Below are 460,286 nucleotides of genomic sequence, written 5' to 3' on the forward strand. Positions count from 1 at the left end.
CGCAACCCATCTCGCCCGCAACGGCCACATCGCCATCGTCGCCGCCGTCTCACCGGCCCGCGAGGACCGCGCCACCGCACGTCGCATCGCCGATGCCGCGTTCCGCGAGATCCATGTGGCAACGCCCGCGGACATCTGCGAGGAGCGCGATCCCAAGGGCCATTACAAGAAGGCCCGCGCCGGCGCGCTTGCCTCCTTTACGGGCATCGGCAACGACTACGAGCGGCCCGAGGCCGCCGAGCTCGTGATCGACACCTCGACACGGACGGTTGCCGAGGCCGCCGATGAGATCGAACAGATGCTGAAGACGACCGGCGTGCTGTTCGACGAAGTCGTGGACCTCGCCGCGAATATTTGAGCTGGTCGTCTTTCCAAACCTGTCGTTGCCCGGCTTGCCGTCTTCGCTAAAGCTTCGCCGGCCCAACACCGAAGGGCCCGGCGAAGCTTTGGCGTAGCCGGGACCGGGCGACCCAATATTCCAGAGACAGCGTTGGGATACGGAGAAGCTGCCGCGTACTGGATTCCCCGCCTTCGCGGGGAATGACGACGACGCGCGGAGCGGCCCCCACCTCGTATTGACATTTTGACAGACGTCGGGGGTCTTCTCACCGCCCCGATTTTGGGGCTAATAGGACCCCGAAAGCCGCCCTTTATGGGCGCATTTTGCTGCTGTCGGGTCAAAAGCAGCCAAAAACAGCCATTTCCAACAAGAAAGACCATCATGAAACGCGTCGACGCTCACGGATTGAAGATCGCCCCCGTCCTTTTCGATTTCATCGCCAAGGAAGCCGCTCCGAAAACGGGGATCGCGCCGGATGCGTTCTGGGCAGGCGTGGCCGCCATCATCAAGGAGCTGGGGCCGAAGAATGGGTCGCTGCTCGCCTTCCGTGACTCGCTGCAGGGCAAGATCGACGACTGGCACCGCGCGGGCAAGGGCAAGGCGTTCGACCTCGACGCCTACACCGCCTTCCTGAAGGAGATCGGCTATCTCGTCCCCGAGCCCGCGACGCAGAAGGTCGAGACCGACAATGTGGACGAAGAGATCGGCAAGATCTGCGGCCCGCAGCTGGTCGTGCCGCTCACCAATGCGCGCTACGCGCTGAACGCGGCGAATGCACGCTGGGGCTCGCTCTATGACGCCTTCTACGGCACCGACGCGATTCCGCACGACCCGTCCGAGAGCGGCAAGGGTTACAACAAGGCACGCGGCGACAAGGTGATCGCCAAGGCCAAGGCGTTCCTTGACGCCGCCGTGCCACTGGCGACCGGCAGTCACACCGACGTCACCGCCTATAGCGTCGTCGCAGGGCAGCTCGCGGTCAAGCTCAAGAGCGGCAACGCCACCGCGCTGAAGAATGCCGCACAGTTCGCCGGCTTCCAGGGCGATGCGGCCGCGCCGAGCGCGGTGCTGCTCGCCAACAACGGCCTCCATGTCGAGGTCAAGATCGACCGCAGCAGCGTGATCGGCAAGGACGATCCGGCCGGCGTCGCCGACATGATCATGGAATCGGCAGTGTCGACCATCCTCGACATGGAGGACTCGGTCGCCGCCGTCGATGCCGAGGACAAGGTGCTGGTCTATCGCAACACGCTCGGCCTGATGAACGGCACACTGTCAGCCGACTTCGAGAAAGGCGGCAAGACGCTGACGCGTTCGCTCAACGCCGACCGCTCCTACAAGACGCCGGACGGCAAGGGCGAAGTGAAGCTGCATGGCCGCAGCCTGCTGTTGATGCGCAATTGCGGTCACCACATGTTCACCGACGCGGTGCTGGACGAGACCGGCGAGGAAGTGCCGGAAGGTCTGCTCGATGCCGCCGTCTCGGGACTGCTTGCCATTCACGACCTCAAGGGCAACTCCAAGGTCAAGAACAGCCGCACCGGATCTGCCTATATCGTCAAGCCGAAGATGCACGGCCCGGACGAGGTCTCGTTCACTTGCGAGATCTTCGACCGCGTCGAGAAGATGCTGGGCCTGTCTGAGAACACGCTCAAGGTCGGCATCATGGACGAGGAGCGGCGCACCACCGTCAACCTCAAGGCCTGCATTCAGCGCGCCTCCAAGCGCATCATGTTCATCAACACCGGCTTCCTCGACCGCACCGGCGACGAGATCCACACCTCGATGGAAGCGGGTCCGATGATCCGCAAGAACGAGATGAAGGCGCAGGCCTGGATCAAGGCCTATGAGGACTGGAACGTCGACATGGGCCTGATCGACGGCCTGCCCGGCCACGCCCAGATCGGCAAGGGCATGTGGGCCGCGCCGGACAAGATGGCGGACATGCTGCAACAGAAGCTGGCGCATCCGCAGGCCGGCGCCACCACGGCGTGGGTGCCCTCGCCGACCGCGGCGACGCTGCACGCCCTGCACTATCACCAGGTCAACGTCATCGCGCGCCAGCAGGAGCTGACCAAGGGCGGCCCGCGCGCCAAGCTCTCGGACATCCTCACCATTCCGGTGTCGAAGTCGAACTGGGCGCCCGACGACGTCAAGCAGGAGATCGACAACAACTGCCAGGGTATTCTGGGTTACGTCGTGCGCTGGATCGATCAGGGCGTCGGCTGCTCCAAGGTGCCTGATATCCACGATGTCGGCCTGATGGAAGACCGCGCCACCTTGCGCATCTCCAGCCAGCATCTCGCCAACTGGCTGCACCAGGGCGTCATCACCGAAGCGCAGGTGATGGAATCGCTCAAGCGCATGGCCGTCGTCGTCGACAAGCAGAACGCGGGCGATGCCATCTACAAGCCGATGGCGCCGGCCTTCGACGGCACAGCCTTCAAGGCCGCCTGCGACCTGATCTTCAAGGGCCGCGAGCAGCCGAACGGCTACACCGAATACATCCTCACCGCGCGCCGCCGCGAGGCCAAGGCGGCTAGCTGAGCTAATTCAGTCGAACCTCAAAAGCCCCGGCACGAGCCGGGGCTTTTTTTGTTGGAAGCCCAGTAGCCCGGATGGAGCGCAGCGCAATCCGGGACAGACATAGCTTGGAGCAAGATCCCGGATTGCGCTGCGCTCCATCCGGGCTACGACACCCGCGAAAACACCGCGAGATATTTCAGCAAAGACGAGAAAGGTGACGAGTACGCCGACCAACATTGCAAGGCCGCCCTCAGGCAAATTGCTAACGAGGTCCTAACGCCTGCCTCGCGCCGGTTCCATCCGCGTAACCCCTTACAACTTCTAGTAAATGCGTAATTCTACCGGCAGGCTGCCTGCCTAAAACTTTACCCTTTTCGTTTCAGATGCAGAAACCGTACGGCCTGCGTGCCGCGAACGGTATGTGATTGCAGATCCGACCGCCCCCCGTTTTCTCGATTCTGCCGGGGCGCCTTTGCCGAACTTTTGAAATGGGAATTTGGGGGAGACTTCGATGCTCAATCGTCTGACCGTGTCCGCACTGTTGAAGGCGGTGATCGCGATCACGTCGATCTGCGTGGTGATCGCACTCTCGCTCACCGCCTACGAGTCCTGGGATCGCCTCAAGACTGCCAACCGGATCTCGGCGATCGCCGACGCCTCCGCCGATCTGTTCAAGGCGATGCACAATCTGCGCACCGATCGCTCGACCACGTCGCGGCTGCTAAACGCCACCGAGCCGATGGACTCCGAGATCGAGAAGTACCTGCGCAACTTGCGCGATGCTCAGATGCCGGCAATGGCACGTGCGCTCGAGTTGCTGCCGAGCATGGACTTCCCGCGATCCGGCACACTGGTACCGGAGCTCGCGCGCCTCAACAAACTGCTGATCGAGGAGCAGAAGGAGTTCTGGGAGAACGTCGCCAAGCCGAAGGACCAGCGCCGCGCGGGCCTGACCAAGGAATACATGGAGACGACGCAGAGCCTGCTCGACGTGCTCGATAATCTCGGGAACACGCTGGCCGCCACCGTCAACCATCAGGACGCCGAGATCGACCAGCTGCTGTCGATCAAGCAGAACGCCTGGCTGCTGCGCAACACCGCCGGCGAAGGCTCTCTGATCGTCTCGATGGGGCTTGCCGCCGGCAAGATCACGCCGGAAGCGCGCTACAACTATACCCAATATGTCGGCGGCACGAGCGCGATGTGGAAGGCGCTGGAATTGTCGACCTCGGGCATGCAGCTGCCGCCCGCGCTCGCCTCCGCCATGGCCGGAGCCAAGACCGCGTATTTCGATCCGCAATATCTGGCCTTGCGCGACCGCCTCGCCGACGCGATGGTCAAGGGCGAGAAGGCCGAGATGACGGCCAACCAGTGGAGCCCGATCACGGTCGGCCGCATGGCGAGCGCGGTCGCGGTCGCCGAAGCCGCCCTCGACGCCGCCAGGGCGCACACCCTCGATCAGCGTGGCGCCGCGCAGCGCGCGCTGATCGTGCAGCTCGTGCTGCTGGCGCTTGCCATTGGGCTTGCCGTCGGCGCGGTCATGCTGGTCAGCCGCCGGGTGATCAACCCGCTCAACACCATCCGCGATGCCATGCTCAAGGTTGCGGGCGGCGATCTCGCCGTCGACAGCGGCTATCTCGATCGCCAGGACGAGATTGGCGCCCTTGCCGGCGCGCTGGAAACCTTCAAGCAACAGGCCACCGAAAAGCTCAAGATCGAGGAGCACGAGCGCGAACGCAACGTCGGAGCTGCCGCGCGCCAGCGCGCTGTGGAAGCCTATGTCGGAGAATTCGAGGGCGCGGTGCGCAAGACGTTGGGCGAGCTGAACGATGCATCGGGGCGGATGCGCAAGACTTCGGGCGACCTCTCCGCCGTCTCGCGCCAGACCAACGACCGCGTCCAGATCGCGGGCAAGGCCTCCAACGACGCCTCCATGAGCGTCGACAGCGTCGCGGCCGCTGCCGAAGAGCTCTCGGCCTCGATCAACGACATCAGCCAGCAGGCCGCGCATGCCGCCGGGATCGCCGGTCGCGCCGTCACGCAGGCGCGCGAGACCGACGGCACCGTGCAGGGCTTGCAGAAGTCCGCAGGACGCATCGGCGAGGTCGTCGGCCTGATCAACACCATCGCGCAGCAGACCAATTTGCTCGCCCTCAACGCCACGATCGAGGCCGCGCGCGCCGGCGAAGCGGGGCGCGGCTTTGCCGTCGTCGCCTCGGAGGTCAAGTCGCTGGCGAGCCAGACGGCGAAGGCGACGGAAGAGATCTCCGAGCAGATCGCCGACATCCAGAAGGTCGCGGGCGATGCCATCAACGCGATCCAGACCATCGGCGGCATCATCGGCGAGGTCAACGAGGTCGCGACCGCGATTGCGGCTGCCGTGCAGGAACAGGGCGCGGCGACGCAGGAGATCACGCGCAGCACCCAATATGCCGCGCAGGGCACCAAGAATGTCTCGGACAACATCACCGGCGTGAAGGCGGACGCGGATGCCGCAGCCGCGGCCGCCGACAACGTGAAGAGCGCCTCCGAGATGCTCGAGACCCAGAGCAACCAGCTTGGTCACGAGGTCAGCGACTTCCTCGGCAAGATCCGCGCGGCGTAAGGCGCGCTGGCGCGACGCTCTCGGTGTCGTCCCGGCGCAGGGATTGGAGCGCCAGCGTCACTCACGAGAGACCGCTGGCCTACTCCTTTGCCACCACCGGCACCTGTCGGAATTTTGCGCGGATCTTTTCCGGCAACGGGGAGAAGTTCATCGCAACACCGCGGCGATCGTTGGCGTTGCGGTTGGCGACGACCAGGCCGTCGCTACCTGCAACGATATCGCCCTTGCGCATGGTCGGATCGTCCTCGGCCTTGAGCGAAGCGAGGCCGGCTGGGTCCTTGCCGTTGCAGGTACACCCGGACATGATCTCGTTGCGATAGCGGAAGGCGTTCGGCAGGTCGGAATACGACTTGCCGCTGTCGGTCGTGGCGTCGTCGATATTGCTGCCATAGACCAGCGAGGTTTCCGACGCCGGGCAGAAGCTCTTGCAGGATTGCGCCTTGCTCTCGGCGTCGTTGCCTTGCGCCGGGAAATAGCGCCCGTCACAGCCGCGCACGCAATAGGCGGTCTCGCCGCCATAGGACGCGCGCTGGCGCGGGGCGTCGTAGCGCGGCATGTCGTCGCTCGGAAACGGCATCCGGATCTCAGGTGCCGGCCGGGCGCGGAAGCCGCCGAACAGCGCGGAGAAGAAGTCCTCCGCATGCGCCGAAGGCGCCACCGCAAGGCCGAGCGAAGCGATCGTGACGAACGCGGCCGTTCCGCCAGCGAGCCTGCTGATCGAAGGTCTCATCATATGACCTCACTCAACTCTTTAATCCACCGACGACGCTGAGATGTTCAGCGCCTGGTGCCCCGAGGGCAGCGTCGTTACCGCCGGCCGCTGCTTGCGCACGGGGTCACCGCCTCGCGCCATCAGCGGTGCGTTCTTCGGCAGCACCACGACCTTAGCGCCGACATTGACGCGGCTGAAGAGGTCGCTGACATCTTCATTGGTCAGACGGATGCAGCCGGACGAGACGAACTTGCCGATCGTGGTTGGATCATTGGTGCCGTGGATGCGGTATTCGCTGGAGCCGAGATACATCGCGCGCGCACCCAGCGGATTGCCTGGGCCGCCGGCGACGAAGCGCGGCAGATAGGGCTGGCGCGCGATCATTTCTGCCGGCGGATGCCAATCCGGCCATTCAGCCTTGCGGCTGATGCTCTGCACGCCGGACCAGGTGAAACCTTCGCGGCCGACGCCGACGCCGTAGCGCATGGCGCGGCCGTTGCCGAGCACATAATAGAGGTAGGTGTTGGCGGTATCGATGACGATGGTGCCGGCCGGCTCGTTGCGATCGAAGCTCACGATCTGCCGGCGCAGGCGGTCCGGCAGCACCGCATCCTCATCGGCGGCCTGCGGCGACCCGCTCGCATAGCCCTGCGAAGAGTAGGTCTGGTCCTGCGGATAGGCCTGCGGCTGCATCGGCGCGAAGCCAAGGGTTTGGGCTTGTGCTGCGAAGGGTACCGTCAGCAACGCTGTCGCAAAGGCAAAAGCGGTGACGACGCGCGGCGAGAAGCTGCGACCGACGACTGAGAACTTTGTCATGTGCTGCCCCGTGTGATGTCTGCATCTTGAGTGATGCCGCTTCCAAACAAACGCAGCAGAACCTGTTCAAGTTCCACCCGCTCATGCAGCAACGACGTCACAGTCAAGCGAGCGCAACTTCACGAAGCCGCGATGGAACCGTAGCGGGCGTCGGGCGTTTCCTGATGACCAACGGGCGCCCGGACACCTCCGTGCGGGAGAGAAATTGTGCGCGTCCTTCCCAGTGAACGGCTGATTTCCGGCAGCGACGAAGGCACTCCGCTTCCCGATAGTCATATCGAGCTGCCGCCGGTGATCCGGCGCACCGAGTTCGTTGCCTTTGCGCTTGCCGGCCTGCTCCTGATCGCCATCGTCGCGGTGCTCTATGTCGCCAAAGCGTTCTTCCTGCCGGTCGTGATGGCCGTCGTCGCCGGTACCATGCTGTCGCCGGCTGCGACCTTCCTGGAAAAGCGACGGATACCCCGCGCCCCCGGAGCTGTGCTGATCGTGATCGCGGTGACGACGGTGGTCGCCTTCGTTGTCGCACTGATCGCGGTGCCCGCCATGGAATGGAGCTCACGCCTCCCGGAGCTGGCTGCGCAGTTGAAGGAGAAGGCGCATGTGTTCGACCGGCCGCTGGCGCTGTGGAAGGAGCTGCAGACCATGGTCGGCGGCTCCGATGGCCTGCCGAGCGTCCCCCTGCCGAAGGTGGAATGGGTGCAGCCGACGCTGGAATTCGTGTCGCCGACCTTCGCTGAATTCCTGCTGTTCTTCGCCACCCTGATCCTGTTCATCGCGAGCTGGCGCGATCTGCGGCGCGCCATGATCATGAATTTCACCGACCGCGACGCGCGGCTGCGCACGCTCCGGATCCTCAACGAGATCGAGGTTCATCTCGGCAACTATCTGCTGACGGTCACGGTCATCAATATTGGCGTCGGCATCGCCACCGGCATCGTCTGCGCGGTCACCGGCATGCCGAATCCGGCCGGGCTCGGCGCGCTTGCGGCTGCGCTCAACTTCATTCCGATCATCGGACCGGTCGCCATGTTCGTCGTGCTGGCCGTGGTCGGGCTGGTCGCATTTCCCACCATCGGCGGCGGCCTGATGGCGGCACTCGCCTTCGGCGGCATCACCTTCATGGAGGGGCACTTCGTCACGCCGACCATCATCGGCCGAAGGCTGTCGCTGAACGCGCTCGCCGTCTTTATCGCGCTGGCGTTCTGGACCTGGTTGTGGGGACCGATGGGCGCATTCCTGTCGTCTCCGCTCCTGATCGTGGGGCTGATTCTCAAGGAGCATCTGTTGCCGGAGAATTCGCCGCAATTGCCGCAGGGATGACGGGCTCCGCAAACGGAACTTCCGCCACAACCAAACGTTTTCCGCCCATCTCACCGCGAACAGTCCGGAGCCCGTGATGTCAATAGCCGATGGCGAAGCCAGAATGAGAGATTGGACCGACAGAGCCACCGCAGAACGCCTCGAGAAGGATGTAGCAGCCGTGAAAAGCGATATCGCCGCCCTCACCGACCAGATCACCGACGCGCTCAACAATTTTGCCAACGCCACGGGCAAGCAGGCCCGGCGCGGCTACAAGCAGGCGCGCGAGAACATGGATTCGACGCTCGATGACGTCTCGGAGCGCGGCAGCGCGATGATGGGCGCGGCGCAGGATGCCTATGGCTCGATCGAGGAGACGCTGGAAGATGCGATCACGCAACGGCCGCTCGCGACCGTCGGCATCGCGCTCGGCATCGGCTTCCTGATCGGCTTCGCCTGGCGTCGCTAGGCCACACGAAGGATTTTGCGGTCACGACGGGATCTGAGGAGCAAGATCGTGTTTCAGCGCATCATCGACGGCATCAGCGCATCGACGGGCACGACTGTGCGGCTGACCTCGCTGGCGGCGGGTGCGGCGTTCGCGCTGTTCATCACCACGTGCTTCCTCTGCGCGGCGGTCTTCATCTCGGTGCTGGAAAAATACGGCCCCGTGCAGGCCTGCCTCGCGGGCGCCGGCATCTTCTTCCTGCTGACGCTTGCAGCGGCGGGAAGCTATTGGGGCTACAAGCGGGAGATGCGGACACGCGCCCGCATCGCCGCCGAGCTCGCCGCGAAGGCGGCTCCGAGCATGCTCGCCGATCCCGTGCTGATCGCGACGGGCCTGCAGATCGTCCGCGCCATCGGCGTCAAGCGGCTGTTGCCGATCCTGGCCATCGGCGGCGTAGCACTTGGAATCATGGCAAGCCGCGCCGGCGCTGCGGATGAGACTTCGGCCGAGCCGGCCGAATGACGACAAGACCGCGTTAAGAAAGTTGCGCAAGCGACCGGACGAGCAAGCTGGCAGGAATTCCACTGCCCATCTCTGCGCAATTTTTCATCAGATGCGGTAAATTCCCCTTCCTTCACGCAAACGCTACTCGGATAGGCAGGCGGTTGCCGCTAAAAGCATCGCCCCTGATTCCAAAAGTCATTTTCCGCAATGAAGCCGTCCGTCAAGGCTAACCTCGCCGCATTCGACCACGACGCAAGGCTGTATTTGACGCTCGGCATTGCGACCTGGTCGGTCTTCGTCGATCACATCCCGAACAATGTCGTCAACCTGCTGACGCTGCGCAACTTCGGCTTCAGCGGCGCTGCCGATCTGTTCGTGTTCGTGGTGGGCTATGGCGTCGCCATCATCCACGGCAAGATGGCGCTGGAGCGCGGCTATATCGTCGCCGCGACGCGCATCTTCCGCCGCGTCTGGCGACTCTATGCCGCCTATGTCGTGCTGTTCGTGATCTACATCGACACCATCGCCTATGTCGCCTCGCAATCGATGGCGCCGGAGATCATCAGCGACTATAATATCTCAGGCATTCTCGAGCATCCGCTGCGCATCCTGGTCCGCGGCCTCGTGCTGCAGGAAGAGCCGCTGAACCTCGACCTGCTGCAATTGATGATCCCGCTGATGGCTTTCTTTCCGTTTGCCTTGTGGGGGCTGTTGCGGCGGCCGAACGTGACGCTGGCGCTCTCTGTCGCGTTCTATTTCGCGGCACGCTGGTTCGAGTGGGGTTTCCGAACCTATCCCGACCAGGAATGGACGTTCAATCCGTTCTGCTGGCAGATGCTGATGGTGTTGGGCGGCTGGTTCGCCGTCACCGGCGCGTCGGGCCGCGCCTTGCGCAACCTGCCCTGGCTCCGGGTGCTGGCGGGCGCCTATCTGGTGTCGGCGATGGCCATCACCCTGATGCGCCATTCACCGACATTGTCCGCCTATTTGCCGGATGTCGTGCTCAACGGCATCTCGCCGACCGACAAGGAAAACCTCGCGCCCTATCGCGTGATCCATTTCCTCGCGCTCGCTTTCATCGCGACCCGCCTCATCCCGCCCGACCATCCGGGGCTGCAATGGAAGCCGCTCCAGATGGTGATCAAATGCGGCGAGGAATGGCTTGCCGTGTTCTGCGTCGGCGTATTCCTATCCTTCGCCGGCCATCTCATCCTGATCACCGGCGCCAATCTGGTCGTGATGCAGATCGGCGTGAGCCTTGCCGGCTTCGCGGCGATGACGGCGGTGGCCTATTACATCTCCTGGTCGAAGCGTCAGGACGAGCCGGCGGCCGTGCGGCAGCGGGCCTAGGCCCAACTAGGCCCAAGGCTCTCGCGTGATTTCGCTAGGCCGGAGACCTCGGCTACGCTATGCGGGACGAGGCCGCGGCCTATGGGAATGGCGGCCTCTGCGCAAGGAGACCGGCTTGGTCATGGCGAAAGGCACGAGCGATGCGGCCGAGAGCGCGCCCCGGCGCGGCCGGCCGCGCTCGATCGAGACCACCCACGCCATCCTCGAAAGCGCCTATACGCTGATGGCCACGACCGGCCTAGCCGCGACCACGATCGATGCTGTCGCGCGCCACTCCAACGTCTCCAAGATGACGATCTACAAATGGTGGCCGTCGCGCGAGGCGCTGCTGATCGACGCCTTTCTCCATCATGCCGCGCAAATGCTGCCGATGCCGCCGGTGAGCGCGGGAACGCCCGCGGCGCGCGCACGCCGCCATGCGGCCGCCTATGCTGAAGCCTTGCAAGGCGAGTTCGGCAAGGTGCAGCTTGCGGTCATCTCCGAGTGCATCTCCAAGACCGGCTCGGCGGAGCTGTTCTATGCCCGCTACCTCCAGTTTCGCCGCGACGCGCTGGTGGAGATGATCGCGACCGGCCAGCGTGACGGCAGCATTCTGGCCGAGGCACCGGCGGAAGATCTTTACGACGCCATCTATGGCAGCCTGTTTTACCGCTACGTCTTCGGCATCGCGCCGATCACGCCGGCCTATGCACGCAACCTGGTCGACCTGGTGTTGCGGCCGAAGGGCTAGCGCACCGGCTTCACCGGCTGCGACAGCTTTTCCGTGCGGTCGCGCTCGGTCATGTCCACGACCGTCTCCATCGGCGCGATCAATTCATAGACATAAGAGACATCCGTGAAGTAGCGCTTAGCCGTGCCGCCGAGCGCTTCGGGCGCGACGCGGTCGAGCAGGATCAGGCCGAAATCCGAATCCGGCCGGCGTGTCGCCTCGCTGGTGTTGAACTCCTCCCAGCGGAAATGAAACACTGTCTCAGGCTCCTCGCCCGTCACCGTCCAGTTTGCAGTGATATGCGGATGCTTGCCGACCAGCGACAGGCCTTCGTCCGAGTGCGAGGCAAGCTCAAAGAATAGCAACGACAGGCTCTGGGCGGCACGCGCGCTAACGGCGATATCCGGGCCACTGACGGCGATGCGATCGGCATGCGGAATGGCGCGCGCTTCGAACAGGCCCTTCAGCTTGACGCCCTGCCACTGGCTCTCGCTGAGCAGCGAGACCACGTTGGACATGGCGTGGATGCGGCCGATCAGCAGCTCGCGCGCGACATCGATGTCCGAACCGTGGCGCAGCGTGCGCGTCACGATCGACTGGATCACCGCGAGGATGTTCTTGACCCGGTGGTTGAGCTCGTCGATGACCGCCGTCAACCGCCGCTCGAAGCCGATCCGCACCTGGATTTCGCGGCTGAGCCTCAAATTGTTGTAGGCAACATAGCCGAACAGGCCGCACACCATCGCCGTGATGGCGAAGCCGATCGCTGCCACGATGATGGCGGTCTGCTCGGCGCGGCGCGCGGAGTTGGTCTTCGCGTAATAGCCGAGCTGCCAGTCGCGGCCGCCGAAGCTCACGGTGCGCGTCGCCGACGGTGCCGGTCCGTCCGGCGTCGTCATGCGGGTGGAGACGACGCCCTGGTCGTTGGCGACCAGCTCGCTGCCTTCCTTGCGCGGGTCCTTGAGCGCGACCGAGAACAACGACAGATCGTCATTGGTCAGCATCAGCGAGGCCAGCTCGTAGGAAAACGTGATGAAGCCGACCGGCTCGGTCGCGCCCTCCGGAATGACGGGCGCGGCGACGATGACGCCGATCGCGCCGTTCTCACCAAGGAGCGGAACCGGATCGGAGGCGACCGAGCGCTTCTCGATCCTGGCACGCGCCAGCATTGCGCTGCGCACCTGATCCTGGTCGTAGCTGCGGCCGGGCAGCGCCTTGGTCTCGTCGCTGCGCGGCTCAAGATCCATCAGCACGTCGATCGGGTGGGTGAGGCTCGCCGGGTCGATCGGCTTGTCGTTGTAGTCCCGGATCTGCGGCTTCGGGAAACCGGCGGCCGCGATCGCGGCCTGCGCCGCAGGCAACTCGTTCGGTTGGAGCCGGGCGACCCAGCCGGCCACCACGAAGTCGGTCTTGAAGGCGTAGATGGCCGAGCGCAGCGGCTCCAGCATGTTGGGCTTCAGCACCGACGGCGCACGGAACAGGCCTGAGGCGACACGCGCCAGCAGCTCACGTTCGGTCGACCTGTCCTGGACGAGGCTCGCATGAACGTCGATCGCGCGGGCCAGCGCAATCCGGTCCAGCGCCAGCTCCTGGTCATGGACGCGATAGGCCGCAAGCCCGGAGAGCAAGGCTCCGAGCAGAGCGATGAAGCCGATGATGAAACCCAGCCGGACCACGCGACTACTCAGGCGAACGCAGGAGGTCGGCAATAAACACGGAGCATATCAACGCCGCTCGAACGGCCATGTGCCGAAACAGGGTGGAGCCCAGTGGCAGAGATAATGACGGAGGAGGCATCTGTACGCAACTTCGGTCGCCCAAAAAGCTTAATCCGCCCGGCCGATCGTCCGGCCAATAGCGGCTCTGCTCCGGGCACCGGAGGTAGATAATCGCCGTGTCCGAAATTTGTTCCGCTAATGCGGCTTTGCCTCAAACGTTAACGGCGGAAAATGCTGCGCCATGTCGCCGCGGCCCGTCAGCCCGCCCGCTTCAACCCACCCGCTTCAGCCCACCTTTGGTCTCGATAAAGCCGACGATGCGGTCGAGCCCCTCGCTCTTCTTCAAATTGGTCATGACGAACGGGCGCTCGCCGCGCATGCGCCTGGCGTCCGTGTCCATCTTCTCGAGGGACGCACCGACATGCGGCGCGAGGTCGATCTTGTTGATGACCAGAAGGTCGGAGCGGGTAATGCCGGGGCCACCCTTGGACGGAATCTTGTCGCCGGCGGCAACGTCGATGACATAGATGGTGAGGTCGGCCAGCTCCGGCGAGAAGGTCGCCGCCAGATTGTCGCCGCCGGATTCGATCAGCACGAGGTCGAGCCCCGGGAATTTGGCGCGCATGTCCGCCACCGCAGCCAGATTCATCGAGGCGTCCTCGCGGATCGCGGTGTGCGGACAGCCGCCGGTCTCGACACCGGCGATGCGGTCCGGCGTCAGCGAGCCCGAGCGCACGAGGAATTCCGCATCCCATTTGGTGTAGATGTCGTTGGTGATCGCGGCGATGTCGTAGCGCTCGCGCATGGTCTTGCAGAGCAGATCCATCAACGCGGTCTTGCCCGATCCAACGGGGCCGCCGACGCCGACACGCAAGGGGCCGTGAGAAGTTGCCATGTCACTCGCTCTCTCTTGATCGATTGAAGGCTGTGCCGCTCACGAGCGAAACAACCGCGTATATTGTGTCTCGTGCCGCAGGCTGGCGAGATCGGCGCGAAACGTCGCGCTGCCGAGATCGTCCAATGTCGCCCCCAGCGCCCGATTGGCAGTTACGGCGACGGCGGCTTCCAACTTCACCAGCACGCGCTGGCTGTCGGTCTGGCCAAGCGGAATGAGCCGGCTTGCTGCCGAAATCCAGTTCGAGACCAGCGCATGCAGGAAGGCGTGCAGCGTCGGCGCCAGCGGCACGCCGTGCAGCGCGGCGACGACGCCGACGGCGACGGGATAGACCAGTGGCGTGCGGCATGACGCGACCATGGCATCCAGGCCCTCCGCGTCCCACGCCGCGCGGGAGATGTCGATGAAGGCGCGCCCTTGCGAGGTCGTCTCGAGCTGCCGTTCGCGCGATGGCACGAAGGCTGCGGCGAGCTCGGCAATATCACTCAAAGACGCATCTTCGCCGGCCTCGGCGGCACGGTAAGCATGGACTAGAAACGTCGCATCGCAAAAGCCCGAGCCGTCGCCGAGCATGGCATCCAGCCAATCGGTCAACGTCGCGATGTCGGTGACGTCACCCGCTTCGACCGCCCACTCGATGCCACTGGAATAGGAGAACCCGCCGACGGGAAAGGCCGGCGACAGCCACGTCATCAGCCGGTACAGCGCCGCCGCCTCGCGCTCGGCGAGATCACCGGCATTGACCGGCTCATTTGTGGTCATGAGCATGCTTGTGGCCGTGGTGATGGTCGGGATGATCGCAATGCTCGTCGTGGTGATGGTGATGATCATGCCCATGGTCGTGCGCGGCATGATCGTGGGCATGGTGGTCATGAGCATGATGATCATGGTGATCGTGACCGTGATCGTGGTGAGCGTGGTCGTCATGCCCATGCGCATGGCCGGCCTCGGCATAGGCCCCGCCCTCGGGATCGAACGGCGCCTCGATCTCGACCACCCGCGCGCCAAGCCCCTTCACCATCGCCTCGATGACGTGGTCGCGGCGAATACGCAAGGCTTTGGCCATGAGTTGCGTCGGCAGATGGCGGTTGCCGAGATGCCAGGCGACGCGGATGAGATGGTGCGGATCGCGGCCGCGGATCTCGAGCAACGGCTCGGGCGCCGCGACCACTTCGACCAGTCGGCCGTCCTCCAGCACCAGCGCATCGCCGCCGCGCAGCGCGACGGCATTCTCCAGGTCGAGCAGGAAATTCAGCCCCCGCGTCCCCGTCATCGCCATGCGGCGGCGGTGCCGATCGTCGAAATCGAGCACGACCGTATCCGCCGGCGTTTCCGTGAAGCGGTACTGTCCCTTAACCTGCGTCGCCCGGATCATGCGCTGTTACCTCGTCTCGACCTTCTCGGGCGTGATGACTTCGATTTTCGGCGGCGCGGTGAAGCACTTCACGGCAACGCGGCCGAACGTCTTCATGTGCTCCTGGCCGCGATGCGGTACCAGCGCTCCGGCATTCTCCCACTGCTCGACAAACACCATCTTGGAGGGATCGGTGACGCTCTCATGCAGATCGTAGGCGATATTGCCGGGTTCCTTCCGCGTCTCCTTGATGCAGGCGGTGGCGGCTGCAATGAACTCGGCACGCGTTTCGGGCTTGATGGTCAGGGTAGCGACGACGTAAATCACGAGAAATCCTCCCGGCTTTTCTTCTCAAGGTTAGATACCGGGCCGGACATTAGACCAGCCGGGATCGAACGCAAAACCGGAAAAGCCGCCCCCGGACATGCAGTGATGCGCCCGGGACATGCGTTGAGGCGCTATTTCAGTACATGAAATATCGCTGCGCCATCGGCAGCACCTCGGCGGGCGGGCAGGTCAGAAGCTCCCCATCGGCGCGCACCTCATAGGTCTCCGGATCGACCTCGATATTGGGCGTGGCGTCGTTGTGGATCATGCTCTTCTTCGATATCTTGCTGCGGGTGTTCTGGACGGCATAGAGCTTCTTCTCGATGCCCAGTTTTCGCGCGAGGCCGCCGGTGATCGCGGCCTTTGAAGTAAACACCACCGAGGACGCTGTGCGCGCCTTGCCGAAGGCGCCGAACATCGGCTGGTAGTGCACCGGCTGCGGCGTCGGGATGGAAGCGTTGGGATCGCCCATGGGAGCCGCGACGATCATACCACCCTTGACGATGCAATCCGGCTTGACGCCGAAGAAGGCCGGCGACCACAGCACGAGATCGGCGAGCTTGCCCTTCTCCACCGAGCCGATCAGCTTCGACACGCCATGCGCGATCGCGGGGTTGATCGTGTATTTCGCGATGTAGCGCTTGACGCGGAAATTGTCGTTGTCCTTGCCCTTGTCCTGCGGCAGCGATCCGCGCTGCTTCTTCATCTTGTCGGCGGTCTGCCAGGTTCGGATGATGACCTCGCCGAGGCGGCCCATCGCCTGCGAATCCGACGACATCATCGAGAGCGCGCCGAGATCGTGCAGGATGTCCTCGGCCGCGATGGTCTCCTTGCGGATGCGGCTTTCCGCGAACGCCAGATCCTCCGCGATCGAGGGATCGAGGTGGTGACACACCATCAGCATGTCCAGATGCTCGTCGATGGTGTTGCGGGTGAACGGCCGTGTCGGATTGGTCGAGGACGGCAGCACGTTCTTCAAGCCGGCGACCTTGATGATATCAGGGGCGTGACCACCGCCCGCGCCTTCGGTGTGGAAGGCATGGATGGTGCGGCCCTTGAACGCCTTGATGGTGTCCTCGACGAAGCCGGATTCGTTCAGCGTGTCGGAATGCAGCATGACCTGAATGTCGTGATCGTCAGCCACGGACAGGCAATTGTCGATCGCGGCCGGCGTGGTGCCCCAATCCTCGTGCAGCTTCAGCGCACAGGCGCCGGCCTTGATCATCTCGACCAGCGGTGCGGGGCGCGACGCATTGCCCTTGCCAGAAATGCCGAGATTGACCGGGAAGGCATCGAACGACTGGATCATCCGCGCAATGTGCCAGGGACCGGGCGTGCAGGTGGTGGCAAAGGTGCCGTGCGAGGGACCGGTGCCGCCGCCGAGCATCGAGGTGACGCCGGACATCAGCGCGTGCTCGATCTGCTGCGGACAGATGAAATGGATGTGACTGTCGAAGCCGCCGGCGGTGAGGATTTTGCCTTCACCTGCGATCACGTCGGTGCCTGGGCCGATGATGATGGTGACGCCCGGCTGGATGTCGGGATTGCCGGCCTTGCCGATCGCCGCGATCATGCCGTCCTTGATCGCCACATCGGCCTTCACGATGCCCCAATGGTCGACGATCAGCGCATTGGTGATGACGGTATCGGCCGCGCCCTGCTTGTTGGTGACCTGCGACTGGCCCATGCCGTCACGGATCACCTTGCCGCCGCCGAACTTCACCTCCTCGCCATAAATGGTGAAATCCTTCTCGACCTCGATGATGAGGTCGGTGTCGGCCAGCCGCACCTTGTCGCCGGTGGTCGGACCGAACATGTCGGCATAGACGGAACGCTTCATCTTGACGGACATCACAAGCCCCGTTTGCGTTTGAATGTTTTGATGGCGCTCACAGCGAGGCCCTCGCTTTTCGCACCATGTTATCGAATGTCGTGTCGAGCCAAGCATTGCCGCCACGGCAGCCGGCAACGACCTGCTCGGCCCAGCCGGTGTAGTCGACGAGGTCGTCGCGTTCCCCGGCGGTCGGACCCGAATGAATACGCGCGCCGATATTGCTGACCTTGTCGGCGATCTTGATCAGTTTTGCGCTTGCCGATTTCTTCGGCGCATTGACAACCTGCAGGCGTCGCCGCTCGGCCTTCGGTAAGCTCATATCGTCGGTGCATTCGGCGACGAGAGAGGCGACACGGTCGGAAAATTTTTGCACGAGCTCCTCCCGCGTCGTCTCGGTGTCCTCGATCGTGTCGTGCAGCCAGCCGGCGGCAACGAGCTCAGCATCGGCCCCATCGGTCGCGGTCGCGAGCAGGTTAGCGACCTCGGCGAGGTGGTTGATGTAAGGCTCATTCCCCCGCCCCTTGCGCGCCATGCCATTGTGCCGGCGCGCAGCGAGCTCAGCAGCTTCCGAGATGAGGCGCACGGCGGAGAGCATGAATCACAGCTTCCCCATCACATCGCCACGAAAACCGTAGATGGTCTTCTTGCCGGCGAGCGCTACGAGCTGGACGTCGCGGGTCTGGCCGGGTTCGAAGCGGACGGCGGTGCCGGCGGCGATGTCGAGGCGCATGCCGCGGGACTTCTTGCGGTCGAACTTCAATGCGGGGTTGGTCTCGAAGAAATGGTAGTGCGAGCCGACCTGGATCGGACGATCGCCGGTGTTGGCCACCGTCAGCGTCACGGTCTTGCGGCCGGCGTTGAGCTCGATCTCGCCGTCCTGGATGAAGAGTTCGCCGGGGATCATGATCTCGCTCCTATCGGATCGGTTCGTGCACGGTGACGAGCTTGGTGCCGTCAGGGAACGTCGCCTCGACCTGGATGTCGTGGATCATCTCGGGGATGCCAGGCATCACCTGGTCGCGGGTCAGCACCTGCGCGCCGGATTGCATCAGCTCTGCGACCGTACGGCCGTCGCGTGCGCCCTCGAGGATGAAATCGGAGATGATCGCGATCGCCTCGGGATGATTGAGCTTGACGCCGCGGTCGAGCCTGCGGCGCGCCACGATCGCCGCCATCGAGATCAGAAGCTTGTCCTTTTCGCGGGGAGACAGGTTCATGAAGAATCTCTTCCGTTCAACACTTCAATTCAGCCGGCCGTCAATTCAGCCAGAGTCGCGGCAGGGCCGCGCCGGTGCGCGCCAGCACGGCCATCATGTCGGCGCGCAAACGCGCCGCATCTTGGGCACAGAACCGCGCCATTGCAAAGCCATTCCAGGCCGAGATTCCGACCTCGCCGGCGAATGATTCCGATGCCTCGCGAATGCGCTCGACCAGAGCCTCGTCGCCGGGCACGATCAGGGCCGTGCCGATCGCAGCACCCGCCTTGGCGACCGCCGATCGCGCGAGCTTTGCGCCGATATTGCCGTCGAGCCGGACAATCTCGGCAAAGACCAGCCTGCCGCCACGGCGCAACCGCCAGCGGTCGACGAATTCGCCCTGCTCCATGCGCTCGCCCATGGCGGTGCGGCCGAATACGACAATTTCACAAAGCAGGAGCGAGGCGGCGTCATCGAGTTCGATGTCGAAGCGGCGATGAACCCGGGCGCGATCGAACAGGATCGTCTCCTGCGGCAGCCAGCCGAGATGCGCGCCAGCGCCAACCTTCAGCGAAATATTGAGCTGCGCCGCCGCGCCCGGCGCGCGATAGACCTTTTCGGCGGCCGCCGTTGTCAGCGTCAGGCGCGTTGCATCGGCAGCCGAGATATCGATGTCGAAACGATCACCTCCAGCGATGCCACCGGCCGTGTTGACGAACACGCCGGACAGGCCATCGTCCTCCGGCGAGGGAAAGCGCACGCGGAGCGAGCCGGATTCGTGCAGGCTACCGCGCCGTGTCACGCCGTCGCGGGCGTGCACGTCGAAGCGCACCGCGCCGCGGGCACGATTGGCTTCGAACACCGAAGATGTCGCCAAAGATGTTACCGAGGCGTCGCTGCGCATCCCGTCTCCCCCGGCCGGCCGCGGCAGGATTTTTCCAGCCTACAATGTCCCGGCTTACAGAGCCATCTGGCGGCTGATCTCGCTGGCGTCGAGATTGGAACGGTCGCAAGTGAACTTCACTGCACCGCGATCCATCACCGCAAAACTGTCGCCGAGCTCGCAGGCAAAGTCGAGATATTGTTCGACCAGCACGATGGCGATGTTGCCGAGGTTGCGCAAGTAGGAGATGGCCCGCCCGATGTCCTTGATGATCGAGGGCTGGATGCCCTCGGTCGGCTCGTCGAGCAGCAGCAATTTCGGCCGCATCACCAGCGCACGCCCGATCGCCAGCTGTTGCTGCTGGCCGCCGGAGAGATCGCCGCCGCGCCGGCCGAGCATGGACTCCAGCACCGGAAACAGCGAGAACACGTCGTCCGGGATGTGCTTGTCCTCGCGCTTGAGCGGGCCGAAACCGGTCTTGAGGTTCTCCTCGACCGTCAAAAGCGGAAAGATCTCGCGGCCCTGCGGCACGAATCCGATGCCCTTGCGCGCCCGCTCGTAGGGCTTGAGGCCGGTGATGTCGCTGCCGTCGAACACGATCGCGCCCGAGGAGATCGGAAATTGCCCGACCATGGCGCGCAGCAGCGACGTCTTGCCGACGCCGTTGCGCCCGAGCACGCAGGTGACCTTGCCGGGCTCGGCCGCGATCGAGACGCCGCGCAACGCCTGCGCCGCGCCGTAGAACAGATTGATGTCCTTGACCTCAAGCATTGCTCAGCGCCCCAGATAGACTTCGATGACCCGCTCGTTGGACGAGACCTGGTCGATGGTTCCTTCGGCGAGCACCGTGCCTTCATGCAGGCAGGTGACCTTGACCCCGAGCTCGCGCACGAACGTCATGTCGTGCTCGACCACCATGACTGTATGGGTCTTGTTGATCTCCTTGAGCAACTCGGCGGTGAGATGCGTCTCGACGTCGGTCATCCCGGCGACGGGCTCGTCGACGAGGAGCAGTTTTGGGTCCTGCGCCAGCAGCATGCCGATCTCGAGCCATTGCTTCTGGCCGTGGCTGAGGCTGCCGGCGAGACGGTTACGGGCGTCCGTGAGGCGGATCGTCTCCAGCACCTTGTCGATACGCTCCGACTCCGCCCTGCTGCCGCGCCAGAACAGCGTGCCCTTGACGCTGTGGTCGACATTGAGCGCGAGCAGGAGGTTGTCCTGCACGGTCTGGCTCTCGAACACCGTCGGCTTCTGGAATTTGCGGCCGATGCCGAGCTCGGCGATGCGGGTCTCGTCCAGCCGCGTCAGGTCGGTGACGCCGTCGAACAGCACCGTGCCCTCGTCCGGCTTGGTCTTGCCGGTGATGATGTCCATCATGGTGGTCTTGCCGGCGCCGTTCGGGCCGATGATGGCGCGCATCTCTCCGGGGGCAAGCGTCAGCGACAGATTGTTGATGGCGTGGAAGCCGTCGAACGAGACGTGCACGCCGTCGAGATAGAGCATCGCGGAGGTCGCGCGGGTATCCATGACGTTCATGACCGCTACTCCGCCATCTTCGGTTCGGTGACGCCGTCTTCGGCCGCAGCACTCGCGTTGGCCTGCGCGGGACGCCTCTCTTTCGACGCTTCCCGCCATGCATTGAAGGTGCCGACGATGCCTTTCGGCAGCAGCAGCGTCACCAGGATGAACAGCGCCCCCAGCATAAACAGCCAGTAGGGTGCAAGCACGCCGGAGGTGAAGAAGGTCTTGGCATAGTTGACGACGATGGCACCAAGCGCGGCCCCGATCAGCGTCCCGCGCCCGCCGACCGCGACCCAGATCACCGCCTCGATCGAATTGCCCGGCGCGAATTCGGATGGGTTGATAATGCCGACCTGCGGCACATAGAGCGCGCCGGCGACGCCCGCCATGCAGGCCGACAGCGTAAACACGAACAGCTTGTAGGATTCGACGCGGTAGCCGAGGAAGCGGCTGCGCGATTCCGCGTCGCGGATCGCGATCAGCACCTTGCCGAGCTTGGAGGACACCACGGAGCGGCAGATCAGGAAGCTGACGATCAACGCCAGACAACTCAGCGCGAACAGCGCCGCGCGCGTGCCCTCGGCCTGGACGTTGAAGCCCAGAATGTCCTTGAAGTCGGTCAGGCCGTTGTTGCCGCCGAAGCCGAAATCGTTGCGGAAGAAGGCGAGCAGCAGCGCATAGGTCATCGCCTGCGTGATGATCGAGAGATACACGCCGGTGACGCGGGAGCGGAACGCGAGCCAGCCGAAGCAGAAGGCGAGCAGACCCGGCACGATCAGCACCATCAGTGCCGCGAACCAGAACATGTCGAAGCCGTACCAGTACCAGGGCAGCTTCTGCCAGTTCAGGAACACCATGAAGTCGGGCAGGATTGGATTGCCGTAGACGCCGCGGGTGCCGATCTGCCGCATCAAATACATGCCCATCGCATAGCCGCCGAGCGCGAAGAACGCGCCATGGCCGAGCGAGAGAATGCCGCAATAGCCCCAGATCAGGTCGATCGACAGCGCGAGGATGGCGTAGCAGACATATTTGCCCCAGAGCGCGACGAGATAGGTCGGCACCTGCAGGAACGAGCCCGCCGGCAGCAGCAGGTTGGAGAGCGGGATCAGTACGCCCAGCGCGGCAACAACCAACAGGAATATGGTCGCGCCGCGGTCCAGCGATCGCGTCAGCATGTGAGGGGTCATGCTTCCACCGCACGGCCCTTGAGCGCGAACAGGCCGCGCGGCCGCTTTTGAATGAACAGGATGATCAGGACCAGGATCGCGATCTTGCCGAGCACCGCGCCGGCAACCGGCTCCAGGAACTTGTTGGCAATGCCGAGCGTGAAGGCGCCGACCAGCGTGCCCCAGAGATTGCCGACCCCGCCGAACACCACGACCATGAAACTGTCGATGATGTAGCTCTGGCCGAGATTGGGGCTGACATTGTCGATCTGCGACAGTGCCACGCCGGCAATGCCGGCGATGCCCGAGCCGAGCCCGAAGGTCAGCGCATCGACGCGCGAGGTGGCGATGCCCATCGAGGCCGCCATGCGACGGTTCTGCGTGACCGCGCGCATCTCGAGGCCAAGCGCGGTGTAGCGCAGCATCGCGAGCAGGATCATGAACACTGCCAGCGTGAAGACGAGGATCCAGAGCCGGTTATAGGTGATGGTGATCTGGCCGAGCTCGAACGCGCCGCTCATCCAGGAGGGGTTGCCGACCTCGCGGTTGGTCGGGCCGAACATGGTGCGCACCGCCTGCTGCAGAACCAGCGACAGGCCCCAGGTCGCAAGCAACGTCTCCAGCGGCCGGCCATAGAGGAAGCGGATGATGCTGCGCTCGATCAGCACGCCGATGGCGCCGGCGACGAGGAAGGCGAGCGGCACGGCGATCAGCAGCGAATAGTCGAACAGAGCGGGATAGCGGGTGCGGATCACCTCCTGCACCACGAAGGTGGTGTAGGCCCCGATCATCACCATCTCGCCATGGGCCATGTTGATGACGCCCATCACGCCGAAGGTGATGGCGAGACCGATCGCGGCAAGCAGCAGCACCGAACCGAGCGACAGGCCGTACCAGGCATTCTGCACCCCCGACCAGACCGCCAGCGAGCTCTGAATCGAGCTGATGGCGCTCGCAGCGGCCTTTGCGACAGAGGGCGGCTGGTCGGTACCGATGTCGGACAGCAACGCCAGCGCTTCCTGATCGCCGCGCGCCCTGATGGTGGCGACGGCCTCGAGCTTCTGCACCTCGGTGGCGTCGGACTTGAACAGCAGGATCGCCGCGCGCGCTTCACCGAGCGCGGTCTTGACCGATTTGTTTGTTTCCTTGGCGAGTGCGCCTTCGACCGGCTCGAGCGCGGTCTCCTCATGCGACTTGAAGACGGACTGCGCGGCCTGGAGCCGCGCGCCGAGATCGGGCGACTGCAGCGTCAGGCTGCCGAGCGCAGCATCGACGCTGCGGCGCAGGCGGTTATTGAGGCGGACGGCGCTGGCGCTGTCGGGCACGCTGGCCACGGGCTCGCCGGTCGCGGCGTCGATCGACTTGCCGTCGGTGCCGGTGACGTAAACTTTCTTGCTGTCCGGATCGGCCATGAGACGGCCGTCCTGGAGCGCGCTGATGATGGGAAAGGCGAGCTTGTTGCCGCTGCTTGCGACCACGCCGATCGCTTCATCCGTGTCGGAATAATCGTCGTTGGCGAATTTGGCGACAGCATCTTCGAACGGACCGGCAAAGGCCGGCAGCGCGAACGCGATCAGGAACAACGAGAGGACAAAGGTACGGAAACGAGCGGATAGATTGGTTGGCACTGTGAATCACCCCGGCAGAAGTGGGGAGAAGACGGCGGAATAACCGTCTTCTCCCATTGTGCAGTCGAACGTCAGATCCGGATCAGGAGCCGGAGCCGAGGCACTTGTTGGTCTTGGTGTTGAAGTTGCCGCACTTCTTGCCGACCCAGTCGCCGATCAGGTCCTTGGAGCCGTCGAGCTCCTTCGACCAGGCGTCGCCAGCCACGAGACCCGGGGTCTTCCAGACCACGTCGAACTGGCCGTTGCCCTTGATCTCGCCGATGAACACCGGCTTGGTGATGTGGTGGTTCGGCAGCATCTTCGACACGCCGCCGGTCAGGTTCGGCGCCTCGATGCCGGGAAGCGCATCGATCACCTTGTCCGGATCGGTCGACTTCACCTTCTCGACGGCCTTGACCCACATGTTGAAGCCGATCACATGGGCTTCCATCGGATCGTTGGTCGTGCGCTTCGGGTTCTTGGTGTAGGCCTGCCAATCCTTGATGAACTTCTCGTTCGCCGGGGTCTTGATCGACTCGAAGTAGTTCCAGGCGGCGAGATGGCCGACCAGCGGCTTCGTGTCGATGCCGGCGAGCTCTTCTTCACCCACCGAGAACGCGACGACCGGGATGTCCTTCGCCTTGATGCCCTGGTTGCCGAGCTCCTTGTAGAAGGGGACGTTGGCGTCGCCGTTGATGGTCGAGACCACCGCCGTCTTCTTGCCGGCCGAGCCGAACTTCTTGATGTCGGCCACGATCGTCTGCCAATCGGAGTGACCGAACGGCGTGTAGTTGATCATGATGTCTTCCTGGGCGACACCCTTGGACTTCAGGTAGGCTTCCAGGATCTTGTTGGTGGTGCGCGGATAGACGTAGTCGGTGCCCGCGAGCACCCAGCGCTTCACCTTCTCGTCCTTCATCAGATAGTCGACGGCCGGGATCGCCTGCTGGTTCGGCGCCGCACCGGTGTAGAACACGTTGCGCTCGGACTCTTCACCCTCGTACTGCACGGGGTAGAACAGGATGTTGTTGAGCTCCTTGAACACCGGGAGCACCGACTTGCGCGACACCGAGGTCCAGCAGCCGAACACGACCGAGACCTTGTCCTTGGTGATCAGCTCGCGCGCCTTTTCGGCGAACAGCGGCCAGTTCGAGGCGGGATCGACGACGACGGCCTCGAGCTTCTTGCCGAGCACGCCGCCCTTCTTGTTCTGCTCGTCGATCAGGAAAAGGATGGTGTCCTTCAGCGTGGTTTCGCTGATGGCCATGGTACCGGAGAGGGAGTGCAGGACGCCGACCTTGATGGTGTCGTCCGCGGCTTTGGCACCGGAAATGGACGCCAGACCGAGCATCAGTCCGGTGGTCGCGGCGAGAACGCCGCGGCGGCTAAATGACGCCGCTATATCGTGAATGGATTTGGTAGGCATGGATGTATCATCTCCCTGACGCAGACGTGAAAAACGCTGCGAAACGGCCCCACGGCCGCCTGCGATTAATGGAATCGCAAGAACCATGCCATGGGCTGAGCACCTGCCAAGTGATTGGTCAGTCTAGATAATTTTGCCGCAATCAAAGTTTCGCCGCAGTCTGACTGCTTAAAACTTGGGCGAATAAAATGTATGCTTATGCGGCAGTCAGTTTATTTTTTGAGCAAAGTGCTTCTGCTGGCTAAAATTCCGGCATAACTATTTTTGCACTGCGATCGACGCCAGGCGAACACTTGCCTTGAAACCGCCTCCTCGATGTTCCATATGGGGGACGAGATCGTTCGCGAATCGAGCGGTCGTTGCGAGCCGCGTGTTCTTAAGCCCTCTACGGGCCTCTGGCTTGCCCCATATCTCCCAAGCCATCCGACACCCCAAACACGCAGGTGTCTTCTCGACACCCTTATGCGCGCGCCCCGCAGATTGCGTCGGGCCGATCGCATTTGACATGGAAAGAACCCATCTTTTGACTTCGTTTCAGGACTTCGGCCTCGCCGAACCCATCGCACGTGCTCTCGCCGAAGAGAATTACGTCACCCCCACCCCCATCCAGGCCCAGACGATCCCCACGGCGCTAACCGGCCGCGACGTCGTCGGCATTGCCCAGACCGGCACCGGCAAGACCGCGTCCTTCGCGCTGCCGATCCTGCATCGCCTGCTGGAGAACCGCATCAAGCCGCAGCCCAAGACCTGCCGTGTACTGGTGCTGTCGCCCACCCGCGAGCTTTCGGGACAGATCCTCGACAGCTTCAACGCCTATGGGCGCCACATCCGCCTGTCCTCGACGCTCGCCATCGGCGGCGTGCCGATGGGCCGCCAGGTCCGCGCCCTGATGCCAGGCGTCGACGTGCTGGTTGCCACCCCCGGCCGCCTGCTCGACCTCGTGCAGAGCAACGGGCTGAAGCTTGGCAGCGTCGAATTCCTCGTGCTCGACGAGGCCGACCGCATGCTCGACATGGGCTTCATCAACGACATCCGCAAAATCGTCTCCAAGCTGCCGATCAAGCGGCAGACGCTGTTCTTCTCGGCCACCATGCCGAAGGACATCGCCGAGCTCGCCGACTCCATGCTGCGTGACCCGGCCCGCGTCGCGGTGACCCCGGTGTCCTCGACCGCCGAGCGCATCAACCAGCGCATCATCCAGGTCGATTTCTCGGCCAAGGCCACCTTCCTGACCAAGCTGCTGAAGGACGAGCCGATCGACCGCGCTCTGGTGTTCACCCGCACCAAGCACGGCGCCGACAAGGTCGTGAAGACGCTCGAGAGGGCCGGCATCGCCGCCAGCGCCATTCACGGCAACAAGTCGCAGAACCATCGCGAGCGCACGCTCGCCCAGTTCCGCTCCGGTGAAATCCGCACCCTGGTCGCCACCGATATCGCCGCCCGCGGCATCGACGTCGACGGCATCACCCACGTCATCAACTACGACCTGCCGAACGTGCCCGAGACCTATGTCCACCGGATCGGCCGCACCGCGCGCGCCGGCGCCGATGGCACCGCGATCTCGCTGGTCGCAGGGGGCGAAGAGCTCAGCTATCTCCGCGACATCGAGCGACTGATCAAGGTGGCGCTGCCGCGCGAGGATCTGCGCACCGATGCCGGCCGCCGCGATGCGGGCGCTCCCCCGCCGCAGCAACGGCAGGGTCGCCCCGGCCGTCCGGGCCAGCGCCCGCAGGGTGCACGGCATGGTGAGGGCCGGCGCAACGATGAACGGCATGGCGATGGACGCCACCACAGTGCCGGCAAGCAGGGCGACGGAAGGCCCGGCGAAGGTCGGCACGGTGACAGCAGGCATATTGACGGACGGCCTGGCGGTAGCCAGAAGGTCTCGAAGGGGTCTCGCCGCCAAAGGCCTGGTGGCAAGACGCACTCTTCGTCAAACGACCGACCGGAGCAGCGTTCCGCGCATAGCGCCGGCAAGCCTGATGGGATACAAGGCGTAGCCTTTTTGCGCCGCGAGAGTCGGCCGATGGGCCAACCGACCCGCAAACCCTATTCGCACTAGCCGTCCACGACCTGGAGAAATTCATGGCTAAGGAAGAGCTGATCCAGTTCGAAGGACTGGTCACCGAAATCCTCCCCGACGCGCGCTACCGCGTGCAGCTCGACGCCGGGCACGAGATCGTCGCCTACACCGCCGGCAAGATGAAGAAGAACCGCATCAAGACGCTGGCGGGAGACCGCGTGACGGTGGAGATGTCGCCCTACGACCTCGAAAAGGGCCGGCTGATTTTCCGCCACAAGGACGAACGCCCCAGTGGCGTGGGTGGACCTCCCCGTCCCGGACAGCGTGGCGGCCAGTTCCGTCGCCGCTAGTCAGTTTCGCACGCAAGTGCGGAAGTAAAATGCTGGCCTGTATGCTGATCCGCCGCTCAAATCGCGGCGGATCAAAAAATCGTGCGCGTCAGGATTGTTTTGATGCCTTATTTCCAATAAAATCCGCTAATCGATTTTCGGCCGGACGACATTAGCATCCACCGGTACAGCCGGTTCAGACACGCTGACGACCCTTCCAGAAATTCGATCTAACCTGCCTGCGCAAGCGGGCTTTTACATTGTGTATCTGAGAAGGAACTACCCCCGTGAGCATGGGAACCGTGAAGTGGTTTAACGCGACCAAGGGCTTTGGCTTCATCCAGCCCGACGACGGCGGCAAGGACGTGTTCGTTCACATCAGCGCCGTCGAGCGCGCCGGCCTCGGCTCGCTTCGCGAAGGCCAGAAGATTTCCTACGAGATCGTCGCCGATCGCCGGTCCGGCAAGTCGGCTGCCGACAATCTCCGCGACGCAGGCTGATCTCCAGCGCGAGCGTACCGAACAACGAAAAAGGCCGTGCGGGATGCACGGCCTTTTTTATGCGGTATCGACGAGCTCGGCCGCCATCCAGCTCAGCACGACGTCGGAACGCCGCCGTAGTAGATGCAAGTGACCTGGCGCGGCCGCGTATAAGAGACATCGCTCAGCGTGACGCCCGACTTCAGGACGTATTTGACGGGAGCCGTGTAGATGTAGCTCACCTGGCTGAAGATGAGATAGGTCGACGGAAGCAGAAGCGTCGACGGAATCATCGACGTGACCGTGGTGTTGGCCGCCAGTGTCGGCGGCGGAGCTGTCAGACTGGCCTGCGTCGCACCGCTCGTAATGACGGCGGACTTGCTCCATTGAATCTTGGCGACGCTGTTTGCATCGATATAGATCTGGGCGATCGTGCCGTTCACGAGCGTATTGTCGTACGGCGTGATGATCGACATGCTCGCGGTGAACGTGTTCTGGAGGTTGGCGTCGGTCAACGTCCCCGAGGATTGCGACGTCAAATCGGATAGAGTTCGCGCAATCAACGTCACCTTGCGGTCGACCGCCACCGCGGATGAGAGCTCGACGGTGCCAAAGAACATCACGAGCATGACCGGCACGATCACCGCGAATTCGGTCGCCGCGAGGGCCTTGTTGTCTGCGAGGAATTTGCCTGCAGAGATTCGGCCAGCTTGCAAGATTTTCACGATCGCTTGCATGGTTCTGCTCAAATCCGATGGTCCTAGTAGGGCTCGTTCTGGAATGCGGCCGTCGCAACGAGAAGCCGTGTATTGTTGGTGGTGCTACAGGCCAAATTGTAGCCAAGCCCGGTCACGAACAGCGGCCACTTGTAATAGAGCCGCACCACGACGACCTGCCCGGAGCTCCCGGGATTGTACCCCGTCGTTGTGGGATCGAAGTTGCAGGCGGTGTAGTTGCCGAGAGTTACCGACGAGAAGTTCGAATAACTCTGGACGTCGACGCTGAGACTGTTGCAGTCGAACAACGCCGGAATCTGGCTACAGACGAAGGTCTTGAACGTCGCCTGGGTGCACGGCGTGGCCACGGAGTTCACCGCGCAGCTCGTCACTGAACCAGACTGCGCCTGCCCGGTCAGCACGACGCGTGCGGAGTTCTGCGTGATGGTCTCGAGCACCTGGCTCGCGAAGAACATCAGCGCCGTCTCGATGATCGCGAACAACAGCGCGAAGAAGATCGGCGCGACCAGCGCGAACTCGACCGCTGCGGAGCCGCGGCGATTGCCGCGAAACCGGCGCAGCGCAGTCCGGAGCGTGAACCGCGAAGGTGCGGGCGATGGCATCGCGTGAAATTCCCCAGCGGCAGCGATCTCTGCCCCGATCGATACCGGAAACTGATTGTTTAAGTGTTTCAGACAATCCACACCGGCCGGACCGAGCCGTTAAGATCGGTTAACCACGCCGGCCCGCGGACGCGGGGAGAACAGAAAACATGCCGCACACGGCAGCGTCGCGCGGGACCGGATAGTCCCGCGCGTCGGTCTATCGGCTGATCTCGCTAGTTCGTCTTGGCAGCCGCGGCGCCGTTGCCGCTGGCAGTGTTGCTCAGCGACCCGGCCTGATTCATCGTGGTGCTGAAGAAGGTGTCGCTGTCGCCGAGCGTGACGCGGCGCTGGCAGATCGGCAGGCAGCTATAGGACTCCCGCTCGATCCCGCGATAGACGGTCACGAGCCGGTCGCTCGGGCCTTCGACCTGGATCTGCCGATCGACCAGGATCTCGCCGCCGCGGTCGAGCGCGATGAAGTTGGTGGCGCCGTAACCCTTGCCGGTCACGACGATCATTCCGCCGGGCTGCAGCGTCACGTCGGCGATGAGGGGATTCCCGACCACGATCGTTGCCACCTTGCCGGGCAGCCGCACGAGCTTGGCCTGGTCGACATTGACCGCGATGGTATCCGCGGTGGGCTCGGCAAGGCCATTGGCCGGCGAAGCCAGCACGGCAGCCGAAGCCAGGAGACAGATGCGCGCATGGCGGCGCAGGAACTCTTTACGCATACTCTTACCCCGGGACGTCACAAACCGGCAGAATCGATCAGGAAGCGGAGCCGGCGCCCGACCCGGTTAACCTGCCTGTAATTCGTGAACGTTCCGCAAACTCGGCAGGTATTGTTTGAACGGACCGACGTTTTTGTCGCCCCGGCGCCGGATGCAATCCTATTGGCGGAACGGATAAGCAAGCTGGCCGCCGATCTCCTTCGGCATCGTCGCTTCATCCTTGCCGTAATCCTGCGGCAGCGCGCCCTTCGGCATGCGGAAGGTCCCGAACAGCACATCCCAGATCGGGAAGGTGCCGGCAAAATTGGTGTCACCGCCCTCCGCGAGCGAGGTGTGGTGCCAGCGGTGGAACACCGGCGTCGCCAGCACGTATCTGAACGGGCCGAAGGTCCAGTTCAAATTGGCATGCACGAAGGCCGAATGGAAGGTCGTGAACGGGCCGACCCAGATCATCACGTTCGGCGAAATGCCGGCCATCAGCAGCACGACGTCGACGCCGATGGTGCCGAGCATCAGATTGACCGGATGGAAGCGGGCCGCCGAGATCCAGCTGATCTCCTCGGAGGAGTGATGGATCGCATGGTACTTCCAGAACCCGCCGCCGTGAAACAGCCGGTGCAGCCAGTACAGCATGAAGTCGGCCAGGACCAGGAACAGCACGCCCTGCACCCAGAGCGGCAGCTGCGACAGCGGGCCGTGGCCGTTGTCGTAGAAGGCGATCAGCTCGTCGGCATCGTGGATGTTGAAGACGATTCCAGCGGTGACGATCAGGAGTCCGATCCGCATGGTGCGGGCGAACACCGGAACGAAGAACCAGTAGCAGATGTCGGTCAAGATCTCGCGCTTGCGCCACCATGACGGACCGGCATTGCAGGCCCAAAAATGCTCGAGCACGGTGAAAACCACCGCGAGCATGAGGGTGACGGGAATCACCTTCTCGATGGTCTCGCCGAGCATCAGGGCGACTTGCATGGGTAGGCTCGACATCATCGCGTCCGTTCCAGTCTGCTGATCTCTCTTACGCCTACTCCCCGAAATTTAAGGGAGGATGAAGTTGACGGCGCGTTAGGAACTGGAACGAATTGAGCCGGCCGCCTTAAGGCGAAATTCACTCTGGCCAAAAGCATCGCGCAAGGCGCGGGTTTGACCGATCGAATTAACTCTACCGAAAGAGCTCGGCTCACATGCTCGTCGTGTCAAAACAGCGCCGATCGAGGCGACCTCACCCAGATGGAGTTTAGTTCATGAAGAACCTGATTGCGCGTTTCGCGAAGGATGAATCCGGCGCCACCGCCATCGAATATGGTCTGATCGCCGCCGGCATCGCGCTCGCCATCATCACCGTCGTCAACAACCTCGGCACCACGCTGAACGCCAAGTTCGGCTCGATCAGCTCCTCGCTGAAGTAAGCCGACCGGCAGACGATGGCAAAAGCCCCGGACTTCCGGGGCCTTTGTTTTTTCGGACAGTGCGAGTTCCAGTGGCGTTGCGTAAGCACAGAACCGATGCCGCGGTTGCGGCGAGCGAGGCGGACACGGCGCGAGGCGATGCGTCGGCCTATTGGGTCTGCCTTGCGCTTCTGCTCGCCATGGTCACGCTCGCGATGCGCATCGCCAGCATGTGGTGAGCCTTCCGGCGCCGGATGACCGGCCTGCTGCGATCGTTGTCGGTTTGTTTAGCACTGCCCTCTAGCATGCGCCGACGCCCCGATCCGGGCGACGGACCCAGGCCTCAAGACGCAGCCCATGATCCTCGACCTCGCGCGCCTTCTGCTCTTCCCGGCCCTGATGGCGTTCGCGGCCGCCAGCGATCTGTTCACGATGACGATCTCGAACCGCATCTCGCTGGCGCTGGTGGCAGGCTTCTTCGTGCTCGCCTTTGCCGGTGGCATGGCACCTTACGAGATGTTGAGTCATGTCGGCTCCGGTGCGCTGCTTCTCGTCGTGGCCTTTACCTGTTTTGCGATGGGCTGGATGGGCGGCGGCGACGCCAAGGTCGCAGCTTCCGTGGCGCTCTGGTTCGGCTTCGGTCCATTGATGGACTTCCTGCTCTACGCTTCGCTGTTCGGCGGCGCGCTGACCCTGCTCCTGCTCCAGTTTCGGCAATGGCCGTTGCCTTACGGGCTTGCCGGCCAGGCCTGGCTAGCTCGGCTCCACGACAAGCAGACCGGCATTCCCTACGGCATCGCGCTCGCACTCGGCGCGCTGGTGGTCTACCCCGAGACCGAATGGGTGAAAGCGATCGATCTCGCTCACCTCGCACTGCGCTGAACGCTCCGGATAAACCCGACGTTAAGCCGATTTAGATACGCCTCATTAACCATGCTTTGACGAATAGCTGGTCAACTGCCGATTACGGCGGCGGCAGCGTCGCGGCGTTCTGTGGAAAGTGAAGCGTATGAATAGGGCACGCATAGTCGTCCTGACGGTCGCCATCTGCGCCGGCGGCATCGCCGCGTATCTGGCGAGCGGCTCGGACTCTGCGCCGCCTCCAGCGGCTCCGGTCGCGCAGCTTCCCACCACCGACGTGCTGGTCGCCAAGAACGACATCGGCCTCGGGCAGACCGTGAAGCCGGAAGACGTACAGTGGCAGACCTGGCCGACCGCGACCGCAAGCGCCGCCTTCATCCGCCGCAGCGAGCGCCCCGACGGCGCGACCCAGGTCACCGGCTCGATTGCGCGCGCTCCCTTCATCCAGGGTGAGCCGATCCGCGACCAGAAGCTGGTCAAGGCTGACGGGTCCGGCTTCATGGCTGCGATCCTGCCGAGCGGCATGCGCGCCATCTCCACCGAAATCTCGCCGGAGACCGGCGCTGGCGGCTTCATCCTGCCGAACGATCGCGTCGATGTGCTGCTGACGCGCCGCCTCAAGAACCCGGACCAGAACGCCGGCGCCCAGGATATCGTCACGTCCGAGGTCATTCTGGTCAATGTCCGCGTGCTCGCCATCGACCAGGCGCCGAAGGAGAAGGACGGCCAGAACACGGTGGTCGGCAAGACCGTGACGCTGGAACTCAATTCCGCACAAACCCAGCTGCTGTCCCAGTCCCGCCAGGCTGGAACGCTGTCGCTGGCGCTGCGCAGCATTGCCGACGTCAAGATGAGCGAGATCACACTCGATGACTCCGCGCAGAAGCGCGATGGCGTTTCGATCATTCGCTACGGCATTTCGACCCAGGCAAAGGCACGATGAGGACAGTCGATATGAAATGCAGGGCGGATCTGGCAACGATGCGGACCTCGATGGTTCGCGCCCTGTCGTTCTCGGCTGCTCTCGCGCTGACGCTCAACCCCGTGCTGACGCCCGTGATCGCAGCAGATTACCGTCCCGCGGTGCCGGTTGCAGCCGACGGGCAGATGAACGCGCGCTTCCTCTCGCTCGGTGTCGGCAAGTCGATCGTGATCGACCTGCCGCGCGACATCAAGGATGTGCTGGTTGCCGATCCCAAGATCGCCAACGCGGTGGTCCGCTCGTCCCAGCGCGCCTACATCATCGGCGCCACGGTCGGCCAGACCAACATCGTGTTCTTCGATTCCGCCGGCCAGCAGATCGCCGCCTATGACATCGCAGTCAAGCGCGACCTCAACGGCGTGCGTGCGGCGCTGAAGCAGATCCTGCCCAATTCCGACATCCAGATCGACGGTCTCGGCGACGGCGTCGTCCTGACCGGGACTGCGGCCAACCCGCTCGAGGCGCAGCAGGCCAACGACCTCGCCGCACGCCTTGCCGGCGGCCCCGAAAAGGTGGTGAATTCGATCGTGGTCCGCGGCCGCGACCAGGTGATGCTGAAGGTGACGGTCGCCGAAGTCGCGCGCACCATCATCAAGCAGCTCGGCATCGACCTCACCGCGAACCTGAACTACGGCACCTCGGTGGTGACCTTCAGCAACTCCAACCCGTTCACGGCGCTTGGTAAAAATCTCGTAGACGGCAACGCACTGACCACCAAGTTCGGCGCAACGCCGTCGGTGCAGGCGACCCTGCGCGCGATGGAAACCGCAGGCGTGATCCGGACGCTGGCCGAACCGAACCTGACCGCGATCTCCGGCGAGTCCGCGACCTTCATCGCCGGCGGCGAATTCCCGGTGCCGGCAGGCTATGCCTGCGATCCCACCACGCATGTCTGTACCACCCAGATCAGCTTCAAGAAGTTCGGCATCTCGCTCAACTTCACCCCCGTGGTGCTCACCGAGGGCAAGATCAGCCTGCGCGTGATGACCGAAGTCTCGGAGCTGTCGAACGAAAATGCGATCACGCTGTCGCAGGCCGTGACCTCGACCTCGGTCAACTCGCTGACGGTGCCGTCGATCAAGACCCGCCGCGCCGAAACCTCGCTGGAGATTCCCTCCGGCGGCGCGATGGCAATGGCCGGCCTGATCCAGCAGCAGACCAAGCAGGCGATCAGCGGATTGCCGGGGCTGATGCAGCTCCCGATCCTCGGCACGCTGTTCCGCAGCCGCGACTTCGTCAACAATTCGACCGAGCTGGTCGTGATCGTGACGCCCTATGTCGTTCGCGCAGCGGCACCAAAGGACCTGTCGCGGCCGGATGACGGCTTTGCGGCGCCCGCGGATCCGCAGGCCGAACTGATCGGCAACATCAATCGCATCTATGGCGTGCCGGGCCGGACCGAACCGGCACGGAACTACCGCGGCACCTACGGCTTCATCACGGACTGATGGCGGAACGGGGACTTAGTATGATCACAACACGACCCCAGACCCGCTACCGCGCCGCCTGCCTCGGTGGCGCGCTCGTCGGTATCGCGCTCGCACTCGGCGGCTGCCAGCACGACGAGGTGGCCACCGCTTCCATTCCCGACGATTACAAGCAACGGCATCCGATCGCGATCGAGGAGCAGAACCGTTCGATCGTCGTGTTCGTCGGTCACGCCCGCGGCGGCCTGACCGCAGCCCAGCGCGCTGACGTGATGGGCCTGGCCTCAACCTGGATGCACGAGGGCACCGGCTCCATCCACATCGACGTGCCGTCCGGAACGCCGAATGCGCGTGCGGCTGCGGAATCGATGCGCGAGATCCAGGCGATGCTGGCGGCGGCGGGCGTTCCCCCGCGCGGCATCATCGCCCGCCCCTACCAGCCGGAAGACAAGCGCTTCCTGCCGCCGATCCGGCTGACCTATTCCAAGATCGCCGCAGTCGCAGGCCCCTGCGGCCTGTGGCCGGAAGATCTCGGCCCCTCGATGAAGAACAAGAGCTGGTTCGAGAACAAGGATTACTACAATTTCGGCTGCGCCTATCAGCGCAATATCGCGGCCATGGTCGACAATCCGTCTGACCTCGAGCAGCCGCGGTCCGAAACTCCGGCCTACACCGCGCGCCGCACCGCCGCCTTCGAGAAGTATCGCAAGGGCACTCCAACGGCGGTGGCCTATCCCGAGGCCGATAAGGCCAAACTCAGCGACACCGGCAAATGATCAGCTACGCGCGCCAGACTCAAGAAGAGCAGCCGGAGGCCCCCGCGCCGGTCGAGGAGCATATTGCGCCCGCGCCGCGCGTCTCGGTGCAGGCCTTCTGCGAAACCGTGGAGACTGCGGCCGCCGTGCAATCGGCCGGCGAGGATCGCCGTCTCGGCAAGGCCCATCTGAAGATCCAGATGGGCGGCATGGCCGCTGCGATCGAAGCTTATCGGTCTGCTCCCACTCCCAATGTGATCGTGCTCGAGAGCGATGCCCGCACCGATTTGCTGGCCGGGCTCGACCAGCTCGCCACCGTCTGCGACGCCGGCACCCGAGTGGTCGTGATCGGCCGCATCAACGACGTCATGCTCTATCGCGAGCTGGTGCGCCGCGGCGTCAGCGACTACGTGCTCGCGCCGGTTGGTGCGATCGACGTTGTCCGCTCGATCTGCAACCTGTTCTCCGCGCCGGAAGCCAAGGCGGTCGGCCGCATCATTGCCGTGGTCGGCGCCAAGGGCGGCGTCGGCGCCTCCACCATCTCCCACAACGTCGCCTGGGCGATCGCGCGTGACCTCGCGATGGACGCCGTGGTCGCCGATCTCGACCTCGCCTTCGGCACCGCCGGGCTCGACTACAACCAGGACCCGCCGCAGGGCATCGCGGATGCCGTGTTCTCGCCCGATCGCGTCGATACCGCCTTCATCGACCGCCTGCTGTCGAAATGCACCGATCACCTCAGCCTGCTGGCGGCGCCGGCGACGCTCGACCGGGTCTATGATTTCGGCGTCGACGCCTTTGACTCGGTGTTCGACACGCTGCGCGCGACCATGCCCTGCATCGTGCTCGACATCCCGCATCAATGGTCGGGCTGGACCAAGCGCGCTTTGATCGGCGCCGACGACATCCTGATCGTGGCAGCGCCGGACCTCGCCAACCTGCGCAACACCAAGAACCTGTTCGATCTCCTGAAGGCCGCGCGTCCCAACGACCGCCCGCCGCTGTACTGCCTGAACCAGGTCGGCGTTCCCAAGCGGCCGGAGATCGCGGCGGCCGAATTCGCCAAGGCGATCGAGAGCCAGCCGGTCGTCTCGATCCCGTTCGAGCCTCAGATCTTCGGCGCGGCCGCCAACAACGGCCAGATGATCGCGGAGATCTCCGCCAACCACAAGTCGATCGAGATGTTCCTCCAGATCGCCCAGCGCCTGACCGGCCGGAGCGAGACGAAGAAACAAAAGTCGTCCTTGCTTTCACCGCTGATTGAGAAGTTGCGGGGAAAATAGGCCGCTCCATGGAGTTGTTAAGTGTTCGGTAAGCGTAGCGGAACAGACACCGATCTTCGGGCTCCCAAGCCCGGCGCCGTGTCGCCAGAGCCTGCCCCGGCTCCGGCGCCGACGATGTCGCGCGCGCCGCCCCCGCCGGCCGTCGCCTCCCCGCCGCTCGCCCCCTCCCGGCCTGCGCCGACCATGGAGACCCGCCGCTCGGACAACTATTACGAGGTCAAGGCGACCATCTTCGGCGCGCTGATCGAGGCCATCGATCTCGCCCAGCTCGCCAAGCTCGATTCCGAGTCCGCGCGCGAGGAAATCCGCGACATCGTCAACGAGATCATCGCGATCAAGAACATCGTGATGTCGATCGCCGAGCAGGAAGAGCTGCTCGACGACATCTGCAACGACGTGCTCGGCTATGGCCCGCTTGAACCGCTTCTGGCCCGCGACGACATCGCCGACATCATGGTGAACGGCGCCGGCACCGTCTTCATCGAAGTCAGCGGCAAGATCCAGAAAACCGGCATCCGCTTCCGCGACAACCAGCAGCTCCTCAACATCTGCCAACGCATCGTCAGCCAGGTCGGCCGACGCGTCGACGAATCCTCCCCGATCTGCGACGCGCGCCTCGCCGATGGCTCCCGCGTCAACGCCATCGTGCCGCCGCTCGCGATCGACGGCCCCGCGCTCACTATTCGTAAGTTCAAAAAGGACAAGCTGACGCTGGATCAGCTGGTCAGGTTCGGCGCGATCTCGCCGGAGGGCGCGGAAATCCTCCAGATCATCGGACGCGTCCGCTGCAACGTGCTGATCTCCGGCGGTACCGGCTCGGGCAAGACCACGCTGCTCAACTGCCTGACCAACTACATCGAGCACGACGAGCGCGTCATCACCTGCGAAGACGCCGCCGAACTCCAGCTCCAGCAGCCCCATGTGGTGCGGCTCGAAACCCGGCCGCCCAACATCGAGGGCGAAGGCCAGGTCACCATGCGCGAACTGGTGCGCAACTGTCTGCGTATGCGTCCTGAACGCATCATCGTCGGCGAAGTCCGCGGCCCGGAGGCCTTCGACCTCCTCCAGGCCATGAACACCGGCCACGACGGCTCGATGGGAACGCTGCACGCCAACAATCCCCGCGAGGCGCTGTCACGCTGCGAATCCATGATCACGATGGGCGGCTTCTCCCTGCCTTCGCGCACCATTCGCGAAATGATCTGCGCTTCGATCGACGTCATCGTCCAGGCCGCACGCTTGCGCGACGGTTCGCGCCGCATCACCCACATCACCGAGGTGATGGGTATGGAAGGCGATACCATCATCACCCAGGACATCTTCCTCTACGACCTGGTCGGCGAGGACGCCAACGGCAAGATCATCGGCAAGCACCGCTCGACCGGCATCGGTCGCCCGAAATTCTGGGAACGCGCCCGCTATTACGGCGAAGAGAAACGCCTTGGCGCTGCGCTCGACGCCGCGGAAGTGGCACCGAACACGTGAGCAGGTCGGCACAGCCATGAACATGCAGGTCCTCGCCCTCGCCTTCCTCGCCACCGCCGCGGTTGGCGGCATCGCCTGGGTTTTCCTCTATCCGCTGCTGTCCGGCGAACGGAAGGCCGAGAGCCGCCGCGCCTCGATCGGGCGCGCCGACGCGCCCGCGGCCAAGCAAGCCGAAAAGAGCCAGCGCTCGCGCCGCGAGCAAGTCGAGACTTCGCTCAAGGATCTCGAGGCGAGGCGGGCACAGGAAAAGAGCGTTCCACTCCACATCCGCATTTCACAGGCGGGGCTCGACTGGACGCCACAGAAATTCTGGATCGCATCCGCGGTCGTGGCGGGCGTGTTCTTCTTCGGCGCGCTGTTCGGTGGCGGCGGCCTGATCGGCGCGGCCGGTCTTGCCTTTGCCGGCGGCCTCGGCCTGCCGCGCTGGACGCTGGGCTTCCTGAAGAAGCGCCGCGAAAACAAGTTCCTGGCGGCGCTGCCGGACGCCGTCGACGTCATCGTCCGCGGCATCAAGGCGGGCTTGCCGTTGTTCGAATCCATCAAGGTCGTCGCGGCCGACGCGCCGGAGCCGCTGCGCAGCGAGTTCCTCGCCATCATCGAGACGCAGGCCATCGGCATGCCGCTCGGCGAGGCCTGCACTCGGCTCTACGATCGCATGCCGCTGCCGGAGGCCAATTTCTTCGGCATCGTGGTGTCGATCCAGCAGAAGTCGGGCGGCAACCTCTCCGAAGCGCTGGGCAACCTCTCCAAGGTGCTGCGCGACCGCAAGAAAATGAAGGAAAAGATCCAGGCGATGTCGATGGAAGCCAAGGCCTCGGCCGGCATCATCGGCTCGTTGCCGCCGATCGTGATGTTCCTCGTCTATCTCACGACGCCCGGCTACATCTCGCTGCTGTGGACCCATCCTACCGGCCAGCTCATGCTGGTCGGCTGCGTCGCCTGGATGTCGATCGGCATCATGGTGATGAAGAAGATGATCAACTTCGATTTCTGATGGTGCCGTATGGTCGATTTCCTTGTTACGAAACTGCATGACCCGCACTTCATGACCATGCTGCTGGCGGCGATCGCTGCCAGCGCCACCGTGTATACGCTGGTGATGCCGCTGTTCGCCGGCGAGGGCCTCGCCAAGCGCATGAAGGCGGTCGCGAGCGAGCGCGAGCGCATCCGGCAGCGCGAGCGCGAACGCCTCAACAAGAGCGAAAAGGTCTCGCTGCGCCAGACACCCAAGCAGCTCGTCTCCAAGGTGGTCGACGACTTCAACCTCACCAAATGGCTGGCGCAGGAAGCTGCGCGCGACAAGCTGATCATGGCGGGCTATCGCGGCCACGCGCCTTACGTCACGTTCCTGTTCGCCCGCTTGGTGGCGCCGCTCGTGCTGTTCGTCGGCTCGGTCGTCTACGTGTTTCTGATCGCGCATATGGATCGCCCGGTGCCGATCAAGATCGGCATCTGCGTCGGCGCGGCCTATCTCGGCCTGCAGGCGCCGATGCTGTTCCTGAAGAACGCGATCTCCAAGCGCCAGCTCTCGATCAAGCGCGCCTTTCCTGATGCGCTCGACCTCCTGCTGATCTGTATCGAATCCGGCATGTCGGTGGAAATGGCGTTCCGCAAGGTCGCGACCGAAATCGTTGGCCAGTCGATCGCGCTGTCGGAGGAGTTCACCCTGACCACCGCCGAGCTGTCCTATTTGCAGGACCGCAAGGTAGCGTACGAAAACCTGGCGAAGCGCACTGGGCTCGAAGGCGTCAAGTCGGTGTGTCTGGCGCTTCAGCAGGCGGAACGCTACGGCACCCCGCTCGGCCAATCCCTGCGCGTCATGGCGCAGGAAAACCGCGACATGCGCATGAACGAAGCCGAGAAGAAGGCCGCCGCACTGCCGCCGAAGCTGACGGTGCCGATGATCCTGTTCTTCCTGCCGGTGCTGTTCGTCGTCATTCTCGGACCGACCGGCATCAAGATCTCCGAGCTGCACTGACGCCAGAGATTGCGGACCGCACGCGGTCCGCGGCCGATTTCAGGATTGGAAGATCGGGTCTGATCAGTCGGGCTGGCTGAGCGAAGCAACCGGCGTCCGCTTCGACGCACCGCGCGGGCCATCGTTGCGGTTCAGCATTTCCTTGAGATACGAGACGTTGGCCGCGGCCTGATCCGGCGGCAGGTCCGCCTTCACGATGGTCTCGGCCTCGGCGAAGCGGCCCTGGAGACCGACCACCAGGCCGAGATTCTGCCGCACCCGGGAGCTTGCACGCGGTGAAGCATAGGCCTGCCGGAGCGCCTCTTCCGCCTTGGGCAGGTCTCTCGACAGCATGTAGGACAGGCCGAGATTGGAGAGCACGCCGGGATCGCCCGGCGCGATCTTCAGTGCGCTGGCATAATAAGCGCGCGCCTCGTCGTGACGGCCCATCTGGTCGAGCGCGGTGCCCTGCACCGAGAGCAAGCGCCAGTCCGGATTGTCGGGCGAATGCGCCTTCGACAGCACGTCGAAGGCCTGCTGGAAATTGCCGTTGTCGGCGAGCGCGCGGCCGTATTGGGCAAGCAGCGGCTTGTTGCCGGGATTGGCGATGGTCGCCTGTTCGAGCACGGCGGCGGCCTGGGCGCGCTGGCCGTTGGCACGCAGCGCCTGGCCATAGGCCAGCGCCACGTCGGGATCCTTGGGATTGGCGCGGTAGCGCTCGCTATAGGTCGCGATGGCGTGCGCCGGATCGGCCGGGGCGGCTTCCGCCTTCGGACCGATCGAGCCGGTAACATCGGAGAGTTTTGACATTGCCGTGCAGCCGCCGAGGCTCGCGGCCGCCAGCGCGATCAGCGAGGCGGAGGCAAGAAGCCGAGCAGGACGGAACCATTGACGCATGACGCTTTGACTCTCGAGCCGATTGATCGAGCCGAACGCGCCAGCAATAGACTGTTAACCCTAATGGCCAGTTAACGCGGAGAACCGCCGCCTTGTGGCGGCATCTCACCGCCCAGGCCCGGATCGAGGCCCGAGCAGCTTCACCTGGTCGTTCAGGTCCCGCAGCAATTGCAGTCGCTGCCGCGTCCTCCCCTCGATGCCGGCAGCCTCGCGCCGCAGCGTCGGCCACCGGCGCGAGAAGCCGTCACGATTGACCAGCCGGACGGCGCGGAGCTCGTCGAGCGCGGCGGTCTCGCCGATACGATCAATACTCGATGGCGAGACGCTTGCGGATTTCGTCAATGCGTTTGTCGAGCGCATCGAACCGCGCATGAACTGAACGGTCATGGAGATAGAAGACGTAGCCGCCGGCGAGGAACGCGAAGACCCAGTGGTGATGCTCGACATAGCTAAAGACGGCCTCGATCGACTGGCCGATGAATGTGATCACGCCCCACACAAATTCCATTGCAATTCCTCCCGGCACGCTTCGTCTTCGGTCACCGGCGTTTTCTGCGCAATCAGGCAACCGCCACCGGAACCTAGCATGGCTGCGTCTCTGCGAGTAGCCGCTCACCGGTCGGTGACCGCAAAGCCGATTGCAGCCACCGCAAAACTCTGCGAAGTCTCCTCCAACCGAATGACCTTGCGGACCAGCCAATGCCTTCCGTCTTCGAGACGTCCACGACTGCCACCCCGATTACCTTCGTCACCAAATCGAGCTGGGATGCCGTGCACGAGGCGCTGCCGCCAGCGCAACGCCGGTTCGCCATAGCGAGCGCCTTTGCCGCCAAGCCGGGCGGCTATCTCGCGCTGCCCGCCCCCGACGGCACGATCGCGCAAGTGCTGTTCGGCCTCGAGGACGACGACGCCAGATCGCGCGATCCGTTCCGGCCGGGCGCGTTGCCGGGCCTGCTGCCGCCAGGCACCTACCGCTTTGCCAATGCACCGCACGATGCACGACTGGCGGCGCTCGCCTTCGCGCTCGGCAGCTACCGCTTCGCCCGTTACCGCAAGGCGGACCGCCCCGACGTCCGGCTGGTACCGCCTGATGGTGTCGATCCGGCCGAGATCAACCGCATGGCGGATGCCGCGATGCTGGCGCGCGACCTCATCAACACGCCGTCCAACGACATGGGGCCGGAGGAGCTGGCCGCGGCCGCGCAACAGCTCGCCGCCGAGTTCGGCGCGAGCTACGCATGCACCATCGGCGAGGATCTCAAAGCGAACTTTCCGCTGATCCACGCCGTCGGCATGGCCTCGGATCGTGCACCGCGGCTGGTCGACATCACCTGGGGTGATCCCGGCCATCCCAAGGTAACGCTGGTGGGCAAGGGCGTCTGCTTCGACACCGGCGGGCTCGATCTGAAGCCGTCGAGCGGCATGCTGATCATGAAGAAGGACATGGGCGGCGCCGCCAACGTGCTGGCGCTGGCGCGTATGGTGATGGACGCAAAGCTGAAGGTGCGCCTGCGCGTACTGATTCCGGCGGTCGAGAATGCGGTTTCCGGCAACGCCTTCCGCCCGCTTGACATCTTCACCTCCCGCAAGGGCATCACCGTCGAGATCGGCAATACCGATGCGGAAGGCCGGCTGGTGCTCGCCGATGCGCTGGCCCTCGCCGACGAGGAGCAGCCCGAGCTGCTGATCGATCTGGGCACGCTGACCGGCGCCGCGCGCGTCGCGCTGGGACCGGATTTACCGCCCTTTTACACCAATGATGAGACGCTGGCCGCCGACGTCGCGCGCTGCGCGGTGAAGGAGAACGATCCGTTGTGGCGCATGCCGCTGTGGCCGCCTTACGATGCGTGGCTGGACTCCAAGACCGCCACCATCACCAACGCGCCTTCCGGCGGCTTTGCCGGCTCAATCACCTGCGCGTTGTTCCTGCAACGCTTCGTCGAGCAGGCCACGAGCTGGCTTCACGTGGATATTTACGGCTGGACGCCGTCGGCCAAGCCGGCGCGGCCGGAGGGTGGCGAATGCCAGGCCGCCCGCGCCATCTACAAGGTGCTGAGCGAGCGCTATGCATGATCCGCGGCTGACGCCGGCGCGGGGCGACATCGCCGCGAAATATCTCGAAGGCAAGGTCGAGGCGGATCGCTTCGTCGCCGGCGAGGACTTCGAGGTGGTCGAAGCGATTGCACCTGTGCGCGAACAACCGTCCTCGAATGCGATGCTGATGACGGAAGCGCTGCGCGGTGAGCGCGTTACGGTCTACGACCGCAACGGCGAAGGCTGGGCCTGGGGCCAGCTTGCCGGTGACGGCTATGTCGGCTGGCTGCCTGATGCAGCGCTCATGCGGCCGGCGGCCGCGCCGACGCACAAGGTGAGCGCGCTCCGAACATTTGCCTTCCCCGGCCCCTCGATCAAGTTGCCACCCGTCGACACGCTGGTTCTGGGATCGAAGCTAACGATCGCGCGCGAGGATGGCAGTTTCGCCGTTACCCGCGACGGAACATATGTGCCGAAAGCGCATCTCGCGGCGCTCGACCATCGCGAGCCGGACTTCGTCGCGGTCGCCGAACGTTTCGTCGGCACGCCCTATCTCTGGGGCGGCAAGAGCAGTCTTGGCATCGACTGCTCCGGCCTCGTCCAGGTCTCGCTGACATCAGCCGGCACCGGCTGCCCGCGCGACAGCGACATGCAGCAGGCCGGACTCGGCCGCGCGCTGGAGCCGCGTGAGCGAAACAGCCTGCTGCGCGGCGATCTGATCTTCTGGAAGGGCCACGTCGCCATCGTGCGCGATAGCAGCACGATGGTTCACGCCAACGCGCATCACATGGCGACGGTGATCGAGGCGATCGAGCCGGCCATCGCGCGGATCAAGGCGGCCGGCAGTGAGATTGTCGCGATCAAGCGGCTGTAGTGACCAAGCGTTGCGCTCGGAGTTCGCGCGGAAATTGGCGGCGAAACAAAGCTTCGACATCCGGCCGGTGTTTAATTTTCTCTTCCAACACTGGCTTGCGCTGCCGCGTTGCGCGGCAAAGCAATGATAAACTCTGTAAAGCTGCCGGGCTCCGTCTCGACGTCAATCGTCCCACCGTGTTGTTTCACGATGATGTCATGGCTCATCGAAAGGCCGAGCCCCGTGCCTTCGCCCGCCGGTTTGGTGGTGAAGAACGGATTGAACATCTTTTGCTTCACGTCGGGCGGGATGCCGGTACCATTGTCACGGATACGGATTTCGACCCTGTTGCCGAGATTTTTCGTGATCGCGGCCAGCGTCGGCTCCAAAGTCTCGTCCGCCGCCTCAGACTTGCGTTTGGTCGCGGCATAGAAGGCGTTGGAAATCAGGTTCAACAGTGCCCTGGTGATCTCCTGCGGGTAGAGTTCGACCGATCCGACATCGGGGTCGAGGTCCCGCGTCAGCTTGATGTTGAACTCGGACTTTTCCGCTCGCGCGCCGTGATAGGCGAGATTCAGGCTCTCTTCGACCAGCGCGTTGACGTTGGTCGGGCGACGTTCGCCGGAACCCTCCCGGGAGTGCAGGAGCATGTTCTTGACGATTGAATCGGCTCTCTTGCCGTGCTGCACCACCTTTTCGAGATTGGATTTCAACATCGCCGTCAGTTCGCTGACATCGCCGCGCAACTTCTGATCGAGAGCAGCCGGGGCAAGCGTCTCGTCCAGTTCGTCCACCAGCTCAGCAGAAAGCGCCGAGAAATTGTTGACGAAATTGAGCGGATTCTTGATCTCGTGCGCGATGCCTGCCGTGAGCTGGCCGAGTGAAGCCAGCTTCTCGGTTTGGATCAGACGATCCTGCGCAGTGCGCAGATCTTCAAGGGAACGGGTCAATTCATCGGTGCGTTCGCGCAACTCCCGGAGTAGCCGCGTATTCTCGATGGCGATGACGGCCTGCCTGGTGAAATTCTCGACCAGGGCAATCTGCTTTTCAGTAAAGGGCCGGACCTCCTGGCGGAAGATGGTAATCGTTCCGATCAACTCGCTTTCCTTCAACATCGGCACGGTCAAGATCGTGCGAGCGCACGCGATCTCGGCTATCGCGACCGCCGCCGGATCTCTCGCAAGATATGCCGGGCCTTCGCGCACATCCACAAGCTGCACAGGCTGGCGGCTCCTGACGACAGCTGCGAGACCGCCCGCAGGATGAGGACGGATCGGCACCTGTCGCCGCCAGTCCGCAAACGCGGGGGGCACGTTATAGTCTGCGACAAGTTTGAAACTCTCTCCGTCCCATAGATTCATCGTGCCGAAAGTCGCGCCGCAAACGCGCGTGGCATTTTCGAGCATTTTCCGAAACACCGGCTCGAGTTCACCCAGTGACAAACTGATGACCTGCAAGACTTCCGACGTGGCGGTCTGCTGCTCCAAAGACTCGGTCAATTCAACCGTGCGTTCCCGGACCTCCTTGAACAGCTCGACATTGGAAATAGCGATCGCGGCCTGGTCGGCGAATGTCTGCAGCAATTCGACATGATGATCGGCGAACGGACCAGGCTCGGCCCGCGTTACACTGATCAAACCGATTGGGCGGTTGTCACGCAACAGCGGAACAAGCAGCGCGCTGCGCCAACCACGCATCCGCGCCACGTCTTGCAGAGTGGGAGGAACGGCTGCTTCGCTCTCAATATCGGGAACCAAGGCAATTTGACCGTTGCGAATTGTCTCACCGAAGCCAACCGCCGACAGGGGCCGTGGGAACATGGATTTGAGCGCCGCATCGGCCTCTGGACTGGTCGGCGTGAACGCCATCAAGTGCTGTACATCGTCGACCAAACGGTACACCGCGGTCACCACACCATTCAGCAGCCGATTCGAACGCTCCGCGATGGCGTCAAATACAGGCTGCACGTCGTCAGGCGAACTCGCGATCACTTTCAGGATGTCGGCGGTCGCTGTCTGCCGCTCAAGCGCTTGATACAGCTCTCTGGCTTGCCGCTCGAGCTGCAACTCCAGTTCTGCAACCGACCGACCTTTGCGGGGCTTGGGCGTCGCAGGGCGCTTCGCCTTGGCGATCTCGCCGCCCTTTGCCTGCCTTGCGTTGCGGGCCTTGCTGGTCTTGTCACCAGCTCTTGAAATCCGCGCCATATCCGCCTCTGAGAGTGAACAGGGCCATCTTATCCATGGGAACCTTCAATCCGGAAGGGCCGAAAGAGCCGCGACCGGAAAAGCTAGGTCGCCACCGAACCGTTGCCAGCCGTCTCCAGCCGGAACGCCGCCGCAAACAGCGCGCGCGTGTAATCCGTCTTCGGATTCTTGAACAGCTCGGCCGCCTGGCCTTCCTCGACCACCTTGCCGCCCCGCATCACGATGAGGTGGCTGGCAAGCGAGGCGACGACGCGCAGATCGTGCGAGATGAACATGTAGGTGAGATCGCGCCTGCGCTGCAATTCACGCAGCAGGTCGACCATCTGCGCCTGAATAAGCATGTCGAGCGCGCTGGTCGGCTCGTCCAGTACGACGAAATCCGGCTCCAGCACCACCGCGCGCGCGATGCTGATGCGCTGGCGCTGGCCGCCGGAAAATTCATGGGGGTAGCGATATCGGGTGTCAGGCTTCAACCCGACATCCTCCAGCGCCTTGACGACACGCGCCTCCCGCTCCTCGCGCGACAGCTTTGGCTGATGCACGGAAAGGCCTTCGGCGATGATGTCGGCGACCGACATGCGCGGGCTGAGCGAGCCGAACGGATCCTGAAACACGATCTGCATGTCGCGCCGGAACGGCCGCATCTCCTTGAAGCGCAGGCCCTGGATGTCCTTGCCCAGGAACACGATGCGTCCATTCGAGGAGATCAATCGCAGCAGTGCGAGCCCCAGCGTCGTCTTGCCCGACCCGGATTCACCGACGACGCCGAGCGTCTCGCCCTTGCGCACGGCGACACTGACGCCGTCCACCGCCTTGATATGACCGACCGTCTTGCGCATCAGCCCGCGCTTGATCGGAAACCAGACCTTCAGGTCATTGGCCGACATCACAACCGGCGCGCCCGGTTGCGGCGGCGCCGGATCGGGTTTCGGCTCCGCCGCCAGCAGATCGCGCGTATAGGGATGCTTCGGGTTGGTGAAGACCTGCTCGACCGGCCCCTGCTCGACGATCACGCCGCCCTTCATGACACAGACGGTGTCGGCGATGCGTCGCACGATGCCGAGATCATGGGTGATGAAGAGCAGGCTCATGCCGAGCCGCGAACGGATCTCGGCGAGCAGCGCCAGGATCTGCGCCTGCACGGTGACGTCGAGCGCCGTGGTCGGCTCGTCCGCGATCAGCAAATCCGGCTCGTTGGCCAGCGCCATCGCGATCATCACGCGCTGGCGCTGGCCGCCGGAGAGCTGGTGCGGATAACTGTTCAGCCGCGTCTCCGGCTCGGGAATGCCGACCTGCGTCAGCAGCTCCAGCGTCCGTTTGCGCGCCTGCGCGTTGCTGGTCGGATTGTGCAGCTGGATGATCTCGCCGATCTGCGCCTCGATCGTGTGCAGCGGATTGAGCGAGGTCATCGGCTCCTGGAAGATGATGGAGATGTCGCTGCCGCGAATCTCCCGCATCTCTCGCTCCGACCGGTCGATCAGCTCCTGCCCCTTGAAGCGGATGCTGCCGGAGGGATGCGAAGCACTGGGATAGGGCAGCAGCTTCAGGATCGAGAGCGCGCTGACCGACTTGCCCGAACCGGACTCGCCGACCAATGCGACGCATTCGCCGCGCTTGATCTGGAACGAGACCTTGTCGACCGCAAGCGTCGTGTTGCCGCCTTGGTGGAAGGCCACCGAGAGGTCGCGCACCGCAAGCAAAGGCTGGTTGATCGCGTCCATCACACCCTCACTTGAACGTCTTGCGCGGGTCGAAGGCGTCGCGCACGGCTTCGCCGATGAAGATCAAGAGCGACAGCATGATCGCGACAGAGAAGAAGCCGGAGAAACCGAGCCAAGGCGCCTGCACGTTCGACTTGCCCTGCGACAGCAGCTCGCCGAGCGAGGGCGATCCGGGCGGCAGCCCGAAGCCGAGGAAGTCCAGGGCCGTCAGCGTCATCACCGAACTCGACACGATGAACGGCAGGAACGTCATGGTCGCGACCATCGCATTCGGCAGCAAATGCTTGAACATGATCACGGAGCTCGAGACGCCAAGCGCTCGCGCCGCCTGGATGTACTCGAAATTGCGCCCGCGCAAAAACTCCGCGCGCACCAGTCCGACCAGCGACACCCAGGAAAACAACAGCAGGATGCCAAGAAGCACGAAGAAGCCGGGCACGAGCACCGACGACAGGATGAGCAGCAGATAGAGCGACGGGATCGCAGTCCATATTTCAATGAAACGCTGGAACAACAGGTCGATCCAGCCGCCGAAATAGCCCTGCACCGCGCCGGCGGCGATGCCGATGATGGAGGAGACGATGGTCAGGCAGAGGCCGAACAGCACCGAGATGCGGAAACCGTAGATCAGCCGCGCCACCACGTCGCGGCCCTGATCGTCGGTGCCGAGCCAGTTGTATTCGAGGTCACGGCAGCTCTTGAGGCCCTTCTTCTCGACGACGGGTTTGCATTGCGCCTCCGTCAACATCCAGGTTGGCGGCGACGGCGCCGGCGTCGGCAGATCGAGATTGTGGGTGTCGTAGGAGTAGCGGATCAGCGGCCAGACGATGCTGCCGCCCTTGTCCTTGATCAGCTTCTGTAAATAAGGATCGCGGTAGTCGGCCGCCGTTTCGAAGTCGCCGCCGAAGGTCGTCTCGGAATAGGTGACGAAGGCCGGCCAGTAGAGGTGGCCGTCATATTTGATCATGAACGGCCGATCATTGGCGATCAGCTCGGCAAACAGCGACACCACGAAAAGGATCATGAAGATCCAGAACGACCAGTAGCCGCGCCGGTTCGACTTGAAATTATCCCAGCGCCGTCTGTTGAGCGGCGATGGCGCGAACGGCTTGCGCGTGATCGGCACGGCGTCACCGAGCGGCGACTTCGCGGTGGTCTCGATCGGGGTGGGAGCGGTCAGCGCCATCAGACTTCCCGCGCCTCGAAATCGATCCGCGGGTCGATCCACATGTAGGTTATGTCCGAGATCAGGTTGACCACGAGGCCGACGAGCGAAAAGATGAAAAGCGTGCCGAACACCACGGGGTAGTCGCGGTTCAGAACGCTTTCAAAACTGAGCAGTCCCAGCCCGTCCAGCGAGAAGATGGTCTCGATCAGAAGCGAGCCCGAGAAGAAGGCGTGGATGAAGGTGCTGGGAAAGCCTGCGATGACAATGAGCATCGCGTTGCGGAAGACGTGGCCATAGAGCACCCGGTTCTCGCTGCAGCCCTTCGCGCGCGCGGTCATCACGTATTGCTTGCGGATTTCGTCCAGAAACGAGTTCTTGGTCAGGAACGTCATGGTGGTGAACGCGCCGAGCCCCATGGCGATCAGCGGCAGCGTCAAATGCCAGAAGTAATCGATGATCTTCCAGTACCAGGGAAATTGCGACCAGCCGTCCGATGTCAGCCCGCGCAGCGGGAACCAGTTGAAGAACGAGCCGCCGGCAAACAGGATGATCAGGAGGATCGCGAACAGGAAGCCGGGGATCGCGTAGCCGAGCACGAGCACGGTCGACGTCCAGGTGTCGAAGCGCGTTCCGTCCTTGACCGCTTTGCGGATGCCGAGCGGTATCGAGATCAGGTAGGTCAGGAACGTCAGCCAGATGCCGAGCGAGATCGAGACCGGCAGTTTTTCCTTGACCAGCTGGAGCACGCTGACATCGCGGAAATAGCTGTTGCCGAAATCGAAGCGGGCGAAATTCCAGACCATCAGCGCGAAGCGTTCCGGTGCCGGCTTGTCAAAGCCGAATTGCTTCTCCAGCTTCTTGATGAAGTCGGGGTCGAGGCCCTGCGCGCCGCGATATTTCGAGTTGATGGCGTCGCCTCCGGCGCCCAGCTGTCCGGGCGCGCGTTGCGCAAAGTCGCCGCCGCCCGAGATGCGGGAGCTGCCGCCGGTGTCGGCGCCCGACAGCTGCGCGATCACGCGCTCAACCGGACCGCCCGGCGCGAACTGCACGACGACAAAGGAGACGAAAAGGATTCCGAGCAAGGTCGGGATCATCAAAAGGATACGGCGGGCGATATAGGCGCTCATGATTACTTCGCCTGCTCGATCTTGGTCGCCTTGGCGGGATCATACCACCACAAGGTCCGTTCGCCGACGCCGCTTGCATAGTCGGAGATCGCGTAACGCGGCAGATTCGCGGGATGGCTGAACTGGTCCCAATAAGCCAGCCGGTGGCTGGTATTATACCATTGCGGCACCCAATAGCGACCGGCGCGGAAGACGCGGTCGATCGCCCGGCAGGCGACGGTCAGATCATTGCGCGTCTCGGCCGCCATCGCCTTGTCGACCAGCGCGTCGAGCGCGGGACTGGATGCGCCGGCAAGATTGTAGGACCCCTTCGTCGCCGCGGCCTGCGAGGTGAAGTAGGTGCGCAGGCTGTCGCCGGGCGTCGCCGACATGGTCAGGCGGTTGATCGCCACGTCGAAATCGAAGGATTCGACCCGGGCGCGATACTGGACGGCATCGATCAGACGCAAATTCGCCTCGATGCCGAGCATGTTCAGGTTCTTGAGGAACGAGGCGTGGTGCGGCTGGAACGACGCCTCGTCGGTCAGGAACTCGATGCTGAAGACCTCGCCGCTCGGCAGCACCCGCTTGCCGTCCTTGACCGGAAGCTGCGCCTCCTGGAGCAATTGCTGCGCCTTGCGGAGCAGCGCGCGATCCTGCCCCGAACCGTCAGACACCGGTGGCACATATGGCTCGCCGAAGACTTCATCAGGCACCTGGCCACGGAAGGGCTCGAGCAGCTTCAGCTCCTCGGGCGACGGCATCCCTTCGGCGACGAGATCGGAATTCTGGAACGGCGAGCGCGTGCGCGCATAGGCGCCGTACATGATGGTCTTGTTGGTCCATTCGAAGTCGAACGCGCAGTTCAGCGCCTCGCGGACCTTGAGATTCTTGAATTTGTCCCGCCGCGTGTTGAGGAACCAGCCCTGGCCGCCCGACGGCGTCTGATCCGGCACCTCCTCGCGCTTGACGCGGCCGTCCTTGATGGCCGGGAAGTCGTAACGCGTCGCCCAGATGCGCGAGGTGAATTCCTCGCGATAGAGATAGTTCTTGCCGGTGAAGCCTTCGAAGGCGACGTCGCGATCGCGGTAGAATTCGTAGCGGATCACGTCGAAATTGTTGCTGCCGCGGCAGACCGGCAGCTCAGCACCCCACCAATCCTTGACGCGTTCGAACTCGATGAAGCGATTGATCTCGAACTTGCCGACCTTGTAGGGCCCCGAGCCCAGCGGTGTGTCCGTGGTGGTCTCGTCGAATGCCCGATTCGCGTAATAGGCCTTGGAGAAGATCGGAAGGCCCGCCACGTAGAGCGGCACGTCGCGCGCGCGCTTCTCGGCGAAGGTCACGATCACCGTGGCATCGTCGATGGCCTCGGCGCCCTTGACGTCGCGCATCTGGATCTGGATCAGCGGATGACCCTTCTCCTTCAGCACGTTGACCGAGAACGCGACGTCGTGCGCTGTCAGCTTCGCGCCGTCATGAAACTTCGCCTCGGGCCGCATCGTGAAGCGATAGGCGAGCTTGTCGGGAGAGATCTGCACCGACTTCGCGGCGAAGCCATACATGGCGTCAGGCTCGTCACCGGCACGCGCCATCAGCGTGGCGAAGGCCAGGTCCATGCCTTGTGCGCCCTCGCCCTTCAGGACAAAGGCGTTGAGCGAGTTGAAGGTGAAGAAAGACTGGTTGTAGCCCTTCGTTGACGGAATCAGCGAGAACGTGCCGCCCTTCGGCGCGTCGAGATTGACATAGTCGAAATGGTGGAAGTCCGCGGGATATTTGAGATCGCCGAACGCCGACATGCCGTGGGCATCGATGGGCCCCTCGGACGCCGCCGCGTTGCGGAGTGCGGCAGCGCTCAGCGCGCCGCCGACACCGAGGACCAGCACATGCCGGCGTGAAAGCTGCGCCATGCGCAATTGCTTCCTCAAGAGCGTTTTCCGATCCGCGCCGCCTTTTCAGCGTCGTACCACCACAGCGTCGGCAGGCCGGAGCGGCCATATTTCGGCAACGGCTCGGCATGACCAAAGCGATCCCAGCGGGCGTAGCGCGAGAAGCCGTAGGTGAATTGCGGCACGAGGTAGAAATTCCAGAGCAGCACGCGGTCGAGCGCGTGGGTCGCTGCAACCAGCTCGCCCCGGTCCTTGGCGTAGATCACCTTCTCGATCAAGGCATCGACCGCGGGATTCTTGATGCCGATGGTGTTGCGCGCACCCGGAATGTCGGCGGACTGCGAGCCCCAGAACTCGCGCTGCTCGTTACCGGGCGAGAGCGACTCGCCCCACTGATCGATGATCATGTCGAAGTCGAAGCTGCGCAGCCTGTTCTGGTATTGCGCATCGTCGACCACGCGAATCGAGGCGCTGACGCCGATCCGCTCCAGCGACGGCTTGTAGAACAGGGCGATGCGTTCCGACGACGGATCCTGTACCAGGATCTCGACAGTCAGCGGCTTGCCGGTGCTATCGACCAGCTTGTGGTCCTTGACCTCGAAACCAGCTTCTTTCAGCAGCTTTGCCGCCTCGCGCAGATTGGCGCGCACGGCCTCCGGATTGCCGCCAACCGGATTCTGGTACGCCGTGGTGAAGACTTCCGGCGGCACTTTGTCCTTCACGGCTTGAAGGATCTCCAGCTCTTGCCCCTGCGGCAGACCGGAGGACGCAAGTTCCGTTCCCTCGAAATAGCTGCCGATGCGCTTGTACTGGCCGTAGAAGAGCTGCTTGTTCATCTCTTCGAAGTCGAAGGCGTAGTTGAAAGCACGGCGCAGCCGCGCATCCTTGAACTGATCGCGGCGAATGTTGAAAGCGAAGGCCTGCATACGGCCGGAATCGTTGATCGGAAATTCTTCCTTGACCACACGCTTGTCGGCCACCGCCGGAAAGTCGTAGGCCGTGGCCCACTGCTTGGCGGAGTTTTCCGCGATCCAGTCGGCCTGATCCGCCTTGAACGCCTCCAGCGCGACGAGGTTGTCGCGGAAAAACTCGAAACGCAGCTCGTCGAAATTGTTGGTGCCGATCTGGCTCGGGACGTTGGCGCCCCAATAATCCTTGACGCGCTCGAGCTTGATCGAGCGTCCGGCGACGAATTCCTTGATCTTGTACGGCCCGGAGCCGAGCGGCGGCTCCAGCGTGGTCGCGCTGATGTCGCGCTTGCGCCCCTGCGCGTCAGTGCCCTCCCACCAATGCTTCGGCAGCACGGTGAGCTCGCCCACGATGGTCGGCAATTCGCGATTGCCCGGCGCATCGAAGGTGAACTTGACGTCGCGCTCACCGCTCTTCTCCACCTTCGTCACATGGCGGTAGTAAGAGGCATACATCGGGCTCAGCTTCTTCAGGCTCTCCAGCGAGAAGATCACGTCCTCTGGCGTCACCGGCTTGCCATCGTGCCAGCGCGCCTCTTTCCGCAAGCGGTACGTCACCCAGGAAAAATCGTCCGGATGCTGCGCGGATTCGGCGAGCTCGCCATACTCGGTGGCGACCTCGTCCTGGGCACGCGTCATCAGCGTTTCGTAGATCAGCGCCGCGGCCGGCGCGAGCGAGCCCTTGATGCCGGCGACCGCGATGTTGAAATTGTCGAAGGTGCCGAGCGAGATCAGGCGCGCCACGCCACCCTTGGGCGCATCAGGATTGACATAGTCGAAGCGCTTGAAGTCGGCGGGGTACTTGATGTCGCCGAACAACGACAGCGCATGGCGCCACTGGAGTTCACCGGCCGATTGCGCCTCTGCCGTGCGGATGACGGGAACACCCGCCACAGAGCCGAAGGCGGGGAGCGCAGCAACGGCCGCGCCGGAGAGCAGGAGATCGCGTCGGGTAATGGCCAAATCAACATCCCAGTCTTGAAGGAGGTTACCCCTTTAAGTGCTCAATATAGGCGAGGTTTCGACGGAATATGTTGCTTTTTCCTCATCTTGGAAGGCCGGACGACCCCTCAGATGCGGCCAAACGCCCCGATAACAACGCCGCGAGGCCCGAATACGGAAACGGCCAGGCTTTGGGGCCTGGCCGCACATCCAAGATCGAGAGACCGTAGAGCCTTATTTCGCCGCGGTCGGGAGCGGCTTCGGGCTGTCGGAGAGGCTGTTCAGGTAGGCGATCACGTCGGCGCGCTCGCTGTCCTTCGGAATGCCGGCGAAGCCCATCGCGGTGCCGGGGATGTCGCCCTTCGGGTTGGCGATGAACTTGTTCAGCTCGTCGATGGTCCAGGTGCCACCCTTGGCCTTCATCGCGGCCGAGAAGTTGAAGCCGTTGCGGCCTTCGCCGCGATGGTCGTCAACGATGCCGAACAGGTTCGGACCAACGCGATTCGGGCCGCCCTTCTCGAAGGTGTGGCAGGCGGCGCACTTCTTGGCGGCGGAGGCGCCCTTCTCGACGGAGGCGGTCTGGAGCAGCTTTTCGATCGGCTCGGACGGAGCGGCCGCAGCGGCGCCGCCGGCCTTGTCGCCGGCCTCTTCCTTCACGGCGATCTCGAAGCCCGGTTTTTCCGGCATCTTGGGCGAGAACAACGCCTGGGCGGTGAAGCTCGTCACCAGCAGAATGAGACAGGTACCGAGCACAGCACCGAGAATCTTATTGAGTTCGAAAGAGTCCATTTCCGGCCAGGCCCCACACCGCAAGAAGGAATAAGCGGCCGGTCGGCCGCCAGGACGAGCCTCGGGAGAATCAAAGACGTTCCTTATTGTTTCCCCGAGTTTTGCCATTCAGATATCGGTTTGCCCGGGGTCTGGCAACCCGTATAAGCGACCCGGCTTTCAGCCCATCCCCACCACATTTCTCGGTGCGGAAAACGTCCCGTTTCCAGGTCCTTGAACCCAAGCTTCTGAACAAATGACCGATCCCCGCATCCTGGTGCTGATCCCGGCCCGCATGGCCGCCACCCGCCTGCCCGGCAAGCCGCTCGCCGATATCGCGGGCCTGCCGATGATCGTGCATGTGATGCGGCGCGCCGAGGCCGCCGGCATCGGCCGTGTTGCGGTGGCAACCGATACGGCGGAGATCGCCGCGGTCGTGACAGCCCATGGCGGCGAGGCCGTGATGACCCGAGCGGAGCACCCGTCAGGCTCCGACCGCATCCACGAGGCCATGCAGAAGCTCGATCCGGACGGCAAGGCCGAGATCGTGGTCAATCTCCAGGGCGATTTCCCGACGATTGCGCCCGAGAGCCTCCGCGAGGTGCTTCCCCCCTTCGCCGATTCCACGGTCGACATCGTGACGCTGGCCTCGCAGATCCACACGGAGGAGGAGGACCTCGCTCCCAGCGTCGTGAAGGCCATCGGCACCCGCATCGGCCCAAGACGGCTGCGGGCGCTGTATTTCACCCGTGCCACCGCACCTTATGGCAACGGACCGCGCTACCACCATATCGGCGTCTACGCCTACCGCCGCGCCGCCCTTGAGCGGTTCGTGTCCCTGCCGCCCTCGCCCTTGGAGCGCCAGGAAAGTCTGGAGCAGCTGCGGGCCGTGGAGGACGGCATGCGGATCGACATCATGATCGTCGACAGCGTGCCGCGCGGTGTCGACACGCCGCCCGACCTCGAAACCGCCCGCAGCATCCTTTCCAAATCCTGAGCCGCTGTTACAAGGCCGAGCATGAGCAAGATGAAGATCGCATTCCAGGGCGAACCTGGCGCCAATTCCCACATCGCCATCGTCGAGGCCTATCCCGACGCCGAGCCGTTGCCCTGCGCCACCTTCGAGGACGCGCTGTCGGCGATCTCCTCGGGCGAGGCCGATCTCGGCATGATCCCGATCGAGAATTCGGTCGCCGGCCGCGTTGCCGACATCCACCATTTGCTGCCAGCCTCCGGCCTCTTCATCATCGGCGAATGGTTTTTGCCGGTCCGGCATCAGCTGATGGCGATCAAGGGCACTAAACTGTCCGACATCAAGTCCGTCGAGAGCCATGTGCACGCGCTCGGCCAGTGCCGCCGCATCATCCGCAAGCTCGGCATCAAGGGCATCGTGCACGCCGACACCGCCGGCAGTGCCCGCGACATTTCCGAGCGCAAGGACAAGACCGTCGCCGCGATCGCCTCGCGGCTGGCCGCGCAGATCTACGGCCTCGACATCCTCGCCGAGGACATCGAGGACGAGGCCCACAACACCACGCGCTTCGTGGTGCTGGCGCGCGAGCCGAAATGGGCCACGCAGGGTTCGGGCCCGTTGGTCACGACTTTTGTATTTCGCGTGCGCAACCTCCCCGCCGCGCTCTACAAGGCACTCGGCGGCTTTGCCACCAACGGCGTCAACATGACCAAGCTCGAGAGCTATATGGTCGACGGCAATTTCTTCGCCACGCAGTTTTATGCTGACGTCGACGGCCATCCCGAAGACAAGGGCCTTGCATTTGCGATCGAGGAGCTAAAATTCTTCTCGCGCGAATTCCGCATCGTCGGCGTCTATCCCGGCCACCCGTTCCGCGCGACGTTCAGCGAGACGCAGGATTAGTTGTCGCCCCGGCGAAGGCCGGGGCTCATCACCACAACTGCGCGTTGTCGCTGAAGGTCTCTAACACCGAGTTTTCCCGGAGAGACTGCGCGGTATTAGTCCCGGCCTTCGCCGGGACGACGGGCTAAGCCGCCTGCTTCGCCAGCCCGAACGCCTCCGCCAGCAGCGAATACGACCTCTTGCGCGCCTCGTGATCGTACACGGCCGTGATCACCATCAACTCGTCCGGCTTGCTCGCATCCATCAGCGGCTGAAGCTTCTGCTGCACCGTCGCCGGATTGCCGACGAACAGGCGCGAGCGGTTGCGCGCGATCGAGACGCGCTCGGAATCCGTATAGGGATAGGCCAGCGCCTCCTCGACGCTCGGCAGCGGCAGATATTGACCACGGTCGCGGCGCAAGCGGTTGAGGTCAAAAGACGCGGCGAGCTTTTCGGCCTCTTCGTCGGTGTCCGCCGTGATGACGGCGACCGCAAGGATCGCGTGCGGGCTCGCGTTCCAGGCTGAGGGCTGGAAGCGATTGCGGTAATGCACCATCGCATCGATCGCGTCATGAGACGCGAAATGATGGGCGAAGGCGAAGCCCATGCCGACCTGCGCGGCAAGCTCCGAGGAATAATCGCTGGAGCCCAGCAGCCAGATCGGTGGCAGCTTCGTGTCGTCGGGCATCGCGACGACGTTGTGGTAGGGGTGTCCTGCGGGGAATTCGCGGGTCTCCCACAAGATCAGTTCATGCAGCCGCTCCAGAAAATCGTCGCCCTCGCGGCGATCGAGCCGGCTGCGGAGTGCATAGGCCGTGGCGCCATCAGTGCCGGGAGCGCGGCCGAGGCCGAGGTCGATACGGCCGGGAAACAATGCCTCCAGCATCTTGAAGCGCTCGGCCACCACCAGCGGCGCATGGTTGGGCAGCATCACGCCGCCGGAGCCGACGCGGATATGCTTTGTCACCGCAGCGATCTGCCCGATCATCACGTCGGGCGCCGGGCTCGCGACCGAGGCGAGGTTATGGTGCTCGGCGAGCCAGTAGCGGACATAGCCGAGCCCATCGACATGGCGCGCCAGGTCGATACTGTTGCGCAGCGCCGCGGCGGGCTTTGTGCCTGTGGTGACGACGGAGAGGTCGAGGACTGAAAGCGGGATCATGGCACGCTAACGTAGTGGAGGGCCGCGCGGCGGCAATGGGCCAACAGCGCAGGTCTGGCGTGTGCGGGCGCAGAGGTCACGCGAAGCTCAGAGCTGGGCGTTGGGACGGACGTAGGTCACGTAACATTAAATTCATTCTGCCCACAAATATCAGATCAACCGCGTCAACCCTAGAATAGGCACATATATCTGATATTACTATATAATATATACTCCTTAACGACTTCCCACCGCCATCCTCCGTATCGCAATATTCGACAGTATTGTACCAAAAGTGGGCCATTTCCCATCTTTGATGGGCTGTCGAGAAACCTGCCTTTGCCCTATCTTAGCCTCTCCGAAGCTAGACCCGACCGCCGCCGCCAGACCGCTGGCGAACGCCCTGGAGTGAGTGGTGCCATGACCGATTTCACGACGCCTGCCCGCACCGACGGGCAAGATGGGCACCTCGCATCGAAGCGGCCTGCAATCTCCTTCGAGTTCTTCCCGCCCAAGACCGAAGATATGGAGCGGAATCTCTGGGAGACCATCAACCGGCTGGCCCCGCTCGACCCGAAATTCGTCTCGGTGACCTATGGCGCCGGCGGCTCGACCCGCGAGCGCACCCATTCGACGATCTCGCGCATCCTGAAGGAGACTGCGCTGCTGCCGGCCGCGCATCTGACCTGCGTCGGCGCCTCGCGCGGCGAGATCGATGAGATCGTCGACCGCTATCACGAGGTCGGCGTCCGCCACATCGTCGGCCTCCGCGGCGATCCCGCCGGCGGCATCGGCACGCCCTACTCCTCTCATCCTGACGGCTATCAGAGTTCGGCCGACCTCGTTGCGGGGATCAAGAAGCGGCACGCCGACATCGAAGTGTCAGTCTCGGCCTACCCCGAGAAGCATCCCGAGGCGCGCGACTTCGACGCCGATATCGATACGCTGAAGGCAAAAGTCGACGCCGGCGCGACGCGCGCGATTACACAGGTCTTCTTCGATAACGACCTCTACTTCCGCTATCTCGACCGCGTCCGCGCCCGCGGCATCAACATTCCGATCGTGCCGGGCATCATGCCCATGCACAATTTCAAGCAGGCCCGCAATTTCGTCACCCGCGCCGGCACCACCGTGCCGGACTGGTTCGCCGCGAAATTCGAAGGCCTCGATGACGACGCCGAGACCCGCAAGCTGGTGGCAGCGACGGTTGCGGCCGGCCAGGTGCAGAAACTGGCAAAACACGGCGTTGACACCTTCCATTTCTACACCATGAACCGCGCCGATCTCGTGTTCGCGATCAGCCATTTGCTCGGCATTCGCGCCAAGAGCGCGCAGAAGGCGGCCTAAGACACCATGACCGTATCCACCTCGCCCAAGCGAACCGCCCTCATCAACGCCGCGCGCGAGCGCATCCTCGTGCTCGACGGCGCCATGGGCACGATGATCCAGAACCTCCAGTTCGACGAGGCTGCGTTTCGCGGCGAGCGCTTCAAGAATTTCCATCGTGACCTGCGCGGCAACAACGATCTCCTGATCCTGACCCAGCCGCAGGCGATCGAGGACATTCACGCCGCCTATTTGCGCGCCGGCGCCGACATCGTTGCCACCAACACCTTCTCGACCACCTCGATCGCGCAGGCCGACTACGACCTCACCGACATCGTCTACGAGATGGCGCGCGAAGGCGCCCGCCTCGCCGGCAACGCCGCAAAGCGCGTCGCCGCCGAAGACGGCAAGCCGCGCTTCGTCGCAGGCGCCATCGGCCCGACCAACCGCACCGCCTCGATCTCGCCTGACGTTTCCAATCCCGGCTATCGCGCCGTCACCTTCGACGATTTGCGCAAATCCTATGGCGAGCAGATCAACGGCATGCTCGACGGCGGCGTCGATCTGCTGCTGGTCGAAACCATCTTCGACACGCTGAACGCCAAGGCGGCGCTGTATGCGATCGCCGAGATCACTGAAGCACGCGGCATCGACGTGCCCGTGATGATATCAGGCACCATCACCGACAAATCCGGCCGCCTGCTCTCGGGCCAGATGCCGGAGGCGTTCTGGAATTCGGTGCGGCACGCAAAGCCCATCACCATCGGCTTCAACTGCGCGCTCGGCGCCGAAGATCTTCGCGCGCACATCGCCGATATCGGCCGCGTCGCCGACACGCTGGTCTGCGCCTACCCCAATGCCGGCCTGCCCAACGAGTTCGGCCAATATGACGAGACGCCGGAATACATGGCCCGTCTCGTCGGCGAATTCGCTGCGTCCGGCCTCGTCAACATCGTCGGCGGCTGCTGCGGCACCACGCCGGACCATATCGCCGCGATCGCCGCGGCCGTCGCCCCGCACAAGCCGCGCATCGTTCCGGAGATCGACCCGCGCTTGAGGCTCTCCGGCCTCGAGCCGTTCGTGCTGACGGATGCGATTCCGTTCGTGAACGTCGGCGAACGCACCAACGTCACGGGATCGGCGCGCTTCCGCAAGCTGATCACCAATGGCGACTACACGGCCGCGCTGCAGGTCGCACGCGACCAGGTCGAGAACGGCGCGCAGATCATCGACGTCAACATGGACGAAGGGCTTCTGGATTCGGAAGCCGCGATGGTGACGTTCCTCAACCTCGTCGCCGCCGAGCCGGACATCGCCCGCGTCCCTGTCATGGTCGATTCCTCGAAATTCTCGGTGATCGAGGCCGGCCTGAAATGCGTGCAGGGCAAGCCGGTCGTCAATTCGATCTCGATGAAGGAAGGCGAGGACAAGTTCATCCACGAAGCCAAGATCGCCCGCCGCCACGGCGCGGCCGTCGTGGTGATGGCATTCGACGAGGCCGGCCAGGCCGACACGTTCGCGCGCAAGACCGAGATCTGCAAGCGCGCCTACGACATCCTGGTCGACCGCGTCGGCTTCCCGCCGGAAGACATCATCTTCGATCCGAATATTTTCGCGATCGCGACCGGCATCGAGGAGCACAACAATTACGGCGTCGACTTCATCGAGGCGACGCGCTGGATCCGCAAAAACCTGCCCGGCGCGCACATCTCGGGCGGCGTGTCGAACCTGTCGTTCTCGTTCCGCGGCAACGAGCCGGTGCGCGAGGCCATGCACTCGGTGTTCCTGTATCACGCCATCAAGGCCGGCATGGACATGGGCATCGTCAATGCCGGACAGATGATCGTCTATGACGACATCGATCCTGAATTGCGCCAGGTCTGCGAGGATGTCGTCCTGAACCGCGACGCGGGCGCGTCCGAGCGCCTGCTGGCGCTCGCGGAAAAATTCCGTGGCAACAAGACCCAGACCAAGGAGGCCGATCTCGCCTGGCGCGAATGGCCGGTGGAAAAGCGGCTGTCGCATTCGCTGGTCCACGGCATCACCGAGTTCATCGAGCAGGACACCGAAGAAGCCCGCAAGAATTCGTCGCGTCCGCTCGACGTCATCGAGGGCCCGCTGATGGCGGGCATGAACGTGGTCGGCGACCTCTTCGGCGACGGCAAGATGTTCTTGCCGCAGGTGGTGAAGTCCGCGCGCGTCATGAAGCAGGCGGTGGCCTGGCTGATGCCGTTCATGGAAGAGGAAAAGGCGCGCAACCTTGCGAACGGCATCGGCACGGAAGGCTCCTCTTCCGCCGGCAAGATCGTGCTCGCCACCGTGAAGGGCGACGTCCACGACATCGGCAAGAACATCGTCGGCATCGTGCTCCAGTGCAACAACTTTGAGGTCATCGATCTCGGCGTGATGGTGCCGGCTGCAAAGATCGTCGAGACCGTGAAGGCGGAGAAGGCCGACATCGTCGGCCTGTCCGGCCTGATCACGCCCTCGCTCGACGAGATGGCGTTCTTCGCCGGCGAACTCCAGCGTGAAGGCCTGAAGCTGCCGCTCTTGATCGGCGGCGCCACGACAAGCCGCGTGCATACCGCCGTGAAGATCGACCCGAGCTATCGCGCCGGCCCGGTCGTGCATGTCAACGACGCAAGCCGCGCTGTCGGCGTGGCTTCCTCGCTGCTCTCGCCGGAGAAGCGCGAGGCGTATGCGGCGGATGTTCGCGCCGAATACGCAAAGATCTCCGATGCGCATTTCCGCGCGCAGGCCGACAAGAAGCGACTGAAGCTGGAGGCCGCGCGCGCCAACCGCGTGCCGGTCGACTTCGCCGTGAACAAGCCGGTGAAGCCGACCTTCCTCGGCACCAGGAGCTTTGACGAGTACGACCTCGCCGAGCTGGTGCCCTATATCGACTGGACGCCGTTCTTCCAGACCTGGGAGCTCGCCGGCCGCTTCCCCGCGATTCTCGACGATGTCAAGGTCGGCGAAGTCGCCCGCTCGCTCTATGACGACGCGCGAAAAATGCTCGACCTCATCGTCAAGGAAAAATGGTTCCGGGCGCGCGCCACCGTCGGCTTCTGGCCGGCGAATGCGCAGGGCGACGACATTGTGCTCTATGCCGACGAGAGCCGTACCAAGAGCATCGCGACACTGCACACGCTGCGCCAGCAGCTCGAGAAGCGCGAGGGCCGCTTCAACGCGGCGCTCGCCGACTTCATCGCGCCGGCCGGCGTGCCCGACTATGTCGGCGGCTTTGTCGTTACCGCCGGCATCGGCGAGGACGCGGTCGCCGACCGCTTCAAGATGGCGAACGACGATTACTCCTCGATCCTGTGCAAGGCCCTGGCTGACCGCCTTGCCGAAGCCTTTGCCGAGCGCATGCATGCGCGCGTGCGCCGCGAGTTCTGGGCCTATGCGCCGGACGAGGCACTGTCGACCGACGATCTGATCCTGGAGAAGTACCAGGGCATCCGCCCCGCCCCCGGCTATCCCGCACAGCCCGATCACACCGAGAAGGCGACGCTGTTCGAGCTGCTCGATGCGGAAGCCACCGCCGGCGTAAAGCTGACCGAGAGCTTTGCGATGTGGCCGGGCTCATCCGTGTCCGGGCTCTATTTCGCGAACCCCGAGAGCTATTATTTCGGCGTCGGCAAGATCGAGCGCGACCAGGTCGAGGACTACGCCGCGCGCAAGGGCATGACGGTGGCGGAGACCGAGCGCTGGCTCGCGCCGGTGCTGAACTACATCCCGTCGCGAGAGGACGCCGACAAGGCTTTTGCGGCAACGCCAGCAAATGACGAGACGTCAAAGGACCTCGCCTCGCATCCGCCCGGCTGCAATTGCGCGGTGCATCTGGTCTGGCAGAAGAAGCGCGCAGGGGTGGGGTAACTTCCGCTCCGTCATCCTGAGGTGCGAGCCATGCGACGTAGCGCGTCGCATGGAGAGCCTCGAAGGATGAACGGCCGAGCGGGTGCAGCGGGGCCGTCGCCCTTCGAGGCTCGCCGAAGAGGCGAGCACCTCAGGGTGACGGAAAGCAAAAAGCCGAAACAACCCCATGCACAGTAGAGATGCGGTTGACGCGCTTGAACAATTTCGGTCTTACCGAAAATCGCTTGCTCCGTCGGGCAAAACAGCTGTATCAAGGCAGGATCGGCCACCGCGCCTATCGTCATTCCGCGGCGCGCGTCGCATCCTCGACTGTCGTCCTGGCGAAAGCCAGGACCCATACCGCGTGATCTATCGGTGAGGATTGCTAGCAGTCCCGAACAACCAGTCTTCGCCAAACCGGTCCCTGGGGTAATGGGTCCTGGCTTTCGCCAGGACGACATTGAGGAGACAGTGCACCCCTACCCCTTCGGCGGCGCCAGCGGCTGCACGATCTCCTTGAACGGGGCGAGCGCTTCGCAATGTTCGGCGTGGGCCGCGAGCGCCGGATAGCGCGCCGCGTCGAACAGCTGCGGATGTGCCTCGCGGGTGAAGCGGGTGACGCAGGCGACCGCGATGTCGGCGTGGCCGATGCGCTTCTCGAGCCAGTACGGCGTCGTCACCTTCGCGCGCTCGGCTTCCAGCACGGCGAGCACGTCGCCGATTTGCGCCTGGCAACGCTCGACCCATAGCGCCAGCTGCTCCTTCCGCAGCACGCGTTCGTAGAGCAGGCTGACCGCCTTGTCGCCGAGGCCGGAGGCGAGCGCGCAGATGCGCAAGTGTCTCCGCCTATCAACGCCGCTTCGTGGCAGCATCGTCTTTTCTGGCCCGACGAGCTCGTCGAGATAGTCCAGAATGATCGTGCTCTCGATCAGCGCCTCGCCGTCGTCGAGCACCAGGGTCGGCACGCGGCGCAAGGGATTATACGGCGCGATCCTGTCGGCATCGCCGAACGTCGACCACGGCTTGTGCTCGAAAGCGAGCCCGTAGAGCCGCAGCGCGATCGCGACGCGGCGGACGAAGGGGGAATCATATTGGCCGATCAGGAACATGGTTCTCGCTCTTCTCTGGCGTTGAACAAGGCAGGGCCGGTCAGTTTCCACGATGAGATCGCAGCGGCGCAAGGAAAATCCTGGACATGGAGCATTGCGCCGAATGCAACGGCGCCGGGACAATGTCTTCGGAATGCGCTATCAAGGACGGCATCATGACAGCGACATCAGACATCAATCGGGAGCGGATCGCGGCGACCGAGGCCGTCATCCGTCCGCACATCAGGCGCACGCCGCTCATCCAGGCCGATCTCGCCGATTTCGGACTGCCGGCGGCGCCTGTCATTTTCAAGCTCGAGATGCTGCAGCATTCCGGATCGTTCAAGGCGCGGGGCGCCTTTGCCAATCTGCTGCTGCGGCAGGTGCCGCAAGCCGGCGTGGTCGCCGCATCCGGCGGCAATCACGGCGCGGCGGTCGCCTATGCCGCGCAACGCCTCGGCATTCCCGCGACGATCTTCGTGCCCGACATCACCTCGCCGGCCAAGGCCGAGCGGATCAGGGGCTATGGCGCAAAACTCGTGATCGCGGGCAGCCGCTACGCCGATGCGCTTGCTGCGAGCGAAGCGCACCTCGCGCAGACCGGGGCGCTTGCCGTTCATGCCTACGACCAGGCCGAGACCCTGCTCGGCCAGGGCAGCGTCGGCCTGGAGCTGGAGCAGGACGCGCCCGGCATCGATACGCTGCTCGTGGCGGTCGGCGGCGGCGGACTGATCGGCGGCATCGCCGCGTGGTACGCTGGCAGGACGCGCATCGTTGCGATCGAGCCGGAGCAGTCGCCGACCCTGCACAGCGCTTTTGCGGCGGGAGCGCCGGTCGATGCGCCCGCCGGCGGCGTCGCCGCCGACAGCCTCGCCCCGCGGCGCGTCGGTGAATTGATGTTCCCGATCGCGCGCGCCCATGTCGAGCGGGTCATCCTGGTCAGCGACGACGCGATCCGGCAGGCGCAGGCCGCGCTATGGTCGAGCCTGCGCCTCGTCGCCGAACCCGGCGGTGCAGCTGCATTTGCCGCGCTGCTGTCGGGCCGTTATCGTCCGTCTGCAGGCGAACGCATCGCGGTGCTGGTCTGCGGGGCCAACACCACGGCGGTGAACTTCGACGGCTAGCGGCCCACTCTCCATCATTGCGAGCGTAGCGAAGCAATCCAGAGTCTTTCCGCCGAGGCAGCCTGGATTGCTTCGCTGCGCTCGCAATGACGGTGCGGAGGCAGTGTCGCTCATATTCGAGAACGAGGCTTTACGGCAACAGCCGGACGTTTTCGCTTCTCCCCTGCCTCTACTCCACCTTGCCGAACAAATTGTCGCATGGTTCAGTCCGCAGGACCTTGGGGAAGGCAGATGAATCGGCGGTTGAGGGCGGCAGCGGTCGGCGTGGCGCTTGCGGCGATCGCGCTCAGCAGCAGCGCACTTGCCGCCGATCTGCCGCTGAAGGCGCCGCCAAAGCCAGTTGATTTCAATCCGTTCTGGGCCGAGGCGGATTATCTCGCCTGGAGCGTGACCGGCGACAAGCTGCCGGCGCTGGTGACGACGAGCCCGGTCGGCACGCCGCTGGGCGTTGCCGGGGTGCTCGGGCAGCCCACCACCACCGTGCTGTTCGGCAATTCCAGCGTCAACGAAGACTGGCGTTCGGGCGGGCGGATCACTGCCGGCTACTGGTTCGATCCGCAGCGCAGAAGCGGCGTCGAGGCGTCGTTCTTCGGGCTGGAGAACGCCTCGACCGGCTTTGCCGCCAATTCCAACGCCTACCCAATCCTGGCGCGGCCCTTCACCAATGTGCTGACCGGATTGCCCGATGCGATCCTCTCGGGCTACCCGGGCTTCATCACCGGCAACATCGCCATCAACGAGACCTCGCGCCTCCTCGGCGCCGGCGCGCTCTACCGGCAGGATATTGGCGCATTGGGGGCAAGCCGCGTCAGCGCGCTCATCGGCTATCGCTATTTGCAATCCTCCGACAAGTTGTCGATGATGCAGACCTCGGTGCTCGATGCTACGACCGGCAACTTCACCGACAATTTCAACGCCGCGAGCAATTTCCACGGCGTCGATCTCGGGCTCGCCGGGGACTGGCGCAACGGTCCATGGTCGCTGGAATGGCGTGGCAAGGTCGCGCTCGGCGCCAACATCAATGAAAGCGACGTCTCCGGCTTCACGAGCCTCACGACGGCGGGTGTGACGACGACCTTCCCTGCCGGCGTGTTCGCCGTCGCCAGCAACAGCGGCCATTTCTCGCAAACCAAATTCGCCGCGGTGCCGGAGATCTCGCTGAAGGCGGGCTATCAGGTCGCGCCGGGATGGCGGCTCACGATCGGCTATGACGCGCTGTACTGGACCGGCGTGCAGCGCGCGGGCGGGCTGATCGACACCACGATCAATCCGACCCTGTTGCCGCCGGGACCGCCTGCCGGCCCGACCCGGCCTTTGCCGGTGATGAACACGACGAACCTGCTCGCGCAGGGGTTCAGTTTTGGGGTGCGGTATAGTTACTGAGCGTGGGGCAGCAGCGCTTGCTGCTACGTCATTGCGAGCGGAGCGAAGCAATCCAGAATCTTTCCGCGGAGACAGCCTGGATTGCTTCGTCGCAAGGGCTCCTCGCAATGACGATGGGGAGGCAGCCGCGAACTACTCGATCATCGGCACATGCTTCGCCGCCGTTCGCGACAGCGTGCCATCAAGCCGCGGATCATCGGCGATCTCGATCTGGCGGCGGAACGGGATGAAGCCGGAGCGCTGATAGAACGCGACGGCCGATGGGTGATCGAAGGTGCAGGTGTGCACCCAGACGCGGCGCACGTCGCCGCGCCACGCACGCTCCTGCGCGCGGTTCATCAGGAAGCGGGCGGCGCCGGTGCCGATCAGGCTGGCGGTGACGCCGAAATAGACCAGCTCGCACTGGCCGGGTTCGCGGAAATCCAGCTCCAGCAGGCCTTCGTCGCGGCCGTTGACGGCGAGCGCGTAGATTTCGATGCCTGTGGCGTGGATGATCGCGGCGAGCTCAGTGTCGGTCATGCGCAGCCGCGAGGACCACAGCCAGTCCTCGCCGACGCGGCGGTGGAGATCGCGGTACCAATCGAGCGCGGGCGCGTCGGCCTTGCGCAGGGTCCATGTGCCGGGCGGATCGGCGCGGGTAGTGGGGCGCGCGGTCATCTCCAGATGGGTGACGATTGCGGCGATCTTGCCGGCGGGGATGTCGGAATAGCCGTCGGAGAGGATCATGGGGCTGGCTCGTTCAGACTAGGCCGAAACAGGTCCGTTCCCTCCCCCCTTGCGGGGGAGGGCTAGGGAGGGGGGTAGCCCAGCAAAAGGTGCCGGTTGTTGATGATGCATCGAGCGTGGGTGCGCAATCGATAGAATCCCCGTGTGGCCCCCCCCTCCCTGCCCCTCCCCCACAAGGCAGGGGAATCGCATGTGAGCGTTCTCTGTAAGGCATTGCGATTTGGACAGAAATCGATTCTGAAGGAGGCTCCTGAATTGGCAGGAGCGGCCGATGGATCGATTCTCGGAGTGCTTCGAAGACCTGCCTGACCCGCGGGCGGACAATGCGCTGCATGATCTGACAGAGCTTTTGTTCATTGCGCTGATGGCGACGTTGTGCGGAGCGACGAGTTGCACCGACATGGCGTTGTTTGCACGGCTGAAGGCCTATCTTTGGCAGGACGTGCTGGTGCTCAAGCATGGGCTGCCAAGTCATGACACGTTCAGTCGCGTGTTCCGTATGCTCGATCCAAAGGCGTTCGAGACAGCGTTCCGGCGCTTTATGGAAGCCTTCGCCGAGGGCGCGAAGATCGCACGGCCGCAGGGCGTGATCGCACTGGATGGCAAGGCGCTGCGGCGGGGCTACGAGCGCGGCAAAAGCCACATGCCGCCGATCATGGTGACGGCGTGGGCGGCGCAGACGCGCATGGCGCTGGCCAATGTTCTGGCGCCGAACAACAACGAAGCCGCCGGCGCCTTGCAATTGCTCGAACTGCTGCAACTCAAGGGGTGCATCGTGACAGCCGATGCGCTGCACTGTCATCGCGAGATGGCCAAGCAGATCGTGGCACGGGGCGGCGATTACGTGCTGGCAGTGAAGGAGAACCAGCCCGCTCTGCTGGCCGACGCCAAGGCGGCGATTGCCGCAGCGGCCCGCAAGGGCAAGAAGCCGGTTGCCACCACCGATGCAGATCATGGGCGCAAGGAAAAGCGCAGCGCGCTTGTCGTGCCGGTCAAGGACATGGAGAAGACGCACAACTTCCCTGGCCTCAAAGCCGTCGCGCAGATCAGCAGCAAGCGCGGCAAGGACAAAGCCGTCGAGCGCTACTTCCTGATGAGCCAAAACTACAGTCGCACGGAGGTTCTGCGCATTGTTCGCACCCATTGGACCATCGAAAACGGCCTGCACTGGCCGCTCGATGTCATCCTCGACGAGGATCTGGCCCGCAACCGCAAGGACAACGGTCCGGCCAACCTTGCCGTACTCAGAAGACTTGCCCTCAATGTGGCCAGGGCTCACCCCGACACCACCACCTCCTTGCGCCTCAAGCTCAAGCGCGCCGGCTGGAACGATGCCTTTCTTTTTGAGCTCCTCGGCCACATGCGATAGCCCTGCCCCACAAGGGGGGAGGGAACGGAGAGAGTGGTGCTCACCTTGGCGTCAGCGTGATCGCCTCCGCGGTCGCCGCCTCTACCGCGGAGAGGCTGTAGAGCAGCGGCACATACTGGCCCGTTGCCCAGAGCGGGGCGAGGTCACGGTAGTGGCCGCTGAAGGGATCGCCGGACTGGCCGGGCGTGTTGATGGTGCGGCTTGCATCCCAATTGCCGACGTCGAGCACCATGCGGAACGAGGCGCCGGCGGTGAGCTGGTAATCCGAGCGGCGATAGGTGGCGGCGCGCGGCACGTTGGCGGCGCCGCCATAGGCGAGCGGGCCGACCGACAATTGCGCCGCCGTCGCCTTGTCGGCGAGCGGCATCAGCGCGTGATCGAACTTCGCGACATGCAACCGGCCCCAGCGCCAGGTGGAGGGATCAGGGCCAAGCTTGCTGGCGACATCGGCCACGGCCGCACCGAGGCTGTCGCGCAAAATCCGGTCACGCCCGGCTGCGGGATCGGCGCCGAACGACGCATCCGGAGCTTCCAGCGCGGCGACGAGCGCCGAAATGCTGGATGCTTCCGGCGCGATCAGATCGGCGGCCTTCGGCGCCGTGGTCTTCAGCAGCACCGGCCCAAGATGATTGGCGATCCAGACCTCGAACACAGCGGCCGCGGCGCTGTCCGCGCTATCACGCGCGTCCCACGGCTTGAGCAGATCGAGGCCCTGCTTCACGTTGGCATCGTCCGACGACAACGGCTGCAACAGCTTGACCAGCCGGCGCCCCATCATGGCGGTGTCGTCGTTCTGCAGATCCATGGCGTCGGCGAGCGTGACCTTGGTGTTGGCCACGAGCACGTCGGTGATGCGCTGCCAGCGCGCGCTGTCCGACCATTCGAAGCCGACCCTGCGCTCGTTGACGGGATAATCGGGCGGCAGGTTCATGTGGTTCGCCGTGGCGAAAAAGCCCTGCTTCGGCTGATAGGTTTTCGGCAGCTCGTCGAGCGACAAAAATCCCTGCCATTCATAGCGGCCATCGCCGGGCACCGGCATCAGGCCGTCGAAGTTGAGGCGGCGCGGCGTCTTGCCGGCGGCGACCCAGCCGATATTGCCCTTGGTGTCGGCATAGACCTGGTTCTCCGACGGCGCACCCCAGCGCCGCATGGCGCCGAGGAAACCGTTCCAGTCCTTCGCAGTCATATAGTCCGACGAGCCGAAATAGGCCGAGGTGCCGGGCTCGAACCAGATCGAGCGCACCGCGAAGGCGCGGTTATTCTTGTCGTCGACGAAGATGACGGGGCCGTGGCGGGTGAACTTCAGCTCGAGGTCACGATCGGCCTCGCCCTTCACCTGGTCGGTCTCGTGCACGATGCGCATGTCCTCCCAGCCATTGCCATAGCGATACTGGTTGGGATTTTGCGGATTGAGCTCGTAGACGTAGAGATCTTCCTGGTCGACGTTGAAGATGGTGAGGCCGAAGGCGATGGTGCCGTTGTGGCCGATCGAGATGCCCGGCAGCGCCGGCTCGCCGGCGCCGATCACGGAGAGGCCTGGCGCATTCAGCCCGACGATATAGCGCAGCGAGGGCACGCTGTGCTCGCGATGCGGATCGTTGGCAAGGATGGGGCGGCCGGTCGCGGTGCGCGAGGCCGCGATCACCCAATTGTTGGAGCCGATGGTGTCGCGCTGCTGGTCGGCCTCTGTGAGATATTTATCGGGATCGTGCGCGAGCGCGGCCTTCTGGTCTTTCGGGGCGGCAAAGGCCACTGGGCGCGTCGCGAGATCATAGGCCGCGAGCACCGCCTTCGGCACGCTGCAGGGATCGAGCCCTTCGGGAATTTTCGTGGTCCAGGCCGGCTCGAGCTTGACGCGAAACCGATCGGCATCGAGGCCGGCGGCGCAGGCAACCAGCGAGCGCTTCACTTCAGAAGAGACGTTGCGGGTCAGGCCGTGGCTGCGGATGCGGACGACGTCGTCAGCGGTCCACGCATCAGGCATGGTGCCGGCGATCCTGAACTCGATCGGCAGCGGACGCTTGCCTGCGCGCACGTCGGCGACATAGGCGTTCACCCCGGCAACGAAGGCCTCCGCATAGGTCTTGGCCTTGGGGCCGTAGGCCGCCCACTCCGCATTCATGTCGCCGCGATACAAGAACAGCCGCAGCGCCTTGTCCTGCTCGGCATAGGCCGGGCCGAAATCCTTCGCTAGCAGGCCGAGGCCGCGCTTGCGCCAGAGATCGATCTGCCAGAGCCGGTCGCGCGCGGCGTTGAAGCCTTGCAGGAAGAACAGGTCGTGCTCGTTGCCGGCATAGATGTGCGGGATGCCCCAGACATCGACCAGGATCCGGGCAGAGGCGTTGAGGCCGGCGACATCAGTCTTGACCTGCCGCGCGCTGGCGAGTGGGTTCGGTTTTTCGCGCGCGGTGGCTGGTGAGGCGAGCAGCGCGGCAGAGATCGCGGCGCCGCAGAGTTTTTGGATGACGCGGTTGAAATCCGTGTTCATTGTCGTTCTCCCGTTGTTGTTTTTTTGCGCACAGCTAAATCAAGTCCCCCGCATTGTCGTCCCGGCGAAGGCCGGGACCCATAGCGCGAGGTCTATCGATGACAGAAAGCGGGCGTAGCGAACGACGAGCTTTCGCAAAACTGCATCCTGTGGTTATGGGTCCCGGCCCCCGTGCGCAATTGCGCACTAGGCCGGGACGACCCGAGGAAAGAGTGCCCTACTCTTCCCCTTCGTCGCTTGCCAGCACGCCTTTCACGGCGCGCGCCCAGCCCGCGAGCTTTCGATCGCGCGTCGCCTGGCTCATGTTCGGCTTGAAGCGGTGCTCGAGCCGCCAATTGTCGGCGAATTTCGTCGGTTCGGGATAGACGCCGGCGTTGAGGCCGGCGAGATAGGCCGCACCCAGCGCGGTGGTTTCCTGGATCACGGGACGGTCGACCGGCGCGTCGAGGAGATCGGCGAGACGCTGCATGGTCCAGTCCGACGCGGTCATACCGCCGTCGACCCGCAGCACGATGCTCGCGGCTTCCGAGCTCGGCCAGTCCGCGCGCATCGCGGCCCAGAGATCGAAGGTCTGGTAGCAGACGCTCTCCAGCGCGGCGTGCGCAAGCTCGGCCGGGCCGGTGTTGCGGGTGAGACCGAACAGCGCGCCGCGCACGCGGGGATTCCAGTAGGGCGCGCCCATGCCGACGAAGGCCGGGACCAGATAGACGCTCTGCATGGAGTCGGATTGATCGGCGAGCGGTCCGGTTTCGGCCGCGTGCTTGATGATGCCAAGGCCGTCGCGCAGCCACTGCACCGCTGAGCCCGCAACGAAGATCGAGCCTTCGAGCGCGTAGGTGCGTTTGCCGTCGAGCTGATAGGCGATGGTGGTGAGCAGCTTGTTCTTCGAGACGACCGGCGTGGCGCCGGTGTTGAGCAGGGCGAAACAGCCGGTGCCGTAGGTCGACTTCATCATGCCCGGGCGGAAGCAGGCCTGACCGATGGTTGCGGCCTGCTGGTCGCCGGCGATGCCTGAGATCGCGATCGGGCCGCCGAACAGGTCCGGCGTGCTCTCGCCGAAGCGGGCCGAGGAATCCTTCACCTCGGGCAGCATGGACCGCGGCACGCCGATGATCTCCAGCAGCTCGTCGTCCCACTGGCCGGTGTGGATGTTGAACAGCAGCGTGCGCGAGGCGTTGGTGGCGTCGGTGGCGTGCACCTTGCCGCCGGTGAGGCGCCAGAGCAGGTAGCAATCGACGGTGCCGAACATCAGCTCGCCACGCGCGGCACGTCCCCGCGCGCCGGGGACGTGGTCGAGGATCCATGCGACCTTGGTGCCGGAGAAATAGGGATCGATGATCAGGCCGGTCTTCTGCGAGATCAACGGCTCGCGGCCTTCCGCCTTCAATTTGGCGCAGACGCTCGCGGTGCGGCGGTCCTGCCAGACGATGGCGCGGTGCACGGCCTGGCCCGTGGTGCGGTCCCACACCACGGTGGTCTCGCGCTGGTTGGTGATGCCGATCGCGGCGATATCCTTGGCCGTGATGCCGGCCTGCTCGATCGCCTCGCGGCAGACCATCATGGTCGAGGTCCAGATGTCCTCCGGCTCGTGCTCGACCCAGCCCGAGGCCGGAAAATGCTGCGGAAACTCAGCTTGCGCGCGGGCGGCAATCGAGATGTCGCTGCGAAACACGATCGCGCGCGAGGAGGTGGTGCCCTGGTCGATGGCGAGGACGAAAGACATGGAAGCTTACCCTGGTGTTCTCTTGGCGTTTTCTTGGCGTTTCCCCGGGAGGGGTCATTGTGTCGCGCCAAAAGGAGCGGATTAGGGCAGGAAGGTCAAGGTGGCTTGCGCGGTGGCGGTGCATCCAACTCGGGCCGGAAGACTAGGATGGCGGGAGCGAAGATGGTACATGCCAGACCGGGCATTTCGGGGCGGCATGAGTTTCACTTCGTTTCAGTTCGGCATCTTCGTTGCGGTGGTGTTTGGCGCTTATTATTTGCCGCCGTTGCGCCGCTTCCAGGTTCAGCTGCTGGTGCTCGCGAGCCTGGTGTTCTATGGCTCCGGCCAGCCCGAGCTGCTGCCGCTGCTGCTGCTCGCCGTGCTCGGGACCTATCTCTGCCTGGTGCTGGCGTTCGACAACCGCGCGGTCTGGATGCCGGTCGGCATCATCTTCAATCTCGCGCTGCTGGCGTTCTTCAAATACAAGCTGCTGTTCATCGACTTAAGCGCGGTTCACCCGACCGGCGTCGCGCCGCTGGATGTGCTGCTGCGGCTGCCATTGCCGATCGGCATCTCGTTCTTCGTGTTCCACAATATCAGTCTGCTGGTCGACCTGACGCGGGAGAAGCGGCCGCCGCCGCTGCGGGATGTGTTTCTCTACATCATCTTCTTCCCGCAGCTCGTGTCCGGGCCGATCACCCGCGCGGGGCAGTTCATGCCGCAGATCGCGCCCAAGCAAATCGGCGACGTCGACTTCGTCGCGGCCGCCAAATGGATCCTGACCGGCTTCTTCTTCAAGCTCTACGTCGCGAACAATCTCAACGAGATGACGTCCTATATGGATTATCCGCTCTACGAGACCGTGGCGACGGCGGACCGCTGGCTGCTCGTGTTCCTGTACAGCTACCAGATCTATGCCGATTTCTTCGGCTATTCGGCGATCGCGCTCGGCCTGGCGCTGCTGTTCGGCTACCGCCTGCCCGTCAACTTTGACCTGCCCTACATCTCGGTCTCGTTCTCCGAGTTCTGGACCCGCTGGCACATCTCGCTGTCCACCTGGCTCAGGACCTATCTCTACATCCCGCTCGGCGGCAACAGAAAGGGGCCGGCCCGGACCTGCCTCAATTTGATGATCGTGATGACGCTCGGCGGGCTCTGGCACGGCGCGAGCCTGAGCTATGCGCTGTGGGGCATGCTGCACGGCCTGCTGCTGGTCGCTGAGTGGCCGTTTCTGACATTGCTCGGCGAAGCCGGGCCCGTGGTGCGGGTCGTCCGCATGGGCGTGGTGTTTTTCTGCGTGACGATGCTGTGGATCTTCTTCAAGCTGCCGAACTTCGATCACGCGCTCGGCTATCTCTCAGGCATGTTCTCGCCGACGGACAATCCCAATCCGACAAAGCTGTTCCGCAACATGGCGCTGCTCTACGCCCTGCCCGTGCTGATCCAGCACCTCGGCATCGGTGCGCTCCTCGCCGGCAAATTGCGGCGATGGGAGCCGTATCTCTATGGCGCGCTCGCGGCGATGGCCTGGCTCGAGGCTGGCCCGGAGGCCGCCTTCATCTATTTCCAGTTCTGACCATGCCGCAATCATTCAGGCTTTGGTGGCTGATCAAATGCGCGGGCGTCGCCGCAGTGCTGCTGCTCGCCTGCGGCCTTGCCGCCGCGCGTTTCGGCTCCGCGCTGCAGCAGCCGACCGTCACGACCCGCGACGGCACCATCATCACCCTCAACCGCTATGTCGGGAAGCGCGTGCCTGACCTCGTGCTGGTCGGCAGCTCGGTCGCGTGGCGTCTCAAGGAGGAATATTTCTCGTACCCCCGCGTCCGCAATCTCGCGCTGGCCGGCGGCTCCCCGGTGACCAGCCTGGACATCGTCGCGAGGCAGAAGAGCCTGCCGAAGATCGTCCTGATCGAGACCAACGTTCTCACGCGCCTGCCCGACGACGCGCTGATCGCCAAATTCTCGGGCGGTGCGCGCACCGACGCGCTGTTCCTGCGTCCGGTGCGAACGGCGGTTGCGGCCTATGAGACGTGGAATCACACGCCGCCGGACGCTGCGGACGCGCGCGCGGAGCGGGATCGCCTGCTCAGGGAGCCGCCGAGCACATTCGACAACAAGGTCTATCTCGACCGTGCCGTGCAACAGATGAATGATGACGACCCCACCGTTCCGGCGCGGGTGAATGTGGCGCGCATCAGGGAGCTCATCGACGACATCGAGCGGCGGGGATCACGCGCCTTCCTGCTCGAGATTCCCTTCGCGGCGGAGATCGAGGAGTCGCGCATGGTCAGCATGAGCAAAGCGATCGTCCACGCAGCCTTCCCGGATCGCGAGCGTTGGCTGCCGATCAACCCGCCGTTGGACGAACTGCGCTGGGCCGACGGCGTGCATCTCGACGAGAGATCGGCCCTGCTCGTCGTGCGCGCGATCGAAAGCGCTCTGGCCGAGCGCGACGGAACGCGCGGCCGGTAGCGGCGGCTACACCGAAGCCGTGGTCACGCCGCCGTCGATGACGATGGTCTGCCCGGTCATGAAGCTCGACGCATCCGAGGCGAGGTAGGCGACCGCGCCGGCGATCTCGTCGGGTTCGCCGATACGTCGCAGCGGCGTGGTCGCGGTGCGGCGCTTGAGGTTGGCTTCGTCTTCCCACAATGCGCGGGCGAAATCGGTCTTGACCAGGCCCGGCGCAATGCAATTGACGCGGACGCCCTTCGGGCCCCATTCGCCGGCGAGCGAGCGGCACAGCGCGAAGTCGGCGGCTTTGGAGATGCCGTAGGCGCCGATCACGGTCGAGCCGCGCAGGCCTCCGATCGAGGAGATGATGACGACGGAGCCGCCTCCGCGCTCCGCCATCTGCGGGATCGCGAGCGCGGAGAGCCAGATGTTGCTCTTGACGTTCGAGCCCATGATTTTGTCGAAGGCCTCGTCCGTGATGTCGAGCAGCGGGCCGTAATACGGGTTCACCGCGGCGTTGCAGACGAGGATGTCGATCTTGCCGTAATGTTTCGTGGCGCCCGAGATCAGCGCCTCGACTTCGGCCTTGCGCGCGATGTTGCAGGGGATGACGGTGGCGTCACCGCCGGACGCCTTGATGCCGTCGGCGACTTCCTGGCAGGCATCCGCTTTCCGCGATGACACCACGACCTTGGCGCCGAGTTTTGCCAGCAGCTCGGCGGAAGAGCGGCCGATGCCGCGGCTGGAGCCGGTGACCACGGCGACCTTGCCGGTGAGATCGAACGGGGTGTTTTTCATTGTTGTTGCCTCTCGTCGTCATTCCGGGGCGCGCGTAGCGCGAACCCGCAATCCATTTCACCGCGCGTTATGTTGCACGATGGATCCCGGGCTCATCGCTTCGCGATGCCCCGGGATGACAGTTCAGACCAGCCCACCCGCATCCGCGACGCGGCGCTGGTGGTAGTCGGTGTCGCCGAAGGTGTTCTCGATCATGGTGAGGCGCTTGAAGTAGTGGCCGATCTTCGCCTCCATGGTCATGCCGATCCCGCCGTGGAGCTGGATCGACTGCTGGCCGACGAATTTCAGCGACTTGCCGATCTGCACCTTGGCGGCGGCGATGGCGTTGGAGCGCTCCTTGGCGTCCTCGAAATCACCCGCCATGGTCGCGAACATCGACATCGAGCGCGCCTGCTCGGCCGCGACGAACATGTCGGAGGCGCGGTGCTGGAGCGACTGGAACGAGCCGATCGCGACGCCAAATTGCTTGCGCGTCTTGATGTACTCGACCGTGGTCTTGAGCGACTCGTCCATCAGACCGACCGCTTCGGCGCAGAGCGCGACGCGGGCTTCGTCCACCACGCGCTCGATCAGCGCGAGCGAGTCATCGGGGTTGCCGATCGCAGCGTCCGCGCCGACCTCGACACCCGTGAAGGTGATGTCGGCGGCGTGCAGGCCGTCCTGCGTCGGGTACGACTTCTTCGTCACGCCCTTGGCATTCGCCGGCACCAGGAACACGCCGATCCCGCTGGTGTCGCGGCGGTCGCCCTTGGTGCGCGCGGTGACGATGAGCGTGTCGGCGTTCTCACCGTTGAGCACGACGAATTTTTCGCCGTCGATGACCCAGCCGTCGCCCTTCTTCTTCGCCGTCGTGGCGACGTCGAACAGGTCGTAGCGCGAGTTCTTTTCGAGCTGGGCGAACGCCAGCGTCTTGCTGCCGTCGACGATCCCTGGCACATGCGCGGCCTTCTGCGCGTCGGTGCCGGCATGGCGCAGGAAGCCGCCGCCGATCACGACGGTCGCCAGATACGGCTCGAGCACCAGCGCCTTGCCGAGCGCTTCCATCACGATCATGGTCTCGACGCCGCCGCCGCCGAAGCCGCCATCGGCCTCGCTGAAAGGCAGACCAAGCAGACCCTGCTCGGCGAGCTTGCCCCAGACGACTTTGCTCCAGCCGCCCTTCTCCTTCATGTACTTCTTGCGGCTCTCGAAATCGTAGGAATCGGTCAGCAGGCCGTCGATGCTGTCCTTCAGGAGCCGCTGCTCCTCGGTCAAATCAAAATCCATCTCTGTTTCCTCAAGTCACAAATGTCGCGCGGAGAGAGGCCCCTCACCCCAACCCTCTCCCCGCAGGAGCGGGGCGAGGGAGAAGAAAGACTCACAGCCCCAGCACTGCCTTGGCGATGATGTTGCGCTGGATCTCGTTGGAGCCGCCGTAGATCGAGACCTTGCGGTTGTTGAAGTAGCTCGGCGCGATCTGGGCGGTCCATTCCATGGCTTCGTTGGAGCCGTCGTCGCCATGCACATCGTAAGGAGCCGCGAACGGGCCGATCACTTCCATGAGCAGCTCGGTGGTGGTCTGCTGGATCTCGGAGCCCTTGATCTTCAGCACCGAGGAGGCCGGATTGGGCTTGCCCTTGCCGTGCTTGCCTTCGTCGGCGACGACGCGCAGCTGCGTGAGCTCGAGCGCCTTCAGCTCGATCTCGCAGGCCGCAAGCTTCTCGCGGAAGGCTGCGTCCTGGATGATCGGCTTGCCGCCGGATTCAACCTTGCCGGCCAAATCGCGGATGCGGCGCAGCCGCTCCTTGGACACGCCGACCCGGGCGATGCCGGTACGCTCATTGCCGAGCAGGAATTTGGCGTAATCCCAGCCCTTGTTCTCCTCGCCGATCAGGTTCTCGTAGGGCACCTCGACGTCGTCGAAGAACACCTCGTTGACCTCGACGCCGCCGTCGATGGTCTGGATCGGGCGTACGGTGACGCCCTTCGACTTCATCGAGAACACGATGAAGGAGATGCCCATCTGCTTCTTGGCGCTGGCGTCGGTGCGGCAGAGGCAGAAGATCATGTCGGCGTGCTGGGCCAGCGTCGTCCAGGTCTTCTGGCCGTTGATGATCCACTTGTCGCCCTTGCGCTCGGCCTTGGTCTTGAGCGAGGCGAGGTCGGAGCCGGAGCCGGGTTCAGAGAAGCCCTGGCACCACCAATCGTCGACATTGGCGATGCGCGGCAGATACTTCTTCTTCTGCTCTTCATTGCCGAAGGTGTAGATGACGGGGCCGACCATGCTGACGCCGAAGGCGAGCGGCTGCGGCGCCGGATAGGACTGCAGCTCCTCGTTGAAAATGTAGTGCTGCACCGAGGTCCAGCCCGTGCCGCCATATTGCGTCGGCCAGTGGCTGGTGCCCCAGCCCTTCTTGTTGAGGATGCGCCACCACGTCACCATCTCGTCCTTCGAGAGGTGGCGGCCCTCGACCAGCTTGCGCCGCGTATCCGGCGGCACGTTGTCGCGGAAGAATGATCGCACTTCCTCGCGAAACGCCTGCTCTTCTTTCGTAAATGCGAGATCCATCGGATCCTCCTGTGAATTACTGCAAAACCTCGAACAGGCCGGCCGCGCCCATGCCGCCGCCGACGCACATGGTGACGACCGCATACTTGGCCTTGCGGCGGCGACCTTCGATCAGGGCGTGGCCGGTCAGGCGCGCGCCCGACATGCCGTAGGGATGACCGACCGCAATCGCGCCGCCGTCGACGTTGATCTTCTCGGGGTCGATGCCGAGCTTGTCGCGGCAATAGAGCACCTGCACCGCGAAGGCTTCGTTGAGCTCCCAGAGGTCGATGTCGTCGACCTTGAGGCCGTGGCGCTTGAGCAGGCGCGGCACGGCGAACACCGGGCCGATGCCCATCTCGTCCGGCTCGCAGCCGGCGGAGACGAAGCCGCGGAAGATGCCGAGCGGCTTGAGGCCGCGCTTGGCCGCTTCCTTGTCGCTCATGATCACGGAGGCGCTGGCGCCGTCCGAAAGCTGGCTGGCGTTGCCGGCAGTGATCGAAAACCCTTCGCCGCGAACGGCTTTCAGGCCGGCGAGGCCTTCAGCGGTGGTCTCGGGGCGCGGACCTTCGTCCTGCGACAGCGTCACTTCCTTCATCGATACAGCGCCAGTAGCCTTGTCGGTAATCGCCATCTGCGTGGTGATCGGCGCGAGCTCGTCCTTGAACTTGCCGCCCTGTTGCGCTGCGGCGGTGCGGCGCTGGCTTTCCAGCGAATATTCGTCCTGCTTCTCGCGCGAGATGCCGTAGCGCTTGGCAACGATTTCGGCGGTGTCGATCATGGGCATGTAGACTTCGCCCTTGATCTTGAGCAGCGCGGGATCCTGCGCGTGGAAGCCGTTCATCTTGTCGTTCTGCACGAGGCTGATCGACTCGCCGCCGCCGCCGACCGCGACCTCGACACCGTCGAAGATCACCGAGCGTGCGGCAAGCGCGATCGCCTGCAGGCCCGAGGCGCATTGACGGTCGATCGTGGTGCCGGCGACGGTGACGGGCAGGCCGGCACGAAGCAGCGCCTTGCGCGCGATGTTGCCGCCGGTCGCGCCCTGCTGGAGCGCTGCGCCCATCACGACATCCTCGATCTCCTTCGGATCGACTTTTGCGCGCGCGACGGCTTCGCCGATGGCATGGCCGAGCAGCGTCGCGCCCTCGGTGGCGTTGAGCATGCCGCGATAGGCCTTGCCAATCGGGGTGCGGGCGGTGGAAACGATGACGGCGTCGGTCAAGAGCGACCTCCTGATGCGTGTGGAGTGGATTGTGATGGTTTCTGCTGCTGGCGCAATTCGTGGCGCGACAGCTTTCCGACCGGCGTGCGCGGCAGATCGTCGACGAACTCGACCGCCGCCGGCAATTCGTGCTTGCCGACCTTGCCGGTGAGCTGCGCGCGCAGCTCGTCGAGCGAGAACGGCTTTGCGTCTGGCTTCAGCTTGATGAAGGCCTTTGCGGCCTCGCCGCGATACTGATCGGGAATGCCGAGCACGATCACCTCGTGCACGCCGGGTACGGTGTAGATCGCCTGCTCGATCATCTGCGGATAGACGTTGAAGCCGCCGGAGATGATCATGTCCTTCTTGCGGTCGACCAGGAAGAAATAGCCGTCGGTGTCGACATAGCCGATGTCGCCGGTGAGGAAGCGGCCGTCGGAGAAATACTCCGCGGCGTCCTTCTGCTTGTTCCAATAGCCCTTGGTGACGTTCGGGCCCTTGATGCGGATCTCGCCGACTTCGCCCGGCGGCAGCACTTTTGCGGGATCTTCCAGCGAGACGACGTCGAGCTCGATGCCGGGCAGCATCAGCCCAATCGAGCCCGGCTTGTCCGGGCCAACCGGCGGATGACCGGTGCCGGGCGAGCAGGTCTCGGTCATGCCCCAGCCGCTCTTGAGCTTCTTGCCGACCTTGCGCTCGAAGAAGCTCGCAACCTCGACCGGCAGCGGCGCACCGCCGGAGCCGATGGCGGTGAGCGAGGAGAAGTCGCGCTTGTCGAGATTGGGGAGCGCGGCGATCGCGATCCACATCGTCGGCACGCCCGGGAAATAGGTCGCGCGCTTGACCTCGATATCGCGCATCACGGCTTCGACGTCGAAGCGCTGGTGCAGCGAGATCAGATTGCCTCGGCTGAGCGAGGACAGCAGCACGACGGTGAGCGCATAGATGTGGAACAGCGGCAGCACGCAGATCACGCGCTCGATGGCGTCACCGCGCGCGGCACGTCCCGGTTTGCCCCAGACGTCGTAGATCGATACGGCGGAGGTAAGATTGCCGTGCGTCAGCATCGCGCCCTTCGGCAGGCCGGTGGTGCCGCCGGTATATTGCAGCAGCGCGACGTCATCGACCGCCACAGTGGGCCATTGCGCCGGCAGCGGCGCGCCTTCGACGAAGGCCTTGAAGGTGACGATGCGGGGATCATCAGGGATCGCCGCCTGCGGCGTGCCGACCTTGCCCCAATTATCGTCCTCGCAGACGACGAGGCGATCGATCAGCCCCTTCTCCAGAAACTTCAGCGCAGTCGGCAGCAGGGCCTGGAGGTTCGACGTGACCAGCAGGCGCGAGCCGGAATCGGAGACCTTGTGCGTCAGCGCGATCTCGCCGTCGAGCGGCGAGAGGTGCGCAACCCGGCTGCCTGCCTTCAGCGCGCCGAAGAAATTGACGGGGTGATCGGGCGTGTTGCCGAGGAACAGCGCAACAGAGGTGTTCTTGCCGCAGCCGGCGCGCAGGAACGCAGCCGCCGCGCGCTCCGCCATGGCCGCGAGCTCGGTATAGGTGATCGGACGATCGCGAAATTCCAGCGCGGTCCGCGGGCCGTAATTGGCGGCGGCCGTCGAGAGCAGGTCAGGCAGCGTGCCCTGGACGATGGTGTCGTCCCAATGCACGCCCTCGGGGTAAAACTGTTCGCCGGGATGGGTCATTGACGGTCGATACTCTGCAAAGAGGTCGTGACGGTGTCGTGTGAAGCGGGCACCGGCGGATGGGCTCCCCTCCCCCTTGCGGGGAGGGGTTGGGGAAGGGGGTAGCCACAAACTCCGACCTCGCCCGGGGCTACCCCCCTCCCTGACCCTCCCCCGCAAGGGGGGAGGGAACGGAGAAAGTGTGCCTCGGAGGAAGAGGTCGCGGCCACCGCCAATCAGATCAAGCCGCCTTCGACGCCGCAGCGAGTGACGCGAACGTCTTGCCCTCCGCCGCGAGCTTCTTCAGCAGCGGGGCGGGCTCGAGGCTCGGGTCGTTGGTCTCCTTGGCGTAGAAGGCGAGACGGTCGGCGATGTGCTTCAGACCGACGGTGTCGGCCCAGAACATCGGGCCACCGCGATAGATCGGCCAGCCATAGCCGTAGAGCCAGACCACGTCGATGTCGGAGGGACGCGCCGCGATACCCTCTTCGAGGATCTTCGCGCCCTCGTTGATCATCGGGTACATCATGCGCTCGAGGATCTCGTCGTCGCTGACGATTCGCTTCTTGCGGCCGAGACGCAGCAGCGTCTCGTCGATCAGCTTCTCGACCTCCGGATCGGGCATCGGCGCGCGGGAGCCCGCTTCATACTTGTAGTAGCCCTTGCCGGTCTTCTGGCCGAAGCGGCCGGCTTCGCAGAGCGCATCCGCGATCTCCGACTTGATGCCGCGGTCCTTGCGCGAGCGCCAGCCGATGTCGAGGCCGGCGAGATCGCCCATCGCGAACGGTCCCATCGGCATGCCGAATTTTGTCACCACGGCGTCGACCTGCTGCGGCAGTGCGCCTTCGAACAAGAGCTTTTCCGACTGCTTGCCGCGCTGGGCCAGCATGCGGTTGCCGACAAAGCCGTCGCAGACACCGACCACGGCCGGCACCTTCGCAATCTTGCGGGCGATGCTCACGGCGGTGACAAGCGCATCCGGCGCGGTCTTGTCCGCGCGCACGATCTCGCACAACTTCATGACGTTGGCCGGCGAGAAGAAGTGCATGCCGAGCACGTCCTGCGGACGCTTGGTCGCCTTCGCGATCTCGTCGATGTTCAGGTACGAGGTGTTGGAGGCGAGCACGGCACCAGGCTTGACGTATTGGTCGAGCTTGCCGAACACTTCCTGCTTTACCGCCATGGTCTCGAACACGGCCTCGATCACGAGGTCGGCGTCGCCGACGTTCTCGATGCCGACCACGCCGTTGATCAGCGCCATGCGCTTGGCGGGCGCGTCCGCCGGGATGCCGCCGCGCGCGGCGGTTGCTTCCCAGTTCTTCTGCATGACGCCCATGCCGCGCTTGAGCTGCTCCTCGCCGGTCTCGATCAGGGTGACGGGGATGCCGGCATTGGCAAAGGACATCGCGATGCCGCCGCCCATGGTGCCGGCGCCAAGAATGGCAACACGGTTGACGGGACGCGACTTGGTGCCTTCGGGGACGCCCGCGATCTTGTTGGCCTCGCGCTCGGCGAAGAAGGCATAACGCTGCGCCTTGGACTGGTCGCTGGCCATGAGCTTGAGGAAGCCCTCGCGCTCCTTTTTCAGACCTTCGTCGAACGGCAGGTCGATCGCCGCACCGACGGCGTCGGCCGCCGCGAACGGCGCTTCCAGGCCGCGCGACTTCTTGGTCATGGCGGCAACCGCATTGGTGAAGATCGAACGGTCGGCCTTGGCCGCCGCGATCTTGGAATCGTCGTCGCGCAGGCGGCGCAGCGGGCGCTTCTCGGCCAGCAGCTTGCGGACGAAGGCCTCGCCGCCGGAGGCCGGGCCCTCGACGATCTCCTCGATCAGGCCATTCTTCAGCGCTTCGGCGGCGCCAATCGGATCGCCGCCGACGATCATCTTGACGGCGAGCTCGGGACCGACCGCGCGCGGCAGGCGCTGGGTGCCGCCGGCGCCCGGCAGCAGGCCGAGCTTCACCTCGGGCAGGCCGAGCTTTGCCTCTTTGACAGCCACGCGGAAATGACAGGCCAACGCGACCTCGAGGCCGCCGCCGAGCGCGGTGCCGTGGATCGCCGCCACGATCGGCTTCGGCGAGTTCTCCATCTCGACCAGCACTTCGGCGAGGCCGGGCGGCTTCGGCGGCTTGCCGAATTCGGTGATGTCGGCGCCAGCAATGAAGGTGCGCCCGGCGCAGGTCAGCACGATGCCCTTGATCGCGGGATCGGCGATGGCGGCCTTGATGCACTCCAGGATACCGCCGCGGACTGCGGCACTCAGCGCATTGACCGGAGGGCTATTGACCGTGACGATCCCGACTTCGTCATGACGCTCAAGCTTGACCACTTCGCTCACGGTTTCCCTCCTTGGTGGGGATTTACTTTTGTTCGATTTCGCGGTGCGGAATTTAATTCCGCATCTTGACGGCAGGGTTATTTTGAAGCACGTGGCTTGTCAACGACTCCGCGCAAGAGCAGATCAGGGATGAAGCGTACAGGAAAGAAGACCGCGACCGATCGGAATTTCGTCGTCGCGCTTTCCCGCGGGCTTGACGTATTGCGAGCATTCCAACCCAGTGACGGACTTCTCGGCAATCAGGAGATTGCCTCCCGCACCAACCTGCCGAAGCCGACGGTTTCGCGGCTGACCTACACGCTGACGAAGCTCGGCTATCTGACACCGGTTCCCCGTTTCGAGAAGTACCAGCTGGCGCCGGCCGCGATGGCACTCGGTTACGCGGCGCTGGCCAATCTCGGCGTTCGGCATTTGTCCGAGCCGTTTCGCGAGGAAATGATGCGCGCCACCGGCGGCGCCGTCGCAATCGGCGGCCGCGACCGCCATAGCATGATCTATTTCGGGCAAAGCCGTGGCAGCGAGACGGTCGGCGTTCAACTCGACGTCGGCTCCCGCGTCCCGATTGCAACCAGTGCGATGGGCCGCGCCTACTTCTGGGCGCTCGGCGACGAGGACCGCGCCGAAGTGACGCGCATCCTGCGCGAACATTACGGCAGCCGCTGGCCCAAGATGCGCGACGGGCTGGAGCGTTCCGGCGAGACGGTTGCGAAATACGGTTTCGCGCTGTCCGTTGGCGACTGGCACGACGACATCGGCGCCGCCGGCGTCGCGCTCAAGCTCAACGACGGAACCGGTCCCTACGCATTCAATTGCGGCGCACCGGCATTCCGCTTCACGGAAGAGCGCTTGATCAACGACATTGGACCGCGACTGCTGGCGATGGTAAGGAACATCGAAGCGGCACTTGGGGGTCTGATGCCGCAATCCAAAAAAGAAGTCAGCAAAAAGCTGAAATCAGGAGGAAAAGTTGCGCGTGTGGCCGAGGGATTCAGATAGCCTTAGTCATCATCGGGAGCGGTTCGCATCGCACCATCGCCCACTGACGTCCGTGGGCGAGACGACATGACGCAGGCACAGCTCGCGCAGGGGACATCGCCCCTGCTCGCCGTTCGCGACGTCAGCGTCGTGTTCGGTGGCATCGTCGCGCTCAACGGCGTGTCCTTTGACATGCACCAGGGCCAGATCCTCGGACTGATCGGCCCCAACGGCGCCGGCAAGACCACGCTCTTCAACTGTCTCTCGCGCCTGTACCAGCCCTCGTCCGGCGACATCCTGATGGAAGGCGCGAGCATTTTGACGCGGCCGCCGCACCGGATCGCAGAGATCGGCATCGGCCGCACCTTCCAGAACGTGGCGCTGTTTCCGAACCTCTCGGTGATGGACAATGTCCGCGTCGGCACCCATGCCCGCACCTCCTCCGACATCATCAGCGACTCGCTGCGGCTCGCCTGGATTCGCCGCAGCGAAACCAGCGTGAACAAGAAGGTGCACGAGATCCTCGCCTATCTCGACCTCGAGGACGTCGCTCATACCATCGTCTCCGGCCTGCCCTTCGGCACGCAGAAGCGCGTCGAACTGGCGCGGGCGCTGGCAGCGGACCCGAAGATCCTGCTGCTCGACGAACCCGCCGGCGGCCTCAACCACGAAGAGGTCTACGTCCTCGGCGACCTCATCCGCAAAATCCGGGATGAGCGCCACATGACGGTGCTGCTGGTCGAGCACCACATGGGCCTCGTGATGTCGATCGCCGATCACGTCGTCGCGCTCAATTTCGGCAAAAAGCTCGCGGAAGGCACGCCGGCCCAGGTGCAGGCGGATCCCGACGTCATCAAGGCCTATCTCGGGAGCAAGGACCAATGACGACGCTGCTCAACGTCAAGGACCTGCGCGCCTATTACGGCCAGGTCCAGGCGCTCCACGGCCTCTCCTTCTCGCTCAACGAGGGCTCGCTGACGACGCTGCTCGGTGCCAACGGCGCCGGCAAGACCACGACCTTGCGCGCGATCTGCAACATGGTGCGCTCCACCGGCGGCATCGAGTTCGACGGCAAGCCGCTGAACAACAAATCGACCGAAAGCATCGTGCGCTTCGGCATTGCCCATGTGCCGCAGGGCCGCGGCACCTTCACCACCATGACGGTGGAGGAGAACCTCCAGCTCGGTGCCATCACCCGCAAGGACAATGCCGGCATCGTCTCCGACATCGAGCGCATGTATGCGCATTTCCCGGTGCTGAAGCAGCGACACACCCAGCAGGCCGGCACGCTGTCCGGCGGCGAGCAGCAGATGCTCGCGGTTGCGCGTGCGCTGATGCTGCGGCCGCGGCTGATGCTGCTCGACGAGCCGTCCTTTGGCCTGGCGCCGCTGGTGGTGCGCGACCTGTTCGGCATCCTCGGCAAGATCAACCGCGAGGACAAGGTGTCGATCCTGGTGGTCGAGCAGAACGCCCAGCTCGCGCTCGAGCTCGCCGACCAGGCCTATGTGATCGAGACCGGCCGTATCGTGATGTCGGGCAATGCCAAGGACATCGCGAACAACGAAGAAATCCGCAAATCCTATCTGGGTTACTGAGGAGCCGGGACAATGGAACTGTTTACCAACCAGGTCCTGGCCGGGATTGCCACGGGCGCCATCTACGCCTGCATGGCGCTCGCGGTGGTGATGATCTACCAGGCGATCGACCATCTCAACTTCGCGCAGGGCGAGATGGCGATGTTCTCGACCTTCATCTCCTGGCAGCTGATGCAATGGGGCGTGCCCTATTGGGGCGCCTTCGTGATCACGCTGGCGCTCTCCTTCGTCGCCGGCATCGCGATCGAGCGCATCCTGTTCAAGCCGCTTGCAAAGGCGCCGGTGCTGACCAACGTCGCCGGCTTCATCGCGCTGTTTGCGATCATCAACTCGTCGGCCGGCCTGATCTGGGACTTCACCATCAAGCAATATCCGACCCCGTTCGGCTCCTCGCCGTTCCTCGGCAGCCAGCTGATCTCGACCCACCAGGCCGGCATGATCGGCGTCACCGTGCTGCTGCTGCTCGGCCTCTATTTCTTCTTCCAGTACACAAGGATCGGCCTTGCCATGCGCGCGGCCGCCTCGGTGCCTGAATCGGCACGCCTGGTCGGCATCAACACCTCCTGGATGATCGCGCTCGGCTGGGGCATGGCGACCGCGATTGGCGCGATCGCCGGCATGCTGATTGCTCCCGTCGTGTTCCTCGAGCCCAACATGATGGGCGGCGTGCTGATCTACGGCTTTGCCGCAGCCGTGCTTGGCGGATTGACGAGCCCGCTCGGCGCCGTGGTCGGCGGCTTCCTGGTCGGCATCTTCGAGAACCTCGCCGGCACCTACATCCCCGGCGTCGGCAACGAACTGAAACTCCCGATCGCGCTCGCGCTGATCATCTCCGTCCTGGTCGTCAAACCCGCTGGTCTGTTCGGCCGGCACATCGTCAAGCGAGTTTGATCATGAGCGCAGCAGAAGAAGTCGTCGCCGAAGGCCACGAGGCGGTCGAAGCCGTTCCGAAGCGCGCCATGACGCTGGGCACCGGCACCTCGGTGGTGGTGCTGTTGCTGCTCATCGCCGTTCCGCTGTTTGCGAAGAACTTCGTGATCTTCCAGCTGACCCAGCTGTTGTATCTGGGCCTGGCCGTGCTGGCGCTGAATATCCTGACCGGCGGCTCGGGCCAGTTCTCGCTCGGCCAGAGCGCGTTCTACGGCATCGGCGCCTACATCACCGCGGTGATGATGGAGCAGTTCAACATCCCCTACTTCCTCTGCCTGCCGGTCGCGGGCGTGCTCTGCTTCGGCGTGGGCTTCCTGTTCGGCCAGCCGGCGCTGCGGCTCTCCGGCGTGTACCTTGCGCTTGCGACCTTTGCGCTCGCAACCGCGATGCCCCAGCTGCTCAAGCTGAACTTCCTCGAGCCGTGGACAGGCGGCGTGCAGGGCCTCGTCGTCACCAAGCCCGATGCGCCGTTCGGACTGAAGATGTCGCAGGACATGTGGCTGTATTATTTCACGCTCGTCGTTGTGCTCGCGATCTACGTCTTCTCGGTGAACCTCTTGCGCTCCCGGTCGGGCCGCGCCTTCATGGCGATCCGCGACAACGAGATCGCGGCCTCCGCCATGGGCGTCAATGTCGCGCTGTACAAGACGCTGGCCTTCGGCGTCTCCGCCGGCATCACCGGCGTCGCGGGGGGCCTGAGCGCCATCGCGGTGCAGTTCGTCGCGCCCGACAGCTTCACCATCACGCTCGCGATCCAGCTGTTCCTCGGCATGGTCGTCGGCGGTGTCGGCTGGTTGCCCGGCTCGATTGTCGGTGCCGCCTTCATCATCTTCGTGCCGAACATCGCGGAGGGCATCTCCAAGGGCCTCTCCGGCGCCGTGTTCGGCGTGCTCCTGTTCCTCGTCATCTACCTCGTGCCGCATGGCGCAAGGCAAGTCGCGATCCTGGGCCAGCAACTCGCCGGACGGCTCAGAAAAAACTGAAACCATTCAATTAAGGAAGGAGACCAAATTGTCTTTCGGAAGAACACTGCGAACCACCGCGCTGTTAACGGCGGTCGCGACCCTCACCTCCGGCGCAGCACTCGCTCAGAAGAAATACGACACCGGCGCGTCCGATACCGAGATCAAGATCGGCAACATCATGCCGTACAGCGGTCCGGCGTCGGCCTATGGCATCATCGGCAAGACCGAAGAAGCCTATTTCAAGATGATCAACGACAAGGGCGGCATCAACGGCCGCAAGATCGTCTACGTCACCTATGACGACGGCTATTCGCCGCCCAAGGCAGTCGAGCAGGTCCGCAAGCTGGTCGAAAGCGACGAGGTGCTCGCCGTGTTCAATCCGCTCGGCACGCCCTCGAACACCGCGATCCAGAAATACCTCAACGCCAAGAAGATCCCGCAGCTGTTCGTCGCCACCGGCGCCACCAAGTGGAACGACCCGAAGAACTTCCCCTGGACCATGGGCTGGCAGCCCTCCTATCAGAGCGAAGCGCAGATCTACGCGAAGTGGCTGCTCAAGGAGAAGCCCGACGCCAAGGTCGCGATCCTCTATCAGAACGACGATTTCGGCAAAGACTACCTCAAGGGCACCAAGGACGGCTTTGGCGCCAAGGCTGCGTCGGCCATCATCCTGGAAGAGAGCTATGAGGTCTCCGAGCCGTCGATCGACGGTCACATCGTCAAGATCAAGGCCGCCAATCCCGACGTGCTCTTGATCTACACGACGCCGAAGTTCGGCGCCCAGACCATCAAGAAGACCGCCGAGCTCGGCTGGAAACCGCTGCAGATCATCACCAACGTGTCGGCCTCGGTCGGCAGCGTGATGAAGCCGGCGGGCTTCGAGGCCGCGCAGGGCGTGCTGTCGGCGGCCTATGCCAAGGACGGCGCTGATCCGCGCTGGGCTGACGATGCCGCCATGAAGAAGTGGGTGGAGTTCCTCGACAAGTATATGCCCGGCGCAGACAAGACCGACTCCAGCGTCGTCTACGGCTACGGCGCCGCGCAGACCCTGGTCAAGGCGCTGGAACAGTGCGGCGACGATCTCACCCGCGCCAATCTGATGAAGCAGGCGGCGAGCCTGAAGGATTTTACGCCGGACACCCTGCTGCCCGGCGTCAAGATCAACACCGGACCGAACGACTTCGCCCCGATCAGCCAGCTGCAGATGCAGCGGTTCAAGGGCGAGAAGTGGGAACAGTTCGGCGACATCCTGAACGGCGACGTCGCCCCCGAATGACGCGCTGACGCACCAGTCCAAGATTGAAAAGCCCCCGCGGCTCCCGCGGGGGCTTTTTGTTGACGTCGTGCATCAATCTTGTTCAATGCGACGCCGATCCAGGTGGGGTAGGAGAGCAATGACTGTCGTTCGATTTCAGGTTGCGGCGCTTTCGGCCGCATTCGCATTGTGCACTGCGATGAGCAATCCCGCGCTGGCACAGAAGTCCTACGACCGCGGCGCTTCCGATACCGAGATCAAGATCGGCAACATCATGCCCTATAGCGGCCCAGCCTCCGCCTTTGCCGTGATCGGCAAGACCGAGGAGGCCTATTTCAACAAGGTCAATGCCGAGGGCGGCATCAGCGGCCGCAAGATCACGTTCATCTCCTATGATGATGCCTATTCGCCGCCGAAGACGGTGGAACAGGCGCGCAAGCTGGTCGAGAGCGACAACGTCCTGCTGATCTTCGGCTCGGTCGGAACCTCAACCAACGGCGCCATCCGCAAATACATGAACGAGAAGAAGGTGCCGCAATTGTTCGTGGCGAGCGGCGCCTCGAAATGGAACGATCCGCAGAACTTCCCGTGGACCATGGGCTGGCAGCCGAGCTACGCCAGCGAAGCCAAGATCTACGCCAAGTACATCCTGAAGGAAAAGCCGGACGGCAAGATCGGCGTGCTCTACCAGAACGACGATTTCGGCAAGGACTATCTGAAGGGGCTGAAGGACGGGCTCGGCGCCAAGGCCTCGATGATCGTGATGGAGGAGCCGTACGACACCTCGGAGCCTGCGATCGACGAGCACGTCGTGAAGCTGAAGGCCGCGGGCGCGGACGTCTTCATCAGCATCACCACGCCGAAATTCGCGGCGCAAGCGATCAAGAAGGTGGCCGAGATCAACTGGCACCCGATGCACATCGTCTCCAACGTCTCGGCGTCCGTTGGCGGCGTGATCGAGCCGGCGGGCTTCGAGATCTCGCAAGGCATTTTGTCGGCGAGCTACACCAAGGACGGTTCCGACCCGCAATGGAACGCCGATGACCGCATGAAGCGGTTCTACAACTTCGTCGCGCAGTTCGATCCGAAGGCCAACAAGCTCGATGCCGGCGTGGTGTTCGGCTATGCCGCAGCGCAGACCATGGTGAAGGTGCTGCAGATGTGCGGCGACAACCTCACCCGCGACAACATCATGAAGCAGGCGGCGAGCCTGAAAGACTTCGAGCCGGACACGCTGCTGCCCGGCATCAAGATCAACACCGCGCCCGACAATTTCGCGCCGATCGAGCAGCTGCAGATGATGCGATTCAAGGGCAAGACGTGGGAATTGTTCGGCGAAATCATCTCGAGTGACCTCGGTCATTAAGGCGATCAACTCAAAATAGCATATAACATTTAAAGCAACTCCAGGCAGTCCCTCCTTCTCGCAGCCGCACATGACGAATTGCGGTGGCCCTGACTACTAAAGGAGCAGCCCCGGCGAGGCCATCGCGGGGGCTTTCTGTTGAAGCCATCAGGCAAATCGTATTGAATTGCGGCCGCGTCGCCAAAAACAATCAAGGCAAAAAAAGGAGCGCACACACACCAAGAAAATAGGGAGATTGGAATGCCCGCTGTCACCGGCAAGCTTGCGGCCGCGTCACTGGCGCTCGCGCTCATTGCAGCCGCGACCTCCACCGCATCGGCCCAGAAGAAATACGATACCGGCGCGACCGATACCGAGATCAAGGTCGGCAACATCATGCCCTACAGCGGACCGGCCTCCGCCTACGGCATCATCGGGCGGACCGAAGCCGCCTATTTCAAGAAGATCAACGAGGAAGGCGGCATCAACGGCCGCAAGATCAACTTCGTCTCCTATGACGACGCCTATTCGCCGCCGAAGGCGGTCGAGCAGGCGCGCAAGCTGGTCGAGAGCGACGAGGTGCTGTTCATCTTCAACTCGCTCGGCACGCCGTCGAACTCGGCGATCCAGAAATACATGAACTCGAAGAAGGTGCCGCAGATCCTGGTCGCCACCGGCGCCACCAAATGGAACGATCCGCAGAACTTCCCGTGGACGATGGGCTGGCAGCCGTCCTACCAGAGCGAGACGCAGATCTATGCGAAATGGCTGCTCAAGAACAAGCCGGACGCCAAGATCGCGGTGCTGTTCCAGAACGACGACTACGGCAAGGACTATCTCAAGGGCCTGAAGGACGGCTTAGGTGCCAAGGCCGCGTCGATGATCGTTGCCGAGGAAAGCTACGAGACCTCGGAGCCGACCATCGACAACCATATCGTCAGGCTGAAATCGACCGGCGCCGACGTGTTCATGAACATCACGACGCCGAAATTCGCAGCGCAAGCGATCAAGAAGGTCGCCGAGGTCGGCTGGAAGCCGCTGCACTTCCTCAATAACGTCTCGGGTTCGGTCGGCAGCGTGCTCAAGCCCGCGGGCTTCGAGAATGCACAGGACATCATCTCCGCCGACTATCTCAAGGACGTTTCGGATCCGCAGTGGAACAACGATCCCGGCATGAAGGACTTCCTCGCCTTCATGACCAAATACTTCCCTGAAGGCGACAAGCTCGATCACGGCACCATCGTCGGCTACGGCGTGGCTCAGACGCTGGTCCAGATCCTGAAGCAGTGCGGCGACGATCTCACGCGCGAGAACGTCATGAAGCAGGCGGCGAGCCTGAAGAACTTCCGCACCGAGGTGCTGCTGCCGGGTATCCAGATCAACACCTCCGCGACCGACTTTGCGCCGATCAGCCAGCTCCAGCTCGAGCGGTTCAAGGGCGAGAAGTGGGATCTGTTCGGCGACGTGATCAGCGCCGACGTCGGCGGCTAGTCGCATCCAATACGACGATAGCAAGCCCCCTGCGAGATGATCGCAGGGGGCTTTTGCTGTCCGCTGATTATCATCACGCGATTGCACAATCGAATGATGGTAAAGCCTGCTTACCCTTTCGCGCCCGATGCGCTAGGCAGGGGCATGGCGACGTTCTCGCCACAGCTCTAGTCTGCCCACGAGTTTGCTGAAGGCCTTCGTCATGACCGACCGACGCCCCCTGCTCCGCGCTCTCTACGACGCCGCCGTTGCCGCTGCCCATCCGAACACGATCCTGGCGCCGCATCTGCGCCCCGCGCCGAAGGGCCGCGTGATCTGCCTCGCCGCCGGCAAGGGCGCGGCCGCGATGGCTGCGGCTGCGGAGCGGCATTATCTCGACACGCTCAAGCTCGCGCCGGAGCGGCTCCTCGGCATCGCCACCACGCGCCACGGCTATGGCGTGCCGACACGCCGCATCCGCGTGGTCGAGGCCGGCCATCCCGTGCCGGATGAGGCTGGCCTCAAGGGCGCCGCCGACACGCTCGCGCTCGCGGGCGAAGCCGGACCTGACGATCTGCTGCTGGTGCTGCTCACCGGCGGCGGCTCGGCGAACTGGATCGCGCCGGTGGACGGCATCAGCTTTGCGCAGAAGCAGGCGGTCAACAAGGCGCTGCTGCGCTCGGGCGCGCCGATCGGCGAGATGAACATCGTCCGAAAACATCTCTCGCGCATCAAGGGCGGACGGCTGGCGCGCGCAGGCCAGAACGCCGCCGAGATCGTGACGCTCGCGATCTCCGACGTGCCGCATGACGATCCTTCCGCGATCGCCTCGGGCCCGACCGTACCCGATCCGACCACGCTCGCGGACGCACGCGCCATCGTCGCAAAATACAGGCTCGCCATCGACGATGCCGTGCGCCGTGCGCTCGACGATCCCGCCAACGAAAGCGCCAAGCCGGGCGATGCCGCCTTTGCGCGCGCGCATTTCGAATTGATCGCGCGGCCGAAGCAATCGCTCGACGCTGCGGTGAAGCTCGCGAAGGACGCCGGCTACGAGACCATCGATCTCGGCGCCGATCTCGAAGGCGAGGCCCGCGATGTCGCCGCCGAACACGCCAGGCTCGCGCTGCAGGCCCGCGCGCAAGGCAAGCGCGTCGCGATCCTCTCCGGCGGCGAGCTCACGGTGACCGTGCGTGGCAATGGCCGCGGCGGCCCGAACCAGGAATATGCGCTGGCGCTCGCCGGGCTGCTTAAGGACACGCCAAACGTCTCCGCACTCGCCGGTGACACCGACGGCGCGGACGGCGGCGCCGGCCATCCCACCGACCCCGCCGGCGCGCTGATCGATGCGGCGACGTTTGCGAAGATGACAGCGCTGGGGCTCGCACCGCAGGCGTATCTGGACAACAACGACGCGACGACGTTCTTCGAGGCGACGGGGGATCTTCTCTTGCCTGGGCCGACGCTGACGAATGTGAACGATATCAGGGTGATTTTGGTGGATTGAGGCGCGCCAGCCTCAATGACGGTGTCATTCCCCGCGAAGGCGGGGAATCCAGTACGCCGCGGCTTCTCCGTATCCCACTACGGCCTCTGGATTACTGGATCGCCTGCCTTCGCGGGCGATGACAGCGGAGAATGTGGATCGGCCGCCCGACAGCCGGGCCTCAGAACTCGTTCGCGATCTTCGACAGCATCGCGATCAGGGCTTCGCGGTTCGCCTGTCCCAGCAGCTCGTTCAGCCGCGACTCGTGCTTGGTGGCGACGAGTTTCTTCGCCCGCGTCAGCACGGCCTTGCCCTTGTCGGTCAAGACCAGGATGTGCGAGCGGCGGTCGTTGGTGGAGCGGATCCGGGCGCAGAGGTCGCGGCTCTCGAGATTGTCGAGCAGGGCGACGAAATTCGGCCGGAGGATGCCGAGGGTGGAGGCGATCTCGGTCTGGTTACGGCCCGGGTTCTTCTCCACCAGCAGCAGCACCGAGAACTGCGCCGGCGTCAGCTGGAGCGAGGCCATGCAGCGCAGGAAGTTCTCGAACACCTTGAGCTGGGCGCGCTTGAGCACGTAGCCGAGCTGTTCCGAGAGCTCGCCGAGCTGGAGGGCTTCGGGCAGGCCCTCGGCGGCATCCTTGCGGCCCTTGGTCGCGTCACCGGGCTTTTCGGAGGACTTTTCAGCGGTTTTGGAAACGGTCATCGCCTCATGCTCGCAATCCCGCTAAATTCGGGACGGGTCGTTTGCTACCCTTGAGATTATATTTGATAATTGTTATGGACCATATCAAATATCGTCAGCGTATTTCAATGGCTGTGAACGGACCATCCGCCGCGATCGCGGAGACCGGTCCGGATCGTTGAGGGGGAGCGTCCGGTCTTGAACACCACCATCATGCTGTTCCTGCTGCAGGACGGCATTACCAATGGCGCGATCTATGCGCTGCTCGGCCTGGCGCTGGTGCTGGTGTTCGCCGTCACCCGCGTCATCCTCATCCCCCAGGGCGAATTCGTCACCTATGGCGCGCTGACCTATGCCTCGCTGGCCTCGGGCCAGATGCCGGGCACGGCCAAGCTTGCGCTGGCCATGGGCATCGGCGCCTGCGCCTTCGACCTGTTCGTGGCGCGCAAGGCGCTGCATGGCCGGCTGATCGTCCGCAGCGTCCTCGCCAACATCGTGCTGCCGGCCATCGTGCTGGCGGTGACGATCACCTTCGCCGGCCAGAAGCCGCCGGTGGCGGTCTGCATCGCGCTGTCGCTGGTGATCGTGGCCATGATCGGCCTCTATCTCTACCGCATCGCGTTCCAGCCGCTGGCCCACACCTCGGTGCTGGTGCTGCTGATCGCCTCCGTCGGCGTCCACCTCGCGCTGCAGGGACTAGGCCTCCTATTCTTCGGCGCCGAAGGCCAGCGCGGACCGCCGGTGTTATCCGGCGCCTTCACCGCGGGCTCGCTGCGCTTCACTGGCCAGAGCCTCACGGTCTACGGCATCACCATCGCCTTCATCGTCGGGCTCTGGCTGTTCTTCGGGCTCACGCTTTACGGCAAGGCACTGCGCGCCACCGCGGTCAACCGGCTAGGGGCGCGGCTCGCCGGCATCCGCACTACGCTGTCGGGCCAGATCGCCTTCCTGCTGGCCTCCATCATCGGCGCGTTGTCGGGCATCATGATCGTACCGATCACGACGCTCTACTATGACTCGGGCTTCCTGATCGGCCTGAAGGGCTTTGTCGCCGCGATCATCGGCGGCCTCGTCAGCTATCCCCTCACTGCGGTCGCAGCCGTCTTCGTCGGCATCGTCGAGGCGTTCTCGTCCTTCTATGCCTCCAACTACAAGGAGGTGATCGTGTTCATGCTCCTGATCCCCGTGCTGCTGTTGCGCTCGCTCGCCGCGCCCGCCGTCGAAGAAGAGAAGGACTGAGGCTGAGATGCAGAGTCGGCTTCCCATCCTCGTCTTCGCAGTCTTGATGGCGGCGATCCCGTTCGTCCCGGGCATGCCGCCGTTCTGGATCGTGCTGCTCGACAATATCGGCCTCACCGCGCTGGTCGCGATGGGCCTCGTGCTGCTCACCGGTGTCGGAGGCCTGACCTCGTTCGGACAAGCGGCTTTCGTCGGCTTCGGCGCCTACACCACGGCGCTGCTGACGACGGCTTACGGCCTGTCGCCCTGGCTGACCTTGCCGCTGTCGCTCGTGGTCAGTGGATTGCTCGCGGTGCTGCTCGGCCTGGTTACGGTCCGCCTCTCAGGCCATTACCTGCCGCTCGGCACGCTGGCCTGGGGCCTCGGCCTGTTCTACCTCTTCAGCAAGCTCGAATTCCTCGGGCGTAACGACGGCATCTCGGCGATCCCGCCGCTGTCGATCGGCTCGTTCAGGATGCTCGATCCCGGCTCGATCTACTTTGCGATCTGGGTCGCGGTGATCCTCTCGGCCCTGCTCACGATGAACCTGCTGGATTCCCGCACCGGCCGCGCCATCCGCGCGCTGCGGCGCGGCCATGTCGCGGCCGAAGCGTTCGGCGTGCACACGCCGCGCGCAAAGCTCCTGGTGTTCATCCACGCCGCCGTGCTGGCCGGCCTCTCCGGCTGGCTCTACGCGCATCTCCAGCGCGCGGTGAACCCGACGCCGTTCGGCGCGCAGGCCGGCATCGAATATCTCTTCATCGCGGTGGTCGGCGGCGCCGGCTATGTCTGGGGCGGTGTGCTGGGCGCCGCCATCGTCGTGATCCTGAAGGAAGTGCTGCAGAGCTATCTGCCGCTGATCGTGCCCGGCTCCGGCCAGGTCGAGACCATCGTGTTCGGCATCATGCTGGTGGCCCTGCTCCAGCTCGCGCCGGGCGGCGTCTGGCCCTGGCTGATGTCGTTCCTGCCCGAGGCTACCCGTGGCAGGAAACCGGACACCTCGCTGAAGCTCGAGGCGCGCCCCCGCTCGCCCGACCAGTCCAGCGTGCTGCTTCAGGTCGAGAAGGCCCGCAAACAATTCGGCGGCGTGGTCGCGGTCAACAACGTCTCCTTCGACGTCCAGGCCCGCGAGATCGTCGCGCTGATCGGCCCCAACGGCGCCGGCAAGAGCACCACCTTCAACCTGATCACCGGCGTGCTGTCGGCGACCTCGGGCTCGATCTCGGTGCTCGGCAAGAAAGTGGATCGCGCGCCGCCGCAGGAGATCGTCAAGCTCGGCATCAGCAGAACCTTCCAGCACGTCAAGCTCGTCCCCGACATGACCGTGCTGGAGAATGTCGCGATCGGCGCGCATCTGCGCGGCCATTCCGGGCCGCTCGCCTCGATGCTGCGTCTCGACCGCGCCGATGAGGCAAAACTGCTTGCGGAAGCCGCCCGCCAGATCGAGCGCGTCGGCCTCGCCGACCAGATGCATCAACTCGCAGGATCATTGTCGCTCGGCCAGCAGCGCATCGTCGAGATCGCGCGCGCCCTGTGCGTCGATCCGATGCTGCTGCTGCTCGACGAGCCCGCCGCCGGCCTGCGCCACATGGAAAAGCAGCAGCTTGCGAAACTGCTGCGCGACCTGCGCGACGGCGGCATGAGCGTGCTGCTGGTCGAGCACGACATGGGCTTTGTGATGAATCTCGCCGACCGCATCGTCGTACTGGATTTCGGCACCAAGATCGCGGAAGGCTCGCCCGCCACGATCAAGACCAATCCCGAAGTGATCAAGGCCTATCTCGGAGTGGCGGCATGAGCGCGCTGTTGTCCGTCACCGACGCGCATGTCGCCTATGGCAAGGTCGAGGCCGTGCGCTCGGTCGCGCTCGAAGTCGGCGAGAACCAGATCGTCACCATCGTCGGCGCCAACGGCGCCGGCAAGACCACGCTGCTGTCGGCCATCATGGGCATCCTGCCGTTGAAGGGCCGTGTCGCCTTTGCCGGCCAGGACCTGGCCCGGCTCGACATCGAGGACCGCGTCGCGATGGGGCTTGGCCTCGTGCCCGAGCACCGCGAATTGTTCGTGACCATGAATGTCGAGGACAATCTTGAGCTGGGTGCTTTCCGCATCGAGAGAAGCAAGGCAAAGGCCTCGATGGAGCAGGTCTATGCGCTGTTTCCGCGGCTGAAGGAGCGGCGCAAGCAGTTCGCCGGCACGCTCTCCGGCGGCGAGCAGCAGATGCTCGCCATGGGCCGCGCGCTGATGGGCGCGCCCAAACTCTTGATGCTGGACGAGCCGAGCCTGGGCCTTGCGCCGATCATCGTCGCCGATATTTTCCGCATCATCACCGAGCTGCGCGCCAGCGGCGTCTCCGTGCTGCTGGTCGAGCAGAATGCGCAGGCCGCGCTGAAGATCGCCGACCAGGCCTATGTGATGGAGCTCGGCGAGTTCGTGCTCAGCGGCAAGGCCAGCGATATCGCGGCGAACGAGCGGGTGGCGGCCAGCTATCTCGGCTTCCAACACGAAGGTGAGAGCGCAATCTAACTACGCGCGCTGCGCCGTCCGCACAAAGCCCCAGGCGGCGATCGCGGCCATCAGCAGCGAGATCAGCACGTTGTAGCCGGCGAGCGAGAGGCCGAGGAAACGCCACTGCACCTCGTCGCAGCGCACCACCTTGACGGTGTCGAGCCGCGACAGCAGATCGCCTGCGCTGCCGAGATTGACGACCGGCCCGCTACAATCGGTCGGGCCCTTCCAGAACCCCCATTCGACGCCCGAGTGATAGGTGCCGAGGCCGGCATTGGCGAGCGCCGCCAGCGCGAGGATCGCGAGCCCGGCCAGCAGCAGCGGCCGCGGCGCGCCGCTCCGGGCCGCAAGCATGGTGAGCGCACCGAGCGGGATCGCGAGATAATAGGCATAGCGCTGCTCGAGGCAGAGCGGACAGGGCAGGATCTCCAGCACGAGCTGGAAGAACCAAGCCCCCGCGATCGTCGCCGCCGCGATCAGGGTGACGGCCAGCGAGGCGGTCAGCGCAGGGCTACTTGCGGCCGGTCGAAATGCGGGTATTGCGGCACTCTGGGTCGTCACGGCGGCCTCTCCGGATCAGGCTTGGCTTTAAGGCTCTAACCCCGGCCCACGCCCCTGTCGAGAACGCCCGGGATCACTTTGGCGCGGGTTGACCCCGGTTTCTCCATGGCTATAGTCCGCCGGCTTCGCGAGGCTCCTTCCCGGGTCCGACCGAGGGCCCCTGTGGCGGAACTGGTAGACGCGCTCGACTCAAAATCGAGTTCCGCAAGGAGTGCTGGTTCGATTCCGGCCAGGGGCACCACGGAAGAAATCATAATAATAACAATAACTTAAGCTGCTGGTTCGATTCCGGATTTCTCCGGAAAACTTTCGCGATGCATTGAAAATACAAGCAAAAGCCCACTGCAGCCGTCCGCTTTGCTGGTATTTTTGCTGGTATCGCCAAGCCAAACGCGCCGCGGCGGATTTCGATACTCCCGACGAGGGAATTAAGCGCCGGCATGCCCCGTTCACCGCTTTACGCGTGACGTTCGGACGTCAATCTCAAATGACTAACCCCGAGTTGGCTGGCCATAGAGGAACGCGAACGCGTTCACGATTGCTTCGATGCTGATCAGGCTCGGCCGAGCATCGCGCGGCGGCGTGAGCGAAGGTTTTGGAATCGCGCATTTGCCCCTAAGCCCGCATTGCCGTCCGCCCGCGCTGATCCAGGAAAATCCGTGTTGTAAGAATTAACGGACTGTTTCCATGACCGACATCGCACAGTTGAACCAAGGCCGCTTCTATTGGGTACTGGTCCGCTCGAGCACGAAAGACCCGGAGTGGCAACCGGCGCGCTTCACCGGCGTAGCTGGCCACGGCGCCGGCGCGACGTGGGACTTCATCGGCTTCAACAGCGACGTCGGTCACTACTTCGTCGAGGTTATCGAGATCGGCCCGGAGCTCACCGACGGTCCCTGATTGAAGTGAATGCCCCGAACCCCCTCACGCTGAAATTCCACCGCCAAACACTTCGCGACGCCATCGAAGATCAGGTCCATCGGCCAAGGTCTCAGCGAAGCGGCACGACCCGTGACTTGAAAGCTAACGGACCAGCTCCGCCCCCGTCGTGTCGAATGGTCCGACACGCGGCTCGCGCACGCATTCCCAGACTGGGTCGGGATCAAGGTCGATCCCGGCCGCTTTTCTCCTGCGCGCCGCTGCTCGATGAGCAAATAAGATCAGCACTCAAAAAAAGCGCGACCTGCACCGCTTGTCAGCTAACGCAGCTCGTAAGCTATGCTGTCGTGATCGCGATGGGGCCTTGGTCGCTGCTGCCCGCCGCGTGGTTGGATCTGCCAGCTGTCTTGGCCAGCGCGCGACAACGAGAAATGCTAGAGATCAGAATCAGTCGTCACGTCTATCGGTAGACCGTTGGTCTCGACCCGCAAGCAGTCGCCGAATGTGATCAAGCACCGATCGATAGTCTAGGCCACCTTCGGGCGCCTCATTACACAGGTCGCCTGCCAGTTGCAGGACTTTAGCAATAGTGCCGCCGAGCAGAACCTTGATAGTCGGATGGTTGGTCCTCAACCAGGACGCCAGGGTAAATCCGCCCTCACTCGCCACGCCTTTCACGTCCATGAGCACAACGTCTATGCTCTCTCTTCCAGTGGAAACTGCTCTACTCGCCTCGGTGGCATTGACCGCCTCCAAGACGCGATAACCGCAATCGCGAAGATATTGGGCAAGGGGCTGCCGCACGAGAATGTCGCGCTCCACCACCAAAATCGTTGCAGGTTCCATTGATTTTCACCGTATCGAGCTTGTGATGAGCCGCACGACTCCGGTCGGCTCGTATGGCTTAGGTACGAACTTTCCTAACCGGCTCGCCGCGCCCTCCAACTCCAGGTTTCCAGAGCAGATAAGCACCGGCATCAGCGGGTACTTGGCCCGAACCCGTTCGGCCAGCGCGAGCCCATCGAGAATGCCCGGTGTCTGGATGTCAGTGAACACCAGATCGATTGGCTCGCCGGATTCGATGAACTCCATCGCAGCATCGGCGCACGCGGCCTCGATTACCTGAAAGCCGGCGTGTCGAAGCGTCGCGGCAATGTCTATGCGGACGAAAAGCTCATCTTCGACGAGCAAGACTCGGACCGGCCCCGCATCGAGCTCTTGCAAGGGAACCACTCCCATGGCTGGCCTCCGTTATTGAACTTTCAATGGGGTCCCGGGCCCTTTGTTCCTGACCAGCCAACTGGGACACGGTGTCCTTCATGTGCACTCACAGACGACCGTCAACAGGCCGCGCGAAAGTTGGCACCCGTCGAGAGCTTTCGGCGGTCGATCGCGCGGTCCTGTTGCGAGTTCGTCAAACCAGACACGCGCTCGAGTCCTGAACGTCGGCATTCCCTTGATCTTCACTTTCCGTCACGGCGCGGCCTCGACGGCATGCACCGCGACAAATCCGGTAAGGTCTTGTCGCTGATCAATGCCGCGCGACATTGGCGCCTCGATCGGCATATCGGTCGCGAATAATGTGCCGGCGCGGGACCATCTTTGGCGCACGACGTTTCGGATTCCCGCTCCCCGCAATGGAGGCATTCCGGGCTGAAGCAAGCGCGAGCCTCGCGGTTGCGATCTTTGCGGGCACTTATCTGGTCATCGCTATCGGCACGTTGCCGCGAGGGGCAATTGCGTCAGCCACATCATCTACTTCTGCTCAACACTTGAGCTTGCCGGAACCAAAGGATGACGCTTCGATGAAGTGGCGGTCCTTGGCGTGACACCTAGTCTCCTCTAAGACTAGCCTCAAGCCATCCACCGCAACGGCGCCCCCGTCGGACGTATCACCCGGCGGGGGTTTCGCCTTTGTCGTTTGTCCGGCGTCGCTAGACCGATCTCATGGCAACGGAGACAGATTATTACATCATGACCTTCGAATCCGGCGACAGTCTCGGTCGTTGGGGCTGGGAACTGAGGCGGCGCAGCAGGCCCATGGGAGTGAAAATCGGCGATCGCGGTTACCAGTCCCAAACAGCGGCAGAATACGCTGGCAAAATAGCCCTCGCGAGATTTTTGGATGAGCTTGCAAAGGAAGAAAGACGGAGCCGTTAGCTGGCGTCGCTTATCCGGGGTGGAGCCGTTCGCATTGCCTGCCCGCGTTGCTATGATAACCGCTGGGTCTGCGAGGCCCATCCCGCCTCGGGAGTGAGGCCCGCGCGCATGCTGTTGCGGAGCGGCTGGCGCGCTCTGCCCGTATGCATCGCACTGACCAGGGCCCCCCAAATTTGCATAAAGCTCTGATGTTTAATCGGAGACTGGGGTGCATCTTTTTTGCTGAAGCGGAATCAAACGAGAACCCAAATCCGAAAGAAGTACGTCAAGGGACCGTCAATATCGCCACTTTCGTTTTTGCACAAACCTTCGAAATGCAGACGGAGCCGGATCCGGCGAAGCTGACGCCCCTGATTGCCATCAATTGTAACATTGGCGCGGGACTGGCCGGTCGGTTCTAGAGAAGAGAATGCAGCAGAGTCCCGAAGGGGGAGGTACTCAGCCCAGGTAAGGTATATGCGATGCCTGACGTCGTGGTCGTGTCGTATTCCTGAGCGAGGGGCCTAGTGCAAGGTGCAATCAGACGTTGAGCATCTTCGGCCACGACCTGACGTCACCTCCGATTGGCATCTTGATCCACATTGCGATGGTCGAGCTGCGCGCCCCGTCGGATTCGGCGGCTAACTGGCACCGGTGTTCGGTTAGGCCGCAATCAGTGCGGCTTTGCCTCCGTCTCCCGCGCCAACTTCCTCCACTCATCAGCGAGCTCGAGCCAACCCTCTTTGAAGGGGCTCACGGTGGCTCGAGCCATTTGATTGCACAGCTCGGCTTGCACGCGGTAGTGCTCCGCTAGAACGGCGGAAGGGGCTACGTCGGACAAGCGCAGTCTCATTGCTTGATGTCCTTTTTCCGAGCCAGCGCGTTATCGCGCAAAGCTTGCTGGAATATAGACCCCGTGGCACGCATGCCGTGCCTGACCCAGGCTGTGCCGCAAGAGTGCCGCCGCATGGACGTGCCGGTTCGGCGTTTGGTCGGGTGGCGGGTTGGACGATCCAATCTACGCTCCGATATTGCTGACAATTGCTATCGGAAAAACCCCAAACTGGCCGACGCCGGGGAGCCGAGGCCAGCCCGCGGCGAATTTGAGCCTCAGACCTGCTTTCGCTTCTTCGGCTTGTCCTCAAACCACTCCACGTGCCGGACTTTGAAGGCCTTAGTGCCGCCCGGCGCGTCGACCAGCACGGTTGTTCCCTTGGTCTTACCGATCAATGCCCTGGCGATGGGAGAAGTCACTGAAATTCTTCCTCTGCTCGCATCAGCTTCCGGCTCGCCGACGATCTGCCAAGTCCGTTTCTCACCGGTATCATCGTCGATTAGCGTCACGGTAGCACCAAATTTGATCGTATTGCCGGAAAGCTTGGATACGTCGACGATTTCTGCCAGCGCGAGCTTGTCTTCTAGCTCGGCGATCCGGGCCTCATTGACGTTTTGCTCCGCCTGCGCAGCCTGATATTCGGAGTTCTCCACCAAGTTGGCATCATCGGCGATCGCCTGTTGAATTCGCTGAACCAAACGAGGTCGCTCGATCCTGATGCGGCCCCTTAGTTCATCTTCAAGAGCGGCGTGACCCGCGGCCGTCATCGGAAGCCTTATCATCGCGCACCAACCCATTCCCCGAGTTTGCTTCAAAGCTTCAAGGCCAAGGGGAATGCAGACGCTAACAGCCCTTCAAAGGTTGACAGCCGTTCGCGAAGGCGTTTCTCCACAATTTCTCGTTCAGCATCGACGAGCTCAGTCTGGAGCAGCCTACGACAGCGCCAGATGTCGTTCCGTACGGATCTGATCTCACTGAAGCTGTCATCAATCGTAGACATCACCGAACCCACTGACCCTTAAGCCCTGTCAGCTCTGCAGTTCTTCAGCGAGTCGCCGCTCTATGAAGGTGCGTTCAACGTCAGTCAATTGTGTGTTCAGGAGCTTTCGATATCGCCGCACATTTGCTTCGCGAGTCCATCGCAAATGATTTGCTGTGCGCGGCGCCGGCATCGACCGATGCCGCCTGGTGGCTGCGTGCCTTCCGAACATACGCTGCGGTCTGTCCGACGCAGTGCAATCAAGCTTGCTGAGACGAGGAAGCCGCATGGCCAATCCCCCGCGTGGCGGTGGATCGTCCTCGTCCTCAAGCTGCTTCAGCGCCGCCAGGATGCTGTCCAAACGGAGTCTGTGCGGGAGACCCGGGACCTCACGAAGGGCGGGCTGGGATTCGACGGTGTACATATCCGATGCCCAGGACGACAAGATTACTCGCTTTTCGTCGGTGGACAGCTTGAAATCACCCAAGACATCGTCGGGTGAATTGTAATGAGATGCCGGGTGGAAAACGGGCCCAACATTGTTGGCGGTGCGATTGGCTTGGCTCATGTCGTGTCTCCTTTTGCTCCTTTCGTGGAGAGACAGGTTGATCTGAGAGGAGGTTGAAGGCGGCGGCCACGCCGCCGCCTTCTTGCTTTCAGTTGGTATTGATCGCGATACGCTTGACGTTGCGGTTTGACTGCTCAGACTTCGGAAGCGTTACAGTGAGGACGCCGTTCTTGAAGTCGGCTTGCGCCTTGTCTTCTTCGACGCCCTCCAGCGAAATCTGGCGTTCGAACGATCCGTAGTAGCGTTCGCTGACGAACTTCGAGTCGTCGCTGCGGTCGGCCTTCTTCTCGCCGCGGATCGAAAGAACGCCGTTGGCGATCTCGACCTGAACGTCCCTTTCGTTGAGACCTGGAAGTTCGGCCGTAACCGTGACCGACTTGTCGGTTTCGCTGAGTTCGAGCCGAGGCCAGGTGAATTGGCCCTCCATCAAAGGATTGCCGAAGCGACCGAGCGGGCCGAACCCGCGAAAGACGTCGTCGAAAAGCCGGTTCATCTCGCGGTGAAGCGTGAGAAACGGATCGAAAGGCTCCTGACGGGTTGGGAGCTGCTGACCTTTCGTCCACGGAACAAGATCACGAATACCCATGATATCCTCCTTGACATGAAGCTGGTCGACGCCCGGACAAATTGCGGCCCGTGCGACGAGATCAAGCGAAAGGCGGGCTAAGCTGCCTTCTGCGTGATTTGCCCGGCCGGGGCGCCACCGCCGATGGCGATGCGCCGGGGCTTCATGGCCTCGGGGATTTCGCGGACGAGCTCGATCCGGAGCAGGCCGTTGTCGAACGCGGCAGTTTTCACCTGGACGTAGTCAGCAAGGTTGTATTGCCGCTTGAACGGCCGAGCCGAAATGCCCTGGTAGAGATATTCGTGCTGGTCCCTATCGCCCTTGCGGCCTTCCACGGTGAGCACGTTCTGCTCGGCCGTCACCGCGATCTCATCGGGGCCGAATCCGGCCAGCGCCAGCGAGATCTGATAGCGATCTTCGCCGAGCCGTTCGATGTTATAGGGCGGGTAACTGTCCTCGGTCCTGTGCTGGGTTTCGTCGAGGAGATCGAAAAGGCGGTCGAAGCCGATGCTCGAACGCCACAGGGGAGCGAAATCATAAGTCCTCATAGCCAAGTCCTCCTGAGAGCAAGATGGATACGAAGGAGCGCAAGACACCCGTGTCTGACGCCCTGTTCAGTTCACCGGACCCAAAGCTGGCGCCCGGCACCGCTGCAAGCGGCAAAAAACGACTTAGAAGAAGGGTAATCAATTTCAAGGGCGTCCCGAAAAATTTTTGCGGCGATTTTCCTTCGGTTAATTTTGCGTTGCAGCTTGCGCAGCGAGACCTTTCAGCCAAGTTTCGGCCTCGCTGACCAAGCGCATCAGCTGGCGGCGTTCTTCGGTCGAGGGATCGTCGCGCAGTTTTTTGCAATGCAGAATGACCCGCCGCTCGTTCGCGATCAGGAAACTGTGTGGAGCAGCGCAATATGTCGCGAGAGCAGCGAAGCCAAGCTCGATTGGATTTTACGTCGGAACGGCGATTTCGCAAACCAGCCCTTCCGCGCGCCAGTCAAAGAGCACCTTGCCGCCAAGTGGCCTGATGGTTCCTTCGATGAGGCGACTACCGAAGCCCTTGCGTTCGGGCGCATTTACTTTCGGACCGCCCAATTCGGTCCAGCGGAGTATTACCTGTCCATCCTGGGTGCGCGACCACGTCAATGCAATCCGGCCTTTCGCGTTCGATAGCGCTCCATACTTGGCAGCGTTGGTTGCCAATTCATGCAGAACCACAGCAATCGCCTGCGCAGCGGTGGGTTCTAATACGGTTTGCAGACCGTCCATCAGAATCCGCTTGTCGTGACCCTCCTGGAGATAAGGGGCAAGCTCCTGCTTGGCGATCGCCGAGACTTCCGCTCCTATCCACCGCGCTTCAACGAACAGCGAGTGAACATTTGCCATCGCTTGGATGCGCCCGCTGATCACTTCCTTGAGGCGCTCGCAGGTGTCGGACTGAGAAAGATTGATGATTGCCTGTACGTTCGCGAGGATGTTCTTGCTTCGGTGCTCCGCCTCGCGCGCCAGAACGCCAATCTGTTCCTGAGCTCGCTTGTGCTCGGTAATATCCCTCGCAATCTTTGATGCGCCAATGATGTTGCCGCGGGCATCTTTGACAGGAGAAATGGTCAGCGAAACGACGATTGAGCTACCATCTTTACGTCGCCGAACGGTCTCAAAATGGTCGATGCGCTCACCTCGTCGGATGCGGGTTAAAATCTCGCGTTCTTCGCTTTGTCGGTCCTCCGGAATCACAAGTGTAATGGGCTGGCCGATCGCCTCGGCGGCCGAATAGCCGAAGATGCGCTCAGCCCCCCTGTTCCAGCTTGTAATAATGCCGTCCAGATTTTTGCTAACGATCACATCGTCGCTATTCTCAACTATGGAGGCCAGCAGATTGGCCAAGCGCTCGGCACGTTCCAGGGCCGGCTCGCTGACGAGAGGTTCGCGTTGAAGCCCCGACTGTTCTTTAGGCGCCAATGGGGACCCCCAAAACTCGGATATGCACTGCAGTAGGTGCGCCAATCATAGCACTGAACGCAAAGGCAAGAGGTCTCCATTGGCACGGTTTCAGCGGAAATTGTCGGTGCCTTCGTCCAACTCGCATCCATCCGGCTATGGCTGGCTGCGCGTTTCGAGTCCGCGCCCTTAGGTCGTCCGGCCGGGCCGACCACCTAGATGGGGAAGATGATCCGTTACGGTTTTCAATGGCCAACATGAGCAAGAAAGCTTTCCAGCGCAACGCGGACTGTACTTTGGCGTCATCTAACCCGCTCGGCCAACGTCGCAGGTGAACGCCGGTCTCGTCCGCGTTCTATCCCAGGGTTCTCTGCTGCAGCCCGGGCGTGGCGCCAGTCTCAGCGCCAACGCCGAAGATCATCGAGCCGAAATTCCGAAGCCAGCAGCCTCACGATGGCAGGCGCGCTAACTCACCTGAATCTTGCGCGGCTTGGCCTGCTCCGCTTTGGGCAGCACGATCGTGACCACGCCATCTTTCATTTGGGCGCTGATTTTGCTCTGGTCGACCTTGTTGGAAATCTGAAAGCTGCGCGCGTAGTGACCTACGTTGTATTCGGTGTAGACGGGCTGCATCCCTTCATACTTCGAGAAATCAATCCGACCTTCAATAGTGACGACGTCATCCTCGACGCTCGCCTCGATGCTATTGCGATCGACGCCCGGCATCTCCAGCACGACCGTCAGCGCCTCGGGAGTCTCGAAAATGTCCGTCACTGGCACGAATGCCCGTCCCGGCGTCGTGCCTTCGGTTTTCTTCTCGACCTCGCGCTTCTGCTGGACCTGCAGTTCCTGGGACTCTGCCATGGTAGCCTCCCTAGCTTACCTTGATGGAACGCGGCTTGTCGGCCTCTGCCCGTGGTATGAACAGCGCGAGCATGCCATCGCGATACTCGGCCTTGATTCGATCAGGTTCGATCCGAATCGGCACCGATAACGTCCGGTCAAACACGCCACTGATACGCTCGCGGCGATGGACGCTTGCCTGCTCCCCATAGGCGATCGTCTTTTTGCCCCGGATGCGAATGGTATTTTCCTTCGCTTCGATCTCCAGATCGTTTTTGTCGACACCTGGTAGTTCGACGACAGCAACAAGGTCGCCATCCTTCTGAAACATATTGATTGGCGGGAAACTGCCGATCGCAGCCGTTCCGCGTCCCATCCAATCGCTCGCGACGCGCGCGTCGAGTGCGCGCTGCAGTGTCAGCAGCGCTTCAAACGGGTCACTAAAGCCAGCAAACATCTATTCCCTCCATTGACCGCCTTAAAAGGCAAGCAAAAGACACTCTTCGAACCACCATCAACGCCATGCGGGCCGCGAGTCGCTGCCCGCATGGCTGATGTAAGCAGCAATCAACTCAATGTCGGCGAGATCAGATCCTGAGGCGATTTCAGGATACCCCAGGGCGTGATGCTCGGGGACATGAGCGTATCGATCCTCAGTGTCGGCGCCGATGCCTTCCAGTTCATCCAAGGCATCGAGTCGAGATGCCGGATTGGCGGCAAAGGCAGGTTGTCGCCGGCTCTCGCCGCTGGCTGCTCTGGCGAACGCTCCGTTCCCCAAGCGGCCGGCGAGGGCAGCGTCAAGGCCGATGTCAGCAATGCTGTCATCAGGCTTTGACTGATGCGGCTGACGACGCGACTTTTCTCCGCACGAGCGGAGCCAATGGTTTGATCTCTGATCATCTCATCCTCCTATCGTTCGAAAAATTACCCATGCGATGGTTGCAAAGCTTGAGGCCAGCATGAGCCAATTCAAGGCAGCCTCACTCTTTCGCAACAGAGCTTCGATCCGGGTGCTCATTTTGGATCCCCATTTCTCTTTGTGTTAGTGATCTCCTTGCTTAGAGGTGAAGCGAGCGCCCGGCCGTCGGCCAGCCGGGCGCAAATCTTGTCAGAAGTCCATCGGCGGCGCGGCCGGCGTATGAGGCTCCGCCTTCTTGGGCTTGTCGGCCACGAGCGCTTCCGTGGTGATTAACAGCGAAGCCACTGAGGCTGCGTCTTGCAAGGCCGTGCGAACGACCTTGGCAGGATCGATCACGCCGGCCTTGACCAGATCCTGGTATTCGCCGGTCGCAGCATTGAAGCCCCAGTTGTAGCTCGCGTTCTCAAGCAGCTTGCCGACCACCAGCGAGCCGTCCTCGCCGGCGTTCTGGACAATCTGCCGCGCCGGTACCTGGATCGCCCGGCGCACGATGTCGACGCCGGCCTTCTGGTCTGCGTTCGCTGTCTTGATGCTGTCCAGCGCCTTGAGCGCGCGAAGCAGCGCGACACCACCGCCAGGAAGGATGCCTTCCTCGACTGCCGCACGCGTGGCATGGAGCGCGTCGTCGACGCGGTCCTTCTTCTCCTTGACCTCGACTTCCGTGGCACCACCGACGCGAAGCACAGCAACGCCGCCCGCGAGCTTCGCGAGCCGCTCCTGCAACTTCTCGCGATCATAGTCCGAGGTGGTTTCGTCGATCTGCGCCTTGATCTGTGCAGCGCGGGCTTCGATGTCCTTCTTGGCACCAGCCCCGTCGACAATGGTGGTGTTCTCCTTGTCGATCACCACCTTCTTGGCGCGCCCGAGCATGTTGAGCGTGACATTCTCGAGCTTGATGCCGAGATCCTCGGATATCGTGGTACCGCCGGTAAGTGTGGCGATGTCCTCGAGCATGGCCTTGCGGCGATCGCCGAAGCCCGGCGCCTTCACGGCAGCGATCTTCAGGCCGCCGCGCAGCTTGTTGACGACAAGCGTTGCCAGCGCTTCGCCCTCGACGTCCTCGGCGACGATCAAAAGCGGCTTGCCGGTTTGCACGACAGCCTCCAGCAGGGGAAGCATGGTTTGCAGCCCGGACAATTTCTTCTCGTGGATCAGAATGTAGGGGTCTTCGAGCTCGACCTTCATCTTTTCGGCGTTGGTGACGAAATAGGGTGAGACGTAGCCGCGGTCGAACTGCATACCTTCGACCACCTCAAGCTCGGTATTGAGGCTCTTGGCCTCCTCGACCGTGATGACGCCCTCGTTGCCAACCTTCTGCATGGCATCGGCGAGGAAACGGCCGATCTCCGTGTCGCCATTGGCCGAGATCGTTCCGATCTGCGCGATCTCGTCATTGGACGTGACCTTCTTGGCATGCGCCTTCAAGTCGCTGACAATTGCTTCCACCGCGAGATCGATGCCGCGCTTGAGGTCCATCGGGTTCATGCCGGCCGCGACCGATTTCGTACCTTCCTTGACGATGGCCTGCGCCAGCACCGTCGCCGTGGTGGTGCCGTCGCCGGCCAGATCGTTGGTCTTGGACGCCACCTCGCGCACCATCTGGGCGCCCATATTCTCGAACTTGTCTTCCAGCTCGATTTCCTTGGCGACGGTGACGCCGTCCTTGGTGATGCGCGGCGCTCCGAATGATTTCTCGATCACCACGTTGCGTCCCTTGGGACCGAGTGTGACCTTCACCGCATTCGCCAGTGTGTCCACTCCTCGCAGCATGCGCTCGCGGGCCTCGGTCGAAAATTTCACGTCCTTGGCAGCCATGTTCAAATCTCCTTTCTTTTATGACTGTCAGTTTTTCAGCGGCGTCAGGCCGCTTTCTTCAACTTGCCGCTATGCTCGACGATACCCAGGAGATCGCTCTCCTTCATGATCAGGAGATCCTGGCCATCGATCTTCACCTCGGTCCCCGACCATTTGCCGAACAAGACGCGGTCTCCCGTTTTCACGTCGAGCGGTACCAATTGGCCCTGCTCATTCCGCGCGCCGGGACCAGCAGCGATGATCTCGCCTTCCTGCGGCTTCTCCTTTGCGGTGTCGGGAATGATGATGCCCCCGGCGGTCTTCTCCTCGGCATCAATGCGGCGCACGAGCACACGGTCGTGCAACGGACGGAAATGCATGCACATCCTCCTTAACAGTCTAGCGAGTCATTTAACCGGAGCCGGTAACCAGCCCCCGGCGGAAAAACCACCTAGGGGCAGAAAAAATCCGATTCAAGGGGAACGACGAAATTTTTTGGCGCTCCCACTAAGCGACTGTCAACGTGCGGCTTGCAGCGGCGACCCAGGCGATGCACGAAAACACTGCATAAGATTGGTTTGGTTGACGGTCCGAACCGGTGCGGGGCTATCTCTGCTGTCCGCATGGTCCCGGATCATGCTAGCCCCGGGGGTGCTGTTGCTGGCAGCGCATCGCGCATTGCCGCTGCATGCGACGAGACTTGGCCGGCATCAAGACGTACGCGTCGTTGGTGGTGATCGAGTTTGGTGCCTGGTAACTTGGAAACAGATCGCCGCGTGACTACGTACTAAAACCGAAAGTGCGAACCCTACGGTTAGGACCCGTAAGCACGAGGTTGTGTCATGAAGATTCGCCGCCGTTTTAGACAAACCATTACCCTCGAAGAACGGCTCGCCGACGAAGCCAAACGCCTTAGAGACGAAGCAAAAAAGCTTCCTCCAGGGCCGGAGCAGGCAGAGCTTCTACGAAAGGCTCGCGAAAACGAAATGGTAGCCGAAGTAGCTAGCTGGATCACGTCTCCCGGACTCCAGCCGCCGAAGTGAGGCGACCTCAGTTGACTGATCATCCGCATCGGACCGGCCTTACGTGCGAGGCCCGCTAGCCTACGCTTCGCCTTGCGCAAAAAAGGCAGAGATAGTCAGCGAAGTCCTGAAATGAACTCTGATCCGGCACAACTTCGTTCAGCCAGATCGGCGCCTCGGGTATCTCTAATCGAATGATTTTCTTGTCGTTCGATCAGGAGTAGAGAGATAGAGAAGGAAGCTGGTCGCGGAAGGGCGCTTCCTCAACCTCAATGCGCTCCGAAATCCTTATGAATTCCTAGCGCACCGACTCAAGCTGGCAAGCAAGCCTTTGCTTCGGCGAGACAGGCATCCAATTGCGCCTTTATCTCACGCACCTGCGCCTCCAATGCAGCGAACGAGGCTTCACGGGTCGTGAGCACCGTCCTACCATCCTGGTCAAGAGAGCCGGCAGGCATTCCAACATACGCCCTTGGCGGCACCTTCCCTTGACCACATTCAATGACAATCTCTATGCGAACTGCCATGGTCACACCTCGCCGGGAGCGCAGCAGTCGGACCTTATCTCCCGCCCCTCATGCCGCTGACGAGCCCATCTTGCTGAAGTTGTCTAAACGGCGCCCCGAATCTGATCCGCGGCCATTCGTCCTTAGCGGTAAGCGATCTAGAGCAGCGTGGCCAATCTTCAAGAGCAGCTGCTCGGCCGAACTTCCGGAATAGCTTCGTCGGGCTTCATTGCGTTGTGTTGACAGGTGAGCGTGTGATTAGCGGCCCTCCTCGACACTCGCAGGTCCTGAACTGTTGGCCAAGTTTGAAATCCCTGCTTCGGGCAGGGCTCGCGGCAGGTCACTCGGCATCGCAAAGAGCCGAGGAGAACTCGGGATTCGTAACACCCAAACCCACCTACTCTCTCTCAATGGTAACCTGCGACTCGGTTGCGAGGCCGGCAAGAGATTCCGCAAGAGAGTGGCGCAGCGCTTCATCTGAAGCATCGGTCGCTTTCCAGACGGTGATGTGCGGCACCTCGCTCCGTCCACTCCAGACAAGGCTGTACTTGCGGATAAGCCCACTTGCCTTCACGCAATCAAGGGCCTCCGTCAACGCATCATGAACCTTCGTCGTCATCACAACCTCATCGCGAGATACCCGACAATGTTGCTCCCCCTCATTCAAGTCCAGTCCGTAACATGGCTCGCGCCACCTCGAGCTCGCTAATCGCCTGGCGCAGCGCTGCTCGTGCCGCACCCTTGTCGCCGTTCGTGCAAGCTGCGCACAGGTCTTCAAAGATGGCGGGCCGCCACCTTAGCGTGCGCGACGAGGTCTGCGGCACCCGCAAAGGTGGGGCGGCGCTTTTTGTCAATCATCAAACCCTCTCCCACCTTTCCTTGCTCGAGTGCGACGGCATTTCACGAACACGCGGCACGGGAATCTCGACTGTCTGCGGCTGGTCGATGGAATGCAGGGCGTCGATCCATGTTCGCAGATAGACAAAGGCCTCACGCTCCTCATGCGAGACCAATCCATCTCTTTGGCTCTGCAAAAACGCCGTGGTCGTGCATAAGTCACGCACCAAGGTATGCGTGTCTCTGGGAAAAGAGCGTGGCGACCGCGGAGGACTATGCCGCGCGCCGTAGCGGAGGCGATCGCCCTTCGACAAACTTCCGCAAAGCTTCCTCTTCTTCCTCCATACACCGCTGGAAACGTTCGCGCTCGGCGCGGGAAGGAGCGGAATCGCGCAGTCGCCGATAGTGATCGATGATTTTCTCGTGTCCCCGGATAATGAAAGCTTCGAGTCCAGACATGACGCGCCTCTAAGCTGCTGCTTCCGCCGGTTGCCCAAGCGCCGGCAGACTGAAGGGAAATGTCGTTTTGACGAGAGCTTCGGCTTCCGCCTGTTCTTCCTCCAGTCGCTTTACGATGAAGGCCCGCTCCATCCGAGAGTTGCGTCGCGAGCAACCGCTCGTAGCGGCGAATGTTGTTGCGGTACGCCCGCAGGCGGGCAAGATTCTCCTCGATCATCGTCGTCTCCTGACGGCCGTCATGCTTTCCTTGTGCAAGAGGAAAAGCCCCCTTGCGCCGAAAAAATTAGGCGCGGGAAGCCCACTGTCAAGACACCGCGGGCACTCAACGGTGGGTTAACCACGCCGTTGCCGGAAGCAAAAAAATTTTCCCCACCCTCTTGAACTTTTTCCAAGCTTGAAGATTCTTTTGGGTACGCAGAGATGCGGCCGGGGCGCCACATGGGCCCCGGACTGAAAGGCGGGCACCGGCAGGTGTCCGGTGCCGGCTCGTACCCAACTTGCTCTCAGGAGGATTTGGCTATGAGGTATGATTGGACTCCCCTCTGGAGGTCGACCATCGGCTTCGACCGCCTTTTTGACGTTCTCGACGAGGTCCAGCGGACTGCCGAAGAGAGCTATCCCCCCTACAACATCGAGCGTCTCGACGAAAACCGCTTCCGAATTTCGGTGGCTCTGGCGGGATTCACGCAGGACGAGATCGCGCTCACCGTCGAGCAAAATGTGCTGACGCTCGAAGGCCGCAAGGGTGAGAAGGAAGAGAAGACCTTTCTGCATCGCGGCATTTCGGCGCGTTCCTTCCGGCGCCAATTCACACTGGCCGACCATGTCGAGGTCAGGGGTGCTCGCTTCGAGCACGGCCTGCTTATCATCGACTTTCTGCGCGAAATTCCGGAAGCGATGAAGCCGCGCCGCATCCCGATCGGCGAAGTGAGCACAGGCAATGTCAGGCAAATCGAGGCGAAGGCCGCCTGATCGATCTTTCCACTCGGCGCCAACCCAGCCGCGCGGATCACCGCGCGGCTACCTCAAACTCGTCTTTGGAATTGGAGGCAACCATGCGGCCGACGACCGCTCGTCATGACAACGTATTCGAATTTGAAGCGTTTCTTCATCCCGGCAAAGTCTATGCGCATCCGCGCGACGTGGTCGGTGACCCGACGTTAAGCCTCGGTGAGAAGCGCGCCATCCTCGCCTCGTGGGCGTCCGATGCCTCGGCGATCGCGTCCTCTCCCGCCCTTCGCGCGCCGGAGGGCCTTAAGGCGCCCATCCGCGTCGACGAAATTCTCGAGGCCTTGTGCGCCCTTGACGGTGGTCCGCGCAATCCGCCAGGCGGGAGGCCTATGCGCCTGCACTCGACCGAGCGGCGGGCGGCAGCCTAGCTAGGAGGAGGCCATGCAACTCAATCTGCCGCGTCACATTGTAGAAAAAAGCTGGGCGAAAAAGCTCGAGCGGCTGGTTTCCGCCTGGACAGCGACCAGGCCGCCGGTGGCGCGAAACAGGACGGAGTTCGGCGTTTCCGTCAAGCGCCGGACTCAGCGCAACTTGCTCTCGGAGGACTTGGATATGAGGCACCTTAGCGCTTGGTTTCGAGAGATCACCCGAACTTACGATCGTCTCCTGGAATGGCTCGAACGACGGTCCGTTGTTCTCTCCTCCAGGGGACGCCGCGGCATCGCCGGCCGCCATAGCGCCAAAGCTTATGTGAGGAAGCGCGCTCGCCGGTTGCACCGAAGAGTGTCTTCTCTCGCGAGCAAAGTGGCCGCCAAGACGACGGCAACCACCTCCCGATGATACGCATGCAAATGGGGAAGAAAGGAGCGAACATCATGGTGGGCATGGCAGCACTTCCCTCAGTCTCCTCGGATGGAGGGCTCTCCCGATACCTGACGGAGATTCGAAAATTTCCGTTCTTGGAAGCGTCCGAGGAGGCCAGCTACGCCAGGCGCTGGCGAGATCATGGCGATCGCGAGGCCGCTTATCACCTGGTGACGAGTCATCTCTGGCTGGCGGCAAAGATCGCGATGAAATATCGCCGCTACGGCCTGCCGATTGCTGATCTCGTTTCGGAAGCAAATCTCGGATTGATGCAGGCCGTCAAACGCTTTGAACCTGAGAGGGGCTTTCGTCTGGCCACCTATGCGATGTGGTGGATTAGGGCGTCTGTCCAGGAATACATCCTGAGGTCCTGGTCACTCGTCAAGTTGGGCACCACTGCTGCCCAAAAGAAACTTTTCTTCAATCTCAGAAAGCTCAAGAACAGGTTGTCCGCTCTTGAGGATGGCGATCTGCATCCGGACCAGGTGAGTTACATCTCGGAACACCTAAAGGTAAGTCCGTCGGAGGTGATCGAGATGAATGGGCGACTGCGTGGTGACGCCTCCCTCAATGTCTCGATAAGCGACGAAGACACTTCCCAGGAATGGCAGGATCGTTTGGCCGATCCTTCGCCCGATTCTGAAACCCTGCTGGCGGACGCTGATGACTACGAACGACGAAAGACTGCTCTCTCGGAGGCACTCAAGATGCTGTCGGCACGTGAACGCGCAATTCTGGAAGCGCGGATGCTCACAGACGAACCAAAGACGCTGGATGACTTGGCGAGAGAGTACCGCGTTTCACGCGAGCGAATCCGGCAGATCGAGCAGCGCGCTTTTGAGCGCCTTAAGGCCGCAGTCTGTGCCAGGGTTGACAATTCGTTGGTGTATGCCACCCGGGAGCGGGACCAACAGAAGGCAAAGCCCGGCTTGGCTGGCCAAAGGGCTCTTGAAACTTTCTCCGATTGACCTAGGTCGTCCAGCGGACCGCTATCACGGCAGGGGATTAGATGCAGGCAAGCATCCTTCGGGGAGGAACGATCATGAGCGCGAAGGAGGTTCTATTTTCAACTGGTGCACGGGAGAAGATGCTTCGGGGCGTCGACGTACTTGCTAATGCGGTGAAGGTGACGCTGGGACCGAAGGGCCGTAACGTCGTGCTCGAAAAGAGCTTTGGCGCCCCCCGGATCACAAAGGACGGGGTCACCGTCGCCAAAGAGATCGAGCTTGAAGACAAGTTCGAGAACATGGGAGCACAGATGGTGCGGGAGGTTGCTTCGAAGACCTCCGACCAAGCAGGCGATGGGACCACGACTGCGACCGTGCTCGCGCACGCAATCGTGCGGGAAGGCACCAAGGCTGTTGCGGCCGTGAGCGGCTTGCAAAGCTAGCCGGCGGAGTTGCCGTGATCCGAGTGGGCGGCTCGACCGAAATCGAAGTCAAGGAGCGTAAGGATCGGGTCGACGATGCCATGCACGCGACGCGTGCCGCTGTCGAGGAAGGTATACTCCCGGGCGGCGGGGTGGCGCTACTGCGTGCCGCAGCGGTGCTAGCGAAACTCAAGCCGGCAAACGACGATCAGCGCCATGGGCTGGAGACCGTCAAGCGGGCTCTCAGCTGGCCGGCACGGCAGATTGCAGAGAATGCCGGCGAAGACGGATCGCTCATTGTCGTAAAGATACTTGAAAACAAGGAGTACGCCTGGGACTTCGATGCCCAGACGGGAGAGTACGGCAATCTTTTCGCGAGAGGCATCATCGATCCAACCAAAGTCGTGAGGTCCGCGCTGCAGGATGCAGCTTCAATCGCAGCGCTGTTGATCACGACGGAAGCGATGGTTGCTGAGGCGCCGAAAAAGCAGAACGGAGCTAGCCGAGGCGTCCCTGCCGGCGGGGGCGAAATGGATCTTTGAGCCTGAGAGGACCATCCGCTGGCGAGGAATTTCGTCATCTGCCCGCGAGAGGAATGAGCATGCTTACGGAAATGGTCATGGCAACGCTTCTCGTTAACGTTTTTGGCGCGGCGGCGACCTTGCCGTTTATTGCCGCGCACAATTTACTCTCGCGGTCTTTGCAAACCGAACCGCGCGATGCGATGGGCGTGGCCCGCCCCTCCAGGCAAAGTAACGGATTGTCATCGTCTAAGGCGGCGAACCGACGGCAATCCTCGCGATCTCGTCGAATGCGCGCTAGACAACGCACGGCCGCTCCTTCCTCGCGGTCGAGGAAACCAAATTGCGGCAGCCTATCGCGGAGCGAATGCATGAGCGACACACTATGACAGCGTCGCGCAAGCAGTGCGAGCCTGCTCTCTCTACTGGATTTTGATGTGCGCTCGAGATCTATTGGAGGCTGACTCGGGTTACAGCGAAAGCGCCAAAGTGTTATCCGCAGTGCCGTTCCCGATCGCTTGCAATTGACAGCAGAACTGAACAGTCGCTTTTGCCGTTGTGCCGGGCATCGGGCATCGGGCATCGTCAAGTCGTGAACCATGCCAACCGACTATCGTCACCACCTGGACATAGCGAGCGAAGAAGAGCGGAGTTACCTGGAGTCCTTGATCCGGGAGGACTACGAGCGATGCCATCCCGGTGAGACACTGGAGGATCTCAAGCGCCGGGCGTCGTTTTCAAAGGAGGACAGAGGACTGCTGCGGGACTGGATGGCCCTGGCGGCGGCTCGCGCCGCGACTGATCGAGCTAAGACTCGACGCGACTGAGGATTGCGATACCCTTCTTCAGTCCTCCGCTTTTTTCGCGTCGCTGACGCTTAGCGGAGGGCGGGCTTTAAGCAGCCACCCTATGCTCCTCTTCGCCTTCCTCCCGGCTCACCGCCTGAAGCCTTCTTCAGGAAGCGGGCGAGAGCAGCTTTTCGCGAATCGCGATCCAGTGCATAGGCGGTCTGCTTGAACTCAATGCCGTCAAGCAGCCCTTGAATGTAGCCAACTGGCCGCATCACGCTAGTCATTGTTTTGCTATCGCTTCGAACAATGCGAAGCAGAGGAGAAAAGTGTAGAGGCGGAAGAACCATCCTCCGAACCCACGTCGAAAAACCACGGCTTGGCGCGAATAACTGCGCAACATGGCGGAGATTTTCGCCGAATCTGCGGTGGATTCGAAGGATCGGACACTGTGGAGAGCCGTAGCGTAGCGTGACGGAGAGAGTGGGAGTCAAACCCACGATTTTTGATCATTCCGCTCGAACAGCTGAGACTAACCTCGCAATTGATCCCTCCGGGAGTTCAGGTCAGAGCCGGGTTCGATTCCGGTCGAAGGAGAAATTGGGAGGTCCGGAACGGCATAGGCGTGCCCGCTGCCGGAAGCCTGCTTTTTTATTTTTGTCGGCGAAAACCGCGCGTCATCCTGCTGGTATTTGTGCTGGTATCGGCAGCAATCGACGACAAAAGTGGTTTCAAATTCAAACGGTTATGGCTCTAGGCAATTATCGGCCAGGGGCACCACAATGAAAAGCTTAGTAATAACAACAAGTTGCGATCATAGTTCGATTCCTGATTTTTCCAGGATGCATTGAAAATGAACGTCAAAATTCGCGGCGCTCACCCGTATTGCTGGTATTTTTGCTGGTATCGGGAAACAATGAATTTCGCCATTCCCGAACGGTGGAATTGAGCAGATGGCTCGCGAGGATTGATGGCGCGAGCCCCACCCCGAACACGTCGCTTGCCAGTGCTCCCGTGATGGGGGTTACTCCTTTAGACCTCGACGCCTATCAATACTTGAACCCCCTTGGAAATGTATCGGACGGATCAAGGGTGAATTCGGCGCCACCGACGATCCACGCACGACCAGTTATCTGTGGCACAACCGCGGGAATACCATCGACATCAGTGCGGCTGACCAACCGCCCTTCAAAGCGCGTGCCGAACATCGACTCGCATACGAGCGGCTGATTCAGTCCGAGTTCGCCACGGGAGTAAGCCAGGGCCATTCGCACTGAGGTCCCCGTACCGCAAGGCGAGCGGTCAAAATAGCGTGGCTCCTTGACCATGAAGTTGCGCGCCGCAGCGCCTTGCTCTGGCGCTTCGGTAAAGAGCGACGAGCTGAGCCGACCGAGATCAACTCCTGCCGGCTGCGTGTATTGAACTTGCTCGCGCGTTGCTTTGACGACTTCCAGTCCTAGGTCAACAAGCGTGTGAAGATCCTCCTGCCGGACCCGCAATCCGAGTTGCTTGACGTCAATCATCGCGTAGACGTTGCCGCCGTAGGCCACATTGACCACAATCTTGTCGAAACCTGGCACCTCGATACGAGCATTTTGCGCAAGAACGTAGGAGGGCACGTTTGTGAAGGTCACGTTGACGGCCTTTCGAGACTCCACGCGAACGCTTGTGACAATCAAGCCAGCGGCCGTGTCCAATCGGACTTCGGTAACCGGCTCTTTGACTGGAACCAGTCCACGCTCGACAAGCATCGTGACAAGGCCGATCGTTCCGTGCCCACACATCGGCCAGAAGCCGCCGCCACTCATGTAGATCACCCCCCAATCGGAGTCAGGGAGCACGGGTGGCGTGAGGATAGCGAACATCATGGGCCCGTGGCCCCTGGGCTCGTTGACGAGTAGATCTCGTACCCACTCCAGATTCGCCCTAGCCCACGCCAACCGTTCGAGCATGGAGTTGCCGCGAATGGGCGGCAACCCCTCGACGATGACGCGCAATGGCATGCCTTCTGCGTGCGTATCCACGGTCCGAATGAGCACCGGTGCATCCATTGCGACTTCTCCAAGGTGTGTTGACATGCGCTCAGCGTGCGACCGCGTTAGACTTTAGAAACCACGCCGAATTTGCACAAGAGAACGCTTTTTGAGAGTGATTCAACCAAAAGGCATGTATCGGAATTTTCGCGAAACTCGCACGCCCTTATCTTCGCTTCGGCGATGGAGTGCTTTCAACGGCCGGCCCGTACTGTGAGATCGGCCGCAGAGCCACACTATCGACCCACTCCGCCACCGCAGATCTATCTGGCCAGTTCGTCGATGACTTGCTTAGTCGCCGCGTATGCAATTTCCACGATCTCATCAATCTCAGCTTCGGAAACGACGAGAGGAGGCGCGAATCCCAGAATGTCACCATGTGGCATTCCTCTCGCAATAAGACCCCGATCACGAGCAGCTTTGACGATCCTGGCGCTGACCTTAAGATTGGGGTCAAATCGACGCTTAGTCGCGCGATCGGCCACAAACTCAACTGCGCCAAGCAGACCTACACCTCGAACATCGCCAACCACGTCCATTTGAGCGAACCGCTCTTTGAGCTGCCTCTGAAAATGCACGCCCACGATGCGAGCTCTATCGCTAAGCCTCTCATTTTCGAAGATATCGAGAACGGCGTTAGCTGCAGCAACCGAAATGGGATGACCGGAGTAAGTGTATCCGTGCGAAAATACACCGACCCGATCTGATGCTTCCGCCATAACATCGAAGATCTTCTTGCTGATGATGGCGCCTGAAAGAGGAGCATATCCGGATGTCAGCCCCTTTGCGATCGTCGTGAGATCAGGTTCTATGTCGTACTGAAAGCTGCCGAAGTTTGCGCCGGTTCGTCCAAACCCGCAGATCACTTCGTCGGCGATCAGGAGGACGTCGTATCGCCGAAGCACGGCCTGCACTTCGCGCCAATAGCCCCGAGGGGGTGGCACAATGCCTCCTGTTCCCAGAACTGGCTCAGCAATAAAGGCACCGACCGTTTCCGCCCCCTCCCTTACGATCAGCTCCTCGAGTTCGGCGGCGCGACGACGGGAAAATGCCTCCTCCGTCTCGCCTGGTTCGGCATCCAAGTAGAAATGGGGCGCTCCGGTGTGCAGTACACCGGGGACTGGAAGGTCCATGTTATCGTGGAAAAACGATAGTCCCGTCATGGAGCTCGCGAATACCGAACAGCCATGATAGCCAAGTCTGCGAGAGATGATTTTCCTCTTCCGAGGCTGCCCACGCAGATAATTGTAGTACCAAACGAGCTTCACCTGTGTCTCGTTCGCATCTGATCCGGACAATCCAAAGAAGACCTTGCTAGGGTCACCTGGCGCCATTCGGATCACGCGGTCGGACAGGATCGCCAGCTGTTCGGTCGTGTGAGCCGCGTAGTCGTGGTAGTATGCGAGATTGTAGGCTTGCCGCGCGATTGCTGCGGCAACATCGGTTCGGCCATATCCCACGTTTACGCAGTAGAGGCCGGCAAACCCATCGATGTAGCTACGACCTTCTGCATCTTCGATACGAATTCCTTTGCCGCCGGTAACGATCGTCGGTCCATGGCGACCGAGGGAGTATCCCTTGAGATCCGTCAGTGGATGGAGCGTACTCGCCCGGTCGAGCTCCGCGACAGCCTCTATATCGATCATCCCTGCTTCTCCTAGGTTCTCATGCTCGACGTATCCACCAAAGACGCGACATTCCGTACCCGGCGTCACTCCCCCGCTTCTCTTCCCGGCGAAAATGGCGGGGTCTCTTAAGAGACCCCGCCGAGTCATGGGAGGAAACGCCCTAGAGAGGCGCATCGCCGTCTTTTGTCGCCTAACGGCGGCTCCGCAAACGGCAGCGGATCAACAGCAACCCATCGACTCAAGTGCGATTAGCGCCGCAGCCAGTCGGAGTTGCCTTCGAGCTCATAACAGGGGACTGAATTCGAACGTGGCGCCACCGCCAGACACGATCCCGATGCCGGGAAAATCCAGATGGGCGCCCGCGACAGCCACGTTTGCTTGTGCGGCACGAAGAAGCATTTTCCGCCGCGTAGCACGGGCCTCATTCTGATCCGCATCGAACTCCCAGCTCAACTCGGGCCTCGCAAATTGGATCGAGGGCACGTGGACGATATCTCCCCAAACCAGCAGTTTTTCGCCACCGCTTGAAACCTCGAACCCTGTGTGACCGACCTCGTGCCCATGAGCTTGCACGGATGTGATGCGATCGCTCAGCCTGCACCCTTCATCCAACGGTAACCGGCGCGACCGGAACCGAGCCAACCGTTCATTTCCGTCGAACATCGAAAGTTCCTCACGGGGGACAAACAGTCGACGAAGACCGGGAAATGCGTCCGCCCCGTCGGCGGCCACGAGCCCATTCACGTGATCGGAATGCGTATGCGTCAAGGCGACTGTGTCAATTACCTCGCGAACCACGCCAGCTTCGTTCAGAGCACTCAGCAGCAGGCCCATCGTTGGCTCCCAGGAGTTTGCTGCTCCCGTGTCGATGAGCGTGTGCTGGTCACCGTCAATGATGAGAAAGGCATTGACCGACAAACGAAGTCGACCTTCGACCAAGTTGACCTGCTGCGGAAGCTCGGCCCCAAATGACCGCCCATCTGTCTGACGCAATCTGCTGGGCGGCATGTCAACGTAACCATCACGCAGAGCAACGACGCGCAACTCGCCCATCGTGTACTCGACGTGATTGATCCCGGAACCAACCTTTTTCATGATAGCGCGCTCCAATCGACAGCTTGCAAGTTGTAACGATGACCTTGTCTTGGGCTGTGACCGGCTGATCTCGAGGATGACGCTTTCTGATGCGCCTCAACTGCCTGCTCATCCGAGCAATCGTTGTGGAGTATGACAGCGGCTACTCCGGCCCGATAGTACGCGTGTGCGCTCACGGCGTTCTCTTAATCAGAACACCCGCGTCGCACGCCTTATGCGGCGATGTGCACGATCGCCTCGATCTCGACGGTCATACCGTTTGGAAGCGAAGATACCCCGACTGCCGCGCGAGCATGGCGACCTGCGTCACCTAGGACATCAACCAACAAATCCGAGCAACCGTCGATTATTTTCGGGTGCTGCGTGAACGTAGGTTCGGCGTTTACCATGCCGATCACTCTTGCGACCGCTACGATCCGGCTAAGCTCACCGACCGCGCTCTTCAAGGTGGCGAGCATGTTCAAGCCGGTCAGCTGTGCGTCGGCATAGGCACGCGGAATATCCGCCTCGGAGGTGATCTTCCCCAGGCGATAGGTGTTATCTGCCAGCCGAGGTCCATGACCGGCCAAGAACAGGACTTCCCCAACTCGACGATAGGAAACGTAGTTGCCTCTTGGCGGCAGCGCCGCCGGCAACGACAATCCCATCGCTACGATCTTCTCTTCCGGTGACATCGTTCAACCTCACTTACTTAGCTGACAGCACGGCCGCGCCTGGACGGCCGACAGCACGCGCGGCCGTCGGCCATGACGCGGATCCAAAACACAATGTCCGCGCTACTGAAATGCCTTATCGTTCGGCTTGGCGAACGCCTCCCGAAGTTGGTCAGACATCGGGAAGTTCAGATTGATCCCATTTGGTGGAATCGGGGACATGAACCATTTTTTGTAAAGCTCGCTCGCCTTTCCGGACTTCATGACCCCCACAAGCGTCTCGTCGACGAGCGCCTTGAAGTCCGGATCGTCCTTACGCATAACGAGCGCATAGGCCTCGAAAGACTGGGGCTGCCCCACAATCTCGTAGTCTTTGGCATCCGGCGATTTTGCCATCTGCCCGTAGAGAAGCGCATCATCCATGAAGAGAGCGGCCGCGCGCCCGGTTTGCAGCGTCAGGAACGACTCGGCATGATCCTTCGCGCTGATGATATTCATCTTCAAATTGTTCTTGTTGTTGACCTCGCGAATGATCTGCTCGGGCGTCGTACCCGCGATCGTAACGACGTTCTTCCCGGCGACATCGGGAAAATCCTTGATCCCAGCGCTTTTCTTCACAAGCATCCTCGTGCCGATGACGAACGTCGTATCGGAGAAGGCGACTTGCTTCTGCCGCGTCAGATTGTTTGTCGTTGAGCCGCACTCCAGGTCGATCGTGCCGTTGATGATGAGCGGTATTCGGCTCAGCGGCGTGGTCGTGATTTCCTTGATTGCCAAATCGGGCCGATTCAACTTCTTCTGCAGCGATGTGACAACCAGGCCGCACAGTTCCCTTGAATATCCGATGACCTTCTGGTCATTGTCGAGATACGAGAACGGGACGGCCGAGTCTCGAACTCCAAGCGTGATAACGCCGTTTGCCTTGACCTTTGCCAGAGTGCCACCCTCCTGTCCAAACGCAGGCGAGCCAAAGATCAAGGCACCAAGCATCAGAGAATTAGCCCACTTTGACATATTTGCCTCCCCTTTGAAGAGCCCGCACGCTGGCGGACGCGATTAGCGAAATGACGAGGTACACGCTACCTGCAAAGAGGATCATTTCGATCGTGTTGCCGTCGCGATCGGCGATGTTCTTTGCAGACTTGAAGAAATCGGCGAGGCCGATGACGTAAACGAGCGAGGTGTCTTGAAACAGGACGATCCCTTGCGTCAGGAGCGCAGGTATCGTGGCGCGCAGGGCCTGAGGAAGCACGATCAGGCGCATGGCCATCAGATAGGGCATACCCAATGCATTCGCGGCACTGAGCTGCCCACGCGACACGGCTTGGATACCTGCGCGAATGATCTCCGAGTAGTAGGCGGCCTCGAACAGCGAAAATGCCACCATCGCCGAAACCAGCCGGATGTCCGTACGCGGCGATACACCGAACAGGCTCTGGATGAGCTGCGGCACCATCAGGAAGAACCACAGCAACACCATAATCAGGGGAATCGATCGCAGCAGCATCACGTAGCCCTGCGCGAACCAGGCAAGCGCCTTGACAGACGACAAGCGCATGATCGCAAGAATGGCCCCCCAGATGATGCCGAAAACCACCGCTATGGCAGTGATCTTCAGGCTTGTGAGCATGCCGGCCGCAAGAGAAGGAAGCGACCTTGCGAGATCGGAGAACAGATCAATGACGGTCATCACCTGCCCCCGATATAACCAGGCAAGCGTAGGGACGCTTCAACCTGACGCATAATCAAGACGACGGTCAGGTTGATCAGAACGTAGACGCCCGTGGCGACGGCGAATGATTCGTAGGGATGAGCCGTGTAATCAACAAGCTGCTGCGCTTGGGCCGAGAGTTCCAAAAGGCCGATTGTCGAAGCTACGGCCGAGTTCTTGAACACGTTGATCAATTCGGACGTCAGCGGAGGAATCGCGACGCGGAACGCGACGGGAAGCAGAACGTACCGATAGGCTTGGGGCAGCGTCAGTCCCACGGCGAGAGCCGCTGATCGTTGGCCTTTGGGCAATGTCTCGATGCCCGAGCGGATCAGTTCACACACGCGCGCGCCCATATAGAGACCCAGGCACAGGATCGCTGATGTCATCATCTGGGTCGCCGCCGGGAGCTGCTTGAACCACGTTCCGACGTCGGACGGCAGAAGCTCGGGGAGTACGAAGTACCAGGCGAACAGCTGAACGATCACGGGGATGTTTCGGAAGATGCCGACATAGGTGGTCCCGAGCGCCGCAAGCCGCCGGTTCGGGAGCGTGCGGAGTACCCCCATCACCACGCCGACCAAGAGCGCGATCACACTCGCTGAAAGCGCGAGGACGACTGTGTTGTACAGTCCGGCAAGGAGCCATCCGAGATAGGTCGCAGGCTCTCCGGTCGACACAGGTTGGAGAAAGACGCCCCAATCCCAAGAATAGTTCTTGAACATATGTCGCCTGTCCCTTCAGCCCTGGCGAGCGACCACGCTCAATGTTGGAGAATTCGCGAGAGAAACTGCTTCGCACGATCAGTTCGTGCATCGATGTTTCCGAAGAACTCGTCTTTCGACGAGTCCTCGATGATCTTTCCTCCGTCCATGAAGATCACGCGACCCGCCACCTTTCGCGCGAAGCCCATCTCGTGAGTGACACACATCATCGTGGTCCCCTCGCGCGCGAGTTGGACCATGACGTCCAGAACCTCGTTGACCATCTCCGGGTCGAGAGCCGAGGTCGGCTCGTCGAACAGCATGCAGATTGGATCCATTGAAAGAGCGCGGGCGATCGCGGCACGCTGCTGTTGTCCGCCCGACAATTGCGCCGGATACTTCGCGGCCTGATCTTTCAAACCAACGCGCTCAAGGTACATTCGGCCCTTATCTTCGGCCTCTTTCCGCGTTCGGCCCAGAACCTTGATTTGGGCGATCGTCAGGTTGTCGATGATCGATAGGTGCGGGAAGAGTTCGAAATTCTGAAAGACCATGCCAACTTTCGAGCGAAGCTGCGACAGATTGGTCTTGGGCGAGCAGACCGATGTTCCGTTTATCCGGATGTCGCCTTTGTTGATCGGCTCAAGACCATTGATCGTCTTGATCAGGGTGGACTTGCCCGACCCGGATGGCCCGCACACGACCACGACCTCGCCTTTGGCGACCTCGGTGCTGCAATCCGTCAGAACCTGGAACGTTCCGTACTGCTTGGAGACGTTGCTAACCTCGATCATGAGAAAGCCCTTTCGAAAGGCTCGGCGTAATCTGCCGAACGGGTAGCACCTGGCACGCGTTCGGCCCGACCATGCATCAGTTGCGCCCCGTTTCGCGGTGATATCTCGCTTCATTCTCTGAGTTCAGAGGATAGAGCCCGCTCAGCGGATGACCGTTGCGCACTTCCCGAAGAATCCACGTCTCGAGATCCTCCTGCTCGGTCGCGATAGAAGCTACGTCTTCGGCCATAGCGGCAGGGACGACGATTGCGCCATCGTCATCCGCCACGATGATGTCTCCCGGAAAGACGGCGACTCCGCCGCACGAGATGGGTTGCTCCCAGCCAACGAAGGCCAGTTGCGCCACAGCGGGTGGCGCGGCAATTCCGTTACACCAGGTCGGCAATTCGCTCGCTATGACGCCGGCGCGATCTCGGACAACGCCATCGCTGATGAGACCGTTGACGCCACGCGCGCGCATACGCGCGCACAAAATGTCCCCGAATATCCCCGCGTCAGTCGTCCCCAAGGCATCGGCGATCGCGACGCAGCCCGATGGCATCGCCTCGACGGCAGCACGCGTGGAAATCGGTGAGGACCACGCTGCTGGCGTGTTAATGTCCTCGCGGCCAGCGATGAACCGTAGCGTGAATGCCGGCCCCACGATCCTGGGTTGGCCAGGCAGTAGCGGCGCAGTGCCTCGTATCCAGACGTTTCGTACGCCCTTCTTGAAGAGAACGGTCGTCAAGGTTGCCGTGGTCGCGCGTGCGAGGTCGGCCATTACCTTGTCATTGCTCGTCATCTCGCCACGTCCTTTAAAAACAATGCCGTTCAAGCATCGGAATCGAGCACCATCGATGCGAACAATCGAGCTTGTGGCACCGGAGCCTGTGTGCTGGCGCAGACAGCGGCGACATTGGACTCGGGTCTGAAAATCTCGCCGGTGGCGCCTTAGCGCTCAATTTACTCTAGCAACGGAATTAAATTCCTCAATGGAATTAAATTCGACCAAATAACGAACAAATGGAATGTATCGCGTGATGTTCATCCGAACCGTTGCCGCTATTTGTGCTCTCCTCAGCACGAGGCTCGCGCGCTATCGAGCGCCCGCGAACCGCGGTGATCATCTTCGCGAGCTAGTTGATGCGATAGGACTGGATCACGTTAGTTTCGCCTGCCTCTTCCAGGCGACGCTGAAGACGTGCCAACAGCCCCGATAGCTCCGCGTGATCGTCCCGGTCGAACGACGGTCCCGGCGCTCGCGTCGCCGCCGTCGCGATCAGGCCACGGCGGCGGAAGATTTCCTTACGGATTGCGAGCCCAAATCCGACCTGCCACTCATGACGGATCAGCGGCAGGAAGATATCGTAGAGATCCTCCGCTCCTTCCGCATTTCCGGCGAAGAACCGGTTACATATTTCGACAAGGACCTCCGGAAAGGCCACGCCGGTGTTGGCCCCATCCGCGCCTCGCGCGAGTTCCTGAAGCAGATGCAAGCCGCTGTTGCCGACGAGGATCGACACGCGACGACGTCCGCCGCCCTCCTCCTGCGCACGCATTCTCGTGATCTTGCGGAGCGCTGCCCCCTCTTCGTGCTTCAAGATCTGAATGTTGGGTACGCGCTCTATGATGAGGCCGAGCGTTTCCGCGGAGATGTATACGCCCGTGCTCTGGGGATAGTCTTGCAGCGCGATTGGCACGTGCTCACCAATCCGCGCAGCAATCGCTTCGAAGAATGCAAGCACCTGGTCTTCGGACTTCAGCGAGGAGGCTGGCGCGACCATGATTCCTGAGGCACCTTCGTCCATCAGCGCTGCGGTGAACGAAGCGAACTCGTTAAATCCTGCCTGCGAGACGCCGGTAATCACCTGGGCTCGACCGTCGAGACGGCGAACCACGCGTCGTACCAGGCTTATGGACTCCTCTTTCGATAGCTTGTTGGCTTCCCCCATGAGCCCCAGCAGAGTAATGCCGGGCACGCCAATCTCCAGGAAGAAGTCGACGAGTCGGTCCATGCTCGAGAGATCGATCGAGCCGTTGTCGTGAAATGGCGTGACCGAGATCGGGTAAAGCCCGCGTGCCGTCGAATTAACAAGGTCCGTCATATGGTCTTCCTCGTGTAAGGAGCATCGAATGACATTGGCAAACGATCAGCAGGCGTGATCGGCACAGTAATCGAGCCGTTGAGATAGAATCTGCATGCACCCGAGAGCCGAACGCGATCTTCGCGGATTGAGCACTCGATCAATCCCTCTCGGCTCGAAAGCTGGCGGGCTTGCAGCGTGGTCTTGCCGAGACGCTGAGTCCAGAAAGGTGCCAGAGTGCAATGCGAGGTACCCGTAACGGGATCTTCAGGAACGCCCTTGGCCGGCGCAAAATATCTGGACACGAAGTCGCAGGTATCGCCAGACGCGGTGACGATGACTCCCGGCAGTCTCAGATTCGAGATTGCGCCCATATCCGGAGCCACCGAGCGTATAGCCGCTTCGTCGTCGAGCACGCATACATATCGATCCGCACTTTCGTAGACTTCGTTGATCCGAACCCCTAATGCAGCCTCCAGCTCGGATCTTGGCGTGGAGGTCGCAACGGTCGGCCGCGATGGAAAGTCCAGAAGGTAATCGCTTTCGCGTATGAGAACGTAGAGCAGTCCGCTGGCTGTCGCCAACTCCACGACAGATCCCTCACGGGCAAGCCCTAGAACCCTGTGAATCACTGCCACAGCGGCCAAGGTTGCATGGCCGCAAAGCGGAACTTCCTGGGTCGGTGTAAACCAACGCAGAGGGATCGGATGCTCGTTTGGTCGTATGAATGCGGTTTCGGAAAGATTGTTTTCCGCCGCAATGGCTTGAAGGGTCTCACCCGGGAGCCAGGAATCGGGAATGGCAACGACCGCAGCAGGATTTCCTCCGAAGACGACCGAAGAGAAGGCATCGACCTGCCAAATAGGAAGAGTGATTTCGTAACTCATGGGCTGCCGCTCGTTCTCATGCATCTCGGACTTCGGGGAACGGGGCCGATACCTATTCGTGGAGCGCCGCCTCGAAACGCCGTGCGCTCGGGATGCCGTCGTTGACTACGGCGGTGATGGCAGCAAGCGACCCGTCCGGAACTTTCCCGCGCCCCAGAGTTTCCATCTTTTTCAGCAGTTGTGCGTCCGTAAACGGCCGACTAGGGTCTCCGTCGGCAGTGTCCCTCCGCTCCTCGTATCGGCTACCGCCTCGCGTGTCGATTTGCACCGCTGTCGGCGTCGTCGATGGATAGAGCGCATCGAGCTTCGGGTCGTGCTCAAGAACCACCCGCTTGGCGAGAGCAATCACGTCTGCGCTTTCGAGAGCTTGGATCGACAGCGGCAGCAACGCGTCACCGCCTTTGACAAGCGCGGCTGCGATGGCAAATGGCAGGCTGAACTGCGCCGACTCGAACGAAGTTGGCTGCACTTCATTCGGCAACTCAATGGTCGTGCGAAACGTGCGTACCGTGATGCGGTCTATGTCTTCGACGGCTAGGCGCTCGCGCATCACAATCGCCACTGCGGCGTCAATTGGCGCATGCGCCAGCCGGCAACACGTGTAGCGCTTGAAGTAGGTCCTCTGGAAACCGAAAGCCTCCGGCGAAAGGACAGAAATCCGGTCAATATCGAAGATACCGGCACTTTCGACGGCGTCCGGATCGCCGCGGTAACCCTGTTCGGCCAGAAGCGCCGAAGTGACCCCGGACAGTAAGCTAAAGGGGACACCTTCCTTGATATGGCCGGTCATTTGTTTCCGAACGCCGGCCGCTGCCAGCAATGGCGCGGCGTGGACTGCCAGCGAAATGGCGTGCGTCAATGTCTCCTTGCCGAAGCCGAGACAAATGCCGGTGGCGACTGCAGCGCCGACCCCTGCCCACCGTCCCGACGCAAAGAACGGCGGCGACTCCGCAGCCCCCAACCGACCGCCGATCTCGCAGCCGGCGAGGATGGCGTGGGCAAACACCTCGGAGGGCACGTCATTCAGCGCCCCGAAGACCGACGCCGCGGGCACGACGGCGGCTCCGAGATGGCCGCGAGCCGCGCGGTTTCCATCATCGATATCCAGGGACGACATCGCAGATGAGTTGACGAATGCGGCACCGATCGGGGTCATATTTGCGGACTTGGAGAACCACGGAGCCAGGCTTCCGGTTCCGAGGCCACGTACGGAAAATCTCGCAGCTATGTCCGCCGCGGACGTATCGTACCCTCCCACGGCAGCCGCAGCAGCGTCGATGAGACACTGCTTGAGTAGCGCGCGGTTGGCGTCGACTTCCGACCGTAGCTCCATTGCAAGACCGGCCAAGTCATGGGAAAGCTCGTTCGTCATGTCCTAGCTCTATGGTCGGATCGAACCAAACGCTGTCCAAGGTATCCGGCGTCAATGAGCGCGGATGTCTGCAACGAATTTTTGGGCGCGGGGATGACGGGGTGCGGCGAAGAACTCGGAAGGCGTGGTGCTCTCCAGAACTTCTCCGTCCGCGATGAACCAGACGCGATTCGCCACGTCGCGCGCAAAGCCCATTTCGTGCGTTACGCAGATCATGGTCATGCCATCGCTCGCAAGTTGCTTCATGACCTGAAGCACCTCGCCGACCATCTCCGGATCAAGCGCGCTCGTCGGCTCGTCGAACAGCATGACGGGAGGATTCATGGCCAATGCGCGCGCAATCGCCACGCGCTGCTGCTGGCCGCCCGAAAGCTGACCGGGAAACGCGTCGGCCTTGCTTTTCAAACCGACCTTGTCGAGCAACTCGAGCGCCCGATCGTAAGCCTCACCCTTCTTGAGGCCGCGGACGGTTATCGGCGCCAGGGCGACGTTGTCCTTGGCACTAAGATGCGGGAAAAGATTGAACTGCTGGAAGACGAAACCTATCCCGCTGCGCAATCGATTGACGGACTTCTTGCGATCGTTCACGTCGGTTTCGCCGACGATGATCTGTCCGTTATTGATTGATTCGAGCCGATTAACGGTACGAATGAGGGTTGATTTCCCTGACCCCGAAGGCCCGCAGATCACGACAACTTCGCCACGTTCAACCCGCCCGTTGACATCGTGGAGGACGCGATGTGATCCATACCATTTGCTGACGTTGATGAACTCGATCATGACGGCACCCGCGCAAGGGAGGGAGTTTCGGTGATTGGCTGATTTGTCACTCGCGACCGTTTCCGGAGCACGCGATTTTCAACCACGCGCGAAAGACGGCTCAACGAATAGCAGAGGATGAAATAGATCGCGGCCAGAATGAAATAGACTTCGAAGGGACGCGTCAGCAGTTGAGCATTGATGCTGTTTGCGGAGAACGTGACTTCTTGAGCGCCGATGATGTAAGCCAATGACGTGTTCTTCACGATCAGGACAAACTGGTTCATCATGCTCGGCAGGCAATTGAACAGAGCTTGGGGCAGGATAACCTTGCGTAGCGTCGCTGTGTAGCTCATGCCCAGCGAGCGTGAGGCGTCCGTCTGCCCTTTCGGAAGAGCCTCGAGTGCCGCCCGAATTGCTTCGCCGAGATACGCCCCCTCGTAGACCACCAGCGCGCAGATGACGGTGATCTCCGGAGAACTGGTCACGCCGGTCACCAGCGGCAATACGAAGAATGCCCAGAAAATGATGAGCAGCAGCGGAATTCCGCGAACCGCAGTGACATAGAAGGCCGCTGCGCGACGAATTGCCGGGATGGGACTGGTGCGCGCAATCGCGACCGCGACGGCTACCGGAAATGCAAGCAGAAGCGCTGCGACGGACATCAGCAGCGTCAGGGCGAGCCCGCCTATCGGGCCATCCGGAAACTGGCCCACGAGCAGCAACAAACCGTATTGTGAGAGTATCTCTGTCATGGGCTCACAATCACCGTGTGAAGCGCGTCGACTGCTGGACTCGGCTTCCGATCGCCATCAGCGTCAGCGTGCACGCGAGATAGATCAGCGTCGGCGTTAGGTAGGAAGGAAATGTTGCGTATGTCTCCCCATCGAGTTGCCGGGCGACGTACATGAGTTCTTTGACCCCGATGGCCAGAGCAAGGCTCGTGGTCTTCAGCAAACCCAACGCCTGATTGACCAGCGCCGGAGCCGCCCCCCGTACGGCCTGGGACACCACCACCCAGCGCATCGCTTTGAGATAGCTCATGCCGAGCGCGCGTGCGGCCTCCATCTGACCGGTCGGAACGGCACGAATCCCGCTTCGCAGGTCTTCGGAAATGTATGCCGCAGCGTTCAGCGAAAGAGCCACAACGGCAAAGAAGAAGGCGCTCAGATGGGCGTTGGCATAGGTGTGCCATGATTGTGGAAGGATCTGAGGCACGCCGAAATACCAGACGAAGATCTGGACGATGCTCGGAACGTTCCGATGATACTCGACAAACGCCCCGACGGCCGCAGACGGAAGCCAACCGGACATCCGTATGACGACCAGGAGCGCGCCGAGCGCGTAGGCAGCAATCGCCGAGGCAAAGAACAGCTCAAGCGTTGTCAGGGTGCCGCGCAGAAACAGTAGCTGGACGTTGGGATCAGCGAGCACCGCAAGTGAATGCAAGTTCATGACCGTGGCCTCGTTGCTGCGCGGCTTGAGCGTCGATCTATTCGAACTCTGAGGCTGGCGTGACCTTCTTCTCCCGCGGGAGCTGGTATTCGTTTGACTGGCCATACCAGCGATCCCAGATCGTTTGCAGGCGGCCGGAGCTTTCGAGCTTGTCGAGAGAAGTATTGACAGCCGCCAGCAACGCAGGTTCTCCCTTCTTCACGCCGACGCAGTCGTGTTCCCAGAACAACGCTTCATCGAGAAACGCGGTCTGTCCGCTGGAACGATTGTGAAATCCAACCGCCGCACTCTTGACCATGGCCATGCCCTGCACCTTGTCTTGGGCAAGTGCCAGGTATGATGCCGGACCATTGTCGAAACTGACGACCTCGCTGTTTGTCAGCTTTTGCCGCGCAAACACTTCCGACGTCGATCCCCTGTTGGCGCTTACCTTCTTGCCGGCCAAATCGGCAAAGCTCTTGATGCCGGAGTCCTTCTTCACGAGCACGGAAACTGGAACGTTCATGTAGGCGGACGAAAAATCGATCTGCTTGGCTCGAACTGGCGTATAAGCCAAGGAGGCCGTCATGAGATCGATCCGCCCTGTTTCAAGGGAGGGAATGCGTGCATCGACGGACACTGTCTTGAGGTCGAGCTTCACACCGAGATCTTCCGCGATAGCCGCACAAACGTCGACATCCAATCCGACGATGCTGCGGGTCTTCGGATCCTGGTATCCTAGGGGAACCAGATCCCCAAAAACGCCGCACGTCAAAACGCCTCGAGATTTGATATCGGCAAGCTGATCAGACCATGCCGTTGAACAGCTAAACGAGAGTCCGAGAATTACGAGCGCCACTCTTTTCATACGTATGCCTTCCCCTGAACAACACGACAAAAGACGATTCCGAAAATTCCGCTTTAGCTCGCTTTCCGAGGCAAACAGCACGCACGCCGCCTCGTCCGCCGGAGGCACCGGCGGGACGTCGTCAAACCCGAAAGAGTGCAGCCGCGGCGTGGTTGGAGAGAACTCTGCGACACTCCCTACTCGTCGTGTCGCCGCCCTTCTTCAAACACTTGGGATCAAGCCGCCATCGACGCGAACAGTCGAGCCGGTGACATAAGAAGCTTGCGCGCTGGCGAGGAAAGCAATGACATCCGCATACTCTTCTGGCCTGCCATATCGGCCGAGTGGAATACTTGCGGTACTTTCGGCAGCGACCTGGTCGACCGGCGTTCCCTCACGCTTTGCCTTTTCCGCGTCCAGAAACTGGATACGATCGGTAGCGATGCGCCCGGGAACGACGACGTTCACAGTGATCCCATCCCGGGCAACTTCCCGCGCGAGGGTTTTCGACCATCCGACGAGCGCGCTACGCAGCGTGTTCGACACACCGAGGTTAGGGATGGGTGCAATTACGCCGGACGAAGCGCTCGTAATCACGCGCCCCCATTTTCTCGCTCTCATTCCTTCGAGCACATGATCCGTGATAGTGATCACGGGCTGAACCATCTTCTGAAAACTCGTGGCCCAAGCAGCGGCGTCGATGCCCGAGACAGGAGACGGTGGCGGCCCGCCAGTGTTGTTGACCAGGATGTCGACCGGTCCGAATGTCTTGGCGATCAATTCAAGATTCGCAGGTAGGACGGAGAGGTCGGCAAGATCCCAAACGATCGGTAGGGCTGATGCGTCCCTAGTAAGCAGGCGCTGTACCACAGCATCCAGGCCGTCGCTGTTGATATCGGCGATCGCCACCTGACATCCTTCACGCCCCAGCGCCAGCGCAATGGAGGAGCCGAGACCGCCGGCACCGCCGAACACCAATGCTGTCTTCCCTTTAATCTGAAAGTCCATCCAGTGGCCTCGCTACGCTTCATTTACTCTAGCGGTCGAATTAAATTCCTCAATGGAATTAATTTCGATCGATCAATGAGCGTTAGGAATACATCGATTCAGATGACAGCATTCGCCCCCCCATTGAGCTAATCAATGCCGCTGCGCGTCTTGTCGAAAGTTGAGGTCGTTGCGGATATTGATTCAGGTCTACTGGCTCAACGTCGTACGAACAACGCAAGCCTCACCGACATTTTCAATCGGCGTTGAACCGATCAGGTTCATTCGAAGACCTCGTCAGCGTAGAGCGGCGCAAGCAGCAAGCACGCGGCGGCACGCCTCTTCAATGACGTTCATCGAAGTCGCAAATGAGATCCGAAATGACGGCGACAAACCATAAGCGGCGCCCTGCACTGTCGCGACCTTGTATTCGTTCAGAAGGTAGAGAACGAAGTCGGTATCGGTCTCGATACGCTTGCCGCCCGGCGTGGTCTTTCCGATATGCGCCGCGCAAGATGGATAGACATAGAACGCGCCTGCAGGTTTCGCGCAGGACAGGCCTTCCCGACCATCCAGCTGGCCAACGATATAGTCGCGCCGGCGACGAAACTCGTCACGCCACTCACCAAAGAAATTCATCGAGCCCTTGAGCGCAGCCAACGCCGCGGCCTGGCTGACAGACGCCGGATTGCCGCTCGTTTGCGACTGCAGCTTCTCCATGGCCTTGATCAGGACTTGCGGACCCGCCCCATAGCCGAGCCGCCAGCCCGTCATCGAGAACGACTTCGAGACGCCGTTGATCGTCAACGTTCGTTCTGAAAGACCCGGGTTGACCGCGGCGAACGACGCGTAGGGCTTGTCGTCGTAGATCAAATGTTCATAGATTTCGTCAGTCAGAACATGAAGCTCGGGATGCCGGGCGACGACCTCTCCGATCTGCGCGAGTTCAGCGCGAGAGAGCGTAGCTCCGCTCGGATTGTTCGGTGAGTTCAGAACCAGCCACTTTGAGCGAGGCGTAATCGCAGATTGCAGCTGCTCGGCGGTGATCTTGAACCCTTGTGACGCCGGAGCTGCAACGAAGACCGGCTTGCCACCGTTGAATTGAACGATGTCCGGATAGGAAACCCAGTAGGGGGCTGGGATGATCACCTCGTCCCCCTCGTCTACTGAGCAGGCGAACGCGTTGAAGATTACCTGTTTTGCGCCTGCACCGACGGAAATCTGATCAGGCCGATAGATCAGTCCGTTCTCGCCTCTAAATTTCTCGCAGATAGCGTCCTTGAGAGCGCGCGTACCATCGACGGCTGTATATTTTGTTTCGCCGGCAAGAAGCGCCTGATAGGCGGCATCGATGATTGGACGCGGCGTCGCGAAGTCGGGTTCGCCTGCGGCCATATTGCAGATGTCGTGGCCCGCGGCGATCAGCTCCTTTGCTCGACTCATCGCCATCACACTCGGTGAAGGCTGTATCAAATCGACTCGCCTGGCCAGCAATTGCATCTGAACACCCATCTGGTTCACGATGGGCTTCGCGCTGTGCGGCTGCGGCGTTTCCCATCTTCTTGCCAGAAGTGCCGATCGCACCGATTGCGGTCAATGGAATAGTTTTCGCCTTACAGTGTCGCAACCTTCATGAAAATCGTGAGCCAATTCCGGACTACGTTATCGTGTCGTGTAGTACATCGGTACGGAGCGAGAGAACTCACAACAGTCCGACGCAAGCGAAGCCAAGAATCTCAAGAATTCGTCGCTCTTCGCCTTCTTGTACATCATCACATAGGGAATTCGCGGAAGCGCGGGCCGCGTCCGCAAAATCCTCAGCTGACCTGAGGCAATCAGATAGTCGAACACCTTCCGCGGCAAGTAGCTGATTCCAAGGCCCGACAAGGTTAGGGATGATAGGGCTGTCAGGCTGCTGCTAGACAGCGTGTTGTCGAAAGTAATGTGTTTGTCCGACAGCCATTTCGATATGAGATCGCCGAGCCCTGAGGATACCTGTTGTTGAACGATGATGGTGTGGCTGGACAATTTCGCCAGCGGCAACTCAGCAGCGTCATCGAGATAGGCTGGACTGCACATCCAAGCATATTCCACGGAATCAAGAGGCACGACCTCAAACAGCGGCCCCCGAAATGCGTCTGGCACGACGACAGCATCAAGTTCATCGGCCTTGAGTTTCTCGATGAGCTCTACACTCGCGTCGACGACGGGCTCTAACGCCAGTGTGGGATAACTTCCGCGAAGGCGATGGATCAAATTCGGAAGCCAGGTCATCGCGGTGAGCTCGGTCACACCGAACCGAAGATTTCGCGGCGATTGCCCTAGCGACGACCTGAAATCCATCATTCGATCCCGCAGCGCGAGCATATCGCGGGTCAGTTCAATGAGCTTTTCGCCTTGCGGCGTAATCTGCACCCGCCGTTTCGATCGGTCGAACAAGGCGACATTCAAGATCGCCTCAAGCTCTTGCACACGCTTGGAAATCGCTGATTGCGTCGCATTCAGCCGTTGCGCCGCTTCATCGAGCCCGCCAAGTTCTGCAACCCAGTAGAACCCCTCGAGCTGCTTCAACGTAACCATCGTCGGCCCTCTCAAAATTGAGACCCCGATGATAGATCGATTTTACTCTCGAATGCGAATAGTTTCAGTCGCTCAGGGAATGATGCCGCCCGACCGAGAGCCCATCGGCCGGGCGCACCGGCTCATTCGAACTCCAGGATCGTTTCAATCTCCACGCAGTTGCCGCGCGGCAAGGAGTGCATGCCGACGGCCGACCGCGCGTGCAGCGCCACCTCCTTGCCGAACACCTCGTCAAGAAGGTCCGATGCGCCGTTGATCACCTCAGGCTGCTGAACGAAATCGGCGACGCAGTTCACCATCCCCAGCAACTTGATGATGCGCTTGACGCGCTTGAGATCGCCGATATTGGCCTTGATCGTTCCAAGGCTATTGATCATCGCGACCCGCGCGGCGCGATACCCCTCCTCGACGGTCACCTCGCGACCGAGCTTACCCATATACTGCGGCACACCGGCCGAATCCGGAAGATGCCCGGCAAGATACAGGACGTTTCCAGAAGAACGCGCACGAGCGTAATTGCCGGCAGGCGGAACAGACGCCGGCAGTTCGATCTTGAGCTTGGCAAGGACAAGCCCTGGATCGAACGTCTTAGTATTAGTCGATAGCGCGTTCATTTGCACAATGCCTCACTTTTCGCCGTCAGTGCCGGCGTAATTTCTTCTTTTCCAAGTCCGTACTTCGCGACGATCGCGCGATGCTCTTCGGACCCAAGGAACTTCGCCAACTCCTCGTTGAATCGGGTCACAAAGGCTCCGTTGGCCTGATTGAACGAGAATGCGCCGAAGCCAGCTTTCGGACGCCCGTTGTCCACCGGCAGCTCGAATGGCTGAGCAAGCGCCAGATCGGCGTCTTTCAACGATGCAAGTAGTGCACGGTGACCGAGCGCAGAGTTCGGATAAGCGTCGACGCGCCCGGCCTTGATCGCGGCAACGATCTCTTCTTGAGCACCGAACTCCACGATCCGCTCAGCAGGCACGCCAGCCGCCTTCGCGGTTCCGACTTGCACGGTACCCTTGACCACACCGAGCCTGGCATCCGACGCCGCCGCCGATGCATAGCTGGAGATGTGCTTTGGATTACCCGCACGCACGATCATGCCGTCGACGAGCGCCCAGATCGGATTCGAGTACGCGACCGTCTTGCAGCGTTCAGGCGTGACGAACAGCGCAGTATTCATCGTCCAGCGCCCGGTGGCCACGCCGGGAAGAAGCTCGGCAAATTCCACTTTCTTCAGCTCGACGTCTGTGACGCCCATCTTTGCCAACACGGCCTTGGCGACATCAACGTCCGAGCCCGCCGCTTGACCGTTGATCGTCGCGGCGAACGGAGGCTCCTCGATATAAGCCAGGACGACCTTATCCTGTGCCTTCGACGGCTCCGCGAAAAGCAGCGCCATCGTAGCAACAGCAAAGACTGAGTATGTCGTTTTCATCGCATGTCCCTCCCTCGAGGACCTGATGTCCTCGAGGCAAATATGACGGCGAGCGCAACGTTTAGAACAGATGACTCTCGCGCTCGCAGCGTTCTGCATTTCAGAACACGCCGCGGTCATGCGTAGTTAATGACGAGGTGCTTGATGTCGGTCATTTCGTCCATCGCAAAGACGGTTCCTTCGCGACCGATTCCCGACTCCTTCCAGCCGCCGAACGGCATGTTGTCGAGCCGATAGATCGGCACGTCGTTGATCATCAGGCCACCGACGTCCCACTCTTCGATCGCCGAGAAGGCACGCTTTAGATCGCGTGTGAACATGCCCCCTTGCAGGCCATAACGCGTTGCGTTGGCACGACGGACCGCATCCTCGAAGTCATTGAACGGATTAACGGTGAGAACGGGCCCGAAGACCTCTTCGTCCTCAATCTTCATTCCGCTCTTGGTTCCAGCCATGACCGTCGGCTCCACCACTGCTCGTTCGCGCTTTCCGCCGACCAGGATCTTGGCTCCGGCCGCGCTCGCTTCGTCGATCCAGCTCGCGATGCGCTTGGCCGATCCCTCGTCGATGACCGGACCAACGTCTACACCTTCCTGCATGGGATCGCCGACCTTGCAGGCGCTCACCTTGCTCGTCAGCTTTTGGACGAATTCGTCGTGGATCTTTCGCTCGACGAGGATGCGCTGGACGCCAATGCAATACTGGCCGCCATAAACGACGCCGCCACGAACGCATCTTGCTGCTGCGAGGTCCAGATCTGCGTCCGCGCAGACAACGACCGCAGCGTTTCCGCCGAGTTCGAGCGCGACCTTCTTCTTGCCCGCGATCGACTTGATGTGCCAGCCGACCTTGGCTGACCCCGTGAAGGTAACCATCGCGAAGCGATCATCCTTGACCATGTGCTCCGCCAGGGGGACGCTGCAATGAACGACCGACAGCGCTCCCTTCGGAAGGCCGGCCTCGGTCAACACCTCGGCAAGCAGCAACGACGTCAACGGGGTCTGCGGCGCCGGCTTCAGCACGACCGAGTTTCCGACCGCGAGCGCCGGTGCGACCTTGTGGAGGACGAGGTTGAGCGGAAAATTGAATGGTGCGATCGCAAGGATCGGTCCGATCGGGAAGCGCCGCGCAATACCGATGCGACGGCGAATTGAGGCGAGTTGCTCGAAATCCGCGTTGGCCAGATCGAGCGGAGCACCATCGGTCGTCGTAGTCTGGTACTCGTAGACCCCGGCATCCATGTCGAGCGGGATTTCGTGGCCGCCATATCGGCGCGCCTCGGCGGCCGCATTCGTCAGGTTGAAGATCGAGCGCGCTACCTCTCCCCGCGCGTCATAGAGAGGCTTGCCGGCTTCGGCGGCGATGGTGCTGACGAATTCGTTGCGTCTTGCCTTCATGATCTCCGCCGCCCGCGCGAGTATATCGGCGCGCGCGAAGCGAGGCAGCTTTCGCGTGACCTGAAAGGCGCTTTCGGCGGCATTGATCGCCGCCTCGACCGCAGTAGCGTCGGAAACCGGCATTTGGCCCACGGGAGAGCCGTCAAACGGGGAGCGAACAATGTCGAATTGCGTGGCATTCATGGCAGATTGATCCCGGTTTTTGGTGAGAGAAGCCTAATCGACGCCGAGATAAGCGGCGCGAATTGCACGATCTTCGGCAATTTCACTGCTGGATCCGGCCTTTGAGACCCGACCGCGATCCATCACGACCACATGCTGAGCGAGATCGAGCGCCACCGCGACGTCCTGCTCTACGACGATGATGCCGACACCGTCGTTGCTGATCGTCTTCAGTGCTTCGACGAGGAAGTCGACGGCGACGGGCGACAGGCCAAGCGATAGCTCGTCAATCATCAGAATCCGGGGCTGCGACATCAGTCCGCGGCCGATCGCGCACATCTGCTGCTCGCCGCCAGACATCGATACGGCGTCCTGCCGACGTCGCTCCGCGAGCTTCGGGAACGTAGCGTAGATCCGATCGAGATCCTGCCGAAGCTCCGCCGGCTTAGCGGCACGCGCAAACGCGCCCATCAGCAGATTGTCCTCCACGGTCATGCCAGCGAACAGGCGCCGGCCTTCCGGCACATGCGCGATGCCGGCGCTGACGAAATCGAGCGCCTTGGTTCCTGAGAGTTCGGCTTCGCCGATCCGAATGCTACCCTGGCGGGGCTTCAGCAACCCTGAGAGGCTGCGCAGCAAAGTCGTTTTCCCGGCACCGTTCGAGCCGATGACCGCGGTGATCGCCCCGACTTCGGCCGACAGGGAGATGTCGGCGAGGACGGAGACATCGCCGTAGCCCGCGGACAGCTTTGAGACGACGAGACCCGAGGTCATGGCTTTTCTCCGAGCATCGCAGCCGCGCCTCGCGTTCCGAGATAGGCCTCGATGACTGACGGATTGCGAGCGACCTCCTCCGTCGGACCGCTCGCCAGCAGCTGGCCACGATGCAACACGATCAATTGCGGACAGAGGCCTTTCACAACCTTCATCAAGTGCTCGATGATCACGATCGCCACGCCTTCGGCGGCAATCTTCCGGATCATGCCGAGAACGCCTTCGATTTCACCCGTATTGAGGCCGGCGTTGACTTCGTCCAGAAACAGTAGCTTTGGCCTGGCGACCCAGGCGCGCGCCAGTTCCAGTCGCTTGCGCTCCGCCAGCGTCATGCGGATCGGAAAATGATCGCGGCAATGACTGATCCCGAGATTGCTCAGCGCAGCGTCGGCCTGTTCCCGCGCGCTGGACATCGATCGAGAGCGCCCTGCGAACATGGCGGCGGCAGCGACGTTGTCGAGCGCGGTGAGCGCGTTGAAAGGCTGGACGATCTGAAACGTTCGCATCAGCCCTCTCGATGCGAGTTCGTGAGGTTTCCGGCCGGTGATCTTCTGACCACGAAACGAGATTTCCCCCTGCGACGGTTTGAGGTGACCCGTTACGAGATTGACGAGCGTCGTCTTGCCGGCGCCATTCGAGCCAATCAGGCCAACGATTTCACCTTCGCTCAGCCGGAAGGACACGTCGTCGATGGCCTTCAGCCCACCGAAACGACGGCTGATATTTCTGACGTCGAGCAATGCAGCCGTCATGAGCGGGCCTTCCTGGAAACAAGCGAGGGCAACACGCCGCCCGGCAATATCAGGAGCAACAGGACGATCAGGACACCCAGGCCGCCTGCACTGAAGCTCAGAACGTTGCGCCAAACGATCTCCTCGAGCGCGACGAAGATGGCAGCCCCGACAACCGGCCCGAGGATCGTGCCCACCCCTCCGAGCAACACCGCAACGATAGGCTTCACTGACCACATCACGTCGTACACATCCGTCGGGTCGATGTAGCCGATCCATCCGGCATAGACCGCGCCGGCAACCGCCGCAGGAATTGACGAGAGGATGAAGGCGTATGTCTTGAGCTTCTGGGCGTCGACGCCGATGCCGGCTGCGGCAGTCTCGTTCATGCGGATGCAATCCAGCCCAAATCCGAGACGACTCCATTTTATGGCGGCGCCGACGAGAACGGTGATCACAGCCAGAGCCAGTGAAATTCGCAACGCGAAGGCCGCCAGAATTTCTGGGTCTCCTCCGGCGCCGGCAATGGTCAACCCTATGCCCCCGCCAGTCAGGTCTGACCAACCGGTCGTCAGTTCCTTGAGGATCGTACCCAGCATGAGGCTCGCGACCGCGAAGTAGTGGCCGCGCAGCCTGAGAACGCCGTAGCCGACCGGTGCGGCGAGCACGCCGCCAGCGATTCCCGCGGCAACCAGGGCCAGCCGCCAGTCCACTCCCTTGCCTTGGAGGATCGCGGCGACATAGGCGCCGAGGCCGAAGAACGCGCCCGTTGCAAACGACGGATAGCCGGTAAAGCCGCCGACAATGTTCCACGATGCAGCCAGCACCAGCAGAAGGTTGAACATCGTAACGAGGCGCATGAGATACGGCTCGCCGGCAAGGATCAGCGGAAGCCCCGCGCAGGCGAGCGCGCCGACGATGGCGATTGTAATCGCTAGCTGATTACGAGACATCATTCGTAGCCTGCCCGGCCTAGGAGGCCCTGTGGTCGCGTGAACAGCATCAAAAGGAGAACGATGGCGGCGACCGTCGTGCCGTACTCGGCGCCGACCAGGAGAGCACCCAAGCTCTCAACAACCCCAAGCAACAGTCCACCGGCGACGGCACCCAACACGCTTCCAAGCCCGCCAAGGACGCAGGCGACGAACGCGATGTGGAGATAGTAGGCGCTGTTCAGCGGCGAGGTCGGGAAGATCGCCGCGAGCAGGCAACCTGCGACCCCCGCCATGGCCAATCCAAGTCCGAACGTCGTCGCGTAGATGATCTCGACACGGACGCCCATCAACTCGGCTGTCTGCCGGTCCATCCTCACTGCGACGATGGCGCGGCCGAGACGGGATTTGTGGAGATAGAAATGCAAGGCGAAGGCCGCGCTGATAGCCGCAATCGCAGCGAAAAGGCGATCGACAGGGAGCGTCAGTGCGCCGAGAGTGAGCGGCGTCGTCGGGAAAGCCCCCTCGATCTTCCGATAGTCCGCCGTAAACAGGCTGATCATCGTATTGTTCAGAATCAGGTCCATGCCGAAGGTGAACACCAGAGTGATCAGCACGGGGGCCGCGATCACACGCTGAATCAGATAGCGCTGGAGCAGCCAGCCGGCGGCGAACAACAGAGGACCTGCAAGGGCGATAGCTGCCAACGGATTGAGGCCGGCATATCTCCAGGTAAAGTACGCAACATAAGAGCCGAGGACGACCGCGGATCCCTGCGCGATGTTGATGATGTTCAGTACGCCCCAGACCAACGAGAATCCTGCCGCCATCGCAGCATAGAGGCCGCCGAGCAGGAGGCCGTTGAGAATGACCTGAGCAATTTGCACGATCGCACCCGCTCGATCAGGTAATGCCAAGGCGAAAATCGCCTTGCGCGATCGACGAAGGCGCCAGAACGATCGGCCGGCCGTTCTGGATCTGGAACACGGGCGGCACCAGCTTTTCGATCTGCCCGGTCGGGCCAAACGAGATAGGGCCATAGAATGTCACGGCATCCAGACCAGCCAGCGCGTCGCGTAGCGCTGGTCCTTCGAGCGCCCCGGATTTGCGCGCAGCGAGCTGTAGGATCGCGCCCGCTGCGGCGGCCGACGCCTCGATGTAGTCCGGCAAGGTCGAATAGGTGGCGAGGAACTTCTGGACGAAATTCTCGGTCTTCCCGAAAATATCGATCCCCTCGTAGCGTACGGCCGGGTGCCACCAGGCCGCGCTCGATATGTTCTCCGCTGCGCGGTGCAGGGCTTGCGTGAACTCCTCATAGGCAGGCCCGGCAATCATCGTGAGTACTTGCGGCTTCAAGCCGAGATCGCGCATCTGGGTACGGACTTGCACGAGGTCGTTGACATATCCGCCGACGAAGACCCATTCCGGATTGGCGCTGCGCATCTGGGTGAGCGCGGAGGCGAAGTCGAGGCTGCCGATGGCGAATTTTTCGTCGAACACCAGCTCGAGGCCGCGCTTGATGGCCGACTTCTTCATTTCGGTACTCAAGGCCAGCGGCAGAAGATCATTGCGCGAGAAGATCGCCACGCGCTTGATCGCCGGCGCGGCCGCCAGGACCATATCCGCGAGCGGCTCCGTCAGCGTCTCGTTCGGCGTAAAAGTACCGAACAGATATTTGAAACCCTGATCGTAGACTTCGCGCGAGGACGCCGTCGGGGCGATCATCGGTACCCGGTAGCGCTCGGCAATGGCACTGGATGCTTTGGCCGCGCCGGAGCCGAACGGGCTGAACAGCGCATGCACGCGCTGTTGTGTGACGAGCTGTTCGCAGGCCTGAACGGCACGCGGTGTGGAGGATTGATAATCGCTATAGGTGATCCGCACGGGGATACGGCGGCCGCCAATCTCAAATCCTCCGGCGCTCTCGACCTCCTTGACCCAGAGGTCGTAGCCGCGCTTCTGCTTCTGGCCCTCCGGAGCCAAAGGTCCGGTCAACGGCAGCGGCGCCCCAATCCGCAATTCGTCGCTGCCCTGCGCCCGAACGATTGCGGGCGCCACGACGGCGGCCGCCATTCCAATCAATACCGTCCTGCGCTGCATCAGATCCTCCCCAGAACCTATCTTGCTCTGGGAACAGTGATGACAAACGACAAGGCGATGACGATAGAGCCGACACGCGTAGGCAGCGTACTCGGATTTAGAACACCCGTTGGCCGGCACTAAGCCTTGTGATCGGCAATGCTCTGACGAACGAAGCGCAGGAGAGTTTCGGCAGCCTTGGACAGCGGTTTGGTCCGTAGTGTCATGACGTCGATGGTAGCCTTGACCAGCAGCGCGTCGTCAATTTTGCGCGTCACCAGAGAACCTGCCCCAAGCTCGCGAAACAACGCCTCAGGAGGCAGAACCGTGAGAGCATTGGTCGACGCGGCGATCGTCTTGGCGACGTCCAGAGAGTTCGTCTCCAGGAAAGGTCTCGTCACCGCGCCCACCTTGTTGGCAGCACGTTCGATCAAGGAGCGGATACCGAAACTGCGATCAGGCAGGATGTGGGGACACTCCAGGACATCCCTCAAACGCAGGCTTCCGGACCGCGTTGCCAGCTCATGGCTGGGTTTCATGACCGCCTGAAGCGGCTGTGGCCAGCGCATTCTGAGAAGGAGTTCGTTCCGTAGCGGAGGGTCAAGGGCAATCCCGATATCTGCCTCCTCCTTGAGGATGGCTTCAGCGACCTGGTGGGTCCCCAGGATACGGACCTCGAGATCCACACCGGGAAATTTGGCGCGAAATGCCGAAATGCACTCCGGCAGAACACGCCCCTGCGTCGCCTCGACCGTTGCAAGGACCACACGGCCACGGCGCAGTCCGCTAAGATCATCGATGGCCGATTTGAGCCGATCGAGATCGCGCTTGGCGGACTGAATATAACCGGCAACGAGCTTGCCCTGCTCGGTTGCCTCGATCCCTGTTCGGCTCCGCAAAAGAAGCGGCGCGCCAAACCGATGCTCAAGCAACTGGATCTGGCGGCTGATCGCACTCGGTGCAATCTGGAGACGATCGGCCGCCAGCCGTATGGATCCGCAATCGACCACTTCCATGAAGTATCGGAGCGCCGGATCCAGCATGCGCTAATGCACGACCTGAGTGTGTTGCTCGCCTAAGCCCTCAATCCCGCAGTGAAGCTGGTCGCCCGGGCGAAGATAATCCGGGTCGGACTTGTTGTAGGCCACGCCGCGCGGTGTACCGGTGAGGATCACATCACCGGGCACGAGCCGCATGAACTCGCTGAGATGGGCGATAATGCGCGGCACCGAGAAGATCATGCGCGACAGCAACGAGTCCTGCCGGATCACGTCGTTCTTCTGAAGCCAGATACGCCGAGGTCCCAAATCCGCGACTTCGTCGGGGGTCACCAGCCAGGGCCCGAGAGGTGCGAAGGTGTCGGCGCTCTTGGCCTTGCTCCACTGCCCGCCACGCTGAAACTGCCAGTTTCGTTCGGTCACGTCATTGGCAACACTGAACCCCGCGACGGCAGCCATCGCATCCTTCTCGCTGGATCCAATCGTCGATCGACCGATCACGCAGGCAAGCTCGACTTCCCAATCGACGGCTTCTGCGGTCTTAGGAAGAACGATCGGATCGGTCGGGCCGCAGATCGCGGTCGGCGATTTGAAAAACACAAGTGGCTCGGGTGGCAATTCGAAGCCGGTCTCCTCGGCATGATCAGCGTAGTTGAGCCCGACGCAGACAACCTTGCCCGGTGTTGCCACCGGCGCGCCGAGCCGTACGTCGGCCGGCACGATCGGACAGGACGCGAAGTCCGTTGCCGCGAACGCAGCGAGAGAAGCTGGATCGAGGGCATCTCCAGCCCAGTCTGCAACATGGCTTGAGACGTCCCTGATGCGGCCCTGTTGATCAACGATACCCGGTCGCTCTCGTCCCGCGTCACCAAATCGCACGAGTTTCATGATGGCCCCGCTGCCTCAGGATCGCCGCGCGACCAGATCGATTTCGACACGCGCATTCAGCGCCAGCTTCACAACCTGCACCGTCGTCCGAGCGGGGAACGGCGCGGTGAAAATGGTGCCGTAGATTGCGTTCATCGCCGCGAAATCGTTGATGTCCACCAGGAATACGTGTGCCTTGATGACGTCCTCGAATCCGAGCCCGGCGGCAGCGAGAACGCGACGAAGGTTCTCGAAGGCCTGACGCGTTTCTGCCTCGATGCCGCCCGCTACCATCGCGCCAGAGACCGGATCCTGCCCAACCTGGCCCGAGACATAGAGCAGATCACCTGCCCAGACGCCCTGCGCAAATGGCCCCACAGGCGGTGTGAGATCCGGGGCAGTTACTATCTTCCTGGTCATTCTAGGGTTCCTTGGTCCAATTGGGAACGGCGCCGCGATCCACGACGGTGGTCGGCGCCGGTTTACAGAAAGCAGGAACCGATCTATCGTTCTTGTCGGATATTGACCTCAGCGCCATGGCTACTTTTCAATTCGAGAGCCCTCTCGACAGAGCGACCTTTCGTAGCTCGCCGATGTTTGGCGGCATCGATTTGATGTCAGCGCGATTTGTACGGCACAGCTTCGCACCACATTCGCACGATGAACTGATGATCGGCGTCATGCATGCGGGCGTGAAATCGTTCCGATGCGGGAGTGCTCGCGCGCATGCGGCACCGGGCAACCTGGTGGTGGTAAATCCTGGCGAAATGCATACCGGAGAGCGCGAGCACGGCCGGGAGTTGGCCTATGCCGCGCTTTACGTGCCGGCCCCCGCCCTCGCCTCGATCCTCGCGAGACCGTGCGGCGATGGGCCAATCGTCGGAAAGACGGTCATAGACGATCCGGAGCTCTGGCATTGGTTTGACCAAGCCCAAGGACTCGCCTCAGCCGGCCTCGACATGGCGGGCGCCGAAGAGGCAATGGTCTGTGCCATCTCGCTGTTGTTCGAGCGCTACGGGTCTGACAGGCTCACGCAGACCGATGCGGGTTGCCCGAGAGCGGTCGATCTTGCCATCGCGTTCCTGCAGGCGCGCGCGTGCGACGACATAGGTCTTGAGGAAGCGTCCAGGGCCTCTGGCGTCGGCCCCTTTCACCTCATCAGACTTTTTCAGAAACACCTTGGCCTGACACCGTACTCATATCTAACCCAGGTGCGAATTGCGAAATCGCGACAACTCCTGAGGCTTGGCGAGCCTGTGGCACAAGTCGCGCTGGATGTCGGTTTTGCCGATCAAGCGCACTTCACAAAGCGCTTCAAGCAATTCACCGGCACGACGCCAGCGCTGTACGCAAGGTCGATGCAATAAGGCGCAGGTTCAAAGTCCCGGCTCGACTGGCACCCTAGAATCGTCCGGCCGCAGCAACTTTCGACAAGATTTCTCATGGTCACGGCCCTCAATAGCCGCGAACCCACTGACCTTGAGGATAATGTGACACACAAGCCAGACTGGCCGGGCCGATTTCCTCGAAACGAGATCATCTCGTTGCTCGATATCAATCGGCGTTACAATCTGGCCGAAAGCACGGCCCAGGACCTGACATTCGGCGAGATTGTGAGCATGGCCGGCGGCATCGCCGCGCTTGACGGCCTCAAGATGGGCTATGGTTCGTCGGCGGGTCTGCCGCGCCTCCGGGCCACGATTGCCGCGCTTGCGGGAGTTCAGGCGGAAGACGTCATTACCACGCAAGGAACTGCCCTTGGACTGTTTCTGCTGGCGTTCGAACTCTGCCGTCTGGGCGACGAGGCCGTTATTGCAACACCATGCTTTCCGCCCTCGCGCGACTCGCTCGTCGGCACCGGCGTGACGTTGCGAGAATGTCATCTGACATTCGATCGCGGCTATCGGCTGACACCCGAAGCACTCGAACCGCTCCTCAACGAAAAGACGAAGCTCGTCAGCATCGCCAGCCCGCAGAACCCGAGCGGCGTGCGAACAGATCTCGCGGAAATACGAGAAATCCTGAACCTGATGCGCACGAAAGCACCGGCTGCGCGCCTATTCGTCGATGAGACGTATCGTGAGGCCACCTACGGGGATGAGCTTCCTCCTCAGAGTGCCGTAGCGCTTGATGAAGCGATCATAACCGGCGGATCCGTTTCTAAGGCCCACGGCGCGCCTGGGCTCCGCGTTGGATGGCTCACCGTCCGCGATCCCAAGCTTCGCGAGCGACTGACGATCGCAAAAATGAACCTCGTGATCTCCGGCTCCCCGCTCGATGAGACTTTGGCAGCGACCGTCCTTGATCACCGAGAGGCAATCCTGCGCCAGCGCCGCACTCTGCTTGCAACAGGCCTCTCGACAGTGGCGGCCTGGGTTGGCAGCCAAGCGGGCATGGTCCAATGGGTCAAACCTGACGGCGGAGCTCTCTGCTGCCTTCGATTGAACCCGACGGCATTTGACGCAGCCGCTGTTGACCGCTTCTGGTCCGCCCTTCCGAAGTCCGATCTTCAGATCGGAGACGGGTCGTGGTTCGGCGAGTCATCCGCTGTCTTGCGACTCGGCTTTGGCTATCTTCCAATTGACGTTCTTCCGGCCGCCCTCGATGCGCTTTCTGCGACAATGAAGGCAACTGCGCAGAAGGCCCAATAGCCTGACCCTTGTCCTTGAAACACCAAGGCGATGCGCCTTGGTGTTTCAATAGGCGATCGTCGCCAGTCCCAATGAGACGCGATTTAGGCGCGATCCTTCTTATAGGCGACCATTTCGATCTTCATGTTCTCGTTTTTCGTCGGCAGCGCGGGCACCCCAACGCAACAACGCGCCGGCTTGTGGCCACCCATCGCCTTCACATAAACCTCATTCACAGCGTCGTAGTCGCCTATATTTACAAGATAGACGTTGACCTTGACGACATCGGCAAAGGTCGCATCGCATTCCTTGAGAATGTTCGCGAGGTTCTTCATGCATTGGGCGGTCTGTTCCCGAATGTCCAATGGGAATTGACCCGTCTCCGCGTTGTAACCGGCAGTTCCTTTTGTAAAGATCCAGGGCCCGACGATCGATGCGTGCGAGAACGGACGAGTGTTAGCGTGAGAGTCCACAAAGCGTACATCGTCTGTCATGAGAGACCTCCATTCTGTTGTCGTAGGTTATTTTCTGAGACGCATGGTTCGGCGCTCGATCCACCTGATCGTTAGCGTGAGGGGCCAGCAAATGATGAAGTAGACCAGCGCGACGGCCGTAAATATCTCCAGCGGCCTGAACGTCGCCGATGAGAGCTCTGTTGCCTTTCGCGTGATCTCGGGCACCGAGAGGACGGAAGCGAGCGACGAGTACTTGATGAGCATAACGAAGTTCGATGCTAACGGCGGCAGGCTCGCCCAAAACGCTTGGGGCAATACAATTCGAGTGAACGTCTGTAGCCTGCTCAGGCCAAGCACCTTGGCTGCTTCCACGTGCCCCTTTGGGACGCCTTGAATTCCCGCCCGATACACTTCGCCTATGAACGCCGACGAGTAAATCGAGAGCCCAAGGATTGCAGCAAACATCGCGGGAATGTCGATTCCGAACGATATCGGCAGCACATAATAGTACCACAGCAGCTGGATGAGGATTGGTGTATTGCGCACCAACTCACCGAACGTAATACTGATGGATCTCACCACTTTCCATCTGGAAAGATCGAGAGAAACCAGCACCAAGCCGCCGAGCATCGCCATCACAAGCGTGATAGCGGATATCATCAGGGTACCCTTGAGACCCGAGAGCAAGAAGGGCAAGTTGTCTCGAACAACGTCCCACCTGAACGTGTACGTGCTCATGGCTCGACTCGCGCCGCGTTGACAGGCTACTTGGCGACCATCGGACCCAGATTATGCTTGTCCGCATACTTCTTGAGCCGGCCGTCATTGTGAATCGTTCGGACGAACAGGTTGATGAAGTTCAGCCAAACCTGATCTCCCGGGGCGACGACGTATGAATAAGGCGTCACGGCGAGCGGCTCGGACGGAGCAATCAGTTTTGCCCAGTCGAATTCCTTCTTGATCCGCACGCTGGCCGGGTAGTCGCTGATGTAGACATCAGCCTTATTGGCAGCGAGCTCGCTCAGCATATCGGCGGGAGGCACCACGCTGCGCTGGGTCGCCTTTTTCAGATACCCCTTCATGATGTCATCCATGAAGCTTCCGAGACCGGTAACGACGCGCACGCCGGGCTGATCGACGTCGTCCCATTTCTCGATCTTGCTGCCCTCCTTCACGATGGCATACAGGCCGGACTCGAGATACGGATTGGAAAATTCGACCGCTTGAGCCCGCTTCAAGGTCGCCGCAACGGCAAACATTCCGATGTCGCACTTGTCGGCCTGGAGGTCGGCAATGAAAGTCGAGAACTGCGTCTCGACGATCTCGAGCTGAACGTTTAGCTCCTTCGCAAGCTCCTTGGAGAGATCCACGTCGATCCCTTCGAGTTCTCCGGTCTTCGGGTTCCGAAACGAGATGGCGTAATAGTTCGGAACCTGACAAACTCGAAGTTTCCCCTTCTGGGGGATCAGCGTTAACTTTGAGACCTTTTGTTGTGCGTAGACAGCTGCCGATCCAAAGATCGCGCAGAACCCGATCACAGCAGCGGCAAGAATCGACAGCTTTTTCATTTGGTCCCCTCGTTCATCGCTCAGAACATCATTTCCAGGAATTGCTTGGCTCTCTCGGTCTTGGGCGACCTGAAGAACTCGTCAGATCCACCCTCTTCGACCAGCTTTCCGCCATCGAGAAATGCGATGCGCGTGCTGACGCTTCTCGCGAACCCCATCTCATGGGTGACCACGATCATGGTCTGACCATCGTCGGCCAGCTTTTTGAGCACAGCCAGCACTTCGTGACGGAGCTCCGGATCGAGCGCAGACGTCGGTTCATCGAAGAGGATGACTTTCGGACTCATCGCGAGCGCACGCGAGATGGCCACTCGCTGCTGCTGACCACCCGAGAGTTGCGCCGGATAAGCGTCGCGCTTCTCCGCAATGCCGACCTTCGCGAGGATCTCGATGGCCGATGCGATGGCGACGTTTCTCGAAATCCCACGAACGCGCATGGGCGCTTCGATGACGTTCTGGAGCACGGTCATGTGCGGCCACAGATTGAACTGTTGGAACACCATCCCGATGTCCCGCCTCATGAGCCGTGCGGCCTGCTGTGACTGACGATCGGAGGCTGTTCCGGCAACCGTGGTTCCGTTGATACGAACCTCCCCGGACGAGATCTCCTCAAGCAGTGCCAGGCATCTCAGGAACGTAGTCTTGCCGGAACCGGAAGGACCGATAAGGCTGACGATCTCGCCTTCCGCAACGTTCAGCGACACGCCATTGAGCACCGTAAGGGCGCCAAAGCTCTTCTTGATCTCGCGAGCCTCTAGAATGGTTTTTCTGGATGCCAACACTATGGGGTTCCGCGCCTTCTGCCGGTAGCCTCGATCCGCCAGATTAGACGTGCCCCTTGGCAGAGCAGATAGCGGTAACTTGCGAGCGCGGTGTTGCCTGAATTAGACCACCCCGATCTGAGACCAGAAAACCAATGCCTCTTATTCGTCGGTTCCTGCGACAGAGAATAATCGACCGAATCCGCCGAGGTTGAGGTCAATCCCATTTGAACGCATCAATTGCCACACCATGGACTGGTTGCTGGTCAACACGGGAATGCCCCAGCGTTGCTCGAGCCGGGAAATGATTGGAGCTGACCTGATGGCGGTACAGCTGAGGAAGCACGCATCCGTTCGTGGGTTGATGTTGTCGTCGGCCCAATCGGCAATCGCGTTTGGCACAATCCTGGCCATCTCAGTGTTTGTGCTGATGCCGAGATAAGCGTTCGCTTCTACGACAAATCCTTTTCCTTCGAGATATGCTATTTCTCGTTCATGAACCGCGCTGATGTACGGAGTTAGCAGCGTAATGCGCTTGGCGCGGAGCCGCCGCAACGCCTTGATGACCGCGTCCGCCGTGGTGAAGCATCTTATGTTTGTTGCTGCCTCAACGCGTTGGCGGATTCCGGCCGCCAAATCGGGGGCGAATGTCGAAACTGCCGTGCAGTGGAAGACGATCACATCCACACCTGCATCAGCAAGGAGACTGGATGCCGGCTCAAGCTGATCGAGCATCCCGAGGAGCTCCGGCTTGGAACTGCCACGCAAAGCAAGCCTAGTCACCAGCGGAGAAATACCCGCTGGCAACATGGCGCGGATTTCGGGCTCAGCGATCGGATTACCCGACGGCATCAAGATGCCGACACGAAGGCGGCTACCATAATCGACGTCTGCCATGACTTTCAGACCTCTTTAGCAACGACACGAATCTGCCCGGCTCCGGACTCCGCCTCGTTCACCACGGAGATCGGCTTTCGGGCGCCCAACATGATCACGACCGACCCGCCCGCCCGCAATAACGAATGCTCCGGAGAAGCCCCCGGTCGCTGCGACGACGTAACCGGTGACGATTGGAGCTGCCGTCCCGAACGTATTTCCGCCAATGATGAGAAGACTGGTGGCGACACCGTTGTACCGGCCGTCGGACATCAAATCGGCGATCAGCGCAATGTTCATGGCCATTGCGGTGGCAACGCATGCGAGCGATACGCTGATCAGGGCCTCGATCAGCCAGATTGAATCAACGAACGGAGCGGCGAGGATCACTGACGACAGAAGCAGCATCGTCGCGATCAACTTCCGCCTATCGCTGTTGCTCGCCCCGGCTCCCTTCAAAAGCCGATCGCTCAACCAACCGAGGCCAAGCCCAAGCAGTGCGGCCGTCCCGTAGGGGATGGCCGAGAACAAGCTCGACTTCAGGACATCCATGCCGCGAGACGCCACCAGGTAACTGGGCAGCCAGGTCATGAACAAATAGAGTGTGTAGCCAGCGCACCCCTGCGTCAGGGCCAGGGACCACATGGTGGGACTACGTAGCAACCCTTTCAGGGCAGCGGCTTGGTTGAAGTTTGTGGTCTCATCCGATGCGATTTGGCCGCGATTATCGCGAATGAAGTTGCGTTCTGCAGCGCCAAGCCAAGCCGCCTCTTCTGGCCGGCGATATAGCAGATACCACAGAACGGCGAGGACAAGGCCAGCGACGCCGGTAATGTAGAAGGACTCGCGCCATCCGAATTCGACGATCAGCGAGCCGACCACGACCGAGCCGAAGCAAAGGCCGGCGTGCGCCCCGCAATTGAGAAACGCCGCAGCGATTCCGCGTTCGCTGGCAGGCGCCCATTCCCGGATGATTTTGCCGCCGGCGGGATAGCTTGCGGACCCGCCGATTCCGAGAACCAGGCGGGATGCAACGAGTGAGGAGTAGGTTGACGCCAGGCCGGTCCAAATTCCGGCGAGCGACCAGATACCTAGCGTTGTGTAGGTGACTGCTCGTCCGCCAAATCGATCGGCCAGCATACCCATGGGAATCAGGCAGATCAGATAGGTCCATAGGAAGGCCGAGAAGATGTAGCCCATATCGATGGGAGAGAGACCGTAGCTCTCCGCCAACGGCTTTGCGGCAACGGACAGATTGACCCGATCCAGGTAGTTGATGAACATCAACACGAACAGCCCGGCATACACGCAATATCGCTTTTTGAAACCCATCCTCGCCCCCTCAACTATTGAACTTTGAAGATCCAAACGGTGAGATCGTCAGTAGTCGATCAGGAGGGATCCAAATCCCGGAACCCGATCCTCGATGCCGCTCTGTCGCAGCGCATGCCAGTAAATGGCGGTGTTGATGGCGATGACGGGCTTGTCGAGCCAGAACTCGGCAATGCCCGCCAGACGAGCCATCGCGAGGTTGGTGCCGACCTGGATGATGGCCTCCACCGACGGATCATTTATCTCGTTGATGGCATCGCGAAGCTGCTTCTCCGACACGTGGGCATACTGCACGGGAGAAGGTCCCCTTAGTCCCTTCAAAGCGACGATCTCGAAGCCACATTCTGTGAAGAATCGACGGACCTGTTCATCGCCCGGCGGCATGTACGGCGTTATCACGCCGATCCTGCGGATGTTTCCGTATTTGGGCAACGCAGCGCGAACAGCTTCCGCCCCCATGGTGACGGGAACACCACCGGAGATCTGGTGCATGCGTTCGAGCAACCTTTTGCTGCCTTCGAGCCCATCCCAGAACGTCTCGGACGACATACCGAGCACCAGACGATCGGGCTGGCAGGTCATTACCACTCGCGCGGCCTCGTCCATCGTGGCACGGATGTTGTCCATCACGCGATTGAAGTCAGCATCGTTCCTGATCGTGTCGTTCGGAATATGCAGCCGCCCGTGGTGATTGGTCACACCGTAAGGACGCATCGCGTCCATCTCCGGCTGCACCGCGGTGTTGGTCGACGGCGCAATGATGCCAAGCTTGAGGCGAAATCCCAGGGAATCGGTCACTTTACGCCTCCGGCGCTGTACTTCTCGACGAATGATTTGCGGATATCCTGCGCGGTCATGAGGTCCGCGTATTTCTGAGCCATGTCGAACAGGCTGGCGCGATGAGGGCCCTCAGCGTGGTCTCCCACGCAATCAGCTGCAACAACGACGAGAAATCCGCTTCCCATTGCATCAACAACCGTGGCTCTGACGCACCCGGACGTCGTTGCTCCTGCCACAACCAGCGTGTCGACGTTGTGCTTCGTTAGCCAAGCCGCTAGGTCCGTGCCGGCGAAGGCCGATGGCAATCGCTTCCGCAGAACCAGTTCACCCGGCCGAGGCGCTAACTCCCGCACGACAGCTGATTGCGGATTCTCTTCCGTAAGAGAAAGGAGCGACGGGACTTTGCGCGTGAAAACGTTGGCATCACTCGCATCGTCAGCGAACACAACCCTAGTGAAGGCGACCGGCCAATTTGCCGACCTTGCGAACCCGAGGAGGCCTTGCGTCTCGACGATTGCATCGCGGATATTTCCACCACCGAACGCAGTGGGATCGGCGAAACCATTGACGAAGTCGACGATGACAAGTGCGGGGCGATCGCCGACGCCCGACGGATTGCCAAAACCCTGGCGGTGATAGATCTCTCCCTCCCCGTGGGAGAGCGAGGCTTCGTCGGCCATTCCGGTTTTCCTCCGCTTGCAAACGTTGACGTTGTCAGCGGCGGTACCACTGGCCAGAAGCCAATGAAAATTAAGAGTTCTTGCAACATGATAGGATCGCCCTATCATCTTGCGCGATGCGCTATACACTCGGCCAAGCGGAAGCGTTTTATTGGGTCGCGAAGCTCGGCAGCTTCAGGGCGGCCGCAGCGCGGCTCAATCTGACGCAACCTACAGTCAGCCTGCGTGTCCGCGAGCTAGAGCGAAATCTCGGTGCGGAGCTTTTGGATCGCTCGCTGTACCGCCCCGTTATGACACCGGCCGGCGTCGCTATCTACGCCGACACCGAACGGATGCTTGCGATTGCCGAGCAGATCGAACGGCGCTCGCGCAACAGTCCCTCGGTAGAACGACTGTTCCGAATCGGCGCCGCCGAGTCGTTCGCCGCACTGATCTTGCCCGATCTATTGGCGGCACTGGAGGCGCGACACCCCGCCTGGCAGATCAACGTCGAAGTCGACGTCAGCACCCGGCTCGAGACCGCGCTGCACGAACGGACCATCGACATCGCATTTCTCGCGCAACCACGCGTTCGGGATGGTATCTCGATTGTCCCGCTATGGTCGGTCGACAGCGTTTGGGCGATAGGAAGGGATTGTCAGTTCAAGGGCGCAATAGCAACGCCCGACGTGCTGGTCGATGTTCCCATCTACACGACGGCACCACCGTCCGGGCTCTTCACGAACATGATGGCTTGGTTTGGCGCTCGCGCTGTGAAACCTAGCAGGGTCGTCACATGCGATACGATCGCGATTATTGCGCGCCTTGCTAGCGCGCGAGGTGGAGCAGCGCTGGTGCCGCAAGCCATGGTCTCCGCTTTCGGCGGCGAACTTGGACTACGCATTCCGGACGCTGATCCACCGCTGCTCCCGCTCAATATCTGCGCGATGTGGTGGGACGACGCTGGCGCCATTGAATGCGCCTACATGGCCAATCTGGCGCGACAGCTTGGCGCAGCACTGTCCGGCAGCAAGCTTGGGATGCCGATTGAGACCGACGCCTGACGAGCGATCGACCGCCCCGGCCTGACCGGAAGCATGCTCGCGGTGCACAAGCTGCCTTCTAAGCGATTGAACAACTTGAACTCTTGCTCCAGTCCATCATGGGCAAGCATTCTTGCGTATCTATTTCCTCGAACGAGCCTGCACTGTGCAGATAAGGACGCGCGCGAACGGCGGCACGGAGTCCGACTACCATCCGCCGGAGCTGGCGATCGAGAAAAACGCGGCGCTGGCGAAATCGGGCGGCATGTCGCAACTGGCGGACAGGCTGGTCTGGCGGGCCTTGCTGCGGAAGCTGGATCGCATGTCTCCCGATTTCCGCGAATAAGTTACCCACCGAAACGTATCCGCGGCGCGTCGAGGCGTACGAGTTTGCTGTCCCTCAGGTTTACTCGCGACAGCACACTCCTGCTTGAGTGGGAACACGTTACCTTATGATGCCGACCTTGCGGATCTAGAATCCGGCCCTGCGTTTAGCAGGCCATCACTACGGATCGCGCTCTCCGAAAATGGAGAGATAGCCTCGCGCAAGAATAGTTCTCGTAGTTTCGGGTGAGATCCTCAACAGAAGTGGTCGCAAAGCCGGCTGTAGTAATTCATGCCCGATTACGTGGGGAGCGATTGTGTCGATCGGAACGGCATACGCCGCGCCTCCTACAGAGGGGCCTGCCGTTCTCTTTTTTACGACCGAATACCCTGCGACACGCTGCTGGTATTCCTGCTGGTATCAGCAACAATCCGCCATGAAAACTACTGCAAATTCAGATGGTTATATGATTAGATGATTGCCGGCCAGGGGCACTATGGAAAAAATTACAACAATAACAATAGCTTAAGTCGCTGGTTCGATTCCGGATTTCTCCGGAAAACTGTCGCGACGTATTGAAAATACAAGCACAAGCCCACTGCAACCATCCGCTTTGCTGGTATTTGTGCTGGTATCGCCAAGCCAAACACGCCGCGGCGAATTTCGATATTCCCGACGAGGGAATTAAGCGCCGGCATGCCCCGTTCACCACTTTTCGCGTGACGTTCGGACGTCAACCTCAATTGACCAACCCCGGCTGGCTGGCGATAGAGGAACGTGAACGCGTTCACGATTGCTTCGATGCTGATCAGGCTTTCTCGCTGCGCCGGGGAAGCGATTGAAAAATTCTGTCCTCGGCGATTGCGCTGTCGACGATGACGTGACCGACATGGATTTCCATCCTCGGCTATTCCTTCGCCGTGGCCTGCGCGAGCGCTCGAAGCCCAGCGGTCGCTGAGTTGAACGCGCCATAGTTCGGCCTGCCGCGAAGCGATGCGCTGGCGTGGCTCGTCCAAGTACTGACCCAACCTTTCGATTTCCGTCGGTGCTGGACAGCGGGGTTGTTGGCGTTTGCCCTCCGAAGGCAAAGGTCACACGTTCGAATCGTGTCGGGCGTGCCAAATTCTCTCTCTTTTGCAGACCCATATGCGCGCCCCAGACGAACCTAGAGGCTTAGTTGCATTCGCACGAGTAAGCAATCCGAACGAAACTCGTGGCCAAGGGCAGATAGCTTGGCGAGCGAGCGACGTTGGTCGTTAGCTCGCTAATCTGAGAACCCGATTGCCGCCAGAACAGCGGAAGAGATTTGAACTGACGCGCCGACGGCTAGCGCCAATGCGAGTTAGATGCGCGGCGCCACAACAGTTGGTCACGCAATGGTACTGCCTCCATCTACCACGACTGTTGAACCGGTCGCGAACGGCGTGCATGCCAGAAACAATACTGCGCTTGCGATATCCGAAGGCGCGCCAATAGACCGGACAGGCAACCGTTCCGCGGTACTCGCAAACATCGCTTCGCGTTCGGCTTTCGCCAATCCGGACCACAGTGGCGTCGCAATCAAACCGGGTGATACGGCGTTCACCCTGATCGGAGCGAGTTCAAGAGCCAGACCGCGCGCGAGCGCCTCAAGTGCCGCGTTCACTGCACCTTGCAGTACAGTATTCGCCGACGGGCGAACGCTCCTGAAGCCGGAGACCAGGCAAAGCGATCCGCGCTCGCTGATCCTGGCCGACCGTGCCACGTGGTAGGCACCCCAGAACTTGCTATCCATGGTCGCGCGTGCCCCGGATAGGTCAAGCCTTCGGACCGGTCCGCTCGTTGTCTCCGCGGCCGATACGACAATGTGATCCCAAGCGGCGTCGGCACCGAAGAAGGAATCAACTGCCTCATGATCGGTCGCATCGAGCTGCCGCCCTCTGGCGCTCGATCCCAACTCTACAAGTGCCGATTCAAGCTTGACTTGCGAGCGAGAAGCTATGGTGACAGCGGCGCCGGCTTCGACGGCCGCCATTGCGACAGCCAAGCCGATGCCAGAGCTGCCTCCTACGACAAGAAATCGCGAATCTTTCAGACCGCCATGCATGCAAGAGCTTCCTTCCGGTATCGTTGCCGTCGCTCGGTTGATTGCAGCTAACGCTAGGCAGCATTGGTCAGGCCACCGGGCGAGCTTTCGTTGAATTGCACGCGCAATGCTTCGACATGGGCTTGCGCTCGCTTGACCGTTTCATCCTTCACCGGGCCGTAGCCTCGGATCTCGTCGGGATAAGACGCCAGAGCCACGGCCGCTTCGAGGTTCTTGCCGTCAAGGTCGGCCACGATTTCATCGACCTGCGCGAAGTACTGATCACGCAACCTTCGTTCCATGCGGCGTTCGTGCATCCAACCGAAAGGATCCAGCGGCGAACCGCGCAGCACCTTGCCTCGCGCCAGCATACGCAGCGCGGGCAACAGAGACCGTGCCGAAAACGCTCTCTTGCGCGGGCGACCGGTCGCCGGATCACCACCAAACAGAATGGGCGGAGCCAAATGCAGTGTGAGCATGCCACCGTCGAACCGGCGCCGCACGCTGTCCAAGAAGGACGGTTCAGTCAGCAGCCGAGCGACTTCGTACTCGTCCTTGTAGGCCATGAGTTTGAAGGCGTTTCTAGCGACCGCTTCGGTCAGTCGGGTCGAGCCCGCCGCCACATTGTCCTCCGCGCTCCGCACGCGCTCGACGAGGGCGCGGAAGCGTTCGGCATAGGCGGCATCCTGGTAGAACCGCAACGCGTCGATCCGGACGGCGATGCGCTCCTGCAACGTGTCGACGGGCTTCGGTGCCATCGTCATCTCCGGCTCATCCGTAGCCAGTAAGCTCTGCGCCGTCCCTGGATCTGCGAAATACAGCCTTCCGAGACGGAATGCGCGCAGCGTTCCGTCCACGTCTGCGCCGTTCAGTCGGATCGCCTGCTCCATCGCGTCCGGCGATAATGGTAGTGCTCCCATTTGTAGGGCATATCCCAGCATGATCATGTTGGCAGAGATCGGATCGCCGAACGCACGCCTTGCAAGGTCATTCGCGGGCACGCAAAGAGGCTGTCTTTCGGCTCGCCGTTCGATGCGGCGAACGAGTCGTTCGGCGTCGAGATCGATGTTGCCGTTTTCATGAAACGTCTGCGTCGCGACCACCTCATGGTCGACGAGGACTGTCGTCGAGCACCCCACCGTCTTCAAGGCTTCGAGCTGGGTTGCCGCGACGACGTCGGATGCGATGAGAAGGCCTGCATCCTCCAGACCAAGGCGCAGCGGCGCCACGCTTTGTGGCGTGGGCAAGATCCGCAAATGGCTGTAAACCGCCCCGCCCTTCTGGGCGAGGCCGGTCATGTCGTAAATGCCGACGCCACGTCCCTCGAGATGAGCCGCCATGCCGACGATCGCAGAGGCCGTCACCACGCCGGTTCCGCCGATACCCGCGAGCAGAATGCCGAATGCTTCGCGGTCGGCGCCCCTGGTTTCCGGCCTCGGCAATCGGGAAACTGCCGCGTCGAGATCGATTGGCTCCGGTTTCTTGAGCTCAGCGCCTTCGATCGTCACGAACGAAGGACAGAAGCCTTCGAGGCAGGACATGTCGCTGTTGCAGCTCGCTTGGTCGATGCGGCGCTTGCGGCCGAACTCGGTCTCAAACGGTTGTACGGACATACAGTTCGATGCCTTGGAGCAGTCCCCGCAACCCTCGCAAACCGCCGGATTGATCACGACACGCTTCGAAGCAGCAGGGAGCTTGCCGCGCTTACGTCTCTTGCGCTTCTCGGTGGCGCACATCTGGACGTAGACGATGACGGTCGTTCCCGGAACCTCGCGCAATTCCCGCTGCACGCTCTCCATGTGAGTACGGGCAAGGACTGCAACGTCAGCCGGCAATGCGTGTCCGGAGCGGACGTCATCCGGATCCTCGGCTACGACCACGACGCGCTTGGCGCCTTCCAGCAAGACTTGCCGGACCATGGCCTCGACCGACAGACCGCTTTCGACGGTCTGGCCACCCGTCATTGCGACCACGTCGTTGACGAGGATCTTGAACGTCACGTTCGCGGCTGACGCGGCTGCCGCACGAATGGCCAGCGAGCCTGAATGGGAGAAGGTGCCGTCACCAAGATTGACGAACACATGCTTTGTGTCCGTGAAATGCGACAGCCCGATCCAGTTCACCCCTTCCGCCCCCATGTGGGTGCATGGCAAAGGGTTGCGGTCCATGAACTGCACGAGGCCGTGGCAACCGATTCCGGCCACACCGAACGAACCCTCCGGTAGCTTCGTCGACCGGTTGTGGGGGCAGCCCGAGCAGAAAACGGGACGGCGCGCGAGCGAACCGATCTCGATTTGCTTGACCGACGCGAGGCGTCCGGAGAGCCGATCAAGCGCCCCCTCCAGCGCTGCGGCGTCTGTGAGATCGGCCGGAACGACAGCCAGGATACGACGGCCGATCGCGAGCCCGGCGCTGGCGGCATCCAACGGCTCGTCCGCTGGAAGCAACGGTTCTCCATCCGGGGTGCGCTTCCCCGAAATGTTCGGTCGCCGGGCCCAATGGTACATCAGCGCGGCCGCCTGGAGCTCCATGTGAGGCCGCTTCTCCTCAACGAAGAGCAGCTCGGCAGCGTCCTGCGCGAATGCATTCAGGGGCTCCGGGTCGACCGGATAGATCAGGCCCACTTTCAGGACGCCAATGCCCAGCCGGCACGCGAGGGCGTCGTCGATGCCGAGGAGCCGCAGCCCATCAATAACGTCCTGGAAAGCCTTGCCGGCGGTCACGATGCCCAGGCAGGAAGGCCGCTCCGCTCCGAACGCGACACGGTCGATCCCGTTTCGCCTCGCGAACGCGTGCACGCGCGGCAGTTTGTTTCGGACCATCCTCTGGTCCTGCGCCGTGACCGCGAGCATTTCCACGCGAATGCTGACGTCGCGGCGCCCAGTCGGCGTCTCTTCGAGAACGGGCATCACTTCGTCGAGTGAAAACTCAACGGCCTGGGTGCAATCCGCCGTCTCGTTGACGAGCTTCAGTCCCGCGAGCAGTCCGCATTCGCGCGACATCGCAAAGCCGGCCAGGCCGAACTTGAAGATGTCATGTACGTCCGACGGATAAAGGATCGGCACTTCATGTGCCGCAAGCGCAACATCGCTCTGATGCGCCAGGGACGACGACTTGCCGGCATGGTCGTCACCAAACGCAAGCAGCACACCCCCGTTAGGATGGGTTCCCGACATGTTGGCGTGCTTGATCGCATCGCCGGACCGATCGACGCCGGGACCTTTGCCATACCACATGCCGAATACGCCATCGACGCGGCGTCCCGGCACGAAGTCGAGCTGCTGACTGCCCCACACGGCGGTCATCGCGAGATCTTCGTTCAGCCCGGGCTCGAAGACGATGTCGGCGGCCTTCAGGCGGTCGACGATCTTCAGGAGCTCATTGTCGATCGTGCCGAGGGGAGACCCCCGATAGCCGGAAATGTAGCCCGCAGTGCGTAAGCCACGCCGCCGGTCGAGCTCCCGCTGCAGCAGCGGCACTCTCGACAGGGCCTGCTTTCCGGTGATGAAGATCGTGCCGCTGATGAGGTCGAATTTGTCCGAAAGCGACACTTCGCGCATGGCTGGAGGGTTCTTTATCTTATCGTTCATTTTTTTCAGGAATCGCCGCGATGCATTCGATCTCCACCCGGACGTCCGGGCGCACGAATTTGGAGACTTCGACGAGCGTGCTTGCCGGCGGATCGATCCCGGCAAAAAACTCCTCGCGGATCTTGTTGGTCGCCGGGTAGTCGCGGATATCGAGCACGAACACGTTCATCTTCAGGACGTGCTGAAATCCCCCGCCTTCCTCATCGAGGACCGACCGGATACGCTCATAGATCACGCGCGTCTGCGCTTCCGCATCCTGCGCACCTGACTCCCGAGCCGTGACGCCCGACACGAACACCAGCTTCGTTCCCGCGAGCGGCAGCACTGTCGCATGAGCGAACTTTCCGAACGGCGCAGGCAGCGCGTCGTAGGTCCGCGATCTCGTCGTCGTCATGATCAGTTACTCCGAGTTGGTGATCGCCGCGGCGTCGCGGATGATGTGGGCCAGTGCACGCTCGCGGAAGGTCCGGTCGGCAAGCGCCGAAGCGTGATTGACTCCAGGCACGGTCTGTCCCTCGCCCCTGGCAAAGAACGCCACCACCGGATATGGGGCGCCCGCCAACTTGTCCTGGTCGCCGACCATAACGAGCGTGGGCGCGGTCACCGTCGCGAGGCGATCGAGGTCAAAAGTCCCGGACTGCCCACGCAGGCATGCCGCGAGAACGCTGAGATCGTTGAACGGCCGCGAAGCAGCGTGCTGCCTGAACCGAACGGCGTAGGACGGGAGCTGCGACCGGTCGCCAGACGAAACCTCCTCATCCTCTCCGAGCGCGTCGGCGAATTCAGGCGCAAGCCCCACGGTTGCGGCGATTCGATCGCCCATACCGCCCAGCACGAGGCTAACGATGCGGCTTGCCGACGCCGATGCAACTGACATCGCAACGTGTGCCCCCATCGAGTAGCCGACGATGCTGAACGAACGCGTTCCCCAGCAATGGCGTCCGAGCGCGATGACGTCACTGGTGAATGCATCCAGCCGATAGTCCGCAGGATCGCGGGATTTGATGCTGCGGCCATGTCCGCGCAGATCGGGAGCGACCACGTCCAATCCTGCGGCGACCAGTGCGTCGAACCAGCCGGTCTCGACCCAGTCGTCATTCGCGTCGGAAGCGAAACCATGTAGGAGAAAAACGGGGGCACCTTGCCCCGCCCTCAGGAATGAGACGTGCGCCGGTCCGCCCGCGGCGAGAGGACCGACCTCCAGGACATGACGCGTTGCGCAATCAACCGACATGACCGGACATCCGCGAGCCTGCCGCACATCTGCGCGCGTCGAGCGCCTCAATCATCGCAGCGGCAGCAAGGACGTTGCGGTCCCTTCCTGGCGCGGCACCGACCTGGAGCCCAATTGGAAGCGCGGCGCACGCGCTGTGCCAAGGCACCGAGACGGCCGGACCATGTGAAAGATTGAACAGCGGCGTAAACGGACACCATTTTAGCCAATCGACCGCTGCGGCGGCCGGCGCGTCCGCGCGAAGCGGCAAGCATGGCATGGTCGGTGTCAGCAGGACGTCGATGTCGTCGACCAGGATCGCGGACAACCGGCTCGCAATCTCTTCTCTGCGCCGTTGCAGTCCGAGCAGATCCTCGGCTGTCAGCCGTTTGACGGGTTCGATGAACTCGAGAAGATCGTGATGCAGGCGGCCGCGCTTGTCCTCAGAGACCTGAGAGACGGCATAGGCGCAGCCGAGACGATAGAGCATGCCGACGATGTCCCTCGACTCCTCGATCGGGATCTCGACGGTTTCGATAGGTGCGTCGGCCGCGATGACCGAGAGCGCGTCCTCCCAGGCACTCCTGATATCGCGGTCGAGATGGCGGTCCAGTCCGGCCGGCACCCCGATCCGGATCTTCGACGGCCGCCCTTGGCCCGACAAATGCTCGCCAGGCGCCGACCGAGCCAGCGACGTCCAATCCGATCCCGCCGCACCGCTCATCACGAAGGCGGCAAGCGCCGCATCCGCCACGCTCCGCGTGATCGGCCCGATATGCGGAAGCTGCCAGAACGCAGCCGGATAGGGATCGAGCGGTATCGCTCCGAACGTCGGCTTGTATCCGACGACACCACAGAACGCAGCCGGAATACGGACCGATCCCGCAGCGTCGGTGCCAATTCCTGCGACGCCGAGCCCCAAGGCGGTTGCCGCCGCTGCCCCGCCGCTGCTGCCACCCGCATGACGAGCGGGATCCAGAGGACTCATCGTGACGCCGCTGAGCGGGCTTTCGGTCAGCCCCTTCCAGGCGAACTCCGGGGTCGTCGTCTTGCCGAGGAAGATCGCGCCAGCCGACCGAAGGCGTCCAATCGAAACCGCGTCGCTCGGCGCGGGCGCATCCGATGTCGTCTGTGATCCTCGCCGCGTCGGCCAGCCGGCGACGTTGAGCGTATCCTTAACCGTGATCGGGACGCCATCCAGCGGGCTGAGCGCCTCGCCCCGGCGATACCGCATTTCCGACGCCCGCGCCATTTTCAGAGCGAGGACCTCATCGACCAGGACGAAGGCGTTCACGGCTCGGTTCAGGCGACCAATCGCATCGAGCTGCGCCCGCACGACATCTACCGGCGATACTCCGCCTCGCTTGTAGCGTTCGTGCAGCCCTGCGGCTTCGCCTTCAGTCGACATAGACTTGGTCCCGCGCAGCGGCGTAGTCGGCGGCGCCTCCGAGGTAGGCCTGGCTTAGCCGAGGATCGGCCGAAAGCTCGGCACTTGAGCCTTCAAGCACGATGCGGCCGAGCTCCAGCACATAGCCTCGGTCCGCCACGGACAGGGCTAATCGTGCATTCTGCTCGACCAGGATGATGGTCAGTCCTTCGGATTTGAGCTGGCCGATGACACGCAAGATCTCCTGGACGATCAGCGGGGCCAGGCCGATCGACGGCTCATCGAGCATCAAGAGGCGCGGTTCGGCCATCAATGCCCTGCCGACCGCCAGCATCTGCTGCTCGCCTCCGGAGAGCGTCGCAGCCTTCTGGCGACGCCGCTCGGCCAGGATCGGAAACAGGCCGTAGATCCGGTCCAGCGATTTGGTCGGCGCGCCGGACCGATAGCCGCCGAGCCGCAGATTGATTTCCACGCTGAGATTCCCGAACAGCTCTCGCCGCTCAGACACAAGAACCACGCCACGACCGACCAGTTGCTCCGGGCGAAGGCCCGCGAGCTCGACGCCGTCGAGCATGACGGCTCCCGCACGCGGCGGACAAAGGCCCATGATCCCGTTGAGCAAGGTCGTCTTGCCCGCACCATTGGCACCGAGCACAGTGACCAACTCTCCGGGCTTCACATCGAGGTCGAGGGATTCGATCACCGTCGCTCGACCATAGCCCACGTTCAATCCGCTAACGTGCAGATGCGGCATGATCACGCTCCCAGATAAGCGGCGATGACGCGCTCGTCGCGACGGACCTCATCCGGAGAGCCAGTCACCAGGCCCTGCCCGCGATCCAGAACGACGACCCGATCGACACAGTTCATGACCAGATCCATGTCGTGTTCGACGAGAAGAACCGACATGCCTGCCCGCTTCAGACGGTGCAGCAACGTGACGAGCTTGAGCTTCTCGCCGCTGCGTAGGCCAGCGGCCGGCTCGTCCAGCAACAGAAGCCTCGGTCGACTGATCAGCGCGCGGGCAATCTCAACCAGCCTGGCCTGCCCCATCGCCAGACGTGACGCCGGCTCATGGGCCAACCCATCCAGCTCCACGATCTCCAGCGCACGCCACGCTTTGGCAAAGGTCGCCGCCTCTTCGCTGCGGTCGAAAGCAAACATCCCGGCGATGATTCCCGAACGGCCCTGGGCGTAGGCGCCGAAGGCCACGTTCTCGAGCACGGTCCGCTCCGGCACGATCCGCACATGCTGGAACGTGCGGGACACTCCGCGGTGCACCAGGTCCGACACCCGCGCAGGCGGCGCTGCCCCCATGAGGACAACATTCCCTTCGGAGGGCTCAAGCAGCCCGGTTGCAATATTGAACGTCGTGGATTTGCCTGCGCCGTTGGGGCCGATCAAACCCACGATCTGGTCCGGCCCGACCGAGAAGGAAACGTCCTGCAGCGCTTTCAAGCCGCCGAAGTTCTTGGCGATGGCCGTGACCGTCAGAAGATCCTCGCCCTCGGCGCCGCGCTTCGACGGGCTCAATTCTATATTCCGGCCGGGCCGCGCCGCCGAGAACGTAGGCCAGACGCGCTGCAACGCGGACCAGATACCGCCAGGCCACCGCAGCAGCACACCGACCAACACGATTCCGAACACGATCATCTCGACATGTCCGGACAATCCGAGCATGCGCGCCACGGTATTCTGCAACACCATTTCGAGCGCAGTGATCGCCATCGCGCCGAGCACGGCGCCGAGCGGATGGGCCATGCCGCCAAAGATGCATGCGATCAGAAGATTGATGCTCGAGGTCAGTCCAAACGGCGCCGGACTCAGGAATTTGAAGTAGAAGGCATAGAGGCCGCCGGACAGACCCGCCAACGTCGCGGCGACAACGAATACCAGCAACCGCAGGCGCGTAGCATTCACGCCGAACACTTCCGCCATTTCGACATTGGTCTTCAGCGCAACGACGGCTCGCCCGGTCCGACTGTGCAGCAATCGCGACAATCCGCCGCCCAACACCGCGACAATCGACCAGACCAAAATCGCAAAGGCGCGCTCGTCCATCAGTTCGAGCCGGCCGATCGCAAGCGGAGGAATCTGACCAAGGCCCGAGGCGCCGCCTGTCAACGAGCCGGCGGCCACGATGCCCGCGCTCGTAGCGATGCCGACGGCAAGCGTCGCAAGCGGCAGGAAATGGCCTTTGAGCCGCAGCGTGATCGCGCCCACGACAATTCCAGCGACCGCGGACGCGGCGACACCTATCAGAAGGGCGAGGATCGAGGGAACATCATGGTCACGGGCGAGGATTGCGGAGACATAGGCACCGATGGCCATGAAAGCGGCTTGCCCCAGCGAAACCTGGCCGGCGATCAGCAGGAGGGTGAGGCCCATCGCCGCAAGAGCGGTGAGGCCCACCGTGACGAGAAGCGTGACGTCGTACTGCGGACCGAGACCAGCGACGATACAGGCGAACACGAACAGACCAATCGCGGCGGCGAGCGAGGCGACGCCGGGCGTGCGCCAGGACGGTCGGATGTCCGGTTGCGGAGGGCTCATGATCAATGCTCGTGTGCGTCGGGTGGACGGACCGCGTTCCGCCACAGCAAAATGGGAATCACCATCAGGAAGACGACGACGTCGCGGAAGGCGCTCACCTGGAACGCGGAGAACGATTCGGTCAGTCCGACCAGCAGGACACCGACCAGCGCCGTGGGATACTCCACGATCCCGCCGAGCGCCGCTGCGACGAAGCCCTTGAGGCCGATCGGGAAGCCCATGTCATAGTTCGCCGTCACCAGCGGAGCGAGCAGCAGGCCGGAGAGCGCGCTGAAGCCCGCGCCGATCGCAAAGCTGAGCTGGCCGGCCACGCTGACGGGAATGCCGCAGAGCTGCGCCCCCGTCCTGTTGACGGCCGTGGCCTGCAAGGCCTGCCCGATCAACGTTCTCTCCGAGAACAGATAGAGCGCGATCATCGCGAACACCGAAAAAGCACAGATCCAGAGGCTCTGATAGGTGACGAAGATGGGTCCCAGCGTGAGACCTCCGTCGACGACCGGCGGAACGGAGCGCGGTTCCGCGCCCCAGATCATCACGGCAGCACCATGGAAGACCATGTAGACGCCGACGCTGACGATCAGGAGCACGATCGGAGACGCGCCGGACACGGGCTCGACGGTCAGACGATAGACCAACGTTCCAAGCGAGGCGGTCGCCACCAGCGAGGCGAGAACGGCGAGCCAATAGGACCCCGGCAGAACACTGGCGGCCCAAGCGGTGGCAAGTACGACCAATATCCAGAATGCCCGCGAGAGGATGATGCGAACTCTGACCGCGACCGACAGCCGCCGATCGGCGAGGTCCTTCAGTGCGAATACACCGAGCCCGCCGGCGACGATTGCGCTCAACACGTTGAACGACCCGGACAGCGCGCCGGCGAACGAGAGCGCTCCCAGCGTCACATACTCTCCCTGCGCGATATTCACCACGCGCGTCACCGTGTAGATCACGATGAGGCTGAGGGCGACCAGCCCGTAGACGGCACCGTTGGTTACGCCGTCAGCAAGCAGGAACAGGAGCGTATCGAGCAAGGCTCACTCCTCGACGAGGACGAACTTGCCGCCCTTGATCTGCGACAGGAAGGTCGAACGCCTGTCGAGACCGAGATGATCGGCCGGAGTGATGTTGAAGACGCCATTCACGCCCGGCCATTCCTTGGTCCGCTCCATCGCATCCTTGATCGCGACGCGGGCGGCGGTCAGATCATCTGACTTCGCCCCGGCAGCCGTTGCATTCTGGTAGGCGTTTACGGCCAGCATCATCGCGTCCCAGGACTGGCCGGCGAAAAGGTCCACTTTCCCTTTGCCGTACGCCCCGTCGTACAGCTCGGCGAACTTGGCAAGCACCGGGCGAAGCGGATTGTCCTTCTTGATCTGATCGTAGACGTTCAATGCGCCGACGCCGACGACGGCGCCCTCGACATTTGCCTTGCCGATATCGACGAACGCGTTGATCGACGAACCGGCACCATGATAGATCGGTCCGGTATAACCGACCCGCTTCAAGGCCTCATGAGCAAGATCGGCCGACGGCGGGATGGCATGGACGTACACCGCATCCAGCCCGGCCTGCTTCAGACGCAACGCCTGCGGCGTGAAGTTGGTATCCTGACGCGCAAAGCGCTCGGTCGCTGCGAGTTCGATGCCGACGTCCTTGGCTACATTCTGGAGCTCCTTGAGGCCCCCTTCGCCGTAAGCGTCTTCGAGACCGAAGAACCCGATCTTCTTGATGCCCTGGCGCTTCATGTAGTTGAGCGTGCGCTGGAGCATCAGCTTGTCGGATGTCGGCGTCTTGAAGGTGAAAAGACGCGCACTTGCCGGCTCGACGATCGTCGCCGACGAGGCCATGGAGATCATCGTGATCTTGGCGGCGTTGACGGTGTCGATGATGGCCATCGAGCTCGGCGTGGTGGTGCAACAGACCACGACATGGGCCTTGTCCTCCTCGATCGCCTTGCGCGTAAGGCTGACGGACTTGGTCGGGTCCGAGCCGTCATCGTAGGAAATGACCTTGATCCTGAACGGGAGATCCTCGCGGTTCGACCAGGTCTTATCAAACAGGTCGACTGCATTCCGCTCCGGCGCCCCCAGGGCTGACGCCGGCCCTGTCACCGCGATGATTGCGGCGATGCGCAACTCCGGCTTCTCCTGTGCTGTTGCCGGATGATGATCGGAGATTGCGATGGCTCCGGCGGTAAGCAGTGTGGACAGGCCAAATGCAATGGAGGTGCGCTTCGCGGTCGTGGTCATGTTCCCCTCACGGTTGCCGTTATGGATGCAACGTGGCACCGCCGCGCACCGCTCCGCTGTATCTGCGGATACATCTGCGACTTTGTGCTGCTGGATACAGCGGACGACCGTTCGCCGACGGTAGAACCGGACATCTTGACCGGCCCAGCCAACGGAGATCGACAGCATGAACGGGGATACCGCCCAGGACTTTCGAACGCTGTTCCGGAGGCTGACGACCGGCGTGACGTTGATCGCGGTCGCAGGGGAATCAGGTCCGACCGGCATGACGGTCAACTCCCTCACACCTGTGAGCCTCGATCCGCCGCTGTTGCTATTTTGTGCTTCGCTGACCAGCGTTACGGCAAAGCGGATCGCCGCCGTCGGTGCTTTTTCTGTCAACCTGCTCGCTGGTGATCAGCAGGACGTATCGATGCATCATGCCGGCAAGCCCCTCGCCGCGCCGACGTGGCGCTGGCAGGAGATCGAGCACGTACCCTGGATCGAGGGAGCCAACGCCACCTTCCGCTGCCGGCTCGTTGCGGAGCACCCGGGTGGCGACCACCGCATCCTCATCGGCCAGATCGAGGACATGTTCGGGCCAGTGACCGCAGCAACCCCGCTGCTCTATCACGGAGGCAGGTATGCGCGCCTTCCCTACGATGAACCGAACCAAGCCACGGAACAACGCGTCGAAGAACTGTGGTGGACGGGTTGAGTCCAGGCTTAGACGTCGAGGTTCTTGGCGAGGATGGTGAAGCCGTCCTCGACGGACAGCATCCCCTTGTCGCGCAGCCGCCCAAGGGTCCGGGTGACGGTTACGCGAGAAGTGCCCGTCATAGACGCGATCTGCTCGTGCGTCAGATGCGTCAAGATCTTCCGGCCTCGCTCGTGATCGACGGCAAACATCCGGCTCAGCCGATTGAGCAGTTCGAGGATGCGCTCTTCCGGATCATTGGAGACGAGATGCTCCAGTCGAAGCGCAAGTATCCGCTGTTTGAGACTGGTCAGCCGGAGCATGGCGAGGGCAAATTCCGGGTCCTCTCGCATCAGGGATTCTAGCCTGGCCACGTCGAACTCGAGTGCTTCGGTCGGTTCAACCGCCACAGCCGTCGAGAACCTCGGCAATCCATCGAACGCGGCGCCTTCACCGCACAGGGCGTTCGGCCCCATGTTTTCCAGCACGACTTCGGTCCCGTCCCGCCGGAAGATCGATACCTGGACGAGCCCCGATTTCACGAAATAGAAGCAGCTATTGACCTCGTCCTGCCGGTAAAGCTGCTCGCCTTCCGCGAAGCGGCGCAGCCTGACCTTACCCTCGAACGAGCGCAGCTTGGCCGCAAGCGCATCCGTCATGCGCCAGGTCGCGGCGGGCTTTTTCGTCATTCATGCCCTCCGCAGATTTCCCCAAAGAACAACATGCACGTATCCGGCGATACAGCGCGCAAACATCACCCCGCGGTATCCGACGTGAATGATAGCGCGAGAGGAGGCAATCGCAATGGGTCTAGCTCAACGAACCGCCGAAGAGGTCGATTCGGATCTGCGCGGGGCCGAGCAGGTTGTCGAAAAGACAGCCGCCCTGGTGCCGTGGCTTAGCGAACAGGCAGCTCGGATCGAAGAGGCCCGGCGCATACCGGACGACGTTGCCGAGCGCCTGTTTGAAACGAGACTCTTCGATCTCATGCGCCCCTCGCGCTTCGGTGGATTTGGCGTTTCGCCGCGCTTTGCCTGGGAAGCGACCTTCCACGTTGCCCGGGGCTGCTCCTCGAGCGCCTGGCTCGCCGGATTGACCAGCGCCAACATCCTCATGCTCGGCAAATTCTCGGCCGAAGCGCAGAAGGACGTGTTCGCGCCCGGCGTGTCGCCGATCGTTCCCATGCTGACGGGCGGCGTCGGGCAAGACATAGAGATCGAACCAGCCGATGGAGGTATCGTTCTCAGTGGGCGCTGGCGATATGCTTCCGGCGTGGACGTTTCTGACTGGCTTGGAATTCTTATCAACATTCCCGCCAAGGACGGTGCCGCAGCACCGCACGTTGTGCTCGTTCCTCAATCCGCGTTTACCATTGATCACCAGAGCTGGCGCGTGATGGGTATGCGCGGAACCGGCAGCAAGAACATAACTCTTGGCAAAGCGTTCGTTCCTGCCCATCGCTTCATGAGTTGGGCTGAGTTGCAAGCAGGAAAGAAGCATCCGACCTGTCCGAATACAGAACCGGTCTACGATTTCCCATTAAACACAGCGAACGCGATGTCGGTCTTGGCCCCAACCTTGGGTGTGGCAAGCGCTTGCAGTGAGGAGAGCATCAAGATCATTCGCGCGCGCGTCAGTTCCGGCAACCAGCAGGCCCAGATCAACGACAAGATTGCTCAAGTTGAAGCCGGAACCAGCGCCGCCACCATGAGCTTTCTGCGGAATTTCCTATTATCCGAGACGGTTGCGATTGAAGACCAGATCCTTCAATGCGGCACACTCTCGCTCGAAGAGCGCGGCTTGAGCCGCACGAAAGTCGCGGTTGCCTCGCGCCAGGCATTGGCCTCTGCACAGCGCCTGTTCGCTTCGCTTGGCGGATCAATGCTCCCCGAAGGGACTCGGATCGAGCGGCTGTTTCGCGATATCCACGCCATGAGTTCGCACTTCCTGCTCCAGCCTGAACCGATCGCGGAGGCCTATGGACGGCTGCTGCTCGGCCTCGACCTGTCCCCGGGGACACGCCTCTGATTGACGACAACGAAGAAAGGATACCCCATGACCAAGACCACCTATGTCTCCAAGAACCCGATATTCGCGACCGCAGGCGGAGGCACGATCTTCGATAGATTTCAGTATTCATCGGCCGTGAAAGCGGGTGGCCTGGTTTTCGTCGCGGGACAGATCGGACTCAATCCGGACGGATCGATGCCGGACAAACCGGAACAGCAATTCGTCAATGCCTTCGAGCGTCTCAAGCTGGTTCTCGAGGAAGCGGGTTGCCAGATGAGCGATCTCGTCGAACTCGTTTCGTATCATGTCGGTTTGCATAGTCACCTGGCCGATTTCATGAAGGTCAAGGAGCGATACGTGCCAGCCCCGTTTCCGACGTGGACCATCCTCGATATCGCCGGTCTGGCCCGTCCGGGCCTGATCATCGAGATCAAGGCAGTTGCCGCCGCCAGGAACTGAGCGCAGTCCGTTTCCTCCCAGACTGGGTCGGGATCGATCGCGATCCCGACCATTTTTCTCGTAGCTCCGTGGAAGCGTGGTCTTCTCTCAAACAGAGGCGCGACACTCACCACTCGTCAGGGAGCGCAACTCGCGCCCGCCTACGGGGCAGACTCAAGCGCTCGATGATCGCGCAAAGGCGCTCGCAGGATCTCGCGAGATGCTTGTTTGGCGCCGTCGCGATGCCCAGAAGCAGGCCCGATCGTCCGGAAGCCGGCCGTGCATACCAAGTTGACAGAGGGACCGGTGCCATTCCGAGCGCGAGGGCTTCCCTCGCAATGGATGTATCTGGCACACCGTTGGGCAATCTCAGTAGGACGGCCAACCCTGCCGTTGCGATGCTGCCGGCAGCCTTGACCTGCGGCTGCAGGCACTCCAGCAAGGCGTCACGTTTAACGGAGTAGGCACGCTTGGTACGCCTAAGATGGCGCAGGTAGTGGCCTCCGCGCATGAACTCGGCGATCGCAAGCTGCACGGACGGACCCGGCGGCGGCGCCAGGCATGCAGCAACCTCCGAGAAGCGGGATACAAGCGAAATGGGCGCGACGAGGAAACCAAGCCGCAAGGTGGGGCTGATGGTCTTGCTGAAGGAGCCAATGTGGATAACGCGCCCTCCGCGATCAAGTGAGGCGAGCGCCGGCGCAGCTCGTCCCTTCATCTGCAGTTCGCTCAAATAGTCGTCTTCAATCACCCACACGCTGTCCTGGGCGGCCCAATCAAGCAGACGCAATCGACGTTCCAGCGACAAGACAACTCCGAGCGGGGCCTGCTGCCCTGGGGTCACGACAACCAGCCGCGCATCGGGGGCATGGCGCAGCCCATGATCAACATTGATGCCGCTGGCGTCGACCGGTATGGCCGCAAGCGACAGTCTCCCGAGCTCCAAGCCTCGACGGGTGAACGGAAATCCGGGCTCCTCGATCCAGGCTCTCTGTCCCTCGAGGCCAAGCACGCGGAGCGCCAGCCCCAGGCCGCTGCTGTATCCGCCGGTAATAATGACCTGCGAGGGCGAACACTCGATACCACGGGCGACAGCGAGATAAGCCGCAATTTCCCTGCGTAGTTCAAATTCACCGCGTGGGTCCGGGTAGATCGGTGATGCGCGCGCTTCCGCGCGAACAGCATGGGACCGGATCCGTGCGAGCAGCGTGGCCGGAAACGTCTCCTCGGCAGGTACCCCCATCTGGAAGATGGCTGGCCCCTGGGTCATCTCCTGGTACATCCCCATAAACGAGCCCGGATCCGGCGGCTGTTCGGATCGGACAACTGCGCGAGGCCGCTCAGCGACATGCGTTCCCGCGGCTCGGGACGCGACGATGAGTTGCGCCGCTGACAGCTTTTCGTAGGCCGAACGCACCGTGCCACGGGCCACGCCGAGTTGCGCCGCAAGATCTTGCCAGGACGGCAGGCGCGCGCCGGGCGTGAGCACGCCGCGCTCGATCGCAACGCCAATACCCATTCGGATCTGCTCTGCCAGCGGCATCTTTGCAGAGCGGTCGAGCTTCAATTGAAATCGCTTGGTCACGGCGCTCTGTAGTACACGATTTTTGTGCATTCTTGGTGCTTTTCTCGGACCTAAGAAGCGACAATTACTGTTGCGGAAGGAGAACAACCATGAAGCTGAAAGCTCTCGTCGGCGCAGCATCTGCCGCCATTGTCATTGCAACTGCCGCGCCCGCTACCGCGGACAATGTCGGCGACAAGGTCACGCCGAATTTCCAGCACGCGATACCGAACATTCCGGGCAAGTCTCTGATCGCGGTCGTTGTCGACTATCCGCCCGGCGGAGCCTCCGTTCCTCATACCCACGCGAAATCGTCCTTCATCTACGCCTATGTCCTGGCGGGAAACATCGAGTCGAAGGTCAATGACGAGCCAACGCGGGTCTACAAGGCAGGCGAAAGCTTTTTCGAAGCTCCCGGTGCCACCCATACCATTAGCCGCAATGCAAGCAAGACCGAGCCAGCGAAGCTGCTCGCGGTCTTCGTCGTCGATACCGACGACAAGGCGCTGACGACACCCGTCAAGTAGAACGCAAGGACCACGAAGCAATGACCAGGCGTCTCGACTACAACCAGCTCGCTCCGAACGGCGTCAAGGCTCTTGGCGGCGTCTACGGCTATGTCATGCAGAGCGGACTTTCCGCCGATCTGATTGAACTCGTCTATTTGCGTGTCTCGCAGATCAACAACTGTGCCTATTGCCTCGACATGCACACCCGCGACCTCATCAAGATGGGTGTGAAGATCGAGAAGCTCGCGCTCGTTCAGGCTTGGGTCGAAGCCGGCCATCTGTTCAATGAGCATGAGCGCGCCGCGCTCGCCTGGGCCGAAACGGTGACCCGCGTGTCGGAGACCGGCGTGCCGGATGAAGCGTTCCAGACCGCACGCGCAGTCTTCGAGGAAAAGGAGCTGGTCGACCTCACGATCGCGATCGGTCTGATGAATGCGTACAACCGGATGGCCATCAGCTTCCGGAACACGCCGCAGGCAGCGCTCGGAAACTAAGGGCGTGCGCCTGCCTCCAAACGCAGGCCAACAAGAGAGATCGTCATGAAGATATTCGTTGCCGGCGCGACCGGCGCCGTGGGCCTGCCACTTGTGCGCGCGCTGTGCACGCTCGGGCATCGGGTGGTCGGTATGACACGCGCGGGTCCGGGCGTCGATCGTCTCCGCGAACTTGGCGCCGCCGCCTCCACCGCCGACGCATTCGATCCGAAGGCGGTGCGCGTTGCGATCGAGACAGCGGCTCCGGACGTGGTGATCGACCAGCTGACCTGGCTTCCGGCTAATCCGGCCGACATCATCAAGTCGATGCCCAACGATACCCGCCTTCATCGTGAGGGCGGCAACAATCTGCTCGTCGCGGCTAGGGAGCTCAGCGTCAAGCGCTACGTCCTGCAGTCACGCGGCTTCTACCTCGATGCTGCGGCGGGAGAGCTCGCCGACGAGAGCGCCAAGCTCCGCTACGACGCGCCCGGCGAAATCGGCGAGAGCGCGCGCGTCATCGGAGCGTATGAGGATCAGGCCCTCGCTTCGCCAGCCCTGGACGGCGTGGTCCTGCGTTACGGCTTCTTCTACGGGCCCGGCACGTGGTATCGCCCGGACGGAGCCGTCGCCGAGCAAGTCCGCAAGCGTGAGGCGGCGATCATCGGCGAAGGCAATGCGGTTTGGTCCTTCGTCCATATCGACGATGCCATCGCGGCAACGATCGCCTCGCTGACGGCTGAGCCGGGAATCTACAACGTCGTCGACGACGATCCGCTGCCCGTTTCCGAATGGCTGCCGGCCTTCGCCCGCTGGGGCGATGCGCCGGAGCCGCCGCGCGTGAGCCTAGAACAGGCACTCGAGACCGCCAGCGAAGAAGCGGTCTACTACCACACGAAGCTGACGGGTGCCTCCAATAGCCGCGCCAAGGCAAAGCTGGGGTTCGTACCACGGCCGCTACTGTGGAAATGACGTTATGACGCCGAAACGATCTCCGAGTACCGCGAACGAATGACGGGATCGCGGTGCTCGCGGCGCCGAGCACCCTGGGCGGAATTGAAGAATTGCGCCTGAGTGCTCGATCGTCTTGTTGTGGACCTGCTGCTGCCTTGTCACCTGAGTCAAGTCCGGTTCAGGCAGCAGCCGGATTGGTGCCAGGCACGACACCACGATCGCGCCGCTCAGAACTTGACAGTAATGCCGGAATAGAGCGACGATTCCGTGCAGCTTCGATTGGTCGCTGGCGCGACGCACGCGGGATGGACGTTGTGGTCGAGGCCGAACTTGTTCTGCCAATAGCGATAGGCGACCCACAGATCCACGAAGTGGGAGTATTTCGGACCCCAGGCGGCCTTACTGGCATCGAAGGTCAGGCGGATCGGTTCGCTATTGAGCTCAATTGCGGTCGGCGGCTGCGCCGCCAGTGGCGCCTGAGCGGTGGTCGTGCCCGTGCCCTTCGGACCATACCAGCCCGCGCGGCCGCTGATCGCGAAGTATTGCAGTTGCGGCGGCAGAAAGCCGAGATCCATGTAGTAGTTGACCTCGACGGCCCATGTCGGACGATAGTCGAGGACTCCGTCGACGATACCGGCGCCGGCGATGAAGGCCGGCGTCAGAAACGCGTTGTGGTTCGTCTCCTTGTAGAGCAGTGGGGCCACGTTGAAGAATCCCTTGTAGGGCAGGTCGAAGGCAAACTGCAGGCCTGCTACCACGGCCTTCTTGTTCGGCGCGAGCAAGGTATTCATCGCCTCGCCATCGACGCCGACCTCGAACGACACGTTATGTAACGGACCGATCGAAAATGCCTGCGTGTTGAAGATCTGGTTGAAGCCGAACGTGCTTCGTATCAAGCCATAGAATTCCGTTGCACCCGAGCAGCCCGTCCGCTGCAGAACCGGGCATGGGGATACCGGGGTCGCGTGATCGTACTCGATCAGCTGGAGATTGATCAGATTGGTGCCATACGCCCACGCATCGAAATGGGTAAATGCGGCGACCTGCGACGCGGTCTGGTTCGCAAGTCCGGGATAACTGCCCGTGAACGCGTATGCGTAGGTCAATCTGTTGTCGTTGACGAAGAAGAACGGAGCCTCGGCAGCCGCTGCGGGTGCTTTCACCGGCAGGTCCGCTGCGAACGCATCGCCGGACGACATGAGCACGAGCGACGCGAATGCGGCCGCTAACGATCTTGCACTATGAACCATTAAGCTGTCCCCCCTTGGACGATTGAAACGATCCGGAGCGCGACCGCTGTTCGATGGACGTCGGCTCAACGTTGACCGTTCCGCCCGCGCTTCCAACTGGCGCCGTCACTCCCCACTTCGCCGCTTCGCCTCAGGCAAAGACATTCGAAGTCCAGCCACTTCATCGCGGGACGGGGCGCGATGTGGGTCGTCAGACCCAAACTGGGTCCATGAGAGGAAAATTCGCTCGCTGTGTTGGACTTGCGACACCTGACCGGATGCGTCGCAAAACGCAGGAAGGCCGGGAGGCGGTCGCGATCCGTCTCCCGGCCTTCGTCTCTCCGACAAGTGTCGCGGATCAGCGCCCTCTGGCAAATTGCGGGAGCGATGCGACGGCCGCCGCTCCGAACACAAGGCACGAAGCCATTACCCAGAGCGCGATGCGATAGCTTCCGTAGGAATCGAAGAGATGGCCGACGATCGCAGGTCCGGCAGCCGCACCTATGCTGAACATCGAGTAGATCGAGCCGTAGAGAAAACCGTAATTCTTCATGCCGAAGTAGCGTGCCGTCAGGTATGCGATGAGATCGATCTCGGCGCCGAGAGCAAAGCCCAGCAGGAAAGCGGCAAAAGGCGCGGTCGAGGCCCCGCCGAGATTGAGCAGCACGCAGCCGCTTGCCGTCAGCAGGAAGACCACCGCTGCGACATGCGGCGCGAAGAGCCGGTCAAGCGTCCAGCCCACGAGCACACGTCCAACGATGACGCCGATGCCGATGAACGATGCAATCGCGGCGGCCTCGGGCAGCGACATTCCGGTGTCGCGCAAGAGGGGCACCATGTGCACCACAAGACCCGAGATCGCCGCGGCGACGGCGATGAAGCCGATTGCGATCGTCCAGAACACGCGGGATTTCAGCGCTTCCGTGCGATCGACGCCATCGGCATTGTCCTTCCGCGGGACACCAGCGCCTTCAACTCCGCGAAATCCCACCAGCACCAGCGGCCAGGCCAACGCGGCCGCGATGGCGAGAAGCATGAAGCCTGTGCGCCAACCCGACGCCCCGATGGTCGCGGCCAGAGCCGGCGGCAGAACGAGCGCCGCGATGCCGGTACCTGCGAGCACGATGCCGAGCGCAAGTCCCCGCGACGACGAGAAGCTGCCATTCACGACCCGGGTGTAGACGATCGGGGTCGTACCCCCGCCGGCACTGCCCGCAGCGAAGAACAGCGCGTAGAAGGCGGTCAATGAATTGCCGAGCTGGTGCAGTCCGGCCATGATCAGGGCCAGCATCGGGATAGAAACGAGCGCGACGATGCGGGCGCCATGTCGATCGATGAGCCACCCTGCGATCGGCCCGGAGATCACGAAGCCCAGCGTCAGATAGATCAGCGCTCCCGATATCTGGCCGCGATTCCAGCCGAACTCGTGCTGGAACGGTTCGAAGAACACGCCGATGCTGTAGAACAGCAGCGACGCGGCGCCCACGGCGATGCCGAACAACGACGTCACCAGCACGAGCCAGCCTTCGGCGATCTCCTGCTTCCTGACCTTGGTCGAGTCTCCCATGATGCTCAAATTTCCCTCCCTTGTTTTGACGACGGCTGAACGCACCGGCTTGTCGCCAGCGAAGCCGCCGCGCGTTTCGATGCAGCTTTCCGGGCCCTAGGCGGGTAATGTCCCGTAGATGTCCAAATAGGTCCGCTCGAGATGAGCGGAGAGCTTGGCGGCGGCCGCGCTCTGAGACCGCGAGAGCACGGTATCGGCCAGACTCTCGTGCTCGGCGACGAAATCGTCCGCGCTGATCGCCGTCCCGATCATGATCCTGCGATACCGAAAGGCCTGGTCGTAAAGCTGGCTGGCGAGATCCATCATGCGCGGCGACCCGCACCCCGCGATCAGGCTCGCATGAAAGCCCTTGTGGACGAGATTCAGTTCCGGCGAGTCCTTCAATACCTTGTTTCGCCCGGCGATCCGCTTGAGCTGGTGCAGCGACGAGACGATCTCCCCTTCCCATCGTCCATCGCCGAAGCGCATGGAACGCCGTAATGCGGCGCTCTCGATCGCCACACGCGTCATCGTAATATCGGCGAGATCTTCCGCGCTCGTGGGAGCCACGCGGAAACCGCGCTGCCCCACCGCCACAACGAGCCCGCGCGACACGAGCCGTGAGAGCGCCTCGCGCATCGGCGTCTGGCTGACGCCGAACTCCTTTGCGATGTCGGCGATCCTGAGCTTCATCCCGGGCGACAGGCGTCCCTTCACGATCGCCTCTTCCAGGAATAACTCGGCACGCTCCGTCAGCGTCGCGGCCTCGTCGTGCGGCGGCATCAATCGGCTCCCGACGGACATATATGCTTCCTCATTATCTCTTGATCTTTCATTTCATGTATATTATTAAGAAAAATATAGTTTTTGCAAGAGGTGAAAATGAAACTCGTCACCTTCTCGCGGGCTGGCTCGTGCCCGCGGCCTGGCGTGTTGATTGAAGCCAGCTCAACGCCGAGGGTTCTGGACTGGGGGTTGGCGGAAGCGCGAACCGCGACGCCATCGCAGCTTCCGGCGAGCGTTCTCGAACTCATCGCAGCAGGCGAGCTCGCGCTCGACGCCCTTCGACGCCTGGTCGAAGAGGCCGGTCGAGACGAGAGCTTGTCGTATCCGTTGCCCGCGGTGAGCCTGCATGCTCCAGTCCCCGAACCACCTCAGATGCGCGATTTCTCTGTGTTTCCAGGCCACATTCGCCGAGCGCCCGCCGGCATGCAGCGCATCGCCGCAAGAAAACGGGGTAACGAGGCGGCTGCCGCGGCGGTCAAGGCGCTCGATGACGTACCACAGGTCTATCGTGACCGGCCGATCTACTACATCACCAATCGATTCAGCGTGAGCGGTCCCGACGCGGACGTGCTCTGGCCCGACTACAGCCGGCTCATGGATTTCGAGCTCGAGCTCGGCATCTTCCTGTCCAGGGGCGGCCGCAACATCACCGCTTCCAGCGCTCGCTCACACATCTTCGGGTACACGATCTACAACGATTTCTCGGCGAGGGACGCACAGTTCGAGGAGATGCAGGGCATGCTGGGTCCCGCGAAAGGAAAGAGTTTTGACGCCGGCAATGTTCTCGGCCCGTGGATCGTGACCTCGGACGAAATTCCCGATCCCTACAATCTGGCCATGCGGGCCAGAGTCAATGGCGAGACCTGGACGGATGCCGACAGCAGCGGAATGCTGCACTCCTTCGAGGAGATGATCGCCTATGTGTCGCGGAGCGAGACGCTCCACGCCGGAGAGTTCTTCGGCTCCGGTACGGTTGGCGGGGGCTGCGGCCTGGAGCTCGACCGCTGGCTGAAGCACGGTGACGTCGTCGAGCTTGAGGTTGAGCGCATCGGCGTCCTGCGCAATCGCGTGCTGCGGGCGGACAAATGATGCTGCCCGAGGCGGAAGCACGCGATGCCATGAAACGACAGTCGTACCGCCTGCAGGCGAATGCCGATCGGCCGGACATCTTGTCGCCTATCAAGCACCCGTCGTTCGATGTCTTTCGGCAGCAGGCTCACGTGCTGCAGAATCGGGAGAAGATCGCCCGGCTGTTGCGGCTCTTCTCGTCCCCGAGGAAGCGGCTCGGGCTGACTCCGGACGAACTCTTGATCTTCTTCGCAATCGGGTATCTCGGCACCAGGATCACAGGCAGCACGATCCAGGTGATACCGATCGGGATCATCGATGTGTCGGCTCTTCTGGGCATTCCAAAGGAGACCGTCCGCAGGAAGACCATAAGGCTGGTGGATCTCGATTACGTCCAGACCACGCCGAAGGGCGTTTTGGTCAAGGAAATCAAGGTCTGGTGCCAGATGCTGGAGCGCGCTGTCGCGTGAACAGGCTCCCCCCGAGTAGTCCCGCACGCAGTTGAAGGTCTCACTCTCACCGAAGAGGCGTTTAAGAGGCAAGGAATAGGGACATGACGAGATGGCCGTACACCAAAGGTCTCCACGATCTGGGCAACGGGTGTTTCGCCTGGTTGGTACCGGACGGCTCATGGGGCTACAGCAATGCCGGCCTCATCGTCGACGGAGACGAGGCGCTGCTCGTCGATACGTTGTTCGACCTCAGATCGACGCGGGAGATGCTCGACCGAATGCGCCGGCAAGTCCTCGCCTCGCGAAGGATCGGCACGCTTATCAACACCCATGCCAACGGCGACCATACCTTCGGCAATCAGCTCGTCAATGGTGCGCGGATCGTGGCCACCACCAAATGCCGCGACGAGATGCACGAACGGCCTCCGGAATTCTTCCGAAACCTGTTCGGCGCCTGGCGAGCGCTCGGCGATGCCGGAGCCTTCATGCACGAGGTGATGGGCAGCCGATTCGACTTCGCCGACATCGTGGCCACACCTCCGACAACCACGTTCGATGGGTCGCTCACGCTCAAAGTGGGAAGCAAGACGGTACAGCTGATTGAAGTCGGTCCCGCCCATACGCCCGGAGACCTGCTGGTCCACGTCCCGCAGGACAGGACCGCGTTCACTGGCGACATCATGTTCGTCAAGGGACACCCGATTGTCTGGGCAGGCCCGATCTCGAACTGGATCGCCGCTTGCGACCGGATCTTGTCCTGGGATGTCGAGACGATCGTGCCCGGACACGGAGCCATTACGGACAAGAACGGCGTGCAGGACCTGAAACACTATCTCGAATACGTCCTCGTCGAGGCCAGAAAGCGATACGACGCCGGCATGAGCTACGAGGAGGCGGCAAACGACATTTCGATGGATTCCTTCAGGGACTGGAGCGAACCGGAGCGGCTCGTCGTCAATGTCGATGCCGCCTATCGCGAGTTCGAGGGACAAGGCCGAACGGCCGATCCCATGCGCCTGTTCGCCCTCATGGCCAAGGCCCATTTCGGCCACAAGGGTTGCCCCGCCTGCAAGGGCGATGGCGGGATGCACGCGCACTAGGGAATAGGCCGACGGAGGAGATCCGATGAAGCCGAACGATGAATGCGATGGTGCGCGGGCCGTCTCCCGGCGAACCAGCCCTGGCCGTCGGCGCCGCAATCGCCGCGACGCCCCTGCTTCCGCCCTTGGCCGCGGCCGCCCAAGCCAAGGCGAACCATTCCACTCAAGAACGAGGAGAAGAGATCATGGCGTTCGTAGCGACGAAGGATGGGACACGGATATTCTTCAAGGATTGGGGACCGAAGAGCGCCCAGCCCATCGTCTTTCATCATGGATGAGCTCAGATGCGCGAACGACTCTCGATGACGAAGCTTAACGGGACGACCTAAGATGGCCTCGTCGCTTGCAACTCATGTTGCCCAGATTGATCAGCGAGCTGACAGCATCGCAGACGGTAAGCTGGCTGAAAATTCTCATGATGAAAAGAGCTCTTCAGATGCATATTCGAATTCTCATGTCGGGATTGCCCGGAAGCGCCACCGCCTTCCGCAACGCCGGTCAGAGCTCCGAAATCTGCTCCAATTATCCGCATGAGACAGTACAACTACGGTTCGGCAGATCGGATTTTTCGCACACTATGGAAGCGTTGTAGGGCCGCTGCGACATCGGCGCACGAAGCACGACGCCCCCTCTGCACCGTTGTCCGCTGCGAGCCCCAGTGATACGTAATCCTAGCCGTTCTCAGCGAGAGCTTCCAGCTGCACACCTCAGGTTCAAATAAGAAATGGGTCCATCGAAACCACGCGAGGCAACGACGTCTAGCGCCACCATAGCCGTCGATGAGATCATCGCCGGCCGCGAACCGGGAGGTCACGAGCAGGCAGCGCACCACCGCTACGTTGTGACCGTATTCGGCCTGTACGGTCGGCCGGCCGGCAAGATCATTCCGGTTGCCGCAGTGGTTCGACTTCTTTCCGAACTGGGCTATGAACCTGCCAGTGTTCGTTCGTCAATCTCGCGACTGAAGCAAAAGGGCGTTCTTGTCAGCAAGAAATCGGGCAGCGCGAGCGGTTACGCGATGGCAGCCGATCTCGAGCCGCATATGTTGGCCGGCGACGAGCGGATCTTCTCTCCGCGAACGGCAAGCATCGGTGATCCCTGGCTGCTGGCCTCATTCTCCGTTCCAGAGAGCGAGCGGCAGAACCGCCACAAGATTCGCGCCGGGCTCGCGCGTATGGGCTTCGGCACCGTCGCGCCCGGTCTTTGTATCGCCCCAGCTCGACTACAGATCGAAGCGCTCAACTATATGCGCGAGCACAAGCTATCAGAGTACGTGGAATTCTTCACCTCCCAGCCGGTTGGGCCGGGAGACTTGCGGCGCAAGGTCGCCCAATGGTGGGACCTCAACGCAGTGGAAGGCGAGTACCGCGCGTTCGTCGAGGCTTACGGACGGGAGGCCGACCGCTGGCTCTCCTATGGTCGTGAAGGGAAAGACATCCACCGCGAAGCGTTCCGCATATACATTCCGATGGTCACCCAATGGCGCCGCTTGCCTTTCATGGACCCAGGACTGCCGCCCGAGTTGTTGCCCGCCAAGTGGATGGGCATCACCGCACGCAGAGTGTTCGGAGAGCTGAATCGGGTTTTGCGCCCGATGTCGGCCCGCTATGTGGATGAAGTCCTCCGCGGCTAACCGCGATCGTTTCCATTCGCGAAAGCGACCAGATCGCCGATCAGCCGCTGCGAAATCGTTTCGAACCGCTCATCGTCGAATCCGCGCAACATCGGAGCGTCCATCCAAGACCGCCGCGTGCCGAACTGAAATGGAAGATCCAGACAGTGTCCGCTATGCAAGCCGGGCAATTCGCCCTCTTCCGAGAATATCTCGAGTCGAGCATCGATGCCTTTTGCAATCAAGGCGTTCGCGTACTCGGTCGGAAACCGCTGAAACTGGCGCCATGATGAGGCAGCGACGAGCTGACGGTACGGAGAGAAACCACTTGAGCTGCCGGCATATGCGCCGCCGCGACGAAGCGACTGCGGGATATCAGAGACCTCCCAGAAGGAGAGCACGTTGTCGACTTGCGATTGCGTTGCGCCTGTCTGTTGGGGCGAGGCGAACAGGAATGCGGCGGACTCGTCCGCGGTACAACGCAAGTTGACCGCCTGTGCATGGCAAGCCTGCGCCGCCCACTGCGGGTCAAGCAGCAACGCGGGCAAGGCGGCACTCGCGACCGGCAGAAATGCGGACGGAGCGTGACCAAGCACGGACGGCGGTTGCCCGAGCGCCCTGACGCCAGCGTCCATTAATTCGCTCACGGACACCTTATCAAGGTCCGCACCGCCAAGTTGTTCACTCGTACGGCGGGTAACTTCGTCCTGCCGGTGGGACGTCCACGGCTCTCGCGTGCCCATGCTTAGGAGGGATAGGCGATGAACAAGCCCACGACTCCGCGGCAGCACAGACAAAAGGTGAGCGTACCAGCCGCCCGCAGATTGTCCGACGACGGTGATCCGGCTCGGATCTCCTCCAAACATCTGGATATGATCGCCGATCCATCGCAGCGCCTCGACCAGATCCGCGGCCGGCAGAGGAAGGTCGCAGTCCCCGGCTCGGCCAAGATGACCCAGCACTCCCAGTCGATAGTTGACGGTAGCCACGACGATCCCGCGGGACGCCAGGATTCCGCCGTCGTACCATTCCAACGATCCGCCGCCGGTCATCCAGGCTCCGCCATGGATGAACAGGAGGACCGGTAGGCTCTCCGCGCCCGAAGGAGCCCACACATTGGCGAAGAACGCGTCCTCCGATTGTGGGTTCTGCGTCCCATTTCCCATCGCCGCGGCCAATCGGCTAGGACGCTGCGGAAATATTGGCACTCCAAGGAGGCTCCCCGCATCAAGCCGGCCCTGGGCAGGCAAAGGCGGCCCGAACCGAACAGGTGCCGTCGCATATCTGAGCCCATACCACGCATCCACCATCACTCCGTCATGGCGCTGGCTCCCGGACGGACGCATGTCGTGAGTTAACTTCGGCATGTCGGCTAGAGTTTGCTCGAGATGTATTCGGTGCCCGTGACGCCGTTCCCATGCAACTCGTAGCCCATCGGCGCCGTAATCGATGCATGGCGCGTTCCGGTGTTGATATCGCGCCACATCCGGCCAAGCAGGCTGCCTTCGGCGAAAGCCGCCGTACCGTGAAGCCAGCACAAATCGTTCACGGCATCGACCAACTCGTGGCCAGCATGGCCAATGCCGGCGCGATGCCGCGCGCGGTCTGCAAGGATCATCGGAATGATACCGGAAGCCACCGCATCGATATGAGCCGCAGCCCGTTCGAGCAAAAGCCGAGCACCATCGATCTTGATGCTTGCCGCTCCCAGGTTCTGCACAAACGCTCCGGAGTCGGTCTGCTTGCGATAGTTCGTGTACGTAATGCTCCGTTTGGGCGCCACCTCCGTCACGTAGTCGAGCGCCGCGTAGGCCGCGCCCAGCGAGGGCGCCTGGATCGTCGTCGACATCGTCAAATGCGGCGTCAGCCTCCTTCCGAAGGTTGCCTTCGGATCACGCTCTAATCCAGTGCCCATGAGGTCCTCGAACGTGATGATGCGGCCCTTCGCGAGCCGAAGGTCCTGCGCCACCATGGTGTTCGAGCCCGATCCGCGCATGCCGATCGTGAACCACGTATCCTGTACCTCGTACTCGCTGCGATGCATCAGCGCGAAGCCGACGCGGGGCTCAGCCGCCGGATTCTCCTTGATGAAGAGGATGCCGAGAGCCCATTCCGAGTGCGCGCTGTTCGACGCAAACGGCCACTTTCCGCTGACTCTCCAGCAATCCCCGTCGGGGGTGGCCGTGCCTTGAGGTTGGGCGAAGATCGATGCCGCGCGAATCGGCCCCTTGGCGAAAACCTCGTCTAGCACCTCGTCGCCATAACGGTTTGCCAGCATGACCGATCCATTGGAGATCACGACGCACCACGCCGCGGCCGGATCGTAGTAGCCCACGGTCCTCGCGACATCGAGCAGCATCGAGGCGCCGCCCTCGTAGCCGCCATAGCGCTTCAGCGTCGAGACTGACCAGGCGCCAGTTGACCCGAGGGCATCGACCGTCTCTTGGGGAAGAACACGATTTCGATCGGCGGCGGCGGCGTTCTGACGCAGCAACGGACCGATCCCATGAATTCGTTCGACGATCTCGGCCGTCTCTGAGGGTGACGGCGCGTTCGCCATTGTCGGCCCGCACACTTCTGACGAAAAGGCTTTGAGCACTTTAATCCTCCATAGGCCGGTGGCAAGTTGCGCACCGCCTCATATCCATGACTGGGCTCATGTTGATCCTGAGGAACTCCGTCGGAGTTCAGTTCTCCGTAGGTCGGGTCCCGGGTGGCGCCAGGATTGTGATGCCGAAGCGCTTGCAGGCATCTTCCAGACGCTTCTCAGTCGCATGGTCCATGACCCAGCCTTTTTTGGGAGCCGCATACTCGGCAGGCACGGCAACGGAGCGGAAGAAATCGTCCAGACCACCGGGCGCGGACATCACGAGCCACTTTGCACCCGTGTCACGGTCGGCCTGGAAGATGTGCGGCACGTCCTTTGGCATCAGGATGCAGTCGCCAACTCCAAGAGTGACGGCCTGATCCGCGGCCCAGAACGAGATGCGGCCTTCCAGAACATAGAAGATTTCGTCCTCGCCATTGTGCTCGTGCAACGGAGGTTCCGACCCGGCCTTCGAGTGGGTCAACGCAATCTGGAAGCGCCCCTGCGTCATTTGCGTAGTGATGATCGGCTGAATCAGATCCCCGAGAAACCAGAGGCTCTCGCGCTCCGATTCACGCACGATGAACACGCGACTGTTTGGATCGGCGGCTTGAGCGGTCATGGCTCCTCCTAGGTTTCATCGACCTATTTTCCTCGACGGCTAATACATACCCATTTCGTGACGATCGTCAACAGTTGGCAATTTTTCATTGTCGTCGCTACACGGGACGGACCATTGATAAGGTGGAAAGGACGCTCGGTCTCACACTCATAACTCGCACCTTACTTTCTTAAATTTGCTTCGAAATTCGCTGCGGTCCGAGCCGACGCGCGTGAGACATATTGCTCTTATTTTGCGACCGTCATATTTTTGCTATTCACCAAGGGAAGTTTCTGCTATACTGCCCCCCCAAGAACGACATTCAAGGACATCAGCACGAACGAGGAGGACATCTCCGTGTCAGTCATTTCGCATGCCGCGATCGATCCAAAGCGCCTGCGAGAGGCGTTCGGCCATTTCCCATCGGGCGTGGCGGCTCTCGCCGCCGTGGTCGACGGACAACGGCACGTTATTGTCGCCTCCTCCTTCACAGTCGGAGTTTCGCTGGATCCACCGCTCGTGGCGGTCTTCGTCCAGAAGTCCTCCTCAACGTGGACTTCGCTGTCCGCGGCAAGGCGCATCGGCATTTCAGTTCTCAGCGTCGACCATGCTCAGAAATGCCGACAACTCTCAGGCCGAGACAAATCCACAAGATTCAACGACATCGAAGCAATCTCGACCCCAAAAGACGCGGTGCGGATAGAAGGAGCTGCGGCCTGGTTCGAGTGCAGCATCTTCGACATCCACGCCGCCGGCGACCATGATGTCGTGCTGCTGCTCATTCATGAGTTTGAGGTCGAAAAAGACACGCCTCCGCTGGTCTTCCATGGCTCGCGCTTTACCCAACTTGCGGCGGAGCCCGCTGCAGAACTCATAAACGCCTGATGCCTTGGCGGTGCCCTCGGCTGGCCCTTTTCAGGAGCAGGCGAGGTTGGGCGTACCAAATCGTTTACGCGCCGCTGACAATTGCGCCGGTCAAATCGTCGATAAAAAAGTCATTGCGCACAGCGTTGCCGAGCGAACGAAGCTCGATGATGGAGCCGGGTTCGTCGACAAGGAGTTCCTGTGCCGAGGTTCTGCGCGCAACTGCCCGAGTCCCGCGCACTCGTCTCGCTACATCCGTACTTCAGCCAAAAGGAGATAAGCATGGACCAAGCCACATTGCAGACGACCTCTTCACTTGAAGGCGTTCGGGTGCGCTCCGAGAGGCGCAAGATCGTCATTGGCGTCGGTGTGGGAAATGCCCTCGAATGGTACGACTGGATGGCATATTCGATCTTCGCCGCATACTTTGCACGACAGTTTTTCCGCAGTGACGATCCGTTAGCGGACCTGCTCGGAGTCCTCGCGATCTTCGCGGCCGGCTTTTTCATGCGGCCGCTGGGCGGCGTGTTTTTCGGCTGGTTCGCTGATCGTCGCGGTCGTCGCCCGGCGATGACCTTATCCATGCTGGTGACGGCCGGCGGAAGTCTGCTCATAGGCATCACGCCAACTTACGACAACATTGGAGCCGCAGCCGCCGTAGTGCTCCTGTTGGGCAGACTTCTTCAGGGGTTTGGCCACGGCGGCGAGGTTGTCTCGTCCTTCACCTACGTCACTGAAATGGCACCGGCGCATAAACGAGGAGCGTGGGCATCATCCGTTTTTGTTTTCGTGACGATCGGCGTCATGTTCGCAACCCTGCTCGGCGCGGGACTGACAAGCGTTTTCGGGACGAGTGTGATCAAGGAATGGGCTTGGCGCATCCCATTCATCATCGGAGGTATGCTCGGCGTCTATGCACTGGTTCTGCGCCGGCGCCTCGATGAGACGCCGATGTTTCGAGCGAAGGCTGCGGCGCGTGACGCAGGTGTGCAGGAGGATCGGGCGGCTCGCTCCGCTTGGCGGGATGTGTGGAAGTACCGTCGGGCTTGCATGCGCGTCTTCGTGCTTTCCGGCGCCGGCGCAGTTCTCTACTACGTCTGGGCTATCATGGCTACGACGTTCGCTATCGGCCCTCTGCGAATGGCTCCCGGTCCTGTGATGTGGGTCGGTGTGGCAGCCAACGCCTTCTTCATCGTCTGTCTCATTGTCTGGGGTCGCATTTCCGATCGGTACGGTCGAAAGCTGAATTGGTATTTCTTCTCGATAGGATCCATGTTCGCCATCGTTCCATTGTCCCTCGTCTTTACCGGCGGCAACGGAGAAATCTGGCGCCTTGCGGTCTATATGGGGGTGGGGATGCTGCTGATCTCGGCACCCACCGCGATCATGCCGGCATTCTTCCCGGAACAGTTTCCGACGAAGATCCGCGCCGTAGCCATGGGGCTGCCTTACTCGGCGGGAGCATTGGCCGCGGGGACTGCTCCATATCTTCAGACGTGGCTGTATTCCTTGAAGCAACCGCGGCTGTTTGATGGTTGTCTCATTCTGCTTTGCGCATTGGTGTTCTTTGCGACCGCGGCATCGCCTGAGACCAACGGCAAGGCCCTGGATAACGAGACGGCCGGCGATCGGTAGCAGACCGACCCGATCAGCACGGCCGACCTCGACGCGCACCATCCTGGCTTTGCACTGGAGACCAATGATGATTCAGCTGAGACCACTGTTCAATCTTTCCGCCCGGGTCGATACACCCATCGAACTTGGATCTGACCTGTTCGGTCGCCATCGCAGGATCGTGAAGATACTTGGAGGATCGTTCGCTGGCGCTCGATTGCGGGGCTCTATCCAAGAAGTCGGCGCCGACTGGCAGTCTATCCGGCCCGACGGCACAGCGGAGCTCGACATTCGTTGCGTCCTCGAAACGAACGACGGCGCCCTCATCGACTTTCGCGGAATCGGGCTTCGTCATGGACCGCCGGAGGTGTTCAAGCGAATTTCCGAAGGGGAAACGGTCGATCCTTCGTCCTACTATTTCAGAGAGATCATACGGTTCGAGACGAGCGCGCCCGCCTACGACTGGATGACAAGGATATTCAGCGTCGCTGCCGGGACCAGGCTGAAAAACGACGTCCATCTGGACGTGTTCGAAGTCTTGTGACTCGAAAGGCAACGAGTGATTGACCTCAAGGAGCATCCAATGAGCACAGAGAACGCGCTTGCCATTGTCTTGGTTTTCGATGATTGTGTCCGCATGACCAGTCCTCTGACCACGTCCGTTTCTATGTGGTGGCGCTCCAATTAGGAGCGGCACGGCCCTGTCATTTCGCAACCGTCGCCGCCGTTCAACGGCTCGCACGGTTTGTCAGAGATCGACGGTCGATTGTACGGCGGCTCGCATTCTGGAGAACCGTCATGCAACAGAAAGATCCCAACTTTCCTACCATCCTAACCGGAGACAGGACGACTGGCGCTCTGCATTTGGGCCACTATGTCGGCTCACTGCGGAACCGTCTTGCGCTTCAATCGACCCATCAACAGTATCTGCTCTTGGCAGATAACCAGGCCCTCACGGACAACGCGCACGATCCCGCTCGCATCCGGAATTATGTTCTGGAAATCGCAACGGACTATCTCGCGGTCGGAATTGATCCTGGTCTGACGACCATCTGCGTGCAATCGCACTTACGCGCTCTTGCTGATCTGACCGTTCTCTACATGAACTTTGTCACCGTCGCACGGCTAGAACGCAATCCGACAATCAAGGATGAGATCCAGACACGGGGATTCGGGCGCGATCTTCCAGCCGGCTTTCTGTGCTACCCGGTCGCTCAGGCTGCCGACATCACTGCTTTCAAGGCGACCGTCGTCCCTGTGGGGGACGATCAGCTTCCATTGATCGAACAAACCAACGAACTCGTGCGACGGATCAACCGGCAAGTCGGATACGAAGTCTTGTCGGAAGCGCACGCGATGATCCCGCCTATCGGGAGACTTCCTGGTGTTGATGGAAGGTCCAAGATGAGCAAGTCCCAAGGCAACGCCATACCGCTGTCTGCCACGCCTGACCAGATCCACGCTGCCGTCCAGCGGATGTTCACCGATCCAGGTCACTTAAAGGCGTCTGATCCTGGTCGCGTCGAAGGCAATGTCGTTTTCACATACCTCGACGCGTTCGACGACGATACGGCCGGGGTTGCGGACCTCAAGGAACGCTATAGGCGTGGAGGTCTCGGAGACAGCGCGGTCAAGAAGCGGCTGAACGAAGTGCTCCAGGCCGTTTTCGCGCCGGTCCGAGACCGTCGGTATGCGCTGGCGAATGACCAAGGCTACCTATTGAAAGTGATCAAGGAGGGAACGGACCGAGCACGCGAAGTAACGGAAAACACGCTACGCGAAGTTCGCGAAGCGCTGGGACTATTCTCGATGGAGGACGTCGCGCCGTAAGCGATCACACACCTCGACGTTGGGCATTGGCCAGAAAACCCGTCGAATGCCCCACACCGCCCTCGCGCCTCCGGTGTCCCGTTCCAAGAGCAGCGTCGCTTTGCGTGGCCCTATCGCCGCGCCAATGAAGCACCTAGCCACAATGCAAAGCTACGCGGCCAACCGGTACTCCTGTTCGGGCTCGTCAAGTTCGCCGCTGGAAGCCCTTTTTAGGAAGCGAGCCAGCGCAGCTTTGCGTGAACCACGGTCCAACGCGTAGGCGGCCTGCTTGAACTCGATGACCCCGACCCGCTTGCCGGCCAAGTCCAAACCTTGCTGTGGCCAGAGTGCAGTGTGATGTCGTTGTCCGGCAAAGTCGCTTAGGCCCGGCAGATTCGGTGTATAGGGCTTCGAACCTAAACCGACGCAGACCACGAAGTAACGCGGCCTGATTACAGAGCCATCGCTCGAATGGACCGTCCAACGATTGCTCGCCGCATCAAACTCGGCCTTCTCGACGCGCGTGTTGAAACGAATGTCGCGGCTTAGGTCGAGCTTCTCGTCCAGATAGCGGAAGTAATCACGGATTTCAGGCCACGCGGGATACAGCTTTCAGTGAACTTCCAATCTCGCCACAGGTCTTCGCGCGAAAACTGATACATCGGCCCGGGAGAATCGACGCGCGCCCCCGGATAACAATTCCAATACCAGACACCTCCAAGACCGCTCCCGGCCTCAACCACGTGGACCGACATGCCCATGTTGCGCAAGCGGTCAAGCTGATAAACGCCGGCAAATCCCGCGCCCACAACAAGAACGTCGATTTCTTCAGTCCCGCCGTTATCCGTTCACTTTGGTTCAGTCTTGCTCATGTGGTCTACTCTTCGGAGGTCCGTTGGTCTGGCGTAGGTGGACCCGCCTGTAGTCATGCAGTAGACCTTGGTCTGGCACATCCTTTGTGAAATGAAATCACAATGGCCCGTTTGGACGTAAATCGTTCCGCCGAGATGGAGACTCTTGCGCGAGTCTTCGAGCTCGGTGGGTTTTCCGCCGCGGCGCGCGAGCTCCGTATGACCCTGTCGGCGATCAGCAAGCTCGTTGGGCCGTCTCGAGACCAGGCGCAGGTTTGGGATATTGACCCTCTCGAAGATGAGGGGCGCTCTTGCGCGGCATTGCCGTCATTCTACCGACCCGGTTGATAGCCACCTCAGACTCAAAGAGCGCTGAGGCCGCCATCGACGACGAGATCGGCTCCGGCCACGTAGCTGCTTTCGTCAGAAGCCAGGAACAGCGCTGCGGCAGCGATCTCCTCGGGGCGACCAAGTCGGTCGAGCGGAGTGGCAGCCCTGAAGCTCGCCCGGATAGCGTCGGCGCCCTCCTTGGTTGCCGCCTGCGCGTCGATGATCGGCGTGTCGATCGCGCCCGGGCTGATCGCATTGACACGAATGCCGCGGTCCTTGAGTTCGGCAGTCCACGTTCGCACGAACGAGCGAACGCTTGCCTTGGTCGCGCTGTAGGCGGTGTAGCGCGGAATGCCCTTGAACGCGGCGATCGACGAAATCAGGACGATGGCGCCACCATCACGGAAGAGAGGCAGCGCCTTCTGAACCGTGAAGAGAAGCCCGCGTACGTTGATGCCGAAGGTCTGGTCAAAATTTTTCTCCGTGACCTCGACGAGCGACTCCGGATCGATGAAACCCGCGTTCGCGACAAGGATATCGATCTTCCCCTTCTCGCTGTTGATCCGGTCGTACAGCCGGTCGAGGTCCTGCAAATTCTTCACGTCCCCTCGAACGGCGGCCGGTGATGTAGACGAATGCCCCCTCCTTCGCAAAATGCTGCGCCGTCGCAAGCCCCAGGCCACTGCTGCCGCCTGTCACCACCGCCACTTTCCCTTGTAGCCTGAGCATCCTTGTCGTCCTTCTAGATTGCTGATTTTCGCGATCGGCGCGCCGCGCACAAACTCCGCATCATTTGCGCGCAGGAGGCAGGAATTTGCGATCGATCAGAGACTGCAACGCGTTACGGAACGAGATCTCGGTATCGACCGTTTTCGAGAACCCGGCCTGACGCAGCTTGATGGTGCTCACGAAGGCTCGCGGTCCCGCCGGGGCGCCATAGGCGAACGCGAAGTCAGCATGCTGGTCTCCTTGACCGACCAGCTCCCGCAGGCTCCGCGAGCGAAGACCATACTTCGCGACGATCTTGTCCCAGACCGCGGCGTTTTCGGCGAGGTAGGCCGTCACGCTCAGCGGCGTGTCCGGTCCTGCCTCTGCGCCGAGGGTCTCGGCGAGACCCGGCCACACGTTACGCCACTCGAACACGTCGCCGTTGGTGATGTTGAAAGCCTCGTCCGCTGCCTGAGGCGATTGCGCCGCCCAGACCGCCACGTCTGCAACGAGATCCGCATCGGCGGCTTCCCAAACGAACGACGGACCGCCAGGGAAGCCGAACGGCGCCCCCTTCTCGCGGCGGATCGCCGCGTAGACTCCGATGGCCGGGAGAACGTTCAGAGCCCCGGGGGTGGGACCGGTGACGAGCTGCGGACGCAGAGCCGTGTAGTTGAAACCGTGCTTCGTACCCATCTCGCCGACATAGGCTTCCTGGTCGAAAAAGAAGTTCGGGTGATCCTTGCGGGCATCATTTTCGCGAGCCGGGATCGGAATGGGATGCAGGTGGACGCCGTAGACTTTCGTCCCCTGCAGGATGCTGATGTGCTGGAAATTGCTCGCGCCGCGGACGATCGGCTCGACCACGTTGCGCAGCATCGCATTGTTGGTCTCGATCTGATCCTTGCTCGACCAGCCGGCGACCAGCTCGGGCTTTTCGTGGAGAGCCGTATAGGCGATGTGCGTGACGTCGGTCAGCGGTTCGAATGCGGCGCGGGTCTTTTCCTGGTCGCGCAAATCGACCGACAGAAAGTCGACGTTGCGGCCGCTGGGCAACTCGGGCTTGCGGCGCGAGACGCCAACCACGCCCCAGCCCGCGTCGAGAAACCTCTCGATGGCCGCGACACCCAGCAGGCCGCTTGCGCCCGTGATCAAGACCTTCTTGGGAATATCTTTGCTCGGATTGGTCGTGTTCATGATTTCAATCCTCGTTGTCTAGGAAGTATTCGTCGCGCTTGAGGACGGTTACGTAGCCGCGGCGTTGGCCTCGAGCCACTTCGTGATGTTGGCCGCGGCGTCGCCGTAGAAGGTCCGATAGAGATCCTCGGTCACATAGCCGATGTGAGGCGTCGCCAGGACGTTCTCCAGCTTCCGGAAGGGATGATCGAGAGGCAACGGCTCCAGATCGAACACGTCGACCGCGGCACCGGCGATCCGGCGCGCCTGGAGCGCTTCGATCAGAGCCGCTTCGTCGACGATCGGACCGCGCGACGTGTTGACGAGCCTCGCCGTCGGCTTCATCAGGGCGAGCTCGGACCGCCCGATCAGGCCTCGAGTGCGCCCGCTGAGGACGAGATGCACCGTGACGACGTCCGCCTCGCGGAAAAGCGTCTGCTTGTCAACGAAAACGGCGCCGGCGGCACCGGCCGTCTCCTCGGTCAGGTTCTGGCTCCAGGCGATCACCTTCATGCCGAAGGCAAGACCGATCCGCGCAACTTCTTTTCCGATGTTTCCCAAACCGACGACCGCGAGCGTCTTGCCCCGCAGATTCGAGCCGAGCCCGATCTGCCACCCGCCCGCCTTGAGCGACGCTGCCTCCCGGTCGATGCCCCGCATGTTCGCCAGGATCAGCGACCAGGTGAACTCGATGGTCGGAGTGGAATCGTAGCCCGTCGCGGTGACCGCGATGCCGAGATCGGTCGCGGCCTGGCTGTCGATGGATGCGTTTCGCGGTCCCGTCGAGGCTATCAGCTTGAGGTTCGGGAGCTGCTGCAGGATCTCCCTTGGAAGCGGCGTCCGCTCACGCATGATGCAAACCACATCAAACGGCTGCAACCGTCCGATGACAGCCGAGGGGGCGACCAAGTGGTCATTGAAAACGGTGATCTCGGCGTGCTGACGAACGTTAGACCAGTCCGCGAGCCGCAGCGCCACGTTCTGGTAGTCGTCGAGGATGGCAACCTTCATCGCAGCTCTCCCTCAGCGTTCGGCGGCGAAGAACTCGGCTAGAGCTCCTGCGACCGCCTTGGGATCGTTCTCCATCGGGATGTGGCCGGCCGACTTGATTCGGACGAGCCGCGTTTCCGGGATTTCCCGCGCGTAGCGTTCGGCGTAGTCGATGGTCTGAAACGGGTCATCCTCGCCCCACACCAAGAGCTTTGGCGTCCTGGACTGCAGCAATGCCGGCAGCATCTCCATGGTGTAGCGATGGTCGGCGGCGCCCGCGAGCGCCAGCCAGGATCGAGCGACCCGTGGATCCGTCCAGGGATCGAGATATTCCGCGATCTCGGCTTCGCTGGCCGGTCGTCCGAGCGCCTTCACGACCGATACGCGACGCGCAGTCAAAATGTCGTCGCGCGTCGTTGCCGCAGCGACCGCCGGATCCCGGAAGCGGGCGACGCCAGGCACCGGCCATGAATCGTACATGATCCCGTTCACGACGGCCACGCGCGGCACCTCAACCTCCTTTGCGAACATCAGGTGCTGCGCGACGCCTCCACCGATGTCGTGGCCGGCAACCATGACCGGGCCCCTATGCCGGAGCGCCTGGAGGAAACGCACGAGCCACGCCGAAAGTCGTGGTACCGAAGCCTCGCCCACGTCGAGTTCGCCTCCGGAGCGGCCGAAGCCCGGGAAATCGACCGCCACCGGTCGGAGGCCAGCGGCAGCAATGCCCTCGAGCACCGGCTGCCAGACGCGGCTCCAATAAGTGCCGTGAAGCAGGAGAACCAAGGGGCCACCTTTGCCGGCGGTCAAATAGCTGATCGGCACGCCACCTACATCGACAGTTTCTCTTCTCGTCATCGCACGATCCTCTTCACATGGTCCTTGCCAAGCCCGACGGCTTCGTAGTGCTGCATGGCGTGCTCGAGCTTGGTGAAGACATCTTCGTATCCGAGCGCCTCACCGTAGGGATCGACGTAGGTGTACCCGCCCGTCACGTGGAACAGCGTGGCCATCTCCTTGACGTCATCCGGAACGACAAGCGTGTGTGTCTCGCCGGGCGGCTCGAACGCATAGTCCCCAGGGGACGCGACCCAGTGGTGCTCGAGATACCGCCAGCTTCCGCGCAGGGTAAAGGCATGCACCGGCCCGGAATGCCGATGGCGCGACAACACACCCGAGGAGCGGACCCGAAGGATGTTGATATAATAACCTTGGCTCACATTGAGCACGAGCGGCCGGAAGGCCACCGTCGGCGATTGCGGGACCCATTCCCGCTCATCGCCGTCAAGCTCCAGCGCAGAGCCGATGAATACATCCGGCACCATGCCGAGGGGCTGAGGTTTCTGGTAAGCGATCTTCCTTTGATCGATGGGCCTGCTTTCAGACGCCTGCATGTTTTCCGACGAGGACTTCATCGCAGTTCTCCTTCCATCGTCATCTTCGATCTCCCGCTGCGCCAGAAGCAAAGGCTGCCCCGCACAATGGCGAGGGCAGCCTCACTCGCGCATCAGGCGGCAGGCTTCAACTTGCCCGGCGCATTCCACTCCGCACCCTTCATGAACGAATCGTTCGGGGTCTCGGCGAGATGATTGGTGTAGTTGGAGATGAGCTTGGTCGCGGCGAGGACGAGCACGTCCAGCACCGACTGATTGTCGTAGCCCGCGGCCTTGAAGGCGGCGACGTCGGCCTGGCTCACGACGCCGCGCTGCCGGGTGACCTTAGCGGCGAACTGGCGCAATGCCTCGAGCTTCGCGTCGGCGATGGGGCGGCCTTCGCGGACGGCGGAGATCGCCTCCGGCTCCACCTTGGCCATGCGCGACAGATTGGTGTGCCCGGCCATGCAATAGGTGCACTCGTTCTCGTAGATGATGGCGAGATAGACGATATTGCGTTCTTGCGGGGTGAAACTCGTCTTTTCGGCGACCCCCCAAAGGGTGCTGTAAGCCTCAAGTGCTGCCGGACTCTGTGCGAGGACGCGGTGCAGGTTGGGCACGAAGCCCCAGGACTTCTGAACGGCGTTGAGGATTTCGGCGGAAGCCGCGGGCGCGGTTTTCGTGTCGTGAAGCGTAAATCCGTTGATCATTTCTCTCTCCCTTCTCGTGGTGAAAACGTAGGACCTCACCCTCGCCCATTCCCCGGCGCTGCGGCAGCCGCGACCCGGCAATATCATTCATTCCGGCGGGGAATGGGTCCTCGCGCGGCGTTCCTGCTCGGGAATTCGGATCGATGTGTACGATACGGGCATTGGAATCCCGTTGGCTCGGCATCGTGGATCTATGCGGGAAGCCGCCCGCGCAGAACCCGCTTCATTCGACTGACCGATGGCCGACCTGGGCCAGCCAGGCTGGCTGCATCTCCAAGAGATCCGAGCACACTCCACAAAGGCCGAAAGCGCAATAGGAACCAAAGAGCGGATGGACGATGATCAGAAGGTCGACGGTGGATGGCCTCTCTCGAGCCCATTCGCATATTCCGCACCGGAATAAGCATTATTACGAAGACCGCTCTGCCGGAATCCTCCCATCCACGACAGCTAGGTTCCCGCTTGCTGCGCGTGTTCTCGGCGGAGGTGTTTCCATGACATCGAAGTACTCGGTAGTGATAGTTGAGCATCGCTTGAAGTAACCGCAGGAGCCTTCCATGGTTCTTCTTGTGACGAGCGCCTCGGGCACGAATGGCTTGGGCTACGGCAAGCTCTTGGCGTTCGATGCGGACGGCAAAGTGCTGGGTCCGTTCAGTGAGGACGCCCGGATCGTCGACCCGCGCGGCGTTGGCGTCGACGGTTCATCGCTCTTCCTCAACTGCGGCTCGGACCGCATTCTGGCGCTCGATGGAAAGGGTCGTGTCGTGCGCGAGACCGGCGTGATACCTGGGTTGAACCCAGGCGGCGGCAACTTCGGACCGGATGGCCGGTATTATGTCGGATTGCGCACTGCGCGGACGATCATGGCGTTTGCGCCAACGCTCGATGGATCTGGGGAAGCCATGCTTCCGGGCGCAGTGGTTCCGTTCCCCCGCGGTTTCGCCTTCGGACAGGACGGCACTCTCTTTCTCGCATCCGGCATCGGCCCGGGCGGCGAAGGCGACAACACCATTCTGGCGTTCGGTCCGGAGTGGACGGTCAATCCTTCCTGGAAAGTCCGAGATCCGGACCTCAGTCCGCTCGATCTCACGATCGCGCCAAACGGACGCGTGGTCGTCAGCAGTGAACATCCCTTCGGTGCTCCGGACGCGGTGACGACCATCCGCGAATATGATCGATCCAACGGCCGTCTCGTTCGCGTCCTGACTCCGGATCGTGGTGTCGGATTCAGGAAGCCGCGCGGACTACGTTTCGGGCCCGATGGGAAGCTGTATTGCGTAGCTCAGGACGAAGTCGTCGCGTTCGATTTTGCAACGGGCAAATCTCTGGGCCCGGTGGTCAGGCTGCCTGGCCTCAACGGCCAGGCCATCATCTTCTTTGGATAGGAGGAAAACGATGGAGGCATCGGAAACAGCGCAGCGGTTCGTGCATGAGCAATGGCCGTACGAGCCGAAATTCAAGCGCGTCAATGGCTGGCGCATGCACTACGTCGACGAGGGTGCCGGCGATCCAGTGGTTCTCCTGCATGGGAATCCTGCCTGGGGATTCCTGTACCGGAAATTCATCAGGCCGCTGACCGCAGCGGGCAGGCGCGTGATTGTGCCGGACATGGTCGGCTTCGGGCTCTCCGAGAAGCCCGTCCACGAACAGGCCCACACGCTGGACGGTCACATCGCCAATCTGACAGGCCTCCTGCGACAGCTCGATGTGCGCAACGCAACCATGGTCTGCCACGATTGGGGCGGACCGACCGGCCTCGGGTTCGCCCTGTCCAATCCGGACCGCGTCCGCGCGCTGGTCATCATGAGCACCTGGGCATGGCCGCTGCCTCCGGCTGAATTTCACAAGCGGATTTTCCCATGGCGCATGATGCATGCGCCCCTCGTCGGGCCCTATCTGCTCGGGCGCCACAACGCGCTTGCAGGTCGGGGGATGTACCTCTCCGTTGTCGACCGCGGGAAGTTCCGGGCGGAAGCCCAGAGCGTCTATGAAAGCATCCTGCCAGATCCCGCATCGCGCCTGCTCACATGGACTTGGCCGCGCTGGATCCCGCTCGACGAGAGCGCCCGCGGCCTGGCCCGCTTCGAATGGCTCGAACGCGAGCTGAAGATGTCGAGATTTCCGACGCTGCTGGTCTGGGGCCGGGAAGATGAGGTCTTCGACCACAAGACATTCGCAACCCGCTTCAAAGAGCTGTTGCCGCACGCCGAAGGGCCGGAGCTGGTGACGGGCCGGCATTTCCTCCAGGAGGACTCCGGCGAAGAGATCGCCGGCAAGATCAACCATTTCCTGGACCGCATCGGGGAAAGGCAGCCATGACACCTATTCAACTCATCGAAAATCCGACGCTGGAAGGCAAGAGGAGAGCGTTCGTGCTCGCGGAAGACCGCGTCGGGCACTACCCGGAATTCCGCGAATTCTTCGTCAAACAGTTTGCTCTGGAGACGAACGCCCTATCGCGCCCCGGCTACGTGCGGGCGCCCTCGGGAATGGTCTACGCTTTCGTCTTCATCGGCCGCAGTGGGGAACCATTTCCCGACAGGATCGAGATCTACGCCCTGCCCGACGCGCTCGAGCCGCTGAACGATCCGGAGATCGACGCCGATCTTTGGGCGCTGCTCAGGTGGATGATCGCCGGCGTCGGCGGCGACTGGCGCGTGGAGGACCTGGATGCGACGGGCCGGCTGTACCAATTGAGCGTCGCCGCAAGTGCGTGATGGCCCGTGGCCACTCATTCGGCGGCGAGCGCCGTCAAATCCTTGGCTTGGTGAAGGCCGGAACGACATTCTGTCGATTGGGCCGCCGGCCGCCACGTTGGTCGATAGCGGTACGAACCTAGCCGCGTCCCTGCGCGGCGCAGCGAAGCAGCATCTCGAGATGCGGCGCGACGAGGATGGCCAGGCTCGCCACGGCACTGCCCGTCATCGCATAGGCGAACAAGGCATCTCCTGCCATCGCGCGCAGGGTCTGAACCGCTTCGCTTGCGACCGCCTTCGCGCGGATCGAGCGGATCCAGTCCGTGCCCGCGGCCAGTACGGGGCTCGCGATCAGGTGATCATTGATGGTCATTGCGTCTCTCCTTTGCGTGGAGAGTGGCCAATTCTCGTCAGGCATGGCAGACAGGGCGGAGCGATATCGCTCATTCCTGCGGAGAATAGGATGGATCGTCTGGCTTCGATGGAGACGTTCGTGCGGGTCGTTGAAACGGGCTCCTTCTCCGGAGCAGCCCGACAGCTTCGGGTGGGGCAGCCGGCCGTCTCCAAATCGGTCGCCCAACTGGAGGAATATCTCGGGGTCAAGCTACTGACGCGCTCGACGCGAGGACTGACACCCACCGAAGCCGGACTTGGCTATCTCGAGCGCGCCAGGCGGGCACTTGAAGAGGCCGCCGAGGCCGAGCTCGCCGCGCGCGGAGCGGGAGCGGGCCTCAAAGGACGACTGCGCGTCTGCGCCGCCGTCACGTTCGCACGCATTCATCTCATTCCGCTGTTGCCGCAATTCATGGCGCAGCATCCGGAACTGGATCTCGAGGTGGTCCTGGACGACCGTCAAATCGACCTCGTCCAGGAGGGTATCGATGTGGCGCTCCGGATGGGGAAGATGATGGATTCGACGCTGACCGCTCGCCGCGTCGCAAGATGCAAGCGGCACGTGCTCGGAACGCCCACCTACTTCGATCGGGCGGGCACGCCGTCGACGCCGAGCGAACTGAGCAAGCATCAGGCCGTCGTTTATCTTCAGGAAGGCAGCGTGTGGTCGTTCATGCGCGAAAGTACGGAACTGGCCGTCAGCATTCAAAGCAGACTTCGGGTGAGTGCTGCGGAAGGCGTAAGAGCGGCAGTGCTCGCCCATGCAGGACTGACCATCGCGTCGGAGTGGATGTTCAGCCCCGAACTGCGAGCGGGCGCCGTGCGCACGGTGCTGTCGGATTGGAGTCTGCCGCCGCTCGACCTGTGGGCGGTGCTTCCGACCGGCCGCGCGGCGACGGCCAAGGCGCGAGCGTTCGTGGATTTCTTCGAACGTACGTTCAATGCGTAGGCGATGTAGTCGCGGGCGGATTTCGGCCAGCTCATGAGACGAACGAGCACGTCTTCGATCCCAGCCGGCATTCAGGGTTTCGATTGAATGAGTACGGTGACACCCAACGGAGCTGCTCGTCGCGAGCCTCCTACAAAGGAGTGTCATCATGTCCCGCACCTCGATTCCGCAGCGTTTGCTCGGCGCAGCCGCTGCGGTTGCCATCTTCTCCGCTCTGCTTTCACCGGCGAGCGCAACCGACCGGCAACAGACTGCTGCCGTTTTCCCTGACGTTTCAACCGGCGCCGCCATGGATCGTGCGCCGATCGTGTTGACGTCGCGATTGCCTTGGCTTGCCCCAGTCGGCCATCGCCAGCCCCGCCTCGCAGACGTCCCCCGTCATGAAGCCGTCTCGGCATGGGAACGCCAACAGCAGCAGGTGGATCAGGACTTGGACCGCAAGCTGATCATCTGCAGGGGATGCTGACCGGGCGCGACGGTCATTCCAGGCGGGAATAAGCTCTAGTCCGACGTGCCCGCTACCTCGCGCGGCGGTCTCCTTTAGCTTTCTGCATGTGACTTCCAGGAAACGGGCGGCGCCGCCGTCCTCCACGCAGACGCCAACGGAGAACCGTCATGTCGCTTCAAGCCAAGCTCGACGCCTTCAAAGCCGATTTCGAGGCGGGAAAGCCGCCCTACAACGTTCCCTCCTCCGTCATCGAGACGATGCACCGCGCCACGGCCGAGCTGATCGAATCGGGCGCCGCCAAGCGCGCCAGGAAGGCCGGTGGTCTCGCTCCGTCCTTCTCGCTCAGGGATCCGGAGGGCAACATCGTGAGCTCGGCCGATCTGCTGAAGCGCGGCCCGCTGGTGCTCAGCTTCTACCGCGGTGTCTGGTGCCCCTACTGCAACATGGAGCTGCAAGCGCTCGAAGCCACCAAGCCGGAGTTCGACAAGTACGGCGCATCGCTCGTTGCGATCTCGCCGCAGACCGCTCCGAACAGCCGCAAGTCGGTGCGCCAGAACAAGCTGTCCTTTCCGATCCTCTCGGACGTGAAGGGCAAGGTCGGCGCCGCGTTCGGCCTGCGCTTCGACCTGCCTGACTATCTGGTCGCGCTCTACAAGCAGCTGAAGAACGATCTGCCGACGTTCAACGATGACCCCGCTTGGACCCTGCCGATGCCGGCCCGCTACGTCATCGGACAAGACGGCGTGATCCTCTATTCCGAAGTGAACCCCGACTACACCCGCCGGCCGGAGCCCGAAGACATGATCCCGGTCCTCCAGCGGGCGGCGGCCGTCAAGGTGTGACGGCACATGAGACGGCCGGTGGGGCGCAATGACCACCGGCCGCTGTCCTTCAATTCATGCACCCGAAAGGAATATACCCATGTCCAATCTGTTCACACCGACCCAGGTCGGCCCCTATCGTTTGTCCCATCGCGTCGCCATGGCGCCCTTGACACGGATGCGCTCCGACCCCGGCGACATCCCGAGCGAGCTAATGGTCGAATACTACAAGCAGCGCACGACCAAGGGCGGCCTGATCATCTCCGAAGCATCGCCAGTCTCGATCCGCGGCAACGGTTATGCCGGTGCTCCCGGCATCTACTCGGACACTCAGATTGCGGGATGGCAGCGCGTCACCGGGGTGGTCCACGCCAAGGGCGGCCGTATCTTCCAGCAATTGTGGCACGTCGGCCGGCAGTCGCATGTCGACCTGCAGCCGAACGGGGACGCGCCGGTCGCGCCCTCCGCTATCGCGGCCGAGGGCTACGCGTACTCCAAGCAGGGCGAGGTTCCGTTCTCGATGCCGCGCGCGCTCGCGCTGCATGAGATCCCCGCCATCATCGAAGAGTTTCGGTCGGGCGCCGAGCGGGCGCTGCGAGCGGGTTTCGACGGCGTCGAAATCCATGGCGCGAACGGCTACCTGCCCGACCAGTTCCTGCAGGACGGAACGAACAAGAGGACGGACGAATACGGCGGCCCCATCGAAAACCGCGCCCGCTTCATGCTGGAAGTGACGCAGGCCGCGATTTCGGTCTGGGGAGCCGATCGCGTCGGCGTGCGCATCGCACCGAGCGGCACCTACGGATCCATGTCCGACAGCGATCCGGCAGCGACGTTCGGCTACGTCACGACGCAGCTTGACCGCCTGGGCATCGCCTACCTCCACGTCGTCGAGCCGCGCATCAAGGGCACCGAGGAGATCTCGCATGGCCGGGCGCCGATCGCCGCTCAGCATCTGAGGCCGAAGTTCTCGCGGACTCTGATCGCGGCCGGCGGCTTCACCCCGGCCTCCGCGGAAGCCATCGTCACCTTCGGCGAAGCCGACCTCGTCGCCTTCGGTCGTCACTTCATCTCGAACCCGGATCTGCCGGAGCGGATCCGGCAGGGCTTGCCGCTCACCCGTTACGACCGGTCGACCTTCTATGGCGGCGACGCGCGCGGCTACACGGACTACCCGCGGGCGGCGGCGGCGGCCTGAACGCAGATCGCTCCGCTCATCACCGGGCCAGCGAGGGCGCATCGCCGCCCCTCGCTGGCCTATGTTTGTCGACCGTTCAGCCTTCAGCGATCTTCGCAGCGCCCGCATCCACAGGTGCTGCCAACCTTGCGAATATGTCCCGATCCGACGGCTCCTGCATCCTGCGCCACTGCGCCGGAGTGACGCCCATGTGGCTCTTGAAGGCGCGCTGGAAGGCCGCTTCGGATTGGTAGCCCACCGCCTCCGCCACGGCGCCAGTCGAAAGAGACGACTTCCTCAACTCGTTCGCCGCGCGCGTCATCCGGATGTCGGTCAATAGATCGGAGGCCGACCGCCCGAGCTTCTCCTGGAATTGCCGGGCGAGCGTGGCGCGCGACATGTTGCACAGGCGCGCGAGGTCGGGCAGCGACCACGCGCGCGCAGGCTCGTTGAAGAGAGCGGCGACAGCCGGCGCCAGCCGCGGGTGACCGGCAAGCGCGAGGAGACCACGCGGTGCATCTTCGGCCTCGCTTGCGCGCCGAAGCACCAGCGCGAACATTGCGGTCGACAGCGCATTCAGCATCGCGCGACCGCCCAGATGATCGTCCGCCGACTCGCCGCGCATCAGGGCGACCAAGCCAGCGAGCTGTGCGGCGCTCTCTCCTCCGTCCTGACCGCGGGTATGCACGACCAGACGAGGCGGCAGATAGCTACGCAGCAGTCGGTCGTGCGGAGGCGCGATCGCAAAATGCCCGCAGAGCAAGTCGAGCCGCTCTCCATTGCCGGCGTTTTCGCTGATGATGAGATTGAGTTCCTGGCGATTTCGCAAAGGCTTCGGCCGCGCGCCGCCGCCATCATGCATGACATGGCGTGGATTGCCTGGCAGCAGCAGGATATCGCCGGTCTCCAGCCGCAGCGGCTTGCCGCCGGAAGGATCTTCCAGCACTGCCGAGCCGCCGACGACCGCGTGGTAGGGAATCTCGTTCGCTTTCCCCGGCCCCTGATCGATCCGCCACGGCGCGCCGTAGGAGCAGCGCAGATCGAGCCGCCCGCGCACCGGCATCACCTCGAACAGCCTGCTGAGCCAATCCATGGCCATCTCCCTAACGGACCGATTTTGAGACGACAGAGCATATAGTCGAGCTTTCTCGACATTCAACGTCTCGCCTGACACTCGTACAGTCAGTCCGCAATCGTTCACCACCTCAACAAAGGAGTGCCATCATGTCCCGTCTTTCCGTCCCCAATCTCGAATCCGATGCCGGTCCGTCCGGCCAGGTCTACGCGCAGATCAAGAAGGCGATCGGCAGTGTGCCGAACACATTCGCGGTCATCGCTGCCCACGGCCCGGCCGCGCTCAAGTCGGTCCTCGCCGCGGATGCCGTGCTTGCGTCCGGGGCTCGCTCAGCAAGCGCGACCAGGAAACCATCAAGCTGATCGTCAGCGGTGTCGCTGGCTGCGATTACTGCGAGGCTGCGCATAGCCTGCTCGGCAAGCTCGCAGGATTGAAGCCTGACGAACTGAAGAATATCCGCGAAGCCAAGCCCACAGGCGATGCCAAGCGCGATGCGCTGGCCCGCTTCGTCCGTAAGCTCGCGGAGACCAGCGGCACCGTCAGCGACGAGGAGTTCGCGGCGATCAAGGCCGCCGGCTACAGCGACACCCAGCTCGTCGAGATCAGCCTGGCTTTCGCGACCACCGTATTCACCAACGTGTTCAACCGCATCAACGACACCGAGATCGACTTCCCCGCCGTCGCGTGAGGCAACGGTGCAATCGTCAGATCTCAAACGTGAAAGGATCACGACCATGACTACGCTGTCCAACACCGTTCGCAGTCCGCTCGTCCGCGCGCTGCACAGCTCCGGCCTGCTGGCCGAGGACCTCGACTACCACCTGCTCCGCGCCGCAATGGTGATCATCTTCGCGTGGTTCGGGTACGACAAATGGTTCGAAGCGGAGATCAGAGGACTGCTGCCTATAATTACCCACGGCCCGTTTATCTTCTGGACGATTCCGGTTTTGGGCATTCGCGGCACCGCCATTTTTCTCGGCACCTCAGAATGGACCTTTGGCACGTTGCTGCTTCTGGGTTTCTGGAACAAGAAAGCCGGCATGCTCGGCGCCCTCGGTTCGACCTTTACCTTCATCGCTACCTTCACGGTCCTGCCGTTCGTTCCTGACGCGTGGGATGCTGGCGCCGGCGGCTTTCCAGCGATGACGATTAATTCGGCCTTCCTTCTGAAGGATCTCGTGCTGCTCGCCGTCTCGCTCTACCTGCTGAGGCAGGACGTGGTTCGCCTGACGCGGCAATAGGGTGGCACCCTGCTGATGGCGAGGCGTCGCCGGCGAGAGTCCCTCCTCGCCGGCGGTTGCGCGTCTCAAAATGCTAAACGTCAGCTTCTGAATAGAAGGTCGATGGGCCAAAGAGATCAGCCAATTCCATAGTGCCCCCGTTCAGAGGTGCCGATCCGACCGGATGGAAGTTTTTGCGCCAAGAGCTGCTGATCCGCACGGCAGTATTCGCGTGAGAACCGAAACTCCAGCTCCGGTTCATTCGCGCGAGTAAGCAATCTGGACAAACTCGTCGCCGACAGGGTTCATCGAAACCGCCCAGCTCGATATTGCCCCTGCGTTGCAGCGTTCGACCAGGCATCGTGGTCGACGACGCGACAATGGGATGCAGAGGAAAACAGTGTCGTGCCGGAAGGCTCGTCCTTCGAACCCGCGGTCAAAAACCGCGGTTTGTGATCTCGGTAACATCGCAGAACCGGCGGCAACAGCGTTTGTCGCGCCGCTCGTTGTTTCTGCTGTCGAGTCGAACAATCGGATACGGAGGAGTCCTGCGGCGTGGCGGAGAGAGTGGGCGTCAAACCCACGATTTTCGATCATTCCGCATCGAACAGCTGAGACTAATCTCGCGATCGATCCCTCCGGGAGTTCGGTCAGAGCCGGGTTCGATTCCGGTCGGGCGAATTGTTGAGTCCGGAACGGCATAGGCGTGCCCGCTGCCGGAAGCCCGCTATTTTATTTTGTCGGCGAATACCGCTCGTCGTCCTGCTGGTATTTGTGCTGGTATCAGCAGCAATCGGCGGATAAAATCAATGTAAGATCAGATAGTTACGGGAATAAGCGATTGCCGGCCAGGGGCACCACGCTAAAAATACCAGCAATAACAACAACTTATGCGTCTGGTTCGATTCCGGAGTTTTCCGCGATGCGTTGAAGACGCACGTGAAAATTCGCTGCAGCCGACTGCTTTGTTGGTATTTTTGTTGGTATCGGGGGAACGAACGCTCACAACGAATTTCGCTATTCCCGAACGTGAGAATTGAGCGGATCGCCGCAAGAACGATGGCGAGCGCCAACCCGAAACACAGTCGACTGCCGCGCCGCCCCCGACCAAAATTCGACAAGGATGCGTGGGCCCCCGCCAACTGATTGCTCGCTCACCGACGGGATCGCCGAGCCGAAATAAGACCATCTGCGACGCTATATGCGCCGCTTGGGGTTCCACGCCTTACGCACGAACTCTAGGCGGTTTCCATCGAAGTCGGCGACATTGGCGGCGTAGTAGCCGGGGGCGAAGTAGGTGCGATCCGCTGGTTTGCCCTCGTCGGTGCCCCCAGCTCTGATTGCAGCTGCGTAAGCTGCATCGACCAGTTCATTCGTGTCGCAGACAATCCCGAGATACAGCCCGGTCTCGCCGGGCTTCCGTTGACGTAGCCAGATGCTTGATCCGGCCGCCTTTCCGCTACCGTACACGTCGTCTCCGATGCCATAGAGATCAGGAACACCCCCGGGGCCCGAAGAGGAGTCGTAATTACCAAAGATTTTCCAGCCGAGCGGCTTCAGGGCCTCAGAGTAGAAGGCCAGTGACTTGTCGATGTTGGTGACGGATATGTAGACGTGGTCAATCATTCGGTCCTCTCAGCCTTTGTTATTGGCCAGCTGCAGCATATCTAGCGTGGCGCTGCGATGATGTGATCTCATGCTCAACTCAACGAGCAACGTCCTGTCAATCATCTCGATCGATATGAGATCCTTCAATCAAAACTGCTGGTTCGTCATATCCTTTGCGGCTGCTGTAAAAGACAAGCGTCATCAGTCCGATGCCGACCACCAGAGAGAAAATGACGCCTATCCCCATCGCGATATAGCCCGACGCAGGCACGTCGGCATCTCCGAGGGTCCAACCGAGGTAGGCGATGACGCCAGTCGCAGCCAGCAGCAACAACAACACTGCAAGTACAATCCTTGTACCAATGCCATTTCGACGCGAGGACTGATGTTCGCTTGATAGCTCGTTGGAGGTCTCATCTATCATGGGACGTGCTCCTCAATAAGAGCTTAGCAGTGCTCATGTGACTTCTCCGATGCGCTTGTCAGATTTCGATCAGGATACGACCTGCCGGAGCTGCAGGTTTTCTCGTCCTTGGGGGCCGCGAGGCCCATAATCGAGCTCGGCGCCCTTGTTGCTGCTGGCGATGACCGGCGCCGGCGCATCACAGGAGTCCATGATCGATTCGACGAAAATCATCGTATCGTTGGGCTGATCGAGCACGCCTTGCAGGTCCTCACTCGTCTTGACGACAAATGAGCGAGCCGACGTATCAGGACACAATACTTTCGGCAGATGGGCATAAGACCAGTTGGCGATGTCGTTGTAGGACTCGGTCTTGCCGATATACCCGCGCTCGATGGTGTATCCGCCGTTATTGATCAGGAAGATCACCGGCTTATGGTCGTGTCGCAGAATGGTCGACAGCTCCTGCGCCGTAACTTGGAACGAACCGTCGCCGATGAATAACAGGTGACGACGGTGTGGCGCCGCCGTGAGTGCACCGAGCAAAGCTCCAACCGAGTAGCCGATCGATCCCCAGTTGATCGAACCGATGAAAGTGCAATTCGGCGGAAGCTTCAGACCCAAGAGGACGAACGACGTGCCATTATCGACATAAAGGACGTCTCCTGGTCGCAGATAGCTCTTGATGGCCCGCCAGTAAGCAGCCTGGGTGAGCTTAGCGGAACCGCCGATGTGCGGGCGTGCTACAGCAGTGGCCGCATCGCGCGGAGTGCGGCTCCTGGCCGGAGCGACGGCGTCGATGACGCCGCGAAGGACCTCCTTGAGCGTCACTGCCTGATAGTTGTCGTCACCTACATCCACCGAATGGCCGCGCAGGTGGATCGCGTTGGCCGGCAGCGAGGCCGTAAAGTCGCCGGTGGTCACCTCGATTGGTCGGTAGCCGATCGAAAGCAGGCAGTCGCTGCTCTCGATCGCCTCGCGTACTTGCGGCTCGCTTGCCTTGCCACCGTAGATACCGAGATAGTGAGAGAACGTCTCGTCAATGACGGCTTTAGCTGCGTTAATCACGGCCACAGGAGCCTGCACTTTCGAGGCCAGCTCCATGAGCTCCTGCACGACACCGAACCGGTCCGCGTCGGCATCCACGAGGATCGCTGGTGACGTAGCCGCGGCCAGTCGCGCCGCGACCGCGACGATGCACGAATGCAGCCGCTCCGGATCGCTCGGCGGGTCGGCGAGCACAAGAGCAGCCGCCGGCACCTCGATGTCGAGATAAGCAACGTCGGACGGCAGCTCCATGTATACCGGAAGCTTTTCGCGCCATGCCGTGAGGATCATACGATCGATCTCGGTGGCCGCGTTGCGGGGGGTGATTCTCGTCTGCGCGACGGTCACCGGAGCATAGGCGTCAAGAAAATGATCAAATGTCCCATCGGCCATCGTGTGGTGCATTCCCAGCCCTCGGTCGATGGACCTGAGCGGTATCGATCCGCAAATACAGATGACGGGAACGTGCTCGCTGTAGGAGCCGCCGACACCATTGATCGCGCTGAGCGCACCCACGCCGTTTGTCACGAGTAGCGCGCCCAGGCCGTTCAGCCGCGCATAACCGTCCGCGGCATAGGACGCAGTCAGCTCGCCGGTCGTGCCGATCCATTTCAGCGTGCCCGTATCCTGAAGCTGCTGCAACAGCGTTAGATTGTAGTCGCCGGGAACGCCGAACAAATGTCGGATTCCGGCCTCCTGGAGACGGCGAAGCAAGAAGTCGCCGATCGTCATCCGTTCGGTGGGGCTGTTTAACATGATTTGTCTCCTCAGATCGTTGGATTAGTGGAAGTCAGGATGGGTTAGGAATGCAGCCAGGGCGCGCCGGATCTCCGCCGAATAATCCGGCAAAGCTCTGCTCCAGGTCGGCGCTCACCTTCTGAAGCAGCGTTTTGTTCTCTTCATCCTTGCTGTTGCGGATCGTGACAGTCGCAGTCAGGCCGGACACCAGCGGAATCCCCGACGGCACCTTGTCGATCGCAATGCGGACCGGCACGCGCTGCGCCAAACGTACCCAGGTGTAAACTGGATCTACGTTAGGCAAACCCTGCGTGGCGGTCACCGCATTCGATACGCTGACTCCACGCGTCACCGTTGCGACGTGGCCAATGATCGGCGCTCGGTAGCCCATCAGCTTGGCCTCGGCGCGATCGCCCACGCACAGTCGGGCCAGCTTGGTCTCCTCAAAATAGCCGTCGATCCAAAAACTGTCCGTGTCGACGATCGAGATATTGCTGGTCCCCTGTGCCGCGTAGCTTCCCACTCGGAGCAGGAGATTGGTGACGTATCCGTTCACCGGACTGCGCACCTCGGTGCGCCGCAGGTTAATCTCCGCCTGCTTCACCTGTTCTTGAGTCGCATCGACGACAGCCGCCGCCTGAACAGCATTTCCCTGGTAGGTCTGCTTCTCTTCGGTGCTCACCGCAAGATCAGACAAGCGCTGCCGTCGTTCGGCCTGCAAATCCTTGACCTCCCTATCAGCGATTTTTTGCTGTAGCGATGCCTTGTATGCGCGCAGTGCGACCTCAAAATCGAAGGGCTCGATGACATACAAGATGTCGCCCTTGTGAACGAATTGATTGTCGACGACCCGCAGCTCCTTGATCTGACCGGAAATCTGCGGCGCCACGTTGGCAACTTGAACTCGCACGCTGCCATCGCGCGTCCAGGGGGCGGCGTTGTACTGGTCCCAAGCCACGAAGGCGCCCAAGACCGCAACGACCACGATGCCGGCTGTAGCCAATTTGCGAAGCAGACGCTGCGCCGCGGCGCCTCGTCGCCGTGACATAGACCGTTCCGAAGGCGAGGTAATCTGTTCGTCGTTTGCATAATCCTCCGAGATCCGTCGTGCGATCTCGTCGAACGCGCCTGTCTCACGAGCCGATACGGGCGAAAACTGCGTCACCCTTGCCTGCGTCGGGTTCTGCTGAACGACCTCATCATCAACAATCGCATCCATAGCTCTCTCCTCTAGAAAAACAGCATCAACAAGCACAGAATCGTCACAAAGAGACTGAGCTGTGCGACTGCGGCGTGACTGAACAGCTTCGCAAACCCTGCAACACGCAGGAGCGGCCGAAGGACGATGACGACAACAAGCGCTGCCATCAGGTAGGTCACGAAAGGCGCGACCAGAACGCCTCCGACGACCAATTCTCCAAATGTATGTGCCATCAGATTGCCTCCCGAGATAAATTCAGTCTGTTGGCCCGGTCGATCGTGTCGCTGATCAGCACAAGGCACGCGGCAGTTTCTGCCTCGATCGCATCTTTGTGGGAGGCGTTCTCGCGAAGCGCTCGGGCGATGGCGCGGAGAGCGGCCGTGTCTCGCGTGCCGATAGCTTCGCGCGCTTGACGTGCGAGTGGAGCGAGCGGCCCATCAGCGAACTGCGTCAGTTTCGTGCTGCAGAGCCGGATCATTGCCGACCGATCGAACAAGGCGAGCATTTCCGCGATAGCGCGATTGTCCTGCGTTCCCTCGGCGGAAAGAAACTGTCCGATGCGCGAGGCGTCGCGGAACGCTGCTTCTTCCCGAGTTTCGCCATTCCTGTTGTCCGGTTCCAGCTCGCCGCGAGCCTCCGCGAGCAACCGATTCCTCTGCTTTTCACAGGAGACCGGCGGAATGAGCATTTGTGCAGCCAGCAAGACCGCCGGAGCCGCGACAATGAAAAGGGACGTGAAGAGGAATGCCTGAGGATCGTAGGCCTGGGGATTGCTCGGCGCCAGGATAGTTGGGATGGCGATAAGATTGATCCGGCCAAGTCCTGACCACACAGGACTTTGCGATGGGACGAGAAATGCTGCACCGATCGTAAATGGAGCCAGGGCGATCGCCAGTGCAGGAAAGGCGTCAGCGCCATCGAGCACGATGAACTCGAGTATGCCCGCCACTACAACCGCGACCGGCCCGCCAACAAGTGCTATCGCGGTAAACCCTCGCGAGTTGGGTGTGATGACTCCCAATGCAGCAACCGTCGCGACAAGGTACAGTGAAGCGCTTGCCGCAGACCACCCGGCCCAGACGAATAGCGTCGATGCAATTGCAAACCAGAGAGCGGCGCGTACAGCGGTGTCGGCCGCAATGCGAAAAGAGCAGTATACGGGGGCTCGCTGCAATCGTGACGGCCATTTAACCGACCTAAGAGCCAACAAATCCTGGCAGACGTGGTCGTCCCGCTGCAGCAACTCCCGCATTTTCCATGCGGAAGCTTCCGGCTCAGGATCGGCATGACCTGCATTAAAGACCCGCGCCGCCTGCAATTCAGCGACGAGGCTGACGGCAGCGCTGCGGGCGGCCGCGCTTACGACGGTACCGCTGCTCGACTCGAGAGCGACGCTTGCTACATCAGGGCGGAGTCCAACGATATCCCGCACCAGCGCCAAGAACACCCAATCGCCTTCGCCACAGAAGGCGGCGCTTGCGTAGTTGCGCACGCGGCGATGGATTGCCGCGAGTTGGACGGCAAGGCTCGACTGACGGTCCGGAGCGGACATCAATACGTTTACGACCGCTACGGAGACGATGCCGACCGCGATTGCGGCGCCACGCTCCACGCTCGCTCCGAACACGTGCTGCGGACTGTCGATCTGCTGTATCGCGATGTTTGCAACGGTGTAGCCGGACAGGACGGCCGCATAGGCGCGATTGCCATCCAACAGCTTTGCAGAAAAGACGCAGAGACCAAGCCACACCGCAGATGCCAGCAGAATCAAATCTCTGGCCTGAGAGAACAACCCGGTGATTGCGATCGAGGCTGCGACCCCCACAATGGTGCCAGTCAATCTGAAGGCAGCCTTCTCCAGCGCCTGACCGCGGGTCGGCTCCGCAAGAATAGCGACGGTTACCGCCGCCGTGAACGGCGCCTCGAGCTGAAGCCAAAAGCTTACAAACAATGCCAGGATGGTGGCCAGCCAAACGCGGATGGCGAATATCCACGAGCCGGCTGGAATCCTGGCTGTCGTGAACGGCTGCTGAGCTGTCGTTGCGACCACGGCAAGTTCCTCATCAATTTTGTCAGTGCTTCGGCATTCACGCTCAGTTATCGGCCACCAGAGGCGGGCACCATCTGTCAGATGACCAGTCCGGTGACAGAGCAGAGCGAGCCGCCGGGTTGTTGGCTGTGGAGAGGGGCGCTCTCAATTCGGCTTGCCGAGGACGAAAGCAAACGGAACGACGAAGACCTCTGCGCCAACGTCGTCCTCGACGTGCAAGATCCAGCCCCGCCAATCGTCGAGAGTTCGTGCCGTCGTGAGGGAGCGCACGACGGAGGTGGCGCGATCACGGGCTTCCGTGAGATCGTCTACCAAGGCGCCGCAGCGATCGATCAAGACTTCATTTGCGTTGGAGCAGTGGAAGTAGACCTGTGTCACCTCAGCCTCCTTCAAAGAGACGATTAGCTACGAGGCGGCAGCGTCGCAGGTGTCTTCGGGCGGCGGCCAGGACCCGCGGCGCTGGGAAGATCCGCAACCAGGTCCAAGCTGCTATGAGAAGGAAGACGATCATCTGCGTGCCTATAGTCCCTCGTGGATTTACACACAGAGAATGCAGGCGACCGGCGAGATGCGCATCTGTCGGATGACCAGTCCGATGACAGACGGGATTCAGGTTGCCGGGTTGTTTGCTTTGGAGAGGACGGCTCCCAGGCCGGATCGGGAGGTGACCCCGGTTTTCGAAAAGACGTGGTGGAGGTGGTAGCCGACCGTTCGGTGCGACAGGTACAGTCTGGCTCCGATCACTTTGTTCGAAAGCCCTTGAGCGGCGAGTTGCGCGATGTGCAACTCTTGCGGAGTGAGCTTCTCCCAAATTTGCTCAGTTCGGCGGAGGCTGGCTTCGCCGGCTGCCCGCAACTCCTCTCGCGCGCGATTGCTCCAGGGCGAAGCGCCAAGCGCGTCGAACAGGTCCCGGGCCTCACGCAGTGGCGCCCGCGCATCTGCAGGTCTGCGCTGGCGTCGCAGCCACGCACCATAACCGAGCAGAAGGCGCCCCCGTAAGAACGGCCAATTCTTTGCAGCTAACCCAAGCCCCCGCAGGAAGAAGCGTTCGGCATCTTCATTGGTCGCGAGCAGCGCTTTTCCGTAGGACAACATTGTCTCGACCCAAGGCACGGGCTTGGGCGCTGAGGCGCGCTCTATCTCTTCGATCATGCTGCGTGCGGCTTGCGAGCGATCGGAGTAGACCGCCGCCTCGACGAAATCGGCAAGCGCAAAATATTGCAGACCGTAGCTAAAGGCGGAATCGGCTGGGGCAAAGAGGCGCTGCAAGTGCTCAAAGGCCTCCAAATGCCGACCGGCGCCGATGGCACCTATCCCTCGCGCCAACTGCGGAAGCGCCGGCAGGAAACTGACGCCAGTAGATAAAAAGCGGCGCTCCACTTTAGCAGCGTGCGCTTCACACTGCTCCAGATCGCCTTGCATGGCCGCGAGGTTCGCCTTCACGGTCATGGCCGCGCCGGCCCATAAGGCGGCTCCGGTCTCCTCGCCCAAACGGACCGCTTCTTCGGCTTCTCTGGCTGCCCCCACCCAATCGCCGACCTCCATCTCGGACCAGGCTTGAACGAAAAGCACACGCGGGAGGTTGCCTATCAAGGCTTGTTTGCGCAGCTCTGCATTGGATTCGGCCAGAAATCTGACGCCAAGATCGAACGCGCCGATGATGTTCGCAGCGCTTCCCAGCAGGCGCCCGATATTTGCGTTGCCGATGCTTCTTGCAGAGAGCGCCTTTAGCTTCGTGTACACTTCGCCGCCTTGTCGTAGCGGTTCGACATAGGCCAAAATCGCGATCAAGCGTGCGTCGAGTTCCGGAAAGTCCAGTCGGCTTGCTGCGTCGAGAACGCTTGCGCGGACGTCACTGCTCGCGTTGCTCCACAAGCAGCGTTGCGCCGCGCGCACGAGAAGGTTGCTTGCGAGATCCTTCGCGCCAACTGCATGGGCCTGATCGACAAAGTCCATCAGAGCAAAGATCTTCCCGGGATCATGGACTGCTACATGCTGGCTTATCTCGCGACACCACGCGACCCGAGCGGCGTTCAGTCTATCCGATCCATCCACCTCGGCTCCCCGCAACAGATCCTCGAGTAGCTCGGGGCGCCCAAGATCAACTGCTGCAAATTCGGCGGCCTGTAAAAGCCGCTCCCTTCTCGCCTTTATCGTGCTGCTCAGCTTTGCTGCGACCTGCAGAATCTGGACGACCATGGCGATAGAACCGCGCCGACGCGCACGAGTAGCCATCAGATCGTGTTCGGCAGCCAGTTCATCGTCCGGGCCCACCGTCGCTGCCGCACGATGCCAAAGCCGACGATCCTGATCCTCGATAATCGTCGCCAGCGCGGTATGTGCCCTTTGGCGTGCCACGACGTCCGCTGCCTGATAGATCGCGGATCGTACAAGCGGATGCCGAAACCGTACCTCGGTTGTATCGAACTCGATCAGCTTGGCCGAGACGGCGGGCGCGAAGGCATCAACTCCCACGCTCCCATCTAGCACCACTTCGCAGGCGCGCATGATTTCGTGAGGCGCGGTCCCATCGTTCGCCGCGGCCACGGACATGAGCGTCCGCGTTGCATTGGGAAGTTCAGACACACGGCTGTAAAAGGCGCGTTCAAGTCGTTCGGTCAATGGGAGCCATCGGACCTCACCATCATATGCCGCTTGAATTGCACGCGGCAGCTCCAGCAGGGCCAATGGATTGCCGGCGGCTTCCTTCAAAAATCGGCTTCGCAAGTCGCTGGAAAGCTCGGGCGCTTGGACGTCGAGCAAACGGGCTGCATCCGCATCGCCGAGAGCCGGAACGACGTGCCGCAAGGTTTCGGCGTCTCCAAACGGGAAATCGAAACCCTCGCGTACAGCTAACAGCAAAACGATGGGATCCGAACGCAATCTCCTGGACACAAAGGACAACACGTCGCGTGTTGCTTCATCGAACCACTGAGCGTCGTCAGCGATGAGCAAAATTGGCTTATGATCCGCACCTCCCGTCAGAAGGGTAAGGGTCGCCAGAGCGACCAGCCGGATGTCTTGAGTCGCAGCGGCATCATCGCTCATGCCAAACGCACTCAGCAGAGCAGACCGCTGGCGTGGAGCCAAACACATTGCCTGCTTCATGAGCGGACGTAGTGCCTGCTCAAGTCCAGCAAACGCGATATGCACTTCGGCCTGGACACCCGTCATGCTGAGGACAGTGATGCCGCTTGCGCGTGCGCGGCTTTTGGCCTCTTCGAGCAGCGTCGATTTTCCGATCCCAGGTGCCCCGCTGATCACGAGTGTCGAGCCACCCAAATCAATCCGGCTGAGCAACTGATCGATCAGAGCAATTTCCGTCTCTCGTCCCTGCAACGATGTCGATCGCGGGACGCCTTCGCGCTGCTTAGGCAGCTGGGGAGCAGTCCTTTTCAGCCGTTTCGCCACCTCCGGCCCTCAGCACTTCGCTGCGAAAATATTTCCAGGCACATCCTATCATGCACGGACCACGCGGGCGGACCCGCTCGGCGCCCTATCATACACTGTTAGTTCCATTGGAATTTCATTTTCGACGGATTTTCGCTGGTTGCAATGCGGCAGCGAAGCACGATTGTCCGATCTGCACGCCCCAATATCGTGCACGTCGTCGACCTGCACCGATGGATCCGCGCGCGGTAGCCTAAAGGGGGCTAAAACAAAATCATGGCGGGAAGTCGCATCTTCACTTAGGTAGCCCGACCTTCCGTAGCGCCTCGTGGTATTTCTGGCGAAATGCCGGATCGCGATAGTTCGGGACCCTGGTCGAGATGGTGAAGCCGGGATCGAGTCTTACATATTCAGCAGTCGCAGCCTTGGCCTCGTCCAGCCGACCTGAATGCGCCAGCGCCACAATTCTGATGCAAAGAGCCGGAGCAAATCGAGGATTTTCGTCAATTGCTCTTTGCGCGGCAGACAGCGCCGCTTCGTCGCGATCGGCAATTAGGTTTGCGTTCGCCATGCCGCTCAACATGAGGGCAACTTCGTGATCGCGCGGGCTCAGTCGCATCGCGCGCTCAAAACTCAAAATTGCCCGATCCGGATCGACACAGGCATAGTTCATGACCCAGCCAAGGCTGCTCAGCACTTGCGAATTGTTCACGTTTAGCCGCGCGGCTCTTTCCAGTACCGCAAGCGCTCGGTCATATTCTCCCCAGAAGCCGAGTGCATGCCCGGCGTAGCAAAGCACCGCAGCATCGTTGGAATCGTCCGCAATCGCCTCACGAGCCAGCCACAAGCTCTTTTCGCGGTCACCCATTTCACCCCATCCTTGATTCCAGCGGGTGACATGATTAAACGAGAGAAATGCCTTGGCGAGCGTGTATGTTGAATCGAGTTCGGTCGCCGCACTCAAATGGCAAACGGCCATGTCGTTGTCCGGCTTCGTGAATTGATAGTATCTCGAAATCGCGCGGAGAAAGAGGTCGTACGCATCGAGGTTATAGGTGGGTTTAGTGTTCGCGCGACCAATCTCGGCGAACCTGATCGACGGCTCGATGGCCCCAGCCACACGCGAAGTGACCTCATCCTGCAGATCGAAAACGTCTTCCATGGCACCGTCGATCTTTTCAGCCCAGATGTGAGCGCCGGTCGCGGCTTCGATCAACTGCCCTGTAATGCGAACTCGGTTGCCGGATCTGCGCACACTGCCCTCGAGCACATAGCGCACGCCAAGTTCGCGTCCGACCCGCTTGATGTCGACGGGCTTGCCCTTGTAAGTGAAGCTCGAGTTGCGTGCGATCACGAACAGCGACTTGAATTGCGACAGCGCGGTGATGATGTCTTCGACGATACCATCTGCGAAATATTCCTGCTCGGGATCACCGCTCATATTAGTGAATGGCAGCACGGCGATCGACGGCCTGTCGGGAAGTGCCAGCGACCTGGCGGCCTGGACCTGAGGTTTGCCACCTAGTATTGACGGTGGCCGGACCGCGAACAATCGGACCGGCCGGTCGATGTTCTTTAGGGACCTCTCGCCGAGGTCGTCGAAGTCAAACTCCGTTTTACCCCTGACCTGCTCGAAAGCATTGCTGGACAGATAGACCCCACCCGGTGCGCATTCGTTCTCGACCCGCGCCGCCAAGTTGACGCCATCGCCAAAAATGTCATCGTTGTCAATGATGATGTCGCCGACGTTAATGCCAATCCGGAAAGCGATTTTCGGGGTATTACCGCCGTTCCGTTCCGCCATCTGGCCCTGTATCGCCATGGCGCAAGTCACTGCACCGACAGCGCTGGCAAATTCCACCAGCATTCCGTCGCCAGTAGTCTTGACGATGCGTCCGTTGTGGCCAGCAATGGCGGGATCAATAACCTCGCGGCGGTAGGCTTTCAGCGCTTCCAACGTGCCGCGTTCATCGGTACCCATAAGCTGCGAGTAGCCTGCGACATCAGCGGCCAAAACGGCCGCCAATCTTCGTTCGAGATGTCCTCCCACAATAATTCTCACGGATCGCGACCTCAAACGAAGCTATTCGAACACGTCATTTCGCCGCGAGCACGCAGCGGCAAGCCAAGACGGCTCCAGACATCGAGCAGCGCTTCGGCGAGCGCGTCAACCAGCTTGTCATCGTGATAGGGCGTCGGCGTGATGCGCAGTCGTTCGGTTCCGCGCCGGACGGTCGGATAGTTGATCGGCTGGACATAGATGCCGTGTTTGGCGAGCAGGAGATCGCTCGCCTGCTTGCACTTCTCCGGATCACCCACCATCACGGGTACAATGTGTGTTTCACTGGGCATGACCGGCAGGCCTGCCGCATTGAGCACGGCCTTGACCCGCGCGGCGCGTTCCTGATGGCGGTCGCGCTCCCACTGTGAAGCCTTGAGATGCCGGATCGCCGCGGTCGCGGCGGCGCAGACTGCCGGCGGCAGCGCGGTGGTAAAGATAAATCCCGGCGCGTAGGAGCGCACCGCGTCGATGATATCGGCATTCGCCGCGATATAGCCGCCGAGACAACCGAAGGCCTTCGCCAACGTGCCCTCGACCACGTCAATGCGGTGCAATATCCCTTCCCGCGCAGAAATGCCGGCACCGGCCGGGCCATACATGCCTGCCGAATGGACCTCATCGATATAGGTCAGGGCGCCGTAGCGCTCCGCGAGATCGCAGATTTTCCTCACTGGCGCGACGTCGCCATCCATCGAATAGAGGGCCTCAAAAGCGATCAGCTTCGGCCGCTCCAGGACTTCTGCCGCCAACAATTCTTCGAGATGGCCAACATCGTTGTGACGCCATATCTTCTTTTCCACGCCGGCACGCCGCACCCCTTCGATCATCGAATTGTGGTTCCAGGCGTCCGACAGGATCACGCAATCTGGAAGCAGACCGGCGATGGTCGGGATGCCGGTTTCGTTGGATACATATCCCGACGTGAAAACCAGTGCCGCTTCCTTGCCGTGCAGCTCGGCGAGCTCGCGCTCCAACTCGACCAGTGGATGGTTCGTGCCGGAAATGTTGCGAGTGCCGCCGGCGCCAGCGCCCATACGGGTCGCGGTTTCAATCATGGCGCTGATCACCTTCGGGTGCTGGCCCATGCCAAGGTAATCGTTCGAGCACCAGATCACGACCGGACGCGGACCGTCAGGGGAATGCCATCTGGCGTACGGAAAACGACCGGCGATGCGCTCGAGATCAGCAAACACCCGGTAGCGCCGTTCCCGGTGCAAGCGGGCAAGCGCGACGGAAAAGAAATGATCGTAGGTCATGGAGCCAAATCTCCTCCAGTTGGCGCTCAACGATCGCCGTGCCCATCCGATCCGATGCTCATCAGCCATGAAACGGGCGGCCGGTCCTCGGGAGGGAAAAGGACCGGCCGCGGGTGCCTGCGCGAACAAGGGTCAGGAACGCGCTGGGCGCCGAGCACTTGCAAAGCCGCTTCCTTCCATGAAGCAGATTGGTATTGGAGGAGAAGCGTCCGTGCGAGTGAAGCCGTGCAAATCTCGGCAAATCGCGGCGAGTGCGAATGCATCGATCATGTCGCTAGTTTCGCTCGGCAGTCCAATAGCCCGAGCAACGCGAACTGCCCGAATAGCCGCTCCACATCCCGCGACCTGAGCTGCCCGAGAGCCGGCCTGAGCCAGATGCGTATTTGTCCTGAACAGTCACCGAGGCGCGAACGGCACCTGAGCGCGCTACATAGCCTCCGAACCTCACCAGATTCGGGTGCGTGACGATACCGTTGTTGACGTTGACCGAGAAGTTGTAGCTCGGATCGCACGCGCCCCTTTGCGTCACGAAGCGAAGATTCCAAGCTCCATCATACGCGGAGCGCGCCTGCGCCACGGAGAATGATGCGATCAGGCAGCTCGCCGCTGCAGCATAAACGAGAAGGTTTTTCATTGTCTGCTCCAAGATTGTGCTTGTTGATTTCCTCGACCCAACGGGCATCCGCGTACTTTGCGATCCAACACATCAGTCGTACGTAGGAGCTGCCGGTCCGCGTCCGGCATGTACCTAAGCTCCCCTGCCATCCTGTTTGCCGATCACGCAGCGCCATGCCGCGAGACGTTCGGCCGGATGCTGCGTCATCCAGTCAGCAAGTTGCGGCGCACCCATCAGGCACGATTGCAACGAGACGTCGGCGAAATCCGACGTGGTGACGAGCTGCTCGTGGCAATTCGCCGGAGAAGCCAGGCTGCAGAGCACGGCAATGATCTTGATCATGGGACAACTCCCGCATTGTTGTTGCCGATTGCTTGATCCGTCGGGGGCTTATCGCCCTGCTTGCTGTCAGGAACCGGCGCGTCGACGCTGTCGCGGATCGCACACTCTTCGTGAATCAGGCGGCTTCGTTCGCGCCCAGACTCTTGGATAAATCGAAAGAACTCTTCCATCTTCAACCTCTTCTAAGTTGCGCGCCGCCTTCCGCCGCGCGATCGGGCCGATCGGCGTAGATGTAGAGCGGGCGCGCGGTTCCCTCGACGACCTCACGCGAGATGACGACTTCTTGCACACCTTCGAGTCCGGGAAGATCGAACATGGTCTCGAGCAGGGTGTCTTCCAGGATCGACCGCAGACCGCGAGCGCCGGTCTTGCGCTCAATTGCCTTGCGGGAAACCGCGCCAAGCGCTTCGTCGGCAAAGGTCAGCTCGATGTTCTCCGTCTCGAACAGGCGCTGATATTGTTTGGCCAGTGCGTTCTTCGGCTCGGTGAGGATCTTCTTCAGCGAGGTCTCGTCGAGGTCATCGAGCGTGGCGACCACCGGCAGGCGGCCGACGAATTCGGGAATCAGGCCGTACTTCAATAGGTCTTCCGGTTCGACGTGACGGAATATCTCGCCGGTGCGGCGGTCTTCCGGCATCAGCAACTGGGCGGCAAAACCGATCGATGTCGAGCGGCTGCGCGCGGAAACGATCTTCTCGAGACCCGAGAACGCACCGCCGCAGATGAAGAGGATGTTGGTGGTGTCGACTTGCAAGAACTCCTGCTGCGGATGCTTCCGTCCGCCCTTCGGCGGCACCGAAGCGACCGTTCCTTCCATGATCTTGAGCAGCGCTTGCTGCACGCCCTCGCCCGACACGTCGCGGGTTATCGAGGGATTTTCAGACTTGCGGCTGATCTTGTCGATCTCGTCAATATAGACGATGCCGCGCTGTGCGCGCTCCACGTCGAAGTCGGCAGCCTGCAAGAGCTTCAGGATAATGTTCTCGACGTCCTCGCCGACGTAGCCGGCTTCGGTCAGTGTCGTCGCGTCGGCCATGGTGAAGGGCACGTCGAGGATGCGCGCCAGCGTCTGAACGAGCAGTGTCTTGCCGGAACCGGTCGGACCGATCAGCAGGATGTTCGACTTGGCCAGCTCAACGTCGTTGTGCTTGGTCTGATGATTGAGGCGCTTATAGTGATTGTGCAGAGCGACCGAGAGCACTTTTTTGGCGCTGCTCTGGCCAATGACGTAGTCGTCGAGAACCTTGCATATCTGCTTCGGAGTCGGAATGCCGTCGCGTGACTTGACCAGCGAGGCTTTGTTCTCCTCCCGGATGATAGCCAGGCAGAGTTCGACGCATTCGTCGCATACGAAGGCGGCCGGACCCGCAATCAGCTTGCGGACATCGTGTTGGCTCCTGCCGCAGAATGAGCAATACAGCGTGTCGTTTGAGAGTGACTGGACTGACATGGCGACCTCAATGCGGCTTTCCCAGCACGAAAGAGAACGGGACAATGAAGAGCTCGTCACCCTGATCGTCGCTGACATGCAGGATCCAGTCGCGCCAATCCTCCAGGCTGCGCTCATTGGTGAAGGAATGCACGATGCGAGCCGCGTGATCGCGCGCCTCTGCAAGATCATCCACCACGGCGCCGCGGCGGTCGACGAAGACCTTCTTCGTGTTGGAGCAGTGGAAGTAGACCTGGGTCATGTTCGACCTCCTTTGGATCGAGTGGGGAGCAGCGAGAGACACACCTCGCTGGTGTCCTCAACGAGGCGGCGCGAGGCAGACAGTGGCGAGGCTACGAAGATTTGGAGCCATATCCATGTGGTCATGAGTGGAAACAGGATCATCTGCGCACCTCTTGAATTGCCAGTGGCGGCGAATAATGAAGCTCAGCTTCCGCACTTCGTCGCCAACAGGTCGTTGAAGGCGTTGATCACGGAATCGATCGCAGCCAAAACCCGTGCTCCATCGACGCGGTTGGCCGCCATTTGCCGCAGCATCACCGACTCGTAGAATGATGCGGCGTAGGCGCGACAGCTCGCCTCCTTGTCCTCGGTATTGAGCCGCCCGGCTTGCACCATTGGCCAGCGCTTGCAAAAGCTGTCCACGTCCTTGCTTGACGTGCATTCGGCCGCGAGCGATGGCACTGTAGCTGCGATGATCGCGGCAGAAGCGATGAGAACGGCTGATCTCCTCATGATCGAACTCCGCAATGGGATTTGTTTCGAGGAGAGTTACAGTTCTCTGGGCCGTCTTCCATTGTACGCGGGTCGTTCCGGATACCGCTGTGGTTGCACCAAATGAACCTTGGCTTACCGAGCGGCTCCGTATCGTTCCGACGCCCCACCTTCGTTCCAGGTGACACGAGTTGACGCCATCGATCCGCGCGCCAGCGAATGGCTGACCGCGTTCGACCTATCGTGCAAACTCACAGCGCGCTGGGAATACAACCGGCCCGCTCCGAGGCTCTGCCGATCAATCCGGAAAAGCTCGTTTCCAGTTCGCTACGGGCTCTTTGCAGGAGCGTTGCGCTCTCGCCATCATTACGGTCCCGGATCGTCACGGTTGCCGTCAAACCCGACACCAGGGGCACGCCGGCCGGAACCTGATCGATCGCGATCCGAACCGGCACTCGCTGCGCCAGACGTACCCAGGTGTAGACTGGATCGACGTTGGGCAAGCCCTGGGTGGCGGCTGCGGCGTTCGAGACACTGACGCCACGCGTCACCGTTGCGATATGGCCCAAAATCGGCGCCGAATAGCCCATCAGCTTCGCCTCGGCGCGGTCTCCCACGCACAGCCGGGCCAGCTTGGTTTCTTCGAAATAGCCGTCGACCCAATAGCTATCCGTGTCGATGATGGAGACGTTAGCGGCACCAAGATGCGCGTAGTCCCCCTCTCGGAGCAGGAGATTGGTGACGATTCCGTTCACCGGACTGCGCACTTCGGTGCGCTTCAGGTTGATCTCCGCCTGCGCAACCTGCTGCTCGGCCGACTCGACCGCCGCTTTCGCCTGAAGCGCGTTTCCCTCATAGACCTGCTTCTGTTCAGTGGAAGCAGCCAAATCAGACAGGCGGCTCCGCCGATCGGACTGCGATGCCTTCACGTTTAGATCCGCCATTTTCTGCTGGAGGGCCGCCTTGTTCGTGCGCAGCGCCACCTCGAAATCAAAGGGATCGATGACGTACAAGACGTCGCCCTTGTGAACGAACTGGTTGTCAACAATTCGCAATTCGGTGATTTTTCCGGAAATTTCCGGCGCAACGCTCGCAACCTGCACTCGCACGCGCCCATCCCGTGTCCAGGGCCCGGCGTTATACTGGTCCCAGGTCACGAGAGCGACGAGCACCGCAGCGATTGCAATGACTGCTGTAGCTAGCTTGCGCAGCAGAAACTGCGCGGTTCGCAACGCACCACCCCGCCGCGGTGCGGCGGACCTGCCGGAGGGCAGGACGATAGGTTTGTCGTGTGGATCGGCTTCCGAAAACGCTCGCGCGACATCGTCGAGTTCAGCATCGTGGCGAGGCGCTGCGTCACCGGCAGCCAGCAACGCCTGCGGTCCGGATGCTCGCACCTGTTCTTGCTGAAAGACTTCACTGTCAATGGTCCCGCTCATCGCCATCTCTCCTAAAATAGCAGCATTACTAAGCCGAGAATTACGACATACAGGCTGAGCTCTGCGACTGAGGCGTGACTGAACATCTTTGCGAAGCCAATGACATGCAGAATCGGCCTCAGGACCACGACGACAATGAGAGCCGCCGCCAAATAGGTTACAAAGGGCGCCAACAGAACGCCTCCGATGACGAGGTCCAGAAAGGTGTGTTCCATCAGCTTGCCCTAGCCGATTTGACGCCACGGCCGGCATCGCAAAGCCGGATGATCGCCGATTGGTCGAAGCAAGAAAGCATCTCGGCAAGGGCGCGGCCGTCCTGCGCTCCTCCAGCGGAAAGAAATTGTCCGATCCGCGAAGCGTCACGGAAGGTTGCCTCCTCGGGAGTTTCGTCATTCGAGTGAGCCAGCCGCCGAAGCTCGCTGCGAGCCTCCGCAAGCAGCCACATCCTGTGTTGGTCATCGGAGACCGGCGGAATCAGGATCTGTGCCGCAAGCAGGAGCGCTGCGGCTGCGCCGATGAATACGCACGTAAAAAGGAAAGCCTGGGGATTGTAGGTTTGCGGATTACTGGGCGCCAGCATGAGCACAAGGTAAGGTAGACCGATGCGACCGAGCGATGACCAGAGAAGATTTTTAGAGGTCATAAGGAGTGCCGCCCCGACCGTAAACGGCGCAAGGGCGATGGCCAGCAGAGGAAAGGCGTCGGCTCCGTTGAGGATGATGAACTCGAGCACCCCGGCCAACGAAGCAGCGATTGGCGTACCGATCAGCGCGATCGCGGTGAACGCGCGCGGCTTCGGTGTTGTCGCGCCCAGTCCGATGATCAACACGACAAAAGACAGCGAAACGCTGGCCACAGGCCAGCCCGCCCAGACGTAGATAATCGAGGCAATGGCACACCATAAAGCGGCCCGCGCTCCGCTTTCCGCAGCAATTCGATAGGATCGGTACAAGGGTGCCCGCCACAATCGCGACGGCCAACGGACCGATTTCAGGGCGAACAAATCCTGTCGAACCTGCTGGTCCCGTCGAAGCAGATTGCTCCGTGCCGAGGCGTGCGTTTCGGCGTCGCTGCTTTTGGCACGGCGGCTGCTCAAGGTCCGGGCTGCCTGCAATTCTGCGATCAGACCAACTGTCAGGTTACGCGCAGCTGCGCTTCTGATGGGTCCGCTGTCCGATTCCAGAGCCACACTCGCGGTTTGGGGACGGAGCGTTACGATGTCCCGTAGCAGGTCCAGGAAAGTCGTCGAGTTGTCCGGCTCGTCGCGGAAGGCTGCGCTTGCATAGTTGCGAACGCTGCGATGGATTGCCGTGAGCTGCGCAACCAACCGCGATTGCTGGTTGGGAGCAAACAATAGCGCATTGACCACTGCGATCGACAGAATGCCGACCACGATCGCGGCGCCACGCGCCACGCCGGATTCGAACACGTGCTGCGGCGTATCGATCTGCTGTACCGCGATAAAACCGACAGTGTAGCCGGACAGTACAGCCGCATATGCCCGATAGCCGTCCAGGAGCTTTGCCACAAAGACGCAAGCGCCAAGCCATACCGCAAACGCGACGAGGAATAGATCCCTCACCTGGGAGAAGAGGCCCGTGATTGCGATCGACGCTGTCACGCCCACGATGGTTGCGAGCAACCGGAAGCATGCCTTATCCAGCGCCTGACCCCGGGTCGGCTCGGCAAGAACTGCGATCGTGAGCGCCGCCGTCGTGGGCGCCTCAAGTTGCAGCCAAAAGCTTACGAATAAGGCCAACGCCGTGGCCAGCCAAACGCGGACCGCAAAGCTCCAGGAGCTGACTGGAATCTTTGCTATGGTAGACGGCCGATGTGCTGTTGTCGCGTCCACGGTCATACCTCTGCAAGTGCCTCGCCCGTCGCTCTCAGTTCCCCTGCCCCGACCTATCGACGGAGGCGACGAAGCGGTAGCCTCGTCCAGGAATGTTGACGATGAACCGATGTCCATCCCGGCCGTCACGCAACGCGCGACGCAACGCAGACATATGGACCGTGAGATTCGCGGGCTCGACAAAGACATTCGGCCAAACCCGAGCCATCAAGTCCTGCTTGCTGACCAACTCGCCGTGGCGTTCAAGCAAAGCAATCAGGATTTCCAGAGCCCGACTTCCTAAAGGCACGGGTGTGTCGCCTTCCAACAGAAGCAACTGTGTTGGAAGCAGTCGAAACGGTCCAAACGAAACGTCGGGTGAGACTGAGCCAGCCGAGCCGGCTCGCTTTTCGAAGAATGGTTTTGCCGCATCCGGACTCTGAACGACGCTCTGGACGTCAAGCGCCGGTTCGAGATGAAATTGCTCCAGGAAAGCTGAAGTCGATCGCATCGTGGCCTCGCGTGCTTTGGCAGGGCTATTCCCGGCAAAGATGCCAGTGGCACATATTGCGAGCTATTCCACGCAGGTGGCGCGCAATGACAGATTTGGCTGGATTGCCTAAACCTAGATTTACAAGCCGGGAGGCGGCTCCGGTCGAGGCGATGGATCGCGGGCGCTATCCAGAACAACAAACCCGTAGAGCAGATCATTCATGAGAAAACTTTTTATACCAGCGCGTGTCTGCTCGGCACGTCGCGGGCAATAAATCGATGTATTATTCGCTGTATCCGGATTCGGTAGAGCGGACCTCCCTGAGTACGCTTGGGTCATACCGGCGCACGATAGAGTCGGCGGTGCTTCCGCGGTAGTGTTTCAATTCAGACGGACCGTCACGTGCACCAGCAGTCCGCTCTTCGTCTGCTCAGGCACGTCGTGCCGAGCATTGCAACGGAACCGGACCTGCGAGCCGGCAGTTGCAAGAAACGGTCGGCGGCGTAGCGCCCGCCGGCCTTTTCTCTCGATCTGCTTGGAGATTCCGTGAGCACGTGACTGATCTGACCACGCGAACGCGCCACGCAGTTGGGCAGCTCAGGAGCGTTGCGGTAGATTGGGCACCAGCTTGAGCTTGTCAGCCATCCGACCGAGCTCGGGAAGCGAGCCAGCCTGCATCTTCTGCATCGCCCTGCTGCGATGCACCTTCACGGTGGCTTCGGCGATACCGATATCGTGGGCAATTTGTTTGCTCAGGCGGCCGCGAGCGACCTGAATGACGATCTCGCGCTCCCTTGGACTCAGAGACCCGAAACGCTCCCTGAGTACGGCCAGGTCCTTGTCATTTTCGCGCCGCGCCCGGTCGCGAGCCAAGCCAAGCTGAATGGCATCGAGCAGGTCCTGATCGCGGAACGGCTTGGTCAGGAACTCGATTGCGCCCCTTTTCATAGCCTGTACGGACATCGGGATGTCAGCATGTCCCGTGACGAAAATGATCGGGATGTCGCGGTTGGCTGCAGCGAGCTCGCGCTGGAGATCTAGGCCACTTTGGCCGGGCATTCTGATGTCGAGCACCAGGCAGGTGGGACCGTCCGGCAGGTTGGACTTCATGAAATCCGGAATGGAGGCAAATAGCTCAACATTGATGCTGAGCGATCGTAGCAGACGCCCGACTGACGTGCGCAGGTCGGGATCGTCGTCGACGACCAACACGGTCGAGTTTGCGTCATCCATTGCGGCCACTCGGATCAGATCACAATCAGCCATAGCTGCCATGGTCGATCTAATTACAGACTTCTAGTCCCAATAGCGGAACCTGAACAGCCCATTTCTCCCAAGGAAACGCAGGGATAAACCAAAGTTTACGGTATGCTGGCATGACCTGCCTCACCCGATGCTGGTCTACTTGGCCGCTCGACCTAAGGTCTGTCCTGGGAGCGCTTACCTGCCCTCACCTCATGCAAGCCACTCGGGTTCCGTTCCGACAGCGGATCGCGCCAATGCTCTGGCTGCATCATCGTGCGACGCCTTCTCCGCTCGCCGCTGGTAATCGTCGGCGAGGGCCCTGAGCTGACCTGCGATCACGTCGTCCGTCATCGTTTTGGCGGCGCGGAGCAACGTGCGAGCTGTCTTCAGGTATTGCTTGCCCCTTTGTGACATCTGAAGCGTCATGATGCCCTCGCGCGGTTTTCGGATGCCGGGTCGAAAACGAACTGAAACCAGCCAATCCAGCTGCTGTCGCCTGCTCGGCGCTCCCTCAGACGATCGACGCATTTTGTGGAGCAAAGTGGAGTTCGCCACGAATAATGCCGGACGAGACCGAACTTGCGATCACAGACTGCGCATCGGTTTGCCATGTCAGGCTTGCGACATTCCGGTCGGTACGCCATTGTTTCCTCCTTCTTGCCTTATGCGGCCAGAGTAAGGGGGCCGTCACCAGCACCACAATTCAGCGCACGTCGACGTCCACTATCCAAAGGACGCGGGACAACGATACAAAGGCTTATGACCAGTCGTTATCCTCTCGCGAAAGCGACTTCGACGATGATTTTCATTGAGCAAAACTTTCGACCGTCAGCCGGCGACGTCTCGATGTCCATGTAAGCCAAAGTTTAGGGGCATCGGCACCGCCGAGGTGGCATTCTCGCACATGTCGAACGATCCCTTGTCGAGCGCCGCCCGCACAACAAGTCCAGAGTTTAGAGGATGGCCATTGGCAGCATGATCAAGAAGGTACTGGTATCGGTCGTCGAGGATGATCGGTTCTTTCGTGAGTCCATGCGAAGGCTCATGCGGTCGCTGGGGTATGCCGTCGAGGTCTTTTCATCGGCAGCCGACTTCCTGGCGTCCCCTCATCTCCCTGAAACGGCGTGCTTGATCGCCGACGTACACATGCCCGCCATGACCGGAATCGAGCTCCACCGGCACCTCATCAAAGTCGGTCACTCGATTCCGACGATTCTGATGACCGCTAACCCGAACGAGGGGGATCGATCGCGTGCCCTGAACCAAGGAGTGCTCTGTTACTTGCGCAAGCCTGTAGATGAACAGGATCTTCTACGGTGTCTTGACAGCGCGCTCACGTCCGATCGGCACTCTTAACCTTTCGGCCCGCCGTTTTGGCCAAATATCGCGACACACCTTATCTACCCGACGCCGCTTTCGTCGATCATCGGCGGCGCCATTTGCGGCCGCACAATGCCCGGGCGCACAGGGGAGACGTTCGCCTACGAATATGGCGCTATCGCTGACCCATAGGAAAGCCCCTAACGCCATCTAACAGCCATCTAACAATAACGAACATGCAATCCGGCGATTTATGCGCGAATGTCCTGTCGGGCCAGCGACCGAGCCGATGCGCGGCGAGGCCGATGTTCTTACGGAGGCGACGATGGCTGATCAGACGTTTGTAAACGCGCCGGTGCAATTGCGGAAACGGCCCCTCATTACGCACGAAATGAGTTCCACATCTACGGGGCTAGTGTGCACCCCCGATGGTGAAGTTCGCAAAATCGTCGACGCCATCGCAGCCACGGTCGCGAATGCCCAGGCCGGATTGAACTGGCTGCGCGCCCGGCCGCTGGATTTGGACGAGGTCCAACAAGCGCTCTTGAGCATTGCCAACGATGGTAGCCGAGCCTGCGAAATGGTTATTCGACTTCGCAATCATATGAATGAAGATACGCTCAGAGGATGTGAGCCTGCCGGTTTCGAGGCGTCACGCGATGCATCCTCTGCCCAAGTGATCGAATGACCTCGTTCGACTCGTTGAGGGGACCGCAGATTGCAACTGCCGATCTCCCGTTTGTCTTCCTGCGGGCCACTCGGCGGTTCAGCCCACGTTACAACATGCTCGGCACTAGCCTAGGGGAAGCGTGAATTGAAATGCGGCACCGCGCGGGTTGTTCGCTTCCGCCCACAGCTTACCGCCATGAGCATGGATGATGGTTCGGCAGATCGACAGGCCCATGCCCGTTCCACTGGGCTTAGTGGTGTAGAAAGTCGAAAAGACGCGATCGAAACATAGCGGATCAATGCCAGGCCCGGAATCGCGCACCGCCACGAGGGCGCCTGCCAGGTCCTGCTCCGTGTTGATCAACAGTTCTCTTGCTCCCTCTTCGACCGAGCTCATTGCTTCAGCTGCATTGAGAATCAGATTCAGCAAGACTTGCTGTACCTGAACGCGATCCCCCAGAACGGGACGCAATCCATCTGCAAGCCGGGTCTGGACTGAAACGCCATTCCGGCCGGTCACGCTTTGCGCCAATACGATCACTTCGTTGATCGCAGCGTTGAGATCAAAACGCTCTTTTCGCGGCGGCGCCTTCTTGATTTGCTCCCGGATGCGACCAATGATTTCTCCGGATCGATCTGCGTCTGCAACGACACAGGCGAGCGCCTCTCCGACCTCGCTCAGGTCCGGCGGCTGCATCTTCAGAAAGTTCTGAGCTGCCCGGGCGTTGTTACGCGCGCTGGCGATCGGTTGCGCGATTTCGTGAGAGAGCGAGGCCGCCAGCTCTCCCATCATGCTCACGCGATTGATGTGCGCGAAATCTGATTGCATTTGCTGCAATCGTGCCAGCGCCTGAGTGCGATCCTCGATGTCGGTCAGTAGTGCGTACCAGCGAGAAATCCGGTCTGCGGAGTCACGAACTGGAATGCCGCGGATATCAAACCATCGATATTCGCCATCAAAGCGACGTATGCGCGCTTCGGTCTCATATGGAACACCGGCGGCTATCGATTTTTTGAAGACTTCGGCGAGATGAGGAAGGTCTTCGTGATAAATCGTTCCGTTCGCGCCCCAGTTCTTCATTTCTTGGAGCGGGGCGCCGCAATACTCAAGAATTTGGCGATTGACGGATTCCACCTCGCCATCCGGGGCCAGGATCGCAACGAGACCGGGTATCCCGTCAATTGCCGAACGCAAATTTCGCTCGCTTTCGCGCAAAGCTTCTTCAGCCCGCTTGCGCTCGGTTAGGTCGAGCACGAACGCCAGCCCTTCGTTGCCTCCATCCTTGAACATCGTGGCGGCACCAATAAGCACGGGAACGCGGCTTCCGTCTTTCCGAAAGTATTCTTTCTCGAAGGGCTGAGCGATTCCGGTCGAGATCATTTCTGCCCAAATACGCTCGTCGGCTTCGCGCCATTCCGGCGGTGTCAGGTCGGTCAAGCTGCGACCCAAGACGAGGTCCTCACGGCTGTATCCCAGCATACGTAGAAACGCGTCATTAGCTTCGACAATTCGACGTTCGCGGTCAGCAATGATTATTCCGATGATGTTGGCCTCAACCAAATGCCGAATCTTCCGTTCGCGATCTGCGAGGTCATGATAGAGCCTCGAATTTTCAATCGAGATTGCCGCCTGCGACGCAAGGACCTTCAACAGAACGACGCGGTCGGGCGTGAAAACGTTCGGCGTCAGATTGTTCTCAAGATAGAGGATCGCCGTGAGCTTTCCCTGATTGATCAATGGCAAGCTGAGAATAGAGCGGACACGACCCTGAAGCAGATAGGGATCGGAAAATGCCTGCTGAGATGAAGCGTCGTCGAGAATCACCATTTCATGCGTGCGCATTCCATAACGAACCAACGACTCCGGCAACGCGGCTGTGCTGTAGAAGCCGTCGCGCAGATGCACGGTGACATTCTCTCCGCTAGCGATCGCATCCGCCTGTATCTGCAGCTCATCACCTCGCGGGACAATCAGAAGGCCTCGTTCGGCGCCGGCGTGCTTAAGGGCTGCGCGCATGAGTTTGTCGATGAGCTTTTCCAGCACCATCTCGCCAGAGAGCGCCTGCGAGACTTCGATCATCGTTGCGAGATCGAGATGTTCGACCGGAGCCTCGATCGTACCCATTGGACCCCGCGTGCGCTCGTCCTGCCTCAGCCGCGGATGGAACTCGTCGAGTTGCCGCACCTTTCCGTCGGCGCCCCATCGCAGATAGCCCCGCCGCGCGTTTCCCAGGTAGTGATGCCCGATCTCCTCGAGGCCGCGCGCTGCGTAAAAGCGGCCGGCCAGCTCGCAGGCGAGCGCCTCATTGTGGACAAAGCCGTTAGTGCGTGCCGATGCGATGGCGCGCTCGTAAAGGTCCATGGCGTCGAGCGGACGCCCCTCGATCCGGGCAATCTCGGCAGCGAGCAGCGTTGCACGATCCTCGAAATTCTCTGGGCAATTCACCGCCAACGCCCGAAGCTCTCGCTCGTGCGCGCCAAGTGCTTCTCGATGCCTGGCGTAGGGGTCGGGACCCACAGGTTCGCACTGTGCGGCGCGGCACAGGCCAGCATAGAAATGGCATTCCGCCTTCTCAGCTGGGAAGAGCGCCAGCCCCGGCGAGGTCGCGTACCATTGCTCTGCCTTTTCGGCGGCCTCGATCGCCGAGACGTAGTCGCCGGCGAAGAGGCGCGCCTGGAGCTTGCGGATCCAGTAAAAGCATTCCAGAAAGACGCGAGCGGGTTGACCCGTGCAGCGCTCTTCGAAAGAGCGCTCCGTGAATTCACCGTTATCGAGGGCGCCAAACTTCGTGGTTCTACCGCGCAGGGTTCGGGCGAGCCCGATCGGCGCGGAAAGTCTGTCGAGGAAAAATCCGTACCTCTGCACGAACTCTAATGCGTCCTGGCCTTCGCGCTCGAATTGGTCGAGGGGATGGCCCAGGGCAAGAAGAATGCTGCTGAGACCGCGGGACGCGAATGCGGCATAGGCAGGGTCGCCGTTCTCCTTCGCCATCTGGAAGGCGCGACGTGAGGGTTCGATGCCCTCCCTGAGTGGTCGTGTCCACGGAACCACGATCGCAAAGGCCGTATAGGTCCGAGCCCCAAAGTACGTCAATCCGCGGCGTTCGAGCAGATCGCAAGCCACTCTTCCAAATCGATAGGCTTCATCATAGTGGCCAAAGCGGGGACCGGCGATCATCGCCGTTACTGCGTAGTTCAACAGTGATCCTTCACCGTTGCCGTGCTCCAGGCTGAGATTGACGGCCATGCAGGCGCTGAGTGCGAACAAGTTCGGGTCGGTGTATAGTGCCGGGAGAACCAGGCTGGTGAGCAGATCGAGCGTCGCGCGGGCCTGCGGATCCCGGATTAGCGGCAGGTCAAAAAGGTCCTCGATGGTGCGATCTCCGAGCAGGACCCAGATGCGCTCGTACTCGCGGCGCGCTTCCGCCTCGGTCGGATGCGCCGACCAATCGATGCCTACATGCCGCAAGCATTCCAGGGCAACCGCGACCACCCTCTCGGCCGCCCCAAGGATTACGTACAGATCCACGCGCCGCTGCGCCACGATGCATCGTTGAACGTTGTCGACAGTGCGCGTTGCCAACGCCGCCAGCCGCTGCTCGGCGGCTTGCAGTGCCCCGGTACAGACTTCGCAGTCGGCGGCGTGCAGCTCCGACTCAAAGGCCAGTTCCTGCCGGCGCTGCCATGCGTCCTGGGGCAACAGCGTCGCACTGGCGGTGAGATAGGCCAGCGCGGAGGCATACGCCGACGACGCCTTGGCGCGCTTGCCGGCGGCCAGGTTCAGCTCGGCGAGTTGCTCACGTTCCTCTGGTGACGTGATCAGCGGCGAGCCACGGTTGAGCTGGTTGACGATCTCGAAGATCGTCTCGTCGCGCCTTTCCGGCGGCGTCTGCGCCAAAAGCAGCCGGCCGATTGCCAAATGCCCCTCGGCGCGCGCGTTTTCCGGGATCAGGGCATAGGCGGCTTCCTGCACGCGGTCGTGAATGAATTTGTAGGAGCGATCAACGCCGTCGATCAATTGTTGACGCCGGGCCTCCCCGAGAGCCGCGTGCACCCCTTCCTCGGACGTTCCCACAATGATCGAAAGCATCGTAACGTCGGCGACATGACCAAGGCAAGCGAGATGCTGCAACGCTCCCTGCGTGCCGAGCGGAAGCCGCGTCAGCTTCCCGGCCAGTAGCTCCACGACGTTGTCGGTATATTGCTTGGCGTGGATGCCTTCGAGGTCCCAGGACCATCGCTCCCCCTCGTGATCGAATGCCAGGAGACCTTCGCCGGCGAGCGCGTGAAGAAATTGGATCACAAAGAAAGGATTCCCATCGGTCTTCGCGTGTACCAACCCCGCGAGCTGGGCGGCCAGCTCTGCGTCGCAGCGGAGCGAGTCCGCGACAAGTTCCTCCAGGTGTTCGGTTCTCAGCGAAGCAAGTTTGATATCCTGCACTCTTCCGGTTGCCCGAATCGTCTCCAGCTTACGCATGAGCGGATGTGCTGCGGTGACCTCGTTATCGCGGAAGGCGCCGACGAGGAGAAGATTGCGGAGATCGGACCGGTTCAACAGGTCTTCCACGAGGTCCAGCGTCGCCGCGTCGAGCCATTGCAAGTCATCGAGGAAGAGCGCCAGGGGATGTTCAGGTCGGGCGAAGACGCCGATGAACTGTCGAAACACGAGTTGGAAGCGCCGTTGCGCGTCTTGTGGCGGAAGCTCCGGGACCGGCGGTGGCTCTCCAACGATTAGCCTGACGTCAGGAACGAGATCCACAATCAGTCCTGCGTTCGGTCCCAACGCTTCCCGCAATGCGTCGCGCCAAGGCGCAAGGTCGGCTTCGCTCTTGCCGAGCAGCGGCCGGACCAGGCTCTGAAAGGCTTGTGCCAGCGTCGCGTAGGGAATGTCGCGTTTGTACTGGTCGAACTTGCCGGAAGCGAAAAGGCCTCGCGGCGGTACCAGCACCGGCTGCAGCTCGTTGACGACCGAGGATTTGCCCACGCCGGAATAGCCCGAGACCAGAACCAATTCGGGGGCGCCACCGTTGACGACACGATCGAAGGAGGCGAGCAGGGTCTCAACCTCGCGCCGCCGCCCGTAGAGTTTCTCGGCGATCAGCAGCCGGTCGGGCGTATCGTGTTCGCCCAATGGAAAGTTTTGGATCCGGCCCTGTGCCTGCCATTCGACCAGGCAGCTGCGAAGATCGCTTTCGAGGCCGGCCGCAGTTTGATAGCGGTCTTCGGCCCTCTTCGCGAGCAGCTTCATGACGATCGCCGAGACGGTGCCGGGGATTTCTTTCAGCCGCTCGACCGGCGGCACCGGCTGCCTAGCGAGATGGCAATGTACCCATTCCATCGGCTCAGCAGCCGTGAACGGCAAAGCACCGGTGAGCATCTGGTAGAAGGTGACGCCGAGCGCGTACAGATCGCTCCGGGAATCGATTGACCGATTCATCCGCCCGGTCTGCTCGGGCGCCATGTAGGCGAGCGTGCCGGCGATCGTCTCGGGAGGGTGAGGCGACTGACGTTCGCGCGCGAAGCGCGAGGCGATACCGAACCCGGTCAGCCGCACTTCGCCGGTTGCCTCGTTGAACAGGATGTTGGCTGGCTTGATATCTTTGTGAACGAGCCCGCGCTGGTGAAGCTTGCCTAGAGCCGAGGCAATCGTGCAGCCGAGGCGCAACAAGCGCCCCATACCCATAGGCACGCCGAGCAACCGCTCGAGCGGCTCGCCACCCGCATCATCGAGCACCAGCATGGTTCGACCGCCGTCGCGCACGAGGTCCAGCGGTCGCACTGCCCACGCCCTGTCGAGTTCGTCCTTCAGTTCGTATTCGTGCGTGAGGCGATCGAGGCATGATCGCGACGGGTGGTCTGCAGCAGGAGCAACAAGCAGCACGGCGCGCCGCTTGCCCTCATCGTCCAGTCGCCAGCCGCGGTGAAAGACGCGTTCGCTGTCTCTCCACAGGACCTGAGGGTCATCGTCTGAGTACGCCAGGTTCAGCGAATGCGGCACCATCATCAGCCTCCGGCATCCGTGCTCCGAGTTAAGGTCGGCCAACCAAGTTTTATGTGCGCCATGGGCCCGGCCTCTCTCTCGGACCCGCAGAAATCGTACCGCATTGCCTGAGAAATTCCAGCCGCCCGTTCGTTTTGTCTGATCCGAAATGCGTGGAACCCGCCGCCCCCTTAGCAGCGATTTGGTACGATTTGCCGGGCTTTACTCGCGATGGCGGCCGATGTGGGTCAGATAGGGACGAGCGAAGGCCACGTGAGAGAAGACAACTGCGACAGCCGAAGGAAAGACAATGACGACAATCGAAGCCACCAAATCGAAGACCTCATCCAGCACCACCCGTTCCGGCCGACTGTTCGTTCTCGAACTGAGCGGAGACCGCATTCACTCGATGAATCCCGATGGTTCCGACCGCAAGATCATCGTCAAGGATGGCCGCCTCCCGGATGGCATCGTCGTGGATGTCGAGGCTGGTCACATCTATTGGACCAACATGGGCGTCCCCCCTCTCAACGACGGCTCCATCGAGCGCGCCGACCTCGACGGTGGGAACCGCAAGGTCATCGTCCCTCAGGGCGTCATCCACACGCCGAAGCAGATGCATCTCGATAAGGAGAACGGCAAACTCTATTGGTGCGACCGCGAGGGTATGCGCGTGATGCGCGCCAACCTCGACGGCTCGCAGGTCGAGACGCTGGTCCAAACCGGCCACGGCGACAACGATGCGCGCGATCAAAACCTGTGGTGCGTCGGGATCACCATCGATCCGAAGTTCAAGAAAATCTACTGGACGCAGAAGGGCCCCGACAATGGTGAGCAGGGCCGCATCTTCCGCGCCAACATCGAGATCCCGAAGGGCGAGACCCCGACGAACCGTTCCGACATCGAGGTGCTGTTCGATCGTCTGCCGGAGCCGATCGACCTCGAACTCGATGTGGCGAACCGTGTCCTCTACTGGACCGATCGTGGCGATCCGCCGCGCGGCAACACCGTCAATCGCGCGCCGGTCGACACAAAGGCCGATCCGGAGATTGTGGTCACGCATTTGATGGAAGGCATCGGCATCGCCCTCGACGTGCCCGGCAACCGGATGTTCGTCACCGACTTCGCCGGCTCGGTCTATTCCGCCGACCTCGATGGCAAGAACGTGCGCAACTTCCTCTACGCCCAGGGCAACCTCACCGGTATCGCCTACGCCGAAGTCTGAAAAACGCCGAACAGGAGAATCAAACCATGTCGAACACCAAACCCATTCGCCGCATCGCCATCATCGGCACCGGCGTGATCGGCGCGAGCTGGGCCTCGCTGTTTCTCGCCAAAGGATTGCAGGTTGTCGCAACCGACCCCGCGCCGAACGCGGAGGCCTCGCTCCGCAAGTTCGTGGACACGGCCTGGCCAGCTCTCAAGCGCTTGGGCCTGTCGGCGGGAGCATCGCAGTCGAACCTCAAGTTCACGGCAGATCTCACGCAGGCAGTCGCCGGCGTCGACCTCGTCCAGGAGAACGGCCCCGAGCGGATCGATTTCAAGCAGAAGCTCTATGGGCAGCTCGACGAGCTGCTGGCTCCCGAGGTGATCATTGCATCGAGCTCGTCGGGGCTCACCATGAGCGAGATCCAGAAAGGCGCCGCGGCGCACCCCGAGCGCTGCGTCATCGGTCATCCGTTCAATCCGCCGCACCTGATCCCGCTGACCGAGATCGTCGGCGGAGCCAAGACCTCGGAAGCGACAATCCAGCGCGTGGAGGAATTCTACACGTCGATCGGGCAAAAGACGGTGCGCGTCAAGAAGGAGCTGCCCGGCCACGTCGCCAACCGGCTGCAGTCCGCAGTGGCTCGCGAGGTCTACTATCTTGTCGCCGAGGGCGTGGTGAGCGCCGCCGACGTCGACACCGCCCTCTCCTGGGGCCCGGGCCTGCGCTGGGGAATCATGGGCAACTTGATGCTCAATCACCTCGGCGGCGGCCCGGGTGGCATCGAGCACTTCTTCCATCAGTTCTCGGGGCCGATGACGGCCTGGTGGAAGACGCTCGGCTCGCCGGTGCTGACGCCGGACGTGCAGCAGAAGCTGATCGACAGCGTCCACGCGGAAGTCGGATCGCGCACCATTGCGGAGCTGGAGGCGGAGCGCGACGAAGTCCTGCTCGGCCTGCTCGAACTGCGCAAGAAGGCCGCCAAGTCGACCCAGACGAAATCGATCGAGCCAGTTGCGTAAGCCCAAGCGGGTTCTGCGCATTCATCTGAGAACCGAAAAGCGCGCCGGTGCGCATTGCGCCGGCTCGCAACCTGAAAAGAGAGATCAACATGTCATCGACAACAACGACGCTCGACTCTCCGCCCGCAGCAGTGCCTGCCGATCCTTCGGCGGCGGCACTGACGCTCGCAAACGTCCTGTACGAAAAGCGCGGCGCGGTCGCCTATGTGACCATCAACCGGCCCAAGGTGCTCAACGCCCTGAACACGCCGACGTGGAAGGATCTGCGCACGGCCTTCGAGCATGCACGGGACGACGACGCCGTGCGCGGCGTCATCCTCACCGGCGCAGGTGACAAGGCATTCGTCGCCGGCGCCGACATCAGCGAGCTCGCGCATGCGAGTGCGATCGATGCCGAACGGTCCAGCAGCTCCGGGCAGGAGGTGCTCGATCTCGTCGAGAATCTCGGCAAGCCGGTGATCGCGGCGATCAATGGCTTTGCACTCGGCGGCGGCTGCGAGACGGCAATGGCCTGCTCCATCCGCATCGCGGTCGAGCACGCGAAGTTTGGCCAGCCCGAGGTCAAGCTGGGATTGCTTCCCGGGGGCGGCGGCACGCAGCGCTTGCCGCGCCTGGTCGGAAAGGGCCGCGCGCTCCAGCTCATTCTGTCCGGCGAGATCATCAGCGCGCAGGAGGCCTGGCGCATCGGGCTCGTCAACGAAGTCGTCCAGGCAACCGATCTCATCCCACGTGCGGAAGCCATCCTGAAGATGATCGCTTCGAACGCTCCCATCGCTGTCAAGCTTTCGCTCGAGGCCGTGAACAAGGGATTGGACACGAGCCAGAGCGAGGGCTTCGCACTGGAAGCCTCCTACTTCGGGCTGTGCGCCGGGACGGAAGACAAGAAGGAAGGCACGTCTGCCTTCCTCGAGAAGCGCGCCCCCCAGTTCCTGGGGCGGTGAAGCCAACGCGACGATTTAGGAGAGACCCAATGGCAAACGACAACGTTTTTTCTGGACTGAAGGTGGTTGACTTCGCGAGCTTCGTCGCGGCGCCCGGCGCCGCCGTCATCCTGTCGGATTTCGGCGCCGACGTCATCAAGGTCGAACCGCCGAGCGGTGACCCCTGGCGACATGCGCATAAGATCCCGCCGCAGCCTGCTTCAGATGATCCCTATCAGTGGCATCTGGCCAACCGCAACAAGCGCAGCATCACGCTCGACCTGAAGTCGCCAAGCGCGCAACAGGTCGTCGAGCAGTTGGTCAGGTGGGCCGACGTATTCATCGTCAATACGCCGCATCCCGCGCGCAAGAAATTGAAGCTCGAATACGCCGACGTCATGCAATGGAATCCGCGCCTGATCTACGCGGATCTCACAGGCTTTGGCGAAAAAGGACCGGATGCCAGTCTTCCCGGCTTCGACATCACCTCCTATTGGGCGCGCAGCGGCCTGCTGTCGATGACGCGCGATGCCGGCGCGCCGCCGACCTGGCCGGTGGCCGGCAGCGGCGATAACGCGACGGCTGTGGGAATCTTTTCGGCGATCGTCACGGCACTCTACCGCCGCGAGCGCACCGGCAAGGGCGCGTATGTCACGACCTCGCTGCTCGCGGAGGGTGTCTGGTCGGCGAGCGTTTCGATTCAGGCTGCGCTTGCCGGCGCGAAGTTCTACGGGCTGCATGATCGCAAGCATCCGGCAAGTGCTGCGCTCAACGTGTATCGCGCCTCCGACGGCACCTGGTTCGTTCTCATCGTCATGCCCGACAAGTTGGCGGCGGTGGCGAACGCGATCGGCCGGTCGGATCTCCTGACCGATCCGCGGTTCTCGGATCCCGCGAAGCTGATGGCGAACATGCCGCAGCTCACGGCCATCTTCGACGATCTTTTCTCCGCGCAGCCGATGGCGCACTGGGAGGAGGTTTTCAACGGCGTGCACGTCACGTTCGGCGCCGTACGCGGACCGGAAGAGGTAATCAACGATCCGCAGCTGGTGGCAAACGACATCGTCGTTCCGCTCGAAGGTGCCGGCGGCAAGCTGACTTCGACGATCAGCAGCCCGATTCAGCTTCACGGTGTCGCCAAGGTTCCGGCCCGGCGTGCTCCAAACCTCGGCGAGCACACCGAAGAGATCCTGCGTGACCTCGGATTTGACGCCGATGGTATCGAGGACCTGCGCGCCCACGGCGCGGTGCCGAAAGTCAAGGAACACGCCTGACACAGGACGGACAGAGAGAAAGGAACAAGCCCATGAGCGACATCCTCACCGAGCGTACCGACGGTATCCTGCGGGTCCAGCTTAATCGCCCAGCCCAGAAAAACGCGATGACGTCCGCCATGTATACGAACCTGGCTGACATCCTCAACGAAGCTGACAACGACGATGCGATCCGAGTCGTGCTCTGGCACAGCACCGGAAATGTGTTCTGCGCCGGCAACGATGTCGTGGATTTCCTCAAGAATCCGCCGAGGCCGGGTGCATTTCCGCAAGGGCTCCTGATGGACGCATTCGTCAAGTTCGAAAAGCCAATCGTCGCAGCCGTGCAAGGCGCAGCGATCGGCGGCGGAACCACGATGCTGACGCACTGCGATTTGATCTACGCTGTGGAGAGCGCGAAATTCCAGCTACCGTTCATCAACCTGGCGCTGGTGCCGGAATTCGGATCGAGCTTCTCGATACCGGCGCGTGTGGGCCATCTCCGGGCGGCGGAATTGTACTTGCTGGGAGAGCCGTTCACGGCCGCGCGTGCAGCGGAGCTGGGCCTCGTAACCCGCGTGGTGCCCGACGCCGACCTGCTCACGACAGCCACCGCAACGGCGCAGAAGCTGGCGGCAAAACCGAGCAGCGCGTTGCTGGCGAGCAAGCGGCTCCTCAAGCAGCCTTCGATTGACCAGCTCAATGCGGCGATCAAGGATGAAAACCAGGAGTTCATGGAGCGAGTAACCTCGGCAGACGCCAAGGAAGCGCTGTCGGCCTTCCTCGAGAAGCGGCCGCCCAACTTCAACAAGACGAAGGCGCCCGTCGCGGCCAAATAGTCCGCGCCCGCAGCAATCGATGAGCGTCGCGTCGAGTATGGCGCGACGCAAGCCGGGATTAAGAGCGGCGCCAGGCAAAGGCGTGACTGATATGAAACACGTCTTGAGCTTCGCCACGTTTGCCATGGTAGCGCTGTGCTTCGCAGTGTTCCTGGCCATGATGAAGCCAACTGTTCTCAGCGCCGTCGAGGCATCGAGCAAGCCCGCGCATTGCAAAATGGCCCGCTTCTTGTGCGCCAGGATGCCATAGCGGGGCCCTACGGCTGGAGCGTTGACAGCATCGTGGACTAGCGCGACGGAGACCTTCGGATTCTCTTCCATGATCCGGATTCCGGAGCCTGGGACTTTTTCTGTTCGTCGCGACGACGAGAACCGCGATGTTTAACTTGCCCCCGAGCCTTTCTTGTTTGCAGCGTCTTATCGAGATTTGCGTAACTTTGGCAGCATTAACTCGCGCATTTGGGTCACGCGGCGTAGCTATCGAGAAGCCGCAAGACAACGCATCACACGGAGGAGCGTCGTGCTCTCAGACAAGTCTCGACCCATCATCCAAGCGACACTACCGGTCGTCGGCGCGCACATCGAGGAAATCGCCAAGTGCTTTTATGGGCTTCTGTTTGCAGCACATCCGGAGCTGATGGATGGGCTCTTCAACCGCAGCCACCAGGCCGACGCCACCCAGCAGCAAGCCTTGGCTGGATCGGTGGCCGCATTCGCCACCGCACTGGTGAACTCGCCTGATCGGTTGCCCGAGAATCTTCTGTCCCGCATTGCGCACAAGCACACGTCGCTGGGCATCCAGCCGGAGCAGTACCAGATCGTCCATGACCACCTGATGTCGGCCATTGCAGAGGTGTTGGGTGACGCGGTGACGCCGGACGTCGCGGCGGCGTGGGATGAGGTGTACTGGCTGATGGCCTACACCCTGACCCACGTGGAGCGCGGCCTCTACGGCGCGCGCGGCGTGAGTCCGCAGACGATCTGGCGGCAATGGGAGGTCGAGAAGAAGATCCAGGAAACCGATGATGTGGTGACGTTTGTCGTCAAGCGTATCGAGGATCACCTGGTGAAGCCGTCGCTTCCCGGCCAATATATATCGGTGCAGGTGCCGCTGCCCGACGGCACGCGACAATCGCGCCAGTACAGTCTGAGCCGGGCCGACCAGGGAGACTCCCGCCAGTTTTCGGTCAAAAGAGTGCACGGCGCAGCAAGAAAGCCCGACGGAGAGGCGTCGACGCTGTTGCACACCAGCGTCAGGGTGGGCGACGTGCTGAGCTTGTCCGTTCCTTTCGGTCCCCTGGTGCTGGACGACTACTCTGGGCGCCCGATGGTGTTCATCAGTGCTGGTATCGGCATTACTCCGATGGCCGGGATGCTCTCGCACCTTGCCACCACTGGGTCCGCTTTGCCGATCATGCTGCTGCATGCCGACCACAACGAGAATGCCTTCGCTCTCCGCGACCAGATCCGCGATGACATCGTCGCGCTGCGCCATGCTTCTATCTATGTCTGGTACGAGCAGGGAGCCGACAGCAAATTGCCGGTGCAAGGCGTCTTCGCCGGCAAGATGGACCTGTCACACGTCCGTCTGCCCGACAATGCGGTGTATCACATGTGCGGACCGGTCCCGTTCATGCATGGGATCCGCAGCGCTCTTATCGCGATTGGTATTCCACCCCGGGATATCCAGTACGAAATGTTCGGCCCAGACCTGTGGCAGGCAGATTACGAATAGGCCGATAGCTTGCTGAAACTAGTGACAAAGAGCACGAACGAGGTGAACCCATGAGCGTGATGTTGGCTGAGACCCGGGCTGACGAGGCGATTGCCGTTGCCGAGGCCCCCCGCCGAGAGCGCAAGCGCGTCGTCATCATTGGCGGCGGCTTTGCAGGGATCGCAGCGGCGCGTGCGCTCCGGCGCGCCGATGTCGATGTCATCCTGATCGACCGCCGCAATCATCATATCTTTCAGCCGCTGCTCTACCAGGTGGCGACGGCGGTTCTCTCGCCTGCGGAGATCGCCGCGCCGATCCGTCAGCTCGAAGTGAAGCAGAAAAACCTCAGCGTGCTCCTGGCGGAGGTCACCGGCATCGACGTGGCTTCCCGCACGATCGAGGCATCTTCGCCTGGCGCGGGCGCGCTCAAGATCGCCTACGACTACCTGGTGGTCGCGACCGGCATGCATCCGAGCTACTTCGGGCACGACGAGTTCGCGCAATATGCGCCGGGCCTCAAGAACCTCAGTGACGCCGAGACGATCCGAGCCAAAATCCTCGGCGCGTTTGAACTGGCCGCGACGACCGAGGACGAGGCCGAACGCGCGCGTCAGATGACGTTCGTGCTGGTCGGCGCTGGTCCCTCCGGCGTGGAGCTCGCCGCGTCTCTCGCGCAGATGGTGAAGGGGACGCTGCGCGGCAACTTCCGCCATATCGATCCGGCACAGGCGAACATCATTCTGCTCGACGCAGGCAAGCGGGTTCTGCCGACCTTTGCCGAGGCGCTGTCCCGCAGGGCGACCCGACGCCTCGAAAAGCTCGGCGTGAAGGTCTTGACCGGAGTGAAGGTCGAGACCGTCGACGCGCAGGGCGTGGTCGCCGGCGGAAACCGGATCCCCAGCGCCACGGTGCTCTGGACCGCAGGGGTTGCGGCGTCGCCGATCCCAAAGATGCTCGGCACCAAGACCGACCGCGCAGGGCGCGCGCTCGTTGATCCCTTCCTGAAGGTCGCGGAGGCGCCCTGCGTCTTCGTCGTGGGCGATGCGGCGTCGGTCATGCAAAAAAACGAACACCCGGTGCCAGGCGTGGCGCAGGCGGCGATCCAGGAAGGACACTTTGTCGGGCGGCTGATCGCTAAGGAGCTGAAGGGACGGCAGGTCAAGCGTCCGTTCAGCTATTTCGACAAGGGCAATATGGCGGTCGTCGGCAAGAATTACGCGGTGTTGGAGCGCGGCTGGCTGCGCACGAGCGGCGCCCTGACGTGGCTGGTGTGGGCGTTCGTTCACATCCTCGCCCTGCCGCAGTTGCAGAACCGTTGGCGGGTGCAGCACCAGTGGCTCTGGTCGTATTTCACCGGTCAGCGCAGCTCGCGATTGATCCCGGAGCCGCCGAGCGTCGGTACTCCCGCACGGGACTCGCGTGAGGGCCACCAGCCGACATCGTAAGCGGCGCCACGCTTGCGGTCGATGATTAGGATCCCCCAGTTGATGGACAATGCAGGTGCTCGATCACATTTTGAGATTTATGACGCTTGGCACCGTCATAGTTGGCAGTATTGCCATCTACGCCGCGCTGCACACCAACAACAGGCGCGTGGGAGCTGACATTTTCCTCAAATATTCCGACCGGATCTCCGACTTGAGGCGCAACCTCCCGATAGCCGCTTTCGTTGAAAGCGACGCACCTTGCGACTTGGACATGACACCAGAAGAGCGTCGAGCAGCGCATGAAATCATCTACTCAATCTACGAGCTTTATGAGCTTAAGGTGCATGGCTTCCTTCCATCGGCGATCTGGAAGATAAGAGAGCCCGATATTGAAAGAACTCTCTCTCTTCCGTCCTTTCGTCAAGAATTAGCTGCTTTAGACGGTAGATTTATTAGGCACCCACGCTTTGCGAGCTGGCTCGAAGAGCTCCGGCGAGGATAGGCCGGCTTACGAGCACGGAATCAAGTCGGCTCGCTGAGAATTCCGCAAGCGTGCACATTCTCCTTACGAGCGCATCCCAAAGCGAGAAGTACAGGCGTTGATGGTTCGGAATTGCGCGAGCTGATGAACAGCCACATAGCTTCCGCTGCTTTTGAAGAATTTGCGGGGATTTGGCAGCGTTTACTCAGGCATCCGAGCTGCGCGGTCTATTTTCAACGAGCCTGCATGCTTTGCAGACGGCCTTGAGAGCCCCTTCGACTGCTCTCTTCACATGACCGAAACACGAGAGGTTCAGCGATGCACTTCGATCCAGTCCTATTGTCTCGCATCCAGTTCGCCTGGGTCATCGCCTGGCACATCCTGCTGCCTGCGTTCACCGTCGGAGCGGCGTCCTTTATCGCCGTCCTCGAGGGCTTGGCTCTCGCGACCGGACGCGAAGTCTATGTCCGCACCTCGACATTCTGGATCAAGATCTTCGCGATCGCATTCGGTATGGGCGTCGTGACCGGCATCATCATGCCATTTCAGTTCGGCACCAACTGGAGCCGCTACGCGTCCGCAGCCGGCCAGGTCCTCTCGCCGCTGTTTGCATATGAGGGCCTGACCGCTTTCTTCCTGGAGGCCGGCTTCCTCGGTGTCCTGCTGTTCGGCCGCAAGCTGGTGCCGTCGTGGGCGCACTTCTTCGCGGCACTCATGGTGGCGATCGGCACGCTGTTTTCCACGTTCTGGATCTTGTCCGCCAACAGCTGGATGCAAACGCCGGCCGGCTACGAGATCGTCAATGGCCAGTTTATTCCGACAGACTGGATCAAGGTGATTTTCAATCCGTCATTTCCTTATCGGCTGGCGCATACGGCGTTCGCATTCTTCACGACAACGGGCTTTGTCGTCCTCGGCGTGGGCGCTTACCTGCTCAGGCGCAATCGATCCGTCCAGGAAGCGCGCATCATGTTTTCGATGGCGCTATGGGCGTTGACCGTGTTGGTGCCGCTGCAGATGGTGATTGGCGATATGCACGGCCTCAACACCCGCAAATATCAGCCCGCGAAACTCGCGGCCATTGAAGCCAAGTGGGATACCGGCAAGGGCGTGCCGCTGACGCTCTTTGCGATCCCCGATGACAAGGCCGAGCACAACAAGTTCGCCATCGAGATTCCTTATCTCGGAAGCCTTATCCTGACGCACGATCTCCATGGCGAGGTGAAGGGTTTGAAGGACTTCCCCGCCGATCAACGTCCGCCGGTTGCTATCCCCTTCTTTGCCTTCCGCGCGATGGTTGGATGCGCGGGGTTGATGCTGGCGCTCGTGCTTCTGGGCGGCTGGCTGCGGTGGCGTGGGCAGCTCTACGACACTCGGCTGTACCTGCTGGCATGCCAGTGTGCGATTCCGCTCGGCTTTATTGCGGTCATCGCCGGATGGTTCGTGACCGAGGTCGGCCGGCAGCCGTGGACGATCTATGGGCTCTTGCACACGGCAGCCTCGGTGTCGCCGTCTCTCACAAGCCATGACGTGACGCTGTCGCTGTTTGCTTACATGGCTGTCTATCTACTGATTTACCCCACGGGCCTCATCATGCTGCTTCGGCTCGTTCGCAACGGCCCGGTTGAGACCAGCGAATCGGCTCCCGCAATCGAGGCTGGTCTGCCTGGGGCGCCAGTCCTGGCCCCCGCAATCAACGTCGTGAAAGGAAACGTGTGATGACCCAGGTGCTCGATTTGGTTCCGATCTGGACGGTGATCCTGGCGGCGGCCATATTCTTCTATGTGCTGCTCGATGGCTTCGATCTCGGCGTGGGGATGCTCTTTGGCCTGGCGCCCGACAAGCGTTCCCGCAACACCATCATGAACTCGATTGCGCCGATCTGGGACGGCAACGAGACTTGGCTAGTGTTTGGTGGCCTTGGTCTTCTCGCGGCCTTCCCGACCGCCTTCGCGGTGATTATTCCGGCGGTGTATTTCCCCATCCTGGTGATGCTGCTTGCGCTGGTATTCCGGGGCGTTGCGTTCGAATTCCGGTTTCGCGACACTGAAAACAAGACGTTCTGGGACCGTGCATTCTGCTACGGATCCGCCATCGCCACGTTCGCGCAAGGCGTCGTGCTTGGCGCATTCGTCCAGGGTTTTCCGGTGCGCGATGGGCAATTCGCGGGAACGTCGTTTGCGTTTCTCACGCCATTCTCCGTTCTGACCGGCGTCGCCCTGATGTTCGGATACGGCCTTCTCGGCGCGGGTTGGCTTATCCTGAAAACCGAAGGTGACATTCAGGCCGCGGCGCGTCGCCAAGGCCGCATCTGCCTCATCGGTGTCGTGACCGCGATCGCCATCGTCAGCATCTGGACACCAATCATGGTCCCCGCAGTGGCAGCGCGCTGGTTTAGCTGGCCCAACATCGCGCTGTTCGCGCCAGTGCCCGTACTGTCCGGCGTGATTGCGCTCGGAACTTGGCGATCACTCGGCGGCAAAGCCGAGACGGCACCATTTTTCGGTGCCATCGGCCTCTTTGTCCTCTCTTACGTTGGCATGGCGATCAGCCTATATCCGATGATTGTGCCCTACCAGCTGACGCTGTGGGAGGCTGCCTCGTCGCCGCGCACCCAGGCCTTCCTTCTAGTCGGAACGCTGTTCCTCGTTCCCGTCATCCTGACCTATTCGAGCTGGTCGTATTGGGTCTTCCGCGGAAAGGTGCGGGCCGAGGTGGGGTATGAGTAATCGCCTCACGCCAACCTTCTAGATCAAGCGGGAGCGCCTATCACAGGGAAGGGTGCAGCGACGTGGATCCGAGCTTTCCTATTGAAAGGCGCCCAATGCAAGATCGATCCAAGTTGGCTGAATCGGTTCTCGAACAGCTCGTTGATGCTGTCATTTGCGCAGACCGCTCGGGAGCGATCATTCGGTGGAATCGAGCTTCGGTGGCCCTATTTGGCTATTCGTCGGACGAGGCGCTAGGCCGGAGTCTCGATCTGATTGTTCCCGAGCACCTGCGAGTCCGTCACTGGAGCGGCTTCGACACCGCCGTATCAACGGGCGGCACGAAGCTTCAAGGCCGCCCTACTCTGACGCGCGCGGTACACAAAAGCGGGCGTAAACTGTACGTCGAGATGAGCTTTGCGATCATCCGAGACGATGCCGATGGCAAGTTGCTGGGCGCGGTTGCGATGGCGCGGGACGTAACAGAGCGCGTTGAGCTAGAACGCTCTGAGCGGTTTCGATGACGACGAGGCGGCCGTCATCCTGTCCGCCGCCTTGGGTCCGATGAACGAGACCATGGCCGACGAGAAAGCCGCTGCGCGCAAGTGGTGCCGTGGCTCTGCGACTACAGCCGACCACTCACAAGGTCCTGGTTGCAGGTCAGAACCCTGGCGGGCTCACCAGAGCACCCAATTAGTGATTATCCCTGACTTGGTCCGCCGCTTCACTGTCAGGCCCGTCCACGCTTCTCTGGACATCAATCCAAGGACGCCCCCCGCCTGCCTTCGATAGATTTTTCTTGATCTCCCGGTGCGCACGTCGTGCACACGCCACCGTCTAAGAGATTGATAAACCTGAACTCGCTCCAATCCATCATTGGAGACGTTGAGCTAACCCAGCCCAACAAGAGTGACCAAGCAGTCTCCGCATTGCGCGAAGAGTGAGCTGCCAATCCCTCAAACCCGACCTTTCTGCACGCCGTAGTACACCACAATGCGCTGTTCGCGGAAGCGCGATAGTTTTCAGACCTCAATCAGGCTTAAGTGACGACGCGACCGGGAAGAAATGAAATAGACGCTCCAAACCAAGCCAAACCGCGCGATGACAACCGGCTCCCCTACTCCCACTCTATCATTTCGAACGACGTTTCGTCGTTGATTTTGCAACACAAATCTTCAAATCTGACGGGACAAATTCCGACGGTATAGCTTCAGCAACCGAGCTCCAACTCGGTCCCACTACCGAACGAGCATTTTCTTGATGCCGGTCAGTCCGACGCGAAGGAACGGATCTGAGTGGATGTAGAAATACCGCACACCCTGTTCGAGCCAGGACGGCAATTCGTCTGAGGTCACGAGAGTACCGGCGACCCTGCCGGAGGCGCGGATCTTCTTCACTGCAAACGCTCATCTGGACGATCTTAGGCTTCGGCTAGATCAAAGAAGCGAAAAGCGAATTCAGAACAGGTCGGAAATATTTGGCTTCCATATTTGCCTGTCCGGCCTGCGACGGGTGCGTCCCGTCGGGATATAGCGTCTGATTCGATGCAGCGGAGTCCGGCCCCCAAGTCTGATCAATCGCCCAATCAACGATGAAATCGCACTTGCCTTCGCTAGGAAAGAGTCGCAACGCTTGATCTGCAATCGCTCTATGAGCGTTGAACTGAGCGTCGTTGCGCGGGTTGTGAGTCGAGATACCCATTTTGACTAGCTTTTGCGAGGATGCGATCGCGGCTCGGAAGTCGGCTAGATAGTCTGAATAGCTCGAAAGCCAGACGATAGGATCGACGGTGAGCAGGTCATTCTGCCCACCCTGTATGAAAAGGATGTTTGGCCCGTCCGTCAGCGCAGCTATCACCGCGGCCTGTCGCGCAATCATGTCCCGCAGAGTGGCCCCATCAGTCGCGAAGGATTGCTGAACGGTTTGCTCGCTGGCGTGGGGCAGATAGAGCGTATGATACGAAATCGTTCCCGCTCCGCCATTGTCGACGCTGGAGCTCGAACCATCCACGATGAGATGCCTAACGGAGGCCATGATTGAGTTTCTCTCGATTTCGGTACCGGGTGCACATTTTGCTCTGTCGATGGGTCGCGGTCCGCACATCAAACAGACTTCTGTTCCGGTTTTTCTGTTTGGTTAGGCAGTACACATGACAAGACCCAACCTTCGCCTCGCGATATTACGTTAGATCAACCCTACCGCCAGTATTTCGAGTCAGAGCCGAATTCGATTCCGGTAGGGGCGATTGTGAAGGCCAGAACGCCATGGGCATGTCCGCTCACGGGAGCTCGCCATTTTATTTTTGCGAGCTAATCCCGCGCGTCATCTTGCTGGTATTTGTGCTGGTATCGGCAGCGGCTGACGGAAAAAATAACTTTAAATTCATATGGTTAAGGGAATAGGCGACAGCCGGCCAGGGGCACCAAGCTGAAAATGCAAGTAATAACAATAACTTACGGCGCTGGTTCGATTCCTGATTTTTTCGCGTCGCATTGAAAGCACACGTAGAAATTCGCGGCAGGCGTCCGTTTTGTTGGTATTTTTGCTGGTATCGGGGGAACAACGTTCAGGACGAATTTCGCTATTCCCGAACGATGGAATTGAGCAGATGGCCCGCAAGAACGATGGCGCGAGCGCCAATCCGATCACGTCGACTGCCACAACTCCTGTGATGGGGCTAAGAGCCTGAGCTGGCTGTTGCGGATCTTGCATGCGAGTTTTCCGGCGCATGATCTACGCTTCCCGAGCGGCCCGTGAACGAAAAACAAGTTTCGTCGACATATCCTGCTCAAGGGCGTAACCCCGACTTTTCGCCATCTCGCATATGTTGCTGAATTAGATAGTGCTTCCTGGTACTGGCGCAAAACCCAGAATTAATCGAGCTCATCGAGCAGCATTTTCGCCTGTCGCAGATCAAGCGTCTCCAAGCCCTCCTGAAACCAATCATACACGCCGACGAGTAGTTCACGGGCTCTGGCGCGCTCGCCTCGACCGCGCCAGAGCCGCGCCAGACTCATGGCTGCCCGAAGCTCCCAGGACTTTGCCCGCTGCTTCCGTGCCACCTCGAGTGCGCGCTCGAAATGCGTTTCCGCTCTGTTGATATCCCGCTCGGGCGCAAGCAATGCCATTTCCCCGGCGATACGTCGAACATCAGATTCGCACCACGTTTCGCCGGTTCGTTCAATCGCCGTCAAAGCTTCAGCCATCCGTCGCTCCGCCTCGTCGAACCGGCCCAGTTCCGCCAGTGATTTTGCCATATGCGCTACATACCAGGGCACAAAGACGATCGAGCCACTCGATTGCCAGGCCGCTATGCCCGACGGGATCGCATTGATCGCATCCGAGGCATCGCCGGTCAGTGCCTGTATAGCCCCACGGTGCATCATGCCTCCTCCTCTCCATTGCGCGGCGTTCTTCTCTGTCGCCATCGGTACAAGCTCGTCGAGCTGTGCATCGGCGGCTCGGTAGTCCCCGCAGTGGATAAAGGCATAAGATGTGAAATAGAGCGAATACATCAGTGGCACACCCTGCCCCACTTCGCGCGCTTCTGCGACTGCACGTTTCGCATCCGATAGTGCAGCTTCGGGATATCCAAGCATCCAGCGGATCCACGAGCGATAGCAGAGCGCGGCAACCCGGATGTCCTGACCGAATCGAGCCGAAAGCTGACGATGTTCAGCAGGCTTGTAAGACGCGATAGCGCGATTGAATTGCGTGAGCGCCTCTCCAAGATTTCCAATCGTCGCCTGAGACACGCCAACGAGGCGTTGTCCCAGCATCTGCAGGGTCGCTTCATTCTGCGCTTCGGCACGCTCGAGGAATTGTGCCGCGAGCTCTGTAACGGTGCTCGCGTGAAAACCGTTGAAGTTCGCCACCCAGAAGCTGTAGAGCACAGAAAACAGCAGAAATGGATCTTCAGGAGCCTCGCCACGCGCTGCAGCTTGCTCGATAAGCGTCCGAGCGCGCAGCGCGGCTGCCTTCGTTTCTGGCGCGCCGTAGCCCCGGAAGTGCATCAGCGGGGTGACCAGTGCAGTCTGCAGCCTGATTTCCTCTCGTCTGAGGTCTGGCGTCGACGGCAACGATGCGATCAAAGTCAGGGCTCGATCAAGTTGCTCTGCAGCTTCAGGCAAAGCCGCGCGTTCCAACGATCGTTGTCCGGCCCTCGCCCACAGTTTGGCGGCCTTCTCGATCAGTCCTGCGTCGGTGCAGTGGCGCGCCAATAGCTCAGGCTGGCGCTCCACGATGTCGGCAAATCGGCCCTCGAGCGCTTTGACAATCTTTTTGTGCAACGCGCGGCGGTGTTCGCGCAACAAGGTGCTGTAAGCCGCGTCCTGCACCAGCGCGTGCTTGAAGAGGTAGTGTGCGTGTGGGGGGACACCCTGACGGAACAACAAACCGGCACTAATGAGCCGCTGCAGAGCGCTATCAAGGTCTGCCGGCGGCTTGCGGGCCACCGCCTCGATCAGCGTATGCGAGAATTCGCGGCCAATCGCCGATCCAATTTGCGCAAGCTCCTTTGCGGAACCAAGTCGGTCGAGACGCGCCATCAACGAGGCGTGAAGCGTTGCGGGAATTTCGAGTTTCGGTGACGGGATCGCAGCCGTTGTTCGTCGCGCGTCTTCCTCGTTCTCCGCCTCCAGTATCGCCTTGGTTATCTCCTCGATGAACAATGGAATGCCATCGGTCCGATCGATCAGGTCTTCGCGGATATCCGGTGAAAGAAATTTGTTGCCGACAATTCGGTCAATGATGGCATCGATGTCGCGCCGACCGAGCCGATTGATGGTAACGGCGGTCATATGCGGATGACCTATCCAGGGCGGTTCGAATTCCGGCCGGAAGGTTATGACGAGCAGAACACGAAGTGCCTCGATTCGATCTACGATGCGGCCAACCAGCTCGAGACTGGTCGGATCAGTCCAATGAGCATCTTCGAAGATCATCAACACAGGCGTGGACCGCGAGAGCGCCTCGATTTGATTGAGAAGCGCCTCGAGGGTCTTTTGTCGACGCTGCTGCGGGTCAAAGGTCAGCGCCGGGTAGCGACCGTCGTTCGAAAGAGACAGCATTTCGGCCAGCAATGCTGAATCAATTGGCGAAGTCGCGCTGCGCAAAAGCAGCGCATCAAACCTGTCGAGCTTTGTCTTTATGGTGTCGTCATGTTTTAATCCAGCCGCGCGCTCAAAGTGACCGATAACTGGTGACAGCGCACTGTTGGTGCGCTGCGGCGAACAGAAGCAGCGTAGCCGTGCATGCGGTTCCTTGCTGACTTCTTCCAGCAACGCTGCGGTCAGACGGGATTTGCCGATGCCGGGCTCACCGCAGACCAACACGATCTGACCTTCTCCATCCTTTGCTCTCGACCAGCGCCGCAACAATAATTGCGATTCCTCGTCCCTTCCGACAAGCGAGGTGAGGTCGCTGCGGTGAAATGCTTCGAACCGACCTTCCACGGACGTTGGTCGAAGCGCAGCCCAAACCTGGACCGCACCACCAATGCCCTTCAATTCCTGAAGTCCGAGATCTCTTAGTTCGAACAGATTGCCGAGAAGCTGTCTCGTGGCGTCCGCGATCACGACCATGTCCGGCTCGGCGAGTCCTTGCAGCCGAGCAGCAAGGTTCGGTGTCTCGCCCACAATGCCGCGTTCCTGCGCCTGCCCCGATCCAACCAGATCACCGACCACAACCAGACCCGTGGCAATGCCTACGCGGGTCTGCAGCGGCGTGTCGGTCTTCAATTTCTTGACTTCTGAGACCAGCTCCAATCCGGATTGTACGGCCCTTTCGGCATCATCCTCGTGAGCTTGGGGATAACCAAAATAGACCAGCACGCCGTCGCCCATATATTTTGCGACGAAGCCCCCGAAGCGCTGAACGGCTTCGGTCACGCATTTCTGGTACGCCGTAATCAGCTGGCGCAGGTCTTCCGGGTCCATTCGGGTCGATAATGCAGTTGAGCCCACCAAGTCACTAAAGAGCACCGTGATTTGCCGTCGCTCGCCATCGTCCACAGCCGTCGCTGCGGACGCGTAGCTCTCCGATTCCTTTGGAAGCGCGGCGATGGCAGCGAGCAGCTTGATCCGCGCTCCAAGCGGAAGACCGAGTTCGCGGAGATGATCTTGTGTCAGATGCGGCAGTACCGTCTCGTCGATCCCATTGTCGCGAAACGCAGCCTCAAAACGTTCCAGATTCTGGCTGCGTAGCAAGGTCCCGAGGTCCATAACAGGATCCCAACTGCTTACACTTGTGAGGGTATGCTGAGTCCAAATTGCTGCTGGATCACCGATCTTGGCTATGCAGAATCGGCAAATTCCTGGTCGTCACGCTTTTCATCTTGCCGGATTTGCATAGGCGGATATCAATCCATGGTGCTTCTAACTCCCGATCAAGACTGGCTCTTTCAAGGCTAACGGCGATAGACCGCCACCGTCCAAGCGCAAATTGGAGGCCTTTTCCGGTGAAAAACGTGACTCTCGCTCTCCAGGGAGGTGGGGCGCATGGCGCCTTTGTCTGGGGCGTGGTCGACCGCCTGCTCGAGGATAGCCGCCTTGGAATTGAGGCGATCAGCGCCACGAGCGCCGGTGCGATGAATGCGGTTACCCTTGCGTCGGGAATGGCAGCGGGCGGCCCCGAGGCGGCACGGAAGAAGCTGCATGACTTCTGGCGGGAAGTCTCACAAATGGATTTGATTTACGATCTGTACTCCCCCTTGAACCAATGGATTCAGGCGTTGAAATTGCCGCCGGAGTACCATCCGTTTCACGCCGCTCTCCACTTCCTGACCCATACCCTTCCGCCGACGCTGTTGAATCCACTCAACGTCAATCCCCTCAAAGACCTGCTTTTGACAGCGGTCGATTTTGAACAGCTCAATCAGTCGCCTCGGGCACCACAGCTCTTTCTCAATGCAACGAATGTCCGCACTGGAAAACTCAAGGTTTTCCAGACGCCGCACATCACCGTCGACGCCGTGCTCGCGTCGGCGTGCCTCCCGCCTTATTTCCAGGCGGTCGAAATCGACGGAGAGCACTATTGGGACGGCGGTTACCTCGGAAACCCCGCGATCTATCCGCTGATCTATCGAAAAGGCGCCAAGGACATCATCATCGCTCAGGTGACGGCCATCAGGCGCGACGAACTGCCGACAAGTGCTGCGGATGTCCTGCACCGGATTACCGAGATCAGCTTCAACTCATCGCTGATGCGGGAAATGCGCGCAATCGCATTCGCGACAAGATTGATCGACAGTGGCGAACTGGACGCGACCAAACACCGTCGCATGTTCATGCACTGGATCGGCAATGACCGCCTCATGTCCGAGCTTGGTACTGCGACGCAGTTTCATCCGGAGTGGGGCCTGCTATGTCAATTGCGAGATGCAGGCCGGGAGACCGCCGGCGGCTGGCTCGATCAAAACTTCGAACATCTCGGCTCACGCTCGACGGTCGATCTCGCAGAGATGTTTCTGTGATGTTGCGGACCGACAGCGACGAGCCGCCGTGTCTGCATCGTCGCGTCCGTGCGACGGATCTGGGGACACAAGATTGCCAGCACACCAGCTCAGTCGACTATGCAGATCCGCAAACCTCGATGTTCGTCGCGCCCGTTTTGGGAGCGCTCGGACTAAGGCACTAAGCCCGCTACCGGGTATCAAACAACTTGCGATGCCGGACCCTTGACACAGATCAAGACACGCGATTCTACGATAGTAGAAATCGAACGTGTTGATGAGAGGTAGCATCGGGCGTATGCTGCTATCTAGATGCCGATGTTAGCTGCGGCGCGTCGGCGGGCGATCGTTTCCTGCAAAGTCGCAGGTGCAACATCAAAAAGAAGCAGCGCGCACTCTCTGCCTCGGGGGAGACAGAATGCCCTGGAATCAGGTCCTCAACTTTAGTGACCCGTCGGAATGTGGTATTCAGAGTGGTCACGTTGAAGTATTTCCGACAGCAAGAGGAGCATTTCGCGCCGAAGTCGGTCAAATTGGGATGAATCGGCTTTGGATGTCGACGTACCACGTGACACTGCCAGTTATTTCCACGTTCGCTATCAGGCCCGATCGCCGAGCGATCACTTTTCTCACGGAATCAAACTCGGCAGCGATGCAGCTCTGCGGCGTCGAACTATCGCCGCGTGATATTGTTATCCAATACCCCGGTGTCGCTCACTTTCGATGCGGGGCTGACGTTCGGAGTGGAGGAATGTCTCTTCCGGCGAACGAGCTTAACGCCATAACGGAAGCGATTGTCGGCCGCGAACTGCCAGAGAATCTTTCGACGCGCATCGCGCGACCAAACCCGGCTTTGATGTCTCGCCTGCTGAAGCTGCACAAGACCGTCGCGCAACTTGCCTATGATACACCGGACATCCTTGAACAGGCGGAAGTGCGCCGTGCGCTCGAAGAGCAGACGATTCATGTGATGGTGAGATGCCTTGTTGAAGGTGCCGGTATCGGGACCACGACGGGCGCCCGCCGCCACAGCGCGATCATGGTCCGGTTCGAGGCGCTCCTGGACGCGAATCCCGACCGTCCCCTTTATCTCACCGAGATCTGCTCTGCCATAGGAGCCGCAGAACGCACCCTTCGCGCCGCTTGCGAGGAGCACCTGGGCATGGGACCGGTTCGTTATCTGACGTTGCGCCGGATGCACCTGGTGCGCCGCGCATTGTTGCGCGCTGATCCTTTGCATTCGACCGTCACTCGCATTGTAACGGACCATGGCTTTTGGGAGCTTGGACGGTTTTCAGTTGCCTACCGCACGCTGTTTGGGGAGGCGCCGTCAGAGACATTGAGGCGTGCTGAGCCGGCCGCAATCAACCTCAATCGTCCATCATCGCTGCCCGTCGCTCGAACTCGCGCTTTCCACTGAGGCCGAAACCACCCTGCCCGAACAGCACAGTCCAGCCTGGCGCATTACGCCATCCAACGAATTCAAGGCTCGTTTGCGCGGGTGATCGGGTCAACCGAGAACAAATTTTCAGCGTGCACGCCCTGCACAACATCTTCGCAGCGAAATTTGCCGAAGCTGCATAGCGCGTCAAAATAAATCCCGCTCAATTTATGGCTGAACATCCGGGAGGACCGCCTATGAAACCCACGGCGCTTGCACGTATCGCGCTTACGTCAACAACACTCACCCTGATTTCTGCGGCAGTTCACGTCCCCACAACCGCCTTTGCTCAAAGCGAGCCGGTCATCTACCTAAACCAGGCTTGGTCGCAGGACGATCGGGATTGGTACTATCATTTCTCGCAAGGGTCGGCCGTCCTCTCCTACGACATTTTTCTGAACCTGGAGGTCGCCGGCGGCCAGGAGCTATTCCGGTCCGATGCGAACAGCACGCGCTATGGCCTACTTCCCGCGCCCGCGAGCAAGTACAATCCGGATGCGTTGCCAATTGGCGTCAGCAAGACCACGGTTGCGACCCAGGTGGGAGCCTGGCCGGCCGGAGAATACGCCGGGCTAACCTGCGCGGCTTGCCACGAAGATGAGCTGCATTACAAGGGTAAGCGCATTCGGATCGAGGGCGGGATCAACCACGCGTTCGATTTTCAGGCCTACAACAGAGCGCTGGACGATGCGCTTCAGTCGACCTTGACCGACGCGGCCAAAATCGACCGTCTTGCCGGCCGGGTTGGAGCGACGAGCGCCGAGGCCAAGGACCGACTTCGCCAGCGAGCCCAGACCGAAGCCGCGCGCGTGCATGAATACCTCACTCGGTCCGCGGCCACGCCTTACCCTTGGGGGCCTGGGCGGATGGATGCTCTCACATTGATCGTGAACCGTGTGACGGCAATTCTACCCGGCATTCCCCAGAATTCATCGATAGGGATCGCGCCGGTCAAGCCGCCTTTCCTCTGGAATACGCCGCAAGGCGAGTGGGCGCAGTGGGCCGCCTTTGCCCAAGATCCATTTGGTCGCAACTTCGGCGAGTCGGTAGGCGTGTACTTGCCCATTGACCTGAGTTCCGGAACGCCCGCCGAAGGGTTGTTTCAATCGAGCGCGGCGATTTCCGAACTCGCGCGAGCGGAGAATCAACTGGAGCGGCTGGCACCGCCAAGCTGGCCGGAGGAAGTGTTCGGCAGGATCGATCGCGAAAAGGCCAAGGCAGGCAAGGCGCTATTCACGGAACATTGCTCGAGCTGCCACAACGCCTGGCCTTACCGATGGACCGAACCGAACAAGTACGGGAAGCGCTTTATCTTGGTGGGACTGGTCCCACAGACCTACGTCGGCACCGATACCGCGCAGCCCGAAGCGCTCAGGCCGCTTGCCCTTACGGGCGAGCTAAGCAAATTCTTTCCGCCAGAGTTCCGAGGCAAAGAATTCTTGCCCCCGATGGTCTTCTGGGGCTTGCTTCAAGGGGCGGTTGTGGAAACCGCGATTTCAAAACTCAATCTTAGCGAAGAGCAGAAGCTCAACCTGCATGGTTATCGCGAGTTGCCGCCTCCGCCGTTCCCGGACCACGTCTGGAAGGCAGCGCCGCGCGACGGCGTGTGGGCCACAGCCCCATTCCTGCACAACGGGTCTGTGCCAAACCTCTACGAAATGCTGATGCCGGCTGCCGAGCGGACGAAGAAGTTTTGGCTTGGCGGCGACTTTAACCCTGTAAAGGTTGGGCTTGATACCACGGCTACATCGGGGATCTTTCTGATGGATACCACGTTGCTTGGTAACTCGAATCAGGGTCATTCCTTTCAGAATGGACCGCGCGGCAACGGGGTTGTTGGTCCGCTCCTGACCGACGATCAGCGATGGGCGCTCGTCGAATATCTGAAGTCCATCCCGGAGGAACCTGGTCGCGTCGCGCCGTTCGGCGGTCCGCCGGAAAAGCCTTGATCCCTACGTCATGATCGAGGGCATGGCCGGCTCGGCAATGTCCCCGATCTGAGACTTGAGCGCGGCGACAAGGGATCATGCCATGTCCGACCACATCGATGGGCCAAGACAGATCGGCGACCCTTCTGCCGACCTCACCGATCTGTTCGCTTTCACCTCCCCGGAAAATCCGGCGCGCATGGTGTTAGCGGCGTGTGTTTTTCCCTCCGCCGGCACAACTGCGATGTTCTCCAACGCTGTCGACTACACGTTCGCGATACGTCGGGTGACCGTGGCCGGCCTGGGAGATGCCGCGAAGTTTGAGCCTGGCGAAGAGGAAATTCGGTTCAGCTGCCGTTTCGACAATATCAAGCGCGGCACTGCCGCGGCCAACCCGGTTCAGGGCGGAACGTGCACTCTTCCCGACGGTCGAACCCTCCCCGTTGTCGTGAATGACGAAAAAGGCACGTCAACGTCGGACGGTGTCTTCCGCGTATTCGCAGCATTGCGTTCAGACCCGTTTTACCTGGCGTGGCTTATTCCGGGCGTAAGGAAGGGACCCAACCTGCTCTTGCACGACAACGTGCTTAGCATCGTCATCGAGTTCGATGCCGCCCGCGTGCTTGATCCGGGCAGAGGCTCGCTATTCGGCGTGATCGCCGAAACGGTCCCCCTAAGACCAGATGTTATCGGGCAGAAGCCACCTCGGATCGATTGGGTCGGCAGGCCGGAACAGACCAACATCCGTCTCGGCAACAGTGAGGCCGGACCGGTTGATCTGCGCGACCTCTGGAATCAACAGACACCGTTTGCAATTGCTGCCGACCTCGAACCTGTGTTCCGTGAGCGCCTGAAGGCGAGTTTAGCGAATTGGGACATGCGCGACGGCGTGGCGGACTGGACCCCCGCCGCTCTGGCCGCCAACGTGAATGTCTTTCTCGACGATTTCCTTTTGTTCGATGTTGCCAAGCCGATGACAGATACCAGTCATCTCGAGATCGAAAAGAGCGCCATTAGCGGACGAACTCATCAGACCGGAGGCGGACGCACGGTCAATGCAAACGTCATCGACATTCTGATGACGTGGCTGATCAACCGAGACCGGGAGTTCATCCAAGGTGGGGCGACCGCGGCGACGAAACCGGGCACCAATGCCTTTCCCTATCTGGCGGCACCAAATACCGAGTCGCAGATGGTCGCCGTCAGCGTCGATCTTGCCGCGCCGCCGGATGCAATCTGGGCACTGATTGGAGGGTTCGATCCGAGCTGGCATCCGCTGGTCGCGACGGTTGAGATGACCGGATCGGGCGTCGGACAATTGCGCACGATCGAGACGATCGATGGCAAGCGGATCATCGAGCGCCTGGATGAGATTGATCCATCCGGCCGGTTCTATCATTATACCAGCCTCAGCGGCATTCCGGCTTCGAACTATACCGGCTCGCTCCAGGTCAAGCCCAAAGGCGACGGCAGCGTTGTCGAATGGCGTTCGCAATTTTTGCCGGATAACCAACCGGATATCGTCGTGAAGGCGATCGTTTCCGCGCTGCTCAAGACGGGGCTTGACAGCCTGAAGCAGCGATTTGGAGCCTCAAAGTGAGGATCATTGCGGAACTCGATTGCGTTATCCCGCCGATGACCGACGGCGAGATCGCTATCATAAATCTGGAAAGCGCGCGTAGGCGATCCTGGAGCAAGTTCTTCGAGAATCCGACGCGGGATAACGTTGCCGAGACAGTTGTCGAACACGAGCAACTTACGTTGCGGTTCGTCGGCGATCTCCTCGCCCTTGATCGGGTCGATCTGTTGGCTGCCCAGCTCGTTCAAGTGGACGCGGCCTCAGCGCGAGCGATGTTGATCCGGGCCCAGGTAGCATCGATGGCGCATCGCTTTTCCGAAGCCAGAGAATATCTTGCGCAAGCCGAAATCGGCCGCACGCCGACAGCGGACGTTGATCGCCTGCGATTGAGCATCGATCAGGCGTGCGGCTCGAATCTCGACAATTTGCTGGATGCTAGGCGCAGGATTGCGCACGAGAGCCACGCGCTGGAGGATCTTGTTGCCCTTGGGTCTCTGTTAGCCGATCTTCGCGACTTCACCGCCGCTGACCGGGCTTACAAAGAGGCATTGCGGGCCTACCAGGACGTGTCGCCATTTCCCGTTGCCGGAGTTTGTTTTCAACTCGGCGTGCTTTGGGGCGAACTGGCGCCGGAGCCTGATTATTGCACAGCGGCCCAATGGTATCGGCGGGCGATCGCGGTCCTGCCGATGTACACAAAGGCCCGTGTGCATTTGGCCGAGATTTATTCCTCAGACGGCAGTCTGGACGACGCAGAAGCATTACTTCGACCGATTGTTACGGTTGGCGATCCGGAGGTCGATTGGCGCCTTGCCGACATCCTGGCCGCTCAAGGCAAGATTGAAGAATCCGAAGCGCGCATGGAAGCGGCCCGCTTCGGCTTTGACTCGCTTCTCGAACGACATCCGCTCGCGTTCGCGGACCACGGCGCCGAGTTTTATGCCGGGCGCGGAGACGATCGTCGCAGGGCTCTTCAGCTGGCGCGGATCAATGCCGAAAATCGGCCTACGCTGCGTGCGCTTGAACAAGTCCGCAACATTGCTACCTCTGCCGACGATACGGGATCCGCCTTCGAACTTCCGTCCGTGGCCACCAAGCGGTAAGCCCTTTTTCCGCATTTCCATTATCGATCCTGCAAAGACATTGATTGAAAGCTCTTGAAGGGGAAGCGCATGATAATAGATCGCAGGACTTTTGTCGCGGGCGCGACGTCTATCGCTCTTGCGCCGGCGCTTGATCTGCTGCCAGTGCCACTTGCAACTCCTGAAGCACCCGCAGGCCCGCTCGTTTTGATGATCGACGGATGGAATGTACCGAACGAAATCAGCGCCGCCGACGCAGTATGGATCAGCATCGGCCGCTCATGGCGAACGGCTTGGCGATGATTTTTACTGGAGTGCTGTGACCTGATCCTGCCGAATTTGCATAGCGTGTCACCGGTAGTGGTGATGCAGTCTGCGCCGGACTGTCTCAGCCGTAGGAGGACACTATGGGATGGTTTGATCGCCTGTTCGGAAGAACCCCGGAACCGGCCAACATATTTGCCAGATTCAAAAGGAAAGTCACGCGGGCACCCACTGACCCTGATCTTCTGAAGATTGCCAAGGATCGAAAGGGGCGCATTTCACGGAGGGCCGTGCGCGATGAGTATAATCGGCTGCTCCTCGAGAAGTATGCCCACGATAAGGCGTGATTTCTAACCCCACCTGGTGGGCTACAGCCAACGCGCCCAAACGGACTACACCGTGAAGGCTGCCGGAAGTGCATAGCGAGGCGGGTCGACTTCGATCAAACTCTCCCGACGAGCCCCTCGATACATTCTGGGGAGCAAAGCTATGAAGACCGCCGTCCTGGCAAGCATTCTGCTTTATCCGGGTCGTCTATGTGCGACAATCTTTAAAGCTATCGGCCTCGTGCTGGCCTTGATGCTCGGCTTCGCCCAAGGAGCCGTCGCACAACAAGATCCGGTGACAGCGATCGACATCGCTCTCGAACCCGGCGTGACGATGATTCTGTACGCGAAGGACGCCAACGCTCGTCTGCTCAAGTCTTTCCCGAAAGGCTTTACTCTGGATGAGACGCACCATCCACACGTCACAATGTTGCAGCAGTTCGTCCGCACAGACGACCTCGACAAGGTATTTGCGGCGGCGAACGCGGTTCTGGCCAAAGCGAAGCCGGCGGCATGGACGCTGAAGGCTTTCAAGTATTACTACATCCCCTCTCCGCCAATCGGCCTCGCGGGGATCTTAGTCGAACCGACTGAAGACTTGCATCGGCTGCAGGATGAACTCATCAAGGCCGTTGAGCCCTATACGGTCGAGACCGGAACCCCGGCGGCGTTCTTCAGCGACGAGGACGGACGCGACATTCAAAAATTCCTAATCGAGTACGTCGCCAATTTCGTCGCAAACGCGGCGGGAAACCAGTTCAATCCGCAAGTGACGATCGGCGTCGGGACGGAAACCTTTTTGAACGAGATGTTGGCCGAGCCGTTCGAGACGTTCACATTTTCGGCGACTGGCGCATCGGTCTATCAGCTTGGCAGCTTTGGCATAGCTCGGAAGGAACTCAAGGCGTTACCGCTGACGCCCTAGAGCCGGCCCTTCACTGCGATACTCGACGACGAGGCGAAGAAGGACGATTGGACAGTCATCAGCATGAAGAACGACTGGAAGCGCGCCCCGGTGCCTTCCGTTGGCACAATTGGAAGTTCGCCTAGTCAACAGCCATCTTCCATCCAACATCGAAGTTCCGAAACCGCATAGTCGAAAGTTGCCAATTGCACAATGCTGTCTCCATCGGTGAGGCCTTCAACCGGTCGCAAGAACTGTCCGTCGGCGCGACAGGGCGGGAAAATGGCGGATGGCAGTACGCAAACCTTTACGGATCCGGACGGCTACGCGGCCGCCATCGGCGACGCCAGCCTCAACCTGACTTTGACAGGTGCAGGAGCTTTCAGAGCTGAGCTCACCTCGCTGCAACTGCAACATCTGAAAATCTATCGATGTTGCGAAAGTCTTCCGCGCATTGGCTATATCTCCCTCTCCCCCAAACTGACTTTCCTGTCGTTTCCCATCAACGCGATGTCCGCTACATTCAATGGATCGTCGGTTCAAATCGGCGACATCATTTTTCACGGCCCGGGCGAGCATGTGCATCAACGGTTCAACGGTGGATGCCAATGGGGTCTGATCGCGCTGTCGGCAAAACACTTCGCTGACTGCAGCGAAGCATTGCTCGGAAGATCGTTCGTGTCATCCGGGATCAGCAAGGTCGTTCGCCCTCCTCGAAGGGAAAAAGTCAGATTTCAGCATCTGTTCAGGCAAGCCTGTCATCTCGCAGAAGCCCGAAGGAAAATAGCCGAATTGCCTGAGGTTGCGAGAGCGCTGGAACAAGACATGCTTCACGCGATCGTTCATTGCCTCGCAGGAGGCATCGCGGGCGAGGCACTTAAGGCCAGAAACCATCACGCCGCTGTCATGGTGCGTTTCGAGGAAGCGCTGAGCAAACTTGCTGATGGCCGGCCCAACATGTCCAGGCTTTGCGCGGAGATCGGCGTGGCCGAGCGAACTCTACGGATGTGTTGCGCCGAATTTCTTGGCATGAGCCCTACGCGCTACGTTCTGCTGCAACGCCTGAACAAAGCCCGTGCCGCGCTACAGCGAGCTAGCCCCTCGACAGCGAGCGTCGCGGAGATCGCCCGGGACCATCAATTTCTAGAGCTCGGCCGCTTTGCGGTAACCTATCGTATCACCTTTGGTGAATCGCCTTCCGTCACGCTGCAGCGGGATACTCGAACCTGAGCAGAATTTGCCGAAAGTGCATAGTACCCGACCTGCCATTCGGCCAATTTACCGCCCGACTTTGAAGAGGGCCGGTCGATGAAAACCGCTGTGCTAGAAGCGAAGGCGCCACCGATTCCAAGGAATGTGCTTTCGCCCGACGCAGCGATGGCCGGAAATGCAATTTACGTCGCCCGATTGTCCGGGTGTGATACGGGAATTGCGGTTCGCGTCGCGGTTTGCGCCCTATTGGTGACGGGAGCCTTTGTCCCGTCTTCCCGTGCACAGCAAACATCCACTCCTGTTCCAGTCGGGGTCGTCAAGGCCGAACGCAAGCCGGTAACCCCTTCGCTCGATTTCGTTGGGCGCGTCGATGCGATCAATCGGGTCGAGATCAAGGCGCGGGTAACCGGCTTCCTTGAAGCGGTCTTGTTCAAGGAAGGCGATGCGGTCAACGAAGGCGCCCCGCTCTACCGCATCGAAAAGGGGCTGTTCCAGGACGCGGTCCAGCAGGCAGAAGGTGCGCTCGAGCGCAGCAAGGCTGCAAAAGAGCTGAGTGCGGTGCAACTGCAGCGCGCCCAGGAGCTGCTCGACAAGAACGCCGGCACAGTGGTGGCACGCGATCAACAGAAGGCCGCTGACGACCAGGCGGCGGGTCAAATCACCTCGGACGAAGCCAGCCTCTCAACCGCCAAGATCAATCTCGGTTACACCGATATCGTGTCGCCGATCGCCGGCAAGGCCAGCAAAACGAACATAACCAAAGGAAACCTCGTCGGTCCAGACACGGGCACGCTGACCACGATCGTCAGCCAGGATCCGATGTATGTGACTTTCCCCGTCAGCCAGCGCGATTTTCTGAGAGCGCGCGAGACCGGGACCAAGCTCGACGTCGGCGCTATCAAGGCAAGTCTTCGTTTCGCCGATGGGACGATCTACGACCAAACGGGACGGATCAACTTCGTCGATGTGACGGTCGATCGCACGACAGATACGGTGCTGGTGCGCGCCACTTTCCCGAATCCCGCCTCCGGCCTCATCGACGGTCAGTTCGTCCGGGTGCGGGTGGATCTGGAAGGCGGCAGCGTCAAGGAGCAAATCGTGGTGCCGCAGGCAGCCCTCATTGCCGATCAGGAGGGTGTCTACGTGTTCGTCGTGGAGGGCGGCAAGGCGATCGTGAAACGGGTCAAGCCTCTGAGGGAAGTTGGCGCCGGCGTCGCTGTCGAGTCCGCGCTCAACGGCGATGAGGAGGTCATCGTGCAGGGGCTCCAGGCCGTGCACCCCGGTGGGCCAGTGCGCGCCACCCCGCTTCAGCCGGTCCTCAACCAAGGGGGATGAGACCATGCTGTCTGCCATCTTCGTCGATCGGCCGCGGCTTGCGATCGTCATCGCTATCGTCACGACGATCGCAGGTGCGCTCGCGCTCTATTCCATCCCTATCGCGCAGTATCCCGACATCGTGCCGCCGCAGGTATCGGTGACGACCTTTTATCCCGGCGCCAACAGCGCTGTCGTCGACCAGACGGTCGCCCAACCCATTGAGGCACAGGTCGTCGGCGTCGACAAGATGATCTACATGAAGAGCGTCAGCGGCGACGATGGCAGCTACACGCTCATCGTCTCCTTTGAGCTTGGCACCAATCCCGACATCAACACCGTCAACGTGAACAACCGGGTGCAGATCGCACTCTCCGGCTTGCCGCAAACTGTGCAGCAGCAGGGCGTCACGGTGAAGAAGAAGTCGTCCGCCCTGCTCGGCGTGATCGCGCTGTACTCGCCAAAACACACGCACGATTCGTTGTTTCTGTCCAACTACGTCACCATCAATATGCTCGACCCGATCAGGAGCACGCCGGGTGTCGGGGACGCGGGCCTGTGGGGTCCGCAGGACTACTCCATGCGCGCCTGGGTACGAACCGATCGGCTGACCGGCCTTAACCTGACGACCGGGGACATCATCAGTGCGATCAAGGCGCAGAACATCCAGGCGGCCGTCGGGCGGATCGGCGCACGACCCATCTCAGACGATCAGCAGCTCCAGCTTAACATTCAGACTCAAGGTCGGCTGGCGTCACCGAAGGAATTCGAGAACATCGTCGTGCGCACCAATCCGGACGGATCGGTACTGCGCCTGGGCGACGTGGCACGAGTCGAGTTGGGCGCAGCAAATCTCGACCGCAGTACCCGCTTCAACGGCGGGCCAGCAGCAGCCATTGCGATGTACCAGAGCCCCGGCGCAAATGCGATCGCCACGTTGGCGGCCGTGCGCGCCAAGATCGAGGAATTGCAGAAGCGTTTTCCCGAGGATCTGGACTGGAAAGTCACCTATGACCCGACCGTTTTTGTGACCGACACCATCCACGAGGTGCTGAAGACACTGTTCGAGGCCTTCATCCTCGTGGTGATCGTGGTCTACCTTTTTCTCGGCAGCGTGCGCGCAACTCTCATTCCGACCATCGCTGTACCGGTCAGCCTGATCGGCGCATTCATCGTGTTGCTCGCCGTCGGCTATTCCGCAAATTCCGTCTCGCTGCTTGCGGTCGTGCTCGCGATCGGCATTGTGGTCGACGACGCCATCGTCGTGGTCGAAAATGTCGAGCGGGTGATGGAGGAGCATCCCGAGCTGTCGCCCGCCGAGGCGACCAAGCGCGCGATGGCTGATATCACCGCTCCGATCATCGCCATCACCATGGTGCTGCTCTCGGTGTTCGTGCCGGTGGCTTTTATTCCGGGCATCTCCGGCGAATTGTTCCGACAGTTTGCCGTCACTGTCGCGGTGTCGATGTTCCTCTCGGCGATCAACGCGCTCACCCTCTCCCCGGCGCTGGCGGGCGTGCTGCTGCGGCCGTATCATGGGCCGCGCCGTGGTCCGATCGGCTATGTGATGCGCGGGATTGACCGCGTGCGTGATCTCTACGGCGCAGCCGTAGCCCGCCTCGTACGCCTGTCGATCATCGGACTCATTATGGTCGCGGTTGCCGGTGCTGGTGTGGTCGGTTTGGAAAGAATCACGCCCACCGGTTTCCTGCCGGAGGATGACCAGGGGGCGCTGTTCGTGGTCGTCCAGTTGCCGGGCGGTTCGTCCGTCGCGCGGACAGCTGGCGTGATCCAGCAAGCCGAGGCGATCCTCAAGGAGGACGCAGCTGTCGCTGACTACACCTCGGTGATCGGTTTGAACTTCATCGACAACTATTCTGCATCCAACGCTGCGTTCATTGTCGTGACGCTGAAGCCGTTCGATGTGCGCAAGAAGGACCGGTCGCTGGGCGTGGCGGCGCTGATTCCGCGCTTGGGCTCGCAATTCCGTCAGATCAGCGAGGGAGTGGTCGTACCTCTGGCGCCGCCCCCGATCATCGGGCTCGGTACCGGAGGCGGCTTCGCCTACGTTCTGGAAGACCTGCGCGGTGGTACCCCGACGGCGATGGCGCAGGTTCTGCGCGGCCTCGTCGTAGCGGCGAACCAGGATCCGCAACTGAACCGCGTCTTCAGCACGTTTTCGGCCACCAATCCGTCGGTCTACCTCGATATCGACCGCGACAAGGTCGAGATCCTTGGAGTGCAGTTGAGCGATGTCTTCCAGGCTCTGCAGGCGTCACTGGGCGGCATCTACGTGAACGATTTCAATCTGTTCGGGCGGCGATGGCAGGTCAATGTCCAGGCCGAGGCATCTGACCGGGCCAGCATTGACGATATTTATCGCATCAACGTCAGGAACGCCGAAGGCAAGATGATTCCGCTTCGAAGCCTGGCGGAAGCGCGTGTCGCGGTCGGACCACCGGCGCTGATCCGTTACAACAATCTTCGCGCCGTGACCGTTCAAGGAGGGCCCGCTACCGGCATCTCGTCCGGACAGGCGCTGAAGGCTATGGAAGCCGTGGCCGCCAAAACATTACCTCCCGGCTACGCCGGAGAATGGACCGACACGGCATTTCAGGAGAAACGCGCCGAGGGTAAGACAGGGATTATCCTCGGATTTGCGGTGCTGTTTGCCTATCTGTTCCTGGTCGGTTTGTACGAAAGCTGGACGATTCCAGTACCCGTGCTGCTATCGGTTTCGATCGGCGTTCTCGGCTCTTTCATTGCCATGGCCTGGAGTGGCCTCACCCTCGATCTCTACGCGCAAATCGGCATGGTGGTGCTGATCGGCCTTGCCGCCAAGAACGGCATTCTGATTGTCGAATTTGCGAAGGAGCAGCGTGAAAAGGGGGTCCCGTTGCTCGAGGCTGCCACTGAGGGCTCGCGGCTGCGATTCCGCCCAGTGATGATGACGTCGTTTGCCTTCATCCTCGGACTGTTGCCGTTGGTCGTGGCGACAGGCGCTTCCGAGCTTGCGCGTCGTGATGTCGGCACCCCGGTGTTCGGCGGGATGATTCTTGCGTCTTTCATCGGCATCTTCGCAATCCCGCCACTCTACGTGACGTTCCAAGCGGCACGCGAACGGCTACGGCCAGGATCCCGACCGCCCGCAGGCAAGCCAGCGCCCGGACAAGCGGACGGTGATCCGGCTGGTCGCGAAGCAGCCGTCGGATCCGACAGGCACTGACCCCTTAGCCTCGCCGGTATTTCGAGTTGGAGCCGGGTTCGATGCCGATCGGCGCGATCGTCGAGACCGGAATGTCGTGGGGCGTGTGCTGGCGGGGAGCCTCTGCTTTTTTTGCCAGCCAATACCAAGCGTCAACCTGTTGGTATTTCTGTTGGTATCGGCAGCAGCCCGCAACGAAAAACATCTAAAATTCAAATTGTTATGACAATAATCGATTGTCGGCCAGGGGCACCACGCAAAATACACGCGCAATATCAATAACTTAGATCGCCGGTTCGATTCCTGATTTCTCAAAGAATTTGGGCGCTGCATTTGAAACCATTAGTAAAAGTTCGCGAAAGCGTCCGCCGCAGCTGATCGATTTGCTCGTATTTTTGCTGGTATCTAAGAGGCAAACGTTGACGGCGAATTTCACGATTCCCGAACGAGGGAATTGAGTAGATGGCTCGCAAGAACGATGGCGCGAGCGCCAAGACCATCATCAATCTCATCCGGCAACAGCGTAAGAAACTTGAGGTGGCGTGCTCGAATCAGTTGAAGGTCGCAAGCCGTTCACGGGCAAGATCGACAAGGCGATCCTCGAACAGCTTTAGTTTTCGCGCTGCTGAAGCCTCGCCGCCTGTCCATGTCTTGAGTCTGTCTTGATCGATTCCCGATCCGCAGCAACGCCGTCATTTTTGAATGAGCTAGTCTGCAGCGGTGGTGCGAGGAATAAGGCGCCGTTTGTGCGCGCGATCAAGGACGCGTTCGGAGCGAGGCTGCGGGAGCGGGTGAAGCGCGCGCGAAGCTAAAGCTTGTGCTTGCCGAGCCATGACCTGATCGAACGCCCGATCTCCGCGCCGGAATCCTCCTGGAGGAAATGCCGCCCCTTCACGGTAACCTCATCCTGATTTTTCCATCCGCGGCAAAACTCGCGGCGTGCGCCATGCAGGATCGCACCGGGATCGCCGTTGATGAACAATTTTGGAATCTCGTTCTCGGCCATCCATGCCGAATAGACGTCGACCATATCTACGATATGCAGCGGCTCGCCTTCGATCGGCAATTGTCGCGGCCATGACAATGTCGGCCAGCGATCCTCGCGCTTCAGGAACGGCTTGCGATATTCGGTCTTTTCCGGCTCCGACAGCCCGCGCAGAATCGAGCCAAACAACACGCGCTCGACAAACATGTTCTGATCCAGGATCATGTCTTCGCCCTTGTCCGAGCGGAAGCCCTGGAACAGCGGAATGGCGGTCGGGCTCCAGTCGTCCCACTTGGGGTACCGGCTGACGATCGCCTCCATATAGGCGATCCCCGCGACCCTGTTGGGATGGCTATAGGCCCAGTTGAATCCCAGCGCCGAACCCCAGTCGTGAATGACCAGCACGACCTTCTCGCGTGGTCCGACAAGCTCGTTGATCAGCGTCCAAAGATAGGTCCGGTGCGTCTCGAACGTGTAGGTCTTTGGGCCGGGATCAGGCAGTTTCTCGGACTCACCCATTCCGATCAGATCGGGCGCGATGAGGCGGCCACAGCCGCGAAGCTCGGCGATGACGTCTCGCCAGAGATAGGACGACGTGGGATTTCCGTGAAGGAAGACGATCGGAACGACCTGACCCTCATCATAATAGGCCATCCTCTTGCCGAGAATGTTGGCGGTCTTCTTGGGTAGCGCTGCATCACTCATGTGCTCACCTGTCGGATTCTAGTGCTTCGATGCCGTGCCCTTGCGGCGCGCCGCGGCGTTGTCCAAAACGGCCGACGCCATGTCCTTTGCCAGCATGAAAGGTGAAGTGTCCCCCAATGTGTGAGAAAGCGACAGCGCGCCTTGAAAAATCAGGTTGAGCTGTTTCGCGACACGTGCGGGCTCGGCGAAGCCTGCCTGCTTGCAAAGCTCGAGGAATTTCGCCTCCCCAAGCGACGCTGCGCATCGCCCGAGCGCGACGATATCCGCATCTTTTCCCGCATATTCCTGCGCGGCCTTCACGCCGAGGCAGCCGCGTGTCAGCATCCTGCCGGCGACCTTGCGCACATCGAAGAACGCGACGATCTGCTCCCGGGGGTCGCTGATATGTGCGACCGGACCGAAGAGCTGCTGCACGACGGCCTCGCCATAGAGCGTCAGCACGGCCTCGATCAGGTCTTCCTTCGACGGGAAATATTTGTAGAGCGTCCGCTTGGATATGCCGCTTCCGGCGAGTGCTGCTTCCATGCTCGTCGCGTGAAAGCCGCTCTCGTAGAACCGGCCGAACGCATATTTCACGATTTCGAGCTTCTTGCCTTCGAGCTCGACGTCTTCGCTCATCGCATCATCCTCACGAACCTGTGCGCCGCTGTCCCGGCGAATTCAATTGCCAATGTAAACGACATCGTTTACCTGTCAAGCCATGGTAAACGATATCGTTTACTCTTGCGACAACGACCGTGCCACCGCGGACCTCGGGAGACCACGCTCAAATGACTGATCTTTTAGAAAAGGTGCTCGATGTACATGGCGGCCTGGACAATTGGCGCCACGTGCGCACCGTCGATTTTCGACTGACGTTCCGCGGTGCTGCGCTTGCGATCAAAGGGCGGCCCGAGGGCCTGCGCGATGTTCTCGTCAAGGTCGACACGCGTCGTCAACGCACGTTGATCACGCCTTATCCCGTGCCTGGCAGCCGCGGCATCTTCGACGATGGTCGCGTGACGATCCAGACCGATGCCGGCGTGAAGACGTCAGGCCTCGACAACGCACGCGAGTCCTTTGAGGGCCATCAGCGCGAAACGCCATGGACGGAGCAGCAATTCCTCTATTTCGTCGGCTACGCTTTGAACAACTACATGACGATGCCGTTCCTGCTCGTGGCGGACGGCGTGCAACGTGAGGAGATCGCGCCACACGAAGAGCATGGCGAGACCTGGCGCGTGCTTCACGTGAGCTTTCCGCCCACCATCCGGGTGCACTGCACGGAGCAGAAGTTCTATTTCAACGATGCCGGCTATCTCGTGCGCAACGATTATGCGCCCGACGTCTCCCGCGGTATAGCCGCGCACTACACGTTCGATCACAAGAATTTCGACGGCTTCATCTTTCCGACCCATCGGCGCGTGGTCATGCGCGATGCGAACAATCGCACATTCCTGACGGCGCCATCGATCTTCAGGCTCGACATCGAGTCGTTGGTCGTTTCGCGAGACTAGGCATCCCCCCACCCACTCTTCAATCTGTGCAGGACACTCCTATCATGTTCACGCGTCGCGCCCTTACGACGGGTTTTCTCGCCGGCTCTGCAGCCACGTTCATATCCAGGACCACTCCGGCTCAGGCCGAGACCGTCATTCCCGCTAAAAAGCCGTCTCGCGCCGGAAGCTCGGCGCCTCAGATTCGTTACCAAACCATCGATATCGACGACATGGCCATCTTCTACCGCGAGGCCGGAACGCCGGGTGCGCCGGTTATATTGATGCTGCACGGGTGGCCGTCATCCTCGGCGATGTTCCGCGACCTGATGCGCGACATGTCGGTGAACTATCACGTCTTCGCGCCGGATTATCCCGGCTTCGGCAACAGTGACGCGCCCGATCGCGCGCGCTTCCACTATAGTTTCGATACCCTGGGAGACGTCATCAGCAAGTTCGTCGAGAAGGTCGGCATCAAGGAGTTCGTTTTGTACGAGACGGATTTCGGCGGCGTTGTCGGCCACCGTGTCATGCTGAAAATGCCGCATCGGATGAAGGCACTGGTGGCGCAGAACAACCCGCTGATCCCCGGCGAGAGTCCCTGGTTCGGACCGCTCGTGCCATATTGGAAGGACGGCACCGCCGAGAGCCGTGCCAAGGCCGGGCAGCACTACCTTACACTCGACGTGGTTCGCGACCTCTACCTCACCGGCGTCCGCGATCCATCGCTGATCGATCCGGAGCAATGGCAGGTGGACTATTCCTGGGTCCAGCGTCCCGGCGCCGGAGATGTCTCGCTCGATCTGCTCTACGACATCAGAACCAACGGCCCCACATTCAAAGCCGCGCAGGAATACTTGCGTTCACAGAAGCCGCCGACGCTGGTTGTCAGCGGCAAGAATGACGTTCTGTTCCCCGGCGACAATCAGCAGCGCTATCGCGAGATCGTGCCCAACGCCGAGATCCACTTGACCGACAGTGGCCATTGCGCGCTAGCCGACATGAGCGAAGAGATCGCCGCCCGGATGCACGACTTCCTCGGGCGGGTGCTGTAGTCGCGACTCGGCGGCGGTCAGGTCCGATACCTTCCGCCGCCTTCGAACGCGACTGAGGCGCTGGCCGGTGCCGGCGACCTCGCTAAAGAGGTCGACCTGCCGGTCCTGAACGTTCATGGCCTCTCCTCGATCTTCTTCAAGAACGTCATTCCGAATTTGCGTGGCAAGCAGCTGGCCATCGTCGCCGGGGCCGGAAACACGATTTTTCAAGGGCAGCCCCGCAGAGAATTGCAACCACGGGTCGCGCGTGGCACACTTCGGAAAGCATTCGATCCCGTCTGAATTTATTGAACGCCTTTTCCGAAGAGGGCTTACAATGTTTGCGCTTCGATTTGCCGCTGCGTTTCGGATATTCGTTCCTGCGCCAGGTCCGGCTCTTGTGTTGCTCGGTCGTCAAGACATTCGCCGACGAGAACATTCACGATCAGACGCGCTTATCGACCAACCGTCATGACGCGTACCCTTTACGCCATGTTGGTGGGTATCGACACCTACCAGTATCCCGTTCCCGCACTTGGCGGATGCGTCAATGATATTGATGCTGTCGGATCACTGCTGCAGGAATTCGGCAGGGCGGGTGGATTCAACATCGATCTACACGTGTTGAAAAATGACCAGGCGACACGTTCGAACGTGATTGCCGGTTTCCGCGAGCATCTGTGTAAGGCCGGCACAAACGATGCCGCACTATTCTACTATAGCGGTCATGGTTCGCAGGAGAACGCGCCACCGGAGTTCTGGGACATCGAGCCCGACCGTTTGAACGAAACCCTTGTCTGCTACGATAGCCGAACCGACGACAGCTGGGATCTGGCCGACAAGGAGCTCGCGGTCCTGATCGCGGAAGTCGCAGCTGGAAAGCCACATATACTTTGCGTGCTCGACTGCTGTCATTCGGGAAACGGTACCCGCGCCACGCTGGAAGATGGGCTCGCGATCCGCCGGGCGCCGACCGATCGTCGCCTTCGGCCGCTGGAAAGTTTCCTGAACCGGTCGCTTTCAGCTAAGCGTGACAACAACACCGCTTCCGCCGATGCCAGCTGGCTCGACGTGCCCCAAGGTCGACATGTCCTGTTGGCCGCATGCCGCTCCAGCGAGACCGCCAAGGAGGTCAATGAGGACGGCAAGCCCCACGGCGCCTTCACCGCATCGTTGCTCGCGACGTTGCGACAGACGCGCGGTGCGATCAGCTATCGCGACCTCGTGAAGCGGGCAGGAGCCCAGGTTCGCCTGCGCGTGGCCGAGCAGGTACCTCAGATCGAGGTGAGTGAGCAAGTCGATCTGCTGAAGCTCTTCCTGGGCGGCGCCGTTCAGTTGCCGCGAACAACGCCTACTTTGAGCTTCGATGGCCAGCTTGGCTGGACTGTCGACAGCGGCGCAATTCACGGCATCCCGCAGCCAGAGGGGACAGAGACAACGAGCTTTGCAATCTTCCCGCTGCTCACGAAACCCGATGACTGCGTGTCGCTGGCAGCTGCGGTGGCGCTCGCCAACGTGCGACAGGTGCGGCCCGAGCTGAGCTGCGTTGATGTGAAGCCGTTAGGCAATGGGCTTGATCGCAACCTCACATACCAGGCAATCCTGATTGCAACACCGTTGCCTCCAAAGCGAGTTCATATCGTCGCCGACGCGGCTGCATCGGAGTTGATCCGGCAAGCCCTGGCAAGCGCTGGTGGACCCGGCAACGCCTCACTGTTGGTCAAGGAGACGACCGCTGGCGAAGCCGCCGATCTGAGGATCGTCGCCTCCGCCACGAGCTATTGCATCGGCCGAGGGACCGCCGAACGTCCGCTGGTCGCGGAAATCGAGGGCATCAACGAAGCCGGTGCAAGGCTCGTCGTATCCCGACTCGAACAAGTGGCGCGGTGGCAGGCGGTGGCCACCCTTAAGAACAGCTACAGTCGCCTCGGCGATACGCCAATCACGATAACCATGCGCCACCCTGTCTCAATCGACCACGGTACGAGCTGGGTCGACGCCGACCCGCATGGCGAGGACCGACTTTATTATACGCGACTTGCCGATGGCCAGTGGCGAGCCCCGAGGTTCAGGCTAACCCTGACGAACACCACCGAAGACCCGCTCTATTGTGCGCTGTTATGGCTCGGTGAGAACTTCTCGGTGAAATCGCTGTTTTCCGCCGGAGCCAAGCTCATTCCCGGCAAAGGCACTTTTGACGCTGGCGGCGGTCAAAGCCTCGTTGCAACGATCCCTGACGACAAATGGAAGGCGGGCCGCACCGAAATCACTGATCATCTCAAGTTGATTGTGAGCCGCGATCAATTCGATCCCACACTCTTCAATCAGGAGGCGATCGAGGTTTACAGCCGACTGCGCAGCTCGCGCGGCCCAGTACGCCTGCATTCTGTTCTCGAGCGTCTGGCCGAGCGCGTTCACACGCGCGACCTGAGCTTCGAGCCGAACGATGACGAACTCGTCAGCGACTGGACCACCGGCGACTTGACGATCACCGTTGTACGTCCCCGGGATGCCGTCGAAGTGCCGCCAGCCGGCGCGCAGTCGGCGCTTGGCGCTGGCGTGACCTTGATGGGACATGCGAACTTCAGGGCGCAGGCGAGCCTCGTCTCGACAGTCGAAGTCGGCCGCGCCCTCGGCGCGTTCGGCACTCCCGCCATCTTTCGCGATGACCCTGATCTTTCGCAACCCTTCCTGTTCGAGACGGCGCGCGGGACCGATCCCGGGCTTGGCGCGTTGCGACTGACAGAAATTGAGAACGCCGATGCGGTGACGACCGCAACGCCCCTGCGATTACGCGTGGCGACGAGCCTCGCTCCCGGTGATCGCGTGATACCGTACGCTTGGGACGGCGAGTTTTATCTGCCGCTCGGAATCGGACGGTCCGTCGATGGAGCCGTTGAGATCGAATTGCGGCAGATTCCCGTTTTCAACACGGCTGGAGACGTCGAGCGCGGGATTGTCAGTTCGATCCGCATTCTGTTCCAAAAGATCGCAAGTCCCTATCTCGGCATCGCGTTCGATTACCCTCAGCTTTCCGCCGTCGCGTTCGATGCCGACGGACGCCCGGTATACGAGAAGACAGCGGCGCTCGTGAGAACCAAGGTTGCAGCTGCCAGGACAATTCTGCTCTATGTTCACGGCATTCTTGGCGACACCATGGGCATGACCGCCGCGGCGGCGACTACCATTTCAATCGCGGGCGCGGTCCCGGAGAGCATTGCCAGCCGATACGATCTTATACTCGCTTTCGACTACGAGAACATCAACACGAGCATCAAGGACACCGCTCGCGCGGTGAAAGAGCGCCTCGCAGCGGTCGGTATCAGCGCCAGTGACGGCAAGACAGTGCATGTCGTCGCCCATTCCATGGGCGGACTTGTCATGCGATGGTTTATCGAACACGAGGGCGGGAACGAAATCGTCCAGCATCTGGTGACGCTCGGCACCCCGCATGCAGGCTCGCCATGGCCGACGATCGAAAACTGGGCGACGGCCGCACTTGCCATCGGGCTCAACGGTCTCAGCCAGGTCGCGTGGCCTTTGAAACTGCTCGGCGATCTCGCAGGCGCAGTCGAAACGATCGACGTCGCACTTGACGAGATGGCACCGAACTCACCGTTTCTGAAAGATCTCGAACGGGGCAGCGATCCGAAGGTACCCTACACGCTGTTGATTGGAAATACCTCGATAATTCCGATTACGATCGCCAACGGGACAATGCAGGCGCTGCTCGCAAGACTCTCTGCGCAACGCGTGCTGCATGATGTGACCGCAATCGCTTTCCTCAACAAGGCAAACGATATCGCGGTCTCGGTGTGGAGTGCACAGTCGATCGCGGAGCCACGGTCTCCCGCACCCGTAAAGTCCGAGGTCGCCTGCGACCACATCACCTTCTTCACCACGGAGGCGGGCCGCCGCGCATTGCTGGAGGCCTTGCGGCGTGCATGAGACGTCGCGCGGCCTCCGTCTCCCCTTAATTTAGGGCCGCACCCGCCGTTTACAATTTCAGACGATCTCCATCGCCATAGAGTGAGAAGCCGGCCCAGAATGCCGGCGCACTGGTATCGATGGGCCGGTTACCGAGACCACGTTTGCAATCGAGCTCGCACTTGATGCTGGCGAGCTGCACTTCGCGTAACGCCTGCTCGCGGGAGACGCGCTCCAATCCACGATAGAATCGGGATGTGAACTCCACCGCGACGTCGTCATCGACAGCCCAAAGCGAGCCCAGGACACTGTCGGCGCCACTTCGCCACAGGGTCTCCGGCAGGCTGATGATCCAGCGCCCCGGGATGATGAAATTGTCAGCAGACCAACATGACGAGAGCGTCACGTGACGACACGCCGCGAGGTCCAATCCAGCCAAAACTCGCACCGCCAATCTTTCCCTTCGCCCGACTGCAGGGATGAGCTCAAGACCCGACTCTTCCGGCTGCGACGGCTCAAATGTCCCATGGCAAGCGATATGAGCGATTGACGCATCACCGAATCCACTGACTACAGCCTCAAGGCTTGCGCTGTCATTGACGAGCGTTTCGACCTTCAGGCCTCGCTTCGCAAACCAATCGCTCACCTTGGCTGTTTCTGCGAGAACCTGAGGGAGTTCCTCGAGCCTATCTGAACCGCGTGAAACGCCAACAACGAAACCCTTTCTCGTGTCGGGAGCCCGCTTTGTCTTGGTTCGTCTCGTGGTGAACCCAACGGATATCGCGTATCTTTCGACGAGGTACCGATCGCGGTATTTAAGCGCGGCGAAGGGCACGCCATGGAGCACATCATCTGGCACGATCGCCAGCCTTCTGACCCGATCTGGCAGTTCATTGAGCGCACTATCGATCCGAAGGACGTCGGCCAAACCATCAATGATGGCTCCGCTCTCCAAGTCGGCGGTCTGGCTGTCCGAGGTTTCGTCTAACAGCTCGATGTCGCGCTTTCGTCGCTGGTGGCTCCGCTGCATCAATTCGTGCCATGTGCGGACGCGCTCACGCAAATCGAGACGCGTAATCGGGCTGACGGCGAATCCCATCGTCAGGAAGCCCGACCACATGACAAACAATCTATCGGGCAGGACGAGAAACGAGAGCTGACCGCGATCGCGCGGCATTGCGAGCATGCGGCGCAACAGAGAAACCCGGCGCAAGAGGCGACCCTCCGTCGGAGTGCGCTCGCCCGCAGCGCGTTTCTCCGCGCGTCCCGCCTTGTAGACATCGACGTGTTCCATGATGGCGTGCAGCCGGCGCGCGATCCGCATTCGGGCGAACCAGCGAGAAAAGAAAGATGCCCGCTTCGATTCGAGTTGCTCGCGCAACAAGGTGTCGAGCTGGGTCCCGATATACTCTTCTTCTATCGTCGCCTTGTTCAGGAGAAAGATGGTCCTGTCGTCTCCGTCAAGCGACCCGGCCAAGTTCAGAAGAATAGCTTCGGCGCTCTCGGCGATCCTTGCGGCCTCTGTATCCCGTCCGAGCCGCGCCAAACAGCGCGCCTGTAGATACAAAGCCTGCCAAAGCTCGGGCTGGAGCGAGAGGACGCCAAATCGCTCCGCAGCCAGCTTGAAACAGCCCAAAGCAGCATCACACTCGTCGCGAACGAACGCTAAAAAACCTTGGAGCGCATGGAGCCGGGCTTCGATCAACCGAGAATCACCATTGCGGAAGGTCTGCTGCATTTCATCAAGGCGCTTCTCGGCGTCATCCGGATCGACCCCGAGCATCCATTGGAACTCGAGCGCGCGGTCCTCGAAAAAGGCGAGAAAGTTGTCACTTTGCGGAGCCGGCGGAAACACCGCCGACGCCGAAGATGACTGCGTTGGATCTTGCCTCACACGACGATTACGAACCATCTCCTTGACGGAGAGCGCGACCGAAACCGCGGAGGCCGGGGAACGACGACGAGCCAAGGCGACGTTGATGAGGGCTGCCGCACGCAGGGCCAGGCTCTGGTCGCCAGCCTCTTCCGCATAGGCGTGCACCCTGGCAGCCAAACTCAGGGCTTCGCCGACGCGATTGAGCGGAACGAGCGCATGGGCGAGGTTTAGCCGGGCGGTCGCGCTGGCACGCTGAAAGCTTCGACGCTCGCAGAAGTCGATGATGCTCTCGAAATTTCGAACGGCAGAACCGAAGCGCCCCCGCAGCAGATCGAGCTTCCCCGCCAATTCCATGTGGCGGGTGTGGCCGGCCGGCGCCAGATTGTCCTCCGTTCGTCTGACGAGACCTTTAAGACTCGTCTCGGCTGCATCGAGGTCGCCGTACTCTAGAAGTGCCGCGGCCCGCCTGAGGCCGAGCGGTTCGATCGATTGCCGTGCCAGATCTGGCGCCTCCGCGTGCTCGGCATGGAAGCCTCCACGCTCCAGGACGCCGATGGCTTCCGCATAGTGACCGAGGGATGCGAGCACCTCGCCCATCACGAGATATGCACGCGTCAGGAGGACGGTGCGGTCTGCAGCCGGGTAATGCTGCCACCCGATTTCGCGTTCCCAGCGAGCCAGGCCTGCACGCGTGAGATCGATCTCTTCGAGCTCCCCAAGGCGCGGCTTCAACGCGCGTAGCAGTAGATACGCATCATGCGGCCGGCCTCGCGCAAGGGCCAGTTCGGTTCGCTTCAATCGCGCGTAGTCCGACCCGAGATAATTTCCTGCACGCTCGCAGAGCTCGACCATCCCGTCGAGCAGGTCATGTGCCGCGGCGAAGAGCCCGAACAAAGTCGACAGTTCCGCCAGACGTTCGACCACCAATAAATCCGGGACCGTGAACTCCTCGCCACGGTCGTCGATGGTCGAAAGCCTGGTCCGCAGCAAGTTGGCGTAAGCGTCCAGCGCCCGGCGATAGCGACCCGCTGCAAGCTCCGCCTCTGCTGCTTCAATACCGGCGAGCATTTGCCACCTCCCGCCGCGCTTCGCGCTCCTTATTTCGCGGCGACCAGGTAGACGTTATCCTTTCGCTTATTTGAATCGTTGTCGTTGGCGCAGGTTCCGACGAGGCTGTTGCAGGCTTGATAACCGTTGACCGAGAAGTCAAACGAATGGGTCTGGGTGGCCTTGAAGGCCACCGCATGGTCAGGCGACCAGACGACCGATGGTCTGAAGTGCGCGATATCCTGTTGCTCCAAGCGAGAAACCGTCCCCAACTTGCCACTGACGATCGTGCGAAGACTCTCATCCACTGACGTTGTCCAGTCGAGCTTATTCAGGCTCGCGCCGTCCTGACTGTAGACGATGAAATCCTTGCCGCGCAGTCCGGCTCCCTCAGCTGCGGAGACCTGCTTTACCGCCGACAGATCGTTAAGGCGATACTGAAAGTCGAAGCGACCGTCAGCCGCAATGGTCGGCTCTATCAAGCCTCCGGCGCGCGTTCGCGCAATCCTGTCTTGCCAGTCGGCGAACTCGGCATAGCGATAGATATCCGCCTTCGCTTGCGTCGAGCCCTTAACATATCGAGCATTGACTTCATCGAAGAACGCCTGGCGGTTGTTCAAGGGACGGGGCGCCCTCAACTGGACGCTTTCGACAGCAGCCTTTACATTGCCGCGCTCGATCTCAACCAGGCCGCGCCGCAACGTAAGTTCCGGCTGGTGTCCGTAGATCTCGATCAGCCGATCCAGATCCCGCAATGCCTCGTTGGCTCCCTTGTTCCGCAATAGCTCAAAGTCATGCCGAAGGTCATTCTGCATCTGAACGTCGAGCGCCACGCGCGACGTCTTGGGATCGGTCGCAATCGCGCCAGCGATTTTCTCAAAATCGCGATCTTGAAACGCCGCGGCGAAGTCTGAGCTGAGACGGCTTTTATCGGCCAGACGAAGCACCGGCGTATTGTCGTTGCTTGCTGCGGCCCGAATGGCCTTGATATCATCAGGGCTCAATCGGCGCGCGAAAAGCGCAGGATCGACGCTGCTTCCTCCTTTTGCACCGAGATGGACCGCCTCAGACGGCGGCTCGGTCCACGCCGACAAACGTGTCCCGCCACCGAAGTCGACCTCGATCGTCCGGGCGGGACCGGTCGCGGCATCGCCGCCGGCGCGCAGAAGCGGCTTTCCGCCGTCTGACGTCTCGATCACAACATGGCGACCAATTAGGGTCGAGAGGTCGGAGTCGTTAATGAGCGATGCTTGCATCGTCCGTACGGCTTGGTTCTCGTCGACTGCTGCTCGCAGCTGCCAACCACCGGCTATGTCGACGCTAGGTCGCTGTTCCGGCGCGAACCTTACCCATTGTTGCGAATCGCTGAGCTTGACCGCATAGGACGCATCGCCTGGCAACTTAACGACCGTCTCAACCGCGGGATCTTGTAGCAATAACGCGTCGGGTTGGCGCGAAGCGCTCAATGCGCGCGCCAACCCGTGAGCCCGATCAATTTCACGGGCGCGCCAGCCAACCCTGAAGCCATTGGACGAGCGGCCGATTTCGAGATCACCTATTGGCCTCTCAGCCAGGCGCGTTTCAACCCGGACCGCATTCGACTGAGTTACGACCGTTCGTTCGACTTCGCTGCGGGCGAATTGGACCGTGGCTCCCCTGAATTTTGCGGCCGGCTTGGCTTGCGCCAGCACCGACACACGATTGACATCGGTCTTGCTGAACTTGAAACCCACGCCTTCCAGGGTGGTCAGCGAATCCTTCGCTCCAGTGGCCGCGTAATCGAGATTCGAACGCAGAATGGTCTTTTCCAAGTCGGAGGCGATTGGTGCGCGTCTGAGCGCGCCTTTGCTGGCAAGGCTGACGCCGCCCTCAGTTACCGGCCCGTTGAGCAGAGGCAGCGCCTCGGTCGTCGTCCCCTTGTAGCCGGCCGGGAAGAAATGGATATCGCTCCAGCGATTAAACTTCAGCTCCGGGTGGTGCAGAACCCAGTCCGGGAAAACTTTCGAATGATCGACTTGAACATTGGCGAGAAATCCGAGCCTCGCGCCCTCGTTCGATTCATTCAGCCACCCGATCACGATGCTCCATTTCATGATCTCGTTAAGGCGCTCGTATTCCTGCTCGTATCGGGCGACCTCCTCGTAATGGTCGTTCCACCAATCGGTCGAGGCCGCTAGGAAAGCTGACGTTTCGACCTCCTCGCCAGGCTTGAGCGGATCTGAGCCAGCCGAATAAATGCGGGTGACTCCGCGGGCAAGGAACACCGCGCTTTTTTGCTCGGCAACCTGAAAGCCGAGATTGGAGTGGCCAAACCAAAGTCTGGCGTACGGCAAGGCACGCTTCTCTGCCTCATAAATCGCTGAAGTTGGCACGGACGGATCATCGAGAAATTCAGAAATGATGCCGTGCCTGGGAGATGTCTTGACAAAATCGATGGTCCAGAGTTTCGCGAGCAGATCGGTGTAGAAGAGGACCATGCCGACTTCCGTACCTTGCAACGCTCCGTCGTATCGCGCAGCCTGATACGAATTTTCTCGTTCCACGGCGTGGATCAGTTCCCCTAAGATCGGGGTGGTTTCGCTCACTTTTACCTGCAACCGCCGCAGCGGCAGAACATCGCGATCTGACAAGGAGAGCGAGACAGCGCTGGCATCTTCGCGAGACACAAGATCGGGCGCGATTTTCTCGAGCGAAGGCGCGAAGCGATCGAACGCCTGCTTCAAGCCCGGGTAGTCGATTCCAGGGTCGAGTGAGAAGCCGCTGCCATTGACCAATTTGACGTTCTTAAATTCGCGATCCAGTTGCTCCTTGGTCTTACGCAAGTCATCCTGGTATTCGCGGTCGAGCTCGTCCTTTTCATACGCGGTCTTGTAGGTGCGATAGCTCCATCGCGCGTCGAAAGCCTCCGTGATCGCGCTTTTTCGTGCGAGCATGACCTGAATCTTCTGCTCGGCCTGCCAAACCGTGGCGATCTCCTCCGCGCCTATCGATCGGTATTTGCGACTGAGAAGACGACGTCCTCCAAGCAGCAAACCATTCGCGGTCTTTCGTACGAGTGTGAGATCGGCGGCGTTCATCATGAATTCGTCGAGATCGGAAAGCTTGGTCACCGCCTTTTCGCTATACCCGTACTCGGCAGAAAATAGCGTCGCGTAATCGATGTCCTCACGCTTTGTCAGCGCACCGCTCGCATGGGCTGCATCGAGTTCGTATTCGACGACAGTCAGTCGATCAAAGGACGTTCCGAGGTTCTTCCGCTGTTCGTCCGCGATCTGCGCCAACAGGTCCTTGCGCTCGGCTGGGGGACGGCCGGCCGGCACCAGAGCCAGGACACGACCTCCACCGACAAACCGCGACCGCGTCTCACCGAATTCGAAATTGCCGACGGGCCGCATGTAACCTTGACGCGACGCCGGAAGATCATAGAGCACGTTGCTGTAGTCTTCAGCCGAGCTTTGCAGCGCCGCAACCGCGGCAAAGAGGAGCCAATCTCGATATTGGTCCTCCCGCTCGCGCACAGATAGATCGGCGAAGCTGGTCTCGTCGATCGAGAAATCCACCCGCTGAGGTTTGTTAAGGGGAAGCTCGAGCCGCTGACTGGATGCAGGTTCAAGCGAAACCGCCGCCGCTTCCTTCGTTCCGGTTGGGCTGACGATATGGACGTTGCGTCCCCCATACAAGAACAGGAGCGTTACTGCGGAAGCAGCAAAGATCAGCATCGATAGGACGAGGGCTACCCTTTTCATGGCCGTGTGCCTCCGTTCGCAGCAGCGGTTGCGAACTTCCGGTAATTGCTAATCCGGGCCTGTGGCGCCTCGCCGACCGGCTCTGGAAGATCGGCGAACCAGGCTGTAAATACGCGCGCATAGGCCCTCAACACAGCCTGCCGGCGCGGATCGGCGATCTGCAACGGCGGCGCGCCCAGGAAATGCTCGGCTGCGTCGAGCGCCGTCTCGTTGTCCTCGCGCTGAAGGGCAAGCCGCAGCTGTTCAAACGCATTGTCGCGGATGCGTCGGTTGGGCGCCTCTTGCGCCTCGCGCAAGAGCGTCTTCACTTGCGCATCCCGTGCGTCGTTGGCTTGAAGAGTCCAGGCGCTGAAGAATCGCTGCGCCTCCGGAATCACGATCTTCTCGGGCTCCGCCCCCTGAGCGGTGACGATGGCTTGGTACGCTTGCGCACGCGTGGTGGAGCCCCGCCAATCCTCACCTGCAACAATCAACACCGCTATCGCTGCAAATGCCGCAACTGCCGCCAGCGCCCGATAGCCACGATCTTGAGTTCCGAACAGCCAGTAACGCAGCGGTTCGAGCCTCGGCCGCGCCACGGCAGGCGTGGTCGGAAGCGCCGACGCCGGCGCTGCGTCGGCCGGCACGGCGCCGCCAGAGGCTCCCTCCTGCTCCGACTTCGCTTCCCCGGCATTTTCCAGGCGCCGTCGCACGACAAAGGCACCGACACGATCTGCAAATTCGGCAAGATGGGCAATCGCCGGAGTCGATGACGCCGCGTCGCGAAATGAGGTCGCGATCTGCTCAACATCCATTGCTTGCGACGCGTAGACGCCACCAACGACGTCAAGCAACTTGGCCAGCGTTTCCTCCGACGGCTGCGGGGTCTGCGGGAGACCTATGTCCGCCCACAGCTTGCGAGCGCTCGCGCGATACCGTGCGGCAGTGACCTGCTCCAGCTCCCCCGACTTGACGTAAAGCTCGAGCGGCCCAAAGCCTCGCTCGGCCTCCGACTTCATGCGAAGCCCTTTTTCGTTGAGCCTCATATTGCCGGATCGGCGTAGCTGCTCGTTGACGTCTCGCACCTGGGCCTGAAGCTGGTTCATGGCCTCGAAAAGTTGGGACATCGTCTGTTCGACGTCGTGAATACCCGGACCGAAGAGCTGCGCCTTGCGCCCCGCCACCAGCGCGTCCGCCAATCGTCCCCCGTTGGCTAACCGAATGCTCTGCAGGTGATATAGCTGCCCGAGAAGCTCATATGCGATCGTCTTATCGGGATGTTCCAGTCGAAACCGATCAAGAACGTCGATTTTGCGTCCGAGCCAGGAGGCTTTCGCGAGCTCGTCCGTCTCGCCAGACATGCCATCGATGGCATGGCCGAAATGGAGCAACGCAACGCGGTCCTGCAAGTCGGCATCTTCTGCGTTGCTCGTCGAGAGCAAGCTCGCGCGGTCGATGGCGGCGTCCCATTTCTTTCCGGCCCGAAATGCTGTGATCTCCGCCTCGATCCCCGGTGCGAGCAACCGGGTCTGCTCCGAAGCCGGCATTCCCTTGATGTCCAGCAAGGCGCGAAGAAAAGCGAGGTGGGCAAAAGCGCGATCGTCAGTCCCCGGCGACGTCTCACTTCCGAACCGGCCATTGGCAAAGGCCATGTGCGTATCAATGAACAGCTCGTCGACGACATGGTTACGCAGCGCCTCCGGGCTTGCCGGCGCCTGATCTTCGAGCAGCGCGCAACCTTCCTGCCAGGTGTCAAGGTGAGGCCAAGCCGATCTCAATCCGTGTGCAGCTTCCCGCCAAAAGAAATCGGCCCGCACGAATTCACCGCTCAACTCGGCTTCAAATCCGAGCCGATGAAGCATGAACAGCCGAGCCAGTCGCGTTTTTGGAGAAAGCAAAAAGCCGGCGTACCTCTGGAGCCAAGACATCTCCGACTTGGCTAACGCCAGAAGCTTCTGCCCGGAAATCTCGGTCGGCGCATCGCGATAGAGAGCCGGGTCGATATTTGGAAAAATGCGCTGACTACTGGATTCTCTAGAAAGCGATTTTTGCATAACAAACCCCAACTAAACCAGAGTTCGCGCAAGAATAGTACGTCAAGTTGCATGCAGCCGCAACGATCTGCTCGCTGAACGGCGCAATCCCTGACTTGCGCTCCTCGCTGTCATGCAGGAGCACAAGCATCGCGTGTTCGCGGACGAAAAAAGTCCCACAAGCACCTCAGTGCAGGGCCTGCCCTGACGTGCGTCGCTCGAAGAAGTTTCTATCCTAAGCCGATGGTTGCTCGCACGCGTCCGCCTCAGGTTTGAGCTTGACCACGCCCGGCCTCGACCGCGCCTTCCTTATTCTTGAAATCGTTTGAGTGACCAGCGTCCCAAATATCCCGAAGTGCAGTTCGCGCGTCACTCAACCTCGATATGATCGTTCCGAAATTCCGTGAGCCTGTATGAGGTGGATCACAATCACCCTGACTTTTGCGAATTCAGGCCGGATGACACTCCATTTCCGATGCACGCACGGCAGTCGCGTATGAGGCGTTGCGGAACAAATCGCCGATAGCCGGCGTCGGTGATAGCGGAGGCGCATTAGCGCTGGCCGTCTAGCTCACACACGGAGAGCGGGTTGGTTGAGGACTGGGATCCAAACCACTTCCCCAATGAACGCTCTGTTTGCTGCCAAATGTCGCCCTGGGCCGACTCCTGGGGTCCAAGGATCTGGGGTCCAAGGATTCGGAGATAATTCCGTTCTCCCCGGAGGCTATCGAACGCCTGGTTGGACCGCTGGCCGAACTTCTCTGGCGAGCAGAAATGCAGAAAGACTGCCGATTTTCGACTGGTCTCTATGTCGAAGTACGAAATCGTTTGGGCTGGCTGGCGGAGAGAGTGGGAGCCAAACCCACGATCTTCGATCATTCCGCTCGAACAGCTGAGACTAACCTTCCGATCGACCCCTCCGGGAGTTCGGTCAGAGCCGGGTTCGATTCCGATCAGGGCAATTGCGGAGGCCAGAACGGCGTAGGCGTGCGTGCCCTCTACTGAAAGCCTGCTGGTTAATTTAGTCGGCAAGTACTGGCTTCATCTTGCTGGTATTTGTGCTGGTATCGGCAGCAATCGACGACGAAAGTGACTTCAAATTCAAATAGTTATGGGAATAGGCGACTGCCGGCCAGGGGCACCAATCGGGCTGTTCAAGCCCGTTCCAAAGCGTCCGCAACCGTCCGCGCAGTGCTCGGAAACCCTTGAAAAATAGGCACTTCAGCGTACTTTGCTGTTCGTCACCGTTTGTTCTCGTCCGAGCCCAGCCATCCGATTTGTTGGTATTTTTGTTGGTATCGGGAGAACAAACGTTCACGGCGACTTTCGCTATTCCGAACGAAGGAATTGAGCAGAACGTCGGCGCGTGCGCCGACCCCAAGCAGATCAGGACTGACATCGACTGCCGCGCCGCCCGACCGAAATTCGGCAACGGCGCGCGGAGTCCCGCCAAGATTTCCGACGTGACCGGCGGCGGTCTATCTCTTCGCCACGCCGGACGAGGGCAGGCCCGGCAACGCTGCCTCCACGCTCTGGCGGATGCCGCACTATCGAGCAACACGCTCAACAAGGGCTTGCGGCTGCCGCCACCAGTGAAAGCCGGAGTTTACCCGCGGCGCGTCCAAATCTCGTGCCCCCACCGAACGCCGGCGAGGATGCCGGCTGGCATGTTTTCAACATCCCTTTGACTGCGCGACAAGAGGTATCTTCCGGCACGTCTCACGAAGGTTTGGTGCAACCCGCCGATCTTGCCGCCGGACCTCAACAGGTCGGGGCATTCCAGAAGCGAATAGTCGAGATGGATGGCGTCCGCGTGGGGATCGTAGGTGGCGAAGTAGTGACCGGCCCTCGCATGCGGTCCGCACACGGACAGGACACGTTCGCTCACCTCGCGTGGCAGCCGGGCGATCCGATCTGTGCTCCACACCGGGTCGAAAGGCGGGACCGGCGAGGCTTGGGCCGCACACGCGTATCCGAAAACCAGGAGCCAGGTGAAGCAGGTTACAATTCGTATCATCGCGTATCTCCCGCTCGGTGAGGTCAGAGAATTTTCATGGCATGTCTCGCTATGATTGGTTGCAAGTTCACTCTGCAGGCTGGAGTCCATAGGGCGCTTCGCTTGCAGCCGGGCGAACGGTAGGCAGTGCCGGACAGAACCAGGAATAGAGGGCGGGGAGCACCAGCAAGGTGAGCAACGTCGCGCTGATCAGGCCTCCGATGACCACGGTCGCGAGCGGGCGCTGCACTTCGGCGCCGGAGTTCGTCGAAAGTGCCATTGGCAGGAAGCCGAGACTGGCAACGGTCGCCGTCATCAGCACCGGGCGCAGCCGCGTCATGGCCGCCTGCCAGGCCGCCGCAGCAGCCGCAAGACCCTCCTTGCGCCGCTCCTCCATGTAACTCACCATCACGACGCCGTTCAAAATCGCGATGCCGAACAAGGCGATGAAGCCGATCGCGGCCGAGATGCTGAACGGCATGCCGCGCAGCGCGAGCGCGAAGATTCCGCCCACGGCCGCAAACGGCACGTTGAAGAAAATGAGCGTGGCCAGCCGCGCGCTGCCGAACATCAGATAGAGCAGCAGGAAGATGACGGCGAGCGCCACGGGCACGACGGTCGACAACCGCGCCATGCCCTGCTGCAGATCCTGGAAGCTGCCACCCCACGAGATCGTATAGCCCGGCGGCAGGCGGACTTGGGCCGCGACCGCCTGCTGCGCGTCGGTCACGAAGCCGGCGAGCGGTCGCGCGCGTACATTGGCCTGCACCTTGATGATGCGCCGACCTTCCTCACGCTCGATCTGGGCTGGGCCGGGCTCCCAGCGGATATCAGCCAGACTGCCGAGAGCAACCGAAATGCCGGCGCCGTTGTTCACGCGCAGCGCCCGGATATGGTCGATGCTGTCACGGTTCTGCGGAGCGAGCCGGACGCGGATATTGTACCGCTCGTCGCCGTCCTTCATGGTCCCGACGGTGCGTCCGCCCAGCGATTCGACGAGGTCGAGCACCTGGGTCGCGTTGAATCCGCGTCGCGCGATCTCGCCGCGATCGACGATGACGCGGAGATATGGCTGACCAACCGTCTGCTTTGCCTGCACGTCGGCCGCGCCGGGAACGGCCGAGACCACGCGCGCCACCTGGTCGGCGAGGTCGCGGAGTGTCGCCGTGTCGGTCCCGTGGATGACGATGGCGAGGTCAGCCATCACACCCTGCAAGAGATCGTCCATGCGCATCTCGATCGGTTGCGCCCAGCTTTGCGTAATGCCGGGCACGCTCTGATCCAGTGCCTCCTTGTACGCTTCAATCAACCCGGCCTCGGTCTGCGCGGTGCGCCATTCCGATTTTGGCTTGAGAATGATGAAGGTGTCGCTTTGCTCGACCCCCATCGGGTCGGTCGGGATCTCCGAACTGCCACCGAGCGTGGTGACGCTCTGCACCTCGGGGAATTTATTCAGCGTCTTCTCCACCATGGTCTGGGTGGCGATGGCAGATTCGAGCGAGATGCCGGGCAGCTTGGTGGTGGTAACAGTGAGGGCGCCTTCCTCCAGGCGCGGCAGGAACTCCGCGCCAAGACGGGAGCCAATCACGAGCGCTCCGCCCAGCATCGCGGCCGCCACGAGAATGGTGATTCCAGGATGGCGCATCGTCCTCGCGAGCACTGGCGCGTAACCGCTCCGAGCCACGCCGATGATGCGGCTGTCCCGCTCGGCGACCGGCTTGCGCAGGAAGAACGAGGCGAGCACCGGCATCAGCGTGAGCGTCAGCGCCAGCGACGCGGCCAGCGCGAACATCACGGTGAGCGCCATCGGGCGGAACATCTTGCCCTCGACGCCCTGCAGGCTGAGGATCGGCAGATAGATCAAGGTGATGATCGCGACCGCAAAGGCGACCGGGCGCGCCACGTCGTGCGCGGCCTCCCGCACCACCTGCTCGGCCGGGAGAGATGGCGCCTCAGCACGACGGCGCACGATGTTTTCGATCATCACCACCGCGCCGTCGACCAGGAGGCCGAAATCGATGGCGCCGAGGCTCATCAGGTTGCCCGACAGCCCAGTGAAGTACATCGCAGTGACGGCGGCCAGCATCGAGAGCGGGATGGCCAGTGCCACAATGACGGCGGCGCGAAAATTGCCCAGCAGCAACAACAGGACGGCGATGACCAGGAAGGCGCCTTCGGCCAGGTTGTGGGCCACCGTCTGCAGGACGCGGTCGATGAGATCGGCGCGATTGTAATAGGGAACGATGCTGACACCAGGCGGCAATGTCTTGTTGATCTGTTCAACAGCGGCGCCAAGCCGCTGCGCGACCACGCGCGTGTTCTCGCCCAGCGTCATCAGAGCGACGCCCACCACGGCCTGGCCGTCGCCTTGGCTCGTCACCGCGCCGAGCCGCGGCATCGGCGCCTCGACAACTTCTGCGACGTCCTTGACGTAGAGCGGCGCCCCGCCTGCTGCGGTGCGCAGCACGATGTTGCCGATGTCGCCGATCGATTGCAGCAACCCTTCGCCGCGGACGACCGCCTGCTCACCGTTGCGGGCGAGCGTCGCGCCGCCGATGGCACGGTTATTCTGCGACACCGCGTTGTAGATGTCCTCAATGGAGAAGCCAAAGTGCGTCAACGCGTTGTCGGAAACCCGGACCTCGTAGGTCTTGAGTTCGCCGCCGTTGACGTTGACCTCGGTGATGCCGGGGACCAGCTTGAGCTGCGGCGCGACCTGCCAATCCAGGATCGAACGCAACTGCATGAGCGAGTAGTTCTTGCCCTCGACCCGGAACTGGTAGATCTCGGAGAGTCCGTCGGAGAGTGGCCCGAGCCGCGGTGTCCCGGCTTCTGGCGGCAGCGCTGTCTGGCTCAGCCTCTGCGCAACCAGCGTGCGGTCGGTCAGGATGTCGCCGCCGTCAGCGAATTTCACATAGATGACGGACAACCCATAGCGCGAGATCGAGCGGTAGCTCATCATACCCGGGAGGCCCTGCAAGGCGAGTTCGATCGGCGTGGTGATCGAACGCTCCACGTCAGGCGGGGCCAAACCCGGTGCCTGGGTCGTCACGAGCACCTGCAGCGGCGAGATGTCCGGGTCGGCGTCAAACGGCAGGCGTTGCATGCTTAAGAGGCCGGCAGCGACAAGCCCGGCGATGAGGATGAGGACGAGCATACGGTTGCCGAGGGCGGCATCGACGATCCTGTTGATCACGGTGATGTCTCCCTAGCCCTGGTCCGGAATGGTGGACTGCATCAGAGCCGCCTTGAGCCAATAGCTGCCCTCGCCGACGACCGGGGTGCCAGCCGTGAGTCCGCTCGCGATCTGGGTCTTTCCGTTTGTGGCCGGGCCGGTGCGAACCGCACGCCAGGCAAACTGGCGATCACCTGTCGGAATGAACACGACGCTCTGCCCGTTGACTTCCTGCAGGCTTTCGCTCGGCACCGAGACAGCGTCGCCGCCCTGCGGTGAGAGGATGGTGACGGTGGCGAACATGTTGACGCGCAGCGCGCCGTCCGGGTTAGGGATCTCGCAGCGCACCTTGGCCATCCCCGTCGTCGTCTCGATCTGGTCGGGGATGTAGGTGACACGGCCGGTAAAAACACGACCTGGAAAGGCACCCACTCTCACCTCGACTGCATCGCCAACCTTGACTGCGCCGAGATCCCTCTCCGCTACGTCGGCCTGGACCCAGACGGTCGAGAGGTCCGACACGGTCAATATCGACGCCGCCGGATCGATGATCTCCCCTTTCGCCACAGAGACCGAATCAACCACGCCGGCGAATGGCGCGACAATGGCGCCTCGCGAGCCGAGCTTCGGCTGATCGCTGGAAGGGTTTGCGTCTGCGGTGGCGGCCCGCATCGGCAAGAGCCGCGCCTCTTCCTCCTGGTACTGCTGCAACACGGCTTGCTTGGTGCGGAGATCGGCTTCCATGGTGGCAACGGTGGCGCGCCGAGCCTCGACCTCGGCCTGCGTCACGAGGTCGTTGCGAATAAGGTTTGTCGCGCGGTCGTAAGCAGCATTTGCTGCCCTGAGCTGCGCTTGTGCCTGACCGAGCGCCGCCTCGGCGCTCAGAACCCTGCTGTGGGCGGCACTGAGGTCGAAATTGTCGAGGACCGCCAACCGCTGACCTGCGACGACCCGATCGCCGGCGTTTACGTCGAGCGCTTCGATCCGGCCGCGCGCAACGGGCCTGATGCGGGCAAGATGGAGCTGATCGTAGCCGACGCTACCCGTCGCCGACACGGCGCGAACCAGCGGACCGGACTTCGCCTGCTCGATCTGCAATTGCAGGTTCGCGAGCTTCGGTTCGGAGAGAGTAATTGTGGCTGGCAGCTCCGGATCGGCGGCGACCGCCGCCGGGACGCTCACGGGCGCCGCGGTCGAGGCGGACGGCACCGAACGGCCCACCGCAAATCCTGCGGTCAAGGCGATCGCGACCGTCGCGACGCTGAGGAGCAATCGGCGCTTCGCAAGCGGCAATATCCGACGAAGAGGCAACGGGCCATGACCGGCCTCCGACCCATTGATCGCGAAAGCGTGAGCTGTGCGTGATAGGCTTGTATGCATCATTTTCCGCTCCGAACAAAACCGTTGGCCGGGATCGTTAGCGGGCTTTTCTGACGCCGGCCTGAAGACTATCTCCATGACGTTCAGGTTGGCTTCAGCTTTCTCCTTCAACTACCTTTCATGAGCATCGTGAGCGAACCATGCGAGTCTTGCTGATTGAGGACGAGCCGCATCTCGGATCGGCTGTGCAGGAGCATGTTCGTGCGGCGGGACATGCCGTCGACTGGTTCGAGCGGCTGGAGCCGGCGGAGCACGCGGTGCGTACAGTCTCCTATGACGCGCTGCTGCTTGATCTGCACCTGCCCGACGGGCGCGGCCTGGATTTCCTGCGCAAGCTTCGCCGCCGCGGTGATGCGCTGCCGGTCGTCATCCTCACCGCGCGCGATTTGGTCAGTGACCGGATCGAGGGGCTTAAAGCGGGCGCCGACGATTACATCGTCAAGCCTTTCGATCTCGACGAAGTGAATGCACGTCTGGAGGCCGTCGGCCGCCGCTATTTCGGCAAGTCGGTGCCGGTCGTTCAGGTCGGTCCGGTGGAGCTCGAGTGGGAATCGAAGGTGGCGCGGTTGGACGGGCGACCTGTCGAATTGAGCGCGCGGGAATGGGCCGTCATCGAAGTGCTGGGCCGACGGCGGCAATCAACGATCTCGAAAGAGCAAATCGAGGATGCGCTGTACGCATTCGGCGAGGAAATCGAAAGCAACACCATCGAGGTCTATGTCAGCCGCATTCGCCGCAAGCTCGGGCGGGATTTCATCCGCACGATACGCGGTCTCGGTTATCGCTTGGGAGACTAAGACGTGGCAGGCAGGAGTCTGGTAACACGCCTGATTTGGCTGTTGTGCTCGTCGATGGCGGGACTGTGGCTGCTCGGCAGCGTCACCGCAGGCATGCTCACGGTATTCGAGATCAATGAGAGGCTCGACAATGCGATCGAGGAAGTGGCGCAGCGGCTGCTCCCGGCCACCTTCGATGCCGTGCAGCAGCCGCAGGCCATGCAGCAGATGGCTCGGCAGCTCGTCGCGACGTTGGATTCCAAGGCTCTGGCGTATCAGATCATCGGTCCGACCGGCGAAATCGTCATGCGCTCCGACAATGCGCCAGAGGCGCCGTTTCAAGTCCCGCGCCAGGCCGGCTTTCATGACACCCCGCGCTACCGGGTCTATGCTCAGCCCGCAGCTGCGGACGGCTACTTCATCGAGGTCGCCGAGCCTGCGATGCACCGCTCTGAAGCCCTATGGCGAGCCGTCGGGCTCACGGTCGGACCGCTGCTGCTGTTCCTGCCGTTGTCCTGGTTTTTGATCCGCTGGGCGGTGTTTCGGAGTATGAGCTCCCTGGACCGGTTGCGCTGGGAGATCGGCCATCGCGACGGCTCCAATCTGTCGCTGATCCCCGATATGGGCCTGCCGACCGAACTCGCCCCAATCCTTGCCGCCGTGAATCGGCTGCTGGAGCGGCTGGGGCGTGCGCTGGCGGCGGAACGCCAGTTCGCTGCGAACAGCGCCCACGAGCTGCGAACGCCAATCGCTGCCGTGCTGGCGCAGATGCAGTTGCTCTCGGCGCAGCTCGCCGGCACCCAGCACGCAGAACGTGCGGCGCGTATCGTCAATCAAATAAAAGGGCTAAGCAGTCTTGCCGAGAAGCTGCTGCAACTATCGCGGACCGGCGCAGGAGTCGGGATGCAGCAGGATCCCGTCGATATATTGACTGTGCTACAAGTGCTGGTCGATGAGTTTCGCCGACACGAGGGCGTGGCAGACAGACTGATCGTCACCGCGGAATGCCAGGACGAATTCATCGTGCAGGGGGAATTGGACATTCTCGGCATCACGCTCCGCAACCTGATCGAAAATGCCATCCGTTACGGCGCGTCCGACGAGCCGATCGAGATCGTTATCGAGCGCGGCCGACAAATTCGGTTGCTCAATGGCGGCGCCGTGATTTCCTCCGAGGCTCTCGAAGCTCTGAAGAAACCTTTCGTTCGCGGATCAACGGTCGGCGCCGGCGGCGGTCTCGGGCTCGCCATTGTTGATAGCGTCATGAAGCAGATTGGTGGCAGCCTGACGCTGATTTCCCCCGTCATGGGCCGTGGCAGCGGCTTCGAGGCTCGCCTCGTTTTCCCCCCTGAACCAGCCTGAAGCCTCTCCGGGCCTCATATGACGCCGCTTCCTCGAGCACATCGAGGGAGGCGTTTCGCAACGACCTCGCGGCTTGGCAATCCCCTTTACCGAGGATTGGTGTTTCTCCAGGTCGGCACAGCGTTTGTTACGCCAACCGAAGGCCAGGAATACGAGCCCACCGACGGAGCGGTGACAGTTCCGACGGATGTTCCGGTTGTCCCGTAGGTGCCGGGCTGCGTTGTCGATAGTCCCGGCGTCGAGTCGGGCTGCATATTCGAGACGTAGTGCCGAATGTCGTTATATTCTTTCGCTTCCGCGGCAAACGGTGCGCTCGCGAGCGCTGCGGTCACGAACGTGGCAATCAACAATCTTGCGGTCATCATGGCGTGTCCTTTCTCACAGAAGGTAGGAGACGACACGCGCTCTGCACGACTTGATTTTCTAAATTCTTGTTGAGTTCGCGTGAACTGTTGCGATTGGGGAAGCGGCCGCCGCCGAATGAAGCCACGCAGGCGCCTGGCATCGCTCGGCTTCGGCCTGAAACCCTGTTGCTGACGAATGATCGATATCGTCGATCATAATATGCAAATCAATCTGTTGGATCAATTCATCATCGCAGGTCACATTTGGCGCAGCACCGGAGTGACGCCAATGACCTCTGCCATCGACTTCCGCAATTCTCCAATCAAACTCATCACACGCGAGGCCGTCGTCGCGCGTGTGGAATCCGCCCGCGCGAGCATCCCAGGAGTCGCGCTGGCCGGAGCAGTCGCAGTCATCGCCAAATTGCTTCACGGCGTTCCAGGGATTGCCACGTTCAGCCCCATGATCCTCGCCATCACGATCGGGATCTCCATGCGCAATCTGGTCGGCACGCCGTCTTTCGCCGCGCCAGGGATCGCTTTCAGCATGCGCCGTCTGCTTCGGGTCGCGATCGTTCTGCTCGGCTTTCAGATCACGCTGACCCAGCTCGCAGCCGTGGGTGAAAAGGGCCTCTTCATCGTCGTCGGCACGCTCGTTGCAACCTTCGGCTTTACCCTCGCAACCGGCCGAGCGTTGGGCGTCGACCGAAAGCTCACCGAACTGATTGCCGCAGGCACCTCGATCTGCGGTGCTTCGGCAGTTGTCGCGACCAACAGCGTCACCGGGGCGTCCGACGAGGACGTCGCCTATGCGATTGCCTGCGTCACGATCTTCGGTTCGATCGCGATGTTCGTCTATCCTGTGTTGCCGCATCTTCTGCATCTCGACGACGGGGCTTACGGCCTCTGGAGTGGGGCTTCCATCCATGAGATTGCGCAGGTGGCCGCCGCTTCCTTTCAGAACAGCCAGCGCGCCGGCGAAGTCGCAACGGTCGCCAAGCTTGCCCGAGTCATGTTGCTTGCGCCCGTGGTGCTGGCCCTGAGCGTCGGGCCCCGGCTTGCGGCCCGAGGCGCTCCCGGCCGGCCGGCAACGCCACCCCTGCCCTGGTTCGCAATCGGCTTTGTTGCGGTGACCGCCCTCAACAGTGTCGTGACGATTCCGGCAGGGGTACGGGACGCGACGATCACCCTGTCCACCTTCCTGCTCACGATGGCACTCGCCGCCATGGGCCTCGAGACTGACATCTCGAAACTCTACGCGCGAGGCGTGCGTCCAGCTATATTGGGCGCACTTGCTTTCCTGTTCATTGCAACCTTCAGCCTGGCTCTCATTAAATTCATGGGGTGACCATGACGCTCGAACAGCTCCGAATCTTCGCCGCGGTCGCCGACAAGCAGCACGTGACGCAGGCCGCCCGCGAACTGAATCTGACCCAATCGGCCACAAGCGCGGCGATCGCCGCGCTTGAAGGCCGTTATGGCGTCAAGCTGTTCGATCGGGTGGGTCGCGGCATCGTTCTCACGCATATGGGCCGCTCGTTTCTCGGAGAAGCCCGTGCCGTGCTCGCGCGCGCCCATGCGGCCGAGCAGGTTCTGCAGGATTTCGCCGGGCTCAAGGCCGGAAGGCTAGTGATCGCCGCCAGCCAGACGGTCGGCAGCTATTGGCTGCCCGCGAGGCTGCTGGCTTTCCAGGCGCGCTATCCCGGCATCGAACTTGACGTGAAGATCGCCAACACCGAACACGTCGCGACCGACGTTCGCGAGGGCATGGCGGATCTTGGCTTCATCGAAGGCGATATCGACGACGCCGCATTGTCGACCCGACGCGTCGACGGCGATGCGCTGGTCGCCGTCGTGGGCCCACAACACCCTCTGGCGAACCAGAGAAAGCTGCCTCCAGACTGGATTGCCACGACGCCCTGGATCCTTCGCGAGCCGGGGTCCGGAACGCGTGCCATGTTCGAACGGGCCCTGAAGAAGCGCGGAGTGCGCCTTTCCGATCTCACGGTGCAGCTCGAGCTCGCCTCGAACGAGGCAATTCGAACTGCGGTCGAGACCGGCCGCTGCGCCGCGGCCATCTCCGATCTGGTGGTCGAAACGGCGATCGCGGCAAAGCGACTGTTCCAGCTGGAAGGCGAAATGGCGAAGCGTTCGTTCTACGCCTTGCGTCACAAGGAGCGGCATGTGAGCAAGGCCGAGGCCGCGCTGATGTCCAGCATCGCTGCGCACGCCGCCGCGTAGGAAGAACGGCGCCCGCGCGCACGACTCTATCGCAACGCTTGAACTGATGTCTCGCCAGCGATGCCGGGGGCGTTGTCGGCGCGCGCCTGCATCCTTGCGCATTCAATCGAGGCCGGCGATCAGAACGATCTGATCATCTCGTTGGATTGCCGCCGCACCGCAGCCTACTGTTTTGAGAAGCGGCAAGCACATCGAACACTTAGCTTGCCATAACATCGAGATGGAGATTCACAATGACCTCTTCGTACCGCACTTGCCTCGCGATTCTCTTCCTGGCCGCCACCGCTTCGGTACTCGGCGCGCCGCTCGCGCATGCCGACAGCCCGATGCATTTATCGGGCAAAAGGAGTACCATTCACCCGCAAGAGCGGTTCCGCCTCGCCAACGGGCATCATCAGGCGCCGCCGCAGCAGGTCGCAGATCCCTTCGCGGATATGATCCTCGGATGAGCCAACCTGCCTAACAGCGCACGCGTCATCTCGACAGGAGCTCTCGATGCAGCAACATCGCAACCATGCACGCTCTCAAGCTCTAACTCGCCGCACCCTGCTCCGCACGATCGGAGTCGCGGGCATGGCGCTCGCGACCTCATCGGCCTGGGCCGATCAATCGGTGGAGCTGCCGATTGCCGGCGATCCGCGACAGCGGCCAGTGACGCATGACTTCCCGCAGAAGGGACCCATGATCCTGCAGCGCACCAGACCGCCGCTGTTGGAAACTCCAATGGAGGTGTTCGATCGCGGCGTTTTCACGCCGAACGACCAGTTCTATGTGCGCTGGCACTGGGCTGTGATCCCGACGTCGGTGGATGCGGACGCCTTCAGGCTCGCCGTGCGCGGCCACGTCAATCAAGTGTTGTCGTTGTCCATCGGCGATCTGCTCAAGATGCCGCGCGTGGAGCTTGCCGCCGTCAATCAGTGCTCGGGCAATTCCCGAGGCTTCTTTTCGCCTCGTGTCCCCGGCGCACAGTGGGCGCATGGCGCGATGGGCAATGCGCGATGGACGGGAGTCCTGCTCAAGGATGTGCTCGACCGCGCGGGCGTCAAATCAGGCGCGATGCATGTCCGCTTCAACGGACTCGACGAGCCCGTGGTACCCGAAGCACCCGATTTCCAAAAGTCGATCGACATTGATCATGCTCGCGACGGCGAAGTCATGATCGCCTTCGCGATGAACGGCGAGCAGCTGCCGCTTCTGAACGGCTTTCCGCTGCGCCTGATCGTGCCGGGATGGTATTCGACCTATTGGGTCAAGATGCTCAGCGATATCGAGGTTCTTGATCGCGCGGACGACAATTACTGGATGGCGACGGCGTACACGATTCCGGATACGCCGCACGCCAACATCGCGCCGGGCCAGGCCGGGGTCAAGATGGTTCCGATCAGCCGGATGGTGCCGCGGTCCTTCTTCACCAATATTGCGGAAGGTGCGTCACTTCCGGCAGGCGCCGGCGCGACGATCGGCGGGATTGCCTTCGGAGGCGACACCGGCGTCGCCAGGGTCGAGCTTTCGATGGATGACGGCCGGACCTGGCAACTCGCGACACTGGGTGATGACTTTGGCAAATACAGCTTTCGCCGTTGGCAGGTGAACATCCCCCAGCTGATGAAGGGCCATCATTCACTCATGGTCCGCTGCACGAATCTGAGCGGCGATGTTCAGCCCGCAATGCCCAACTGGAACAATAGCGGGTTCATGCTCAACGCCGTCGAGACGGCTCACATCACGGCCATCTAGGAGCCATTTCATGCGACACGCCATCATTGCTATGGGCGCCTCGTTCGCCACCCTGCTGACGCCCACCCCCGCCCGGGTCCAGCCCGCTCCGGCGATCACATCGACGACCGTGGAGCTTCCAGCGGGCGATGCTCTCTTCCCCGGTGGGTCCGGCGCGGACGCCATCAACAACAACTGTCTGGCCTGTCACTCCGCGGACATGGTGCTGAACCAGCCTGCTCTCGCCAAGTCCGTCTGGGAGTCCGAAGTCGGCAAGATGATCAAGGTCTACAAAGCACCTATCGACGAAAGCGACGTACCCGCAATCGTCGACTATCTCGCCAAGACGAAGGGCACGGACTGACGTCAGGCCTGCGACCAGGCCGAGCTGGGGTTGTCGAGCCAGCGCTCGGTGTCTTCATCCGTCCAACCGGGAACGGCGATGCGAGGACGCAACGCTGCACCCGGATTTGCCGATTAATGGCTGTACGCGTGCAGACGTGCCGCTGGGCGAGCCGGATCACGCATTGCCGCAGAATCTGTCGCACACGAAGCCGCCGCGACGTGCGCGAGTTCAACATCCGCGACAGATCGACCCTTCCAACATCTTTTCAACCCGCGCATCCTCCTTGTCGATGGCGGAGTTCGTGCCGAGCAGCGGACCTTTCATTGCGTGACCGCCTGTGCCGGATGATGGCAGCGCAGTGCCCAGGGAGTTCGTTCCCGGCGCGGCAGCACTCGTACCGAGCGCGCCACCCATCGACATGTGCGAGCCCATCGATCCCATGCCGCCACGGGCAAATGCCGCGGTGGCGGAGAGGACGAAGCAAATTGCGAAGCAAAGCAGGGATAACGGCCTCATGATTCATGCTCCAAGCTTTGAGGTGATCTTGACCAGAATCTAGGTGCCGGGCGCGCGCCGGCCGAGCACGATCGCGAGAGCAATCGTGACAACGAATTGACCATCACGGCAACCAAGAGCGTGGCCGCGTGGGGCGATCAAGCTCCACTCTCGAAAGTGAATTGGACGTGCTGGCCCCACTGCTTACGTTCCACCTCGACAATCGAACGTCGGGGATTTGCATGCGTAGATACGTCTGTGCGGCGGCGGCGCTCCTGCTGAGCAGTGGCGCCTGTCTGGCGCAAGTCTCGACCATGGGCACGACCGCCATGGCGATACCGACAACACCGGGCGCAGTTGTCTCGTCTCCGCTGGCCGGACCGAGCCCGTTTACGAGCCTTTTCTCGGCCACGACCGTTGCCGGTGCGCCGGCGACCACTCTGGCTTCACCTCCGCTGGCGCAAGACCCGACACTTCCAGGAACGAGCGTGAATTGCGCACCGACTGAGGTGGAGCTTTCGCCATCCGTGGAGAGCGTCACCTCCTCAAACACCAGTGTTTCTGCGAGTCCAACTTCGGCGACGAGCGCCTTGGGCGCCATTCCCGGCATGTCAGGGCCGACCGCGATGTCGACGAGCACAAGCCTGTCGCCAACCTTGCCGGCGGCCATGCCCGTGACCATCGTGAGCACGGTCACCGGGAGCACGACAGGCACCATCGCACCGGCGCCGGTGCTCGGCAGCTCGACAACGGGAAGCTCGTGCACGTCGGCACCTGGGAGCACGCTGACCAATGCTGCGACCTTGCCGGTCTCCACGCCCGATGTCCCACAGGGTCCTCCACCCGGAACCATTCAGTCGCCGACCGCTGACGCCGATACGGCCGAGACCAGCATTAGCCCCGCGCCGAGCGTGATGCCGACTCCGAACACGGCTGCATGCAGCGAAAGCATTTCGATGGACCTCGCCAGCCCGGTCTCGACGAATTCCGCCATCACGAGCGGTAGTGCCGCCATGCAGGTCGCATCGCCGCCTGCGGGCTGCTGAGACCGTTTTCGCTCGAACAAACGTTTTGGGACAACTCGTCCAGCCGTCTCCTGCTGATTATCGACACGTCCGCCAACCGGGACGGGCCTTCAGGTTCGCCGACGCGGTTCTGAAGGCCACGCAGGTCGATCGCGCATCGTGCGACAAGCGGCTCAGCATATCTCCGGATCGTCGCCATGGTCACAGACGCCGGCCGGCTGCACCGACGGCGCCGCGGAATAGGCGCCGACGGCAGGTCCGGACATCCAGGGATGGCCGTCGCTTCCATCAGCGAAGGGAAAGCTGCTCCCAGGATAGGCGTGCTCTACGGCGTGCCGTCCATTCATCGGGTTCTCACGTCCACTTGCTACTGTCGTCAACATCGTGGTGGCGATCAGTCCCGCCGACAAGACCTTCAACATTGTCATCAACCTTCTCCATTCAAACTCAAAGAGCATTTGCTCTGTGAGTGAGGTACGGATTGATGCGGGAGATCCGAATGCAAGACTTGCTCACAGTCCGTCAATCCGGGGTGAACCGTCTACGGAATGATCTGATCCGCAGCCGCGTGCTCGCGAGGTCAAACCGGAGACGGCCATTCATCAATCCGCGCCGCTGAGTCGCCTCTCCTCGCGCTCGCAGCGGCCAGGGCCGACCGCAGCAATCAGCTCGTCTGCGGCCCGCGCACGGAGACCTTGCTTCCCTCCGCCAGATTCAGCATCGGGTTGAGGATCACCTGATCGCCCGGCTTGACGCCAGCGTGCACCTCGACCTCCGTGCCAAAATCCCGCGCGATCGAGATCTTGCGCATATGAACCACGCCGTTATCCACGACGGCGACATGCAGGCCATTCTCGTCGAAAACGACGGCGTCAGCCGGTATCATCATCGACGGTGTCCTGCGTGGAATGAACAGCTCCACAGTGCAATAGATGCCCGGCTGAAGCGCACCATCCGGATTGGGCACGTCGATCTCGGTCAGCAGCGTGCGACTGCCGGGTTGCAGCGCGGTGGCGATCCGCGTGACCTTTCCCGCAAACGCGCGCCCGGGAAGCTCCGGCACCCGGATGACCGCATCGACACCCGGCTGAACACCGAACGCCTCGTCCTGAGGCACGAACACCTGCGTGCGGATGACATCCGCATGCATCAGCGTGAACATGAATGTCGAGCCCGCCGACACGAGGCTGCCGTTGTCGATGTTGCGCTGGGTGATTACGCCGTCGAATGGAGCCACCACACGCTGATAGGCCTTGTCCTGTTCCAGGACCTTGATCTGAGCTTGCTGGGCCGCGATGTTCGACTTCGCCACTGCCTCCGCCGCCTGCTGCGCGCGCAGTGTCAGACGGTCATTGTCGCCCTGCTGGGCGGTCAGCCATCCCTGCTTGACGAGATTGCTGTCGCGCGCATTGGTGACCTCGGCGAGCTCGCGGCTCGCCTGTGTCTGCTGCAGGGTTCCCTGAGTCTGGGCCAATGTGGCCTGGGCCTGTGCGACCTGATGGTCGAGCTCGGGCGCGACGATCTCTGCCAGCAGCGCCCCGACTTTCACCCGGTCACCGATATCGACGTAGCGTTTCTCAACGTAGCCGCTGGTCCGGGCAAAGATGTTCGCAGCCTCGAAGGCTGTTGTTGTCGCAGGCAACGTGACGTCGATCTTGCTGTCGCTGGCGCGGACAGTCGCAACGCGGACGTCCGGCACGAACGTTCGCGCCTGTACGGCAGTCGCGGCCAGATCGCGCTCCGCCTGATAGTGACGCCAACCGCCGACAGCGAGCCCGCCGACAAGCAGCAGCAGCGCAGCTGAGCCAAACACGGCTGCTCCCGAACGCCGGCTGGGTTGGGCCTCGCCCCTCAGGAGAGGCCCACTCGCATCGCCCGGATGGTCGAGGTCATGGAGCGCCTGGTCCGGCCGCACGTCGATCTCTGTCATGCCTGAAATTCCTCGAAGACGCCATGCTGCGGCTTTCCGTCATTGCCCTTGCGCAGCATGGCAAACAGGTAGGGGACGATGAGGAGGGTCGTCGGCGTCGCAAACAGCAGTCCGCCGATCACGGCACGCGCGAGGGCCGCGTTCTGCTCCTCGCCGGCGCCGCCAATCGCCATCGGGATCATGCCGACGATCATCGCGGCGGCCGTCATCAGCACCGGCCGGATGCGGGTACGACCGGCGCTCAATGCCGCCTCAAAGGCGGAATGTCCCTTCAGCTGCTGCTCGCGCGCAAAGGTCACGAGCAGGATGGAGTTCGCGGATGCTACGCCGACGGACATGATTGCGCCCATCAACGACGGGACGTTCAGCGTGGTCCCGGTGATGAACAGCATGGTCACGATGCCGCAGAGCGTCGCGGGCAACGCCAGGATGACGACCAGGGGGTCGCCAAAGCTCTGATAGTTCACGACCATCAGCAGATAGACGAACACTGCCGCGAACACGAGGCCGAGGCCGAGATCGCGGAACGAGTCGTTCATGCTCTGGATCTGGCCGAGGACCTGGATGGAATTGCCAGGCTTCAATTCCTTCTGTAGCCCGGCGGTGACTTTGCCGATGTCGGCTGCGACGCCGCCGAGATCGCGGCCCTGCACGCTGGCATAGACCTCGTAAACCGGCTGGACGTTGCTCTGATTGGCATTGGTCGGCACCGTGTCACGCTTGAAGGTCGCGATGTTGCTGAGCATGCCCGGAACCGTCTGGCCGCTCGCGGCGAGCGATGTGGACACGGGCGTATTGGCCAGTGCATTGAGCGAATCGATCTTGTATTCCGGCGTCTGCACGGCGAGATAGTATGGAATGCCGGAGCTCAGATCCGTCCAAAAATTCGGGGAGACCTGCACTGACGAGCTGAGGCTGACATTGATGTTGGTCGCGACCGTGCTCGCATTCAGGCCGAGCTGGGCGGCCCGGGTCCTGTCGATATCCGCATAGAATGCCGGACCGTCGATCTCCTGCTGGAGATGCGCATCGACGATACCCGGAACAGCGACCAGTCGCTTCTGTAGTTCCTTGGCGACTGCCAGATTGTTGGCTCCATAACCGACAGTCCGAACGTCGATTTGCGCCGGCAGTCCGAAGTTCAGGATCTGCGTGACGATGTCCGCGGCCTGGAAGTAGAAGGTGTCGTCGGGAAACGCCGCCGGCAGAACCTGACGCAACTTCTTGATGTAATCCGCGGTCGGCCTATGGCCGTCCCGGAGCGAAACCAGGATCACGCCGTCGTTGATGCCGATGGTCGAGCCGTCGGCAAAGGCCAGGTTATAGGCCCGCGCGGGCAGCCCGATGTTGTCGACAATGAGCGTGCGCTCCTTCTCGGGAATGACTTCGCGGATCTTATCCTCGATCTTCTGGAATATGGCTTCGGTACTCTCGATACGCGTTCCTGCCGGCGCGCGGACATGGAGCTGGATCTGGCCTCCGTCGATCAACGGAAAGAAATCCCTGCCCACGAGGCTCAGCATCACCGCTCCAAGGCCGAGCATCAGGATCGCAACAATGGGCACGACAGCGCGGCGTCGCAGCAGCAATCCCAGGACCCGTGAATAGCCCTCACGCAGCCGTTCGAAGCCGCGCTCGAAGGCAGCAGACAACTGCGCGAACAGGCCGGCCGGGACCTCGCCATGGACGTGCCGCCGCTCACCCTTCAGCAGGAGCCCGATCGTGATCGGCGTCAGCGTCCGGGACAATCCGTAGGACGCAAGCATCGCAAACACGACGGCGAGCCCCAGCGGGGTAAACAGGTATTTGGCTGGACCCTCGAGGAACACAACCGACGTGAACACGCAGCTGATGGCAAGTGTGGACACCAACGTGGGCACCGCTATCTCGGCCGCTCCATGCAAGGTGGCGTCCGCAAGCGGCATGCCCTCCTCCGTCCACAGCCGATGAGTATTCTCGATCGTGACGGTCGAATCGTCGACCAGAATGCCGACCGCAAGGGCGAGGCCGCCCAGCGTCATCGTATTCAGCGTTTCGCCAAGGAAATAGAGCACGACCAGCGACGACAGGATCGCCAGCGGAATCGATATCATGACCACCAGGGTCGAGCGCCAGGAGCCGAGGAACAGCAGGATCATCATGGCGGTCAATCCCGCCGCGATGGCCCCCTCCCGAAGCACGCCGTTCACCGAGTTCGTCACGAAAACCGACTGATCGAACAGCTCCGTGATCTTGAGTCCGGGAGGAGCGGCCGCGCGAACCGCCGACAGCGCCCTCTTTACGCCGTTGACGACTGCGAGCGTCGAGGCATTGCCATTCTTGATGATGCTGAGCAGAACCGAGCGGCGGCCGTCCTCGCGGACGATGTTCTGCTGCACCATCGATCCATCACGCACCTCTGCCACGTCTTTCAGCAGGATGGTCGCGCCGTTCGAGAACTTGACCGGGATCTTGTTGAGATCGCCGATGGTCGCCGGCGTCGCATTGGTACGCACCGTGTATTGAATGTCCCCCATCTTCGCGGTGCCGGATGGAAGCGTGAGATTTTGAGTGTTCACCGCGTTGACAATGTCGAGCGGCGTCAACCCTCGAGACAGCAGCTTGCCAGGATCGATGTCCACCATGATCTGGCGGTACTTTCCGCCGGCCGGCGTGGGCAGCGTGACGCCCGGTACGGGTGCAAGCTGCTGCCGCACGCGATAGATGCCAAAGTCATAAAGTTGCTGCTCGTTGAGATTATCCGAATTCAGGGCGAGCTGTAGCACCGGAACACTCGACGCATTGAACTGCACGACAATCGGCGGCTGGATGCCCGGCGGCATCAACGAACGAATCGAGTTGGTGGCCGAAACGATCTGCGCAATCGCCAGGTCGAGATTGACGTCTGGCTGGAAATAGATCTTCTGCACCGACAGACCATTGAGGGTCTGAGACTCCATGTTCTTGATGCCATTGACGTTGGCACTGATGGAATACTGGCTGTAGGTGCTGACACGCTGCTCCATTTCCGGGGTGGACAGACCAGTGTACTGCCAGATGACCGTCACCACGGGGATGCGAATCTCCGGGAAGATGTCTGTCGGCATCGACCACAGCGCCGCACCGCCCAAAAACAGGATCAGTGCCGCAACCACGTAGAAGGTGTGCGGGAACCTCAGCGCAAATCGAACAATTCCCATTCTATATCCCTGCGCCGCTGTCGGTTGAGAAAACGCGGCGAGATATGCAGTCGCCGGTCGGTCCGCTCATCCAAATTGGGAACGAGCGCCGTCGTATGAAATGACGAAGCTATCGCGCGCCTTCACCTTTTAGTCAGGCTTCGCGCAGCCGTGATCGGCTGCGGTTTCCTGTTCACTTCGAGATGAGCATTGCGCGCACCAGAGTGCAGCACCCGATGTCCGTGCGCCTCACGCAGCCGTTGCTTCGCTGCCCGCCCTGGCCGCCAGGATCGTCGCGCGCCTGACCTTGGCAAACGCGCTTGCCTCGATCTGCCGCACCCGCTCGCTCGAGATCGATAGCTCGCAGCTGAGCTGCTCGAGCGTCAGCGGCTGCTCTGCAAGCCGTCTCGCCTCGAACACCCGTCGCTCGCGGTCCGTCAAGACCTCCAGCGCGGCGCGCAGGGCCTTCGACCGAAGTGTTACTTCGTCGTGGTCCGCGACGATCTCCTCCGGGTCCGGAGACTCATCAACCAGCGTCGCTTCCCATTCCGTCGACCGATCGCCGTCGCCGACCCGGGTATGCAGCGAGAGATCACCACAGAGCCGGCTATCCATTTCGACCACGTCGCGAACGGTCACTTCGAGTTTTTCTGCAATGACCTGCGCCATCTCGGGCGTCAGTGCCGCCGTCTCCCCCGCGAGCTTCCTTATTTCGCCGCGCAACCGGAAGAACAGTTTCTTTTGCGCGGCCGTCGTGCCGATCTTGACCAGTGACCATGAGCGCAAGATGTATTCGTGGACGGTCGCCTTGATCCACCACAGGGCGTAGCTCGAAAATCGCGCACCGTGTCCCGGTTCAAAGCGTGAGGCAGCGATCACCAGCCCGAGATTGGCTTCCGCAATTAGGTCGGCGATCGGAAGACCGTACCCCTTGTAGCCTCGTGCCACCTTCGCGGCGAGGCGGAGATGGCTCGTAACCAGCTCGTCCGTCGCGCTCCTGTCGCGCCGCTCCTGCCAACGACGCGCGAGCTGCTGCTCCCGGCCGCGCTCGAGCAGATCGAACCGCTTGATGGCGGCGGAATAAGCGAGAATGCCAGCAGATTGCGGGGCTAACACTCCAGCGACGACGGCGGTCTGAGCTTGCATTGGCTGCTCCTGCGTTTGGGTCCGGCAGCTCAACTGTAGGAAGGCCACTGCGGGAGAGGCCACTAAATTGGATTTAAGAAATCTGAATTCCGTTTTAAGCGGTGCCGACGTGCTTCGCCTGCGAACCTTAAATCCGTATTTAATTGAGCTCATGGAGCGCCATCGTCATCTTCAAGACAGTCGTCGCGTACCGGCCTGCGTGACACCAAACACACTCTGGAGTTTGACGTGCCCCTGTTTTCCCGCAGATTCGTACGCAGACGCGCCATCTCGTTGGCAACCAGCCTGTCGGTCATGGCGACATCATTCGCCCTCGCACAGGGTCCCAAGCACAATCCTGACGCCCGCAGGGCGAGGGATACGGACAAACATCACGTTCTGTTCGACGGCGATCTTGCGACGAACAACATGAGCCGCACCATGCTGACGGCGCCGACCGGCGACATCGATCGCGATCCCATTGATGTGATGGCACCTCACTATCAGGGCGCGATCGACATGGCGCGCGCGGAAATCAGGTACGGCCGCAACGACGACATTCGGCAGGAAATCTTTTCGCCGCGTCACGCACTGTCGGTCGCCAATTTGATGCCGTCGACCGGCGTCGAGATCGGCCTGCACGCGCCGAATTGACGGTATCTCACCGCATCGTGAAGACCTGACAGCATTCTTCATCCCGGAGCAACTCAAGATGTCCGTCCAGACCCACGATCCCCTTCGGCAATTGTTCGCGCCTCCCGCCCCAATCGGGAACGAGGCTGGAAGTTCAGCTTCCATGGCAAATGGTCACCTGTCGACCCCGCCATCGGCCCCAGAGACAGAGTCCAGAGATGAGGTCGTTCAGTCGCTGTTTGAGGCCCTGAAGGTCGCGACACACAACAATGATCGTCGATGCATGGAAGCGCTTCGGCTCGCGATCGCAGTCAGGCGGTTTGGTCTACGGCCTGCCGTCCGATCGGCCGGGACCGATCAGGCCCCTGTTCGCGGCCGCCATGCCCAGGGGCTGCAGAAATGGCGGCTCAAACGCGTCGTCGACTACATCGACGCCAGCATGTCGTCGAAGATGACCTCGCGCGATCTGGCTGCGGTCGCAGGACTTAGCCGCATGCACTTCGCGTCTCAATTCCGCGCGGCTACGGGCCTGTGCCCGCACGAATTCCTGCTGCAGCGGCGGATTCGGCGGGCCGCGGAGTTGATGAGGGACACCACGATGCCGATCATGGAGATCGCGCTCGCGGTCGGATTCCAGACCCAAGCCCACTTTACGACCGTCTTCAAACGGTTCACGGGATGCACTCCCCGGAACTGGCGCGTCGGCGATCACATGCCCCCACGGTCCGAGTTCGAGCAGGCAGCCGCAGAGCCGGTGTGACGGCACCGCCCGATCTGCCGGACCGACGCCTTGTGTGGCTCACACTGCATTGCCCTCTCTAATCCTGATGCGAGGTATCGTCGGTGACGCCGACGCCGGTGCGCTCGATCCGGACCGGGATGCCCTTGGAGGACGGCGTGAAGCTGATGGGATCGTGCGCATAGAGCGGCACCAGCGGATTGGTCTCCGGGTAGTAGGCCGCGCAGCAACCGTTCGGGAACGAGTATCCGACCACGCGGAAGTTGCGCACCCGCCGCTCCAGTCCGTCCGTCGACACGGTCACCAGATCGACGCGATCGCCGTCCGCGAGCCCGCGCTTGTCCATCTCGAACCGGTTCAGGAACACGATGTCGCGCTGGCCATAGACGCCCCGGTAACGATCGGACAGGGAATAGAGCGTCGTATTGTACTGGTCATGGCTGCGAATCGTGCTGAGCCAGAGCGTCTCCGGATGATCGTCATTCGGATCTTCGCCAAGGCCGTCAAAGACCAGGAAATTGGCCTTGCCGCTCGGCGTCGCCCAGATGCGCTCGCGCGCCGTCGAGACAAGATGGAAGCCGCCGGGCACGCGAACTCGCGCGTTGTAGGCCTGGAACATCGGCAGTACGATCTCGATGGCCTCGCGAATGCGATCGTAATCTGCGACGAAACTGTCCCAATCGACGACGGAGGACTGCCCCAGAGTCGCCCGGGCCATACCGGCTACAATCGCGGGCTCACTCAACAAATGCTCGGACGCGGGCTGATTGCGGCCGGCCGACGCATGAACCATCGACATGGAGTCTTCCACGGTGATGGACTGCGGCCCGGTCGCCTGGATGTCGATCTCCGTGCGGCCAAGGCAGGGGAGGATCAGGGCGTCGCGCCCATGGATCAGGTGACTGCGGTTGAGTTTGGTCGAGACGTGGACCGTCAGATCGAGCCTCCTCAGGGCATCCTGCGTAAGCTGCCAATCGGGAATTGCCGCGGCAAAGTTGCCGCCCATCGCGATGAACACCTTGGCGTCACCGCGAATCATCGCTTCGAGCGCCGTGACGACATTATGGCCGTGGGCACGAGGTGGCTTGAAACCGAAGCGAAATTCGAGCCGATCGAGAAAGTCTTCGGACGGCGTCTCGGTGACGCCGACTGTACGATCTCCCTGCACGTTCGAATGGCCGCGGACCGGGCAGATGCCGGCGCCCTCACGGCCGATATGGCCGCGAAGCAGGGCGAGATTGGCCAATTGCTGAACATTCTGCGCGCCGCGCCGATGCTGGGTGATGCCCATGCCATAGACGATGATCGCGCGCTCGGCTTTCATGTAGGCTTGCGCTGCATATTCGATCTCTTCGCGACTGAGCCCCGAGTAACGCTCGATATCCGTCCAGGGCGTGGCCCTCAGGTCACTGACCAGTTCATCAAGGCCTTGCGTATGGCCACGAATGAAGTCCCAGTCCAGAACGGCCTGCTCGCCTCTCGCCTGCGCCGCTCTATCTTGATCAACCAGAACCTTCATGATGCCCTTGATCACGGCGACGTCACCACCGACCCGCACCTGGTAGAGGCGCGAGCTGATCTGCGTCGAGCTCAACGTCGCCATCTCGATCGGGCTCTGCGGCGCCTGAAACCGCTCCAGCGCGCGCTCACGGAACGGATTGAACGAGATGATCGAAGCACCACGGCGGGCGGCATCGCGCAAGTTGGTCATCATGCGCGGGCTGTTGGTACCGGGGTTCTGGCCAAAGATGAAGATGCAGTCTGCCTTGTCGAAATCCTCCAGCAGGACCGTCCCCTTGCCCACGCCGATCGACTTGGGCAATCCGACGCTCGTCGCCTCGTGACACATGTTGGAGCAATCGGGGAAATTGTTGGTGCCGTATTCCCGCACGAAGAGCTGATAGAGAAAGGCGGCTTCGTTCGAGGTGCGGCCGGACGTATAGAACTCCGCCATGTTCGGGTCGGGAAGCGCTCTCAGATGGCGCCCGATGATCGAGAACGCCTCGCTCCAGCTCACCGGGAGGTAGCGGTCCGTTGCGCCATCATAGGCCATCGGATGCGTGAGACGACCGGCCCTCTCAAGATCATAGTCACCCCAGGTGGCGAGGTCGGCCACCGAGTGTTCCGCGAAGAACTCCGGCGTGCAACGCTTGGCGGTCGCTTCCCACGCCACGGCCTTCGCACCATTCTCGCAGAACTCGAATGACGAGGTGTGTTTCGGATCTGGCCAGGCACACCCGGGACAGTCGAACCCTTCGGGCTGGTTCATGCACCGGAGCGTGGTCGCCCCCTTGATCGGAATCCGCTGCTCGATCAGGTGCTCACCGAGGGCCTTGAGCGCACCCCATCCACCCGCCGGATGATGATAGGGATGAATTGCCTTGCGTTCCGACATCGCGAGAACCTCTGCGGGGTACCGATGCAGAAACAGTTGCGACGTCGATCGCGGACTTTCTTTCGAGAATGCCGGATCGTGCCAGCGCGACAGTCGGGCAACGCCGTAGTGCATTCCGGAAAAGCCGAGGCCCACTCTGGATTGGCCCAAGTCGACGGCTTTCCTAACTCCATGAGGGAGACCGCCGATGACGGCTCTGCAGAACAATCCCTTTGGAGGTACGATTATGATTTCGAGACGAAACCTGCTGGCAGCCTCGGCCATGGGCGCGGCCATGGTGTCCTCCGCGAAGGCTGCATCTTTTGGCAATCCGGACGAGCCGCCCCAGGGCGCCATCAACGCAAAAGGCCCGGGAAATCTCAGCGATCCCGGCCCGCAAAGTCAGGTTCTGGGCGGTCAATTTCCCTCGGCGCAATCTCCACCGGCGACGGATGTCGGCGGCATGCCGACGCCGTGGGCATCGTTCAACAACGCATCGAAGCGTATCCAGAACGGCGGATGGGCGCGGCAGGTTACCGTTGCCGATTTTGCTATTTCCAAGGAGATATCGGGCGTCAACATGCGCCTGACGGCCGGCGGCATTCGCGAGCTGCACTGGCACCAGGCTGCCGAGTGGGCGATCATGACCTATGGCACGTGCCGCGTGACGGTTCTCGATGCGCAGGGCCGTCCCTTTGTTGCGGATGTCAAGGAGGGCGATCTCTGGTATTTCCCGCCAGGAGCGCCGCATTCGCTGCAGGGCCTGGGTCCGGATGGATGCGAATTCGTCATCTGCTTCGATGACGGACATGCCGACGAATTCAACACCTTGCTGGTCTCTGACTGGTTCGCCCACACGCCGCCCGAGGTCCTCGCCAAGAACTTCGGCGTTCCGGCGGACGCATTTGCCAGGATTCCGCTGCACGATCTCTGGATCTTCCAGGGCACCGTGCCCGGCGACATCGCCACCGATCGCGCCGCGATGCAAAAGGATGCACCCGTCGCAACGCATCCCTTCATCTTCCCGCTCGGCTCCTCCCGTCCGCTCAAATCTTCCGAGACAGGGAGCATCCAGGTGGCCGACAGCAGCAATTTCAAGGTTTCAACCACAGTGTCGGCCGCACTGGTCACGGTTCGTCCCGGCGGCATCAGGGAGATGCACTGGCACCCGAACGCGGACGAGTGGCAGTACTATATCAAGGGCAAGGCGCGCATGACGGTGTTTGATACCGGTCCGAACGCACTGACGATGGACTTCAATGCCGGCGACATCGGCTATGTCAGGCGCAACCTCGGTCACTATGTCGAGAACGTCGGCGATACTGATCTACGGTTCATCGGCGTGTTCCGCTCCTCGCGCTACGAGGAGGTCTCGCTCTCCAACTGGCTCACGCATACGCCGCCGAAACTCGTGGCGCAGCATCTCAATGTCGACGAAGCCACGATCGCGAGCTGGCCCGACAATGCGCCGGGCGTCATGCCGAAACGGTAGGTCAGGTATCGTTCGGCCGAACGTGCTGGAAGCCGTCGATCAGTGGATCCCGATCGATGGCTTCACCGGACAGCGTCCGAAACGCAAAGAGTTATGGCGGAGCGCCGACGATACAATCGTCGTCAAGCCGCCTTCACGTCGTCGAACGATTTGGCGATCTGTCTCAGCGTTTCAGAGAGTGCGGAAAATTCCATTGCGCGTGGATCGCTCTTGCGCCAGGCAAGCCCCACCTTTCGCGAAAAGGTGGCGCCCGGCGGCCGCGAATAGGCAACCGCATCCCGCTCGGATACCGCAAGGGCGGGCACCAGCGTGCAGCCCTCTCCCGCGGCGACCATGTATTTCAGCGTCTCCAGACTGGTGGCGAGGCGATTGGTCCGGCCCGGAGCAGAGCAGCCGGCGAGCGCCTGCTCGCGCAGGCAATGCCCCTCCTCCAGCAGCAGCCGTTGCTCGGCATCGAGCGCGTCCCAGGTCGGACCGCCCTTGCGGGACGCGGGATGCCCCTTCGGGCACGCCAGCAGGAACGGTTCCGAAAATATCCCGACGCTCGCCAATGCGGCGTCCGTTTGCGGCAACGACAGAAGCACGGCATCGACCTGGCCATCGATCAGCTTCGGCACAAGCTCGCCGGTGAGGCCCTCGCTCAGAACGAGGGTGAGTTCGGAATATTTCTTGCGAAGCGCCGGCAATATCCTTGGAAAAAGATAGGGCCCGAGCGTCGAAATTGCGGCGAGCCGCAGAACGCCACCGAACGGCTTGTCCGACCGCTGGACGATGGTGAAGAGAAGCCGCGCCTCCGCCAGAACGCGGCGGGCCTGTTCGACAAAGGACTTGCCTTCAACCGTCACGATGACGCGCCGCGTGGTGCGCTCGAAGATCACCATGCCGAGCAAGGCTTCGAGCTTGCGGACCTGCGCGGACAATGACGGTTGCGCAACGCGACAATGCTCGGCGGCGCGAATGAAGCTGCCGTGGTCCGCAATAGCCACGACATATTCGAGATCGCGCAACGACAGGCCGCTCAGATTCATCGTACGGAGCTCCAGGGCATAGGTCACGACTATCGAACCAGATAGTCGCAGGGCGGGCCGCTATCAATCCGTGCGCACGTCCCTGCTGAAACGCCGTCCCTAGATCAGACGCAATGGCCAGGATCGACGGACCTTTGGCCGAGATCGACGGGCATCTGTCGTTGCGGCCAACCGCCCCGATTTCTAGTTTTCCGTACGTGAGCAGACACAAGTGCGGAGAGAACAACGATGTATCAACTTCACTACTTCCCCAGCAATGCCAACGCAGCGCCCCACATGGTGCTCGAAGAGCTCGGTCAGGCGTACGAGCTTGTCCTCGTCGATCGCGCCAGGAATGCCCAGAAATCGGAAGAATACCTGGCGATCAACCCGAACGGTCGCATTCCGACCTTGGTCGACAGCGGACTCGTGCTGTCCGAGGCGGCGGCGATTATTCTCCACCTGGTCGACCGGCATCCGGAAGCCAACCTTGCACCCAGGATCGGTAGCCCGGAGCGTGCCAAGTTCTATCAGTGGCTGATCTTCCTGACGAACTCGCTGCAGGAGGAGCTGATGATCTGGCAGTACCCCGATCGCCTGACCAGCACGGAGGCTGCTGCGACGGAGATCGTCAGGCATGGCGCGGAGCGGCGGGCCGGCGCCTATCTGGACGTCATCGAGCAGCACCTCGAAACGAACGGTCCCCTCTTCCTCGGGGACAAGTTGAGCGCGGCCGATTTTTACGTCGTCATGCTCGCACGCTGGGCGCGCCCGATGTCCAATCCGCCCCGTTCGCGGCAGCACATCGCGCGGCTGCTCGACATGGTGACGGCACTGCCCTCAGTCCGCCGTGCCTATGAGCGTGAAGGTGTGACTGGCGAAATTTGCTGAACGCAACAACGCGGCGTGCTGATCACGCCGCACCCGGACAGCTTTTAGAAGGATCCTTGCAATGACGATGCAGACCAAGAGCCGCAACATGCCGGAGCGGATGAACCTGCCTTTCGTAGGCCTTGCCACCTTTGCCGGCCAGCCGGCCTGCACTAACTGGGACAAACTCGACGGCACCGATGTCGCCGTGCTTGGGATTCCGATCGATACTGCCTCGAGCTATCGCGTCGGAACGCGGTTCGGGCCGCGCGCGATCCGCGAAGCATCCATGTTCCATGGCTTCGGTCCGGAAGGCGTGTTCGATTTCGAGGACGAGGTCACCTACCTCACTGCCGAGGAGGTCAAGATCGTCGACGCCGGCGACAGTGACGTGATCTACGCCGACACCAAGCGCAGCCTGGCGAACGCCGAGCTAGCAGTTCGGGCACTGCTCGATGCCAAGACGATGCCGTATATTCTTGGCGGCGATCACGCCATCACCATGGCAACCGTCGCGGCGTATTCGGACGAGAAGCCGATCCACATCATCCATCTCGACGCGCATTTCGACTTCATCGATGAGCGCAACGGCATCAGCTGGGGTCACGGCAGCCCGATGCGCCGTGCCTCGGAGATGGCACATGTGAAGGGCATCACGACGCTCGGCCCGCACAACATGGCCTCCGTAAGCAAAAAGGACTACGAGGCGGCGAAGGCCTACGGCACGCACGTCGTCTCGTTGCGCAAGTTCCGCTCGATCGGCGCGGCCGCGGCTCTCTCGCACATTCCGGATGGCGAGCGGGTCTACGTCTCGATCGATATCGACAGCTTCGATCCGTCGATCGCGCCGGGGACCGCAACGATCAGCCATGGCGGTTTCAGCTATTACGAAGCCAAGGATCTTCTCCAGGAGATCGCATGGCGCTTCGAGGTGGTCGGCGCCGACTTTGTCGAGGTCTCGCCGCCCTACGACCCGTCGGGAATCACGTCGCTGCTCGCGGCGCGGATCAGTCTCGATTTCATCGGCTCGATCTTCCACGAGCGTGCCAAGCGGCGCGGCTGACGATCTGAACGCGTCGTCGTGCGCACAAGGAATCCAGGCCGGCCAGCTAGGCTACTTGGGTGCGGCCGCCCGGACCGAACGTCATCGATCCACGAATCCTGGATTGAGAGGCACAGCCTCTCAATCCGATAGCACTCTTGTCATTCTCCTATTGATCCGAGGATGACAAGGTTCACCACACCAATGCAGGAGAACCCCCATGAACGACAAGTCTCAAAGACCGTTTCTGACGCACGCATCGGGCGCGCCCGTCACGGACAACGTCAATATACAAACTGCCGGGCCGCGCGGACCGGCATTGCTGCAAGACGTCTGGCTGATCGAGAAGCTCGCGCATTTCGACCGGGAAGTCATTCCTGAACGGCGAATGCACGCCAAGGGTTCGGGCGCTCACGGCACGTTCACGGTCACCCACGACATCACCCGCTATACCAAGGCGAGGATCTTTTCCGAGATCGGCAAGCAGACGCCGATGTTCGCGCGGTTCTCGACGGTCGCCGGCGAGCGCGGTGCGGCGGACGCCGAGCGCGACATCCGCGGGTTCTCGCTCAAATTCTATACCGATGAAGGCAATTGGGACATGGTCGGCAACAACACGCCGGTCTTCTTCTTCCGCGATCCGTTGCGCTTTCCCGATCTGAACCACGCGATCAAGCGCGATCCCTATACGGGCATGCGGAGCGCCGACAACAACTGGGATTTCTGGACGCTGCTTCCCGAAGCGTTGCACCAGGTCACCGTCGTCATGAGCGAGCGCGGCATCCCCAGAAGCTACCGCCACATGCACGGCTTCGGCAGTCACACATACAGCCTGCTCAACGCGAACAATGAGCGCGTCTGGGTGAAGTTTCATTTCCGCACCCAGCAGGGCATCCAGAACCTGACTGACGCGGAGGCAGAGGCCCTGGTCGGAAAGGATCGCGAAAGCCATCAGCGCGACCTAATCGGCAGCATCGAGCGACGCGAGTTTCCGCGCTGGACGCTGTGCATCCAGGTGATGACGGACGAGCAGGCGACGAAGTTTGCCTTCAATCCGTTCGATCTCACCAAGGTCTGGCCGAAGGCCGATTATCCGCTGATCGAGGTCGGCTATTTCGAGCTCAACCGGAATCCGGAAAACGTCTTTGCCGAAGTCGAGCAGGCCGCGTTCTCGCCCGCCAATATCGTGCCGGGTATCGGCTATTCGCCGGACAAGATGCTCCAGGCGCGCCTGTTCTCCTATGGCGACGCGCAGCGCTACCGGCTTGGCGTCAACCACCACCACATCCCGGTCAACGCACCGAAATGCCCGTTCCATAGCTATCACCGCGACGGCGCGATGCGGACCGACGGCAATCTTGGCCGCACGCCGACCTACTGGCCGAACAGCCGCGGCGAATGGATCGACCGGCCCCAGTTGAACGAGCCACCGCTCGAGATCACGGGGGCGGCCGCGCATTGGGATCACCGTGTGGACGACGACCACTGGCAGCAGCCCGGCAATTTGTTCCGGAAGATGACCGCGGCACAGAAGCAGACGCTGTTCGAGAATACCGCGCGCCAGGTGGGTCAGGCCGCAAGGCATATCCAGGAGCGACACGTGGCCAACTGCGCCAAGGCGGACCCGGCCTATGGCAAGGGCGTTGCCGACGCGCTGGCCAGGTTCGCTGAGGGCAAACTGTAACCGTCGTCAGATGAGGTTGAAACGCGGCCCGCGCCGATCGGCGCGGCCCAAAGAAGCGACACGCCGGGACCCGCCGAGGCTGACGGTCGCCGCGGGCTGACAATGCCGCCAGATATCGCAGCGCCCGAATTGGCTTTTGCCGCAGATCCCCTGCAGCTCGAGCGTTGTGAGGAGACGGACAAGATGACTCCGCTGTTCGACATCGGAAGGCCGCCGGACTCTCCGAAAATCGGCGTGCTCCTGAGCAATCTCGGCACTCCGGACGGCACGGACTATTGGTCCGTCAGGCGATACCTCGCCGAGTTCTTGTCTGATCGAAGGGTGGTTGAAGCGCCCAGGCTACTCTGGCTCTTCATCTTGAATGCGCTGATTCTGACGACCCGACCACGACGAAAGGGACAGGATTACGCAACGATCTGGAACCGCGACCGGAACGAGAGCCCGCTCAAGACCATCACGCGGTCGCAGGCAGAGAAGCTGCAACAGTCTATCCGTGACGGTCTTCTTGGCGATTCGACATCCAACGTCATCGTCGACTGGGGGATGCGTTACGGAAACCCGTCCCTGAAAGCCGCCACCGAGAGGCTCGTGGCCAGCGGATGCGAGCGCATCCTCTTCGTCCCGCTCTATCCGCAGTATTCGGCCGCCACGAGCGCGACGGCTTGCGACAAGCTCTTCGCGGTGCTCGCATCCATGCGAAATCAGCCGGCACTGCGGGTCGCAGCGCCATACTACGATCAGGATACCTATGTCGATGCGCTTGCGGGCTCACTGACCGAGCGCCTCCTTGGCGCCGGTTTCGAACCGGACGTCATCGTCGCATCCTTTCACGGCATGCCGCTCACCACTCACGTCGCGCGCGATCCATACTATGCCCATTGTCACAGGACTGCGGAGCTCATTCGGACACGCTTGGGGTTATCGCAAGACCGCCTCATCGTCTCGTTCCAGTCACGCTTTGGCCGGGCAGAATGGTTGAAACCGTATACGGACGAGACCATAAAGGCGCTTGCGGCGAGGGGCGTCAGGCGGATCGCAGTCATAACCCCCGGTTTCTCGACCGATTGTCTGGAAACAATTGAGGAAATCGGACAGGAAAACGCGAAATACTTCTTCGACGAAGGCGGCGACGCATTCGCTCGCATCGATTGTCTGAACGACAGCAGCCGCGGAATGCGCGTGATCGAGGCGGTTGTGCGCCGTGAATTGAGCGGCTGGGTCTGACGCCACCGGCCAGGGACGCCCGCGCCGTGTGATGGGGGGAACGAGATGACTGGCACGCCGATCGCGATTATTGTGCCGCCGAACGCGCAATCATTGGACATTTCCGGTCCTCTGGATGCCTTTCTGGAGGCCAATCGGCAGGCTCCCGGCAGGTGCAACTACGATGTGCGTCTGTTGTCGACCAGTCCGGATCGAGCTGTGACGGCAGGAGCAATGTCGATCTTGACCCATGGCTCGATCTTTGAAGACGAGCAGCCGATCGATACGATGCTGGTCGCGGGCACCCCCGACTACGCTCGCGCTTACACGGACTCGCCTCTCCATGCCTGGCTGCGACGGCACGCGCCGCGCAGCCGCCGTCACGGCTCCGTCTGCACCGGCGCCTTCTTTCTCGGCGCCGCCGGATTGCTGGATGGATTCAGCGTGACGACACATTGGCAGCACGCCAGTGAATTGGCGGAGCGATTTCCGGCCGCAAAAGTGGTATCCGATCAGATCTTCGTCGAGGATGGTCCGCTTTGGACATCGGCCGGCGTCACGGCCGGAATCGACCTCGCACTGAAGCTGATCGAGAACGATCACGGGCGCGATGTCGCGCTCTCCGTCGCCCGCCGCCTGGTCGTCTTCCTGAAGCGACCGGGCGGCCAGTCGCAGTTCAGTGCTCATCTCGCCGCGCAGGTCGCGACCGAAGGGCGCATTCAGACGATCCAGCATTGGATCCTCGATCATTTGCCCCTTGACCTGACGGTGAAGACGCTTGCCGCGCGGGCCGCGATGAGCGTGCGCAATTTCACCCGCGTCTTCCAGGAGGAGGCCGGAATGACGCCGGGCGACTTCGTCGAGATGGCGCGCGTCGACTCGGCCCGGCGGTTGCTCGAGGACACCGACAAACCGTTGCAGCGCGTCGCATCCAGCTGCGGCTTTGCAAATCCCGACGTGATGCGGCGCGCCTTTTTGAGACGCATTGGCACTGGCCCCAGCGAGTATCGCGAACGTTTCCGCGGATAAGGCCTCAGGATCAGTAGTGACCGGGCGTCGTCTCCACCTTGCCTCTGAACACCCGATACCCGATCGCGACATACAGCACCATCAAGGGGAAGACGAAGAGGCCCTCGCCCCAGAACATGAAGGCGAGACTGGCGTGAGGCGCCGCCGCCTCGTCGATCGTGATGGCAAATGGGATCATGTAAGGCCAGAACGACAGTGCCAGCGTTCCAAACGCCGCGACGAAGATGACGGCAACGGCAGCGAACGGCCAGCGATCGTTGTGACGCAGGATGCTGCTGGCCAGCACCACCGCAGCCATAGCTCCGATGGCAGGAAACACAAACAGGTAGGGTCGATCGAGCCAGCGATGCATGATCGGCAAGTTCGTGATCAACGCATGCGCAAACACCGCGATCAGGAACGCCAGCACGGCAAGTGCCAGCGCGGGTATCTGGCGGCGAGCCCTGTCACGGACGTCCGATTGGCACTTCTGCACCAGCCAACTCGCGCCTAGAAGGGCGTAAGCCAGACACAGTCCGGTACCGCACAACAGGGAAAACGGGCTCAGCCAGCCGAAGATGCCGCCGACATAGACCCCGTCGGTGAACTTCAGGTCCTGCACCAGGGCGCCGACCGTCACCCCCTGCATGAAGCTCGCAGCGAACGATCCGCTCACGAAGCTCACGTCCCAGATCCAGCGAAGTTGCGGCGTCGCCCTGTGACGAAATTCGAAGGCAACGCCACGCAGGATCAAGCCGAGCAGCATGATGATGACCGGCAGATAGAAGGCTGACAGCAGTGTCGCATAGACGACCGGAAATGCGCCCCACAGGATCACGCCGGCCACGACAAGCCAGGTCTCGTTGCCATCCCAGACCGGCGCGACGGTGTTGAGCATCGTGTCGCGGTTCGCCTCGCCGCCGGCGAAACCAAACAGCATGCCGACCCCGAGATCGAATCCGTCGAGCAGCAGGTAGATCACGATGCTGATGGCAAGAAGTGCAACCCAGAACAAGACCATCTCTATTCTCCTGCGCGCGTGTAGCCCGACCGAATGAGATCCGGATCGGCGAGCGACATCGGACGATTTGGCGAGGCGTCGTGCGGCGGATCGACGACGAGGCGCGCCGGACCGATGCGCAAAAGCCGATAGATGTAGAATGTGCCGAACGAGAAGATGAAGAGATAAACAGCGCCGAATAGCACGAGCGAGGTCATCGCCGCCGGCGCCGTCAGGAACGGCGTCACGGCGTCGGCCGTCCGCAGCAATCCGTAGATCGCCCAGGGCTGTCGTCCCACCTCGGCAACATACCAGCCGGTGAGAATGGCGATGAACGGAAGCGGAAAACCAAGGAAGATTGCCCAAAGCATGGCGCGGTTTCGGCGCAGGCGCCGCTTGATGCTCAGATAGGACCCGAGCCACGCGATCGCGAGCATGACCAGCCCGCAGCCGACCATGATGCGGAACGTTACGAACGGTATCAGCACCGGCGGGCGATCCTGCGGCGCGAAATCTGCCAGCCCCACCTCCTTCGAGGTCAGGCTCGAACTCGCGATAATGCTTCCGAGAATCGGCACCTTGATCTCGAATTTGTTGCTTTCAGTCGCCGGATCCGGCAGTCCGATCAGCACTTCGCTCGCGGGCTGCTCGTCGTGCCAGCGGCCCTCGATCGCTGCGAACTTCACCGGTTGATAGTCGTGAACGTAGTCGCCGACCAGATGACCGAATAAGAGCTGGACAGGGATCAGGATTGCCGCGAGGAACAGCCCCATTCGCAGCATCACCCGGGATTCGGCGTAGTAATCGCCGCGCAACACGTACCATGCGCCGGTCGCGGCAACGCAAAATGCGCCCGTGAGATAAGCCGCCAGCAGCATGTGCGGAAAGCGCGACCATACGACCGAATTGAAAATGATCTTCGTCCAATCGTCCGGCACGAAGTAGCCGTTCTGGACGACGTAGCCGACCGGCACCTGCATCCAGCTGTTGTTGGTCATGATCCAGAAGGCGGACAACGTGGTTCCGAGCGACACCATCGCGGTGGAGACCAGATAGAACCATGGCGGCACCCGCTTGCGTCCGAACACGAGGACTCCGAAGAAGCTGGCTTCCAACATGAATGCCGTGAATGTCTCGTAGGAGAGAAGCGGCCCCTGGATCGGTCCGGACATCTTCGACAAGACGCTCCAGTTCGTTCCGAACTGGAATCCCATGACAACGCCCGAGACGACGCCCATGCCGAAAGCAACGCCGAATATCTTGAGCCAGAATTCGAACAGCGCCTGATAGACGGGACGGCCCGTTCGCATGTGCATTGCTTCGAGGACGGTCAACCAGGCCGCAAGACCGATCGTGAAGGCCGGGAAGATGATGTGAAATGAGATGGTGAAGCCGAACTGTATCCGCGACAGCAGAAGTGCCGTTGCATCCATGTGAGCCATCCTTTCCCCTCACGGGTCTCGCCTTGATCCCGCCCTGGTGCAGGTAGGATTCGCTTCGCGAGGGCCTTTTCCGGAGCGAGTGTATTTTGCGCATTTGCACGCCGGATCCTGCCGAAGCGACGGAGGGATCTAGCGTGCGCGAGGAGCGTTCACGCGGCGATGGTCGGACAGTCGGAAAAGATGAGGCGATCGGGATGGGTAAAGATCTCATATCCATCCGCACGGGCGACCGCGATCAGCGTGATGCCTGCCTGATCGGCTGTCTCAACTGCGAGCGAGGTCGGTGCCGAGACCGCGACGAGGACAGGAGCGCCGATCCGGGCGGTTTTCTGCACCATCTCAACCGAAACGCGGCTTGTCAGAAGGATCGCACCGCCTGCTCGCGCCATGTCCTGTCGCATGAGTGCACCGGCGAGTTTGTCGAGCGCGTTGTGACGCCCGACATCCTCCCGCACCAGATTTATGCCGCTGCGCGGCTGCCAGAACGCGGCGGCGTGCACGCTCCGTGTCTTCTGATTGAGTTCCTGCAAGGGCGCCAGCGCGCTCATGGCGTTCAACAAGTCGCGTGCGCGAAAGGTCGCAGTGCTTGATACATGCGGTGGCGCCGGACAGGCCTGCTCCAGGCTTTCGATTTCGCACAATCCGCAGCCGACCGGACCGACCATGGCCCGGCGACGCGCCGAGAGTTCGTCCGCCCGGTATCGGCCCAACCACATTTGGACCTCGATCCCGAGGTTGCTCCTCACGATCTCGATGCTGGCAATCTCGTCGGCCTGCTCGATGATCCCTTCCGTCAGGGCAAAGCCAACTCCGAAATCCTCCAGATCGGCTGGCGTGGCCATCATCACCGCGTTGGTGGATCCGCCAAAGGTGAGCGCAATCGCGCTCTCCTCGGCCACATATCTCGATGCAAGCGCAGGGTTTCCACCGCACCAGAGGAGCTTCGCTCGCTGCTGAAACGGACTACCGGTGATCATTGCTGCTCTCCCCAGCTACGTTGCTCATCAAGAGAGATATCTTCGCCTGACGATCGGATTTTCCTGATCGCACGACAGTGCAACTGGCCGACCGGCTTGTCCCGCTGCGTGCGAATTCGAAAGATTTGCTGGGGGTCGATAGCGATATCGAAGACAGGCGCCCAGTCAGGTCAATGGATCCGCGTAGAGCGCCATTCTTTCGTGGGCGCAAGGACACCTAGAAATCGATGCACGGAGCGCGCAAGCATGACCAAGTCGGAAAGTACCACCCTCACCAGTCGGCCACAGGCCAGGAGACGCAGAGTTCCCATTCACCAGATGCTGGTACCGTTTCCAGTCGCCTATTTCGCGGCGGCATTCGCCACCGACCTGGCCTATAGCCGGACCGCCGAGGTGATGTGGTACCGGTTTTCCGTCTGGCTGATTGCGGGGGGACTGGTCATGGCTGCGCTTGTCGCGCTGGCCGCCTTGATCGACCTCTTTCGCGGCCAGAGACCGGCGTGGATCCGCACATCGGCCTACGCGTCCGCGGTCGTGCTATCCATTTTCAATGTCCTCGTTCACAGCCGCGACGGCTATACCGCGATCGTCCCCACGGGCCTCACTCTCTCGGGAGTCGCGCTCGTCCTCCTGCTTCTCGCGATGTCCCCAGGCTGGACGTTGACCCATCGCTATCGCATCGGAGCAAGGGCATGACCGAAGTCAAGGCGAGCTTGTCGCGGGTTGCTGCCATCATGGCCGCTGTCGCCGGATTGGGTCTGGCCGGCTGCAACGATACCGGAGGCGACCCAAAGCTGCAGATCGGCGCAAATCCCGCGCTGCCCCCACTGCATCAATATCTGCTGCCACCGATCCGGATCGCGACGCCGGTGGGATGGGGATCCGAGGCACCCAAGGTACCGCAGGGGCTGCAGGTCCATGCGCTTGCCACGGCGCTTCAGCACCCCAGATCGGTCTACGTCCTGCCGAACGGCGACGTGCTGATCGTCGAGAGCAACGGCCCAAAGGCGCCGGTATTCCGTCCCAAGGATCTGATCACCGGCGTGGTGCAGCTGTTCGCCGGCGCCAAGGCGAAGGACGCTAACCGAATTACGTTGCTCCGCGATACCAATGGCGATGGCGTTCCCGACACGCGAACGGTGTTTCTGGATCACCTCAATTCGCCGTTTGGCGTAGCGCTGGTTGGTCACGATCTCTACGTCGCAAATACGGACGCGATAATGCGCTATCCGTATCAGGACGGGCAGACCAGCATCACCGCCAAGGGCACCAAGCTGACTGATCTGCCGGGCGGCCCGATCGATCATCACTGGACGAAGAGCCTGCTGGCCAGCCCCGACGGATCCAAGCTCTACGTCGGCGTCGGGTCGAACAGCAACGTCGGAGAGAACGGCCTGCAGGCCGAGTATGAGCGTGCCGCCATCTGGGAGGTCGACCGCGCGACCGGTGCGCATCGCGTTTTCGCCAGCGGCGTGCGCAACCCGACAGGCCTGCAATGGGAACCGACGACCGGCAAGCTTTGGGCGATTGCCAACGAACGCGACGAGATCGGGCCCGATTTGGTGCCGGATTATCTCACCTCAGTGCAGGACGGGGGCTTTTACGGCTGGCCGTACAGCTATTATGGCCGGCATCTCGATCCGCGCGTTCAACCGCAACGGCCAGATCTGGTGGCCAGAGCGATCGTGCCGGACTACGCGCTCAGCTCCCACGTGGCTCCGCTCGGATTTGCCATGTCCGCCGGCCATGGTTTGCCTGCAAACTATGAAAGCGGCGCCTTCGTCGGAGAGCATGGCAGCTGGGATCGAACACCACTCAACGGTTACAAGGTGGTCTTCGTACCCTTCAAGGATGGCAGCCCCTCGGGCCCCGCGCAGGACGTCGTCACCGGCTTTCTGGATGCAGACAACCACACTCACGGCAGACCGGTCGGTCTTGCCGTCGATCGGACCGGTGCGCTGCTGATCGCCGACGATGTCGGCAATACCGTGTGGCGCGTCTCGTCGGCCAACGCCCCTGCTCCGAAGCCGGCCTCGTAGCAAACGAGCGAGCTTGGGTGGGCCCGTGCAGCACGGGGCCCACCTACGTTTCTTCCACCCCGTTCGGAATAGCCACCATGAACCCTGGTCCCTTCTCTGCCGTATCGAAGAGCTCGCTGGCGTTTGGCCTGCTGTCAGCTTCCATCGTGATCCTGCTGACAACCGCCTTTGTGCACCTGCCCGGAGCTCACGCGGGCGCACCAAGCGCCTCCTCCACTCAACCGCCAGCGTACCTGCCAAGCATCAGCGACATGATGATTGAAACGATTCAACCCAGGCACGAGCGAATATGGAGCGCCGAGCAAGCCGGCGATTGGGAGTTCGCCGCCTACGAGCTAGGCAATCTCCGCGGCGCATTCGGCCGACTTGGACGGGCGCATCCGATGGAGCAGAATACCCCGCTTCCCGACATGATCGAGTCCGTTACCAAGCACCCCTTCGAGGATCTGAAGGTTGCGATCGATCGGAAAGATGACGCGGCGTTTGGCAGAGCCTATGACACGCTCAGCGAGGCCTGCAACTCCTGTCACCAGGCGTTAAACCACGGCACGGTTGTGATTGGCCGCCCGGCGGGAACTTCCCAATCAGACTTGATCTTCGGCAAGGCTGGGCGGTAGTGCCGCATCTGGCCATCGCATCGATCATTTCTGCGGCTGGTTCGCTCCATTGGACTTGTCAGGACAGACGATCTCGACGCGCCCCCCGGGACCGGGGCGGATGACCAGCCTGAAGCCATGCAGCTTGACGATGGCCGCCACCAGGCTCAGTCCGAGCCCGACACCCGGCGTGTTGCGCATCTTGTCGGAGCGGTAAAATCGCCGCAACACGGCTTCACGCTCCTGTTCACTGATACCCGAACCGGTATCGGTCACGCGCACGATCGTTTCGTTGTCACCACGCAAGAGGTCCAGGCTGACCTTCCCGCCAGCCGGCGTGAACTTGATGGCGTTGTCGACGAGGTTTGCCACGGCCTCGAAGAGCAGATCCCGGTCACCCCAGACATGCAGCTTGCGGTCGATATCAACACCAAGCCCGATGCTCTTGTCCTCCGCGATCGGCTCGTAAACGTCGCATACTTCCCGCAGGATTTCATGAAGCGCAACATTGCCGAACCCGGCCGAACGCCGGCCGTTCTCGATCTCCGTCAGTCGCAGCAGCGCGGTGATGATCGCGAGCGACTGATCAATGCCCCCGATTGCCTTGTCCGCGACGGCCTGAAGTTGCTCAAGGGTGGTTGCGTGCGTGCGCCCGCGCTCCAGGGACAGCCGGGCGCGCGTCAGCGGGGTCCGCAGATCGTGCGCAATATCGTTACCGACGCCGGCGAGCGCATTGATCATTGCCTCCATTTCATCAAGCATGCCGTTCACGATCACAGCCAATCTGGAGAACGGATCGTTGACATCTCGATGCGGAAGGCGTTCGCGCAGGTCACCGGCGATGATGCGCTGGACCCGTTGATTGACCTCCTCGACCCGCCTTTGGGAACGTACGCTCAACCAGGCTCCGGCCAACAAGCACAGACAGAGCGCCGGCAGCAGCCCCAGCATGAGGGCTTGCCCCACGACACTCGATATCTCGCGTGTCTCGTCGACGTTCCGTCCCAGGACGAGGACGCTGCCGTTTTCCAGACGCCTGCCTACCGCGCGAATCAGCGGATCACCACCCTGCGATTGACCAACCCGCGCCACCTTCGCAGCTTGCGCCGCTCCGTCGACCCTGAAGTCCTGCGGCATCCGTGCGAGATTGCCAGCAAGCCGATTGCCGGCAGGATCAAACAATCCAGCATACTGGACGCCTCGGGAATCCTGGGCGAGATGATCCGAGATTGCATCAACGCGGCGGTCGCGCGGCAGGACCGCAATGAAATTGAGCTGTTGGGCGATCATGCGATCGGATCGCGTGATCAGATAGCCGTCAATCTTCCAGTAGATGAAGCCGAATATCGCGATCATGAATACGGCGAATACGGCGGCCACCGCCGAGGCCCAGCGGAAGGTGTTCGAGCGTATCAATTGGAGCTGGCGCATCGATCCCGCCGGTTGGAGTTCGGACCTCATTCGATCGCCAGACGACGGCGCTGGCGTCTATTGCTGCGCTCGCAGAATGAACCCGGAGCCCCTGACATTGTGAATCAACTGGGGTTCGCCAGCGCCGTCGACCTTGTGCCGCAGCCGGCCCATATGCACGTCGACGAGATTGGTTGTGGACGGGACGAACTTGTAGTTCCAGACCTCTTCGAGCAACATCGCGCGGGTCAGCAATTGATCACTTCGCCGCATCATGTATTCGAGGAGGCGGAATTCGCGCGGCAATAGATCGATCTCCCGTTCGCCGCGCCTAGCGGTACGCTCGATCAGATCGAGCTCGAGAGGACCGACCCGCAACGTCGTCCCACGGCTGTCTGTGGGACGACGGAGCAGGGCTTCAATTCTTGCTATGAGCTCCACGACTGCAAAGGGCTTCGTCAGGTAATCGTCTCCGCCGCTTCGCAAGCCTCGCACCCGATCGTCGACGGCCCCGAGCGCGCTCAGCACCAAAACGGGGGTACTGACCTGGTCTCTCCGTAACGCCTCAATGATCGTGAGCCCGTCCATACCGGGCAGCATGCGATCGACAATCAGGACATCGGGATGCAGCGCGCGAGCCTTGTCGAGGCCGTCGATTCCGTTTGACGCCCACTCGACCTCAAACCCAAGCTCGCTCAGCTCGGCCACGATCTCCTCGGCCGTTCCCGCGTCGTCCTCGATCAGAAGTACCTTCATCATCAGCTCGATCTCAGGTGTGCCAAAGTGCCCGGCCGGCCGGCTGGAAATCATATGCTCGCTCGTTGGCAAAGTCATAGGCACCGTCCAAATAGCCGACTTGGAAATGAGCCGGACCGCGCTACCCAACTCCTTGGCTTAGCGCCGCCCGCTTCGGACTAGCACGCCGCCTTGCCAAAGCGCGGCAGGGCCCTCGCGGAAAGACATAAACTCTCCGTCGCGGCGGCGCCATTAAATAGCAATTTAAAGACTTTAATCGGGGACCGCCCAGCGCATGATCGCTTCGCCGCGCGGCTCCGCCACCCGTTTCCCGCAACATTGAAATCGATTTTAGACGACATCCTTCAGTCGGCCGCTTACGTTCCCGGGTACGCCATCAAGAGGACGAGCCGCCATGCTGGACGATGTCGACGAACGGAACACGAACGGCAATCCGCAGGCTGATCTACCGATGTCCTCCAAAATCGGATTTGTCGGGCTCGGCCTGATGGGTACAGCCATGGCGGCCAATCTCGTGGCCGACGGTCGCAACGTATGCGCCTATGTGCGTCGGCCGGAGCGCATCAACGACCTCCACGCGCTCGGCGTCCCGGCCACAACGCGTCGCTCGGACTTGTTCGACAGCGACATCATCATCACCATGCTGCCGGATGACGCTGCCGTGCGGAATGTCTTCTTTGGACCCTTCGGGATATCGGAGTCATTACAGCCAGGCGCGATCCATCTGTCGATGAGCACTATCAGCACCGACACCTCGGCCGCGCTCCTGCTCGAGCACGAGCGACGCGGTCAAGGCTACGTTGCAGCCCCCGTGTTCGGCAACCCCGACGCAGCCAGAGCCCGACAGCTGGCCGTCATCCTGGCAGGCAGCCCAGCTTCGTTGGGACGTTGCCGTCCGGTGACGGATTCACTGGGGCAGACGTTTGTCGTCGGGACCGATCCCGCGCAAGCCAATCTCATCAAGCTGCTCGGCAACATGATGACGGCGACAGCTCTCGAGGTCCTCGGAGAAATCGTGACCGTTCTGCGCAAACGTGGGCAGGACCCGCGGCAGTTCGTGGATATCATGACCGGCACGATGTTTGACGGCCGCGTTCACAAGAACTACGGCAGCCGGCTCCTCGCCGGCAGTTTCAAACCTGGGTTGACGATGCCGCTGGCGCTCAAGGACGTACGCCTGGCACTCGCCGAGGCGGAGCTGGCGGGCGCGCCCATGCCATCGGTCGGCGTCGTCCGCGACCGGTTGATCACGGGAATCGCGCGTGGGCACGGCGGACTCGACTGGACGGCACTCGGAATCGTGGCCTCGGAGGAAGCGGGACTGTAGGCCCGTCGGCCCGCGCAGCTCGGTAAAACCGCCTCAACGCGCCGCTCGACGTGAGGACTCACCACAGCGCCGCAGCGTGGCCGATCTTCGTCCATTCAATCCTCCTTCGAGCTGCGCTCTCGAAAAGGTCTGCGCGACTACCCGCGTTTCTCGCAAAAGCGCGTATCGATACCAATTGACGCCACTTCTCGCCCTTCCGAGTCACGCTCCATTGAAGCCACGTGAGTGCTTCGTGCGTTTGGCTGATCCGTGATCCATCCCATCTGCTCGGACGGGCCGCTCCTTGACTCGGCCCGCTCTTTTTCAACGGAGAAGCTCAATGACGAATCTCAAACTGCTGTCGACTGGACTGATTGCGGTGGCCATGCTTGCTACGCCCGCCATGGCGCGTGAAAGCGGCAGCCATGCTCGGCGCACTGCTATGGAAGCCAATGCCGCCGCGCCGGAGGCGCCGTTCTATTCCGGTGACCGTGCCTGCGTTCAGCCGCCGCGCGTCGGCGCATATGCAACGGCGCCGTGGACCGGCAACAACATTCCCTGCGAACCGGGCACGGGCCCGTTCTAACCTGCGTACTGCGGTTCGGCCTATTCGACTGTTCTTTTTGCGCCTTGGCGCTCGTGACTCTTGGTCGAACAGCGCACTGACAAGGAGCGGGCTGGACTCTCTTCCAGCCCGCTCTTTTTGATCGTTCTCTCCGGCGGCAAGCGTCAATCGCGTCCCTCTTTGGTCTCGCAATTTCTCGACTTGCCGCGACTAGACAGTACTCCGCTCTTTGTGAAGGCAATTTGAATAGCGCGGCTGCCACGCGTCCCTACTCTTTCAAGCATCGCAAAAGCCTGGCGACGCAGGAGCGTACGGATGCTGCGCTGACCGGTGAACATTCAAATACACGGAGTATCCTGATGAAACGAGTGATGATGATCCTGGCTACGGCCGCGCTTGCCTCCGCACTGGCTGTCGGTGCGGCGGATGCACGGGGCGGCGGCGGAGGTGGTGGCGGTCACGGCGGAGGTTTCGGCGGTGGCGGACACATGGGCGGTTTCGGAGGAGGCGCGCACATCGGCAGTATCGGCGGCGGTACGCACGTGGGCGGCTTCGGTGGAGGCGTTCATCTCGGCGGCATGGCAATGCGTGGCGACATGGGTCGGATCGGTGGCGATCATCTCGGCCTTGGCGATCATCCCCATCCGTATGGCACGGGTATCCATGACCACGCCATGAACCACTACGGCAGATACCGGCCGGGTTACGCGTATTACGGCGACCCCGACTGCTACGATTGGTACGCCCTGCATCCGGATCAGCCATTGCCGCTCAGCTGCAGCTAGTGCAGCCGGAGCTACCTGCCTTCGGTCTGGGTCTGCTTGCACCATCCGGTGCCGATGACAGTCGCAATCGGGGGCGTCAATTCGAAGTGACGACTCTGAAGTCCAATTTAATGGCGACACATCGCCAGCGGCAATATCTCGGACCTATCGAGCTCGCCCATTCGACGCCGCCAACGGAGAGCGCCAAGCCGCGATTCCGTGAGACATCAGATCAGAGCATCGAGATTGGTTCGCGGCATCATCCCCGGCGTCGTCTCATGCAATCAGATGGGCGCAGGCCAAAACAGGAGTAAGCAATGAACGTCACCCCGAAAAGAAACATGGAATATATCGACATTCCCGGCACATCCATTCACGCATCTCGCATTGCGCTTGGGACGTGGGCGATCGGCGGCTGGATGTGGGGTGGAACCGACGAAGGCGATGCGATCAGGACGATCCAGGAAGCGATCGATTGCGGAATCAATCTCATCGATACAGCGCCCGTCTACGGCTTCGGCCGCTCGGAAGAAATCGTCGGAAAGGCCCTTGCCGACGGCCGCCGTCGGAACGCCGTCATCGCCACAAAGGTCGGGCTCGATTGGAGGAACGGCCAACCGTTCCGCAACGCGCGCAAGGCGCGAATCATCGCGGAAGCCGAGAGTTCTCTGCGCCGGCTCCGGACGGATGTCATCGACCTCTATCAGGTGCACTGGCCCGATCCCCTGACACCGATTGCCGAAACTGCCGAGGCGGTCGGCGCGCTGCACCGCGACGGCAAGATTCGCGCGGTCGGCGTCAGCAATTTCAGCCCGGCGCAGATGGATGAATTCCGCAAGGTCGCGCCGCTTCATTCGGCTCAGCCGCCCTACAATCTGTTCGAACGCGCCATCGAACAGGACGTGCTCCCTTATTGCCAGGAGAAGAAGATCGCGCTGCTCGCTTACGGCTCGCTGTGCCGAGGCCTGCTATCCGGCAGCATGTCGGCATCGAGCCGTTTCACCGGCGACGACCTGCGGAAGAGCGACCCCAAATTTCGATCGCCACGCTTTCAGCAATATCTCGATGCCGTGGCGCAGCTCGACCAGTTCGCACAGGAGCACTTCAGCAGACGAGTGATCCATCTGGCGGCACGCTGGGTGCTCGATCGCGGCGAGTTGAACATTGCGTTGTGGGGTGCTCGACGCGCGGAGCAACTCTCGCCAATCGCCGACGTACTCGGCTGGCAAATCGATGATGCGGCCATGGCCGAAATCGACCGGATTCTCCGGGAGACAATCAAGGATCCCGTCGGCCCCGAGTTCATGGCGCCTCCGGATCGGGAGGCCGCATGATGGACATACGATCAGAAATCCAAATCGTGAGTCGCGATCGATTCGACGCGACGACGGCCCAGACATCGGGATCCCATCGCTTTGCCGCGATCGGACCGTCGCTGGGCATCACGTCGACAATCTGGGGGGGCCTCTTCGAAGTGGAGCCGGGCGCACGAACCGGAATCCACCATCACGGCGAACAGGACACGATCGCGTTCGTCCTGTCGGGCCGTTGCGAAGTTCAGTGGGGCGACAGGGGTGAGTTCTCTGCACGCGCGAAGGCCGGCGACTTCATTCATGTTCCCGCGTTCCTTCCGCATATGGAGATCAATCCATCTCGCGTCCTGCCTTTCCGATGGGTCGTGGTGCGGAGCACGCCTGTACCCATCGTTGTCAACCTGCCGGACAGGTTCTGGTCGTGAGCGATGTGACCTTGCCTCGACATCTTTGATCTGCCCCGCAAATACCGCGACCGCGCCGGTATCCGGAAGAGACAAATGGACCCGCCTCGGCGGGTCCTTCCGCTTGTTCCTATTGAGATTGCCGCCGTCGCAGACCGAGCCCACGCGATTTTCGTGCGAAACCGCAAGAGCATGCGTCATCCGACAACAGTTTCAGTTCACCAGCTTCGACTGCAATGGAGGACGCCGTGAGATATTGCCTCGTCGCCGCTTGTCTTGCCTTCTTCGCGAGTGGCGGAGCGTTCGCACAGGTGACAGGGATGGCCCTCCCAACTCCCACAATGGGAGTGACCTCCCCGCTCGGTAGCACCGCAGGGGCATCGATTTCGCCGGCGGGTATTGGTCTAGGCGCGACTGAACTTCCTTCACCGGGCATCAGCCCGGCCCCTCTTGTCACCGGCAGCATCGCCACACCGTCCACCGGCACCGCATGCTCAACTGTCGGCCTCTCGCCAAGCGGAATGTACGGCTCGACGTCGACCTATGACGGCGGCGGAATGGCGATGGCGGGTTCGGCACCAGCCTCGGGCGCAACTGGGAGCACAGCGGCATCGATGGACACGTCGTCGGGGATAGCGGCGACCTCATCCATGTCGATGATGTCGGGAACGACGCAAAGTGCCACCACGGGCACGCTCGATACCGCTGGCATGTCGGGCATGTGCGGCTCGGGCTCGAGCAGCATCGCCGCGTCTTCGAGCCCGGCGTCGACCGCGCCGACGACATCCGGCGGCAGTCCCAGGACGGGCATTCCGCTCGACTCAACGGAGATCGGCAATCAGGGTATCAGCTCTGCGGCGCTGATTCCTACGCCGGCAGCCCCGCTCCTGACCGGCAGCGTCGCGCCGACGGTACCGACAATGCCGACTGTAATCGCTCCGTCTGCGACATCCGCTTCGACCACCACACCCGGATGTTCGTCCTTCGGCTCATCGACATCCACTGCCCTGCCGGGCGGCTGCTGAGCTTCTGCTTTTTTCGGAGCAACATCCATGAAAACGAAGATCGTCATCTCCGTCGCCGTATTGGCTGCGATCGCAGCGAGTGCCGGCCTGCTGCGCTTTACGCATCTCTACCCCGCGCCGAGGGCAGCGGCAGCATCGGCCCCGTCGCCAGCTGTTCCGATCGTCGCCGGCACCGTCACCCAACGTGACGTCCCGACCTATCTGACCGGCGTCGGCACGGTGATCGCCTACAACACGGATATCGTGCGGGCCCAGATCCAGGGGCAGATCACCAGCATCAACTTTACCGAGGGGCAGCAGGTCCATGCTGGCGATCTGCTCGCACAGATCGATCCGCGGCCCTACCAGGCCCTGATCGATCAATATGTCGCCAATCTCGAACGCGACCAGGCGCAGCTCGCAAACGCGCGAGCCAATCAGACCCGTTACAACCAGCTCGGCGACAAGGGTTGGGCCACGCCTCAATTGATTGAAACGCAAAATGCACAAGTCAGTCAGGTACAGGCGGCGGTCAAGGCAGACCAGGCGCTGATCGATGCTGCAAAAGTGCAGCTCAGTTTTACGCGGCTTACATCTCCAATAGACGGCGTGGTCGGCATCCGCCAGATCGACGTTGGCAACATCATCAGCCCGTCAAATACGAACGGCCTCTGTGTCGTGACACAACTGGACCCGATCTCCCTGATCTTTACCCTGCCCGAGACCGTTCTTCCGCAGATCCAGCAACAGCAGCTGAAGACGAAGGCGCCTCTTTCTGTTCTGGCCTACAATCAGGACAACACGATCCGGCTTGGCGAGGGACAGCTCGGACTCGTCAATAACGAGATCCTGCAGACCACCGGCTCGATCCAGCTCAAGGCGAACTTCGCCAACAAGGCAAGGAGCCTCTGGCCGGGTGAACTCGTCAATGCACGACTGCTGCTCGATACGCGGCACAACGGCCTGACGGTTCCCGCCTCTGTCGTCCAGCAAGGACCGAACGGACCATATGCCTACGTCGTCAATTCAGACAATACGGTCTCTCTCCGACGGATCAAGGTTGCCGAGGTCAGTGACGGTCAGGCGCTGATTGATTCCGGCCTGAAGGCCGATGAGCAGGTTGTGGTCGACGGGCAATATAAGCTGCGGCCGGGAACGCACGTCGTCCCCTTGCACGGCAAGGCCGCAGAGGAAGCCGCCGCTCAAGACGCATTACAGGCACCGATCCCATGAACATCTCCGCACCCTTCATCCGACGACCGATCGCGACCGCACTGCTGATGATCGGATTGCTGGCTGCCGGCCTTGTCGCGTATCCGTTGCTGCCGGTGGCCGCCCTGCCGAACGTCAACTATCCGACGCTGACGGTCACCGCCCAGATGCCCGGCGCGGACCCGCAGACGATGGCCTCTTCGGTCGCTTCCCCGCTCGAGCTCCAGTTTGGGGAAATTCCCGGACTGACGCAAATGACGTCGGCGAGCGCGCTCGGCTACACCCAGGTCACGCTGCAATTCGACTTGAACCGCCAGATTGACGGTGCGGTCAGCGATACGCTTTCGGCCATCAACGCGGCAAGCCCGTATCTGCCCACCGGCATGCCCTATCCGCCGACGATCCGGAAGGTCAACCCGGCCGACACGCCGATCCTCGTGCTTGGCCTCACTTCGGACAGCCTGCCGCTCACCACAGTCGATGCATATGCCGAGAACATCCTGCTGCAGAAGATCTCGCAGATCCAGGGCGTGGGTCTCGTCGGAATTGGCGGCCAGCAGAAGGCTGCGGTTCGTGTGCAGGTCGATCCACAGGCGCTTGCCGCGCGCGGAATCAATCTGGAGGATTTACGAACCGTCCTTGGCCAGGCGAATGTGGATCTGGCCAAGGGTACGCTCAACAGCCCCCGTCAGACCTATACTCTCAACACCAATGACCAGCTGTTTCACCCGGAACAATATGCCGATCTGGTCATCGCCTACCGCAACGGATCGCCGGTCCGTGTTCGCGACATCGGTCGCGCGGTCAGCGCGGGCGAAAACGACCTGATCGCGGGCTGGTACAACAACAACCGGGCCATCATTCTTGCCGTTCAGCGTCAGCCCGGGGCCAACGTCATCGAGACGGTGCAGCGCATCAAGGCGATGATGCCGACGCTCCAGGCGTCTATTCCCGCCGATATCAAGATCAACGTCATTTCGGACCGCACCCAGACGATCCGGGCTTCGGTTGCGGACGTGCAGTTCACGTTGCTCCTGACCGTTGCCCTCGTCGTGATGGTGATCTTCATCTTTCTTCGCAGCTTCTGGGCAACCATCATCCCGGCCGTCACCGTGCCGCTCTCGCTGATTGGTACTTTCGCGATCCTCTACGAAATGGGCTATAGCCTCGACAATCTGTCGCTGATGGCGCTTTCAATCGCGGTCGGATTCGTGGTCGACGACGCCGTCGTCGAGATCGAGAACATCACGCGGCACATCGAGGAAGGCCTGTCTCCGCACGACGCCGCGATGAAGGGATCCGGCGAGATCGGCTTCACCGTCATGGCGATCACGTTCTCGTTGATCGCCGTCTTCATTCCGCTCTTCCTGATGAGCGGCTATGTCGGACTGCTGTTCCGCGAGTTTGCAGTCACGGTGAGTGTCGCACTGGTCCTTTCCCTCGTGATCTCCCGCACCCTGACACCGATGATGTGCGCCTACCTGCTCAAACCCGAGAGCCAGGAGCACGGCCGCCTCTACCGCTGGTCCGAGCGCGGCTTCGACCTGCTGCTCAATGCCTACGAAGCGGGCCTGAAGATTGTGCTGCGGCATCGCTTCATCACCTTGATGGTGATGATCGGCACGATCGCGGTCACCGGATATCTCTACGCCATCATTCCCAAGGGATTCTTCCCTCAGCAGGACACCGGCCTGATCCTGGGTCAATCGGAAGCCGCCCAGGACATCTCATTCCAGGCAATGGCCGAGCGCCAGCAAGCCATGCTCAATGCGGTCGTGCGGGACCCCGCCGTCGCATCGGTGGGCTCGGCGGTCGGCGCCGGCGGCGGCACCTACACGGTGAACGATGGTCGCGTGTTCATCCAGCTCAGGCCGGCCGACAAGCGCGATCCGATCGACAAGGTGATCGCACGACTTCGCACCAATCTGGCCAAGATCCAGGGCATCACCCTTTACATGCAACCCGCGCAGGACATCACCATCGGCGCGCGACTGAACAAGACCCAGTTCCAATACACCATGAACGACGCCGATCCGGGCGAACTGAGCCACTGGGCCGGTCTGTTTCTCGACAAGATCAAGACGCTGCCCACGGTTGCTGACGTGACCACCGACCAGCTCAACGCCGGCCCGCTGCTCGACATCACGATCAAGCGCGAAGTCGCCTCGTCCTACGGCATCCTGCCGTACACGATCGACAACACGCTCGACGACGCATTCGGACAGCGGATCGTCTCGACGATGTACACCCCCTTGCAACAGTATCACGTGATCATGGAGGTCAACCCGAAATTCCAGTATGGGCCCGAGGCGCTCAACAGTATCTACGTCAAATCGTCCAGCGGCCAGCAGGTGCCGCTATCGACGCTGGTCGATTCGGTGGTGAAGGTCTCGCCGCTCGTCGTGAACCACCAGGGGCAATTCCCCTCCGTGACGATCTCGTTCAATCTGGCGCCCGGAGCTGCAATCGGTAACGCGGTGAGCGGTATTCAATCGATCGAGAAGGAGCTGCATCCGCCGCTGTCGCTGCAAACCAGCTTCCAGGGCAATGCCCAGGCTTTCGGTGCCTCCCTGAACAGCACGCCGATCCTGATCGCGGCGTCGCTGTTCGTGATCTACCTTATCCTCGGCGTGCTCTATGAAAGCATCATTCATCCGATCACGATCATCTCCACGCTGCCTTCGGCAGGCGTCGGTGCGCTGCTGCTGCTGATGGCCGCTCATTACGACCTGAGCGTGATCGCAGTGGTTGGAATCATTCTGCTCATCGGTATCGTCAAGAAGAACGGGATCATGCTGGTCGACTTCGCCATTCAGGCCGAACAAGCCGACGGCCTTACACCGGAGCAATCGATCTACCAGGCTTGTATCAAGCGCTTCCGTCCCATCCTCATGACGACGATGGCGGCGCTTCTTGGCGCCGTACCGATGATGGTCGGCACCGGCGTGGGATCGGAGATCCGCCAACCCTTGGGTTACGCGATCGTCGGCGGTCTTGCTCTCTCGCAGGTGCTCACGCTCTACACGACTCCTGTCGTCTACCTCTACCTCGATCGGTTACAGAATTGGCTATTCGGTGCGCGACGGCATCAGACTGCGGCACGCGAGGTCCATCCGGCGCCTGCCGAATGAGCGAGGACAACGCCAATCGCGCTGCATCAACAGGTCTCGTGATCGCAACGACCTGAAATTGCGTTGATGTGCCATCGTGACGCTCCTATTTGAGAGCATCGGACGCTCTTCCAACCGCGCCTCCACGCCAAGCTATTCCCGTTCGAGATTTGGCTGCCGCTTATCCATCGGTGAAGTCGGCCACCGGCGAAACCAACCCCGCACTGGAGCGCGCACCTGAGCGGCTGGCCGACGCGATCATCTGTTCGAACGCGGGCCATTCTGCGCTTTTCCGACATCGGTCATCCCGCCCAAAGCGGCGCATGACCAGACCGTGAAGATTCGCCGATAGACCATTGCAAGCCGAATAGGCTCATCTACAGTATTTGGTGGTCCCCCTGCCTCTCGCAAATGCCGGAGATGTCATGAGCTTCGTATCCCGTCGTGGAATGTTGGCTGGTAGCGCGGCACTGGCTGCTGCAACGAGCTTGCCTATTGCCGAGTCGTCCCGAGCTGCTGCCCCGCTCGCCGGGAAGCAGGCTCCGGGTTTCTATCGCTACCAATTGGGAGATTTCGAGGTCAGCGTCATTTCGGATGGCGCGCTCAAGTTTCCCGTTGAAGGCTTCGTGACGAATGCCAGCACCGATCAGGTCAAGGCCGCTCTCACAGCGGCGTTTCGTAACACGGATGGGTTGACTGTCCCGTTCACGCCGATCGTCGTCAACACCGGCCTGAAGCTGATCCTGATCGACACCGGCCTTGGCGATGCCGCAGTTGAGCGCACGAAGGGGACCGCGGGCCAGTTCGCGGCCAATTTGAAGGCTGCGGGCCTCGATCGCGGGGATATCGATGCCGTCGTCATATCGCACTTCCACGTCGACCATGTGGACGGCTTGCTGACCGCGGACAACAAGCCGGCGTTTCCGAACGCCGAGATCTTCGTGCCGGCCGCCGAGCTCAAGTTCTGGATGGACGACGGCGAGATGAGCCGTGCTCCGAAGGGACGGATCGAAGGGTTGTTCAAGAACACCCGGCGGATCATTGCAGCGCTCGGCGGCAAGGTGACGCCATTCGAGGCCGGCAAGGAGGTTGTGCCGGGGCTCACCGCTGTTGCAACACCGGGGCACTCCGTCGGCCACACGTCGTTCGTTCTGTCCTCTGGCGGCAAGAGCGTGTTCGTTCAGGGTGACGTCGCCCATATCCCGGTGCTGTTTGTCGAAAATCCGAGCTGGCACGCCGCGATCGATCAAGATCCGGTCATGGCCGAAGCCACTCGTCGCAAAATCTACGATATGCTGGTGGCGGAGAAGATGCTGGTTCAGGGCTTCCATTACCCATTTCCGGCTCTTGCTCATGTCGAGCGGATCGCGAATGGTTATCGCGAAGTTCTGGTGCCGTGGAGTACCAGCATCTAGACAGTTTCGTCTCGCCCGAGTTATCCCCCGCGGGTACGTCTCTTGGATTGCGAACCGATGGTGTCAATCACGAGCGCTGAGAGTGAATACGATGGCAAAAATTCTACAGCCATTTCAATGACAAACGGGTTCGCAATTTTGCTCTGACTGGCGCGACGGCGCACAATTCCCCTCGCCATCGTCGCATCCCCACTGTATAAACCGGTAGCTTCTTCCTCTTCCTCGAAGGAGCTCATATGAACGACCTGCACGCGTGGCTTTCCGAACAGCACCACGGTTTGCGGACCTTCCGGATTTTTCAGCAGAAGCTCGACACGCTCGGTCGCGACGATCCCACCCAGCGCGGCCTGTGCCGCCTGCTGAGCAGTCTCGTCGGCAGCTATGTCGAGGCGTTTGATGAGGCGCCGCTGCCGGTTGAGATCGCCGACATCACCTATCATCGCCTGCTGATGCTGTTGGCAAGCCTCGACCTCCGCGGCGACGCTGAGCGGCGGCTCGCTGACATCAACCGGGTGGCGACCTGCGAGCTCTGGCTGTGACGTCGCGAGATCGGCGCGCGTCTCACGCCACCGACGTATAGGTCGTGATCATCATGTAGTCCTTGCGCGGACCTGACACGACGTGACGAATGACAAAGCCGCCATCGGGGTGGAAGGTGTAGGTCGATTGATAATGATCGGGACTGCACAGATGGTCGGCGCTTCCATTCAAGGCCCGATCATCCGATGCAGAGAGTGAGATCGCGTGGAATAGCCGTGGCGGAGTCTCCTTGAAGAAGACCTCGAAGCCGCGGTCGCGCTTGCGGAAAACGTACTCTCGCTCTGCGTCAAGCTCGGTGCCGTTTTGAAGCTTCAGTCGTCCCTGCTCGCGATAGGCCAGGCGCTCCGCATCCAATGGCGTGAAGGTCGCAAGGCCCTTCATGCTTCCTTGACCTGCGATGACCCGGTCGAACGACCAGGCGCCGGCCAGTCGCGTCATCACCTGCGACGCATCAACCCAAGCATCGAATATGGTTTCGTTCATCCGCACTAGACCCAAGCGCCAGGCCGCTCCGTGGTTTCGCAAAATCCGCGGGCCACACGTTCGACTTTGCCGCGCCGCTACCTATATCCAGGCGATAATGCGTGTCGAGGCAGTGAGCAAGTGATGGCCAGGAGACCCACGACGAACACCGACGCCGACGACCAGCCTCGCTACTTCGTCTGGGTCCGCGGCCTCGACGGGCCCGAGCCGCAGAAATGGGCTGACATGGGGTTCGGCGTCGGCGACTGGAAGCGGCCGCTGGTGCTGGCCTGGCTGGAGCTGCCGGTGGACGAACGGCGCCTGCCGCTGTCGGTGCTGGCGCGGCGATACCCGCCGCCCAAGGCAGAGCCGCTTTAGGCGCCTCATCTGCCCCGCGCCGCGGTCGGCGTCAGACCGAACCTGCGGCGAAAGCAGCGGTTGAAATAAGAGAGATCGTTGAAACCGCAGGCAAACGCAATGTCGCTGATGCGGCCTTGGCGATGAGCGAGCAGGTCGGCCGCCTTGCGCAGGCGCAGTTCGGTCAGGCGGGTGGTGAAGCTCGCGCCCGCCTCGAACAGCAGCTCGTTGACATAGCGTTCGGAGAGACCGGCGGCAGTGGCAAGCTTTTGCGCGGAAAAATCCGGCTCGTGGAAGCGCGCCTCGAGGATCGATAGCACGGCTTTCAGCCGCACCGCGCGCAGGCCCCGCCGCCGTACCGCGGCAGCAACGTCGCTGCGGGCCCCCAGGCCGATCGCGGCGAGATCGAGCAAATGGGACGCGATCGCCATGCCGGCCTCGTCGGCGGCGGTGGGATGACGAAGCAGCAGATCGCTATAGTCCATCACCAGCGACAGCGCGCCGCCGGGTTCGAGCTCGCAGCCGACGAGGCCGTCGACGTCGGCGACCATCGCACGCAGTGACTCGACCGGCAGATGCACGTTGGTGAAGCGCTTCTGGCTCGCCCCGTCGGCAGCGAAGAAGGGCTCGTCGAGCTTGAGCAGCACCATCGATCCCGGCCGCATGGTGAATTCGCGGCCGCGATGAACCACCTGCGAGGAACGATCGCCGGTGTTGCGTACGAGGCAAAAGCGATCATCGCCGGTCTCGACCACCTGGCGCTTTTCCCGCCGCACCGTGACGAAGCTGCCGTCGCAGCGCCCGAGCATGGTGGTGCCGATATGGATCGAGTTCATCGTCGCGCGAAACGGCACGTCGGACGCCGGGTCGAGCTCGCCGGTGTTGGAAAAATGCTCGAACAGCTCGGCGAAACGGATGAAGCGCTGCCGGTCGGACAGATCCTGCGGCAGCATCTCGGTCGAGAGCGATTTCCTGATGACGGACATCGGCAAGGACTTCCGGGAAAGGCTTTCTCGGAAAAAAATCGCGCAGAAAACAATTGAGCCTCGCAAGCCGGGGATGAACCCGCGCTGAAGGCTAGCGGTCGCAGGCTACCAGTACGGCCACCTGATTCAAGCTGCGCTGGTCAGTCCAAGCTGCGTCGCTTCTGGCGCCGGACAGTCCAAGACGGCCCGCACACCCCATCCTATTCAGGCTGCGGATGCGACATCCCGCCACACGCGGATCGCGTCCGGGCAACCGGGCGGCCCCTGCCTGACGCCCGCTGGAGGAGACAACGATATGCGAACCTCTCTACCCCGCAGCCTCGCGCTCGGCGGCGCCATCGCAACCAGCCTCTGCATCGGCTACGCGCTCGGCGCGCAACCGCACATGGACGAAGCGGTAGCGATCCTGCAATCAGGCCGCGCCGAGCTCGCCAAGGCCGAGCCCAATAAGGGTGGACATCGCGAACTCGCGCTGGGGCTGATCGACCAGGCGATCACCGAAGTGCGCGCCGGCATCGCTTTCGCAGCCACCCACTGAGCGACGCAAGTCCAGGAGAACACAGCATGATACGAACCGTGTTTGCCGCGGCGCTCGCGCTCGGCGCAATCGTCAGTTCGGCCCAGGCCATGCCGCTGATGCCGTTCGGCGCGCAGGGCAATGGCGATGTCATCGCGGTGGCCGGCGGCTGCGGCGCCGGCTGGCACCGTGGGCCCTATGGCGGCTGCCTGAAGAACTTCGAAAACCCCGCCGCGCATGCCTGCCCGCGCGGCTACCACTTCGGCCCCGGCGGCGCCTGCCGCGGCAACGGCAAATAAGAGCCGATTGCACGGGCGCTTCGCAATAGCGGTCGCTTCGCAAACAGGAGAAATGCCCGGGCTTGCCTGGGCATTTCTTTTTGCCGATTGTGGCGGAGATCATAGACAGCCCGAGCAAGACGAAGCAATCCTTTGCTACCTCAGCGCGATTGCGGGCAAAATACATCCGTTATTTCATAACAAAACCCCTGATTGAATTTGAAGGATGCCGCCCGAGCGAGGCTTAGGCATCCCAACTGAATTTTCGGAGGAGTCCATGACGCACCGGGACGGGGCGCTGCATGGCGGTCCTGCAAGGCCGAACCATGCGCACGATGATCCAGATGCCGCGGCGAATGCACCCGACGCACGTCCACCGCGCAAGCTGGTGCTGTTCGCCGACGGCACCGGCAATGCCTTCACCGCCCAGGAATCCAGCGTCTGGCGTCTCTACGAGGCGCTCGACCATACCAAGCCCGATCAGATCGCCTACTACATCAAGGGCGTCGGCACCGCCGGCTGGGCGCCCCTCGCCGCTCTCGACGGCGCCACCGGCATCGGCGTGCCCGCCAACGTCCGCAAGCTCTATCGCTTCCTGTGCTGGAACTGGCGCGAGGGCGACGAGATCTACATCTTCGGCTTCAGCCGCGGCGCCTTCACCGCGCGGACGTTGGCAGCGCTGATCGCGAGCCAGGGCCTCGTGCCCGCGGTGATCGACAAGGTGGCCGTGTCGCATGCGGAGATGCAGCGCAACACGATGGCCGCATGGCGGGAGTATCGCAAGCAGTCGATCGGCTATCGCAGCCTGCCGACGATCTGGGTCGTGCGCTGGATCCGCGACGTGCTGATCTATCTCTATCAACTCGTTTTCCGGCGACGCTCCTACGCGACGGTCCGCGAGGCCATGGATGGCCGCAAGGAGGTCAAGATCGAATTCCTCGGACTGTTCGACACGGTCGAGGCGTTCGGCGTGCCGATCGAGGAGCTCCGTGTCGCGATCGACTGGGCGATCTGGCCGATCTCGTTCCGAAACTACCGGCTCTCCGACAAGGTGAAGCACGCCTGCCATGCGCTCGCGCTCGACGACGAACGCACCACCTTCCATCCGCTGCGCATCGACCAGGCCGACCTTGCCGAGGGGCAGATCGTCAAGGAGGTGTGGTTCGCAGGCGTCCATTCCGACATCGGCGGCGGCTATCCGGAATCCACCCTGTCCTTCGTGCCGTTGGTGTGGATGGCCGAGCAGCTCGGCAGCCAGCTCCGCTTCCAGGACGGCACGATCGCGCATTTCCGCCAGTACCAGTCGGCGATCGGGCCGATGCACGATTCGCGCAACGGCGCCGGCGTGCTGTACCGCTACGGCCCGCGGCCGATTCACGACCGTGCAGAGGATGGCGGACCGCCGGTGGTGCACTTCGGCGTGGTCGAGCGCATGCTGCACGGATGCGACAATTACGCGCCGCTGATGCTTCCGGCCAATGCCAACGTGCTGCTGCCGGATGGACAGGTGCTGCCGCTGACGCGGGACGAAACGCGCAAGGCCATGAGGTCCGCCTACGCGAAGCGAGAAGGCGATGGCCACAAGGCGGCCGAAGCCGACGCCTTCATGGCGATGAGCCCGCCGAATCCCGAGATGGCGCGGCAGGTTCTCGACACCGTGTGGTGGCGCCGCTTCGCCTATTTCTCGCTGCTGATCGCGCTCGGCATCCTGGCCGCATGGCCATGGATCGCGCGCTCCGTGGTGGGCTCGTCCAAGGAGCACGGGCTTGAGGATACCACCCTGCTCAAATGGATCACGGCGATCGACAACGGCACCAGCACCGTCGTCAAGCCGTTTGCCGATCTGCTCGCGAGCGTGCTGCCGTCCTACGCGGCACCATGGCTTGCCATCGCGCTGTATTATCCCTTCGTCACCGCGGTCCTCGTCATCATCATCCTGATCGCGTGGAACAGGAACACGGCGCTGCGCGACAGCATTCAGGAACGCGCCCGGCTGGCCTGGTACAGGCCCGACCGGATGGCATCGCGAAAGCGCGTGAGCAGATCCGGCTGGTTGCTCGCGATCGGCCGCTGGATGCGGCTGCATGCCTGGCCGGTGCGCATGGCCTTCACCAACGTCCTGATGCCAGGTGTCTTCCTCATCGCCATTTTCGGCTCGGGTCTGCTGCTCCTGTCGCGCGGCTATTTCGACTGGCGCGCGGGCGTCGGCGACTTCTGCAAGAGCAGCGCATCGACGCGTGCCGTCGGCGACACGCCGGTCACGGCCCGCGACGGCGAATTGTTCGACGTCAGCGATTTCTGCTGGCCAAGCCGCCTCGCGGTCGAGAAGGGCCGCAAGTACCGCGTCTGGATCCAGATGGCCGATCCGTGGTTCGACCACACCATCATGACCGGCCTGAACGGATTCAAGACGCCGCCGGATCCGACCCATCGCCTCGCCGTCCCGATCCTTCGGCTCCAGGGCGCCGACTGGTTCCAGCCGGTCGTGCGGGTGGGCGCGCGCGGATCGTACGATCTGCCGCTGCAGGCCATCAACGGACTGCCGGCGAACGAGCTGCCGCGGCGGGTCCATGCGACGGTGCCGGCCTATGACGACGAGAGTAAGGACAACTACCCGATCCATGTCGAGGACTCCGCCGAGTTCAAGACACCGGGCAGCGAATTGAATCGTGCCTGGAAGCCGTTCGGGGATTTCGAGCCGATCCCGGCCGCGGCGCTGCCAGCGGCACGCGCGCTGTGGCGCAAGCAGGGACTGTCCGAGCTGTTCGTCGCGGAATTCGAGGCGCCCGAGGCCGGCGAGCTGTTCTTCTACGTCAACGACGCCGTCCAGCTCTTCCCGCGATTCATCTCCACGCGGCTCGCGCCGCGCTGGCTCCTGCCGGTCCAGGGCCGGCGCGCCCAGTTCTACAAAAACAATAACGGAACGGCGACGATCCGGGTTCAGAGGCTTCCCTCACCGTCGCCCCCATGATTGATGCATCGTGCCGTAAATATCGGACGAGAACGGTAGCAGTTAGTCGTTATCCGGACCGAACAACGAGAAGCCGCCGCGCGGACGGCGGACAACGACACTACGTGTACCGGAATCCGCGCGAACGTTGCGCGCGACATCATCCCAGTCGGTCTGATCGTGCCAGCCACGTGCATCGCGCGTGTCATAGTGGCGGCGCGCCCAGCGCTCGTGCCGCTCCGCCCGCCGCCGCTCCGACGCGGCATGCTTCACGTCAGAATCCCTGGCCTTGGCATAGGCGTTGTCAGGTGAGGATGCGGGTTCGGTCGACGCCTGCTGTTCGGCTGGTTTTGTCGCTTGCGGAGGCGACGCAGGCACGGGCTGGGGCGGCTCGACCGAGGCCGTTGTCTGCAGAGGCGGCGGTGCGGCGGGTTCAGCGCTCGCCTGAGTGGCCTGCACATCGGGCTTGGTTTCAGGCTTGGCTTCGCCCTGCGTCTGCTCGGCCGATGCGATGATCGCGCCAAAACTTTGCGATCCCGTGAGATATTGCACGCGTTCCGATGGCGCGCTTGTCGTGACCGGCGCGGCGGCTTCGGCGCGTTGCGCCATCCTGGCTGCATCGGGCCCCTGCTTGGGCGCGATCGGATGCATGATATCGCCGGCGACGATGCCGCCGCCGAGACCGATGGCGATGGCGGCGACGATCGATCCGGCACCGACGAAATAGGCTGTCGAGGCGCGCATTGGTCCACTCCCCTGTTTGGAGCAGGCAACGCCTGGCGATTGCCGGATGTTCCCGACGACGGCGCAGTTTCCCGGAGGACCTATGCCTCAGATCTGCTGCGCGACCTTCTCGAGCCCGATGATGCGGGCGAGCTTGCGCACTTCTTCCTTCTGGTCGTCACGCAGCTGGAACAGCAGCGGCATCGCGGCCGACTTCAACTGCTGGACCTCGTCGCAGTTCGGATCGATCTGCACGTTCGGACCGTTGGGATTGGAGAGCTTGTTCGCCGAGATCTTGCGGACGACGTTGCGCAGCGCCGACTCGACCGAGGGCCAGTAATATTCCTGCGACGACGACAGCTTCAGGCGATCCCTGATGCCGGCGATCTGCACCTCGGAGAGCAGCGAATAGGTCTTTTGCGGCTGCGGCTTCGCGGCGGCCTTCGGCTTCGGCGCAACCTCGATGGCGGCGGTGGTTTCCGCCGCGGCGGGCGCCTCGTTCACGCTCGTTTTGGGCATCGGGAAATCAGCCGGCGTCGCCGCGGCGAAAGCCTGGCGCAGCGGCTCGGTCAGCACGGGGGCCTGGGACAGCCTGTCGGCGGGAACCTGCACCGGATCGATCGCGGCCGAGGCCAGCGCCAGCGTCGGAACCAGCCGGTCGGCCTTGGCAGCACGGTTGGCGGCGACGAGCGGCTTGGGCGGGGCCTGAGTGATCATCTCGGCACTGACGCTGGGCACGCTGTCGCGGCCGAGAATGGCAGTGGTGGCGGCGCCGAGGACGAGGAAACAGGTCAGCACAATGATGGTGATGGCTCTGGACAAACGTCTCTCCGGGAAGAACCGCTTCACGAGGTTGTTAGAGGTGCCCGGGAAAAGGGCACGAATTAAGGCTTGAGTGTGCCTTTGCGGCGACAATCACCATGCCGGCAACGACAAGGCCGAAAAGCCAAATGAAATCAGGCAGCTGCGGCCAGGTCGTAGGCGTCCTGGATGTCGGCGACGATCTCCGAGGCCTCCCAGACGGCGCGCGGCTCGACCGATTGCAGCGTCACTGTCCAATTGCCGCCCCGGCGGGTGCGGGGGACGCTGACGATGTCGAAGCGGACAGTGCGGCAGAGCGGGTGACGGGCCAGCGCATGGGCGACGCGGACACGGATCTCGTCCAGCGTTGCGGCTGTCTTGCTGTTGAGAAAATCGAAATCCATCGCCTGTCCCTCTCGTCCTGATTGGCGGCCGTGAGGGGGATTCTTGGCTGGCGATGGTTAATCCGCCGTTAAGTGCGGGCTTGCGGAGCCATGCGGGATTAACCGTGCTGGGGGGCGCGGAACGCTATCGCGCCCCCGCCTCGCGGTATTCAGCGGCCGTCCGGGCCACGAGATCGTCGACCGCCATCACGTCGGTAACGCCCGACGTCGAGTGCCCCCCGCTCCAGATATCGCGCCAGCGTTTAGGCCGGTTCTCGCGCGCGGCGACGTCGATGTCCTTGCCGATGTCGATGGCGCCGCGCGCCGGCAAATCGTCGGGGTTGAGCCCAGCGGCGACGATCGACGGCTTCAACATGCTGGTCTGCAGGCCCGTGAAGGCGGTGGTGAGCAGGATGTCGTCGGCGCTGCTCTCGACCAGCATCTGCTTGTAGCGATCATCCGCCATGCTCTCGCGCGTCGCGATGAACTTTGTGCCCATGTAGCCGAGATCGCAGCCAAGCACTTCGGCCGCATGCAGCGCACGACCGTCGCTGATGCCGCCGGCGAGCACGATGATGCCGTCATAGAACGCGCGCACCGCACGGACGAAGGCGAACGGATTGAGCCAGCCGGTCTGTCCGCCCGCGCCCGCGGTGAGCAGCACCAGTCCGTCGGCTCCTGCCGCTACCGCACGCTCGGCGTGGCGAATGGAGGCGACATCCGCCAGCACCAATGCGCCGGCATCGTGCAGCGGCTTCAACACCAGCGCCGGCGAGCCGACCGACGTGATGACGATCTCAGGCTTATGCTTGAGCAGCACGGCGAGATCCTGCGCCAGCCGCGCGTTGGAGCGATGCACGATCAAATTCGGACAGAGCGGCGCGGCCTTCCGTCCAGTCTGATCCCCGTGCTGACGCAACCGCGTTGCGATCTCGGTCAGCCAGTCATCGAGCTGTTCCGCGCTGCGGCAATTCACTGTGGGGAAGCTGCCGATCACGCCGTTGCGGCAAGCCGCGACCATCAGCTCGACACCCGACACCAGAAACATCGGCGCCGCGATCAAAGGCAGGCTGAGACGGTCGCGAAAACGTTGCAGTCGATCGGATGTCACGCAAATCTCCGCATCGCGCTTGCTTCCCTTGGCGGGCTTTGTCGTTCCATCCCGCATTCCCTGTGCTAGCCTTGCGCACAAACATTGGCACGACACAAGCCGATGACAAAGCAACGAGGAAACATATGTCCGATCCGCTCCACGCATCGTCCCCGACTTGTGCGCAGACGCTACGGGCGTTGGCGCGCTATCCCGGCCGCACGGCTTTCGCGTGGCCCGGCGGATCGCTGAGCTATCAGGGCACACTCGATCTGATCGGGCGCATCCAGGGCGTGTTCATGCGGCTCGGCTTGCAGCCCGGCGCGCGCGTCGCTTTCCTCACCGCGAACCGCGCCGACACCTGGTGCGCCGGCGTCGCCGCGCAATTGTCGCGATGCTGCGTCACCTGGCTGCATCCGCTGGGATCGGAGACGGACCAGCTTTTTCAGCTCGAGGATTCGGACGCCGAAGTGCTGGTGGTCGACGTCGCCGCCTTCCGCGATCGCGGGGGAGAGCTCGCCGCAAAGGCAAGGCGGCTCAAGGCGGTCTTCACCATGGGGCCGGCCGACTATGGCGTCGACCTCTTGCAGGCGATCGAAGACGCGGGACATGCCAGCGCCCAGTGCCTCGCTGGTCTCGACGATCTCTCCACGCTGAACTACACCGGCGGCACGACAGGGAAGTCCAAGGGCGCGCTGCGCTATCATCGCGAGAATGCCGGCGCTGCCGGCGCGATCCTCGCCGATTTCGAGATTCCCGACGCCGCGCGCTATCTCACAGTCGCCCCGATCAGCCACGTCGCGGGCACAAAGGTGCTGCCGACGCTGATGCGCGGCGGCACCGTGCACATGCTGAAAGGTTTCGATCCCGAGGCCGTGCTCGCGACGATTGCGCGCGAGCGCATCAATTTCACGCTGTTCGTGCCGACCATGATCTACGTGTTGCTCGATCATCCCGCGCTTGATAAGACCGATCTCTCCTCGCTCGAGCTTGTGCTCTACGGGGCGTCGGCGATGTCGCCGAGCCGGCTGGTCGAGGGCATCGAGCGCATCGGCCCGGTATTCTCGCAGCTCTATGGCCAGACCGAATGCTATCCGGTCTCGGTGCTGCGCAAGAGGGATCACGATCCCAGGACGCCGGAACTGTTCTTGTCCTGCGGCTTCCCGATTGCCGCTTGCGAGGTCAGGATTCTCGACGACAACGATCAGGAGGTGAAGACCGGTGATGCCGGCGAGATCTGCGTGCGCGCGCCGCATGTGATGGCGGAATACTGGAAGCGGCCTGATATCACCGCGGAGACGTTGAAGAACGGCTGGGTCCACACCGGCGACATCGCCCGCCAGGACGAGCGCGGCTACATGTTCATCCTCGATCGCAAGAAGGACATGATCGTCACCGGCGGCTTCAACATTTTTCCGCGCGAGGTCGAGGACGTGCTGTCGCAGCATGCCGATGTGGCGATGGTCGCGGTCGTCGGCGTCCCCGACGAGAAATGGGGCGAGGCCGTCACGGCCATCGTCGTGCCGCGCGAGGGCGCAAAGCCGGATCCGGACGAGCTGATCAATCTGGTGCGGACGCGTAAGGGTTCCGCGCATGCGCCGAAACAGATCCAGTTCGTCAAGCAGCTGCCGATGACCGGCGTCGGCAAGGTCGACAAGAAGGTGCTGCGCGCGGGCTTCTGGAGCGGACGCGACCGGATGGTGGGTTAATTCTCCCTGATTGCAGCGGCGGGTTCGGAATACACGTATCGCGCGAAATGACGGGAATGATCAGCGTTCTCACCCGGGATTTTACGGAGTCGCTGTGGCGCCGGCACCACAATGCGTGACGGAGTGCGCGTCGGCGGCGGCCACCCGATTGCCGACGAATCAGGGAATCAATTAGACCGCTGATGGGGCTGGGAAGCGGAGTAAGACATGCGAGTCGCTTCCCTGGAAAGTGCAGTCGCCGCGGTCACGTTGATCACGGCTATCATCGTGGTGCTGTGGGAGATCAAGATCTTCTACGGAGTATGAACAGGCAGGATGCCCTGGTCGAGCACGGCCAAGCATCCCTTCCGCGGCGGCGGAAGCCTGCCGTTCATTCGGCCCACGCAGCAACCGCGGCGCATGCCGCAACGCTCAGCGCTTCTCGATCACCAAACTCTGCACCGCGCGACCAAAGTAGCCCTGGCGGTCTGCGAGCCGCGACATCGCAAGCCCGGCGCCATCCGGGCCGATCCAGGACTCACCATCCAGCAGAATCCAGTCGCCGACCGGCTGGCGCGCCAGGCTCACCGAGAGATCGGCGTTGATGTAGGTCCAGGTGCGGAAGTCGAGCGTCGAGGCGGTGCCGTTGGAGAAATCGGCGGCGACCACGGCGCGCATCGCCTGCGAGACCGCCTCGCCTTCGACCAGCGGATGGTCGAGGCGAAACCAGATCGCGCCGGCACCGGCCTGGCCGAAGCGGCCGCGCGCGGCGCGCATCGAGACCATGCCCGCGAACGGACTGGTCGCGCCATGGCCGTCCTCGACCAGCGAGGCCTCGGGCGACGGCAGCGTGACCGGCAGCTCCTTGACGTCATCGGGCAGCGGCTGTGACTGCTGCTTGATCTTGAGCACGGTGGCGCCGACGACCTGTATGCCGTCGGCGAGCAGCTTGACCTCGCAGAGCTGGATCTTGCGGCCCTCACGCAACACGTTGCTCTCGATCGTGAGCGGCGCCACCGGCACCGGCCGCATCAGATCGATGGTGACGCGCGCGATGTTCATCGGCACAGGCGTCGGAATCCGCTCCGCCGCCCACGTCACCAGCGCCGATGGCGCCGAACCGTGCTGCATACGCCGGTCCCATGGCCCCGCGGCATTGGGGCTGGTGACAACGCTGTTGCCGTCCACGCGGTAAATGGCGGTCATTGTTTCACCGTGGCGCACATTCGGAGTTCAGCAAAAGGTGTCGTCCCCGCCTAGTGCGCAATTGCGCACGGGGGGCGGGGACCCATACTCCCAGGGAGAAGTTGTGGCGCGAGACTGACAACCACGAGCCTTCGCCAAACACCTCCCTGTGGTTGGGTCCCGGATCTGCGCTCGCTTTGCTCGCTTGTCCGGGACGACGGATGAGAGAGATGCGGGACGCCAGCCATCACAACGGCGGATCGATCGCTTCCTCGTATTCCTTCTTGAAGCGCGCGATCATCTCGGCGGCGGGTACGATGCCTTCAACGCTGCCGATGCCCTGGCCCGAGCCCCAGATCTCCTTCCAGGCCTTCGGCTTGGCGCGTTCGCCGGAAGCGTCGGTGCCGAAGTTCATCTTGGTGGGATCGGAGGTCGGCAGGTTTTCCGGATCCATGCCCGCGGCGAGGATCGAGGGCTTCAGATAATTGCCGTGCACGCCGGTGAAGAGGTTGGAATAGACGATGTCGTCGGCCGTCGAGCCCGCGATCATCTCCTTGTACTTCTCGACCGCGTTGGCTTCCTTGGTCGCGATGAAGGCCGAGCCGATATAGGCGAAATCGGCACCGAGGATGCGCGCGGCGCGGATCGCCTTGCCGTTGCCGATGGCGCCCGACAGCGCGATCGGACCATCAAACCATTTGCGCGTTTCGGCAACGAAGGCGAGCGGCGAGATGGTGCCGGCATGGCCGCCGGCGCCGGCCGCGACCAGGATCAGGCCGTCGGCGCCCTTCTCGATCGCCTTGTGGGCGAATTTCTGATTGATCACGTCGTGGAAAACGATGCCGCCCCAGCCGTGAACGGCCTGATTGAGCTCCTCGCGCGCGCCGAGCGAGGAGATGATCATCGGCACCTTGTACTTGGCGCAGAGCTGCATGTCGTGGTCGAGCCGGTTGTTCGACTTGTGCACGATCTGGTTGACCGCAAACGGCGCCGACGGCTTGTCGGGATGGGCGCGGTCGTAGGCCGCGAGCTCTTCGGTGATCCGCGCCAGCCACTCGTCGAGCAATTCCGGCGGCCGCGCGTTCAGCGACGGGAACGAGCCGACCACGCCCGCCTTGCATTGCGCGATCACGAGGTCGGGCACCGAGATGATGAAGAGCGGCGAACCGATCACGGGGATCGACAGGCGCCCCTTGAACAGAGCAGGCATGGACATTGCGCAACGATCCTTTGTTGGCAGACGCATTGAAGGTTGGGAGCCATACCAACAAGGCAATCTTTCCACTGTCAAGTATTGCGTTTTGACGCCGTGGCGGATGCCGTTTCCGCAATTCCAACAGGCGGAATTCCCATCGCGCCCCGTCATTGCAATGACGAGAAAAGAGCTGCGGATGACGACGGCTACCCAATCATATCCGGGTTGATCAGCCGCTCGAACGAGAACATCTCGTCCCATTTCTCCTGCGTCAGCAGCTTGCGTTCGGTCACCACGATCTGGTGCAGCGACTTGCCGCTCTTGTAGCCCTCGCGCGCGATCTCGGCGCATTGCTTGTAGCCGAGCAGCGGCTTCAGCACGGTGACGATGCCGAGCGAGTTCAGCACCATGTTGCGGGTGTGCTCCTCGTTGGCGGTGATGCCGACGACGCAGTTCTCGCGCAGGCTGTTGACCGCGCGCTCCATGGTGCGGATCGAGAAGAACAGCGCAAACGAGATCACCGGTTCCATCACGTTGAGCTGGAGCTGGCCGGCGCTGGCCGCGAGCGTCACCGTGGTGTCGAGGCCGATCACGAGAAAGCTGGTCTGGTTGACTACCTCGGGGATCACGGGATTGACCTTGCCCGGCATGATCGAGGAGCCCGGCTGCAATTGCGGCAGGTTGATCTCGTTGAAGCCGGCGCGCGGGCCCGAGGCCAGCAGGCGGATGTCGTTGCAGATTTTCGTCAGCTTGCTCGCGGTGCGCTTGAGCACGCCGGAAAGCTGCACATAGGCGCCGGTGTCGGAGGTCGCCTCGACGAGATCGCCGGCGAGAATGAAGTCGACGCCGGTCAGCGCGCTGAGATGCCGGACCGCGAGCTTGGGATAGCCAACCGCCGCGGTGACGGAGGTGCCGATCGCGGTGGCGCCGAGATTGATCTCGCGCAGCAGCGCGCGCGCTTCCGAGATGCGGTCGACCTCTTCGCCAATCGTGGTGCCCCATCCGCGGAATTCGGCGCCAAGCGACATCGGCACTGCGTCCTGCAGATGCGTGCGCCCCATCTTCAGCACGCGTTCGAACTCGCGGCCCTTGGCGAAGAAGGCCTCCTGGAGCTGGCGCAGCGCCGTCATGTAGCTCTCGAGGCGCAGGATCAGCGCCAGCCGAAACGCGGTCGGATAGGTGTCGTTGGTGGACTGGCCGTAATTGACGTGGTCGTTCGGGCTGACGTGCTGGTAGTCGCCCTTGTTGAAGCCGAGCGATTCCAGCGCGAGGTTGGCGATCACCTCGTTGGCATTCATGTTGGTCGAGGTGCCAGCGCCGCCCTGGATGAAGTCGGTGACGAACTGGTCCATCATGTCGCCGGCGATGACGCGGTCGCAGCCGAGGATGATCGCATCCGCGACCCTTGTGTCGATCGCACCGAGATCGCGGTTGGCCATCGCGGCGGCCTTTTTCACGTAACCAAGAGCCTTCACGAAGTAAGGCTCCTGGTTCATGGGAATGCCGGTGATGTGGAAGTTTTCCTTACCCCGGATGGTCTGGACGCCGTAGTAGATGTCGTCGGCGATCTCACGCTGTCCGAGGAAGTCCTGCTCCGTGCGGCTCATGGGCGCTCCTTGCTGCTCGCGCGGCGTCAGTTCTGGCACAGCGCGCTGGTGACGACGGTATCGGTGCGGCAATCATCCGGCTTGCGTTGCCTGCCCGGAATGAGAACCTTGGCCGAGCACTTCTCGGCGGAATCGGTATTGAGGCTCTTGCCTTCCTTGTAGCCCTTGCTCTGACAGAGCTGGTTGGCGGCGGGCTTGCAGTCGGGCGCACCGTTCGACGAGACCGGACAGGCCGTGCGCCCGGAGACCATGGTCGACGGCGTCGCCAGCCGCGACAGGTCATTCATGGTCTCGCTGGGGCTTTTGATCGGCGGCAGGATCGAGGGCAGCTTGTCGAACAGCTTGCCCATTTCGTGGATCAGCCCGGGATTGTCCTCAGCCGCCGGCGGCGCGGGCGTCGAAGGCGGCGGCGCAGCCTGCGGCCCCTGCTCCTGCAAGCCGAGCGACGGCGGCGCCGATTGCGCCCACCCGGTCCCGCCGGCACCGGAAAGGAGCAGCAGCACCGCTGAGATCAGCGTCCCGTGCCGTACTGCCGGATTTCCGGATCGAACCATCATAGGGGCAACCGTAACCGAAGCCGGCGCGGCGTGAAAGCGTTGGGTATCTCAGTCCTAGATCAGCTTGATCGCCACCACGAAGCCGAGCACCAGCACCGCGGCGCCGATCGCCACCCACAATCCGAGATGCTCCTCGAGCTTGTGCCGGATCCAGTCGCCATAGCGGTTGAGCAGGATCGCCACGATGAAGAAGCGCCCGCCGCGCGCGACGATCGAGCACAGGATGAAAAGAACGAGATTGTAGCCGGCAAAACCCGAGGTGATGGTGACGAGCTTGTAAGGGATCGGCGTCAAGCCCTTGAGCAGGATGATCACCGCGCCCCACTCCGCGTAGGAGGCGCGGAAAGCATCGACCTTGTCGCCGAGGCCATAGACCTGGATCAGCCAGTGGCCGACCGAGTCGAACAGCAGTGCACCGATGGCGTAGCCGAGCAGACCGCCGACCACCGAGGTGACCGTGCAGATCGCGGCATAGAGCCAGGCGCGCTGCGGGCGCGCCAGCGACATCGGGATCAGCATCACGTCCGGGGGAACCGGAAAGAAGGAGCTTTCGGCGAAAGCCACCGCACCCATGATCCAGAGCGCGTAAGGCTTGTGGGCGGAGTCGATGCACCAGTCGTAGATACGTTTCAGCATGGCGCCGCGATGAAGCACCATGGGACGGATTTGTCCATCGTGAGTTTTGTGACCGTTTTAGTGCCGCTTGCGCGCCGCGCGGCTCTCGAGCGCGACAATTGGCCGCCGGGCGGAGATGCGCGGTGACGCGACTTTGGGCAGTTTCATCGGCGACTTCGGCAGCTTTTCGGCAATGCCCAGCATATCCTCACGCCGCGACATTTCACGCCAGACGTCTTCGGGGCGCACGCCGGCGGAAGCCCAGAGCACGGTGAGATTATAGAGCAGATCGGCACTTTCCCGGACCACGGCCTCGCTGTCGCCGTTGACCGCATCGATCACGACCTCGATCGCCTCTTCGGCCAGCTTCTTCGCCATTTTGGAGGGCCCACGCTGAAACAGCCGGGCAGTACGCGATATTGCCGGATCAAGGTCCCTGGCCGCGAGCACAGCCACATATAGCCGCTCAAGCGAATCACTCATGTACGCAAAACTACTCTAAACAAATGGTCCACGCGTTAACGATTGACATTAAAGGGCAAAAAAGGCCGGCGCGGCAAGCGCGCCGGCCTTTCGTGGTCAACGACTTACCAACAACCCGCGCCGCCTCGGCTGCAGGTCGCAAAGGGGTCGCGGCCGACACTGCCGTTACCCGGGAATTCGCGACTGTTGCTGTAGGAATAGCTCGGGCCACCGTAGCCACCGTAATAGGCCGGGCCGTTATCGTAATAGACCGGACCGCCGCCGTAATAGGCCGGGGCATCATAGGCGTACGCATCGCGGGTCGCGGCGATCGCAAGGCCGGCGCCGATGGCGCCAGCGATGGCTGCGCCGGCGAAGGCCGCGCCACCGCCACCATGCCAGTGGCGGCCGCCTGCGAACGATGCGGTCGGGGCAACGGTGGTCAGCGCCAGCACCGCGGCAGTGGCGAGAACGGCCTTGCGGCCAGCAAATTTCGAAAATCGGTCAAACATGGCTTGGACCCTCCTTGGGACCTTCAACGGTGCCTCGAGACAGGCGCATGTCTTCCAAACACCCGCAGCCCATGTTGGGTTCCCCAACCCCAACAGAAGATGAACGGGGCTGCGTGATCGTGACGCAACCACCGCTCATCTGCTGTTCAGGTTGACGCGATCAGAGTTGCCCGCAGCCGGCGCTGCGAGCGTCACGAAACCACAACAATGCGGAACCGGCGCGACCGATGGTTGGATTCAGGACGATCACCTCTCACTGCCTTCTGGTCCTCTCGATCGTGCTTGCCGCACGCGACGTCCATGCGACCGAGGCGGCCGTGCCGTCCGTGGCGATTCACTTCACTTTCGACCGTCCGGTCGATGCGAGCATGGCGCCGTTCTTCATGGCCGCAAAGGACGGCAAGTTCGGCGCCGAGCACCTCAACGTGTCCTTCAACAGCGCGGCCGGCTCGCCGGAAGCACTTGCGCGCGTTGCGAAAGGCGATAGCGAGCTCGCGCTCGTCGACATCAACGAGCTCATTCGTTTTCGCGACAAGGCCGATGCACCGCCCATCAAGGCGGTGTTCGTGCTGTTCAACCGTGCGCCTTACGCGATCGTCGCCCGCAAAAGCCGCGGCACCCATCTGCTCTCCGATCTCGACGGCAAGACCATCGGCGTCGCCGACAGCGATCTGTCGATCCGGCTGTGGCCGGCGCTGGCACGGCAGAACGGCATCGACGTCGCGCATGTCAAATTCTTCAAGATGAGCGCCGCGGTGCGCGAGCCGGTACTGTCGGCAGGACAGGTCGACGCCGTCGCCGGCTTCTCCTATCTGTCGGCCGTGAATTTGCGCGACCGCGGCGTGCCGGCTGACGATCTCGCCGTGCTGCGTTATGCCGACTATGGCTGCGAGGCCTACGGCTTTGCGATCGTCGCCAATCCCGCCTTCGCCGCGGCGAAGCCGGACGCGCTGAAGGGTTTTGTCCGCGCGCTGATAGCGGGCATCAACGCAACTGCGAAGGAGCCGGCGCGCGCGGCGGACGAGGCCGCCGGCCGCATCGACGACGGCGACCGCGACCTCGAGCTCGCGCGCCTGCGCACGGTGCTCGCCGACAATATCCTGACCGACGAAGTCCGACGTAACGGCCTCGGAGGCATTGACCCTGCGCGCCTGGAGCGCTCGATCGATGAGATCGCGGAGGACTTCAGATTTCGCAAGCGTCCTGCAGCGGGCGACATCTTCGACGGCCGGTTCCTGCCGCCAGTCGAAAGCCGGCTCATCAATTGAGCAAAACCGGCAGCTTCCGCTGTATCTCGCGGGCAATCCCTGCTTAGAATATCGGCTCCGTCACACGCCCGAGTTCTTTGCCCGAATGCCCATCCTCCGCCTCTACACCCGCGTTATCGAGCTGCTCGGCAAGGAGGCACGCCTCGGCTGGCTGCTGGCGTTCGCCAATCTCCTGCTGGCGGGTTCACAATTCGCAGAACCCGTGCTGTTCGGCCGGATCGTCGATGTGCTCTCCGGCAAGACCGTGGCAGGCTCGAACTCGGCCTGGCCATTCCTGATGGCATGGGTCGCGTTCGGATTGTTCACCATCGGCTGCAGCGCGATCGTGGCGTTGCAGGCCGACCGGCTCTCCCACCGCCAGCGCCAGGCGGTGCTGACCAGCTATTTCGAGCACATCCTGCAACTGCCGCTGACCTTCCATTCCGGCACCCATTCGGGCCGGCTGATGAAGGTGATGCTCAACGGCACGGACGCGCTGTGGCGGCTCTGGCTCGGCTTCTTTCGCGAGCACTTTGCGGCGATCCTGTCGGTGGTGGTGCTGCTGCCGCTGTCGCTGTACCTGAACTGGCGGCTCGCGATCCTGCTGTTCGTGCTCTGCGTCGTCTTCACCGCGCTGACGACCTTCGTCGTGCGCAAGACTTTTGGCATGCAGATGGCGGTCGAAGAGCAGTACAGCGAGCTCTCCGCGCGCGCCTCCGACGCACTCGGCAATGTCGCACTGGTGCAGAGCTTTGTGCGCGTCGAGTCCGAGGTGCAGGGCTTGCGCTCCGTCGCCGACCAGCTGCTCGCGGCCCAAATGCCGGTGCTGTCATGGTGGGCGCTCGTCACCGTGATCACACGCGCCTCGACCACCATCACCGTACTCGCGATCTTCACCCTCGGCATCGCGCTGCACGACCAGGGCCTGACCTCGGTCGGCGAGATCGTGATGTTCGTGAGCTTCGCGACGCTGCTGATCCAGAAGCTCGAGCAAGTCGTGAGCTTCATCAACAACGTGTTCATGGAAGCCCCGCGCCTGCGCGAATTCTTCAACGTGCTCGATGCTGTGCCTGCGGTGCACGACCGGCCCGATGCGATCGATGCCGGCCGGCTCGCCGGCCTTGTCGAGTTCAACGACGTCACCTTCTCCTATGACGGCAAGCGGCCGGCGATCGAGGATCTCTCCTTCACCGCGCTGCCCGGCCAGACCATCGCACTGGTCGGCCCTACCGGCGCCGGCAAGTCGACCGCGATTGCGCTGCTGCATCGCGCCTTCGATCCGCAATCCGGCTTCATCAGGATCGACGGCATGGACGTGCGCGGCGTCACGCTGACATCGCTGCGGCGAAACATCGGCGTGGTGTTCCAGGAAGCGCTGCTGTTCAACCGCTCGATTGCGGAAAATTTGCGCGTCGGCAAGCCGGACGCGACCGAGGCCGAGATGCGCAAGGCCGCCGAGCGCGCGCAGGCACTCGAATTCATCGATCGCAGCGGCGGCTTCGAGACCAATGCCGGCGAGCGCGGCCGCATGCTCTCCGGCGGCGAGCGGCAGCGGCTGTCGATCGCGCGGGCGCTCTTGAAGGACCCGCCGATCCTGATCCTGGACGAGGCGACCAGCGCGCTCGATGCCGTCACCGAGGCCAAGGTGAACGCTGCTCTCGATGAAGTGATGAAGGGCCGCACCACTTTCGTGATCGCCCACCGTCTCTCCACCATCCGCAATGCCACGCGGATCCTGGTGTTCGAGAACGGACGGGTGATCGAAAGCGGAACTTTCGATGAACTCGTGGCTAAAGGCGGCCATTTTGCCGAGCTCGCCAAGGCCCAGTTCATGGTGCAGGCAAGCGCTCAAGCGAATGGCCGGCCCAGCGCGAGTGCCGCCGAGGCGGCGGCCTCTGCGGCCAAGTCCCCTTAACAAGTCCCCGCAGCACCGTCGAAATTCGGCCTATTTCATTGCGGAATACGCAGCGGAGACCCCTATTCTCGACGCACGAGCCGGTATAGGTTTGCGCTGCCGCGAGCGGCGGCGCTGGATTTCAGAACCGAACAGAGATCACGAGATCCGACCGGAACCGGCGGATCTCCAAGGACCGGAATCGGATAGTGCACGCACTTCGCCCGCTGCTTCGCAAACCCCTGTTCAACCTGTTCGCTGCGGCTCTCGCAGTCGGTGCGCTGCTCGCACCGCGCATCGCAAACGCAGAAGCACTGCTTCTGATCGAAGCCGACAGCGGCAAGGTGCTTCAGGCCGACAACGCGACCATCCCCTGGTACCCGGCCTCCGTCACCAAGATCATGACCGCCTATGTGACGCTCAAGGCGGTGAAGGACGGCAAGATCACGCTCGACTCGATGCTGACGGTGTCGCCGACGGCCGCCTCGCAATCGCCCTCGAAGATGGGCCTTCGTCCGGGAACGCAGCTCACCGTCGACAACGCGCTGAAGATGATGATGGTCAAGTCGGCGAACGACATGGCCGTGGTGCTGGCCGAAGGCATCGGCGGCTCGATCGACGGCTTCTCCGTGATGATGAACGACACCGCGAAGAAGCTCGGCATGACGCAGACGAACTACGTCAATCCGAATGGCCTGCCGGCGGACGGACACGTCACCTCGGCGCGCGATCTCGGCATTCTCGCACGCTCATTTTTGCGCGATCTGCCCGAATATGAGTACTACGTGCACATCCCGGCGATCCGCTTCGGCAAGCGCGTCACCGGCAATTTCAACAAGCTGATCGGCCGCTATCCCGGCGCCGACGGTTTCAAGACCGGCTTCATCTGCGCCTCCGGCTACAACCTCGTGGCCTCAGCCACGCGCAACGGCCGCCGCCTGATCGCGGTGGTGCTCGGCGCCAATTCCGGCACCGCGCGCGCGGTGAAGGCGGCGCAGCTCTTGGAGCGCGGCTTCAGCCAGGACAATCTGTCGTGGCTGCGCCCCTCGCTCGGCACGGTCGAGAACCTGGTGCCGGTCGACGCCTCGCCGCCGAACCTGCGCGAGGAGATGTGCGGCGGTCACCACAAGCGGCCGGCCAGCGACGACGACGATGCGCTGATCGCGACCAACACCGGCGGCACGAGCGGTTCTGACACCGGCGGCGCAGCCCAGGTGACGTTCTTTACCGCAGGCCTCCAGCCGCCGCTGATGAAGGCCTCCGAGCTGATGGCCTCGGCGCCCGCAGCCGCAGAGCCCGTGGTGGTCTATACTGGCCCGACCCGCACCGGCGCAGCCCTGGTCGCGGCGGTCGCCGCCGATGCCGACCAGCAGACCCCGCCGAAGGCGCGTGGCAAGAAGTCGCGCGTCGCCAAGAAGCCCGACGCCGGCAGCGACGCCAAAACGGCCGCAGCGAAACCGGCGGCCTCCAAGCCTGACGCTGCGCCCAAGGCTGAGGCAAAGGCTGACGCAAAGACCGCGGCCAAGCCGGCTGGGACCAAGCATGCCGCGGCCAAGCCCGATGCGACGGCCAAGCCTGCGGACAAGCCGGCAGCGAGCGGCGATCAGGCTGCCAAGCCGGCCAAGCCCAAGGCAGCGACAAAACCTGCGCCGAAGCCCGCGCCCAACAACAGCTAGGTTCACGCTCCAGTCCCGTTAGGCTGCGGGTCGCACTTCGCACCTGCGGCAGCGATTTCCGACGATTCCAGTAGCCAACTCCCCGACCTTTGCACTAAGCCTCGACCGCTTGCCAGCCGTTCCGGCAGGCTCGATACTGGCGGCAATGAGGCAAGCCCGAGACACAACGGGCTCTGTGTAAGAGAGGGGAGTTTCCATGGAGCGCATCTGGCTCAAGCAATATCCGCCCGGCGTGCCCGCTGATATCGAGCCGACGCAATACGCATCGCTGGTCGACCTCCTTGAGGAGAGTTTTGCGAAGTTCGCCGACCGCAAGGCGTTCGTCTGCATGGACAAGGCGATCAGCTATCGCGACCTCGACCAGATGTCGCTGGCGCTCGCTGCTTACCTGCAGGGACGCGGTCTGCAGCGCGGCGCGCGGGTCGCGATCATGATGCCGAACGTGCTGCAATATCCGATCGCAACCGCCGCGGTGCTGCGCGCCGGCTTTGCCGTGGTCAACGTCAACCCGCTCTACACCCCGCGCGAGCTCGAGCATCAGCTCAAGGATTCCGGCGCCGAAGCCGTCATCGTGCTGGAGAACTTTGCCCACACCGTCGAGCAGGTGATCGCGAAGACGCCGGTCAAGCACGTCATCGTCGCCAGCATGGGCGATCTGCTCGGCTTCAAGGGCGTGATCGTGAATCTCGTCGTCCGCCGCGTCAAGAAGATGGTGCCGGCCTGGTCGCTACCGGGCTCAGTGTCGTTCAACGACGCGCTCGCGGCCGGCCGCGGCCAGACCTTCAACAAGCCAAAGCTGTCGCCCGGCGACGTCGCCTTCCTGCAATATACCGGCGGCACCACCGGCGTCTCCAAGGGCGCCACGCTGCTCCACCGCAACATCGTTGCCAACGTGCTGCAGAACGACGCATGGCTGCAGCCGGCGATGGCTGCGCCGCCGCATGTCGATCAGCTCATGATCGTCTGCGCGCTGCCGCTCTATCACATCTTCGCACTGACGGCCTGCTACCTGCTCGCGGTGCGCGCCGGTGGCTGCAATCTCCTGATCCCCAACCCGCGCGACATCGCGGGCTTCGTCAAGGAGCTCGCAAAATACCAGGTCAACAGCTTCCCGGCCGTGAACACGCTCTACAACGGCTTGATGCACCATCCTGACTTCAAGAAGCTCGACTTCTCCAAGCTGAAGATCTCCAACGGCGGCGGCATGGCGGTGCAGCGCCCGGTGGCCGAGCAGTGGAAGGCGATCACGGGATGCTCGATCGCGGAAGGTTACGGCCTGTCGGAGACGGCGCCGACGCTGACCTGCAACACCGCGACCAATTCCGAGTTCAATGGCACCATTGGCATCCCGGTGCCCTCGACCTGGATCTCGATCCGCGACGACGACGGCAACGAAGTCCCGCTCGGCCAGGCCGGCGAGATCTGCGCCAAGGGCCCGCAGGTGATGTCCGGCTACTGGAACAGGCCGGAAGAGACGGCGAAGGTGATGACGGCGGACGGCTATTTCCGCACCGGCGACATCGGCATCATGGACGAGAAGGGCTACACCAAGATCGTCGACCGCAAGAAGGACATGATTCTGGTCTCGGGCTTCAATGTCTATCCGAACGAGATCGAGGAAGTTATCGCGAGCCATCCGGGCGTGCTGGAATGCGCGGTGATCGGCGTTCCCGACAGCGGGTCCGGCGAAGCGGTGAAGGCCTTCGTGGTGAAGAAGGACCCGAACCTCACGGCGGAGGACGTCATCAAGTTCTGCCGCGAGCAGCTCACCGGCTACAAGGTGCCCAAGCAGATCGAATTCCGCGCCGACCTGCCCAAGACCAATGTCGGCAAGATCCTGCGCCGCGAGCTGCGCGACGAGAAGAAGGCCCAAGCGGCGTAAGCCGTCTTTTGCTGATGTCAGAGACCTCTGATGTGACGCCGGCCGGCATTCTCGCCTTCTGGCGCGAGGCTGGTCGCGACGCCTGGTACAAGCGCAACGATGCTTTCGACGCCGAGGTCCGGCGTCGTTTTCTTCCGCTATGGCAGAAGGCGGCCGCCGGCGCTCTGGACTCGTGGGAAGGCAGCGACGACGGCGCGCTCGCGCTCGTCATCGTGCTCGACCAGTTTCCCCGCAACATCTTTCGCGGTACACCGGAAGCCTTCGCCAGTGATGCGCAGGCGCGCGATGTCGCCCGCCGCGCCATCGCGCGGGGCACCGATCGCAGGATCGATCCCATCCTGCTCGAATTCCTCTATCTGCCCTTCATGCATTCCGAACATCTGCCCGATCAGCTGCATTGCGTCGCGCTATTCGAAGGCACCGGCAATGCCGAAAACCTGAAATACGCCCGGGAGCACGCCGACATCATCCAGCGGTTCGGCCGCTTCCCTCACCGCAACGGCCTGCTCGGCCGGGACACCACCACGGAGGAGCAGGCTTTCCTCGACGGCGGCGGTTTTCCCGGCTGATGACACAACGGTGAAAGGCCGCAGGCCCCTCAGCTTCCCTCGCACGCAATATTGTGCAGTCTCGCCGCACGGTCTAAAAAGCCCTACCGATTTTCAGGGAGACTGACGATGGCGATCCAGACTGGCGACAAGCTGCCCGAGGCGAAATTCCGCGTGATGACGGCGGAAGGCCCGCAGGTGAAGACCACCGACGATATCTTCAAGGGCAAGAAAGTGGCGCTGTTCGCGGTGCCCGGCGCCTACACCGGCACCTGCCACAAGATGCATCTGCCGAGCATCTTCCTCAACGCCTATGCCATGAAGGACAAGGGTGTCGACACCATCGCGATCGTTTCCGTCAACGACGCCTTCGTCATGAACGCCTGGAAGCGCGACACCGACCAGCGCGACGAAGCGATCTTCCTCGCCGACGGCAATGCCGACTTCGCCAAGGCGATCGGCATGGAGCTCGACGCCTCCGGCAACGGCCTCGGCATCCGCTCCAAGCGCTATTCGATGCTGGTCGAGGACGGCGTGGTCAAGAAGCTGAATCTCGAAGCGATGCCCGGCAAGGTCGAGGTATCCGGCGGCGATACGCTGCTGGGGCAGCTGTAAGGCAAGACGGCTTCGCGCCACTTCCACAACTGTCATCGCCCGCGAAGGCGGGCGATCCAGTACGCCGAGGCTTCTCGGCTCAATCGCAAGCGTCTCTGGAATACTGGATCGCCCGGTTCAAGCCGGGCGATGACAGTTGAGAATGAGGCGCGATGACGACGAAGGATAGAGCGCCGACCGCGCCTCTACTCCGCCACCCGCTGCTGCGTCCTTGCCTTCACGATCCCATCACGCGCCAATTGATCGGCCCGCTCATTCTCCGGATGCCCGGCGTGGCCCTTGACCCAGTGCCAGCGCACCTCATGCGCTTTCAGCGCGGCATCGAGGCGCTGCCATAGCTCGACATTCTTGACCGGCTTCTTGTCGGCGGTGCGCCAGCCGTTGCGTTTCCAGCCATGGATCCAGCCGGTGATGCCCTGCCGCACGTACTGGCTGTCGGTGTAGAGATCGACGGTGCATGGCTTCTTCAGCGCTTCGAGCGCCGAGATCGCCGCCATCAATTCCATCTGGTTGTTGGTGGTGTGGCGCTCGCCGCCGTTCAGCTCTTTTTCCTTGTCGCCAAACTTCAGGATCGCGCCCCAGCCGCCCGGCCCGGGATTTCCCGAGCAGGCGCCGTCGGTATAGATCGTGACATTGGGGAGCTCGCTCACGCGACCAATCCTGACGGCATCAGCCCATAGTCGCGCGCGCTGGAGACACTCTGGTGGAAGCGCAGCTTGCGAAAATATTCCAGCGGATCCTTCGGCTTGACCAGCGCGCCGGGCGGCACGTTGAGCCAGTCGACCAGCCGCGTCAGCAGGAAGCGGATCGCGGCACCTCGCGCCAGCAGCGGCAGCGCAGCCTCTTCCGCCTCGGAGAGCTTTCGCACACGCCCATAGGCGTTGAGGAAGGCGCGCGCCTTGGTGACGTTGAAGGAATGATCCGGCTCGAAGCACCAGGCGTTCAGGCAGATCGCAACGTCATAGGCCAGCATATCGTTGCAGGCGAAGGTGAAGTCGATAATCCCCGAGAGCTTGTCGCCGAGGAAGAAGACGTTGTCGTTGAAGAGGTCGGCGTGGATCACGCCCTCGGGCAGATTGGTCGGCCAGACGCCGCTCGAGAGATAGTCGAGCTCGGTGGCGAGGAACGCATGCAGGCCCGGCTGTACCTCGTCGGCACGGTGTGCTGCCGCATCGAACAACGGCCGCCAGCCTGCGACGGACAGCGCGTTGGCACGCTTGATCGCAAAATTGGCGCCAGCCAGATGCATCCGGGCGAGGCCCTCGCCGACGCCAGCGCAATGCGTCGCGTTCGGCTTGCGCGGCCAGATGCCTTCGAGAAAGGTGATGATCGCAGCGGGGCGTCCCGACAGCTCGTGCAGCGCCTCGCCGTCTATCGCCTTCACCGGCAGTGGGCAGCTGACGCCGTGCTCGGCGAGATGCGTCATCAGCGCGAGGAAGAACGGCAGATCGTTCTTCGCCACGCGCTTCTCATAGAGCGTGAGGATGAACGAGCCTTTGCTGGTGTGCAGCAGGAAGTTGGTGTTCTCGACGCCCTCGGCGATGCCCTTGTAGGAGAGCAATTCGCCGAGATCGTATTGCCTCAGGAAATCCGCAAGCTCGTCGGCGGCAACGTCGGTGTAGACCGCCATAAAGGTCTACTCGGCGGCGGCTTCGGGGCGCACCTGGCGCGGCAGCGGGAAGAACTCGTTCTCTTCCGCGGCCGAGACCGTCTCCACATGCAGCGTATAGCGCTCGGCGAACGCGTCCATGATCTCCTCGACGATCACTTCCGGCGCCGACGCGCCCGCGGTGATGCCGAGGCTGGTGATGTTTTCGAACCGCGTCCAGTCGAGGTCGGCAGCGCGCTGTGCCAGCACCGCAACCTTGCAGCCTTCGCGCTCGGCGACCTCGCGCAGGCGCTGCGAGTTCGACGAATTGGGGGCACCGACAACGATGAGCGCGTCGACCACCGGCGCCACCTTCTTCACCGCGAGCTGGCGGTTGGTGGTGGCGTAGCAGATGTCTTCCTTGTGCGGGCCGTTGATGTTCGGGAACCGCTCCTTGAGCAGCGCCACGATCTCGGCGGTGTCGTCGATCGACAGCGTGGTCTGGGTCACGAAGGCGAGGTTGTTGGGGTCCTTCGGCGCGATGGTCTTGGCGTCCTCGGCGGTCTCGATCAGGGTGACGGCGCCGACCGGCAGTTGGCCGAGCGTACCGACCACTTCGGGATGATGCGAATGGCCGATCAGGAAGATCTCGCGGCCGCGCTTGAAGTGGATCGCGGCTTCGCGGTGGACCTTGGTCACCAGCGGGCAGGTCGCATCGAGCGAGAACAAATTGCGGGACGTGGCGTCGGCCGGAACCGACTTCGGCACGCCATGGGCCGAGAACACGACCGGGGCGGTGGTATTTTCCGGGATCTCGGCGAGCTCCTCGACGAAGATGGCGCCCTTTTTCTTCAACCCATCGACGACGTACTTGTTGTGCACAATCTCGTGGCGAACATAGACGGGGGCGCCGTATTTATCGAGCGCCCGTTCCACGGTGTCGATCGCCCGGACCACTCCGGCGCAGAAGCCGCGAGGAGAACAAAGCACTAACTTGAGGTCTGGTTTGGCTGACATTGAGCGATCTCGGGACCGAATCACCCATTCGCCTTCTGGCGGGGGACGGTCGATGGATGGAAAAGGGCCTGAAACGGTCTGCTTGGACTTTATAGCGACTTGAGAGGGAATTGGGCCCCCTTTCAGGCGCTGTCAAGGCACTATCTATAGCAGAACCATTGCGTGGCTACCCCCTCCGGGCTTATATAGCGCGAATTCCCTGTCATCGCTGATGACCACCGGTTTCGCCTCCAAAGGGGTGGGCGAAGCACAAAGGAGATTTGCCATGAGCAACGCACCTCTGATGCCCAAGGCGACCGCCGTCTGGCTGCTCGACAACACCGCGCTGACCTTCGACCAGGTCGCCGATTTCACCAAGATGCACCCCCTCGAGGTGCGCGCGATCGCCGATGGTGACGCTGCCCAAGGCATCAAGGGCATGGACCCGATTTCCAACGGCCAGCTGACCCGCGAGGAGATCGAGAAGGGCGAGAAGAACCCGGACTTCCGGCTCCGTCTCCAGGAGAGCAAGGTCGTGCTGCCGCCCCAGCCCAAGCGCAAGGGCCCGCGCTACACCCCGGTGTCGCGCCGCCACGAGCGCCCCAGCGCCATCCTCTGGCTGCTGCGCAGCCATCCGGAGCTCAAGGACGCCCAGGTCATGCGCCTGGTCGGCACCACCAAGAGCACGATTGCCAGCGTCCGCGACCGCACCCACTGGAACACCTCACAGCTGACCCCGATCGACCCGGTCACGCTCGGCCTCTGCTCCCAGATCGAGCTCGATTTCGAGGTGGCACGCGCGGCCAAGGAGAAGCCGATCGACGCAGCCTATGGCGGCGCCACCCTGCTGCCGGCCTCCGAGACCACCAAGAAGGACGAGTACGAGCCGTCGGAGAAGTCGAGCGACGACCTCAACGTCGACGCCGTGTTCGCCAAGCTCAAGACCCTCGGCGGCAAGAAGCACGAGGAAGAGGAGAAGTAGTCCTCGCTCTCATTCGTCATCGAAACGCAAAACGCGGCGGGAAACCCGCCGCGTTTTTGTTTGGGACGAGCTCTATCTCGTCATTGCGAGCGCAGCGAAGCAATCCAGTCTGTCTCCGCGGAAGGATGCTGGATTGCTTCGCTCCGCTCGCAATGACGGAAGAAGTATCGCCTACGGCCGGTCCGGATGGTTCAGCATGTACTCGCCGAGATCGCGCTGACGGCGGTCGGAACGGGCGAGCGCCGCATTGCGCTGGACGTCGCGATCCTTGCGGCAGGCCACATATTCCGGCGAGCCGACCGCGAGGCCGCGGCTCTGGCACACCGCATCATCATCGTCACTCCCCATTGCTGTGGGCGTCTGGTAACGCCCCGCACAGGCGGAGAGAGCGATGGCGAGACCCACGGCAATGAGCAGCCGCGGCGCGGTGGCGAGTGACATAGGAGGTCCCCTGTTGGCCGGCCCTGTTTAGCGCGGAATGAGGAGATTGTAAGTCGGTACGCCGTCATTCCGGGGCGCCCGCAGGGCGAACCCGGAATCTCGAGATTCCGGGTTCGCCCTGCGGGCGCCCCGGAATGACGGGCCAAATCTTACACCCGTCCCTTCAGCGCCTCCCCGATCTCGTCGAGCACCTTGGGGTCCTCGATCGTCGCCGGCATGGTCCAGGCCTCGCCGTCGGCGATCTTCTTGATGGTGCCGCGCAGGATCTTGCCCGAGCGCGTCTTGGGCAGCCGCCCGACGGTGATGGCGAGCTTGAACGCGGCGACGGGGCCGAGCCGTTCGCGCACAAGTGCTACGATCTCTTTCTCGATCTCGGCGGGCTGCCGCTTCACGCCAGCTTTCAGCACCAGGAAGCCGCAGGGCACCTCGCCCTTGATCGCGTCCTTGACGCCGAGCACGGCGCATTCGGCGACGTCCGGATGCGAAGCCAGAATCTCCTCCATGCCGCCGGTGGAGAGCCTGTGGCCGGCGACATTGATGATGTCGTCGGTGCGGCCCATCACGAAGACATAGCCGTCCTCGTCCTTGTAGCCGGCATCCGACGTCTTGTAGTAGCCGGGGAATTCACTGAGGTAGGCCTCCTTGAAGCGAGCATCCTGATTCCACAGCGTCGGCAAACAGCCCGGCGGCATCGGCAGCTTGATGACGATCGAGCCCATGGTGTTGGGGCCGACGGGCTTTGCCGCTTCATCGACGACATCGACCTGGTAGCCCGGCATCGGCACCGTCGGCGAGCCGTGCTTCACCGGTAGCTGGCCAAGGCCGACCGGATTGCCGGCGATGCACCAGCCGGTCTCGGTCTGCCACCAATGATCGATCACCGGCACCTTCAGCTGCTGCTCCGCCCATTCCACCGTCGGCGGATCGGCACGTTCGCCCGCGAGGAACAGCGTCCGGAATGTCGACAGATCGTATTGCCTTATGAACTTGCCTTCCGGATCCTCTTTCCGGATCGCGCGAAACGCGGTCGGCGCGGTGAAGAAGGCGACCGCCTTGTGCTGGCTGATCACGCGCCAGAACGCCCCGGCGTCGGGCGTGCCGACCGGCTTGCCCTCATACATGATCGAGGTCGCGCCGTGCAGCAGCGGGCCGTAGATGATGTAGCTGTGGCCAACCACCCAGCCGATATCGGAACCGCACCACCAGACCTCGCCCGGCTTGACGCCATAGAGGTTGAACATCGACCATTTCACCGCGACCAGATGACCGCCATTGTCGCGCACGACGCCCTTGGGAATGCCGGTCGTGCCTGACGTGTAGAGGATGTAGAGCGGATCGGTCGCGGCAACGGGCACGCAAGCGGCCTTCTTGCCGTCGTTCATCGCCTTGCGGCGCAGGCTCGCCCAATCATAATCGCGCTTTGGCGTGAGGTCGCAGATCAGCTGCGGACGCTGCAGCACGATGCAGGCCTTGGGCTTGGCGGACGCGAGTTTGATCGCCTCGTCGAGCAGCGGCTTGTACTGCACGATGCGGCCGGGCTCGATGCCGCAGCTTGCGGAGAGAATGAGCTTTGGCTGCGCATCGTCGATGCGGGTCGCAAGCTCTTTTGCGGCAAAGCCGCCGAACACCACGGAATGCACCGCACCGATGCGCGCGCAGGCGAGCATCGCAACCACGGCCTCCGGCACCATCGGCATATAGAGGATGACGCGGTCGCCCTTGACGACGCCGAAATCCTGCATGATGGCGGCGAGCGCCTGCACCTCGGCCAGCAGCTCGGCATAGGTGAATTTGGTCACCGAATTGGTCAGCGGCGAATCGTGGATCAGCGCGACCTGGTCGGCGCGGCCGCGTTCGACATGGCGGTCGAGCGCGTTGTAGCAGGTGTTGACGACGCCGCCGCTGAACCAGCGGCCGTAGACGCCTTGCAAGGGATCGAAGATGGTCTTCGGCGGCTCGATCCAGTCGATCTCCTTCGCTGCCTCGGCCCAAAAGCCCGCGGGATCGGCCAGCGAGCGCGCATGGACCTCGTGATAAAGGCTTTTGCCCTGGACGTTCATTCCCGCGCTCCCGTTCCCTTTATTGGCCTCGCCTTGACCTGACGGCAGGTTAGAAGTCCTGCCATGACGGGGATCAAGTGCCGGCCTTGTTTGAGGGGTATTTTCCCGGGAACTGGCCGCGGTTCAAGCTGAAAAGGGTGGTGTATGGCCTCCCTCTCCTCGTTCTTACGGCGGAGACGCGAACCTAACCCTCCATCGCATTCAACCGCTGCAACCGGTCCTGCATGACCTTCTTCAGATCGTAGCCGGGGCGGCGGAAGCTGGCGTCGCGGGTGGCGAGGAAATCGTGCTGGGATTTACGCAGATCGGCGGCCGAGCGCCGGCTCATCGATTTGAGCGCGCGCTCATAGGCCTCGGCGAGCTGGCGGTCGAGCATGCCAAGCTGCGGATCGGCGCAGATCACCTTCTCGACCTCGCGCTTCGCAGAGGCGCAATCGAATGACGGGCCGTTGCCGGAATTCGCAGCCAACGGCTGTGCCGGCTCGGCGCCGAACTTTGCGATCTCCGCCATCATGGTACGGCGGCCGTCCGCGGCGTTGGTGTTGCCGGGGTCGAGCCGCAGCGCCGTCTCGTAGTCGGCCAGCGCCTTCTTGCGGTCGCCCATTTTCGTGTAGAGCACGGCGCGGTTGTTATAGGTCTTCGCGAAATTCGGATCGAGCTTCAGCGCGTCATTGTAGTCGCTGAGCGCTGCGCCAAACTCGCCCTTGAACTGGTAGGAATCGCCGCGGTTGGTGAAGAAGTTCGGCCGCGGCGCCAGCCGCAGCGCCTGGTCGTAATCGGCGATCGCCTTGTCATAGTCCTTCATCGCAGCATAGGAGAGCCCGCGATTGTCGTAATATTCCGGCGCTTTCGGATCGAGCCTGATCGCCTCGCTGTCGTCGGCAATCGACTTGTCGAGCTGGCCGAGCTTCTTGTAGGCCGCGCCGCGATTGGTGTAGCTGCGCGCCCGGTTCGGATCGAGCAGCAATGCCTGGCTGAGATCGCTCACCGCCTTGTCGTTGTCGCCGTTGAGATAATAGGTCGCGCCGCGGTCGGACCAGGCCTGCGCATAATCCGGCTTCAGCTTGATCGCCTTGTCGTAGTCGGCAAGCGCCCGGTCGAGACGGCGCTGGTTGGTATAGGCGACGCCGCGCAGCTCATAGGCCTCCGCATCCTGCGGATCGAGCTCGATCGCCTTGCTGAGATCGGCCGTGGCGCGGTTGAGATCACCGCCCGCCTCGCGCAACAGATCGCCGCGCAGGCGCCAGGCGCGCGCATTCTTGCCGTCGAGCGCGATGGCGCGGTCGATATCCCGCAGCGCCAGCGTGAGACCACCGGAGGTCCGCGCATTGGCATCGGCCCGAACCAGCAGCGCCGCGACGCGATCGGAACTCGGGTTCGAAGCCTGGTCGATGATGGCGCTGCACGCCGGGATGATTTCCGCTGGCGCCGCCTTGCTGCCCAGCACGCAATCGGCGGCGGCCGAGGCAGGCGCAGCGAGGACGAAGCTCATCGCCGCGCCAAGCAGGAAGGCGCTCAACGAGATTTTGGATATTTGCGCGGAAGAACGCGTGCGCATGCCGAAGCACTCCGTGACATCAGGTTTTCACCATTGTCGCGGGGGGCGAGGTATGGGTTCAAAATAGCGCTGTTAGGAGCGCAAGATGCCTGCTCTCCCTCTCCCCGCACGCGGGGAGAGGCGAAGACCTCAATACCCATCCACCCCGTTCAGCCGCTGCAGCCGATCCTGCATGGCCTTCTTCAAATCATATCCCGGCCGGCCAAATCCGGCATTGCGGCGCGCAACAAAATCATCCTGCTCGCGCTGGTATTTCCTGGCCTCGCTCTCGTTGCGCGCCTCGCGCAGCACGCGCGCATTGGCGGCATAGACCTCGCGGTCAAGGTCGGCGAGCTCGCGGTTTCCACAGATCGCCTTCTCGACCGGGCGGCGCGCGCCAGCGCAATTGAAGCTGGGCTTGCCGGCCACCGCCATCTGCGCGCCGATCCGCTCGAGCTCGCGCGCCATCGCCTTGTGATTGGCCTTGGCTTTCTCGTGGTTCGGATCGATCCGGAGCGCCGCGCCGAAATCCTGCACCGCCTTGGGCTTGTCGCCCTTCTTCAGCCAGAGCTCACCGCGCGCATTGAAGACGTCGGCCAGCGTGGGATCGAGCAACAACGCGCGGCTGTCGTCGGCGATGGCCCGGTCGATCTGGTCCTGCCGCGCCAGCAGCGCGCCGCGCGCGATCAGCGCCTTGATCAGATCGGACTTTGCCGTCTTCTCGTTGTCGATGACGGCGGCGCAGGCCGGGCCTGCCCTGTCCATGTCGTCGGCCGCGGTTGCGGCCAGGCATGCCGCGACGTCGATCTGCGCAGCGGCGGGCGGCTCGCCCCCGGTCGCGGCCCGAGCGGCACCGATCGAAAGCGTTGCGAGCACCACGGCTCCGGACAATTGAAGAAGTTTTTGAAAACGCATGCTCGCTGCAGCCGGAAATTCTTGCCTTGAGGCCGTACTATCCATCATACGGCTGGATTGGTGCTACCTTGTGGTGCCGCTGACATCGGTTTCGGGGATCGTCGTGTCGACATTCGAATGGATCATCGGGCTTCTGCTCGGCGCCGTTGCATTATCGGCGCTGGCGCGGCGGATCAAGGTCCCCTACCCGACCTTTCTCGCCATTGGCGGCGCGCTGATCGCCTTCGTGCCGAACAGCCCTTCCTGGACGCTCGATCCAGGCCTGGCATTGGCGCTTTTTGTCGCACCGGTGCTGATGGATGCCGCCTTCGACACATCGCTGCGCGATCTCCGCAACAACTGGGTTCCGGTCACGACCCTGGTTGTGGCCGCAGTCGGCCTGACCACGGTCGGCGTCGCCTACGTCGCGCACCGGCTGTTCCCTGACATGCCCTGGGCCGCTGCGGTCGCGCTCGGCGCCATCGTGGCGCCGCCGGATGCCGCGGCCGCGGTCGCGATCCTGAGCCAGGTCAAGCTGCCCTACCGCATGGTCAAGGTGCTCGAGGGCGAGAGCCTGCTCAATGACGCCAGCTCGCTCCTGATCTATCGCGTCGCCGTCGGCGCGGTCGTCATGGAGCACCTGAAATGGAGCGAGGTCGCGCCGACGATCGCCCTGGGACTGGTCGGCAGCGTGCTGGCCGGCCTTGTTGCGGGACGCATCATCCCGCCCATCATGGAGCGCGTCAGGGAGGTGCCGAGCGCGATCATCGTGCAGTTCGCCACCACCTTCATGATCTGGATCGCCGCCGAGCATCTCGGCCTCTCCGGCATCCTCACCATCGTCGTCTACGCCATCACGATCGCGCAGACCGCGCCGGCGCGCATGCCGGCGCGGCTGCGCGTGCCGTCCTACGCAGTGTGGGAGACCACGGTATTCGTGCTCAACGTGCTCGCCTTCATGCTGATCGGCATGCAGATGCGGCCGATCTGGACGAAATTGGACGCGGACGTCCGCTGGGAATATTGCGCAGCGGCCGCCTGGATCCTGCTCACGGTTGTCCTGGTGCGGCTGCTCTGGATCACATTCTACCGCACGACGCTGCGTGTGCTGATCGCACACGACATCTATCACCCCAAGGATCCGAAGCAGGTCGCGTCGCCGAAGGGCGGCCTCATCATCTCCTGGTGCGGCATGCGCGGCCTCGTCACGCTCGCCACCGCCTTCGCGCTGCCGGAGAATTTCCCCTATCGCGACCTCATCGTCTTCATCGCCTTCGCGGTGGTGCTGGGCTCGCTGGTGATCCAGGGCCTGACATTGCGGCCGTTGATCCTGGCCTTCGGTCTCAGGGACGACGATCCCGTCGGTATCGAGGTCGCGCGCGCACGCGCCATCGCCTATCGCGCCGCGCTCGACGCGATCGAGGACGATCCGTCGGAGGAGGCCGAGATCCTCAGGCTCGAATATCGCGCCCTGCTGATGCAGGCCGACGACGATCCGCACGGTGGCATCGCCAACGGCGAGCTGCCCGCCGATCCCCTGCGCCGCCGCGCCATCGAAGCCGCACGCAAATCGATCTTCAGCCTGCGCGCGACCGAAGTGATCGGCGACGACGCGTTTCACAGGCTGGAGCAGGAGCTGGATCGGGCGGAGTTGAGCGCGGGGGGATAGATCCGCAAACGCCGCTGTCGTGCGGCAAACTCTACTGTCGTCCCGGACAAGCGTAGCGAAGCGGAGCGCCGATCCGGGACCCATACGCCGCAGCAATAGTTTTGCGAGGACTCGGAGTTATCTCTAAGCGAAACAACCACTCCCTGTGGTTATGGGTCCCGGGTTCGCGCTGCGCGCGCCCCGGGACGACAGCGGAGTGTGAGGCGGCGCTTACGCCCCCGCCTTGCACGTGATCCCGCCATCCACCACGAGCTCGATTCCCGTCACATATTTCGACTCGTCCGACGCCAGGAACAGCGCGGCGTTGGCGACGTCGAAGGCGTCGCCCATGTGGCCCATCGGCACCTGCGCATCGCGGGCGCGCCACATCGCTTCGACGTCGCCCTTGGCGTAGCTATTCGCCAACCCAGCCGAATGCTCCACCATCGGCGTTTTCATCAGGCCGGGCAGGATCGCGTTCACGCGCACATGATACCTCGCGAACTCGATCGCTGTGGTGCGCGTCATCTGGTTCATCGCGGCCTTGGAGGTGCCGTAGGTGACGTAGGAGATGCCCATGTGGCGGATCGAGGCGATCGAGGAGATGTTGATGATCGAGCCGCCACCCTGCTTCACCATGACAGGAATGACGTGCTTCATGGCAAAGTAGGCGCTCTTGAGGTTGACGGAGAAGACGCGGTCCCAGCTCTCCTCGGTCACCTCGACCACGCTACCCATCTCGGCAATGCCGACATTGTTGTCGAGCACATCGATGCGGCCATAGGCCTTCAGACACGCCGCGACCATCGCCTCGATCTCGGCAGGCCGCGAGACGTCGGCGGTGAACGCGGTCGCCTTGCCGCCCTCGCCGGTGATGATCTTCGCGGTCTCCTCGGCGGCCGCTCCGTTGCGATCGACACAAAATACCTGGGCGCCCTCGCGCGCAAAGGTCACCGCGGTCGCCTTGCCGTTGCCCCAGCCGGGGCCGATCGAGCCGGCGCCCACCACCATCGCAACCTTGCCCTTGAGCCGGTCCATCGCGTGTCTCCCTTATTTCTGCTGTTCGTCGCAGATGCTCATCTTGGTGACGTTAGCACCGATTGCGTGGCCGACAATCTCAGACAATGTCTGGCACGTCCCGTCATGGCATAGCCGCCATTCCCCGGCCGCGCCGGAATTGCCGAGCACGACCTCCGGCATCGGCGCGCGCGCCGGCTTCCATTGAAACCAGCCGTCGACGAGCCGCGCCTCGGGCGGCGGCTCCATGCCGGGGCCGGTGCCCTTGACGCGGGCCTGCATCAGTTCGAGGCCCGCCGGCGTTACGCGCCAGTCTTCCTGCCAGTCGACCTTCGCGATCGAATGCGTCCACACCAGCGTGAATGCCGACAGCGCCAGCGCCTTCACACCGCCGGCTGTTGCGAAGCAAAGGCTCACACCGCCTCGACCACGGCGGGCGGGCGCTGCCGCCATTGCCAGAGCACGAGCGCAGCCGAGAGCACGAAGCCCGCGGTATCGCTGAACGGGAAGTCCCCGAGCAGGCAGAGTGCGGCGCCGAGCGCAACCGCGCGTTCAAGCAGCGTCATCCGCGTGAACAGGAAGCCGATCGCCACCATGCCGAACAGGGCGATCGCCACCAACGCCTTGAAGGTCGCGAGTGCTACCGCGCCATAGAAGCCGAGCTTCGCCGCCATGGGATCGCCTGCCTGCAGCATCAGCGCCGGCGAATAGACGAAGATGAAGGGGATGACGTAGCCGGCGAGCGCGATGCGCATCGCCTCCCAGCCGATCTTGTCCGGATTCTCCTTCGCAATCGGCGCGGCGGCGAGCGCGGCGAGCGCGACCGGTGGCGAGAGGTCGGCCATGATGCCGTAATAGAACGCGAACATGTGGCTCGCGATCAGGGGCACGCCGAGTTTCGCCAGCGCGGGCGCTGCGAGCGCGGCGGTGATGATGTAGGTCGGGATCGTCGGAATGCCGGTGCCGAGCAGGATCGACAGCAGCATGGTCATGATCAGCGCCAGGAACAGGCTCTTCTCGCCGAGCCCGATCACCCAGCTGCCGAAAATGGTGCCGACGCCGGTCTGCGACATCATGCCGATGATGACACCGACGATGGCGCAGGCCATGCCGACCGTGATCGCGGATTTCGCGCTTTCGGCCAAGGCATCGCGGCATTCACGCAACGCTTTGAGACCGCCACGGATGAACGCGGTGATCACGATCAGCGCGACGACGAGGCCGGACACCGGCACGATCTGAAGGCCGTCATGCGACAGCGCGGCGACGATCAGCGCCAGGCCAATCCAGAAGATATAGCGGATCAGCATCGAGGAGGCTCCGGCCGTGATGCTGGCGCCGAGGATCAGCGTCACGGTGAGCGCAAGGCCCATGCTGCCGGCATACAGCGGCGTAAAACCCTCGAACAGCATGTAGACGAGAGCCGCGAGCGGCAGCACGAGGTACCAGCGCGTCACCAGCGCCTTCCAGGCGCTCGGGATTTCCGAGCGCTTCATGCCGGTGAGGCCGTGCTTGCCGGCTTCGAGGTGCACCATCCAGAACGCGGAGGCGAAATAGAGTACCGCGGGAATCGCGGCCGCCTTGACGATCTCCGAATATTGGACGCCCAGCGTCTCCGCCATGATGAAGGCGACCGCACCCATCACCGGCGGCATGATCTGCCCACCCATCGACGCCGTCGCCTCGACGCCGGCCGCAAACGCGCGGCGATAACCGAACCTGATCATCAGCGGGATCGTGAACTGGCCGACGGTGACGACGTTGGCAACGCCGGAGCCGGAGATCGTGCCCATCATGCCCGAGGCGAACACCGCGACCTTGGCCGGACCGCCGCGGGTGCGGCCGAACAGGCCGAGCGAGACGTCGGTGAAGAGCTGGATCATACCGGCGCGCTCCAGGAACGAGCCGAACAGGATGAACAGGAAGATGTAGGTCGCCGAGACGTAGATCGGCACGCCGTAAAAGCCTTCGGTGCCGTAGGACAAATGCGTGACGATCTGGTCGAAATCATAGCCGCGATGGTTGAGCGGGGAAGGCAGATATTGCCCGAAGAACCAGTAGACGAGACAGGCGCCGCACATCAGCGGCAGCGCCGCGCCCATCAGCCGCCGCGTGCCCTCGAAGATCAGCACCGCGAGCAGCGTGCCGACCGCAAGATCGAGTTTCGTCGGATCGCCGTCGCGGGCGATCAGGTCCGCGTAGAAGATCCATTGATAGATGCCGCAGAAAAAGCCTGCGCCTCCGATCACCCAGCCGAGCGCGCGGCCAAGATTGCTCTTCGCGGTGAAGTTGGCGATCAGGCCGAACGTGAGCAGGACCAGAAAGCCGACATGCACGCCGCGCACCACCTGGCTCGGCAGATAGTTGAAGGCGGCGACATAGAGCTGGAAGGTCGCAAAGGCGATGCCGATCCAGTAGGCGAGCGTGCCCCACCAGCCCGGGCCAAAGCCTTCCGGAAAACCGTGCTCGAAATTGTCGAATTCAACCTTGATGGGCGCCGCGTCGGTGCCCTCTGCCTTTTCCAGCATCTCTCGATCGCCCCCTGCTCTGCCCATGCCATTCATAGCATTGGCCAGCATTCTAAAAACATCATGCCCGGGCGCTTTATCCCGGGCATCCACGACTACTCTCTCCGTCATTCCGGGGCGATGCGAAGCATCGAGCCCGGAATGACGATGCAAGACGCATGAGGCTGACTACTTGATCAGCCCTTTTTCCTTGTAGTAGCGGATCGCACCGGGATGCAGCGGGATCGGGCTGCCGGTGGCGGCCGTCTCGAGCTTGATCTCCTTGCCGGCCGCATGCGCGTTGGCAAGCTCGGGCAGCGACTCGTAGACCAGTTTTGTCATCTGATAGGCAAGGTCGTCGGACACGGCCGAACTGGTGACGAGATAATTGACCACGGCCGCGGTCGGCACGTCCTTGTCCTGGCCGGTATAGGTGTTGGCCGGAATGATCGCCGCGATGAAAGGCGGGCCGATCTTGTCGACGGTCTCCTTCGGCACGGACACGACGTTGATCGAGGCCGAGGTCGAGAGATCCTTCAGCGAGGCAACGCCGAGGCCGGCCGACTGCAAGGTCGCCCCTAGCTGGCGGTTCTTCATCAGATCGACGGATTCGGCGAACGGCAGATATTCGACCTTGCCGAGATCCTTGTAGGTCATGCCGGCGGCGACCAGGATCGCGCGCGAGTTCAGCTCGGTGCCTGATTTGGGCGCGCCGACCGAGAGGCTCTTGCCCTTGAGGTCGGCGAGCGTCTTGATGCCGCTCTCGGCGGTCGCGACGATCTGGATGTAGTTCGGATAGATCGCGCCGATCGTTCTGAGCTTGTCGAGCTTGGTCTTGAAGCCGGCCTCCTCGTCGCCTTCCCAGGCAGCCTTCAGCGAGTCACCCAGCGTGAACGCGAGTTCACCGCGGCCCTGCTGCAGCAGAATGAGGTTCTCGACCGACGCCTTGGTGGCCTGCACCTGCGTCTTCACGTTCGGAATCTTGTCGCCGTAGATCTTTCCGATCGCGACGCCGAGCGGATAGTAGACGCCGGAGGTGCCGCCGGTCAGAACGTTGATGAAGGATTGCGCATGCGCGCAAGGTGCCGACGCCGCCAGAGCAAAAGCCGCGGCTGCGCCGATAAACGTACGTTTCATGGTTGTTATTCTCCCCAAACCGGCGGCGAAATTGACCGGATGAGGGGACCGGGTCAACCCATCCAAAGGGCACAACAGGGCTGTCGAAGCGCCTGATTTAGCTGGGTTTTGAGGGGATCCGGCGGGTGCGGCGACGTGGCGCAGGCAGATATGAGCGAGGTCATGCAGGAGAGTGCCGCATTGCGGTGACACCCTCTCCCCAACCCTCCCCCGCAAGCGAGGGAGGGAGCGCACCGTCATCGCAGCGACAGCGTGTCAGCCGCGGCGCACCGTCACTGGAAGGTCATATCCAGGCACTTGGAGATGTCGGAGCCGAGACCGGAGGAGATGGTGATGCAGCCGCGCACCTTCTGCGCGGCCATGTCGGCGGCCCAGATCGAGTAACCGCCGGGGCCGAAGAACGAGTTGGTGTTCGGCGGCTCGGTCTCGGTCACGTCGAAATCATATTTGCCGTCGGTCTCGAAGATGCGCGGCTTCTTGGTGCAGCCGCCGTCGGTCTGGACGTTGATGACTTCCTTGTTGTCGCGGGTCAGCGCCAGCGAGACCTGGCAGCGGAAATATTCCGAGGTCTTGGTATTGAAGAGATAGGTGTAGGACTTGCAGGTCGCGGTGTTGAGCTTGCCCGGGGCAAGGCCGCGGCTGCACGAAATCCGCTGGTTGTGGCTAAGCTGGAAGTCATCGGCCCGGGCGGCCGGCGCGAGCGCCGTCAGCGACATCAAGGCAATCCAGCAAAATTTCATGACGTGGCGCATTCGAATCATCCCCACCAATATCTTTGTCGTGTTGCGTTCTAGACTGAAAGCGGAACATAGTCGCGAGGGGACGAAGGGAAAATCACAAACTGCTGGGCAAGACGTGATGCGCTGCGGCGCCATCGCGGATTGACCCGGAAACGCCGTTCGTGATTTGTTCAAGCAGGGTGCCCCAACGACGGGGAGGATGGATGATGGCATTTTCAATCAAGACATTTGCAATTGCAGCCGTGCTGGGCGCGCTCGCCGCTCCCGCATGCGCACAAAACGCGGCGACGCCGTGGGAGCTCAAGCCGGACACCGGCTATGCCTATGACAAGGAAGGCAAGACGTTTTCCTACAAGATGGGCACCAACAATGCCGGCGACCTGCTGAAGGGCGCCAAGAAGGTGCCCAAAGGCACGCTGTTCTTCATTGGCCAGAACGGCCAGCTCTACATGCGCAGCGGGCAGTATCTGGAAGGCGACGGCAGGTTCAAATTTGGGTCGGATCAGTAGGAACGGAGGGGACTAAATATTCGGCGTCGTCCCGGCGAAGGCCGGGACCCATACCGCGTGATCCATCGGGTCGCGAAAGGTAGGAGTACCGAACGACGATCCTCCGCCAAACCTCTCCCTGTGGTTATGGGTCCCGGCCTTCGCCGGGACGACACATATTAAAACGCCGCAGCCAGCTCCCTCGCGCCGGCATTGTTGCTGTTACTGTCCATCCGCGCATCCGTCACCGCGAGCAGCTTCGCCACCGTGTTGTGGCGGATTGCGACCGGGTTGCGCTCGTAGCCGCCGCGCTGGAAGAAGTTCGAGGTCGGCACCTGCTCGCGCATTGCCTGCGGCATCGTCACCATGTCGAGGCCGGTGCCGTCGCCGGTGAGGTTCATCATCTCGAGCTCGGCGGCGGTGAGCGGACGGCTGTAACCCTTGGCGCGGGCGAACAGCACCGAGGTCAAGAGCTTGTGGGTCTGCAGCATCGGCCCGATGTCGATGTCGAGCACCATCGCATGCATGGCCCAGCCCTGCGCGGTGTCGCCGATCTTCTCGTGCTCCGACCAGGTGTCCGGCACCGACTTCGCATGCGCCACCATTTTCTTCAGAACGCTGAGCTTGCGCTCGAGCGACTGACGCGCCGGCCCTGAGGTGCGCGCCACCTTGTCGGAGAGCGCACGAATGAACTCATGCCCCTGCTCGGCCAGCAGCTCGACGCTGTTGGTGGTGAGCAGCTGGTTGTAGCCCATTGCGGTCGAGATCGCGCGCTTGCCGCCATGCTCGATGCCGGCCTGCACATCATAATTGCCAGTGCCGCCGGTCTCGAACGAATAGACCCGCACCGCCTGCTCGCGCGTGAGCCCGGAGGCGAGCGCGTAGCGCGCATAGGCGCGCTTGAACTCGACCTCGTTGGCCGGACGCTGCGGCGTGAACTGATAGAGATCCTGTGCGGCGCGCAGCAGATCGGAGGCCACCGGAAGCGGCTTGCGCGTGGGGCGCTCCGGCGTTTCCTCGGGCTCGGGGTTCACCGGCCGCTTCGGCCCGGTATAGACCGGCGGCTGGTCGAGCACGTAATCGTCGAGCGTGATCTGTTGCCCGCTGCGCCGCTTGGCGTTGCGGCCTTTGCGCTTCTCCGAGACCTGGCTCCAATAGGCGCCGGCCTCGGCATCGAAGGCGCCGCGAATCTGCTGATACTCGGCCAGCTTGCGGCGATATTCGAGCACGGCCGGCGATGCGCCGCCGCCTTGCGCAAAAAACTGCGACAACAGCTGGGCGTTGGCATTGCGGACGGCTGATGGCAGCGCGTCGGACTCGCCGCCACGCGCGGCGGGGACGAGCAGGACGAGCGCGAGTGGAACCAGCGCCAGATGTGTTCGAATCGAATGATGCATGGTGCCCTCTTAGCAAGCATCCGGTAACCGTCACGTTAACGCGCCGTTTACCAAGTCACTTCCAGGCGAACACCGGCTGTTCCAGGTCGGTGACGCGGGTCTGCCGCCCCGCCAGCACCTCGCGGAACTGGTAGATCAGCGCCGCCGTCGGCGCGTGGATCAGGCTCATCTGGTGATGAAAGCGGATCACGCGACGGCTGCTTTCGGGAATCGCAGTGAAATCGAAGGCGTCATCGCGCTCGATCGTGTCGAGCGCGATACGATGGACGGAGGCAACCTCGTCCGGGTTCGGCGTGATCGCGGCGCTCTCCGCAGCCCACACCACGACCGGCGTGATCAGATAGCCGGAGCGCGTCGGATAGTCGTCGAGCAGACCGAGCACGGCGTCGGCTGGAAGCTTGAGCGCAAGTTCTTCCTCGAGCTCGCGCAGCGCGGCCTCGACAGGCGTCTCGCCGGCGTCGCAGCGTCCACCCGGTAATGCCCACTGGCCACGATGCGAACGCAAGCTCGACGCGCGCCTGGTGAGCAGGAAGGCCGTGTCGCCACCGTCATTGGATGCGGTCAGCGCCAGCACCACCGCGGCGCGCTTCAGCGTCGAGGTCTCGACCGCATCAGGCAGCCGCGCGAATGAAGCGCAGGCCTCTGCGATATTCCGTCTGGTGGCATCGCCGAAAGCTCTCATGATGCTTGACTACACCAGGACCGCGCTCGATGAAACGAGGAGAGATCAAGCGTTGCAAGGATGGACGGAGCGATGACCAGCAAGACCGCCGCAAAGCTCAAATCAGACGGCTGGACCATCCTGGAGACCACGGGCTTCATGCACCTCGTCGGCCCGTTGTGGGAGCGCAAGGTCGACGGCCGCTATGAATTCGCACTCGCCACCGAAGACAAGCACCACAACCGCCGCGGCATGGTCCAGGGCGGCGTGATGATGACGTTCGCGGACCGCACCTGCGGCATGACCGCCCGCTACGCCTCCGGCAAGGAGTATATGGCGACGGTGCAGCTCGACACGCATTTCGTGGAAGCGGGCAAGATCGGCGACATCCTGATCTCCCGCCCCCGCGTGGTGCGCGCGACCCGCAACCTGATCTTCATGAGCACCGAAGTGACGGTCGACGACCGCTGCGTCGTGATGGCGAACGGTGTGTTCAAGATTTTGAAGGGGCCGGCGTAAACTCGGTCAGATTGCTGCCGCTACCGACCACACACTCCGTAGTCGTCCCGGCCTAGCGCGCAATTGCGCGCGGGGGGCCGGGACCCATAACCACAGGGAGTAATGTGGCGAAGACTGCCAACTCCGATCTCGCGCAACAAATTCTGCTGCGGAGTATGGGTCCCGGCCTTCGCCGGGACGACGAGAGGCGGACGCATCTCTGGATTGCTTCGCTGCGCTCGCCATGACGGCATGAGGCGGATATGCTGGCGCCAACAAAAGCATCGAGGACAGCCCATGCAATACCGCCAACTCGGCCGCTCCGGCCTGAAAGTCTCGCCGATTTGTCTCGGCACCATGATGTTCGGCGGGCCGACGGATGAAGCCGCATCAACGCGGATCATCGCCAAGGCGCATGACGTCGGCATCAACTTCATCGACACCGCGGACGCCTATTCGAAGGGCGGCTCCGAGGATGTCGTGGGCCGCGCGATCGGCAACAACCGTCATGCCTGGGTGCTCGCGACAAAACTCGCGAATCCCATGAACAGCGATACGCGCAACGATCCCAATCGCGTCGGGCTGTCGCGGCGCTGGGTGTTGCAGGCGGCGGACGAAAGCCTGAAGCGGCTCGGCACCGACCACATCGACATCTACTATCTGCACAAGGAAGACCACGCGACGCCGCTGGAGGAGACGGTGCGCGCGATGGGCGATCTGATCCGCGCCGGCAAGATCCGCTATTTCGGCGTCTCCAACTACCGCGCCTGGCGCGTCGCCGAGATCTGCAACATCTGCGACCGGCTCGGCATCGACCGTCCCGTGGCGAGCCAGCCCTATTACAACGCAATGAACCGCATGCCCGAGGTCGAGCACTTTCCGGCCTGCGCCTATTACGGCCTCGGCATCGTGCCCTATAGCCCGCTGGCGCGCGGCGTGCTCACCGGCAAGTACAAGCCGGACGCAGCCCCCGACAAGGATACGCGCGCTGGCCGCAACGACACCCGCATGATGCAGACGGAATGGCGGCCGGAATCGCTCCAGCTCGCGCAGGAGATCAAGAGCCACGCCGAGAAGAACGGCATCACCGCCGGCCAATTCGCGGTCGCCTGGGTGCTCAACTCGGCCTTCGTCTCGTCGATCGTCGCAGGCCCGCGCACCGAGGAGCAGTGGGACGGCTATGTAAGCGCGCTCGACTACCGCTTCACCGCGGATGACGAGGCGCTGATCGACCGGCTGGTCGTGCCGGGCCATCCGTCGACGCCGGGCTACAATGACCCGGCCTATCCGATCGAAGGACGCCGCGCGCGGACGGCGTGAACTTTCGGAGACAACTTATGGCGCTTGAAGATCGCTACGGACTGCCGCTCTCCACCAACTCCGATCAGGCGGCGTCAGCCTATCGCGAAGGCGTTGATCTCATGCTGGCCGGCTGGACCGGCACGGCGGAGACGCTGGAACGCGCGATCGCGGCCGATCCGGATTTCGCGCTGGCCCACATCGCCCGCGCCCGCGTGCATGCGTTCTACCAGCAGGGCGACCTCGCGCGGAGCAAGGCCACCTTGGCGCGCGAGCTCGTCGCGAAGCGCGGCACGGAGCGCGAGCGCTCGCATGTCGAGACGCTGGCGCTGGCGATCGAGGGACGTGGGCCTGACGCGATCGCGGCGATGTCGGGGCATGTCGACGCGTGGCCGCGCGATGCCGTCGTGCTGTCGCTGCCGCTCGGCGCGTTCGGCCTGTTCGCCTTCTCCGGCATGGCCGATCACGACCGCGCGCGGCATGAGCTCTGCGAGCGCGTCGCGCATCACTATGGCGAGGACTGGTGGTTTCTCACCATGTCCGGCTGGGCGATGACGGAGAATGGCGACGTTGCCCGCGGCCGCGCCGTTACCGAGCGCGGCTTCAATCTGCGCCGGGCCAATGCGCACGCCGCACACGCCGTGCTGCATGCGATGTTCGAGGATGGCTCGATCGAGGCGGCCGACCGTCTCGTCGACGAGTGGATTCCGACTTATGACCGCGCCGGCATCCTGCACGGCCATATCCTCTGGCACCAGGCGCTCGGCGCGCTGGAGCATGGCGATGCGGCCCGCGCGCTCAAGATCTATGACGATGTGCTGCAGCCCTCCGCCACGCAGGCGCCGCCGCTCAACGTCATCACCGACAGCGCCTCGCTGCTCTGGCGCCTGTCGGCTTATGGCCATGCCGTGCCGAAAGCGCTCTGGATCGAGGCCGACGCCGCCGCGCAAAAGCTGTTCCCGAAATCAAGCCTGCCCTTCGCTGACGTCCACATGGCGCTGTTCGCGGCCGCGACGCAAAATCGCGAGGCGCTGGCCGCGCGGCTTGCCGTGATCGAGCAGCGCCTCGCGGACGGCAAACTACCGGCCGGCCCCGTGGTGCCGGCGATCTGCCGCGCGCTTGTCGCCTTCGCGGACGAGGATCACGCCACTTGCGTGCGCGAGCTCGCGCCTGTCCTCACTGAGGTCGTGCGCATCGGCGGCAGCCATGCCCAGCGCGAGCTGATCGAGGACACTTTCCTCGTGGCCCTAATGCGCAGCGGCGAGCTGCCGCGCGCCCGCAGCCTGCTCGACGCCCGCCTGCACCGCCGCCCGTCCTTGCGCGATACGCGCTGGCAGGCGGTAACGGGTTAGTCCTCTTGGCAGCCTTTGCCACGAAAAAAACACCGGTCTGGCGGCAAGTGCGTGCCGGGACGGGTCGAGGCGATCGTGACGAATCGCCGATGGGTGGTGCGGTGGTATTCCAGACTGACTTGACCGAACAAACGAGATCGCAACCAATTCGTGGTTCGATGGTTGTCGGACGGAACTTGTCCATGACTGATTCCATGGCCCCCTGGCATATGAGCCTGACGATGCGCCTCCGCCGACCGGTCCTGGCTGCAATCCTCGTCTCTCTCGCAAGCCCTTGTTTTGCCGAGTCTTCCAGCCCGATCCCGGTGAACAATCCGCCGGCCGGGCAGCATTCCTTCATCGACTTGCTGGCGATGATGTCGGGCCATTGCAAGACGCTGAAAGTTGCCGGGCGTACCTTCGCCTGCAAGACGGTGGCCTACGCCCATGCCGACAAGGGCCGGGTCAATTTCGCAGTTGCCATCGACGACCCCGGTGACGAGAACCATGTCGTGTCGTTCTCCGGCGAGAACGGCAAGCGGGCCGACGACAATTCCTACGAGCTGCCGATCGACCGCATGCTGCTCAATTCCAAGCACCGGCCCAAGGTCGACGGCCTGCCGGTGCCGGCGGAGCAGACCTCCACAGGCGTCTGCCGCCAGACCGGCAATTTCGCCGCCAAGAAGGTGAACGACGTCACCTGCTCCGCGACCGACAATGAAGGCCGGAAGTATGAACTGCTGTTCGTCTCCGACGGCACGCCGGTGAGCGTGCGCCGTATCCGGCAGTCATCGCCGTCGATCCAGGATCCGTTCAAGTAGGCGATTGATCGCGGCGTAGCGCTTCACGCACGCTTGGCGTCGTCCTGGCCTTCGCCATGGCGACCGTGAGACTTGATGACATGATCGCATCGCCGCGAAAGATGCACGGCGCTCATAAATCCCGCCAAACAATTCATTTGCTTTGTCGGCCGCCAAACCCGACTTTCGTATGAAATAACACGACACAATCCGGGGGGATGCTGCGCCCGACTCTTCCGCGCAACATTTCATCGATCTCGCTCTCCGATCAGACGTCCGACGCTGACAGTCCGGCAATGCGATTGCCGGATCGATGCGTCATGGCGGAGTGCGAGTGCGCCATCTGTCGTCCGAAGTATTGAACCAAGAGAGGGGACCGTTCATGCCAGTCAAGCGTGCCAGTATTCAATCGACATCCACCAGACGTATCGCGCTCGCTCTTGCAGCGGCCGCGATGCTGCTTGCGCCCGAGACGCGCGTCAGCGCCGCGGGCCTGAAGGATTTGCCGTCGATCGCCCCGGTGATGACGTGCAGCTCGCTGGTCGGCGTCGATCTGAGCGACGTCAGCAAGAAGGTTGGCGGCACCGTCACCATCACCTCGGCCGCCATCGTGCCGGCGTCGGCGACGAATCCGGCCGACTATTGCGGCGTGCGCGGCAACATCGGGCCCGGGACCAACTCCATCGTGATGCGCCTGCCGACCAACGCCTGGACGCAGCGCTATCTCCAGACCGGCTGCGGCGGCGAGTGCGGCAACGACAACATCGGCTACACGCAATCGACCGGCTGTGTGCCGATCACCAACGGCACGATCGCGAGCGCGACGACCAATATGGGCCACACCGGTTCGCAAGGGCCCACTTGGGCGGTCAACAATCCGCAGGCGCAGATCGACTTCGCCTATCGCGGCGTTCACGTCGCCTCCGAGGTCGCCAAGGCCGTCATCGCGAAATTCTACGGCAAGAGGCCGGCCTACTCCTATTTCAGCGGCTGTTCGGACGGCGGCCGAGAAGCACTGATGGCGGCGCAGCGCTATCCGCACGATTTCGACGGCATTGCAGCCGGCGCGCCGGCAAGCGACATGGACGTGCAAAACACCTATCACCACGGCTGGCGCGTCCTCACCAACCAGACCACGCCCGGCACGATTCCGATTCCGGCCAGGAACACCTATGTCCTGCTGGCCGCCAAGCTCGCCTATGTCCACGCCAAGACGGTGGCCGCCTGTGATGCGATCGACGGCGTCGTCGACGGCGTGATCGATGATCCCAGGGCCTGCAACTTCGACACCAAAACACTGGTATGCAGCAACAATGGCAACGAGACCGGCTGCCTGACGCAGGCGGAAGCCGACGTCGTCCGCCGCATCCACGATGGCGCGGTGACTGCCGACGGCCAGCGGCTCGAGCCCACCGCCAATTCCGAATGGGGCGGCGAGCTCGACTGGAGCCTGTTCGTGCCGGCCGCGCAAGGGGCCTCCGTCGGCAGCGAGAATTTCGTGAACTCGTGGGCCGCCTACAAGACCTTCTTCAACACCTACAATGCGAGCTGGACGCTGAACGATCTCCAGCTCACCGTATCAGGCTTCAACAACACGGTGGCGACCTCGACCGTCTATGCCGCGAACAATCCGGACCTCGGGCGGTTCGCGCGTCACGGCGGCAAGCTGCTGCTGTGGCACGGCTGGGCGGATCAGCACATCCCGCCGCGCGGCACCATCAAGTACTGGCATGCGGTGAACGATTTGCTAGGCGACGATCAGGTCAACCGGTTCGCCAGGTTCTATCTGTTCCCCGGCATGGCACATTGCGGCAGCGGGCTCGGGCCGAACACCTTCGACATCGTCACGCCCTTGATGTCCTGGGTCGAGACCAACTCCGCGCCGAACGCGATCGTCGCCGCCAACGCGTCGACCGCGACCTCGCGCCCGGTCTATCCCTATCCGGCGGTGGCGCGGCTGAAGGCACCCGGGTTGGACCCGAAAGTGGCCGCCAACTTCGTCGCCTACACGCCGAAGAAGGAGCCGCCGGTCGGCGAGTTCGTCGGGAATTATCTGTTCTCGCCCGACTACCCGCAGGCGAAGTGTCATGCCGAGGGGACCACGCTCGTCTGCACCAACGACAAGCGTCACGATGACGGGCATGGCGACGATGGGCGCCGCGACGAGGCCCAGCGGTGACGCGATAGCGCTGCGCGCCATGCCCGGGCGGGCTGGCGCGCGGCGTCTTTTCGCACTCTCGTATGGCACGGAAAGTGACGATGCGTTTCCCGGTGCTCGTGCTGACCGCCCTGCTCGTGATTGGCCAGGCAAATCTGGTGTACGCATCGCCTGGCAGCGAGACCGGTCAGGACCAGGCGCCAGTGCGGGCACGACACGACGGCAATCCTCTGTGGGCGGTGCCGCTCACTGAACTCAGCGCAACCGGCGAACGCCCGATCTTCACGCCCGCGCGCCGCCCTTCCCGGCCGGTGGCGGCCGAAGCGCCGGCAACGTCAACGCCGCAGCAGGCGCAGGCGACGCCGGACAGGCCGGCTCTCTCGCTGCTCGGAACGGTGACGAACGCCGATGGAGCGGGCGGGATCGGCATCTTCATCGACGATATCGCCAAACGCGCGATGCGTCTCAAGACCGGCGAGCAGCATGATGGCTGGGTGGTCCGGCGGGTGCAGCGCGGCCGCGTCGTGCTGGAAAAGAACGGCACGCGCGTGACGTTGGTGCTGGCGCCACGGGACAGCGCGCCGCCCGCGGCCCCCGCTCTCCCCGCGTCCGTCCCTGAACCCGCCGTGGAGCCGGCAGCGGGGCGGCCGAGGACGCCCGCACCCACACCCGTCGCCGCCTTCGACTGGACCTCGATCCTGCGGCAAGGCGAAGCCGGACCGCATTAGTTGCAGCGCGCGCCCGGCCTTCGCGCCGTCCTCCCGCACGAGTTGAATGTTCGGCCCGCCCCGTGCAGTGTGGCCAACGCAAACGCCGGCCCAGTAAAGTCCGGCGACCGACGTGCCGGGGACGGGAATGCGGATTGATTTTCTGGGCCTGCAGGCCTTCGTCAGCGTGGCCGAGCGCGGCAGCTTTCTGCGCGCCGCGGCTCATCTCAATCTGTCGCAGACGGCGCTGAGCCACCGGATGAAGAAGTTCGAGGAGGATCTCGGCGTTGCGCTGTTCGTGCGCACGACGCGGCAGGTCTCGCTCACGCCGGCCGGCCTCGAATTGCTGCCGAAAGCCTGCGCTTTGCTCGACGAATTGTCCGACACGCTCGAAGGCGTGCGCGGGCAAGGCGCCAAGAAGGTCGAGCGCGTCACCATCGGATGCCTGCCGACGATCGCGGCCTATCAGCTGCCGCGGGTGCTGCGCGACTTCAGCGCGGCCTACCCGAACGTATCGGTGAAGATCCACGACAATTCGGCGCGCGAGATCGCGCAACTCGTGCAATCCGGCACCGCCGAGTTCGGCCTGACCATCGTGTCGCCGAACGTCGCCGACGTCGAGGTCAAGGTTTTGGCCAAGGAGCCCTTCGTGCTGCTGTGCGCCAAGGATGACCCGCTGGCCAAGCGCCGCTTCATCAACTGGTCGCAGCTCGGCAACGCGCCGCTGATCCGGATCAGTCCGCAGGCGGGCAATCGCGTGCTGATCGACGATGCGCTTGGGCACCGCCGCGAAAAGCTGAACTGGCGCTACGAGGTCCAGCATCTCCAGACCGCAGTCGGGATGGTGCTGTCGCATGTCGGCATCGCCATCGTGCCCAAGATCGCCGGCAGCATGCCCGGCGTGACGGGCCTTGCCGCCGTGCCGCTGCGCAACCCCAGCATTCACCGCAGCCTCGGCGTCATCACCCGGCGCGACCGGCCGCTGTCGCGCACCGCCCAGGCGCTGCTGCACATGGTGCGCCAGCATTTTGTCTCATTGTTGAGGTGAGAAATGGCAGCCCTGAGGATCCCATGACGCGCGACCGCCTGTTTCTGCTGCGTCCCGGTTTCGAGGATCCGGCCTATCCGGGCCAACGCTTCTATTGCTGGCATTGCGCGCTGATCGAGGGCGTGATCGCCTCGTTTCCGGCGCTGGCCGCAAAGCTCGACGTCGAACGCATCGCCTGGCCGAAGCCGCGGCAGGAGGTGATCGCGCTGGTCGGCGAGGAGAACCAGTCGCTGCCGCTGCTCGTGCTCGCGGACGGGGCCACCTCGCCGCACCAGACAGGCAGCCATCACGGGCGCGCCTTCATCGATGACAAGGACGCCATCCTCGCCGCGCTGTCCGAGCGGCATGGATTCCCCGCTCCGCATCCGTAAGGGGGCGCTGCCCGCGCAATCCACTCTCGTGTCCCGGACGCGGTGCAGCGCGCAGCGCTGCTCCGCAGAGCCGGGACCCAAGCTGCAAAGAGCACTCGTGGAAACATGGGCCCCGGCTCTGCAGCGCACCGTCGAAGAGACGCTGCGCTGCGTCCGGGGCACGAGAAGCGTCCCGAAAGGAGGGAAGATCGGCATTGCGCGCTCTCCTCATCAGTCCGCATATTGACGCAGCAAGCAAGCTCGAAAGCCGACGCCATGCCCCATTCCCTCCCCGCCCTCATCGTCGTCGACGTCCAGCGCGCATTCGACGAATGGGAGGCGGCGGGCAAGCGGCGCAACAATCCGGATGCGGTGGCGCGCATCGTTGACCTGCTCGCGGCGTTCAGGGCGAGCAGCGCGCCGATCTTCCACATCCGCCACGAAGGCACCAAGCCGAACTCGACGTTTTTGCCCTCGCGCACCGGCTATGCCGTCAAGGACGAGGCGCGCGAACTGGCTGGCGAGGTCATGATCGTCAAGCGCGTCAACAGCGCCTTCATCGGCACCGATCTTGAGACACGCCTGCGCGCAAGTAACATCGCGACGCTTGTGATCTGCGGCGCCACCACCAATCATTGCGTGGAGACGACGACGCGAATGGCCGGCAATCTCGGCTTCGACGCGGCCCTCGTACGTGACGCGACCTGGACGTTCGATCGCGTCGGCCCCGACGGCGAAACGCATTCCGCCGAATCAATTCACGCGATGACGCTGTCGAATCTAAATGGTGAATTTGCCCGCATCGTGACCACGAACGACGTCGTCACCTTGCTCGCAGAAATGCGACAATAAATCTCAGCGCGCTTTCCGCGTTGATCGTCTGCGGCGTTTCGACGCCCACTCTCGCCGGAACGCAGCCAACGCCCATCTGTTGTCACTCGACATCTCAACTGGAGTGATGACATGAAATATCTCTTTGTCGCGATGGCCATCGGTGCGGCTGCGCTCACCGCGTCCACGGCCAACGCGGCCGGTGGCGGCAAGACCAGGCCGAACGCGCAGACGCGCCAATCAACCGACATCAGCGCGCAGCACAGGCAGCATCATCATGGCCATCGCCACCACCACTGGCGGCCTCATCATCGCGGCTACTATCGGCCGCACTATCGCAGCTACGGCTATTATCCGAGGCACCAGGGCTATTACGGCGGCGGACCCTATGGCTATTATGGCGGCGGAAATCGCTGGTAAGACCAAAGGCCCGCTGAGATGCGGGCCTACTTTCTCAACGCTGCAAGATGAGGCCAGCCGTCTCCAGCCCGCTCGCGAGCGCCGCCTCGACCGTGCCCATGTCGCGGCCGCGATAGAGCGCCTCGCCGGAGAACAGCACGGGGCCATCGGCGCGCGCGAGAATTTCCTGCGCCGCACGCGTCCGCGGCGTTGCCCAGGAATAGGCGCCGCGGGCAAAAAGATCGTGCGCCCAGTTGGCCGCTTCTGACGCCACGAGGTCGCGTACGAGATCATCGCGTGTCAGGCCGAAGATGGTGGCGAGCGAATTGATGCCGGCGTCGATCAGGCCCTACGGATCGAGTTGCGACAACTCTGCCGTTCGCGGACCGCCGAACCACCCCGTGAGCACGGGATGCTGATCCGGATATCGCGTCCACCACACCGGAATCGTCTGATCCGACAGCAGGAAGATCATGTCCGCGAGCTCTTCCCGCCGCTCGCGCCACCAAGGCCGCGTGAACCGAAGCAGGATTTTGATGACACTGCCGAAGCCGATATCGGCGGCGGCGGCCGTCTTCGTGCGCGCGGCCGCAGGCAGCGCGATCTCGCGCAGCAACGGTAGCGGCACTGTGAGGATCACGAGATCGCAAATCTGCACCGAGCCACCGGCACAGCGGACGATGACCTTACCATCGCTCTCCTCGATCGCCGAGACCACGGCGCTGAGATGAATTGCAGCGCCGGACTTGCGGCATTCGACCGCGAGATAATCGATCAGGCCGCCATAGCCGCCGTCGATGCGAGCCTGTGTGGAATGTCCGTCATTCATCCATTCGTCGCGCAGTGCCAGCGTCGAGGCGCGCTTGGGGTCGGCCGCATCATAGCCCTCGACCATACGTTCGACGCTATGCCGCAGGCGCGCGTAGTCCGGCCCGGCAAAATGACGGCGCAAGAAATCGGCGACGGTGAGATCCTCAGTCAGATCTCTCAGCGCGGCATGAAGCCTTTCGTCATAGGGATCGCGCGGGCTCGCCCGCGTAAATTCGGTGCCGTCAAAGCTCCATTGCGCGCCGCCGATCGCCCGCAACGACAGCCCCGCCTCGCGCGCGAGAGCGCGCGTGAGCGGCGCTTCGCCATGGACGAACTCGGCACCACCATCGGCGGCATAGCCGAATGCCGATGCGGGCAGCGGATGGATGCGTCCGCCGCAGCGGTTGCGTGCCTCCAGGATCGTGACCCGCTTGCCGGCGCGCGCGAGCTCGCGGGCCGCCATCAAGCCGGCTGCGCCCGCGCCGACGATGACGATATGCTCTGACGTATCAGACATCGCCGTTGCTTATTGGCCCGCGGCGTCGTTCTGGATCAGGTAGCGCAGCAACAGCACGCCGCCGCCGAGCTGCCGCGTGCTCTCCAGCGTCATCGCGGTGAGCGGCGCGCGTTTGTCGCTGTCGGCGTCCGTCGAATCGAATACGAAAGGTGCACCCTTGGCGCCGTCGATGGCGGGGCTGAGGATCAGGTTGAATTCGTCGATCAGGCCGGCACGCAGGAACGCGCCATTGGCGACGCCGCCGCCCTCCACCAGCAGGCGCTTGACGCCAAGCTCGCGATTGAGGATCTCGACCGCCAATGCGAGATCGATCTCGGACTTGCCGGCGAAGATATAGGACACGCCCTCGCCGCGCAGGCCGGCGAGATGCGAATCCGGCACGCTCTCGGTAAGCACCACGACGATCGGATCGCCGCCGATGTCCGAGCGGCCCCAGCCGATCTTGCCGTGTGCGTCGAGCACCACGCCATAGGTTTTCGCATCGCGCCGTGCGAACCAGTTTTCGCGTGGAAATTTTTCGCTCGGCGTCTCGGGATAGGGCTTGCCCTTGGCGAACTCCAAGCCGGTGACGCGGCCGATCACCCAGGCATCGCCGCCCAGCTCGTCATGGATCTTCTCGAACCAGTCGGTGCCGGCGCCCTTCGGACGCCAGCGGCTGGGATGGGTGCGGCCGTCGAGGCTCGAATGCATCAGGCAGATGACATAAGGTTTCATGCAAATTCTCCGAACCGGCTTCTCAGGCCGGCTTATCGTTCTCGGCGCGATCGTTCTTGGCGCGATCGTTCACGATCACCGCGAGCGGATTGAGTTTCGGCGGCGCGACCAGCCGGAGCGTATTGCTATCATGATGATTGAACGGAGCCCCGCGGACGAACAACTCGGTCTGGATCTCATAGCTCCAGCTGCCATCGTCATTGAAGGTGATGTCGCAACGGTAACTGTCGGTTCGGAAGGCTTGTTCCAGGAAGTCGGTCGAGCAGATCCCGTACGCGGTGTCGCCGCGCTTCGCCGTGACGGAGATCTTTTTGTCATCCGGCTTGGCCTTCCCGGAGGCCAGCAGCACCTGCCCGCGCGGAATGGCCAGCGTCTGCATGATCAGCCCGGTCGCGGCCTCCCACAGCCAGTAGCCGACCTGATCGTGAAAGGTGATGTCTTCCTCGGGCGTGTTGATGTGGATGTGATAGCGCAGTCCGTAGAACAGCTGCGGCCCGTTGGCTTGCGGATCGATCGGGTCCATCCGGATGTGCTCGATGAAGGTCCGCCGTTCCGGCCCCTCCGCCTTCGGATTGATATCGATGCCCTTGTTCGCCTGCCAGGTGCCGGCGAGCCGGCGGAGCGGCCCGAGATTGGCAAGACTGTCGGGCGAGACGTCCTCGGGCTCGGTGAAGATGTCGGCGGGAATGGGGAGCATGGAGACCTCGCATCGTTGCGCGGGGCAGCATAAGCACAAGGGCGGCACGAATCGAGCGGAATGGAACCGAAAGTCTGCCCACGCGGTATGGGCCGATGGCGGCGAGTTGGGTGCCACGATGCGCGCGCTCGACGGGTCGGACTCGCCGCTCGGCCCTCCCCGCCAATGGTCGCAGGCCCTGGCTCGCACCGCAATTTACAACTCGATGCCGCCTGCATGCACCGCATAGCGTCTGCCGCAGTTTTAGTCAGCCAGAGCACGGGTCGCGCGCCGGACTCGCGGTCGCACAGGCGCGCCCCGCCATTCCTGTAAAATTATCGCGGCCACCAAAATGTCTGTGTTCGGCCGCTCCCATTGCGTCGCGGCCTCACGGTGCTAAGACCTTGAGGAATGAGATTTGCCTCATGGGCTGTGACGTCCGCCGGCGGCGGGTGACGCGGTTCCCAAAGTGACTTTCAAGCGACGATTTTCAGTGAGTGGTTGGAATGCAGCAGGCTTCGGTCGAGAAGTTCTCGGATCTCGTCGGCGGAATCTATGATTGTGTGATCGCACCTGAACGCTGGGCCGGAATTCTGGACGCGATATGCACCGAGTTCGGCTTTGCCACCGGCGCGCTTTCGGTGGCCAGCCTCACCAACATGAAGGCCGCGGTCAATGCGGTCTCCGGATCTGACCTGGCCCAGATGTCTCAGAACGCGATCGGCTACGGGCCCGACATCATCGAGCTCTGGGGCGGCGCCGAGCGCATTCAGCAATACCCGCTCGGCGAACCCATCGTTCAATCCCTGGCCGTCCGGCAGGAGATCATTTCCGGCAATCGCTATTATCGTGAATGGGCCATGCCCAAGGGCCTGTTCGACGCCGTCGCCGTCGGCCTCGTGCGCGACCGGACGATGGTCGGCAACGCGATCTTCAGCCAGCACGAGTCCGCCGGACCCATCGGCGATACGCAGCTCCATGGATTGCGCTTGCTGGCGCCGCACATCCGCCGCGCCGTGACCATCAGCAACCTGTTCGACATGAAGACCGTCGAAGCCGCGACATTCTCCGCGACCGTGGAGACCCTGACGGTCGGTGTCGTCCTGGTCGACGAGGAGTCGAAGATCGTTCACACCAACGCAGCCGCCACCGCGATGCTCGAAGCCGGCGATCCGATTTTGACGCGACATGGCCGCATCGCGGTTCAGTCGGCGGCGACGACCACCTCATTGCAATCGGCCATCGCACAGGCCGCGAAGAACGAGGCGGCACTCGGCCAGAAAGGCATCGGCATCCCGATCCTTCGCCCGAGCGGCGGCCCGCTCGTCATCCATGTTCTGCCGCTGCGACGCGGCCACATGCGCGCCGGCCTGATCCAACGCGCAACGGCCGCCCTGTTCGTGGCGTCAGCCTCCGGGCCTGCGCAGATGTCTCACGTTGCCCTCAACCAGCTCTACGATTTGACGCCGGCCGAGATTCGAATCTTCGAACTCATCTGCGAGGGCCATACACGCGACGCGATCTCGGGACTGCTCGGCGTGTCCGTCGCCACCGTGAAGAGCCATTTGCTGCATGTGTTCGAGAAGACAGGCTGTCGCCGTCAGGTCGATTTGGTCCGGCTCGCGAAGTCGCTGACGTTTCCGGTGTGAGGCGGGCTCTCAAGCCGCTTCGGACGTCGATCCCGCACGCTTCTCGAGCACGCCGATCGTCGCGACCAGATTGTCGCGTCGCGCGCGAAGGTTCGCTGCGAGCACCGGATAGGCCGGCTGTTGCGCGTCGAACACCCCGGCCCGGGCCTCCTCCTCGAGAATGTCGGTGTTGAGCAGCCGGACGCGCCACCACAAATCGGCGATCAACGCGTCGAGCCGGAGTTCTCCATCAGCACCAGAACGGGACACTTCCTGCATCACTTGCCTCAACCTGAAACGGCCTCCCAGCTGAGGCCCTGGCTTTGGCGCTGACTGAGCAAGTGGAGTGCCAGAAGGGCTGCGTGCGATCCGGTTCCGGATCAGCAACACGCCGCACCGTACGCGGCTGAGCTGAAAAGCAGGGTTCCCCGCTCGCAAATAGGCCTGAAATAATCAGGTCGATGACCCACGGAACGTCTCGTCCTAGCGCTTCGTCTTGTGAACCACCATCCTGCCCTTTGAAGCAATGTCACCCCATTTGGCGGACCAGGTGACCTCCTCACCGGCGATGCCCTTCTGATCCCACGCCCCCTGCAGCGCAAACAGGGCGCCTTGGGGATCGACACATCGCACGATCCAGCAACCATCGGGCAACTCGATCGGCTCCTGAAGAACCCGGCCCCCGCCATCATTGACCCGCCGGGCCGCCGCGCCGACGTCGTCGACATTGAAGTAGTGGAGCCAACACGCCTGCAATACGCTCGGAAGCTTGGTGAGCATGCCGCCGATCGTCTGCCCGGCCACCGAAAACAATTCATACACGCTTGCCGGGTCGACCTCAGTGGAGGCCTGTTGCCAGCCGAGAAGCTTGCCGTAAAACGGAAAGACCTTGCTTCGGTCTTCAGCCAGCAACTCGTGCCAGCCCACGCGCCCGGGCTGGTCCAACCCGCTCTGTTGCGATTGGCAATATGTTAGCCCCGTGACCAGCGCAAACGTCGCCCCTTGCGGATCGGCGACCACCGCAATGCGGCCGATGTTGCTGTCGGTCGGCGAGACCAGGATCGCGCCCCCAAGCCGGCGGATCTGCGCGACGCGCGCATCCATGTCATCGACGGCGACGTAGCCGAGCCATCTCGGCGTTGCTCCCATTCGCACCCCTTCTTCCGGGAGATCCATGAGCCCGACGACTGGAGAGTCGCCTGAAGTCAGCAGCGTGTAGGCCAGTTCCCGGCTCGACGCATCTTTCACAGCCCAGCCGACCACCCCGGCGTAAAAAGCAGCCGCCGACGGCATATCCGTCGTCAGAAGCTCATACCAAACGAAGCACCCGAGTTGATCGGCCAAGCTAGTGTCCCCGTTCGGACGGACAGACGGTTGCGCACTGCATCATGCGCGGCAGCCCGGTGACATCGACAGGAATCTGGAATTTGCGGCAATGCCATTCATGAAGATGAATGCAATCTGAACGAGCGCCATTACATTTCGTGTTCACGTGAATCTTGCCCGCTTCGATTGCTCGGCGTACGATGATGTAGAAGATCGTTCTTCCGACCATGGAGGATGCGGCCATGCAGCGAACGAAGCAAGCTTCGAAAAAGAAGCGAATGACCAAAGCTGCAGTACCGGCGCTCGGATTCGCCGGACTGACTTTTTCGATGGCGGGAAGCGCGATGGCGTCCGCGGTGCCGGCAGACGAGCCTCAACAACGATTGAACTACACGCCCGGCCAGTTCAGTACGCTCAGCGAGGAAGAACTCGCCGACGTCAACCTCGCGACCTTCCATCTTGCCGGTGACGGAAAAACCCTCAGCGGCGTGCTGCTTGCGCGCGGATGCGGTGGCTGCGGAGGCTGCAGAGGTTGCGGTGGCTGCAGAGGTTGCGGTGGCTGCCGCGGCTGCGCAGGCTGCAGGGCCTGCCGTTGCGGCGTCGGTTGTGGCGTTGGCATTGGCTGCGCCATTGTTGCGCCGGTGGCATGCGCAGGGTGCTGCGCATCGTGGGGCCGCTGTCGCTGGTGCTAGGCGCTGGCGCTTCTTGACCGGACATCCACAGGTCGCGATTTCATTGGCCGGGTTCGCTAACGACCCGGCCAATTTGCTGTTGTCGCCACGGGATTCGTTTCGCCCGGCTCCTCAGCTTGCCGATAGCGAGCGAGTGTGTTCCAACTTGTTCGAAGAAGGCAAGTTTTTGAAGAAGGCAAATCGCGCTCGACGCACAAGTCGGGCCGTGCCAAGTGTCCGTCGTGCGCCGGCAATCGGACATGACGGCAACAGGATCCGCGTGCTGACCCGATGACAGTCAAGCGAAAGAGCAGCACTGCGAAGCAGACCCGCAAGGACATTTTGCGATTCGCACCAAACTTCACCGCCTATCTGCTTCCTCCCAATGCGGTCTGTCTCTATTCCGAGAACCGCAAGTTCTTCCTGCACGGCGATCTCTATTGCGCCGTGGCACGCGCAATCGGAAAGGACGGCAAGACCGCACCGGAGATCATCCGCCAGCTCTCGAAGAATTTTCCCGTCACCGAGATCGAGGAAGCAATCAGGCGGCTGCTGGAGCGCCGCTACATCGTCAGCGGAGTATCGCAGGCATACGCGAGCGCCGTTGATGGATATTGGGCAAGCCTCGGCCTGCCTCCGGAGGTCGCGGAGGAGAACCTTCGCAATTGGCCTGTGCGGGTCGAATCGATCGATGTCAAAGGCGCCAGCGAACTGAGCGCGGCCTTGGGCAAGCTCGGGGTTCACATCACCAAGCGATCGCCCAGGCTCATCATCACCCTCGTGAACGACTACCTCGAACGGCAGCTCACCGAGGTGAACGGGGAACGCGTCGCCGACGGGACGCCCTGGCTGCTGGTCCAGCCGTCCGGCGTGTTTCCGCTGGTGGGACCTGTGTTCGCGCCGGGCGAGAGCGCCTGCTGGACTTGCCTGCACGATCGCATGATCCGCAATCGCGAGATCAAGGGATTTCTCGACCGCGGCGCGGCGCAAGCGGTCGCCATATCGCCGCTGGTCAGCGATAGCATAGGCGAGACCGCGATCCACTTCGCTGCTGTTGAAATCGCAAAGGCGATCGCCTCCGGATTCCGCACCGATCTCAGCGATCACATCGCAAGCTTCGACTTGACCGGAGCCGCCATCGCCAAGCACTACGTCGCCAAGCGCCCGCAATGTGCGACCTGCGGCAGCAAGAAGCTCAGGAATCCGCGACGGGCAGCGGTGCCGATCGAGCTTGCCGAGGGCAGAAAGCTCGTCATGACCAGCGGCGGATACCGCACCATGACGTCGCGAGCGACCGTGGCGCGGTTCCGCAAACACGTCAGCCCGCTGACCGGCGTGGTGTCGCGGCTCGAGCGGATCGAGGCCGACCTGCCGATGAACACCAATTTTTTCGCGCACCACAATTTCTCTGCGCCGGCCTGGAACGTCGACCAGCTCAGGTCCGGTCTGAGCGGCGGCAGCTTCGGCAAGGGCTCCACGGCCGAGCAGGGCGAGGCCAGTGCGCTGATGGAGTCGATCGAGCGCTACTCCGGCATTTTCCAGGGTGACGAGATCAGGACGACGCGCCGCTTTGCCGATTTTGCTCCCGGTGACGCGCTCCTCCCCAACGACGTCCAGTTCTTCAGCGATGCGCAGTTTCAAAACAGGCATGTCCCGCTGCCTGACGATTCACATCCGGTTCCCGAGCCGTTCGATCCCGCGACCAGGACCGAATGGTCGCCGGTCTGGTCGTTGCGCGACAAGCGTTTCAAATATCTTCCGACCGGCCTTTTGTATTTCTTCTATGGCGGCTTCCACACGGATTCGAACGGATGCGCAGCCGGCAACACTCGCGAGGAGGCCATCGTTCAAGGCTTCCTCGAGCTGGTCGAACGCGATGCCTACGCGATCTGGTGGTACAACCGCGTGCGGCGTGCCGAACTCGACCTCACCCAATTCGAGGATTCCTATGTGCGGGATCTCCAGAGCCAGTTTGCCGATGCGGGGCGCCGGCTCTGGGTGCTCGACATCACCAGCGATCTCGGCATTCCCTCCTACGTTGCGATCATGCACTGGATGCAGAACGGACACGAGAACATCGAGTTCGGCTCCGGTTCGCATTTCGATCGCCGCATCGCACTTTTGCGTTCGCTCACCGAACTGACCCAGTTCATGTCGATCGGGATGATGGGCGGCGGCAGCGGCGAGAAGTCATCGCTTGACGGTGTCACGCCGCTGCGGCTGGACGATTATCCGTTCCTGATCCCCAGCGACAATCCGCTTCTCCCGCCAGCGCCTGGTCTCAACGTTGCGGACAACACGCGCGACCAGGTCAATGCCTGCGTGGAGATCGCGGTCCGCGCAGGCTACGACTTCCTCGTGCTCGACCAGACGCGCCCCGATGTCGAGGTGCCCGTGGTCAGGGTGCTCGTCCCGGGCTTGCGGCATTTTTATCGCCGCTTCGGGCCGGGCCGGCTTTACGATGTCCCGGTGAAGCTTGGGCTGCTGGATCGCCCGCGACTGGAGAGCGAACTCACTCCGTTCCTGCCACACACCTGAAGGCTGGTCTCGTTGCGCGCTCCCCGGAAAAAACCGAGCAGGACAATCGCGCCAATCATCGCCGCCCGACTGAACGGCCGCTTCTCCCTTCACATGCAGCCCGACGGAAGCATTGCCGCGGTCTCGAACGACTATTCGGTCAGCCTGGGACAATTCAGCGCCGCAGCAATCGCGCGCGCAGCGCATCTCGCCACCGGCTTGCCGCTCGCCTCCCTGGCCGGCAAGAGCGCCCTCGCGCGGCAGCTTCATGCTCTGGTGCGGCGACTGGCGCAGCATGGGCTGCTCGACTATCGGCTGTTCTCTTCCCGTGACGCGCAGGATCTGGTGGTGATCGAGCCCCAGATTGCCGACTACTGGCCGCAACGCGCAAAGCTGTCGAGCAGCGATACGATCGTGTTGTCGCGCTTCGCTTATCTGCACCGGCGCGGCAACGAGATGGTGCTGGAATCACCTCGCGCCGGCGCGCTGTTCCGGATTTGCGATCCCGCCATCGCCGCCACGCTGGCTGCCCTGTCGCAGCCGCAACAGATCAGCAAGCTTCGCAAGCAAGCGACCTCCCCGAACCTCCACGTGCTCGGGTTGCTGCTCGACGGCGAGATGCTGATCAAGCTCGATGGCAAAGACAGAGACGGCCTTGGGACGAACGAACGCGACCGCAATCTCGCTCTCTGGGATTTCCACGATCTCGTGTTTCACGCGCGGAGCACGGAGGGCCGGCATGCCAATCCGGTCGGCGGCACCTACGCGCATGCGGGCGTTATTCCGCCGCTGCCCGCCGTGCGCCCACTCTGGCCCGGCAAGACGATCTCCCTGCGCAAATTCGCCACGCCGGAGCCGGCGTCACCCTTCGCGAAGCTGTTACGCGAGCGCCATTCGACACGGGATTTCGACGACCAGCATCCGGTCACGCTCGCCGAGCTCGCGCGGTTTCTCGACACCACCGCCCGCGTGCTGTCGGAATGGAAGAGCGGCGCAGATGTCGATGGTGGCCCGGAGGTCACCTACAGCTCAAGACCGTATCCGGCCGCAGGCAGCGCGTATGAACTGGAATTGTACCTGACGGTCTCGAACTGCGAGGGGCTTGCGCGTGGACTTTATCACTACGACGCCGGCAACCACGCCCTGGTCGCGATCGACGCCTCAGCCAGGCAACTCCAGGCGCTGTCGATGGCCGCCGAGTTTGCCATGGACGCATCCGGCCCGCCGCAAATCCTGATCACGATCGCCGCGCGCTTCGGGCGGATCTCCTGGAAATACTCTTCGATCGCCTATTCGCTGATCCTGAAAGACGTCGGCTGCCTGATCCAGACGTTCTACCTGGCCGTCGCCGACATGGGCCTCGATGGCTGCGCCATCGGCACCGGCAATATCGATCTGTTCGCAAAAATGACGGGGCTGGATTTTTGGGTCGAAGGGCCGGTGGGGCAGTTTGCGCTGGGGCGGGGGAGGAAGGTGGCTCCCCGCCCAGAAACTTGAAGCGCGTAACGCCACCGCGACCTCGTCAGCTATGAGCAAGACGAGCGCGCATGAATGTGTAGGCGTCATGGGCTTGCACGCGGGTCAGAACGTGAAGTGAATATAGGGTGATTCCTCTGCCCCGCCAATCCCCGGTTTCCACAGAACCACCACCGGGCGAATCGGGTACTCTCCGTTCGGGGCTGATGTGACGGAGGATTGGTATGGTCCGTCTGTTGAATCCGAAAGCTGCGAAGGCGTTTTACGATTGGATGATAGGGATTTGGGCGTTTGCCTCGGTGTTCATAGGCGACGTTAATCTCGACCGATTTCAACGATGGCTCTGGGGTTCGCCCCAAGAGCAACAGCAAATTCAACAAGAGGCACCGTATCTCGATCAGACGATCGAAGCGCTTTTTGCTGTCTACCAAAAGCAGCTCGACGCGCAGCATGCCGTCATGGCGTTAAAACAGGAGATAGGGAAGCTGCCAGCGCTCCCGGAGGAAGGGTATTGAACGGCTCACAGGTTGGGAGCGGACCAAGCTCCGCTTCCGGCCCTCTGTTAAGTCCGTTTGCGCAGCCGTCCTAGGCGATCTACTCGCACTACGGTTGAAAGTGCACTTAATTGATATTGCCTACAGTGAAGCGAGTAAATTGCACGCAACTGCGAACGAACTCCGCGATCAACGTGGTAAGCTCGGGCGGAGATTTCAATGGTCGGAGGGCCGAAGTGACCAACGGTAGGAAGCTGGCACCGGAGAGCGATTACGAACTAACCGTAGAACAGCTGCTCGACCTGCGCATGGGCGACACCAACAAGGCATTCCTCGCCTTTGGGAAGGCTATGGCTGCTTGGGCTCGGATCGAGGTTGGCTTTTACATTTGGTTTGAGCACATCACTGCGTTCGATCTCCGGCAAGCCAAGCCGATCTACTATTCGGCAACAAGCTTTTCGGCACGATTGAGTCTAATTCGAGCCGCAATCACGGGCGTACAGCTCGAGGCAGACGAAATGGCCTTCATCGATGAGGCGATGAAGCTGGCCAATCCATACAGCTCGTTTCGCAACAAGCTTGCTCATGGAGAGTTTACCCTCGATGGCCTCGTCATCGAGGGCAAGCACGTCGACCGGAAGCTCGCTCGGGCTGAGGCGATCTCAGCAGACAAGCTAAAGAAATACACCCATCGGTTCAACGATTTTGCAGAATTACTTCTACAGGCCCGGGATCTTGCCCTTGGCTTTAATGACGAAGATCACGAGCCGGGACTTACTCTCTCACACTGCACACAGCGTGTCGCCGCACTCCGCAAAGAGCTAACCGGCTAGACAATCCGATTGTCCACGTTCGTGGTATCCCTCATTCACTTGGAGCGCTGTCAATTGAGGATTGCGCGCATTTTCCCAAGGTTTTGCCCTCCACTACCATCGCGAGGGCTTTTCATGACCCGCACCGTCACCTTTAGAATCACGGCGAACCGATCGAGCTAGTTGATGGGCTGCTCTTCGAGAGTACCCTCGGCGCGATTGACGACTAACCTGTAGAACCGCGGACGAGCGCCCGTTGCCATCATCGAGGCCATATCTGCGACCAGTTCGATCTCGTTGTACTTATAACCAAAATGAACGCTGCTGATCATGTCCGGCGCGATGTTCCAAAGGTGGACCTCTGGCGTCATGGTAAGTATCGCCTCATCGCTGTCCTTGAGTTTTTTTAACATCCGCCATTCTTTCTCGTAGGCCCAGCCGGGGGATTTGACCAAGAAAAGATAGTAGGGATTTCTCCAGAAATTCTGTGTGTGCTCGTCAGTGTAGATTACCTTCTTGAGCAGATGCCTCTGGGCCGTTCCATCACGGTGACTAAAAAAAGGGTGTCGTGCGTCAAACCCAATGACAAAGCCTCTGCCCTGATCAGCGTAGTGAGCCCACATTTGTTGATTTAGAGCATCCTCAGTAACGCAGAAGACCCCCATCGGCGAGATGACGTCGTTCACCACGGTGTTAAAATTCGCTTCGAGCTGGGTAAAGATGAAGTCCACGATGGGCAGCAATGCCTGCTGCGCAGCGACGAGCTGGTTTTGCATGAAGACCTTCCCCTGTTCGCTCGCGAGGATTGCTTTGGCCTGTTGTTTTTGCTCCGGCGTCAACACTTGACCCTTTTCCTGCAGATTTTCAGCCAGCATCGACACCATAAGGTCGTTGCTTGCGAACGCCGCGGGCAATGAAACGCTCAGCTTGTCTTTAATGTAATCCCGGATACCATCAGCACTGATTTCCCGCCATCGGCGGCTCATTTCAAATTCATCATTCAGAGCTTCGCGCGGGCTAAAGCGAACCTGTGGTTTCACCAAAAAGGACCTGCGCGAGAATGGGAAATATTTATATGTCGTCGATCCGTCGTAGACCGTGTTCTCGATCACCTCGACATCTGGATCGAGAAGCTTTGCGACGTCAAAGGTTTCCGGGAGTGTTTCGTAGAACCTATCAAGCGCGCCCATTTGGTACTTCCGATCCTTTTAGCGGGAAGTTGCAAATCCTCGCATCGAACGGGGATGCGGAATGTCCGCCTGGAAAAAGCCCCCGGCGAAAGCCGGGGGCCAGGGCCTCATGCAAAGCGGCTGGGCAACTTCACCTGCCAGCGAATCATGTCCGCCAGGAGCGGAAAGATGTCGTTGTGCTTGGCTCCGAACCGCATGAAGCCGCCCTGCTCGCTGCCGACGTCACGATTGGCGCCATCGTCCGGCGGTAGATAGTCCGACAGACCCGCGAATTCGGGCTTTGCACGATCGTCGATGCTCAAGCCGTAGAAATTCCAGACCGGATTGCGATGCGAGAAATCGATGGCGTGAATGCCATCGAGGAACTTCTCGTAGAGCGCATCGGCCTCTTCGGGTTTACGATTACTGAAATTGAGATCGTACGCGATCTTGGCCAACGCCTTCAGCATCACCGGTTGGGCGGCGACGGTCTGCTCCTTGGCGCGGTCGGCCCCGAAGTGCGGAATCTCGATGATGCGTTCCCAGAGACGAAGAACCACGGGCTCGCGCGGTTCGACGATCGCCGGTGTGGCGCCAGAAATATTACCCTTGTTCAGAAACGCGATCGCATTGATCGCGACGACGTCCTTCAGCATCAAGCCGCCAGTGTCCTCCGACCAGTCCTTGGAGTCCTTGTCGGAGATCTGAATGGCGAGATCGCCGGCGAGGCGGTTCTTGATGAACGCCGTCACGGGATTGGAGCTGTCGAACTGCAACGCCAGAGACGGATCGACCTTCTTACCCAGGCGATTCAGGTCATGAAACAGCTGGCGCTCCTGCATCACGTCGAGCCCAAGATGAACCTCGACCGAAAGCGTGGCGTATGACCGAGCCGCGTCGTGCGCCTCGTTCCACACCACCATCTCGTCCTCGGTGACATCCTGACCCTTCGCGGGGTATAGGACCGCCGACTTGGCGGGATAGCGACCTGTCGCCCGCACGGCCTCCAGGAATTCCATGGTCAGGTCGGCGCCACGCCGGCGATGTTGACCGTCAACAACCCAAAGCGTGTGCCGCTCCGCGAGATAGACCTTGAAGCCCGCCGTGTCACCGTTCAACGTTTCGAGCCGAACGCCGCGGATTCCGCCGGCGCCATTGCCGCCCAAGGGAATATTGCGGATGTTGCAGACCAACGGCTGGATCGAGAAATAGGGCTGCTCGCCAAGAGCACGCAGCACCTGATCGAAGGCATCGTGCGGGGGCTTGCCGGTGACTTCGCGCTTGAGCTTGGCCGCCGAGATCAGGCCCTTCAACATGTACCCCGCCAACTTCTTCGCGTGGGTGGGATCGAGGGAACGCTGCGCGACCGGTCCGGCCTCACGGTCGTTGGCAACGTCAGAGATGTCCTTGAACTTCCGGAACGGGATCGACATCGTAAAAACGCGATGGCCGAGATTGTGGCCTATGAACACGTTGAAAGGCGTCTCGTTGACATCGCCGGTTTCCACGAGGCTGTCGAGCGTGTCGAGTTCTTGTTGGGTTTGCAGGGGGTTGGGCAAATTACCGGTCTTGGCGTACATAATTTTGGTCCTTCAGGGTTCGGCCGTACTATGAGGATCCAAGGCTCCATCCTCGGAGAACAGCCAATAAATATCCCATGGTACATTTATTGTAAACACCAGGATTAAAATAAAAAATACGCCTGGGATATAACGATAGATACCCAGGCCATTTTTTGATTCCAAACGCTTTTTGGGATTTGAAGTTGGAGCGTGGACTGCATCACTGAGTTTGCCATGGGCGCATCCGGCCCACCGCAAATCCTGATCACGATCGCCGCGCGCTTCGGGCGGATCTCCTGGAAATACTCTTCGATCGCCTATTCGCTGATCCTGAAAGACGCCGGCTGCCTGATCCAGACGTTCTACCTGGCCGCGGCCGACATGGGCCTCGATGGCTGCGCCATCGGCACTGGCAATATCGATCTGTTCGCAAAAATGACGGGGCTGGAATTCCACGTCGAGGGGCCGGTCGCGCAGTTTGCGCTGGGGCGTGGGAGGAAGGTAGGGCCTGGTCTTGGGGACGGTATTTTTTAGACGTCGCCCGCCTAGACCGTGCGCAAAAATGGTGCCCAGGAGCGGCAGACGAATCGGCCCATAACATTCTGATGCCGCTATAGATCTTTGCTGGGCTATCCGCGCGGGAAGTCGGACCACTGAGCGATTCCAGCGATTTTGCCGCCGATCAAACTCGCGCCGATCGGTTCAAGTGAGCATCGAGTGCGCTGTCATCAAAATGCGACCTGTTCGCAACAATGACGGGGCTCGAATTCCATATCGAGGACCCGGTGCAGCTTGCGCTAGGACGCGGGGAGATACGCGAGGGCCCCGAACAGCACGATATACCTTCCCACCACATCGACGATCGCTCCGACGATGACGCCCTTGAACGAGACGGAGCCGATCGCATTCAATTGTCAGATGGATGATCGGCCGGACCCGATCGTTCGCCGTGGTCAGCCGCAATCGGTGTCGCGCGAAAATAGCTTGGCGGCGCGCCGATGATGCGCTTGAAGGCACGACTGAACGCTGCTTCCGATTCATATCCAAGCCGGCGTGCGACGACCGCGATCTTCAAGCGGTCGCGAAGCAGCCACTGCTTTGCTTCCTGCATCCGCAACTGCGCCACGTAACGGGCAGGTGTTTGGCCGACCACATTGGCGAAGCGCAACGCAAATGCCGAGCGAGACGCATGCATGACATCCGCCAGCGCCTCGACCGTCCAGTCCCCGGTCGGATCGCGATGGATCGCGGCGAGAACGCGTCCGATACCCGGGTCGCGCGCCGCCGCGACCCAACCTTCGGAGCCGCAGCCTTTCTCGACCCAGTTGCGAATCAGCGCCGCGGCAACGACATCGGCCAGCCGCGTCAGCATTCCACCCGCACCGACGCGATCCAGCGCGAGTTCGGCGGTCATTGCCTCAAGCAAATGCGGGATGGCGGGCTCGTCGGTGGCGAGTTCGTGCATCTGCATCAGCTCGGGCATCATCAGAAGCAGGGGATGCTGGCTGTCGAGGTTGAAGGTCATACCGGCACCGAACAGCACGGTCTCTTCGCCAGCGCTATTGCCGTCGCTGCAGGTGTCGAGGATGCCGCAGCAAACCGGCTCGAAGTGGCAATCCTCCACGGGTGCGGGGAAGGCATCGGGCGAACTCGCCAATGCGTGTTCCGCGCCGCGCGGCAGCAAGACCGCATCACCTTCTTCAAGGGGGACCCACGTGCCGTCGGGAGTTCGCAGCCAGCAGCCTCGTCCCGCGACGAAGTGGAATTGGGCCTTTGACTGCGCCGGAAATAATAGACCCCACGGAGCCGTCATGCGGCAGCGCGCGTAATCGACGCCCTCGAGCTTCAGCCCCCGGAGCATCTCAGCGAGGGGATGAGTTGAGGTATCTTTGGACGAATTATCAAGCATTGCGGGTTTTCTAGCATGGAAACTCCAGACGGTCACGTCCATCTGTGGCGTTCCCTCTGGAGACGATCATGCCCGATTCCGCCAATGCCGCACTTGCTGCCGATGTTTCTCCAATAACCGATGCGCCGACCGCATCGGCGTGGGCTGCTGTCGTCTCCTTGATGCTGGGTGCGTTCAGCCAGGTCACGGCCGAGTTCCTGCCTGCGAGCCTGCTCACGCCGATCGCCGCCGATCTCGGTGTCTCGGTCGGCGCTGCCGGGCAGGTGGTGACGGCGACGTCCCTTGTCGGGATCGTCGCCGGGCTTGCAACAGCCATCGTGACACGCGCCATGGATCGCCGCGTCGTCCTGTGGTCGCTGACGGTGCTGTTGATCGTATCCAATCTGCTGTCGGCGACAGCAAGCAATCTGACGATACTTTTGTTCGCCCGCACGTTGCTCGGCATCAGTCTCAGCGGCTTTTGGGCGATGGCAACCGCCACCGCGATGCGGCTTGTCCCGGCGGACGCGCTGCCGCGCGCGATCTCACTGATCTTCAGCGGAGTATCGATTGCCACAGTCAGCGCTGCGCCCATCGGAGCATATCTTGGCGATCTCTGGGGGTGGCGGAACGTGTTTTTGCTTGCGGCTGTGGTCGGCGCTGTCGTGCTGGTCTTTCAGGTGCTGACGCTGCCGCGCTTGCCGCCGCTCACCTCACCGGATGTGCGCACGCTTTTTGTGTTGATGCGTCGGCCAAGTGTCCGGCTCGTGATGATCGCAGTCGCCATCAGTATCTCGGGCCATTTCGCCGGTTTCACTTACGTCCGCCATTTCCTTGAGCAAGTGCCAAAGCTTCCGGTCACGACGATTTCACTCGTCCTGCTGGCTTATGGCGTGGGCGGCTTCCTCGGTAATTTCGCGGGCGGCACGCTTGTCGTGCGCAGCGCGAAGGTCGCGATCGTCACTGGATCTGCAGCGATCGCCGTGCTCGCGCTGGTGCTTCTTGCTTTTGGCAGCTCGGGCCTTGTCTCGGGTATCGCGGTTGGCCTCTGGGGCTTTGCCTTCGGCGTGCTCCCGGTTGGCTTCCAGACATGGATGGTGCGGGTAGCATCGGACGAAGCCGAATCTGCCGGTGGCCTGCTTGTATCGGCCTTCCAGGTCGCGATCACGGTCGGCGCAGTCGTTGGCGGCATTCTGGTCGACGGCTTCGGCCCGTTCGGCGCCGTTGGTTATCTCGCAGCGGCGACAGCGGCGGGCGCCCTGCTTGTGTCGCTGTCGCGCAGCGGCGAGGTGCGACCCTGAAGTGCGGCCTCTGCATCGCCGCCGCCCGGTCGCGTTTACGCATCTGTCTGGGGAAATGGTGCACCGAGCTCGTATCTCGTTGAAATATCGTTGTAATTTTCTCCTCGCTTCTGCAGCGCGGGTCCTGTCCGCTCCGGATGGCTTGCTGGCCGGCGCAAGTCGGCCGGACCAGCAGACGGCCAGGCTGCACCCCTCCCAAAGTTAAGATTCGAATACCAAACACCGCCAAGTTGCACGCGAACTTCGGCGCTTTTTTCAAGACGGTATCGCTAGGAAGAAGCAGGGGGAAGGAGCGGACCGTGGGAGGACCGCTGGGACACGGCATGACGAACCGCATCACACGATCGAACGGGGTTTCGACCAGGCTGCTGCTGGTGCTCGGCCTCGCGGCGACATTGAGCTTCTCCAGCATTTGCGGCCTCGAATTGTGGAGAATGGGCGACGCCGACTACCGGCATCACCACAACGCGGCCACCAATCTCATCGCCAGTATCGCCAGCGAGATCGACCGGAACATTGAACTCTACGATCTATCGCTTCAGGCGGTGGTCGACGGAATCAAGATTCCCGATATCGATACGATCAGGCCGGAGCTACGGCAGGTCGTGCTGTTCGACCGCGCCGCGTCGGCCAGAGACCTGGGATCAATCCTGGTTCTGGATGCTGCCGGCGACGTCAGGCTGGATTCCCGGTCGCTGACACCGGCCCGAGCCAATTTCGCCGATCGCGATTTCTTCAAAGTCCATCTCGCCAATGCGAATGCCGGGCTCTTCATCAGCCGCCCCTGGGTGGCAAAGGGTGGAGAATATCTGATCAGTCTCAGCCGGCGCATCGACCGGGCCGACGGGTCGTTCGGCGGAGTCGTCGCGGGCAGCATGCGCCTCAGCTACTTCCACAACCTGTTCAGGAAGCTCCAGTTCGGCAGCAAGGACTCCATGACGCTCCTGCACACGGATGGCACAATCCTGATGCGGGCGCCGTTCAACATCGACACAATCGGACAGAGCCTCAAGGGCTCCGATGTCTTCAGGCAATTTCCGCCCGTAGCGGCGGGAACGTACACCAAGGCCTCGATGCTGGACCAGGTCAAGCGCCTGTTTGTGTTTCAGCAGGTCGGCAATCGTCCGCTGCTGATCATCGACGGTGTCTCGTTCAACACAATCTATGCCGACTGGTGGCAGGAGGTCTGGCTCATCGGATCGTTCCTGCTGGCACTCTGCGTCGCGACCACGGTGCTGAGCGTCCTGCTGGCGAACGCGCTCAAGCGTCGCTCCGCGGCCGAACGACAACTGGCCAAGCTCGCCGCCACCGACGGCCTGACCGGGGTGAGTAACCGCCGCCACTTCGATGAGACGCTCGACAACGAGTGGCGCCGCGCCCTGCGCTCGCGCAGTCCGATCTCGTTGCTGATGATCGATGTCGACCATTTCAAGGCTTTCAATGACACCCATGGGCATCAGGCCGGCGATGCCGCGCTCGCGTCCGTCGCCGAATGCATCGCCGGCGGAGCGAAGCGCGCCTCCGACCTCGTCGCACGCTACGGCGGCGAGGAGTTCGCGGTGCTGCTGGCCGGCGAGACCGTTGAAGGCGCGGTGCAGATCGCGGAATTGATCCGAGCCAGCGTCGCGTCCCTGCGCGAGCAGCAGCAGGGCCGACCCGACATGGCGCCGACCGTCAGCATCGGCGTTGCCTGCGTCGTTCCAGGCGCAGATCTCGCGCCGGAGGATCTCATCAAGTCAGCTGACGTCGCCCTCTACGAAGCCAAGCGCCAGGGGCGCGACCGAACCGTCGTCGCGCCGAGCGCGAAGAACGTTCGGGCCAGACTGGTCGCCTGAGCCTTGCACACACCGCGATAGGTCGCCGTCACGGGTTCGGCGCGCGCCTTCATGGGCAGCGAACCTCCGTTTGGACGATCCTTCTATCGTGCCGGCAAACGCTGCGATCGATTGGACGCAAGCCGCGGAGACGCTGGGTTCAGGGTACGCGGCAGCGCCTGCACCGTTGCCGACATGGAAGCCGCTTCATTTCGGGATCGGCGCCTGATAACCCGGAGACGGCGCAACAATTGACGTCGCGACCAATCTTCGGGGCCGGGTTGCGGCGCAAACAAGTCGCGCTCGATCGCGTCGATCTGGCGATCGAGGATTGAATCGCTGGCAGCCGTCTTGAGCGCCTCGATCGAGTAATCCGGTCCTGCGACGCCAAGATGCGGCAGCCAGTCGAGCAGCGCGAAATAGACCGCCCTTGCATCGCCACGCCGAACCGCGCGGCGAAACTGGCTGAAGCTGAACGCTTCGGATCGACGATAGGCTTCACGACGCCGCCGATGAGCGGCCGCGATCGTTCGCACGGCATGTGGCGCGATCCATCCGAGCAAAGCGAGCGCTACTGCTGCAAGCACAGCGAGAAACCAGTGATCGGCCAGGAGGTCGATCGCGGAGTCCCAGGAGAAGCTGGCTCGCCCTGCGCCGGCACCGGCAACGCCCTCGGCCGCCGGATTGGCCGCAACTGTCAGTGGCACGGCGTCGAGGTGGGCGAGATCAAGCTTGCCGCTGCCGACATTCCACCACCTGATATCGATTGCCGGCAGCTCGTATTCGCCGGATCGTTCCAGCATGTAGGTTGCCGAATCGACGCGTGTCGATGTCATCACGTCGGTCCGTCCATCGGTCCTGTCCTCGAGCGCCGGCTGCGCCGGGTAGAGCGCGAGGCCATCGATGACGGCGAATTGCTGCGGCGGCAGCAGCATCGCCGGAGTGCCTTCGGCCTTGATGGTCACGGTTCGCGTGACGGAGTCGCCAGCCTTGAGTTGATCCGACGAACGCTTGATCGCCTGCTCTACGGTCAACCCGCTCGCTGACAGGAATGGCCGGAGCCCGGCGGCGGCATCCGGGATGTAAGCATCAACGGAAACGCGCGGCAGCGCGATCTCGGCCTTGCGCGTGGTGGGCGGCTCGGCGGCATACTTCACGACGACCTTCTGGTCCGCGATGGCGTAGGAGCCGGGCTCCTGCGGGTAGATCGCGTATTCGAAGCGCACGCCGGCGTAGGTCATGCCGTCGCGCTGTTCGTTGGTGTTGACGCTCTGCAATTGCCGGGTCATCGCGTTGCGGACCTGGAAGCCGGGCAACTCGGGAGGCGCCGTCATGTAGTTTGGCGCCAGGACGACGATGCGCAGCGTCGCCTGCTGCCCGACCACGACGCGCGGCGGATCGACGGTCACCTGCACGATTGGCTCGGGCGTGCCGGCCTGCTGCGCGCGCGCGCCTTGCGACGGCAGCACGGCCGCGAGCAGCAGGGCGACGGCGATGATCCGGTGTCTCATTGCGACGGCCCCGCCTTGGCTGGCGCCGCCGCCTGGATCGCAAATTTCAGCTTGAGGAAATCGGCCGGCGAGGTCTGGACCTGCCGCATCCAGGCTTCCGCCGCGCCCGCGGTGGTGACGTCCTCGGGCGTGACCTTGATCGTCTTGCCACCCTTCTGGTTGGGATCGATGCGGGTCTCGTCGGCCTTTTCATCGGGCGGAGCGTTGTCGTCCTGCTCCTGCTTGCGGCGCTTTTCCTCCCGCGCATCCAGCGCGGCCTGCACAATCGCACGGTTGGTCTTGGCCGCAAAATTGCCCGGCTGCGCTTTCAGCACGTCGTCGTAGGCCTTGATCGCCTTCTCGTAGGCGTGGTTCTGCGCCTCGGCGTTGCCGAGCGCGAATTGTCCTTCCAGGGTCTTGACGCGGGCGAATTCCTGCGCGGCGGTGAGAAAATCATAGGCACGGTAGGCGGCGATGCCCCGCCACATCGGATCGGCAAACAGCGTTGCGGCGCCGGCATAGTCGCCGCGGTCGAACGCAATCCGCCCCTGTTGATCCGGCGTCAGCCACAAATCGACAAAGCGAAATGCCTCCTCCGCCTTCGCAGGTCCCGCCTGCGTCGCGATGGCGAAAGCGACGATCCACGCCACCGTCGTGCCGCGCCGGAACCAGAGCAGGCTGAGCAGCGCGAGCGGCAACAGCAGCCAGAAGCCTTCGTCCCGCCATTGCGTGCCGAACGCATCGCCTTGCGCGGCCTGGAAACGGGTTTCGATCCGGCGCTCCAGCCGAACAATGTCCGAGCCGTCGATACTGACCTGCACGGCATCGGCGCCGAGCGATGCCGACGTCGCGCCGGCATTCACGGCGAGCATCACGAGACTATTGCGACCCGCCGCCTGCCGGATCGCGGCGACATCGCTGCTGCCGAGATCATCGGCGACCAGCAGAATGGTGCCGGCGACCGGCTCGGTCGCGAGCGCCTGTGCGGCCAGTGCGATTGCGCCGGCGGCATTCTTTCCATCAGCGGGCATCAGCCCCGGCGCGAGCGCCGCCAGGAACGGCTCGATGACGGAGCGGTCGTCGGTCAGCGGCATCACCAGATGCGCCGTGCCGGCATAGGCGACGAGCCCAGTCCGGGCACCGGCACGCGCGGCCAGCAGATCCCTGATCTTCTGCTTCGCGCGTTCGAGGCGCGAGGGCGCCACATCGGTCTTGCTCATCGACGATCCGACCGCGAGCGCGATCATCAGCGGCGCCTTGTCCTCGACAAAGGGCGGTAATTCACGCCGCCATGTCGGCCCCGACAGCGCGATGATGCCCAGCATCATGCCGGCCGCCACGAGATAGAGCGGGTTCATGTTGCGGCCGCGCCCGGGCTGAACGATCAGGTGATCGAGAAGATGCGGCGCAATCACGCCGCCCCATTGCGCCCGCGCGCTCTGCCGCCAGAGCAACAACGCAAGGATTGCGACGACCGGAATGAGCGCGATCAGCCACAACGGGCGCAGCAGGTGAAACGATATGCTAGCCGCGTCATGCATGGCTGGCGGCCCTTGCATGACGCCATTCGCTGCCCAGCAGGAGCACAAGCCACAGCAGCAGGCCGAGGACGACGGCCGCACCGAGCGGCCATTGAAACAGCGGCAGCTTGGGTCGCCATGACAGCGTCTCGAGTTTCGCCGGAGCGAGCCGGTCGATATCGGCATAGATCGCCTGCAACTGCGCGCCATCCTCGGCGCGGAAGAAGTGGCCGCCGGTTGTGCTCGCAACCGATTGCAGGACGGCGAGATCGACGCGGTTTTCGCCGCTGGCTGAGGGGTCACCGACGCCGATCGTGTAGACGGCGACGTCGTTCTGGCGGGCGATGTCGGCGGCGTGTTCCGGCGGCACCCGGCTGGCCGTGTCGTTGCCGTCGGTCAGGAGGATCAGCAGCTTCTGCTTCGCCGTACTGGTCGCAAAAGTCTTGATGGCGAGCCCGATCGTATCGCCGATCGCGGTCTGCTGGCCGGCCATGCCGACTTCGGTCTGGTCGAGCAATTGCTGCGCCGTCTGCAGATCCTGGGTGAACGGCACCTGCACATAGGCTTTCGTTCCGAACAGGATCAGCGCAATACGGTCGCCCTTGCGGCGCGCGATGAAATCCCTGATGACGCGCTTGACGCCATCGAGCCGTGTCAGCATCGCTCCGTCGGGCGTCTTGAAATCACGCTGGTCCATCGATCCCGATAGGTCGATCGCCAGGATCAGGTCGCGCGCGGAAACCTCGCGCGTCACGGGATCGCCGACCCATTGCGGCCGTGCCAGCGCGGCGACCAGGAGGGCCCAGATCGCGATCGCGGCAACCATCTGCACGGCGCGGCGCTCCAGCACCACCGCGCCTCGTTGCGGCGTCTGTCCGGTTGCAGCCGCGAGCCGCTCGAAGAACGGCACCTGTATGGAAGCCTGCCGCGCGCGATAGGGCGGCAGCCACCACCACGCCAGGAGCGGCACGGGCAGCAGGAGGAACACCCATGGCCAGGCGAACTCAAGCATGGTGCACCTCGATCCAGCGGCGGACGAGAACGACGAGGGATTTCAGCTCGGCGTCATTAGGTGGAATTTGCTGATAGGGCCCACTGGCGAGCAGGCGACCGACGCCTTGCGAAAACTCGCGCCCGCCGCAGCTTCGATCGAGGAAGGAGAGCCACGCCGATCCGACCAGGGACGCCACCTGCTCCCGTGGAAAAGCGGCGAGTGCGGTTCGTCTGACGAGCAAGGTCAGCCTTGTCAGGAACTCGGCTCGCTCGGAGGATTCGGCCTGTCCGATCCGGTTCAATTCTGCGAGTGCTTCGCGTCGATACCGGTTGACGTGCCGATGATGCACAAAGCGCCACACCGTGGCGACCAGGACCGCCAACAGCAGGACGATCGCAATCCGGGCTTCCCAGGTTTGCGGCCAGAGGCTCACCTCGCGCGGCAGCGGGATGTCGATGAGACCTGCGACCGGATCGGTGCTGGCGGATGGTGTCTCAGCCAAGGGTCGCCTCCGTCTGGCTATGGCCGCCGCGCCCATGACGCGCCGGCAAGGCGCCGAGAAGGCGACGGAGCTGCGCGGTGGTATCCTCCGCGGCGCTCAGCGGCAGCACGGGAATGCCGAGCTCGTGCGTCCAGGCGAACACGCCTTTCAGGCGCTCCTCCGTGGCCTGCGATATGCTCTTGCGGACACTGTCGCGCCCGACATCGAGCCTGATCTGCAGCTCGCCGTCCGTCACCGTCATGCGGGCCGAAGGCGGCAGGTCGCTTTGCAGGGGATCGTGCACGAGTAAGGCGACGACGTCGTTGTGGCGGCTCATTGCGCCGATCATCTTGCGCGTCGCGTCGTCGGCGCCGTCGAAATCGCTGATGACGATCACGACGGCATCATGCAGCGCATGTCGCTGGGCATGCTCCAGTGCGGTGTTGAGCATGGCGGGCGCCGAGACCAGACCGCGCCCGACGCCGAGCGCCTGGTTCTGTGTCACGATCGTCGAGAGAATCTGCAGCACCGTCGTCCGGCTGCGCCGCGCCTTCACCTCGACGAGCTCGCGGTCGCCGAACACGATGGCTCCGACCCGGTCGCCGACGCCGAGCACCCGCCATGCGCCGATCGCCGCGGCTTGTGCGGCCGTCACCGATTTCATCGCGAGCCGGCTGCCGAAGAACATCGAGAGACGCTGATCCACGACCAGCAGCGCCTGCCGGTCGCGCTCCTCGTTGAAGACGCGGATATGCGGCTTGCGCAGCCGTGCCGTCACCTTCCAGTCGATCGAGCGGACGTCGTCGCCCGGTCGATAGTCCCTGATCTCCTCGAAATTCAACCCGCGACCCCGCATGCGCGAGGCGAAGCGGCCGGACAACAGGCTGTGCACGGGCTGGCGCGGCAGGAAAGAGACCTTGCGTCCGCGATATTCGAGCGCGATCAGTTCCTCCAGATCGACATAGACGCCGGGCGTCTTGTGGGTGACGTCTGCCATGGTGGCCTCACGCCGACGCGACCAGCGCCGCGATCTTGTCGATGACCTGGTCGGGCGTCACGCCTTGCGACACCGCCTCGTAGCTCAGGATCAGCCGGTGGCGCAGACAGTCGTGCATGACCGCACGCACGTGATCGGGCGTCACGAACTTGTACCGATCGAGCCAGGCGCGGGCGCGCGCACAGCGGTCGAGCGCAAGGCTGCCGCGCGGGCTGGCGCCGACCTGGATCCATTTGGCGAGTGGCTCGCCATAGCGGTCCGGAAAGCGCGTCGCATAGATCAGGTCGACCATGTATTTCTGGGCGAGGTCGGAGACGAAAATGCCGTCGATCTCGCCGCGTGCGTCGAAGATCGCCTGCTGTGGCACGGGCGGCGGCTCGGCAGCGCGGTCTTTCGGTTTCTGCGCGTTCTCGGCGCGGTTGAGCTTGATGATCTCGCCTTCCGTTGCTTCGTCCGGGTAGGTAATGACGACATGCATCAGGAAGCGATCGAGCTGCGCCTCCGGCAAGGGATAGGTGCCCTCCTGCTCGATCGGGTTCTCGGTCGCCAGCACCATGAACAGGTCGGGCATCTTGTAGGTCTTGCCGGCGACGGTGACCTGACGCTCCTCCATGGCCTCGAGCAGCGCGGACTGCACCTTGGCCGGCGCGCGGTTGATTTCGTCCGCAAGCACGAGGTTGGCGAAGATCGGCCCCTTCTGGAACTGGAATTGCCCGCCCTTGTCGGTCTGCACATAGATCTCGGCGCCGGTCACGTCCGACGGCAGCAGGTCCGGCGTGAACTGCACGCGCGAGAGGTCTGCCGCGAGATGCTTCGCCAGCGTCTTGACAGCACGGGTCTTGGCGAGGCCCGGCAGGCTCTCGATCAAGAGGTTGCCATTGGCGAGCAACCCGATCAGCATGCTCTCGACGAGACGCTCCTGGCCGAGGACGGACTTGCCGATACGCGTCTTGAGCTCGAGTATCGCGTCGCGGGCCGCCGAACGACCGGGCTCAGCCATCACGGCAGGATCACCGGGATTCGTTGTACTCATCTGCGACATCACAGCCTCTCAGCGTCCGGACGCGGTCAGGTCGGTTGGACCAGGAATGGACATCGGACTATGGTTCCTTCGGCCCTGCAAACCAGCGGTAGTAGGGATTACGCTTGGCCGCCTGGGCCAGGCTCGCTATCTCGCGGGCGTAGGCTTGCCTGTCGCCGGCATAGACGCTGAGACCGGCGCGATAAAACGCATCGAGGTCCCGCCTTTCGTCGGCCAGCAACGCGGTGAACTGCTGGTTGGCCCCCTTGAGCTGTGGCTCGCTGCGAATCTGCCAGATGTGCGAGATCGTCCGGCTGAATTCATTCGGACGAACCCAGGTCGCATATTCGATCCGCGGCCGGTCGTCCGTCACGGCCGGCGCGTCTCCCGCATAGCGCACGAGCCCATCGCGGTCGGTGATCCAGGTCGCGATCAGTGCCGCAGCAGAGCTCACTCCAACCGCGGAGAGCGCAGCGGACGTCTCGGCCTGGTTGAACCTCGCGCTGATACGCTCGACGTCGAGCTGGATCGGCCGATGTGAGCCGACGAGCAGCATCTCGTGCAGCTCCGATGTCCACAAGGACGCGTACGGAAAGACGTCGATGAAGCTGCGGACCAGCGAGCGCGTGTCTTCATCGTTCTGGGTCGGCAGCGGCAACCATTGCGCAAGAATTCCATCATCGCTCAGGCGCGACGATGCCAACCGATAGAAATCGCTGGAATAGAGATTGACGACACCTGCCGCCGATGGCGGCGGCGGCTCCAGCGTAATCAGGTCATAGGTCTGGCTCTGGCGTTGCAGCAGGCGACGGCCGTCACCCAGGCGCTTCTCCAGTCCCGGGTCGGACGCCGCATTGAACGTCCCATCGAACATCGGCGCCGCACGAAGCACCGCCGGAAGCAGCTCGCCAACGACCCTGCTCTCGAGGGCGGGGTATTGAGAGAGAGCTCCGGCCGTGATGCCGGTTCCGTAGCCGATCACAAGCGCCGATTTCGGCTCGCCATTGTGGATGATCAGCGGCAGGAGCGCTTGCAGCCGCATGTATCGCAGCGACGGCATCGCGTCGCCGGAATTGGATACGCCCTGTATGTAGAGCCGATGGAAGCGGCCGGTATTGACGACCGCAACCGTCCCGCTCGGGCTCTCCTCGTAGAAGGCAATCTTTCCCGCTCGCGCCGCCGGCAACAACTGGGCAAGCCGGTCGGTCGGCGTGGCAATCGCGGCGACGATGCTGGCCGCGCCGACGGCGAATGCGAGCCCAAGGCCCGTCCGGCTCGCGCGACCGGCCCAAGTGGCAACGATGCCCAGGAGTCCGGCGGCGATTGCGAGAGCTGCGAGCGTATGGACGAGCCCAAGCCAGGGCAGAAGGACGAAGCCGGTGAGGAGTGCACCACCCACACCGCCGAGCGTGTTGACCGCCATGACGGCGCCAATGTCCTGCCCGATGCGCATTTCCCGCACCACCAGACGCAGCGCCACCGGGAAGGCTGCTCCGAGCAGCAAGGTGGGCAAGAACACGATGCAGAAGGCCGCGACGGCGAAGCGGGCGCACATGCCGGCGAACTGGCTGTCGGTAAGCCGGAGCACGAATGCCTCGGTTACGGTTTGCGCGACCACGAGCCAATGACCCAGTGCCGCGATCTCGATCAAGGCGAGGAACCCGGCAGCGGCGATCAGAAGGCCGAAGACACTCCAGGGATCTCGGATACGGTCAACCACGCGCGTGACGATTGCGGCGCCTGCCGCAAGGCCCGCCAGATACGTCGCGAGCACAACGGAAAACGCAAAGCTGCGCGTGCTCATGAACTGAACGATGGACTGGGACCAGACCACCTCGTAGCCGAGGGCAATTCCACCGGCGATGGCGTAGAGAGTGATGGCCAATCCAACTCGAAGAGGTTGATGAACCGCGCGCCTGGCGGCTTGGCTCCTGTCCGAAATCAGGGGAATGCGGCCGAGCACCGTCGCTCCGACCGCGGCGAGAACATTGAGGCTTGCCGCCGCAATCGAGGTCCCTTGCACCCCAAGCAACGGGATGAGAACAAACATCGGCAACAGCGCGCCAAGAATGGCGCCGGCTGTATTGTACGCGTACAGCCGGCCGCCGACGCGGCCTGCATCGCCGGAATTCTGCATCACGGCACGCGCAAGGACCGGCAGCGTCCCGCCCATCAGAAGCGGGGCGATTCCGACGAGAACGAACACCATGAGCCACGCGAGCAAGCTGCTCGCACTTTCGACGGCCACGAAGGCCGGAGCGATATTTGCCAGGATCAAGGTGGTGGCAACGCCTGTTGCCGCGATGCCGATCTCGATCGCAATGTAAAGGCTCACGGGCCGGCTGGCACGATCGGCCTGCCCGCCAATCACCAGGCTGCCCAACGCAAGGCCGGCAAAGAAGGCGCTCACGGCGGTCGTGATGGCGTAGACGTCAGCTCCAACGACGAGCGAGAGCTGCTTGATCCAGATCACCTGGTAGATCAACCCGGCAACGCCGGAGGCGAATGTGAGCGCCGCCGCGACAAGCACCCTGCTCGCACCCACTGCCAGGTCCCGTCGTTGCGCGCGGGTCGTCGGCGATGCAGACCTTGCGCTCGATCGAGCATCCATCCGTAAGTCCTCAAATGTAGCGAGACGGGCCGATGCGATCGCGTTGCCTTGCGGAAACTGAAACTTTCCCGGCCGCCATGATCGGCGGCCGGGAAGCTGGTGTGGGCCGCGGCGCTACTTGGCACCCGTCTTGTCGAGCGATCTCATCAGCGCGTCGATCATCTGGTCAACGCTGAAGCTCGCCGGACGCTGGCTCGGCGGATAGTCCTTGAAGGTGCCGAGGAAGGGCGCGACTTTATAAACGCCATACTGAATGAGGTAGGCGTTTTTGCCTACCCAGTCGTAATACTGGTCCGACACGACATCCGCGCGCTCCTGCGGATCCATACGAAGATTGAAGACCTTCGGCGCACGCAGGCACGTGAACGGGTTAGACCATACCTCGAAGCCTCCGGGCTTGCGTTGCTCGCAGAAGACGATTTTCCAGTTGCCGTAACGATAGCCAACAAGATTTCCATCGTCGTTGAAATAGTAGAACTCGTCGCGCGCCGATTTCTGCGCCTGCCCGGTGAGGTATGGCAACTGGTTGTAGCCATCCAGGTGCACCTTGAAGGTCTTGCCGCCAAGGTCGGCGCCGTTCAGCAGCCGCTCCTTGATGCTGGTGTCGCCGGCAGCCGCAAGCAACGTCGGGAACCAGTCGAGGCCCGAGACGATCTCGTTCGAAACCTCACCGGCCTTGATCTTGCCCGGCCAGCGGATCATCGCAGGCACGCGGAAGGCGCCTTCCCAATTGGAGTCCTTCTCGCTGCGGAACTGCGTCGTCGCCGCATCCGGCCACGACCACTGATTGGGCCCGTTGTCGGTGGTGTAGACGACGATGGTGTTGTTGGCGATGCCGAGATCGTCGATCGCCTTCAGCAGCTTGCCGACATCCTCGTCATGCTCGAGCATTCCGTCGGCGTATTCGTTGCCCGGCATGCCGCTTCGTCCGCGCATCGATTCACGCACATGCGTGAAAGCGTGCATGCGCGTGGTGTTCATCCAGGTGAAGAACGGCTTGTTGGCTTTCACCTGCCGCTGCATGAAGTCGATTGCCCCGGCGGTGGTCTCGTCGTCGATCGTCTCCATCCGTTTCGTGGTGAGCGGACCGGTATCTTCGATCTTGCCATCGGCCGACGCCTTGAGGACGCCGCGGGGCGAACTGCTCTTGACGAAGGCCGCGTCGTTCTTGGGGTAATAGGGCCGCTCCGGCTCCTCTTCAGCGTTGAGGTGATAGAGATTGCCGAAGAACTCGTCGAAGCCATGCTTGACGGGCAAATATTCATCCCGATCACCGAGATGGTTCTTGCCGAACTGGCCGGTGGCGTAGCCAAGCGGCTTGAGCGCCTGGGCGATGGTGACGTCGCGGTCCTGCAGACCGACCGTCGCGCCGGGGATACCGACCTTGCAGAGACCGGTACGCAGACACGTCTGCCCGGTGATGAAGGTCGAACGTCCGGCCGTGCACGAGTTCTCCGCGTAATAGTCGGTGAACATCATGCCTTCCGCCGCGATGCGGTCGATGTTCGGCGTCTTGTAGCCGACAAGGCCGCGCGTGTAGGCGCTGATGTTGGACTGGCCAATGTCGTCGCCGAAGATAACGAGAATGTTCGGACGGCTCGTTTGCTGCGCCGACGCACTTCGCTGCGCGAAGGGGAGGACAGCCGACGCAACCAGGACTGCAGCAAGCATCGTGCCGCCCAGCAGCCTGCTGCGCATGCTTCCTCTCCGGGCCTTTTCGCCAAGAGGATGGTCGTTACTCATTCAACGCTCCTTCCACGGAATTGAAGATCTGCAAAACTCGGTAGTCCAGGACTCCAGAGGGCCCGACGCTTGAGGACGCTGACGCGGTGACGCCACCTCCAGATCCCGGTTCGTTGTGCTGACTTTGGTTTGGTACTCCCTGAGGTTTGAGATACTTGCCGCTTGCTTGACGGGTGACCGTCCTGATCACCATCCAGGCCCGCGACAACGACAAGCAACGCGGTGCGGAGAGCCACGCGATGCGATCGTGCAAAAGATGTTTGCCATCAAATGTCCGCCCCATGCACGAATGCGGGCCGCAAATCGGTTGGCTTGCGCAGAACGCATCTGAAGCCGACATGGCTGGTCGACGTGTCGACCGGCTCGGCGTGGCGCGCGGCCGGGCGATAGCGGCGGCAATAGTTCGGCGCGCAGAGATGCGAGCCGCCCTTCAGCACCTTGCGGGGAATCTTGATTTGCGGCTGGTGGAGGTCGTAGCTCGCAGCCTCGGGGCCGCCACGCGGATTTTGCGGAATGCAGCAAGCTTTCGCGGCATCCGCCTGGTGCTTTGCCGACCACCAGTCGGACGTCCACTCCCAGACGTTGCCGATCATGTCGTACAGGCCGTAACCGTTCGGCGGGAACGCCATCACGGGCGAGGTCCGCTCAAAACCGTCCTCGACCAGATTCTGGACCGGGAAGCTTCCCTGCCAGATGTTGGCCATGTGCTTGCCACTTGGCGTCAGCGCATCGCCCCAGGCGAACTCTTCGCGGTCAAGGCCGCCGCGCGCGGCGAATTCCCATTCCGCTTCCGTCGGCAAATCCTTGCCGGCCCACCGCGCATAGGCGAGCGCGTCGCTGTGGGACACATGCACGACCGGATGATCGTCGAGCCCCTTGATGTTGCTCCTGGGCCCGTAGGGGTGGCGCCAGTTGGCACCCTGCATGAAGTTCCACCACTGGCTCCAATCCTTGAGATCGGTGATGCGCGGCAGCGGAGAGAACACCAGCGAGCCGGCAAACAGCATCTCTTTCAGCGCGCCCGGATAGTTCTTGGGGTCCGGGACGATCTGCGCCTCGGTGACGTGGCCGGTCGCGTTGACGAATTCCTTGAATTGCCGGTTGGTCACCGGCGTGCGGTCGATCCAGAATCCGTCGACGGACACGCGATGGCTGGGCGCTTCCTCGGGATAATGATGGTCTGAGCCCATCCGGAAGGTACCGCCGGGAATGAAGACCATCTCGCCAGTCTTGGCGTCATCCGGCAACCACTCGCAATGACCCGCATCCGCCCGCAACATGGTGGAACTCCGCTCTACAGCCGTCATCCTCCTAGATATGTGGGAGCTTGCGCCAAATTCCGGTCAGAGTCGGCCGCAGGTCTTTTGCTCGGTACATTGTCGTCACTCTTCTTCTCGAGCGCGGGAAGCGGAAACGATCAGGACGTCAGCTCTCACCCTCGCGCAATTCGTGGCAAATGCGCGCGAGCGAATATCGTTTGGGTTGCAAAGGCTAACCGAAGTTCGAATGACTGTGATGTGCAGTTTGTGCCAGAAGTCGCGGCTGGGCTTCGATCCTTAATGATCGATGTCCGGGCGCGCGCAACACCGCCGCCTAACACCTGATGTCGTCGAACGAAAACTCATCGACGATTCTCCTCAATATCGATCGGGGCGTATTGTCGCGCCCGTCGTTCGTGACACGGACGTCAGTCCGCGAAACCGCGGCGCGTTGCGGCGGCTACAGACCAAGGAAACACCATTTCTCAGAAATCGGCTGCAACCTCGCCGAGACCCGCCAAGCGCGCACGGACGCTGGTCCCTTCTTCTGCGAAGACCATGCCAGTGCACGAGCCGGTTGTGACGATGTGGCCCGGCAAAAGAGGCACGCCTCGGTCGGCACAATGGCGAATGAGCCAGCGCAGCAGACGCCAGATGTCACCTGCCGAATTGCCTCCCGTCGTTCGCCGGCTGATCTCTTCGCCGACGGACAGATGCGCCTCGAGGCCCCTCAAATCGACGGAAGGAAGGCTGACTGTCGAGGCTGGTCCGATCAGTAACGCGCCGTGGCTCTGCAAATCCGCAAGCTGGGCTAAGGCAGCGCTATTCTTCCAATTCTCAAGACGCGTCTCGACCACTTCCATCACGGGATATGCAGCGTCGAAGGCGCGCGCCAGTTCGCGATCGGGCAACGCGGCATCTTCAGCCGTAAGCGCTCGCCCGACTCGGAGCGCGACCTCCACTTCCACACCGCGCAAGCGGAATTCTGGACCGAGTCGCGCGCCCGTGGTGAGCAGACCCGACGCAGGCAGCGGCGCGCAGATGGGCTCGGCCTCGGGGCCCGACGCTCCTACCTTCCAGCCGCCAAGCGGGCCGATCCGGGCAAGTGTGGCATCCTGGATCGCGTAAGCGCCGGCACGATCCGAAGGCAGAATATCACGCCACGAGACCGGCCGTCCGCTGCTTCGGGCTGCGACCAGCCGGTCCGCTGCTTCACGCGCATTGCTCAAGATGTTCTCCCGTAGAGTGTTCCGGCCTTGGCGACCGGCGCTTCAAGAGGAAAGTTCTGCTCGAATTCGCGCCCCAATGCCAGCACGGCGGCGTCGGCCCCCTTCGTGCCGAGCAACTGGAGTTCGTTGGAGAAGTTCTGCGCGTCGTCGAAAGTCTCGCCGAGGATGGCATGACGCTGATGATGGTTACCCATGAGATCGGCTTTGCACGCAAGGTCGCCGATCGCATGATCTTCATGCATCAGGGTAAGGTGCATGAGATGGGGCCGCCCGATGAGCTCTTTGCGGATCCTAAAACGCCCGAGCTCCAGCAATTCCTATCATCGCTCCACAATTGATGCGTGGAAACGCGTAGTTTTGGTGCGCCATTCAGAATAAAATTGCGAACTCGTATGTCATTGACATATCGCCATGATTCTTCGAGTGATCGGCCGTTACCATTGATACCTCGCCACACCCTTGCCGGCGTAGCTGCGGGTGACGTTCGAGAACTCGCCTTCGAACGTCGCGGCGGCGGACCAGCCGTTCAGCCAGGCCTTCTCCGCTGACGCCGTGACGAGCGCCGAGTCGGCGGCCTGCGCGGCGCCGTTGACGACGAAGCTCGCGCCGGGCAGCGCCTGGAAGGTCGCTCCGACCGCGCGATCGGGATTGAAGTCGTGGGCCCAGGCGAGGCGACCACGCAGCGTTGTGACCCCATCGGCCATGGCAAACGACTTGTCGGTGCGCAAGCCAAGCTCGCTGCGGGTGTCGGTGACAGTCTTAGCGCTGTATGCGAGCGCGAAGGTGCCGACGCCAGTGACGGTGCTCTCCGTGTATGCCGGCAGATCGAGTGTGGTGAACTGGGCTGCGGCATAGGGCGTGAGGCCAACGCCACCGATCACTGGCACAACAAGACGGTAACCGCCTTCGAGCCGACCGGAATACGCATTCGCGTTGAAGCGCGCCTGAAGATGATCGGCGCCGGCGATGGTGACGGTGCGATCGGTGGTGACGTCCTGCCAGCCATAGGCGAGCGCACCCGTGACATAGGCCGGGCCCGCATCGTGCCGCACGAAGGCGCCGGCCTGGAACAGGTCGGAGCGGCCGGTGCCGCCATTCGCCACCGAGAAATTGGTGCCGCCACCGGCGAGCGCGAAGCCGGCCACGGTGTTCGGCGAGAACCAGTAGTCGGCGCCGGCCACGCCACCTGCGATGCGGCTGGTGGCGGCGTTGGAGCCGAGCGCGCCGTTGCCGTCGGTGGTCTGCGAACCGCCGAAGCCGGCTGCCCACACGCTCCAGCGCGCCTCGAAGGGCTGCGGCGCCTTGCGATAGATCGCGGCATAGGCGTCGCGCTCGGCGCCCGTGCGCTTGCGGCCGCCGCCATAAGCGAGCGCGTCGCTGTCATCGGCCGCATATCCGGTCGCGCCGCCGGACGAACGCGGATCGCCGCGACCGGCCACGAACGGATCGGTCAGCACGCCCATGAACAGGTTCATCGCATTGAACGTGGTCTGCTGCGCGCCGGTCGCGGTCTCGCCCGAGGCTTGCGTCAGCGCATTGAGCAGAGGAGTGCCCGACAGCGCGAACAGCGCATTGAGGCCGGCCGGCAGCGCGCCGCCGCCAACGAGCCCGTTGTCGATACCCGCCGCGACATTTCGCTGATTGATGTTGGCGTTGCCCGGCAGCGACGGCGACAGCAGGCCGGGATCGAGCGTCAGCAGCACGTCGTTGCCGACATAGGCGAGCCGCGCATTGCGGGCGAAGCTGGTGGCGGTGAGGAATTCGGCGCCGGAGAAGGTGCCGCTCAACGTACCCGCGGTCATGATCGTATAGGTCGTCGTCGCAGACAGGCGCGTCAGCGGATCCACCACCACCTTGCCGCCGATCGAGGCGATGCCCGTGACGACGGTCTTGTCGGACGCGGCGCCGGACACCTGCAACAGATAGGTCGATGCCGCGGTCATGGTCAGGCTGGCCGTCGTCAGCGTGCCGATCGAATTGCCCGGCGCCAGCGTGCCGCCGTTGATGGCGACGGCGCCGGCGATGCCGTTGCCCCCGAGCGTGCCGCCGGCATTCACCGTGAAGCTGCTCGCGGAGGAGAGATCGCCGTTCACCGCCAGCGTACCGCCATTGACCGTGACAGGTCCGGCATAGGTCGACGTGCCCGTGAGCGACCAGACGGACGAGCCGGTCTTGTCGAGCAGCGTCCAGCCCGCGCCGATCTGGCTGGCGTCGAAGCTGTTGCTGCCCGTGCCTGCGAAGCGGAACGTGTCCGTGCCACTGCCGACCGCCTGGCCGGTCAGCGCCGCGGCCGGTCCGCTCATGATGAAGAGGTTGTTGGCGCCGGCGAACGTCACGGCGGTGCCACCGGTGCCGGTGATGCTGCCCGCGTTCGTCACGGTGGTGCTGCCGGTCTTTGTCACGAGACCGGTCGCGCCGCTGATCGCGCCGTTGTTCGTGACCGTGTTGGCGGCACCACCAAACAGGAATATGCCGTCGTCGCTCGGGGACTGCACGGTGGCGCCGGCACCGACCGAGACATGCAGGTTGCCGGTTCCTGTCGTCTCGGCGGCGATACCGGCTTTGGTGGCGGCGTTGACGTTGCCGTTGGCAACGACGGTGATGTCGTTGGTGTTTGCCCCGTTGATGATGAACGCGCTAATGCCGGCTGTCCCGGCGAGGATCGTGCCACCAGTCTGGAACACGCTGACACTTCCGGTACCGGTTCCGATCGCCCCTATGCCGTTCCCAATCATGGCGCCGGCGCTGCCGATATTGGCGTCCGATGTGACGTTGACGGTACCGCCTCCCACCGCGAAGACGCCGATCGAGGTGCCCGCGACGCCGCTGGTATTCGCGATCGTGGTGTTGCCGGTCAGCGTGACGGAGGCGTTTCCGCCGGCAGACACGGCCAAGCCCTGGCCACTGCCGTTTGTCAACGTGAGGCTGCCGCCATTCAGGAAGACACTGACCGCGCCCGTACCTGATGAAGCGTTCAGGGCGGCTGGGCCGGAAAAGTTTGCCGTGACCGGCGCGCCACTCGCGCCGACCGTGATCGAGCCGCCGCCGGTCTCAAGGAACAGGCCAGGAAGACCTGAGCTCGCGCTGACACTGCCATTGCCCGAATAGGTGATGTTTCCGCCGGTGGCCGTGAGATGGAGGCTGTCTCCCGTCATCGCGCCATTGTTGGTGAAAATGATGGGAGCACCGGGTTCGGCGGTGTTGATCCAAAGGCCGCTGCCGCTGACGGTCTGGCCGGCATTGATCCCGGCAGTCACGGCGCCGCCGCCCGTGAACTGTTGCTTGTAGTCGCTCGACGTCGTCAATGTCCCGTCAAAGTTCGTCGAGGCTGATGTCACGGTCGTATCGCAGCTGACGCTGTTGGTCGCACCTCCGCCGGCCAGTCCCGATACCGTACACGAAGCCAGCGCGCCGCTGGAATGGCCGACGATGCCGGCAAACAAGACACCGAAGGCCGCGCCCGCAAGCCGGGGCCGACTGGCCACCGGCCGCGATCGTTGAGACTGTTGCTGCATTTGCGCGCCGGAGATCCCTGGGCGACTTCGCCAGCTGCCAGCACGAGGCTGGGATGACGCGGCGCACCTGCTTGATTTTGCGACCGGATTCCGGTCAGATGGTTGCCCTGCAATCAGGGCGTTCATCATTGGGCCCGGCCCCACCGAAAGTCATGGGTGCCGTTCTGAAAAAGTTCTTAAGCATCGCGCCGTGGCCACGGGTTACATCATCGGTCCATTCCGGCTTGATGCGGATGCCGCGCTCCTGTTTCGCGGAAGCGCGCCCATCGCGCTCGGGCAGCGCGCGATCGCCGGGCTGCGCGGCGAGGAGCCGGCGGCGAGCGCTGGATCGAGACCATGCCGAAATACGGCCTGGCGGGTACGGAGAAGGGCTGCGGCGCGCTGGATTGCCGGAATGATCGCAGGAAGATTATCCGACTGAATTTTCTAGAGCACGATCCGGAAAAGTGTGCAGCGGTTTAGATCGTGCTCAAACAAGGAACTAAAGCGCGATGACGATTCAACCTGAATTGATCGCGCTTTAGTCTTACCGCGTTCTGTCCAAGCGATTCCGACAGGCAGGGCTTAGGATTCGCCGCGCCACACCCGCCGCCGCACAGAGATGCAGCGCTGAACGTTCATACCTTTGACGGAAATGGTGCCCAGGGGCGGAATCGAACCACCGACACTGCGATTTTCAGTCGCATGCTCTACCAACTGAGCTACCTGGGCGTGCTGAGGGAAGGACCCAAAGAGAAGGTCAAGGCCCATCGAGCGGGCGGTTTATAGTGGGCTCGCAGCCGCCTGTCCACCCACGCTTCGTCTTCGGCTTCGCTGGGAGCGCCCCGGCTGTGTAAAAGATGGAGTGGGCTCGCCGCGGCTGGCGCGCAGCAAGGCTGTCGCCTCGTTAAATAACTGATATTACTTGATTATTCGACGTCATCCACGTCGTCGTCCCGACCGGGGATGACATAGGAGCCTTTCAGCCATCGGTTCAAATCGACGTCGCGGCAGCGCGAGGAGCAGAACGGACGGGTGGCCGGCTCCTGCGGGTTGCCGCAGATCGGGCAGGTTTTGAGGGGCCCGGCGGGCTTTTTGACGTGGTCGTCCATGATGGTGGCAGTCTACACGAGGTGAGAGGGTTCAAGAGCCTCTTGGACAACAGGTTCCTGCAGCGGAGGCGCATCCTCTCCCCCATCCGATTCTACTGTGTATGGGGTTGTTTTCGAGATTTTTGTCGGACCGCGATCAGATCGCAGTGGCGTTGAGCCAGCCGAAGCGAATCGGAAAGCCTTCGCCGCCGAGCAGCGTGGTGGTCTCGTAGAGCGGCAGGCCGACCACGTTGCTGTAGGACCCGACCATTTTCACCACGAACGAACCGGCGATGCCCTGCACGGCGTAGCCGCCGGCTTTGCCGCGCCATTCGCCCGAGCCGATATAGGCTTGGATGTCGTCTTCCGACAGGCGCTTGAAGCGTACGCGGGTCTCGACCAGGCGCTGGCGAAAAGCCTCGCGCGGCGTCACCAGGCAGATCGCGGTGTAGACACGGTGGTTGCGGCCCGACAGCAGCCGCAGGCACTGCGCGGCCTCGTCGACGAGGTTGGCCTTGGGCAGGATGCGGCGGCCGACCGCCACCACCGTATCGGCGGACAGGATGAAGGCGCCGCGCAGCTCGTCGTCCAGCTGCACCGATTTGAGCGCCGCATCGGCCTTGGCCCTTGCGAGGCGATTGGCGCAGGCGCGCGGCAGCTCGCCCCGCTTCGGCGTCTCGTCGACGTCGGCCGGCCGGAGCGCGTCCGGGTCGATGCCGGCCTGGTTGAGCAGCGACAGGCGCCGCGGCGAACCGGAGGCAAGAACGAATTTGGGGCGGCCGAGCATCAGGTGATTTGGGGGATCAGGCAGGGGGTGAATTGCGCGCGGAACCTATCGGAAGGGGGCTGATTTCACAACCCGGGAACCCGGACTTAAGCGATTCGAGGGTCCCCACATGCCTGTGCCCTTAGTCTGTGACGCCGGTGTTACGGGCGCCGCATGCTACTCGCTCGCCGCCCCCACCTTCGCAAATCGCCGGCGGATGCGCATCAAGAGCTGGTCGCAGACCTCGCGATAGGCGGACAGCTTCTGATCGCGACTGCCCTCGATGGTGGTGGGGTCATGCGTCGGCCAGTACTCGACGTCGGCGGCGAGCGTCCGGGTCAGCTCCAGCGCCTTGTGGTGAGCCTCCGGCGAGAGCGTGATGATGAGGTCGAAATTCAGCCCCTCCCAGTCCTCCAGCTCCTCGAAGGTCTGCGGCTTGTGGGTGGAGATGTCCTGGCCGAGCTCGGCCATCACGGCAACGGCGAAGGGATCGAGCTCGCCCTTCCTGGCGCCGGCCGATTTCACGTAGAGCCCCTGCGGAAACATGTGCTGCAGCAGGCTCGCGGCCATCGGCGAGCGCACGCTGTTCATCGCGCAGGCGAACAGCACCGATTGCGGATCGCGTGCGCGTGGCGGACCCGCCATCGCCGCCTAGCCTTCTTTGATAGAGGGCATGGCCTTGTCGGAAAACCGCTCCACACTTTTCCGGGCCATGCCCTAGCCCTTCCAATGAAGAACGGTAATGAGCGTGAACAGCCGGCGCGAGGTTTCGAAGTCGACCCGCACCTTGCCCTTCAGCCGCTCCTGCAGCGTGCGCGATCCCTCGTCATGAATGCCGCGACGGCCCATGTCGATGGCCTCGATCTTGTCGGGGGTCGCGGTGCGGATCGCCTGGTAGTAGCTGTCGCAGATCATGAAATAGTCCTTCACGATCCGCCGGAACGGCGTCAGCGACAACAGATGAGCGACCACGGGCGTGCCGTCCTCGCGGCGGATGTCGAACATCAGCCGGCTACCGGTGATACCGATATGCAGCGTAAACGGCCCCTTACCGTCCGCACTGTCGGGCGCGAACAAATTCTGCTCGATCAGATCGTAGATCGCGATCGCGCGCTCATGCTCGATGTCGGGCCCGGAACGGCCGATCGAGTCCTCGTCGAGGGTGACCGCGACGATGCGATTGGTCGAGTCGTCCTGTTCGGGCGGCTGGGTCATGACAGATTGAGGCGCAATCCAATCGAGCGCGAGTGGGCATCCAGCCCCTCGGCTTGTCCGAGCGTCATTGCGGCCGGTCCCAGCGCACGCAGCTGGTCCGGGCCGCATTTCAGGATCGAGGTGCGCTTCATGAAATCGGCGACCCCGAGGCCTGAGGAGAATCGCGCCGAGCGCGCCGTCGGCAGCACGTGGTTGGAGCCGCCGACATAATCGCCGATCGCCTCCGGCGTATGCGCCCCGAGGAAGACAGCGCCGGCGTTGCGGATCTTTGCGGCGAGCGCGTCAGGATCATCCGTCATGATCTCGAGATGCTCGGCAGCGATCGCGTCCGCGAGCGGGATCGCATCGGCAAGGTTCTTCACCATGATGATGGCGCCGAAATCGGCCCAGGACTTGCCGGCAATTGCGGCGCGCGGCAACGTCTTCAGCTGCGCTTCGACCGCGCTCTCGACATCGGCGGCGAGCCGCGCCGAGTCGGTGATCAGGATCGATTGCGCGCTGGCATCGTGCTCGGCCTGCGCCAACAGATCAGCGGCGATCCAGTCGGCATTGCCGGTGTCGTCGGCGATCACCAGCACCTCGGAGGGACCGGCGATCATGTCGATGCCGACCTTGCCGAACACCAGCCGTTTTGCGGCGGCGACATAGGCATTGCCGGGGCCGACGATCTTGACGACCGGCGCAATCGTCGCGGTGCCATAGGCGAGCGCGGCGACGGCCTGCGCGCCGCCGACGCGGTAGATCTCGGTGACGCCGCCGAGATGGGCTGCCGCCAGCACCAGCGGATTGAGCTTGCCGTCGGGCGACGGCACCACCATCACCAGGCGCGAGACACCGGCGACCTTGGCTGGCACCGCATTCATCAGTACCGACGACGGATAGGCCGCGGTGCCGCCGGGCACGTAGAGGCCTGCGGATTCGATCGCGGTGTAGCGCCAGCCGAGCTCGACGCCGAGCGGATCCGTGAAGCGCTCGTCCTTCGGCAACTGGCGGCGATGGTAAGTCTCGATACGGTCGCGCGCGAGCTTGAGCGCATCCAGCGTCGCGGCATCGCAGGCCTTGTTCGCGGCCTCGATCTCGGCGGCCGAGACGCGAAGGCCGGAGGCATCCAGCGTCAGCCGGTCAAACTTGGCCGTGGCCTCGAGCAGGGCTGCATCGCCGCGCCTGGCGACGTCGTCGACGATAGTGCGCGCGGCGGCCTCGACATCGGCCGAGACCTCGCGCTTGGCGGCCAGGAAGGCCGCGAATCGCTGGTCAAAATCGGCGCGGCTGCGGTCGAGACGAACGGGCATTTTGGGCTTGGCTTCTGCTGGTTGAGGGGGCGCAGTCTGGCTCACCGGCCCCCTGCTCAATGGCGCGGCGGGGAAGCTGCGTCAACCCTTGGCAGCCGCTTTGGGAGCTACCGTTCCGGTGACAGCCTGAACCGGTTCGGCTGGTATACAGGCAACCTCACCCCTCGCCCTCGACCCCCAGCCCCGTTCCCAATTCGTCCGCCGCCAGATCGGTCAGCTCGCATTCCAGGCATTCGACGTCGAGGCGGATGGCGCCGCCCTGGGCGAACAGCAACAGCGCGCTGCCGCCGGGCTCCTCATCGCGGCCGTCCCGGGGGTGAAACTCGATGCCGACGAGGTCCAGGACCGCCTCAGGCGTCGCGAGATCGATATTGCGCGACTTGCAGGCAAGCACGCGGTCAAAGCGGAGCGCTGACACCAGCCGGCGCGGCTCGGCCTCGCCCGCCAGCGTCTGCTCCCAGTCCAGCCGGCTCATCCCGACCACCAGGCGCTTCTCGCCCTGCCGCCAGATGATGTCGGAAGGCTGCACGCGGGCATCCTGCACATGGGTCGAGATCACGGCGAGATCGTCGGCATCGAGCGCGATCAGTTTGAGCTGGGGAGACATCACCGACACTTCTCCTCGAGGGCTGAGACGGCTCGACGCGCAGGGCTGCCGAAATTTCTGCGCAAACTACCGGCAGCGCAGGTTAGAGGCTATTGATATCCTTCATCTCCAGCACCCTCTTCGGATAGCTGACCCGGGCGACATGGATCATGGCGCGGCCGATCTGTTCGGTCGAGGTGACGAGCCCGGGCGAGATCCGGCGCAGAACCGACCACAGCGGCCAGGTCACGTCGTAGACGGCCTGCACCCAGGCCGTCTTCGAGCGGACCCCGTGCAGAGGCTGGATCGCGCCGGGCCGGAACATGTAGGCGGCCTTGAACGGCAGCTTGAGCAGATCGTTCTCGGTCTTGCCCTTGACGCGCGCCCACATCCGCGAGCCCTGTTCGGTGGAATCGGTACCGGCGCCGGTGACATAGGTGAAGGTCATCTGCGAATTGAGCCGCACCAGCGTCGTCGCCGCCGCCAGCGTGATGTCGTAGGTGAGATGGCGGTAGCGCTCTTCGCTCATGCCGATCGAGGAAACGCCGAGACAGAAGAAGCAGGCGTCAAAGCCTGTGAGCTGCGCCGCGATCTTCGAATAGTCGGTGAAATCGTCGTGGATGATCTCGGTCAGCTTGGCATTGCGCACGCCGGTCGAGCTGCGCCCAACCACGAGCACACCTGCGACACCGGCATCAACCAGGCACTCGCGCAACACTCCCTGCCCGACCATGCCGGTCGCGCCGAAAATAATGACACGCATCGGGACGTCCCCGCCGAGATCGCGGCTCATGCGGCGGCCGCGATCGCGTCGAAGGATACACTGGTCAGCGTCGCCGAGACATCCCACAGCATCGCAGAAGAAGCGAAATCCTTTGCCTGCGGCATGATCCTCGCCGCAACAGGCGGCCCCTTCAATTCGTAGAACCAGTTGGGACCGTAATAACCGCCGGGCTCCGCGGCCGGCGAGGTCGCCGCGAACAGGGTCGGCAGCGCGCCTTCGGCCGCGGATTGGCTAATCAACGGCTGGAGCAACCGACCAACGCGCCATTGCAGGGTGTTGGTACCAGGCCCGTTCGGAATGAGATCGGTGCGCGCGTAGCCGGGATGCGCGGCAACACTCCGCAAGCCCCAGCCCGCCGCATCGCTGCGCCGCTGCAACTCGAGTGAGAACATCAGCATTGCGAGCTTGGACTGGCAATAGGCCCGCCAGGGGCGATAGGACCGCTGGCTCTGCAGATCGTCGAAATTGATTGCGCCGGAGCGATGCGCAAGGCTTGAGAGGTTGACGATCCGGGGCGCCTTGGCGCGACGAAGCTGCGGCAGGAGGCGGGCCGTCAGGGCGTAATGGCCGAGATAATTGGTGCCGAGCTGCATCTCGAAACCGTCCTCGGTCTGCTGCCGCTTCGGCAGCGCCATCACGCCGGCATTGTTGATCAGGAGGTCGAGCTGCTCGTTGCTGGCGGCAAAGCGCTTGGCGAAGTCGGCGACAGAGGCAAGGCTTGCGAGATCGAGATGCTCACAGGCGATCAGGGCGTTGGGAAACTGCGCGCAAATGCCCTCGATCGCCCGCAGGCCCTTTGCGTTGTTGCGTCCCGTGAGTATGACGAAGGCGCCGGCGCCCGCCAGCGCCAGCGCCGTCTCGTAGCCGAGCCCGCCGGTGGCCCCGGTGACGACGACGGTCTTGCCGCTGAGCGAGGGGATGTCTGCCGTGGTCCAGTCGGTCATGCCATATCTCCGTTCAGGGCTGGAACGAGGCCCGCGACGGGTCTAAATGTGCACTGAGTGCAAGTTTGCAAGAGGTGAAATAATTTGAAGGCTTCGAAGCCCGCCGCGAACTCGGCCAGGACAGGCGCCAAGCCATTGCCGGCAGGGGCAAAATCCGCCGCCAGCCCCGGCCTGCGCCAGCGCAAGCAGCAGGAAACCCGCGAGCGGTTGAAGCGCGCGGCGATGGCGCTGTTCCTGGAGCGCGGCTTCGAGGCCACAACCATCGACGATATCGCCGCCGCGGCCGACATGTCGCGGCGGAGCTTCTTCCATTATTTCGCGTCGAAAGAGGACGTCGTCGCCGCCTGGCAGGAGGATGCGGCGGCCGCATTGGTCGCCGGGATCCTGGCACGGCCTGCGGACGAGTCCATGCTGACCGCGGCGGAGAACGCCATCGCTGCGGCGGTCAAGCGGATCGACCCGACCGAGGCGGCCGCGATGTCGCGGCTCAAGCGCGACAATCCAGCGCTTCAGGCCCGCGACCAGCTCAAATACGAAAAGCTCGAGCGCGCGCTCGCGGACGGGCTTGCGCAACGTTCGGGGCGCAAAGCGGACCGGCTGAAGGCCCGGCTCGTCGCCATGATCGCCACCGGCGCGATGCGCGTCGGCGGCGAGAGCTGGCTCAGCGAAGGCACGCGCGACAAGCCGGAGGCTTTTGTGAAGCGGACGTTCGACGCGATCAGAGAGATATTAAAGTGATCCGCTTCAGCCTTACTCTTTGAAAAACGCCAGCAGATCCGCGTTGATGGTTTCGGCGTGCGTGGTCGGCATGCCGTGCGGAAAACCCTTGTAGGTCTTCAGCGTGCCGTTCTTGAGAAGCTTGGCCGACAGCGGCGCGGAATCGGCGTAAGGCACGATCTGGTCGTCGTCGCCATGCATCACCAGCACCGGCACGTTGATCTTCTTCAGATCCTCGGTGAAATCGGTCTGCGAGAACGCGACGATGCCGTCGTAATGCGCTTTCGCGCCGCCCATCATGCCCTGACGCCACCAGTTCTGGATCACCGCTTCCGACGGTTTTGCGCCGGGGCGGTTGTAGCCATAGAAGGGCCCGGCGGCGACATCGCGATAGAAGTCCGAGCGGCCGGCGGCGAGGGCTGTCTGAAAGCCGTCGAACACATCCTTGGGCAGACCGCCGGGATTGGCCTCGGTCTTCACCATCAGCGGCGGCACCGCGGAGAGGATCGCGGCCTTCGCCACCCGGCTCTCGCCGTGGCGCGCGATGTAATGCACGACCTCGCCGCCGCCGGTGGAATGACCGACATGGATGGCGTTCTTGAGGTCGAGATGCGCGGTCACCGCCGCAAGATCGTCGGCGTAATGATCCATGTCGTGGCCGTCGGCGACCTGCGCCGAGCGGCCATGGCCGCGGCGGTCATGGGCGACGACGCGATAGCCGCGGGTCACGAAGAACATCATCTGCGCGTCCCAATCGTCGGCCGACAGCGGCCAGCCATGGCTGAACACGATCGGCTGGCCCGAACCCCAATCCTTGAAGAAAATCTCGACGCCATCTTTGGTTGTGATCGTGGGCATGTGGGAACTCCCTTTGTCGGAAACGATCAGGCGAACGCCATCGGCCTGTAGCGGCGCCAGGCGCCGATAGTCACGAGCACGAAGAACACCAGCACGATGCCCTGCACCACGGCGAACACGGGACCTCCCGGTGGATTCGGCGGCACGGCAGGCGCGAGCGCGGCGAGCGCCGGCACCTTCAGGAACGACTGGATGATCAGCACGAAGACGTTGAAGTAGAGCGAGATGATCGCGGTCACGATGTAGACCGGACGCCAGACGCCCTGGAGCTTCATGCCGTAGAGCGCGATGCAGGCGATCGCGAGCAGCACCAGCGAGATGCCGGCGATGATGTATGAGGGCAGCAGCTCCTTGAACGGAAACAGAAAGCCGGTCGCATTGGTCAGGATGGTGAAGATCAAGAAGATCGCGGTGAGGCCCGGCATCGGATTCGAGCTGAGCAGCCCGAACATCACGATCAGGCCGACCACGATGGCGATCAGGCTGATGATGACATGGACCAGTGTGAAGGCTTGCAGGCTCATCCCGAGAACCATGACATCTCTCCTATTCTCTGCATTGAGATCGGAAGATTGATATTACGGTCCTCATCGGATTGCCACATGCGGGACGGTCACACATGTGCGTGCAGCCATGCGTCATCGTGCGAATCGACAAACGCATGGCTGATTTTTTTTGCAGCGCTGTCACAAACGACAGCAGTGTGTAGCCCGGATGGAGCGCAGCGTAATCCGGGGGTCTTGCGCCTCAATGACACCGTCCCGGATTACGCGGAGCCTGTCATCGGGCGACGCTTCGCGCCGACCCGTTGGCTCCATCCGGGCTACGAGCTTTCGCCGATCAAACTTCCTTGGTGTCGAAGATCAAGAGGTCGGCACCGCCGCTGGCGAATTTCGGCACGTCGCCTGCGGCGGCCTTGCCCGCGTCGCTACCGAACGCCTTCTGGATGTCACCCACGCTGTCGAAGGAGAGAATGGCAACGAGATGGATTCCGGACGGTCCGGCGGGCGAGCCGACGGCTCCCGTGCTGACGGCGTATTTCTTCAGGCCGGGAAGTTTCTTGGCGAGCGGGATGTGGGTCTCGGCATAATGCTTGTCGAAGGCGGCAGCGTCTTTGGGCGTCTTGTAGAGCACGACGAGTTCGGCCATTTAGTCCTCCCGTTGAATCCTTCCACGCGATTGGTCGCGCGACGCGGCGATAGTCCGTGGGACACGGCAAGATGGCAAGTCACAATCGACTTGCCGTTTGCTTGTCTTGTCCTTGACTAAAGCGCCGGTTTTGCGGCGTCGCCGAGATAGCCGTGGAGCGAGGCCACGACCTGCGCGCCTTCGCCGATGGCGCCGCCGACGCGCTTGACCGAGCCGGAGCGGACGTCGCCCACGGCGTAGACGCCGGGCACGGAAGTCTCGAGCGGCGCCACCAGCCGGCCCTGGTTCTGCTCGGACTGCGCACCTGTCACCACGAAGCCGCCGCGATCGAGCGTCACGCCACAGCCGTCGAGCCAGCCGGTGGCGGGATCGGCGCCGACGAACAGAAAGAGATTGCGGATGTCGGCGGTCTCCTCGTCGCTCGACAGCCGGCTCCGCAAGCGGATGCGCCGCAGCAGCGAGGCTTCGTCGCCTTCGAGCGCGCTGATCTCGGTGTTGAACATCAATTCGATGTTCGGAGTCGCCTCGATGCGCTCGATGAGATAGCGCGACATGCTGGCACCTAAGCCGCCGCCGCGGATGATCATCAGCACGCGTCTGGCGTGTCCCGACAGGAACACGGCCGCCTGCCCCGCCGAATTGCCGGCGCCGACCAAGGCCACCTCCTCGCCGGCACACAGCCTCGCCTCGACCGGAGAGGCCCAGTACCAGACGCCGCGGCCCTCGAACTTGTCGAGGTTCCCGATGTCAGGCCGGCGATAGCGCGCACCGCTCGCGACCACGATCGCGCGCGAGCGCAGGGGATCGTTGCCGTCGAGCGCGATCGAAAACGCTCCGTCCTTGCGCGTGCAGTCGAGCGACTGCGCCGTCACGGGAATCATGATGTCGGCGCCGAACTTTTGCGCCTGGTTGAAGGCGCGCGCGGTGAGCGCCTGGCCGGAAATGCCGGTCGGGAAACCCAGATAGTTTTCGATGCGCGCGCTGGCGCCGGCCTGTCCGCCGAAGGCGCGGGTATCGAGCACGGCGACCGACAGCCCTTCGGAGGCTGCATACACCGCGGTCGCGAGCCCCGCCGGCCCGCAGCCGACGATCGCGACATCGTAGATGCGGTCATTGCGCGGGCCGCCGATCATGCCGATGGCGCGCGCAAGCTCGGTCTCGCCGGGATTGCGCAGCACCGCGCCATCGGCGGTGACGACCAGCGGCCAATCCTCAGGTTTCGGCGAATAGCGCGCGATCAATTCGGCGGCGTCACGATCGCGCTCGGGACTGAGCAGATGATGCGGCTGGCCATTGCGGGTGAGAAAGCCCTGCAGGCGCACGACGCCGGCCGAATGCGAGGGACCGATCAGCACGATGCCGCCGACGCCGGCCTGCAGCAGATTGACCCGGCGCAGGATCAGCGCGCGCATGATGCGCTCGCCGAGCTCGGCCTCGGCGACCAGCAGCGCACGCAGCCGCTCCGGCGGCAAGAGCAGCGTCTCGACATCGCCCTCAGCGCGGCCATCGACCAGCGCCGGACGGCCGGAGAGCTGACCGAGCTCCGCCAAAAATTGCCCCGGCCCCTGGTCGATCAAGGGGGTGATATTGCCGAGCCCATCGCGCTGGGTCATGGCGACATGGCCCTTCAGCACGACGAACATGCCCGGTCCCGGTTTGCCGGTCTCGAACAGCAGCTCGCCATGCTTGTAGGTGCGGACCTCGCCGAAATGCCGCATGCGCTCGATCTCGGCGGATGTCAGCGTCGGGAAGGTCTGCTCGGGGCGGGTGAACCGCGACATCTTCGCGTCGCGATCGGTTCGTTGTGAGTTGTCCTGCCCGATTGTCACTGCATGCACTCCAAAAATTCTAGCCGCGAGTCTCTGACTTCAGGTCTTCTTCGCGGTCCCCTCATCTAGGGAACCATCGTCGGGTTGCGAGGGGTCGGCGCTTGCGGCGCGTTCGCGCGCCTGCACCTTCCGCCGCTTCAGGTTCTCTCGCAGCGCCGATTTCAGCCGGTCGTCCCGCGAGGTCCTTGCCTGTTTCGCGCTTCTGTCGTTCTCGTCAGCCATTCCGGGTCCATACAGCGGTTGGCGATAACATGCCCAGAGAATGCGGCAGCTCAAGAGGCCCGTGCGGTCCCGATCGTGCGAAACTCAAAATGGGTCGAATCCGCCGCGCGGGCCAACTGGCCAGTCGGCCGGGGCAAGCGGAACCCAAATCGAGGGAAAGCAGGTCGTTTCCGGGCAAAACAGCCGTATTGCCCCCGATATCGCCCTGATTTTCTCGTTTTGGCCGTCCTTGCAAGCTTGCACAGCGGGGAGGCCTGTGGCAGATATCGGCCCGCTTGGTAGGCCCCGCGGGCGGCCGATTCTTATCCCAGCACATGCTGCCGTAGCTCAGTGGTAGAGCACTCCATTGGTAATGGAGAGGTCGACAGTTCAATCCTGTCTGGCAGCACCATTTTATCTCTTGAAAAGCACATGGATTGGCATTCTCGCGGCACCAGACGCCCGAGTTTTGTTCGTTTCCGTCACCCTCCTCCTTGAAGAGGGCGCAGGGAAGACCGGGTGCCGACGGGCACCCGCGGTCCGCTGCGCGAAAGTGTAGCGCAAGGAAACCGCACAGCAGCATACAGGCGACGCCGAACACTCGGCCTTCCCTGCGCGATGGGTTGACGGCGTATGCCGTGCTCTCCCCGGCGACGAGTTCTTGTTGTCACCGTCACTTCGCGACCAGGTGACACACCGCGCCCGGTCGGGGCGATGCATCGTCGCAAAAGCTTGGCTGTAGCAACGACAGCCAGGACCACACGGTTTAGCCGTACGCAGCAATCCCGCTTCGCCAAGGGGCTCCGCGGGACATGTCCCGCTCAGACCCAAGGCTACACTGGATACAGGCGCCGTTCGTACGACACGGCTTGCGCCGGGCTCACGGGGTTCGGCTCAATCCTCCGCCCGCCCTGCCCTCACATCCGCGCCGGCGCTGCCACGTCCACCGCACCCCAGCCCACGTTCGTGACGACGTACGATCGCCCCTCTCCTTGGGTCGGGATGGCGAGAGTTTGCCGCAATTCCGAATTTCGGTAAAGTGGAATATTTTTACGGAGAAGGATTGACGGGGTTTTGGCGGGAGCTGGGTGTTTTGCCCGACGGGTTGGAGCGGCTACGTTTCGTTAGATACATCGAGTGCCGCGACAGGTATCAATTCGACCCAGATAGCAAATCGGAAGCGTCTGCTTTCGCGGCCAAAGGAGAGTTGTACTAGTCACACGAATTTCGCCTTTGACCCATTAGCAGACCCTCACCGCCATCGTTAAATCTAGCGCAATTTGTAATGCGATTGGTTGATACACTGGATCTATGCAACCAGTTTCGCGCACGGGACCTTAGGGCCGCTGATCGTGTTTGCGTCGTCGATCCGATGGAGTGTTGTTTGGCATCGATTATCCGAAGAACGAATTTCGATGATTCGGTCGCCGCAGCCGCCAAATTCTGCTGGAGGGCGGTCGTAATCGTTCTGCTCTCGACGATGATGTGTGCTGCCGGCGACCAAAACAAGTCACGCTGGAATAAGAGTGCAGAACTGAAGAAGGCCGGATACGTTGAGCTATCTTCTGACGACGCTGTACGCTTCTTGGTCGGCAATTCCGTGCTGGTCAAAAAATCTTCACCCGTGGGCGGCCAAGAGGACATTCTTCGGATAGGCAGGGCGGAAACTTACTACTTTCTAAACGATCACACGATGTACGACTGCCACATGTGGAAGGCGTTGGAGTGCTACGTTGAACCATGGCACCTCGAAGACAACGAGATATGCCCCAGAGTTGGGGCGTGCGGTACATCATCGAAAATTATGAAAGCGCCGTACCCCGAGGAGCGCGCAAAAAGAGGTAACAAAATCGGCGTCTATGTTCGGTCCGACCGTTTTGTCTATGACATCGTAAAGGGCAAACTTAGCGATGGGCCATTGTTCGACACTCGTATTTCAGGTCGCCCGATCGAACTCGACCGTGCTGAGATGGACAAGGAAATCAGGGACGCAACTGAACATGGTGGAGAGGGCAATCAAATTTCGATCTCCGTTCCACGGGCGGGCGCTCTGCTGATTGGAAACACGTTTCTATCCGATGATGCTGCAAAGCTATCCAAAGATCAGGCGACGAATGCCTGCCCCAAGCAGGGAGCGTACTATTCCCCTGACGGCAGAGTCATACGCTTCACCTGCGCCTACGGTGGTGCGCCGGAGCCAATTTGGACAATATACGTTGAACACTGGGCGATCGACGCCCGCTTGTTCTACGTGCCACTGGGCGGCCCTTGGTGGGCGCCAATCCGTGCGATTCCCGCCCCACCGACATCCGGCGCGACAGATAAAATGCTGGTTCAGGATCTTACGAATGGAGATCCGTTAACGGGCTATGCTGGCAACGTCCTTAATTTCAGGTTTGAGAGACATCCCGAAGCCCAGAAATCCGAAAAACAATGAAGCTCGAAGTGCCAAGCGGGTTCCGGCAGCTCGTAGGATGGGTAGAGCGAAGCGAAACCCATCGCCATCAGGTTCGGTGCTAGCCGCGATGGATTTCGCAAGTACTCGACGCATCCTACGCAATGACGCGGGGTTTCGCCCCGTTGAGCCGCGCAGGTAAGGTTAATTCTTCCTTTCGATTGTCGGTAAAATTTTATCTATTATCGTCTTTGTCAGACATGACGAACCAGAGGCTTCAATTGTGCTTGCGTTTTGCCTGATCGCGACTGGAACTGCGCTGCTTCTCTCCGGCTTGGTTGCCTTCGGCTTTCACAGAAACTCACTGCACTCATTGGCGTTGCTGTAGCTGGACCAGCTCGTAGCTCGTGGGATGGGTAGAGCGAAGCGAAATCCATCGAGGGCTTATTCCGTGAGGCATGATGGGTTTCGCAAGTGCTCTACCCATCCTACGCATGGTCAATTGTGGTCCTCACCTTGATGCCCGGTGAGGCGCTCATCAGCGCGGCGCAGCCGCCGGCACAGCTCGCGATTGATGTTCTGAAGGACGATCACATAGGCGTGGATGTCGGCCTTGTAGCAGGCGTAGAGCTTTTGCGCGGTCAGCTCGTAGAGCACCGTCGGACTGTCCGCGACCACCGTCGCGGATCGGTTCTGCATTTCGATCAGCGTCATTTCCCCGAAGAAATCGCCGGGCTCCAGAACGGAAATCGGGACGACGCTTCCTGAAGTCGCCCGCTTGCTCACCGCCAGTCGACCGGACCTGACGATGAACATCGAGCGTCCCGGCTCGCCTTCCGCCACGACGGTCGCGCCAACATCAAAGTGGCACTCGACCAGCATCGAGATCAGGAGGTCGAGGCTCGCGTCCGTGAGGCCGCCGAAGAACGGCGTCGCGAGCAGGAATGCTTTCAGATCGGGAGAGCTGGCAGTCATCGCGCGAGGATACCTCCCGTCGATATCAGCGGCAATCAGCCCGCAGGATGAGGTCAACCCGGGATCCTCTCACCCCGCACCATCCGCTTTCGCCAAAGATCCACCAAGACCTTGATGGTCGCGGCGATGACGAGCGCGCAGAGCACCGCCTTCGAGATTGTCTCCATCGTCCCCTCGATCAAGAGGCAATGGACCACGCCGCACACGACGATGACGATCGCGAGTGGAATATGGACGATGCGCCAGGTGCGTAGCCGCAGTCCCAATCGCCGGCGTAGTAGCGCCAGAAGCGCAACGGCGAAGATGGCCCACATGGCGATCACGCCAAAGGGGGAGAACGGCGTCGGCGACGAGAAGGTCAGGGCGTCGATCATGTCAGGCGGACTGGTGATCCAGAGGCCGGCGACGTGGATCACCACCGCCAGGGCCAGCGCGCTGCCGATCCAGTGATGGGCGCGCCGTGCACGATAGGCCGACAGGCCCGGCAAATATCCGCCGATCAGCAGGGGCTGAATCAGCACGAGACCGAGGGCAACAATGCCTGAGAAGCCGGCGAGGATGTAAACCGGGCCGCGCCATGCGAGCTGCTCGCTCCCTGCTGCGAACGCGATCGGCACGCCAATGGCCAAAGCAAGGGCGGCCCAGATCAGGGGGCCCCGGGCCGATCTCCACCCTTTCATCTGCAATACGGTCAGGCCGGCTGAAGCACGAAGTGCGCCTCGAGGCTGGTTTCCTTCGCGCTCCGCATGATCGGCCGCAGAAAGACGGTTTTGAATTCACCGCTGTCATAAGCGAGGTGGCCGTGCGGCTGGCCGAAGATCGGAATGATCTGCGGCATCTCGAGCCGGAACGCGCCGTCCTTGTCGGTGAGCGTGGCGCCATGGCTCTGCGGCTCGTGCTCCTGGCCTTCGACCGTGTGCGCCCAGATCTGGATGCGCTGACCGGCAAGCGGCGCCCCGTCGCCGGCGCGGCGAACAGTGCCGCTCATCCAGAAGCCGCCCTTGCCGATCCGGTCCACGATCGGCGCGCCCTTGCGATAGTTGTTCGCCCCGCCCGTCATCGATTCCGTCGGCGCGAGGCCATCCGCACGCGCAGGCAGCAGGAGGCCGGAAACCCCGGCTGTCAAAACCCCTGATACAAGGACGGCACCGCCGGCGACGAGGAGGTTGCGGCGGCTGAATACGACGATGGTCATGTCGGTTCCTCCTGCGACGGTGCGGTTGTTTCGCCGAGGGTACAACAACAGGCGCGAAACGCCCAGTTGCGACGAAGGGCGCGATGGGGCGCAATAACAGGCTTGTGAACGGAGGCGCGGGCCGCTCTACCCATCCTCCGCGATGACATTACATGTGATCCTTCCGTCATTGCCCCTCCACTCCGGTACCCTCCCATGATCCCCTTCTCCGTGCTCGACCTCGCTCCCATCAGGCAGGGCTCCGACGCCGCGCAGGCCTTTCGCAATTCAGTTGATCTCGCCCAGCATGCGGAGACATGGGGCTTCAAGCGGTTCTGGCTGGCCGAGCATCACAACATGACGGGGATCGCGAGTGCGGCGACATCCGTGGTGATCGGGCATGTCGCGGGCGGGACCAAAACGATCCGCGTCGGCTCGGGCGGCGTGATGCTGCCGAACCATTCGCCGCTGGTGATCGCCGAGCAATTCGGCACGCTGGAATCGCTCTATCCCGGGCGGATCGACCTCGGGCTCGGACGTGCGCCCGGCACCGACCAGTTCACCGCGCGGGCGATGCGGCGCGATCTTGCGACCGCCGCCGAAAACTTTCCGCATGACGTGCTGGAACTGCAGGCGCTGCTCGGCGACGTACAGCCGAACCAGGCCATTCGCGCCGTGCCCGGCATGGGGACGAAGGTGCCGCTGTGGATCCTCGGCTCCAGCATGTTCGGCGCGCAGCTCGCGGCCATGCTCGGGCTGCCCTTCGCCTTCGCCTCGCATTTCGCGCCGCAGATGATGATGCCGGCGCTGCGCGAATATCGCGCGCGGTTCGAGCCTTCGGCGCAGCTGGACAAACCCTATGCGATGGTCGGGGTCAACGTGTTCGCCGCCGACAGCGACATCGAGGCGCAGCGCATGTTCACCTCGCTGCAGCAGCAGTTCATCAATCTGCGCCGCGGCACGCCCGGCCAGCTGCCGCCGCCGGCCGACGACATGGATGCACTGTGGTCGCCGGCCGAGAAGGCAGGCGTCGCGCAATCGCTGGCGATCTCCGCGGTCGGCACGCCCGACGTCGTCGAAGAGAAGCTGAGGGAGCTGATCGCCGACACCGCGGCCGACGAGCTGATGACCACGGGCCAGATCTACGACCACGCCGCGCGGCTGCGCTCGTTCGAGATCGCGGCCGAGGTGCGGGATCGGTTGGCGGGACCGAGGGCAATATGAGCTGGATCGCGCCCCGACGGAGATGCGTTCCCTCCCCCCTTGTGGGGGAGGGCTAGGGAGGGGGGTAGCCCAGGAAAAGGTCTTGGTTGCTGATGGTGCACCGCGGGTGGGCGATCGATGGAATCCCCGTGTGGTACCCCCTCCCTGCCCCTCCCCCGCAAGGGGGGAGGGAACGGAGAGTGCGCGCTCGCCGCCGAACTCCATCCCGCTCCAGAGCGGACCTTACGCCGCCCTGATCGAGTTCATGAAGCTGGCGACGCCGCGCTTCAGGCGGGTGCTTTCATTGGCGAGCGATTGCGCGGCCGACTGCACCAGGGCGGAGGCGCTGCCGGTCTCTGAGGCGCCGCGCTGCACGTCGGCGATGCTGGTCCCGACCTGCGAGGTGCCTTCGGCGGCGCGCTGCACGTTGCGAGAGATCTCCTGCGTCGCGGAGCCCTGCTGCTCGACCGAGGCCGAGATCGCCGACGAAATCTCCGAGATCCTGCCGATCGTCGCACCGATCTCCTTGATCGCCGCGACCGAATCCCGCGTCGCCGACTGGATGTCGTTGATCTGCTGGCTGATCTCGTCGGTCGCCTTTGCGGTCTGCTCGGCCAGCGACTTGACCTCGGACGCCACCACGGCAAAGCCGCGGCCGGCTTCGCCTGCACGCGCGGCCTCGATGGTCGCGTTCAGCGCCAGCAGATTGGTCTGGCCGGCGATGGTCTGGATGAGATCGACGACGTCGCCGATCCGGCTTGCGGCCTGCGACAGCTCGCTGATGCGGCTATCGGTCTTCTGTGCCTGGCTGACCGCTTCGCCCGCGATCTTGGCCGAGGTCTCGACCTGGCGGCTGATCTCGCCGATCGACGAAGCGAGTTCCTCGCTCGCGGCGGCCACCGAATGCACGTTCGCTGATGCCTCGCCCGACGCCGTGGAGGCGCGGTTGGAAACCTGCGAGACGGTGTCGGCCGTCTTCGACAGCGTCGTCGACGACGTCTCGAGCTGGCTGGCGGCCACCGAGACCAGCTCGATGATCTCGCCGACCTCGCGCTCGAACTGATCGGCCAGCCGGTTCATGTCGACCTTGCGGGTTTCGCCCTGGCGCTTCTCGGCCATCACCTGCTCTTCGCGGAGGCGATTGGTCTCGATCATGGCGTCGCGGAATACCTGCACCGTGCGCGCCATCTCGCCGATCTCGTCACGGCGATCGGCATGCGCGACCGGCGCATCGAGCTGGCCTTGGCTGAGCGAAGCCATGCGCTCCTTCAGGCTGGTCAGCGGCTTGACCACGCTGCGGCCGACAGCCCAGGCGATCATGATCGAGATCAGCATCAGCACGGCGATGACGACGGACGCCGTCTGCACCATCGACCAGAATGAATTGTCGACCTCGGACATGTATTCGGCCGAGCCGATCATCAGATTCCACGGCGCGAAACCGCGGGTGAAGGCGACCTTGTCGAGCGGGGTGGGATCGCTGCCACTGCGGCGGAAGGAATAGCGCAACGAGCCCTGGCCCTTCTTCGCGATGTCCATCAGCGCCACCGCGAACAGCATGCCATTGGCGTCCTTGTTCGGACGCATGTCCTTGCCGACGAATTGCGGAATGCCGGGATTGGAGACGCACAGCCCGGTCTCGTAGTCGTAGATGTAAGCGTAGTTGCTGTGGTCTTCGTACCAGACGTAACTATTGGCTTCGAGGAAGCGCTTCTTGGCCTCCTCCTCGGTCATCTGGCCGGCCTTGTAGGCCTTGTAATAGCCGTCGGCCAGGTTCCAGACGATGTCGACGGCGGCATGCGCCTTCTCGACCCGCTCGGTGACGAGCTGATTGCGCGCGATCCACAGCACGGTGGAGGCGACCAGCGCCATGCAGATCGCACCGACCACGGTCATGAGGGCGAGCTTGGCGCCGATCGAGCGCAGCGAAAACAGATCCTTGAGAGCCGGCATTCTGCCTCTTCGATGTTGCTGGGCACCGCGCCGTCGGGAATCAGGCAGCAGGCCATCACGAGGTGGGAATGCGCAAACTAGAGGCAATTCGTTAAGAACTCAGTTACGCCACGAAGGCGCCACACGGCGCCGCGGGCGTTACCAAAGGATTAAAGCGCGTGCGTCGTCATTGTGATGCGGAGCGACGAGCCCCGCTCCATCACCGTCACCCTGAGGTGGCCGCTTCTGCAGCGGCCCTCGAAGGGCGACGGCCCGGCTGCATCGGGGCCATCCATCCTTCGAGGCTCGCAAGAGCTCGCACCTCCTGCGACAACCGCTTCGCGGTTGCGCGGGGATGACGGAGATGGATCAGTCCGTATACCCGAACAGCTTCGCCGGATTGTGCACGAGGATCTTCTCCAACTCGGCCTGGTCGGGCGCGTAGCGGAACATCAGTTCGAGCAGATCGGCGTCGTTCGGCGGCTGCTTCACCGAGACCGGATGCGGCCAGTCGCTGGCCCAGACGCAACGGTCGATGGCGGCTTCGATATAGGTGCGCGCGATCGGGATCACGTCGTCATAGGGCGGGCCCGCCTGCGAGGTCTTCTCGCCGAGCGAGAGCATGACCCAGAAATTGCCCTTCTTGAGTAGCTCCAGCATCTTGCGCAAGTTCGGATCGTCCTTGCCGCGCGAAGGCTCGGGCCGTGCCATGTGGTCGATCAGCACGGGGACGTCGAGATTCTCGTATTTCGCCACGCTGGAGACGATGCCGTCCTTCTCCGGCTGGATTTTGACGTACCAGCCGAGCTCGCGAATCCTTGCGATCGCGCGGGCAAAGTCCTGATCGGACAACACTGCACCTAGCTCCTGTCGAAAACTGAAGCGTGCGCCGCGCACGCCGGCATCATGCAGCTTGGCGAGATAGGCGTCGTTCGCTTCCGCAAACACCAAGGCATTCGCGCAGCCGCGATAGTTTGGGCCCATCGCGGCGAGGCCGTCGAGCACGACGGAATGATCTGCGCCGTAGGTCGTGGTCTGCACGATGACGCCGCGTTCGATGCCGAGCGTCTTGTGGACGCGTAGCGCCGCTTCCCAGGTCGCGGTCGGCATCCGATAGGCAGCGCCGGGGCGTTCCGGGTATTTGTCCACGGGACCGAGCACGTGAAACTGGCTGTCGACGGTCTTCGGCGGCGGCGCCTTGACCGGACGGCGCGGGTTCGGGTCGAACGGCAGATAGGTCGGCATGCAAAATGCTCCTTCAGTCGATCACGGCGGTGAAGTCGCACTGCACCAGCGCGCCGCCATCCATGTTGTCCATCGGCAGCGCGTGACGCGCCGGGCGCGAATGCTCATCCGGAAACATTTTCAGCCATTCGACATTCACCGGGCCGCGCTGCGTACGGTCCTTCAGCCACACCGTCATCTTGATGATGTCGTCGGTGGTGCCGCCGGCAGCTTCCACCGTGGCCTTCATATGCGCGAACATGTTGGCGCATTGTGCGTCCAGGCCCTCCGGCATCGCGCCGGCGGCATCGCGACCGAGGATGACGCCGGACATCACGAGATTGCCGATGCGGCAGGCGTTCGGGATCGGATTGGCGTGCTTGAAGCCGCCGATATGGATGCTCTTGCGCCGCGTCATGGTACGCTTCCTCTTTATTGTTGATTCAGACGAACTGGCACGACACGGAGCCGAAGGCGCCATAGTCGGCATGAAACGTGTCGCCGCGGCGGATATCGACCGGACGCGTGAACGAGCCCGCTAGCACCACCTCGCCGGCGGCGAGATGCTCGTCATGCGGCGCCAGTCGGTTGGCGAGCCAGGCGATGCCGTTGGCGGGATGGTTGAGCACGCCGGCGGCGAGCCCGGTCTCCTCGACCTCGCCGTTGCGGAACAGCAGCGCGCCGATCCAGCGCAAATCCGCATCAAGCGGGCGGAACGGACGTCCGCCGAGCACCAGCGCGGCATTGGCGGCGTTGTCCGAGATCGTGTCGACGACCTTGCGCGCCTTGCCGGTCTCGGGATCGACGCGATGCATGCGCGTCTCCAGAATCTCCAGCGCGGGCGTGACATAATCGGTCGCGTTGAGCACGTCGAAGATGGTGCAATCCGGCCCGCGCAGCGGCGCCTTCAGCACGAAGGCGAGCTCGACCTCGATGCGAGGCGCGTGAAAGCGATCGAACGGAATGGGCGTCGCATCGGCATAGAACATGTCGGCGAACAGCACGCCGTAATCGGGCTCGGAGATACCGACCGCGTTCTGCATCGCCTTCGAGGTCAGGCCGATCTTGTGGCCCTTGATGACGCGGCCGCGGCCTAGCTGGAGTTTTGTCCAGGCGCGCTGGACGGCGTAGGCATCCTCGATGCTGAAACCGGGATAGTCTTTCGAGAACATCGGGATCAGTGCCTTGCTGCGCTCGGCTTCATCGAGGCGTGCGGCAAGGCGTTCGATCGTGGCAGCGTCGAGCATGATCTATTGCTCCGCCGCGACGACGTTGCGCAGCATGCCGATGCGGCTGGACTCGACCTCGACGACGTCGCCAACCTTCAGCCAGCGCGGCGGGTCGAAGCGCGCGCCCGCCCCGGTCGGCGTGCCCGTCACGATCATGTCTCCGGGCTTCAGCGTGGCGAAGGTCGAGAGATACGAGATCAGGAAGTCGAACGGGAACATCAGCCGCTCGGTCGTGTCCTGCTGCCGCACCTCGCCGTTGACGCGGGTAACGATGTCATGCGGCCCGCGCGGATCGAGCTCGTCCGCCGTGACAATCCACGGGCCGATGCTGCCGGAGCGATCAAAGTTCTTGCCCTGCGTGACGTTGAACTTGCCGTGACGCAGCCAGTCGCGGATCGTGCCCTCGTTGCACAGCGTCATGCCGAAAATATGCGACCAGGCCTTTTCACGTGGGATGTGGCGGCCGCCCTGGCCGATCACGATGACGAGCTCGCCTTCATAGTCGAGCTGATCCGAGACGTGCGGCTTCTCCAGCGGCTGGCCGGAGCCCGTCATCGACGACATGCTGCGGACGAACAGGCTCGGATATTTTGGCAGGTCCGAATGGTCCTTATATTCGGCGTTTCGCTCGGCGTAATTGACGCCGATGCACCAGAGCTTTTCCGGCGCCAGCACCGGCGGCAGCAGCGTGAGCTTGTCCAGCGCATAGTCCGGCTTTTGTCCGGCCACCGCCTCCAGCGCCTCAGCCAGCGCGTTGGCCGCGATCAGCGCCTTCACGTCGGAGAAGTCTCGACCGATCCGCTTGGTCAGATCGACGACACCGCCATCAACGGCCGCGCCGTAGCGCGGCTCTCCGTCTACCAGATAGCTCACGAGTCGCATCGTCGTTCTCCAATGGTCTTCAGGCGGCGTACGCCAGGCGTCCGCACGCTCAGTCCTTCGATTTGGGAGTCTGGAACACCGTGTTCAGCGTCACGATCTCGCCAAGAGTGGCGTAACGCGGACCGCCGATGCGAGCGATCGGGTCGAGCGCTTTGGTTTCGACCTTGCCGTCATTCACGAGGCCGTCGCGGATGTGGAACATCACGACCTCGCCGACGATCAGCCGGCTGCGCGCCTCGCCGAACTCGAGGCATTGACGGAACACACACTCCATCGCGACAGGTGCTGCCGCAAGCCGCGGCACCTTGATGCGCTCGCAAGGCAGCGTCTCCAGCCCGAGATGCTCGACCTCGCTGATCTCTGGCGGATGCTCGACGGAGCTGTCGTGCACCGCAGACATCAGCGGCGTGTCGGCGATGTGGATGACGTATTCCTCGATGTCGAGGATGTTGTGCGCGGTGTCCTTGTAGTCGGCGCCCTTGCGGCCGACGCTGATGGCGAGCATCGGCGGCTTCTGCGAGACAAAAGTGAAGGCGCTGAACGGCGCGAGGTTGAGCACGCCGCTCCGCGACAGGCTGGTCACCCAGGCGATCGGGCGCGGCACCACGATGCCGGTCATCAGCCGGTAGATGCGCTCCGCGCCGAGCTCGGTGGGGTCGATCCGCATCGCTTAGTCAGCCTTGATGTTGGCCTTGCGCACGATCGGGATCCATTTGGCATCCTCGCGCTCGAGATAGGCCTTGAATTCGTCCGGCGTCATCGCGACGGCTTCGCCGCCGAGCTTGTCGAACTTGTCGATTACGCTCGGGTCTTTCAGGATCGCGACCAGCGTTTCGTGCAGCTTATCCACGATCGGCGCCGGCGTGCCCGCGGGGGCGAACATGCCGGTAAAAGTCTGGCCGTCAAAGTCCTTGTAGCCGAGCTCGGCGAAGGTCGGCACGTCAGGCAGCGACTTCAGGCGATGCGGGCTCGTGACCGCGAGCGCGCGGAACAGGCCGGCCTTGATGTGCTGGAGACTGACGGTGAGCTGGTCGAATGCGAACTGCACCTGCCCGCCGAGCAGATCGTTGATAGCAGGCGCGTTGCCGCGGTAATGCGCGGTGACCCATTGCAGATCGAGGCTCGACTGCATCAGCTCGCTGAGCAGATGGTTGGTGGTGCCGGGGCCGGGCGAGGCCATGGTCAGCTTGCCGGGCTCACGCTTGGCAAGCTCGATGAATTCCTTGAAGGTCGTCGCCTGCACCGACGGATGGACCTCGAGCACCAGCGGCGTCATCGAGATGGTCGAGATCGGCAGGAAGTCCTTCTTCCAATTATAGGCGTCGCGCTTGTTGATTTCGGTCGCGAACAGCACCGGGCCGTTGGCCCCGACGAACAGCGTGTAGCCGTCGGGCGCAGACTTCGCGAAAGCCTCGCCCGCGATCATGCCGCCGGCGCCGGCCTTGTTCTCGATGATGAAGGGCTGTCCGAGCTTTTCCTGAAGCTTGTCGGCGATGATGCGCGCGGCGCTGTCGACGTTGCCGCCGGCAGGATAGGGCACCAGAAGCTTGACGCTGCGGGCCGGCCACTGCTGGGCCGACGCGGGCCCCGCCAGCATCGCGGCGACAGCAGCGATGGCGATCCCGATTAATCTCATGTTAACCTCCCGACGGCGCTTCCAATTTCACGTCGATTGCCCTGACGTCGCGCAAGACATCCCGATCGGAGCGCAATCTCCAGATGCGGGCTTTACCTGTCGAGTGAATTGTGGCGTTCTTGTCCATATTATGGACAAGAGAACTTTCTCAAGTGCGACAGAACCGCGACAAGGCGCGCAGGCGATCCGCCGCGCATTGTCGGTGCTGCGTATTCTTGCCGCAGGTCGCGAAGACGGCGTGCCATTGGCCGAGGTGGTGCAGGCCACCGGCCTGACGCGCCCGACCGTGCACCGCATCGTTCACGTGCTGATCGAGGAAGGCATCGTCGAGCGGCACGGCAGGACCGGCCGCTACGCGATCGGCAACCAGGTGCCGGAGCTGGCGCTCGCGCGCCCCCGGCCCTCGCCGCTGCAGGTCGCCGCAGGTCCTTCGCTGCGGCGCGCCTCCGCCGAGATCGGCGACACGCTGTTCCTGACGGTGCGAACCGGCAACGACACGCTGTGCGTCGATCGCAGGATCGGCGCCTATCCGATCCAGGTGCTGTCGATCGAGGTCGGCGCGCGCCGACCGCTCGGCGTCTCCAGCGCTGGCGTCGCCATCCTCGCCGCACTGCCGGCGCCGGACGCGCGAAAAATCGTTACAGCGAATGAGAAGCGGTTCGAGGCCTATCGGACCGACGCCGCGACGGTGCTCGGCCAGGTCACTGCGGCGCGGCGGCGCGGATATGGCATGCGGGAGATCGGTCTCGTCCAGGGCACGAAATCGATCTCAACCTGGATCAAGACCCCGGACGGTCGGCCTGCGGCGGCGATGACCGTCTCCGCCGTTCGGACGAGGCTCGGCCCGCGCCGCGAGCAGGAAGTCGCGGAGATTTTGTTGCGCGAGACCCGCGCGATCGAACAGACCATCCGCGGCTAGCTTCGCCTCTCCCCGTAAGAACGGGGCGAGGGAGCACACCTTCGGCGCTGTCAATGGGCTGACGTGGTGCACGTTTTTGTGGCACAAGGACCGCCATCGCCGATCGACCAACGAGGCCACGCATGCCCGCGCCAAAACCGCCCGCCTTCGAGACCCTGAGCCTGCATGCGGGCCAGCATCCGGATCCCGCGACCGGCGCCCGCGCGGTGCCGATCTACCAGACCACATCTTATGTGTTCCAGGATTCCGACCACGCGGCGGCACTGTTCAATCTCGAACGCGCCGGCCACATCTATACGCGCATCTCCAATCCCACCACCGGCGTGCTGGAAGAGCGGCTCGCGGCGCTGGAAGGCGGCGTCGGCGCGATCTGCACTGCCAGCGGCATGGCCGCGCTGCATCTCGCCATCGCGACGCTCTTGAATGCCGGCGACCACATCGTGGCGTCGAGCTCGCTCTATGGCGGCACCATCAATCTGCTGGCGCACACGCTGCCGCGCTTCGGCATCACCACGACGTTCGTGAAGCCGCGCGATCATGATGCGTTCCGGAAGGCGATCAAGCCGAACACAAAGCTCGTGATCGGCGAGACGATCGGCAATCCCGGGCTCGAGGTGCTGGACATCCCGAAAGTCGCGGCGATCGCGCATGACGCAAGAATTCCGCTGCTGATCGACAACACCTTTGCCACGCCCTATCTCAGCCGGCCGATCGAGCTTGGCGCCGACATCGTGATGCATTCGGCGACCAAATGGATCGGCGGCCACGGCATCGCGATCGGGGGCGCCATCGTCGACGGCGGCCGCTTTGATTGGCGCGCGTCGGGCAAGTTCGGCGTGCTGACCGAACCCTATGGCGGCTATCACGGCATCGTCTTCGACGAGCAGTTCGGCACCGCCGCCTTCATCATGCGCGCGCGCACCGAAGGCCTGCGCGATTTCGGCGCCTGCCTGTCCCCGACCAACGCATTCCAGCTGTTGCAGGGCGTCGAGACGCTTGGCGTGCGCATGGACCGCCACATGCAGAACACGCATCTGGTGCTTGAGGCGCTGAAGTCCAACAAGGCTGTCGACTGGGTGCTGCATCCCTCGCTTGAGGACCACACGGACTATCAGCTCGCAAAGCATCTGCTGCCGCGCGGCGCGGGCTCGATCGTCTCCTTCGGCATCAGGGGCGGCCGGCCCGCGGGCCGCAAGTTCATCGAGTCGCTACGCATGATCAGCCATCTCGCCAATGTCGGCGACGCCAAGACGCTGGTAATTCACCCGGCCTCGACCACGCATCAGCAGATGGATGCCGAGCAGCTCAAGGCCGCCGGCATCGGCGAGGAGCTGGTGCGGCTGTCGGTCGGCATCGAGACCGCCTCCGACATCATCGACGATCTCGCGCAGGCGCTGCGCATCTCGCAGAAGGTTTGACACGATGAAGCTCTCCGTCAACGGCGCTGAGGTGTTTGCCGCAACCGGCGGCCGCGAATTCGACAAGTCCCTGCCCACGGTGGTCTTCATCCATGGCGCCGGCTTCGATCATTCGACATGGGCACTGCATACGCGCTGGTTTGCCCATCACGGTTTTGGCGTTCTGGCGCCCGACCTGCCCGGTCACGGCCGCTCCGCCGGGCCTTCACTCGCGAGCATCGCGGACATGGCCGACTGGACGGCCGCGCTGCTCGATGCGGCAGGCTCAGCGAAGGCGCATCTGATCGGCCATTCCATGGGATCGCTGATCTCGCTGGAGACCGCAGGGCGCCATCCCGACAAGGTCTCGGCGCTGAGCCTGATCGGCACCGCCGCGACCATGACGGTCGGTCCGGATCTGCTTAAAGCGGCCGAAGCCAACGAGCAGGACGCGCTCGACATGGTCTCGATCTGGGGTCTCGGCTTCAAGGCCGAGATTGGCGGCAGCCTCGCACCGGGCCTATGGATGCATGGCGGCGCGCAAGCGGTATTGAAGTCTTGCGAGCCGGGCGTGCTGTTCAGGGATCTGTCGGCCTGCAATGCCTACGCGAATGCGCTTCAAGCCGCCGCGACCGTCAAAGTGCCTGCTACCCTCATTCTCGGCGAGCGGGACATGATGACGCCGGCGAAGGCGGGCAAGGCGCTTGCGGCGGCGATCCCGCACGCGAAGACCGTCGTCGTGCCGGGTGCGGGCCATATGATCATGGCCGAGCGCCCGGATGAATTGCTGGCGGCGCTGAAAGGCTGAGTCCTGGCGATCAGTTGGCGAAGAGTGAGGAACTTGCGCGCCGGCTCCGTTCGGAGAACACGGCGCGCGCGGCGCGCTCGGCCTCGCGCGCCGAGCGGAACTGGCGACCTTCGAGGCTGTCGAACAGTCGCTCAGAGGAGAAGAAGCGGAAGCCGCGCGCGTCTCGGGTGATGATGCCGGCGGCACGGTCGTGGATTTCGATGATGTAGGCGTTGGACTGGGCCTGAAACTGGGCTTGAAAGTGGGCTTGAAAGTGGGCTTGGGACATGACTGCTCGCTCGCCGAAGCTCGGCGTTCCTGTCTTGGGAATTGCGGTATGAGGCGTTGTGAGGTGCCCGTCAGCAACAACAACAACAAGCGCCGGTAGCCGCGGAGAAACAGCGCCGCGTCATGCACGCATGCATGTCGTCAGGGTTACGCTGGTGATCGATTCTCATATCGCGGCATCAAGCTCGGGGAGCAGTTTTGATGCTTTGAATATTGAGCGATTGGCGCGATCGGTCAATGAAATGGCTATCCATATTTGCGGCGGGCGCGCTTGCGCGCTTCTCCCGCCGCAAACACTGACAGGCGGATTCATCTCGCGATGAGTGCGGGATGGCGATTAATTGGAGGGGGCGCCTCACCTCGCCCCGCTTGCGGGGAGAGGTCGGATCGCCTCGGCAATGCGAAGCATCGTCCGGTGCGATCCGGGAGAGAGGGGGACAGGTCTCGCGCCGGTCTCGCGAGCGGAGAGAGGCCCCTCACCCCGCCCTCTCCCCGCCAGAGCGGGGCGAGGGAGACGAGAGAGCGCGTACGCTCACCACATCGTTGCGGCAGCTCGCTCTGGCCAGATGCGGTCATACTCCGCGCCGCCGACCTTGTTCTGGCTCATCTCGGCGAGGATCTGGCCCGGTGTTGGCAGCATCTTCGGGTCGATGCGCTTGTCGGGATTCCAGAGGTCGGAACGGACGATGGCGCGAGCGCACTGGAAGTAGATCTCGTCCACATTCATCACCATGACGCTGCGCGGCGCCTTGCCCTCGACCTTGAACGAGGCGAGCAGCTCGGGATCGATCGACAGGTGCGCGCGGCCGTTGGCGCGGACCGCGTTGCCGGAGCCGGGGATCAGGAACATCAACGACACCCTCGGATCGCGCACGATGTTGCGCAAGGAGTCGACCCGGTTGTTGCCGCGCCGATCCGGCAGCATCAGCGTCTTGGGATCATGGATGCGGACGAAGCCGGGGAGATCGCCGCGCGGCGAGCAGTCGATGCCCTCGGGCCCGATCGTGGCGAGTGCGGCGAACGGCGCATTTTCGATGAAGATGCGGTAGAGCGGGGTGACGTGGTCGGCGACTTTTACGGTCGAGGCGTCATTGGTGGCGCCGTAGATGGCCTCTAGCTGCTCGACCGTTTCGATCACCGACATTCCAGTCTCCTTGTTGCGCCAGCCGCTACTCGTGCCAGCTTTCGTTCCTGATCACACGCAGGAGGTGGCGGCTGTGATAGTCAGCGCTCCCAGCGTTGAGGATGGTGACGTCAGCTTGCGCCGATGCGTCTTTGACGCTGCGCGCGAGCCGGTCGGCGATATTACCGTCGCTGTGACGCGCGCGGGCGGCAAGGCGCTGCGCCAGCACGTCCGGCGGCGCGGTGATCGCGACCACGACGACATTGGCATAGGCCTGACGTAGCGCAGCGATCACCGTGCGCGAGACGTTGGCGACGACGGCCCGCCCCGCGCGGATGTCGTCATTGATCTCCAGCGGCAGCGCATAGGAATGCCCATGCGCATCCCAATGCACGGCGAAATCGCCATGATCGCGCGCGCGGGCGAATTCGTCGGGGCTCAACGCAATATTGTCCTCGTCGGCAGAGGACGCGCGCGTCACGACGCGACGCGGGAAGACGATTTGGTGATCGTCGACACAGGCCGCCTGCGCCAGCCGCAGCAGCGTGTCCTTGCCGGCACCGCTCGGACCGACCACGAGAACCAGTCGCCCTGGCCCGATCGCGCCCGCCTGCGCCGTGGCCGTCGTGACGGTCTCGCTCATGCGACACGGCCCCCTTCGCGCCAGACGCTGCGCACCACGGGAACGCTGCCGGCGACGTGAACGCGGATCAGATCGGCGCGCTTGCCGATTGCGATCTCGCCGCGATCGGTGAGACCGACGGCGTCGGCGGGTGCTTTCGTTACGGTCCGAACGGCCGCCGGCAGGCTGATCGAGGGCGCATGCTCGGGCAGTTGCAGCGCGCCCATCAGCAGGCTGGACGGGATGTAGTCCGACGACAGGATGTCGAGCAGCCCCTCGCGGGCGAGATCGACCGCGGCGATGTTGCCCGAATGCGAGCCGCCGCGCACGACGTTCGGCGCGCCCATCAGGATGTCGATGCCGGCCTGATGCAGGCCACGCGCGGCCTCCAACGTGGTCGGGAACTCTGCCACCGCGACGCCGTCACGCACGGCGTCGGCGACGTTCTCGTCGGTGGTGTCGTCATGGCTCGCGAGCGGAATCTTGTACTCGTGCGCCAGCGACACGATCTCGCGCATATTGGCCGCGGCGTATTTCTTCTGGTACTCGAAGCGCTTTGCGAACAGCTCGTCGAGCTCGGCATCGGTCTTGCCGCCGCCCTTGCCGCGATAATAGTCGCGCAGCTTGACCTCGTCGCGGAACTGGCGCTGGCCGGGCGTATGGTCCATCAGCGACATCAGCTTGACGTCGGGACGGTCGATCAGCTCCTTGGCTTCCTCGACCACGCTCGGCATCGGGATTTCGCAGCGCAGGTGCAGGAAGTGGTCGGCGCGCAGCAGATTGCCATCGCGCGCGCTCGTGATCGCGGCGGCAAGCACGCCCGCACGGCCATCGACCTCCTCGGCGCCGTCCTCGCGCCAGACCCGGAGCGAATCAAACACGGTCGTGATGCCCGAGGTCGCGAGCTGGCCGTCATAGGAGATCACGGCCGCGACCGGATTCCAGAACACTTTTGGGCGCGGCACGTAATGCGCTTCGAGATGGTCGGTGTGGAGCTCGATCAGGCCGGGCATGATGAGATCGCCGCCAGCGTCCTCTGCGCCCGCGGGCGCCCTGCCCTCGCCGATCTCGGCGATACGTCCATCGGCAAGAGCAAGCCAGCCCTGCTCGATCACCCGGTCAGCCAGCACGATCCTGGCGTTGGCGATCACAATGTCCTTCGGCTTGGCGTTCATGTCCCTCTTCCTTCAGGCCGCAGCGGCAAAGCTGGTGACATCGACGATGCGGTCGGCAATCAAATGGCGGATTTCGTCGTCATGCACAATCGCGACCATGGCGACGCCCTGACGCTTCTTCTCGGCGACCAGTGCAACCACGACGGCGCGGTTGGCGGCATCGAGCGAGGCGGTCGGCTCGTCCAGCAGCAGGATCGGCAGGTCCGAGATGAAGCCGCGCGCGATATTGACGCGCTGCTGCTCGCCGCCGGAGAAGGTCGCGGGCGGAAGCTGCCAGAGCCGCTCGGGGATGTTGAGACGATGCAGCAACTCGCCGGCGCGCGCTTGCGCATCAGCGCGCGTCATGCCGTTGACGATCGGCGGCTCGGCGACGACGTCGATGGTAGCAACCCGCGGCACCGCGCGCAGGAACTGGCTGACATAACCGATGGTCGCGCGGCGAACATTGAGGACCTGCCGCGGCTCGGCGGTGGCGAGGTCGATCAGCGCGCCGCGATGGCGGATGCCGATCCGGCCGGAATCGCAGCGGTAATTGCCGAAGATCATCTTCAGGATAGACGATTTGCCGGCACCTGATGGCCCGGACAGCACGACGCACTCGCCGGGTTCGACGTGGAAGGTCACGCCGCGCACGACAGGCAATTCGATGCCGCCCTGCAGGTGCATCGTGAAGGTCTTGTTGGCGTCGGCTATGTCGATCATGGCGGTCATAGGAAGGCTCATGTGAGAAGGCTTATGGCGGCAGAATCGAGGAGACGAGGAGCTGGGTATAGGGCTCGCGCGGATCGTCCAGCACCTGATCGGTGAGCCCGGTTTCGATGACGCGGCCGCCCTTCATCACCATCACGCGATGCGACAACAGGCGCGCAACCGCGAGATCGTGGGTGACGATGACGACGGCGAGATGCAGCTCGGCGACAAGATTGCGCAGGAGATCGAGCAGGCGGGCCTGAACTGACACATCAAGGCCGCCGGTCGGCTCGTCCATGAACACGAGCCGCGGACCCGTGACGAGGTTACGCGCGATCTGGAGGCGCTGGCGCATGCCGCCCGAATAGGTGCGCGGCGCATCGTCGATGCGCGCGACGTCGATCTCGACCCGCGTCAGCCAGTCGGAGGCGGACTCGCGAATGCGGCCGTAGTGATTCCAGCCCACCGCCATCAGCCGCTCGCCGACATTGGCGCCCGCCGAAACGGCCATGCGCAGGCCCTGCGCCGGATCCTGATGCACAAAGCCCCAATCGGTGCGGAACAGCAGGCGCCGCTCGGCCTCGCCGAGCGCGGCGAGATCGCGGGTGATGCCGTCGCGCATCCGATAGGACACATGCCCGCCGCTGGCGGCAAGCTGACCGGACAAGAGCTGGAGCAGCGTCGACTTGCCCGAGCCGGATTCGCCGACGATCGCCAGCACCTCGCCGGGATAGAGCGAGAACGACACGTCACGGCACGCAGCAATGCGGCCATAGGACTTGCTGAGGGTATCAGCAACCAGCAGCGGCTGATCGGTTTCGAGCAGATCCTGATCAGCCATTTGCACCTCCCTGCGCCTTGTCCTTGTAGGGCGCGGCACTTAGGGCACCGTGATGGCCGGCGGCCTGACGTCCTTCGCAATAGTCGGTGTCGGAGCAGACGAACATGCGGCTGCCCTTGTCGTCGGTGACGATCTCGTCGAGGTAGGAATTCTCCGCCGCGCACAACGCGCAAGGCGCGTTGAAACGATACGGCTCGAACGGGTGATCCTCGAAGTCGAGCGACACCACCTGGGTATAGGGTGGGATCGCATAGATGCGCTTCTCGCGGCCGGCGCCGAACAGTTGCAACGCCGGGCAATTGTCCATCTTGGGATTGTCGAATTTCGGCGTCGGAGATGGATCCATCACGTAGCGCGCATTCACCTTGACCGGATAGGCGTAAGCCGTCGCGATATGACCGAAGCGCGCGATATCCTCGTAGAGCTTCACATGCATCAGGCCGTATTCGGCGAGCGCGTGCATGCGCCGTGTCTCGGTCTCGCGCGGCTCGAGGAAGCGCAGGGGTTCCGGGATCGGCACCTGATAGACCAGCACCTGGTTCGCGTGCAGCGACGTCTCGGGAATACGATGGCGGGTCTGAATCACGGTCGCCTCGTCCGTCGACGTCGTCGTGGCGACGCCGGCGGTCTTGGCGAAGAATTTGCGGATCGAAATCGCATTGGTGGTGTCGTCGGAGCCCTGGTCGATCACCTTCAGCACGTCCTGCGGCCCCAGGATCGCGGCGGTCACCTGCACGCCGCCGGTGCCCCAGCCATAAGGCATCGGCATTTCGCGGCTGGCGAACGGCACCTGATAGCCGGGGATCGCGATCGCCTTCAGGATCGCGCGGCGGATCATCCGCTTGGTCTGCTCGTCGAGATAGGCGAAATTGTAGGCGGGCGCGTTCATTCCGCGGCCTCCTTCATGGCATCAGGCGCATTGGCTTCAGTAGATGCTTCGGCAAATTCCTTGCGCAGCTTGCGCAACAGGCCGAGCTCGGACTGGAAGTCGACATAATGCGGCAGCTTCAGATGCTCGACGAAGCCGGTCGACTGGACGTTGTCCGAATGCGACAACACGAATTCTTCATCTTGCGCCGGGGCTTCGACCTCTTCACCGAGCTCGCGGGCGCGCAGCGCCCGGTCGACCAGCGCCATCGACATGGTCTTGCGCTCGCTCTGGCCGAAGGCGAGGCCATAACCGCGGGTGAAGCACGGCGCTTCCGTCGCCGAGCCCTTGAACTGGTTGACCATCTGACACTCCGTCAGCTCGATCGAGCCCAGCGGCACGGCAAAGCCGACGTCTTCGGCAGCGAACTCCACCTCGACCTCGCCGAAGCGGATCTCGCCGGCGAAGGGATGGTTGCGGCCATAGCCACGCTGGGTGGAGTAGCCCATCGCCAGCAGAAAGCCTTCGTCGCCGCGGGCGAGATTTTGCAGGCGCAAATCGCGGTCCGCAGGAAAGTTCAGCGGCTCGCGGGTGAGATCGCCGACGCTGGCGCCGTCCTCGGCCTGCGGCGAGGTCTCGATCAGTCCGTCGCGGCCGAGAATGTCGGTCACGCGCGGTGTCGGCGCCGTCGAGGCTTCGGCCACAGAAGGTGCTTCCGGCACGAAGCCTTGGCTAAGCGACGGATCGAGCAGGCGATGGGTGTAGTCGAAGGTGGGCCC

At 62.2% G+C, this 460,286-nt stretch carries 417 protein-coding genes, 5 tRNA genes and 9 pseudogenes (2 of these 431 only partly in view); 177 read left to right on the forward strand and 254 right to left on the reverse strand.

Features of this window, described 5'->3' with window-relative positions; genetic code table 11:
* The 3 genes from cysC to ACLFLU_RS36765 form a co-directional block, all read left to right on the forward strand.
* Positions 1–358, forward strand: the final stretch of a protein-coding gene (gene cysC / locus ACLFLU_RS36755; protein WP_426409539.1) for an adenylyl-sulfate kinase. 1,559 nt of this gene lie to the left of the window's left edge; only the last 358 of its 1,917 coding nucleotides appear in the window; the start codon falls outside the window, past its left edge; the stop codon is at positions 356–358.
* A gap of 363 nt (positions 359–721) precedes the next feature.
* A complete protein-coding gene (locus ACLFLU_RS36760) occupies positions 722–2,887 on the forward strand; it encodes a malate synthase G (RefSeq protein WP_426409540.1) in 2,166 nt (721 codons plus the stop codon).
* Positions 2,888–3,377: 490 nt separating this feature from the next.
* On the forward strand, positions 3,378–5,471 hold the full coding sequence (locus tag ACLFLU_RS36765; protein WP_426409541.1) for a methyl-accepting chemotaxis protein: 2,094 nt from the start codon (positions 3,378–3,380) through the stop codon (positions 5,469–5,471).
* A 79-nt stretch (positions 5,472–5,550) separates the two neighbouring features.
* On the opposite strand, the gene ACLFLU_RS36770 is transcribed toward ACLFLU_RS36765, so the two are convergent.
* On the reverse strand, positions 5,551–6,204 hold the full coding sequence (locus ACLFLU_RS36770) for a DUF2865 domain-containing protein (protein WP_426409542.1): 654 nt from the start codon (positions 6,202–6,204) through the stop codon (positions 5,551–5,553).
* Positions 6,205–6,222: 18 nt separating this feature from the next.
* Entirely contained in the window at positions 6,223–6,999 is a 777-nt protein-coding gene (locus ACLFLU_RS36775) for a L,D-transpeptidase (protein ID WP_426409543.1), read from the reverse strand.
* Positions 7,000–7,206: 207 nt separating this feature from the next.
* Here ACLFLU_RS36775 and ACLFLU_RS36780 point away from each other — a divergent pair, with 207 nt between their 5' ends.
* The 5 genes from ACLFLU_RS36780 (at position 7,207) to ACLFLU_RS36800 (ending at position 11,330) form a co-directional block, all read left to right on the forward strand.
* Positions 7,207–8,319 carry an AI-2E family transporter gene (locus ACLFLU_RS36780; RefSeq protein WP_426409544.1) on the forward strand — a complete coding sequence of 371 codons (1,113 nt, stop codon included), beginning with the start codon at positions 7,207–7,209 and terminating at the stop codon, positions 8,317–8,319.
* A 76-nt stretch (positions 8,320–8,395) separates the two neighbouring features.
* Positions 8,396–8,767 (forward strand): DUF883 family protein, encoded by a 372-nt coding sequence (locus ACLFLU_RS36785; RefSeq protein WP_426409545.1) that lies wholly within the window; start codon positions 8,396–8,398, stop codon positions 8,765–8,767.
* Between the two features lie 48 nt (positions 8,768–8,815).
* Positions 8,816–9,268 (forward strand): hypothetical protein, encoded by a 453-nt coding sequence (locus ACLFLU_RS36790; protein WP_426409546.1) that lies wholly within the window; start codon positions 8,816–8,818, stop codon positions 9,266–9,268.
* 189 nt (positions 9,269–9,457) lie between these two features.
* Entirely contained in the window at positions 9,458–10,600 is a 1,143-nt protein-coding gene (locus ACLFLU_RS36795; RefSeq protein ID WP_426409547.1) for an OpgC domain-containing protein, read from the forward strand.
* A gap of 121 nt (positions 10,601–10,721) precedes the next feature.
* Entirely contained in the window at positions 10,722–11,330 is a 609-nt protein-coding gene (locus ACLFLU_RS36800) for a TetR/AcrR family transcriptional regulator (RefSeq protein WP_426409548.1), read from the forward strand.
* Here ACLFLU_RS36800 and ACLFLU_RS36805 read toward each other — a convergent pair.
* From ACLFLU_RS36805 to urtA, 15 genes are all read right to left on the reverse strand, one after another.
* Positions 11,327–12,985, reverse strand: a complete 1,659-nt coding sequence (locus tag ACLFLU_RS36805) for a CHASE domain-containing protein (protein ID WP_426409549.1) — start codon at positions 12,983–12,985, stop codon at positions 11,327–11,329. The genes ACLFLU_RS36800 and ACLFLU_RS36805 overlap by 4 nt on opposite strands.
* A 313-nt stretch (positions 12,986–13,298) precedes the next feature.
* The gene (ureG, locus tag ACLFLU_RS36810; protein ID WP_426409550.1) at positions 13,299–13,922 is read right to left on the reverse strand and encodes an urease accessory protein UreG; all 624 of its coding nucleotides are present in this window, start codon (positions 13,920–13,922) and stop codon (positions 13,299–13,301) included.
* Between the two features lie 39 nt (positions 13,923–13,961).
* Positions 13,962–14,690: an urease accessory protein UreF gene (locus ACLFLU_RS36815; protein WP_426414151.1), complete on the reverse strand. Its 729-nt coding sequence runs from the start codon at positions 14,688–14,690 to the stop codon at positions 13,962–13,964.
* A complete protein-coding gene (locus ACLFLU_RS36820) occupies positions 14,671–15,297 on the reverse strand; it encodes an urease accessory protein UreE (RefSeq protein WP_426409551.1) in 627 nt (208 codons plus the stop codon). Before ACLFLU_RS36820 ends, ACLFLU_RS36815 begins: the two co-directional genes overlap by 20 nt.
* 6 nt (positions 15,298–15,303) lie before the next feature.
* The gene (locus tag ACLFLU_RS36825) at positions 15,304–15,603 is read right to left on the reverse strand and encodes a putative quinol monooxygenase (protein ID WP_426409552.1); all 300 of its coding nucleotides are present in this window, start codon (positions 15,601–15,603) and stop codon (positions 15,304–15,306) included.
* A 136-nt stretch (positions 15,604–15,739) separates the two neighbouring features.
* A complete protein-coding gene (gene ureC / locus ACLFLU_RS36830; protein ID WP_426409553.1) occupies positions 15,740–17,455 on the reverse strand; it encodes an urease subunit alpha in 1,716 nt (571 codons plus the stop codon).
* A 37-nt stretch (positions 17,456–17,492) separates the two neighbouring features.
* Complete coding sequence (locus ACLFLU_RS36835; protein WP_426409554.1) at positions 17,493–18,032, reverse strand: HD domain-containing protein; 540 nt, start codon at positions 18,030–18,032, stop codon at positions 17,493–17,495.
* Between the two features lie 3 nt (positions 18,033–18,035).
* Positions 18,036–18,341, reverse strand: a complete 306-nt coding sequence (locus tag ACLFLU_RS36840) for an urease subunit beta (RefSeq protein WP_092227079.1) — start codon at positions 18,339–18,341, stop codon at positions 18,036–18,038.
* 10 nt (positions 18,342–18,351) lie between these two features.
* Positions 18,352–18,654, reverse strand: a complete 303-nt coding sequence (locus ACLFLU_RS36845; RefSeq protein ID WP_007605424.1) for an urease subunit gamma — start codon at positions 18,652–18,654, stop codon at positions 18,352–18,354.
* A gap of 40 nt (positions 18,655–18,694) precedes the next feature.
* Positions 18,695–19,537, reverse strand: coding sequence for an urease accessory protein UreD (locus ACLFLU_RS36850; protein ID WP_426409555.1), 843 nt, complete (start codon positions 19,535–19,537; stop codon positions 18,695–18,697).
* 54 nt (positions 19,538–19,591) lie between these two features.
* A complete protein-coding gene (urtE, locus tag ACLFLU_RS36855) occupies positions 19,592–20,287 on the reverse strand; it encodes an urea ABC transporter ATP-binding subunit UrtE (RefSeq protein ID WP_426409556.1) in 696 nt (231 codons plus the stop codon).
* Positions 20,288–20,290: 3 nt separating this feature from the next.
* Positions 20,291–21,052, reverse strand: coding sequence for an urea ABC transporter ATP-binding protein UrtD (urtD, locus tag ACLFLU_RS36860; protein WP_014498216.1), 762 nt, complete (start codon positions 21,050–21,052; stop codon positions 20,291–20,293).
* A gap of 5 nt (positions 21,053–21,057) precedes the next feature.
* Positions 21,058–22,227 carry an urea ABC transporter permease subunit UrtC gene (gene urtC / locus ACLFLU_RS36865; protein WP_426409557.1) on the reverse strand — a complete coding sequence of 390 codons (1,170 nt, stop codon included), beginning with the start codon at positions 22,225–22,227 and terminating at the stop codon, positions 21,058–21,060.
* Complete coding sequence (gene urtB, locus ACLFLU_RS36870; protein ID WP_426409558.1) at positions 22,224–23,834, reverse strand: urea ABC transporter permease subunit UrtB; 1,611 nt, start codon at positions 23,832–23,834, stop codon at positions 22,224–22,226. The genes urtC and urtB overlap by 4 nt, the downstream gene beginning before the upstream one ends.
* 82 nt (positions 23,835–23,916) lie before the next feature.
* The gene (urtA, locus tag ACLFLU_RS36875; protein WP_426409559.1) at positions 23,917–25,239 is read right to left on the reverse strand and encodes an urea ABC transporter substrate-binding protein; all 1,323 of its coding nucleotides are present in this window, start codon (positions 25,237–25,239) and stop codon (positions 23,917–23,919) included.
* Between the two features lie 505 nt (positions 25,240–25,744).
* On the opposite strand from urtA, the gene ACLFLU_RS36880 reads away from it, so the two are divergent.
* The 3 genes from ACLFLU_RS36880 to ACLFLU_RS36890 all read left to right on the forward strand — a co-directional run bounded on the left by ACLFLU_RS36880 (position 25,745) and on the right by ACLFLU_RS36890 (position 28,091).
* Complete coding sequence (locus ACLFLU_RS36880; protein WP_426409560.1) at positions 25,745–27,301, forward strand: DEAD/DEAH box helicase; 1,557 nt, start codon at positions 25,745–25,747, stop codon at positions 27,299–27,301.
* Positions 27,302–27,324: 23 nt separating this feature from the next.
* Positions 27,325–27,612 carry a translation initiation factor IF-1 gene (gene infA, locus ACLFLU_RS36885; RefSeq protein ID WP_008131890.1) on the forward strand — a complete coding sequence of 96 codons (288 nt, stop codon included), beginning with the start codon at positions 27,325–27,327 and terminating at the stop codon, positions 27,610–27,612.
* Between the two features lie 266 nt (positions 27,613–27,878).
* Positions 27,879–28,091, forward strand: coding sequence for a cold-shock protein (locus tag ACLFLU_RS36890; protein ID WP_148776819.1), 213 nt, complete (start codon positions 27,879–27,881; stop codon positions 28,089–28,091).
* A 92-nt stretch (positions 28,092–28,183) separates the two neighbouring features.
* Here the strand turns inward: ACLFLU_RS36890 and ACLFLU_RS36895 are convergent, their stop codons facing one another.
* The 4 genes from ACLFLU_RS36895 to ACLFLU_RS36910 form a co-directional block, all read right to left on the reverse strand.
* Positions 28,184–28,807 (reverse strand): TadE/TadG family type IV pilus assembly protein, encoded by a 624-nt coding sequence (locus tag ACLFLU_RS36895; protein ID WP_426409561.1) that lies wholly within the window; start codon positions 28,805–28,807, stop codon positions 28,184–28,186.
* A 23-nt stretch (positions 28,808–28,830) separates the two neighbouring features.
* Positions 28,831–29,409 (reverse strand): TadE/TadG family type IV pilus assembly protein, encoded by a 579-nt coding sequence (locus ACLFLU_RS36900; protein WP_426409562.1) that lies wholly within the window; start codon positions 29,407–29,409, stop codon positions 28,831–28,833.
* Positions 29,410–29,624: 215 nt separating this feature from the next.
* Positions 29,625–30,122 (reverse strand): pilus assembly protein N-terminal domain-containing protein, encoded by a 498-nt coding sequence (locus tag ACLFLU_RS36905; RefSeq protein WP_426409563.1) that lies wholly within the window; start codon positions 30,120–30,122, stop codon positions 29,625–29,627.
* Between the two features lie 159 nt (positions 30,123–30,281).
* Positions 30,282–31,109 (reverse strand): sterol desaturase family protein, encoded by an 828-nt coding sequence (locus ACLFLU_RS36910; RefSeq protein WP_426409564.1) that lies wholly within the window; start codon positions 31,107–31,109, stop codon positions 30,282–30,284.
* A gap of 257 nt (positions 31,110–31,366) precedes the next feature.
* Between ACLFLU_RS36910 and ACLFLU_RS36915 the strand changes: the two genes are divergently transcribed.
* The 10 genes from ACLFLU_RS36915 (at position 31,367) to ACLFLU_RS36960 (ending at position 40,281) form a co-directional block, all read left to right on the forward strand.
* The gene (locus tag ACLFLU_RS36915; RefSeq protein ID WP_008131913.1) at positions 31,367–31,531 is read left to right on the forward strand and encodes a Flp family type IVb pilin; all 165 of its coding nucleotides are present in this window, start codon (positions 31,367–31,369) and stop codon (positions 31,529–31,531) included.
* Positions 31,532–31,608: 77 nt separating this feature from the next.
* Positions 31,609–31,749, forward strand: coding sequence for a hypothetical protein (locus tag ACLFLU_RS36920; protein ID WP_426414233.1), 141 nt, complete (start codon positions 31,609–31,611; stop codon positions 31,747–31,749).
* Positions 31,750–31,867: 118 nt separating this feature from the next.
* Complete coding sequence (locus ACLFLU_RS36925) at positions 31,868–32,392, forward strand: A24 family peptidase (protein WP_426409565.1); 525 nt, start codon at positions 31,868–31,870, stop codon at positions 32,390–32,392.
* Positions 32,393–32,519: 127 nt separating this feature from the next.
* Positions 32,520–33,314, forward strand: a complete 795-nt coding sequence (gene cpaB, locus ACLFLU_RS36930; protein ID WP_426409566.1) for a Flp pilus assembly protein CpaB — start codon at positions 32,520–32,522, stop codon at positions 33,312–33,314.
* 11 nt (positions 33,315–33,325) lie between these two features.
* The gene (locus ACLFLU_RS36935; RefSeq protein ID WP_426409567.1) at positions 33,326–34,801 is read left to right on the forward strand and encodes a type II and III secretion system protein family protein; all 1,476 of its coding nucleotides are present in this window, start codon (positions 33,326–33,328) and stop codon (positions 34,799–34,801) included.
* A gap of 20 nt (positions 34,802–34,821) precedes the next feature.
* The gene (locus ACLFLU_RS36940; protein WP_426409568.1) at positions 34,822–35,556 is read left to right on the forward strand and encodes a CpaD family pilus assembly protein; all 735 of its coding nucleotides are present in this window, start codon (positions 34,822–34,824) and stop codon (positions 35,554–35,556) included.
* Positions 35,553–36,818: an AAA family ATPase gene (locus tag ACLFLU_RS36945; protein WP_426409569.1), complete on the forward strand. Its 1,266-nt coding sequence runs from the start codon at positions 35,553–35,555 to the stop codon at positions 36,816–36,818. Before ACLFLU_RS36940 ends, ACLFLU_RS36945 begins: the two co-directional genes overlap by 4 nt.
* A 21-nt stretch (positions 36,819–36,839) precedes the next feature.
* A complete protein-coding gene (locus ACLFLU_RS36950) occupies positions 36,840–38,303 on the forward strand; it encodes a CpaF family protein (protein WP_426409570.1) in 1,464 nt (487 codons plus the stop codon).
* Between the two features lie 16 nt (positions 38,304–38,319).
* Positions 38,320–39,297 (forward strand): type II secretion system F family protein, encoded by a 978-nt coding sequence (locus tag ACLFLU_RS36955; RefSeq protein ID WP_426409571.1) that lies wholly within the window; start codon positions 38,320–38,322, stop codon positions 39,295–39,297.
* A gap of 9 nt (positions 39,298–39,306) precedes the next feature.
* Positions 39,307–40,281 (forward strand): type II secretion system F family protein, encoded by a 975-nt coding sequence (locus tag ACLFLU_RS36960; RefSeq protein ID WP_426409572.1) that lies wholly within the window; start codon positions 39,307–39,309, stop codon positions 40,279–40,281.
* A 63-nt stretch (positions 40,282–40,344) separates the two neighbouring features.
* On the opposite strand, the gene ACLFLU_RS36965 is transcribed toward ACLFLU_RS36960, so the two are convergent.
* The 3 genes from ACLFLU_RS36965 to ACLFLU_RS36975 form a co-directional block, all read right to left on the reverse strand.
* Positions 40,345–41,157 (reverse strand): tetratricopeptide repeat protein, encoded by an 813-nt coding sequence (locus ACLFLU_RS36965; RefSeq protein WP_426409573.1) that lies wholly within the window; start codon positions 41,155–41,157, stop codon positions 40,345–40,347.
* 105 nt (positions 41,158–41,262) lie between these two features.
* Complete coding sequence (locus ACLFLU_RS36970; RefSeq protein ID WP_426409574.1) at positions 41,263–41,499, reverse strand: hypothetical protein; 237 nt, start codon at positions 41,497–41,499, stop codon at positions 41,263–41,265.
* Positions 41,462–41,665 (reverse strand): hypothetical protein, encoded by a 204-nt coding sequence (locus tag ACLFLU_RS36975; RefSeq protein WP_426409575.1) that lies wholly within the window; start codon positions 41,663–41,665, stop codon positions 41,462–41,464. The genes ACLFLU_RS36970 and ACLFLU_RS36975 overlap by 38 nt, the downstream gene beginning before the upstream one ends.
* A gap of 191 nt (positions 41,666–41,856) precedes the next feature.
* Here ACLFLU_RS36975 and ACLFLU_RS36980 point away from each other — a divergent pair, with 191 nt between their 5' ends.
* Both ACLFLU_RS36980 and ACLFLU_RS36985 read left to right on the forward strand, forming a co-directional pair.
* A complete protein-coding gene (locus ACLFLU_RS36980; protein ID WP_426409576.1) occupies positions 41,857–43,230 on the forward strand; it encodes a leucyl aminopeptidase family protein in 1,374 nt (457 codons plus the stop codon).
* A complete protein-coding gene (locus ACLFLU_RS36985; protein WP_426409577.1) occupies positions 43,223–44,065 on the forward strand; it encodes an NlpC/P60 family protein in 843 nt (280 codons plus the stop codon). Before ACLFLU_RS36980 ends, ACLFLU_RS36985 begins: the two co-directional genes overlap by 8 nt.
* Before the next feature lie 71 nt (positions 44,066–44,136).
* On the opposite strand, the gene ACLFLU_RS36990 is transcribed toward ACLFLU_RS36985, so the two are convergent.
* From ACLFLU_RS36990 to ACLFLU_RS37020, 7 genes are all read right to left on the reverse strand, one after another.
* A complete protein-coding gene (locus ACLFLU_RS36990) occupies positions 44,137–46,248 on the reverse strand; it encodes a GAF domain-containing protein (protein ID WP_426409578.1) in 2,112 nt (703 codons plus the stop codon).
* An 83-nt stretch (positions 46,249–46,331) separates the two neighbouring features.
* Positions 46,332–47,969 (reverse strand): ABC transporter ATP-binding protein, encoded by a 1,638-nt coding sequence (locus ACLFLU_RS36995; RefSeq protein ID WP_426409579.1) that lies wholly within the window; start codon positions 47,967–47,969, stop codon positions 46,332–46,334.
* 7 nt (positions 47,970–47,976) lie between these two features.
* A complete protein-coding gene (locus ACLFLU_RS37000; RefSeq protein ID WP_426409580.1) occupies positions 47,977–49,155 on the reverse strand; it encodes an ABC transporter permease in 1,179 nt (392 codons plus the stop codon).
* The gene (locus ACLFLU_RS37005; RefSeq protein ID WP_426409581.1) at positions 49,155–50,264 is read right to left on the reverse strand and encodes a microcin C ABC transporter permease YejB; all 1,110 of its coding nucleotides are present in this window, start codon (positions 50,262–50,264) and stop codon (positions 49,155–49,157) included. The genes ACLFLU_RS37000 and ACLFLU_RS37005 overlap by 1 nt, the downstream gene beginning before the upstream one ends.
* 2 nt (positions 50,265–50,266) lie before the next feature.
* Entirely contained in the window at positions 50,267–52,153 is a 1,887-nt protein-coding gene (locus ACLFLU_RS37010; protein ID WP_426409582.1) for an extracellular solute-binding protein, read from the reverse strand.
* Positions 52,154–52,167: 14 nt separating this feature from the next.
* The gene (locus tag ACLFLU_RS37015) at positions 52,168–54,063 is read right to left on the reverse strand and encodes an extracellular solute-binding protein (RefSeq protein WP_426409583.1); all 1,896 of its coding nucleotides are present in this window, start codon (positions 54,061–54,063) and stop codon (positions 52,168–52,170) included.
* Positions 54,064–54,276: 213 nt separating this feature from the next.
* The gene (locus ACLFLU_RS37020; RefSeq protein ID WP_426409584.1) at positions 54,277–54,831 is read right to left on the reverse strand and encodes a c-type cytochrome; all 555 of its coding nucleotides are present in this window, start codon (positions 54,829–54,831) and stop codon (positions 54,277–54,279) included.
* Between the two features lie 235 nt (positions 54,832–55,066).
* Here ACLFLU_RS37020 and ACLFLU_RS37025 point away from each other — a divergent pair, with 235 nt between their 5' ends.
* Together ACLFLU_RS37025 and ACLFLU_RS37030 are read left to right on the forward strand one after the other, a co-directional pair.
* Positions 55,067–55,807 (forward strand): 3-deoxy-manno-octulosonate cytidylyltransferase, encoded by a 741-nt coding sequence (locus ACLFLU_RS37025; RefSeq protein ID WP_426409585.1) that lies wholly within the window; start codon positions 55,067–55,069, stop codon positions 55,805–55,807.
* Positions 55,808–55,828: 21 nt separating this feature from the next.
* Positions 55,829–56,686, forward strand: a complete 858-nt coding sequence (locus ACLFLU_RS37030) for a prephenate dehydratase (protein WP_426409586.1) — start codon at positions 55,829–55,831, stop codon at positions 56,684–56,686.
* A 124-nt stretch (positions 56,687–56,810) separates the two neighbouring features.
* Here ACLFLU_RS37030 and ACLFLU_RS37035 read toward each other — a convergent pair whose 3' ends face one another.
* Positions 56,811–57,827, reverse strand: a complete 1,017-nt coding sequence (locus tag ACLFLU_RS37035) for an LLM class flavin-dependent oxidoreductase (protein WP_426409587.1) — start codon at positions 57,825–57,827, stop codon at positions 56,811–56,813.
* A 399-nt stretch (positions 57,828–58,226) separates the two neighbouring features.
* Between ACLFLU_RS37035 and metF the strand changes: the two genes are divergently transcribed.
* Together metF and metH are read left to right on the forward strand one after the other, a co-directional pair.
* Positions 58,227–59,153: a methylenetetrahydrofolate reductase [NAD(P)H] gene (metF, locus tag ACLFLU_RS37040; RefSeq protein WP_426409588.1), complete on the forward strand. Its 927-nt coding sequence runs from the start codon at positions 58,227–58,229 to the stop codon at positions 59,151–59,153.
* A 6-nt stretch (positions 59,154–59,159) separates the two neighbouring features.
* On the forward strand, positions 59,160–63,011 hold the full coding sequence (gene metH, locus ACLFLU_RS37045; protein ID WP_426409589.1) for a methionine synthase: 3,852 nt from the start codon (positions 59,160–59,162) through the stop codon (positions 63,009–63,011).
* A 458-nt stretch (positions 63,012–63,469) separates the two neighbouring features.
* On the opposite strand, the gene ACLFLU_RS37050 is transcribed toward metH, so the two are convergent.
* Positions 63,470–64,099 (reverse strand): glutathione S-transferase family protein, encoded by a 630-nt coding sequence (locus ACLFLU_RS37050; protein WP_426409590.1) that lies wholly within the window; start codon positions 64,097–64,099, stop codon positions 63,470–63,472.
* 155 nt (positions 64,100–64,254) lie between these two features.
* Here ACLFLU_RS37050 and ACLFLU_RS37055 point away from each other — a divergent pair, with 155 nt between their 5' ends.
* Positions 64,255–65,202, forward strand: a complete 948-nt coding sequence (locus ACLFLU_RS37055) for a threonine/serine dehydratase (protein ID WP_426409591.1) — start codon at positions 64,255–64,257, stop codon at positions 65,200–65,202.
* Between the two features lie 231 nt (positions 65,203–65,433).
* Positions 65,434–66,585 (forward strand): BBP7 family outer membrane beta-barrel protein, encoded by a 1,152-nt coding sequence (locus tag ACLFLU_RS37060; protein WP_426409592.1) that lies wholly within the window; start codon positions 65,434–65,436, stop codon positions 66,583–66,585.
* Positions 66,586–66,717: 132 nt separating this feature from the next.
* Here ACLFLU_RS37060 and ACLFLU_RS37065 read toward each other — a convergent pair whose 3' ends face one another.
* Entirely contained in the window at positions 66,718–67,311 is a 594-nt protein-coding gene (locus ACLFLU_RS37065; protein ID WP_426409593.1) for a GNAT family N-acetyltransferase, read from the reverse strand.
* A 271-nt stretch (positions 67,312–67,582) separates the two neighbouring features.
* Between ACLFLU_RS37065 and ACLFLU_RS37070 the strand changes: the two genes are divergently transcribed.
* Positions 67,583–68,680: an ISAs1 family transposase gene (locus ACLFLU_RS37070; protein ID WP_426408912.1), complete on the forward strand. Its 1,098-nt coding sequence runs from the start codon at positions 67,583–67,585 to the stop codon at positions 68,678–68,680.
* Between the two features lie 40 nt (positions 68,681–68,720).
* On the opposite strand, the gene ACLFLU_RS37075 is transcribed toward ACLFLU_RS37070, so the two are convergent.
* Positions 68,721–71,168: a penicillin acylase family protein gene (locus ACLFLU_RS37075; protein ID WP_426409594.1), complete on the reverse strand. Its 2,448-nt coding sequence runs from the start codon at positions 71,166–71,168 to the stop codon at positions 68,721–68,723.
* A gap of 217 nt (positions 71,169–71,385) precedes the next feature.
* Positions 71,386–72,891, reverse strand: a complete 1,506-nt coding sequence (gene glpK / locus ACLFLU_RS37080; RefSeq protein WP_426409595.1) for a glycerol kinase GlpK — start codon at positions 72,889–72,891, stop codon at positions 71,386–71,388.
* Between the two features lie 196 nt (positions 72,892–73,087).
* Between glpK and ACLFLU_RS37085 the strand changes: the two genes are divergently transcribed.
* Positions 73,088–74,446: an MBOAT family O-acyltransferase gene (locus ACLFLU_RS37085; RefSeq protein WP_426409596.1), complete on the forward strand. Its 1,359-nt coding sequence runs from the start codon at positions 73,088–73,090 to the stop codon at positions 74,444–74,446.
* A 2-nt stretch (positions 74,447–74,448) separates the two neighbouring features.
* Positions 74,449–75,342 (forward strand): hypothetical protein, encoded by an 894-nt coding sequence (locus tag ACLFLU_RS37090; protein WP_426409597.1) that lies wholly within the window; start codon positions 74,449–74,451, stop codon positions 75,340–75,342.
* A gap of 6 nt (positions 75,343–75,348) precedes the next feature.
* Here the strand turns inward: ACLFLU_RS37090 and ACLFLU_RS37095 are convergent, their stop codons facing one another.
* The 6 genes from ACLFLU_RS37095 to ACLFLU_RS37120 form a co-directional block, all read right to left on the reverse strand.
* On the reverse strand, positions 75,349–76,122 hold the full coding sequence (locus tag ACLFLU_RS37095; protein ID WP_426409598.1) for an SDR family NAD(P)-dependent oxidoreductase: 774 nt from the start codon (positions 76,120–76,122) through the stop codon (positions 75,349–75,351).
* A gap of 123 nt (positions 76,123–76,245) precedes the next feature.
* Positions 76,246–77,388 (reverse strand): pimeloyl-CoA dehydrogenase small subunit, encoded by a 1,143-nt coding sequence (gene pimD / locus ACLFLU_RS37100; protein ID WP_426409599.1) that lies wholly within the window; start codon positions 77,386–77,388, stop codon positions 76,246–76,248.
* A 91-nt stretch (positions 77,389–77,479) separates the two neighbouring features.
* Positions 77,480–78,670 carry a pimeloyl-CoA dehydrogenase large subunit gene (pimC, locus tag ACLFLU_RS37105; RefSeq protein ID WP_426409600.1) on the reverse strand — a complete coding sequence of 397 codons (1,191 nt, stop codon included), beginning with the start codon at positions 78,668–78,670 and terminating at the stop codon, positions 77,480–77,482.
* A gap of 16 nt (positions 78,671–78,686) precedes the next feature.
* The gene (locus ACLFLU_RS37110; protein ID WP_426409601.1) at positions 78,687–79,874 is read right to left on the reverse strand and encodes an acetyl-CoA C-acyltransferase; all 1,188 of its coding nucleotides are present in this window, start codon (positions 79,872–79,874) and stop codon (positions 78,687–78,689) included.
* A complete protein-coding gene (gene pimA / locus ACLFLU_RS37115) occupies positions 79,871–81,553 on the reverse strand; it encodes a dicarboxylate--CoA ligase PimA (RefSeq protein ID WP_426409602.1) in 1,683 nt (560 codons plus the stop codon). Before pimA ends, ACLFLU_RS37110 begins: the two co-directional genes overlap by 4 nt.
* A gap of 220 nt (positions 81,554–81,773) precedes the next feature.
* Positions 81,774–83,870, reverse strand: coding sequence for a 3-hydroxyacyl-CoA dehydrogenase NAD-binding domain-containing protein (locus tag ACLFLU_RS37120; protein WP_426409603.1), 2,097 nt, complete (start codon positions 83,868–83,870; stop codon positions 81,774–81,776).
* 129 nt (positions 83,871–83,999) lie between these two features.
* Between ACLFLU_RS37120 and ACLFLU_RS37125 the strand changes: the two genes are divergently transcribed.
* The 9 genes from ACLFLU_RS37125 (at position 84,000) to ACLFLU_RS37165 (ending at position 93,912) form a co-directional block, all read left to right on the forward strand.
* Positions 84,000–84,866, forward strand: a complete 867-nt coding sequence (locus ACLFLU_RS37125) for an IclR family transcriptional regulator (RefSeq protein ID WP_148773582.1) — start codon at positions 84,000–84,002, stop codon at positions 84,864–84,866.
* Between the two features lie 66 nt (positions 84,867–84,932).
* Positions 84,933–85,730 (forward strand): ABC transporter ATP-binding protein, encoded by a 798-nt coding sequence (locus tag ACLFLU_RS37130; protein ID WP_426409604.1) that lies wholly within the window; start codon positions 84,933–84,935, stop codon positions 85,728–85,730.
* Positions 85,727–86,440, forward strand: coding sequence for an ABC transporter ATP-binding protein (locus ACLFLU_RS37135; RefSeq protein ID WP_212298422.1), 714 nt, complete (start codon positions 85,727–85,729; stop codon positions 86,438–86,440). Before ACLFLU_RS37130 ends, ACLFLU_RS37135 begins: the two co-directional genes overlap by 4 nt.
* A 12-nt stretch (positions 86,441–86,452) precedes the next feature.
* A complete protein-coding gene (locus ACLFLU_RS37140; protein ID WP_426409605.1) occupies positions 86,453–87,331 on the forward strand; it encodes a branched-chain amino acid ABC transporter permease in 879 nt (292 codons plus the stop codon).
* A gap of 2 nt (positions 87,332–87,333) precedes the next feature.
* Entirely contained in the window at positions 87,334–88,353 is a 1,020-nt protein-coding gene (locus ACLFLU_RS37145) for a branched-chain amino acid ABC transporter permease (RefSeq protein ID WP_426409606.1), read from the forward strand.
* A gap of 28 nt (positions 88,354–88,381) precedes the next feature.
* Entirely contained in the window at positions 88,382–89,611 is a 1,230-nt protein-coding gene (locus ACLFLU_RS37150) for an ABC transporter substrate-binding protein (RefSeq protein ID WP_426409607.1), read from the forward strand.
* A 118-nt stretch (positions 89,612–89,729) separates the two neighbouring features.
* Positions 89,730–90,956 carry an ABC transporter substrate-binding protein gene (locus tag ACLFLU_RS37155; RefSeq protein WP_426409608.1) on the forward strand — a complete coding sequence of 409 codons (1,227 nt, stop codon included), beginning with the start codon at positions 89,730–89,732 and terminating at the stop codon, positions 90,954–90,956.
* 240 nt (positions 90,957–91,196) lie between these two features.
* A complete protein-coding gene (locus ACLFLU_RS37160) occupies positions 91,197–92,426 on the forward strand; it encodes an ABC transporter substrate-binding protein (protein WP_426409609.1) in 1,230 nt (409 codons plus the stop codon).
* 202 nt (positions 92,427–92,628) lie between these two features.
* Entirely contained in the window at positions 92,629–93,912 is a 1,284-nt protein-coding gene (locus ACLFLU_RS37165) for a glycerate kinase type-2 family protein (protein ID WP_426409610.1), read from the forward strand.
* A 160-nt stretch (positions 93,913–94,072) separates the two neighbouring features.
* On the opposite strand, the gene ACLFLU_RS37170 is transcribed toward ACLFLU_RS37165, so the two are convergent.
* Positions 94,073–94,594, reverse strand: a complete 522-nt coding sequence (locus tag ACLFLU_RS37170; protein WP_426409611.1) for a MarR family winged helix-turn-helix transcriptional regulator — start codon at positions 94,592–94,594, stop codon at positions 94,073–94,075.
* Between the two features lie 177 nt (positions 94,595–94,771).
* Here ACLFLU_RS37170 and ACLFLU_RS37175 point away from each other — a divergent pair, with 177 nt between their 5' ends.
* From ACLFLU_RS37175 to ACLFLU_RS37185, 3 genes are read left to right on the forward strand one after another with little or no spacing between them, the layout of a single operon-like run.
* The gene (locus tag ACLFLU_RS37175) at positions 94,772–95,812 is read left to right on the forward strand and encodes a branched-chain amino acid ABC transporter permease (protein WP_426409612.1); all 1,041 of its coding nucleotides are present in this window, start codon (positions 94,772–94,774) and stop codon (positions 95,810–95,812) included.
* Between the two features lie 7 nt (positions 95,813–95,819).
* Positions 95,820–97,589 (forward strand): ABC transporter permease subunit, encoded by a 1,770-nt coding sequence (locus tag ACLFLU_RS37180; protein WP_426409613.1) that lies wholly within the window; start codon positions 95,820–95,822, stop codon positions 97,587–97,589.
* Positions 97,586–98,317 carry an ABC transporter ATP-binding protein gene (locus ACLFLU_RS37185; RefSeq protein WP_426409614.1) on the forward strand — a complete coding sequence of 244 codons (732 nt, stop codon included), beginning with the start codon at positions 97,586–97,588 and terminating at the stop codon, positions 98,315–98,317. Before ACLFLU_RS37180 ends, ACLFLU_RS37185 begins: the two co-directional genes overlap by 4 nt.
* On the opposite strand, the gene ACLFLU_RS37190 is transcribed toward ACLFLU_RS37185, so the two are convergent.
* Entirely contained in the window at positions 98,318–98,860 is a 543-nt protein-coding gene (locus ACLFLU_RS37190; protein ID WP_426409615.1) for a disulfide bond formation protein B, read from the reverse strand.
* 156 nt (positions 98,861–99,016) lie between these two features.
* Here ACLFLU_RS37190 and ACLFLU_RS37195 point away from each other — a divergent pair.
* Both ACLFLU_RS37195 and ACLFLU_RS37200 read left to right on the forward strand, forming a co-directional pair.
* A tRNA-Leu gene (locus ACLFLU_RS37195) sits at positions 99,017–99,101 on the forward strand.
* Between the two features lie 446 nt (positions 99,102–99,547).
* Complete coding sequence (locus tag ACLFLU_RS37200; RefSeq protein WP_298366444.1) at positions 99,548–99,760, forward strand: hypothetical protein; 213 nt, start codon at positions 99,548–99,550, stop codon at positions 99,758–99,760.
* 426 nt (positions 99,761–100,186) lie between these two features.
* Here the strand turns inward: ACLFLU_RS37200 and ACLFLU_RS37205 are convergent, their stop codons facing one another.
* Both ACLFLU_RS37205 and ACLFLU_RS37210 read right to left on the reverse strand, forming a co-directional pair.
* Complete coding sequence (locus ACLFLU_RS37205) at positions 100,187–100,585, reverse strand: response regulator (RefSeq protein ID WP_426409616.1); 399 nt, start codon at positions 100,583–100,585, stop codon at positions 100,187–100,189.
* Between the two features lie 6 nt (positions 100,586–100,591).
* Positions 100,592–100,978: a response regulator gene (locus ACLFLU_RS37210; protein ID WP_298366440.1), complete on the reverse strand. Its 387-nt coding sequence runs from the start codon at positions 100,976–100,978 to the stop codon at positions 100,592–100,594.
* 1,064 nt (positions 100,979–102,042) lie between these two features.
* Here ACLFLU_RS37210 and ACLFLU_RS37215 point away from each other — a divergent pair.
* Positions 102,043–102,300, forward strand: coding sequence for a flagellar biosynthesis regulator FlaF (locus ACLFLU_RS37215; protein ID WP_426409617.1), 258 nt, complete (start codon positions 102,043–102,045; stop codon positions 102,298–102,300).
* Between the two features lie 688 nt (positions 102,301–102,988).
* On the opposite strand, the gene greA is transcribed toward ACLFLU_RS37215, so the two are convergent.
* The 4 genes from greA to ACLFLU_RS37235 all read right to left on the reverse strand — a co-directional run bounded on the left by greA (position 102,989) and on the right by ACLFLU_RS37235 (position 105,373).
* A complete protein-coding gene (gene greA, locus ACLFLU_RS37220; protein WP_426409618.1) occupies positions 102,989–103,495 on the reverse strand; it encodes a transcription elongation factor GreA in 507 nt (168 codons plus the stop codon).
* Between the two features lie 246 nt (positions 103,496–103,741).
* A complete protein-coding gene (locus tag ACLFLU_RS37225; RefSeq protein WP_298366436.1) occupies positions 103,742–104,260 on the reverse strand; it encodes a hypothetical protein in 519 nt (172 codons plus the stop codon).
* A gap of 88 nt (positions 104,261–104,348) precedes the next feature.
* Entirely contained in the window at positions 104,349–104,846 is a 498-nt protein-coding gene (locus ACLFLU_RS37230) for an Hsp20/alpha crystallin family protein (protein ID WP_426409619.1), read from the reverse strand.
* A gap of 77 nt (positions 104,847–104,923) precedes the next feature.
* Positions 104,924–105,373 (reverse strand): Hsp20 family protein, encoded by a 450-nt coding sequence (locus ACLFLU_RS37235; RefSeq protein ID WP_426409620.1) that lies wholly within the window; start codon positions 105,371–105,373, stop codon positions 104,924–104,926.
* A gap of 23 nt (positions 105,374–105,396) precedes the next feature.
* On the opposite strand from ACLFLU_RS37235, the gene ACLFLU_RS37240 reads away from it, so the two are divergent.
* Entirely contained in the window at positions 105,397–105,618 is a 222-nt protein-coding gene (locus tag ACLFLU_RS37240) for a hypothetical protein (protein WP_426409621.1), read from the forward strand.
* A 151-nt stretch (positions 105,619–105,769) separates the two neighbouring features.
* Here ACLFLU_RS37240 and ACLFLU_RS37245 read toward each other — a convergent pair whose 3' ends face one another.
* The 6 genes from ACLFLU_RS37245 to groES form a co-directional block, all read right to left on the reverse strand.
* Positions 105,770–106,780, reverse strand: a complete 1,011-nt coding sequence (locus ACLFLU_RS37245) for a PAS domain S-box protein (protein ID WP_426409622.1) — start codon at positions 106,778–106,780, stop codon at positions 105,770–105,772.
* Positions 106,781–107,224: 444 nt separating this feature from the next.
* Positions 107,225–107,623, reverse strand: a complete 399-nt coding sequence (locus ACLFLU_RS37250) for an Hsp20/alpha crystallin family protein (RefSeq protein ID WP_172648795.1) — start codon at positions 107,621–107,623, stop codon at positions 107,225–107,227.
* A gap of 10 nt (positions 107,624–107,633) precedes the next feature.
* Positions 107,634–108,059, reverse strand: a complete 426-nt coding sequence (locus tag ACLFLU_RS37255) for an Hsp20/alpha crystallin family protein (RefSeq protein WP_426409623.1) — start codon at positions 108,057–108,059, stop codon at positions 107,634–107,636.
* 110 nt (positions 108,060–108,169) lie between these two features.
* Positions 108,170–108,502, reverse strand: coding sequence for a hypothetical protein (locus ACLFLU_RS37260; RefSeq protein ID WP_426409624.1), 333 nt, complete (start codon positions 108,500–108,502; stop codon positions 108,170–108,172).
* 208 nt (positions 108,503–108,710) lie between these two features.
* The gene (gene groL, locus ACLFLU_RS37265; RefSeq protein WP_426409625.1) at positions 108,711–110,336 is read right to left on the reverse strand and encodes a chaperonin GroEL; all 1,626 of its coding nucleotides are present in this window, start codon (positions 110,334–110,336) and stop codon (positions 108,711–108,713) included.
* A 44-nt stretch (positions 110,337–110,380) separates the two neighbouring features.
* Positions 110,381–110,695, reverse strand: a complete 315-nt coding sequence (gene groES, locus ACLFLU_RS37270) for a co-chaperone GroES (RefSeq protein WP_172648799.1) — start codon at positions 110,693–110,695, stop codon at positions 110,381–110,383.
* Between the two features lie 462 nt (positions 110,696–111,157).
* Between groES and ACLFLU_RS37275 the strand changes: the two genes are divergently transcribed.
* Positions 111,158–111,358 (forward strand): hypothetical protein, encoded by a 201-nt coding sequence (locus tag ACLFLU_RS37275; RefSeq protein ID WP_298366416.1) that lies wholly within the window; start codon positions 111,158–111,160, stop codon positions 111,356–111,358.
* 882 nt (positions 111,359–112,240) lie between these two features.
* On the opposite strand, the gene ACLFLU_RS37280 is transcribed toward ACLFLU_RS37275, so the two are convergent.
* Positions 112,241–112,462 (reverse strand): hypothetical protein, encoded by a 222-nt coding sequence (locus ACLFLU_RS37280; RefSeq protein ID WP_426409626.1) that lies wholly within the window; start codon positions 112,460–112,462, stop codon positions 112,241–112,243.
* 1,196 nt (positions 112,463–113,658) lie between these two features.
* Between ACLFLU_RS37280 and ACLFLU_RS37285 the strand changes: the two genes are divergently transcribed.
* The 4 genes and pseudogenes from ACLFLU_RS37285 (at position 113,659) to ACLFLU_RS37300 (ending at position 116,865) form a co-directional block, all read left to right on the forward strand.
* Positions 113,659–114,111, forward strand: a complete 453-nt coding sequence (locus ACLFLU_RS37285) for an Hsp20 family protein (RefSeq protein WP_298366624.1) — start codon at positions 113,659–113,661, stop codon at positions 114,109–114,111.
* A gap of 83 nt (positions 114,112–114,194) precedes the next feature.
* Entirely contained in the window at positions 114,195–114,518 is a 324-nt protein-coding gene (locus tag ACLFLU_RS37290; protein ID WP_298366412.1) for a hypothetical protein, read from the forward strand.
* 447 nt (positions 114,519–114,965) lie between these two features.
* Positions 114,966–115,922 carry an RNA polymerase sigma factor RpoH gene (gene rpoH / locus ACLFLU_RS37295; protein ID WP_426409627.1) on the forward strand — a complete coding sequence of 319 codons (957 nt, stop codon included), beginning with the start codon at positions 114,966–114,968 and terminating at the stop codon, positions 115,920–115,922.
* Between the two features lie 74 nt (positions 115,923–115,996).
* Positions 115,997–116,865: pseudogene (locus tag ACLFLU_RS37300) on the forward strand (TCP-1/cpn60 chaperonin family protein).
* Positions 116,866–117,751: 886 nt separating this feature from the next.
* On the opposite strand, the pseudogene ACLFLU_RS37305 reads toward ACLFLU_RS37300, so the two are convergent.
* The 31 genes and pseudogenes from ACLFLU_RS37305 to ACLFLU_RS37455 all read right to left on the reverse strand — a co-directional run.
* A pseudogene (locus ACLFLU_RS37305) lies at positions 117,752–117,895 on the reverse strand (integrase); the annotation flags it as partial.
* A 786-nt stretch (positions 117,896–118,681) separates the two neighbouring features.
* Positions 118,682–119,683 (reverse strand): proline racemase family protein, encoded by a 1,002-nt coding sequence (locus ACLFLU_RS37310; protein WP_298366521.1) that lies wholly within the window; start codon positions 119,681–119,683, stop codon positions 118,682–118,684.
* 245 nt (positions 119,684–119,928) lie between these two features.
* A complete protein-coding gene (locus ACLFLU_RS37315; protein ID WP_426409628.1) occupies positions 119,929–121,311 on the reverse strand; it encodes an aminotransferase in 1,383 nt (460 codons plus the stop codon).
* Positions 121,312–121,575: 264 nt separating this feature from the next.
* Positions 121,576–122,388, reverse strand: a complete 813-nt coding sequence (locus tag ACLFLU_RS37320) for an MBL fold metallo-hydrolase (RefSeq protein ID WP_426409629.1) — start codon at positions 122,386–122,388, stop codon at positions 121,576–121,578.
* A gap of 212 nt (positions 122,389–122,600) precedes the next feature.
* Positions 122,601–123,062, reverse strand: coding sequence for a RidA family protein (locus ACLFLU_RS37325; RefSeq protein WP_426409630.1), 462 nt, complete (start codon positions 123,060–123,062; stop codon positions 122,601–122,603).
* Between the two features lie 102 nt (positions 123,063–123,164).
* Complete coding sequence (locus ACLFLU_RS37330) at positions 123,165–124,055, reverse strand: transporter substrate-binding domain-containing protein (protein ID WP_426409631.1); 891 nt, start codon at positions 124,053–124,055, stop codon at positions 123,165–123,167.
* Positions 124,039–124,731, reverse strand: a complete 693-nt coding sequence (gene gltK, locus ACLFLU_RS37335; protein WP_426409632.1) for a glutamate/aspartate ABC transporter permease GltK — start codon at positions 124,729–124,731, stop codon at positions 124,039–124,041. Before gltK ends, ACLFLU_RS37330 begins: the two co-directional genes overlap by 17 nt.
* Positions 124,731–125,477, reverse strand: a complete 747-nt coding sequence (locus ACLFLU_RS37340) for an amino acid ABC transporter permease (RefSeq protein ID WP_426409633.1) — start codon at positions 125,475–125,477, stop codon at positions 124,731–124,733. Before ACLFLU_RS37340 ends, gltK begins: the two co-directional genes overlap by 1 nt.
* A gap of 38 nt (positions 125,478–125,515) precedes the next feature.
* Positions 125,516–126,250: an amino acid ABC transporter ATP-binding protein gene (locus ACLFLU_RS37345; RefSeq protein WP_426409634.1), complete on the reverse strand. Its 735-nt coding sequence runs from the start codon at positions 126,248–126,250 to the stop codon at positions 125,516–125,518.
* A gap of 76 nt (positions 126,251–126,326) precedes the next feature.
* Positions 126,327–127,031, reverse strand: a complete 705-nt coding sequence (locus tag ACLFLU_RS37350; protein WP_426414152.1) for a ribonuclease activity regulator RraA — start codon at positions 127,029–127,031, stop codon at positions 126,327–126,329.
* 334 nt (positions 127,032–127,365) lie between these two features.
* Positions 127,366–128,334, reverse strand: a complete 969-nt coding sequence (locus tag ACLFLU_RS37355) for a dihydrodipicolinate synthase family protein (protein ID WP_426409635.1) — start codon at positions 128,332–128,334, stop codon at positions 127,366–127,368.
* Positions 128,331–129,200: a PhzF family phenazine biosynthesis protein gene (locus ACLFLU_RS37360; protein ID WP_426409636.1), complete on the reverse strand. Its 870-nt coding sequence runs from the start codon at positions 129,198–129,200 to the stop codon at positions 128,331–128,333. Before ACLFLU_RS37360 ends, ACLFLU_RS37355 begins: the two co-directional genes overlap by 4 nt.
* A 52-nt stretch (positions 129,201–129,252) precedes the next feature.
* Positions 129,253–130,572: an MmgE/PrpD family protein gene (locus ACLFLU_RS37365; RefSeq protein WP_426409637.1), complete on the reverse strand. Its 1,320-nt coding sequence runs from the start codon at positions 130,570–130,572 to the stop codon at positions 129,253–129,255.
* Between the two features lie 51 nt (positions 130,573–130,623).
* Positions 130,624–131,352 carry an amino acid ABC transporter ATP-binding protein gene (locus ACLFLU_RS37370; protein ID WP_426409638.1) on the reverse strand — a complete coding sequence of 243 codons (729 nt, stop codon included), beginning with the start codon at positions 131,350–131,352 and terminating at the stop codon, positions 130,624–130,626.
* Positions 131,349–132,086 carry an amino acid ABC transporter permease gene (locus tag ACLFLU_RS37375; RefSeq protein ID WP_298366496.1) on the reverse strand — a complete coding sequence of 246 codons (738 nt, stop codon included), beginning with the start codon at positions 132,084–132,086 and terminating at the stop codon, positions 131,349–131,351. Before ACLFLU_RS37375 ends, ACLFLU_RS37370 begins: the two co-directional genes overlap by 4 nt.
* A 10-nt stretch (positions 132,087–132,096) precedes the next feature.
* Complete coding sequence (locus tag ACLFLU_RS37380) at positions 132,097–132,786, reverse strand: amino acid ABC transporter permease (protein ID WP_298366494.1); 690 nt, start codon at positions 132,784–132,786, stop codon at positions 132,097–132,099.
* 37 nt (positions 132,787–132,823) lie between these two features.
* Positions 132,824–133,633, reverse strand: a complete 810-nt coding sequence (locus tag ACLFLU_RS37385) for an ABC transporter substrate-binding protein (RefSeq protein ID WP_298366492.1) — start codon at positions 133,631–133,633, stop codon at positions 132,824–132,826.
* Between the two features lie 201 nt (positions 133,634–133,834).
* A complete protein-coding gene (locus tag ACLFLU_RS37390) occupies positions 133,835–134,620 on the reverse strand; it encodes an SDR family oxidoreductase (protein WP_426409639.1) in 786 nt (261 codons plus the stop codon).
* Positions 134,621–134,896: 276 nt separating this feature from the next.
* Positions 134,897–136,099 carry a pyridoxal phosphate-dependent aminotransferase gene (locus ACLFLU_RS37395; protein ID WP_426414153.1) on the reverse strand — a complete coding sequence of 401 codons (1,203 nt, stop codon included), beginning with the start codon at positions 136,097–136,099 and terminating at the stop codon, positions 134,897–134,899.
* Between the two features lie 162 nt (positions 136,100–136,261).
* Entirely contained in the window at positions 136,262–137,179 is a 918-nt protein-coding gene (locus ACLFLU_RS37400) for a LysR family transcriptional regulator (RefSeq protein WP_298366488.1), read from the reverse strand.
* A gap of 122 nt (positions 137,180–137,301) precedes the next feature.
* A complete protein-coding gene (locus ACLFLU_RS37405) occupies positions 137,302–137,793 on the reverse strand; it encodes a RidA family protein (RefSeq protein ID WP_298366486.1) in 492 nt (163 codons plus the stop codon).
* The gene (locus ACLFLU_RS37410; RefSeq protein ID WP_298366484.1) at positions 137,790–138,611 is read right to left on the reverse strand and encodes a transporter substrate-binding domain-containing protein; all 822 of its coding nucleotides are present in this window, start codon (positions 138,609–138,611) and stop codon (positions 137,790–137,792) included. The genes ACLFLU_RS37405 and ACLFLU_RS37410 overlap by 4 nt, the downstream gene beginning before the upstream one ends.
* A gap of 116 nt (positions 138,612–138,727) precedes the next feature.
* Positions 138,728–140,131, reverse strand: coding sequence for an aldehyde dehydrogenase family protein (locus ACLFLU_RS37415; RefSeq protein ID WP_426409640.1), 1,404 nt, complete (start codon positions 140,129–140,131; stop codon positions 138,728–138,730).
* Between the two features lie 93 nt (positions 140,132–140,224).
* On the reverse strand, positions 140,225–140,944 hold the full coding sequence (locus tag ACLFLU_RS37420) for an ABC transporter ATP-binding protein (RefSeq protein WP_426409641.1): 720 nt from the start codon (positions 140,942–140,944) through the stop codon (positions 140,225–140,227).
* Complete coding sequence (locus tag ACLFLU_RS37425; RefSeq protein ID WP_426409642.1) at positions 140,941–141,696, reverse strand: ABC transporter ATP-binding protein; 756 nt, start codon at positions 141,694–141,696, stop codon at positions 140,941–140,943. Before ACLFLU_RS37425 ends, ACLFLU_RS37420 begins: the two co-directional genes overlap by 4 nt.
* The gene (locus tag ACLFLU_RS37430; protein WP_426409643.1) at positions 141,693–142,631 is read right to left on the reverse strand and encodes a branched-chain amino acid ABC transporter permease; all 939 of its coding nucleotides are present in this window, start codon (positions 142,629–142,631) and stop codon (positions 141,693–141,695) included. The genes ACLFLU_RS37425 and ACLFLU_RS37430 overlap by 4 nt, the downstream gene beginning before the upstream one ends.
* Entirely contained in the window at positions 142,628–143,494 is an 867-nt protein-coding gene (locus tag ACLFLU_RS37435; RefSeq protein ID WP_426409644.1) for a branched-chain amino acid ABC transporter permease, read from the reverse strand. Before ACLFLU_RS37435 ends, ACLFLU_RS37430 begins: the two co-directional genes overlap by 4 nt.
* 16 nt (positions 143,495–143,510) lie before the next feature.
* Positions 143,511–144,707: an amino acid ABC transporter substrate-binding protein gene (locus ACLFLU_RS37440; protein ID WP_426409645.1), complete on the reverse strand. Its 1,197-nt coding sequence runs from the start codon at positions 144,705–144,707 to the stop codon at positions 143,511–143,513.
* A 119-nt stretch (positions 144,708–144,826) separates the two neighbouring features.
* Positions 144,827–145,729: a LysR family transcriptional regulator gene (locus tag ACLFLU_RS37445; protein ID WP_426409646.1), complete on the reverse strand. Its 903-nt coding sequence runs from the start codon at positions 145,727–145,729 to the stop codon at positions 144,827–144,829.
* A 3-nt stretch (positions 145,730–145,732) separates the two neighbouring features.
* Entirely contained in the window at positions 145,733–146,572 is an 840-nt protein-coding gene (locus ACLFLU_RS37450) for a fumarylacetoacetate hydrolase family protein (protein ID WP_426409647.1), read from the reverse strand.
* A 15-nt stretch (positions 146,573–146,587) separates the two neighbouring features.
* Entirely contained in the window at positions 146,588–146,971 is a 384-nt protein-coding gene (locus ACLFLU_RS37455; RefSeq protein WP_426409648.1) for a RidA family protein, read from the reverse strand.
* A 47-nt stretch (positions 146,972–147,018) separates the two neighbouring features.
* Here ACLFLU_RS37455 and ACLFLU_RS37460 point away from each other — a divergent pair, with 47 nt between their 5' ends.
* Positions 147,019–147,918: an AraC family transcriptional regulator gene (locus ACLFLU_RS37460; protein WP_426409649.1), complete on the forward strand. Its 900-nt coding sequence runs from the start codon at positions 147,019–147,021 to the stop codon at positions 147,916–147,918.
* 75 nt (positions 147,919–147,993) lie between these two features.
* Positions 147,994–149,202 carry a pyridoxal phosphate-dependent aminotransferase gene (locus tag ACLFLU_RS37465; RefSeq protein ID WP_426409650.1) on the forward strand — a complete coding sequence of 403 codons (1,209 nt, stop codon included), beginning with the start codon at positions 147,994–147,996 and terminating at the stop codon, positions 149,200–149,202.
* 83 nt (positions 149,203–149,285) lie between these two features.
* On the opposite strand, the gene ACLFLU_RS37470 is transcribed toward ACLFLU_RS37465, so the two are convergent.
* The 8 genes from ACLFLU_RS37470 to ACLFLU_RS37505 form a co-directional block, all read right to left on the reverse strand.
* Positions 149,286–149,675 (reverse strand): RidA family protein, encoded by a 390-nt coding sequence (locus ACLFLU_RS37470; RefSeq protein WP_426409651.1) that lies wholly within the window; start codon positions 149,673–149,675, stop codon positions 149,286–149,288.
* A gap of 27 nt (positions 149,676–149,702) precedes the next feature.
* Entirely contained in the window at positions 149,703–150,374 is a 672-nt protein-coding gene (locus ACLFLU_RS37475; RefSeq protein WP_426409652.1) for an amino acid ABC transporter permease, read from the reverse strand.
* Positions 150,375–150,400: 26 nt separating this feature from the next.
* Positions 150,401–151,204 (reverse strand): ABC transporter substrate-binding protein, encoded by an 804-nt coding sequence (locus ACLFLU_RS37480; protein ID WP_426409653.1) that lies wholly within the window; start codon positions 151,202–151,204, stop codon positions 150,401–150,403.
* Positions 151,205–151,224: 20 nt separating this feature from the next.
* On the reverse strand, positions 151,225–151,989 hold the full coding sequence (locus tag ACLFLU_RS37485) for an amino acid ABC transporter ATP-binding protein (RefSeq protein ID WP_426414154.1): 765 nt from the start codon (positions 151,987–151,989) through the stop codon (positions 151,225–151,227).
* Positions 151,990–152,127: 138 nt separating this feature from the next.
* Positions 152,128–152,862, reverse strand: a complete 735-nt coding sequence (locus ACLFLU_RS37490; protein ID WP_426409654.1) for a maleate cis-trans isomerase family protein — start codon at positions 152,860–152,862, stop codon at positions 152,128–152,130.
* A gap of 15 nt (positions 152,863–152,877) precedes the next feature.
* Positions 152,878–154,173, reverse strand: coding sequence for an MFS transporter (locus ACLFLU_RS37495; RefSeq protein ID WP_426409655.1), 1,296 nt, complete (start codon positions 154,171–154,173; stop codon positions 152,878–152,880).
* A 48-nt stretch (positions 154,174–154,221) separates the two neighbouring features.
* On the reverse strand, positions 154,222–154,971 hold the full coding sequence (locus ACLFLU_RS37500) for a maleate cis-trans isomerase family protein (protein WP_426409656.1): 750 nt from the start codon (positions 154,969–154,971) through the stop codon (positions 154,222–154,224).
* The gene (locus tag ACLFLU_RS37505) at positions 154,968–155,633 is read right to left on the reverse strand and encodes an isochorismatase family protein (protein WP_426409657.1); all 666 of its coding nucleotides are present in this window, start codon (positions 155,631–155,633) and stop codon (positions 154,968–154,970) included. Before ACLFLU_RS37505 ends, ACLFLU_RS37500 begins: the two co-directional genes overlap by 4 nt.
* Before the next feature lie 116 nt (positions 155,634–155,749).
* Between ACLFLU_RS37505 and ACLFLU_RS37510 the strand changes: the two genes are divergently transcribed.
* The 4 genes from ACLFLU_RS37510 (at position 155,750) to ACLFLU_RS37525 (ending at position 158,101) form a co-directional block, all read left to right on the forward strand.
* Positions 155,750–156,676: a LysR family transcriptional regulator gene (locus ACLFLU_RS37510; RefSeq protein WP_426409658.1), complete on the forward strand. Its 927-nt coding sequence runs from the start codon at positions 155,750–155,752 to the stop codon at positions 156,674–156,676.
* A 112-nt stretch (positions 156,677–156,788) separates the two neighbouring features.
* Positions 156,789–157,001, forward strand: coding sequence for a hypothetical protein (locus ACLFLU_RS37515; protein WP_426409659.1), 213 nt, complete (start codon positions 156,789–156,791; stop codon positions 156,999–157,001).
* Positions 157,002–157,555: 554 nt separating this feature from the next.
* Positions 157,556–157,822 (forward strand): hypothetical protein, encoded by a 267-nt coding sequence (locus ACLFLU_RS37520; protein WP_426409660.1) that lies wholly within the window; start codon positions 157,556–157,558, stop codon positions 157,820–157,822.
* A 197-nt stretch (positions 157,823–158,019) separates the two neighbouring features.
* Positions 158,020–158,101 (forward strand) — tRNA-Ser (locus ACLFLU_RS37525).
* A gap of 248 nt (positions 158,102–158,349) precedes the next feature.
* On the opposite strand, the gene ACLFLU_RS37530 is transcribed toward ACLFLU_RS37525, so the two are convergent.
* From ACLFLU_RS37530 to ACLFLU_RS37570, 9 genes are all read right to left on the reverse strand, one after another.
* Entirely contained in the window at positions 158,350–159,066 is a 717-nt protein-coding gene (locus tag ACLFLU_RS37530) for an SDR family oxidoreductase (protein WP_426409661.1), read from the reverse strand.
* A 53-nt stretch (positions 159,067–159,119) separates the two neighbouring features.
* The gene (locus tag ACLFLU_RS37535) at positions 159,120–162,635 is read right to left on the reverse strand and encodes an indolepyruvate ferredoxin oxidoreductase family protein (protein WP_426409662.1); all 3,516 of its coding nucleotides are present in this window, start codon (positions 162,633–162,635) and stop codon (positions 159,120–159,122) included.
* Positions 162,625–162,960: a RidA family protein gene (locus ACLFLU_RS37540; RefSeq protein WP_426409663.1), complete on the reverse strand. Its 336-nt coding sequence runs from the start codon at positions 162,958–162,960 to the stop codon at positions 162,625–162,627. The genes ACLFLU_RS37535 and ACLFLU_RS37540 overlap by 11 nt, the downstream gene beginning before the upstream one ends.
* 75 nt (positions 162,961–163,035) lie before the next feature.
* Positions 163,036–163,869, reverse strand: coding sequence for an alpha/beta fold hydrolase (locus ACLFLU_RS37545; protein ID WP_426409664.1), 834 nt, complete (start codon positions 163,867–163,869; stop codon positions 163,036–163,038).
* Positions 163,859–165,256 (reverse strand): amidase, encoded by a 1,398-nt coding sequence (locus ACLFLU_RS37550; RefSeq protein ID WP_426409665.1) that lies wholly within the window; start codon positions 165,254–165,256, stop codon positions 163,859–163,861. The genes ACLFLU_RS37545 and ACLFLU_RS37550 overlap by 11 nt, the downstream gene beginning before the upstream one ends.
* A complete protein-coding gene (locus ACLFLU_RS37555) occupies positions 165,246–165,989 on the reverse strand; it encodes an ABC transporter ATP-binding protein (RefSeq protein ID WP_426409666.1) in 744 nt (247 codons plus the stop codon). Before ACLFLU_RS37555 ends, ACLFLU_RS37550 begins: the two co-directional genes overlap by 11 nt.
* 2 nt (positions 165,990–165,991) lie before the next feature.
* Positions 165,992–167,788: an ABC transporter permease subunit gene (locus ACLFLU_RS37560; RefSeq protein ID WP_426409667.1), complete on the reverse strand. Its 1,797-nt coding sequence runs from the start codon at positions 167,786–167,788 to the stop codon at positions 165,992–165,994.
* A 2-nt stretch (positions 167,789–167,790) separates the two neighbouring features.
* Positions 167,791–168,819, reverse strand: coding sequence for a branched-chain amino acid ABC transporter permease (locus ACLFLU_RS37565; RefSeq protein WP_426409668.1), 1,029 nt, complete (start codon positions 168,817–168,819; stop codon positions 167,791–167,793).
* A 3-nt stretch (positions 168,820–168,822) separates the two neighbouring features.
* Positions 168,823–170,037, reverse strand: coding sequence for an ABC transporter substrate-binding protein (locus ACLFLU_RS37570; RefSeq protein ID WP_426409669.1), 1,215 nt, complete (start codon positions 170,035–170,037; stop codon positions 168,823–168,825).
* Positions 170,038–170,203: 166 nt separating this feature from the next.
* On the opposite strand from ACLFLU_RS37570, the gene ACLFLU_RS37575 reads away from it, so the two are divergent.
* Positions 170,204–170,734 carry a flavin reductase family protein gene (locus ACLFLU_RS37575; RefSeq protein ID WP_426409670.1) on the forward strand — a complete coding sequence of 177 codons (531 nt, stop codon included), beginning with the start codon at positions 170,204–170,206 and terminating at the stop codon, positions 170,732–170,734.
* A gap of 8 nt (positions 170,735–170,742) precedes the next feature.
* Here ACLFLU_RS37575 and ACLFLU_RS37580 read toward each other — a convergent pair whose 3' ends face one another.
* Positions 170,743–171,372, reverse strand: a complete 630-nt coding sequence (locus ACLFLU_RS37580; protein ID WP_426409671.1) for a Crp/Fnr family transcriptional regulator — start codon at positions 171,370–171,372, stop codon at positions 170,743–170,745.
* 145 nt (positions 171,373–171,517) lie between these two features.
* On the opposite strand from ACLFLU_RS37580, the gene ACLFLU_RS37585 reads away from it, so the two are divergent.
* Together ACLFLU_RS37585 and ACLFLU_RS37590 are read left to right on the forward strand one after the other, a co-directional pair.
* Positions 171,518–172,741, forward strand: coding sequence for an acyl-CoA dehydrogenase family protein (locus ACLFLU_RS37585; protein WP_426409672.1), 1,224 nt, complete (start codon positions 171,518–171,520; stop codon positions 172,739–172,741).
* A 27-nt stretch (positions 172,742–172,768) separates the two neighbouring features.
* On the forward strand, positions 172,769–173,182 hold the full coding sequence (locus tag ACLFLU_RS37590; RefSeq protein ID WP_426409673.1) for a RidA family protein: 414 nt from the start codon (positions 172,769–172,771) through the stop codon (positions 173,180–173,182).
* 106 nt (positions 173,183–173,288) lie between these two features.
* On the opposite strand, the gene ACLFLU_RS37595 is transcribed toward ACLFLU_RS37590, so the two are convergent.
* Entirely contained in the window at positions 173,289–174,704 is a 1,416-nt protein-coding gene (locus ACLFLU_RS37595; RefSeq protein ID WP_426414155.1) for a PLP-dependent aminotransferase family protein, read from the reverse strand.
* A gap of 131 nt (positions 174,705–174,835) precedes the next feature.
* Between ACLFLU_RS37595 and ACLFLU_RS37600 the strand changes: the two genes are divergently transcribed.
* The 3 genes from ACLFLU_RS37600 to ACLFLU_RS37610 are packed head-to-tail and all read left to right on the forward strand — an operon-like array spanning position 174,836 to position 176,679.
* Complete coding sequence (locus ACLFLU_RS37600; protein WP_426409674.1) at positions 174,836–175,252, forward strand: cupin domain-containing protein; 417 nt, start codon at positions 174,836–174,838, stop codon at positions 175,250–175,252.
* 20 nt (positions 175,253–175,272) lie between these two features.
* Complete coding sequence (locus ACLFLU_RS37605) at positions 175,273–175,728, forward strand: carboxymuconolactone decarboxylase family protein (protein ID WP_426409675.1); 456 nt, start codon at positions 175,273–175,275, stop codon at positions 175,726–175,728.
* Positions 175,729–175,773: 45 nt separating this feature from the next.
* Positions 175,774–176,679 carry an NAD-dependent epimerase/dehydratase family protein gene (locus ACLFLU_RS37610; RefSeq protein ID WP_426409676.1) on the forward strand — a complete coding sequence of 302 codons (906 nt, stop codon included), beginning with the start codon at positions 175,774–175,776 and terminating at the stop codon, positions 176,677–176,679.
* A gap of 209 nt (positions 176,680–176,888) precedes the next feature.
* On the opposite strand, the gene ACLFLU_RS37615 is transcribed toward ACLFLU_RS37610, so the two are convergent.
* The 3 genes from ACLFLU_RS37615 to ACLFLU_RS37625 all read right to left on the reverse strand — a co-directional run bounded on the left by ACLFLU_RS37615 (position 176,889) and on the right by ACLFLU_RS37625 (position 180,219).
* A complete protein-coding gene (locus tag ACLFLU_RS37615) occupies positions 176,889–177,911 on the reverse strand; it encodes a hypothetical protein (protein WP_426409677.1) in 1,023 nt (340 codons plus the stop codon).
* Between the two features lie 337 nt (positions 177,912–178,248).
* The gene (locus tag ACLFLU_RS37620; RefSeq protein WP_426414156.1) at positions 178,249–179,457 is read right to left on the reverse strand and encodes an MFS transporter; all 1,209 of its coding nucleotides are present in this window, start codon (positions 179,455–179,457) and stop codon (positions 178,249–178,251) included.
* Between the two features lie 96 nt (positions 179,458–179,553).
* The gene (locus ACLFLU_RS37625; protein WP_426409678.1) at positions 179,554–180,219 is read right to left on the reverse strand and encodes a GntR family transcriptional regulator; all 666 of its coding nucleotides are present in this window, start codon (positions 180,217–180,219) and stop codon (positions 179,554–179,556) included.
* Positions 180,220–180,318: 99 nt separating this feature from the next.
* On the opposite strand from ACLFLU_RS37625, the gene ACLFLU_RS37630 reads away from it, so the two are divergent.
* The 5 genes from ACLFLU_RS37630 to ACLFLU_RS37650 all read left to right on the forward strand — a co-directional run bounded on the left by ACLFLU_RS37630 (position 180,319) and on the right by ACLFLU_RS37650 (position 184,475).
* Positions 180,319–181,311 carry a fumarylacetoacetate hydrolase family protein gene (locus ACLFLU_RS37630; RefSeq protein ID WP_426409679.1) on the forward strand — a complete coding sequence of 331 codons (993 nt, stop codon included), beginning with the start codon at positions 180,319–180,321 and terminating at the stop codon, positions 181,309–181,311.
* 29 nt (positions 181,312–181,340) lie between these two features.
* Positions 181,341–181,760, forward strand: coding sequence for a hypothetical protein (locus ACLFLU_RS37635; RefSeq protein ID WP_426409680.1), 420 nt, complete (start codon positions 181,341–181,343; stop codon positions 181,758–181,760).
* Positions 181,761–181,843: 83 nt separating this feature from the next.
* Entirely contained in the window at positions 181,844–182,842 is a 999-nt protein-coding gene (locus ACLFLU_RS37640; protein WP_426409681.1) for an MBL fold metallo-hydrolase, read from the forward strand.
* Positions 182,843–182,880: 38 nt separating this feature from the next.
* On the forward strand, positions 182,881–183,120 hold the full coding sequence (locus ACLFLU_RS37645) for a hypothetical protein (protein ID WP_426409682.1): 240 nt from the start codon (positions 182,881–182,883) through the stop codon (positions 183,118–183,120).
* A gap of 446 nt (positions 183,121–183,566) precedes the next feature.
* Positions 183,567–184,475, forward strand: coding sequence for a PaaX family transcriptional regulator (locus ACLFLU_RS37650; RefSeq protein WP_426409683.1), 909 nt, complete (start codon positions 183,567–183,569; stop codon positions 184,473–184,475).
* Here ACLFLU_RS37650 and ACLFLU_RS37655 read toward each other — a convergent pair.
* From ACLFLU_RS37655 to ACLFLU_RS37665, 3 genes are all read right to left on the reverse strand, one after another.
* The gene (locus ACLFLU_RS37655; protein WP_426409684.1) at positions 184,472–185,821 is read right to left on the reverse strand and encodes a carboxylesterase family protein; all 1,350 of its coding nucleotides are present in this window, start codon (positions 185,819–185,821) and stop codon (positions 184,472–184,474) included. The two genes, ACLFLU_RS37650 and ACLFLU_RS37655, sit on opposite strands and share 4 nt — an antisense overlap.
* A gap of 5 nt (positions 185,822–185,826) precedes the next feature.
* Complete coding sequence (locus ACLFLU_RS37660) at positions 185,827–187,053, reverse strand: hypothetical protein (RefSeq protein WP_426409685.1); 1,227 nt, start codon at positions 187,051–187,053, stop codon at positions 185,827–185,829.
* A gap of 88 nt (positions 187,054–187,141) precedes the next feature.
* Complete coding sequence (locus ACLFLU_RS37665; RefSeq protein WP_426409686.1) at positions 187,142–187,663, reverse strand: cupin domain-containing protein; 522 nt, start codon at positions 187,661–187,663, stop codon at positions 187,142–187,144.
* 336 nt (positions 187,664–187,999) lie between these two features.
* On the opposite strand from ACLFLU_RS37665, the gene ACLFLU_RS37670 reads away from it, so the two are divergent.
* The 4 genes from ACLFLU_RS37670 to trpS all read left to right on the forward strand — a co-directional run bounded on the left by ACLFLU_RS37670 (position 188,000) and on the right by trpS (position 191,950).
* On the forward strand, positions 188,000–188,527 hold the full coding sequence (locus ACLFLU_RS37670) for a flavin reductase family protein (protein ID WP_426409687.1): 528 nt from the start codon (positions 188,000–188,002) through the stop codon (positions 188,525–188,527).
* Between the two features lie 261 nt (positions 188,528–188,788).
* Positions 188,789–190,141 (forward strand): MFS transporter, encoded by a 1,353-nt coding sequence (locus ACLFLU_RS37675; protein ID WP_426409688.1) that lies wholly within the window; start codon positions 188,789–188,791, stop codon positions 190,139–190,141.
* A 64-nt stretch (positions 190,142–190,205) separates the two neighbouring features.
* Positions 190,206–190,664 (forward strand): DUF3237 domain-containing protein, encoded by a 459-nt coding sequence (locus ACLFLU_RS37680; RefSeq protein WP_426409689.1) that lies wholly within the window; start codon positions 190,206–190,208, stop codon positions 190,662–190,664.
* A gap of 254 nt (positions 190,665–190,918) precedes the next feature.
* Positions 190,919–191,950 carry a tryptophan--tRNA ligase gene (trpS, locus tag ACLFLU_RS37685; protein ID WP_426409690.1) on the forward strand — a complete coding sequence of 344 codons (1,032 nt, stop codon included), beginning with the start codon at positions 190,919–190,921 and terminating at the stop codon, positions 191,948–191,950.
* Between the two features lie 524 nt (positions 191,951–192,474).
* Here trpS and ACLFLU_RS37690 read toward each other — a convergent pair.
* Positions 192,475–192,690, reverse strand: coding sequence for a hypothetical protein (locus ACLFLU_RS37690; protein WP_426414157.1), 216 nt, complete (start codon positions 192,688–192,690; stop codon positions 192,475–192,477).
* A gap of 213 nt (positions 192,691–192,903) precedes the next feature.
* Here ACLFLU_RS37690 and ACLFLU_RS37695 point away from each other — a divergent pair.
* Positions 192,904–193,029 (forward strand): annotated as a pseudogene (locus ACLFLU_RS37695) (LysR family transcriptional regulator); the annotation flags it as partial.
* Positions 193,030–193,142: 113 nt separating this feature from the next.
* On the opposite strand, the pseudogene ACLFLU_RS37700 reads toward ACLFLU_RS37695, so the two are convergent.
* From ACLFLU_RS37700 to ACLFLU_RS37725, 6 genes and pseudogenes are all read right to left on the reverse strand, one after another.
* A pseudogene (locus ACLFLU_RS37700) lies at positions 193,143–193,839 on the reverse strand (SDR family NAD(P)-dependent oxidoreductase).
* Positions 193,840–193,899: 60 nt separating this feature from the next.
* On the reverse strand, positions 193,900–195,015 hold the full coding sequence (locus ACLFLU_RS37705) for an SDR family oxidoreductase (RefSeq protein ID WP_426409691.1): 1,116 nt from the start codon (positions 195,013–195,015) through the stop codon (positions 193,900–193,902).
* Between the two features lie 48 nt (positions 195,016–195,063).
* A complete protein-coding gene (locus ACLFLU_RS37710; RefSeq protein WP_426409692.1) occupies positions 195,064–196,005 on the reverse strand; it encodes a D-2-hydroxyacid dehydrogenase family protein in 942 nt (313 codons plus the stop codon).
* 12 nt (positions 196,006–196,017) lie between these two features.
* A complete protein-coding gene (locus ACLFLU_RS37715; RefSeq protein ID WP_426409693.1) occupies positions 196,018–196,842 on the reverse strand; it encodes an alpha/beta fold hydrolase in 825 nt (274 codons plus the stop codon).
* Positions 196,839–197,399: a 2,4'-dihydroxyacetophenone dioxygenase family protein gene (locus tag ACLFLU_RS37720; RefSeq protein WP_426409694.1), complete on the reverse strand. Its 561-nt coding sequence runs from the start codon at positions 197,397–197,399 to the stop codon at positions 196,839–196,841. Before ACLFLU_RS37720 ends, ACLFLU_RS37715 begins: the two co-directional genes overlap by 4 nt.
* Positions 197,400–197,491: 92 nt before the next feature.
* Positions 197,492–198,067 (reverse strand): carboxymuconolactone decarboxylase family protein, encoded by a 576-nt coding sequence (locus ACLFLU_RS37725; protein ID WP_426409695.1) that lies wholly within the window; start codon positions 198,065–198,067, stop codon positions 197,492–197,494.
* 557 nt (positions 198,068–198,624) lie between these two features.
* On the opposite strand from ACLFLU_RS37725, the gene ACLFLU_RS37730 reads away from it, so the two are divergent.
* Genes ACLFLU_RS37730 through ACLFLU_RS37740 form a run of 3 tightly spaced genes read left to right on the forward strand, consistent with a single transcriptional unit; the run spans position 198,625 to position 200,784 of the window.
* Entirely contained in the window at positions 198,625–199,452 is an 828-nt protein-coding gene (locus ACLFLU_RS37730) for a hypothetical protein (RefSeq protein ID WP_426409696.1), read from the forward strand.
* A 10-nt stretch (positions 199,453–199,462) separates the two neighbouring features.
* Positions 199,463–200,386 carry an alpha/beta fold hydrolase gene (locus tag ACLFLU_RS37735; protein WP_426409697.1) on the forward strand — a complete coding sequence of 308 codons (924 nt, stop codon included), beginning with the start codon at positions 199,463–199,465 and terminating at the stop codon, positions 200,384–200,386.
* Positions 200,383–200,784, forward strand: a complete 402-nt coding sequence (locus tag ACLFLU_RS37740; RefSeq protein ID WP_426409698.1) for a hypothetical protein — start codon at positions 200,383–200,385, stop codon at positions 200,782–200,784. Before ACLFLU_RS37735 ends, ACLFLU_RS37740 begins: the two co-directional genes overlap by 4 nt.
* A 118-nt stretch (positions 200,785–200,902) precedes the next feature.
* Here the strand turns inward: ACLFLU_RS37740 and ACLFLU_RS37745 are convergent, their stop codons facing one another.
* Positions 200,903–201,136 (reverse strand): hypothetical protein, encoded by a 234-nt coding sequence (locus ACLFLU_RS37745; RefSeq protein ID WP_426409699.1) that lies wholly within the window; start codon positions 201,134–201,136, stop codon positions 200,903–200,905.
* Positions 201,137–201,226: 90 nt separating this feature from the next.
* On the opposite strand from ACLFLU_RS37745, the gene ACLFLU_RS37750 reads away from it, so the two are divergent.
* From ACLFLU_RS37750 to ACLFLU_RS37765, 4 genes are all read left to right on the forward strand, one after another.
* On the forward strand, positions 201,227–202,105 hold the full coding sequence (locus tag ACLFLU_RS37750; protein ID WP_426409700.1) for a LysR family transcriptional regulator: 879 nt from the start codon (positions 201,227–201,229) through the stop codon (positions 202,103–202,105).
* A gap of 148 nt (positions 202,106–202,253) precedes the next feature.
* Positions 202,254–202,571 (forward strand): hypothetical protein, encoded by a 318-nt coding sequence (locus tag ACLFLU_RS37755; protein WP_426409701.1) that lies wholly within the window; start codon positions 202,254–202,256, stop codon positions 202,569–202,571.
* Between the two features lie 149 nt (positions 202,572–202,720).
* The gene (locus ACLFLU_RS37760; protein ID WP_426409702.1) at positions 202,721–203,395 is read left to right on the forward strand and encodes a peroxiredoxin-like family protein; all 675 of its coding nucleotides are present in this window, start codon (positions 202,721–202,723) and stop codon (positions 203,393–203,395) included.
* Between the two features lie 79 nt (positions 203,396–203,474).
* Complete coding sequence (locus ACLFLU_RS37765) at positions 203,475–204,572, forward strand: alkene reductase (RefSeq protein WP_426409703.1); 1,098 nt, start codon at positions 203,475–203,477, stop codon at positions 204,570–204,572.
* Between the two features lie 76 nt (positions 204,573–204,648).
* Here ACLFLU_RS37765 and ACLFLU_RS37770 read toward each other — a convergent pair whose 3' ends face one another.
* Positions 204,649–205,644 carry an AraC family transcriptional regulator gene (locus ACLFLU_RS37770; protein WP_426409704.1) on the reverse strand — a complete coding sequence of 332 codons (996 nt, stop codon included), beginning with the start codon at positions 205,642–205,644 and terminating at the stop codon, positions 204,649–204,651.
* Between the two features lie 131 nt (positions 205,645–205,775).
* On the opposite strand from ACLFLU_RS37770, the gene ACLFLU_RS37775 reads away from it, so the two are divergent.
* From ACLFLU_RS37775 to ACLFLU_RS37790, 4 genes and pseudogenes are all read left to right on the forward strand, one after another.
* Positions 205,776–205,988, forward strand: coding sequence for a hypothetical protein (locus ACLFLU_RS37775; RefSeq protein ID WP_426409705.1), 213 nt, complete (start codon positions 205,776–205,778; stop codon positions 205,986–205,988).
* A pseudogene (locus ACLFLU_RS37780) lies at positions 205,988–206,041 on the forward strand (hypothetical protein); the annotation flags it as partial. The gene ACLFLU_RS37775 and the pseudogene ACLFLU_RS37780, both read left to right, overlap by 1 nt.
* A 15-nt stretch (positions 206,042–206,056) precedes the next feature.
* A complete protein-coding gene (locus tag ACLFLU_RS37785) occupies positions 206,057–206,314 on the forward strand; it encodes a carboxymuconolactone decarboxylase family protein (RefSeq protein ID WP_426409706.1) in 258 nt (85 codons plus the stop codon).
* A gap of 46 nt (positions 206,315–206,360) precedes the next feature.
* Entirely contained in the window at positions 206,361–206,867 is a 507-nt protein-coding gene (locus ACLFLU_RS37790) for a YkgB family protein (RefSeq protein WP_426409707.1), read from the forward strand.
* Between the two features lie 1,176 nt (positions 206,868–208,043).
* Here ACLFLU_RS37790 and ACLFLU_RS37795 read toward each other — a convergent pair.
* The 22 genes from ACLFLU_RS37795 to ACLFLU_RS37900 form a co-directional block, all read right to left on the reverse strand.
* Entirely contained in the window at positions 208,044–208,472 is a 429-nt protein-coding gene (locus tag ACLFLU_RS37795) for a VOC family protein (RefSeq protein ID WP_426409708.1), read from the reverse strand.
* Positions 208,473–208,569: 97 nt separating this feature from the next.
* Positions 208,570–208,878 (reverse strand): hypothetical protein, encoded by a 309-nt coding sequence (locus ACLFLU_RS37800; RefSeq protein ID WP_426409709.1) that lies wholly within the window; start codon positions 208,876–208,878, stop codon positions 208,570–208,572.
* 69 nt (positions 208,879–208,947) lie between these two features.
* Positions 208,948–210,660 (reverse strand): alpha-keto acid decarboxylase family protein, encoded by a 1,713-nt coding sequence (locus ACLFLU_RS37805; RefSeq protein WP_426409710.1) that lies wholly within the window; start codon positions 210,658–210,660, stop codon positions 208,948–208,950.
* Between the two features lie 34 nt (positions 210,661–210,694).
* A complete protein-coding gene (locus ACLFLU_RS37810) occupies positions 210,695–211,861 on the reverse strand; it encodes an efflux RND transporter periplasmic adaptor subunit (RefSeq protein ID WP_426409711.1) in 1,167 nt (388 codons plus the stop codon).
* A gap of 11 nt (positions 211,862–211,872) precedes the next feature.
* The gene (locus ACLFLU_RS37815) at positions 211,873–212,076 is read right to left on the reverse strand and encodes a DUF1656 domain-containing protein (RefSeq protein ID WP_426409712.1); all 204 of its coding nucleotides are present in this window, start codon (positions 212,074–212,076) and stop codon (positions 211,873–211,875) included.
* Positions 212,076–213,893, reverse strand: coding sequence for an FUSC family protein (locus ACLFLU_RS37820; protein WP_426409713.1), 1,818 nt, complete (start codon positions 213,891–213,893; stop codon positions 212,076–212,078). The genes ACLFLU_RS37815 and ACLFLU_RS37820 overlap by 1 nt, the downstream gene beginning before the upstream one ends.
* A 144-nt stretch (positions 213,894–214,037) precedes the next feature.
* Positions 214,038–214,271, reverse strand: a complete 234-nt coding sequence (locus tag ACLFLU_RS37825; RefSeq protein WP_426409714.1) for a DUF6894 family protein — start codon at positions 214,269–214,271, stop codon at positions 214,038–214,040.
* Positions 214,272–214,502: 231 nt separating this feature from the next.
* Positions 214,503–217,232 carry a helix-turn-helix transcriptional regulator gene (locus ACLFLU_RS37830; protein WP_426409715.1) on the reverse strand — a complete coding sequence of 910 codons (2,730 nt, stop codon included), beginning with the start codon at positions 217,230–217,232 and terminating at the stop codon, positions 214,503–214,505.
* A gap of 346 nt (positions 217,233–217,578) precedes the next feature.
* Positions 217,579–219,309 carry an adenylate/guanylate cyclase domain-containing protein gene (locus ACLFLU_RS37835; protein ID WP_426409716.1) on the reverse strand — a complete coding sequence of 577 codons (1,731 nt, stop codon included), beginning with the start codon at positions 219,307–219,309 and terminating at the stop codon, positions 217,579–217,581.
* Positions 219,310–219,356: 47 nt separating this feature from the next.
* The gene (hemA, locus tag ACLFLU_RS37840) at positions 219,357–220,601 is read right to left on the reverse strand and encodes a 5-aminolevulinate synthase (RefSeq protein ID WP_426409717.1); all 1,245 of its coding nucleotides are present in this window, start codon (positions 220,599–220,601) and stop codon (positions 219,357–219,359) included.
* Between the two features lie 274 nt (positions 220,602–220,875).
* Positions 220,876–221,235 (reverse strand): hypothetical protein, encoded by a 360-nt coding sequence (locus ACLFLU_RS37845; RefSeq protein ID WP_426409718.1) that lies wholly within the window; start codon positions 221,233–221,235, stop codon positions 220,876–220,878.
* Positions 221,236–221,349: 114 nt separating this feature from the next.
* Entirely contained in the window at positions 221,350–221,559 is a 210-nt protein-coding gene (locus ACLFLU_RS37850; protein WP_426409719.1) for a hypothetical protein, read from the reverse strand.
* Entirely contained in the window at positions 221,556–221,729 is a 174-nt protein-coding gene (locus tag ACLFLU_RS37855) for a hypothetical protein (protein WP_426409720.1), read from the reverse strand. The genes ACLFLU_RS37850 and ACLFLU_RS37855 overlap by 4 nt, the downstream gene beginning before the upstream one ends.
* A 2-nt stretch (positions 221,730–221,731) precedes the next feature.
* Positions 221,732–223,009 carry an ATP-dependent Clp protease ATP-binding subunit ClpX gene (gene clpX, locus ACLFLU_RS37860; protein WP_426409721.1) on the reverse strand — a complete coding sequence of 426 codons (1,278 nt, stop codon included), beginning with the start codon at positions 223,007–223,009 and terminating at the stop codon, positions 221,732–221,734.
* A 7-nt stretch (positions 223,010–223,016) separates the two neighbouring features.
* The gene (locus ACLFLU_RS37865) at positions 223,017–223,250 is read right to left on the reverse strand and encodes a DUF6894 family protein (protein ID WP_426409722.1); all 234 of its coding nucleotides are present in this window, start codon (positions 223,248–223,250) and stop codon (positions 223,017–223,019) included.
* A 185-nt stretch (positions 223,251–223,435) separates the two neighbouring features.
* Positions 223,436–223,744: a hypothetical protein gene (locus ACLFLU_RS37870; protein ID WP_426409723.1), complete on the reverse strand. Its 309-nt coding sequence runs from the start codon at positions 223,742–223,744 to the stop codon at positions 223,436–223,438.
* 230 nt (positions 223,745–223,974) lie between these two features.
* The gene (locus ACLFLU_RS37875; protein ID WP_426409724.1) at positions 223,975–225,162 is read right to left on the reverse strand and encodes a biotin/lipoyl-binding protein; all 1,188 of its coding nucleotides are present in this window, start codon (positions 225,160–225,162) and stop codon (positions 223,975–223,977) included.
* 11 nt (positions 225,163–225,173) lie between these two features.
* On the reverse strand, positions 225,174–225,377 hold the full coding sequence (locus ACLFLU_RS37880; protein ID WP_426409725.1) for a DUF1656 domain-containing protein: 204 nt from the start codon (positions 225,375–225,377) through the stop codon (positions 225,174–225,176).
* Entirely contained in the window at positions 225,377–227,014 is a 1,638-nt protein-coding gene (locus tag ACLFLU_RS37885) for an FUSC family protein (protein WP_426409726.1), read from the reverse strand. The genes ACLFLU_RS37880 and ACLFLU_RS37885 overlap by 1 nt, the downstream gene beginning before the upstream one ends.
* A 34-nt stretch (positions 227,015–227,048) precedes the next feature.
* Positions 227,049–227,504: a winged helix-turn-helix domain-containing protein gene (locus tag ACLFLU_RS37890; RefSeq protein WP_426409727.1), complete on the reverse strand. Its 456-nt coding sequence runs from the start codon at positions 227,502–227,504 to the stop codon at positions 227,049–227,051.
* Positions 227,505–228,083: 579 nt separating this feature from the next.
* Positions 228,084–228,719 (reverse strand): response regulator transcription factor, encoded by a 636-nt coding sequence (locus ACLFLU_RS37895; RefSeq protein ID WP_426409728.1) that lies wholly within the window; start codon positions 228,717–228,719, stop codon positions 228,084–228,086.
* A 222-nt stretch (positions 228,720–228,941) separates the two neighbouring features.
* Positions 228,942–229,157 carry a hypothetical protein gene (locus tag ACLFLU_RS37900; protein WP_426409729.1) on the reverse strand — a complete coding sequence of 72 codons (216 nt, stop codon included), beginning with the start codon at positions 229,155–229,157 and terminating at the stop codon, positions 228,942–228,944.
* Between the two features lie 534 nt (positions 229,158–229,691).
* Here ACLFLU_RS37900 and ACLFLU_RS37905 point away from each other — a divergent pair.
* Both ACLFLU_RS37905 and ACLFLU_RS37910 read left to right on the forward strand, forming a co-directional pair.
* Entirely contained in the window at positions 229,692–230,087 is a 396-nt protein-coding gene (locus ACLFLU_RS37905; RefSeq protein ID WP_426409730.1) for a response regulator transcription factor, read from the forward strand.
* A 289-nt stretch (positions 230,088–230,376) separates the two neighbouring features.
* Complete coding sequence (locus ACLFLU_RS37910; RefSeq protein WP_426409731.1) at positions 230,377–230,739, forward strand: hypothetical protein; 363 nt, start codon at positions 230,377–230,379, stop codon at positions 230,737–230,739.
* Positions 230,740–230,844: 105 nt separating this feature from the next.
* Here the strand turns inward: ACLFLU_RS37910 and ACLFLU_RS37915 are convergent, their stop codons facing one another.
* Positions 230,845–236,721: an AAA family ATPase gene (locus ACLFLU_RS37915; RefSeq protein ID WP_426414158.1), complete on the reverse strand. Its 5,877-nt coding sequence runs from the start codon at positions 236,719–236,721 to the stop codon at positions 230,845–230,847.
* Between the two features lie 289 nt (positions 236,722–237,010).
* Between ACLFLU_RS37915 and ACLFLU_RS37920 the strand changes: the two genes are divergently transcribed.
* From ACLFLU_RS37920 to ACLFLU_RS37970, 11 genes are all read left to right on the forward strand, one after another.
* Positions 237,011–237,925: a 3-hydroxyacyl-CoA dehydrogenase gene (locus ACLFLU_RS37920; RefSeq protein ID WP_426409732.1), complete on the forward strand. Its 915-nt coding sequence runs from the start codon at positions 237,011–237,013 to the stop codon at positions 237,923–237,925.
* A 26-nt stretch (positions 237,926–237,951) separates the two neighbouring features.
* Positions 237,952–238,929, forward strand: a complete 978-nt coding sequence (locus ACLFLU_RS37925; RefSeq protein ID WP_426409733.1) for a 3-hydroxyacyl-CoA dehydrogenase NAD-binding domain-containing protein — start codon at positions 237,952–237,954, stop codon at positions 238,927–238,929.
* 89 nt (positions 238,930–239,018) lie between these two features.
* Positions 239,019–239,870 (forward strand): enoyl-CoA hydratase-related protein, encoded by an 852-nt coding sequence (locus ACLFLU_RS37930; protein WP_426409734.1) that lies wholly within the window; start codon positions 239,019–239,021, stop codon positions 239,868–239,870.
* Between the two features lie 29 nt (positions 239,871–239,899).
* Positions 239,900–241,123, forward strand: coding sequence for a CaiB/BaiF CoA transferase family protein (locus tag ACLFLU_RS37935; RefSeq protein WP_426409735.1), 1,224 nt, complete (start codon positions 239,900–239,902; stop codon positions 241,121–241,123).
* A 32-nt stretch (positions 241,124–241,155) separates the two neighbouring features.
* A complete protein-coding gene (locus ACLFLU_RS37940; RefSeq protein WP_426409736.1) occupies positions 241,156–241,941 on the forward strand; it encodes an enoyl-CoA hydratase in 786 nt (261 codons plus the stop codon).
* Between the two features lie 520 nt (positions 241,942–242,461).
* Complete coding sequence (locus tag ACLFLU_RS37945) at positions 242,462–243,676, forward strand: globin domain-containing protein (protein ID WP_426409737.1); 1,215 nt, start codon at positions 242,462–242,464, stop codon at positions 243,674–243,676.
* A 50-nt stretch (positions 243,677–243,726) separates the two neighbouring features.
* A complete protein-coding gene (locus ACLFLU_RS37950) occupies positions 243,727–245,100 on the forward strand; it encodes an NAD(P)/FAD-dependent oxidoreductase (protein ID WP_426409738.1) in 1,374 nt (457 codons plus the stop codon).
* A 49-nt stretch (positions 245,101–245,149) separates the two neighbouring features.
* Entirely contained in the window at positions 245,150–245,584 is a 435-nt protein-coding gene (locus ACLFLU_RS37955; RefSeq protein WP_426409739.1) for a hypothetical protein, read from the forward strand.
* A 297-nt stretch (positions 245,585–245,881) separates the two neighbouring features.
* On the forward strand, positions 245,882–247,282 hold the full coding sequence (locus tag ACLFLU_RS37960; protein WP_426409740.1) for a cytochrome ubiquinol oxidase subunit I: 1,401 nt from the start codon (positions 245,882–245,884) through the stop codon (positions 247,280–247,282).
* A complete protein-coding gene (gene cydB / locus ACLFLU_RS37965) occupies positions 247,282–248,292 on the forward strand; it encodes a cytochrome d ubiquinol oxidase subunit II (RefSeq protein WP_426409741.1) in 1,011 nt (336 codons plus the stop codon). The genes ACLFLU_RS37960 and cydB (ACLFLU_RS37965) overlap by 1 nt, the downstream gene beginning before the upstream one ends.
* 95 nt (positions 248,293–248,387) lie before the next feature.
* The gene (locus ACLFLU_RS37970; protein WP_426409742.1) at positions 248,388–248,795 is read left to right on the forward strand and encodes a PAS domain S-box protein; all 408 of its coding nucleotides are present in this window, start codon (positions 248,388–248,390) and stop codon (positions 248,793–248,795) included.
* A gap of 714 nt (positions 248,796–249,509) precedes the next feature.
* Here the strand turns inward: ACLFLU_RS37970 and ACLFLU_RS37975 are convergent.
* From ACLFLU_RS37975 to ACLFLU_RS37985, 3 genes and pseudogenes are all read right to left on the reverse strand, one after another.
* A pseudogene (locus ACLFLU_RS37975) lies at positions 249,510–249,677 on the reverse strand (HpcH/HpaI aldolase family protein); the annotation flags it as partial.
* 25 nt (positions 249,678–249,702) lie between these two features.
* On the reverse strand, positions 249,703–250,305 hold the full coding sequence (locus tag ACLFLU_RS37980) for an SGNH/GDSL hydrolase family protein (RefSeq protein WP_426409743.1): 603 nt from the start codon (positions 250,303–250,305) through the stop codon (positions 249,703–249,705).
* 839 nt (positions 250,306–251,144) lie between these two features.
* On the reverse strand, positions 251,145–254,492 hold the full coding sequence (locus ACLFLU_RS37985; RefSeq protein WP_426409744.1) for an AAA family ATPase: 3,348 nt from the start codon (positions 254,490–254,492) through the stop codon (positions 251,145–251,147).
* Positions 254,493–254,728: 236 nt separating this feature from the next.
* Between ACLFLU_RS37985 and ACLFLU_RS37990 the strand changes: the two genes are divergently transcribed.
* From ACLFLU_RS37990 to ACLFLU_RS38030, 9 genes are all read left to right on the forward strand, one after another.
* Positions 254,729–255,742, forward strand: a complete 1,014-nt coding sequence (locus tag ACLFLU_RS37990; protein ID WP_426409745.1) for a patatin-like phospholipase family protein — start codon at positions 254,729–254,731, stop codon at positions 255,740–255,742.
* Between the two features lie 730 nt (positions 255,743–256,472).
* A complete protein-coding gene (locus ACLFLU_RS37995; RefSeq protein ID WP_426409746.1) occupies positions 256,473–257,141 on the forward strand; it encodes a helix-turn-helix domain-containing protein in 669 nt (222 codons plus the stop codon).
* A 218-nt stretch (positions 257,142–257,359) separates the two neighbouring features.
* Positions 257,360–259,111, forward strand: coding sequence for a di-heme-cytochrome C peroxidase (locus ACLFLU_RS38000; protein WP_426409747.1), 1,752 nt, complete (start codon positions 257,360–257,362; stop codon positions 259,109–259,111).
* A gap of 82 nt (positions 259,112–259,193) precedes the next feature.
* Positions 259,194–260,690, forward strand: coding sequence for a DUF4331 family protein (locus ACLFLU_RS38005; RefSeq protein WP_426409748.1), 1,497 nt, complete (start codon positions 259,194–259,196; stop codon positions 260,688–260,690).
* Positions 260,687–261,772: a hypothetical protein gene (locus ACLFLU_RS38010; protein WP_426409749.1), complete on the forward strand. Its 1,086-nt coding sequence runs from the start codon at positions 260,687–260,689 to the stop codon at positions 261,770–261,772. Before ACLFLU_RS38005 ends, ACLFLU_RS38010 begins: the two co-directional genes overlap by 4 nt.
* 732 nt (positions 261,773–262,504) lie before the next feature.
* Positions 262,505–263,266 carry a hypothetical protein gene (locus ACLFLU_RS38015; RefSeq protein ID WP_426409750.1) on the forward strand — a complete coding sequence of 254 codons (762 nt, stop codon included), beginning with the start codon at positions 262,505–262,507 and terminating at the stop codon, positions 263,264–263,266.
* A gap of 261 nt (positions 263,267–263,527) precedes the next feature.
* Positions 263,528–264,475: a helix-turn-helix domain-containing protein gene (locus ACLFLU_RS38020; RefSeq protein ID WP_426409751.1), complete on the forward strand. Its 948-nt coding sequence runs from the start codon at positions 263,528–263,530 to the stop codon at positions 264,473–264,475.
* A 78-nt stretch (positions 264,476–264,553) separates the two neighbouring features.
* A complete protein-coding gene (locus ACLFLU_RS38025; RefSeq protein ID WP_426409752.1) occupies positions 264,554–265,792 on the forward strand; it encodes an efflux RND transporter periplasmic adaptor subunit in 1,239 nt (412 codons plus the stop codon).
* Positions 265,793–265,796: 4 nt separating this feature from the next.
* Complete coding sequence (locus ACLFLU_RS38030; protein WP_426414159.1) at positions 265,797–268,997, forward strand: efflux RND transporter permease subunit; 3,201 nt, start codon at positions 265,797–265,799, stop codon at positions 268,995–268,997.
* Positions 268,998–269,784: 787 nt separating this feature from the next.
* On the opposite strand, the gene ACLFLU_RS38035 is transcribed toward ACLFLU_RS38030, so the two are convergent.
* Together ACLFLU_RS38035 and ACLFLU_RS38040 are read right to left on the reverse strand one after the other, a co-directional pair.
* A complete protein-coding gene (locus ACLFLU_RS38035) occupies positions 269,785–270,666 on the reverse strand; it encodes a haloalkane dehalogenase (protein ID WP_426409753.1) in 882 nt (293 codons plus the stop codon).
* Between the two features lie 18 nt (positions 270,667–270,684).
* A complete protein-coding gene (locus tag ACLFLU_RS38040; protein ID WP_426409754.1) occupies positions 270,685–271,284 on the reverse strand; it encodes a TetR/AcrR family transcriptional regulator in 600 nt (199 codons plus the stop codon).
* A gap of 152 nt (positions 271,285–271,436) precedes the next feature.
* Between ACLFLU_RS38040 and ACLFLU_RS38045 the strand changes: the two genes are divergently transcribed.
* On the forward strand, positions 271,437–272,162 hold the full coding sequence (locus ACLFLU_RS38045; RefSeq protein WP_426409755.1) for a hypothetical protein: 726 nt from the start codon (positions 271,437–271,439) through the stop codon (positions 272,160–272,162).
* Positions 272,163–272,374: 212 nt separating this feature from the next.
* Positions 272,375–273,196, forward strand: a complete 822-nt coding sequence (locus tag ACLFLU_RS38050; protein ID WP_426409756.1) for an alpha/beta fold hydrolase — start codon at positions 272,375–272,377, stop codon at positions 273,194–273,196.
* Here ACLFLU_RS38050 and ACLFLU_RS38055 read toward each other — a convergent pair.
* Positions 273,134–273,406, reverse strand: coding sequence for a hypothetical protein (locus ACLFLU_RS38055; RefSeq protein WP_426409757.1), 273 nt, complete (start codon positions 273,404–273,406; stop codon positions 273,134–273,136). The genes ACLFLU_RS38050 and ACLFLU_RS38055 overlap by 63 nt on opposite strands.
* Positions 273,407–273,646: 240 nt before the next feature.
* Here ACLFLU_RS38055 and ACLFLU_RS38060 point away from each other — a divergent pair, with 240 nt between their 5' ends.
* The gene (locus ACLFLU_RS38060; RefSeq protein WP_426409758.1) at positions 273,647–277,123 is read left to right on the forward strand and encodes a caspase family protein; all 3,477 of its coding nucleotides are present in this window, start codon (positions 273,647–273,649) and stop codon (positions 277,121–277,123) included.
* 49 nt (positions 277,124–277,172) lie between these two features.
* Here ACLFLU_RS38060 and ACLFLU_RS38065 read toward each other — a convergent pair whose 3' ends face one another.
* The 7 genes from ACLFLU_RS38065 to ACLFLU_RS38095 all read right to left on the reverse strand — a co-directional run bounded on the left by ACLFLU_RS38065 (position 277,173) and on the right by ACLFLU_RS38095 (position 292,226).
* Positions 277,173–280,046, reverse strand: coding sequence for a CHAT domain-containing protein (locus ACLFLU_RS38065; RefSeq protein ID WP_426409759.1), 2,874 nt, complete (start codon positions 280,044–280,046; stop codon positions 277,173–277,175).
* 29 nt (positions 280,047–280,075) lie between these two features.
* Positions 280,076–283,771, reverse strand: coding sequence for a hypothetical protein (locus ACLFLU_RS38070; protein ID WP_426409760.1), 3,696 nt, complete (start codon positions 283,769–283,771; stop codon positions 280,076–280,078).
* A complete protein-coding gene (locus ACLFLU_RS38075) occupies positions 283,768–285,804 on the reverse strand; it encodes a hypothetical protein (RefSeq protein ID WP_426409761.1) in 2,037 nt (678 codons plus the stop codon). The genes ACLFLU_RS38070 and ACLFLU_RS38075 overlap by 4 nt, the downstream gene beginning before the upstream one ends.
* An 817-nt stretch (positions 285,805–286,621) precedes the next feature.
* Positions 286,622–286,704: transfer RNA gene (locus ACLFLU_RS38080), tRNA-OTHER, on the reverse strand.
* Between the two features lie 100 nt (positions 286,705–286,804).
* The gene (locus tag ACLFLU_RS38085; RefSeq protein ID WP_426409762.1) at positions 286,805–287,182 is read right to left on the reverse strand and encodes a hypothetical protein; all 378 of its coding nucleotides are present in this window, start codon (positions 287,180–287,182) and stop codon (positions 286,805–286,807) included.
* 685 nt (positions 287,183–287,867) lie between these two features.
* Positions 287,868–290,975, reverse strand: a complete 3,108-nt coding sequence (locus ACLFLU_RS38090) for an efflux RND transporter permease subunit (protein WP_426409763.1) — start codon at positions 290,973–290,975, stop codon at positions 287,868–287,870.
* A gap of 12 nt (positions 290,976–290,987) precedes the next feature.
* Positions 290,988–292,226, reverse strand: a complete 1,239-nt coding sequence (locus tag ACLFLU_RS38095) for an efflux RND transporter periplasmic adaptor subunit (RefSeq protein ID WP_426409764.1) — start codon at positions 292,224–292,226, stop codon at positions 290,988–290,990.
* 248 nt (positions 292,227–292,474) lie between these two features.
* Here ACLFLU_RS38095 and ACLFLU_RS38100 point away from each other — a divergent pair, with 248 nt between their 5' ends.
* Positions 292,475–293,131, forward strand: a complete 657-nt coding sequence (locus ACLFLU_RS38100) for a response regulator (protein WP_426409765.1) — start codon at positions 292,475–292,477, stop codon at positions 293,129–293,131.
* A gap of 3 nt (positions 293,132–293,134) precedes the next feature.
* On the forward strand, positions 293,135–294,472 hold the full coding sequence (locus ACLFLU_RS38105) for an ATP-binding protein (RefSeq protein WP_426409766.1): 1,338 nt from the start codon (positions 293,135–293,137) through the stop codon (positions 294,470–294,472).
* 86 nt (positions 294,473–294,558) lie between these two features.
* Here ACLFLU_RS38105 and ACLFLU_RS38110 read toward each other — a convergent pair whose 3' ends face one another.
* Positions 294,559–294,834 carry a hypothetical protein gene (locus tag ACLFLU_RS38110; RefSeq protein WP_426414160.1) on the reverse strand — a complete coding sequence of 92 codons (276 nt, stop codon included), beginning with the start codon at positions 294,832–294,834 and terminating at the stop codon, positions 294,559–294,561.
* A 178-nt stretch (positions 294,835–295,012) separates the two neighbouring features.
* Here ACLFLU_RS38110 and ACLFLU_RS38115 point away from each other — a divergent pair, with 178 nt between their 5' ends.
* From ACLFLU_RS38115 to ACLFLU_RS38135, 5 genes are all read left to right on the forward strand, one after another.
* Positions 295,013–296,164 (forward strand): YeiH family protein, encoded by a 1,152-nt coding sequence (locus tag ACLFLU_RS38115; RefSeq protein ID WP_426409767.1) that lies wholly within the window; start codon positions 295,013–295,015, stop codon positions 296,162–296,164.
* Positions 296,165–296,166: 2 nt separating this feature from the next.
* Positions 296,167–297,057, forward strand: coding sequence for a LysR family transcriptional regulator (locus tag ACLFLU_RS38120; protein WP_426409768.1), 891 nt, complete (start codon positions 296,167–296,169; stop codon positions 297,055–297,057).
* Positions 297,058–297,290: 233 nt separating this feature from the next.
* Positions 297,291–297,506, forward strand: coding sequence for a hypothetical protein (locus ACLFLU_RS38125; RefSeq protein ID WP_426409769.1), 216 nt, complete (start codon positions 297,291–297,293; stop codon positions 297,504–297,506).
* A gap of 124 nt (positions 297,507–297,630) precedes the next feature.
* Positions 297,631–298,794, forward strand: a complete 1,164-nt coding sequence (locus ACLFLU_RS38130) for a molybdopterin-dependent oxidoreductase (protein ID WP_426409770.1) — start codon at positions 297,631–297,633, stop codon at positions 298,792–298,794.
* A 10-nt stretch (positions 298,795–298,804) separates the two neighbouring features.
* A complete protein-coding gene (locus ACLFLU_RS38135; protein WP_426409771.1) occupies positions 298,805–299,137 on the forward strand; it encodes a cytochrome c in 333 nt (110 codons plus the stop codon).
* 210 nt (positions 299,138–299,347) lie between these two features.
* Here ACLFLU_RS38135 and ACLFLU_RS38140 read toward each other — a convergent pair whose 3' ends face one another.
* From ACLFLU_RS38140 to rpoH (ACLFLU_RS38170), 7 genes are all read right to left on the reverse strand, one after another.
* A complete protein-coding gene (locus tag ACLFLU_RS38140) occupies positions 299,348–299,635 on the reverse strand; it encodes a hypothetical protein (protein ID WP_426409772.1) in 288 nt (95 codons plus the stop codon).
* 103 nt (positions 299,636–299,738) lie between these two features.
* Positions 299,739–300,431, reverse strand: coding sequence for a hypothetical protein (locus ACLFLU_RS38145; RefSeq protein ID WP_426409773.1), 693 nt, complete (start codon positions 300,429–300,431; stop codon positions 299,739–299,741).
* 36 nt (positions 300,432–300,467) lie between these two features.
* Positions 300,468–300,629: a hypothetical protein gene (locus tag ACLFLU_RS38150; protein ID WP_426409774.1), complete on the reverse strand. Its 162-nt coding sequence runs from the start codon at positions 300,627–300,629 to the stop codon at positions 300,468–300,470.
* Between the two features lie 183 nt (positions 300,630–300,812).
* Positions 300,813–301,067 carry a hypothetical protein gene (locus tag ACLFLU_RS38155; protein WP_426409775.1) on the reverse strand — a complete coding sequence of 85 codons (255 nt, stop codon included), beginning with the start codon at positions 301,065–301,067 and terminating at the stop codon, positions 300,813–300,815.
* A 236-nt stretch (positions 301,068–301,303) separates the two neighbouring features.
* Positions 301,304–302,569 carry an efflux RND transporter periplasmic adaptor subunit gene (locus ACLFLU_RS38160; protein WP_426409776.1) on the reverse strand — a complete coding sequence of 422 codons (1,266 nt, stop codon included), beginning with the start codon at positions 302,567–302,569 and terminating at the stop codon, positions 301,304–301,306.
* Entirely contained in the window at positions 302,566–305,748 is a 3,183-nt protein-coding gene (locus ACLFLU_RS38165; protein WP_426409777.1) for an efflux RND transporter permease subunit, read from the reverse strand. The genes ACLFLU_RS38160 and ACLFLU_RS38165 overlap by 4 nt, the downstream gene beginning before the upstream one ends.
* Before the next feature lie 228 nt (positions 305,749–305,976).
* Complete coding sequence (gene rpoH / locus ACLFLU_RS38170; protein WP_426409778.1) at positions 305,977–306,873, reverse strand: RNA polymerase sigma factor RpoH; 897 nt, start codon at positions 306,871–306,873, stop codon at positions 305,977–305,979.
* 228 nt (positions 306,874–307,101) lie between these two features.
* On the opposite strand from rpoH (ACLFLU_RS38170), the gene ACLFLU_RS38175 reads away from it, so the two are divergent.
* Positions 307,102–307,506, forward strand: coding sequence for a DUF305 domain-containing protein (locus ACLFLU_RS38175; RefSeq protein WP_426409779.1), 405 nt, complete (start codon positions 307,102–307,104; stop codon positions 307,504–307,506).
* Between the two features lie 58 nt (positions 307,507–307,564).
* A complete protein-coding gene (locus ACLFLU_RS38180) occupies positions 307,565–308,245 on the forward strand; it encodes a helix-turn-helix domain-containing protein (protein ID WP_426409780.1) in 681 nt (226 codons plus the stop codon).
* A 58-nt stretch (positions 308,246–308,303) separates the two neighbouring features.
* On the opposite strand, the gene ACLFLU_RS38185 is transcribed toward ACLFLU_RS38180, so the two are convergent.
* Positions 308,304–310,619 (reverse strand): FdhF/YdeP family oxidoreductase, encoded by a 2,316-nt coding sequence (locus ACLFLU_RS38185; protein WP_426409781.1) that lies wholly within the window; start codon positions 310,617–310,619, stop codon positions 308,304–308,306.
* A gap of 226 nt (positions 310,620–310,845) precedes the next feature.
* Here ACLFLU_RS38185 and ACLFLU_RS38190 point away from each other — a divergent pair, with 226 nt between their 5' ends.
* Positions 310,846–312,090 (forward strand): oxalate decarboxylase family bicupin, encoded by a 1,245-nt coding sequence (locus ACLFLU_RS38190; protein ID WP_426409782.1) that lies wholly within the window; start codon positions 310,846–310,848, stop codon positions 312,088–312,090.
* Positions 312,091–312,212: 122 nt separating this feature from the next.
* Here the strand turns inward: ACLFLU_RS38190 and ACLFLU_RS38195 are convergent, their stop codons facing one another.
* The gene (locus tag ACLFLU_RS38195) at positions 312,213–313,118 is read right to left on the reverse strand and encodes a LysR substrate-binding domain-containing protein (protein ID WP_426409783.1); all 906 of its coding nucleotides are present in this window, start codon (positions 313,116–313,118) and stop codon (positions 312,213–312,215) included.
* A 276-nt stretch (positions 313,119–313,394) separates the two neighbouring features.
* Here ACLFLU_RS38195 and ACLFLU_RS38200 point away from each other — a divergent pair, with 276 nt between their 5' ends.
* The 5 genes from ACLFLU_RS38200 (at position 313,395) to ACLFLU_RS38220 (ending at position 318,925) form a co-directional block, all read left to right on the forward strand.
* Positions 313,395–313,988, forward strand: a complete 594-nt coding sequence (locus ACLFLU_RS38200) for a glutathione S-transferase family protein (protein ID WP_426409784.1) — start codon at positions 313,395–313,397, stop codon at positions 313,986–313,988.
* A gap of 61 nt (positions 313,989–314,049) precedes the next feature.
* Complete coding sequence (locus ACLFLU_RS38205; RefSeq protein WP_426409785.1) at positions 314,050–315,030, forward strand: agmatinase; 981 nt, start codon at positions 314,050–314,052, stop codon at positions 315,028–315,030.
* A 199-nt stretch (positions 315,031–315,229) separates the two neighbouring features.
* Entirely contained in the window at positions 315,230–316,693 is a 1,464-nt protein-coding gene (locus ACLFLU_RS38210; RefSeq protein WP_426409786.1) for a catalase, read from the forward strand.
* A 183-nt stretch (positions 316,694–316,876) separates the two neighbouring features.
* Positions 316,877–317,917, forward strand: coding sequence for a ferrochelatase (gene hemH, locus ACLFLU_RS38215; protein ID WP_426414161.1), 1,041 nt, complete (start codon positions 316,877–316,879; stop codon positions 317,915–317,917).
* Positions 317,918–317,962: 45 nt separating this feature from the next.
* Positions 317,963–318,925, forward strand: a complete 963-nt coding sequence (locus ACLFLU_RS38220; RefSeq protein WP_426409787.1) for a GlxA family transcriptional regulator — start codon at positions 317,963–317,965, stop codon at positions 318,923–318,925.
* A 10-nt stretch (positions 318,926–318,935) separates the two neighbouring features.
* On the opposite strand, the gene cydB (ACLFLU_RS38225) is transcribed toward ACLFLU_RS38220, so the two are convergent.
* The 3 genes from cydB (ACLFLU_RS38225) to fdhD form a co-directional block, all read right to left on the reverse strand.
* Complete coding sequence (cydB, locus tag ACLFLU_RS38225) at positions 318,936–319,925, reverse strand: cytochrome d ubiquinol oxidase subunit II (RefSeq protein WP_426409788.1); 990 nt, start codon at positions 319,923–319,925, stop codon at positions 318,936–318,938.
* 2 nt (positions 319,926–319,927) lie between these two features.
* Complete coding sequence (locus ACLFLU_RS38230) at positions 319,928–321,337, reverse strand: cytochrome ubiquinol oxidase subunit I (RefSeq protein ID WP_426409789.1); 1,410 nt, start codon at positions 321,335–321,337, stop codon at positions 319,928–319,930.
* A gap of 158 nt (positions 321,338–321,495) precedes the next feature.
* Positions 321,496–322,323 (reverse strand): formate dehydrogenase accessory sulfurtransferase FdhD, encoded by an 828-nt coding sequence (gene fdhD, locus ACLFLU_RS38235; protein ID WP_426409790.1) that lies wholly within the window; start codon positions 322,321–322,323, stop codon positions 321,496–321,498.
* Positions 322,324–322,569: 246 nt separating this feature from the next.
* On the opposite strand from fdhD, the gene ACLFLU_RS38240 reads away from it, so the two are divergent.
* The 3 genes from ACLFLU_RS38240 (at position 322,570) to ACLFLU_RS38250 (ending at position 324,979) form a co-directional block, all read left to right on the forward strand.
* Positions 322,570–323,019 carry a DUF2231 domain-containing protein gene (locus ACLFLU_RS38240; RefSeq protein ID WP_426409791.1) on the forward strand — a complete coding sequence of 150 codons (450 nt, stop codon included), beginning with the start codon at positions 322,570–322,572 and terminating at the stop codon, positions 323,017–323,019.
* The gene (locus ACLFLU_RS38245; RefSeq protein WP_426409792.1) at positions 323,016–324,362 is read left to right on the forward strand and encodes a PQQ-dependent sugar dehydrogenase; all 1,347 of its coding nucleotides are present in this window, start codon (positions 323,016–323,018) and stop codon (positions 324,360–324,362) included. The genes ACLFLU_RS38240 and ACLFLU_RS38245 overlap by 4 nt, the downstream gene beginning before the upstream one ends.
* Before the next feature lie 77 nt (positions 324,363–324,439).
* A complete protein-coding gene (locus ACLFLU_RS38250; RefSeq protein WP_426409793.1) occupies positions 324,440–324,979 on the forward strand; it encodes a cytochrome family protein in 540 nt (179 codons plus the stop codon).
* A 24-nt stretch (positions 324,980–325,003) separates the two neighbouring features.
* Here ACLFLU_RS38250 and ACLFLU_RS38255 read toward each other — a convergent pair whose 3' ends face one another.
* Positions 325,004–326,389, reverse strand: coding sequence for an ATP-binding protein (locus ACLFLU_RS38255; RefSeq protein ID WP_426409794.1), 1,386 nt, complete (start codon positions 326,387–326,389; stop codon positions 325,004–325,006).
* A 57-nt stretch (positions 326,390–326,446) separates the two neighbouring features.
* A complete protein-coding gene (locus ACLFLU_RS38260; RefSeq protein WP_426414162.1) occupies positions 326,447–327,127 on the reverse strand; it encodes a response regulator transcription factor in 681 nt (226 codons plus the stop codon).
* A 391-nt stretch (positions 327,128–327,518) separates the two neighbouring features.
* Here ACLFLU_RS38260 and ACLFLU_RS38265 point away from each other — a divergent pair, with 391 nt between their 5' ends.
* Positions 327,519–328,451: an NAD(P)-dependent oxidoreductase gene (locus tag ACLFLU_RS38265; protein ID WP_426409795.1), complete on the forward strand. Its 933-nt coding sequence runs from the start codon at positions 327,519–327,521 to the stop codon at positions 328,449–328,451.
* 319 nt (positions 328,452–328,770) lie between these two features.
* A complete protein-coding gene (locus tag ACLFLU_RS38270; protein WP_426409796.1) occupies positions 328,771–329,016 on the forward strand; it encodes a hypothetical protein in 246 nt (81 codons plus the stop codon).
* A gap of 317 nt (positions 329,017–329,333) precedes the next feature.
* Here ACLFLU_RS38270 and ACLFLU_RS38275 read toward each other — a convergent pair whose 3' ends face one another.
* Positions 329,334–329,660 (reverse strand): hypothetical protein, encoded by a 327-nt coding sequence (locus tag ACLFLU_RS38275; RefSeq protein ID WP_426409797.1) that lies wholly within the window; start codon positions 329,658–329,660, stop codon positions 329,334–329,336.
* A gap of 416 nt (positions 329,661–330,076) precedes the next feature.
* On the opposite strand from ACLFLU_RS38275, the gene ACLFLU_RS38280 reads away from it, so the two are divergent.
* Both ACLFLU_RS38280 and ACLFLU_RS38285 read left to right on the forward strand, forming a co-directional pair.
* Positions 330,077–331,093, forward strand: a complete 1,017-nt coding sequence (locus ACLFLU_RS38280) for an aldo/keto reductase (RefSeq protein WP_426409798.1) — start codon at positions 330,077–330,079, stop codon at positions 331,091–331,093.
* Positions 331,090–331,497 carry a cupin domain-containing protein gene (locus tag ACLFLU_RS38285; protein WP_426409799.1) on the forward strand — a complete coding sequence of 136 codons (408 nt, stop codon included), beginning with the start codon at positions 331,090–331,092 and terminating at the stop codon, positions 331,495–331,497. The genes ACLFLU_RS38280 and ACLFLU_RS38285 overlap by 4 nt, the downstream gene beginning before the upstream one ends.
* Positions 331,498–332,017: 520 nt before the next feature.
* On the opposite strand, the gene ACLFLU_RS38290 is transcribed toward ACLFLU_RS38285, so the two are convergent.
* Both ACLFLU_RS38290 and ACLFLU_RS38295 read right to left on the reverse strand, forming a co-directional pair.
* Complete coding sequence (locus ACLFLU_RS38290; RefSeq protein WP_426409800.1) at positions 332,018–332,287, reverse strand: hypothetical protein; 270 nt, start codon at positions 332,285–332,287, stop codon at positions 332,018–332,020.
* 27 nt (positions 332,288–332,314) lie between these two features.
* A complete protein-coding gene (locus ACLFLU_RS38295; protein ID WP_426409801.1) occupies positions 332,315–332,548 on the reverse strand; it encodes a hypothetical protein in 234 nt (77 codons plus the stop codon).
* On the opposite strand from ACLFLU_RS38295, the gene ACLFLU_RS38300 reads away from it, so the two are divergent.
* The 4 genes from ACLFLU_RS38300 to ACLFLU_RS38315 all read left to right on the forward strand — a co-directional run bounded on the left by ACLFLU_RS38300 (position 332,529) and on the right by ACLFLU_RS38315 (position 338,756).
* Complete coding sequence (locus ACLFLU_RS38300; RefSeq protein ID WP_426409802.1) at positions 332,529–333,713, forward strand: efflux RND transporter periplasmic adaptor subunit; 1,185 nt, start codon at positions 332,529–332,531, stop codon at positions 333,711–333,713. The genes ACLFLU_RS38295 and ACLFLU_RS38300 overlap by 20 nt on opposite strands.
* Entirely contained in the window at positions 333,710–336,823 is a 3,114-nt protein-coding gene (locus ACLFLU_RS38305) for an efflux RND transporter permease subunit (RefSeq protein WP_426409803.1), read from the forward strand. Before ACLFLU_RS38300 ends, ACLFLU_RS38305 begins: the two co-directional genes overlap by 4 nt.
* A 404-nt stretch (positions 336,824–337,227) precedes the next feature.
* Positions 337,228–338,217 (forward strand): MBL fold metallo-hydrolase, encoded by a 990-nt coding sequence (locus ACLFLU_RS38310; protein WP_426409804.1) that lies wholly within the window; start codon positions 337,228–337,230, stop codon positions 338,215–338,217.
* Positions 338,218–338,453: 236 nt separating this feature from the next.
* Positions 338,454–338,756, forward strand: a complete 303-nt coding sequence (locus ACLFLU_RS38315) for a hypothetical protein (protein ID WP_426409805.1) — start codon at positions 338,454–338,456, stop codon at positions 338,754–338,756.
* A 22-nt stretch (positions 338,757–338,778) separates the two neighbouring features.
* On the opposite strand, the gene ACLFLU_RS38320 is transcribed toward ACLFLU_RS38315, so the two are convergent.
* Positions 338,779–339,240, reverse strand: coding sequence for a DUF6314 family protein (locus tag ACLFLU_RS38320; RefSeq protein WP_426409806.1), 462 nt, complete (start codon positions 339,238–339,240; stop codon positions 338,779–338,781).
* Between the two features lie 123 nt (positions 339,241–339,363).
* Between ACLFLU_RS38320 and ACLFLU_RS38325 the strand changes: the two genes are divergently transcribed.
* Positions 339,364–339,597 (forward strand): hypothetical protein, encoded by a 234-nt coding sequence (locus ACLFLU_RS38325; RefSeq protein WP_426409807.1) that lies wholly within the window; start codon positions 339,364–339,366, stop codon positions 339,595–339,597.
* Positions 339,598–339,602: 5 nt separating this feature from the next.
* Here the strand turns inward: ACLFLU_RS38325 and ACLFLU_RS38330 are convergent, their stop codons facing one another.
* Positions 339,603–340,562: an AraC family transcriptional regulator gene (locus ACLFLU_RS38330; RefSeq protein WP_426409808.1), complete on the reverse strand. Its 960-nt coding sequence runs from the start codon at positions 340,560–340,562 to the stop codon at positions 339,603–339,605.
* Between the two features lie 295 nt (positions 340,563–340,857).
* Here ACLFLU_RS38330 and ACLFLU_RS38335 point away from each other — a divergent pair, with 295 nt between their 5' ends.
* From ACLFLU_RS38335 to ACLFLU_RS38345, 3 genes are all read left to right on the forward strand, one after another.
* A complete protein-coding gene (locus ACLFLU_RS38335) occupies positions 340,858–341,100 on the forward strand; it encodes a hypothetical protein (protein WP_426409809.1) in 243 nt (80 codons plus the stop codon).
* A gap of 26 nt (positions 341,101–341,126) precedes the next feature.
* A complete protein-coding gene (locus ACLFLU_RS38340) occupies positions 341,127–341,378 on the forward strand; it encodes a GCG_CRPN prefix-to-repeats domain-containing protein (protein WP_426409810.1) in 252 nt (83 codons plus the stop codon).
* 256 nt (positions 341,379–341,634) lie between these two features.
* Positions 341,635–344,328 (forward strand): DUF2235 domain-containing protein, encoded by a 2,694-nt coding sequence (locus ACLFLU_RS38345; RefSeq protein WP_426409811.1) that lies wholly within the window; start codon positions 341,635–341,637, stop codon positions 344,326–344,328.
* Between the two features lie 42 nt (positions 344,329–344,370).
* Here ACLFLU_RS38345 and ACLFLU_RS38350 read toward each other — a convergent pair whose 3' ends face one another.
* The 4 genes from ACLFLU_RS38350 to ACLFLU_RS38365 all read right to left on the reverse strand — a co-directional run bounded on the left by ACLFLU_RS38350 (position 344,371) and on the right by ACLFLU_RS38365 (position 347,325).
* The gene (locus ACLFLU_RS38350) at positions 344,371–345,051 is read right to left on the reverse strand and encodes a hypothetical protein (protein ID WP_426409812.1); all 681 of its coding nucleotides are present in this window, start codon (positions 345,049–345,051) and stop codon (positions 344,371–344,373) included.
* Positions 345,052–345,138: 87 nt separating this feature from the next.
* Positions 345,139–345,852, reverse strand: coding sequence for a hypothetical protein (locus tag ACLFLU_RS38355; RefSeq protein WP_426409813.1), 714 nt, complete (start codon positions 345,850–345,852; stop codon positions 345,139–345,141).
* A 134-nt stretch (positions 345,853–345,986) separates the two neighbouring features.
* Complete coding sequence (locus ACLFLU_RS38360) at positions 345,987–346,235, reverse strand: hypothetical protein (protein ID WP_200471728.1); 249 nt, start codon at positions 346,233–346,235, stop codon at positions 345,987–345,989.
* Between the two features lie 124 nt (positions 346,236–346,359).
* Entirely contained in the window at positions 346,360–347,325 is a 966-nt protein-coding gene (locus ACLFLU_RS38365) for an NAD(P)H-dependent flavin oxidoreductase (protein WP_426409814.1), read from the reverse strand.
* Positions 347,326–347,450: 125 nt separating this feature from the next.
* Between ACLFLU_RS38365 and ACLFLU_RS38370 the strand changes: the two genes are divergently transcribed.
* A complete protein-coding gene (locus ACLFLU_RS38370; protein WP_426409815.1) occupies positions 347,451–349,013 on the forward strand; it encodes an AMP-binding protein in 1,563 nt (520 codons plus the stop codon).
* A 411-nt stretch (positions 349,014–349,424) separates the two neighbouring features.
* Here ACLFLU_RS38370 and ACLFLU_RS38375 read toward each other — a convergent pair whose 3' ends face one another.
* From ACLFLU_RS38375 to ACLFLU_RS38405, 7 genes are all read right to left on the reverse strand, one after another.
* Positions 349,425–350,198, reverse strand: a complete 774-nt coding sequence (locus ACLFLU_RS38375; RefSeq protein WP_426409816.1) for a thioesterase family protein — start codon at positions 350,196–350,198, stop codon at positions 349,425–349,427.
* A gap of 226 nt (positions 350,199–350,424) precedes the next feature.
* Positions 350,425–351,393 (reverse strand): NAD(P)H-dependent flavin oxidoreductase, encoded by a 969-nt coding sequence (locus ACLFLU_RS38380; protein ID WP_426409817.1) that lies wholly within the window; start codon positions 351,391–351,393, stop codon positions 350,425–350,427.
* 185 nt (positions 351,394–351,578) lie between these two features.
* On the reverse strand, positions 351,579–352,979 hold the full coding sequence (locus ACLFLU_RS38385; protein ID WP_426409818.1) for an aspartate ammonia-lyase: 1,401 nt from the start codon (positions 352,977–352,979) through the stop codon (positions 351,579–351,581).
* 26 nt (positions 352,980–353,005) lie between these two features.
* Positions 353,006–353,536, reverse strand: a complete 531-nt coding sequence (locus ACLFLU_RS38390; protein WP_426409819.1) for a hypothetical protein — start codon at positions 353,534–353,536, stop codon at positions 353,006–353,008.
* Between the two features lie 54 nt (positions 353,537–353,590).
* A complete protein-coding gene (locus ACLFLU_RS38395) occupies positions 353,591–354,193 on the reverse strand; it encodes a YqaA family protein (RefSeq protein ID WP_426409820.1) in 603 nt (200 codons plus the stop codon).
* 36 nt (positions 354,194–354,229) lie between these two features.
* Positions 354,230–354,634 carry a phosphoribosyl-ATP diphosphatase gene (hisE, locus tag ACLFLU_RS38400; protein WP_426409821.1) on the reverse strand — a complete coding sequence of 135 codons (405 nt, stop codon included), beginning with the start codon at positions 354,632–354,634 and terminating at the stop codon, positions 354,230–354,232.
* Positions 354,635–354,738: 104 nt separating this feature from the next.
* Entirely contained in the window at positions 354,739–355,125 is a 387-nt protein-coding gene (locus tag ACLFLU_RS38405; RefSeq protein ID WP_426409822.1) for a hypothetical protein, read from the reverse strand.
* Between the two features lie 227 nt (positions 355,126–355,352).
* Between ACLFLU_RS38405 and ACLFLU_RS38410 the strand changes: the two genes are divergently transcribed.
* From ACLFLU_RS38410 to ACLFLU_RS38435, 6 genes are all read left to right on the forward strand, one after another.
* On the forward strand, positions 355,353–356,393 hold the full coding sequence (locus ACLFLU_RS38410) for an ABC transporter substrate-binding protein (RefSeq protein WP_426409823.1): 1,041 nt from the start codon (positions 355,353–355,355) through the stop codon (positions 356,391–356,393).
* 85 nt (positions 356,394–356,478) lie between these two features.
* On the forward strand, positions 356,479–358,287 hold the full coding sequence (locus ACLFLU_RS38415) for a glucan ABC transporter ATP-binding protein/ permease (RefSeq protein ID WP_426409824.1): 1,809 nt from the start codon (positions 356,479–356,481) through the stop codon (positions 358,285–358,287).
* Between the two features lie 188 nt (positions 358,288–358,475).
* Positions 358,476–359,942 carry a D-alanyl-D-alanine carboxypeptidase family protein gene (locus tag ACLFLU_RS38420; RefSeq protein ID WP_426409825.1) on the forward strand — a complete coding sequence of 489 codons (1,467 nt, stop codon included), beginning with the start codon at positions 358,476–358,478 and terminating at the stop codon, positions 359,940–359,942.
* Between the two features lie 196 nt (positions 359,943–360,138).
* Positions 360,139–361,824, forward strand: coding sequence for a long-chain fatty acid--CoA ligase (locus ACLFLU_RS38425; RefSeq protein ID WP_426409826.1), 1,686 nt, complete (start codon positions 360,139–360,141; stop codon positions 361,822–361,824).
* A gap of 14 nt (positions 361,825–361,838) precedes the next feature.
* Positions 361,839–362,393: a DUF924 family protein gene (locus ACLFLU_RS38430; RefSeq protein ID WP_426409827.1), complete on the forward strand. Its 555-nt coding sequence runs from the start codon at positions 361,839–361,841 to the stop codon at positions 362,391–362,393.
* Between the two features lie 108 nt (positions 362,394–362,501).
* Entirely contained in the window at positions 362,502–362,987 is a 486-nt protein-coding gene (locus tag ACLFLU_RS38435; protein WP_007597501.1) for a peroxiredoxin, read from the forward strand.
* A 185-nt stretch (positions 362,988–363,172) separates the two neighbouring features.
* Here ACLFLU_RS38435 and rnhA read toward each other — a convergent pair whose 3' ends face one another.
* The 3 genes from rnhA to ispH are packed head-to-tail and all read right to left on the reverse strand — an operon-like array spanning position 363,173 to position 365,592.
* Complete coding sequence (rnhA, locus tag ACLFLU_RS38440) at positions 363,173–363,637, reverse strand: ribonuclease HI (RefSeq protein ID WP_008138730.1); 465 nt, start codon at positions 363,635–363,637, stop codon at positions 363,173–363,175.
* Entirely contained in the window at positions 363,634–364,617 is a 984-nt protein-coding gene (locus ACLFLU_RS38445; RefSeq protein WP_426409828.1) for a homoserine kinase, read from the reverse strand. Before ACLFLU_RS38445 ends, rnhA begins: the two co-directional genes overlap by 4 nt.
* A gap of 6 nt (positions 364,618–364,623) precedes the next feature.
* Positions 364,624–365,592: a 4-hydroxy-3-methylbut-2-enyl diphosphate reductase gene (gene ispH / locus ACLFLU_RS38450; RefSeq protein ID WP_148749947.1), complete on the reverse strand. Its 969-nt coding sequence runs from the start codon at positions 365,590–365,592 to the stop codon at positions 364,624–364,626.
* Between the two features lie 265 nt (positions 365,593–365,857).
* Between ispH and ACLFLU_RS38455 the strand changes: the two genes are divergently transcribed.
* Positions 365,858–366,553, forward strand: coding sequence for a DUF1013 domain-containing protein (locus ACLFLU_RS38455; protein WP_426409829.1), 696 nt, complete (start codon positions 365,858–365,860; stop codon positions 366,551–366,553).
* A gap of 171 nt (positions 366,554–366,724) precedes the next feature.
* Here the strand turns inward: ACLFLU_RS38455 and ACLFLU_RS38460 are convergent, their stop codons facing one another.
* The 4 genes from ACLFLU_RS38460 to ACLFLU_RS38475 all read right to left on the reverse strand — a co-directional run bounded on the left by ACLFLU_RS38460 (position 366,725) and on the right by ACLFLU_RS38475 (position 371,506).
* A complete protein-coding gene (locus tag ACLFLU_RS38460) occupies positions 366,725–366,994 on the reverse strand; it encodes a hypothetical protein (RefSeq protein ID WP_237863207.1) in 270 nt (89 codons plus the stop codon).
* 149 nt (positions 366,995–367,143) lie between these two features.
* Positions 367,144–369,054 carry a propionyl-CoA synthetase gene (locus tag ACLFLU_RS38465; RefSeq protein ID WP_426409830.1) on the reverse strand — a complete coding sequence of 637 codons (1,911 nt, stop codon included), beginning with the start codon at positions 369,052–369,054 and terminating at the stop codon, positions 367,144–367,146.
* A 184-nt stretch (positions 369,055–369,238) separates the two neighbouring features.
* Positions 369,239–370,612, reverse strand: a complete 1,374-nt coding sequence (locus tag ACLFLU_RS38470) for a tetratricopeptide repeat protein (protein WP_426409831.1) — start codon at positions 370,610–370,612, stop codon at positions 369,239–369,241.
* 129 nt (positions 370,613–370,741) lie between these two features.
* Positions 370,742–371,506, reverse strand: coding sequence for a tetratricopeptide repeat protein (locus ACLFLU_RS38475; RefSeq protein ID WP_426409832.1), 765 nt, complete (start codon positions 371,504–371,506; stop codon positions 370,742–370,744).
* Positions 371,507–371,576: 70 nt separating this feature from the next.
* On the opposite strand from ACLFLU_RS38475, the gene ACLFLU_RS38480 reads away from it, so the two are divergent.
* The gene (locus ACLFLU_RS38480) at positions 371,577–373,154 is read left to right on the forward strand and encodes a cation:proton antiporter (protein WP_426409833.1); all 1,578 of its coding nucleotides are present in this window, start codon (positions 371,577–371,579) and stop codon (positions 373,152–373,154) included.
* Between the two features lie 210 nt (positions 373,155–373,364).
* Here ACLFLU_RS38480 and ACLFLU_RS38485 read toward each other — a convergent pair whose 3' ends face one another.
* The 5 genes from ACLFLU_RS38485 to ACLFLU_RS38505 all read right to left on the reverse strand — a co-directional run bounded on the left by ACLFLU_RS38485 (position 373,365) and on the right by ACLFLU_RS38505 (position 378,546).
* Complete coding sequence (locus tag ACLFLU_RS38485; RefSeq protein WP_426409834.1) at positions 373,365–374,171, reverse strand: SDR family NAD(P)-dependent oxidoreductase; 807 nt, start codon at positions 374,169–374,171, stop codon at positions 373,365–373,367.
* Between the two features lie 12 nt (positions 374,172–374,183).
* Entirely contained in the window at positions 374,184–374,603 is a 420-nt protein-coding gene (locus ACLFLU_RS38490; RefSeq protein ID WP_426409835.1) for a DUF1850 domain-containing protein, read from the reverse strand.
* On the reverse strand, positions 374,564–376,678 hold the full coding sequence (locus tag ACLFLU_RS38495) for a TRAP transporter permease (protein ID WP_426409836.1): 2,115 nt from the start codon (positions 376,676–376,678) through the stop codon (positions 374,564–374,566). Before ACLFLU_RS38495 ends, ACLFLU_RS38490 begins: the two co-directional genes overlap by 40 nt.
* A 168-nt stretch (positions 376,679–376,846) precedes the next feature.
* Positions 376,847–377,794, reverse strand: a complete 948-nt coding sequence (locus tag ACLFLU_RS38500; protein WP_426409837.1) for a TAXI family TRAP transporter solute-binding subunit — start codon at positions 377,792–377,794, stop codon at positions 376,847–376,849.
* A 272-nt stretch (positions 377,795–378,066) separates the two neighbouring features.
* Positions 378,067–378,546: a hypothetical protein gene (locus ACLFLU_RS38505; protein WP_426409838.1), complete on the reverse strand. Its 480-nt coding sequence runs from the start codon at positions 378,544–378,546 to the stop codon at positions 378,067–378,069.
* 194 nt (positions 378,547–378,740) lie between these two features.
* On the opposite strand from ACLFLU_RS38505, the gene ACLFLU_RS38510 reads away from it, so the two are divergent.
* On the forward strand, positions 378,741–379,043 hold the full coding sequence (locus tag ACLFLU_RS38510) for a hypothetical protein (protein ID WP_426414163.1): 303 nt from the start codon (positions 378,741–378,743) through the stop codon (positions 379,041–379,043).
* Positions 379,044–379,201: 158 nt separating this feature from the next.
* On the opposite strand, the gene ACLFLU_RS38515 is transcribed toward ACLFLU_RS38510, so the two are convergent.
* Positions 379,202–380,419, reverse strand: a complete 1,218-nt coding sequence (locus ACLFLU_RS38515) for a hypothetical protein (protein ID WP_426409839.1) — start codon at positions 380,417–380,419, stop codon at positions 379,202–379,204.
* Positions 380,420–380,474: 55 nt separating this feature from the next.
* Positions 380,475–381,101, reverse strand: coding sequence for an NUDIX hydrolase (locus ACLFLU_RS38520; RefSeq protein ID WP_426409840.1), 627 nt, complete (start codon positions 381,099–381,101; stop codon positions 380,475–380,477).
* Positions 381,102–381,173: 72 nt separating this feature from the next.
* Between ACLFLU_RS38520 and ACLFLU_RS38525 the strand changes: the two genes are divergently transcribed.
* The 10 genes from ACLFLU_RS38525 (at position 381,174) to ACLFLU_RS38570 (ending at position 390,522) form a co-directional block, all read left to right on the forward strand.
* Entirely contained in the window at positions 381,174–381,599 is a 426-nt protein-coding gene (locus tag ACLFLU_RS38525; protein ID WP_426409841.1) for a PaaI family thioesterase, read from the forward strand.
* Between the two features lie 276 nt (positions 381,600–381,875).
* Positions 381,876–382,898 (forward strand): aldo/keto reductase, encoded by a 1,023-nt coding sequence (locus ACLFLU_RS38530; RefSeq protein WP_426409842.1) that lies wholly within the window; start codon positions 381,876–381,878, stop codon positions 382,896–382,898.
* 17 nt (positions 382,899–382,915) lie between these two features.
* The gene (locus tag ACLFLU_RS38535) at positions 382,916–384,229 is read left to right on the forward strand and encodes a tetratricopeptide repeat protein (RefSeq protein ID WP_426409843.1); all 1,314 of its coding nucleotides are present in this window, start codon (positions 382,916–382,918) and stop codon (positions 384,227–384,229) included.
* 221 nt (positions 384,230–384,450) lie between these two features.
* Positions 384,451–385,029, forward strand: a complete 579-nt coding sequence (locus ACLFLU_RS38540) for a hypothetical protein (protein WP_426414164.1) — start codon at positions 384,451–384,453, stop codon at positions 385,027–385,029.
* A 361-nt stretch (positions 385,030–385,390) separates the two neighbouring features.
* Positions 385,391–387,187: a tannase/feruloyl esterase family alpha/beta hydrolase gene (locus ACLFLU_RS38545; RefSeq protein ID WP_426409844.1), complete on the forward strand. Its 1,797-nt coding sequence runs from the start codon at positions 385,391–385,393 to the stop codon at positions 387,185–387,187.
* A gap of 80 nt (positions 387,188–387,267) precedes the next feature.
* Positions 387,268–387,894 (forward strand): hypothetical protein, encoded by a 627-nt coding sequence (locus ACLFLU_RS38550; RefSeq protein ID WP_426409845.1) that lies wholly within the window; start codon positions 387,268–387,270, stop codon positions 387,892–387,894.
* 127 nt (positions 387,895–388,021) lie between these two features.
* Positions 388,022–388,921, forward strand: coding sequence for a LysR substrate-binding domain-containing protein (locus ACLFLU_RS38555; RefSeq protein ID WP_426409846.1), 900 nt, complete (start codon positions 388,022–388,024; stop codon positions 388,919–388,921).
* Between the two features lie 23 nt (positions 388,922–388,944).
* Positions 388,945–389,292 carry a DUF3088 domain-containing protein gene (locus ACLFLU_RS38560; RefSeq protein ID WP_426409847.1) on the forward strand — a complete coding sequence of 116 codons (348 nt, stop codon included), beginning with the start codon at positions 388,945–388,947 and terminating at the stop codon, positions 389,290–389,292.
* Positions 389,293–389,547: 255 nt separating this feature from the next.
* The gene (locus ACLFLU_RS38565; RefSeq protein ID WP_426409848.1) at positions 389,548–390,123 is read left to right on the forward strand and encodes a cysteine hydrolase family protein; all 576 of its coding nucleotides are present in this window, start codon (positions 389,548–389,550) and stop codon (positions 390,121–390,123) included.
* Positions 390,124–390,234: 111 nt separating this feature from the next.
* Positions 390,235–390,522, forward strand: coding sequence for a hypothetical protein (locus tag ACLFLU_RS38570; protein WP_426409849.1), 288 nt, complete (start codon positions 390,235–390,237; stop codon positions 390,520–390,522).
* 34 nt (positions 390,523–390,556) lie between these two features.
* Here the strand turns inward: ACLFLU_RS38570 and ACLFLU_RS38575 are convergent.
* The 3 genes and pseudogenes from ACLFLU_RS38575 to ACLFLU_RS38585 all read right to left on the reverse strand — a co-directional run bounded on the left by ACLFLU_RS38575 (position 390,557) and on the right by ACLFLU_RS38585 (position 393,239).
* Positions 390,557–391,828, reverse strand: a pseudogene (locus ACLFLU_RS38575) (flavin monoamine oxidase family protein).
* 9 nt (positions 391,829–391,837) lie between these two features.
* Complete coding sequence (locus tag ACLFLU_RS38580; RefSeq protein ID WP_426409850.1) at positions 391,838–392,542, reverse strand: RibD family protein; 705 nt, start codon at positions 392,540–392,542, stop codon at positions 391,838–391,840.
* 22 nt (positions 392,543–392,564) lie between these two features.
* Entirely contained in the window at positions 392,565–393,239 is a 675-nt protein-coding gene (locus tag ACLFLU_RS38585; RefSeq protein ID WP_426409851.1) for an FABP family protein, read from the reverse strand.
* A gap of 485 nt (positions 393,240–393,724) precedes the next feature.
* Here ACLFLU_RS38585 and ACLFLU_RS38590 point away from each other — a divergent pair, with 485 nt between their 5' ends.
* The gene (locus ACLFLU_RS38590) at positions 393,725–394,867 is read left to right on the forward strand and encodes a helix-turn-helix transcriptional regulator (protein WP_426409852.1); all 1,143 of its coding nucleotides are present in this window, start codon (positions 393,725–393,727) and stop codon (positions 394,865–394,867) included.
* Between the two features lie 9 nt (positions 394,868–394,876).
* On the opposite strand, the gene ACLFLU_RS38595 is transcribed toward ACLFLU_RS38590, so the two are convergent.
* Positions 394,877–395,125, reverse strand: coding sequence for a hypothetical protein (locus tag ACLFLU_RS38595; RefSeq protein ID WP_426409853.1), 249 nt, complete (start codon positions 395,123–395,125; stop codon positions 394,877–394,879).
* 204 nt (positions 395,126–395,329) lie between these two features.
* Entirely contained in the window at positions 395,330–396,190 is an 861-nt protein-coding gene (locus ACLFLU_RS38600; RefSeq protein WP_426409854.1) for a VOC family protein, read from the reverse strand.
* A 944-nt stretch (positions 396,191–397,134) separates the two neighbouring features.
* On the opposite strand from ACLFLU_RS38600, the gene ACLFLU_RS38605 reads away from it, so the two are divergent.
* The 4 genes from ACLFLU_RS38605 (at position 397,135) to ACLFLU_RS38620 (ending at position 402,163) form a co-directional block, all read left to right on the forward strand.
* The gene (locus ACLFLU_RS38605; protein WP_426409855.1) at positions 397,135–399,381 is read left to right on the forward strand and encodes a TOMM precursor leader peptide-binding protein; all 2,247 of its coding nucleotides are present in this window, start codon (positions 397,135–397,137) and stop codon (positions 399,379–399,381) included.
* Positions 399,382–399,474: 93 nt separating this feature from the next.
* Positions 399,475–400,857 (forward strand): SagB/ThcOx family dehydrogenase, encoded by a 1,383-nt coding sequence (locus tag ACLFLU_RS38610; protein ID WP_426409856.1) that lies wholly within the window; start codon positions 399,475–399,477, stop codon positions 400,855–400,857.
* A 203-nt stretch (positions 400,858–401,060) separates the two neighbouring features.
* Positions 401,061–401,351: a hypothetical protein gene (locus tag ACLFLU_RS38615; protein ID WP_426409857.1), complete on the forward strand. Its 291-nt coding sequence runs from the start codon at positions 401,061–401,063 to the stop codon at positions 401,349–401,351.
* Positions 401,352–401,566: 215 nt separating this feature from the next.
* Positions 401,567–402,163, forward strand: a complete 597-nt coding sequence (locus ACLFLU_RS38620; protein WP_426409858.1) for a hypothetical protein — start codon at positions 401,567–401,569, stop codon at positions 402,161–402,163.
* Positions 402,164–402,321: 158 nt separating this feature from the next.
* Here ACLFLU_RS38620 and ACLFLU_RS38625 read toward each other — a convergent pair whose 3' ends face one another.
* Both ACLFLU_RS38625 and ACLFLU_RS38630 read right to left on the reverse strand, forming a co-directional pair.
* Positions 402,322–403,332, reverse strand: coding sequence for a DUF2971 domain-containing protein (locus tag ACLFLU_RS38625; protein ID WP_426409859.1), 1,011 nt, complete (start codon positions 403,330–403,332; stop codon positions 402,322–402,324).
* Between the two features lie 107 nt (positions 403,333–403,439).
* Positions 403,440–404,891, reverse strand: coding sequence for a DNA sulfur modification protein DndB (locus ACLFLU_RS38630; RefSeq protein ID WP_426409860.1), 1,452 nt, complete (start codon positions 404,889–404,891; stop codon positions 403,440–403,442).
* 207 nt (positions 404,892–405,098) lie between these two features.
* Here ACLFLU_RS38630 and ACLFLU_RS38635 point away from each other — a divergent pair.
* Positions 405,099–405,407 (forward strand): annotated as a pseudogene (locus ACLFLU_RS38635) (SagB family peptide dehydrogenase); the annotation flags it as partial.
* 373 nt (positions 405,408–405,780) lie between these two features.
* Here the strand turns inward: ACLFLU_RS38635 and ACLFLU_RS38640 are convergent.
* Entirely contained in the window at positions 405,781–406,782 is a 1,002-nt protein-coding gene (locus ACLFLU_RS38640; protein ID WP_426414165.1) for an AraC family transcriptional regulator, read from the reverse strand.
* Positions 406,783–406,850: 68 nt separating this feature from the next.
* Here ACLFLU_RS38640 and ACLFLU_RS38645 point away from each other — a divergent pair, with 68 nt between their 5' ends.
* A complete protein-coding gene (locus ACLFLU_RS38645) occupies positions 406,851–408,062 on the forward strand; it encodes an MFS transporter (RefSeq protein WP_426409861.1) in 1,212 nt (403 codons plus the stop codon).
* Positions 408,063–408,361: 299 nt separating this feature from the next.
* A complete protein-coding gene (locus tag ACLFLU_RS38650; RefSeq protein ID WP_426409862.1) occupies positions 408,362–409,897 on the forward strand; it encodes a sensor domain-containing diguanylate cyclase in 1,536 nt (511 codons plus the stop codon).
* 83 nt (positions 409,898–409,980) lie between these two features.
* Here ACLFLU_RS38650 and ACLFLU_RS38655 read toward each other — a convergent pair whose 3' ends face one another.
* The 10 genes from ACLFLU_RS38655 to ACLFLU_RS38700 all read right to left on the reverse strand — a co-directional run bounded on the left by ACLFLU_RS38655 (position 409,981) and on the right by ACLFLU_RS38700 (position 423,221).
* The gene (locus ACLFLU_RS38655) at positions 409,981–411,387 is read right to left on the reverse strand and encodes a BatD family protein (RefSeq protein WP_426409863.1); all 1,407 of its coding nucleotides are present in this window, start codon (positions 411,385–411,387) and stop codon (positions 409,981–409,983) included.
* Positions 411,384–412,907, reverse strand: coding sequence for a VWA domain-containing protein (locus ACLFLU_RS38660; protein ID WP_426409864.1), 1,524 nt, complete (start codon positions 412,905–412,907; stop codon positions 411,384–411,386). The genes ACLFLU_RS38655 and ACLFLU_RS38660 overlap by 4 nt, the downstream gene beginning before the upstream one ends.
* The gene (locus ACLFLU_RS38665) at positions 412,900–413,898 is read right to left on the reverse strand and encodes a vWA domain-containing protein (protein ID WP_426409865.1); all 999 of its coding nucleotides are present in this window, start codon (positions 413,896–413,898) and stop codon (positions 412,900–412,902) included. Before ACLFLU_RS38665 ends, ACLFLU_RS38660 begins: the two co-directional genes overlap by 8 nt.
* On the reverse strand, positions 413,891–414,382 hold the full coding sequence (locus tag ACLFLU_RS38670; RefSeq protein ID WP_426409866.1) for a DUF4381 domain-containing protein: 492 nt from the start codon (positions 414,380–414,382) through the stop codon (positions 413,891–413,893). The genes ACLFLU_RS38665 and ACLFLU_RS38670 overlap by 8 nt, the downstream gene beginning before the upstream one ends.
* Positions 414,375–415,358 carry a DUF58 domain-containing protein gene (locus ACLFLU_RS38675; RefSeq protein ID WP_426409867.1) on the reverse strand — a complete coding sequence of 328 codons (984 nt, stop codon included), beginning with the start codon at positions 415,356–415,358 and terminating at the stop codon, positions 414,375–414,377. Before ACLFLU_RS38675 ends, ACLFLU_RS38670 begins: the two co-directional genes overlap by 8 nt.
* A 7-nt stretch (positions 415,359–415,365) precedes the next feature.
* The gene (locus tag ACLFLU_RS38680; RefSeq protein ID WP_426409868.1) at positions 415,366–416,391 is read right to left on the reverse strand and encodes an AAA family ATPase; all 1,026 of its coding nucleotides are present in this window, start codon (positions 416,389–416,391) and stop codon (positions 415,366–415,368) included.
* A 67-nt stretch (positions 416,392–416,458) separates the two neighbouring features.
* On the reverse strand, positions 416,459–418,924 hold the full coding sequence (locus tag ACLFLU_RS38685; RefSeq protein WP_426409869.1) for a fused MFS/spermidine synthase: 2,466 nt from the start codon (positions 418,922–418,924) through the stop codon (positions 416,459–416,461).
* Positions 418,925–419,104: 180 nt separating this feature from the next.
* The gene (locus tag ACLFLU_RS38690; protein ID WP_426414166.1) at positions 419,105–420,661 is read right to left on the reverse strand and encodes an arylsulfatase; all 1,557 of its coding nucleotides are present in this window, start codon (positions 420,659–420,661) and stop codon (positions 419,105–419,107) included.
* Positions 420,662–420,999: 338 nt separating this feature from the next.
* Positions 421,000–422,013, reverse strand: coding sequence for a formylglycine-generating enzyme family protein (locus ACLFLU_RS38695; protein WP_426409870.1), 1,014 nt, complete (start codon positions 422,011–422,013; stop codon positions 421,000–421,002).
* Positions 422,014–422,477: 464 nt separating this feature from the next.
* The gene (locus ACLFLU_RS38700; protein ID WP_426409871.1) at positions 422,478–423,221 is read right to left on the reverse strand and encodes a 2-keto-4-pentenoate hydratase; all 744 of its coding nucleotides are present in this window, start codon (positions 423,219–423,221) and stop codon (positions 422,478–422,480) included.
* Positions 423,222–423,340: 119 nt separating this feature from the next.
* Between ACLFLU_RS38700 and ACLFLU_RS38705 the strand changes: the two are divergent.
* Positions 423,341–423,559 (forward strand): annotated as a pseudogene (locus tag ACLFLU_RS38705) (amino acid ABC transporter ATP-binding protein); the annotation flags it as partial.
* A 96-nt stretch (positions 423,560–423,655) separates the two neighbouring features.
* Here the strand turns inward: ACLFLU_RS38705 and ACLFLU_RS38710 are convergent.
* The 10 genes from ACLFLU_RS38710 to ACLFLU_RS38755 form a co-directional block, all read right to left on the reverse strand.
* Positions 423,656–426,706 carry an autotransporter outer membrane beta-barrel domain-containing protein gene (locus tag ACLFLU_RS38710; RefSeq protein WP_426409872.1) on the reverse strand — a complete coding sequence of 1,017 codons (3,051 nt, stop codon included), beginning with the start codon at positions 426,704–426,706 and terminating at the stop codon, positions 423,656–423,658.
* A 665-nt stretch (positions 426,707–427,371) separates the two neighbouring features.
* Positions 427,372–427,447: transfer RNA gene (locus ACLFLU_RS38715), tRNA-Phe, on the reverse strand.
* Between the two features lie 197 nt (positions 427,448–427,644).
* Positions 427,645–427,827 carry a DNA gyrase inhibitor YacG gene (gene yacG / locus ACLFLU_RS38720; protein WP_426409873.1) on the reverse strand — a complete coding sequence of 61 codons (183 nt, stop codon included), beginning with the start codon at positions 427,825–427,827 and terminating at the stop codon, positions 427,645–427,647.
* 136 nt (positions 427,828–427,963) lie between these two features.
* Positions 427,964–428,593 carry a Maf-like protein gene (locus ACLFLU_RS38725; protein WP_092226937.1) on the reverse strand — a complete coding sequence of 210 codons (630 nt, stop codon included), beginning with the start codon at positions 428,591–428,593 and terminating at the stop codon, positions 427,964–427,966.
* A gap of 156 nt (positions 428,594–428,749) precedes the next feature.
* Positions 428,750–429,217 carry a low molecular weight phosphatase family protein gene (locus ACLFLU_RS38730; protein ID WP_426409874.1) on the reverse strand — a complete coding sequence of 156 codons (468 nt, stop codon included), beginning with the start codon at positions 429,215–429,217 and terminating at the stop codon, positions 428,750–428,752.
* A gap of 72 nt (positions 429,218–429,289) precedes the next feature.
* A complete protein-coding gene (locus tag ACLFLU_RS38735) occupies positions 429,290–429,787 on the reverse strand; it encodes a UPF0262 family protein (RefSeq protein WP_426409875.1) in 498 nt (165 codons plus the stop codon).
* Complete coding sequence (hisD, locus tag ACLFLU_RS38740) at positions 429,784–431,079, reverse strand: histidinol dehydrogenase (protein ID WP_426409876.1); 1,296 nt, start codon at positions 431,077–431,079, stop codon at positions 429,784–429,786. Before hisD ends, ACLFLU_RS38735 begins: the two co-directional genes overlap by 4 nt.
* Positions 431,080–431,236: 157 nt before the next feature.
* Positions 431,237–431,686 (reverse strand): DUF2948 family protein, encoded by a 450-nt coding sequence (locus ACLFLU_RS38745; RefSeq protein ID WP_426409877.1) that lies wholly within the window; start codon positions 431,684–431,686, stop codon positions 431,237–431,239.
* An 82-nt stretch (positions 431,687–431,768) separates the two neighbouring features.
* Complete coding sequence (locus ACLFLU_RS38750) at positions 431,769–432,428, reverse strand: NAD-dependent epimerase/dehydratase family protein (protein WP_426409878.1); 660 nt, start codon at positions 432,426–432,428, stop codon at positions 431,769–431,771.
* Positions 432,429–432,454: 26 nt separating this feature from the next.
* On the reverse strand, positions 432,455–433,393 hold the full coding sequence (locus tag ACLFLU_RS38755) for an SDR family oxidoreductase (protein WP_426409879.1): 939 nt from the start codon (positions 433,391–433,393) through the stop codon (positions 432,455–432,457).
* Positions 433,394–433,477: 84 nt separating this feature from the next.
* Between ACLFLU_RS38755 and ACLFLU_RS38760 the strand changes: the two genes are divergently transcribed.
* Entirely contained in the window at positions 433,478–434,131 is a 654-nt protein-coding gene (locus ACLFLU_RS38760; RefSeq protein ID WP_426409880.1) for a TetR/AcrR family transcriptional regulator, read from the forward strand.
* Between the two features lie 12 nt (positions 434,132–434,143).
* On the opposite strand, the gene ACLFLU_RS38765 is transcribed toward ACLFLU_RS38760, so the two are convergent.
* From ACLFLU_RS38765 to ACLFLU_RS38785, 5 genes are all read right to left on the reverse strand, one after another.
* On the reverse strand, positions 434,144–434,968 hold the full coding sequence (locus tag ACLFLU_RS38765) for an alpha/beta fold hydrolase (protein ID WP_426409881.1): 825 nt from the start codon (positions 434,966–434,968) through the stop codon (positions 434,144–434,146).
* 26 nt (positions 434,969–434,994) lie between these two features.
* A complete protein-coding gene (locus tag ACLFLU_RS38770) occupies positions 434,995–435,504 on the reverse strand; it encodes a hypothetical protein (protein WP_426409882.1) in 510 nt (169 codons plus the stop codon).
* A 304-nt stretch (positions 435,505–435,808) separates the two neighbouring features.
* Complete coding sequence (locus tag ACLFLU_RS38775) at positions 435,809–436,117, reverse strand: EthD family reductase (protein ID WP_426409883.1); 309 nt, start codon at positions 436,115–436,117, stop codon at positions 435,809–435,811.
* Positions 436,118–436,233: 116 nt separating this feature from the next.
* On the reverse strand, positions 436,234–437,898 hold the full coding sequence (locus ACLFLU_RS38780) for an FAD-dependent oxidoreductase (protein ID WP_426409884.1): 1,665 nt from the start codon (positions 437,896–437,898) through the stop codon (positions 436,234–436,236).
* An 87-nt stretch (positions 437,899–437,985) separates the two neighbouring features.
* On the reverse strand, positions 437,986–438,168 hold the full coding sequence (locus ACLFLU_RS38785; protein ID WP_426409885.1) for a hypothetical protein: 183 nt from the start codon (positions 438,166–438,168) through the stop codon (positions 437,986–437,988).
* Between the two features lie 316 nt (positions 438,169–438,484).
* Here ACLFLU_RS38785 and ACLFLU_RS38790 point away from each other — a divergent pair.
* Positions 438,485–438,559: transfer RNA gene (locus ACLFLU_RS38790), tRNA-Thr, on the forward strand.
* A 972-nt stretch (positions 438,560–439,531) separates the two neighbouring features.
* Positions 439,532–440,584, forward strand: coding sequence for a hypothetical protein (locus tag ACLFLU_RS38795; RefSeq protein WP_426409886.1), 1,053 nt, complete (start codon positions 439,532–439,534; stop codon positions 440,582–440,584).
* Positions 440,585–441,040: 456 nt separating this feature from the next.
* Here ACLFLU_RS38795 and ACLFLU_RS38800 read toward each other — a convergent pair whose 3' ends face one another.
* The 3 genes from ACLFLU_RS38800 to ACLFLU_RS38810 are packed head-to-tail and all read right to left on the reverse strand — an operon-like array spanning position 441,041 to position 442,712.
* Positions 441,041–441,517 (reverse strand): Crp/Fnr family transcriptional regulator, encoded by a 477-nt coding sequence (locus ACLFLU_RS38800; RefSeq protein ID WP_426409887.1) that lies wholly within the window; start codon positions 441,515–441,517, stop codon positions 441,041–441,043.
* Between the two features lie 53 nt (positions 441,518–441,570).
* Positions 441,571–442,197, reverse strand: a complete 627-nt coding sequence (locus ACLFLU_RS38805) for a ferric reductase-like transmembrane domain-containing protein (RefSeq protein ID WP_426409888.1) — start codon at positions 442,195–442,197, stop codon at positions 441,571–441,573.
* Between the two features lie 11 nt (positions 442,198–442,208).
* Positions 442,209–442,712, reverse strand: a complete 504-nt coding sequence (locus tag ACLFLU_RS38810) for a Twin-arginine translocation pathway signal (protein ID WP_426409889.1) — start codon at positions 442,710–442,712, stop codon at positions 442,209–442,211.
* Between the two features lie 195 nt (positions 442,713–442,907).
* On the opposite strand from ACLFLU_RS38810, the gene ACLFLU_RS38815 reads away from it, so the two are divergent.
* Entirely contained in the window at positions 442,908–443,915 is a 1,008-nt protein-coding gene (locus ACLFLU_RS38815; protein ID WP_426409890.1) for an LLM class flavin-dependent oxidoreductase, read from the forward strand.
* A gap of 222 nt (positions 443,916–444,137) precedes the next feature.
* Here ACLFLU_RS38815 and ACLFLU_RS38820 read toward each other — a convergent pair whose 3' ends face one another.
* From ACLFLU_RS38820 to ACLFLU_RS38850, 7 genes are all read right to left on the reverse strand, one after another.
* A complete protein-coding gene (locus ACLFLU_RS38820; RefSeq protein WP_426409891.1) occupies positions 444,138–445,847 on the reverse strand; it encodes a methyl-accepting chemotaxis protein in 1,710 nt (569 codons plus the stop codon).
* Positions 445,848–446,195: 348 nt separating this feature from the next.
* Positions 446,196–447,071, reverse strand: coding sequence for an amidohydrolase family protein (locus tag ACLFLU_RS38825; protein ID WP_426409892.1), 876 nt, complete (start codon positions 447,069–447,071; stop codon positions 446,196–446,198).
* A gap of 13 nt (positions 447,072–447,084) precedes the next feature.
* A complete protein-coding gene (locus ACLFLU_RS38830) occupies positions 447,085–447,468 on the reverse strand; it encodes a RidA family protein (protein ID WP_426409893.1) in 384 nt (127 codons plus the stop codon).
* A gap of 25 nt (positions 447,469–447,493) precedes the next feature.
* Positions 447,494–448,297, reverse strand: a complete 804-nt coding sequence (hpaH, locus tag ACLFLU_RS38835) for a 2-oxo-hept-4-ene-1,7-dioate hydratase (RefSeq protein ID WP_426409894.1) — start codon at positions 448,295–448,297, stop codon at positions 447,494–447,496.
* A 3-nt stretch (positions 448,298–448,300) separates the two neighbouring features.
* Positions 448,301–449,161, reverse strand: a complete 861-nt coding sequence (locus ACLFLU_RS38840; RefSeq protein ID WP_426409895.1) for a fumarylacetoacetate hydrolase family protein — start codon at positions 449,159–449,161, stop codon at positions 448,301–448,303.
* Between the two features lie 49 nt (positions 449,162–449,210).
* Entirely contained in the window at positions 449,211–449,828 is a 618-nt protein-coding gene (locus ACLFLU_RS38845; RefSeq protein ID WP_426409896.1) for a flavin reductase family protein, read from the reverse strand.
* Between the two features lie 3 nt (positions 449,829–449,831).
* Positions 449,832–450,797 (reverse strand): Bug family tripartite tricarboxylate transporter substrate binding protein, encoded by a 966-nt coding sequence (locus ACLFLU_RS38850; protein ID WP_426409897.1) that lies wholly within the window; start codon positions 450,795–450,797, stop codon positions 449,832–449,834.
* A gap of 130 nt (positions 450,798–450,927) precedes the next feature.
* Here ACLFLU_RS38850 and ACLFLU_RS38855 point away from each other — a divergent pair, with 130 nt between their 5' ends.
* The 3 genes from ACLFLU_RS38855 (at position 450,928) to ACLFLU_RS38865 (ending at position 453,921) form a co-directional block, all read left to right on the forward strand.
* Positions 450,928–451,716, forward strand: a complete 789-nt coding sequence (locus ACLFLU_RS38855; RefSeq protein WP_426409898.1) for an IclR family transcriptional regulator — start codon at positions 450,928–450,930, stop codon at positions 451,714–451,716.
* A gap of 122 nt (positions 451,717–451,838) precedes the next feature.
* Entirely contained in the window at positions 451,839–453,134 is a 1,296-nt protein-coding gene (locus tag ACLFLU_RS38860) for an O-acetylhomoserine aminocarboxypropyltransferase (RefSeq protein WP_426409899.1), read from the forward strand.
* A 4-nt stretch (positions 453,135–453,138) separates the two neighbouring features.
* Entirely contained in the window at positions 453,139–453,921 is a 783-nt protein-coding gene (locus ACLFLU_RS38865) for an alpha/beta fold hydrolase (protein WP_426409900.1), read from the forward strand.
* A 10-nt stretch (positions 453,922–453,931) separates the two neighbouring features.
* Here the strand turns inward: ACLFLU_RS38865 and ACLFLU_RS38870 are convergent, their stop codons facing one another.
* From ACLFLU_RS38870 to ACLFLU_RS38905, 8 genes are all read right to left on the reverse strand, one after another.
* Positions 453,932–454,189, reverse strand: a complete 258-nt coding sequence (locus ACLFLU_RS38870; RefSeq protein ID WP_426409901.1) for a hypothetical protein — start codon at positions 454,187–454,189, stop codon at positions 453,932–453,934.
* 531 nt (positions 454,190–454,720) lie between these two features.
* Positions 454,721–455,332: a pyridoxamine 5'-phosphate oxidase family protein gene (locus tag ACLFLU_RS38875; protein WP_426409902.1), complete on the reverse strand. Its 612-nt coding sequence runs from the start codon at positions 455,330–455,332 to the stop codon at positions 454,721–454,723.
* A gap of 25 nt (positions 455,333–455,357) precedes the next feature.
* On the reverse strand, positions 455,358–455,954 hold the full coding sequence (gene phnN / locus ACLFLU_RS38880) for a phosphonate metabolism protein/1,5-bisphosphokinase (PRPP-forming) PhnN (protein WP_426409903.1): 597 nt from the start codon (positions 455,952–455,954) through the stop codon (positions 455,358–455,360).
* A complete protein-coding gene (locus tag ACLFLU_RS38885) occupies positions 455,951–457,108 on the reverse strand; it encodes an alpha-D-ribose 1-methylphosphonate 5-triphosphate diphosphatase (protein ID WP_426409904.1) in 1,158 nt (385 codons plus the stop codon). Before ACLFLU_RS38885 ends, phnN begins: the two co-directional genes overlap by 4 nt.
* A 12-nt stretch (positions 457,109–457,120) precedes the next feature.
* Entirely contained in the window at positions 457,121–457,819 is a 699-nt protein-coding gene (phnL, locus tag ACLFLU_RS38890) for a phosphonate C-P lyase system protein PhnL (RefSeq protein ID WP_426409905.1), read from the reverse strand.
* A gap of 22 nt (positions 457,820–457,841) precedes the next feature.
* Positions 457,842–458,639 carry a phosphonate C-P lyase system protein PhnK gene (phnK, locus tag ACLFLU_RS38895; RefSeq protein ID WP_426409906.1) on the reverse strand — a complete coding sequence of 266 codons (798 nt, stop codon included), beginning with the start codon at positions 458,637–458,639 and terminating at the stop codon, positions 457,842–457,844.
* A complete protein-coding gene (locus ACLFLU_RS38900) occupies positions 458,632–459,528 on the reverse strand; it encodes an alpha-D-ribose 1-methylphosphonate 5-phosphate C-P-lyase PhnJ (protein WP_426409907.1) in 897 nt (298 codons plus the stop codon). The genes phnK and ACLFLU_RS38900 overlap by 8 nt, the downstream gene beginning before the upstream one ends.
* Positions 459,525–460,286: the 3' portion of a carbon-phosphorus lyase complex subunit PhnI gene (locus ACLFLU_RS38905; RefSeq protein WP_426409908.1), read on the reverse strand. The gene runs 354 nt beyond the window's last position; only the last 762 of its 1,116 coding nucleotides appear in the window; its start codon lies off the right edge, out of view; it ends in the stop codon at positions 459,525–459,527. Before ACLFLU_RS38905 ends, ACLFLU_RS38900 begins: the two co-directional genes overlap by 4 nt.

The organism is Bradyrhizobium ganzhouense (genome assembly GCF_049949285.1).
Taxonomy (GTDB): domain Bacteria; phylum Pseudomonadota; class Alphaproteobacteria; order Rhizobiales; family Xanthobacteraceae; genus Bradyrhizobium; species Bradyrhizobium ganzhouense.

Coding starts and splice junctions, on each gene's coding strand:
- ACLFLU_RS38285 (WP_426409799.1), top strand. CDS start 331,090: ATGATGGACATACGATCAGAAATCCAAATCGTGAGTCGCGATCGATTC.
- ACLFLU_RS38350 (WP_426409812.1), bottom strand. CDS start 345,051: ATGCGCGCCTCGACAGCCTATTTCGTCGGTGCCGGATCGATCGTCGCC.
- ACLFLU_RS38830 (WP_426409893.1), bottom strand. CDS start 447,468: ATGACGCGGCGCAAGAGCATCCATATCGGCGGCTTCAAGCACGCCAAT.
- hemA (WP_426409717.1), bottom strand. CDS start 220,601: ATGACCTACGATCATTTCTTTTCCGTCGCGCTTGCCCGCTTGCACCGG.
- gltK (WP_426409632.1), bottom strand. CDS start 124,731: ATGACCGTCATTGATCTGTTCTCCGATCTCGCAAGGTCGCTTCCTTCT.
- urtE (WP_426409556.1), bottom strand. CDS start 20,287: ATGCTTGAGGTCAAGGACATCAATCTGTTCTACGGCGCGGCGCAGGCG.
- ispH (WP_148749947.1), bottom strand. CDS start 365,592: ATGTCAGCCAAACCAGACCTCAAGTTAGTGCTTTGTTCTCCTCGCGGC.
- ACLFLU_RS38805 (WP_426409888.1), bottom strand. CDS start 442,197: ATGAAAGGGTGGAGATCGGCCCGGGGCCCCCTGATCTGGGCCGCCCTT.
- ACLFLU_RS37750 (WP_426409700.1), top strand. CDS start 201,227: ATGGATCGTCTGGCTTCGATGGAGACGTTCGTGCGGGTCGTTGAAACG.
- ACLFLU_RS38380 (WP_426409817.1), bottom strand. CDS start 351,393: ATGTCCATGCCTGCTCTGTTCAAGGGGCGCCTGTCGATCCCCGTGATC.
- ACLFLU_RS37125 (WP_148773582.1), top strand. CDS start 84,000: ATGAAGCGTACAGGAAAGAAGACCGCGACCGATCGGAATTTCGTCGTC.
- ACLFLU_RS38525 (WP_426409841.1), top strand. CDS start 381,174: ATGACCAGCAAGACCGCCGCAAAGCTCAAATCAGACGGCTGGACCATC.
- ACLFLU_RS37620 (WP_426414156.1), bottom strand. CDS start 179,457: ATGGGAGACTCGACCAAGGTCAGGAAGCAGGAGATCGCCGAAGGCTGG.
- ACLFLU_RS37480 (WP_426409653.1), bottom strand. CDS start 151,204: ATGAAAAAGCTGTCGATTCTTGCCGCTGCTGTGATCGGGTTCTGCGCG.
- ACLFLU_RS37605 (WP_426409675.1), top strand. CDS start 175,273: ATGACCAGGCGTCTCGACTACAACCAGCTCGCTCCGAACGGCGTCAAG.
- ACLFLU_RS37895 (WP_426409728.1), bottom strand. CDS start 228,719: ATGGATGACGCAAACTCGACCGTGTTGGTCGTCGACGACGATCCCGAC.
- ACLFLU_RS38465 (WP_426409830.1), bottom strand. CDS start 369,054: ATGAACGTCCAGGGCAAAAGCCTTTATCACGAGGTCCATGCGCGCTCG.
- ACLFLU_RS37900 (WP_426409729.1), bottom strand. CDS start 229,157: ATGACGCTTCAGATGTCACAAAGGGGCAAGCAATACCTGAAGACAGCT.
- ACLFLU_RS38580 (WP_426409850.1), bottom strand. CDS start 392,542: ATGAAACCTTATGTCATCTGCCTGATGCATTCGAGCCTCGACGGCCGC.
- ACLFLU_RS38140 (WP_426409772.1), bottom strand. CDS start 299,635: ATGAGGCCGTTATCCCTGCTTTGCTTCGCAATTTGCTTCGTCCTCTCC.
- ACLFLU_RS38860 (WP_426409899.1), top strand. CDS start 451,839: ATGCCCGCGCCAAAACCGCCCGCCTTCGAGACCCTGAGCCTGCATGCG.
- metH (WP_426409589.1), top strand. CDS start 59,160: ATGACCGTATCCACCTCGCCCAAGCGAACCGCCCTCATCAACGCCGCG.
- ACLFLU_RS37530 (WP_426409661.1), bottom strand. CDS start 159,066: ATGCATGGCGGTCTGAAAGATTCGCGATTTCTTGTCGTAGGAGGCAGC.
- ACLFLU_RS37030 (WP_426409586.1), top strand. CDS start 55,829: ATGAGCAAGATGAAGATCGCATTCCAGGGCGAACCTGGCGCCAATTCC.
- ACLFLU_RS37545 (WP_426409664.1), bottom strand. CDS start 163,869: ATGTCGGTTGATTGCGCAACGCGTCATGTCCTGGAGGTCGGTCCTCTC.
- ACLFLU_RS37775 (WP_426409705.1), top strand. CDS start 205,776: ATGTCCCGTCTTTCCGTCCCCAATCTCGAATCCGATGCCGGTCCGTCC.
- ACLFLU_RS38220 (WP_426409787.1), top strand. CDS start 317,963: ATGACTGGCACGCCGATCGCGATTATTGTGCCGCCGAACGCGCAATCA.
- ACLFLU_RS38570 (WP_426409849.1), top strand. CDS start 390,235: ATGAAATATCTCTTTGTCGCGATGGCCATCGGTGCGGCTGCGCTCACC.
- ACLFLU_RS37000 (WP_426409580.1), bottom strand. CDS start 49,155: ATGGCGCTGACCGCTCCCACCCCGATCGAGACCACCGCGAAGTCGCCG.
- ACLFLU_RS37765 (WP_426409703.1), top strand. CDS start 203,475: ATGTCCAATCTGTTCACACCGACCCAGGTCGGCCCCTATCGTTTGTCC.
- ACLFLU_RS36765 (WP_426409541.1), top strand. CDS start 3,378: ATGCTCAATCGTCTGACCGTGTCCGCACTGTTGAAGGCGGTGATCGCG.
- ACLFLU_RS38615 (WP_426409857.1), top strand. CDS start 401,061: ATGGTCCGTCTGTTGAATCCGAAAGCTGCGAAGGCGTTTTACGATTGG.
- ACLFLU_RS37890 (WP_426409727.1), bottom strand. CDS start 227,504: ATGCGATCGACTTCAGCTTTCCTGGAGCAATTTCATCTCGAACCGGCG.
- ACLFLU_RS38185 (WP_426409781.1), bottom strand. CDS start 310,619: ATGTCGGAACGCAAGGCAATTCATCCCTATCATCATCCGGCGGGTGGA.
- ACLFLU_RS38655 (WP_426409863.1), bottom strand. CDS start 411,387: ATGAGACACCGGATCATCGCCGTCGCCCTGCTGCTCGCGGCCGTGCTG.
- urtA (WP_426409559.1), bottom strand. CDS start 25,239: ATGCCTACCAAATCCATTCACGATATAGCGGCGTCATTTAGCCGCCGC.
- ACLFLU_RS36795 (WP_426409547.1), top strand. CDS start 9,458: ATGAAGCCGTCCGTCAAGGCTAACCTCGCCGCATTCGACCACGACGCA.
- ACLFLU_RS37185 (WP_426409614.1), top strand. CDS start 97,586: ATGAGCGCGCTGTTGTCCGTCACCGACGCGCATGTCGCCTATGGCAAG.
- ACLFLU_RS37770 (WP_426409704.1), bottom strand. CDS start 205,644: ATGGATTGGCTCAGCAGGCTGTTCGAGGTGATGCCGGTGCGCGGGCGG.
- ACLFLU_RS38300 (WP_426409802.1), top strand. CDS start 332,529: ATGAAAACGAAGATCGTCATCTCCGTCGCCGTATTGGCTGCGATCGCA.
- ACLFLU_RS37445 (WP_426409646.1), bottom strand. CDS start 145,729: ATGCTGGATCCGGCGCTCCGATACTTCATGGAAGTGGTCGATTGCGGA.
- ACLFLU_RS38725 (WP_092226937.1), bottom strand. CDS start 428,593: ATGCTCGGCCGCCCCAAATTCGTTCTTGCCTCCGGTTCGCCGCGGCGC.
- ACLFLU_RS38345 (WP_426409811.1), top strand. CDS start 341,635: ATGACGCACCGGGACGGGGCGCTGCATGGCGGTCCTGCAAGGCCGAAC.
- ACLFLU_RS37495 (WP_426409655.1), bottom strand. CDS start 154,173: ATGGGTTTCAAAAAGCGATATTGCGTGTATGCCGGGCTGTTCGTGTTG.
- ACLFLU_RS37950 (WP_426409738.1), top strand. CDS start 243,727: ATGAGCGTGATGTTGGCTGAGACCCGGGCTGACGAGGCGATTGCCGTT.
- ACLFLU_RS37290 (WP_298366412.1), top strand. CDS start 114,195: ATGCGGCCGACGACCGCTCGTCATGACAACGTATTCGAATTTGAAGCG.
- ACLFLU_RS37590 (WP_426409673.1), top strand. CDS start 172,769: ATGACCAAGACCACCTATGTCTCCAAGAACCCGATATTCGCGACCGCA.
- ACLFLU_RS38425 (WP_426409826.1), top strand. CDS start 360,139: ATGGAGCGCATCTGGCTCAAGCAATATCCGCCCGGCGTGCCCGCTGAT.
- ACLFLU_RS37070 (WP_426408912.1), top strand. CDS start 67,583: ATGGATCGATTCTCGGAGTGCTTCGAAGACCTGCCTGACCCGCGGGCG.
- ACLFLU_RS38490 (WP_426409835.1), bottom strand. CDS start 374,603: ATGGCGGCAGCGCCCGCCCGCCGTGGTCGAGGCGGTGTGAGCCTTTGC.
- ACLFLU_RS37910 (WP_426409731.1), top strand. CDS start 230,377: ATGGCTGATCAGACGTTTGTAAACGCGCCGGTGCAATTGCGGAAACGG.
- ACLFLU_RS37440 (WP_426409645.1), bottom strand. CDS start 144,707: ATGCAGCGCAGGACGGTATTGATTGGAATGGCGGCCGCCGTCGTGGCG.
- glpK (WP_426409595.1), bottom strand. CDS start 72,891: ATGTCTTTCGTCCTCGCCATCGACCAGGGCACCACCTCCTCGCGCGCG.
- ACLFLU_RS37060 (WP_426409592.1), top strand. CDS start 65,434: ATGAATCGGCGGTTGAGGGCGGCAGCGGTCGGCGTGGCGCTTGCGGCG.
- ACLFLU_RS38035 (WP_426409753.1), bottom strand. CDS start 270,666: ATGAGTGATGCAGCGCTACCCAAGAAGACCGCCAACATTCTCGGCAAG.
- ACLFLU_RS37845 (WP_426409718.1), bottom strand. CDS start 221,235: ATGAAAAACCTTCTCGTTTATGCTGCAGCGGCGAGCTGCCTGATCGCA.
- ACLFLU_RS38560 (WP_426409847.1), top strand. CDS start 388,945: ATGACGCGCGACCGCCTGTTTCTGCTGCGTCCCGGTTTCGAGGATCCG.
- ACLFLU_RS37165 (WP_426409610.1), top strand. CDS start 92,629: ATGACCGACCGACGCCCCCTGCTCCGCGCTCTCTACGACGCCGCCGTT.
- ACLFLU_RS37875 (WP_426409724.1), bottom strand. CDS start 225,162: ATGAGCGGGACCATTGACAGTGAAGTCTTTCAGCAAGAACAGGTGCGA.
- ACLFLU_RS38855 (WP_426409898.1), top strand. CDS start 450,928: ATGGACAAGAGAACTTTCTCAAGTGCGACAGAACCGCGACAAGGCGCG.
- ACLFLU_RS38460 (WP_237863207.1), bottom strand. CDS start 366,994: ATGTCACTCGCCACCGCGCCGCGGCTGCTCATTGCCGTGGGTCTCGCC.
- ACLFLU_RS37800 (WP_426409709.1), bottom strand. CDS start 208,878: ATGATAGATGAGACCTCCAACGAGCTATCAAGCGAACATCAGTCCTCG.
- ACLFLU_RS37200 (WP_298366444.1), top strand. CDS start 99,548: ATGACCGACATCGCACAGTTGAACCAAGGCCGCTTCTATTGGGTACTG.
- ACLFLU_RS38100 (WP_426409765.1), top strand. CDS start 292,475: ATGCGAGTCTTGCTGATTGAGGACGAGCCGCATCTCGGATCGGCTGTG.
- ACLFLU_RS37210 (WP_298366440.1), bottom strand. CDS start 100,978: ATGGGAGTGGTTCCCTTGCAAGAGCTCGATGCGGGGCCGGTCCGAGTC.
- ACLFLU_RS37690 (WP_426414157.1), bottom strand. CDS start 192,690: ATGGGCATGTCGGTCCACGTGGTTGAGGCCGGGAGCGGTCTTGGAGGT.
- pimC (WP_426409600.1), bottom strand. CDS start 78,670: ATGGATCTCGCATTTACGAAAGAAGAGCAGGCGTTTCGCGAGGAAGTG.
- hisD (WP_426409876.1), bottom strand. CDS start 431,079: ATGCCCGTTCGTCTCGACCGCAGCCGCGCCGATTTTGACCAGCGATTC.
- ACLFLU_RS38360 (WP_200471728.1), bottom strand. CDS start 346,235: ATGGATTTCGATTTTCTCAACAGCAAGACAGCCGCAACGCTGGACGAG.
- ACLFLU_RS37725 (WP_426409695.1), bottom strand. CDS start 198,067: ATGATCAACGGATTTACGCTTCACGACACGAAAACCGCGCCCGCGGCT.
- yacG (WP_426409873.1), bottom strand. CDS start 427,827: ATGGACGACCACGTCAAAAAGCCCGCCGGGCCCCTCAAAACCTGCCCG.
- ACLFLU_RS37315 (WP_426409628.1), bottom strand. CDS start 121,311: ATGATCGATATAGAGGCTGTCGCGGAGCTCGACCGGGCGAGTACGCTC.
- ACLFLU_RS37235 (WP_426409620.1), bottom strand. CDS start 105,373: ATGAGGACTTATGATTTCGCTCCCCTGTGGCGTTCGAGCATCGGCTTC.
- ACLFLU_RS37395 (WP_426414153.1), bottom strand. CDS start 136,099: ATGCAATTGCTGGCCAGGCGAGTCGATTTGATACAGCCTTCACCGAGT.
- ACLFLU_RS36895 (WP_426409561.1), bottom strand. CDS start 28,807: ATGCAAGCGATCGTGAAAATCTTGCAAGCTGGCCGAATCTCTGCAGGC.
- ACLFLU_RS38240 (WP_426409791.1), top strand. CDS start 322,570: ATGACCAAGTCGGAAAGTACCACCCTCACCAGTCGGCCACAGGCCAGG.
- ACLFLU_RS38825 (WP_426409892.1), bottom strand. CDS start 447,071: ATGCCGACCTATCTGCCGTTCGACCCGAACCCGCGCCGTCCGGTCAAG.
- ACLFLU_RS38045 (WP_426409755.1), top strand. CDS start 271,437: ATGACTGATCTTTTAGAAAAGGTGCTCGATGTACATGGCGGCCTGGAC.
- ACLFLU_RS36820 (WP_426409551.1), bottom strand. CDS start 15,297: ATGATCCGGGCGACGCAGGTTAAGGGACAGTACCGCTTCACGGAAACG.
- ACLFLU_RS38630 (WP_426409860.1), bottom strand. CDS start 404,891: ATGTACGCCAAGACCGGTAATTTGCCCAACCCCCTGCAAACCCAACAA.
- ACLFLU_RS38075 (WP_426409761.1), bottom strand. CDS start 285,804: ATGCAAAAATCGCTTTCTAGAGAATCCAGTAGTCAGCGCATTTTTCCA.
- ACLFLU_RS37935 (WP_426409735.1), top strand. CDS start 239,900: ATGGCAAACGACAACGTTTTTTCTGGACTGAAGGTGGTTGACTTCGCG.
- ACLFLU_RS37475 (WP_426409652.1), bottom strand. CDS start 150,374: ATGAGCACGTACACGTTCAGGTGGGACGTTGTTCGAGACAACTTGCCC.
- ACLFLU_RS38840 (WP_426409895.1), bottom strand. CDS start 449,161: ATGCGACTCGTGAGCTATCTGGTAGACGGAGAGCCGCGCTACGGCGCG.
- ACLFLU_RS38335 (WP_426409809.1), top strand. CDS start 340,858: ATGCGAACCTCTCTACCCCGCAGCCTCGCGCTCGGCGGCGCCATCGCA.
- ACLFLU_RS36925 (WP_426409565.1), top strand. CDS start 31,868: ATGATCCTCGACCTCGCGCGCCTTCTGCTCTTCCCGGCCCTGATGGCG.
- ACLFLU_RS38120 (WP_426409768.1), top strand. CDS start 296,167: ATGACGCTCGAACAGCTCCGAATCTTCGCCGCGGTCGCCGACAAGCAG.
- ACLFLU_RS37140 (WP_426409605.1), top strand. CDS start 86,453: ATGGAACTGTTTACCAACCAGGTCCTGGCCGGGATTGCCACGGGCGCC.
- ACLFLU_RS38495 (WP_426409836.1), bottom strand. CDS start 376,678: ATGCTGGAAAAGGCAGAGGGCACCGACGCGGCGCCCATCAAGGTTGAA.
- ACLFLU_RS38445 (WP_426409828.1), bottom strand. CDS start 364,617: ATGGCGGTCTACACCGACGTTGCCGCCGACGAGCTTGCGGATTTCCTG.
- ACLFLU_RS37455 (WP_426409648.1), bottom strand. CDS start 146,971: ATGACCAGGAAGATAGTAACTGCCCCGGATCTCACACCGCCTGTGGGG.
- cydB (WP_426409741.1), top strand. CDS start 247,282: ATGACCCAGGTGCTCGATTTGGTTCCGATCTGGACGGTGATCCTGGCG.
- ACLFLU_RS37450 (WP_426409647.1), bottom strand. CDS start 146,572: ATGAAACTCGTGCGATTTGGTGACGCGGGACGAGAGCGACCGGGTATC.
- ACLFLU_RS38180 (WP_426409780.1), top strand. CDS start 307,565: ATGTCCGTCCAGACCCACGATCCCCTTCGGCAATTGTTCGCGCCTCCC.
- ACLFLU_RS38110 (WP_426414160.1), bottom strand. CDS start 294,834: ATGACCGCAAGATTGTTGATTGCCACGTTCGTGACCGCAGCGCTCGCG.
- ACLFLU_RS38320 (WP_426409806.1), bottom strand. CDS start 339,240: ATGAACGAAACCATATTCGATGCTTGGGTTGATGCGTCGCAGGTGATG.
- ACLFLU_RS37610 (WP_426409676.1), top strand. CDS start 175,774: ATGAAGATATTCGTTGCCGGCGCGACCGGCGCCGTGGGCCTGCCACTT.
- ACLFLU_RS38590 (WP_426409852.1), top strand. CDS start 393,725: ATGCAGCAGGCTTCGGTCGAGAAGTTCTCGGATCTCGTCGGCGGAATC.
- ACLFLU_RS37320 (WP_426409629.1), bottom strand. CDS start 122,388: ATGAAAAAGGTTGGTTCCGGGATCAATCACGTCGAGTACACGATGGGC.
- ACLFLU_RS38755 (WP_426409879.1), bottom strand. CDS start 433,393: ATGACCGACTGGACCACGGCAGACATCCCCTCGCTCAGCGGCAAGACC.
- ACLFLU_RS37625 (WP_426409678.1), bottom strand. CDS start 180,219: ATGCCGCCGCACGACGAGGCCGCGACGCTGACGGAGCGTGCCGAGTTA.
- ACLFLU_RS38385 (WP_426409818.1), bottom strand. CDS start 352,979: ATGAGCCGCACGGAGCAGGACTTCCTCGGACAGCGTGAGATCGCCGAC.
- ACLFLU_RS37630 (WP_426409679.1), top strand. CDS start 180,319: ATGAAACTCGTCACCTTCTCGCGGGCTGGCTCGTGCCCGCGGCCTGGC.
- ACLFLU_RS37580 (WP_426409671.1), bottom strand. CDS start 171,372: ATGACGGATGCGCTTGCGGCCAAGCTGCGCTCGTTCGAGGGTAAGGTC.
- ACLFLU_RS38315 (WP_426409805.1), top strand. CDS start 338,454: ATGAACGACCTGCACGCGTGGCTTTCCGAACAGCACCACGGTTTGCGG.
- cydB (WP_426409788.1), bottom strand. CDS start 319,925: ATGGTCTTGTTCTGGGTTGCACTTCTTGCCATCAGCATCGTGATCTAC.
- ACLFLU_RS37010 (WP_426409582.1), bottom strand. CDS start 52,153: ATGGCGCAGCTTTCACGCCGGCATGTGCTGGTCCTCGGTGTCGGCGGC.
- ACLFLU_RS37995 (WP_426409746.1), top strand. CDS start 256,473: ATGTCTCTTCCGGCGAACGAGCTTAACGCCATAACGGAAGCGATTGTC.
- ACLFLU_RS38510 (WP_426414163.1), top strand. CDS start 378,741: ATGGCATTTTCAATCAAGACATTTGCAATTGCAGCCGTGCTGGGCGCG.
- ACLFLU_RS37600 (WP_426409674.1), top strand. CDS start 174,836: ATGAAGCTGAAAGCTCTCGTCGGCGCAGCATCTGCCGCCATTGTCATT.
- ACLFLU_RS37505 (WP_426409657.1), bottom strand. CDS start 155,633: ATGGCCGACGAAGCCTCGCTCTCCCACGGGGAGGGAGAGATCTATCAC.
- ACLFLU_RS38070 (WP_426409760.1), bottom strand. CDS start 283,771: ATGAAAAGGGTAGCCCTCGTCCTATCGATGCTGATCTTTGCTGCTTCC.
- ACLFLU_RS37355 (WP_426409635.1), bottom strand. CDS start 128,334: ATGACGGACCTTGTTAATTCGACGGCACGCGGGCTTTACCCGATCTCG.
- ACLFLU_RS37225 (WP_298366436.1), bottom strand. CDS start 104,260: ATGAGCCAAGCCAATCGCACCGCCAACAATGTTGGGCCCGTTTTCCAC.
- ACLFLU_RS36910 (WP_426409564.1), bottom strand. CDS start 31,109: ATGTCGAGCCTACCCATGCAAGTCGCCCTGATGCTCGGCGAGACCATC.
- ACLFLU_RS38470 (WP_426409831.1), bottom strand. CDS start 370,612: ATGCGCACGCGTTCTTCCGCGCAAATATCCAAAATCTCGTTGAGCGCC.
- ACLFLU_RS37330 (WP_426409631.1), bottom strand. CDS start 124,055: ATGTCAAAGTGGGCTAATTCTCTGATGCTTGGTGCCTTGATCTTTGGC.
- ACLFLU_RS38550 (WP_426409845.1), top strand. CDS start 387,268: ATGCGTTTCCCGGTGCTCGTGCTGACCGCCCTGCTCGTGATTGGCCAG.
- ACLFLU_RS38900 (WP_426409907.1), bottom strand. CDS start 459,528: ATGAACGCGCCCGCCTACAATTTCGCCTATCTCGACGAGCAGACCAAG.
- ACLFLU_RS37930 (WP_426409734.1), top strand. CDS start 239,019: ATGTCATCGACAACAACGACGCTCGACTCTCCGCCCGCAGCAGTGCCT.
- ACLFLU_RS38065 (WP_426409759.1), bottom strand. CDS start 280,046: ATGCTCGCCGGTATTGAAGCAGCAGAGGCGGAGCTTGCAGCGGGTCGC.
- ACLFLU_RS38865 (WP_426409900.1), top strand. CDS start 453,139: ATGAAGCTCTCCGTCAACGGCGCTGAGGTGTTTGCCGCAACCGGCGGC.
- ACLFLU_RS38085 (WP_426409762.1), bottom strand. CDS start 287,182: ATGTCAGTCCTGATCTGCTTGGGGTCGGCGCACGCGCCGACGTTCTGC.
- ACLFLU_RS37215 (WP_426409617.1), top strand. CDS start 102,043: ATGCATCGCACTGACCAGGGCCCCCCAAATTTGCATAAAGCTCTGATG.
- ACLFLU_RS37065 (WP_426409593.1), bottom strand. CDS start 67,311: ATGATCCTCTCCGACGGCTATTCCGACATCCCCGCCGGCAAGATCGCC.
- hisE (WP_426409821.1), bottom strand. CDS start 354,634: ATGAGTGATTCGCTTGAGCGGCTATATGTGGCTGTGCTCGCGGCCAGG.
- clpX (WP_426409721.1), bottom strand. CDS start 223,009: ATGTCAGTCCAGTCACTCTCAAACGACACGCTGTATTGCTCATTCTGC.
- ACLFLU_RS37405 (WP_298366486.1), bottom strand. CDS start 137,793: ATGAACGCGCTATCGACTAATACTAAGACGTTCGATCCAGGGCTTGTC.
- rpoH (WP_426409778.1), bottom strand. CDS start 306,873: ATGCAAGCTCAGACCGCCGTCGTCGCTGGAGTGTTAGCCCCGCAATCT.
- ACLFLU_RS37255 (WP_426409623.1), bottom strand. CDS start 108,059: ATGTTTGCTGGCTTTAGTGACCCGTTTGAAGCGCTGCTGACACTGCAG.
- ACLFLU_RS37375 (WP_298366496.1), bottom strand. CDS start 132,086: ATGACAGAGATACTCTCACAATACGGTTTGTTGCTGCTCGTGGGCCAG.
- ACLFLU_RS38610 (WP_426409856.1), top strand. CDS start 399,475: ATGCAGCCCGACGGAAGCATTGCCGCGGTCTCGAACGACTATTCGGTC.
- groES (WP_172648799.1), bottom strand. CDS start 110,695: ATGCATTTCCGTCCGTTGCACGACCGTGTGCTCGTGCGCCGCATTGAT.
- ACLFLU_RS38485 (WP_426409834.1), bottom strand. CDS start 374,171: ATGGACCGGCTCAAGGGCAAGGTTGCGATGGTGGTGGGCGCCGGCTCG.
- ACLFLU_RS38000 (WP_426409747.1), top strand. CDS start 257,360: ATGAAACCCACGGCGCTTGCACGTATCGCGCTTACGTCAACAACACTC.
- ACLFLU_RS38515 (WP_426409839.1), bottom strand. CDS start 380,419: ATGCATCATTCGATTCGAACACATCTGGCGCTGGTTCCACTCGCGCTC.
- ACLFLU_RS37490 (WP_426409654.1), bottom strand. CDS start 152,862: ATGGCAGACGTCGATTATGGTAGCCGCCTTCGTGTCGGCATCTTGATG.
- ACLFLU_RS37005 (WP_426409581.1), bottom strand. CDS start 50,264: ATGAGCGCCTATATCGCCCGCCGTATCCTTTTGATGATCCCGACCTTG.
- ACLFLU_RS37050 (WP_426409590.1), bottom strand. CDS start 64,099: ATGTTCCTGATCGGCCAATATGATTCCCCCTTCGTCCGCCGCGTCGCG.
- cpaB (WP_426409566.1), top strand. CDS start 32,520: ATGAATAGGGCACGCATAGTCGTCCTGACGGTCGCCATCTGCGCCGGC.
- ACLFLU_RS37260 (WP_426409624.1), bottom strand. CDS start 108,502: ATGATCAGAGATCAAACCATTGGCTCCGCTCGTGCGGAGAAAAGTCGC.
- ACLFLU_RS38030 (WP_426414159.1), top strand. CDS start 265,797: ATGCTGTCTGCCATCTTCGTCGATCGGCCGCGGCTTGCGATCGTCATC.
- ACLFLU_RS38765 (WP_426409881.1), bottom strand. CDS start 434,968: ATGCCCACGATCACAACCAAAGATGGCGTCGAGATTTTCTTCAAGGAT.
- ACLFLU_RS38155 (WP_426409775.1), bottom strand. CDS start 301,067: ATGACAATGTTGAAGGTCTTGTCGGCGGGACTGATCGCCACCACGATG.
- ACLFLU_RS37710 (WP_426409692.1), bottom strand. CDS start 196,005: ATGAAGGTTGCCATCCTCGACGACTACCAGAACGTGGCGCTGCGGCTC.
- ACLFLU_RS38520 (WP_426409840.1), bottom strand. CDS start 381,101: ATGAGAGCTTTCGGCGATGCCACCAGACGGAATATCGCAGAGGCCTGC.
- ACLFLU_RS37555 (WP_426409666.1), bottom strand. CDS start 165,989: ATGCCGCATCTGCACGTTAGCGGATTGAACGTGGGCTATGGTCGAGCG.
- ACLFLU_RS37755 (WP_426409701.1), top strand. CDS start 202,254: ATGTCCCGCACCTCGATTCCGCAGCGTTTGCTCGGCGCAGCCGCTGCG.
- ACLFLU_RS38605 (WP_426409855.1), top strand. CDS start 397,135: ATGACAGTCAAGCGAAAGAGCAGCACTGCGAAGCAGACCCGCAAGGAC.
- ACLFLU_RS36990 (WP_426409578.1), bottom strand. CDS start 46,248: ATGGCGCGGATTTCAAGAGCTGGTGACAAGACCAGCAAGGCCCGCAAC.
- ACLFLU_RS37340 (WP_426409633.1), bottom strand. CDS start 125,477: ATGTTCAAGAACTATTCTTGGGATTGGGGCGTCTTTCTCCAACCTGTG.
- ACLFLU_RS37155 (WP_426409608.1), top strand. CDS start 89,730: ATGACTGTCGTTCGATTTCAGGTTGCGGCGCTTTCGGCCGCATTCGCA.
- ACLFLU_RS37585 (WP_426409672.1), top strand. CDS start 171,518: ATGGGTCTAGCTCAACGAACCGCCGAAGAGGTCGATTCGGATCTGCGC.
- ACLFLU_RS38535 (WP_426409843.1), top strand. CDS start 382,916: ATGGCGCTTGAAGATCGCTACGGACTGCCGCTCTCCACCAACTCCGAT.
- ACLFLU_RS38395 (WP_426409820.1), bottom strand. CDS start 354,193: ATGGTGCTTCATCGCGGCGCCATGCTGAAACGTATCTACGACTGGTGC.
- ACLFLU_RS38775 (WP_426409883.1), bottom strand. CDS start 436,117: ATGGCCGAACTCGTCGTGCTCTACAAGACGCCCAAAGACGCTGCCGCC.
- phnN (WP_426409903.1), bottom strand. CDS start 455,954: ATGAGCGAGACCGTCACGACGGCCACGGCGCAGGCGGGCGCGATCGGG.
- ACLFLU_RS37275 (WP_298366416.1), top strand. CDS start 111,158: ATGAAGATTCGCCGCCGTTTTAGACAAACCATTACCCTCGAAGAACGG.
- ACLFLU_RS37380 (WP_298366494.1), bottom strand. CDS start 132,786: ATGAACTTGCATTCACTTGCGGTGCTCGCTGATCCCAACGTCCAGCTA.
- ACLFLU_RS38340 (WP_426409810.1), top strand. CDS start 341,127: ATGATACGAACCGTGTTTGCCGCGGCGCTCGCGCTCGGCGCAATCGTC.
- ACLFLU_RS38135 (WP_426409771.1), top strand. CDS start 298,805: ATGCGACACGCCATCATTGCTATGGGCGCCTCGTTCGCCACCCTGCTG.
- ACLFLU_RS38015 (WP_426409750.1), top strand. CDS start 262,505: ATGAAGACCGCCGTCCTGGCAAGCATTCTGCTTTATCCGGGTCGTCTA.
- ACLFLU_RS37410 (WP_298366484.1), bottom strand. CDS start 138,611: ATGAAAACGACATACTCAGTCTTTGCTGTTGCTACGATGGCGCTGCTT.
- ACLFLU_RS37170 (WP_426409611.1), bottom strand. CDS start 94,594: ATGACCGTTTCCAAAACCGCTGAAAAGTCCTCCGAAAAGCCCGGTGAC.
- ACLFLU_RS37650 (WP_426409683.1), top strand. CDS start 183,567: ATGGGTCCATCGAAACCACGCGAGGCAACGACGTCTAGCGCCACCATA.
- ACLFLU_RS38645 (WP_426409861.1), top strand. CDS start 406,851: ATGCCCGATTCCGCCAATGCCGCACTTGCTGCCGATGTTTCTCCAATA.
- ACLFLU_RS38745 (WP_426409877.1), bottom strand. CDS start 431,686: ATGTCTCCCCAGCTCAAACTGATCGCGCTCGATGCCGACGATCTCGCC.
- ACLFLU_RS37385 (WP_298366492.1), bottom strand. CDS start 133,633: ATGAAAAGAGTGGCGCTCGTAATTCTCGGACTCTCGTTTAGCTGTTCA.
- ACLFLU_RS36760 (WP_426409540.1), top strand. CDS start 722: ATGAAACGCGTCGACGCTCACGGATTGAAGATCGCCCCCGTCCTTTTC.
- ACLFLU_RS36815 (WP_426414151.1), bottom strand. CDS start 14,690: ATGCTCATGACCACAAATGAGCCGGTCAATGCCGGTGATCTCGCCGAG.
- ACLFLU_RS38020 (WP_426409751.1), top strand. CDS start 263,528: ATGGCGGATGGCAGTACGCAAACCTTTACGGATCCGGACGGCTACGCG.
- ACLFLU_RS37715 (WP_426409693.1), bottom strand. CDS start 196,842: ATGACGAGAAGAGAAACTGTCGATGTAGGTGGCGTGCCGATCAGCTAT.
- ACLFLU_RS37370 (WP_426409638.1), bottom strand. CDS start 131,352: ATGATCGAGTTCATCAACGTCAGCAAATGGTATGGATCACATCGCGTC.
- ACLFLU_RS38195 (WP_426409783.1), bottom strand. CDS start 313,118: ATGAATCTGAGCGGCCTGTCGTTGCGCGATCTCGAATATGTCGTGGCT.
- ACLFLU_RS37180 (WP_426409613.1), top strand. CDS start 95,820: ATGCAGAGTCGGCTTCCCATCCTCGTCTTCGCAGTCTTGATGGCGGCG.
- ACLFLU_RS36915 (WP_008131913.1), top strand. CDS start 31,367: ATGAAGAACCTGATTGCGCGTTTCGCGAAGGATGAATCCGGCGCCACC.
- ACLFLU_RS37310 (WP_298366521.1), bottom strand. CDS start 119,683: ATGGATGCACCGGTGCTCATTCGGACCGTGGATACGCACGCAGAAGGC.
- ACLFLU_RS37985 (WP_426409744.1), bottom strand. CDS start 254,492: ATGGACCTCGGGACCTTGCTACGCAGCCAGAATCTGGAACGTTTTGAG.
- ACLFLU_RS37865 (WP_426409722.1), bottom strand. CDS start 223,250: ATGACCCAGGTCTACTTCCACTGCTCCAACACGAAGAAGGTCTTCGTC.
- ACLFLU_RS38675 (WP_426409867.1), bottom strand. CDS start 415,358: ATGGCAGACGTCACCCACAAGACGCCCGGCGTCTATGTCGATCTGGAG.
- ACLFLU_RS38565 (WP_426409848.1), top strand. CDS start 389,548: ATGCCCCATTCCCTCCCCGCCCTCATCGTCGTCGACGTCCAGCGCGCA.
- ACLFLU_RS38800 (WP_426409887.1), bottom strand. CDS start 441,517: ATGACTGCCAGCTCTCCCGATCTGAAAGCATTCCTGCTCGCGACGCCG.
- ACLFLU_RS38005 (WP_426409748.1), top strand. CDS start 259,194: ATGTCCGACCACATCGATGGGCCAAGACAGATCGGCGACCCTTCTGCC.
- ACLFLU_RS37420 (WP_426409641.1), bottom strand. CDS start 140,944: ATGACCTCGGGTCTCGTCGTCTCAAAGCTGTCCGCGGGCTACGGCGAT.
- ACLFLU_RS38530 (WP_426409842.1), top strand. CDS start 381,876: ATGCAATACCGCCAACTCGGCCGCTCCGGCCTGAAAGTCTCGCCGATT.
- ACLFLU_RS38665 (WP_426409865.1), bottom strand. CDS start 413,898: ATGCTTGAGTTCGCCTGGCCATGGGTGTTCCTCCTGCTGCCCGTGCCG.
- ACLFLU_RS37135 (WP_212298422.1), top strand. CDS start 85,727: ATGACGACGCTGCTCAACGTCAAGGACCTGCGCGCCTATTACGGCCAG.
- ACLFLU_RS36985 (WP_426409577.1), top strand. CDS start 43,223: ATGCATGATCCGCGGCTGACGCCGGCGCGGGGCGACATCGCCGCGAAA.
- hpaH (WP_426409894.1), bottom strand. CDS start 448,297: ATGCTCGACGCTGCCACGATCGAACGCCTTGCCGCACGCCTCGATGAA.
- ACLFLU_RS37665 (WP_426409686.1), bottom strand. CDS start 187,663: ATGACCGCTCAAGCCGCCGATCCAAACAGTCGCGTGTTCATCGTGCGT.
- ACLFLU_RS38160 (WP_426409776.1), bottom strand. CDS start 302,569: ATGACAGAGATCGACGTGCGGCCGGACCAGGCGCTCCATGACCTCGAC.
- ACLFLU_RS38845 (WP_426409896.1), bottom strand. CDS start 449,828: ATGCGGATCGACCCCACCGAGCTCGGCGCGGAGCGCATCTACCGGCTG.
- ACLFLU_RS36960 (WP_426409572.1), top strand. CDS start 39,307: ATGGTCGATTTCCTTGTTACGAAACTGCATGACCCGCACTTCATGACC.
- ACLFLU_RS37810 (WP_426409711.1), bottom strand. CDS start 211,861: ATGGATGCGATTGTTGATGATGAGGTCGTTCAGCAGAACCCGACGCAG.
- ACLFLU_RS38555 (WP_426409846.1), top strand. CDS start 388,022: ATGCGGATTGATTTTCTGGGCCTGCAGGCCTTCGTCAGCGTGGCCGAG.
- ACLFLU_RS38870 (WP_426409901.1), bottom strand. CDS start 454,189: ATGTCCCAAGCCCACTTTCAAGCCCACTTTCAAGCCCAGTTTCAGGCC.
- ACLFLU_RS38690 (WP_426414166.1), bottom strand. CDS start 420,661: ATGCTTGCTGCAGTCCTGGTTGCGTCGGCTGTCCTCCCCTTCGCGCAG.
- ACLFLU_RS37735 (WP_426409697.1), top strand. CDS start 199,463: ATGGAGGCATCGGAAACAGCGCAGCGGTTCGTGCATGAGCAATGGCCG.
- ACLFLU_RS38405 (WP_426409822.1), bottom strand. CDS start 355,125: ATGTTTGACCGATTTTCGAAATTTGCTGGCCGCAAGGCCGTTCTCGCC.
- ACLFLU_RS38290 (WP_426409800.1), bottom strand. CDS start 332,287: ATGCCCGTCCTGGGACTGCCGCCGGATGTCGTCGGCGCGGTCGACGCC.
- ACLFLU_RS36835 (WP_426409554.1), bottom strand. CDS start 18,032: ATGCTCTCCGCCGTGCGCCTCATCTCGGAAGCTGCTGAGCTCGCTGCG.
- ACLFLU_RS36965 (WP_426409573.1), bottom strand. CDS start 41,157: ATGCGTCAATGGTTCCGTCCTGCTCGGCTTCTTGCCTCCGCCTCGCTG.
- ACLFLU_RS36800 (WP_426409548.1), top strand. CDS start 10,722: ATGGCGAAAGGCACGAGCGATGCGGCCGAGAGCGCGCCCCGGCGCGGC.
- ACLFLU_RS37535 (WP_426409662.1), bottom strand. CDS start 162,635: ATGAACGATAAGATAAAGAACCCTCCAGCCATGCGCGAAGTGTCGCTT.
- ACLFLU_RS38375 (WP_426409816.1), bottom strand. CDS start 350,198: ATGACCGCCATTTACCGCGTGGACGGCAACAGCGTTGTCACCAGCCCC.
- phnK (WP_426409906.1), bottom strand. CDS start 458,639: ATGGCTGATCAGGATCTGCTCGAAACCGATCAGCCGCTGCTGGTTGCT.
- ACLFLU_RS37745 (WP_426409699.1), bottom strand. CDS start 201,136: ATGACCATCAATGATCACCTGATCGCGAGCCCCGTACTGGCCGCGGGC.
- ACLFLU_RS38275 (WP_426409797.1), bottom strand. CDS start 329,660: ATGGATACCCGTGCCATACGGATGGGGATGATCGCCAAGGCCGAGATG.
- ACLFLU_RS37615 (WP_426409677.1), bottom strand. CDS start 177,911: ATGGTTCATAGTGCAAGATCGTTAGCGGCCGCATTCGCGTCGCTCGTG.
- ACLFLU_RS38730 (WP_426409874.1), bottom strand. CDS start 429,217: ATGGCGGGTCCGCCACGCGCACGCGATCCGCAATCGGTGCTGTTCGCC.
- ACLFLU_RS36880 (WP_426409560.1), top strand. CDS start 25,745: ATGGAAAGAACCCATCTTTTGACTTCGTTTCAGGACTTCGGCCTCGCC.
- ureG (WP_426409550.1), bottom strand. CDS start 13,922: ATGGCAACTTCTCACGGCCCCTTGCGTGTCGGCGTCGGCGGCCCCGTT.
- ACLFLU_RS38025 (WP_426409752.1), top strand. CDS start 264,554: ATGAAAACCGCTGTGCTAGAAGCGAAGGCGCCACCGATTCCAAGGAAT.
- ACLFLU_RS37205 (WP_426409616.1), bottom strand. CDS start 100,585: ATGGAACCTGCAACGATTTTGGTGGTGGAGCGCGACATTCTCGTGCGG.
- phnL (WP_426409905.1), bottom strand. CDS start 457,819: ATGACCGCCATGATCGACATAGCCGACGCCAACAAGACCTTCACGATG.
- ACLFLU_RS38060 (WP_426409758.1), top strand. CDS start 273,647: ATGACGCGTACCCTTTACGCCATGTTGGTGGGTATCGACACCTACCAG.
- ACLFLU_RS37560 (WP_426409667.1), bottom strand. CDS start 167,788: ATGAGCCCTCCGCAACCGGACATCCGACCGTCCTGGCGCACGCCCGGC.
- ACLFLU_RS38370 (WP_426409815.1), top strand. CDS start 347,451: ATGTCCGATCCGCTCCACGCATCGTCCCCGACTTGTGCGCAGACGCTA.
- ACLFLU_RS38190 (WP_426409782.1), top strand. CDS start 310,846: ATGATTTCGAGACGAAACCTGCTGGCAGCCTCGGCCATGGGCGCGGCC.
- ACLFLU_RS38050 (WP_426409756.1), top strand. CDS start 272,375: ATGGCCATCTTCTACCGCGAGGCCGGAACGCCGGGTGCGCCGGTTATA.
- ACLFLU_RS38250 (WP_426409793.1), top strand. CDS start 324,440: ATGAACCCTGGTCCCTTCTCTGCCGTATCGAAGAGCTCGCTGGCGTTT.
- ACLFLU_RS38245 (WP_426409792.1), top strand. CDS start 323,016: ATGACCGAAGTCAAGGCGAGCTTGTCGCGGGTTGCTGCCATCATGGCC.
- ACLFLU_RS38810 (WP_426409889.1), bottom strand. CDS start 442,712: ATGACCATCGTCGTATTCAGCCGCCGCAACCTCCTCGTCGCCGGCGGT.
- ACLFLU_RS37285 (WP_298366624.1), top strand. CDS start 113,659: ATGAGGTATGATTGGACTCCCCTCTGGAGGTCGACCATCGGCTTCGAC.
- ACLFLU_RS38545 (WP_426409844.1), top strand. CDS start 385,391: ATGCCAGTCAAGCGTGCCAGTATTCAATCGACATCCACCAGACGTATC.
- ACLFLU_RS37760 (WP_426409702.1), top strand. CDS start 202,721: ATGTCGCTTCAAGCCAAGCTCGACGCCTTCAAAGCCGATTTCGAGGCG.
- ACLFLU_RS37570 (WP_426409669.1), bottom strand. CDS start 170,037: ATGACCACGACCGCGAAGCGCACCTCCATTGCATTTGGCCTGTCCACA.
- ACLFLU_RS37090 (WP_426409597.1), top strand. CDS start 74,449: ATGCCGCAATCATTCAGGCTTTGGTGGCTGATCAAATGCGCGGGCGTC.
- ACLFLU_RS37980 (WP_426409743.1), bottom strand. CDS start 250,305: ATGGCCTCCGTTAGGCATCTCATCGTGGATGGTTCGAGCTCCAGCGTC.
- ACLFLU_RS38850 (WP_426409897.1), bottom strand. CDS start 450,797: ATGAGATTAATCGGGATCGCCATCGCTGCTGTCGCCGCGATGCTGGCG.
- ACLFLU_RS38585 (WP_426409851.1), bottom strand. CDS start 393,239: ATGCTCCCCATTCCCGCCGACATCTTCACCGAGCCCGAGGACGTCTCG.
- ACLFLU_RS37635 (WP_426409680.1), top strand. CDS start 181,341: ATGAAACGACAGTCGTACCGCCTGCAGGCGAATGCCGATCGGCCGGAC.
- ACLFLU_RS38430 (WP_426409827.1), top strand. CDS start 361,839: ATGTCAGAGACCTCTGATGTGACGCCGGCCGGCATTCTCGCCTTCTGG.
- ACLFLU_RS38455 (WP_426409829.1), top strand. CDS start 365,858: ATGAGCAACGCACCTCTGATGCCCAAGGCGACCGCCGTCTGGCTGCTC.
- ACLFLU_RS37085 (WP_426409596.1), top strand. CDS start 73,088: ATGAGTTTCACTTCGTTTCAGTTCGGCATCTTCGTTGCGGTGGTGTTT.
- groL (WP_426409625.1), bottom strand. CDS start 110,336: ATGGCTGCCAAGGACGTGAAATTTTCGACCGAGGCCCGCGAGCGCATG.
- ACLFLU_RS37425 (WP_426409642.1), bottom strand. CDS start 141,696: ATGACGGCTGCATTGCTCGACGTCAGAAATATCAGCCGTCGTTTCGGT.
- ureC (WP_426409553.1), bottom strand. CDS start 17,455: ATGTCCGTCAAGATGAAGCGTTCCGTCTATGCCGACATGTTCGGTCCG.
- ACLFLU_RS38415 (WP_426409824.1), top strand. CDS start 356,479: ATGCCCATCCTCCGCCTCTACACCCGCGTTATCGAGCTGCTCGGCAAG.
- ACLFLU_RS37640 (WP_426409681.1), top strand. CDS start 181,844: ATGACGAGATGGCCGTACACCAAAGGTCTCCACGATCTGGGCAACGGG.
- ACLFLU_RS38735 (WP_426409875.1), bottom strand. CDS start 429,787: ATGACCCAGCCGCCCGAACAGGACGACTCGACCAATCGCATCGTCGCG.
- ACLFLU_RS37465 (WP_426409650.1), top strand. CDS start 147,994: ATGGTCACGGCCCTCAATAGCCGCGAACCCACTGACCTTGAGGATAAT.
- ACLFLU_RS37795 (WP_426409708.1), bottom strand. CDS start 208,472: ATGATTGACCACGTCTACATATCCGTCACCAACATCGACAAGTCACTG.
- ACLFLU_RS38255 (WP_426409794.1), bottom strand. CDS start 326,389: ATGCGCCAGCTCCAATTGATACGCTCGAACACCTTCCGCTGGGCCTCG.
- ACLFLU_RS37160 (WP_426409609.1), top strand. CDS start 91,197: ATGCCCGCTGTCACCGGCAAGCTTGCGGCCGCGTCACTGGCGCTCGCG.
- ACLFLU_RS37550 (WP_426409665.1), bottom strand. CDS start 165,256: ATGTCGACTGAAGGCGAAGCCGCAGGGCTGCACGAACGCTACAAGCGA.
- ACLFLU_RS37025 (WP_426409585.1), top strand. CDS start 55,067: ATGACCGATCCCCGCATCCTGGTGCTGATCCCGGCCCGCATGGCCGCC.
- ACLFLU_RS38200 (WP_426409784.1), top strand. CDS start 313,395: ATGGTGCTCGAAGAGCTCGGTCAGGCGTACGAGCTTGTCCTCGTCGAT.
- ACLFLU_RS37400 (WP_298366488.1), bottom strand. CDS start 137,179: ATGGTTACGTTGAAGCAGCTCGAGGGGTTCTACTGGGTTGCAGAACTT.
- ACLFLU_RS38305 (WP_426409803.1), top strand. CDS start 333,710: ATGAACATCTCCGCACCCTTCATCCGACGACCGATCGCGACCGCACTG.
- ACLFLU_RS37095 (WP_426409598.1), bottom strand. CDS start 76,122: ATGAAAAACACCCCGTTCGATCTCACCGGCAAGGTCGCCGTGGTCACC.
- ACLFLU_RS38500 (WP_426409837.1), bottom strand. CDS start 377,794: ATGAAACGTACGTTTATCGGCGCAGCCGCGGCTTTTGCTCTGGCGGCG.
- ACLFLU_RS37365 (WP_426409637.1), bottom strand. CDS start 130,572: ATGACGAACGAGCTTTCCCATGACTTGGCCGGTCTTGCAATGGAGCTA.
- ACLFLU_RS38750 (WP_426409878.1), bottom strand. CDS start 432,428: ATGCGTGTCATTATTTTCGGCGCGACCGGCATGGTCGGGCAGGGAGTG.
- ACLFLU_RS38780 (WP_426409884.1), bottom strand. CDS start 437,898: ATGTCGCGGTTCACCCGCCCCGAGCAGACCTTCCCGACGCTGACATCC.
- ACLFLU_RS37145 (WP_426409606.1), top strand. CDS start 87,334: ATGAGCGCAGCAGAAGAAGTCGTCGCCGAAGGCCACGAGGCGGTCGAA.
- ACLFLU_RS36940 (WP_426409568.1), top strand. CDS start 34,822: ATGATCACAACACGACCCCAGACCCGCTACCGCGCCGCCTGCCTCGGT.
- ACLFLU_RS36945 (WP_426409569.1), top strand. CDS start 35,553: ATGATCAGCTACGCGCGCCAGACTCAAGAAGAGCAGCCGGAGGCCCCC.
- ACLFLU_RS38230 (WP_426409789.1), bottom strand. CDS start 321,337: ATGGATGCAACGGCACTTCTGCTGTCGCGGATACAGTTCGGCTTCACC.
- ACLFLU_RS37880 (WP_426409725.1), bottom strand. CDS start 225,377: ATGGAACACACCTTTCTGGACCTCGTCATCGGAGGCGTTCTGTTGGCG.
- ACLFLU_RS38875 (WP_426409902.1), bottom strand. CDS start 455,332: ATGTCGGTGATCGAAACGGTCGAGCAGCTAGAGGCCATCTACGGCGCC.
- trpS (WP_426409690.1), top strand. CDS start 190,919: ATGCAACAGAAAGATCCCAACTTTCCTACCATCCTAACCGGAGACAGG.
- ACLFLU_RS37430 (WP_426409643.1), bottom strand. CDS start 142,631: ATGATGTCTCGTAATCAGCTAGCGATTACAATCGCCATCGTCGGCGCG.
- ACLFLU_RS37675 (WP_426409688.1), top strand. CDS start 188,789: ATGGACCAAGCCACATTGCAGACGACCTCTTCACTTGAAGGCGTTCGG.
- ACLFLU_RS38785 (WP_426409885.1), bottom strand. CDS start 438,168: ATGGCTGACGAGAACGACAGAAGCGCGAAACAGGCAAGGACCTCGCGG.
- ACLFLU_RS37510 (WP_426409658.1), top strand. CDS start 155,750: ATGCGCTATACACTCGGCCAAGCGGAAGCGTTTTATTGGGTCGCGAAG.
- ACLFLU_RS36845 (WP_007605424.1), bottom strand. CDS start 18,654: ATGAACCTGTCTCCCCGCGAAAAGGACAAGCTTCTGATCTCGATGGCG.
- ACLFLU_RS38040 (WP_426409754.1), bottom strand. CDS start 271,284: ATGAGCGAAGACGTCGAGCTCGAAGGCAAGAAGCTCGAAATCGTGAAA.
- ACLFLU_RS36935 (WP_426409567.1), top strand. CDS start 33,326: ATGAAATGCAGGGCGGATCTGGCAACGATGCGGACCTCGATGGTTCGC.
- ACLFLU_RS36785 (WP_426409545.1), top strand. CDS start 8,396: ATGTCAATAGCCGATGGCGAAGCCAGAATGAGAGATTGGACCGACAGA.
- ACLFLU_RS38125 (WP_426409769.1), top strand. CDS start 297,291: ATGACCTCTTCGTACCGCACTTGCCTCGCGATTCTCTTCCTGGCCGCC.
- ACLFLU_RS38390 (WP_426409819.1), bottom strand. CDS start 353,536: ATGATGGTTCGATCCGGAAATCCGGCAGTACGGCACGGGACGCTGATC.
- ACLFLU_RS37075 (WP_426409594.1), bottom strand. CDS start 71,168: ATGAACACGGATTTCAACCGCGTCATCCAAAAACTCTGCGGCGCCGCG.
- ACLFLU_RS37350 (WP_426414152.1), bottom strand. CDS start 127,031: ATGACGAGCAATGACAAGGTAATGGCCGACCTCGCACGCGCGACCACG.
- ACLFLU_RS37390 (WP_426409639.1), bottom strand. CDS start 134,620: ATGGACTTTCAGATTAAAGGGAAGACAGCATTGGTGTTCGGCGGTGCC.
- ACLFLU_RS36995 (WP_426409579.1), bottom strand. CDS start 47,969: ATGGACGCGATCAACCAGCCTTTGCTTGCGGTGCGCGACCTCTCGGTG.
- ACLFLU_RS36905 (WP_426409563.1), bottom strand. CDS start 30,122: ATGCGTAAAGAGTTCCTGCGCCGCCATGCGCGCATCTGTCTCCTGGCT.
- ACLFLU_RS37855 (WP_426409720.1), bottom strand. CDS start 221,729: ATGGAAGAGTTCTTTCGATTTATCCAAGAGTCTGGGCGCGAACGAAGC.
- ACLFLU_RS37740 (WP_426409698.1), top strand. CDS start 200,383: ATGACACCTATTCAACTCATCGAAAATCCGACGCTGGAAGGCAAGAGG.
- ACLFLU_RS37705 (WP_426409691.1), bottom strand. CDS start 195,015: ATGAACACGACCAATCCGAGCAAAGATATTCCCAAGAAGGTCTTGATC.
- ACLFLU_RS37055 (WP_426409591.1), top strand. CDS start 64,255: ATGACAGCGACATCAGACATCAATCGGGAGCGGATCGCGGCGACCGAG.
- ACLFLU_RS37815 (WP_426409712.1), bottom strand. CDS start 212,076: ATGGCACATACATTTGGAGAATTGGTCGTCGGAGGCGTTCTGGTCGCG.
- urtC (WP_426409557.1), bottom strand. CDS start 22,227: ATGACCCCTCACATGCTGACGCGATCGCTGGACCGCGGCGCGACCATA.
- ACLFLU_RS37240 (WP_426409621.1), top strand. CDS start 105,397: ATGGATACGAAGGAGCGCAAGACACCCGTGTCTGACGCCCTGTTCAGT.
- ACLFLU_RS38410 (WP_426409823.1), top strand. CDS start 355,353: ATGGTTGGATTCAGGACGATCACCTCTCACTGCCTTCTGGTCCTCTCG.
- ACLFLU_RS37230 (WP_426409619.1), bottom strand. CDS start 104,846: ATGGGTATTCGTGATCTTGTTCCGTGGACGAAAGGTCAGCAGCTCCCA.
- ACLFLU_RS36770 (WP_426409542.1), bottom strand. CDS start 6,204: ATGATGAGACCTTCGATCAGCAGGCTCGCTGGCGGAACGGCCGCGTTC.
- ACLFLU_RS36775 (WP_426409543.1), bottom strand. CDS start 6,999: ATGACAAAGTTCTCAGTCGTCGGTCGCAGCTTCTCGCCGCGCGTCGTC.
- ACLFLU_RS38330 (WP_426409808.1), bottom strand. CDS start 340,562: ATGTCCGTCATCAGGAAATCGCTCTCGACCGAGATGCTGCCGCAGGAT.
- ACLFLU_RS37645 (WP_426409682.1), top strand. CDS start 182,881: ATGAATGCGATGGTGCGCGGGCCGTCTCCCGGCGAACCAGCCCTGGCC.
- ACLFLU_RS38260 (WP_426414162.1), bottom strand. CDS start 327,127: ATGATGAAGGTACTTCTGATCGAGGACGACGCGGGAACGGCCGAGGAG.
- ACLFLU_RS36840 (WP_092227079.1), bottom strand. CDS start 18,341: ATGATCCCCGGCGAACTCTTCATCCAGGACGGCGAGATCGAGCTCAAC.
- rpoH (WP_426409627.1), top strand. CDS start 114,966: ATGGTGGGCATGGCAGCACTTCCCTCAGTCTCCTCGGATGGAGGGCTC.
- ACLFLU_RS37940 (WP_426409736.1), top strand. CDS start 241,156: ATGAGCGACATCCTCACCGAGCGTACCGACGGTATCCTGCGGGTCCAG.
- pimA (WP_426409602.1), bottom strand. CDS start 81,553: ATGACCCATCCCGGCGAACAGTTTTACCCCGAGGGCGTGCATTGGGAC.
- ACLFLU_RS38115 (WP_426409767.1), top strand. CDS start 295,013: ATGATCGATATCGTCGATCATAATATGCAAATCAATCTGTTGGATCAA.
- ACLFLU_RS37470 (WP_426409651.1), bottom strand. CDS start 149,675: ATGACAGACGATGTACGCTTTGTGGACTCTCACGCTAACACTCGTCCG.
- urtD (WP_014498216.1), bottom strand. CDS start 21,052: ATGAACGTCATGGATACCCGCGCGACCTCCGCGATGCTCTATCTCGAC.
- hemH (WP_426414161.1), top strand. CDS start 316,877: ATGACTCCGCTGTTCGACATCGGAAGGCCGCCGGACTCTCCGAAAATC.
- ACLFLU_RS38310 (WP_426409804.1), top strand. CDS start 337,228: ATGAGCTTCGTATCCCGTCGTGGAATGTTGGCTGGTAGCGCGGCACTG.
- ACLFLU_RS37905 (WP_426409730.1), top strand. CDS start 229,692: ATGGCCATTGGCAGCATGATCAAGAAGGTACTGGTATCGGTCGTCGAG.
- ACLFLU_RS38280 (WP_426409798.1), top strand. CDS start 330,077: ATGAACGTCACCCCGAAAAGAAACATGGAATATATCGACATTCCCGGC.
- ACLFLU_RS36955 (WP_426409571.1), top strand. CDS start 38,320: ATGAACATGCAGGTCCTCGCCCTCGCCTTCCTCGCCACCGCCGCGGTT.
- ACLFLU_RS38595 (WP_426409853.1), bottom strand. CDS start 395,125: ATGCAGGAAGTGTCCCGTTCTGGTGCTGATGGAGAACTCCGGCTCGAC.
- ACLFLU_RS38625 (WP_426409859.1), bottom strand. CDS start 403,332: ATGGGCGCGCTTGATAGGTTCTACGAAACACTCCCGGAAACCTTTGAC.
- ACLFLU_RS36900 (WP_426409562.1), bottom strand. CDS start 29,409: ATGCCATCGCCCGCACCTTCGCGGTTCACGCTCCGGACTGCGCTGCGC.
- ACLFLU_RS37955 (WP_426409739.1), top strand. CDS start 245,150: ATGCAGGTGCTCGATCACATTTTGAGATTTATGACGCTTGGCACCGTC.
- ACLFLU_RS37925 (WP_426409733.1), top strand. CDS start 237,952: ATGTCGAACACCAAACCCATTCGCCGCATCGCCATCATCGGCACCGGC.
- ACLFLU_RS37130 (WP_426409604.1), top strand. CDS start 84,933: ATGACGCAGGCACAGCTCGCGCAGGGGACATCGCCCCTGCTCGCCGTT.
- ACLFLU_RS36980 (WP_426409576.1), top strand. CDS start 41,857: ATGCCTTCCGTCTTCGAGACGTCCACGACTGCCACCCCGATTACCTTC.
- ACLFLU_RS38640 (WP_426414165.1), bottom strand. CDS start 406,782: ATGCTTGATAATTCGTCCAAAGATACCTCAACTCATCCCCTCGCTGAG.
- greA (WP_426409618.1), bottom strand. CDS start 103,495: ATGATAAGGCTTCCGATGACGGCCGCGGGTCACGCCGCTCTTGAAGAT.
- ACLFLU_RS37325 (WP_426409630.1), bottom strand. CDS start 123,062: ATGTCACCGGAAGAGAAGATCGTAGCGATGGGATTGTCGTTGCCGGCG.
- ACLFLU_RS38475 (WP_426409832.1), bottom strand. CDS start 371,506: ATGCGTTTTCAAAAACTTCTTCAATTGTCCGGAGCCGTGGTGCTCGCA.
- ACLFLU_RS37960 (WP_426409740.1), top strand. CDS start 245,882: ATGCACTTCGATCCAGTCCTATTGTCTCGCATCCAGTTCGCCTGGGTC.
- ACLFLU_RS37920 (WP_426409732.1), top strand. CDS start 237,011: ATGACGACAATCGAAGCCACCAAATCGAAGACCTCATCCAGCACCACC.
- ACLFLU_RS37020 (WP_426409584.1), bottom strand. CDS start 54,831: ATGGACTCTTTCGAACTCAATAAGATTCTCGGTGCTGTGCTCGGTACC.
- ACLFLU_RS37345 (WP_426409634.1), bottom strand. CDS start 126,250: ATGATCGAGGTTAGCAACGTCTCCAAGCAGTACGGAACGTTCCAGGTT.
- ACLFLU_RS37870 (WP_426409723.1), bottom strand. CDS start 223,744: ATGAGGAGATCAGCCGTTCTCATCGCTTCTGCCGCGATCATCGCAGCT.
- ACLFLU_RS38210 (WP_426409786.1), top strand. CDS start 315,230: ATGAACGACAAGTCTCAAAGACCGTTTCTGACGCACGCATCGGGCGCG.
- ACLFLU_RS38205 (WP_426409785.1), top strand. CDS start 314,050: ATGACGATGCAGACCAAGAGCCGCAACATGCCGGAGCGGATGAACCTG.
- ACLFLU_RS37850 (WP_426409719.1), bottom strand. CDS start 221,559: ATGATCAAGATCATTGCCGTGCTCTGCAGCCTGGCTTCTCCGGCGAAT.
- fdhD (WP_426409790.1), bottom strand. CDS start 322,323: ATGATCACCGGTAGTCCGTTTCAGCAGCGAGCGAAGCTCCTCTGGTGC.
- ACLFLU_RS38325 (WP_426409807.1), top strand. CDS start 339,364: ATGGCCAGGAGACCCACGACGAACACCGACGCCGACGACCAGCCTCGC.
- ACLFLU_RS37250 (WP_172648795.1), bottom strand. CDS start 107,623: ATGGCAGAGTCCCAGGAACTGCAGGTCCAGCAGAAGCGCGAGGTCGAG.
- ACLFLU_RS37280 (WP_426409626.1), bottom strand. CDS start 112,462: ATGACGACGAAGGTTCATGATGCGTTGACGGAGGCCCTTGATTGCGTG.
- ACLFLU_RS37730 (WP_426409696.1), top strand. CDS start 198,625: ATGGTTCTTCTTGTGACGAGCGCCTCGGGCACGAATGGCTTGGGCTAC.
- metF (WP_426409588.1), top strand. CDS start 58,227: ATGACCGATTTCACGACGCCTGCCCGCACCGACGGGCAAGATGGGCAC.
- ACLFLU_RS37655 (WP_426409684.1), bottom strand. CDS start 185,821: ATGCCGAAGTTAACTCACGACATGCGTCCGTCCGGGAGCCAGCGCCAT.
- ACLFLU_RS38820 (WP_426409891.1), bottom strand. CDS start 445,847: ATGCCGGCTCTCAAGGATCTGTTTTCGCTGCGCTCGATCGGCGCCAAG.
- ACLFLU_RS37790 (WP_426409707.1), top strand. CDS start 206,361: ATGACTACGCTGTCCAACACCGTTCGCAGTCCGCTCGTCCGCGCGCTG.
- ACLFLU_RS38660 (WP_426409864.1), bottom strand. CDS start 412,907: ATGCATGACGCGGCTAGCATATCGTTTCACCTGCTGCGCCCGTTGTGG.
- ACLFLU_RS38505 (WP_426409838.1), bottom strand. CDS start 378,546: ATGCGCCACGTCATGAAATTTTGCTGGATTGCCTTGATGTCGCTGACG.
- ACLFLU_RS37680 (WP_426409689.1), top strand. CDS start 190,206: ATGATGATTCAGCTGAGACCACTGTTCAATCTTTCCGCCCGGGTCGAT.
- ACLFLU_RS37595 (WP_426414155.1), bottom strand. CDS start 174,704: ATGCCGCTGGCAGAGCAGATCCGAATGGGTATTGGCGTTGCGATCGAG.
- ACLFLU_RS36850 (WP_426409555.1), bottom strand. CDS start 19,537: ATGCGCAGCGACGCCTCGGTAACATCTTTGGCGACATCTTCGGTGTTC.
- ACLFLU_RS38770 (WP_426409882.1), bottom strand. CDS start 435,504: ATGGTTCTCGGGATGAGCCTGCAAGCCTTCACACTGGTCCATGTCATC.
- pimD (WP_426409599.1), bottom strand. CDS start 77,388: ATGGATTTTGATTTGACCGAGGAGCAGCGGCTCCTGAAGGACAGCATC.
- ACLFLU_RS37575 (WP_426409670.1), top strand. CDS start 170,204: ATGAACGGGGATACCGCCCAGGACTTTCGAACGCTGTTCCGGAGGCTG.
- ACLFLU_RS37360 (WP_426409636.1), bottom strand. CDS start 129,200: ATGAGTTACGAAATCACTCTTCCTATTTGGCAGGTCGATGCCTTCTCT.
- ACLFLU_RS38150 (WP_426409774.1), bottom strand. CDS start 300,629: ATGGCGGCACTACCGCTCGTGATGGCGGAATTCGTCGAGACCGGGCTG.
- ACLFLU_RS37915 (WP_426414158.1), bottom strand. CDS start 236,721: ATGGTGCCGCATTCGCTGAACCTGGCGTACTCAGACGATGACCCTCAG.
- ACLFLU_RS37805 (WP_426409710.1), bottom strand. CDS start 210,660: ATGTTAAACAGCCCCACCGAACGGATGACGATCGGCGACTTCTTGCTT.
- ACLFLU_RS38540 (WP_426414164.1), top strand. CDS start 384,451: ATGCGCCTCCGCCGACCGGTCCTGGCTGCAATCCTCGTCTCTCTCGCA.
- infA (WP_008131890.1), top strand. CDS start 27,325: ATGGCTAAGGAAGAGCTGATCCAGTTCGAAGGACTGGTCACCGAAATC.
- ACLFLU_RS38130 (WP_426409770.1), top strand. CDS start 297,631: ATGGCGCTCGCGACCTCATCGGCCTGGGCCGATCAATCGGTGGAGCTG.
- ACLFLU_RS38265 (WP_426409795.1), top strand. CDS start 327,519: ATGCTGGACGATGTCGACGAACGGAACACGAACGGCAATCCGCAGGCT.
- ACLFLU_RS38435 (WP_007597501.1), top strand. CDS start 362,502: ATGGCGATCCAGACTGGCGACAAGCTGCCCGAGGCGAAATTCCGCGTG.
- ACLFLU_RS38885 (WP_426409904.1), bottom strand. CDS start 457,108: ATGAACGCCAAGCCGAAGGACATTGTGATCGCCAACGCCAGGATCGTG.
- ACLFLU_RS38165 (WP_426409777.1), bottom strand. CDS start 305,748: ATGGGAATTGTTCGATTTGCGCTGAGGTTCCCGCACACCTTCTACGTG.
- ACLFLU_RS38695 (WP_426409870.1), bottom strand. CDS start 422,013: ATGTTGCGGGCGGATGCGGGTCATTGCGAGTGGTTGCCGGATGACGCC.
- ACLFLU_RS36975 (WP_426409575.1), bottom strand. CDS start 41,665: ATGGAATTTGTGTGGGGCGTGATCACATTCATCGGCCAGTCGATCGAG.
- ACLFLU_RS37415 (WP_426409640.1), bottom strand. CDS start 140,131: ATGCCGGTTTCCGACGCTACTGCGGTCGAGGCGGCGATCAATGCCGCC.
- ACLFLU_RS38815 (WP_426409890.1), top strand. CDS start 442,908: ATGATCCCCTTCTCCGTGCTCGACCTCGCTCCCATCAGGCAGGGCTCC.
- ACLFLU_RS37035 (WP_426409587.1), bottom strand. CDS start 57,827: ATGATCCCGCTTTCAGTCCTCGACCTCTCCGTCGTCACCACAGGCACA.
- ACLFLU_RS37720 (WP_426409694.1), bottom strand. CDS start 197,399: ATGAAGTCCTCGTCGGAAAACATGCAGGCGTCTGAAAGCAGGCCCATC.
- ACLFLU_RS38680 (WP_426409868.1), bottom strand. CDS start 416,391: ATGAGTACAACGAATCCCGGTGATCCTGCCGTGATGGCTGAGCCCGGT.
- ACLFLU_RS38295 (WP_426409801.1), bottom strand. CDS start 332,548: ATGACGATCTTCGTTTTCATGGATGTTGCTCCGAAAAAAGCAGAAGCT.
- ACLFLU_RS37970 (WP_426409742.1), top strand. CDS start 248,388: ATGCAAGATCGATCCAAGTTGGCTGAATCGGTTCTCGAACAGCTCGTT.
- ACLFLU_RS38270 (WP_426409796.1), top strand. CDS start 328,771: ATGACGAATCTCAAACTGCTGTCGACTGGACTGATTGCGGTGGCCATG.